We start from the raw sequence: 461,373 nt of genomic DNA on the forward strand, positions 1-461,373 counted from the left end.
GGAGAGCGGACCACGACCGCAGAGGTTCCCCTGCCGAGCCACTTGGAGGGCGTACCGTGCACCGCCGGCACAACGGACTGAGGACCGCCGTTCTCCTCGGAGGGCTGTCGGCCCTCATCATCGTCATCGGCAGTCTGTTCGGCCGTACCGGCCTGGTCGTCGCCGTGGTCGTCGCCCTCGGGACGAACGCCTACGCCTACTGGAACAGCGACAAGCTCGCGCTGCGGGCCATGCGCGCCCGCCCGGTGAGCGAGTTCGAGGCACCCGCGCTGTACCGGATCGTCCGCGAGCTCTCCACCCACGCCCGCCAGCCGATGCCCCGGCTGTACATCTCGCCGACCCAGGCGCCGAACGCCTTCGCCACGGGGCGCAATCCGCGCAACGCGGCCGTCTGCTGCACCGAGGGCATCCTGCGGATCCTCAACGAGCGCGAGCTGCGAGCCGTGCTCGGCCACGAGCTGAGCCACGTCTACAACCGCGACATCCTCATCTCGTCGGTGGCCGGCGCCCTCGCCTCAGTGATCATGTTCCTGGTGAACTTCGCCTGGCTGATTCCCATAGGCCGCTCGGACGACGACGACGGTCCCGGGCTGCTCGGCCTGCTGCTGATCATGATCCTGGGTCCGCTCGCGGCGTCCGTCATCCAGCTCGCCATCAGCCGCTCCCGCGAGTTCGAGGCCGACGCGGACGGGGCCAGGCTCACCGGCGACCCGCTCGCCCTCGCGAGTGCCCTGCGTAAACTCGAGGAGGGCACCAGGCGGCTGCCGCTGCCGCCCGAGCCGAAGATCGAGACGGCGAGCCATATGATGATCGCCAATCCCTTCAGGCCGGGACAGGCCGTCACCAGGCTCTTCAGCACCCACCCACCGATGGCCGAACGCATCGCCCGTCTCGAACAGATGGCAGGTCACCGCCCATGAAGACAGTCCTCAACGTCATCTGGCTCGTCCTGTGCGGATTCTGGATGTTCCTCGGCTATCTGCTGGCCGGCGTGCTGCTCTGCATCACCGTCATCGGCATCCCCTTCGGCCTGGCGGCCTTCCGCATCGGCGTCTACGCGCTGTGGCCCTTCGGTCAGACCGTGGTGGAGCGCCGGGACGCGGGCGCCCCGTCCTGCATCGGCAACGTGCTCTGGCTGGTCCTGGCCGGCTGGTGGCTGGCGCTCGGGCACATCGCCACGGGTATCGTCCTCTGCCTCACCATCATCGGCATCCCGCTGGGCATCGCGAACTTCAAGCTGATCCCCGTCTCGCTGCTGCCGCTCGGCAAGGAGATCGTGCCGAGCGACCAGCCGTTCGCCACGAGGTGAGGCGGATTCCAGGCGTCCTCTTCCCGGCGTCCCCGGCGTCCCCGCGACCGAGGGGCGTCAGGACCGTCCCAGGCTGACCCTCGCCCGTACCGCGTACGCCGCCGCGCCCGCGGCCAGCACCGCCGAGCCCGCCACCACCGACGACAGCGGCAGTGCGAACGCCAGCACCAGGCAGCCCGCCAGCCCGGCGGCCGCCGGCACCCGCCCCCGGGAACCGAGCGTCCAGGCCGAGGCGTTGGCGACGGCGTAGTACACGAGCACACCGAACGACGAGAAGCCGATCGCGCCCCGCAGATCCGCCGTCGCCGCCACCACGGCCACCACCGACCCCACCGCGAGTTCCGCGTGGTGCGGGACCTTGAAGCGGGGGTGGACGGCGGCGAGCGCCCGAGGCAGACGGCCGTCCCTGGCCATCGCCAGCGTCGTCCGGGACACCCCGAGGATCAGCGCGAGCAGCGAGCCGAGCGCGGCCACCGCCGCCCCGGCCGTCACCACGGGGACCAGCCCCGCCGCCCCCGCCGCCCGTACCGCCTCGGCCAGCGGGGCCGCCGCCCGGCCGAGTCCTTCGGCGCCCAGCACGGAGACGACCGCACAGGCCACGGCCGCGTACACCGCCAGGGTGATCCCCAGGGCGAGCGGGATCGCGCGCGGGATCGTCCGGGCCGGATCCCGCACCTCCTCGCCGAGCGTGGCGATCCGCGCGTACCCGGCGAAGGCGAAGAACAGCAGTCCGGCCGCCTGCAGCACACCCCCCGCGCCGCCGCCGGGGCCACCCGAGAGGAGCCGCCCGGAGTCCGCGGACGGCGAGGCGAGGGAGGCGACGACCACCGCCGCCAGTACCGCCAGCACGACCGCGACGATCGCCCGGGTCAGCCAGGCGGACTTGCGGACGCCTCCGTAGTTCACGGCAGTCAGGGACACGACAGCGGCCACGGCGACGGCGTGCGCCTGCTCCGGCCACAGGTACGCACCCACCGTCAACGCCATCGCCGCGCACGAGGCGGTCTTGCCGACGACGAACGCCCAGCCCGCGAGATACCCCCAGAACGGTCCGAGCCGCTCCCGCCCGTACACATACGTCCCGCCCGACGCCGGATAGCGGGCCGCGAGCCGGGCCGACGCCGTGGCGTTGCAGTACGCGACGACCGCGGCGAGCCCCAGGGCCAGGAGCAGCAGCGGCCCGGTGCCGGCCGCCGCGCCCGCGGGCGCCAGGGCGACGAACACCCCGGCGCCGACCATCGAGCCCAGACCGATGACCACGGCGTCGAACACGCCCAGCGACCTGCGCAGTTCATGTGTCATACGCCGCACCCTACGCACGGCCGCAACCGCACCGCCCACCCCGGTCGTCTGACATGGCAGCAGCGCGTTACGGGCAGGAGTCCGAGGACGCGTACAAGGAAAGGCAGGTCATGGCATGGGCATCATCAGCTGGATCATTCTCGGGCTGCTCGCCGGGGTCGTCGCCAAGATCCTGCTGCCGGGCCGCGATCCGGGCGGGCTGATCGGCACCACTCTCATCGGAGTCGCCGGCGCCTTCGTCGGCGGCTGGATATCGTCCCGCTTCCTGGACCGGCCGATCACCCAGGACTTCTACGACGGTGCCACCTGGGTGTCCGCCATCGGCGGTGCACTCGTCCTGCTGATCGCGTACCGCATCCTCTTCGGCCACTCCAGGGCCCGCTAGCGAGCGGGCCCGGCCCGCCGCGGACCCGGGGCCTCGGCCCTCCCGGCGCCCCGCTCCGGAAGCCTCGGTCTCCCGAAGCCTCGACCCGGCGCGGAGCCTCGACCCGGCCCGGGCGGGGCCAGGTCCAGCCGGCCGGCCGCGGCGCGGGACCGGCGCGGCCCCGGCGATGCCCGCCCGGACGGACCCGGGCACCCGTGGTACGCGGCCAGGCTCCGCCGAAGACGGACGGGTCCCCGGGCACCGGCTCCACCTCCGTGTACGGCCGGCCCCGGTTCCCGGAGTTACCCGAACCGATCCGCTCGCGGGAACACTCCCGCGCTCATGGCAGCGGTGCGCCTTCCGGTCCGCCCGCGCTCATACCAGCGGTGCGCCTTCCGGTCCGCACGTACTCACGGCACCGGCCCGCCCGCAACCGCCCGCACCGGCTCCCGTCCGCCTTCGAGCCCGAGCAGCCACTCCTTGTTCGGCAGCCCGCCCGCGTAGCCGCGCAGTGCGCCGTCGGCGCCGATCACCCGGTGGCACGGCCGCACGACCAGGAGCGGATTGCGGCCGATCGCCGTCCCCACCGCTCTCACCCCGGCCCCCGCGACGCCGACCCGTTCCGCGATCCGGCCGTAGCTCGCCGTCCGGCCGTACGGGATCTCCTCCACCGCCCGCCAGACACGCCGCTGGAAGTCCGTGCCGGCAACCGGAGCGAACTCGATCGAGAAACGCGTCAGCTCCCCGGCGAAATAGGCCCGGAGCTGCCCCGCGATCTCCTCGAACGCCCCCGCGGCGGGCCGCCGGCCCCGCCGAGCCTCCGCCGCGCGCTTCTGCCCGGGCAGGGAGAGCGAGACGAGCGCGGTGCCGCCGGCCGCGGTCGCGGACTCCTCACCGGCCAGCAGCAGCTCACCGAGCGGGCTGTCGACCGTCGTGTACATCGTCATCGTCTCTCCCCTGGGCCCGTCCGCCCCGGCCCGCGCCTACGAGTCTGCGGCGCGGGCGCCGCCGGGTCTGGCGGATTTCCGACATCGCACCCGGGCCGCCAGTGACAGGCGGCGGGGGCGGTGCGGCCCGGCCGCCCCACCTTCGACGTGAGATCACGGTTCGGCAGCAGGCCATCGACCCGGACAACGCGGACGCGTCGTACCCGGGTGAACCCAAGACGCACGAGAGCCACCCCGCCGTGCCACTCACCAGAGCGGCGACGCCCTCGCCGCACACCTCGAACGGGATCGCGGACGCCCGTGGGAGCCGGCCTCGGGTGAGGACCGAGGACCGGACCGACCCGCGCAAGCCGCGAATGCGTACCGCACGGCTGGTCTTCCCCAGCAAGCTTCGCGTGGCGGTGCGGCGGGGCGCATGGGCGCACACGTGGTCGCGGGCCATGAGGGTCGCCGGCGAGACGCTCGCAGAGCGGCACGAGCAGGCACGTGCGGCGTGGGTGCCGGGCGGGCAAGCCGCAGGGAAGCGAGCCGACCCGTATAGCGGCACCTGACGGCGCGAGCCTCCATGGCCTACGGCACTTCCACGCGCTTCGCTGCTCATCAGGCACGGCGAGCACGTCAAGACGGTTCGGAAGCGGCTCGGCCACGCCAAGCCGTCGATCGCGCTCGCCACCTGCACGCACCTGTGGCCGGACGAGGAGGACACAACGAGGGCCGCCGTCGAGGCAGTCCTCGGGGATGCGCCCCCGTTGTGCCCTGCTCGCTCAGCCTGACTACGTCCGTGCAGTTCAGACCATTTGATCAGCGGTAGTTGACGAACTGCAGGGCGAAGTCGAAGTCCTTGCCCTTCAGCAGGGCGATGACGGTCTGCAGATCGTCCCGGCTCTTCGAGCTGACCCGCAACTCGTCGCCCTGAACCTGGGCCTTGACACCCTTCGGGCCCTCGTCGCGGATGGTCTTGGCGACCTTCTTCGCGTTCTCCTGGGAGATGCCCTCCTGGATCGAGGCGAAGATCTTGTACTCCTTGCCGGAGAGCTGGGGTTCGCCGGCCTCCAGCGTCTTCAGTGAGATGCCGCGCTTGATCAGCTTGGACTGGAAGATGTCGAGGATCGCCTTGACCCGTTCCTCGCCGCTCGCCTGCATCAGGATCTTCTCGCCCGACCACTCGATGGTCGCGCCGGTGCCCTTGAAGTCGTAGCGCTGCGAGATCTCCTTCGCGGCCTGGTTGAGTGCGTTGTCGACCTCCTGCCGCTCGACCTTCGAGACGATGTCGAAACTGGAGTCGGCCATGTCCTGTGGCTCCTTGTATCGGGTGGCTAGACGGACGGCCGGATGCCCGGACCGCCAGGCAAAGCCTAGCCATCCGCGTCCGCCGCGGGTGCTGATCAAACCGGTGGCGGAGCACCCCTGGGGATCGGGTATCGTTTACGTCGTTGCCACGGAGCACCACGCGCAAGCGGCTCCAGAGCGACTCCCCATGGCGGTGTGCCCGAGTGGCCAATGGGAGCGGACTGTAAATCCGTCGGCTTAGCCTACCCAGGTTCGAATCCTGGCGCCGCCACGCGAAGTGAGACCCTCGTTGACCTGCGGAGACGCAGGGTGGCGGGGGTCTTCTCGTTGCCCCGGTGCGGTCTTTCGCCGGGAACCGGAGCGAGTGGCCCGTCGGATTCCGTTCCACTGATGTCCGGGCGCTGACCGGCGCATGTGAGCCTTGCGTGGGGCGGGTTGCGGAGCCTGCGGCGCCTGGGACCGGTGCCGTTCCTGCCGGTCTCCACCACCATCCGTACTCCCTCCACGGCGCCTGCACATGACCGCGGTCCGTCACGGCGCCGCTCATGTGCCGTCCAGGCGCCGGTCGTCCTGCCGGGGGACGCGTGCCGGCCGTCCTGCCCGACGCCGCGTGCCGGCCGTCCTGCCGGGGGACAGGCGCCGGAGCGGCCGCTTCAGGCCGCACGGTTCCGCGGCGCGGAGCGGGCCGTGGGCACCCCCGCCCTGCGGGAGGTGCCGAACTCAGGGGGCGACGGGCAGCGCGCGCTTGTGGCCGGTGGCCCGGTAGCGGCGGACGATCGTCTCGAAGGCACGCTCGTCCACCGGCTTGCCCTCCAGGAAGTCGTCGATCTCGTCGTAGGTGACCCCGAGCGCGTCCTCGTCCGCCTTGCCCGGGTCGAGGCTCTCCAGGTCGGCGGTCGGGGTCTTCCACACCAACTCGGCGGGCGCACCCAGCGCGTCGGCGACGGCGCGCACCCGGCGCTTGGTCAGGCCGGTCAGCGGCACCAGGTCCGCGGCGCCGTCGCCGAACTTGGTGAAGAAGCCGGAGACCGCCTCGGCGGCGTGGTCGGTGCCGACGACGAGACCGTCGTGCGCGCCCGCTACCGCGTACTGGGCGACCATGCGCTGCCGCGCCTTGATGTTGCCGAGCACGAAGTCCCGGTGGTGGGCGTCGCGGAAGCTCACGCCCGAGGCCGGCAAGGCGGCGAGTGCGGCGTCGCTCGCCGGCCTGACGTCCACGGTCAGCACCTGGTCGGCCCGGATGAAGTCCAGCGCGAGCCGTGCGTCGTGCTCGTCCGCCTGCACGCCGTACGGCAGGCGCATGGCGTGGAACCGCGCCTCGTGCCCGGCGGCCCGTACGCGTTCAACCGCGAGCTGGCACAGCCGGCCGGTGGTGGTGGAGTCGACGCCGCCGCTGATGCCGAGCACCAGGGAACGCAGGCCGGTGGAGGTCAGGCGGTCGGCGAGGAAGGCCACTCGGCGCTCGATCTCGTGCTCGGCCTCGAAGGCCTCGGAGACCTGGAGTTCCCGGGCTATCTCCTGCTGCAGGGCGATGGACGCCGACTCGCTCACGTCTGCTCCTTGCTCCGATTGGCGGTCTGCCGCTGTCGCGCTCACCCTAAGGCCTGCCCCGCAGCCCCCGGCCGGGCGCACGGCGACGGCTACGGAACCTCGACGCGTCGTCGAGTCACCGGAACGCGCCGGGTGTCCGGAATGCGCAGAATGTCCGGAAGGCAACGGGTGGCCGAATGCCGGGCGGGTGCCCGTGGAGACCGACCCGGGCGGGACGGTCCGCGGCCGAACGCCCCGCGACCGGCGCCCCGGTCCGCGGACGGCGTCCACGGGCGGGTCCGACTCGCCGGAGCCGGCCCGGCGGCCGAACATGGAGGGACAGCGCAGCCGGGGCTCTCGGCGGGAGACGCCAGTGGTGGACACCGATGTACTGATCGCGGGTGCCGGGCCGGTGGGACTGACCGCGGCCGCGGAGCTGCGGCGGCACGGGGCCGACTGCCGCATCATCGACCGGCTTCCGGCCCGGCTGCCGTACGCCAAGGCCGTGGGGATCCAGCCGCGGACCCTGGAGATCTGGGACCGGATGGGCATGGTCCGCGAAGCCCTGGACGCAGCCGTGCCGATGCGCGGCCAGCTGCTGTACGAGGACGGTGCCGAGCGGGGGCGCATCGATCTCCGGCTTCCGCCGGACGTGCCTTACGGGTTCGCGGCGCTGCCGCAGTACGAGACCGAGCGCGTCATCGAGGAGCACCTCGCCCGGTTCGGCACCTGGATCGAGCGCGCCACGGAGCTGCTCTCGTTCGAGCAGGAAAAGGACGGGGTACTCAGCAGGATCGCCACGGTGGACGGCGGGGAGGAGGAGGTCCGGTCCCGCTTCCTCGTCGGCTGCGACGGGGCCCACAGCGTCGTCCGCAACACGCTCGGGCTCACCTTCGAGGGTGCCGCCCTCCCCGAGGAGTACATGCTCGCGGACGTCGAGGTCGACTGGGGTCTGCCGCCGGGCTACGGCGTCCGCGCCGTGCACCACGGCGACGACGGAACCGTCGACGACCTGCTCGTCTGCGTCCCGCTGCCCGGGCGCGGCCGCTATCGGGTGTCCATGCTCGTCCCGCCGGAACTCTCCGCCGGTCGTCGCCCCGCGGGGGAGCAGGGCTCCCGAAGCCCCGTCGCGCACGGGCCGGAGACCGGGCGGCGGGCGCCCGGTATCGAGCACATCCAGGCCGTCCTCGACCGGCTCTCCCCGGAACCGACCACGGCTTCGGCCATGCGCTGGTCCTCCGTGTTCCGGATCAGTCACCGCCTGGTGAACAAGTACGCGGACGGTCGGGTCTTCATCGCCGGCGACGCCGCGCACATCCACCCGCCGACCGGTGCCCAGGGGATGAACACCGGAATCCAGGACGCCTGCAACCTCGCGTGGAAACTGGCTCTCACCGTGCGGGGCGCGGCGCATCCCCGCCTTCTGGACAGTTACGACGCCGAGCGCCGTCCCATCGGTGAGGAGGTGGTCGAGCGCACGGTCCGGCACGCCGCCCAGGGCGTCCGGGCCGATTCCGGCGATCTCGCGACCGTCATCCTGCGTGAGGCCCAGCTGCTCGTCGCCTATCCGGACAGCCCCGTCGTCGGCCTGGCCGCACCGGGTCTGGCGGGTCCCGGCCCCGGCGACCGGGCGCCCGACTGCGGCGGTCTCACCGGGGGTGTCGCCGCCCTTCCCCTCCGGCTGTACGACCTGCTGCGCGACCGTGGCCATGTGCTGCTGCTCCACGCCGACTCGGCCGCCGCGCTGGGCGCGTGCGCCGAGGTCGCCACCGCGATCCGCCATCTCACGGACGGGCAGCTGACCGCCCTGGTGCTCCTCGCTCCCGGCGCGGACGCCGGTACGGGTACGGGTATCCGTACCGGTACGGGGACGGATACGGGGACTGCCGCGGGTGCGGACGCCGGCAGGGCCACGGGTACGGGTACGGGTACGAGTACGGCGCCGGGCGTCCGTGCGGAAGACGAGGGCGCGAACGGAGGCACGGCCGTCGCATGGGGTGCGCCCGACGGCGGCACCGGGGACGTCACGGAGATCGTGGGCTACGCGACGGACACGGACGGCCGGCACCTGCCCGCCTTCCTCGACAGCCGAGGCGAGTTCGCCCGTGTCTACCGCTCGACGGGTCCTGCCGCCTTCGTCGTACGGCCGGACGGCTATCTGTCCGTGCGTGTGGCGCCGCTGACCGGTGCCGCTGCCGTGGCGGCGCTGTCCCGGGAACTGGCGCGGGTCTTCCGGCTGTAGGCGGCGACCCCCGCACCGGGTAGGGCATCCGGGCCCGGCGACCGTCCGCGGCTGCCCCGGTCCGTCCGCTCGCCGCCGCGGCGGCGGTAGGGTGCGGCCGCAGGTTCACGGACACGAGGTGTCGCCGCCGGGGCCGGAAGCCGGACACCGTCGGCGGCCGGGAAGCCCGGCGCCCTCGGCCGCCCGGATGCGGCGGTCCTGAAGCCACCGGGCCTGCTTTCACCCTGGCCGGGGTGGCGGGGGCGATCAGTAGGGGCCGTTCACGTTGTCGATGGACCCGTAGCGCTTGGCCGCGTAGTTGCACGCCGCGGTGATGTTTGCAATTGGGTCATAAATGTCCCACGAGGTGCCTTCCACGTGGTATGTCCGAAATGTAGGTTCAATTACCTGCATGAGCCCCTTGGATGGAATGCCCTTTTTTGCATTTGAATCCCAGAGGTTGATCGCATGGAGATCGCCGCTCGATTCGCGCATCAGGTTGCGGTGGATCCCGTGGTAGCTGCCGGGAATTCCCTTGGCCTTCATGACCATCAGCGAGTGCTTGATCCACCCGTCGATCCGCTGTGCGCTGGCGGGGGCCGCGGAGGCCTCGGCCGGAGCGACGGCCGAGGTCGCACCGGTCACGACGGTGGCCGCCGCAATGCCTGCCGCGAGGCGTCTGGCGATCTTGGCCGTCGTTCTGCGGGGGAGGGGGGAAAGCTGCATGGCGCCGCCCTTTCACATGAATCCTGAGGTTCTGATCCCATGTAAGGCGGTTAATCGGGAATGGGGATTTCCGCCGGGGTTCTCAGCATCCGAGTGGAGGCGGACGTCGGCAAGAGGCAATTCTGTGATTGGTGCCACAAGGTGAATAAATACGGGGTAAAGCGGGATGTGGTTCCCGTCACGTGGTAGTTCGGGCAGGGTGGTGCCGAGGGGCGCCGAGGGGCGCCGAGGGGTGCCGTGCGGGGTTGTCCGGCCGGGTGCACGGCGGTTCCCCCGCCGATTACGCCACCCATCACGCCACCGGAAGACGCCGGGAACGGGAATGCCGCCGGAGCGGGAACCGGTCGAACGCTATGCGGTAGCCGGTGCAACTCGTATGCCAGGGACTACCGGTGACGACGAGTCGGTGAAGCGCGGCCCCGCACGCCGGTGATCAGCCGGACGGGGCACAAGGCCGCCTCCGCCTCCCGTTCACCCGGGCCCGGCCCGGTGCCCCGCACCCGACCGCCCATGCCCGGACTCGCCTCAGCGCCGACCCGGGCGCCGGCCCAAGCCCGAGCACCCAGACCGTGCTCTGACCCGGGTGTGGCCCAGGCCCGGGGGGAGTCGTGCCCGCCGCGCCGTCCAGACCCCGCGTCCGGCCAGGCTGTCCAGGCCCCCCGTCCGGTCGCGCTGTCCAGACCTCGCGTCCCGCCACGTCGTCCAGACCTCGCGTCCGGCCGCGCCGTCCAGGCCCTCCGTCCGGCCGCGCCGTCCAGAGCCTTCAGTCCGGCCGCGCCGGGCACCGCCGCTTCTGCGGGAGTCCGGTACCGCCCCCGCGCCGGCTCAGTTGCCCGCGATCGCCTTCACCGCGACCGTGACGGGCACATTGCCGCTGATCACGTCCAGGACCAGCCCCGCCGTCGCCGAACTGTCCAGCAGTTCGGCCACCACCGCGGCCACGTCGTCCCGCGGGATCGTCCCCCGCCCGGTAGCGGCCTCCAGCCGGACGAGCCCGGTGCCGGCGTCGTTCGTCAGCATCCCGGGGCGCAGGATCGTCCAGTCCAGGGTCTCCCTGCCCTTCACGTAGGCGTCCGCCTCGCCCTTCATCCGCAGGTACTCGTCGAACACCTCGTCGCCCCGGTGCCGGGGATCGGCGCCCATGGACGACAGGACGACGTACCGCCGCACCCGGGCCCGTTCGGCCGCGTCGGCGAAGAGGACCGCGGCGTCCCGGTCCACCGTCTTCTTCCGCCCGGCACCGCTCCCGGCACCGGCGCCCGCCGCGAACACCGCCGCGTCCGCGCCCTGGAGCACCGCGGCGACCTCCTCCACCGAGGCGGACTCGAGGTCCAGCAGGCAGGGCTCCGCGCCGGCCTCCCGAAGGTCGTCGCCGTGCTCCGGTTTCCGGATGATGCCCACCGGCTCGTGCCCGCCCGCGGCGAGCAGCCGCTCCAGACGCATCGCGATCTGGCCATGTCCTCCAGCGATGACTATGCGCATGCTCCCGACCGTACGCCCGTCCGGTGCCCGGTGCGCGCGCCGGCCGGGGACCGGGATGCTGTTCTCGGCCACTCTCGGGGTTGCGCCCGCCCTCCGGCCCTTCGCCCACCGCCGCGGACTCGCGGACCACGGCATGCGCCGGGCCGCGGCCCGGCGCATGCCGGTAGGCACCGGAGGGGCCGACCGGTATCACCGGCTCCACCTCGGCGGCGGCGGCCCCTGCCGGTCCTGCCTGCCGCTTCCCCCGGCTCCCCGGCTCCCAGCTCCTCGGCTCCCGGCCCCCGGTGCGCGGCTCCCAGCTCCTCGGCCCTCGGCCCTCGGCTCCTCGGCTCCCGGCCCCCGGTGCGCGGTTCCCAGCTCCTCGGCCCTCGGCTCCCGGCTCCGCCTCGGCCGCCGTCTGCGCCCTCGCCCGCATCGGGCCCCGGCCGCGCCCTGTCTCCCGCTCCGCCGGCTCCTTTTCGGGCCACACCCCGTCCCGCGCCCGCGCCTCGAACGGCCTCTGCGCCCGGTCTCGGCCGCTCCCTCACGGCCTGGGATCGGGACGCCCCTGTCGCGGCAGCTCCAGCGCCACCGCCGCCGCCGAGTCGCAGTACTCCCGTACCGCGCTGGTCCGTGCCACCACGCGTCCCCGGTGGATCACGATTCGGCTGTACGCGAGTGACAGGACGCCCGCCAGCCGTTCGCCCCGGACCGCGAGGAGTTCCGCGGGGAAGCCCGCCTCCACCCGCACTTCCGGCAGGCCCATCGCCGCCCGCGCCGCCGCGCTGACGGCGTCGTACGCGTCCGGGACCCGCAGGCCGCCCTGCGAGGCGAGCAGAAAGGCCGCCTCCAGCGGGTCGCCCCGGCCGACCGGGTTCGCCACGTCGCGCATCGCCCCGCTGCCCGCGGCGACGGGGACTCCCGCCGCCCGCAGCAGCCGAACGGGAGCGACCCCGCGCAGTTCGGAGCCCGCGCAGCCGCCCTGCGGAAGGCAGACGACCGTGACACCGGCGGCCGCCAGCTGGTCCGCCGTCCGGGAGGCCACATCCGCGGGCAACCTGGCGAGACCGGCGCACGGGCCGATCGACACGCCGGGGCGCAGGCCCCCGGCCATGGCGGCGAGCCGGGCCAGTCGCGCCGGGTCGTCGCCGTCGGTGTGGAGGTCCACCGGGCAGCCGTGCTCCGCCGCGGCCTCCAGTACGGCCTCCGTGTAACCGGTCGGATCCGGATCGGCGTCCGGGCTGCCGCCCACCACGGAAGCGCCCGTCTTCAGCGAGTCCCGCAGCATCGCGAGGCCGTCCGCGCCGGCCACCCCGGTCAGCAGCCGGGGTACGGCGACGGTGGTCACCTCGGCGAGCCCGCGCAGCGCCCGCCTCGCCTCCAGCACGGCCTCCAGCGGCCCGAGTCCCTGCACATCGCCGATCCGCACGTGCGAGCGCAGCGCCGTCGCGCCGTGCCCGAGCTGGAGCAGCGCCGCCTCGGTGGCGCGCCGCTGCACGTCCTCGGTGGCGTACGACACCGGCCCCTCCGGCGCGAGCGCGGTGAGCGCGGTGTCGGCGTGGCCGTGCGGCTCGGCGGGGGCGGGCAGCAGCAGATACCCGCCCAGGTCCACGCGCGCCGAACGCGCCGTCGCCGCGGTGCTCAGGCTCCCGGCGGTGCCGACGGCCTCGATGCGTGCGCCGCTCAGCCGCACGTCGACCGTGCGTCCGTCGGTGAGCCGGGCGCCGCACAGCAGCAGCGTGGTGCTGTCCGCGGTGGCGCCGTCGGGCGGCTGCGCCTGGCTGTCGGGCATCGCGCTCCTGAGGGCGGGAGAGTGGCCTGCGGTCGGCCCGCGGGACGATCAAGATCACCCGGCGTGTGACAGACCTTAGGGGCGCCTCGACCCCGCATCGAGGAGGAGCGCAATAGTCGTACCGGTGTGACCACGAGTGGCGTACGGGACAGGCGTGGCGGCGGGTGGACCGGCGCCCGCCGAGCGGTACGGGTCTGCGGGCCCGCCGGGACGCGCCGGGACGTACCGGGGGGTGACGAAGGCGGCCAACGCGGCCTGTAAACGGATTTGGGCGATCGGCGACCGACCGTGTAATGTCTTCATCGCTCGCCCCAATAGCTCAGTCGGCAGAGCGTCTCCATGGTAAGGAGAAGGTCTACGGTTCGATTCCGTATTGGGGCTCTGGTGTTGGGTGATCCTCGCCTTCGGGCGAGGGGATCCGGCATCAAAGCGGTGTAGCTCAGTCGGTAGAGCAAGCGGCTCATAATCGCTGTGTCACCGGTTCAAGTCCGGTCACCGCTACACTCAGTAGCCGATTGTGGGGTCGGTCCTTCGATCGGCTACTCTTTTCTGCGTTCAATCCGTCCATCCGTCCAAGGAGCACTCACGTGGCTGCCACCGACGTCCGCCCGAAGATCACGCTGGCCTGCGTGGAGTGCAAGGAGCGGAACTACATCACCAAGAAGAACCGGCGCAACAACCCGGACCGTCTTGAGATGAAGAAGCACTGCCCGCGCTGCAACTCACACACCGCGCACCGCGAGACGCGCTGAATCAGGCTCGAATGCGAGGCCGTCCCCACCCGGGGGCGGCCTCGTGTCGTTTGTCCCGGGGTTACCGGCGAGTGTTCCGGTGCCACCGGCCAGTAAAGGGAAACCAGGAGGTAGCGAGTCCATGGCGCTCGACCAGTCCTTCGTCGGGCGGACCTATCCGCCCACCGCGCCGTACGAGGTCGGCCGGGAGAAGATCCGGGAGTTCGCGGAGGCGATCGGTGACGCCAACCCCGCGTACACGGACCCCGGGGCCGCCGGCCGCCTCGGCCACCCGGACGTGATCGCCCCGCCGACCTTCGTGTTCGCCATCACGTTCAAGGCGGCGGGAGAGGTCGTCGAGGACCCGCAGCTCGGCCTGGACTACAGCCGCGTGGTGCACGGCGACCAGAGGTTCGCCTACACCCGCCCGGTGCGGGCGGGGGACCGGCTGACGGTCACCTCCACGATCGAGGCGATCAAGTCGCTCGCGGGCAACGACATCCTGGACATCCGCGGCGAGGTGCACGACGAGGCCGGAGAGCACGTCGTCACCGCGTGGACCAAGCTGGTGGCGCGTGCCGCCGAGGAGGGCTGACCCCATGGCCGCGAAGTTCGCGTACGAGGACGTCGAAGTCGGCACCGAACTGCCGGTGCGGACCTTCCCGGTGACCCGGGCGGTGCTGGTGCGCTACGCGGGCGCCTCCGGGGACTTCAACCCGATCCACTGGAACGAGAGGTTCGCCAGGGAGGTCGGTCTGCCCGACGTGATCGCGCACGGCATGTTCACGATGGCCGAGGCGGCGCGGGTGGTGACCGACTGGGTGGGCGACCCGGGTGCGGTGGTCGAGTACGGGGTCCGCTTCACCAAGCCGGTGGTCGTGCCGGACGACGGCGAGGGCGCGGTCATCGAGGTCGGCGGCAAGGTCGCGGCCAGGCTGGGCGGCAACCTGGTGCGCGTCGACCTGACGGCGGTCTCGGCGGGCCAGAAAGTGCTCGGTATGTCCCGGGCGGTCGTCCGACTCGCCTGAGGCCGCGTGCCTGGCCGGGCCGCGTGCCCGGGGTGTGTCCGGTCCGTCCGGGGCCGGATACCTGTCCGGGGCCGGGTGCCGGGCCGTGGTCTGCCGGATCGAGGCCGGCTGCCCCGGATGCCGTGCGGTCCGCCCGGGGCCGGGTGCCCGAGCATGGCCGGTGCGTGCGGTGTGCGCGGTGCGTGCGGGGCCGCGTATCCCGGTAGGTACCCGGCCGCGAAGGTGCCCGGTCCGTCACCGGCCCCCGTTCCGTCCCGTCCCTCCGTACCGGGCCTGTCCCGCCCCCTCGTCCCGCCCCCTGTTCCCGCTCCGAGGTCACCGCTCCGGGGTCACCGCTTCAGGGTCACCGAGAACCCCGTGGCCCCGGACAGGTTCCCGGCCCCGGACACGTACCGGACCCCCGGAAGGGACGCCTCCCGGCGGGTATGTGCCCCGTCGCGCCGGGCCGGTCCGCACCGAGACCGCCCCCGGGGATTCCGGCCGCCCCCCCGGGGTTCCGGCCGCCCCGGGGCGGCGACCGGCCGGACCGTACCCTTGTCCCCGTGCTGGAACTCCATGACGCGCCCCTCGCCCCGCTGACCACCTTCCGTCTGGGTGGTCCGGCCACCCGTCTCGTCACGGCCACCACCGACGACGAGGTGATCGCCACCGTCCGGGAGGCGGACGCGGCCGGGACTCCGCTGCTGGTGATCGGCGGCGGCAGCAACCTGGTGATCGGGGACAAGGGGTTCGACGGGACCGCCCTGCGCGTCGCCACCACCGGCTTCCGGCTGGAGGGCGGGGAGCTGGAACTCGCCGCGGGCGAGGTGTGGACCGATGCCGTGGCCCGCACCGTCGAGGCCGGACTCGCCGGAGTGGAGTGCCTGTCCGGCATTCCCGGCTCGGCCGGTGCCACCCCGATCCAGAACGTCGGGGCGTACGGTCAGGAGGTCTCCAGCACCATCAGCGAGGTCGTCGCCTACGACCGGCGCACCGGCCGGACGGTCACCGTGCCGAACGCCGACTGCGGTTTCACCTACCGCCACAGCCGCTTCAAGGCCTCTCCCGACCGCTATGTGGTGCTGCGCGTCCGGTTCCGGCTGGAGGACGCGGGGGGCCTGTCCGCTCCCGTCGGGTACGCCGAGACCGCGCGGGCCCTCGGTGTCGAGGCCGGCGACCGGGTGCCGCTGGCCGCGGCGCGCGAGACGGTCCTGAAGCTGCGTGCCGGCAAGGGCATGGTCCTCGATCCGGACGACCACGACACCTGGTCGGCCGGCTCCTTCTTCACCAACCCGATCCTGTCGGCGGCCGAGTACGAGGCCTTCCTCGGCCGGGTGCGGGACCGGCTCGGCGAGGACGTCCGCCCGCCCGCCTACCCGGCCGGCGACGGGCACACCAAGACCTCCGCCGCCTGGCTCATCGACAGGGCCGGCTTCACCAAGGGCTACGGCGGCGGTCCCGCCCGGATCTCCACCAAGCACACCCTGGCCCTCACCAACCGCGGCGAGGCCACCACCGAGGACCTCCTCGCCCTCGCTCGCGAGGTGGTCGCCGGGGTCCGCGACGCATTCGGGGTCACGCTCGTCAACGAGCCCGTGACGGTCGGCGTCAGCCTCTGAGGGCGTTCGGTGCGGGTGCCGGGTGCCGGGTGCCGCGCGCGGCGCGTCCCGCCGCGACGGGACGCCGTCAGTCCTTCAGCCACTCGTCGATTCCGCCCAGCAGGGCGTCGCGCACATGCCCGGGAGCCGCCGAGGCCCGGACCGACTGGCGGGCGAGTTCGGCCAGCTCCTCGTCGGTGAAGCCGTGATGGCGCCGGGCGATCTCGTACTGGGCCGCCAGCCGCGACCCGAAGAGCAGCGGGTCGTCCGCGCCCAGCGCCATGGGCACGCCCGCGTCCCACAGTGTCCGCAGGGGTACGTCCTGCGGCTTCTCGTACACCCCCAGGGCCACGTTCGACGCCGGGCAGACCTCGCAGGTCACCCCGCGCTCCGCGAGCCTGCGCAGCAGCCTCGGGTCCTCTGCCGCGCGCACACCGTGGCCGATCCGGGAGGCGTCCAGATCGTCGAGGCAGTCGCGCACCGACGACGGTCCGGCCAGTTCGCCGCCGTGCGGGGCCGCCAGCAGACCGCCGTCGCGGGCGATCGTGAACGCGCGGTCGAAGTCCCGTGCCATGCCCCGGCGCTCGTCGTTGGAGAGCCCGAAACCGACCACCCCGCGGTCGGAGTAGCGCACGGCCAGCCGCGCCAGCGTGCGGGCGTCCAGCGGATGCTTCATCCGGTTCGCGGCGACCACGACGCGCATCCCCAGCCCGGTCGCCCGCACCGCCTCGTCCACGGAGTCGAGGATGGTCTCCAGCGCGGGGATCAGCCCGCCCAGCATCGGGGCGTACGAGGTGGGGTCGACCTGGATCTCCAGCCAGCCCGAGCCGTCCCGCACGTCTTCCTCGGCCGTCTCCCGCACCAGCCTCCGGATGTCCTCCGGCTCCCGCAGACAGGACCGCGCGATGTCGTAGAGCCGCTGGAAGCGGAACCAGCCCCGCTCGTCCGTCGCCCGGAGCTTCGGCGGCTCCCCGCCGGTCAGCGCGTCGGGGAGGTGCACACCGTACTTGTCGGCGAGTTCGAGCAGGGTGCCGGGCCGCATCGACCCGGTGAAGTGCAGATGCAGATGGGCCTTGGGCAGCAGGCTGAGGTCGCGTACTCGCTCCATTGAAGGATCTTGCCGCAGACACCGGGCATCCGGCAGCCCCTTTCCCCGATCGGGTCCTTGCCCGAACGAAAGAACGCGTCCGGCGGGGGACGGCCCCCGGGCCGGAGCGCCTCGGGCCGGAGTGCCTCGGGACTACGGGAGGGAACCGGCCGAGGGCGTCGCCCGCGCCGGCAGCACTCCGGGTCATGGCATCGGTCCGTGACGTCCCGGACGATGGCATCGGTCCGTGACGTCCCGGGAAGTGGCGCCCGTGCCGTGGACGCCCCGGCCCGTGGCCGTGGGCCGCGGATCCCCGGGACCCCGTCCCCCGAGAGCGCGCCCCGGAACGCCCCCGTTCCCCGGCCCCGGGACCCGGGAACACGCCCGGGCGCGCGCCCCCGGACGGCGAACGGGCCCCGGCCGGGCGGAAACGGAACCTCAGTCCCGGGCCTCCGCAAGGAGCTTCTGCATGCGCGAGACGCCTTCGACCAGGTCCTCGTCGCCCAGTGCGTACGACAGCCGCAGATAGCCCGGCGTGCCGAAGGCCTCACCGGGGACGACCGCGACCTCGACCTCCTCCAGGATCAGCGCCGCGAGCTCCACCGAGGTCCGCGGCCGCTGCCCGCGGATCTCCTTGCCCAGCAGGTCCCTGACCGACGGGTACACGTAGAAGGCGCCCTCGGGCTCCGGGCAGAGCACGCCGTCGATCTCGTTGAGCATCCGCACGATGGTCCCCCGGCGGCGGTCGAACGCCTCACGCATCCGCGCGACCGCTTCCAGATCGCCGGAGACGGCGGCCAGCGCGGCGACCTGGGCCACGTTCGACACATTGGAGGTGGCGTGCGACTGCAGGTTGGTCGCGGCCTTGACGACGTCCTTCGGGCCGATGATCCACCCGACCCGCCAGCCGGTCATCGCGTACGTCTTCGCCACGCCGTTGACCACGATGCACTTGTCGCGCAGCTCGGGCACCAGTGCCGGTACGGAGGTGAACGACGCGTCGCCGTAGACCAGGTGCTCGTAGATCTCGTCCGTCAGCACCCACAGACCGTGCTCAAGGGCCCAGCGGGCGATCGCCTCGGTGTCGGCCCGGCTGTAGACCGCGCCGGTCGGGTTGGAGGGGGAGACGAACAGGACGACCTTCGTCCGCTCAGTGCGGGCCGCCTCCAACTGCTCCACGGAGACCCGGTAGCCGGTGGTCTCGTCGGTGACCACCTCCACCGGGACACCGCCGGCCAGCCGGATCGACTCGGGGTACGTCGTCCAGTACGGCGCCGGGACGATGACCTCGTCGCCCGGGTCCAGGATCGCCGCGAAGGCCTCGTAGATCGCCTGCTTGCCGCCGTTGGTCACCAGCACCTGCGCCGGGTCGACCTCGTAGCCCGAGTCGCGGAGGGTCTTCTCCGCGATCGCCTTCTTCAGCTCCGGCAGGCCGCCGGCCGGGGTGTAGCGGTGGTACTTCGGGTTCTTGCAGGCCTCGATCGCGGCCTCGACGATGTAGTCCGGGGTCGGGAAGTCCGGCTCGCCCGCGCCGAAACCGATCACCGGACGGCCGGCGGCCTTGAGGGCCTTGGCCTTGGCGTCGACGGCGAGGGTCGCGGACTCGGAGATCGCGCCGATGCGGGCGGAGACCCGGCGCTCGGTGGGAGGAGTAGCAGCGCTCATACGGCCATGGTCCCAGAACGCCGAGCGCCCGGGCACAGGGGTTTCACCGGCCGGACGGCTGCCGAAGGTGATCGCGCGGTGGCCGAACGGGTCCGGACGGAACGCGGACAGGAACCGCCCGGAAGCTATCTGTTCGACGCACGGCCCCCGACCACGTACACTCACTGGTCGTTGGCCCTCACCGACCACCGCCGCGGATGCGGTAGGTTTGGGGGGAACCACATAGGGTCGTAGCTCAATTGGTAGAGCACTGGTCTCCAAAACCAGCGGTTGGGGGTTCAAGTCCCTCCGGCCCTGCTACACACACCTTCGCCAGGATGTGTGCGCATGTACGTACTTCGATGCATCGCCGTGCGGCTCGACCGGGCGCGGCACGGCCACGACCCGGAATCAGGTGAGAGACGTGACGGACGCCGTGGGCTCCATCGACATGCCTGATGCCGAGGACGAGGCGCCCGACTCACGCAAGAAGTCCCGTAAGGGCGGCAAGCGTGGGAAGAAAGGCCCCCTGGGCCGCCTCGCGCTGTTCTACCGGCAGATCGTCGCCGAGCTGCGCAAGGTCGTCTGGCCCACCCGCAACCAGCTGACGACGTACACGACCGTGGTGATCATCTTCGTCGTCATCATGATCGGTCTTGTGACCGTGATGGACTATGGCTTCCAGGCAGCCGTCAAGTACGTCTTCGGCTGATCCCGCGGAGGGCGCCCGACCGGCGCCTTTTCCGCATGTTCCACCCCATCTGTATCCAGGAAGAAGCAGCCACCGTGTCTGACCCGAACCTGAACGACGCCGTTGAGCCGCGCGAGAGCCTCGAGTCCACTGAGGACGCGCTCGACATCGTCGAGGCGGCGGACTCCGTCGACCCGGACCAGGCGGAAGCTGCTGACGCCGCTGCGGGCGAGCCCGCCGAGCAGGCCGCGATCCACGTGGAACCCGACGCCGAAGCAGTGGCGGAGACCGACGGGGCCGCGGCGGCCTCCGAGCGGTCCGGCGAGCAGTCCGTCGAGGAGGCCGAGCCGGAGGCTCCGGCCGATCCCGTCGCCGCGCTCCGCGAGGAGCTGCGCGGGCTGCCCGGCGAGTGGTACGTGATCCACACCTACGCCGGCTACGAGAAGCGGGTGAAGGCCAACCTGGAGCAGCGTGCCGTCTCGCTGAACGTCGAGGACTTCATCTATCAGGCGGAGGTGCCCGAGGAGGAGATCGTCCAGATCAAGAACGGCGAGCGCAAGAACGTCCGGCAGAACAAGCTGCCCGGCTATGTGCTCGTCCGGATGGATCTGACGAACGAGTCCTGGGGTGTCGTCCGCAACACGCCCGGTGTCACCGGTTTCGTCGGCAACGCGTACGACCCGTACCCGCTGACCCTGGACGAGATCGTCAAGATGCTCGCCCCGGAGGCGGAGGAGAAGGCGGCTCGCGAGGCGGCCGAGGCCGAGGGCAAGCCGGCGCCCGCCCGCAAGGTCGAGGTCCAGGTGCTGGACTTCGAGGTCGGCGACTCGGTCACCGTGACCGACGGTCCCTTCGCCACCCTGCAGGCCACGATCAACGAGATCAACCCGGACTCGAAGAAGGTCAAGGGCCTCGTCGAGATCTTCGGCCGCGAGACGCCGGTCGAGCTGAGCTTCGACCAGATCCAGAAGAACTAGGCGTTCCAGCCTACGAAAGAGCCCCTGACCAGCGGTTTCCCGTTGGGCGGGGGCTTTCTCGCGTGCTGGGGGCCGTCACCGGGCCGTGGCCTGCCCGGACCAGGCCGGGGGCCGTGTCGGATGTCCTCCGGCGTGGTGGCCCGTCCCCGGCGGCAGGTCCCGTCCGCACCGTGTGCGGGACGTCCCGCCGCAGCCGGCCGCTGGGACCGGCTGCCGGGCGGGAAGGGCCCCGACGTGATACGCGAGTCGACCGGCGGCCGCCGGGCTGCGGTCCCCGGGCCGTCGGCGGCGTCCCGGGCCGTGACCGGGTGCCTCGAGGGCGGTCGGCGCCGACCGCGCCGGAGGTGCTGCCGGCCCGGCGTCCCGACGGCCCCGCCGGTGCGGTGGGGTGCGGTGGGGGCGCCGGCGGTGCGCGCGGGGCGGAGAGTGCCGAGTGCCCTGGGCGGGACGGCCCTCCCGGTCGGGTCCGCCCGGCCCGGAACGGCCTCCCGGCCGTTCTGACCTGCTCGGTTTTTGGCCCCGCGGTAGTACCCGCTATCGTGGTGCGGTATGCCTCCATCCGGATGATCGGGTGGATGTCATGCCGTTACAGCACACTCTCAACTGGACCCGGAGAGAGCAATGCCTCCCAAGAAGAAGAAGGTCACGGGGCTTATCAAGCTCCAGATCCAGGCCGGCGCCGCCAACCCGGCTCCGCCGGTCGGCCCCGCGCTGGGTCAGCACGGCGTCAACATCATGGAGTTCTGCAAGGCCTACAACGCCGCGACCGAGTCGCAGCGTGGCATGGTCGTGCCGGTGGAGATCACGGTCTACGAGGACCGCTCCTTCACCTTCGTCACCAAGACTCCGCCGGCCGCCAAGCTGATCCTGAAGGCCGCGGGCGTGGACAAGGGCTCCGGCGAGCCGCACAAGACCAAGGTCGCCAAGCTGACGCGCGACCAGGTCCGCGAGATCGCCACCACCAAGATGCCCGACCTGAACGCCAACGACCTGGACGCCGCCGAGAAGATCATCGCCGGCACCGCCCGTTCCATGGGCGTCACGGTCGAGGGCTGATCGACTCCCCCGAGACCTCAGTGGCAGGGCCAGGCGCTGGCCCGGACCACGAACTCCACGCCTGAGAAACCACAGGAGAAGAAGTGAAGCGCAGCAAGGCTCTCCGCAACGCGGACGCCAAGGTCGACCGGGAGCGCAACTACGCCCCGCTCGAGGCCGTCCGTCTTGCGAAGGACACCGCCGGCACCAAGTTCGACGGCACCGTCGAGGTCGCCTTCCGCCTGGGCGTCGACCCGCGCAAGGCAGACCAGATGGTCCGTGGCACCGTGAACCTTCCGCACGGCACCGGCAAGACCGCCCGGGTCCTGGTCTTCGCGACCGGTGACCGTGCTGCGGCCGCGGAGGCCGCGGGCGCCGACATCGTCGGCTCCGACGAACTGATCGACGAGGTCTCGAAGGGCCGTCTGGACTTCGACGCCGTCGTCGCCACCCCGGACCTCATGGGCAAGGTCGGCCGCCTCGGCCGCGTGCTCGGTCCGCGTGGTCTGATGCCGAACCCCAAGACCGGCACCGTGACCATGGACGTCGCCAAGGCCGTCACCGAGATCAAGGGCGGCAAGATCGAGTTCCGTGTCGACAAGCACGCGAACCTGCACTTCATCATCGGCAAGGTCTCCTTCGACGAGACCAGGCTGGTGGAGAACTACGCCGCGGCGCTGGAGGAGATCCTCCGGCTGAAGCCGTCGGCCGCGAAGGGCCGTTACATCAAGAAGGCGACCCTGACCACCACCATGGGTCCCGGCATCCCGCTGGACTCCAACCGCACCCGCAACCTCCTCGTCGAGGAGGACCCGGCCGCGGTCTGAGCCCGGCGGCTCGCACGCGGCGGGACCTGCCCCCGCACCCCCTCTCGCCGAGGGGGTGCGGGGGCTTGTTTATCGGTGCGCCGATGTCGGCGGGGTGCGTTACGGTTTCAACCGACTTCACTGACGCAACAGGACAGAAGACCGGGGTGGGGATTTCATGAGCATGTCGACGTGGAAGCGCGCGGGCGTCTCCCTGACGGCCGTGGCCGTCGTCATGGGCGCCGCGGGCTGCCAGGACGGTGGCGGGGACGGGAAGAAGGCCGCAGGTTCGCCGCAGTCCGCCGCCCAGTCGCAGGGCGAGATCGCCGAGGCGATCCAGGCCGCCTACAAGAAGACGTCGGACGCCAAGTCCGCCAAGGTCCGTATGACCGTGACCATGCCGGCCGGCCTGGAGGGCGGCGGCACCATGGAGATGTCCGGTGTGCAGGGGTGGGACCCTGTGGTGATGGACGTCACCGCCAAGGGCTCGATGCTCGCCGAGGGCGACCCCGACGCGCCGTCGCAGGTGCGCATGGTGATGGTGGACGACGCCATGTACATGGAGCTGGGCGCCAAGCAGGCCGCCGAGTTGGACGGCAAGCGCTGGATGAAGCTGGACCTCACGGCCGCGGCCGAGGCGAGCGGCGACAAGACACTCCAGAAGCAGATGACCGGCAGCCTGGAGAACATGAACCAGGACCCGGCCCGGCAGCTCGCCCTGCTGCTCGGCTCGCCCAAGATCAAGCACCTCGGTGCGGAGAAGGTCGACGGCGTCGAGGCGCAGCACTACAAGGGCACGCTGACCTTGGAGGAGATGCTCGACGCCAACAAGTCCTTCGACGTGCTCTCCGCGGAGGAGCGCAAGGAGCTGGTCGACGGCGTCGAGAAGGCCGGCATCAAGGGCTACGACACCGAGGTCTGGGTCAACGAGGACCAGTACCCGGTCAAGATGGTCGTGGGCATCAAGATGCCGCAGGGCACGATGAACATGACCGCGAGCTACTCCGACTACGGTGCCGCGGCCACCGTCCAGGCGCCGCCGGCGAAGGACACCTTCGATCTGTTCGAGATGCTCAAGCAGTTGGAGGGCGCCGGTGCGGAGGGTGCCGCCGGTCTGGGCGGCTGAGCGGCCCCTGCACCCCTGGCCGTGACCGCCGGCGGTTCCCGTCGGCGGCGGCCGCGACCGGGGCCCCCACCGGTCCGGACGCCCGATTTGCTTGGCGCCGATCCGTTCGCGTAGTCTTCCCCGGAAGCCAAAGACCGCTGGTCGTTGCCGTGCCCGTCAGGGTGTCGGCGGCCGAAGGATCCGCTAGCTGCGGACGACCCGCGCAGGTGACTGTGGATGAGGCTCCCGGACGTCCGTCCGGTGGAGCCACGCCCCGTGCGCCTGCGCCGGGGCGTTTCGTTTTGCCCAGTCTCCTTCCTTCAGCCCATGCGGTCCGAATCACCCGGAAGGAGGCCGAGGCTCATGGCGAGGCCCGACAAGTCCGCCGCGGTCGCCGAGCTGACGGACAAGTTCCGCAGCTCGAACGCCGCCGTGCTGACCGAGTACCGCGGTCTCACCGTGGCGCAGCTGAAGCAGCTGCGCCGTTCGCTCGGTGAGAACGCCCAGTACGCCGTGGTGAAGAACACGCTGACCAAGATTGCGGCCAATGAGGCCGGGATCACCTCGCTCGACGACCAGTTCGCTGGTCCGACGGCGGTCGCCTTCATCACCGGTGACCCGGTGGAGTCGGCGAAGGGTCTTCGTGACTTCGCCAAGGACAACCCGAACCTCATCATCAAGGGCGGTGTCCTTGACGGCAAGGCGCTGTCCGCCGATGAGATCAAGAAGCTTGCGGACCTCGAGTCCCGCGAGGTTCTGCTCGCCAAGCTGGCGGGCGCCATGAAGGGCAAGCAGTCCCAGGCTGCCGCGCTCTTCCAGGCGCTTCCGTCGAAGCTCGTCCGCACCGTGGACGCGCTTCGCGCCAAGCAGGCCGAGCAGGGCGGTGCCGAGTAATTCGGCTCGCGCATTGATCCACGCCGCCCGGCGCGGGTCGTAGCGGGCCGTACGCCCGCCGTTATGTACATCCCGGCACCAGCCGAATGAGTGGAAGGACCGCCATCATGGCGAAGCTGTCTCAGGAAGACCTGCTCGCGCAGTTCGAGGAGATGACCCTCATCGAGCTCTCCGAGTTCGTGAAGGCGTTCGAGGAGAAGTTCGACGTCACCGCCGCCGCCCCGGTCGCCGTGGCCGCCGCCGGCGTCCCGGGTGCCCCGGCCGCCGAGGCCGCCGAGGAGCAGGACGAGTTCGACGTCGTCCTCACCGGCGCCGGCGACAAGAAGATCCAGGTCATCAAGGTCGTCCGTGAGCTGACCTCGCTGGGCCTGAAGGAGGCCAAGGACCTCGTCGACGGCGCCCCGAAGCCGGTCCTGGAGAAGGTCACCAAGGAGGCCGCGGAGAAGGCCGCCGAGTCCCTCAAGGGCGCCGGTGCGGCCGTCGAGGTCAAGTGACCTCGGGAGTCCGCTGACTCCTGCGCTGTAACGCGCACGCGCCGAAGGGCGATCATCCATTCGGGTGGTCGCCCTTCGGCGTTGTCGCAGCGTCGGGCGGGCGCCTTGCGCTGTCCGTCGCGGGGAGTAAGGTGATCTTCGCCGTGCGCACGGGTGACGATCCCCGCAGTCAGGATTGGGCTGGGGGGCCTTGACGAACCGCACGCAGCGCGCAATTCTCAGGACGCGTCGTCACAACGGTCCAAGTTCGAGGCATGGATCGGCGGTCGAACGGGCAGTATCGGTGTGCGCCTCCCGGCGCGCGGCATACCGCGGAGTTGAGAACAACGAGGGTCTCGGTAAACCCGCCCTGGACATCAGTGGGCCAAGTGGCTACACTGACCCTTTGCGCTGCCTGTTAGCTGCCCCCTGCCCGTCACCAGGGGCATCCCCTCGCACGAGCATCGTTGACCGGAATAGCCCTGACCTGGGATTTCTGTCTTTGTGCCCGGCTTGGGACCGGTACGCGCGTAGTGAGTCCGAGCCCTCGGAAGGACCCCCTCTTGGCCGCCTCGCGCAACGCCTCGACCGCGAATACGAACAACGGCGCAAGCACCGCCCCGCTGCGCATCTCCTTTGCAAAGATCAAGGAGCCCCTCGAGGTTCCGAACCTCCTCGCGCTGCAGACCGAGAGCTTTGACTGGCTGCTCGGCAACGCCGCGTGGAAGGCTCGTGTCGAGGCGGCTCTGGAGTCCGGACAGGACGTCCCCACCAAGTCCGGTCTGGAGGAGATCTTCGAGGAGATCTCCCCGATCGAGGACTTCTCCGGGTCGATGTCGCTGACGTTCCGCGACCACCGCTTCGAGCCCCCGAAGAACTCGATCGACGAGTGCAAGGAGCGCGACTTCACGTACGCCGCCCCGCTCTTCGTCACGGCCGAGTTCACCAACAACGAGACCGGCGAGATCAAGTCCCAGACCGTCTTCATGGGCGACTTCCCGCTCATGACGAACAAGGGCACCTTCGTCATCAACGGCACCGAGCGTGTCGTGGTGTCGCAGCTGGTCCGCTCGCCGGGCGTCTACTTCGACTCCTCCATCGACAAGACGTCCGACAAGGACATCTTCTCCGCCAAGATCATCCCGTCCCGGGGTGCCTGGCTGGAGATGGAGATCGACAAGCGCGACATGGTCGGTGTGCGCATCGACCGCAAGCGCAAGCAGTCCGTCACCGTCCTGCTCAAGGCGCTCGGCTGGACCACCGAGCAGATCCTGGAGGAGTTCGGCGAGTACGAGTCGATGCGCGCCACCCTGGAGAAGGACCACACCCAGGGCCAGGACGACGCGCTCCTCGACATCTACCGCAAGCTGCGCCCGGGCGAGCCCCCGACGCGTGAGGCCGCGCAGACGCTGCTCGAGAACCTCTACTTCAACCCGAAGCGCTACGACCTGGCCAAGGTCGGCCGCTACAAGGTCAACAAGAAGCTCGGCGCCGACGAGCCGCTGGACGCCGGCGTGCTCACCACCGACGACGTCATCGCGACCATCAAGTACCTGGTCAAGCTGCACGCCGGGGAGACCGAGACGGTCGGCGAGAGCGGTACCCAGATCGTCGTCGAGACCGACGACATCGACCACTTCGGCAACCGCCGTCTGCGCAACGTCGGCGAGCTGATCCAGAACCAGGTCCGCACGGGTCTCGCCCGTATGGAGCGCGTCGTGCGCGAGCGCATGACCACCCAGGACGTCGAGGCGATCACGCCGCAGACCCTGATCAACATCCGGCCGGTCGTCGCCTCCATCAAGGAGTTCTTCGGCACCAGCCAGCTGTCGCAGTTCATGGACCAGAACAACCCGCTGTCGGGCCTGACCCACAAGCGCCGCCTGTCGGCGCTGGGCCCCGGCGGTCTGTCCCGTGAGCGGGCCGGCTTCGAGGTCCGCGACGTGCACCCGTCCCACTACGGACGGATGTGCCCGATCGAGACCCCCGAGGGCCCGAACATCGGTCTGATCGGTTCGCTCGCCACCTACGGCCGGGTGAACGCGTTCGGCTTCGTCGAGACCCCGTACCGCAAGGTCGAGGGCGGCCAGGTCACCGACCAGGTGGACTACCTGACCGCCGACGAGGAGGACCGCTTCGTCATCGCGCAGGCCAACGCCGCGCTCGGCGACGACCTGCGCTTCGCCGAGGCCCGCGTGCTCGTCCGCCGCCGCGGCGGCGAGGTCGACTACGTGTCGCCCGAGGACGTGGACTACATGGACGTCTCGCCGCGCCAGATGGTGTCGGTGGCGACCGCCATGATCCCGTTCCTCGAGCACGACGACGCCAACCGCGCCCTGATGGGCGCGAACATGATGCGCCAGGCCGTTCCGCTGATCAAGGCGGAGGCGCCGCTCGTCGGCACCGGTATGGAGTACCGCTGCGCCACCGACGCCGGCGACGTCATCAAGGCCGAGAAGGACGGTGTGATCCAGGAGGTCTCGGCCGACTACGTCACCGTCGCCAACGACGACGGCACGTACACCACCTACCGCGTCGCGAAGTTCTCCCGCTCCAACCAGGGCACCTCGGTGAACCAGAAGGTCATCGTCTCCGAGGGCGACCGGGTCATCGAGGGCCAGGTCCTCGCCGACGGTCCGGCCACCGAGAACGGCGAGATGGCGCTCGGCAAGAACCTGCTCGTCGCGTTCATGCCGTGGGAGGGCCACAACTACGAGGACGCGATCATCCTGTCGCAGCGCCTCGTGCAGGACGACGTCCTCTCCTCGATCCACATCGAGGAGCACGAGGTCGACGCCCGCGACACCAAGCTCGGCCCGGAGGAGATCACCCGGGACATCCCGAACGTCTCCGAGGAGGTCCTCGCCGACCTCGACGAGCGCGGCATCATCCGCATCGGTGCCGAGGTCGTCGCCGGCGACATCCTGGTCGGCAAGGTCACCCCCAAGGGCGAGACCGAGCTGACCCCGGAGGAGCGGCTGCTGCGCGCGATCTTCGGTGAGAAGGCCCGCGAGGTCCGCGACACCTCGCTGAAGGTGCCGCACGGCGAGACCGGCAAGGTCATCGGCGTCCGCGTCTTCGACCGCGAGGAGGGCGACGAGCTGCCCCCCGGTGTGAACCAGCTGGTGCGCGTGTACGTCGCGCAGAAGCGCAAGATCACCGACGGTGACAAGCTCGCCGGCCGCCACGGCAACAAGGGCGTCATCTCCAAGATCCTGCCGATCGAGGACATGCCGTTCCTGGAGGACGGCACCCCGGTCGACATCATCCTCAACCCGCTCGGCGTCCCCTCCCGGATGAACCCGGGACAGGTCCTGGAGATCCACCTCGGCTGGCTCGCCAGCCAGGGCTGGGACGTCTCCGGCCTCGCCGACGAGTGGGCCCAGCGCCTCCAGGCGATCGGTGCCGACCAGGTCGACCCCCGCACCAACGTCGCCACCCCCGTCTTCGACGGCGCCCGCGAGGACGAACTGGCGGGTCTGCTGGAGCACACGATCCCGAACCGCGACGGCGACCGCATGGTCCTCCCGTCCGGCAAGGCGCGCCTGTTCGACGGCCGCTCCGGCGAGCCGTTCCCGGACCCGATCTCGGTCGGGTACATGTACATCCTCAAGCTGCACCACCTGGTCGACGACAAGCTGCACGCCCGGTCGACCGGTCCGTACTCGATGATCACCCAGCAGCCGCTGGGTGGTAAGGCTCAGTTCGGTGGCCAGCGGTTCGGCGAGATGGAGGTGTGGGCGCTCGAGGCGTACGGCGCCGCCTACGCCCTCCAGGAGCTGCTGACCATCAAGTCCGACGACGTCACCGGCCGCGTGAAGGTCTACGAGGCCATCGTCAAGGGCGAGAACATCCCCGAGCCCGGCATCCCCGAGTCCTTCAAGGTGCTCATCAAGGAGATGCAGTCCCTGTGCCTCAACGTGGAGGTGCTGTCCTCGGACGGCATGTCCATCGAGATGCGCGACACCGACGAGGACGTCTTCCGCGCCGCGGAGGAGCTCGGCATCGACCTGTCCCGGCGCGAGCCGAGCAGCGTCGAAGAGGTCTGACGGGCCTGGCCGGGGCTCCCGACGGGAGCCCCGGCCGTCCCCGGACCCTCCCCCTACGCCCTGTGGGCGTGGAGGGACCCCCCATCAGACCATTGATTGAGACACGACCCTGAGAGGGATTGACGCATAGTGCTCGACGTCAACTTCTTCGACGAGCTGCGGATCGGCCTGGCCACCGCTGACGACATCCGTCAGTGGTCCCACGGCGAGGTCAAGAAGCCGGAGACCATCAACTACCGCACGCTCAAGCCCGAGAAGGACGGACTCTTCTGCGAGAAGATCTTCGGCCCTACCCGGGACTGGGAGTGCTACTGCGGCAAGTACAAGCGCGTCCGCTTCAAGGGCATCATCTGTGAGCGCTGTGGCGTCGAGGTCACCCGCGCCAAGGTGCGCCGCGAGCGGATGGGCCATATCGAGCTGGCCGCTCCCGTGACCCACATCTGGTACTTCAAGGGCGTTCCGTCGCGGCTGGGCTACCTGCTCGACCTCGCCCCGAAGGACCTGGAGAAGGTCATCTACTTCGCCGCGTACATGATCACGTACGTGGACGAGGAGCGCCGCACCCGCGACCTGCCCTCGCTGGAGGCCCATGTCTCCGTCGAGCGCCAGCAGATCGAGAACCGCCGCGACGCCGACCTGGAGGCCCGCGCCAAGAAGCTCGAGGCCGACCTGGCCGAGCTGGAGGCCGAGGGCGCCAAGGCCGACGTGCGCCGCAAGGTGCGCGAGGGCGCCGAGCGCGAGATGAAGCAGCTGCGCGACCGCGCCCAGCGCGAGATCGACCGCCTCGACGAGGTGTGGAACCGCTTCAAGAACCTCAAGGTCCAGGACCTCGAGGGCGACGAGCTGCTCTACCGCGAGCTGCGCGACCGCTTCGGCACGTACTTCGACGGCTCGATGGGCGCCGCGGCGCTGCAGAAGCGCCTGGAGTCCTTCGACCTGGACGAGGAGGCCGAGCGCCTCCGCGAGATCATCCGCACCGGCAAGGGCCAGAAGAAGACCCGTGCGCTCAAGCGCCTCAAGGTCGTCTCCGCCTTCCTGCAGACCAGCAACAGCCCCAAGGGCATGGTGCTGGACTGCGTCCCGGTGATCCCGCCGGACCTGCGCCCGATGGTCCAGCTGGACGGTGGCCGCTTCGCGACCTCCGACCTGAACGACCTGTACCGCCGTGTGATCAACCGCAACAACCGCCTGAAGCGCCTGCTCGACCTCGGTGCCCCCGAGATCATCGTGAACAACGAGAAGCGGATGCTCCAGGAGGCCGTCGACGCCCTGTTCGACAACGGCCGCCGCGGCCGCCCGGTCACCGGCCCCGGCAACCGCCCGCTGAAGTCCCTCAGCGACATGCTGAAGGGCAAGCAGGGCCGGTTCCGCCAGAACCTGCTCGGCAAGCGGGTGGACTACTCGGCGCGTTCCGTCATCGTCGTCGGCCCGCAGCTGAAGCTGCACCAGTGCGGTCTGCCCAAGGCCATGGCCCTGGAGCTCTTCAAGCCGTTCGTGATGAAGCGCCTGGTGGACCTGAACCACGCGCAGAACATCAAGTCGGCCAAGCGCATGGTCGAGCGCGGCCGCACCGTCGTGTACGACGTCCTCGAAGAGGTCATCGCCGAGCACCCGGTGCTGCTGAACCGTGCGCCCACGCTGCACCGCCTCGGCATCCAGGCCTTCGAGCCGCAGCTGGTCGAGGGCAAGGCCATCCAGATCCACCCGCTCGTCTGCACCGCGTTCAACGCGGACTTCGACGGCGACCAGATGGCCGTGCACCTGCCGCTGTCCGCGGAGGCGCAGGCCGAGGCCCGCATCCTGATGCTGTCCTCGAACAACATCCTCAAGCCGGCCGACGGCCGTCCGGTCACCATGCCGACCCAGGACATGGTTCTCGGCCTCTTCTTCCTCACCACGGACGAGGAGGAGCGCGAGGTGCGCGGCGAGGGCCGCGCGTTCAACTCCACCGCCGAGGCGATCATGGCGTTCGACGCCCGGGAGCTCTCGCTCCAGGCGAAGATCGACATCCGCTTCCCGATCGGCACCGTCCCGCCGCGCGGCTGGACCCCGCCGGCGGACGAGGAGGGGCACGAGGGCATCGGCCCCTGGCAGCAGGGCGACAGCTTCCGCCTCACCACCACCCTGGGCCGCGCGCTCTTCAACGAGCTGCTGCCCGAGGACTACCCGTTCGTCGACTACACCGTCGGCAAGAAGCAGCTCTCCGAGATCGTCAACGACCTCGCCGAGCGCTACCCGAAGGTCATCGTGGCGGCGACGCTCGACAACCTGAAGGCGGCCGGCTTCTACTGGGCGACCCGCTCCGGCGTCACCGTCGCCATCTCGGACGTCGTCGTCCCCGAGGCGAAGAAGGACATCGTCGCGGGCTACGAGGCGCAGGACGAGAAGGTCCAGAAGCAGTACGAGCGCGGTCTGATCACCAAGGACGAGCGCACCCAGGAGCTCATCGCGATCTGGACCAAGGCGACCAACGAGGTCGCCGAGGCGATGAACGACAACTTCCCGAAGACCAACCCCATCTTCATGATGGTCAACTCGGGTGCGCGCGGAAACATGATGCAGATGCGCCAGATCGCCGGTATGCGCGGTCTGGTGTCGAACGCCAAGAACGAGACGATCCCCCGTCCCATCAAGGCGTCCTTCCGCGAGGGCCTGTCCGTGCTGGAGTACTTCATCTCCACCCACGGCGCCCGAAAGGGTCTCGCCGACACCGCCCTGCGTACGGCCGACTCGGGTTACCTGACCCGTCGTCTGGTCGACGTCTCGCAGGACGTCATCATCCGCGAGGAGGACTGCGGCACCGACCGCGGTCTGAAGCTGCGGATCGCCGAGCGGGGCGCCGACGGTGTCCTGCGCAAGGCGGACGACGTCGAGACGTCGGTGTACGCGCGGATGCTCGCCGAGGACGTCGTCGTGGACGGCAAGGTCATCGCGCCGGCCAACGTCGACCTCGGTGACGTGCTGATCGACGCGCTCGTGGGCGCGGGCGTCGAGGAGGTCAAGACCCGCTCGGTCCTGACCTGCGAGTCCGCCGTCGGCACCTGCGCGTTCTGCTACGGCCGTTCGCTCGCCACCGGCAAGCTGGTCGACATCGGCGAGGCGGTCGGCATCATCGCCGCCCAGTCCATCGGCGAGCCCGGCACCCAGCTGACGATGCGTACCTTCCACACCGGTGGTGTGGCCGGTGACGACATCACCCAGGGTCTGCCGCGTGTCGTCGAGCTCTTCGAGGCCCGTACCCCGAAGGGTGTCGCCCCGATCTCCGAGGTCGCCGGCATCGTCCGGGTCGAGGAGACCGAGAAGACCAAGAAGATCGTCATCACTCCGGACGACGGCAGCGACGAGGCGGCGTACCCGATCTCCAAGCGCGCCAAGCTCCTGGTGCGGGACGGCGACCACGTCGTGGTGGGGCAGAAGCTCACCTTCGGTGCCACCAACCCGCACGACGTGCTGCGGATCCTCGGCCAGCGCGCCGTCCAGGTCCACCTGGTCGGCGAGGTGCAGAAGGTCTACAACTCGCAGGGCGTGTCGATCCACGACAAGCACATCGAGATCATCATCCGGCAGATGCTGCGCCGTGTGACGATCATCGAGTCCGGTGACGCGGAGCTGCTGCCGGGCGAGCTGGTGGAGCGCTCGAAGTTCGAGCACGAGAACCGCCGCGTGGTCCAGGAAGGCGGCCACCCGGCCTCCGGCCGTCCGCAGCTGATGGGTATCACCAAGGCCTCGCTGGCGACCGAGTCGTGGCTGTCGGCGGCGTCCTTCCAGGAGACGACCAGGGTCCTCACCGACGCGGCGATCAACGCCAAGTCGGACTCCCTGATCGGCCTCAAGGAGAACGTCATCATCGGTAAGCTCATCCCGGCCGGTACGGGCCTCGCCCGCTACCGCAACATCCGGGTCGAGCCGACCGAGGAGGCCAAGGCCGCGATGTACTCGGCCGTCGGCTACGACGACATCGACTACTCGCCGTTCGGCACCGGCTCCGGCCAGGCCGTTCCGCTGGAGGACTACGACTACGGTCCGTACAACCAGTAAGGCGCACGTCTGACGCCAAGGGCGGCCACCCTCCGGGGTGGCCGCCCTTCGGCGTGCGGTGTGCGGTGTGCGGTGGGCGCGGTGGCGATGGCGGTGGCGGTGGGGGAGGAACGAGGGGAGGAGGGAACGAGGGGAGGAGGGAACGAGGGGACGAGAGAACCAGAGGACGCCTGAGACGGCGATCGCGGACCGACGCGGGCAGTCCGGCGGAGCCGGTCCCTCGGCTGGGCTCCGGTGCCCGAGGGCCGTGCCGTGCGGACACCACCGCCTCAACCTGCTCCACGCGGACGACGACATCGCTGCCGTCACGAAGGTGCGTGTCCCCGAGCTGTTCGACGGTCAGCGCGCGGCCGGGCAGCCGGCCACCCAGCTGCCCGGGAGCGGCGCCCATGGGCCCCGTGCCCGCCGACGAGCAGGCGCAGGGCCCGTGCGGTCCGGAGGTCAGCCTCCCGAGGCGTACGTCACGAAGTCCGCCCAGGCCGACCGCGTCAGAGCGAGTCGGGGGCCGTCGAGGCACTTGGAGTCGCGCACATGGACCGTGCCGGGCACGGCGGCGACCTCGAGGCAGGAGTCACCCTCGCTGCTGCTGCTGTAGCTGCTCTTGAACCACATCAGGTCGGGGGCGTCCCCGGCCGAGGTGTTGCGGATCATCATGTATCCCCCAGCAGTTGCTCGATGAAGGCAGTCGACTCACGGGGCGTGAGGGCCTGGGCCCGGATGATGCCATAGCGGAGTTCCAGGATACGGAGCTGCCGGGCCTCGGTCACCGGTCGACCGTTGGCCATGGCCGGAGAGCGCCCGACCACCGAGCCGTCCTCGAACTTCAGCACCTCGATGCCGCCTGCCAGCCCGGCATGCTGCTCGCGGTCCATCGGCATCACCTGTAGCTCAACGTTCCTCAACTGGGCCACTTCCAGGAGGTGTTCAAGCTGGTTGCGGACCAGTGCCCTACCGCCGAGGGGACGCCGAAGCGTCCACTCCTCCAGAACGAAGCTGAGTTCAGGCGCCGGGTCGCGCTCGAACACCGACTTGCGGGCCACCCGCGCGGCGATGAACCGATCCACCTCGTCCCCGGTATAGGCCGGGCGGCGCATCAGCAGCAGCCCACGCGCGTACTCCGGCGTCTGCAGCAGCCCATGGACGTTCAGCGGGTCGTACAACTGGAGTTCGACCGCCCGCCCCTCCAACTGCGCCAGATCCCGAACCTTCTTCGGATATCTGACCTTGCCCACGTCCTCCTTCATGGCCGCAAGCAGCCCACCCGCCCCCAGCACCTCGTCCGCCCTGTCCAGATACTCGGGGCGGGGAATCCGCTTCCCGCCCTCGATCTTGTAGACCAGGTCCTCCCCGTACCCCACCGCCTCGCCGAACTCACCGGCCCGCAGGCCCGCCGCCTCCCGCCGCAGCCTCAACTGCCGCCCCACCGTGGCGACCACGGCCACGCCCCAGTCGTCGTTCGGCTCCACCTCCCACCCCGGCTCGTCCGTCTCAGTCGTCGGCCGCCGCACCTCGTTGTCCACCGACATACCGCACTCCTCCGTCGTACCGTCGTACCGCTGTGCCGTACGGCCCGTACCGCACCCGCAACGCCCGCTCCGACAGCCCGGACAGCAGCGGACAAGCTCCGGACGGTCACCGTACGTATCGGCTGCGTCACTGTTCACGGTAAGCGCATGCCGCCACGCTCAGTGAGGTGAACCGGAAAAATTCCACCCAACTTCACCCCTGGACACGTCACTTCGGTGTGCTGCTTTCCCCCACGCCACGCGGTGCCCGGCTCGCCCGGCTTCTCGCGACCGAGTGGCTCCGCACCTGGGACCTGCCGCACTCCTCCCTCGAGGTCGCCGCGCACCTCGTCGCAGAACTCGCCTCGAACGCCGCCGTCCACGGGCGCGTCACCGGGCGGGGGTTCCGCCTCGTGCTCCTCGCCGACGCCGGCACCCTCCGTATCGAGGTGACGGACACGCGCGGTGACGACCTGCCCCACCGCCGGCCGCCCGCTCCCGACGCCGAGTCCGGACGCGGGCTGGTGCTCGTCGAGGCTCTCGCCGACCGCTGGGGTGTCGAACCGGGTCCCGTCCCCCGCAAGACCGTGTGGGCCGAACTCGACCTGTCACCGAATCCCGGAAAGCCGAACTCCGGTGCGCCGGTCGCTCCCCACCAGGAACCGAGAGGAGAGAAAGAACCCGACCAAGCCCCACCCCTCCCTCCCGCGGCAGCCGCTCACTCTCACGGGTGAACCTCCCCCACTGAGCTGGATTCGGAGCCGGTCCGCTGCTCTACGCTCAGCGCGGCACCACACGCGGCACCCCGCCACAACCGAAAAGCAACGGCCCTCGCCGGGACGGCAATCCCAGTGCGAGGGCCTGACCACCAAGGAACTCAACCTTCCCGATGGACACCCAGAACCCTAGCGTGCGCCCGCACGCCCAGTCCCGTATCAGCGGGAAAATCCACCCCCGCCGCCCCGGCGGCTCCGCGGCACGTCCCGCCGGCGTCATCCACGACAACACCCGGCACACCAGCCACTTCACGGTGATCGGCAACCATCTCGCCCAGCACCGCGAGCTTTCGGGGCTCGCGATCGGGCTGGGCGTGCACATCCAGTCGCTCAAGGCCGGCAGCCTTGTCGACATCAGGACCCTCGCCGGGCGCTTCCCCGAGGGCCAGGCCCGTATCGCCGCCGCCCTGCGGGAGCTGGAAGTCCACGGCTATCTGCGGCGCCCTCGCGAGCGCACCCCGAGCGGACGCATGGTCACCCGCACGATCTCCTGCAACCAGCCGGGCCGTTCCGGCGCCGCGACCATGGCGCATGAGGGCACCGCTGGCGGGCAGTGCACCGCTGCTCCCGAGGCCACCGCCGGTGGGGAGGCCACCGCGGCCCGAGACGCGACCGACGAGCACGGCTCGGCCGTTGTGCACCGCGTCGCCGATGCGCACCGAGCAGCCGACGAGCACGGGGCCACCGACGAGCACGGCGCCGCCGACACACACGGCTCGGCCGTTGCACACCGTGCGGCGGACACGTACCACGTCACCGACGCGCACGGCGTCACCGACGCGCACGGCGCCACCGGCGCGCACCGAGCAGCGGACGCGCAGGAAGCGGCCGTTATGCTCGCCGCGCCCGGCGCGCCCGCCGTGCCGCCGGATGTGAGCAGGGTGACCGACGAGCGCCGGGTCCACGATGCGCAGAGCGTGCCCAAGCCGCCGGCCCGTGCGGTGCCGGCCACCGCCCCGCGCCGGCGATCCCCGCGCCGAGCGGCCCTCCCGGCCGTACCGCAGCCCGCGTACCCCGCCGCGAGCCTGCTCAGGACCGCCGCCGAGGTCCTCGCCCGCCTCCGCCACGACGATCCCCGGCTCCTGCTCTCCGCCGCCGATGCGGAACACCTCGCGCCCGGGGTCGCCGCCTGGCTGGAACGGGACCTTCCGCCCGACGCCGTACGCCACGCGCTGACCAGCCACCTGCCGCCCGAGCCCTTGCGCCGCCCGGCCGCCCTGCTGGCCCACCGCCTCGCGGACCGGATTCCTCCCCTGCCGCCGTTCCGGGCCCCCGAGGCGCCTCCGCCCGTCCGGCATCCCCTCCGCAACTGCGACGGTTGCGACCGCGCCTACCGGGGCCCGGATCCGGATGTCTGCCCGGGGTGCGCGGAGCGAGGCCGAATCCCGGGAATCCCGTCGAAGCGGCTCTCCTGATCGATGCGCGGGCCGAGCGCGGGTGCGCGGCAAGCCAGTTCAACGTAGCCGACCAGTGCCTTCACGTGCCGAGACCGGGTGAGGGAGCAGTTCGGCGTCTCGCCGACCGGAGTCGGGCACCGGCCCGCAAGCCACGCCTTCCGGCATGAGCGCATGACACCCGAGCACCGCCGGGCGCCGTCTCATGGGGCTCCGCGCTCGGTCACCTGTTGGGGTGAACATCGTCAACTGGCCCTGATTCAGGCTCTTTTGCGCAGCTACCTTCGTCGTGCGGCACATGCCTTCCGCATGTGTCGAAGGTGCCCGGCGCCTTCCCGTTCGCCCACTGCCCATCACAGGAACGCTCATGGTCAGCTCGTCCCACGAGGCGATGCACCGCATCTTCCAGGACCACCCGGGCCTCTTCTCCGGGGTGTCCGAGGTGCTCGGCGTCGACTTCGCCCCACCCACCTCGGTCACCGTCCTGCCTACAGACCTCACCGAGACGCGCCCGCTCGAACGACGCGTCGACACCCTGCTGAGGCTGGAGACGGAAGAGGACGAGCCGATTCTCCTCGCCGTCGAGGCCCAGGGCAGGAGGGACCCGGACAAGCCCGCGAGCTGGGCCTACTACGCCTCGTACCTGCTCGCGAAGTACCGGCTCCAGCCGATGCTGCTGGTGGTCTGCCAGGATCGCGCTACCGCCGAATGGGCGGCTAGGCCGGTCCGCTTCGGCCCTCCCCAGTGGCCGCTGCTCACCCTGCGGCCGCTCGTCGCGGGGCCGCACAACATGCCGGTGCTCACCGACCCCGCCGACGTGCGCAAGGATCTCGCGCTCGCCACACTGTCCGCGATCACCCAGGCCGCGAATCCGGACATCGGGGCCATACTCAAGGCAATGACCAACGTGCTGCGGGACACGCCCGCAGTCCTCGCCAACCCGATCGTCGAACTCATCGCGCAGGGTCTGGGCACGTACCCAGCCGCAGATACATGGAGGAAACTGGTGGCCGTGGACCTCTCTTTCTACAAGTCGCCCCTTTCCGAGGAACTCCGTGACGAGGGCCGTGCCGAGGGCCGTGCCGAGGGTGAGGCGCGGCGCGCGGCCGAGGACGTCCTGGACGTCCTGGCGGAGCGCGGTATCGCCGTGCCCGAGGAGGTTCGTGAGCGCGTGGTCGGCTGCGGCGACCCCGACACGCTGCGTCGCTGGCTCCGGCGGGCCGTCACCGCTCCCTCGGCTGACGCGATCTTCGCGGACGAGTAGTCCGGCCCGGCCGAGCCGGGCCGTCGGGCACCGTCCGGCGGGTCTCGAGCGCACCGGGTGACGGCAGTGGAACGGGACGAAGGTCGTCTGGCTCCGGCATTGTCGGCACCACCGGGGCCATCGACGATGACGGCGTCTTCGGGCCCGGACGCATCTCGTGTGCCGGGTCCTTCGCGTCAGAGTGGAGCCGCACCATGTCGTGGGTGGTGGGGACGGGCACCCTGCCGGGGCTGCTCGCGATCGCATGGGCGATCGTGACGCTGCGGACAGGGTGGGTCGCGCCCATGGCACGCCGCTACGTCGCGTGGCCCCACCTTCGCGGTCTCGCCGACCTGCTCACGGGCAGCCCCGCCGTGCTGCGGAGCCTCTTCTGCTCTCGACTCCCGCCGAGCGTCTCCTGGGATGTCCGGTAGCTCCGGTCCCGGCGCCGCGGCTCCGCCCCGCCTCCGCCATGCGCGCGCGGGCCCGATGGAGCCGGGCGGCACCGGCGAGGCGGTGTCGCGTCGGACGTACTCCACGTACGCGTACCGCCGTGGTGGCCGCCCCGTGCCCGGTCGGCGCGAGGCGCCCGCGAGGCGCCCGCGAGGCGCCCGCGAGGCCGCCGGGACATGCGGCGGGGTATCCGGCCGGGGCGGCGGTTGTTCCGGCGTGTCGCTCCCCGTCTCATTTGTTTTGACCGGAGTCCATAGGCTAGGTACGCTCAGACCTTGTGCCTGGGGTGTGCCCTGGCCCTCGTGCGTGCCTACGACCGTGCGGGGAGCCTGTATCGGCCACCGTAATCTGCGCCTTTTCCGCCTTCGGCGGGGGTCCGCGGTATTCGACACACCCGACCGCGTGGGTCGGCGACGTTCCAGGTTAGCTTTACTACACGGCACACAGAAACCGGAGAAGTAGTGCCTACGATCCAGCAGCTGGTCCGGAAGGGCCGGCAGGACAAGGTCGAGAAGAACAAGACGCCCGCACTCGAGGGTTCCCCTCAGCGCCGCGGCGTCTGCACGCGTGTGTTCACGACCACCCCGAAGAAGCCGAACTCGGCCCTCCGCAAGGTCGCGCGTGTGCGTCTGACCTCGGGTATCGAGGTCACGGCCTACATTCCGGGTGAGGGACACAACCTGCAGGAGCACTCCATCGTGCTCGTGCGTGGTGGCCGTGTGAAGGACCTGCCGGGTGTTCGCTACAAGATCATCCGCGGTTCGCTCGACACCCAGGGTGTCAAGAACCGCAAGCAGGCCCGCAGCCGCTACGGCGCCAAGAAGGAGAAGTAAGAATGCCTCGTAAGGGCCCCGCCCCGAAGCGCCCGGTCATCATCGACCCGGTCTACGGCTCTCCTCTGGTGACCTCGCTGATCAACAAGATCCTGCTGAACGGCAAGCGCTCCACCGCCGAGCGCATCGTCTACGGCGCCATGGAAGGCCTCCGTGAGAAGACCGGTGCCGACCCGGTCATCACGCTGAAGCGCGCCCTCGAGAACGTCAAGCCGTCCCTCGAGGTCAAGTCCCGCCGTGTCGGTGGCGCCACCTACCAGGTGCCGATCGAGGTCAAGCCCGGTCGCGCCTCCACCCTCGCGCTCCGCTGGGTCGTGGGCTACTCGCGCGCCCGCCGCGAGAAGACCATGACCGAGCGCCTCATGAACGAGCTGCTAGACGCCTCGAACGGCCTCGGCGCATCGGTCAAGAAGCGCGAGGACACGCACAAGATGGCCGAGTCCAACAAGGCCTTCGCGCACTACCGCTGGTAGTCGCAGACCCCATCGAGAACCGAGAGAAGACTGAAGCCTTATGGCTACCACTTCGCTTGACCTGGCCAAGGTCCGCAACATCGGGATCATGGCCCACATCGACGCGGGCAAGACGACCACCACCGAGCGCATCCTGTTCTACACCGGTGTTTCGTACAAGATCGGCGAGGTCCACGACGGCGCCGCCACGATGGACTGGATGGAGCAGGAGCAGGAGCGCGGCATCACGATCACGTCCGCCGCGACGACCTGCCACTGGCCGCTCGAGGACGTCGACCACACCATCAACATCATCGACACCCCGGGTCACGTCGACTTCACCGTCGAGGTGGAGCGCTCCCTGCGGGTGCTCGACGGTGCCGTGACGGTGTTCGACGGCGTCGCCGGCGTCGAGCCGCAGTCCGAGACCGTGTGGCGCCAGGCCGACCGCTACGGCGTTCCGCGCATCTGCTTCGTCAACAAGCTCGACCGCACCGGTGCGGAGTTCCACCGCTGCGTCGACATGATCAGCGACCGCCTGGGCGCGCAGCCGATCGTGATGCAGCTCCCGATCGGTGCCGAGGCGGACTTCAAGGGCGTCATCGACCTGGTCCGCATGAAGGCCCTGGTCTGGTCCGCCGAGGCCGCCAAGGGCGAGATGTACGACGTCGTCGACATCCCGGACACGCACGCCGAGGCCGCCGAGGAGTACCGCGGCAAGCTGCTGGAGGCCGTGGCCGAGAACGACGAGGAGATCATGGAGCTGTACCTCGAGGGCCAGGAGCCCTCCGAGGAGCAGCTGTACGCCGCGATCCGCCGCGTCACCATCGCCTCGGGCAAGGGCAAGGGCACCACGGTCACCCCGGTGTTCTGCGGCACCGCCTTCAAGAACAAGGGCGTGCAGCCCCTGCTCGACGCGGTCGTCCGCTACCTGCCGTCGCCGCTGGACGTCGAGGCCATCGAGGGCCACGACGTCAAGGACGCCGAGCAGGTCGTCACCCGCAAGCCGTCCGACGACGAGCCGCTGTCGGCGCTGGCGTTCAAGATCATGAGCGACCCGCACCTCGGCAAGCTCACCTTCGTGCGCATCTACTCCGGCCGCCTGGAGTCCGGCACCGCGGTGCTGAACTCCGTCAAGGGCAAGAAGGAGCGCATCGGCAAGATCTACCGCATGCACGCCAACAAGCGTGAGGAGATCGCCTCGGTGGGCGCCGGCGACATCGTCGCCGTCATGGGCCTGAAGCAGACCACCACCGGTGAGACGCTCGCGGACGAGAAGAACCCGGTGATCCTGGAGTCCATGGACTTCCCGGCGCCGGTCATCGAGGTCGCGATCGAGCCCAAGTCCAAGGGCGACCAGGAGAAGCTGGGTGTCGCCATCCAGCGTCTCGCGGAGGAGGACCCCTCCTTCCAGGTGCACACCAACGAGGAGACCGGCCAGACCGTCATCGGCGGTATGGGCGAGCTTCACCTCGAGGTGCTCGTCGACCGGATGAAGCGCGAGTTCAAGGTCGAGGCCAACGTCGGCAAGCCGCAGGTCGCGTACCGCGAGACCATCCGCAAGTCGGTGGACCGCGTGGACTACACCCACAAGAAGCAGACCGGTGGTACCGGTCAGTTCGCCAAGGTGCAGATCGCGGTCGAGCCCATCGAGGGCGGCGACGCGGCCTACGAGTTCGTGAACAAGGTCACCGGTGGCCGCATCCCGAAGGAGTACATCCCTTCCGTGGACGCCGGCTGCCAGGAGGCGATGTCGTTCGGCATCCTCGCCGGCTACGAGATGACGGGCGTCCGCGTCACGCTTCTCGACGGCGCCTACCACGAGGTCGACTCCTCCGAGCTCGCGTTCAAGATCGCCGGTTCGCAGGCCTTCAAGGAGGCCGCGCGCAAGGCGTCCCCGGTTCTCCTCGAGCCGATGATGGCCGTCGAGGTCACCACGCCCGAGGACTACATGGGCGATGTCATCGGTGACATCAACTCCCGCCGTGGCCAGATCCAGGCCATGGAGGAGCGTGCCGGCGCCCGCGTCGTCAAGGGCCTGGTGCCGCTGTCGGAGATGTTCGGCTACGTCGGCGACCTCCGCAGCAAGACCTCGGGTCGCGCAAGCTACTCGATGCAGTTCGACTCCTACGCCGAGGTTCCGCGGAACGTCGCCGAGGAGATCATCGCGAAGGCCAAGGGCGAGTAACTCACCCGAGTACACGCTTTAGGCTTGACGCCGTAACCGTCGGGGCGCTCCCCGCGAACCCGTGAGGTTCGTCCCGGCGGCCGGCACCACCAGCAAAGATCACCCTGGCGCCGATGAGTAAGGCGTACAGAACCACTCCACAGGAGGACCCCAGTGGCGAAGGCGAAGTTCGAGCGGACTAAGCCGCACGTCAACATCGGCACCATCGGTCACATCGACCACGGTAAGACGACCCTCACGGCCGCCATTACCAAGGTGCTGCACGACGCGTTCCCGGACCTGAACGAGGCCTCGGCGTTCGACCAGATCGACAAGGCTCCTGAGGAGCGCCAGCGCGGTATCACCATCTCCATCGCGCACGTCGAGTACCAGACCGAGTCGCGTCACTACGCCCACGTCGACTGCCCCGGTCACGCGGACTACATCAAGAACATGATCACCGGTGCCGCCCAGATGGACGGCGCCATCCTGGTGGTCGCCGCCACCGACGGCCCGATGCCGCAGACCAAGGAGCACGTGCTCCTTGCCCGCCAGGTCGGCGTTCCGTACATCGTCGTCGCCCTGAACAAGGCCGACATGGTGGACGACGAGGAGATCCTGGAGCTCGTCGAGCTCGAGGTGCGCGAGCTCCTCTCCGAGTACGAGTTCCCGGGCGACGACCTTCCGGTCGTCAAGGTCTCGGCGCTCAAGGCCCTCGAGGGCGACAAGGAGTGGGGCCAGTCGGTCCTGAACCTGATGGCCGCCGTCGACGAGTCGATCCCGCAGCCCGAGCGCGACGTCGACAAGCCGTTCCTGATGCCGATCGAGGACGTCTTCACGATCACCGGTCGCGGCACCGTCGTCACCGGCCGTATCGAGCGTGGTGTCCTCAAGGTCAACGAGACCGTCGACATCGTGGGCATCAAGCAGGAGAAGACCACCACCACGGTCACCGGCATCGAGATGTTCCGCAAGCTGCTCGACGAGGGCCAGGCCGGTGAGAACGTCGGTCTGCTCCTCCGCGGCATCAAGCGCGAGGACGTCGAGCGCGGCCAGGTCATCATCAAGCCGGGCTCGGTCACCCCGCACACCGAGTTCGAGGCCCAGGCCTACATCCTGTCGAAGGACGAGGGTGGCCGTCACACCCCCTTCTTCAACAACTACCGCCCGCAGTTCTACTTCCGTACCACGGACGTGACCGGCGTCGTGACCCTCCCCGAGGGCACCGAGATGGTCATGCCGGGCGACAACACCACCATGTCCGTCCAGCTGATCCAGCCGGTCGCCATGGAGGAGGGCCTGAAGTTCGCCATCCGCGAGGGTGGCCGGACCGTCGGCGCCGGCCAGGTCACCAAGATCGTCAAGTAGGTCCTTGACCGTCTGACCCGGCAGCTCCGCAGCGAGCCGCAGGCGAGGGGCCCCGCACCGTGAGGTGCGGGGCCCCTCGGGCGTGTCCGGGCCGGCCGGCTTCGGGAGCCGACGGGCCCCGGTCGGCCGACCGGACGATTCCCGTGCGAGGTACTCAGGCGGAAGCCGAGTACCTGAGCGCTGCCACGGGCGGGATGCGGTGACTTGGATGGGCACCATGCCGCATGACCGCTCCCCCTTCACCGGACAGCCCGGCCTCGGCCCGGGGTTTCCGGCCGGGCCGCGCACATCGCCGAACGGCCCGGTACCGCGGCGGCGGAGGGCGGGATCGGGGTCCGGCGCTCGCCCGCACCCGTGGAGACCTGCTTGAACCCGCGCGGAGTGTTTGGCGATCATGACTGCGCGGCCGTCGAGGCTCGAGGAGCGGGGGCGCGAGGCCGTTGACGCACAGGGAGGCGTACGGGGATGGCGTGGGACGAGTGGGAGCAGATCAAGACCGAAGCGGCCGCACGCGGCTCCGCCCGGACGGACCTGGAGCAGCTCCCGAGCGATGAGCCGGGTGGGACGCCTGCGGGCGCGGTTTCGGGGGAGCTGAGGTCGGACAAGAGGGCATGGGTGACGGCCGGTGAGGGTGTCACCGGTCTGAAGTCGGGAATCGGCAAGGCACTGACGACGCTGGAGGAGGGCCAGGCGGGGCTGGGCGACCCTGCCGGGTGCCGGAGCGCGGCTGCGCAGAAGGAGCTGTACGAGTCCTGGAAGAAGTACGCCGGCGAAGTGCGACGCCGCTGCGAGGCACTGGGGGGACTGCTGGAAAGAGCCGGGCACGACCTGTCCAAGAGCGATGCGGCGGTCAAGGAAGAGCTGGACGGGCTCACGGCGCGCTATCGGGACACGGCCCCCGTCGGCGGCCAGACGAAGGGCAAGTGATCCGCGCTCATGGATCTCGCGACATTGAGCGCCTTCAAGCCCGCTCAGTACGAGGAAGCCGCCGACAGCTACCGAGCGACCGGTGACATGGCGCGTGCGGCCAAGGACACGGTCGACAACCAGATCTGCGCCGGGATGCGCAACCGGCTGCGGGGCGAGGCCGCCGGCGCCGCCCTGCAGCAGCTCAGAGAGCTGTCGAAGAACTTCCACTACGTGCAGGCCGAGTGCGGAATCGTGAGTACGGCGCTGAACGGATTCGCCTTCGACATGGCGCTGGCCAAGCGGAAACTGGACGCCGCCCTCGAGGACGCACGGGCGGGCGGCTGCGGAGTGAACGCGGACGGTTCGGTCAGCTATCCGACGGGCCGCAAGCTCGGTGACACCGAGCTCACCGAGGGCGGAACGGTGACCGGCAGCACCGGTGGCAGCCCTGTACCCGATGCCCTGGAGCGGCAAGCGGCGAGCATCCACCCGAACCCGCACTACGGCGCCGCGCTGGGCTATGCGAACCGGATCGCGGAGGCGCTGGAGGAAGGCGGCGACGCGGACGCCAAGTGGGCGCCCAGGCTGCGCGCGCTCACCGCGGATGACGACCCCGTGGTCTCGGCCCGGGACTGGGCCGACGCGAAGTCCGACACGGGCGGCGTGCGCCGGGCCGCCGACACGTATCTGGACACCATCGCGGCCCGGCCGGACAACGGCACCCCGGAGGAGAACGCGGAGTGGTGGAAGAGCCTCACCCAGGAGCAGCGCGCCGACCTTCTCGCCGTCGATCCCGGCGCCATCGGGGCGACCAACGGCCTTCCCTCGGACATCCGTGACGAGGCGAACCGCATGGTCCTGGCGGAGACGAGGGCGGCATATCGGCTGGAGCTCGATGCCATCCCGAAGGAGCCGGTCAAATACGCTCTCAACCCCGGCTACCCGGCGGTTCTGATCACGCCTGACTGGCAGGAATGGCGGGAGAAGCACGGGGACAGGAAGGCGAGACTGGAAGGTGCGCTGAAGGGCATGGACGCCATCCAGGCTCGTTTCGACAGCACCGGCCGAAAGGGGCTGCCCGAGGCATACCTGTTGGGATTCAGCGGGGAAGGAAACGGGCGGGTGATCATCGCGAACGGGAATCCGGACACGGCTGACCACCAGGCCGTCTACGTGCCGGGTACGACGTCGAGTCTGGCCGGTATCGGAGGTGACATCAACCGGATGGTGAACGTCTGGCGTGTGGCCGAAGACGAGGCCGACGGCGGTTCCGTTTCCACGATCACCTGGCTGGGCTACGACGCGCCGCAGAGTATCGTCAAGGACTCGCCATTCAGCCACTACGCGAATGACGGTGCCCCGGCATACAACAGCTTCCTCGACGGACTGGATGCGTCGCGATCTGTTGCCTCGGACGCGCACCGAACGGCGATCGGTCACTCCTACGGCACGACCCTCATCGGATCGGCCGCTCGGCAGGGCGACCTGAACGTGGACGACGTCATCCTCGCAGGCAGTCCTGGAGTCCAGGTGAGCAAGGCCGAGAAGATGGACGTTCCCATAGGGCACGTCTGGAACCAGGAGGCCGATGGGGATGTCGTGCCTGATGTCGGCCGCTACGGGCACGGCGGTATCGACTGGGACGGCCCGTGGACCGTACCCAGCGACGAACGTTTCGGGGCCAACCAGATGACCACGGACACCGAAGGTCACAGTGACTACTGGAAGGAAGACACCGAGAGCCTGCTGAACCAGGGGTTGGTCGTGGCAGGACACGGCGACGAGGTGACGTTGCAAGAGCGCCGGAAGGCATGGGAACGAGGGCGGTAGAGGAGATCACATGCACGGCCGACGGGGGATGTCGCCCCGGCGGCCCACCCACGAAGGCTGACGAACCGACCGGGTGCGCATTCCGGTCCGAACCATCGAGGCTCCGCGATTGAAGACCCACCCGGGCGTTCCGGCCCTCCTCGTATCCTGCACTCTCACCCTCCTCACCGGATGCGGCATGACCGATGACCATGAGCCTGACGTGGTGACCTCCGTCGAACGGCGTACCTCTTCAGACGTGGCCGACGAGGCCGAGAGGGTCTCCAGTGAGATCTATGACCTGATCGGCATCAAGGGCAAGGCGTCCGACACCGGCCCTGGCGTCACAGACTGCGGGCGGAAGGACCCGGAGAGGTACTTCAAGGTCTTTCACAAGTGGAGCTTCGTGCCCGCGTCCGGCGAGCAGTTGGGAGGCGTGATGGAGCGGCTCAAGGCGGAGCTGCCCGGACGCGGCTGGAAGGTCGTCGAGTACGGGCCGGACACCAGCCGGAACGAGAACCTCAATCTCACGGCCGACAACGACGCCAGGAAGTTCAGCGTCAACATCGTCCATCGTGCGAAGAGCGCCCCGCCGAAGCTGAGTCTGATGGTTGTCTCTGGCTGCTACCAGGTGCCCGACGGCCAGGAAGTCGAGCGGTTCTGAGCCGGCCGCGGCGGGGCGAGCCGGTTCGTGCCCGGAAGGCGGGGGCGGTGCTCCGCGCTTCGGCGGCCGCGGGGCGGGACGGCTCACGCCCGGCGGGGGAGCGGGGCGGCCGCCGGGAGGGTGCTGTGCGCGCCGCGGTTTGACCTTCGTCACCACCGGGGTAGTCTTCTCGGCTCGATTGGCGCCTCCACTGGCCCGTATGGCAGACTGTCCGGGTTGCTCGGTTGCGTGCCGATGCTGCGCGCCTCCCGCCGGGAGGATCGGAAGCGAGTCCCACAGTATTCGTCACCCCTGATCAGGGGTGGAAGTACGGGAATCTTCCGGGAAGCGTGAGCGGGGCGCCGGCCAGGCACCCGGTGGGTGTCACCCCCGGCTTCGTGGTCTCAGGGACCGCAACCCCTTGGTTGGGAAATCCTTCGGGAGATCTTCGTAGAGGGGCTGCGACACGCCCGACCGCGTGGGTCGGAGGAGACGGGAATCCGCCGGGTTCCGGAGCGTTACGAGAGACAGGACTACGAAGTAGCCATGGCGGGACAGAAGATCCGCATCCGGCTCAAGGCCTACGACCACGAGGTCATCGACTCCTCGGCGAAGAAGATCGTCGAGACGGTGACCCGCACTGGTGCGTCGGTCGCGGGCCCGGTGCCGCTGCCCACTGAGAAGAACGTGTACTGCGTCATCAAGTCGCCGCACAAGTACAAGGACTCGCGCGAGCACTTCGAGATGCGCACGCACAAGCGCCTCATCGACATCCTCGACCCCACGCCGAAGACGGTCGACTCGCTCATGCGTCTCGACCTGCCGGCCGGCGTCGACATCGAGATCAAGCTCTGAGGTGACGCGCGAGATGGCTAAGCAGATCAAGGGCATCCTGGGCGAGAAGCTCGGCATGACTCAGGTCTGGGACGAGAACAACCGTGTCGTCCCGGTCACCGTCGTCAAGGCCGGCCCCAACGTCGTCACCCAGATCCGTACGAACGACAGCGACGGCTACGAGTCGGTCCAGATCGCCTTCGGCGAGATCGACCCGCGCAAGGTGAACAAGCCCCTCAAGGGCCACTTCGCCAAGGCCGACGTCACCCCCCGCCGTCACCTCGTCGAGATCCGTACCGCCGACGCCGGCGAGTACAACCTCGGCCAGGAGATCACCGCCGAGGTCTTCGAGGCGGGCGTGAAGGTCGACGTCACCGGCAAGAGCAAGGGCAAGGGCTTCGCCGGTGTCATGAAGCGCCACAACTTCCGTGGCCTGGGCGCCGGACACGGCACCCAGCGCAAGCACCGCTCCCCCGGCTCCATCGGTGGCTGCGCCACCCCGGGCCGTGTGTTCAAGGGCCTCCGTATGGCGGGCCGCATGGGCAACGAGCGGGTCACCACCCAGAACCTGACCGTCCACGCCGTTGACGCGGAGAAGGGTCTGCTGCTCATCAAGGGCGCGGTTCCCGGTCCGAACGGCGGCCTCGTCCTGGTCCGTACCGCGGCCAAGGGGGCCTGAGGTAACCGATGAGCACCATTGACATCCTTTCGCCCGCTGGCGACAAGGCCGGTAGCGTCGAGCTCCCCGCGGAGATCTTCGACGCCAAGGTCAGCGTTCCGCTGATCCACCAGGTCGTCGTCGCGCAGCTGGCCGCTGCCCGCCAGGGCACGCACAAGACCAAGACCCGCGGCGAGGTCCGTGGCGGTGGCAGGAAGCCGTACCGCCAGAAGGGCACCGGCCGCGCCCGTCAGGGCTCGACCCGCGCGCCGCAGTTCGCCGGCGGTGGCGTCGTCCACGGCCCCGTGCCGCGTGACTACTCGCAGCGGACCCCGAAGAAGATGAAGGCCGCCGCCCTGCGCGGTGCCCTCACCGACCGGGCCCGCAACGCGCGTATCCACGTCGTGTCCGGCGTGGTCGAGGGCGAGGTCTCCACCAAGGCCGCCAAGACGCTGTTCGGCAGGATCTCGGAGCGCAAGAACCTGCTCCTGGTCGTCGAGCGCTCCGACGAGGCCGCGTGGCTGTCCGCCCGCAACCTGCCCCGGGTGCACATCCTGGAGCCGGGTCAGCTGAACACGTACGACGTGCTCGTCTCCGACGACGTGGTCTTCACCCAGGCCGCCTTCGAGTCCTTCGTGTCCGGCCCCAAGGCCAACGACGATGAGGGGAGCGAGGCCTGATGGCCGAGATCACCAGCAAGACCTTCACCGACCCGCGCGACATCCTCGTCAAGCCGGTCGTCTCGGAGAAGAGCTACGCGCTGCTGGACGAGAACAAGTACACGTTCATCGTCGCGCCCAACGCCAACAAGACCCAGATCAAGCAGGCCGTCGAGGCGGTCTTCTCGGTCAAGGTCACCGGGGTGAACACGATCAACCGCCAGGGCAAGCGCAAGCGCACCCGCACCGGTTTCGGCAAGCGCGCCAACACCAAGCGCGCCATCGTGACCCTCGCCGAGGGCGACCGTATCGACATCTTCGGCCAGGCCTCCTAACGGAGACCTTGGTCCGATATCGGACGAGGACTGAGAAATGGGTATCCGCAAGTACAAGCCGACGACTCCGGGCCGTCGTGGCTCCAGCGTCGCCGACTTCGTCGAGATCACGCGGTCCACGCCGGAGAAGTCGCTGGTCCGCCCCCTGCACAGCAAGGGCGGCCGTAACAACGCCGGTCGTGTGACCGTTCGCCACCAGGGTGGTGGCCACAAGCGCGCCTACCGCGTGATCGACTTCCGTCGTCACGACAAGGACGGCGTGCCGGCCAAGGTCGCGCACATCGAGTACGACCCCAACCGCACCGCGCGCATCGCGCTGCTGCACTACGCGGACGGCGAGAAGCGCTACATCCTCGCCCCGCGCGGCCTGTCGCAGGGCGACCGGATCGAGAACGGCCCCGGTGCCGACATCAAGCCCGGCAACAACCTGGCGCTGCGCAACATCCCGGTCGGTACGACCCTGCACGCCATCGAGCTGCGGCCCGGCGGCGGCGCGAAGTTCGCCCGCTCCGCGGGTGCCTCCGTGCAGCTGCTGGCGAAGGAGGGCTCCATGGCCCACCTGCGCATGCCGTCCGGTGAGATCCGCCTGGTCGACGTCCGCTGCCGCGCCACCGTCGGCGAGGTCGGCAACGCCGAGCAGTCGAACATCAACTGGGGCAAGGCCGGCCGTATGCGCTGGAAGGGCGTCCGCCCGACCGTCCGCGGTGTCGCCATGAACCCGGTCGACCACCCGCACGGTGGTGGTGAGGGGAAGACCTCCGGTGGCCGCCACCCGGTCTCCCCGTGGGGTCAGAAGGAGGGTCGTACTCGTTCTCCCAAGAAGGCGAGCAACAAGTACATCGTCCGCCGCCGCAAGACGAACAAGAAGCGCTAGGAGCGGGTTCAGATGCCGCGCAGTCTCAAGAAGGGGCCCTTCGTCGACGACCACCTGATCAAGAAGGTGGACGTGCAGAACGAGGCAGGCACCAAGAACGTCATCAAGACCTGGTCCCGTCGCTCGATGATCGTCCCGGCCATGCTGGGCCACACGATCGCGGTGCACAACGGCAAGACCCACGTCCCGGTGTTCGTCACCGAGTCGATGGTCGGCCACAAGCTCGGCGAGTTCGCGCCGACGCGCACCTTCCGCGGCCACGTCAAGGACGACCGGAAGTCGAAGCGCCGCTGACGCGGGGTGTGACTGACCATGACTTACACCGAAGGGACAACCATGGAAGCCAGGGCCCAGGCGCGGTACATCCGCGTCACGCCCATGAAGGCCCGCCGCGTGGTGGACCTCATCCGTGGCATGGACGCCACGGAGGCTCAGGCGGTCCTGCGTTTCGCCCCGCAGGCCGCGAGCGTGCCGGTCGGCAAGGTGCTGGACAGCGCCATTGCCAACGCCGCGCACAACTACGACCACCCGGACGCCTCCTCGCTGTTCATCAGCGAGGCGTACGTCGACGAGGGCCCGACCCTGAAGCGGTTCCGTCCGCGCGCCCAGGGCCGTGCCTACCGGATCCGCAAGCGGACCAGCCACATCACCGTGGTCGTCAGCAGCAAGGAAGGAACCCGGTAATGGGCCAGAAGGTAAACCCGCACGGGTTCCGGCTCGGTGTCACGACCGACTTCAAGTCGCGTTGGTACGCCGACAAGCTGTACAAGGACTACGTCAAGGAAGACGTCGCCATCCGCCGGATGATGACGTCCGGCATGGAGCGCGCCGGCATCTCCAAGGTCGAGATCGAGCGCACCCGTGACCGCGTGCGGGTGGACATCCACACCGCGCGTCCCGGCATCGTCATCGGCCGCCGCGGCGCCGAGGCCGACCGCATCCGCGGCGACCTCGAGAAGCTCACCGGCAAGCAGGTCCAGCTGAACATCCTCGAGGTCAAGAACCCCGAGGTCGACGCCCAGCTGGTGGCGCAGGCCGTGGCCGAGCAGCTGTCCTCCCGTGTCTCCTTCCGCCGTGCCATGCGCAAGAGCATGCAGTCGGCCATGAAGGCGGGCGCCAAGGGCATCAAGATCCAGTGCGGTGGCCGTCTCGGCGGCGCCGAGATGTCCCGCTCGGAGTTCTACCGCGAGGGCCGTGTGCCGCTGCACACGCTCCGCGCGAACGTCGAGTACGGCTTCTTCGAGGCCAAGACCACCTTCGGCCGCATCGGCGTGAAGGTCTGGATCTACAAGGGCGACGTCAAGAACATCGCCGAGGTCCGCGCCGAGAACGCCGCCGTCCGCGCCGGCAACCGCCCGGCCCGTGGCGGCTCCGACCGCCCGGCCCGCGGTGGCCGCGGTGGCGAGCGTGGCGGTCGCGGCCGCAAGCCGCAGCAGGCGGCCCAGGGCGGCCAGCAGCAGTCGGCCGAGGCTCCCAAGGCCGAGGCCCCCGCCGCTGCCGCTCCGGCTGCCGAGAGCACCGGAACGGAGGCCTGACCGAAATGCTGATCCCCCGTAGGGTCAAGCACCGCAAGCAGCACCACCCGAAGCGCAGCGGTATGTCCAAGGGTGGTACGCAGGTTGCGTTCGGCGAGTACGGCATCCAGGCGCTCACCCCGGCGTACGTGACGAACCGTCAGATCGAGGCCGCTCGTATCGCGATGACCCGTCACATCAAGCGTGGCGGCAAGGTCTGGATCAACATCTACCCGGACCGTCCGCTGACGAAGAAGCCCGCCGAGACCCGCATGGGTTCCGGCAAGGGTTCCCCGGAGTGGTGGGTCGCGAACGTCAAGCCCGGTCGGGTGATGTTCGAGCTGTCCTACCCGAACGAGAAGATTGCTCGTGAGGCGCTCACCCGCGCTGCTCACAAGCTTCCGATGAAGTGCCGCATCGTTCGGCGCGAGGCAGGTGAGGCGTGATGTCGGCCGGAACCAAGGCGTCCGAGCTGCGCGAGCTGGGCAACGAGGAGCTTGTCGGCAAGCTCCGCGAGGCCAAGGAAGAGCTGTTCAACCTCCGCTTCCAGGCGGCGACCGGTCAGCTCGAGAACCACGGTCGGCTGAAGGCCGTCCGCAAGGACATCGCCCGGATCTACACCCTGATGCGTGAGCGCGAGCTGGGCATCGAGACGGTGGAGAGCGCCTCATGAGCGAGAGCAACGTGACCGAGAACAAGACCGAGCGCAACGCCCGCAAGACCCGTGAGGGTCTCGTCGTCAGCGACAAGATGGACAAGACCGTCACCGTCGCCGTCGAGGACCGCGTCAAGCACGCGCTGTACGGCAAGGTCATCCGCCGTACGAACAAGCTCAAGGCCCACGACGAGCAGAACGCCGCCGGCGTCGGCGACCGCGTCCTCCTGATGGAGACCCGGAAGCTGTCCGCCACCAAGCACTGGCGCGTCGTCGAGATCCTCGAGAAGGCCAAGTAATTTTGCGGGGGCCTCCCGGAAGGGAGTCCCTCCGCATGCCCCCCGCTGGGGGAACCCCCGGGAGGGTGCTTCCCCAGCATCAAGTTCCGCCAGGCTCGGCGGGGCCGGTCCGCACGGACCGGCCCCGCCGGGAACCGGCAGACGATCAGGAGATAGACGTGATCCAGCAGGAGTCGCGGCTTCGCGTCGCCGACAACACCGGTGCCAAGGAGATCCTTTGCATCCGTGTTCTCGGTGGCTCGGGTCGCCGCTACGCGGGCATCGGTGACGTCATCGTCGCCACCGTCAAGGACGCGATCCCCGGTGGCAACGTGAAGAAGGGTGACGTCGTCAAGGCGGTCATCGTTCGCACCGTCAAGGAGCGCCGCCGCCAGGACGGCTCGTACATCCGCTTCGACGAGAACGCCGCCGTCATTCTGAAGAACGACGGCGACCCTCGCGGCACCCGTATCTTCGGCCCCGTGGGCCGTGAGCTGCGCGAGAAGAAGTTCATGAAGATCATCTCGCTCGCGCCGGAGGTGCTGTAAGCATGAAGATCAAGAAGGGCGACCTGGTCCAGGTCATCACCGGCAAGGACAAGGGCAAGCAGGGCAAGGTCATCGCCGCTTTCCCGCGCGACGAGCGCGTCCTGGTCGAGGGTGTCAACCGGGTCAAGAAGCACACCAAGGCCAACCAGCCGGGCCGTGCCTCCCAGGCCGGCGGCATCGTGACCACCGAGGCCCCCATCCACGTCAGCAACGTGCAGCTCGTCGTGGAGAAGGACGGCAAGAAGGTCGTCACCCGCGTCGGCTACCGGTTTGACGACGAGGGCAACAAGATCCGCGTTGCCAAGCGGACCGGTGAGGACATCTGATGGCTACCACGACTGCGCCGCGTCTCAAGACGCGCTACCGCGAGGAAATCGTCGGCAAGCTGCGTGACGAGTTCGCGTACGAGAACGTCATGCAGGTCCCCGGTCTGGTCAAGATCGTGGTCAACATGGGTGTGGGCGACGCCGCCCGCGACTCCAAGCTGATCGAGGGCGCCATCCGCGACCTCACCACGATCACCGGCCAGAAGCCGGCCGTCACCAAGGCCCGCAAGTCCATCGCGCAGTTCAAGCTGCGCGAGGGCCAGCCGATCGGCGCCCATGTGACGCTTCGCGGCGACCGCATGTGGGAGTTCCTCGACCGCACCCTGTCGCTGGCGCTGCCGCGCATCCGCGACTTCCGCGGTCTGTCCCCCAAGCAGTTCGACGGCCGGGGCAACTACACCTTCGGTCTCACGGAGCAGGTCATGTTCCATGAGATCGACCAGGACAAGATCGACCGCGTCCGGGGTATGGACATCACCGTGGTCACCACGGCGACCAACGACGCTGAAGGCCGTGCCCTTCTCCGTCACCTCGGCTTCCCGTTCAAGGAGGCGTGAGCGAGATGGCGAAGAAGGCTCTGATTGCCAAGGCCGCTCGTAAGCCCAAGTTCGGTGTGCGCGCGTACACCCGCTGCCAGCGCTGCGGCCGTCCGCACTCCGTGTACCGCAAGTTCGGCCTGTGCCGCGTGTGCCTTCGTGAGATGGCCCACCGTGGCGAGCTGCCGGGCGTGACCAAGAGCTCCTGGTAGTCCCCAGTCCGGTCCGTCGGCCCGAAGAGCCGCCCCGAGGGGCGGCGGCCGGGCGACGGGTGGGCGGGATTACCGGAGGCTCTCGGTAAGCAACGGGTCGGCGGGTCCCCGACTCACATGCCGTAGGCTTGTGGGGTTGGGCGCCCGCCGCCCTGAACGACTTACTACGCCGTAGGTCCCCGTGCCGCACCCGTCCCGCCCCTGTGCGGGGAGAGGGATGGCGCATACAGGAAACCCCGGCGAGAGAGGCCGAAGGCCAATTCATGACCATGACTGATCCGATCGCGGACATGCTGACCCGTCTGCGTAACGCGAACTCGGCGTACCACGACTCCGTGACGATGCCGCACAGCAAGATCAAGTCTCACATCGCGGAGATCCTCCAGCAGGAGGGCTTCATCACGGGCTGGAAGGTCGAGGACGCCGAGGTCGGCAAGAACCTCGTCCTCGAGCTGAAGTTCGGCCCGAACCGTGAGCGCTCCATCGCGGGCATCAAGCGGATCTCCAAGCCCGGTCTCCGGGTCTACGCGAAGTCCACCAACCTGCCGAAGGTGCTCGGCGGCCTGGGCGTGGCCATCATCTCCACGTCCCACGGGCTCCTCACCGACAAGCAGGCCAGCAAGAAGGGTGTGGGCGGGGAAGTCCTCGCCTACGTCTGGTAGTCGGGAACGGAGGAGAAGAACAATGTCGCGTATCGGCAAGCTCCCCATCCCGGTTCCCGCCGGCGTGGACGTCACCATCGAGGGCCGCACGGTCACGGTGAAGGGTTCCAAGGGCACCCTGACCCACACCGTCGCCGCGCCGATCGAGATCGGGAAGGGCGAGAACGGCACCCTGCAGGTGTCCCGCCCCAACGACGAGCGTCAGAACAAGGCCCTGCACGGCCTGTCCCGCACGCTGGTGGCCAACATGATCACCGGTGTGACCCAGGGATACACCAAGGCGCTCGAGATCAGCGGTGTCGGTTACCGCGTGGCCGCGAAGGGCTCCAACCTGGAGTTCCAGCTCGGCTACAGCCATCCGATCCTGGTGGAGGCCCCCGAGGGGATCTCCTTCAAGGTCGAGTCGCCGACCAAGTTCTCGGTCGAGGGCATCGACAAGCAGAAGGTCGGCGAGGTCGCCGCGAACATCCGCAAGCTGCGCAAGCCCGACCCGTACAAGGCCAAGGGCGTGAAGTACGCGGGCGAGGTCATCCGCCGCAAGGTCGGAAAGGCTGGTAAGTAAGCCATGGCATACGGCGTGAAGATTGCCAAGGGCAAGGCCTACAAGGGCGCCGCTCTGAAGCGTCGCCACATCCGCATCCGCAAGAAGATCTCGGGTACGGCGGAGCGTCCGCGCCTGGTCGTCACCCGGTCCAACCGCGGCATCACCGCCCAGGTCATCGACGACCTCAAGGGCCACACCGTGGCGTCGGCGTCCACCCTGGACGCTTCCATCCGCGGCGGCGAGGGCGACAAGTCGGCGAAGGCGAAGCAGGTCGGCCAGCTCGTGGCCGAGCGTGCCAAGGCCGCCGGCATCGAGGCCGTCGTGTTCGACCGCGGCGGCAACCAGTACGCCGGGCGCATCGCCGCCCTGGCGGACGCCGCCCGCGAAGCCGGCCTGAAGTTCTGAGCCGTTCGTAGCTAGCGGAAAAGAGAGAGGTAAATCCAATGGCTGGACCCCAGCGCCGCGGCAGCGGTGCCGGTGGCGGCGAGCGGCGGGACCGGAAGGGCCGTGACGGCGGCGCTGCTGCCGCCGAGAAGACCGCGTACGTCGAGCGCGTCGTCGCGATCAACCGCGTCGCCAAGGTTGTGAAGGGTGGTCGTCGCTTCAGCTTCACCGCGCTGGTCGTGGTGGGCGACGGTGACGGCACCGTGGGTGTCGGTTACGGCAAGGCCAAGGAGGTGCCGGCCGCCATCGCCAAGGGTGTGGAGGAGGCCAAGAAGCACTTCTTCAAGGTCCCCCGCATCCAGGGCACCATCCCCCACCCCATCCAGGGTGAGAAGGCGGCGGGCGTCGTGCTGCTCAAGCCGGCTTCCCCCGGTACCGGTGTGATCGCCGGTGGCCCGGTGCGCGCCGTGCTCGAGTGCGCCGGCGTGCACGACATCCTGTCGAAGTCCCTGGGCTCCGACAACGCGATCAACATCGTGCACGCGACCGTGGCGGCCCTGAAGGGCCTGCAGCGTCCCGAGGAGATCGCGGCCCGCCGCGGTCTGCCGCTCGAGGACGTCGCCCCCGCGGCCCTGCTTCGTGCGCGTGCGGGAGCGGGTGCGTGATGGCCCGCCTCAAGATCACGCAGACGAAGTCGTACATCGGCAGCAAGCAGAACCACCGTGACACCCTGCGTTCGCTCGGCCTGAAGAAGGTCAACGACGTGGTCGTCAAGGAGGACCGCCCCGAGTTCCGCGGAATGGTGCACACCGTCCGCCACCTCGTGACGGTCGAGGAGGTCGACTGATCATGGCGGAGCAGAACCCGCTGAAGATCCACAACCTCCGTCCCGCCCCCGGCGCCAAGACCGCCAAGACCCGTGTGGGTCGTGGTGAGGCGTCGAAGGGTAAGACGGCCGGTCGTGGTACCAAGGGCACGAAGGCCCGCTACCAGGTTCCGGAGCGCTTCGAGGGCGGCCAGATGCCGCTGCACATGCGCCTCCCGAAGCTGAAGGGCTTCAAGAACCCGTTCAAGACCGAGTACCAGGTCGTCAACCTGGACAAGCTCGCCGCCCTCTACCCCGAGGGTGGCGAGGTCACGGTCGCCGACCTGGTCGCCAAGGGCGCGGTTCGCAAGAACCAGCTCGTCAAGGTGCTGGGCCAGGGCGAGGTCTCCGTGGCGCTGCAGGTGACGGTCGACGCCGTCTCCGGCTCCGCCAAGGAGAAGATCACCGCCGCCGGCGGCACCGTCACCGAGCTCGTCTGAGACGAGCCGATGGCCTGAACACCAACCGGGGATGCTCTCAGACGGGCATCCCCGGTTGGTCGTTCCCAGGGTTGGTCGTTCCAAGGGGGGCACACTCGCCGGTAAGGTGGCGTGCGTCGTTGCTGTCATCCCCGGGGGGCGACCCCCGCACCGCGAAGTGAGGCCCACCGGCCCCCCGGAGCGGTACCCGTCCCCTACGAATTCGTCGAACCTCAAGACCGTCACCTCTGACGCTTTGCGCGGGGGTCGCAGGAGGCACCGTGCTCACCGCGTTCGCCCGGGCGTTCAAGACGCCCGACCTGCGCAAGAAGCTGCTCTTCACGCTCGGCATCATCGTGCTGTACCGGCTCGGCGCGCACATCCCCGTGCCCGGCGTCAGCTATGAGAACGTCCAGATCTGTGTGGACCAGGCAGCGCAGAACAACAGCAGCCTCTTCGGCCTCGTCAACATGTTCAGCGGCGGGGCGCTTCTGCAGATCACGATCTTCGCGCTCGGCATCATGCCGTACATCACGGCGAGCATCATCCTCCAGCTGCTGACGGTGGTCATCCCCCGTCTGGAGGCCCTCAAGAAGGAGGGCCAGTCCGGCACCGCGAAGATCACGCAGTACACGCGCTACCTCACGGTCGCCCTGGCCGTGCTCCAGGGCACCGGCCTGGTGGCGACGGCCCGCAGCGGCGCGCTGTTCTCCGGCTGCCAGGTGGCCAACGAGATCGTGCCCGACCAGTCGATCTTCGTGACGGCCACCATGGTGGTCACCATGACCGCCGGCACCGCCCTGGTGATGTGGCTCGGCGAGCTGATCACGGACCGCGGCATCGGCAACGGCATGTCCATCCTGATGTTCATCTCCATCGCCGCCGGCTTCCCCGGCGCGCTGTGGGCCATCAAGGAGAGCGGCAACCTCGCCAAGGGCTGGATCGAGTTCGGCACGGTCATCCTGATCGGCTTCGTGATGGTGGCGCTCGTCGTCTTCGTCGAGCAGGCCCAGCGGCGCATCCCGGTCCAGTACGCCAAGCGGATGATCGGCCGCAGGTCGTACGGCGGTACGTCCACCTACATCCCGCTCAAGGTGAACCAGGCGGGTGTGATTCCCGTCATCTTCGCCTCGTCGCTGCTCTACATCCCGGCGCTCATCGCCCAGTTCTCGAACTCGGACGCGGCGTGGAAGCGGTGGATCGAAGCCCACTTCGTCAGTGGTGACCACCCCTACTACATCGCGACGTACTTCGTGCTGATCGTGTTCTTCGCCTTCTTCTACGTGGCCATCTCGTTCAACCCCGAGGAAGTCGCGGACAACATGAAGAAGTATGGTGGCTTCATCCCGGGTATCCGGGCCGGTCGACCTACCGCCGAGTATCTGAGCTACGTGCTGAACCGGATCACCTGGCCGGGCTCGCTGTATCTGGGTCTGATCGCTCTCGTGCCGACGATGGCGTTGGCGGGCTTCGGTGGTGCGAACCAGAACTTCCCGTTCGGCGGCACCAGCATCCTCATCATCGTGGGTGTCGGTCTGGAGACCGTGAAGCAGATCGAGAGCCAGCTCCAGCAGCGCAACTACGAAGGGTTCCTCCGCTGATGCGAATCGTCCTCGTCGGACCGCCCGGTGCCGGCAAGGGAACGCAGGCCGCGTTCCTCGCCGGGAACCTGTCGATCCCGCACATCTCCACGGGCGACCTGTTCCGGGCCAACATCAGCCAGGGGACGGAGCTGGGCAAGCAGGCCAAGGCGTACATGGACGCCGGCAACCTGGTGCCGGACGAGGTGACCATCGGGATGGCGCGCGACCGGATGGCCCAGCCGGACGCCAAGAACGGGTTTCTGCTGGACGGCTTCCCGCGCAACGTCTCGCAGGCCGAGGCGCTCGACACGGCGCTGGCGTCGGACGGGGTGAAGCTGGACGCGGTCCTGGACCTGGAGGTCCCGGAGGACGAGGTCGTCAAGCGGATCGCGGGCCGCCGCGTCTGCCGCAACGACAGCGCCCACGTCTTCCACGTCACCTACAGCGCCCCCCGGACCGAGGGCGTCTGCGACGTGTGCGGCGGCGGCCTCTACCAGCGGGACGACGACTCCGAGGAGACCGTCCGCAAGCGGCTCGAGGTCTACCACACGCAGACCGAGCCGATCATCGACCACTACCGGGCCCAGGGCCTGCTGGTGACCATCTCCGCGCTCGGCAAGGTCGACGAGGTGACCGAGCGCGCGATGGAGGCACTGGAGACGGACCGGGCCGCCTAGGGCGGGACGCGAGGGCGGGCCCCGTCCGCCCGCGGGGCGGGAGGGACCCTCGGCTTCACGACGTGCCCCCGGTCCCCCGGTCCCGACCCGCAGACGCAGTACCTCCGAGCGGACCGCATACGGCCGCGGTGTCCCCGGGACGCCGCGGCCGTATCGTTGACGAGCCAGGCATTCCGCCGACCCACTCTCCGAACCCGAAAGGCGCCGGCCCCCATGGTGCAGATCAAGACCCCCGAGCAGATCGCGAAGATGCGTGAGGCGGGGCTGGTCGTCGCCGCCATCCACGCGGCGACCCGCGAGGCGGCGGTCCCCGGTGCCACCACGAGGGACCTGGACGAGGTCGCCCGCAAGGTGATCGCCGACCACGGGGCCAAGTCCAACTTCCTCGGGTACGGCGGGTTCCCCGCCACCATCTGCACCTCGGTGAACGAGGTCGTCGTCCACGGCATCCCGGACGGCAAGACGGTCCTCAAGCACGGCGACGTCATCTCCGTCGACGCCGGGGCGATCGTCGACGGCTGGCACGGCGACGCGGCGTTCACCGCGTTCGTGGGCGACGGCCATGCTCCGGAGCTGGTCGAGCTCTCCCGGGTGACCGAGGAGTCCATGTGGGCCGGCATCGCCGCCATGAGGAACGGCAACCGGCTGGTCGACGTCTCCCGGGCGATCGAGACGTACATCCGCCGGCAGCCGAAGCCGGGCGGCGGCCGGTACGGGATCATCGAGGACTACGGCGGCCACGGCATCGGCACCGAGATGCACATGGACCCGCACCTGCTGAACTACGTCAGCCGCAAGCGCGGCAGGGGCCCCAAGCTGGTTCCGGGCGTCTGCCTGGCGATCGAGCCGATGGTGTCGCTCGGCACCCCGCACACCGAGGTGCTCGCCGACGACTGGACCGTGATCACCACGGACGGCACCTGGTCCTCGCACTGGGAGCACTCGGTGGCGCTGACGGAGGAAGGCCCGCTGGTGCTGACGGCCGTGGACGGCGGCCGGGCGAAGCTGGCGGAGCTGGGCGTCACGGCGGCTCCGGACCCGCTGGCCTGAGCGGGGCCCGGGGGCGCGGGGCCCAGGTCCGAGCGGGCCACCGGGTGCGCCCCGGGCGGCGGGCGGGGTGATCGGGGAGCCCCGGCCGCCCCGCTCCTGCTTAAGGATCTCCTACCTTGGGCAAACTCCCCGGATTCGTCTTTTCCGGGGGCCTGACGTAGACTGATGCGTCGGTTCGCGTGTACCCGTATGCCCGCTTGCGGTCGGAGGGTGGCAAGAGCCGATCAAGGTAGCCGATTCGAAGGGCGAAGCGTGGCCAAGAAGCAAGGTGCCATCGAGATTGAGGGCACCGTGATCGAGTCCCTGCCGAACGCCATGTTCAAGGTGGAACTCCAGAACGGTCACAAGGTCCTCGCGCACATCTCCGGCAAGATGCGGATGCACTACATCCGGATCCTTCCGGACGACCGGGTCGTCGTGGAGCTCTCTCCGTACGACCTGACGCGCGGGCGGATCGTCTACCGATACAAGTAGATCTTGCCCTCCCCTCTCCCGAGGGGTGCTGGCACTGACCCGGAGAACCTCACATCCCATGAAGGTCAAGCCGAGCGTCAAGAAGATCTGCGACAAGTGCAAGGTGATCCGCCGTCACGGCCGGGTCATGGTCATCTGCGACAACCTGCGCCACAAGCAGCGCCAGGGCTGACGCACGCCGACCTGCACTCCGCAGATCTTCGCGCGACGCGAGCAACACATGTTCACCAGCAGAGCCCGCCCAGTCCGCGAGGACCGGCGGCACCTCCGGCGGGGGCCGGGGACCGGGACGTACCACCTCTCCCCAGGGAGCGGTCGGCGGCCCGGGACGGTTCTGCCGCAGACCCCCGAACACCACAGGAGCCATTGAATGGCACGCGTTTCCGGTGTTGACATCCCGCGCGACAAGCGCGTGGAGGTCGCACTCACCTACGTCTTCGGCATCGGCCGCACCCTGGCGCAGGAGACCCTCGCCGCGACCGGTGTGAACCCGAACGCCCGCGTTCGTGACCTGGCCGAAGAGGACCTGGTCAAGATCCGCGAGTACGTGGACAACAACATCAAGACCGAGGGCGACCTCCGTCGCGAGATCCAGGCCGACATCCGCCGCAAGGTCGAGATCGGCTGCTACCAGGGTCTGCGCCACCGCCGCGGTCTGCCGGTCCACGGCCAGCGCACCAGCACGAACGCCCGTACCCGCAAGGGTCCGCGTCGCGCCATCGCCGGCAAGAAGAAGCCGGGCAAGAAGTAGTCCTCAGCAGGACGCTCTACCAGCGGTCTTCGCTGTAGGACCGACCACCTCCACGGGAGAAATACATGCCCCCCAAGGGACGCCAGGGCGCCGTCAAGAAGGTGCGCCGCAAGGAAAAGAAGAACGTCGCTCACGGCCACGCGCACATCAAGAGCACGTTCAACAACACGATCGTCTCGATCACGGACCCGAGTGGCAACGTGATCTCCTGGGCCTCCGCCGGCCACGTCGGCTTCAAGGGCTCGCGCAAGTCCACCCCCTTCGCCGCGCAGATGGCCGCCGAGTCGGCCGCCCGCCGCGCGCAGGAGCACGGCATGCGCAAGGTCGACGTCTTCGTCAAGGGTCCGGGCTCCGGCCGTGAGACCGCGATCCGCTCCCTGCAGGCCACCGGCCTCGAGGTCGGCTCCATCCAGGACGTCACCCCGACGCCGCACAACGGCTGCCGTCCCCCCAAGCGCCGCCGCGTCTGACGCGTCGCCGCAGCTGTGAGACCGGCTCGGGTGCCGGGCGCCGCCGGCGCCCTCCCCGCCCGGGCCGGGGCTTCGGGCGGTACGGCCCCATGTGGGACGTACCGCCCGTACCCTTGCAGTACGCAGTTTCTCGAGAGCCGGGCCCGTCCCGGCCGAGTCGGGCGTCAAATAGCGGGCGCCCATGACTGAAGGATCATTGACATGCTGATCGCTCAGCGTCCCTCGCTGACCGAAGAGGTCGTCGACGAGTACCGCTCCCGGTTCGTGATCGAGCCGCTGGAGCCGGGCTTCGGCTACACCCTCGGCAACTCCCTCCGCCGTACGCTCCTCTCCTCGATCCCGGGCGCGGCCGTCACGTCCATCCGGATCGACGGCGTCCTGCACGAGTTCACCACCGTGCCGGGTGTCAGGGAGGACGTCACCGACCTGATCCTGAACATCAAGCAGCTGGTCGTCTCCTCGGAGCACGACGAGCCGGTCGTGATGTACCTGCGCAAGCAGGGCCCGGGTCTGGTCACCGCCGCCGACATCGCGCCCCCGGCCGGTGTCGAGGTCCACAACCCCGACCTGGTCCTGGCCACGCTGAACGGCAAGGGCAAGCTGGAGATGGAGCTGACCGTCGAGCGCGGTCGCGGCTATGTCTCCGCCGTGCAGAACAAGCAGGTGGGCCAGGAGATCGGCCGTATCCCGGTCGACTCCATCTACTCCCCGGTGCTCAAGGTCACGTACAAGGTCGAGGCCACCCGTGTGGAGCAGCGCACCGACTTCGACAAGCTGATCGTCGACGTCGAGACCAAGCAGGCCATGCGCCCGCGCGACGCCATGGCGTCGGCCGGCAAGACCCTGGTCGAGCTGTTCGGCCTGGCCCGCGAACTCAACATCGACGCCGAGGGCATCGACATGGGCCCGTCCCCGACGGACGCCGCCCTCGCCGCCGACCTGGCGCTGCCGATCGAGGAGCTGGAACTCACGGTCCGCTCCTACAACTGCCTCAAGCGCGAGGGCATCCACTCCGTGGGTGAGCTCGTCGCCCGCTCGGAGGCCGACCTCCTCGACATCCGCAACTTCGGTGCGAAGTCGATCGACGAGGTCAAGGCGAAGCTGGCCGGCATGGGCCTGGCCCTCAAGGACAGCCCGCCCGGATTCGACCCGACCGCCGCCGCCGACGCCTTCGGCGCCGACGACGACGCGGACGCCGGTTTCGTCGAGACCGAGCAGTACTGAGCACCTCCCGGAGGGGTGCGGGGCCCGGCGCCCCGCACCCCTCCGGGGAGGCCGCTCTCCGGGGCCCGCTGCCCCGGACACCGGGCGGGAGCCCGGCACAGACGTCCCCGGCACCGCCGGGGGGTGCGCGAGGGGCCCGAGCCCCTCGCACAGGCTGACACCGGTACCTGACACGGCCGGTGCAGATCACGAGGAGAAGAACCATGCCGAAGCCCGCCAAGGGTGCCCGTCTGGGCGGCAGTGCCGCGCACGAGAAGCTGCTTCTCGCGAACCTCGCGAAGTCGCTCTTCGAGCACGGCCGCATCACCACGACCGAGGCCAAGGCCCGCCGCCTGCGTCCGGTCGCCGAGCGCCTGATCACCAAGGCGAAGAAGGGCGACATCCACAACCGTCGCCTGGTGCTGCAGACGATCACGGACAAGGGCATCGTCCACACGCTCTTCACCGAGATCGCCCCGCGCTACGCCGAGCGTCCGGGTGGCTACACCCGGATCACCAAGATCGGCAACCGCCGTGGTGACAACGCGCCGATGGCCGTGATCGAGCTCGTCGAGGGCGAGATCGCGAAGAAGGCCACCGTCGCCGAGGCCGAGGCCGCCACCAAGCGCGCGGTCAAGGAGGCCGACGAGGCCAAGGCCGAGGAGACCGAGGCGGAGGACGCCAAGGCCGACGACGTCAAGGCCGAGGAGACCAAGGCTGAGGAGACCAAGGCCGAGGAGACCAAGGCCGAGGACGCCGCCGAGGCTCCGGCCGAGGAGTCGAAGGACGCCTGAGGCGTTCCGCGACCGCTTTGCGGCTGACGGACGGGCCCGCTCCCCTCTCCCGGGGGCGGGCCCGTTCCCCTTGACAGCAGGAGAGGCACTCGAGACGTGAGCGACGACGTGAGGCCCGGCTTCGTCCGGGTGCGGCTGGACCTGTCCTACGACGGCAGGGACTTCTCGGGCTGGGCCCGCCAGACACGTGGGCGGCGGACGGTCCAGGCCGAGATCGAGGACGCGATCCGTACCGTGACCCGTTCGCGGGACACGTACGACCTGACCGTCGCCGGCCGCACCGACGCGGGGGTGCACGCCCGCGGCCAGGTCGCGCACGTCGATCTGCCCCAGGACCTCTGGGCGGAGCACCGGGACAAGCTGCTGCGGCGGCTCGCCGGACGGCTGCCCCACGACGTCCGGGTCTGGAAGGCCGAGGAGGCGCCGGACGGTTTCAACGCCCGCTTCTCGGCGATCTGGCGCCGCTACGCCTACCGGGTCACCGACCACCCGTCCGGCGTCGACCCGCTGCTGCGCGGCCATGTCCTCCGGCACGACCGGCCGTTGGACGCTGACGCCATGAACGCGGCGGCCGAACGGCTCCTCGGGGAACACGACTTCGCCGCCTACTGCAAGAAGCGCGAGGGCGCCACCACCATCCGGACCCTCCGGGAGCTGCGCTGGGAGCGGGACGCGTCGGGGATCCTCACCGCGACCGTGCGGGCCGACGCCTTCTGCCACAACATGGTCCGCTCGCTCGTCGGCGCGATGCTGTTCGTCGGCGACGGCCACCGTCCGGCGGACTGGCCGGCCCTGGTGCTGGCCGCCGGCGTGCGTGACTCGGCGGTCCATGTCGTGCGGCCGCACGGGCTCACCCTGGAGGAGGTCGGCTATCCCGCCGACGGGCTGCTGGCCGCCAGGAACCTCGAGGCGCGCAACCGGCGTACGCTGCCGGACCGCGGCGCGGGGGCGGCGGGCTGCTGCTGACCCGGCGGCCTTCGGTGCCCGGACCAGGTCGTGGGAGGTCTGCGCCTGCTTCCGGCCCGCGTTGCGCAGGCGTCGGGCCGGCACCGGAGAGGCCCCGCTCAGTCCCTGGCCCACGTCGTGAGGAGGCCGGACAGCGCCTTCGCCGCCTCGTCGGCGTCGCGGCCGTCCCCCCGGGCGCCGGGTGCGAGTTCCACATGGACGAAGTCCGTGTGCCGCCGCTTCGCGGACTCGCCCTGCACGTTCGCGGTGCCCTCCAGCGGGCACCGCGCTGACCAGCCCCGGCAGACGCGCAGTCCGCCGGCCTCCATGACGTCCGCCAGGGCCGAGACCTCGCCGGACGCGTCCTGCACGGGCCCGGTGGAGACGATCGCGTCATAGGGACGGTCGGAGGCGCGGGCGAAGCCGTGCAGTTGGACGCCCGGAACTCCGCGCTTCTGCAGTTCCTCGACGACTGCGTGGAAGGCGCTGTCCTTGCGGTGGGCGACATCCGCCGCGTTCCCCCGGCCGGCGTGGCGATGGGCTCCGGCCAGGACGAGGGCGCCGCCGGGGGCGTCCTCGAGCAGCCGTACACCGAGTTCCTCGGTGTGCCGGTCGGCCACGGGGTGCGGGACCTGAGCGCTCCAGTGGATGCCGGAGTCGGCCGCGAGGTAGAGGCGGCCCCAGCGCCGGCCCTCGCCCGGGCGGAGCGAGGCGACCTCGTCGTAGCGCCGGCCGGACGCGGTGTCCGTCAGCCGGGTGGCGGTGAATCCGACCGTGGCGAGCAGCCGTTCGGCCTCCCCGGCATCACCCTGCAGCAGGTGCCCGACACCGGCGGCCAGCCGTTCGCGTTGCTCCTTGTCGGGTGCCGTGTAGGTGCCGTCGGGTCCGATGCCCGCCGTGTACTCGAGAATCCGGCTGCGCAGGTCCACCAACTCCCGGGCGGCCGGGGCGGAGTCCCTGCCGCTCTCCGGCGCTGTCGACTGACACCCCACCAGGGCCGGGACCAGCCCCACGAGAACAAGAACGTTCACCAAAAGTGATGATCTCGTGATCCGATGTTCGGGGGCGGTCGTGGAGACCGTGTGAACATGAGCTAGTGACATTCCGTAAGTCTCTCCCTAAGGGCCGTTCCCTGGCGATTCCGGCGGTGGTCGCGGTGTTCGCCGCGGGCTGCGCACCGGGTCCCGTGGAGTCGCAGTCCAAGCCGGGCGGACGCTCGTTCACCGTGGCCGCAGCGGGCGACGTGCTCATCCATCCCGAGTTGGTGGACCAGGCGGCCAAGGACGCGGAGAAGACCGGTGAGGGGGAGGCCGGTCTGGACTTCGGGCCGATGCTCGCCGGGCTCAAGCCGGTCATCAGCAAGGCGGACCTGGGGATCTGCCACATGGAGACCCCGGTCGGGGAGCCCGAGGGCCCCTTCGAGGGATACCCGGAGTTCCTGGTTCCGCCGCAGGTCCTGACGGCGCTGAAGGACGTGGGCTACGACACCTGCTCTACGGCCTCCAACCACACCTTCGACCACGGTTTCAAGGGTGTGAAGCGCACACTGGACGCCCTGGACGAGGTGGGGCTCGGACACACCGGTTCCGCACGCACGGCCGAGGAAGCGGAGCAGATCAACATCCGCGAGGTCAACGGCGTCAAGGTCGCCCATCTCTCCTACTCCTGGGAGTCCTTTGTCCACCCCACCCCGGAGAAGCAGCGCTGGGTGCTCAACCGGACGGACACCTCGAAGATCAGGAAGGCTGAGGCCCGGGCCCGGGCCAAGGGTGCCGAGGCGGTGATTCTCTCCATCCACTGGGGCGCCGAGTACTACAACGAGCCGGGCACGGCCCAGCTGCGGCTCGCGCAGTGGCTCACCGAGGAGACCGGGATCGATCTCGTGATCGGACACCACGCTCACGTGGTCCAGCCGATCCAGAAGGTGAACGGCACCTGGATCGCCTACAGCCTCGGCAACCAGGTGGCACGGCACTCCTCCCCCGCGGGGATCACCGAGGAGGGGGCGATCGGCTGGTTCGAGTTCCGGGAGACGACGGACGGGTGGGACGTCACCGCCCGCTACCGCACCACGCTGGTGGACATCCCGCCGGAGGTGGCGCCCGGCGAGAAGCTGCCCGAGGGCGCGGTGGAGGACCACCGGGTCGTCGATGTCCGGCAGGTGCTCGGCCAGCCCGGCGAACTGTCGGAGGACCGGCTCGCCCGCTACCGGCTGGCGGCCGACCGCACCCGCGGATTCCTCTTCAACCGGGGGGCTCCGGGAGGCGACGGACTCGCCGAACTCTCCCTCGGGAAGTGAGCTTCGACACAGCACTTTCCGCGCCGGGGCGCACAACCTCGGCGCGTATGAGAAGTCTCAGTATTGGCGGCTGTCCGGACGTCCGGCGGCCGCGGCAGCGGTGGTCGAGTTCTGCGCCGCGCATCCGTAGAAAACAGGGGAAGAGCACCGGTGACATCGAGCCATGCCGCGAATTCCGTGCGGGGAGGGCGGCGGCGCAGCCGTAGACGGGCGGACATGCCGCTGCTGGGTGGCATCCGCCCGCCGATCGCGGTGCTGTGCGTCCTGGTCCTGGTCCTGGCCGGCCTCACCGTACAGGTGCTCGGTCCGGGCGGTGAGGCGGTCGTGCCGAAGGCGGTGCTGTCCTCGCAGCAGCGGTTCGCGGAGGACGGCGCCATCGCCCTGCGCGCCTCCATCGACGAGCGGGTCACCGACCTCCACCGGACCGCGGCCGCGCTGAACGCGGGTGCCCCGGTGGAACCGGAGCGCGTCCTGTCCGACCTGGGGAGGACCTACCAGAAGTGGACCGGCACCACCGTGCTGGACCTGGAGAGCGGAAAGGTCCTCGCGACACGCGGAGAGACCATTCCGCTGGCCTGGCTGGACAAGGACGTCCTCACCGGCGATCAGGCACTCAAGCCCCGCATGGTACGGCTGGGGACCGGTGACGTCCGGCTGATGACGATGGTCGTCCTCGACTGGAAGGACCGGCCTCAGCAACTGCTCGTCGCCTCCAACAGCCTGGCCGTTCCCGCCATCACCCTCGGCCCGTTCCGCACCATGGCGGTCGTCACCCGCGACGGCGAGATCCTCGCCACGGCCGGCTTCGAACAGGCCGAGGCGCTGAACTCGGACAAGCAGCGGGTGGAACTCACCTTCCTCCAGAAGCAGATGTCCCGCCTGTCCGACCAGGCGGCCGAGCGAACCGAGCAGCACCCCGTCACCGCCAAGGAGCCCGGTTCCCGGGGCTACCCCGGTGTCAGCGGAACCCTGCTGGGCGACGACTACAACGGCCGGATCGCCACCGCCGGTTACGCCTCGCTCGCCTCCTCCGACCCGGAGGAGAAGGAGAGCGTCGCCGCCGGCCTCGGGCTGACGGTCGTGGCCATGCTTCCCGTGGTCCAGCAGCACGCCGGCGAGCAGGGCCGGGAACTGTACGGACTGGTGGCGGCCGGCGCCCTGGTGGTGCTCGGGCTGCTCGCCGCGGCCGTGCTGTGGGCGAGCGTGCAGCGGCCTCTGCTGCGGCTGTTCCTGGAGTCCCGCCGGCTTGCCCGGGGAGATCTGACCCGGCCCGTCTCGGTACCCCGATGGGGAGAGGCCGCCCGGATCGGTTCCGCCCTGGAACGGATGCGCGAGCAGCTGCGCGGAGCGGAGGCCGACTCCGGCCCCGCCCCCCGCGGTGGTACAGGCCGGTTCGGGACCCGCGGACCGCTGATGCTGACCGCGGTTCTGCTGCTGCTGTGGTGCGTCCCCGTCGGTCTGCTGCTGAACCGTACGGACGGCTCGGTCAGCGTGCCCGCGGCCATGGTCAACGACCAGCGCGACCGCACCGACCTGATCGCCGACCGGGTCCGCCGGGCGCTGAACGAGGCCCAGGCCGACCTCGTCTCCACCTCCCGCCTGATCGACCCGGGCAAGTCCGAGACCACCACGGGTCTGCTGGCCGACGCCCTGCGCAAGCACACCCGCTACCAGGCGCTGTACGTCGTGGGCGAGGGGGGCAGGGTCGTCGCCCGGGCCGGCGGCGACCCGGGCGCCTGGCGCGACGGCGACGACCTGCCCCTGGTCCGGGTGTCCGGCAAGGGTGAGAAGAGGCCGGTCATCCAGGTCGGCGCGCCCGTGCCGGAGCACAAGGGCACGACCCTCGTCGGCGAGATGCGGGTCGAGTTCCTCAACTCGCTGCTGAAGCGGCCGGGCCTCGGCGAGGTCAGAGTCGTCAACGCCGACGCGGAGACCCTCGCCGCCAGTGACGGCTTCCTCGCCTTCGAGGAACTGCCGAACGACGCACTGCCCGACCTGGTCCGGGCCGCCGGTGTCCGGGTCGGCGCCGGCCCCGTCGAGAACAGCCTGCTCATCCGCGACGGTGGCGATGTCACCGTCGCCGCCGCGGCTCCCTTCTCCGGCGGTGGCGTCGCGGCCGACCTCGGCTGGAGCGTCGTCAGCTGGCAGAACGCCGAGCGTCTCCAGATCGCGCCCTATGAGCGCGAGGACCGCAGTGTGCTCGCGGGGATGCTCGGGCTGGCCGCGATCATCGTCTGCCTGGGCTGGGTGTACCTGGTGGTCGTACGGCCCCTGCGGGCCCTGGCCGCCGCCGCCGAGAAGCTCGCCGACGGCGACCTCAAGACCGTGCACTACCCGCGCTACCAGGACGAGGTCGGTGCCGTCGTCCGCAGCCTCGAACTGCTCCGCCAGCAGTTGCAGACCCGCAGACAGAACCAGGCGCGCCGGTCCGCCGAGCCCCGGCTCGGCGTCGGAGGAAGGTGACCGGCAGTGCTCTATCTCTACTTCGTCCTGCTCATCGGCGGGGTGTTCCTGTTCGCGGCCGGAGTCGTGGAGCAGCGCAGGCACTACGCCGCGCTGCACTCCATACCCTCCCGGGTCCTCGTCAACGGCATCCGCGGCAAGTCCTCCATCACCCGGCTGTGCGCGGGCGCGCTGCGCGGCGGTGAACTGGTCACCGTCGCCAAGACGACGGGTACGGCCGCGCGTTTCATCCACCCCGACGCGACCGAGGAGCCGGTCTACCGGAAGTTCGGCATCGCCAACGTGGTGGAGCAGATCGGCATCGTGCGCCGGGCCGCCACATACCGGCCGGACGCCCTGGTGATCGAGTGCATGGCCGTGATGCCGGCGTTGCAGGAGGTGAACCAGAGCAAGCTGATCCGTTCCACGATCGGCGTCCTGTGCAACGTCCGTGAGGACCACCTGGCCGAGATGGGCCCCACCCTGGACGACGTGGCCCGGTCGCTCTGCCGCTCGATGCCGGAGAACGGCATCTGCGTCACCGCGGAGAAGGAGCGTTTCCACATCCTCCAGGAGGAGGCGGACGCCCGTAACTGCGAGCTGGTCTACGCCGACCCGGAGTCGGTCACCGACGCGGAGCTGCGCGGCTTCAGCTGGTTCACCTTCAAGGAGAACGTGGCGATCGCCCTGGTCGTGGCGGACCTCCTCGGCGTGGAACGGGAAGTCGCCCTCCAGGGGATGTACGACGCCCCGCCGGACCCGGGCGTCCTCTCCGTGGAGCGCTACGCCACGCCGGAGGGCAAGCGGCTGGCCTTCGCCAACGTCTTCGCGGCGAACGACCCCGAGTCCACGCTGATGAACATCAACCAGCTGCTCGACCTCGGGGCCATCAGCCGCCCGCTGAACGTCGTGATCAACTGCCGTCCCGACCGCGTGGAACGCAACGGGCAGATGGGCGAGATCATCCCCGACCTCCAGCCGGACAACGTCTTCGTCATCGGGCACCCCGCCAAGAGCGCCATCGACGCCATCCCGGCCGAATGGCGCGACCGGGCGGTCGACCTCGGGGGTGAGCGGCGCTCGGCCGACGAGTTCATGCCCGCCCTGCTCGAGCGCATGTCCGACGGCTCCTCCCTGGTGGCGATCGGCAACATCCACGGCCAGGGCGAGGAGTTGCTGGAGTACCTGGCCGAACTGCCGGCGGACGAGAGCGAGAGCGAGAGCGGCGCGGACGAGGTACGTCAGCCCGCGGCCGCGGCGGCTTCCCAGCCTGCGCGGCTGGACCCCTTCGCCTCCTACCCCGTGGCCTACGAGGAGCGCTACCAGGCCTCCCAGACCCAGGAGATCCCGGTGGTCCGCATCCCCGTCCAGCCGCCCGGACCGGACGCCGACGCCCGCCCGGTGCCCGAACCGCGGGACCGGCGGGAGTGGGACCACCAGGCGCAGGGGCACGGGGGCCGCCGGGGACGGGGGCAGTGGGCCCAGCAAGATCAGCAAGCCCAGCAAGCCCAGCAAGCCCAGCAAGCCCAGGATCCGTCTCGGCAGTGGGAGGGGCAGGTCCAGGATCCGTCTCGGCAGTGGGAGGGGCAGGCTCAGGATCCGTCTCGGCAGTGGGAGGGGCAGGCTCAGGACCCGTCTCGGCAGTGGGAGGGGCAGGTCCAGGACCCGTCTCGGCAGTGGGAGGGGCAGGCTCAGGACCCGTCTCGGCAGTGGGAGGGACAGGCCCATGACCCGGCCCAGCAGTGGAACCGGCAGGCCGGCGGGCAGCAGGAGTGGGACCGCCAGGCGTGGCCGCCCGCCGAGGACCCGCACGGCCCGCCCCGCCATCCGACGACGGAGGGCGGCGGAATGCCCCCGCGCCCCTGACCCTCGCGGCCTTCGCGGCACCGGCCGCGTCCGCCCCGTCATGCCCGCAACCCGTACACCTGCCCGGAGACCCCGTTGACCACCGCTGCCCTGACCCCCGAGATGGCCGCCCTGGGCATCGCCATAGGTCTGTTCTTCTCACTGCTGTGCTACCTCACCACCAATCTGTCGCCCGGCGGGATGATCACCCCGGGCTGGCTCGCGCTGACCCTCATCGAGGACCTCCAGCGGGCGGCGATGGTGGTCGGTGTCACCGCCCTGACCTACGCGGGCACCAAGATCATGCAGCGGCTGGTGATCCTCTACGGCAAGCGCCTGTTCGCCGCCGTGGTGCTGCTGGGCGTGCTGCTGCAGGCCACCGTGATGATCGTGCTCTCCATCGAGTTCCCGCTGCTGTACGGCAACCAGACCCTCGGGTTCATCGTGCCCGGCCTGATCGCCTACCAGCTGGTGCGCCAGCCCAAGGGCCCCACCCTGCTGGCCACGGGCACTGTCTCCCTCATGGCCTACATCGTCGTCGCCGCCGGCCTGCTGCTCGGCGTCATGCCCGCCGTCTGAGAATCGAGGAAGAGCGATGGCAGGAAAGAAGAAGTCGCGCGTCACATCGGGTCTGGTGCTGCTCGGGCTCGTCGCCGCTTCGGGATACCTCACCGTGGAACTGCGCAAGCAGGAGGCGCCGGGCATCACCGAGGTCCGCAACGTCGGCGTCCTGAAGGGCAACGGCGGCGCGGGGCAGTCCGACGACAAGGGCGGGGAGAGCTGGTCGCGGCTGGACAACCCGGCGCGCAGTGTCCTGCGCGGAGGCGACGGCCAGGTCAAGGCGGTGCTGACCGACGGGGCGCGTACCGCCACGCTGACCGGGCCGGCGCGCACCTTCGAGGAGCCCGCCGCCACTTCCTCCAAGGTCTCCACCACGGACTGGGTGCGGATGATGCCGGAGCCGTGGACCGAGGGCGCGGAGAAGGAGAAGTGGTTCAAGGACTGGTACGGCGAGAACGCGGACAGCAAGGAGGACGACCTGTTCGCCTTCGCCTTCCAGTACGTGGCGGGCGCTCCCGAGAAGAAGGACGAGCAGGGCATCGCCTACCGCGGCGACGCGAACTTCGGCCCGCTCAACCCCGCCGGTTCCGAGGGCGGTGACCTGCGTCTGGAGGAGTCGGACTTCTACGACTACCTCGGCGTCTCGTACCCCTTCCGGGACGGGGCCACCGGGTCGCCTGAGGAGATGCGCGCCCGGTCCCTGGACTGCTCGGGGTTCATCCGCATGGTGCTGGGCTACCGCGCGCGGTACCCGCTGATGTCCTCCGACAAGTCGGGCGACGGCCTGCCGCGTACCGCCAACGGCATGGCCCGCTCCGAGCGGGGTGTCGACGTCCTGCCGCTGGCGGGCGTGTCGGCGAAGGACCGCCCGTCGGCCATCGACCAGCTCCAGCCCGGCGACCTCGTCTTCTTCAAGCTCGACGAGCGCACCGCCGAGCGGCTGGACCACGTGGGCATGGTCCTCGGCTACGACACCGAGGGCCACCTGATCTTCGTCTCCAGCCGCGAGGAGGTCAACGGGCCCACCATCGGCGACATCGGCGGCGTCTCCCGGCTGGACGGCAACGGCTACTACGCGAAGACACTGCGCAGCGCCAAGCGCCTGTGACCCGGGGCCGGGGCGAGGCGGGGCGGACCACCGGCCCGCCCCCTGGGGCCCGGGGCCGGCGCGGGTCCGCGTTGCCCGGGACCGCGTTGCCCGGGACCGCGGTGGCGCACCCCGCCCCGGTGCGCCCCGCGCCGGAACGGCCGTGCCGCTGGCCGCGTGATCGTCGGTCTGTCGGTCTGTCGGCCCGTCAGCCCGCCGGGGCCGCGGCCGCCGCGGACGCCTGCATCTCGCCGCGGCGCACGATCTGGCGGAACGTGAACTCCGCCAGGTCGTCACCCGGCTGGAACGCCTCGGCGTCGTCCTTGGTGACGGACTTCCCGCTGACGTAGCCGGTTGCGGTGAAGTAGGCGTACCGGCCGAAGGAGTTGCCCACGAAGCGGCACACCGGCCCGCCCTTGCAGAAGGCCGCGACGCCCGAGCCGGACAGCGGGGCGATGCCGCGGGCCGACCGGTTCGCGGCCGCCCGGGCCTGCGCCTCGGTGGGGAAGACGGCGACGCCGACGGTGACCGCCACCCCGTCCCTGGTGTACGTGGCGCGGATGACCTGGTCGCAGCCGTGCGACCGGAGGGCCGCGGCCAGTGAGCCCTGGGCCGCCGAGGCGCATTCCGCCGTGCGCGCCACGGGGCCCTTGGCGTAGACCCGGTCGCCCATCGTCAGCTTCCCGCCGGGGAAGAGGGCGCCGGCGCTCAGCGGCGCGGTGTCCTTCTCCGCGCTGGACACGAAGTCCCTGGGGTCCGGTGGGGGCGGGGGAGCGACGGTGGAGAACGACGGCTCCGGCTGCGCGGTCCGGCCGGGCAGTTCGGCGGCCGTGGGCAGCTCACCGGCGTTCTTGCCGGAGGGTGCCGCGTCGCCTGTGAAGACGACCGCCGTGGCCACGATCGTGGCCACGGCGGCCGTCGCGACACCGCCGGCACCGATGAGCAGCCACCGCCTGCGGCGCGCCCGCGCGGCGGAGGCGTCGGCCAGCGCCGCCCAGTCGGGCGTCGACGACGACAGCGGCTCCCCGTACGACCGGTCCGGCTGCCGCGGGTCCTCGGGCCACTGCGATCCGCCAAAGCTCATGCCGCGCATCCTAAACCTGTTGGGCGCGAGCATGTCCTGCGGCGACAATGCCCGCCATGGGACATCTCGAGGCCGCGCATCTGGAGTACTACCTTCCGGACGGGAGGGCGCTGCTCGCCGACGTGTCGTTCCGGGTGGGCGAGGGGTCCGTGGTCGCCCTGGTCGGGGCGAACGGCGCGGGCAAGACGACCCTGCTGCGATTGCTGTCGGGTGAGCTGAGGCCGCACGGCGGCACGGTGTCGGCGGGCGGCGGTCTCGGTGTGATGCCGCAGTTCGTGGGGTCCGCGGCGGCGCCTCCCGGATCCGGCGGGCCGTCGGGGACCGACGAGCGCACCGTCCGGGACCTGCTGGTCTCGGTGGCGCCGCCCAGGATCAGGGACGCGGCGCGCGCGGTCGACGAGGCCGAGCACCTGATCATGACGGTCGACGACGAGGCCGCGCAGATGCGGTACGCGCAGGCGCTCAGCGACTGGGCCGAGGTGCAGGGGTACGAGGCCGAGACCGTCTGGGACATCTGCACCACGGCCGCGCTCGGCGTCCCCTACGAGAAGGCCCAGTGGCGCCTGGTGCACACGCTCTCCGGCGGTGAGCAGAAGCGGCTGGTGCTGGAGGCGCTGCTGCGCGGCCCGGACGAGGTACTGCTGCTCGACGAGCCGGACAACTACCTCGACGTCCCGGGCAAGCGCTGGCTGGAGGACCGGCTGCGGGAGACGCGCAAGACCGTGCTCTTCATCTCCCACGACCGGGAGCTGCTGGCCAGGACCGCGGAGAAGATCGTGGCCGTGGAGCCGGGGCCCTCGGGTAGCGGTGTCTGGGTCCACGGCGGCGGTTTCGGCACCTTCCACCGGGCCCGGCGGGAGCGGTTCGCCCGTTTCGAGGAGCTGAAGCGGCGCTGGGAGGAGGAGCACGCCCGGTTGAAGGCGCTCGTCCACAAGCTGCGGCAGCAGGCGGCGATCAGCCCCGACATGGCGTCGCGGTACCGGGCGATGCAGACCCGGTTCCGGAAGTTCGAGGAGGCCGGCCCGCCGCCGGAGCCCCCGCGCGAGCAGGACATCCGGATGCGGCTGCGCGGCGGCCGGACCGGAGTACGGGCCGTGACCTGCGAGAACCTTGGGCTGACGGGGCTGATGAAGCCGTTCTCCCTGGAGGTCTTCTACGGCGAGCGGGTCGCCGTGCTCGGCTCGAACGGCTCGGGCAAGTCCCACTTCCTCCGGCTGCTCGCGGGGGAGGAGGTGGCCCACACCGGGGCGTGGAAGCTGGGTGCCCGGGTGGTGCCCGGGCACTTCGCCCAGACCCACGCCCATCCGGAGCTGCTGGGCCGCCCGCTGGTCGACATCCTGTGGACCGAGCACGCCAGGGACCGGGGCGGCGCGATGAGCGCCCTGCGCCGCTACGAGCTGGAGCGACAGGGCGACCAGACGTTCGACCGGCTCTCGGGCGGGCAGCAGGCGCGCTTTCAGATCCTGCTGCTGGAGCTGCGCGGCACGACCGCGCTGCTGCTGGACGAGCCGACCGACAACCTGGACCTCGAGTCGGCTCAGGCGCTGCAGCAGGGACTGGAGGCGTACGAGGGCACGGTGCTCGCCGTGACGCACGACCGCTGGTTCGCCCGCTCCTTCGACCGCTTCCTCGTCTTCGGCTCCGACGGGATGGTCAGGGAGGCGCCGGAGCCGGTGTGGGACGAGCGGAGGGTGGTCCGGGCCCGGTAGCGGCGGGCGGTGGCGGGCGGTGGCGGCGGGTAGCGGCGGACTCCGTACCGCGCTGCCGCGCGGAGGGCGGTGCGGGCCCGGTGGTGGCGGGGTCCCGGGCCGAGGTGGACCGGGCTGCGGCGGACGGGGCCGCGGGGCCGCGGGGCCGGGGGCGTTTTGACCCGTGCGGGGGAGCGCGGGTATTCTGCTGGTTCGTTATGCGTATTGGCTTGCTCTATCTCACGTGAGGGGCCCTTACGCCGGTCCACCGGGCCGATGACCAGCGGCGTGCACTCGGGTTGCGTCCCCGATGTGCTGCCAGGGCTGTCGTGATCGTCCGGGTGGCCTTGTCAGGACCCCGTCCTCCGTGCTTTCGCAAGCCGGGGGATCCCATCACTGAAGAAGCGAAGGCTACGACCGTGCGTACGTACAGCCCCAAGCCCGGCGATGTGACGCGCCAGTGGCACGTCATCGACGCCCAGGACGTCGTCCTGGGCCGTCTGGCCTCCACCGCTGCCACCCTCCTGCGGGGCAAGCACAAGCCGATCTACGCACCCCACGTCGACACCGGTGACTTCGTCATCATCGTCAACGCCGACAAGGTGCACCTGTCCGGCAACAAGCGGACCCAGAAGATGGCGTACCGCCACTCCGGCTACCCGGGTGGTCTGCGCTCCGTCCGCTACGACGAGCTGCTCGACAAGAACCCGGAGAAGGCCGTCGAGAAGGCCGTCAAGGGCATGCTCCCGAAGAACTCCCTGGGCCGTCAGATGCTCTCGAAGCTGAAGGTCTACGCGGGCGAGAACCACCCGCACGCTGCACAGCAGCCGGTCCCGTTCGAGATCACCCAGGTCGCGCAGTAAGTCCGGCCACCCCCTAAGACGAAGAGAATCTGAGGAGCATCGTGGCCGAGACCACCACCGAGACCCCGCTCGAGGGCGAAGAGACCTACGCCGAGGTCACCACCTTCGAGTCCGAGGCCCCCGTCGAGGGCGAGTACACGAGCGAGTCGCTCGCGTCCCGCTTCGGCGAGCCGCAGCCGGCCGCCGGCCTGGGCCGCCGCAAGAACGCCATCGCCCGTGTCCGCATCGTCCCGGGCACCGGCAAGTGGACCATCAACGGTCGCACCCTTGAGGACTACTTCCCGAACAAGGTGCACCAGCAGGAGGTCAACGAGCCCTTCAAGGTGCTCGAGCTCGACGACCGCTACGACGTCGTCGCCCGCATCGCGGGCGGCGGCGTGTCCGGCCAGGCCGGCGCCCTGCGCCTCGGCGTGGCCCGCGCGCTGAACGAGGCGGACGTGGAGAACAACCGCGGCCCGCTGAAGAAGGCCGGCTTCCTGCGCCGCGACGACCGCGCGGTCGAGCGGAAGAAGGCCGGTCTGAAGAAGGCCCGCAAGGCCCCGCAGTACAGCAAGCGCTAGATCGCCTGCTCGCCTGCACGGCGTACGTTCGCCCCGGCGGCACTCGGTGCCGCCGGGGCGTTCCGTATCCCGGACCCGGGGCGACCCCGGGATGACACGCCCCCGTAACCCAGGCGTATAACGGCAGCCGGGACCCCGCACCCTCGCGCAGGGACACCGCGGGGCCTGCGTTTTCGGAGCACAATCGGAGGACACCAGTGGGACGACTCTTCGGCACGGACGGTGTGCGCGGTGTCGCGAACGCGGATCTGACGGCGGAGCTGGCGCTCGGCCTCTCGGTCGCGGCGGCGCATGTGCTCGCCGAGGCGGGTACGTTCGAGGGCCATCGGCCGACGGCGGTGGTCGGACGCGATCCCCGCGCGTCCGGGGAGTTCCTGGAGGCCGCCGTGGTGGCGGGCCTCGCGAGCGCGGGGGTGGACGTCCTGCGGGTCGGGGTGCTGCCGACCCCCGCCGTGGCGTACCTCACCGGCGCGCTCGGCGCCGACCTCGGCGTGATGCTCTCCGCGAGCCACAACGCCATGCCGGACAACGGCATCAAGTTCTTCGCCCGCGGCGGTCACAAGCTCGCCGACGAGATCGAGGACCGCATCGAGACCGCGTACGAGCAGCACCGCACCGGCGCGCCGTGGGACCGCCCGACCGGCGCGGGCGTGGGCCGGGTCCGGGACTACGACGAGGGCTTCGACAGGTACGTCGCCCACCTCGTCGCCGTCCTGCCCAACCGGCTCGACGGGCTGAAGGTCGTCCTCGACGAGGCGCACGGCGCCGCGGCCCGGGTCTCGCCCGAGGCGTTCGCGAGGGCCGGCGCCGAGGTCGTCACGATCGGCGCCGAGCCGGACGGCCTCAACATCAACGACAACTGCGGCTCGACCCACCTCGGCCTGCTGAAGGCCGCGGTCGTCGACCACGGCGCCGACCTCGGCATCGCCCACGACGGCGACGCCGACCGCTGCCTCGCCGTGGACGCCGAGGGCAACGAGGTGGACGGCGACCAGATCCTCGCGGTGCTGGCGCTCGCCATGCGCGAGGCGGGCACCCTGCGCGGCAACACCGTCGTCGCCACCGTGATGTCGAACCTGGGCTTCAAGCTGGCGATGGAGCGCGAGGGCATCGAGCTGGTGCGGACCGCCGTCGGCGACCGCTATGTGCTGGAGTCGATGAAGGAGCACGGCTACGCCCTCGGCGGCGAGCAGTCCGGCCATGTCATCGTCCTCGACCACGCCACCACCGGCGACGGGACGCTCACCGGACTGATGCTGGCGGCCCGCGTCGCCGCGACCGGCCGCTCCCTGGCCGGGCTCGCCGGTGTCATGGACCGCCTCCCGCAGGTCCTCGTCAACGTCCGGGACGTCGACAGGTCGCGCGTCTCCTCGTCGGCGGAGCTGGCCGCCGCGGTCGGTGAGGCCGAGCGGGAGCTCGGCGCCGCCGGCCGGGTGCTGCTGCGCCCCTCCGGTACCGAGCCGCTGGTCCGTGTGATGGTCGAGGCCGCGGACATCGAGCAGGCCCGCTCGGTGGCCGGGCGGCTGGCCGACGCGGTCAAGTCCGCGCTGGGCTGAGCGATCGAGCCGGTGCCGGGCTGACGCGGTCACGTCCGCGCTGGGCTGAGCGATCGAGCCGGTGCCGGGCTGACGCGGTCACGTCCGCGCCGGGCTCACGCGACACCACGCGGCCCGCCGTTCGGGGGAACGGCGGGTGTCGCGGCCGGCGGCCCGGAGGCGGTGCTCCTACGTTCGGCTGGCATGACGTACGTGTCGGCCGGCCGCGCGCCGGGGCCCAGCCGCCGGTCGGCGCTGGCCGGCCTCGTCGGCGGGGCGGCCGTACTGGCCGGGTGCACCCCGTCGGGGGCGAAGCCCGCGAACGCGCCGACGCCCGGCGGAAGCCGTTCCCCGCAGAGCGGGGCGGACGACCCGGCGCCCGGGGCGATGACCCTGTTCACGGACCCGGCCTACAACTTCAGCTGCCTGTGGGCCCTCGGCGGGGCCGGGTTCAGCGCCGGGGAGGTGGGCGAGGTCCTCACCGCGGTGAACGCCGTCAACAAGGCCGGCCTCTCCGCCCAGACGTACGTCAGGACCTTCCGCGAACTCGGCGACAGGCTGATGGGGCCGCCCCCGGGCAGCAGGCCCGGCGACCAGACCACCCGCTTCCGTGCGCTGCGGGCCGCGCAGTACTACGCCCAGGCGCTGTTCTTCGTCCTCGGCTCGGACGACCCGGGCGGCGAGGAGGACCTCTACAAGGCGGGGCGGGGCGCCTGGGACGCGTTCTGCGACCGGTGCGACCCGGCGCCGGTCAAGGCCAACGTCCCCTACGGCACCACCCCGCTGCCGGTGTGGTTCTTCCGGCCGGACCCGTCGGACACCCGCCGCCCCACCGTGATCCTCACCAACGGCAGCGACGGGCAGAACGTCGACATGTGGACCTACGGCGTCGCGGCCGCCCTGGACCGCGGCTGGAACGCCCTGGTCTACGACGGCCCCGGCCAGGGCCAGTTGCTCTTCGTGGACCGGGTGGTCTTCACCCCCACCTGGGAGAGGGTCGTCGGCCCCCTCGTCGACTGGCTGTCCGAGCGCCCCGACGTGGACACCTCCAGGATCGGTCTCACCGGGCTGAGCATGGCCGGCGACCTGGCTCCCCGGGCCGCGGCGTTCGAGGACCGGATCGCCGCCCTGGTGGCGATGCCCGGCTGCGTGGAGCCGTGGCTGGGCTTCCCAGCGGAGGTCCGGGAGATCCTCACCCCGAGCAGGGAGGAGACCAACCGGATCTGGAACGAGGAGGTCGTCCCCGGACTGTCCCCCGCCGACGCGGCGACGATGAAGAAGCGCTTCGAGCCCTTCTCCGTCGCGGCGATGCTCGCCGCCCGACGGGGCAGGATGTTCACCGACTTCTACACCCCCGCGAGGCGCGTCCAGGCGCTGACGATCACGGACATCGTGCCGCGCATCAAGGCGCCGACGCTGGTACTCGACTACGAGGACGAGCAGTTCTACCCGGGCCAGGCCCAGCGGATGTTCGACGGGCTGACCGCGCCCAAGGACTATGTGAAGCTCACCGCGGCCGAGGGCGCGCAGCTGCACTGCTCCCCGATGGCGCCGCAGGTGCACTGCGAGGTCGTGTTCGACTGGCTGCAGGGGACGCTGGGGCCGGTGGCCCCGCATGCGGCCTCCGAGCGACTGCGGGACGTCCCGCCGCAGAACCGAAGCACAACCCGTCGAGGACCAGACCAGAGAAGACGATGCGACCCGGTAGGCAAGACCTCATTCCGGGCTGGAAGAGCGGGGAGCGACGCCCCGTGCCAATCTCCGACAGCTTCGATCCCGCTCGGCTGACGCAGGCGCGCCGACTGGCGGAGGTGCCGAGTCCGTGTCCAACTTCTCCGGCGAACAGCCCTCGCTCCTACGGCAGGCCTTCGAACCGGCCTCCCGGGAGACGGATCTGTCCGTGGTCCGGCTAGCGCATGAACTGGCCCGGACCACCAGGCGTATGCGCGGACTGCTCGGAGTCCAGGAGCAACGCCCCGTGCTGAGCCTGGTTCAGTAGTCCCGTCATGAGCGGCAGTCGGGCCGCGGAGTTCCGTTGGCCGTTCCATACCGACACCGACCGGCTACGCCAGCGACTCTCGGACCGCTTCGGTCAGCGCGGTCGCGCGGGCATCGCCGGCCCCGCTGATGATGTGGTTCATCGCGTATCCGAAGGCGATGCGGTGTTCGGGGTCGGCGAAGGCGAGTGAGCCGCCACGGCCGGTGTGGCCGAAGGCGTTCGGGCCGGTCATGAGGTTGCCCTCGGTGGGGAGCATGTATCCCGTGCTGAAGCGGCTTGGGATCACCAGCACCTGGTCCTTGCCGCTGGCCTGCTCCCTGGTTGCCGACGCGAGGGTCTCGGGAGCGATCAGACGCACGCCGTCAACCTCGCCGATCAGCGCGGCGTACATGCGCGCGAGTGCCCGTGCGGTGCCGATGCCGTTGGAGGAGGGGAGTTCTGCGGCCTGCACCTCAGGGGAGTCGAAGTCGACAACGGCCGGGGCTGTGACCGCAAACGCCCGGTTACTGAATGAGTTCGGGTCCCGCCATGCGGCGACCTGTTCGCGGAGTTCCTCGGGAACGGCCTCGGCGGGCACGGTGGTGAGGTCGACGGCCGGGCGCTGGTACACCATGCGGCTGACTCGGCTGCGTTCGCTCGCCGGCAGGCCGATGAAGAAGTCCAGCCCGAGAGGGCCCGCGATCTCGTCGGCGAAGAAGGTGCCCGGCGAGCGGCCGGAGACGCGGCGAATCACCTCGCCGACCAGCCAGCCCCAGGTGCGACCGTGGTACCCGTGTGCAGTGCCCGGAGTCCACATCGGGCGCTGGGCCGCCAGCGCTGTTGCCATGGGGTCCCAGGCCAGTGCCTCGGCCAGGGGGAGCGGCTCGTCCGGGGCGACCAGGCCGGCCTGGTGGGACAGGAGCCAGCGGACGGGGGTGTCCGCCTTGCCGTTCGCCGCGAACTCCGGCCAGTACTTCGCCACCGGTGCGTCGAGGTCGAGCATGCCGCGCTCGACCAGCATGTGCGCCGCCGTCGCGGTGGGTCCCTTGGTCGCCGAATAGACCAGTTGCAGGGTGTCCCGCGCCCATGGGCGGCCGGTATCAACGTCGGCGACGCCACCCCACAGGTCGACCACCGGTCGGCCGTGCCTGTAGACGCACACGGCCGCGCCGATGTCCCCGTGCTGGGTGAAGTTCGCTGCGAACGCCTCGCGGACCGGTTCGAACCCGGGCGCTACCTCACCGTTGATCGTCGTCATACCGTTCATCCTGGCAGCCGCGCTGCCCTCACCGGCAGGGGAACTGGCCTCTGCTCAGAGGCATTCGGCGTCGACGCGCACGACGAGGGTGACGCGTTCGCCTCTCGTGATCGGCCGTACGCCGTGGATGTGGTCGCGGGTGGCGGGGAAGGCGACCAGGGTGCCGCAGGGCGGTTTGATCTCCTGGGCGGGGTTCTCGAAGAACAGCTCGCCGCCGCCGTAGGAGTCCGGAGTGTTGAGCCAGACCACGAGGGTGAGGTCGCCGCCGACGACGGGCTGGCCGTTGGTCCGGGCCCGTTCGCGTTCGATGTCGGTGACCTCGTCGTGGTGGGCGACGAAGCCGACGCCGGGGCCGTAGCGGTAGACGACCGCCGGCTGGGTGGGTATGCGCTTCGGGGCGATCTCGAAGTGGCTGCGGACGGGGGCGGCGCAGTGGGAGATGGCCGCCTCCTCCAGGTGTGTCGGCATCTCGACGTATTCGCTCTTGCGCAGCGTTTCGTCGATGACGCCCTGGTAGGTGCGGGGGCGGGCGGCGTGGTTCTTCACGTGGTCCATCAGCGCTCCGCAGAGGCCGAGGGGGATGGCGCTCTCACGATGAGCGGTAAGCGACTCTTCCAGGTCATGAGGTGGGCTCCTGCCACCAACGGGTGCCTTCGGGCGAGTCCTCAAGGGTCACGCCCTGCTCGGTGAGCTGGTCGCGGATCGCGTCGGCCTCGGCGAATTTCCTCGCCGCGCGCAGCCGGTCGCGTTCCTTCACGAGTTCGTCGACTGCGGCGTCGCTCTCGGCGGCGCCGGGGATGTCGAAGGTTCCGAAGAGGTTGTTCACGTCCTCGATCAGCCGCAGGGCGGCCGGGCCGGCCGGCTCCTCCGTACGGTTCTGCTCGCGGATGTACTGGAACAGGACGGCGAGGGCACCGGGGGCGTCGAAGTCGTCGTCCAGGTGCTCACGCATCTCCGTCCAGGCATCCGTCGCGCGTGCGACGTTCGTCTGGCTGTCGGTGTGTGCGGGGTCGATGGTCCGGGCGAAGTTCTCGATTCGGCGGCGTGCCCCTCGGGCCTGCTCCAGCGTGGAGTCGCTCAGCTCCATGGAGGAGCGGTAGTGCTGGGAGAGGAAGGCGTGCCGCAGGGTGCGGAAGTCCGTCCGGGCGAGGGCGTCGCGGATGGTGAGGAAGTTGCCGGATCTGCGGGTTCTCCCCGCTGCGGTCTGACAGCGGAAACGCCGAGTGCCCGACCGGCCGTCGTGCCGGGCCCGGTCGCCCCGGCTCAGTCTCCCGGCAGCAGGTCGAACACGTCGATGGGCGGCGGGAAGTGAGGGGCGCAGCCTCGGCAGGCGTACACGTTCCATCCGGGACCGCCGGCGCTGTGGACCTCGTGCACCATGACGGGGTCGTCCGTGATCCGCTCGCAGCGCACGCACATGCGCACGGGCGGCGGCGGTTCCGGGGAGCGGTCGTGGCTCATGCGGTGAACTCGTGGAGGAGGGCGCCGCCGAGGTAGGGGCGTACCAGCGCGCCCGCGTTCCCGTCGAGCGGTCCGTCGAGGCCGTACGGGCTGCCATGCGCGGGCAGGCGCGGTGCCGGGCGCGCGACCGGCGTGGACGGGGGAGTGCCGCCGGGGTTCGCTCCTGGAGGGAAGCGCCGGTCCAGCCAGCGCCGCAGCCGTGCGGCGAGGTGGAGGATGAGGTCGGTCACGTCATCGGCTCCTTGGCTCCCGTAGTCGGTTGATGGCCACGTCCCCGAGACGGCTGCATCCGTCGCCGGGGCTCTCCTGGGTCGACGCTAGAGGTGAGATTTATAGATGTCTATAGAGAACATGCGATGTAAGCTTCTGTGTTCGGATGGCCGCGACTGTGTACGGTCACCCGGGTGATGGAGTACGACCCGACCCGCCCCAAGTGGGTGCAGATCGCCGACGTGATCCGAGAGCGCATCGCCACCGGCGAGTACCCGCCGCGTCATCGCATCTCCGAGATGCGGATGGAGGAGGAGTTCGGCGTCGCGCGGATCACGGTGCGCAAGGCGACGGCAGCCCTCCGGGACGAGGGGCTGATCACCACGGCACACGGCATGGGCTCCTTCGTCACCGACCGGGGTGCAACCGACCCGCCCCGCTGACGGTCACGCCCCGCCGGCCTCCGCATCGCGCGGCGCCGGCGGGACCACAGCCACTTCTGGACGAGCAGCGTCAGCGTGCCCGCGAGGATGATCCCGAGCAGGTTCAGCAGCAGTTGCAGGCTGGAGCCCCACGCCTGCCCGTAGTCGCCGTAGCCGAGCGCCACCGCCGCGTTCGCTGCCGCCGGGACCGTCGTCACCGAGATGGCGACCCCGACCAGCGCCCCGGACTTCGCGGACGTCAGCGACAGGGTGCCGGCGACGCCCGCGAGGACGGCGACGACGAACGAGAACGCGTCCGGGTCGTAGATGAACGCCGTGTTCGGACGGTCGCCGCCGCGCAGCATCGACGCCTCGAACAGTCCGGCGCCGGTCATGAAGAGGCTGAAGAGCACCGTCACCGCCATGGCCACCGCGAAGCCCACCACCAGCGCCACCAGCGAGCGCAGCGCGAGCCGGGGGAGGCGCTGGACCACCGCCGTGCTGAAGCCCGCGAGCGGGCCGAACTCCGGGCCGACGGCCATCGCGCCCACGATCAGGATCGCGTTGTCGAGGACCACACCGCACGCGGCGATCATGGTCGCGAGCGTCAGGAACGCCAGATAGGTGACGGAGAGCGTCGACTCCTCGTGGGTCGCGTCGGTCAGCTGCTCCCACAGCACCGCGTCCGCGGGCTCGCCCGGTGCCTGCCGCTCCGCCTCGTCCGCCCGCCTGGACAGCGACAGGTCGACGCTTTCCACCGAGATCGCGCCCTCGCGGTCCAGCCCCCAGCTCCCGCAGGCCGCCGATCAGTTCGTCCCCGGCCTCGCGGGCGACGTCGCAGAGCACCAGGTCGCCCGACGGGTTGCGGGCGGCGCCGGTGAACACCACGAGGTGTGTCGTGCCCACCGTCTTATCGATGGTGGCGACGACCCGCTCGGTGCGGTCGGGCGGGACGATCAGACGCAGGTGCAGCACGCGGACGGCTCCTCGGCGGTCTTCCGGTAGGGCCGTCCGGCCGGGCGGCGGGTGGCGGGCGGCGGGCGGCGGAGGACGGGGGGTGGCGGGCGGCGGGCTCAGAGCTTGCGCAGGGACAGCCGCTGGACCTTGTGGTCGGGGCCCTTGCGCAGGACCAGGGTGGCACGCCCGCGCGTCGGGGCCACGTTCTCCCGGAGGTTGACGCCGTTGATCGTCCGCCACATCGTCCGCGCGTAGTCCAGCGCCTCCTCCTCGGAGACCTGGGTGTACCTGCGGAAGTACGAGGACGGGTCCTGGAACGCGGTCTCGCGCAGCTTGCGGAAGCGGTTGAGGTACCAGCGCTCGATGTCCTCCGGCCGCGCGTCCACGTACACGGAGAAGTCGAAGTAGTCGGCGAGACCGACCCGGGTGCGGCCGTCCTTGCCGGGCAGCGCGGGCTGGAGGACGTTGAGGCCCTCGACGATCAGGATGTCCGGGCGGCGCACGGTCAGCCGCTCGCCGGGGACGATGTCGTAGATGAGGTGCGAGTAGACGGGCGCGGACACCTCGTCCTTGCCGGCCTTGATGTCGGCGACGAAGCGGGTGAGGGCGCGGCGGTCGTACGACTCGGGGAAGCCCTTCCGCGACATCAGCCCCCGGTCCTGGAGCTGCTTCATCGGGTAGAGGAAGCCGTCCGTGGTGACCAGTTCGACGCGCGGGTGCTCGGGCCAGCGGGCGAGCAGCGCCTGCAGCAGCCGGGCCACCGTGGACTTGCCGACGGCGACGGAGCCGGCGACGCCTATGACGAACGGGGTACCGCGCTGGGTGCCGTGGCCGTTGCCCGCCTCGCCGAGGAAGGTGTTCAGGGCGCCGCGGAGGTTGGCGGTGGCCCCGACGTACAGGTTGAGCAGCCGGGACAGCGGCAGATAGATGTCCCGCACCTCGTCGAGGTCGATGACGTCGCCGAGGCCGCGGAGCCGTTCGACCTCGGCGGCGGTCAGCGGCAGCGGCGTCTTCTCGCGGAGTGCGCTCCACTCCTCGCGGGTCAGATCGACGTAGGGGGACGCCTCGGCCCGGTCGGCCCTGCGGCTTCGTGGCGGCGAAGTGATCACACGACCATTGTCGGTGCTGGGGGCGCGGCGTGGGGGGTGGGCTCGGTCACGCGGGGCCGGGCCCGACGGGGGCGGCGCCGCACCGGGAACCGTGCGCGGGCCACGGTCCGGGCGCCCCGCGACCCCGTGCCCCGTAACCTCGTATCCCCGCGCCCCGCGACCCCGCGCCCCGAAACTTCGTAATCCCGCGCCCCGCGCCCTGTACCACCACCTCAGCGAACGGATCCGGCCGCCCGATCCCGCCGCCGGACGCACGGCCGGCGGCCGGCCGGCCGGCCCGGCACACGCGGCACGTGACCTCGGCGGTCGGGCCCCCGCGGCCGTAGGCTGCCGCCATGTGCGGAATCGTGGGTTACGTGGGAGCGCAGTCCGCGCTCGATGTCGTCATCGCCGGGCTCAAGCGGCTCGAATACCGGGGCTACGACTCGGCGGGCGTGGCCGTCCTCGCCGACGGAGGGCTGGCCGCCGCCAAGAAGGCCGGGAAGCTGCTCAATCTGGAGAAGGAGCTCACCGACCGTCCGCTGCCGAGCGGCTCCACCGGCATCGGGCACACGAGGTGGGCCACGCACGGCGGCCCCACCGACGCCAACGCCCATCCGCACCTCGACAACGCGGGGCGGGTCGCCGTCGTCCACAACGGCATCATCGAGAACTTCGCCGCGCTGCGGGCCGAGCTGGCCGAGCGCGGCCACGACCTCGCCTCCGAGACGGACACCGAGGTCGTGGCCCATCTACTGGCCGAGGAGTTCTCCTCCTGCGGTGAACTCGCCGAGGCCATGCGCCTGGTGTGCCGGCGGCTGCACGGCGCCTTCACGCTGGTCGCCGTCCACGCGGACGAACCGGACGTCGTCGTCGGCGCCCGGCGCAACTCCCCCCTCGTCGTCGGCGTCGGCGACGGCGAGGCGTTCCTGGCCTCGGACGTCGCGGCGTTCATCGCCCACACCCGCTCGGCCGTCGAACTCGGGCAGGACCAGGTCGTCGAACTCCGCCGCGACGGCGTCACGGTGACCGACTTCGACGGCGCGCCCGCCGACGTGCGCTCGTACCACGTGGACTGGGACCTCTCCGCCGCCGAGAAGGGCGGCTACGACTACTTCATGCTCAAGGAGATCGCCGAGCAGCCGAAGGCCGTCGCCGACACCCTGCTCGGCCGGATCGACGAGGACGGCTCGCTCACGCTCGACGAGGTGCGGATCCCCGCCGCGGTGCTGAGGGAGGCGCAGAAGGTGGTCATCGTGGCGTGCGGCACGGCGTTCCACGCCGGGCTCATCGCCAAGTACGCCATCGAGCACTGGACGCGGATCCCGTGCGAGGTGGAACTGGCGAGCGAGTTCCGCTACCGCGACCCCATCCTCGACCAGCGCACGCTCGTCGTCGCCATCTCGCAGTCCGGCGAGACCATGGACACCCTCATGGCGCTGCGCCACGCCCGCGAGCAGGGTGCCAAGGTCCTCGCCATCTGCAACACCAACGGCTCCACCATCCCCCGCGAGTCGGACGCCGTGCTCTACACGCACGCCGGGCCGGAGGTCGCGGTCGCCTCGACCAAGGCGTTCCTGACCCAGCTCGTCGCCTGCTACCTGGTGGCGCTGTACCTCGGGCAGGTGCGCGGCACCAAGTGGGGCGACGAGATCCGGGCCGTCATCCGGGACCTCTCGCAGATCGCCACCCAGGTGGAGCAGGTCCTCGGCACCATGGAACCGGTGCGCGAGCTGGCCCGCTCGCTGGCCCGCAAGAACACGGTGCTCTTCCTCGGCCGGCACGTCGGCTACCCGGTGGCCCTCGAGGGCGCGCTGAAGCTGAAGGAACTCGCCTACATGCACGCCGAGGGCTTCGCGGCCGGCGAACTCAAGCACGGGCCGATCGCCCTGATCGAGAACGACGTGCCGGTGGTCGTCGTCGTCCCGTCGCCGCGCAGCCGGTCCGTGCTGCACGACAAGATCGTGTCCAACATCCAGGAGATCCGGGCCCGCGGCGCGCGCACCATCGTGATCGCCGAGGAGGGCGACACGGCGGTCGAGACCTACGCCGACCACCTGATCCGCATTCCGCAGACCCCGGCGCTGCTCCAGCCGATGGTGGCCACCGTGCCCCTCCAGGTGTTCGCCTGCGAACTCGCCACGGCCCGGGGCAACGAGGTGGACCAGCCGCGCAACCTGGCGAAGTCGGTCACCGTCGAATGATCGTCGGGGTGGGGATCGACGTCGCCGAGATCGACCGGTTCGAGGAGGCGCTGCGCCGGACGCCGGCGATGGCGGACCGGCTCTTCCTGCGGAGCGAACTGCTCCTCCCGAGCGGCGAGCGGCGCGGCACCGCCTCCCTCGCGGCCCGCTTCGCCGCGAAGGAGGCCGTCGCGAAGGCGCTGGGCGCGCCGGCCGGGCTGCTCTGGACGGACTGCGAGGTCTGGGTCGAGGACTCGGGCCGGCCGCGTCTGCGCGTCACCGGCACGGTGGCGGCGGCGGCGCGTGAGCGGGGGGTGCGGTCGTGGCACATCTCGCTCAGCCATGACGCCGGGGTGGCGTCGGCGATGGTGGTCGCTGAGGGGTAGCGGCGGGTCGGCGATGGGGGCGCGGTGGGGTTGCGGGGCCAGCGGTGGGGTTGCGGGGCCAGCGGTGGGGTCGCGTAGGGGGCACTGGCGGGTCCCGTCCGCGTACCGCGGTGTTCCGGCGCCGCCGACGACGTAGGCGACCCGGAGCCAGGTCCCGTCCGCGTACCGCGGTGTTCCGCGCGGCGGTACGCGAGCGCTTCCGCTCCCACCGCGATGTCGGGTGGGTCGGCGGGGGCGACGTGCGGCGGTTGGCGTGCGGGGGCTGTCGTGCAGGGGTTGGCATGCGGGGGTTGGCGTGCGGTGCCGGGCCCGGCGGGCGCGGCCGCACCCGTAACGCCGGGCGTGGCCGCACCCGTAGCGCCGGGCGTGGCCGCACCGGTTACGGCGGACGCCGCCGCACCCGCGATGCCGAGCGCGGCGGACGTTCGCACGGCATGCTTCTGAGCATGCGTCATGCCTACAGTGTCGACACCGTAAGGGCCGCCGAGGCCGAACTGATGGCCGGGCTGCCGGAGGGGGCGCTCATGCAGCGGGCCGCCGCGGGGCTCGCCGCGGCCGTCGCCGGTCTGCTGCCGCGCGTCTCCGGGGCCCGCGTCGTGCTGCTGGTCGGCAGCGGCGACAACGGCGGCGACGCCCTGTACGCGGGTGCGCGGCTGGCCCGGCGGGGCGCCGGGGTGAACGCGGTGCTGCTCGATCCCGACCGCGCCCACCGGAGCGGACTCGCGGCGCTGCGGACCGCCGGGGGCCGGGTCGCCGAGGACCCGTTCGGGGTGCTCGCCGCGGCCGACGTCGTCCTGGACGGCATCACGGGCATCGGCGGCCGCGGCGGGCTGCGCCCGGACGCCGTGCCGTTCGCCCGGGCCGCGCGCGGCTCCGGCGCGATGGTCGTCGCCGTCGATCTGCCGAGCGGCGTCGAGGCGGACACGGGAGAGGTGAGGGGCGAGGCGGTACGGGCCGACGCCACCGTCGCCTTCGGCACGTACAAGCCGGGACTGCTCGTCGACCCGGCGCACCGGTACGCCGGGGCCCTGCGGCTCGTCGACATCGGTCTCGGGCCGCGGCTGCCGTCCGTGCCCGACCTGGAGGCGCTGCAACACGCGGACGTGGCGCGGCTGCTGCCGGTGCCCGCCCCGGAGAGCGACAAGTACCGGCGCGGGGTCGTCGGCGTCGTCGCCGGCTCCGCCCGCTACCCGGGCGCCGCGGTACTCGCGGTGGCGGGCGCGGTGCACGGCGCCGCCGGGGCCGTGCGGTACGTCGGTCCCGGCGCGGACGCGGTGATCGCCCGCTTCCCGGAGGTGCTGGTGCACGGCTGGCCGCCCTCCCGCGCGGGCCGGGTGCAGGCGTGGGTCGTCGGACCGGGCCTCGGCGAGGCGCCGGGAGTGGCGGAGGTGCTGGAGTCCGACGTCCCGGTCCTGGTCGACGCCGACGGACTGCGGGGCCTCGACCCGGACGCGGTACGGGCCCGCAGCGCGCCCACGCTGCTCACCCCGCACGCGGGTGAGGCGGCGGCGCTGCTGGGGGTGGACCGCGGTGAGGTGGAGGCCGCGCGGCTCGGCTCGGTCCGGTCGCTGGCCGCCGAGTACGGCGCCACGGTGCTGCTGAAGGGCTCCACGACGCTGGTGGCCGACGCGGACGCCCGCCGTCCGGTGCGGGTGAACCCGACCGGCACCTCCTGGCTCGCGACGGCGGGCAGCGGCGACGTGCTGTCGGGGCTCGCCGGTTCGCTTCTCGCGGCCGGCCTCGAACCGCTCGACGCCGGGTCCGCGGCCGCCTATCTGCACGGTCTGGCGGCGCGGCTCGCCTCACGGGACGCCCCGGTGTCCGCCCAGGACGTGGCCGCGGCGATCCCGCGGGCCTGGCGCGACACGCGGACGCCCTGACGTGGCGCGGGCCACAGCAGGCGGGTGACCGGCGCCACTCACGGCCGTCGCCGTACGAGCCGGGTGGCGGGCCTCTGCGACACTGAGCGCGATGACTCAACAAGCACCCTTCCGGGCCCGTGCCGAGATCGATCTCGCCGCGCTGCGCGCCAACGTCCGCGCACTGCGCGCGCGGGCGCCGCGCGCCGCCCTCATGGCCGTGGTCAAGTCGGACGCGTACGGACACGGGATGGTCCCCTGTGCGAGGGCGGCCCTGGCCGCGGGGGCCGGGTGGCTGGGTACGGCGACGCCGGAGGAGGCGCTCGCCCTGCGGGCCGCCGGGATCGGCGGCCGGGTGATGTGCTGGCTGTGGACGCCCGGGGGACCCTGGCGCGAGGCGGTCGAGGCGGACCTCGACGTGTCGGTCAGCGGCATGTGGGCGCTGCGCGAGGTGACGCGGGCCGCCGAGGAGGCGGGCCGGGCCGCCAGGGTCCAGCTCAAGGCGGACACCGGACTGGGCCGCAACGGCTGCCAGCCCGCCGGCTGGGCCGAGCTGGTCGCGGCCGCCCGCGCCGCCGAGGAGGCGGGCACCGTCAGGATCACCGGTCTCTGGTCGCACCTCGCCTGCGCCGACGAGCCCGCTCACCCGTCCATCGCCGCGCAGCTGTCCGTCTTCCGGGACCTGGTGGCGTACGCCGAGAAGGAGGGCGCCGACCCGGAGGTGCGGCACATCGCCAACTCCCCTGCGGCGCTGACCCTTCCGGAGAGCCATTTCGACCTGGTGCGCACCGGTGTCGCGGTGTACGGGATCTCGCCCAGCCCGGAACTGGGCGCGCCCGCCGACTTCGGGCTGCGCCCGGTGATGACGCTCAGGGCGTCGGTGGCGCTGGTGAAGCGGGTTCCCGCCGGACACGGCGTCAGTTACGGGCACCACTACGTCACCGGCGGCGAGACCGCCCTCGGGCTGGTGCCGGTGGGGTACGCCGACGGCATTCCGAGGCATGCCTCCGGCCGTGGTCCGGTGCTGGTCGGCGGCGAGTGGCGGCGGGTGGCCGGCCGGGTGGCGATGGACCAGTTCGTCGTCGACCTCGGCCCCGGGGGGGAGTCCGTGCGGGAGGGCGCGGAGGCGGTGCTGTTCGGCCCGGGTGACCGGGGCGAGCCGACGGCACAGGACTGGGCGGAGGCGGCGGACACGATCGCCTACGAGATCGTGACGCGGGTCGGGGCGCGCGTCCCCCGGGTGCATCTCCACGAGGCCGAGGGCGAGGCAGAGGGCGAAGCCGAGGGTGAGGTCGAGGGGGAGGTCGAAGCCGAGGGGGAGGCCGGGCGCGCAAGCGTCGGCGCGACCGTGGGCGTGAACGTGGGCGCGCGCCTGGGAGTGCACCCGGGAGTGCACCCGGGAGCGCATCCGGGAGCGGACGAGGGAACGCGCGTGGGCACGGCAGCCGGCGACTGACCGGACGACCAGGAGACGACCACCAGTAGGAGCGGCACGGTGAGCGAGAACAGCGCGGGGGACGTGGCGGCGGCGGTGACCGACGCCGCCGCGGGCAACTGGCGCCGGGCGGGTGTCGCCGGCGCCGCCATAGGGGTGATCGCCGCCGGAGCGGCGGCGGGCGTCGCGATAGAGCGGATGACCGTGGGCCGGGGCATGCGCCGGAAGGCCCGGCTCGCCCTGGACGCCTCCGGGCCGTACGGGGCGCTTCGCGGCACTCCGGGCAGGGCCGTCGCCGACGACGGCACGGCGCTGTACTTCGAGACGGACGAGGTGGACCCGGAGCCGGGCGGCTCGGCACCGCGCCGGCGCAGGCTGTTCGGCCGCAAGGCCCCCGCGCCGGTGACCGTCGTGTTCAGCCACGGCTACTGCCTCAACCAGGACTCCTGGCACTTCCAGCGGGCCGCGCTGCGCGGGCTGGTCCGTACCGTCCACTGGGACCAGCGGAGCCACGGCCGCTCGGGCCGGGGTGCCTCCCAGACCGGGCCCGAGGGGGTGCCGGTGTCCATCGACCGGCTGGGCCGCGACCTGAAGACGGTCATCGACGAGGCGGCTCCGGAGGGGCCGCTCGTGCTGGTGGGCCACTCGATGGGCGGGATGACGCTGATGGCGCTCGCCGCCGCGCATCCGGAGCTGATCCGGGAGCGGGTCGTGGGGGCCGCGTTCGTCGGCACCTCGGCCGGCCGGCTCGGCGAGGTGAACTACGGGCTGCCGGTGGCGGGCGTGAACGTCGTACGCCGGGTGCTGCCGGGGGTCCTGAAGGCGCTGGGCTCCCAGGCGGAGCTCGTGGAGCGCGGCCGGAGGGCGACGGCCGACCTCTTCGCCGGGCTGATCAAGCGCTACTCGTTCAGTTCGAGGGACGTGGACCCGGCGGTGGCCAGGTTCGCCGAGCGGATGATCGAGGGGACGCCGATCGACGTGGTCGCCGAGTTCTACCCGGCGTTCGCGGAGCACGACAAGGCGGCGGCACTGGACGTGTACCGGGAGGTCCCGGTGCTGGTGCTGGCCGGAGACCGCGACCTGGTCACCCCCAGCTCGCACAGCGAGGCGATCGCCGACCTGCTGCCGGACGCCGAGCTGGTCATCGTGCCGGACGCGGGGCACCTGGTGATGCTGGAGCACCCCGAGGTGGTCACCGACCGGCTGGCGGACCTGCTGGTGCGGGTCGGGGCGGTCCCGTCAGCGGCTAACGTTGGCACGTATGGAAGCACCGCACAGCCCGGCGGCTGAGACCGCTGACCAGCCCGCCGCCCGTCTCACCCTCACCTCGCCGGAGCAGACCCAGGAGCTGGGCCGCCGGCTCGCGGAGCTGCTGCGGCCCGGTGACCTCGTCCTGCTGACCGGGGAACTCGGCGCCGGCAAGACGACCCTGGCGCGCGGGCTCGGTGAGGGCCTGGGCGTCCGCGGCGCCGTCACCTCGCCGACGTTCGTGATCGCCCGGGTGCATCCGTCCCTGGTGGGCGGACCCGCGCTGGTGCACGTGGACGCGTACCGGCTGGGCGGCGGGCTGGACGAGATGGAGGACCTCGACCTCGACGTGTCGCTGCCGGAGTCCGTGGTCGTCGTGGAATGGGGCGACGGCAGGGTCGAGGACCTCTCGGAGGACCGGCTGCACGTCGTCATCCACCGGGTCGCGGGCAACACGGACGACGATCGCCGCCGGGTCACGCTCACCGGTGTCGGTCCGCGATGGGCGGGCGCGGGGCTGGCGGGGCTCACCGCCTGAGAGCCCCCCGGCGTGCGCCGCAGGAGACCCGGCGCCCGGGCCGGACGCCGCCCGACCCGCCCGGGGACCCGCCCCGACCCGCCCGGGGACCCGCCCCGACCCGCCCGGGGACACGTCCCGACCCGCCCGGGGACACGTCCCGACAGGCTGTCGGCAAGATGTTGCGTCCGCTGCTCCGCGCATGGTCACATGGAGGGAAGTACGCGGTCGGGTCCGCCCCACCGCGCCTGCCCCCGGACCACCAGGAGGCATCCATGCCGGCGTCCGAGCCCGCGGCGAAGTCACCGCCGCACCGATCGCCCCGGCCGTCGCCGTCGGCGTTCTCCATGCGCGATCTGCTGGCGTCGTGCGCGGCGGCCACTGCGGTCTCCACCCCGCCGGGCGACCGCGGCGGAGCCGCCCGGTCCGGGCAGCCCGTGTCCGGGGAGCCCGTGTCCGAGGAGCCCGTGTCCGGGGAGGGCGAACCCCGCCGCGACGCGGCATAGCCCCTTCGGGTGAAACGGCTTACCGGGGTCTCCCGCGTCCCGGGTGGGCCCGCCTCGGGGTTTCCGTTCCATGTGCGCCGCGCGCCCGCCTCGGGGTTTCCGCTGCGTGTGCGCCGCGGGCCGGCCTCGGGGTTTCCGCTGGATGTCCGCCGCGCGCCCGCCTCCGCCGCGGGGCGCCCGTCCGCGCGGGGCGCGGGCCGTGCAGCCGCTCTCGGCAACGCCGCCCCGTCCGCGCGGGCCGAGGAACCGCTTCGGCCTCGGCGACGTCACCCCGTCCGCGCCGGGGCGCCGGGCCCGCGCCCGCACCGGGAACGCGCAGCCGTTTTCGCACCGGGTCGCCCGCCCGACTCCGCGCTACGGGACGACGACCACCTTCGAGCCGATCGTCGCGAACGTCCACATCGCGTCGCCGTCGGCCCGCTCCATCCGCACGCCGCCGGTCTTCCTGCCCGGGGCCGGGCTCGACATCGACCCGTCCACGGCGGCGCTGAAGCCGATCGACACCTCGTCGACCGTCGCGAACCGCACGACATGCTCGATCTCCACGCCGTCCGAGCCCTGGATCCTGCCGCTGCGCGACGTCACCTCGTATGTGCCGGGCTCCGGGCTGACGGTGCTGGGCATCACGGGGAACGTCTGGGTGAGGTCCTCCGTGCCGACCAGCCAGACCCGGCGCTCGCCCAGCGAGTAGACCACGCGCACGCCCGTGCCGGACCCCGTGGGCACGGCCAGCGGGTCCTCCCGGGGGGCCTCGGCGGCGGCCTTCGACGGGAGGGCGCTCGGAGCGGCGGCCGCGGGCTTCTCCAGGCTCTCCGGCACGCTCGCGGACGCCTGGTAGCCGAGGAAGCCGACGACGGCGAGGGCCGCAGCGGTGAGCCCGGCCACCGTTCCCGAGCTGCTCCTTGCCACGCCTGCTCCCCTCACCCGCACACCTGCCTCACCTGCCTGGGTGACGGTAGCAGCAGGGTGGCGGCGGTACGGGACGCCGTGCCCCCGCCGCGGTGGCCGTAGGCTGTTTGCGTGCTCTTGCTCGCCGTTGATACCGCCACCCCCGCCGTCACCGTCGCCCTCCACGACGGCGACTCCGTCGTCGCCGAGTCCACCCGGGTCGACGCCCGCCGGCACGGGGAGCTGCTGCTGCCCTCCGTCGACCGGGTCCTGACGACCGCCGGGCTGAAACTCGAGGTGGTCACCGGAGTCGTCGTCGGCGTCGGGCCAGGCCCGTACACCGGGCTGCGGGTGGGTCTGGTCACCGCCGCCGCCTTCGGCTCGGTCCTCGGTGTCCCGGTCCACGGCGTCTGCACGCTGGACGGGCTGGCGTACGCGGCAGGGCTCCAGGAGCCCTTCACGGTCGCCACGGACGCGCGGCGCAAGGAGGTCTACTGGGCGCGGTACGACGGCTCGGGCGCCAGGACCGGCGAGCCCGCGGTCGACCGGCCGGCCGACATCGCCGGGCAGGTCGCCGGGCTCCCCGCGGTCGGCGCGGGTGCCCTGCTCTACCCCGAGGTCTTCCCGGACGCCCGGGGCCCCGAGCACCAGTCGGCGGCCGCCCTCGCCGCGCTGGCCGCGGGGAAGCTGGCCGCCGGCGAGGAGCTGCTGCCGCCGCGGCCGCTGTATCTGCGCCGCCCGGACGCCCAGGTGCCCAGGAACTACAAGGTGGTCACGCCGCGGTGAGCACCCCCGTCCTGCGCGAGATGCGCTGGTGGGACATCGCGCCGGTGCTGGACGTCGAGCGCGAGCTGTTCCCGGAGGACGCCTGGTCCCCGGGCATGTTCTGGTCCGAGCTGGCGCACGCGCGCGGCCCGCGGGCGACCCGCCGCTACGTGGTCGCCCAGGACCCGGCGGACGGGCGGATCGCCGGCTACGCGGGCCTCGCGGCGGCCGGCGGGCTCGGCGACGTCCAGACCATCGCCGTCACACGCGACCACTGGGGCACGGGCCTCGGCGCCCGGCTCCTCACCGACCTGCTCCAGCACGCGACCGCGTGGGAGTGCGAAGAGGTCCTCCTCGAAGTACGGGTGGACAACACCCGGGCCCAGAAGCTCTACGAGCGCTTCGGCTTCGAGCCGATCGGCTTCCGCCGCGGCTACTACCAGCCCGGCGGCATCGACGCCCTCGTGATGCGGCTGCACGTACACGACGCACAAGGAACCCGGAACCATGGCTGACGAACCCCTCGTACTCGGCATCGAGACGTCCTGCGACGAGACGGGCGTGGGCGTCGTCCGCGGGACGACGCTCCTCGCCGACGCCATCGCCTCCAGCGTCGACGAGCACGCGCGCTTCGGCGGGGTGGTGCCCGAGGTCGCCTCCCGCGCCCACCTCGAGGCGATGGTCCCGACCATCCGGCGCGCCCTGGCGGAGGCCGGGGTCACCGCGAGGGACCTGGACGGCATCGCGGTCACCGCGGGCCCGGGCCTCGCCGGTGCGCTGCTGGTGGGTGTCTCGGCCGCCAAGGCGTACGCGTACGCGCTGGGCAAGCCGCTGTACGGGGTGAACCACCTCGCCTCCCACATCTGCGTCGACCAGCTGGAGCACGGCCCGCTGCCCGAGCCCACGATGGCCCTGCTGGTCTCCGGCGGCCACTCGTCGCTGCTGCTCGCGCCCGACATCACCGCCGACGTGCGGCCCATGGGGGCGACGATCGACGACGCCGCCGGCGAGGCGTTCGACAAGATCGCCCGGGTGCTGGACCTCGGCTTCCCCGGCGGCCCGGTCATCGACCGGCTGGCGAGGGAGGGCGATCCCGCGGCGATCGCGTTCCCGCGCGGGCTGACCGGTCCCCGCGACGCCGCGTACGACTTCTCCTTCTCCGGGCTGAAGACGGCCGTGGCGCGCTGGATCGAGGCCAGGCGGCACGCGGGTGAGGACGTACCCGTACGGGACGTCGCCGCGTCGTTCCAGGAGGCCGTGGTCGACGTGCTGACCCGGAAGGCCGTCCGGGCCTGCAAGGACGAGGGCGTCGACCATCTGATGATCGGTGGCGGGGTCGCCGCCAACTCCCGGCTGCGCGCGCTCGCCGAGGAACGCTGCGAGCGCGCCGGGATCCGGCTGCGGGTACCCCGGCCGAAGCTGTGCACGGACAACGGGGCCATGGTCGCCGCGCTCGGCGCGGAGATGGTCGCCAGGAACCGGCCCGCATCGGACTGGGAGCTGTCCGCCGACTCCTCGCTGCCGGTGACCGACCCGCATGTGCCGGGCCGGCCCCACCCGGGCCGTGTGCACGATCACGACCATGTGCACGACCACGACCATGTGCACGACCACGACCATGTGCACGATCACGACCATGTGCACGACCACGACCATGTGCACGACCACGACCATGTGCACGACCACGACCATGTGCACGACCACGACCATGTGCACGACCACGACCATGTGCACGAGATCAGCAAGGACAACCTCTACTCATGACCGTCCTCTGCTCATGACCGTCGTCACCCTGATGTGGGAGGCCAGGGCGGCCTCCGGACGCGGCGGGGAGCTGCTGGAGTGGGCCAGGGCCCAGAGGCTCGGCGCTGCCCCGCTGCGCCGGGAGACCTTCCGGGCGCCCGGTGAGCGGGTGCTGGTGCTGACCTGGTGGGAGACGGACGGCCCGGACGACGAACTGCCCGAGCTGCCCGAGCCGGACAACGGGCTGATCGGCCGCCCGGTGCACCGCTGGCGGTTCCAGTCGCTCGACTTCTCCGAAGCGGACTTCACCGGCGGCTGAGCCGTTGTCAGGCCCGGCGGGCGGTGCCCCGCGGCGTCCCGCGCCCGCCCGGGGTGCCCCGCGGCGTCCCGCGCCCGCCCGGGGTGCCCCGCGGCGTCCCGCGTCCGCCTGGGGTGTTCCGCGGCGTCCCGCGTCCGCCTGGGGTGTTCCGCGCCCGCCCGGGGTGTTCCGCGGGCGTCCCACGTCCGCCCGGGGTGCCCCGCGGCGTCCCGCGCCCGCCTGGGGCGTCCCGCGCCCGCCTGGGGCGACCCGCGTCCGCCCGGGGTGTCCCGCGGGCGTCCCGCGTCCGCCCGGGGTGTTCGCGTCCGCCCCGGGCGACCCGCGGTCCGTCAGACGGGCGCCGGCGCCCCGACCAGCACGGTGGGCGCGCCGGCCACCCGGGTCAGGAAGATCGTGGCCGCGTTCGGTCCGCTCGGCTTCACCCTGCGGCGCAGTTCCTCGGGTTCGACCGCCGATCCGCGCTTCTTGACGGTGAGTGTGCCGACCCCCCGCTCGCGCAGCAGGGCCTTGAGTCTCTTGAGGTTGAACGGGAGTTCGTCGGTGATCTCGTACGCGGTCGCCCACGGCGTCGGGCGCAGCTCGTCGGCCGTGATGTACGCGATCGTCGCGTCGAGCAGGCCGCCGTCGAGTTCCTCGGCGACCTCCGCGACCAGATGGGCGCGGATGACCGCTCCGTCGGGTTCGTAGAGGTAGCGGCCGGTCTTCCGCACGCCCGGATCGGGCAGCCCGCGCCCTGCGAGCCGGGCTCCGGACGGCAGCAGGGTGGCGCGCCGGGACCCCGGCGCGGTGCCGAACCAGAGCACGGCCTCCTTCACGTCCCCGTGGTCGGAGATCCACTCGGCCTCGGCGTCCCCGGGGATCGCCTCGTGCGGGACACCTGGCGCGATCTTGAGCGCAGCGAGGCGCGCCGTCCGAGCCGCGCCCACGGCCCAGGACAGCGGCGGTGAGTACGCCTCCGGGTCGAAGATCCGGCCACTGCCGCCCTTCGGTCCGCGTCCGCGGCCGCCCCCCGGCCGGCCTGCGCGGCGGGCGGGGTCGGCGAAGACGGCGTCGTGGGAGGACGTCCCGACCTCGGTGACATCGGCCCGGCGGACCTCGATCAGCGGGGCCAGCCCCAGCGCCTCTGCGTTGGCCCGGGCGGCTTCGGCGGCGAGCGGGTCGTGGTCCACCGCGAGTACGGAGATCCCGGCGCGGGCCAGCGCGATCGCGTCACCGCCTATCCCGCAGCACAGGTCCGCCACGCTCCGTACCCCGAGTGCCGCGAACCGGGCGGCGCGGTGGGCGGCGACGGACGCCCGGGTCGACTGCTCCACGCCGTTGGGCGTGAAGTACATCCGGTAGGCGTCCCCGGCGCCGAACTTCGCCACCGCCCGCTGCCTCAGCCGCGCCTGTGCCAGCGCCGCCGAGACCAGCCCGGCCGGATGGTCGCGGCGCAGTCTGGTGGCCACGGCCAGCTCCTGTCCCGGGTCGTGGTCCCGGAGGGCGGTGAGCAGGGCCTGCCCTTCGGCGGTGAGCAGAGGGGCGAGGGCGGAGGGCGAGCCGGCGTCGTTCACCCGGCCATTGTCGGCCAGCCGGGGGACGGTGTGCGGCCGGGCGGCGCGGTCGGGCCCTCGTGGGCCCGAGGCGCTGACAGGATGCGACGCCATGCAGCAAGTACGACAAAACGAAAAGAAGACAGCAATTCGGTGCAGACGTACCTGGATGTGCGTGCTGCTCGCCATGGCCGTCGGCTCGGGCTGTGCCGCCGGGGGCGGTCAGGCCACCGGCGGGGCCGGGGCCACCGGCAAGGCGGGCGCGTCCGGCGCCGCCGCTGCTCCCGCGCACGGCCGGGAGCGGGGCCCCTCGGGGGCACCGGGGTCCTCCGGCTCGCCGGGGCGGGAGGCCCGGAAGGGCGGGCCGGCCGGCGAGGGGGACGGCGGAACGGGGACCCGCGAGGACAAGGGCGAGGAGGGAGGCGGGAAGGACTCCGCCGAGGACGGTGGGCGGCGGACCAAGGGCGAGCGCGGCGAGGACCGGGAGCGGGCGGGGGAGAAGGCCGCCGCGGCCGAGGCGCATGCGAAGCGCACGAAGGAGATCCAGGCCGCCCGGGCGGCCGCGGCCAAGCGCTGGGGACTCCGCCGGACGCCGCTTCCCGCGCCTCCGCCGCCCGGCGAGAAGCCGCGGATCACCACCCGGAAGGGCTTCGAGGTCGACCGCCACAAGGGCCTGCCGCCCGTCTTCACCACCGTGCCCACCAAGCAGAAGGTCGTCTTCCTGACGATCGACGACGGTGCGGAGAAGGACCCGGAGCTGCTGCGGATGATGAGCGAACTCCGCATCCCCTACAGCGCCTTCCTCAGCGACTACGTCGTCCGCGACGACTACGGCTACTTCGAGAGGATGCAGGGCCGCGGCGTCTCCCTGCACAACCACACGCTCACCCACCCGTATCTGCCGGCGCTGCCCTACGCGAAGCAGCAGGCGGAGATCTGCGGGCAGCAGGCCGGGATGGAGAAGCGGTTCGGCAAGCGGCCGCGCCTGTTCCGGCCGCCGTACGGCAGTTACAACCGGGACACCCTGCGGGCCGCCGCGTCGTGCGGCGTGAAGGCCGTGCCGCTGTGGGCTGCTGAGGCGTTCCCCGACCACATGGAATGGCGCGAGTGGGACCGGGACCTGCATCCCGGCGACATCATCCTCACGCACTTCCGCGGCAAGGGGGAGTGGAAGGGCAGCATGCCGGACATGATCCGCCAGGTGATGAAGGTCGTCACGGAGAAGGGCTACGCCGTGGCGCGGCTGGAGGACTACGTCTGAGGCCGCCTGCCGCCTGCCGCCTGCCGCCTGCCGCCTGCCGCCTGCCGCCTGCCGCGCGCCGGCCTGCCGCCGGGCCGTCGTGTGCGACGGGCGTGTCGCCTGTCGGCGCCCAGGCCCGGCGGGTGCGGCGGTTGTGGCGGGTGTCGCGGGTGTTGCGGGCCCGGCGGGCCGGGCGGGCCCGCCGGGTGTGGCGGGTGGTGCCGGTGCGGTGGGTGCGGTGGGTCGGGGCGCGGGCGGTTGCCACCCGGGTGCCGCGCGGCGGGCCTGCCGCGTTTCGTCTGGTGCCGCCCGGTTGGGCAGGTGTGACGGATCTGGCAGTTGTGACATGTGTGGGCGGGTGCCGCCGGGGCGTCGTGTGCGACGGGCGTGTCGCCTGTCGGCGCCCAGGCCCGGCGGGTGCGGCGGTTGTCGCGGGTGTCGCGGGCCCGGCGGGTGCGGCGGTTGTCGCGGGTGTGGCGGGTGGTGCCGGTGTGGCGGGTGGTGCCGGTGTGGCGGGTGGTGCCGGTGCGGTGGGTGCGGTGGGTCGGGGCGCGGGCGGGTGCCACCCGGGTGCCGCGCGGCGGGCCTGTCGCGCTTCGTCCGGTGCCGCCCGGGCCGTCGTGCGAGGCCGGAAGCGGGCGCGAGGAGCCGGCTGCCGCTCGGCCGAGGCCGCCCGCGTGGCCGGCGGTACGGGGCCGCCCACGGCGGCTCCCCGCGCCCCCGCCATGGCCCCCACCAAGGCCCCCGCGCCGCCGCCCGCGGCTTCCGCACCCGGGGAGAGGCGTGGCCGAACCGGTCGGCGCGAATCGGCCGAACACGCAGTGCATTGGCACTCCGCTTGACCGAGTGCTAATCCCGGTCATAGTCTCGGCTCTGGCACTCCCCACCGGAGAGTGCCAACACAGCGACGGGCAGGTCCGGCACCCGCGACGACGGATCCACCTGGTCGCCACCTCAGACAGATGAACCCCGTGAGATCTCCGAAGGGGGAGGTCGGATCGTGACGACCACCAGCTCCAAGGTTGCCATCAAGCCGCTCGAGGACCGCATTGTGGTCCAGCCGCTCGACGCCGAGCAGACCACCGCCTCTGGCCTGGTCATTCCGGACACCGCCAAGGAGAAGCCCCAGGAGGGCGTCGTCCTGGCCGTCGGTCCGGGACGCTTCGAGAACGGCGAGCGTCTTCCGCTCGACGTGAAGACCGGCGATGTCGTGCTCTACAGCAAGTACGGCGGCACCGAGGTGAAGTACAGCGGCGAGGAGTACCTCGTCCTCTCGGCCCGCGACGTGCTCGCGATCGTCGAGAAGTAGTTCACCGCAGTTTTGCCCGGAACCGCGCCCCTGGCCCCCGCTGATGATGAAGCCGGGCGGCGAGGGGCGCGGTCCGTCTTGAGAGGACTTGAGAAGCTCCATGGCGAAGATCCTGAAGTTCGACGAGGACGCCCGTCGCGCCCTTGAGCGCGGCGTCAACAAGCTCGCCGACACGGTCAAGGTGACGATCGGCCCCAGGGGCCGCAACGTCGTGATCGACAAGAAGTTCGGTGCCCCCACCATCACCAACGACGGTGTCACGATCGCCCGCGAGGTCGAGATCGAGGACCCGTACGAGAACCTCGGCGCCCAGCTGGTGAAGGAGGTGGCGACCAAGACCAACGACATCGCGGGCGACGGCACCACCACCGCCACCGTGCTCGCCCAGGCCCTGGTCCGCGAGGGTCTGCGCAACGTCGCCGCCGGCGCCTCCCCGGCCGCCCTGAAGAAGGGCATCGACGCCGCGGTCAAGGCCGTCTCCGACGAGCTGATCAGCACCGCGCGGCCGATCGAGGAGAAGTCCGACATCGCCGCCGTCGCCGCGCTGTCCGCCCAGGACCAGCAGGTCGGCGAGCTCATCGCCGAGGCGATGGACAAGGTCGGCAAGGACGGTGTCATCACCGTCGAGGAGTCCAACACCTTCGGTCTGGAGCTGGACTTCACCGAGGGCATGGCCTTCGACAAGGGTTACCTGTCGCCGTACATGGTGACCGACCAGGAGCGTATGGAGGCCGTCCTCGACGACCCGTACATCCTCATCAACCAGGGCAAGATCTCCTCCATCCAGGACCTGCTGCCGCTGCTGGAGAAGGTCATCCAGGCCGGTGCCTCCAAGCCGCTGCTGATCATCGCCGAGGACGTGGAGGGCGAGGCCCTGTCCACCCTCGTCGTCAACAAGATCCGCGGCACCTTCAACGCGGTCGCGGTCAAGGCCCCCGGCTTCGGTGACCGCCGCAAGGCGATGCTGCAGGACATGGCCACCCTCACCGGTGCCACCGTCATCGCCGAGGAGGTCGGCCTCAAGCTCGACCAGGCCGGTCTGGACGTGCTGGGCACCGCCCGCCGGGTCACCGTCACCAAGGACGACACCACCGTCGTCGACGGCGGCGGCAAGAGCGAGGACGTGGCCGGCCGTATCGCGCAGATCAAGGCCGAGATCGAGGCCACGGACTCCGACTGGGACCGCGAGAAGCTCCAGGAGCGCCTCGCGAAGCTGGCCGGCGGCGTGTGCGTGATCAAGGTCGGCGCCGCCACCGAGGTGGAGCTGAAGGAGAAGAAGCACCGTCTGGAGGACGCCATCTCCGCGACCCGCGCCGCGGTCGAGGAGGGCATCGTCTCCGGTGGTGGCTCCGCCCTGGTCCACGCCGTCAAGGTGCTGGAGGGCAACCTCGGCAAGGACGGCGACGAGGCCACCGGTGTCGCGGTCGTGCGCCGCGCCGCCGTCGAGCCGCTGCGCTGGATCGCCGAGAACGCCGGCCTCGAGGGCTACGTCATCACCGCCAAGGTCGCGGAGCTGGACAAGGGCAACGGCTTCAACGCCGCCACCGGCGAGTACGGCGACCTGGTGAAGGCCGGCGTCATCGACCCGGTCAAGGTCACCCGCTCGGCCCTGGAGAACGCCGCCTCGATCGCCTCCCTGCTGCTCACCACCGAGACCCTCGTGGTGGAGAAGAAGGAAGAGGAGCCGGCGGAGGCGGGCCACGGTCACGGCCACGCGCACTGACCCGCAGGGCTCACCGTCCGTCCAGGACACCGGAATGCCACCACTCCCCGGGAGGGGGGTGGTGGCATTTTCCTTGTGCTCCTTGCGTCCCCTGTGCGCGGTGCCCCGAACGGGGTGCCCTGAACGGGGTTCGCCGCCGGCGCCAGGGGGACGGACCGAGCGGCCCTGCCCCTCGCACGGCCGGACAGCCGTTCACCCCCGGACGGTCCCCCGGGCGGCCCCCCGGGCGGCCCCTTCTCGCCGGCTGCGCCTGTGCGCGAGCCCCCGGCGGCCCCGCCGGCCGGACATCCTGCGAAGCCAGGACAACCCGGCGGAGCGGGGCCCGGGGAACCCGGCGGAGACATGCGCGGGCTGTGCGCCGCTCACGCGGGACGCACCGCTCACGCCGCACGCGTCGGTCAGGGCCGTGAGGGCCGTGAGGGCCGGCGGCTCGCGGACTCGCCCGTACCCGGACGGGGGCCCGCTCTCACCCCGTCCGGCGCCGGCCGCCGCCGAGCAGCGAGGGCCTTCTGCGCGCGGCCAGGTCCTCCGCCCAGCCGAAGGCGCAGGCGGCGACCAGCACGGCGGCGAACTCCAGGGCGAGCAGCACCGAAGTGCCGGGTACCGGCCAGCCCGCGAAGCCGTCGGTGCGCTCCTGGAGGGCCCAGACGAAGGGCAGCGCCGGATAGTGCCAGAGGTAGACGGTCACGGCCCGGGCGCTCAGCCGGTCGGAGAACGTACGCAGCCAGGACGCCCGATCGAGCAGCGCGGCACCGGGACGGAACCTCAGCAGCACCACGGCGAAGGCGAGGGAGAGCAGGGTGTTCAGCAACGGGCTGTCGTAGAGGCTCAGCTCGGCGAGGTCGAGTTCGCCGTGCAGGTACCTGATCCACCCCAGACCCGCGACCGCCAGGGCCAGCGCCAGTGCGGCCGCGGCCCGGCCGCTCAGCCGGTCGAGCAGCCCGTCGTGATAGGCGAATCCCGCGAGCCAGCAGGCGAGGTAGACGACGAACGCGGACAGCGGGGCCTCGGAACCGCTCAGCAGGGCAGCGAGCCCGCCCTCGGCGGCCTCGCCCTCCGGCACGTACCAGGACAGGGCCGCGACCCCGGCCACCGCCGCCGCCAGGAGCACCCGGGGCCGGAGCCTGAAGAGGAACAACAGCAGGGGGGAGAGCAGCACGAACCAGAGGTAGGCCCGCAGATACCAGAGCACCGCGCCGAAGGAACCGGCCGTCTCGGTGTCGGTGACCGGCGGGTCCAGCACCGGGACGACCCAGCAGAGCAGCTGCCAGGTGACCGGGAAGGGGGCCCCCGCCGCGCGCGTCTCCCACCACATCACGGGTATCGCGATCGCCGCGAGCAGCCACAGCGGGGGCAGCAGCCGGCGCAACCGCCCGCGGATCACCCGTACCCCGCCGCCGCGGCGGTCGAGCGAGGAGGCCATCAGCGAGCCTCCCAGGACGAACATGATGCCCATCGACGGGAACGCCAGTGTCATCCAGGGAGCGCCCGCGGTGTGCAGCACGACCACCCGGATGACGGCCAGGCCGCGCAGCAGGTCGAGATAGCGGTCGCGTCCCGGGCCGCGGCGGCTCCGCCCGCTTCCCGCAGGGGGTTCGCCTCCGGCTGCCGGCGGCACGGTCGGGGCCTGACTGCGATGTGACACGGGGTTCTTCCTCCTGGGGGAGCCGACGCGTGCGGTCGCGTCGGGCGACGCGCACGGCCCCCGGGGCCGAGGGCTCCGCCACGGTGCAGGAGGAAGGTAAAGGAAGTACTGGAATCGGGTGGGAACGAGGCAGGAAACCCGGTCGGCCGGCTGCCGCGGCCACGCGCCGGCGACCGCGCGTCCTTCGACCGACCGCAACGATGAACGTCGCCGCCGCCGCCACGCGCCGCCGCCACGCGCCGCCGCCACGCGCCGCCGCCACGCGCCGGCGACCGCGTCCGCTATCCGGGGTTCCCGTGTCCGGGGTTCCCGCCACCGCCGGGTGCGCGGCCGGCCGCGTCCGCGGCACCGTCGCCGCCGGCGCGCCCGCCCTCGGGGAGCAGCGAGAGGACGAACCCGGTGACGGCGCCCGCGCCCGCGCGGTCGCGGGCGAACACCGAGCCGCCGTGCGCGTGCACGATGTGCGCCACGATGGCCAGCCCGAGCCCGGATCCCGGCATGCTCCGGGCCTCGGGCGCGCGGTAGAAGCGGTCGAACAGGCGGTCCTCCGGCACGTCCGGGAGTCCGGGCCCCGGTCCCGTACCTCGACCCTGCCCTGTTCGACGCTGATGTCCACCGGGTGGCCCCCGGGGTCGAACTTCGCGGCGTTCTCCACCAGGTTGGCGAGGGCGCGCTCCAGCGCCTGGGGCTGCCCGGACACACGCGACCCGTCGGCCCGGACGGAGATGTCCCGTGCCGCCCTGACCCGGAAGCGCCCGGCCACCCGTTCGGCGAGTTCGGCCAGCGCCACCGGCTCCCTGGCCTCCGGCCGCCGGCTGTCCGTCGAGAGCCGCACCAGTTCGTTCACGAGCTGGATGAGTTCCCTGGACTCGCTCGTGAGGTCTTCGAGAACCCGGGTGCGCGCGTGCGGTGGCAGCTCCTCGAAGCGATGCAGCAGAGCGATGTTGGTGCGCAGGCTCGTCAGGGGGGTGCGCAACTCGTGCCCCGCCTCCTGGGCCAGCCGCCGCTGGTCCTCCCTGGCGCTGGCCAGCCGGTTCAGCATCGTGTCGAAGGCCGCACCGAGCTGCCCCACCTCGTCCCGTCCCGTCGAGGGCACCGGCAGGTCCAGGTGACCGGTGACGGACACCATATGGGTGACCCGGGCCAGCTCGGTGAGCCTGCGGGTGACCCGTCCGGCGACGAACCAGCCGCACACCCCGGCCACGGCCGCGACCCCGGCGCCGACCAGCACGATCCGCCATCTGAGGCCCGAGAGCAGAGTCTCCACCTCTCCCAGTCGCTGGGCGACCTGCACGGCCCCGCGCCCGCCCCCGAGCGAGACCGCCGTGACGCGGACCCGCTCCCCGCCGATCCGCGTCTCGCCGGAGGCCGTCCGCCCCGGCTCCTCCGCGTCGGCCATCGCCCGGTCCGGGTCGGCCACGGGCAGTACCAGGGGGTGGCCCTCGTCCTCGACGCCGCCGTCCGGGCCGAGGGCCTGGACGACGAGGGTGCGGGAGTCGTAGAGCGACTCGTCGAGCCCGGCGTCCTCGTCCGGGTCGGCGAGGACCTCCGGCGTCAGGCCGTCGTGGTCGGCGGTGAAGCCGGCCACGGCGTCCACGGCCCCGCGGAAGTCGTCGTCGGCACGCTCCCAGGTCAGCCGGGCGGCCAGGCCGTGGCTCAGGACCCCCACCCCGGCGGCGACCAGCACCGCGGTCACGGCGAAGAGCACCGAGAAGGTGAGCCGGAGGCTCGGCCGGGGCCTGCGGAGACGGAGCACGGCTACCGCACCGTGTAGCCGACACCGCGCACGGTGTGGATCACACCGGGGCGGCCGGTGCGAGCGAGCTTGCGGCGGAGGTAGCTGACGAAGACGGTCAGGTTCTTCGACGACGGACCGAAGTCGTAGCCCCAGATGCGCTCGTGGATCGTGGCGTGGCTCAGTACCACTCCGCGGTTGCGGAGGAGGAGTTCGAGGAGATCGAACTCCGTGCGCGAGAGGACGACCTCCTCGTCGTCGCGCCACACCCGGCGGGAGGACGGGTCCAGCCGCACGCCGCCCGCCTCCAGAGTGCCCGCGTCCGCCCGGTCCGGGCCGGCCTCCGCGGGCACGCGCCGCAGCAGCGCCCGCAGCCGGGCCAGCAGTTCCGCGGGCTCGAAGGGCTTCACCAGGTAGTCGTCCGCCCCGGCGTCCAGTCCGGCGACCCGGTCCGTGACCTCGACCCGGGCGGTGAGCATGAGGACCGGCGTCCGCACGCCCTGCGCCCGCAGGCTTCTGCAGACCGCCAGGCCGTCCAGCCGGGGCATCATCACGTCGAGGACGATCGCGTCGGGCGAGGAGCCGGCGACGCCTGCGACGGCATCCGGACCGTCGCAGGCGGTGACCACCCGGTAGCCTTCGATCAGCAGCAGGTTCTCGACCGAGGTGCGAAGGGCCCTGTCGTCCTCGGCGAGCAGCACGGTGGGTATCGGCACGCCGCCATGCTCGCACGAGCTCCGGGACGGGACAGCGGCCGTACCGGGGCTCCCGCGGCCGTCACCGGGAGGCCCGCTCCGGATGCCGGGCGGTGTGCGCCTACTTCGGCCCGAACTTGCGGCCCGCCCTGGAGCTGATCCCGCCCAGCAGACCGCGCGGGGCCAGCTTCACCGCGCCCATCAGAGCCTTGTAGCGCGGATCCGGCACCGACAGCGTCCTGCCGCGCGCCAGATCGGCGAGCGCCGACGACACCAGCTTGTCGGCGTCCAGCCACATCCAGCCGGGGATGTTCTCCGTCCCCATCCCCGCCCGCTGGTGGAACTCGGTGCGCACGAAACCGGGGCAGAGGGCCATCAGCCGCACCCCGGTGCCCGCCAGGTCCCGGGCCGCACCCTGGGTGAACTGCACGACCCACGCCTTCGACGCCCCGTACGTACCCCGCGGCACGAAGGCGGCGACCGACGCCACGTTCACCACCCCGCCGCGGCCCCGGTCGCGCATGGGCGTGGTGGCCGCGGCCGTCAGCCGCAGCACCGCCTCGCAGTGCACCTTCAGCATCCTCAGCTCGTCGGACATGGGTACCTCGAGGAACCGGCCCTTGTTCCCGAAACCGGCGTTGTTGACGAGCAGGTCCACCGGACGCCTGCGGTCGTCGAGCCGCTTCTCGACGGAGGAGATTCCGTCGTCCTCGGCCAGGTCGGCGGTCAGTACCTCCGCCTCGATGCCGTGCCGGTCGTGGAGTTCGGTGGCCTGCTCCTGAAGGCGCCCGGTGTCCCGGGCCACCAGGACCAGGTCGTGTCCGTCGGCCGCGAGCCGCCGCGCGAAAGCGGCACCGATGCCCGCGGTCGAGCCCGTGATGAGTGCTGTCGTCATAGGCGGCACGTTAGTGCGCCGCGCGTATGCGCGCCGTGCGAGCCCGGACACGGTGCCGGGCGTCACCCGACCCCACGGGGGAGAAGGTACCGGGGTATCAGCCGGACCGCAGGCGAGAGGAAAACGTTCACAAGCGGTCCCGAAGAGGGCCCGAGCGGTCCTGAGAAGAGCCCGAGCGGTCCCGAGGACCCGAGGACCCGAGGTTCCAACAACCTTAGGTTCCAAGGACCTGAGGAGGACCTGAGCGGGACCGGTATCCGAGCGGGACCGGTATCCGAGCGGGATCCGAGCGGGATCCGACGAAGACCCCGGATCGCAGGCCCCCAGGGTGCGGGCCGTCGTATCCCGGGTCCGGTCCCGGGTCCGGTCAGGTCCTCCTCGGATCCGGTCCCAGGTCCGCCGCGGCGCGGTTCTCCGCGGACCGTTGCCGACACGGGCCCGACGGGAGTACGGTCCCCCGCAGCCCCGCAGCCCCGCAGCCCCGCAGCCCCGCAGCCCCGCAGCCCCGCAGCCCCGCAGCCCCGCAGCCCCGCAGCCCCGCAGCCCCGCAGCCCCGCAGCCCCGCAGCCCCAAGGCGTCTGTCGGATATCCCGTGCCACCCCAAGCACCCCTTATGATCGAGGGGTGATCGAACCCCGTCACCTCCGCGTCCTGCGCGCCGTGGCCGCCACCGGCTCGTTCTCCGCCGCGGCCCGTGAGCTGGGCTGCACACAGCCCGCCGTCAGCCAGCAGATGAAGGCTCTCGAGGCGTCCACGGGCACCCCGCTGCTGGTCCGGACCGGCCGGGAGATGCGCCTCACCCAGGCCGGGGAGGCGCTGGTGCGTCATGCGGCGGGCATCCTCGCCGGGCTCACCGCCGCCGAGGAGGAGGTCGCCGCGATCGCGGGGCTGCGCGCCGGGCGGGTCCGGCTGGTGTCGTTCTCCAGCGGCAGCTCCACGCTGGTGCCCACCGCGCTCGCGGCACTGCGGGCCGCCCACCCGGGTACCCGCGTCTCCCTCGTCGAGGCCGAGCCGCCGCGTTCGGAGGAGATGCTGCGGGAGGGGGACTGCGACGTGGCCCTGGCGTTCCGGTACGGCACCGGAGGCACCGAATGGGCGGACCTCGTCGTGCGGCCGCTGCTGAGCGACCGGCTCACGGTGCTGGTGCCGGAGGGGCACCGCCTCGCGGACGCGGGTTCCGTCTCCATCGCGGACCTGTCCGGCGAGTCCTGGATCGCCGGATGCCCGCGCTGCCGTCGCCAGCTGGTGGCGGTCTGCGAGGCGTCGGGGTTCACCCCCAGGATCGACTTCGCCACGGACGACTACCCGGCCGTGGTCGGTCTCGTCGGCGCCGGTCTCGGCGTCGCGGTGCTGCCGGGGCTCGCGCTGGAGTCGGTCCTGCCCAAAGGGGCCCGGACGGTGGCGGTGGAGCCCCCCGTCCACCGCGAGATCGTGGCGCTGACGCTGCCCGATCTGGCTCAGGTGCCCGCGGTCGCGGCCACTCTGGACCAGCTGGTCGAGGCCGCCGCTCGCTGACGCGCGGCCGACCCGCTCCCGTGCCGGACTCACCTGCGGCGGGCGTCTCCGGTTGCGGCCCGGCCGGGCCTGGTCGCGACCCGGATGCAGGAACGTTTCTTCGCAAGTGTCACAAGTGCCGACGGATCCGGGTCAGCCGTGCGGCGTGCCGCCCGCGCCACCCGCCGGGATCAGCCGGTGCCGCGCCCGCCCCATGAGTTCCTCGCGCTCGTCCTCCGTGAGTCCGCCCCACACTCCGTACGGCTCCCGGACCGCCAGTGCGTGCGCTGCGCACTCCGCCCGTACCGGGCACCGCATGCAGACCTCTTTCGCCGAGTTCTCGCGCGCGCTCCGTGCCGCGCCGCGTTCCCCCTCCGGATGAAAGAAGAGCGAGCTGTCTACCCCACGGCATGCTGCGAGCAGCTGCCAGTCCCACAGATCGGCGTTCGGTCCGGGAAGGCGGGAGAAATCTGCCATAGCGCATGTCCCCTTGTAGCCGTGCTGAGTGGTTCCGGGCTCCGACCGTACATCTACGGTGTAAGTAGATGTAAATATGACTCATTGCGAATCTAGTCGCAGACACCGGTAAATGGGAAGAAATGCAGCTAAATGGGGCATAGCTTCCGTCTGACATGCAGTTGAGCTGTGTCGCTCTCCTCCGTTCACGGCTCCTCACGTAGAGTGCCGAAGGTGCCCGGCCCGCCCGTAACTCTTTCGAGTGACCGTCGTTGAGAGGGCGGAGGCGGTTGAGAGAACCAGCGCTCGGGCAGGGGTCCGGGGGCGTCAACCGCACAGGTGACGATACGTAACCAGCCTGGAGGCTCAAGGTGACGCGCATCAGCTGCGGAGGGCGGCCATGACATCCGTCCTCGTCTGCGACGACTCCCCGCTCGCCCGAGAGGCGCTCCGCCGCGCGGTGGCAACCGTGCCCGGCGTGGAGCGCGTGACGACCGCGGCCAACGGCGAGGAAGTCCTCCGCCGCTGGGGGGCCGATCGCTCGGATCTGATTCTGATGGACGTACGCATGCCCGGACTGGGCGGCGTCGAGACGGTCCGCCGGCTCCTCTCCGCCGACCCCGGAGCCCGGATCATCATGCTCACCGTCGCCGAGGACCTGGACGGCGTCGCGCTCGCCGTCGCCGCCGGTGCCCGTGGATACCTGCACAAGGACGCCTCGCGCGCCGAGCTGCGGGCCACGGTCACCCAGGCCCTCGCCGACCCGACCTGGCGGCTCGCCCCGCGCCGGCTGCGCTCGGCCGAGATGGGCGCGGCGCCGACCCTCACCGCCCGGGAGATCCAGGTGCTCGAGGGTATGAGCCACGGCAGGTCCAACGCCGAGATCGGACGGGAGCTGTTCCTCTCCGAGGACACGGTGAAGACGCACGCCAGGCGGCTGTTCAAGAAGCTGGGTGCCTCGGACCGGGCGCACGCCGTCGCGCTCGGATTCCGCTGGGGCCTGGTCCGCTGAGCGGTGCCGGGCGAAGCCGGGACCGGTCCCGGCGGGGGTACCGGAGGGGCGCGCGGCCGTCGTGCACGGGACGCGCGCCCGCATCCCCGCCGCACGGCCCCCCGCGGCATCGCGGGTCCCGCCCGTCATGCGGTGGGCGGGGCGGCGGCCGGCGGCGGGCACACGTTTGCCGGGCGATGCCGCATCCTTGAGGTGTGGAGTTCCTCGGGGACGATTCGGTCGAGCGCAAGGGGAGGGCGCAGGAGATGAGTTCCGGCGCACCCGCTCATAACGCTTCGGTGCACAAGTACGGACGCGGTGCCACGGAGCAGCGGCAGCCAGGGCACCATGGACCGATGCGTGACGACGAGGCGGCGGCTGCCCCGGGGGCCATCGGTGCCCTCGTCCAGCGTGCCGTCGACGGCGACGACCAGGCCACGCATGATCTGCTGGCCCGGGTGCACCCCCTGGCCCTGCGCTACTGCCGCACCCGGCTGAGCCGGCTGCCCGGTGACGCCCGTCACTTCGTCGAGGACCTCGCGCAGGAGGTCTGCGTCGCGGTCCTCATGGCGCTGCCGCGCTACCGGGACACCGGGCGCCCCTTCGAGGCGTTCGTCTTCGCGATCGCGGCGCACAAGGTCGCCGATCTCCAGCGGGCGGCCATGCGGCACCCCGGCTCCACCGCGGTGCCGTCCGACGAGATGCCGGAGCGGCCGGACGACTCCCTGGGGCCCGAGGAGCGCGCGCTGCTCAGCGACGACGCGAAGTGGGCCAAGAGGCTCCTCGCCAGCCTCCCGGAGAACCAGCGCGAGCTGCTGGTGCTGCGGGTCGCGGTCGGGCTCACCGCGGAGGAGACCGGGCAGATGCTCGGCATGTCGCCGGGGGCGGTCCGGGTCGCCCAGCACCGGGCCCTCAGCAGACTGCGGGCGCTCGCCGAGCAGTAGCGTGGAGGGCGGCGGCTGAACCCTGCGGCCGCCGCGTCCGTACGTACGAACGTACAAAGCTGCTCGGTGATCTTGATCGTGGAACGTGGCGCCTCGGGATCCCGTTAGCATGGACATCCGCACCGATCAAGGCCATTTGGGGAAGGTGTCATGACTGCCTACGTCGACGGAGTGCCCGACAAATTCGCGACACTCGGGCTGACCTACGACGACGTGCTGCTCCTGCCCGGTGCGTCCGACATGGCACCCGACCGGATCGACACCTCCTCGCGCGTCTCCAAGAACGTGCGGGTGAACGTCCCCCTGCTGTCCGCCGCCATGGACAAGGTCACCGAGTCCCGTATGGCCATCGCCATGGCCCGCCAGGGCGGCGTGGGCGTACTGCACCGCAACCTCTCGATCGCCGGCCAGGCCAACCAGGTCGACCTGGTGAAGCGCTCCGAGTCCGGCATGGTCACCGACCCGATCACGGTGCACCCCGACGCGACGCTCGCCGAGGCCGACGCGATCTGCGCCAAGTTCCGGATCAGCGGCGTCCCCGTCACCGACGCGGCCGGCAAGCTGCTGGGCATCGTCACCAACCGCGACATGGCCTTCGAGACGGACCGCTCCCAGCAGGTGCGCGACGTCATGACCCCGATGCCGCTGGTGACCGGCAGGGTCGGCATCTCCGGCGTGGACGCCATGGAGCTGCTGCGGCGCCACAAGATCGAGAAGCTTCCGCTGGTCGACGACTCGGGCATCCTCAAGGGCCTCATCACCGTCAAGGACTTCGTGAAGGCGGAGAAGTACCCCAACGCCGCGAAGGACGGGGAAGGCCGGCTCATCGTGGGTGCCGCGGTCGGTGTCGCGGGCGACGCCTTCGAGCGCGCCCAGGCCCTTGTCGAGGCGGGTGTCGACTTCATCGTCGTCGACACCGCCCACGGCCATTCCAAGCTGGTCGGCGACATGGTCGCCAAGATCAAGTCCAATGCCCCCGTGGACGTCATCGGCGGCAACGTCGCGACCCGCGACGGCGCCCAGGCGCTCATCGACGCGGGCGTGGACGGCATCAAGGTCGGCGTCGGCCCCGGCTCCATCTGCACCACCCGCGTCGTCGCCGGGATCGGCGTCCCGCAGGTCACCGCGATCTACGAGGCGTCCCTCGCGGCCAAGGAGGCGGGCGTCCCGGTCATCGGCGACGGCGGCCTCCAGTACAGCGGCGACATCGCCAAGGCGCTGGTCGCGGGCGCCGACACGGTGATGCTCGGCTCGCTCCTGGCCGGCTGCGAGGAGTCCCCCGGGGAACTGCTCCTCATCAACGGCAAGCAGTTCAAGTCGTACCGCGGCATGGGCTCGCTCGGTGCCATGCAGTCCCGCGGCGACCAGCGCTCCTTCTCCAAGGACCGCTACTTCCAGGAGGGCGTCGCCTCCGACGAGAAGCTCGTTCCCGAGGGCATCGAGGGGCAGGTGCCCTACCGCGGCCCGCTCTCCGCGGTCGTCCACCAGCTCGTGGGCGGTCTGCGCCAGTCGATGTTCTACGTCGGCGGCCGCACCGTGCCGCAGCTTCAGGACCGCGGCCGGTTCGTCAGGATCACCTCGGCGGGTCTCAAGGAGAGCCACCCGCACGACATCCAGATGACGGTCGAGGCGCCGAACTACAGCAGGAAGTAGCGCGGACCGCCGCGGCCCGGCGGCGGCCGCGTTTCCGCGGGGGCGGTTCCGGGGATTCCCGGGACCGCCCCCGGCATGTGTGTCGGGGATACTGGTAGGCGCAGACGTAGAGGGAAAGGCCACACATCGTGACTGAGATCGAGATCGGGCGCGGCAAGCGCGGCCGCAGGGCGTACGCGTTCGACGACATCGCCGTCGTACCGAGCCGGCGCACCCGGGACCCGAAGGAGGTCTCGATCGCGTGGCAGATCGACGCCTACCGGTTCGAGCTGCCGTTCCTGGCCGCCCCGATGGACTCCGTCGTCTCGCCGCGGACCGCCATCCGCATCGGTGAGCTGGGCGGACTGGGCGTGCTGAACCTCGAGGGCCTGTGGACCCGGCACGAGGACCCGCAGCCGCTGCTCGACGAGATCGCCGAGCTGCCCGCCGAGAGCGCGACCCGCCGTCTGCAGGAGATCTACGCGGCCCCGATCCGGGAGGAGCTGATCGGGCGGCGCCTGAAGGAGGTGCGCGACTCAGGCGTCGTCACGGCCGCCGCGCTGTCGCCGCAGCGCACCGCGCAGTTCTCCAAGACGGTCGTCGACGCGGGTGTGGACATCTTCGTCATCCGCGGCACGACGGTCTCCGCAGAGCACGTCTCCGGCGCGGCCGAGCCGCTGAACCTCAAGCAGTTCATCTACGAGCTCGACGTCCCCGTGATCGTCGGCGGCTGCGCCACGTACACGGCGGCGCTGCACCTGATGCGCACCGGCGCGGCGGGTGTCCTCGTCGGCTTCGGCGGCGGCGCCGCACACACCACCCGCAACGTGCTGGGCATCCAGGTGCCCATGGCGACGGCGGTAGCGGACGTCGCCGCCGCCCGCCGCGACTACATGGACGAGTCCGGCGGCCGGTACGTCCACGTCATCGCCGACGGCGGGGTCGGCTGGTCCGGTGACCTCCCGAAGGCCGTCGCCTGCGGCGCGGACGCCGTGATGATGGGCTCCCCGCTGGCCCGCGCGACGGACGCGCCCGGCCGCGGTCACCACTGGGGCATGGAGGCGGTCCACGAGGACGTGCCCCGCGGCAAGCTCGTCGACCTGGGCATCGTCGGTACGACGGAGGAGATCCTCACCGGCCCGTCGCACTCCCCGGACGGCTCGATGAACTTCTTCGGCGCCCTCCGCCGCGCCATGGCGACGACGGGCTACAGCGAGCTGAAGGAGTTCCAGCGTGTCGAGGTGACGGTGGCGGACTCCCAGCACCGGCGCTGACGGCCCGGCCCGGGCGGCACACACGGGAGCGGGCCCGCCGGCAGCCCGCTCTCGGGCCTTTTCGGGCTCAAGGGGCCGCCGGTCCCTTCGACGGGTGGTCGGGCCGGGGCGTGATGAGGCCCGGCGCGTGGTGAGGCCCGTGCGGGGTCGCGGTCGCGCCGGGACCGGGCCCTCCCCCCGCGCGGTCACAGGCGGTGCGCCGCGCCCGCCGGACAGGCCCCCCTGGTGTCCAGGAAGATCTGGGCCTTGACCGCCAGGCCCTGCAGGTCGTACGTGCGGTGGTGCTGGAGCAGCACGGTGAGGTCCGCGGTGGCCGCGGCTTCGTACAGGGAGTCGGCGCGGGGTACGGGGCGGTCGTTCACGCGCCAGTCCGTCACATAGGGGTCGTGGTACCCGACCGAGGCGCCCAGCTCCAGCAGCCGGCGCGCGATCTCGGGGGCGGGGGAGCCCTGCCGGTCGGCGAGGTCCGGCTTGTAGGTGATGCCGAGCAGCAGGACGCGGGCGGCGCGGGCCGACTTGCCGTGCTCGTTCAGCAGGGTCGCGCAGCGCTGGACGACGTAGCCCGGCATGCGCTCGTTGATCTGGCCAGCGAGTTCCACGAGCCGCAGGGATCGGTGCGGCCCGACCGTGCCGACGGGGTGGCCGTGCCCGCCCACCCCCGGGCCGGGACGGAAGGCCTGGAACCCGAACGGCTTGGTCTCCGCGCAGCGGATGACGTCCCAGAGGTCGACGCCGAGGTCGTGGCAGAGCACCGCCATCTCGTTGACCAGGGCGATGTTGACGTGCCGGAAGTTGGTCTCCAGGAGCTTGACGGCCTCTGCCTCGCGCGGTCCGCGGGCGCGGACCACCTTGTCGCTGATCCGGCCGTAGAAGGTCGCCGCCGACTCGGTGCAGGCCGGCGTGAGGCCGCCGATCACCTGGGGGGTGTTGGCCTGGCCGTGGGCGCGGTTGCCGGGGTCGAGCCGGCTGGGGGAGTACGCGAGATGGAAGTCGGCCCCCGCACGCAGCCCGGACCCCTCCTCCAGGATGGGCCGCAGATAGCCCTCCGTGGTGCCGGGTTCGACCGGGGACTCGAGCAGCACGGTGGTGTGCGGGCGCAGCCGGGCGGCCAGCGCCCGGGCGGCCGCGCCGACCGCCGAGAGGTCGAGCCTGCGGTCCGGTCCGGGGGGTGCCGGTGCGCAGATCACCGCGGTGCGCACCCGGCCCAGCTCGGCGGGGTCGGTGGTGGGCCGGAAGCCCCCCGAGAGCATCCGGCGGATCTCCGGCGCGCTGAGGGAGCCGCTCACGGGCGGGCGTCCCGCGGCGAGTTCGGCGGCGGGGCGGGGGTCGGGGTCGTAGCCGACGGTCTTGATGCCCGCGGCTGCCGCGGCCTGGGCGAGGGGCAGTCCGAGGTGGCCGAGTCCGATGACGGCGAGATCTGCGGGCATGGCGGTGGGCCGTCCTTCCCATTAGCCGAGGGGTACGTGACGCGCAAGTCCTGTGGACAGAACGAGCAAGGGCAATGTCAGACTAGGAGTAAATATGACCGTTATGCGGTATTGCGCGCGTCTGGTCGCCCGAGTGTTGTCCACAGGCGGTGGCTGAAGTCCGTGAGTGCGGACAGAATCGAGTGTGTGGGCCCGACCAGCGGGGGCGACGGGAGGCACCGTGAGGACAGCGACGATGGGGCCGGCGCAGCGCGCCGAGGCCCTGGCCGCGATGGCGGAGCGCGAACTGGACGTGCTGGTGGTCGGCGGCGGGGTGGTCGGTGCGGGGACCGCGCTGGACGCGGTCACGCGGGGACTGTCCACCGCGATCGTCGAGGCGCGTGACTGGGCGTCGGGCACCTCCAGCAGATCCAGCAAGCTGATCCACGGCGGGCTGCGCTATCTGGAGATGCTGGACTTCGCGCTCGTGCGCGAGGCGCTCAAGGAGCGGGGACTGCTGCTGGAGCGGATCGCCCCGCACCTGGTGAAGCCCGTGCCCTTCCTCTACCCGCTCCGGCACCGGGGCTGGGAGCGGGTCTACGCCGGAGCAGGCGTCGCGCTGTACGACGCCATGTCGGTGTCCTCGGGCCACGGCCGCGGCCTGCCGGTGCACCGCCATCTCACCCGCGGACAGGCCCTGCGGGCGGCCCCGTGCCTGCGGAAGGACGCCCTGGTCGGCGCACTGCAGTACTACGACGCCCAGATGGACGACGCCCGTTACGTGGCGAACCTGGTGCGCACCGCCGCCGCGTACGGCGCGCTGGCCGCCGGCCGGGCACCCGTCCTCGGCTTCCTGCGCGAGGGGGAGCGGGTCGTCGGAGCCCGGGTCAGGGACGTCGAGACGGGCGAGGAGTACGAGATCCGGGCGAAGCAGGTGGTGAACGCGACGGGAGTGTGGACCGACGACACCCAGGCCATGATCGGCGAGCGCGGGCAGTTCCACGTCCGGGCCTCCAAGGGCATTCACCTCGTGGTGCCCAAGGACCGGATCCACTCGGCCACCGGACTGATCCTGCGCACCGAGAAGTCCGTCCTCTTCGTCATCCCGTGGGGCCGGCACTGGATCGTCGGCACCACGGACACCGAGTGGGACCTGGACAAGGCGCACCCGGCCGCCTCCAGCGCCGACATCGACTACCTGCTGGCGCAGGTGAATTCGGTGCTCGCCGTCCCGCTCACCCGTGACGACGTCGAGGGCGTGTACGCGGGGCTGCGCCCGCTGCTCGCCGGGGAGTCGGAGGCGACCAGCAAGCTCAGCCGCGAGCACACGGTGGCGCATCCGGTGCCCGGTCTGGTCGTCGTGGCCGGCGGCAAGTACACGACGTACCGCGTCATGGCGAAGGACGCGGTGGACGAGGCGGTGCACGGGCTGGACCGCCGGGTCGCGGAGTGTGTCACGGAGGACGTGCCGCTGCTGGGAGCCGAGGGATACCGCGCCCTGTGGAACGCGAGGGCGGGGATCGCGCAGAGGTCTGGCCTCCATGTCGCCCGGGTCGAGCACCTGCTGAACCGGTACGGGTCCATGACCGAGGAACTGCTGGAACTCGTCACGGCCGATCCCGGCCTCGGCCGCCCGCTGACCGGGGCGGACGACTACCTGCGGGCCGAAGTCGTCTATGCCGCCTCCCACGAGGGCGCACGGCACCTCGACGACGTGCTCACCCGGCGGACCCGCATATCCATCGAGACGTTCGACCGCGGCGTGCGCAGCGCCCGGGAGTGCGCCGAACTGATGGCCCCGGTGCTGGGCTGGGACAAGGGGCAGATCGAGAAGGAAGTGGAGCACTACGAGAAGCGGGTGGAGGCCGAGCGCGAATCGCAGTTGCAGCCCGACGACCTGACGGCGGACGCGGCGAGGCTGGGCGCGCCGGACATCGTCCCGATCTAGTGCCGCGTCAGGCGGGGGCCGCCCGTCGGCGGCGGCGCGGAGCGGCGTCCGGTGCGGTGCGTCGCAGGGCGCCGGATCGACCTCGCAGTGGGCCTGCTCGGCTGGTTCGGCTACGCGGCGAGTCGCCGTGCCGGGCGTCGCGTCGGGCGGACATCGCCTGACGCGGCACTGAAATCCTGCGGAATCCCCTTCTCCCGGAGCCTTCCTGACGCTCGGTGGACCCGGGACCGCCACCGGTCCCGGAGTGAGGGAGAATGGGGCTTCTTCCAGGGCGGGTTACCGCATCGCGCGGGCGTGGCGGGCGCGGGCGAGGATCAGGGATCGCAGAGGGGACGCATGTCTGAGGCGAAGCGGGACACGGCACCGGAACCCCTTCGGGACACGCGGCGGGAGGGCGACCGCGCCATCGGCGCGGACACCACGGCGGGTTCGGCCGGGGGGCGGGCCGAGCGCTCGGATGCGGGCTCCGGGTCCGGTGGCGGTGGTCCGTACGGGACCGCCGACCGGGACGGCGCGCGGGACACGGCACCGGAACACCCGCGCGGCACGCCCACCGGCGCCGCCCGTCGCGACGGCGGCGCCGGGGCGGTGCGCGCCTCCGCGTCGGGAGACGCCGGGCCGGGCACCGCGGGTGCCCCGGTCCGGTCCGGCTCCGGTGGCGCGAACGCGCCCCTGGACGGCGGCGGTACGCGTGCGAAGCCCGCGGCCGGGCAGGCGGACCTGATGAAGGACGGTGGTTCTCAGAGCGCGGGCAGGAGTCCCGAATCCGGTGCCGGCGCTCCGGTGGCCGGCGCGGAATCCGGGCCGGCGGCGGAGCGCGCCGACCTCGCGGGGCCCGCGGCGGACGATCGGGGCAGCCGTCCGGCGGCCGGGGAAGGCGCTTCGCGGGGCACGTCCCGCGACGCCGGTACGGACGGCGCGGCCGCCGGCTCCCCGTTCGGCCCGGCGGGGACCGGCCCGGCCGGGTCCGGTGCCGCGAGCGCCGCTGACAGGGCCGGGCAGGGACCCGCGGGGAAGGCGGCGGGCCGGGCGGCTGCCGGACGGGGCGAGCCGAAGACGGCTGCCGCGAAGCCCGGTTCGGCCGCCGGGCCGCGTGCCGCGCAGACCGCGGCGGACCCGGTGCGCCGCGCCCCGACCACCGAAGGGCGGCTGCTGGCCGGCCGCTACCGGCTCGGCGGAGTGCTCGGACGCGGTGGCATGGGCACCGTCTGGCGCGCCGACGACGAGACCCTCGGCCGCACGGTCGCCGTGAAGGAACTGCGCTTCCCCAACAGCATCGACGACGACGAGAAGCGCCGCCTCATCACCCGTACGCTGCGCGAGGCGAAGGCCATCGCCCGGATCCGCAACACCGGGGCCGTGACGGTCTACGACGTCGTCGACGAGGACGACCGCCCGTGGATCGTGATGGAGCTCATCGAGGGCAAGTCGCTCGCGGAGGCCATCCGCGAGGACGGCGTCCTGACGCCCCGGCGGGCCGCCGAGGTCGGACTCGCCGTCCTGGACGTCCTCCGCTCCGCGCACCGGGAAGGCATCCTGCACCGTGACGTGAAGCCGTCCAACGTCCTCATCTCGTCCGACGGCCGGGTCGTGCTCACCGACTTCGGCATCGCCCAGGTCGAGGGCGACCCGTCGATCACCTCCACCGGCATGCTCGTGGGCGCGCCCTCCTACATCTCGCCGGAGCGCGCCCGGGGCCACAAACCCGGTCCGGCCGCCGACCTCTGGTCGCTGGGCGGGCTGCTCTACGCGAGCGTGGAGGGCTGCCCCCCGTACGACAAGGGTTCGGCCATCGCGACGCTGACCGCCGTGATGACCGAGCCGCTCGATCCGCCGAAGAACGCCGGGCCGCTCGAGGAGGTCGTCTACGGCCTGCTGGCCAAGGACCCGGCGCAGCGACTCGACGACGCGGGCGCCCGCGCGCTGCTGCGCGGTGTGGTCGACACCCCGGAGCACCCGGCGGAGCCGGCCCCCTCACCGGAGGCGACCCGGGTCGTCGCCCTGCCTCCCGCCCTGCCCCCCACCGCGCCGGAGCCGCCCGTACCCGCCAGGGAGCGGGCCAGGGAGGCCGCGGACGTGGCGGCCGAGCGGTTCCGCGGAGCGCTGCGCTCCGTGCGGATCGCGGCGAAGTCCGAGGCGGGTGAGCCGGCGGGCAGGGACGGCGCCGCCGGCCCCTCGGCAACGCCCGCGGCCACCCGGACGACCCCCGCTCGGGCGTCGCTCACCGACGTGGTGCCGCGGCGCCGGCTGGTGGTCGTCGCGGTGGTCGCCGTGCTCGCGGTGCTGTCGGTCGTACTCGTCGCCGCGCTGGGTGGGGACGGTGACGAGAGCGGGCAGAGCAGCCCGAAGAGCGACACCGCCTCCGCCGGGGCCGCCGCGGGCGGTGACGCCCGGGGTGAGGACGGCGAGGACGGAAGCGGCCGGGGCGACGGCGGCGAGGGGAGCGAGGCCGGCAAGGCCGACGGCGGGGCCACCGGTGACGGCAGGGCCACGGGCGAGGCCGGCAAGGACGGTGCGGGCGAGGACGCTGCGGGCGAGGACGGCGGAGGCACGGGTGAGGCGCAGCCGTCCGCCGGTACGGGCTCCGGAGCCCCCGCCGGCGGCGCGCTCCCCGCCGGGTACGCGACGGTGGCGAACGATCAGTTCCACTTCACCATGGCGATGCCGAAGTCCTTCCGCCGCACGGGCACCGCGGGCGTGAACTCGGGCGCGATCTTCAGCGCGGACGGCGGTTTCCCGCGCGTCCAGGTGGACTTCACCGACAGTCCCAAGGACGATGCCGCGGCGGCCTGGAACGCCGCGCGGCCCGCGGTGAGCGGCAGCAGTGACGGCTACAAGCACCTCGGTATCAAGTCCGTCGAGTACAAGGGCTATCCGACGGTCGCCGACTGGAGCTTCGAGCGCAACCAGAACGGTGAGCGGGTCCGGGTGCTCAACCGCGGCTTCAAGGTCGACGCGGGACGCGGCTACTCGATCATGATCAGTTGTGCCGCGAGCGAGTGGGAGGGCGCGGAGTGCCGCACGCTCCGGGACACGGCCTTCGCCACGTTCGCCCCGAAGGGCTGAGAGGTTCGGCCCCAAGGACTGGGCAGGCCACGTATCGTGAGAGGCGGTGGACCGAGCGCAGCCGCAAAAGGCCGGTGAGCGACCGGAATTGACGGCTTCGCGCGGCCCACGGGACCGGGAGCGCGGCTCTGGCGACGGGGCCGCGCACACGACCGACCATGGCACCGGTCCGGGACCCGCGGTGGGAAAACCCCACCGGCGGGGCACGGGGAGCACCGGGCCGGGAAAGCTGCACGCTGGTGGGAGGCGTCGTGGACGACTACGCGGGAAGGGTGCTGGCCGACCGCTACCGGCTTCCCCTGCCGCCCTCCGACGAGTACGAACTCGTCGAGACGCGCGCCTTCGACACCTACAGCGGACAGGAAGTCCTGGTCCGGCAGGTTCCGTTGCCGGAGGTCGTCGATGCGGAGGTGCTGGACGACCAGGGCGGCACCGCCCTCACCTCACCACGCCGGGCCGCGGGGCGCACCACGCGCCGGCCGACCGATCCGGCGGTGCGGCGGGCCGTCGAGGCCGCGCAGGCCGCCGCGCAGATCCCCGACCATCCACGGCTCGACCAGGTCTTCGACGTGTTCGCCGAGGACGGGTCGCTGTGGATAGTCAGCGAGCTGGTCACCGCACGGCCGCTGGCCGCGCTGCTCGCGGAGAGGCCGCTGAACCCCTACCGGGCGGCGGAGATAGGCGCGGACGTGCTCACGGCGCTGCGCGCCCTCCACGCGCACGGCTGGACCCACCGGAACATCACCGTCCGCACGGTCCTCGTGTGCGACGACGGCCGGGTGGTGCTGACCGGCCTCGCGTCGGGCGCCGCGGAGGAGGCCCTCTGCGGCTACGCGCCGGTTCCGGAACCCGAGGCGGGGTTCGAGGAGGCCGAGACGGTGGAACCGCCGCACGGCCCTCACCACGGGCCGTCGTACGGGTCTTCCCCCGGGTCTTCCCTCGGGTCTTCCCCCGGGTCTTCCCTGGGTTCGTCGTACGGGTCTTCCCCCGGTTCGTCGTACGGGCCGTCCTACGAGCCCGGTCACGAGCCGTCGTACCAGCGGCCTCGTTCGGCCGGGCAGCTCCCGCCGGGCCCCGGTGGACCGGATCCCCAGGGCCCGGCAGCCCCCGCGGCCGAGCAGCACCGGACGCCGCCCCGTCAGGAGCGGCTCCTCGCGCCCGCGTCCCCGCCCGGCCTCGAGCCCGGACCGGTCCTCCCCGACCGCGGTGCCGGAGACCGGTACATCCCGCCCGCCTACGGCCCCGGGTTCGGCGGCGGCCAGGGCGACGCGCGCGCCGCGCGGGCCGGTGCCATCGCCGCCTACCGGGCGGGTGCCCGCGCCGCCGCCCGGCTCAGCGAGGAGAACCGGCAGCGGCCGGTCAGCGGCGGGGGCGGGCAGGACGGGGCCTCCGCCGCTGCCGCGGAGACCGGCGAGGGCGGCCGGGGAGCCGCCCTCCCCGGTGCCGTCCCGCCGCGCGCCCTGCCCGGCGCCGGTGAAGCCGCTCCCACGGCTGACCGCCCCGGCGGTGGCGACCCGGGCCGTCACGGTCGCGATTCCTGGACCGAAGACCGCGGCCGCGGATACGGCCGGAGCGGCCTGGGCGGCCGGTCAGCCCAGCCGACCGCGGGTGGGACGGACGGCATCGGGCGGCTCCACCACCCCGGAGTGCCGGACGAGCGGGACCTGCCGGACGAGCCGGACGGGTGGGACGAGTGGGATGAGCGGGGCGCGCGGGGCGTGCCGCAAGGCCCGGGAACCCCGGCCGGAGCCGTCGTGCCCCCGTCCGGACCCGGTTCCGCGCTCCCCGCCCCGCGCGACGCGCTGCCCGCTCCGCAGTGGTGGTCCCGGCCGGGGTCCTCCGACGAAGCCGAGGACGTCGGCGGACCGAACGGACCCGGCGTACCGAACCGAGTCGGCGTACCGAACGGACCCGGCGGACCGAACCGGGCCGGCGCCGCGGACGAGCGCGGCGACCAGGGTGGCGGTGGCGACCGGGATGGCGACCCGGATGGCGGTGGCGGCTTCCTCCACGGCGAACCGTCCCGGGATACGCCCGGCGGTCCCCGGCGGGCCCGGCTCGCAGGCGTCTGGCACGACGGTCCCGGCTCCGCCGCCGACGGGTCGGCTCCGGTCACGGCCGGCGGTACCGCCCCGTACGGGGGCAGCGCCCGCGACGCACTGCGCGCCGACGCCCGGCGGGATACCGATGCGTACGCCGATGCCCGGCCCGCCCTCCGCGGCGGCCGCTGGGACGAGGTCGTCGCCGCCGGAGCGCCCCCGGCGGCCTACCGCGGCCCCACCACACCCCTCGCCGCCGAGCGCGCCAGGCAGACCCGGATCGCCGTCGTCGGCGCGGTCACCGAGCGCTGGGCACCCGAGCAGGCGGGCCCCGTCCACGAGAACTGGCAACTGGCTCCGCCCATCGGCCCGGCAACCGACCTGTGGGCCCTCGGCGCCCTGCTCTACCGCGCGGTGCAGGGCCATGCCCCGTATCCGGAGGAGAACGCGGCCGAGCTGGTGCAGCTCGTCTGCGCCGAGCCCCCGGCGTTCGCCGAGGAGTGCGGTCCGCTGCGTCCGGTCGTGGAGTCGCTGCTGCGCCAGGACCCGACCGAGCGGCCGGACTTCGAGGAGCTGCGGGGCTGGCTCCGGTCGCTCGTCCGCTCGGCCCCGGAGCCTGAAGCGGGCACCGAGGTGGTACCGCTTCCCTCCGTCGACGGCACCCGTCTCCCCGTCGTGCGGCGCAGGGGGGAACTGGTCCGCAGGCGCGGCGGCTCGGCCGAACTCCGCGGCCGGCACCGCCACCGGAAGGCAGGAGAGCCCCGTGAGCGCCGTGAGCCCCGAGAGCGCCGGGAGCGCCGGGAGCGGCCGCAGCGCAGCCCGCGCTCGCTGGGACGGACTCTCCTCGTCCTGATCCTGCTCGCCCTCGCCGCCGCCGTCGCCTACGCGATGCTGTTCCTGCCCAGGACCGGCTCCGGATCCACGTCCTCGTCCGCGCCGGTCTCGGCCTCGTCCGCGCCGGCCTCGGCGTCGTCCGCACCCGTCTCGGTCTCGTCCCCGGTGCCGGACGGGCCGGGTGCTCCCGGCGGTGCGGCCGCCGACCCGTCACCGGGCGGGACCCGGCCGCAGACCTCGGCGCCCGCCGTGGACCTGGCCGAGGGCTACGCCGTCCGGGTGGACCCCGAGGGCTTCCGGATCGGCGTCGACAAGTCCTGGCAGCGCAGACCCGTCAACGACAGCGGGCAGGTCCGCTACATCGGCGGGGACTTCACGCTCATCGTCGTCCCCGGCCGGGACTCCGTCGGGGAGAACGGCTCGGACCCGATGGCCTACCAGCGCGACAGGGAGCGCGAACTCCAGCCCTTCCGGGACTCCTCCTGGTCCACCGCCTCCGGACTGCGCCGGATCGACGTGGGCAAACAGGCCATGGCGGAGGGCCAGTTCACCTGGCAGGACAGCACCGGACGCGAGGTGTACGTACGCAATCTCGCCATGATCGTCGGCGACAGGTACCACGTGCTTCAGGTGATCGGTCCCGAGGGCCAGCGGGACAAGGTCACCGAGATCTACCAGCAGGCCACGACCGCCTACCGCGCGGCGGGTTGAGCCGTGCGGCGGGTTGAGCAGCGCGGGGGGTTGAGCAGCGCGGGGAGGTTGAGCCGTGCAGGGGGTTGAACCGTGCGGCGGGTTGGACCGGCCGCCCGGACGCCGCCCGTGCTCCCCGTGGTGCCGGGCGGGCGACCGCGGCCGGTGACCGCGCCGGGAATCAGCGTGACTCCCGCGAAGAGGTCCGGGGTGCTCCCATCGGGTGAAGGCCCCCCGTCCGCGCACCGCTCCGACGGCCGCGGTGCGCCTCCGCCGGGAGAGCCGCGCAGATCGTCTCCGCGCGGAGTGCGCGAGAGCCGGACCGCCGAGAGGCCGCGGACAGGAGGAGCACGCGGAACCGGGAATGGCGGCCCCGGGGCGGTCCGGCCCGTCCCAAGCCCCTGATCAGCGCTTATCTGCCAGCGATCACTGGCGCAATGCGCAGGCCCGGCGAAAAGCTGTTACTGACGGGTACCCAAAGCCTTGATTGCGTCATACTCTCGCCCCCATGACGGACTCGCAGGCCCCCGCCGCCCGGCACACCGGCGCCCTCGGCACCAACCCCACCGCGGCCGCCCCGGCCGGCGCGCGCACCGCCGCCGACGTGGTCACGCCCGAGGTGGTCGCCCAGCTCACCCGGGGCGTCGTCGGCTCCGGCCGTACCGCCAACCACACCCCGTTCACGGGGGAGAAGCTGGCGGACCTGCCCGAGTCCACCCCCGAGGACGTCGCCGAGGCGTTCGCCCGCGCCCGGGCCGCCCAGGCCCTCTGGGCCGCGACCTCCCCGCGCGCCCGCGCCGCCGTGCTGCTGCGCTTCCACGACCTGGTCCTCGAACGCCAGGCCGAGGTACTCGATCTCATCCAGCTCGAGACGGGAAAGGCCAGGCTGCACGCCCACGAGGAGGTCCTGGCCGTCGCCGTCGCCGCCCGCCACTACGGCCGGAAGGCACCCTCGTATCTGAGGCCCAGGCGGCACACCGGCGTGGTTCCCGTCCTCACCAAGACCACCGAGCTGCGCCAGCCGCGGGGAGTCGTGGGCCAGATCGCCCCTTGGAACTACCCGCTGGAGCTGTCGGTCGGCGACGCCCTCCCCGCCTTCGTCTCCGGCAACGCCGTCGTGATGAAGCCCGACACCGAAACCGCGCTGACCGCGCTCTGGGCCCGTGACCTGCTCGTCGAGGCGGGGCTCCCGGCGGGCGTCTTCCAGGTCGTCCTCGGCGACGGCCCGGTCGTCGGCCCCGAGGTCGTACGGCACGCCGACTACGTCTCGTTCACGGGCTCCACCCGCACCGGCCGCGAGGTCGCCCAGGGCGCAGCCGCCCGTCTCGTCGGCGTCTCCCTCGAACTCGGCGGGAAGAACGCCATGCTGGTGCTGCACGACGCCGATGTCGACAGGGCCGCGGCCGGCGCCGTCCGGGCCTGCTTCTCGTCCGCCGGGCAGCTCTGCATCTCCATCGAGCGGCTGTATGTGCACGAGTCGGTCGCCGACGCGTTCGTGGAGCGCTTCGCGGCCCGCACGAAGGCCATGCGCCTGGGCAGCGCCCTCGCCTACGGCGCCGACATGGGTTCCCTGGTGGGCGAGCGTCAGCTGGAGACGGTGAAGCGGCACGTGGACGAAGCCGTCGCCAAGGGCGCCACACTCGTCGCGGGAGGCGTCCACCGCACCGACGTCGGCCCGCTGTTCTACGAGCCGACCATCCTCGACGGGGTGGAGGCGCCGATGTCGGTCTGCACCGAGGAGACCTTCGGACCGGTCGTGTCCCTCTACCGGTTCACCGACGAGGACGCCGTCATCGAGCAGGCCAACGCCACCCCGTACGGCCTCAACTCCAGCGTCTGGACCAGGGACGGCAGGCGCGGCCACGCGGTCGCCACCCGGCTGCGCACCGGCACCGTCAACATCAACGAGGGATACGCCCCCGCCTACGGCAGCGTGCAGTCGCCGATGGGCGGTATGAAGGACTCCGGGCTGAGCAGGCGGCACGGCTCCGAGGGCATCCTCAAGTACACCGAGGCCCAGACCGTGGCACAGCAGCGGTTGATCCCGCTCGCCCCGTCCTTCGGTATGGACGACGAGAGGTACGCGGCGCTCATGAGCACGTCCCTGAAGGTGATGAAGACCCTGCGGCTGCGCTAGGCGCCCAGCGCCCAGCGCCCAGCGCTCAGCACCCAGAACCCGCACGTTCTCACGAGGAGAGCCATGTCCGAGGACTTCCCCGTCCGGAAGCCGGGTGCCCGGGTCGAGGGCGACACGGATCCCGCGTACGGCCGCGACGAGAAGCGCGGCGACCGGCAGGACGAGGACCGCGGCGACCGGCAGGACGAGGACCGCGGTAACCGGAGCGACGAGGACCGCGGTAACCGGAGCGACGAGGACCGCGGTAACCGGAGCGACGAGGACCGCGGTAACCGGAGCGACGAGAAGCGCGGCGACCGGCAGGACGAGGACCGCGGCGACCGGCAGGACGAGGACCGCGGTAACCGGAGCGACGAGGACCGCGGTAACCGGAGCGACGAGAAGCGCGGCGACCGGCAGGACGAGGACCGCGGCGACCGGAGCGACGAGGACCGCGACGACGGCCGCGCATACGACTACGACGTCGTCGTGGTCGGCTCGGGCTTCGGCGGCTCGGTCTCCGCACTCCGCCTCACCGAGAAGGGCTACCGCGTCGGCGTCCTGGAGGCGGGCCGCCGCTTCACCCGGGAGACCCTCCCGAAGAACTCCTGGGACCTGCGCAACTACCTCTGGGCCCCGGCTCTCGGCCTCTTCGGCATCCAGCGCATCCATCTGCTGGGCAAGGTGATGGTGCTCGCCGGAGCCGGAGTCGGCGGCGGCTCCCTCAACTACGCCAACACCCTCTATGTGCCGCCCGCGCCGTTCTTCGACGACCCGCAGTGGAAGGACATCACGGACTGGCAGGAGGAGCTGCGGCCCTACTACGACCAGGCCAAGCGCATGCTGGGGGTACGGCTCAACCCGACGATGACCCCCTCCGACGTCCATCTGAGGGCCACCGCGCGGGCGATGGGCGTCGGCGACACCTTCCACATGGCGCCGGTGGGCGTCTTCTTCGGCGACGGCCGCGACGCGGTCGGCGAGGACGGCAGGGACGGCGAGGACGGCACCGGTGCGGCGAAGGCCGAGCCGGGGGCCGAGGTCCCCGACCCGTACTTCGGCGGCGCCGGCCCCTCGCGCCGCGCCTGCACCGAGTGCGGCGAGTGCATGACGGGCTGCCGCCACGGAGCCAAGAACACCCTGAACGAGAACTACCTCCACCTGGCCGAGCGGGCCGGCGCCGTCATCCACCCCATGACGTCGGTGGTCTCCGTGCGCGAGGACCCCCGAGGCGGGTTCGCGGTCGGCACCGTGCCCAGCGACAGCCGGCGCAGGGGCGGCGGCCGTACGTTCACGGCCCGCCGGGTCGTCATCGCCGCCGGCACGTACGGCACCCAGACCCTGCTGCACCGGATGAAGGACGACGGGCTGCTGCCGCGCATATCCGCCCGGCTCGGCGAGCTGACCCGCACCAACTCCGAGGCCATCGTCGGCGCCCAGACCGACGACCGGCGCTACCGCAGGCGCCACGGCGGGAACAGGGTGGACTTCACCCGGGGTGTCGCGATCACGTCCTCGATCCACCCGGACGCCAGCACCCATATCGAGCCGGTCCGCTACGGCAAGGGCTCCAACGCGATGGGCGGGATGACCGTCCTCCAGGTCCCCTACAGTTCGCGGCGCGTCAGGGCCTGGTTCGCCAACTGCGCCCGCCACCCGTGGCGCAGCGTCCTGGCCCTCTCCAACCGCCGCTGGTCGGAGCGGACCATCATCGGCCTCGTGATGCAGTCCCTGGACAACTCGCTCACGACCTACCGCAAGCCCGGCGGCGTCGGCAAGGGCCTGCTGACCGCACGTCAGGGCCATGGAGCCCCGAACCCCGGCCAGATCCCCGAGGCCACCCGCGCCGCGACGCTCCTGGCGGAGGAGATCAACGGCTTCGCCGGATCCAACATCGGGGAACTGATCGGCACCCCGCTCACCGCCCACTTCCTCGGCGGCTGCCCCATCGGTGCCTCGGCGGAGACCGGCGTCATCGACCCGTACCACCGCCTGTACGGCCACCCGGGCATTTCCGTCGTCGACGGGGCCGCGGTGTCCGCCAACCTCGGTGTGAACCCGTCCCTGACGATCACGGCGCAGGCGGAGCGCGCGATGTCCTTCTGGCCCAACAGGGGCGAGCGGGACCCCCGCCCCGAACAGGGCTCCGCCTATGAACGCCTGGCCCCCGTCGCGCCCCATGACCCTGCCGTCCCCGCGGACGCCTTCGGGGCCCTGACCCTTCCCTTCCTCGGCGTGCCGGCGGTCCCGCCGAAGTCCCCCTGACCGCCCCCGGACAGACGAGAGGCGCTGCACCCCCCCTCCGAGTGCAGCGCCCCTCTGTTCTGTGCGGCTACCGGTACGGCGGCCTCCGCGGCGGGTCGTTACGCGACCGCGTCACCCCTGCGGCGCTTCATCGCGAAGACGACACCGGCACCGGCGACGAGGGCGACACCGCCCGCGATCCCGATGGCCGGGAGCGTCGAGGAGGAACCGGTCTCGGCGAGGCTGCCGGTGATCTGGCTCGACGTGTTGGCGGCGGGCTTCTCGGTGGGGATCGGAGCCTTTCCGCCTTCCTGCGGCTCGGTTCCGTCGGTGTCCGCGCTGCCGGAGACGATCTGGAACTTGTAGGCGACGTCGGTGTAGCCCAGGCAGTCCTCGTCGCCGATGTAGAGGCCGCCGCCCAGGGTGAAGCCCGCGCCGACGGGGGCGTTGGACTTCACATTGATCCGGAGCGGGATGTCCACCTCGTAGCCGGGCTTGACCTCGCTGGACTGACCGACGTAACCGACGGCCTCACCGCCCTCGCTCAGGTTCTCCCAGGACTTGCTCTCCTCGTCGAAGACCTGGAGGGCGACCTGCCTGCTCTTGAAGAGCTCCATGCCGTCCTTGTCGGAGGAGGCCCCGGCGAAGTAGTCGATCTCGGTCAGGACCGTGTCCGAGTTGTTGTACGCGTTCATGGAGAACTCGTGCCATCCGCTGCCTGCGGCGATCTTGCCCGGCAGGCCCTTGATGGAGAGCTCGAAGTCATCGGTCTCACAGATCTGGAACTCACCGGGCTCCTCGTCCTCGCCCGGCTTCTCCTCGTCCTCGCCGGGCTTCTGCTCGCCGGTTCCGTCGGTGTCGCCGGGCTTGTCCTCGCCCGTGTCGCCGGGCTTGCCCTCGCCCGTGTCGCCGGTGTCGCCGGGCTTGCCCTCGCCCGGCTTGTCCTCGCCCGGCTTCTCCTCGTCCTCGCCGGGCTTCTGCTCGCCGGTTCCGTCGGTGTCGCCGGGCTTGCCCTCGCCCGTGTCGCCGGTGGTGTTCGTGTCGTCGGTGTCGCCGGGCTTCTGCTCGCCGGTTCCGTCGGTGTCGCCGGGCTTGTCCTCGCCCGTGTCGCCGGTGGTGTTCGTGTCGCCGGTGGTACCGGCGGTGGAAGTGCTGTTGGCGCCACCCGTCGTTGCGTACGCGGCCGGGGCCGCCAGGAAGGCGGCAGGGGCTATGACGGCGGTCGCGGCGGCGACGGCCATGGCGCGGCGAAGCTTCATGAAGACCTCAGTGAAGTCCGGCGTGCCGCGGGACGCGGCACGGAGTCTCGTGGGGCCATCCCGGCTGTGGGGTCACGGGTGTGGCCGTTGGTTGCGTATGCATGACCTGTGGCCAGTGCAATTGGTTGCGCGGGAACTCACACAGAATTTATGTGACGCCCGACACATGTTCGGCCGCGGGTGCACGGCTCGGATGGCAGGCTCGGCGAGGCCGCCGCTCTGCGGCGTCGTCGGCCGTCGGTGTCTGCGTCGGTGTCTGCGTCGGTGTCTGCGTCGGTGTCTGCGTCGGTGTGGGCGTCGCCGTCGGCGTCGGTGGCGCGGCCGTCGGTGTCAGCGCGGGTGCCGGCGTCGGTGTCGGCCTGCGCGTCGTCGGTGCCGGTGTCCGTCCCCGGGGCCGTGCGGTACCGGCAGGCGGTTCGCCCGGGGTGGGGTGCCGGGCCCGATGACCCGGAGCGCATCACCCGGTCCGGCAGTGGCTCGGCGTATCCCGGCATACGGGGGCCGGCTCGTGGAGGGCGGGCTCGTGGAGGGCGGGGCGGACGACCGCAGGCCGTTCCACGGGATCGGAACGCATCAAGACCGCATAAGGCCGGATGCAGCCGGATGCGGCCGGTTCCGGGCGTCCCCGGAACCGGCCGCCTTGGGGTGACCGGGCTGCTGTCCCCTGCCGACCGGTCACGCACGCCGGGGCGAGGTCCCACGACGCACCTGCGGTACGCCACACGCCCCGGCGGAGCCACGCGTGGATCTTTCCTTCGGGGCCCGCCCCTGGCTGGCACGGACACCGGTACCAACGAAGCGCTCCGGTACCGGTCACGGGCCGTACGGGTGAGAGCGCCCCCCGTACGGATGTGCGTACAGCGCCGGGCGGGCACCGCGGGACCGCGGGGGTCCTGGGCGCCGCCACGGCCCGCGGTGCCGCACCGGCACTGCGCGCCGCCCGGTGCGCGCACCGCGCGCACCGCGCGCACCGCGCGGCCACACCCTCCTCGGACTGGCCAACGGCAACGCGGTGCAGCAGGGCCCGCTCAGCACACTGAACGGCAGCGCTTCACGAGGTGGGGTCATGGACCAGCTCCATCCGGCTTCCGGGCCGGGGTCGACGGCACCCCGCCGCCGAACGGAGGCTCAGGTCTGTGCCATGTCCACAAACCGCGAGTAGTGGCCCTGGAACGCGACCGTGATGGTGGCCGTCGGTCCGTTTCGGTGCTTGGCCACGATCAGATCCGCCTCGCCCGCGCGCGGCGACTCCTTCTCGTAGGCGTCCTCGCGGTGCAGCAGGATCACCATGTCGGCGTCCTGCTCGATGGAGCCGGACGGCGCCGTGCCCGCAGCGCCGCCCGGCCGCCGCCCGGCCGCCGCCCGGCCGCCGCCCGGCCGACGCGCAGCCGCACTACGCCTTTCGGCCGATGTCGTAACACCGCCGCGCGGAGGGGTCGCTGAGGGAGCATTGACACCCCAAAACTGCGCGGTTACTTTCGGCCCAGGCCGAAATCGCCGGGCTCTTCGCTCGTTTCCCCACGTCCCCAGGGCTTCCGGAGGCCCCCATGAAGACAGGGTTCAAGCGCGCCACCGTTCCTCTCGCACTGCTCGCCCTCACCATGCTCACGGCCGCCGGCTGCGGCGACGGCGGCTCCGGGTCCGGGAAGCTCACCGTGTGGATGTACCCGGTGATCATGGATCCCAAGGCCAACGCCGCCTACTGGGACGGGATCGAGAAGGGGTTCGAGGCGAAGGAGAAGGGCGTCGACCTCAGCATCGAACTGCTGCCCTGGGAGAACCGGGACCAGAAGCTCGCCACCGCCTTCGGCAGCGGCAAGGGCCCCGACGTGGTCCTGCTCGGTCCCGACCAGATCCCCCAGTACCAGGCCACCGGTGCGCTCCGCCCGGTCGACCGGGCCATCGGGGAGGCCCGGAGCGCCTTCCGCCCGACTGCCCTGGAGGCCATGAGCCGGGACGGCAAGGTGTACGCGGCCCCGATCTACCACACCGTCACCAGCACGCTCTACAACAGGAAGCTGCTGGAGAAGGCGGGGGTCACCGAGCCGCCCGCGACCTGGGACGCCGTCAGGGCCGCCGCCCCCAGGCTGAAGCAGGCCGGGGCGTCCACGCTCGACTACTCCGCCAGCAACGAGGCCTCGCTCAACATGAGCTTCTACCCGCTGCTGTGGCAGGCGGGCGGCAGGGTCTTCGCCGACGGCGGCAGGAAGGCGGCGTTCAACAGCCCCGAGGGCGTCGAGGCGCTCACCTTCCTCGTCGACCTCTACAAGAGCGGGGCCGTGCCGAGGTCGGCCATGAACAACGCCAACCTCTTCACCGACCAGGCACTCGGCAGGCAGCAGGTCGCCATGGGCTACACCAACACCCCGGCCGACGCGGTGCTGGCCGAGAAGGCCTGGGGCAAGGGCAACGTGATCGTCGGCCCGGCCCTCACCGGCCCCGGCGGGCAGGTCTGCTTCGGCATGCCCGGCGGGCTCGGCATCAACGCCAGGTCCGCCGACGTCCAGGGTGCCGAGAGGTTCATCGCCTACATGGTCCAGCCCGCCCAGATCGAGTCCATGGGCAGGGCGGGCGGCTTCTTCTCCCCGCGGACCGATGTGACCGTGCCGCACGGCGGCGCCCACGCCAAGGAGTACGAGGAGGCGCTGGACCGCACCCATCCGGGTGAGCCGAACCCGGCGGCCCGTCAGTTGATGGCACTTCTCAGCCCGGAGATCCAGGCGGCCCTGACCGGGAAGAAGAGCCCCGAGGAGGCTCTGGCCGCCGCCGCGGCCGCGGCCGACGAACTGCTGGCGCGTCAGCGTTGAGGAAGGCCGCCACCGACGAGATCGCCCCGGACGAGGGCGGCGGACCGCCGGGAGCGGGCGGCCCGTCCTCCGGTGCGGAGGGCACGGGTTCCCCCGGCCGCGGGCCCCGGGCCGCCCCCGCGGCCGCAGGGGCACGGAGCGGGATCCCGCGGCGGCGCGAGGCGCTGACCGGTCTCGCGTTCGTCGCGCCGATGCTCGCGCTGTTCGTCGTGTTCCGCTTCGGGCCGACGCTCGGGGCGGCGTTCCTCTCCGTCACCGACTACCGGCTCAGCGGGGAGTGGACGTTCATCGGAGCGGGCAACTACACCCGGCTCCTCGGCGACGACCTGTTCTGGGAGAGCCTCGGCGTCACCGTCGTCTACACGGCCCTGTACGTGCCGATGACCGTCGTCCTCGCCCTCGGCACGGCCGTCCTGCTCCACCGCACGCTCTGGATGCGCGGCTTCTTCCGCGGCCTGTTCTTCCTCCCGTACGTGACCAGCATCGTGCTGGCCGCCGTCATCTGGAAGTGGATCTACGAGGTACAGGACGGGCTGATCAACGCCTCCCTCGGCCTGCTCGGCGCGGGTCCGGTCGACTTCCTCGGCAGCGAGTCCCTCGTCCTCCCGTCCATCGCCGCGGCCTCCGCGTGGAAGGGCTTCGGCTACTCCATGCTCATCCTGCTGGCCGGGTTGCAGTCCATCCCGCGCGAGGTCACCGAGGCCGCCACCATCGACGGCGCGAGCGGCTGGCAGCGCTTCCGCTGGGTGACGCTGCCCCTGCTGCGGCCGGTGCTGTTCTTCGTCCTCGTCATCGAGGCGATCCTCGGCTTCCAGGTCTTCGACGCGATGTACGTCATGACGGCGGGCGGGCCGGTCCGCGCCAGCTACTCGCTGGTGTACTTCCTCTACGACTCCGGCTTCAAGTTCTTCGACTTCGGCTACGCCAGTGCCGTCGGACTGGTCCTGTTCGTGATCGTCCTGGTGTTCTCGCTCATCCAGCGGAGACTCGTCGGAAGGGACGCGGACTGATGGCGACCCCGCCCACATCGGCCGAGCGGGCCGCGGCCCCCGCCCCCGGGCCCGTCTCCCCGCGCCAGGCCGGGACCGCGCGGCCCCCGCGGCGGGCGGCGGCCCGGCTGGGCCTGCCCGTGCTGCTGGTGCTGGTCGCCGTCGTGACCGTCACGCCGTTCGCCGTCATGGTGCTGGTGGCGTTCGCGCCCGCGGGCGGCCAGACCCTCCCGGGCGCCCTCGACGTCGGCCGCGCCACCCCGGACAACTTCGCCGACGTCCTGGCCGGCGCCGACATCACCCGCTGGGCCGTCAACTCGCTGGTCTACTCGCTGGTGTCGGTGCTGCTCATCCTGCTGTTCTCGTCCATGGCCGGCTACGCGTTCGCCAAGAAGCGCTTCCCCGGCAGGGAGATCCTCTTCTGGTCGTTCCTGGCGACGCTGATGGTGCCGTTCCAGGCCACCCTCATCCCGTACTACATCCTCGTCTCGGAACTGGGCGGCGTGGACACGTACTGGGGCCTGATCGTGCCGACGCTCGCGAACTCGCAGGCCGTGTTCCTGATGCGTCAGTTCATCGTGCAGCTGCCCGACGAGCTGTTCGAGGCGGCGAAGATCGACGGGGCCTCCGAATGGCGGATCTACACGACGGTCGTGGTGCCGCTGATCCGGCCCGTGCTCGCCACGCTGGGCGTGTTCGTCTTCCTGTGGCACTGGAACGACTTCCTCTGGCCGCTGGTCATCGGCCAGTCGGAGGAGATGCGCACGCTCACCGTCGGGCTCGCCACCCTGGAAGGGGAGAACGTGGCGATCAACCAGGTCATGGCCGGGGCGACCATCACCGTCGTCCCCTGTCTGCTCGTCTTCGCGCTGCTCCAGCGCTACCTCACCGACTCGATCGCCACATCCGGGCTCAAGTCCTGACCCGGCCCGCCCCGCGCGTCCCGGCAGGTCGTCTCGGGCTCGCTCGGCCTCTCTGAGAGCGTGCCCGTCCCGGGCCCGCCCGGCCTCGCGCGCCCCTGGGCCGGCGCGTTCCCCGGGGTGGCGGGTCGCCCGGGCTCGTGCGTTCCCCTGGGCTCGCTTGACGTGCCGGGCTGCCGCGCCCTCGTGACCGCGCTCGCCCTCTCGGGCTCACCGACCTCCCGCCACCCCCGCCGACGGGCGGCCCCGCCGCCCGCTCCACCGGTCAGCCGCCGAGTTCTCCGAACGCCTCGATGGCCCGCAGCGCGTCCGACTGCGGCATCCCCGGCGGCTGCACCCGCAGGACCAGTCCGTCGGCGCCCATCTCCGCGTACCCGCCGATCCGTTCACGGCACTCGTCCATCGAGCCGATCACCGAACGGGCCGCGATGTCGTCCCACTGCTGGGCGTAGCGCGCCGCGTCCGCCGAGGTGCGCTTCCAGTCGCCGTAGGCGTCGTACAGCGCCCGCAGCGGCCGCTCCAGCGCATCCCGGGCGCGCTGGGTGGTGGCGGCGGCGTACCCCTCGCGGCAGACGATGACCTCGGCGCCCAGCGAGCCGGGACCCCGCGGGTAGGAACGGTAGGCGCGGATCTTCTCCGGCAGCTCCTCGTCCGTCTCGTTGAAGGACGTGGTCCAGCCGTCGCACATCCGGGCCGTGCGCTCCAGCGCGGCGGGCACCCGGCCACCGTTCCAGATCCCGGGCCGCGGGTCCTGTACGGGCCGCGGCGACAGATACGCACCCTCGACCCGGGTCCAGCGGCCCTCGAACGTCACCTCCTCCTCGGTCCACAGCCGGGTGAGCAGCTCCAGGCACTCCTCGAACCGCGGCACGCGCTCCTCGGGCCCGGTGCCGAACAGCGTGAACTCCTCGGGCCGGTAGCCCAGGACGAAGCCGGCGGTGAGCCGGCCGCCCGACAGGACGTCGATGTGCGCCAGCGCCTCGGCGAGCCACACCGGCTGGTGGACCGGTGCGATGAGGCCCGCCGTCGCCAGTCCGATCCGCTCGGTGTGCGCGGCGAGATAGGCCAGGGAGGTGATCGCCTCGTGGTAGCCGGGCCGGTGCAGATGGCGCTCGCCCAGCACCACCCAGGAGAACCCGGCCTGTTCGGCGAGCCGGACCTGCTCCACCGCGTCGGCGAACCGTGGCCGGTCGGCCTTGTCCGCATAGAGGTTGACGTAGAGGCCGAGGCGCATCGGGGCGTGAATCCCTTCCTTTACGGTCCGGACCGCAAAGGCTAGCGTAGCCGCGATGGCCGCGATGGCCGCGATGGCCGCGACGACCGCGACGACCGCGGCAGACGGGAGAGGACGCCCATGCCCGCGACGGACCTGCTGGTGCGCCGGCTCCGCGGCACGGTGCTGCCCGCGGTCGCGACGCCCATGGACGCGCGCGGCGTCGTCGACTTCGCGGCGCTGCGCCGCTACGCCGGTTACGTCGCCGGGCAGTCGGTCGGCGGAGTCGCCGTCTGGGCGCACACGGGCCGCGGGCTGCACCTCTCCGAGGAGGACCGCGGCCGGGTGCTCGGGGTCTGGCGGTCCGCGGTGGAAGGGCCGGTGGTGGCGGGAGCCGGCGTGCCGCGGTCCGTGCGGGCCGAGCGGCCGCGCGACGTGGTGGACGCCACCGTCGCGATGGCGGTACGGGCGGCCGAGGGCGGAGCCGACGCCGTGATGGTCTATCCGCCCGCCCTGCTGGCCGGCGACGACGACGCGGCCGTCGCCCTGCACCGGGAGGCGGCCGCCGCGAGCGGGCTTCCCGTGCTCGGCTTCCTGCTGCACGGCGAGGCGGGCGGATATCCCTACCCGCCGCGGCTGGTCCGCAGGCTGCTCGGTCTGCCGTCCGCGGCCGGCCTCAAACTCGCCACCCTGGACCGGGCGATGGCCTGCCAGGACGCGATCCGGGCGGCACTGCCCACCGGGAAGCTGGTCGTCACCGGCGAGGACCGGATGTTCGGCCCCTCGCTGATGTGGGGCGCCGACGCGGCGCTCGTCGGCATCGCGGCGGCCCGCGTACCGCTGACGACCGCGGTGCTGGACGCCTGGCGCGAGGGCGACCACGGGGCGTTCGTCCGGGCCTCGGCACGGCTCGACGCCTTCGCCGGGGCCACGTTCCTCGATCCGATCGAGGGCTATGTGCAGCGCATGCTGTGGGCGGCGGTGTGGGAGGGGATCCTCCCGGAGGAGGCGGCCCACGATCCGTACGGCCCGCGCCTGCCCGGCGCGGAACGCCGGGCGGTGGTCGAGTGCCTGGAGGAACTCGCGAAGGAGCCGGACACTCCCCACTGAGCCGGCCGGGGACCGGCGGATGGTCGCGGCCGCCCCGGGTGTTCGCAGGTGCGCGGTTTCGCGGATGCGCAGGTGCGCGGGGTCGACCTGCTCGGGCCGGTTGATCGGGGCGGGCGTGTTGCGCGGGTGCGCGAGTGCGCGGACTATCCCTTCCGCGCGATCGCGAGCTTCACGCGACATCCCGCGCGCGTGCGTGTGCGCACTGGAGGAGCGGATCGAGTTGCTGGAGCGGCCCCGACATCCCGCGCGCGTGCGTGTGCGCGGCGGCGCGAGGTCGCCGGAGCAGCCGAGGGAGCCGGCATCCCGCGCGTGCGTGTGTGCGTGCCGCTGATCACGCGTGCCGAGTGAGCCTCCGTGCGGCATCCCGCGCGTGCGTGTGTGCGTGGAGGGTGGGCCTCCAGCAGGGTGGTGATCTGGGCGACATCCCGTGCGTGCGCGTGTGCGCGGCTCCTGGCGGACAGCGACGTCACCGTCGTGCCCGACATCCCGCGCGTGCGCGTGCGCGTGTGCGCGGCGGCTTCTGCCCCTGCCCGAGACGGCGCTGAACGACATCCCGTGCGTGCGCGTATGTGCGCCGTCGTCCTCGCCGGAGAAGTCCCGGACGTGTCGACAATCCCGCGCGTGCGAGTGCGCGTGTGCGCGGTTTCGGCCTGCACGTAGTTGAAGGAGACGTCGAAAGGCGCCGCGGGTGCCCGGGTGCCCGGGTGCGCGGGTTCGGCGGTTCGGCGGACGGGCGCCCGGGGGCCGGCGCACGGGGGATACGCGGGCGGTCGTGGGTCCGGCAAGCGGGCCGGGGCCCGACGGACGGCCGGTCCCCGACGGACGGGCCGGGGCCCGCGAGGTGGCCCGGCGGCAGCGCGGGCAACGGGCCGGGGGTGGCCGACCGGGCACCCCCGGCCCTGCGGCCCCGGTACCTCAGGCGGGGATCTCCAGCCCGAACAGGTCCGCCGCGTTCCGCCACAGCACCCGGTCCAGTTCCGCGGGGGTGAGCCCGGCGTCCCGCAGGACCCCCAGCGACCAGCAGGGGTCGATCAGTGTTGCGTCCGTGCCGAACAGCAGCCGCTCCACCGGCACCCCGGCCTCCCGCGCGTACGCGATCCGGCCCGAGTCGGCGGCGGTACGGCAGTGCTCCAGGTACAGCCCCTCGCACGAGGCGGCCGCGTGCGCCGCCTCGCGCCAGGCTTCTCCGCCCGCGTGGCCCATGATCACCCTGAGCCCCGGTCGCGAGGCCACCATGTCGGGCAGTTGGAGGACCTCCCGTCCCCAGGTGTGCAGCAGCAGCGGCACACCCGCCTCGGCGACCACGTCGAACGCCCCGGCCATCTCCCGCGAGCCGGGCAGCCGGCCCGGATAGTGCGTGTGGATCTTCGCCCCGACGAACCGCCCTGAGTCCAGGCAGCGGCGCAGGTCCGCGGCGCTCTCCTCGATCCGGTTCGGGTTCACCACGGCGTACCCGTACAGGCGCGGCCGGGACGCCAGTTCCTTCGTCAGCGCCGAGTTGCCGGCGACCGCGTCGTGGACCACCGCCTCCGACGCCGAGACCAGCTGGAGGTCGATGCCGTAGCGGTCCATCAGACGCAGGTTGTCGTCGGCGTCGCCGCAGCTGAGGTGGAACTGCCAGCGGCCCACGTGGGCGTGCACATCGATGATCGGCATCAGCTCAGCAGCTCCTCGACGTTCCCCGTGGCGACGGCGTGGCGCTCGTCGTCGGAGATGTCCGCGTACCGCAACCGCAGGGTCGACGGTGAGATGTCCATGAACGGGGTGCGCGAGCCGAAGACGAGATGGCGGGCCCCCACCGAGTGCACCACCCGTTCGACGGAGTCGGGTCCCGACAGCATCCGCGTGGTGACCCGGAACCCGGGCTCCTCGCGCGCCATCAGCAGGAAGTCCGCGAGCAGATAGGCGTGCAGGTCCAGGAAGACCACATCGGCTCCCCGGCCCATCAGGGGAGGGCCGTAGCGCCGCGGATCACCGTCGTGGAGGAGCACCATCCCGCGCGCCAGGGCCAGCTCGACCACCCGCCGGTAGCCGGGGAAGCCCGGTTCGGCGGCCTGCTCGGCGGTGAACAGCCGCAGGAAGCGCACCCCGGCCGCCGCCAGTTCGTCCAGCCGGTCCTCGGCGGTCATCGCGTCCCGGACGTCGACGGTGCCCACCGGCCGCAGCTCCGGGCAGCCGGCGAGGTCGCGCAGCGTCTCCTCGTTGCCCGCCCGGTCGTCGAACAGCGGCCCGCGCGTGGACAGGGCCAGGGCGCCGCCCACGGGGGAGTGTTCGAGGCGCCTGCGCACCTCCGCGAGTGTGACGTCCCGGTGGTGGCGGGGCCACGGCCCGTACAGCACGTCCACGTCCCAGCCGATCCGCTCCCGCGGAGACGGTGTCAGCCAGTCGTACGCGGGCCGTTGGTCGTGTACGTGCCGTCGGTCGTGCGCGGGTGGTCCGTCGTGTGCGTGCCGTCGGTCGTGCGTGGGCGGCCGGTCGTGTGCGGGTGGTCCGTCGTGTACGTGCCGTCGGTCGTGCGCGGGCGGCCGGTCGTGTGCGGGTGGTCCGTCGTATACGTGCCGTCGGTCGTGCGCGGGTGGTCCGTCGTGTACGTGCCGTCGGTCGTGCGTGGGCGGCCGGTCGCGGTCCGCCGCCGTGCTCGTACTCATCGCGCTCCCACCTCGCCCAGTGTCCGGGCGATCCGGTCGACGTCGTCCTCGGTGTATCCCTCGTTCCACTGGAGCACCAGCAGCGTACGGTCGATCAGCGTCTCCGCCCGGGGACACGGGCCCGGGTGGTGCCCCGAGAGTGCCGGATTGGCGTACAGCGGCCGCTCCAGATAGCCGCGCAGGGCCGGCACCCCCGCGTCCTGAAGTCCGTGCGCCCAGCGGGAGTTGTCGTCCACCAGCAGGGGCATCACCCACCAGGCGTGCCCGGCCCGCCGGGACGGGAGGCGGACGCCGGGGGCCGGAACGAGCCGCTCCACGGCCGCCGCGAACCGGGCGGCCCGCTCCCGGCGCAGTCGCACGACCTCGGGGACCCTGGCGAGCTGGGCCCGTGCCACCGCCGCGACGAGTTCCGTCATCCGGTAGTTGAGTCCCATCGTTCGATGGATGCGGCCCTCCGAGCGGTCCCAGCCCTTGTCCATGAACAGCCGCATCCCGCGGGCCAGTTCGGGGTCGTCCGTGATGCACAGACCGCCGTCGCCCGCCGTGATGTGCTTGTACTGCTGGAGGCTGAAGCAGGCGATGTCGCCCGCGGTGCCGAGCAGTCGGCCGTCCTCGTCCTCGCCCAGCCACGCCTGCGCGCAGTCCTCGACCAGAAGGATCCCGTGCCGGTCGCAGATCTCCCGCAGCCGGGCCACGTCCGCGGCGCCGCCGAAGAGATGGACCGCGACGACCGCCCGGGTGCGGGGGGTGATCGCGGCCTCCACCGCGGCCGGGTCGAGGTTGCCGTCGTCGGCCCGCACGTCCGCGAACACCACCCGGGCGCCCTGGGCGAGGACCGGTGCGACCGTGCCGAAGTCCGAGACGGGGGTGGTGACCACCTCGTCACCGGGTCCCACCCCGGCGGCCGCGAGCGCGATGTGCAGGGCGGCCGTGCCCGAGCTGGACGACACGGCCTCGGCGCGCCCGTACAGCGCCGCCATCTCCGACTCCAGAGCCCGGGCCTCCCGGCCGAACGCCCCGCACAGGACAGCCGAGTCGAGGACCCGCAGCACCGCTGCGCGCTCCTCCTCGCCGAAGGTCCTGCCGCGTGGTTCGAGAACCGTGGGCAGTGGCGTTTCCCGTTGCGGCATGGGGGGACTATCCTCTCGGCAGCACGCGATTACGGCCTGGGCCGAAACTAGAACCCCGGTGGCCGGCCGTCAATCACGCGCGGACCGCCCGCGCAGCGCGTCCCCGGCCGTCCGCCGGTGCGCGCTCCATCCCCCGCAGGTCGTGCTCGCGGCCTCAGCAGAACGGAGACCGGGCCATGCCGCTCACGGTCGGCGTGATAGGTCCCGAGGACCTGGTCCGCAGGGTCGTCGCGGTCGGCGGCGAGGCGGGGCAGGACCCCTTCGTCCGGCTGCTGCCGCTCCCGTACCGCCACGAGGACGAGACCACGGGTGTCGTCACCGGCGCCGGTTCGGCCGCGGACGCCCTGCTGTTCACGGGTGTCGTCCCGCACGGCCTCGCCGTCGCGGCCGGCGTCCTGGACCGCCCCGCGATGTATGTGCCCTACAGCGGCGCCACCCTGCTGCGGGCCCTGGTCGAACTGCTCCGCCTCGGCCACGACGTCTCCCGCGTCTCCATCGACACCCTCCGCCGCGACGAGGTGCTGGAGACGCTCACCGAGGCGAAGCTCCCCACCGAGCACATACGGGTGCTGCCCCACCGGCCCGGCCTCACCGCCCAGGACCTGGTCGACTTCCATCTCGACGCGCGCGCCACCAGGGGCGCCAGGGTCGCGATCACCTGTCTCGGCTCGGCGTTCCACGTCCTGGAGCACCGGACCCACGCGGTACGCCTCGCCCCCTCGCGGCACTCGATCCTCGCGACCCTCCGGGCGCTCGCCCTCGCGACCGCGGGCCGGCAGAGCGGCGACGCCCAGGTCGTGCTCGGCGTCATCGACCTTCCGGCGGCGGGCGACGGGCCGGCGGGCGGTGGGTCTGGGGGCGGTGGAACCGCGGGCGAGGGGCCTGCGGGCGGTGGGCCTGCCGACGACGGGCTGGCCGACGAAGTGCGCGTGCTCGGCGGAAGCCTCGCCGCCCTGCCCGACGGCCGTCGGCTCGTGGTCACCACCCGGGGTGTGCTGGAGAAGGCGACCGACCGGTTCACCCGCATGCCCTTCCTCGACGGCCTCGCCGCCCGGCACGGCACGGCCCATGTCGGCTTCGGCGTCGGGCGCACCGCGGCCGAGGCGGAGGCCCTCGCGCGCCGCGCGGTGAACCGGGCCCGGTCCGTGGGACCCGCCGCGGGCGTCGTGTCGATGACCGACGACGTCGACATCGTCATCGACGGTGCCGCCGCGGACGGCGGCGGGGAGGCGGACGGCGGGACCGCCCCGCCCGGGGGCGCGGCCCTGCTGGCGCGACGCTCGGGCGTCAGCCCGCAGACCCTCGACCGGCTGCGTGAACTCGCCTCCGGGGAAAGGGGGGAGGCGCTCACGGCCCATGCGGTGGCCGAGTACCTGTCCGTGCAGCAGCGCACCGCGCGCCGGATACTCAAGCGGCTGGAGCGGGCGGGCGCGGCCGTTCCCACCGGCATCCGCCAGGAGGGGCGGACGGGCCGGCCGCCGATCGTGTACCGGCTGCGGCTGTAGCCGATCAGCGGCCGCCGCCTCCACCGCCGTCCGTTTGCGTACGGCCGCCGTGCGGGAAGTTACGGTCCGGACCGAAACGACAGCTGCGAAGGAGCTGAGCCGGCTTGAAGATCGCCTCGTTCCACACCCGAGTGGTCCGCGCCCCCTACCGCCGCCCGTTCGCGATCAGCAGCGGAACCAGTCCCGAACTCGTCAGCCTGCTGGTGGAGGTACGCACCGCCGACGGGGCGTCGGGCTTCGGCGAGGCCTCGCCGATGACCCCGTACACCGGGGAGACCCTGGCCGGGCTGCGGGCCGCCCTCACCGAGCACGCCGCGCCCGCCCTCATCGGCCGCGACCCGCGCGATCTGGCGGGGGCGCACACGGCCATGGACGCCGCGATCCGCGGCCAGCACCTGGCCAAGGCCGCGCTCGACCTCGCCCTGCACGACCTGGCGGCCCGCGCGGCGGGCTGGCCCGCGCATCTCCTCCTGGGCGGGGCCGTGATGAGCCGCGTGCCCACCACCTGGGTCGTCGGACTCGGCGGAGTCGAGGAGAGCGCCGAGGAGGCCGCGCGGTACGCCGGGTGCGGCTTCTCCCACATCAAGCTCAAGGGCGGCGAGGACCCCGACCGGGACGTCGAACTCGTCGCCGCCGTGCGCAAGTCGGTCCCCGACGCGGTGGCGCTCTCCCTCGACGCCAACGAGGGGTACGCGCCCGGCAGCGCCCTCCGCACGGTCGCGCGCCTCTGCGACGCCGGTCTCGACCTCGTGGAGCAGCCCCTGCCCCGCTGGGACCTGGCCGGGCTCGCCGCACTGCGCGCCCAGGGCGGCGCCAGGGTGATGGCCGACGAGTCGCTCCAGTCGCTGCATGACGCCCTGGAGATCGTCCGCCGCGGGGCCGCCGACGTACTCAACATCAAGATCCTGAAGGTCGGCGGCCTCCACCGGGCGCGTCAGATCGCCGCCGTCGCCGAGGCCGCGGGGCTCGCCGTGAAGATCGGAACCATGCCGGAGCTGGGTGTCGCCACCCTCGCGGCGGCCCATCTCTCCGCGGCCCTCCCGCACGCCACGGTCCCACCCGATCTGGTCGGCCCCCTGCTCGTCGAGCAAGAGCCGCTGGCCCCGGAGCCCTTCGCGGCGACGGACGGCACGGGCCATGTCCAGCTCCCTGACCTGCCCGGGCTGGGGCACCGGCTGACGCCGCTGTGAGCGAGGCCGCGTCCCGGGGTCCGGGTCCCGCGGTCCGCGTCCCGGGGTCCGCGGTCCGCGTAGGGTGCCGGCGCCGAGCCCGGGTGCCGACCGGGTGCCGGGTGCCGGGTGCCGGGTGCCAGCCTCCGGCCGGGCGCACGGCCCCGCACTCCGCTGTGAGTGCCCGGCGGTCACGAGCCGTGCCGCACGGCGGGCCGGTCCGCCGGCGGGCCGAGTGGGCGGGTCGTGCGGGCGGGCGGGGTGGACGCGTCCCTCTGCCGGGCGCGGTGAGTGCGTCCCTTAACCGGGGGCTCCGCCCACCCGCCCCGTGCGAGGCACCCGGGGCGCCACCCCGTCGCCGAGCCCCGTCGCCGAGCCCCTTGGACGAGCCCCGTCGCCGAGCCCCGCCAGACGCCCCGTCCTCTCCGTCCGCCTCCATCACCTTTCCATCCCCTTTACATCCCTTCCCGCCTCTTCCCATCTCTTTCCGCCTCTTCCCGTCTCTTTCCGTCCTTTTCCGTCCCTCTCCGCGCTCAGGACTCCCCGCCGCTCTTGCGCCGGTGGCGCCGACGGCCCGCGCGGCCGCCCGCCCGCATGTGCGGGCGCCGTCCGCCCGGCGAGGGTGCCGGAGGGGGCGGGGTGGGCAGGATCCAGGACTCGGTTTTTGTCAGCTCGGGGTCGAGGACGTCGTCACCGTAGAGCCCCTGGAGCCAGTTGGTCTGGTAGACGGTGTCGAGGTAGCGCTCGCCCAGGTCCGGCGCGATGGCCACGGCCGTGCGACCGTCGTCGCCGTGCTCGGCGAGCCAGCCCGTCGCGCCGCTGACGACCGTGCCGGTGGAGCCGCCGAACAGGAACCCGCGGCGGGCCAGCCGGTGGCAGGTCCGGATGGTGTCCCGTTCCTCGACGCGGATCACCTCGTCCACGTAGGACTCGTCGAGCAGCGGGGGGCGGATGCTCATCCCCAGCCCGGGGATCATCCTGCGCCCCGCCTCACCACCGAAGGTCACGGACCCGACGCTGTCCACCGCGACGATCCGCACCGGCCGGTGCCAGCCGCGGAAGAAGCGGGCGCAGCCCATCAGCGTGCCGGTGGTTCCGGCGCCGACGAACAGCGTGTCCAGCTCGGGGAACCGGCGCGCGATCTCCGGTGCGGTCCTGCGGTAGTGCGCCCGCCAGTTGCCCGGGTTGGTGTACTGGCTGAGCCACACGTACCGGCTGTCGGAGGCGCACAGCGCACGGAGGTAGTCGATCCGCGCGCCCAGGAAGCTGCCGCTCGCCTCCTGACTGGCGATGACGTGCACCTGGCTGCCGAGGGCCTCCATCATCAGCCGGGTCGTCAGATTGCAGCGGGAGTCGGTGACGCACAGGAACCTGTAGCCCTTGCTCGCCGCGATCATGCTCAGCGCAACGCCCAGGTTGCCCGAGGAGGACTCCACGAGGATCGAATCCCGGGTCAGGACCCCGTCCCGCTCGGCGGCCTCCACCATCTCGATCGCGGCCTTCAGCTTGATCGAGCCGGCGAAGTTGAAGCCCTCGCACTTCAGGAAGAGCGCATGCCCGAGTACGGACTCGAGGTCGATGTAGAGATCGTCTTCGTTGAAGTCCTGGGGAACGGAAATGACAGGCACGATGGCCTCCTCATCTGCAGCGGGCCCGCGGGGCCCCTGCGTCAGCGGCCGTGGAGTCGTCCGTAACTGCTACGGAGACCTGACCCTTGATCTCTCCTGGGACCAGTCCTGCAATGAGCCTCCTCATCGGCGTCCGATCCGCTCAGCCGTACCGGCGCAGTTCGTGGAAGAAGCCGTCGACGACGTGCAGCCCACCGGAGCGCGCCACCTCGTCGTAGACCCATCTGCCGACCGCGAGGTCCAGCACCCCGAGGCCGAACGGCGAGAAGACCACCGGCCGGTCCGACGGGAGCGCCACGCGCCCGGCGATCACGTCGTCGAGCGTGCCGTTGAGGAAGTCCCGGCTTCCGGTGAGCTGTTCGGCCAGGTGCGGGGAGGTGCCGGCCCTGAGGCAGTGCTCGACGTCGTCCACGAAGTTGGCCGAGGCGAGGACGATCTCGGGGGCGAGGTCGCGCAGTGAGACGTGCAGCACCAGCGGGTTGTGCGCGAACCAGGACGGGTCGCCGACGTGCGGCTCGGCGGCGACGGTCGCGAAGACCACGAGGTCGCTGAAGCGGATCAGCTCCTCGGGGTCCTCGTGGACACTGATCCGGCCCGCAGTGCCGGACTGCTCCAGGTAGCAGCGGAACCCGGCCGCGCTCTCCGGCGCGATGTCGTGCACCCCGATCTCGTCGAAGGACCAGCCGGTGCCGGCCAGGAAGGTATGGATGTAGCGGGCGATCAGGCCGGTGCCGAAGAACCCGACCCGCGACGGCCGCCCGGCCGCCCGTCCGCGGCTGAGCCGGTCCGCCGCCAGTGCCGCCGAGGCGGCCGTCCTGGTGGCGCTGATGATGGAGCTTTCCAGGCAGGCGAACGGGTAGCCGGTGTCGTGGTCGTTGAGGATCAGCACGGCCGAGGCGCGGGGGATGCCCGCGGCGACGTTGTCGGGGAAGCTGGAGATCCACTTGATGCCGTCGACACCCTCCTGCCCGCCGAGCGACGCCGGCAGCGCGATGATCCGCGACCCCGGCCGATCGGGAAGGCGCAGGAAGTACGAGGGCGGACTGTCCGTACGGCCCTGGCCGTGCAGCCGGTACGCGGCCTCGACGAGTTCGACGATCCGCTTCTCGTGGCCCCGCAGCGCCCGCTGCACCTGCTCGCCCGGGATCACCGCGAACGAGGGCACGGCCTCCGCGGCCTCCGCGGCCTCCGGAACGCCCGGGCCTTGAGGGTGGGGGCGAGGGTGGGGGTGGGCGTGGCGCTTCGGGGATTCCGTGCCGGACTCCATGGCGGATTCCATGGCGGATTCCATGGCGGATTCCGTGCCGGATTCCATGGCGGACTCCGTCCCGCTGGATCGGATGGCGTTCACAGGGCTCTCACCTCGACGGTCGGCGAGCAGCCGGACAGCGGCACCGGATCGGCCAGCCCGACGAGGATCTCGCGGGGGCCGTCGTAGGGTTCGCGGCTGTGGGCGGTGCGGATGTTGTCGACGAGCATCAGGTCGCCGGGCTGCCAGGGTTCGCGGGCCGTGTGGGCCTCGTAGACCTCGTTGAGGGTCGCCACGACGTCCTCGCCGACGGGGTCGCCGTTGCCGTAGCGGGTGTTGAACGGCAGGCCGTCCTCGCCGTAGACGTCGACGAGGTACTCGCGGACCTCGGGGGCCAGGGTCCACTCGTTGAGGAAGGCGATCTGGTTGAACCAGCAGCGCACCCCGGTCGCCGGGTGGCGCACGACCGCGCTGCGGCGCTGGCGGGTGCGCAGTGCGCCGTCGCTCTGCCAGGCGAAGTCGATGGCGTTGGCGCGGCAGTACTCCTCGACGGCGCCGCGGTCGCCGGTACCGAAGGCCTCGGCCCAGGAGGCGCCGATCTCGTCGTTGTAGCTGCGGGTGAGGAGCCAGCCCTCCCGCTCGAAGCGCTCCACCATCGCCGCGGGCAGCGCCTCCAGCACGGCCGAGGCGTCCGAGACGCCCGTCACCCCGCCCGAGGCGGGAGCGGTCAGGCACGCGAACATCATCATCCCGGGGAACGTCAGCGCGTAGCTGAGTTCATGGTGCATGCACATCGGCTGGTTCGGCGGCCACGCGGTGGACGAGTACACCCCGTCCCGATACGCCTCACGAACGGCGAAGGCCTCCCGCTCGCCCATCAACGGACCGCCCGCCAGCTGCTGGAACACCGCGCCGACCTGGTCCGCCTCCCGCAGTCCCAGACCGCGCACCAGCACCGCGCCGCGCTCGGCGACGAGGGAGCGCAGCGCCTCCCGCTGCCCGGCCGCCCAGCTCGCCGCGTCCCCGGGAGACTCGACGTGCAGGACCGGGGGCCTGCCCGGCTGCGACTCCACGTCGAGCAGTGACGCCTGGGATGAGGAGGACATCTCTTTTCCTTTCGGTCGAAGCTCAGGAGGGAGCCGGCAGGACGGTGGCGCGGAGTACGGTGCGTGCCGCCTCGGCCGGACGGGTGCGAAGGAACCAGTGGCCGCCGTCGGGCAGCTCGTGCACGTCGACGCGGTCGGCCAGCAGCCGCCAGTCGAGGCGCCGTTCGGGGGGTGCGGTGACGGGGTCGTCGGCGGCCACGACGACGGTGACCGGCGCGGACAGCTTCACGTCGGGCGGGGTCTCCAGGAGGCCGGCGAAATAGCGGTGCGCGGCCGCGCAGTCGTGGCGGTAGGCGGCGCCGACGTACTCGGCGCGCTGGGCGTCCAGTTCGCCGAGCGCGGTGAGGCCGAGGTCGGTACTCAGCCCGGCGGCGATCTCGGCGTCGCTTCCGCGCTCGAGCCGCTCGGCGGAACCGAGCCGCTCCGCCGCCTCGCCGAGCAGCTGCGCGGCGAGGAACACCCTCGCCACCCCGACACCTCGCTGCTCGAGCCTGCGCGCCGTCTCGACGGCCGGAGCGGTCCCGGAGGAGTGGCCCCACAGCAGCACCCGGGACAGGCCGAGCCCGGTGATCTCGTCGACGACCCGCTCGACCACCTGCTCCAGCGGGGCGAAGGGCTCGCGGGCTGCCGCCACGTCGTGGCCCGGCAGCTCGACCGCGTACACGGCGGGTCCGCGGCCGCCCAGGGCCCGGGCCAGCGGGTGGAAGTTCACCGCGTTGCCGCCCGCGTACGGGAAGCACACCAGCGCGCCGGCCCGCGCGTCCGCGGACTCCGACAGTCGCTCCAGCAGGCCGCCCGCGGCGGTGCGGCGGGTGCCCTGCGCCGCGGGCCGGGCGCCCGGGGTGCCCGGGGTGTCCTGGGTGTCCTGGGTATCCGGGGTGTCCGGGGTGTCCTGGGCATTCCGGGCGGGTTGCCGGCCGGTGCCGGTGCCGGTGCCGGTGCCGGTCTCGGTCTCGGTCTCGGTCTCGGTGTTGGGGTTGGGGTTGAGGAGGGTGGCGAGGTCGGTGAGGACGGGGTGGCGGGTGACGTCCTTGAGGGTGATGGCGCGGTCGAGGGCGATGGCGAGTTTGACCGCGGACAGTGAGGTGCCGCCGCGGTCGAAGAAGTGGTCGTTGCGGCCGATCTGCTCCGGCGGGACGCCGAGCACGGCGGCCCAGGCCGCTGCCAGCCGCTGCTCGGCCGCGGTCGCCGGCGCCTGGCGCCCACCGCCGCCGGCCGGGGCGGTGGCCTCCAGCGTGCCGGCCAGCGCGGTCAGCGCCTTCTTGTCGACCTTGCCGTTCGCGGTCAGCGGCAGCTCCGGCCGCCAGTGGAACACCGAGGGCACCATGTACGACGGCAGCACCCGCCCCAGCCCCGCCGCCAGCACCCCGCCGCCCAGTTCCTCCCGTGCGGTGTAGAACGCCACCAGCCGCTTGCCCGCCGGACCAGCGACCGGCACCACCGCACCGTCACGCACCCCCGCCACACCCAGTAGTGCGTTCTCCACCTCACCGATCTCGATCCGGAACCCCCGGATCTTCACCTGCGCATCCCGCCGCCCCAGGAACTCCAACCGCCCCGACACATCCCAGCGCCCACGATCCCCACTGCGATACAACCGCTCACCCGGCCGCAACGGATCCGGCACGAACACCGCCGCCGTCCGCTCCGGGTCGTTCACATAACCCCGCCCCACACACACCCCCGAGAACACGATCTCCCCCGGCGCGCCCAACGGCACCGGCCGCAACCCCTCGTCCACCACATACACACGCACATTCGCCACCGGCCGCCCCACCAGCACCCGATCCACCACCCCCGTGATCACCTCGTGGTTGGTGTCGTCACAGGTCTCCGTCAGCCCGTAGGCGTTCACCAGGGGAATCCCCGGCTGCACCGCGAACCACCGCTCCACCAGATCCCGCTTCAGCGCCTCACCGGTCACCGACACACAGCGCACCCCACCCAAACTCCGCGGCGTCCGCTCCAGCGCACTGACCACCGCCTCCAGATACGACGGCACCACCTGCACCACATCCACCCCGGCACCGACCACCGTGTCCATGAACCGCGACACATCCAGCACCGCGTCCTGCTCCACCAGCACCGTCCGCCCACCCACCAGCAGACCTGCCAGCAACTGCCACAACGAAATGTCGAAACACTGGGGCGCGACCTGCGCCACCGCACCGCCCTCGACGATCCCCAGATCATCGATCTTCGCCAGCAGGTGATTCACCAGCCCCGCATGCTCACACATCGCGCCCTTCGGCTCCCCCGTGGAACCCGACGTGAAGTAGATGTACGCCAACTGCCCTGCTCCCACCGGGACATTCAGATCACCAGAACCATGCCCCTCCGCATACGCCTCCTCCACCAACACCCGCGCCACTCCACCGACCCCAGCCCCAGTCCCAGCCCCACCAGTCCCAGTCCCGGCCCCAGCAGTCCCAGCCCCGGCCCCACCGTCGGCAGCAAGCGCCTGATCCAGCGAACCCGTACTCCCCGCCTCACTCAGCACCACCCGGCACCCCGCCCGCGACAGCACCGCAGCGATCCGCCCCGCCGGGAAACCCGGCTCGATCGGCAGATACACCCCACCCGCCTTGAACACCGCCAGCACCGACGCCAACCAGTGCGCATTGCGCCCCAGCACCACCCCCACCACGCTCTCCCCCTCCACCCCACGCACCCGCAGTGCGCGCGCCAACCGGTTCGCCCGCCCGTTCAACTCCCCGTACGTCCACACCCGATCCCCCTCCACCACCGCCACCGCATCGGGATGCGCCCGCACCCGCTCCTCGAACAACTCGTGCGCCCGCAGCCCCGGCAACTCCCGCCGCCGACCCGCCAACCCCTCCACCTGGAAGGCCACCTCCCCCTCCGACACCACCGAGCCCAAACCCCCATCCACACCCGCCGCCATCTCCCCCAACGCCGCCAGGTGGTATCCCACGAACCGCCCCGCAGCCTCCCCGTCCAACACATCCACCCGATAACGCAACCCCAACACCACCCCGTCACCGTTCACCCCACCGGCGCCCCCACCCAGCACCGAAAACCGCGACACCACACCACCATCCGCACCGGCGTCGCCCCGGCAGCCGCCCTCATCCCCACGCCCGTCCCCACGCCCGTCCCCACCAAAAGCATCGAACTCCACCTCGAACAACGGCCCCGCGACCCCCAACTCCCGCGCCAGCTCGCCCACCGGGAACCCCCGATGCTGCAGCACCCCCGAAGCCATCCGATCCGCCTCCGCCACCACATCCCGCCACGTACCGGCACCACCCACCGCCACCCGGCACGGCAGCGCCCGCCCACCCCCGACCGGAACCCAACCCGTCACCACCTCGTCCTCGCCCGACAACACCCCCAGCACCCGCACATGGGCCGCCAGGAACAGCGACGACAGCGGCACACCCAACTCCCCGGCCACCCGCCCCAACCCCCGCACCAACCCGTCAGGGACCGCCACCTCGCACACCCCGGAACCACCACCACCCGACGCGGGAACATCCGCCACCCACCGCGGCACCGCGGTGAACCCACCCGCCGCCAGCACCCCACCCCAGAACTCCCGGCCCGGGTCCGCCTGAGGTGCCGGTGCCGGTGCCGGTGCCGGTGCCGTCTGCGCCGTCTGCGCTGCCCGTTCCGTCCGTTCCGTCGGCGCTGTCCGTTCCTTCGGCGCCGCCTGCGCCGTCTGCTCCGTCTGCGTCTCCATCGGTAAGCTCCCTCAGCCTCGCCCGGGCGCCGGTCGCCCGTGCTGCGGACTGCCGTTCAGCGCGGCGGGCTGGTAGGCGTTCCCGCGTGCCTCGGCGGCCGGGTTCCCGACCCAGCGCGCGTGGGCGGGCACCTCCTCGCCCTTCATCAGGAAGGCGTCGGCGGCGAGCTGCGCATGGTCGCCCATCGTCACGCCGTAGTGGACGAGGGCGTTGACGCCGACGGTGCATCCGGTACCGAGGACGATGTGATCGGACTTGAACGTGCCGTCCTCCTGGGAGTGGCACTGGATCGTGCTCCCCTGGTTGAGCGTGCAGAAGTCGCCGATCGTGGTCAGCGTCCGCTCGGTGAGCCCCGCGCCGTCGTCGAAGACCCGCTTGCCGACGCGCACGCCCAGCATCCGCCACAGCAGCGTCTTGTAGGGCGTGCCGCTGAAGATCTTGAGGTACTGCTCGGGCACCTTCCAGAGGCGCTCGTGCCACCAGAAGTAGGGGTCGTAGATGGAGCAGATCTTGGGCTCCAGCGGGCGGAAGCGGGTGATGAGGCGTTCCGACAGGGTGAAGAAGCACCCCGTGAACGCGAGGGCGGTCGCGAGATACAGAGCGATCACGAGGGGGCCGAAGACACCGAACACATCGAGGGTCGCCAGTGCGCAGACCATCAGCACGAACGCGTGCACCCAGCGCAGGAACAGCCAGAAGGCCATGGTGCGGAGGTTGTAGCGGTTCTTGGCGGCCAGGTTGCGGCGGAACTCCTCGCCGGTCCGCAGATGGTCGAAGCGGGTGTCGCGTTCGACGGTCCGCGGAACCTCGAAGCACGGCGCGCCCAGCAGTCCGGTGCCCTCTCGGACCTCACCGTCGAGCGGGATCATCACCTTGGTCGCGAGCAGGGTGTTCTCTCCGGTCCTGCCGCCCGCCGGGTAGCCGATCCCGTTGCCGAGGAAGCTGCGCGGGCCGATGACGGTCCGGCAGACGCGGAACGAGGTCCCCGAGAACTCCGCGTTCATGACGGAGAGCCCGTCGGCGACCATCGTGCCGCTGCCGACGGTGGTGAGGTACGGGGACTCGTGCTTCACATGGGTGCCGAAGTTGGACCCGGTCTGCTCCACCTTGGACAGGTCGTAGCCCAGGAAGCGCAGGTAGTGGACGATGTACGAGCTGTCTCCGAAGAGCCAGCCGAAGAACCTGACGTTGGTCATCCGCGCGATCATCCGGTGCAGCGAGTACTGGAGGCCGTACAGCGGATAGACCCGGTCCGGCCTGATCGCCAGACTGAGCAGCCGCGGCACGGTGAACAGCCAGGCCAGACCGAGGACGATGGAGCCGAAGAAGAGGACGACGGACAGGATCAGGGCGTCGACGTAGAGGCCCGCGGACGTGAGCTGCGCGCCGGGGGCGAGCAGCCGGCTCAGCACCGGGATCTCCGTGACCACGATGTACGCGCCGCCGACCATGAGCGGGACCGAGAACGCGAACAGCTGGAGCACACTGCCGAGCCCGAACAGCGTCCGCCGCAGGCTGCCGCAGCTCGCCGCCGGGACCCGCACGTAGTCGACGTCGGTGCGTTCGGCGGGGGACCCGTGCCAGCGCTCCCCGTCCGGGACCGCGTCACCGCTCTGAAGGGCGGACGCGTGGCCCAGTTGGCTGCGGTCGCCGATCGCCGTGTCGATGTCCAGCACCGTCTTCTCACCGACGAACGCGTCCCGCCCGATCGTGACCCGGCCCGTCTGGATACGTCCGGCGTGGGCGCGGTAGCCGGCGAAGTGGGAATCCTTGCGGACGACCGTGCCGGCGCCGATCGTCACGAGGTCGGTGCACACCGGAACGCTCTGGGAGAGAATGGTGACGTTCTTTCCGATACGGGCGCCGAGGGCGCGCAGATAGAGCACATACAGTGGATTCCCGACGTAGAATCGCATCGGGTTCGCGTTGACCAGTGCCTTGACGGTCCAGAACCGCAGATAGGCCAGGCCCCAGACGGGGAAATCCTGCGGCTTCCAACGGCCGACGAGAATCCATTTGGCGGCGATGGGAAAGAGGCAGAGTGCCAGTATCGCCGCGCTTCCGAAGACCATGGACCGCAGATACAGGTGCAGCAGGCCGGAGCCTCGGGAAACCCACTCGTATCCGCGGATGGTGACGGTCCCCACGGCGAAGCAGTAGGCGAGGAAAATCAAAGTCTGTGCCGTGCCGCACAGCAGATGGGCCCTTTTGCTCACGGGCGTGACGGTCTCGGCGGGCTCGGACGTCCGCGCCGATTCGGACGCGGGCGCCTCGTCCACGAGCGCGGTCACCAGGCTGCGGATCGTCGGGTACTGGTAGATGTCCTTCATCGACACCGGGGGGAGGCCGTCGCACTTCCTGACCCGGGCGCAGAACTGTGCCATGACCAGCGAGTTGGCACACAGGTCCTCGAAGAAGTGGCTGTCGACCGATATCTGCTCGGCCTTCACCAGGCCGGCCAGCAGTTCGGTGAAGTCCCTCTCGGCACCTGTCGTTCCCGTTCCCGCCGCCGTGCCGTTGACCCGGCGCTGTGTGAGCGCCGAGTCATCCGGCTCGGGCGTCAGGACCTCGACAGACTTTTCCACCATGCGAGCTCCTCGAGGAAATGCCGGTCGCCATCGTCCCTGCGCCCGGCACTCGTTGTCCTCACGCTCCGGTGGATGACCGGAGCGAGCAATCCGGAAGTCACGCGGTCGTGAACTCTTCTCCGGTCACAATCACGATCACAGTCTCCGCCGTGCATCCCGGGGTTGCCACTCGGACCCGCTCCCGACGGACTGCTCCCGGCGCGGCGGTGGGGCTGATGACTCCCGGCCACGGAACCGCCGGTGACCGGCGGTCCGGTCACCGCATCAAAGCTCTTGTCATCGTCGGCACGAGGCGGTGTCCCCCCTGCCGACCGCTGGTCACAGCCGCCTCGGAGGCGCTTGAACCGCACCCGTCTGCTATTCGGCGCCGGCACCCCGAACGGATGGGAAATCCTTCAATCAAATATTCTCGAAGCTCCGGGGAGAATTCGGCCGGACGGGTGAAGGCGTAAGCGACGCGAACGGGCGAGGCGAACGGGCGAGGCGAACGGGCGAGGCGAACGGGTGGCCGGAAGGGCGGCCGGACGGGGCGTCCCGGGGGCGGTGAGAGGCGCCGGACGGGGAGGTCCGAGCGCCGCTGTTCCCCGGGATGGCGCGGCCGGGGAGGGGCGTGCCCGCGGGTGCGCGGGAGCATTCTCGGTCCACATGCCGGCGACGCTGCCGGAGCAGACGCGCCCGCGCGCGGGAGTGTTCGAGCCGCACGTCGTCGCCGGCGCCACGACCCGGCGCCACGACCCGGCGACGCGACCCGGGGCGCGCCCGTGGGCGGGCGGGAGCGTCCGCGCATGGGCAGAGATCGGCAGGATCCTCGGCGGCACGCCCGCGGGCGGGCGCGCGGGAGTCGCGGCCCGGATGGGTGTGTCCGAGCGGACCGGGCACGCCCGCGGGCAGGCCCGCGGGAGCATCACGGATCCCGGTGACGGTGTCCGCACGCTGCGTGACGGGCTTGCCCGGGGCTCTGCGGCGGCTCCCGGGCCCGGCCGGAGCGGGGAGGCGGCAGCCGTTCGCCGCACCGGGCCGGCCTGCGGCCGGTCAGTCCCCTCGGCCCGGTGCCCACCGCCCGGCCAGGGCCTCGTCGACGGACTCGGTCAGCCGGGTGAGCCGTCGGCGCTCTGTCGCGTCCAGGTCCCCGGTGTCGACGGCGGAGCGCAGCCGGGCGAGTGCGGCGGTGATCGGCGGGTGCTGCCCGGCGGCGCCGCACCAGGCGATCTCCCGCAGCAGCGCCGCGATACGGGCCAGCACGGCGGGCTCCCCGGCTCCGTAACGCAGGGGCTGGTCCACCGCCAGTCCCAGCAGGTCGCTCAGTCCGGGGCGCCGCAGCACCACCCTGACCCGCTGGTGGTCGTCGAACAGCAGCCGGGGGCCGAGGTCGCGGCGCACCATCTCGCACAGCAGGGCGGAGGAGTGGGACAGGGCGTGCACGGCGGTGGTCGGGTCGTTGATGCCGGGGGAGAGGGCCTTGGCGGCGATGTCGGTGAGCTGCCGGAGCCCGAAGGCGACGTCCTGGAGGTCGGTGCGTTCGGTACCGGTCCGCACGGCCTCGGGGACCTCTGCGGCCAGGCGCGTACGGGTTTCCTGGGAGAACGGTTCTCCGGAGCGCGGCCAGGCGGCTCCGACGGGTGTCCCGGCGATCAGCGAGCTTCCGGGGCGGCGGTCGATGAGCACCACGGAGTCGGTCTCGATGGCCGTGTTCAGCAGGGCCGCCTCGTCCACATGGGTGAGGAAGCCGGAGGTGCCGGCGGTCAGGGTGAGCGCGTTGGCGGGCGGTTCCGGTACTGCGGCCGGCGGTGGCGGGGCGGGCGGGCTCCCGGTGGCGGAATCGCCGGAGGAGGCCTCCCGCTTCTCCGGGCGGAGCCCGTCCCGCTTCTCCGGGCGGAGCCCGTCCCGCTTCTCCGAGCGGAGCCCGTCCTGCTTCTCCGGGAGGAGCCGCTCAAGGGTGCGGTCGGCATCGGAGTGGACGCTGTTCATCATCGTCTCGACCCGGATCTCGCGTGCCAGGTGGGACAGGAACAGCACCAGGGCGAGCAGGCTCGCGAGGGTGAGCACCAGCGCCGCGGTGACCGACACCTGGGGGACGAACCCGGTCCGCCCGTCCTCGCCGGTGCGCACGCTGCGCAGCACGGTCAGGGCGAACGTGAACGTCGCGAGGAACAGCGCCAGGGTCGTCTGGACGTACCGGTCGGCGGTGAAGGTGCGCAGCAGCCGCGGGGAGAACTGGCTGCTCGCCAGTTGCAGCGTCAGCACGGTCAGCGAGAAGGTCAGCGCCGTGACCGTGACCAGCGAGCCGGCGATCGCCTCCAGCACCGAGCGCGCGGCGTCCGAGGTGCCGCTGTAAAGGTAGGTCCTGAGCCACGACGGCATGTCGCTCTGGAACCGCTCGTCCAGCAGGGGCAGCCCCACGCCGGCGACGACGGCGAGTGCGATGCCCAGCGTCGGCAGCGGCCACAGCTGGACCCGGAGCGTGTCACGCATCGGTGCGGGACCCGGGGGCCGCGGCGCTGGCGCCATCGGCCGTGGTGGTGGCCGTGTCGGCCGCGGTGGTGACCGGTGGACCGGCCCGCGAGGGGGCCGGGGAGCCAGCGGCGGCCGATGTGTTCCCGGAGGCGTGGAGACGGGGGGACCGCTTCCGTGTCAGCACGAGATCAGGCTACCGAACACCGCGGAAGGCACATCTTCTGTGATCCGGTTCTGTGGTCCGGGTTCTGTGGTCCGGTTCTGTGGTCCGGGCGTATCGCTCGTCGCCGCCCGGCCGCGGCGCGATGCCGGCCCTCGACCGCCCGGACGACCCCGGCCCGTACGGCTCGTCCTGTGGAGCGCGTCGTACGGGCCGGGGCTCGCGGCGGTGGGGCCGGCCGGGCCGGTGGGTGACGGGCCGGCCGGTGGCGGGGTCGGGTGACGGGCCGGCCGTGGGCGGGTGGTGGGGTCAGCCGGTGGGGGCGCAGACGGCGAGGGCGATGACCCTGCCGCTGTCGTGGAGCATGTGGGCGCGCCAGGCCGTGGCGCCCGGGGTGGGGCCGTTGACGACGGGGTAGTCGTAGATCTCGCCGCCGTTGGCGCGGACGAACCGCTGCACGCCGTATCCGCCGCCCGCGACGCGGGTGCCGGCGGGGCAGGCGGCCTGGGAGTCGCGTGCGGAGGGGCCGGTGGCGATCCGGTAGCCGAGGCCTTCGGGCGCGCAGACGGCGAGGGCGATGACCCTGCCGCTGTCGTGGAGCATGCGGGCGCGCCAGGAGTTGTCGGTGGCGACGGGGCCGTTGGCGGTGAGGGAGTCGTAGAGCGTGCCGCCGCGGGCGTGCACGAAGGTCTGGATGCCGTAGCCGCCGCCGATCACGCGGGTGCCGGTGGGGCAGGTGGCGTCCGACTGGCCCGCGGAGGGGCCGGTGGCGATCCGGTGGCCCATGCTCTCGGGTGCGCAGACGGCGGTGGCGGTGATCCTGCTGTTGCCCTGGTGCATGCGGGCGCGCCAGGAGTTGTCGGTGGCGACGGGGCCGTTGGCGGTGGCGTAGTCGTAGATGGTGCCGCCGTTGGCCCGGGCGAAGCTCTGGATGCCGTAGCCGCCGCCGACGACGCGGGTGCCGGTGGGGCAGGTGGCGTCCGACTGGTGCGCCGAGTTCCCCGTGGCGATGCGGTACCCCTGGTCGTTCGGAGCGCACAGGGCGTAGGCCAGGACGGTGCTGGTGTCCCTGAGCACGCCCGCGCGCCAGGAGTTGTCGGCGGCGACGGGGCCGTTGGCGGTCACGTAGTCGTAGACGCTGCCGCCGTTGGACCGGGCGAAGCGGGTGGCCTGGTAGCCGCCGCCCATCACCGTGGTGCCCGCCGGGCACCTGGCGATCGACTGGCGGCCCTCGGAACCGGTGACGAGGGTGGGCGCGGTGGCGCGGGGTGCCGCGGCCGACGGTGCGGGGAGGGCGCCGGCGGGGGAGAGCGGCAGGGCGGCGAGGATGCCGATGCCGGTCAGCAGCCCGAACCGGCGGAGCAGGGTCCTGGGGTTCACACGATTCCTCTCGTGGTCGTCGGTGGACCGGATCTCCCCGGCGCACCGGCGGGAGTCTGCCAGTACCTCTGCGGCATAGCGGCTCTTTCCGGACATATACGATAGGCGTACTTCTTTCCTCTTGAGGGGTGGCCGTCGAACGCCCGCATCCGTCGCCCGCATCCGTGCGGGTACGCCCGCGAGGCCCGTATCGGAAGCAAGGAGCACCCCGAGCGCCCGGAGGGCTGCACCGCGCCCCTCTGCAAGGCAGACCGCGAGGCGGAGATGAGTGCGGCGCACGCGTACTTCTCCACGCGTCTCCAGCAGGCTGTCGGCGCGGGTAAACGGACGCCTCACGCGACGTGAACGGCAGTGCCCCGCGCCGGACAGGTCCGGAGCGGGGCACCTGGCGTGCGGGTCAGTTCTGTGCTGTGTGGGTGATGAAGTCGTGCCATGCGGTGGGGGAGAGGGTGAGTTGGGGGCTGCGCTGGTCCTTGGAGTCCCGGACGTGGACTGCCCGTGTGCCCGTTGCCACCTCGACGCAGTCGTCGCCGTCGGAACCGCTGTAGCTGCTCTTGAACCAGGTCCGTTCGTCGATGCTGCTCATAGCGGCTCCTCGCAATCGCTTCAGCAGGCTCCTGCCGGTCAGTTCTGTGCCGTGTGGGTGATGAAGTCGTGCCATGCGGTGGGGGAGAGGGTGAGTTCGGGGCTGCGCTGGTCCTTGGAGTCCCGGACGTGGACTGCCCGTGTGCCCGTCGCCACCTCGACGCAGGCGTCGCCGTCGGAACCGCTGTAGCTGCTCTTGAACCAGGTCCGTTCGTCGATGCTGCTCATAGCGCTCCTCGAAGTTGCTTCAGCAGGCTCCTGGAGTCATCGGAGGTGAGGGCCTGCGAACGCAGTCTCGCATACCGCTGGAGCATGATGCTGACCTCCTTCCGGTGCGAGACCAGCAGGCCGCCCCGCTGGCCCTCCGCGTAGCCGGACCACTTGTTGTCCGGGGACTCCAGGAGCATCAACGGTCCGTCGAACCCGGCGTGGTCGGGCTGGTGTCGCGGCATGATCTGCAGCTCGACGTTGAACTGCGCCGACATCTCCAGCAGCTTGTCCAGCAACTCGCGCATCACGTCCGGTCCTCCCGTGCCACGCTCCAAGAGGGACTGCTCGACGATGAAGCTGAACGCGATCGGCGGCCTGCGGTCGAGCAGCTGCTGGCGTTCCAGCCGGGCCGTGACCTGTTTCGCGACCTGCTGCTCGTCCTTGACCGGCGGCACGCTCTCGGTCACCGCCCGCGCGTACGCCTCCGTCTGCAACAGGCCGGGCACCACACGGCACTCGTAGGTCCACAGGGTCAGGGCCTGCGCCTCCAGCCTCGCCCACTGCCGGAACCAGCTCGCCAGCCCCGCCTGACGCGACAGGTGCGGCGCCGCCTTCCGCAGCGCGCCCGTGTTGCCGAGCAGTGGTTCCGCCCGCTCCACGAAGTCGCGGTCGGCCATCCGCCGGCCCTGCTCGACCGAGGCCACGGTGTGCTTGGAGTAGCCGACCCGGGTGCCGAACTCCTCGCGGCTCAGGCCCGCGTGTTCGCGTAGTGCCTGGACGACGGCGCCGAAGGTGCGGAGACTGTCCGAGATCTGCGGCTGGTTTCCGTGGCTGGTTCTGGTTGTGGTCGCCGCTCCCGCTGCACCGTCCGCGTCCGCGATACCATCCGCGTCGGCGTTGTCGTGCCCGTCCGCGATGTCGTCCGCGTCTGTGTCGTCGTAGGCCATGTGCGGGCCGCCTTCCGTGCGCGTGCTGCCGAACCGCCCCCTGCTCGGTCCATCGTCACGTGACGGGATACGTACGGTCCATCGAACAACGCGTACGCCGGCTCGGCGTACGCCCCGCACCGCTCATGCGAGCCCCGATGCGCCTGCCACACGGTATATGACGCTCCGTCACCCCGCGTACGGGACGTTCGCCGGCCCGGGGTCCCCTACGCCGATCGTGCCGCCGGCCCGCCGGCCGCGCCCCCGGTCAGCCCTCCCACAGGCCCGCGAGCCACCGTGCGACCTCGGGCGCGCCCACCGCCAGAACCGGCGAACCGAAGGCGAACGCCCGCCCGTCCGCGCCGAGCACATCCCGGCCGCGTTCCCGGCACAGCGCCACCCCGGCCGCCACGTCCCAGGGCTTGGGCGCGAGGCACACGCAGGCGTCGAGCCAGCCCTCCGCCACGCCCACGAGGTCCAGCGCCATCGAGCCCTGTGCACGGACCCGGTAGGCCTCGTCCTGGACGCGGTCGAGGACCCGCCGCGTAGCGCTGCCACGGGCCGGGCCCGCACCGGTTCCGGAGACGCCCACGACCGCGCGGCGCGGGTCCCCGGCGAGTGGGCGGGCATCCTCCGGGCCGCCGGGCGCCGTCCAGCGTCGCCCGAGGGCCGGGGCGCCGACCACGCCCACGAGCGGCACTCCGTCCCGTACGTAGGCCAGCGACACGGCGTACATGGGCGCGCCTCGTGCGAAGTTCACCGTGCCGTCGATCGGGTCCAGCAGCCAGCAGCGCGGCGGCAGTGGCGCGCCCGGTGCCGACGACTCCTCACCGATCACCGGCACCCCCGGCGTGCGGGCGGCCAGCGCCCTGGTCATCCGCGACTCCACCTCGGCGTCGGCGGCGGTGACCTCCTCGCCGGCGGCCTTGAGGCGGGCGACCGACCATTCCCGGCCCGCCGAACGCAGCCAGGCGACGGCCTCGTCGACGGACGCCTCCGCTGCTTCCCGCAGGCCGGTCATGCCTGTCACGCCGGTCATGCCGCCCACGTCATCCACGTCGCCCACGCCGCTCATCCGGTCGGAGTGGCCGGCGTGGCCGGCGTGGTTCCGGGAGCCGGCGTGACTCACCGGGCCCCCGTGGGTCGCGTCGGTCGGGTGGTTCTCGTCGCTCGCGTCACCGGCGCCGGTCATGGGTGGCCCAGCGGCGCCTCGAGAAGCGTCTGCGCATGGGCGCCGTGCTCGCCCATGACGTAGAAGCTGAGCCGGTCGAACACCCACTCCTTGGCGACGGTCACCCGGTCAGGTGCGGTGCGCACAAGCTCCCGGGCGGTCTCCTCCTCGGCGCGGCCCAGCGTGATATGCGGGGCGCAGGCGTCACCCGTGTACCGGTATCCGTAGCGGCGCCAGCTCGCACGCTCGGCGGCGGTGAAACGGGACACGTCCTTGTCACCGTCGAAGGATTCCCGGTCGAGGTGCCGCTCCAGCACCGCGAGCGTGGCCGCCTGCAATTCCACGAGCGGCCGCGGTCGTTCCAGGGTGAGGAACAGCCAGCCGGTCGGCTGGTAGGCCACGCCCGTACCGGCGAGGGCCGCCTCTCCCCGCAGACCGATCTCGACGGCCGCCGCGCCGATCAGCCCGAGCGCCTCCTTCGGAGCGAGCGACTCCGAGAAGGGCCCCTGGAAGAGCGTGACGCGGGGGAGGTTGCCGTCCGGGTCCAGCGGCGGCCGCAGCGGCACGTCACCGCCGAGGTCCCTCTGCAGTCGCACGGCGGCACGCAGATGGTCCGTACGCGGGAGAAGGGCGACACCGAGCCATCTCGTCACGGTTGAGCTCCCAGTTTCGTGATCACGTGGAGGGCCGCGTCAAGGCCGCGCCGCATGCAGACCCCTGGCGGCTCGCCGGCCAGCCAGCCGGCGATGACACCGGCGTCGAACGCGTCGCCACCGCCCGTTCTGTCCAACGGCACGACCGGGACGGTGGGTTCATGGATCAGCCCTCCTTCGGCGGTGGCCCACACGGCGCCGTCGGCGCCCAGCGTCACTATCACATCACCGGAGACCAGTTGCGCGATGCGCTGTGCTGTTCCGGCGGCCGCGCCGGAGGGAACGGCCGAGGGTGCTTCGCGGGCGTGCGGCAGTCGGGCCGCCTCGTCCGCGTTCATGAAGTTGAGCGCCGCTCCCCGTGCGAGTGGGCTCATGTCCCGGCCGTTCCACTCGACGGAGACGCTCCGGCCGGCCCGGTGCGCGAGTCGGACGACGCGACCGAGCGCGGGCGTGGGTTCGCCGACGACATGGAGGTGATCCGCTGTGCGAAAGTCCTGTTCCGTCACGGCGTCGAAGGCGAGTGAGCGGTCCGCGCCGGCGAACGTCAGCATCCGCTTCGCGCCGCCGGACGAGAAGACGACGGCCATGCTCGTCCGGGCTCCGGCCTGCACCCGCACCAGCGAGGTGCCGACGCCGCTCGCGTCCAGCGTCTCCAGGCACACGGCGCCGGCGGTGTCGTCGCCCACGGCGGACACCAGCTGTACGGAGCAGCCCTGCCGTACCAACCCCACGGCGGTGTTCGACGCGGCGCCTCCCGGCAGCACGGCGCACTGTCCGCCCGGCGGCTTCTCGTGCTCCGCGGGCAGCCGGTCGGCCTGGGCGAGGACATCGAGGTCCGGCGAGGGGCGAGGCGGTCGGAGGGTCCACGGTTGCGCCGCGGGCGCTTCCGGCTTCCACTCGGCCGCGTCGAGGGCGAGCCAGTGCTCGACGGTCACGTGCTCGAACGGGACGCCGATCTCCTGGTAGATCCGGGTGTGCATGGCGCCGAACCAGGCGCCCCGACGGTCGTCGAAGAACGCGCGGTCGTACCAGGCGACGCCCAGCAGGACCGTCCCGCCGCCGTTCTCGTCGTCCGGGTCGGCCTCGAAGTACGTGCACTCCCAGTCCCAGAGCATCTGCTCGTCGGGGCGGGAGCGCAGCCGCTCGTCGCTGGCGCGCAGGTGCGCGTCGAGCACGACCTCGGTCCGCTCGGCCCGGTTCCCGGCGATGACCTCGGCGGCTCGGGCGCGGGCTCGGCTGTTGGTGTTCCACTCCAGCCCGGTCCGGTATCCGTCCTCGCCAAGCGGGCTCGATCCCGTGTGGCTGATGGTGAGGGGCGCACTCATCAGGCTTCGTCCTTCGGCCGGCAGCGGGTGCACCGGCAGGGCGGGAAGGCGAGGGAGTTCATGGGCGGGCTGTCCCGGACCCCGGGCCCGACGACCACCTCGGCACGCTCGTGGACGACCTGTCCCGTCTGGCCGTTGACGTCGTAAACACGAATGGTCATGGGCATGCGCACTCCCGCTGCTCAGGGTCGTTGTGGTTCGGTGTGTCACCAGTGCACCGCTTGAGGGGGCGTCATGGGCGAGTGGGCACCGGACGTTTGGGCGGACGTTTCCGCGCCCGAGTCCCGGGGCCAGATCTCTACGGTGGGTACACGACCAGTAGCTGCGAGGGGGACGCGCATGACGGAACAGGAGTCGGGCGGGCTGGCACGGTTACGGCGGGCTGCCGGCCACACGCAGGAGACGTTCGTCAATGCGTTCCGGCAGGAGTCCGCCCGGCTCGGTGTAGCCGCGGCGGTGAGCGTTCGCCAACTGCGACGGTGGGAGAGCGAGACGCCCCCGCCCCTACCGCACCCGGGCCGGCAAGCCGTACTTGAGGCCATGTTCGGCATGCCCCTCGCCGAGATGGGGTTCGACGTCCCCGGTCATCGCGTGACGGTTGCGGCACCGATCAGCGACGCCGGAGAGGTGAAGAGGAGAACGTTCGTCGCAGACGCGGGCGCCCTCGCTGCCGCTGCCCTGCTGCCCGCCGCGCCGGGCCCACGCATCGGCACGGCCGATCTCGGGCGGCTGAGAGAGCACCTCGACGGGCTCTACCAGACAGACCACACCGCGGGCAGCGTGCCGGCGGGCACGCAGGCCGAGCGTATCGAGGCGGAGATCACGCGAGCCCTGAGCAGCGCCTCGTACACCTCCGGCGTGGGCCGTGAGCTACAGACGATGCTCGCCGAGCTGCACGGTCACCGGGCCTGGTACGGCTACGACGGCGGACGCATCGCGGAGGGTCGCGCCGCATGTATGGAAGCCCTCGCCGCGGCGCAGCTCGTCGACAACCCGCTGCTACAGGTCTCCGTGCTGGAGACGCTCGTACTCCTCGCGGTCAGGGCCGGCCGGTCCTGGGAGGCTGCGAGTGCCGTGGAGAACGCCTACCGCCTTGCAACCCGAGCAGGGGCGGGTGCGACGGTGCACCTCGTGATCGCGCTCCGCGACGCGAACGTCGCCACACACGCTGGGGACCTGTCGGGCGCACGCCGCGCCCTGTCCCGTGCCGTCAGCTACCAGGGGCGCGCGGACGCCGACGCGGACGTGCCCAACTGGGCCGGGTTCGTGGGCCCGTTCGAGGTCGACTACGCCACGGCGGACATGTACGTACGAGCGGACCAGCCCAAGCGCGCAGTGCCGTTCCTCCGGGCGGCCGTGCGCGGCATTGGCGGTGGACTCGCCCGGAACAGCGCCTCGTACCGCGTCAAGCTCGCCGGCGTCCTCCTCGCCGCGGGGGAGGTCGACGAGGCGTGCGCCGAGGTGGGCGGCGTGCTGGATACCTGGGGAGGCATCGCCTCGCCCCGACTGCTGGGCAAGGTGCACGATTTCCAGCGGGCGGCCGGGGTAGTCGACAGCCCAACCGCCCGCGAATGCGTGGCACGGATCCGCGAAACCGTGTGAGAGGGCCGCCGGATGAGTCAACCAGCACCGCCCAGCGTCGAGCGGCTCGACGGGCCGGCCGCCGCCAGGGCCGAGGAAGCGTTCCGCCTGGTCTACGCCGATGCGTTCGCCGAGCCGCCCTACGACGAGACCGAGACCGACGTCGCAGCCGCGTTCCGCCGCTTCCGTTCCCAGACCCGCAAGGCCACCTTCCGCGGCGCCCTGGCGAGCGCCTCGGACGGCGAGGCTGTCGGCATGGCGTACGGCTACCCTCTCGGGCCGCAGACGGGCTGGTGGGACCAACTGACCGCGCCCGTGCCCGACGAGATGCGGCGCGAGGACGGCCGCCGGACGTTCGGTCTGATGGAACTCGCCGTACGTGCCCCATGGCGCCGGCAGGGCATCGCCCGCCGTCTGCACGATGCCGTCCTCGAAGGCACCGAGGCCGAGCGGGTCCTGCTCAACGTCCACCCGGACAGCAAGGCAGCCGTGGCCGCGTACCGAGCGTGGGGATACCGCAAGATCGGCGACGCGCGCCCATGGGCGGGCGCGGACCTGCACGACGTGATGCTGCTCGACCTTCACTGAGCTACTCCGGCGCGCGTAAGGCGCAGCGACCGGTCGCGGGAGCCTTCTCCCAAGCGCGCCCCCTATGCGCCCGAGGGAGGGGGAACCGGATGCGCCCCGACGATTCGAGGGTGGGTGGCAGTGCCCTGCGGTGTTCGCGCGCGCCCGTGCACAAGGCGCGACCCGGGCGCTCAGCACGGCAGGGGTTTTGGGCCATCCCTCGGCAAAGCCTCGGCCGTCGCTGCTGAGCTGCCGGTGCAGCTCGCCCATGGTTCCCTGCCATCCGCCGGGTGGGAAGGCAGGAGAGGCTGTCCAGTCGCGCAGCACGCCGGCGACTGGGTGACCGCCGAGGACGGAGTCGTTCAAGGCATTCTGCGCCCCGTTGAACGCATCGAGGCTGCGCCAGCCTGTGACCCGGTCGAGAGCGTGGAGCAGCTCGGCGAAACCGGCGAGCCGAGGACGTTCGGTGAGGTCGGCGGCAGAGTGGGGGAGGTCGGCCCATACCTCGGCGGCGAGGTCGAGCAGGGCGCCGATGATGCGGGGCGTCGAGGTAGACCGTGCGGCAAGGCGACTCCGCGAACCCGTAGAAGTCATCCGCGCCCGGCGGTTCGGTCCGCCCGGTCCGCCCGCCGTCCCGCGCGGTGTCCGTCCGCAGCCGAGGTGTGCCGTGTCACCAGGCGGCGGCGGGGCACGCGCTCCGGTGCGGGCGGGGTGGGCGCCGGCTGCACCCCGGCCGCACCCCGGCCGCACCCCGGCCGCACCGGCGGTGGCGGGCAGGTCCCGCAGGGCCTCTCCCGCCTGGCCGTCGCACCCGGTGGTGCGGTGGGGCGTCTCGGAGCTGCGGCAGGAGCTGCTCGGTCCCGCCGGTGGGCGGTCTGTCAGCTCAGGCCGGCGCCCCCGTTCGGGCGTGGCGGGAGGCCTGACAACCCCTCTCGGGCATCCCGCGCCCGCACCGCCGCTTGCCGGGCCGGGGGAGATGAGGGTGGTGGGTGGTGGGTGGTGGGCGAAGGACGGTGGTGGCGGGTGGTGAAGAATGGGGTGGGGACGGGCTGGACGCGGAGCGCGCCGCCGCGGGAAGCGGCCTCGGCCCTGTTCTGCTCGCCCGCGTCGACGGGATGTCGTGCGGCGGGTGTCGGGTGTCCGGATCCGTTCTTCCGGGAGCCGCTGCGAGCCGTCCGCCCCGTCGCCGACGGATGACTCTAGGCCGGGTCTCCGGGTTCGAGCAGTTCTGCCTGGAGTACCGGGGCCAGGGGGTCGTCGTTGTTGCCGACGACCGTCTGTGAGATGGCGTCGTTCCCCGTGTTCTGGAACAACTCGACCGAGATCACATCGCCTTCGTCCAGTTCGATGACGGTGGTGACGGCCTGTGTCGCGAAGCTGGAGACCGCCCTTTGCTCGTTGAACGCGACGACGCCGCCGTTGACCGCGAGGAACACGTCATGGGCTCGGTTGCCGCCGACGGTGAGGTTGCCCCAGGAGACGTTCGCGGTGAGGAGGTAGCGGCCGGGTGTGTTGACGACGAGAGTCGAGTTCGCCGGGTCGAACATCGCGTCCGTGTCGTACAGGGCCTGGTCGAACAGGACCCGCGTCAGGGTGCTGGACGGGACGGTCTGAGGTGATTGGTCGCGGAAGACGCTCGCGCCGACGTCGACCTGCTGCTTGCAGCCGCGCTTCGGATCCTTTCCGCAGCCTTCGGTGCCGGGATCCGGGCTGCTCGACACCGTGGGGCGCTCGGTGGTCGCCTGAGCCGCCGTCGCAGGTGTGGCAATTCCAAGGGACAGGGCCAGTGCGCATGAGGCGAGCGCGGTCAGTCGGGCGCGGCGGGATCGCATCCCGATTCCGTGAGCGGCGTTCTTCATTATGAGGACTCTCCGTCTTGTCTTTCCGCCGCCTTGTTGCGGCGAGGGAAAGACTGGTCCGCCGGTGTTTCTCCGGCAACACGCATGGTCCATATCAATGACGAATTGGGCCGGGCGGGTGTCCGGTGGGCGCTTGTTCGGGTGACGGGTCGTGGCACCGCGCTGGTGCACCTTCGCGGGGCACGACCCGCCCCGGTGAGACGAAACGCGTCCGCGTACGCGGCTTTCGCTCGACTCTGTCCCCCTTTACATCCTTCGCTTCCCGGCAGTGCGCCGATCCGAGGGATTGGCTGCCTTGTCCGAGACCGGTGCGCCTTCCCATAGTTGCTGTCAGAGGTTGTGACGACAGTTTCCGGCCCGCGGGCACCCTTGCGCGGTGTCCCGCGAGGGGCCGTGACGGCAGATCTTCCACTGGGGGAAACCGATGGCGCTCGGGGAGTCCGGCCGCAGTCTGCGAGACACCGCAGCAGCGGCCGACACCGCCATGCTGAGGGCTTCGGCACGCGGTGCGGAGGAGTGCCTGGTCCGCGCGGACGTGATCCAGAGCCTCATCCCCAGCCCGCTCCGCTAAGTCCGGGACCCGGCGCGGACCGGAGGGCTTCGGCGCCCGCCCTGTCCGGGGCGGCACCGGCCCCGTCCGCCTCCGCGGCGGGGCGGGCAGGCGTGTCCGCGCAGCACCGCGTTCCCGTGCCGGCGTCCTCGGCGGCAGCGGCCTGCGGGGGCTCGCGGGCGCGGGCCGTGCCGGCGGCGGCTCCGCCTCCGGCGCCGCGCCTCTGCCGACGTCCCGCCGCGCCGCGCCGCGCCGCCTAACGGTTCCGCCTTGTCTCCGCCCTCCCGGAGTCTTCCTGCGGACCGCCGCCACCACGCGTCGCCGGCGCCCGGCCTGTGCGGCGGTGGAGGGGGTGGGCGTGCCCGTACGTATTCCCCCGCATCCGGCCGTGGGACCGGTCTCCCTCCCCTCGTCTCCCCCTCGCCCGCCACCTTCCCTTTCCTCTCCTCCCTCTTCCCCTCCACCGTCGAGCGGAGAACGCCCGTGAAGAGCAGCACGCCAAGCAGCAGGTCAAGCAGTACGTCAAGCAGCAGGTCAAGCAGCAGGTCAAGCAGTACGTCGGCCGTCGCCATCGTCGGGGCCGGCCCCCGTGGACTCTCGGTCCTCGAGCGCCTGCTCGCCCAGGAGCGGAAGTCCCCGTCCGCGAGTCGTCTCACGGTCCATGTGGTCGACCCGCACCCACCGGGCCCCGGCCGGGTGTGGCGCACCGACCAGTCCCGGGAACTGCTGATGAACACCGTGGCCTCCCAGGTCACCGTGTTCGCCGACGCCAGTGTGAACCTGGTCGGACCGGTCGAGGACGGGCCCAGCCTCCACGAGTGGGCCCGGGACGTGGCGGCCGGTACGATCCCCGTCCCCGGGGAAGGGGGAGCGGACGCCCTTGAGGAGGCCCGCCGCCTCGGCCCGGACGACTATCCCAGCCGTGCGTTCTACGGGCACTACCTGGACTGGGTGTTCCGGACGCTGGCCGCCGACGCGCCGGGGCATCTGGAGATCCGGGTGCACCGGGAGGTCGCGGTCGCGCTGGACGACGAGTCCGGTGTGCACGGTGGACGCCAGACGCTGCTGCTCGCCGACGGCACCCGGCTGCCGGGCCTGGACGCGGTGGTGCTGGCGCAGGGCCATGTGCCGGTCCGTGCCACCGCCGAGGAGCAGCGGCTCGGGGCCTTCGCCGCCGAGCACGGTCTGGTGTACCTCCGTCCGGCCAACCCGGCCGACACGGACCACTCCCGGATAGGGCCGGGCGAGAGTGTGGTGCTGCGCGGTCTCGGTCTCAACTTCTTCGACCACATGGCCCTGTTGACCACCGGGCGGGGCGGCTCGTTCGCGCGGGTCGACGACCGGCTCGTCTACCACCCGTCCGGGCGGGAGCCGCGCATCCTGGCCGGATCCCGGCGCGGCGTCCCGTACCACGCCCGGGGTGAGAACGAGAAGGGCGCCTACGGGCGGTATCTGCCGAGGCTGCTGACGGTCGAGAAGGCGGACGGACTGCGGGCGCTCGCGGCCGAGGGCGAGTGGATCCGGTTCGGCACCCACCTGTGGCCCCTGATCACCGCGGAGGTGGAGAGCGTCTACTACGCGGCCCTGCTGGCCGACCGGGTGGACGCGGACGAGCTGACCGCCTTCACCGACCGCTTCCTGCTGGCCGGGGACGCGGCGGAGAGGGACCGGCTGCTCGACGCGGCGGGGGTCGCCTCCGCCGAGCGCTGGGACTGGGACCGGATCTCCCGGCCTTACGGGGAGCGGGAGTTCGCCACCGCGGAGGACTTCCGCGACTGGCTGCTGGCGTACCTCCGCCGGGACGTCGCCGCGGCCAGGGAGGGCAACGTCAGCGGCCCGCTCAAGGCGGCCCTCGACGTGCTGCGCGACCTGCGCAACGAGATCCGTCTGGCGGTCGACCATGGCGGGCTGGAGGCGAACTCCCACCGGGACGAGCTGGAGCGCTGGTACACCCCGCTCAACGCCTTCCTGTCGATCGGCCCGCCCACCTCCAGGATCGAGGAGCTCATCGCCCTCGTCGAGGCCGGGACGGTCGAGATCATCGGCCCCGGTGTGGTCGTCGAGACGGTCGTCGACGACGGAGGCGGCGCCGCCTTCGAGGTGGGTTCCCGGCGGATACCGGGGCAGCGGCACCGGGCCGGGGCGCTGGTCGAGTCGCGGCTGCCCGAGCCGGACCTGCGGCGTACCGGCGACCGGCTGATGCGCCATCTGCTGACGACCGGGCAGTACGTGCCCTACCGGATCCTCGGTGAGTGCGGCAACGAGTACGAGACCGGTGCCGTCTCGGTCTCGGGCCGGCCGTACCACCCCCTCGACGCCGAGGGCCGCGCTCATCCGCGCCGGTTCGTGCACGGTGTGCCGACCGAATCGGTGCACTGGGTCACCGCGGCCGGCATCCGGCCGGGTGTCGGCTCGGTCACCGTCGAGGACTCCGACGCGATCGCCGCCGCCGTGCTCACCCTGCTGGCGGACGACGCCCGTGACCGTGACCGTGACCGTGCCGACGCGGACGCTGCCGCCCGTGACCGTGCCGACGCGGACGCCGACGCCGACGCCGATACCCGTGACGGTGCCGACGCTGCCGCCCGTGCCGACGCCGACGCCGACGCCGACGCCGATACCCGTGACGGTGCCGACGCTGCCGCCCGTGACCGTGCCGACGCCGACGCCCTCGCCCTCGCCGACGCCGGGGAGGCCGTGGCATGAACGACCACGGGATCGACGCGGGACTGCTCTCCCCGGTGCGGGCCGGCACCCCGGTGGAGGCGGCCACCGGGGACCGGGCATGGCTCCAGGCGATGCTCGACGCGGAAGCGGCCCTGGCCAGGGCCCAGGCCCGGCTCGGCACGCTGCCCGCGTCCGCCGCCGCGGCGATCAGCTCCGCCGCGCGTGCCGAGCGGCTGGACGCCCGGACCCTGGCCCTGGCCGCCCGGGAGACCGCCAACCCGGTGGTCGGCCTGGTCCAGGCGTTCACCTCCGCCGTCGCCGCCGACGACCCGTCCGCCGCCGAGTACGTCCACCGCGGCTCCACCAGCCAGGACATCCTGGACACGGGGACCATGCTGGTCGCCGCCCGGACGCTGCGGCTCGTTCTCGCCGACCTCCGCCGCACGGCCGACGCCCTGGCCTCTCTCGCCCGGGAGCACCGCGACACCCCGATGGCCGGCCGCACCCTCACCCTGCACGCCGTGCCCACCACCTTCGGCCTCAAGGCGGCGGGCTGGCGCCAGCTGGTACTGGAGTCCGCCGAGCGGCTGGAGCGGGTCCTCGACCACGGGCTGCCGGTGGCGCTCGGCGGCGCCGCCGGGACGCTGGCCGGATACCTGGAGTACGCGAAGGTCGACGGCGGCGTCCCCGGCCACGAGGTCGGCGACTACCTCGACCGGCTCACCGCGGCCTACGCGGAGGAGACGGGGCTGTCCAGGCCCCTCCTGCCGTGGCACGCGCTGCGTACCCCGATCGCCGACCTGGCCGCCGCGCTGGCCCACACCGCGGCGGCCCTGGGGAAGCTCGCCGTGGACGTGCAGGTCCTGGCCCGCACCGAGGTGGCGGAGGCCTGCGAACCCGCTCCGGCGGGCCGCGGGGCCTCGTCCGCCATGCCGCACAAGCGCAACCCGGTGCTGGCGACGCTGATCCGTTCCGCCGCGTTGCAGGTCCCCGTGCTGGCGGCCGGTCTGACCCAGTGCCTGACCACCGAGGACGAGCGGTCGGGGGGCGCCTGGCACGCCGAGTGGCTGCTGCTGCGCGAGTGCCTCCGGCTGGCGGGCGGCGCCGCTCACACCGCGGTGGAGCTGGCGGAGGGCCTGACCGTCCGGCCGGAGCGGATGCGCGCCAATCTCGACCTGACCGGCAGCCGGCTCGTCACGGAGCGGGTCGCCGCCGTCCTCGCGCCCCGGGTCGGCAAGGCGACCGCCCGCCGGTGCCTCACCCGGGCGTCCGTCCTGGCCGACCGCGAGGGCCGTCCGCTGGCCGAGATCCTCGGCGGGCTGCCCGAGCTGAAGGACGTCTTCGCCGACGGTGAACTCGCCACCCTGCTGGACCCCGAGGGGTACACCGGGGCCGCGGGGCCGCTCGTCGACCGCGCCCTCGGCAGGGGACCGGGTGGCGGCGGCGGAGGTTCGCGCCTCAACCCGTCCGTACCGGGGTGAGCGCCCCGCCGACCGCCCGCACGCCCGTTGTGAGAAAGGCAGAAACCCTGTGACCGACCGTCAGCACGGCCCCCGGCCGCGGCCGAATCTGGACGCCCTCTCGGCCCACCGCCCCGGGAAGCCGGACTACGCCGGCTCCTTCGTCCTGTCCGCCAACGAGAACCCCTACCCGCCGCTGCCCGGGGTGCTGGAGACCGCGGTCGCCGCGGCGGGCGGCTGCAACCGCTACCCCGACATGGCCGTCGGCGAACTCACCACCGAGCTGGCGCGGCACTTCGGCGTCCCCGCCGGGCACGTCGTCACCGGACCCGGCTCGGTCGGCGTCACCCTGTCCCTGGTGCTCGCCATGGCCGGGGAGGGCGACGAGGTCGTGTTCGCCTGGCGCTCCTTCGAGGCGTACCCGGTCGTCACCCGGATCTGCGGCGCCGTCCCCGTGCCCGTCCCCCTCACCGCCGACGGGGCGCACGACCTCGACGCGATGCTCGCCGCGGTCACCGACCGCACCCGGGTGGTCTTCGTCTGCAACCCGAACAACCCGACCGGCGCCGCACTGCGCCGCGACGAGCTGGTCCGCTTCCTGGACGCCGTCCCCGCACACGTCCTGGTCGTCCTGGACGAGGCGTACCTCGAGTTCGCCCGAGACGCCGCGGTGCCCGACGGCATCGACCTGTACCGCGACCGCCCCCACGTCTGCGTGCTGCGCACCTTCTCCAAGGCGTACGGTCTGGCCGGCCTGCGGGTCGGCTTCGCGATCGCGCACGAGCCGGTCGCCGCCGCGCTGCGCAAGACGGCCGTCCCGTTCGGCGTCAGCCAGCTCGCCCAGGACGCCGCCGTCGCCTCGTTGCGCGCCGAGAAGGCGCTGCTGGAGCGGGTGGAGGCGCTGGTAGGGGAGCGGACGCGGGTCACCGCCGCACTGCGGTCACAGGGTTGGACGGTCGGCGACTCCCAGGCCAACTTCGTCTGGCTGCGGCTCGGCGACCGGAGCCTGGACTTCGCCGCGGCCTGCGCCGAGGCCGGCGTGGCGGTCCGTCCCTTCGAGGGCGAGGGCGTACGGGTCTCGATCGGCGAGGCGGAGGGCAACGACGTCTTCCTGGCGGCCGCCGAGGTGTTCCGCAAGCAGATCTGAGCACCCGGGAAGTGGCCCCGCGCCGCCGGACCCGGGTTCCGGCGGCGCGGGGCTTCGGTGCGTCAGCGACGTGGTGCTTCGGTGCCTCAGTAGTTCGGCGCTTCGGCGCTTCGGCGCCTCGGTGCCTCAGCGCTTCGGTGCCTCGGCGCTTCAGTAGTTCGGCTGCTTGTGCAGCAGTGCGCGCCGCTCCACCACCTCCGGGCGGTAGACCCGCTCGTTCCACTCGGACGGGTCCACGGGCTCCAGGGCGATGGACACGGCGTCCTCGGTGCAGCCGAGGTTCTCCGTCAGGGCCGCGGTGATCGCGGCGACCAGGCGGGCCGACTGCTCCTCGCCGACCGGAGTGGGGAAGTGCTTGATGTTGACGTGCGGCACGTTGGTCTCCCTGGTTGGGTGTGAGGTGGTCCGGGTGTGGCTGATGCCGGTCCGCGGTCCGCGGTCCGCTGTCCCCGGCTGACTGGCCGTTCCGATCGGTGGGTTGGCTGTTCCGTTCGGTCGGCCGGCTTGCATTCCGTTCGGCCGGCCGGCCGGTCCGTGCGGGCGATGTAGGGCGGCCGACCCGTCCGTGCGGGCGTTGCGGGGCGGGCCGGCCGGCCCGTGCGGGTGGGGCCCGCCCGTCAGTCCGTGCGGGCGAGGAGGGGGCCGATCAGGCGGGCCAGTTCCGCCACGCCGGGCTCGCGCAGGATGTCGTAGTGGCCGGAGCCGAGTTGGTGGACCCGTGGCTCGGTGGCCGACCAGCCGGTGCTGCCGTCGAGGAACGAGTAGTCGTCGCCGGCCGCCTTCACGACGGTCACCGGTGCTTCGACGCGCCGGGTCCGCAGTTCGCCGAAGGTGTAGCCGAAGTCGTAGGTCTGTCGGACCACCGCGGTGATCCGGCGGACCATTTCCCGGTCCAGGCCGTCGAAGTGCCCGGTCAGGTGCGAGACGAAGCTCTCCTCGTCCGTGGTGGCCCGCAGGCAGGCCTCGAGGCCGGGTCCGGTGACGGCCCCCGCGAAGACCGAGTACAGGATGGTCAGATAGGCCGGGTCGGTGTACGAGGCGCGGCCGCTGCCCGCCGTGCGGAGCTTCGGTGAGCCCGGGGCCAGCAGGAGCAGCCGGTCGACCCGGTGGCCTTCGCGCTCCAGCAGATGGGCGGTCTCGAAGGCCACCCGCGCGCCGAAGGAGTAGCCGCACAGGGTGTACGGGCCGTTCGGCTGGACCTCGGTGATGGCCCGCACGTCGCGCCCCGCCATCTCGGTGATCGTGGCGTACGGCTGCTCGCCCGCGTTGACGCCGTGGGCCTGGATGCCGAGGAACGGCCGGCCGGCGTCGAGCCGGCGGGCCAGGGGGCGCAGGTTCATCGGGTAGCCGCCGAGGCCCGGCCAGCAGTACACCGGCCGGCCGGCGCGGGCGGCGCCCAGTGGTACCAGCCTGGAGGAGGAGGCGCCCCGCTGTCCGTCGACCCGCCGGGCCAGTTCCTCGATGGTCGGGGACTCGAACAGCACCTGGAGCGGCAGCGCGCAGCCGAACCGGCGGTTGACGCGGTTCACCAGGCCGACCGCGATGAGGGAGTTGCCGCCGCACTCGAAGAAGTCGTCGCGTATGGAGGCGGCCTGCTGCCCCGTACCGGCCTGCCACAGGTCGCGGACGATCCGCTCGGTGGTGGTGCTCGGTGCGACGAAGGGACGGCCCGCGGTCGCGAAGTCCGTCTCCGGCGCGGACTCCAGTGCCCGGAGGTCGACCTTTCCGCTGGCGGTCAGCGGTAGCCGGTCCATGACCACCAGGCGGTGCGGCACCATGTAGTCGGGCAGGAGTTCCACCAGGTCGGCCCTGATCATCTCGGTGGGCCCCCGCATGTGCACGCTGTCCTCGCGCATGCCCCGGTGGGCGAGCTGTCCGGCGCTCACCCGGCCGCCGACGAAGAAGTACGAGGGGCCCGTGGGTCGCCCGGCGGCCCGGAGCACGGCCTCCATCCGCCTGGCGGCGGGCAGGTCGTGGCCGGTCCTGGAGCTGTACCCGGAGGGCATGAAGCCGAAGCCGGCGCCGTTCATCTGGAGCCGCTGGAGCCGGCGTCCCAGGTCGAGGTAGGACCGAGGGTGCTCCGGGGCCGGGCTGACCAGCGTGATGCCGAACGCGGCGCGCTCGTACACCTGCTGGTTGATGGCGATCACATGCCGTTTGAGTACCAGCTCGTCCGCGATCCGCTCCAGCGCACCGCCGGTGTGGTGGTACTGGCCGGCCGCCATGCCGGGCACCCGGCCGGGGTGGACCTGCAGATACACGTCCACGGGGACGTCCGGGCGGTCGGCGCGGTACGGGACCAGATCGAAGGCCCCGAGGTAGTGGTCCTCCTCGGCGCAGTGCAGACGGCGCATCGAGCCGGGCGTGTGCGGGGCCTCGGCGATGTCCAGACCGTAGGCGGGGAGCACCTCCTCGAGCAGGCCGGCCATGTGCCCGGCCTCGATCTCCAGGACCTCCTGGACGTTGTTGCGGTACACCGGTGCGATCGCTCCCCGCCGGCCGGCGAAGTGGAAGCGGATCCCGGGCCCGCCGTCCCCACGAGGCCCGCCGTCCTCACGAGGCCCGCCGTCCCCACCGGGTCCGCCGTCCTCACGAGGCCCGCCGTCCCCACCGGGTCCGCCCGGTCCCGCTTCCCCGCCCGGCCCCGCGTCGCCGGCGTCCGCGGCGCATCCGTCGTCCCCGCCGTGTCCGCCGCCCCCGCTGTGTCCGTCGTGTCCGCCGGGCCCACCGCGCCCGTCGCGTCCGTCGCTCCCGGCCTCGATCAGGTACACCCGGTGCTCCACCGGGTGGTAGTACCAGTGGCCGGGGGCGAGGCCGGCGCAGCCGTCCGGGCCGGTGACCTCCAGGTAAAGCTGGGCGGCGTACAGCGAACCGGGCGAGGCGTAGCCGTACTTGGGCAGCAGCCGCTCGTCGCTGGTGTACTGGCCGAAGTAGCGCAGGACGGCGCCGAGTTCGGCTGCCCGCAGTTGTTCGGGCCGTCTCGGGGCGGCACCGGGGGTGCGGGCGGCGAGCAGGGCGAGCAGCTCCTCGGGGCGGGTCTCGCCGCCCTCGTAGAAGCGGTAGGTCTTGCGGGCGAACACCCGTCGGCACTGCTCGGCGGTGGGGGTGCGGCCGGGGAGGTCGACCCGGTGGCGGCCGGCCAGGTCGGCGGTGTCCCGGCAGCCGCCGTCGGAGAGCTGGGCGCGCACCTGGAAGCGGCCGGCCTTGGAGACGTGGTGCCGGTCGTGGCTGCCCTGGTCCATCAGGGCGGCCTCGCGCGGGCTGAGTTCGACGCAGGCCACGAGGCTCCGGTGTCCGGACGCGGGGTCGTCCTTGACCAGCACGGCGGCGTTCCTGACCCAGTCGTGGGTCTCGATGGCGAGTCGTATCTCGTCCAGCTCGACCCGGTAGCCGCGCAGCTTCACCTGCCGGTCCACGCGGCCGTCGAACCGGTAGGTGCCGCCCTCCCGGTGGACCCGGTCGCCGGTGCGGTACAGCACGGCGTGCGCGGGGTCGGTGGAGAACGGGTTGTCCAGGAAGCGCTCGGCCGTCAGGTCGGGGCGGTGCCGGTAGCCGCGGGCGACCTGCACGCCGCTGATGTAGAGCTCGCCGACCGCTCCCGGAGCGACCGGTCGCATCCGCTCGTCCAGCACATGGAAGGCCAGGCCGTCCACGGGGGTGCCGATCGGTACGCCGGACGGGCCGTCGGCGACCGACGACGGGTCCACGGTGCAGGCGGAGGCGTTGACGGTGCACTCGGTGGGCCCGTAGAGGTTGACCAGTTCGCACTTGTGCAGGGTTTCCGTGAAGCGCTGGGCGAGTCGCCGGGACAGCGCCTCCCCGCCGCAGAACACCTGGGTCAGCGTGTCGCAGTCGGGCAGCCGGTCGGTGTCGAGCAGCGCCTGGAGCAGGGTCGGCACACACTGCATCACGGTCACACCGTGCCGGACGACGGTGTCGAGCAGGGCTCCGGGGTCGCGGTACGCACCGGGTGCGGCCGGCACGATCCGGCTGCCGAGGCACGGCGCGAGTATCTCCCACTGGGCGGCGTCGAAGCTCATCGGCGTCTTCTGGAGCACGGTACTGGACGGGCCGAGGCCGTACGTACGGGCCAGCCAGCGCATCTGGTGCGCGATGGCGCGGTGCTCGACCATCACGCCCTTGGGCCGGCCGGTGCTGCCCGAGGTGTAGATGACGTAGGCGAGGGCGCCGGGAGGGGGTGCGGCGGGCGCGGGGGAGCCGGCAGAGGGTGCGGCGAGAGGGGGTGCCCCGGGAGACGGTGCGGCGAGAGGGGGTGCCCCGGGAGACGGTGCTGCGGGCGCGGGGGAGGTGGGCACGCCGGGTGCGAGTGTGGGTGCCCCGGGAGACGGTGCGGTGGGTGTGGGTGTGGGCGCGGTCGCGGGTGCGCCGGGCGCGAGCGAGCCGGGTGCGGGTGCGGGTGCGGGCGCGGGTGCGCCGGCCGGGCCGTCCGCGGCGGCGCGGGCGCCGGCGGCCAGTTCGGCCGGGGTGACGAGGGCGGTGCCGGGCGGTGCGAGGGCGGCGAGCCGGTCGCGGAGCGGCGCCTCGGTGAGCAGCACCGGGGCGCGGGAGTCCTCGGCCATCGCGCGGATGCGCTCGTCCGGGTAGTCCGGTGACAGGGGGAGGTAGGCGGCTCCGGCGAAGAGGACGCCCCAGACGGCGACGGGCAGGGCGGCGGAGGGTTCGAGGAAGATCCCGACGCAGTCGTCGCGGCGCAGTCCGCGGCTCCTCAGGCCGGCCGCCAGTTCCGTGGCCCGTCCGACGAGTTCCGCGAAGGTGAGGGTCTCGTCCCGGTACTCCACCGCGATGTCGTCGGGGCGCTTCCGGGCCTGTGCCGAAAGCAGTTCGACAAGGCCCGGTGCTTCGTCTGTTCCTCGCTCCGGAGCCACCGGCCCGCCCGCGGTCAGGATTTCCACAACGCCCCCCGTCCGAATGGATTTCCATGCGCCGAATAAATCGAAACTATGAGTTCATCCTGGCCTTTTTGGCAAGCGGCTCGGGTGTCGGGTGTCCGATTGCCCGCCCGGGCATATCGGGATGGATTTCCGCAAACGGTGCGAGATGTTGCCCGGGTCGCCCGGCGGCGGTGGTGGTTCTCGGCCGGTTTTGTGCTCCGACGGCCCCCGTCGCACCCTCTTGACCGCTCAACTAGGTAGGATTTTGACCGTTTTTGATGCTGTATGAACCCCGGAACTTCACGCACTGCGTGGATCCGAACCATCGCGACCGTGGCACCGGAGAGGGCCGGGCGGCAGAGTCGTGACCGTCAACGGGGCGCCGAGGGAGTTGTTTTCCGGCGGCTTCGGCAAGAGGCGCAAAACAAAGGGGGAGTTCGTGCTGGATAGTCCGTCCGATGATGGACTCGAAATTCTCCGGGCGAAGCTCGACAGCATAGACCTGCGTTTCCTCGAGGAACTTCGCGCCCGTATCGAGACCTGCGTGGAAATAGCGCACCACAAGCGCGAGAACGACGTCCGGATGATGCAGCCGCATCGGATCAGGCTCGTCCAGGAGCGCGCGGCCCGCTTCGGCGAGGAGCACGGGATCAGCCAGGACTTCCTGCGCAGGCTCTACGACCTGATCATCGAGGAGACCTGCCGGGTCGAGGACGTGGTCATCGGGGCCGCACCGTGAGAACTCTGCTGATCGACAACTACGACTCCTTCACCTACAACCTCTACCAGCTGCTGGGCGAGACCAACGGCCGCCCGCCGGTGGTGGTGAGGAACGGCGCCGACTTCTCCGAGCTGCGCTTCGAGGACTTCGACGCGATCGTCATCTCCCCCGGCCCGGGACGCCCCGACCGGGAGCGGGACTTCGGCATCAGCCGGCGCGCGATCCTGGAGAGCGGCCTGCCGGTGCTCGGCGTCTGCCTCGGCCACCAGGGCATCTGCCACCTGTTCGGTGGCGAGGTCGTCCACGCTCCGGAGCCCATGCACGGCCGCGTCTGCCCGGTCCGGCACAACGGCACCGACATCTTCGCCGGCCTGCCCAGCCCCTACGACGTGGTCCGCTACCACTCGCTCGCGGCCGGCCCGCTCCCCGACGAACTGGAAGCCCTCGCCTGGACCGGGGACGGCGTGGTGATGGGCGTGCGGCACCGGACGCTGCCGATCTGGGGCGTCCAGTTCCACCCGGAATCCATCAGCAGCCAGTACGGCCGCGAGCTGCTCGCCAACTTCCGCGACCTGGCCATGGCCCACCACGCGGCCCGCCGGCGCGAGCCGCGCTACACGGTGCACGTGCGCCGGGTGGACGCCGAGCCCGAGGCCGAGGCCGCGTACCGCGAGCTGTTCACCGACCACGGCACCGCGTTCTGGCTGGACAGCAGCAGCGTCATCGACGGGCTGTCCCGGTTCAGCTTCCTCGGCGACGGATCCGGTCCGCTGGCGGAGTACGTGACCTACCGGGTCCAGGACGGCACCGTCCGGATCACCCGGCCGGGCTGCCGCGACGGCGGGGGCGAACTCGTCCAGCAGGGCTTCTTCGACTATCTCGACGAGCAGCTGCGCCTGCGCGCCGTCCCGCGGCCCGAGGGCCTGCCGTTCGACTTCAACCTCGGCTACGTCGGCTACCTCGGCTACGAGCTGAAGGCCGAGGCGGGCGCCCAGGCGGTGCACAAGGCGGAGACCCCGGACGCCGCCGTGCTGTTCGCCGACCGGATGCTCGCGCTCGACCACGCCGAGGGCGCCGCCTATCTGCTGGCCCTGTCCGAGGACGGGGACCACGCCGCGGCCGTCGCCTGGCTCGACCGCGCCGAGGCCGCCGTGCTGGCGCTTCCCCGGAAGGACGGCGGGCCGCGCGGTGAGGCGGCCGGTTTCCGCGGTGCCGGCATGACCGACCCCGAGGCCGAGCCGATCGTCGGACTGCGGCACGACAAGCAGGCCTACCTGGACCGGATCGCCGAGAGCCTGGAGGAGATCCGCAACGGCGAGACCTACGAGGTCTGCCTGACCAACACGGTCGAACTCAGGGCCGAGGTCGACCCGCTGCGCACCTACGCCTGTCTGCGGAAGATCTCGCCCGTGCCGTACGGCGCGCTGCTCGACTTCCCCGGGGTGGCGGTGCTCAGCGCCTCGCCGGAACGATTCCTCACCATCGGCACCGACCGGGTCGCCGAGTCCAAGCCGATCAAGGGCACCCGCCCGAGGGGGGCCACCCCGGCCGAGGACGCGGCACTGCGCGAGGACCTGCTCTCCCAGGAGAAGGACCGCGCCGAGAACCTGATGATCGTCGATCTGATCCGCAACGACCTGAACGTGGTCTGCGAGGTCGGCTCGGTGCACGTGCCCGCCCTGTTCCGGGTCGAGACCTACGCGCCGGTGCACCAGTTGGTCTCGACCATCCGCGGCACCCTGCGGCCCGGGGAGTCGGCGGTGTCCTGCGTGCGGGCGGCCTTCCCGGGCGGATCGATGACGGGCGCCCCCAAGCTGCGCACCATGGAGATCATCGACCGGCTGGAGGAGGGCGCCCGAGGCGTCTACTCCGGCTCGATCGGCTGGTTCTCGCTGAGCGGCGCGGCCGACCTGAACATCGTCATCCGCACCCTGGTGGCGACCGGGGACCGGCTCAGCTTCGGTGTCGGCGGGGCGATCATCGCCCTGTCGGACCCGGAGGAGGAGTACGCGGAGACGGCCGTGAAGTCCCGTGCCGTGGTCTCCGCCGTCCTCGCCACCGCGCTGGAGCCCGCGGGGAGCCGGCCGTGATCCGGCGCTGTGTGGTGGTCGGCGGCGCCGGCGCGGTGGGCCGGCTGTTCGCCGAGCGGCTGCTGGCCGGCGGCGCCCGGGTGGCGGTGGCCGACACCGTGGAACCGGGCGCGGAGCCCGCGGGCACCCACTACGTACGCGGGGACGTCACCGCTCCCGGCGCCCGCCTGGAGGCCGACCTCGGCCATGCCGACCTGGTGGTGCTCGCGGTGCCGGACGCCGTCGCGCTGGCGGCCGTCCCCGGTCTGGCCGAAGTGCTGCGGCCCGACGCGCTGCTGGTGGACACCCTGTCCGTCAAGCAGCCCGTCACCGCGGCCCTGCGGGCCCACGCCCCGGCCGTGCAGGCGGTCGGCCTGAACCCGATGTTCGCCCCGGCCCTCGGGTTCGAGGGCCGCCCGGTGGCCGCCGTCGTGGTCAACGACGGGCCCCGGGTCGGTCCCCTGCTGGAACTGGTCGGCAGCTGGGGCGCCAGGGTGGTGCCGATGGACGCGGCCGAGCACGACCGGCTTGCCGGCGCCTCCCAGGCGCTCACCCACGCCGCCGTACTCGGCTTCGGACTGGCCCTCACCCGGCTCGGCCCCGACATGGGGAGGATCCGCGAGATCGCCCCGCCCCCGCACAACGCGCTGCTCGCCCTCCTGGCCCGGATCAGCTCCGGGGCGCCCGCCGTCTACCGGGACGTCCAGGCGGCCAACCCCGAGGCCGCGGCGGTGCGCAGGGAACTCGCCGAGGGGGTGCGCGTCCTGGCCGATCTGGTGGAGCACGGCTCCGAGGAGGACTTCGCCGCCCTGCTCGGACGGCTCCGGGGCCAACTGGGCGAGCACGCCCCGCACTACCGCGACCTGTGCGCGCGGATGTTCACATCCCTCTGACAAGGAAGATGCACCCCATGGCAACGTTCGCCGCGACCGTCCTGACGCCCGAGCAGCGCGAGCAGCTGGCCGCCGACTCCACGGTGGGCGGTGGCAACCTGCTGCGGTCGGCCATCGCCGCCAACCCCCGTCCCGAGCTGCCGTTCGTCCACTCCTACCGGGCGATCACCACCACCTCGGGCGAGAAGACCCACGACCTCAGCCTCAACGACATCGACGCCCTGGCCCAGAGCTGGTCGGTGTACTACCTGGCCCAGGGCGTGCGCCGGGGCGACCGGGTCGCGGTCTGGTTCGAGGACTCCTTCGCGTACTCGGTGCACTACTACGCGATCGCGCAGATCGGCGCGGTCGCCGTACTGATCAACAGCAACGCCACCGGCCCGATCGCCCGGTCGCTGCTGGAGCAGACCGCTCCCGTGGGCCTGTACGCGGACCGGGAGCGGCTCGCGCTGCTCGACATGTCCCTGCTGCCCGGCATCGCCTGGACCCGCACGGCCGAGGAGCTGCCCGCGCCGCCGGCCGCGCGGCTCGCCGACGGCGACTACTGGAACCACCACGCCGACGACCCGGTGGTGATCCTGCACTCCTCCGGGACCACCGGCCGCCCCAAGCCGACCATCCACACCCACAGCACCATCGTGGCGGGCCCCAGGTTCCGCCTGGTGGACCACACCGAGACGCCCGGCGCGCTGATGATGACCGCGCTGCCGCAGTCCCACCTGGGATGCGTCGCCTACACCACGTACGCGGTGCTCGGCGGCACGCCGATCGTGGCGCTGAGCGACCGCAAGGGCGACGAACTGGCCGCCGCGGTGGAGAAGTACCGGCCGACCTCGGTGATGTCCTTCGCGCACGGCTACGCCGAGCTGGCCTCCGCCGAGCTGAAGCCGGGTCAGCTCGACTCCGTGCAGGTGTGGGTGTCGATCGGCGACGCGGTGCACCGCGCGCACATCGACAAGGTGCTGAAGAGCCGCAGCGCCGAGTTGCCCCCGTCGGCGTTCTTCGACCGCCTGGGCACCACCGAACTGGGCTGGGGCTGCCTGCTCCAGGTCCACACGCTGGAGGACAAGCCGAACGACCGGTGCGCGGGCAAGCCGGTCGGCGTCGCCGAGGTGGCGATCCTGCGCCCCGACGGCTCGGTCGCCGACACCGGCGAGGTCGGCTACCTGGCCGCCCGCGGCCCGGCGGTGACGCCCGGCTACTGGGGCGACTCGGCCACCACCTACTCCTTCAGGATGTCCGGCTACTGGATGCCCGGCGACATGGCGTACCGGGACGAGAACGGCGACTTCTACCTGGTGGACCGGGCGGTCGACGCCATCCACACCGCCCACGGCACCGGCTACTCGGTCTTCATGGAGGAGGTCGTGCTGCTCCGGGTGCCCGAGGTCGAGGACGTCGCGGTGGTGGCCGGCCGGGACGGCGGGGCCGTCGTGCCCGTCGCGGTGGTCACCGCCGCCGGGTCCGCGGAGCCGGAGAAGCTGCTGCTCCTCGCCAACGAGGCGCTGCGTGCCGCCGGCCATCCGGAGCTGGGATTCCTGGAGATCGCCGCCTCGCAGGAGGACTTCCCGGTGGGAGTCACCGGAAAAGTGCTGAAGCGTCAGCTCCGGGAGAAGTACGCTGCCTTGTCCGAGTACCGTCAGTCGGCGCAGGGCAGGTCCTTCGCCGCAGTCAACCCCGGAGACGCCGCGTGACCAGCAGTACCGTCCAGACCGCGAAGGTCGACTTCTACTTCGACGCCGCGTGCCCCTTCGCGTGGATCACCTCCCGATGGATGCTGGAGGTCGAGCGCGAGCGCGACGTCGAGCTGCGCTTCCACGCGATGAGCCTCTACTTCCACAACGAGGGCAACGAGCTCCCGGACTGGTACCGCACGCTCGTCGACAAGTCGATCGGCCCGGCCCGGGTCGCCGCGGTGGTCGCCGCCCGGCACGGGCAGAAGGCGCTGCGGGACCTGTACACCGCGTACGGGACCCGGATCCACGAGAAGAAGGCGGAGGACTTCGACGAGGTCGTCGCCGAATCCCTCGCGGAGGCGGGCCTGCCCGCCGAACTGGCCGCCGCGGCCCACGACCCCGCCCACGACGAGACCCTCCGGGCCAGCCACGACGCCGGCCGGGACCCCGAAGCGGGCGGATACGTCGGCACCCCCACGATCCACGTGGACGGCACCGCCTGGTTCGGCCCGGTCCTCCGCGCCATCCCGCGCGGCGAGAACGCCGCCCGGCTCTTCGACAGCTTCCGGGTGCTGGCCGGCCACCCCGACCTGTTCGAGCTGAAGCGCACCCGAACCGGCGGTCTCGACTACAGCTGACCCGCCCCGCGCGGACCCCCACGTGCGAACCGCTCCTGTCCGGGGAGCGGTTCGCACCCATGCGAACGGACGGACACAAGGACTCATGGACACTCAGACGGCCCCCGGGCCGAGGCCGGACGCCTTCATACTCACCGGGTCCTTCCTGGTGGTCTGCCGGGCGCCGCTCTACCTGGCGGAACTCGCCCGCCGCGGCCTGAAGATCCTGCTGATCACCCCCTCCTCGTGGCGCGAGGACGCACTGGCCGCCGCCAAGGACCCCGACCACCCCGCGTACGCGATCGACGAGATCGCCTTCGTCGACGGCGACGTCAGCCGCGACAACTCCTATCTGCCCGGGGTCCTCTCGGCCGCCCGGCGGTGGCGCGACCACTACCGCATCGCCGGCGCCTACGCCGTCGGCGAGACCCAGGTCGAACCGACCGGTCTGCTCGCCGACGCGCTCGGACTGCGCACCCCCGGCCTCAGGGCCACCCGGGCATGCCGCAGCAAGTACCTCCAGCGCTGGTACCTCCCCGAGTTCAGCCCGGTGTCGCTGACCGTGCCGCCCGAGGGCCGGGCGACGCTCGACCCGGCCGCCGTCCGCTACCCGGTGGTGGTCAAGCCCGCCGGCCGGCACTCCAGCTCCGGCGTCGAGACGGTGACCGGCCCGGACGCCCTGCCGGCCCTGCTCCGCTCCTACCCCGCCCACGAGACCGTCCTCGTCGAGGAGAAGGTCGAGGGCCAGGAGTACTCCGTGGAGAGCCTGGTGCAGGACGGCCGGACCGTCTTCTCCTCCGCCACCCGCAAGGCCACCACCGACTCCCACGCCCACACCTTCGTCGAGCTCTCGCACACCGTGCCCAGCGACCGGCCGGAGGCCGACCCGGTACTGCTGGACGCCAACCGGCGGATGCTGGAGGCCCTCGGCTTCCAGGACGGCATCGCCCACGCCGAGTGGCGGATCGGCGCCGACGGCCGGGCCTATCTGATGGAGGTCGCCGCCCGCACCCCCGGCGACGGGCTGTGCATCCTGTACGAACTCGCCACCGGCGCGCCGCTGGAACCGGAGATCGTGCGGATCGCGCTCGGCGAGCCGGCCTCGTACCCCGAGCCCGCCCGGGTCGCCCGCCAGGTCTACCTGGAGCACGTGCCCGGTGTGCTCACCGACGTCCGGGTCCGGGGCTTCGACGTGGAGCCGGCGTGGGTCGGCGAGGGCGGCCTGTGGCCCGCCGTCGGGCCGGCCTCGCCCACCGACCCGCCGACGCTGCGCGCGGTCCTGGTGCACCGCGACCGCGGCACCGTCCTCGGGCCGCTGCGCAGCTCCGAGGACCGGGCCGTGTCCTTCTTCGTCGACGCCCCCACCGCCGCCGAACTGGACCTGCTGGAGGACCGGGTGCGGCGCGCCGTCACCGTCCACACCGAGCCGGACGTCCCGGACACCGTGACGCACGTCCTGGTCGGCTACAGCCCCGTCATGCTGGCCAAGCTGGACGAGCGGTTGCCGGCCGGCTCGGTGCTGGTCCTGGAGGAACCGGCCGTCATCGACGCCCGGGGCATCACGGCGCTCGCCGAACGGCACCCCTGCGTGGCGGCCCTGTTCCCGGCGCCCAGCCAGGACGAGGCCGACCCCGACCGGGTGGTCCGGGCCGTGCCCCGCCCCGCGGGCGTCCGCGCCGTGGTCCCCGTGGTGGAGTACGGCGTGGTGGTCGCCGCCGCGCTCGCCGAGGCCTGGGGCCTGCCCGGGGCGGGCCCGGAAGCGGCCCGTGTGCTGCGTGACAAGGGCCTGCTGCGCGCCGCCCTGGCCGGCAGCGGCATCGCCCAGCCCGACTGGGCCGTCGTCGAGAGCGCCGGGCAGGTCGCCGGCTTCCGCGCCGCGCACGGCGGACGCTGCGTGCTCAAGCCCGCCAACCGCCAGGCCAGCCTGGGCGTACGGCTGCTGGGACCCGCGGACGACGTCGCCGAGGCGTGGGCGCGGACCACCGCCGCCGACGAGCCGACCCTGCGCGCCCCCTACGAGGAGACCGCCCGGTTCCTGGTGGAGCAGCGGCTGTCCGGGCCCGAGGTGAGCGTCGAGGCCGTGGTCCACGACGGCGAGGTCGGCTTCACCAACATCACCGCCAAGCTGGTGCAGGACAACGGCCACCCGGTCGAGACCGGCCACACCGTCCCCGCCGCACTGCCGCCGTCCCTCGCGGACGCGCTGCGCGAGGCCGTGGCCCGGCTGGTGGACACGACCGGCTTCCGCTCCGGGGTGCTGCACTCCGAGTGGATCCTGGCCGACGGCACCCCGCACCTCGTCGAATGCGCCGGCCGGCTGCCGGGCGGCGGCATCACCGTGCTGATCGACCTCGCCTACGGCACCGACATCCTGCGCGACCTGCTGCACGTGCTCACCGGCGCCGGCCCGGTCGGCCCGCTGCCCGTCCGCCGCGCCGCCGCCGTCCGGTTCCTCGTCGCGCCCCCCGGCGTGGTGGAGTCCGTCACCGGAGCCGACGAGGCGCGGGCCGCGCCGGGCGTCACCGAACTGCACCTCTCGGCCGCCCCCGGCTCCACCGTCCGCTCCGTGACCAGTTCCTGGGAGCGGTCCGGACTGGTCGTCGCCACCGGCGCGGACGCCGCCGAGGCGGGCCGCCGGGCCGAGCACGCCCTGTCCCTGGTCGACATACGCACCGACGGGGGTGCGCGATGAGGCTGCCCTCCCCGAAGGAGTACATACCCGCCACGCCGGCCGGGCGGTCCTTCGCCGTCACCTCGCTGATCAACGCCATCGGCACCGGCCTGTACCTGGCCGGCTCCGCGGTGTTCTTCGTCCGCTCCGTCGGCCTGACCACCTCCCAGGTCGGCTTCGGCCTGGCGCTGTCCGGGGTGGTCGGCTTCCTCACCACGGTGCCCATCGGCGCCCTCGCCGACCGGCTGGGCGCCAAGCCGACCCTGGTGGGGCTCCAACTGTGGCGGGCCGGCGGGTTCGTGGCGCTGGCCTTCGCGCAGGGCATGGTGAGCTTCACGGTGATCTCCTGCTGCCTGGCGGCGGCGGAGGCCGCCACCCAGCCGATGACCCAGGCGGTCGCCTCGGCCACCACCGAGGGAACCGACCGCACCCGCACCATGGCCATCGTCCGCACCGTGCGCAACGTGGGCTTCTCGCTGGGCGCCCTGCTGGCCGCACCGCTGCTGGCCGCCGACCGGGTCTGGACGTACCGGGGCATCGTGCTCGGCACCGCCGCGGCGTTCGTGCTGTCCGCCGCCATGCTGTCCCGGGTGCGCACCGCCACCGCGGCCACCGTCCAGAAGAAGGTGAACCCGCTCGCCGCGCTGCGCGACTTCCGCGACTGGCGGTACCTGCTGCTGACCGCCCTCAACGGGGTCCTCAACCTGCACACCACCATCCTGGCCGTCGGCCTCTCGCTGTGGGCGATCCAGGCCACCGACGTGCCGGCCGCGTTCCTGCCCGTGCTGATCCTGATCAACACCGTGATGTCGATCGTGCTCCAGGTCCCGGTCTCCCGGATGGTGGAGCGCGAGCGCGGGGCCGAACGAGCCCTGAGAATGGGCGGGTTCGCACTGACGCTGTGCTGCCTGGCGCTCGCCCTGTCCGCGGCCCCGTCCTCCGCGCTGACGGCCGCCGCGGTGCTGCTGGCGGCCTGCGTGCTGCTCACCTTCGGCGAGATGTGGCAGGCGGTCGGCGGCTGGGAGCTGAGCTACGACTTCGCGCCCGAGGACCGCAAGGGCGTCTACCTGTCGGTGTTCAGCCTCGGCAACACCGGTCAGCGGATCGTGGGACCGGCGCTCATCACGTCCGTGGTGATCGCGGCCGGTCCCGCCGGCTGGATCGGCCTGGCGGTCCTCTTCGGTCTCGCCGCACTGCTCGTCCGGCCCGTCACCCGCACGCTGTCCGCGGCGCGGTTGCCCGTGGAGAAGGAGGTGGCGCCGTGAGCGCGCCCAGGGACCTGCTGCTCGTCGGCGTCGGCACGATGGGCCGGCCCTATCTGGAGGCGGCCGCCCGGCTCGGCCTGCGGGTACGCGCCGTGGAGGCGGCGGCCGGCTGGGAGGGCCGGCCGCTCGGACTGGCCGAGGACTTCTACCGGGTCGACGGCCGCGAGGAGGAGCACTGGACGGCCGCGGTCGCCCGGGCCGTCGCCGACCGGGAGCCGGACGGCGTGGTGTCCTTCGCCGAACCGCACGTGCTCGCCGGGGCCCTGGTGCAGGAGCGGCTCGGCCTGCCCGGCCCGTCGCTGCACGCCGCCGTGGTCTCCCGCAACAAGGCGCTGCAACGCGCCCTCTTCGCCGCCCACGGCGTCCGGCAGCCCGGGCACCTGCTGGTGGCGGACGTGGCCGACGCCCGTGACTGGATGCTGGAGCGGCTGCCCGTGGTGGTCAAGCCGCTCACCCGGGCGGGCAGCGAGGGCGTCGAACTGGTCCGCAGCCCCGAGGAGGCCGCCGAGGTCGTCGCCCGCCGCTCCGGCGAGGGCAAGGTCCTGGTCGAGGAGGCCGTCGAGGGACCGGAGTACAGCTGGGAGGCGCTGGTACGCGACGGCGAGGTGCTGTTCGAGAACGTCACGGCCAAGGAGACCACCCCGCCGCCGTACTTCGTCGAACTCACCCACCGCTGCGCCCACCGCTTCGAGGACGGTGAACCGGCCGCCCGGGTCCACGAGCTGACCCGGCGCGTGCTGGGCGCCGTCGGCATGCGGACCGGCCTGGTGCACCTGGAGTTCAAGGTCGGCAGGCACGGCCCGGCGCTGATGGAGATCGCGGTGCGCACCCCGGGCGACTACCTGCCCGACGCGGTCGGCCTGGCCTACGGATTCGACCTGTACGAGGCCGTGCTCAGGCTGGCCCTCGGGCTCCCCGTCGACGAGCTGATCCGCACCGAGCCGGTCTCCTGGCCCGCCACCCACTTCCCGACCGCGGCCCCCGGGACGATCACCGCGATCACGGGCGTCGAGGAGACCGCGGCGCACCCGTCGGTGGTCCGGGTCCGGCTGCGCAAGCGGCCCGGCGACACCGTCCTGCCGCTGACGTCCTCCTCCCGGCGGATGGGCCATGTGCTCGTCGACGCGCCCTCCCCGACCGAGCGCGAGGACGCGCTGAAGCGCGTGCGGCAGACCCTGAGGATCACCACCCGGAAGAACACCGCGGACGAGACCACCGCCGAGAAGCCCACCGCAGAGAAGCCCACCGCAGAGAAGCCCACCGCAGAGAAGCCCGCCACCGAGCAGCACCGACCCCCGAGGTAACCGATGACCAACCCACCGGCCGCGGGGGTGACCGACTCCTTCGAGGACCTGGTCGGCAACACCCCCCTGCTGCACCTGCGCATGGACGGGGTCCCACGGGACGTGACCGTCCTGGCCAAACTGGAGGCGGCGAACCCGCTGTCCAGCATCAAGGACCGCCCCGCCCTGTACATGATCCGCGCCGCGAGGGCCTCCGGCGAACTGGCGCCCGGGGCCACCGTCATCGAGTCCACCTCCGGCAACACCGGCATCGCGCTGGCCGCCCTGGCCGCCGCCATGGGCCACCCGTGCCTGATCGTGCTCCCCCGGAACGCCTCCGCGGAGCGCATCATGACGCTGCGGATGCTCGGCGCCGAAGTGGAGTTCACCGACCCCGAACTGGGCTTCGCCGGCTGCGTCGAGCGCGCCGGGAAGCTCCACGCGGAGATCCCCGGCTCCTGGTACGCCCGGCAGCACGAGAACCCGGCCAACGTCCGGGCCCACTACGAGACCACCGGGCCGGAGATCTGGCGCGGCACCGGCGGGCGGGTGGACGTCCTGGTCTGCGGGGTCGGCACCGGCGGCACCCTCACCGGGATCGCCCACTACCTGCGCGAGCGCAACCCCGCGCTGCGCGTCGTCGCGGTCGAGCCCGAGGGCTCCGCGCTGCTGTCCGGCGGCGCCCCCGGCCCGCACCGGATACCCGGCCTGAACGGCGGCTTCACCAGCCCCGTCACCGATGTCGACTGCATCGACGAGGTGGTCGTGGTCTCCGACGCGGACGCCGCCGCCGCGACCCGGGCGCTGGCCGCCGGCAGCGGCCTGCTGGTCGGTGTCTCCTCCGGCGCCGCCGCCCACGCCTGCCGGGAGCTGACGCACCGTCACGATCTGTCCGGGGCGACCCTCGTCACCGTCTTCCCCGACAGCGGAGAGCGCTACCTCAGCTGGTGGCCGCCGGAGGAGGAGCGGTGAGATTCGGCGAACTGCACCGCAACCTCAAGCTGCGGATCGGCGTCGGCTTCTTCCAGCGGTTCTTCGACATCATGCTCGTCCCGCTGATGGTCATCCACTTCTCCCGCCTGTACGGTGCGGCCACCGCCGGCCTGATGACCCTGGTCGTCGCGGTGGCGACGGTGGGCTGCAACCTGGTCGGCGGGCACCTGGCCGACGTGTACGGGCGCCGCAGGGTGCTGATGGCCGGCGAGATCGGCGTCTTCCTCTCCTACACGGGCCTCGCCCTGGTCAACTCGCCGCTGGTGCAGTCCGGTCCGGCGACCTACGCGCTCTATCTGTGCGCCGCCTGCATGGCGGCCCTCGCGCTGCCCGCCAACGAGGCGATGATCGTGGACGTCTCCACCCCGGAGAGCCGCACCGCCGTCTACACGATCAACTACTGGGTCATCAACGTCGCCTTCATGCTCGGCTCGCTGGTCGGCGGCTTCTTCTACGGCGGCTACTTCTTCCAGCTGCTGACCGCGGCCGCGGTCGCCACCGGCGGGATCTTCGTGGTGACCTTCCTGGCGCTGACCGAGACCGCGCCGCCCGAGGCCGCGCGCAATCCCCGCGGGGTGCGCCCCGCCCTGCGCGGCTATATCGCGGTGACCCGCGACAGGGTGTTCCTGCGGCTGGTCCTGGCGGCCCTGCTGGTCTGGTCCGTGGAGGTCCAGATCTCCTCCTACCTCGCCGTCCGGCTCGGCTCCGACTTCCCCGAGCAGCAACTGCTGTCGCTGGGCTCCTGGCAGGTGACCGTCGACGGCGTGAACGTGCTGGGCATCCTGCGGGCCACCAACACCCTGCTCGTCGTGGCCTGCGGCCTGTGGGTGGGCAGGCTGCTGGGGCGCCTCGACGACCGGCTGCGCCTGGTGGCCGGGGTGGTGGTCTTCACCGCCGGCTATATCGCGTGGGCGCTCGGCGACAACGCCTGGCTGATGATCGCGGCGGCCGTCGTGGTCACCCTGGGGGAGCTGATGAACCAGCCCGTCAACCAGAGCCTGGTGGCCGCCCTGGTGCCCGCCGGCTCCCGTACCAAGTACATGGCCGCCTACGGACTGCACGTGCGGCTCGGCTACATGGTCGGCTCGCTGTCGGTGATCCTCGGATCGGTCGTCGAGTCCTGGGTGATGGCCCTGCTGTACGCGGTCTTCTGCGCGGCCGCGATCCTGCTGTACCGGCAGCTCTTCCGGATCCAGGACGCCCGCACAGCGGCGGAGGAGCCGAAGGCCGAGGCCGGCGCATGACCACGAGCACCCCACCGGTGCCCGCAGAAGAGGGGGCCACCGGTGACCCCCGCACCCGCCGTGGATGGGATGGCACTCCGTGACCGAGCACGCAGCACCCGCGAACACCGAGCACGCGGCACCCGCGAAGGGCGAGCACGCGGTACCCGCGAACACCGAGCACGCGGTACCCGCGAACACCGAGCACGCGGTACCCGCGAAGGGCGAGCACGCGGTACCCGCGAACACCGAGCACGCGGTACCTGCGAAGGGCGAGCACGCGGTACCCGCGAACAACCGGCTGCTGATGGTGCAGCCGTACACCCAGTTCGTCGAGAAGGCCGTCGCCCTCGGCTTCGAGGTCTGGTCGATCTGGGACCCGACGCTCCAGCCGGCCTCCTATCTCGCGGGGGTCGAGAAGGTCTCCAGGGAGATGCTGTGGGTGGACTTCTCCGACGAGGCCGCGCTGCGCGGCCTGGTCCGCCGGACCGCGCTCGCCCACGACGTCGGCTGTGTGCTGCACCTCGGTGAGGAGGCCACCATGGTGGCCGTCGCCGAGGAGGCCCAGGCCCTCGGGCTGGCCCTCAACCCGCCGGAGGCGCTCCGGCGGCTCAACGACAAGGCGGCGCTGCGCGAGCTGCTCGCCGAGCACGGCCTGTCCCCGGTGCGCACCGCGGTCGCCGGCACCCCCGACGAGGTCGGGTCCGTGCTGGCCGGCTTCGGGCTGCCCGCGGTGGTGAAACCGACCCGGCTTCAGGGCAGCGCCGCCGTACGGCTGGTGGCGGGCCCCGCCGACCTCGACGCCTGGCGGCGGGAGCTGGCCGGCCACGGGTACGGGGGGCCGGTGCTGGTCGAGGAGTACCTGCGGGGGCCGGAGTTCAGCGTCGAGACGCTCACCCGCGGGGGCCGCCATCTGGTGGTCGGCGTCACCGCCAAGCGCAAGACGCCCGCCCCGGCGTTCGTGGAGACCGGGCACGTCTTCCCCGCGCCGCTGCCGGACGCCGACACCGACGCGATCGGCGAGCTGGTCACCGCGGTACTGGACGCGGCCGGATACCGGTTCGGCCCGGCGCACACCGAGGTCATCCTCACCGAAGCCGGCCCCCGGGTGGTGGAGTCGCAGGCCCGGCTCGGCGGCGACCGGATCCCCGCGCTCATCCGGCTCGCCACCGGCTTCGACATCGAGGGGGCCGTCTTCGACCTGCTGGTCGGCGGCACCGCCGAGCCCGCCCCCGCCGAACGGACGGCCGCGATCTCGTTCTTCGCGTTCCCGCCGGGCAGGATCACCCGCCTGGAGGGCATGGCGGAACTCGACGCCCTCCCCCATGTGCACGGCGTCCGGTTCCCGTTCGCCGAGGGCGACGTGCTGCCGCCGACCCGGCACTCCGGCTCCCGGCACGGCCATGTGATCGTGACGGGCGGCACCGCCGAGGAGGCCGAGCGCCTGGCCGCCGAGACGAAGGCGCTGCCGAGGGTGGAGACGGTCTCCGCCGTGCTGAACGCCGTACGGGCGGCGCCCGCCGCCCCGATGCGGCCCGACCGCACCCTGCTCCTGATCGGGCACCTCACCGAACCGGTGCGGATCGCCAAGGAGCTGGGGCTGAACGTGATCCTGGTCCAGCACAAGGAGAAGTTCCAGCCCGAGCAGGCCGAGCTGGCCGACGTCACCCTGATCGCGGACTACACCGACTGGTCGGTGCTGGAGCCGCTCGCCCGGGCCGCCCACACGATCTGGAACTTCTCCGCCGCGCTGTCGCTCACCGAACCCGGTCTCGAGCCCGCGGGGCGGGTGAACGACCTGTTCGGCCTCGGCGGCACCGGCTTCGAACCGGCCCGGCTGCTCCGCGACAAGCTCGCCATGCGCCGCCACCTCGCCGCGGCCGGCGCCCCCGCGGTCGCCGCCGAGCCGCTCACCGACCGGGACTCACTGGCCGCGTTCGGCGCGGCCCACGGCTACCCGTTCGTGGTCAAGCCGGTGGACCTGACCGCCGGTTACGCCCTGTTCCGGGTCGCCGGCCCGCAGGAGGTGGACGGGGTGTGGGAGCGGATCGGCGAGGCCCGCCGCACCGGCATGGACCGCGGCTCCACGATGTACGCGGTCACCGAGTTCCTGATGGAGCAGTACATCGACGGCCCCGAGTACAGCGTCGAGGCCTTCAGCTTCCACGGGCGGCACACCGTGGTCGCCGTCACCGAGAAGCTCACCGGCGGCGGGCACTTCGTGGAGCTCGGGCACGCCCAGCCGGCCCGGCTGGACCCGGCGGACGAGCAGCGCCTCGTCGAGGCCGCCGGCGAGTTCCTCGACGCGATCGGCATCACCGACGGCCCCAGCCACACCGAGCTGCGGCTCAGCTCGCGCGGGCCGCTCATCATCGAGGGCCATAACCGGCTGGGCGGCGACCGCATCCCGGAACTGGTCCAGGCCGCGTACGGCGTCGATCTGACCCGCTACGCCCTCGCCTGGCCGTTCGGCCTGGTGGAGCCGATGACCAAGCGCCCGGAGCCGATCGCGGCCGGCTGTGTGCGGGGCATCGTCGGCCGGCCCGGCCGGGTCGCCGCGATCACCGGCGCCGACGAGCTGCGCGCCCATCCGTCGGTGCTCGCCCTCGACCTGGCGGCCCGTACCGGTTCGGTGGTCCGGCCGATCCGGGACAACTGGGACCGGCTCGGCCTGCTGGCCGTCACCGCCGCCGGCACCGACGAGGCGGTCGCGCTCTGCGAGGAACTGCTCGCCACCGCGCTGACCGTGTCGATCGAGCCCGAGTCCGAGTCCGAGCCCGAGCCCGAGTCCGAGCCCGAGACCGAGGACAAGTCCGAGTCCGAGGACAAGTCCGAGCCCGAGGTCAAGGTCAAGGACAAGGACAAGGACAAGGACCAGTCCGAGGGCGAGGACCGATGACCCTCGTCGTGCTGGACCCCGACGGCCGGTACGCGGCCGGCTGCCCCGGCTGGCTCGCCGACGCCGGCGAGGAACTGCACCTGGTCACCGGCCGGGCGGGTGCCCACCCGGGCTTCGCCCGGGTGTCGGTGGTGGAGCGGTACGAGCGCGGCACCGGTGCCGAGTCGGCCGTCCTCGCCGCCGCCGCCCGCACGCCGGTCCGGGCGGTGGTCGCGATCGCGCCGGGGGACCAGGTGCGGGCGGCGTGCCTGCGCGAGCGGTTCGGTCTGCCGGGCCGGTCCCGCGAGGCCGCGCTGGCCCTCGCCGACTCGGTGGCGGCGCATGCGCTGCTGGCGCGGGCCGGGATCGCCACGACTCCCCGGGCGGAGGTGCGACGGGTCGCCGACCTGTACTGGTGGGCGCATCGGTGGGGCTATCCGCTGGCGATCCGGCGCCGCCGGGGCCGGGACCGGCCGGTGATCGCCGAGCCGGGCGACGAGGCGGCGCTGCGTGCCGCGGTGGCGGGCGGGCTGCTGCCCGTCGACCCGGCCGCGGTACCGGGTCTGACCGTCGAACCGGCCGTCACCGGGGAGCCGCGGTGCGACGTGGACCTGCCGCTTCCCGGCGCGCTGCCCGTCGACCCGGGGCTCCCGTACGTGGTGGAGACCGTCCGGGGCCCGGACGGGGACCGGTTGGTGCACGCGGTGCGCTACGCCCCCGCGGTCCGGCCGGCCCGCGAACTGGTGCGGGCCCAGGCCGGGATGGGCCCGCTGCCCGCGGAGGTGTTCTGATGTCCGTACTGATTCTGCACCACCGTGGTTCGCTGGCGGGAACCCCCTACCATGAGTGGCTGGCGGACTACGGGGGCGATCTGCTGCTGATCGCCTCCCGCGAGCATCTGGCCCTGGTCTGCGAGGAGTTGCCGCCCGGGGGCGGGGCCTACCTGCGGACCGCGGCAGTGGACGCGTACGAGACCGGGGGGGAGCTGGAGTCGCTCGCCCTGACCTGGGCGCGCGAGCACGGCGTCACCCACCTCGTCGCCTGTCAGGAGCGCGATCTGGAGCGGGCCGCCGAGCTGCGCGAGGTGCTCGGGCTGCCCGGGCAGCGGATGGACACCGTGCTCCCGTACCGCGACAAGGCGCTGATGAAGCGCCGGGCCGAGGCGGCGGGACTGGCCGTGGCCCCGTATCTGGAGGTGGAGTGCGCCACCGAACTCGTCGGCTTCGCCGAGCGGTACGGCTTCCCGCTGGTGCTCAAGCCGGTGGACAGCGCCGGCTCGGTCGGCCTGCGGATCCTCCGGTCCCGCGGGGAGTTCGACGCGTACCTCGCCGACGGTCTCGACCTGTACGGGCCGCATCTGCCGAACCTGCTCGCCGAGGCGTTCGTGCCGGGCCGGATGTGCCATGTGGACGGGCTGGTCGTGGGCGGCCGTACGGTGTTCGCCTGGGCGTCGCAGTACCAGTACGCGCTGGCCTCGTACGCGACCGACACGGGGGGCCGGCTGGATCTGACCCTTGACGTCGACGATCCGCTGACCCACCGGCTGCTCGAGTTCACCGAGCGGGCCCTGGCGGCGCTCGGCGGCCCGGAGGACTTCGCCTTCCACGCGGAGGTGTTCCACACGCCCGGGGACGAGCTGGTGCTGTGCGAGGTCGCGTGCCGCAACGGCGGTGCCGCGATCCGCGACATCGTCCGGCTGATGTTCGGGGTGGATCCGGGCGAGGCGTGGGTCCGGGCGCAGCTCGGCCTGCCGCTGCCCGGCTGGCTCGGCGCGGAGAAGCGCACACCGCTGCGGATGGTGGGACAGCTGGTGCTGATGAAGCGTCCCGGCCGGGTGGTGCGGATTCCGCAGAGCCCGCCGGACCTGCCCTGGGTCGAGAAGTTCCAGGTGTTCGTCGAGCCGGGGCAGACCATGCGGGAGGCCGCGTTCTCCGCCGACTTCCTCCTGACCGCGCTGGTCTCGGGCACGGACCGGGCGGAGTGCGAGGCCCGGCTGCGGGCCCTGGAGGGCTGGTTCCTGGGCGAGCTGGTCCTCGAGCCGGCCGACGGGGCGGTCTGAGCCGTCCCCCGATCGCCCGGGGCGTGGCCCGGCCGGCACTGCACGCCGGCCGGGCCACTGGTGCGCCCGTCCGGTCAGGGCCGGTCGGGTGCCTCCTCCCGGCCGGCCGCGGCGCCGCTCCGGAGCCCCATCAGATAGCCGAGCTGGAGCCGGTGTTCGGCACCGTGCTCCTCCTTGAGCCGGGCGACGTGGGCCTGGAGCGAGCGCAGGCTGAGTCCCAGCCTCCGGGCGATCTCCTTGTCCGACCTGCCTTCGATGAGCAGCCTCCGGATCGACCCGCGGATCGCCGGAATGACCTCGGGTGCCGCGTCCGCCGCCCGCACCGGCAGGAACGGGTACGACTCGGCGCGGTCCCAGGCACGCTCGAAGATGTCGGCGAGGAAGTGCACCACGGCCGGGAGGGTGATCAGCACGGCCGAGGTGCGCGCGGCGTTCGCCGGAATCAGCGCGGCCCGCCGGTCGACGATGATCATCCTGTCGAAGAACTCCGCCAGGGTCCGCACTTGGGCGCCGTACGACGTGACGGCTCGGACGTACTCCTTGGTGGGTTCGTCGAAGCGCGTGCTGTGCTGGTAGAGCGTCCGCATGGAGACGCCGGCCGCGATCCGGTCGCGCACCGCGGTCAACGCCTCGTCCAGTACCGCGATCGGGCGCGGCCCGTCGGGCTGGGCGGTGAGGATCTCGGACGTGACCCCGTCGATCAGGTCCTGGATCGCTTCGTTGATCTCGGGCAGTCCTTCGATGCTCTCGAAGCCCATCGCCCTCGCGGGAAGCTCCGGTTCGGGCAGCCGCACGGTCGCGGAGGGAGCCCGGCCCGCTGTGAGGGAGACGGCGCGGGACAGGTCTCCCAGGGCTTCGCCGACCCGGGCCAGTGCCTCGCGGCAGGCCGGGTCGCCGGGTGGCAGGGTGATGGCCACGGTGCCGTCCTTGGTCTCGGCGCCGGTCACTATTAAGCCCATACTGTCTGATTTATTCCAGTGTATTTTCATTTGCATCCTTCGCTTCACCGAAGTGCGCCTACCCGAAGTATCGGTCATCCTGTTCAGACAGTCGAGGGGGATACATAGTTGCCTCAGCGGGGGCAACCGGGCTGGTCAGGACGTATTAATTGCGTGTTTGCAATCGGTATGCCGTATGGACTGCCGCAATCTCCATTACCGTTGAGCCACGGTGAATCAAGCAGGGGGAAGACAATGACGATCCGCGAAATACACGACACTGCGCGCAGAACCCCGGCATCGGCCGGAACCGGACGAGCCGGCATCGAGTGCTCCGGTGGCACCAAGGACGTGGGCTGGAACGCCGTCCCCGGTCCTGTCCGGATGATCTGATCCGCCCCGGCCTGACCGCCCTCGCCCCCACTCGCACCACTCGTACCACTGCCTCACTGCAACTGGCCCGACACTAGGACGAGTTCGGTACCGGGGTACACCCTTCGGCCCCGGGAAGCCCGCCGGCCGCCCGGTGCCGGACGGACCCGCCGAGGCAGCGCGAGAGCCGCGCCCCTCGGCGGACGAAGGGGCGATACCTCATGAACCCGAACCACCCATCCGCCGTGACCCGCCCACCCGCCGCACAGCAGCCCGACTGGCCCGACCCGCAAGCGCTGCGTCTGGCCGCCGAGGACATCGCCGCCCTCCCCGCGCTCGTCGCGGCCGAGGACTGCGACCGCCTGCGGGAGCGGCTGGCGGCGGTCGCCCGAGGCGAGGCGCTTCTGCTCCAGGGCGGCGACTGCGCCGAGAGCCTCGACGAGGCGGGCCCGGACACCACCGCGGCCAAGTACCGCACCCTGAACCTCATGGCCGCCGTCATCTCCGAGGCCTCCGGGCTTCCCGTGGTCAAACTGGGCCGTATCGCGGGCCAGTTCGCCAAACCCCGGTCGCAGCCCACCGAACTGCGCGAGGGCGTCGAACTCCCCTCCTACCGGGGGGACATGGTCAACGGCCCGGCCTTCACCGCCGCCGACCGCACCCCGGACCCGGACCGGCTGCGGCGCGTCTACCGCGCGTCCCTGGAGACCCTGGACGACCTGGGCCGGCTCACCGCCGCCGACGGCGGTGAGTTCTGGACCAGCCACGAGGCCCTGATCCTGGAGTACGAGCGAGCGCTCTGCCGCCTCACCCCGGCCGGTCGCTACGCCCTCTCCGGCCACCTGCTCTGGATAGGCGAGCGCACCCGCCGGCCGGACGGCGCGCACGTCGCCTTCGCCGCCCGGGTGCGCAATCCGATCGCCGTCAAACTCGGCCCGTCCAGCACCCCGGACGACGCGCTGCGCCTGATCGACCTGCTCGACCCGGACCGTGAACCGGGCCGGCTGACCTTCATCAGCCGGATGGGCGCCGGCGCGGTGCGCGAGGCGCTCCCGGACCTGGTGGCGAAGGTGGCGGCCTCCGGCGCCGAGGTGGTCTGGATCTGCGATCCCGTGCACGGCAACACCGTCTCCTCCCCGACGGGGCACAAGACCCGCAGGCTCGACGACGTGCTGGACGAGATCAGGGGCTTCCTGGAGGTCCATCGATCCCTGGGGACCCATCCCGGCGGCGTCCACCTGGAACTGACCGGCGATCATGTCACCGAGTGCGTGGGCGGCACCTACGAGATCCGCTTCGAGGACCTGCCGACCCGCTACGAGACCGTCTGCGACCCCCGGCTGAACCTCGGTCAGTCACTGGACGTCGCCTTCGAACTCGCTGCCATGTACACGGCTTCTCCGGTCACCGACCGTGGGACCACCTGGGCGACGGTGTGACTCTGCCACCCCGTCCCCCGACGACGACGAACGAGGAGACCGCCTGATGGTGGCTACCCCTGCCGGGGAGTTCCTGGCACTTCACGAGCGCACCGACCCCGGGGACCCGCTGGTCATCCCCAACGTCTGGGACGCGGTCAGCGCGCGCGCGTTCGCCGAGGCCGGCTTCCCCGCGCTGGCGACGTCCAGCTCGGCGGTCGCCGCCGTGCTCGGCTACGACGACGGCGAGGACACCCCGGCCGACGAGATGTTCGCCGCGATCAGGCGGATCGTCCGCTCCGTCGGCGTACCGGTGACGGCGGACATCGAGGCCGGCTACGGCCTCGCCCCGGCCGAGATCGTCGAGCGGCTGCTCGACGCGGGAGCGGCCGGCTGCAACCTGGAGGACTCCAGGGCGGGGCGGCTCAAGGACGCCGAGCAGCACGCGGAGTGGCTCTCCGAGGTCAGCGTCGCCGCCGGCGAGCGGCTGGTGCTGAACGCCCGGGTCGACACCTTCCTCTACGGCGACCGCTCGGCCGAGTCGGCGGTCAAGCGAGCCTGCCGGTACGTCGACGCCGGCGCGGACGTCGTCTACCCGATCCTGGCCCCCGAGGAACTGCTCCCCGACCTGGCCAACGGCGTCGGCAAGCCGCTGAACGCCCTGTACCGCCCGGGCAGCGCGTCGCCCAGCCGGCTCGGCTCCCTCGGCGCCGCCCGGGTCACCTTCGGCGGCGGCCTGCACCAGGAGGCCGCCGCCGACGTCACCGAACTGGCCCGGAAGATCGGGCGGGCGTACGGCACCCGGTAGGTCCCGGGCGCCCCCGGCGGGCGGTGACCGGGCCCGAACGCCTGCCGACCGCTACTTGGCGGCCATCAGCAGGTACTCGTGCGACCGATTGGTCAGCATCGGGTCGTCACCGCCCGTCGGGCGGTCGTACAGATGGATCCGCTCGTCGCCCAGTGTGAGATGGCGTCCCAGCACCCGCGCGGCGTCCCAGGCCAGCGGAACGAACCGGTCGTCGATCCGCCGGTTCTGGACCGCGATCACGGCCCGGGCGCCCGGCCGCATGGTCTCCGCGATCGCGCCGAACGCCTCGTCCAGCGCGCCCAGGTAGTCCTCGTAGCCGCGCAGCGCGTAGAACTGCGCCCCGTCGGTGGCGTCGGTGTTCAGGTTGGTGCCGAAGTACGGCAGATCGCACAGGACCAGATCGACCGAGCCCGCCTCCAGCGGGGGCTTGCGGGCGTCACCGCAGACCATCTCCTGCCCCGGGTAGGCCTCCAGGCGCCTGCGCGCGTTCTCGGCGCGCTCCGCGTCCACCTCGATGCCGAACCCGCGCCGCCCCTCCACCGAGGCCGCGACCAGCGTCGTCCCCCACCCGGCGAACGGGTCGAGAACCAGTTCCCCGGGCGCGCTGAGCTCCCGGATCAACGGCCGCAACTGGCTGACCAGACCGGCCTGCCCCGCCGCCTCTGGAAGCGCGTGCTCCGGGTCCTCTCCTCCGAGCACGAGCCAACTGGCCACCCCCACCGCGAATCACGCATCCCTTCGCACTCCCGGCCGCGGTCAGGGCACCGCGTGGTACCGGGACCGCCATGCTAGTGCCGCATCGGGCGGCGTCTGCCCCGTCGTGACGCCCGGCACGGGGACGTTCCGGGCCCGGCGCGCGCCTGCCCCCGGCCCGTCGTGCGTACGCCCCCGGCCCGGCGCGGGGACGTTCCGGCCCGGCGCGGCGCGCGCCTGCCCCCGGCCCGTCGTGCGTACGCTCCCGGCCCGGCGCGGGCCGGCGTCCGCCCGGCGCGCATCCGCTCCCCGTCCGGCGGGCACGTACGGTGCGACGCACGCGGCCTCCCGTCCGGCGGCGCGACCGCCCCGCCCCGCCCTCCCGTCCGGCGGTACGATCACCCGCTTCACCCGCTTCACCCGCTTCACCCGCTTCACCCGCTTCACCCGCTTCACCCCGCCGTCCCGGCAGGCGGGCAGGGCCACCGCCGGGGTCGTCGGCCGGGGAGCCGGCGGCGGGCGCCGGACGAGGCGTCGGGCCGTCGCCGCGGCCCCACCCGGACGACCTCGCCGGGAGGGGAGCACGGCGGGCCGACCGCTCGGGCGGGGGCGGCCCCCGCGCCGTCCGGGCCGGCCCGGACGCCTGTGCCGGCCGCGATGAGTGGAAAGGTGTGCCCGTACCAGGCAGGCTGATGGCATGCGGTCGGACATCCGCTCATCCGTGCTCCCGCTTGCGGACGGTCGTCACCGGGTCCTCTGGGTGCTCGCGCAGTGCCTGCCCTTCGCGATCGCGGTCCTGGTGCTGGTCATCGAGCTCACGCCGCTGCACGTCGTGTACACGGGACCGCTGCTGACCGCGACCCCGGCATTGGCCGCGATGACCATGGGCCCCGTGGGCACGATCGCGGCGGCCGTCTTCGCGCTGGTCATCAGCGTGATCACCGCCGCCTACAACGAGGCCTGGCAGAACCAGCAGGTCTACACCAACCTCCTGGCCCTCGTGCTGGTGTCCGCGGCGAGCATCACCATCAGTAGTGCCGCGCGGACCCGCAGCGAGAACGAGCTGAACCAGATCCGCAGGATCGCCGCCGCCGCGCAGGAGGTGCTGCTGCGACCGGTGTCCGCCCGGATCGGCCCGCTGCACGCGGGCAGCCTGTACGTCGCCGCCGAGACCGGCGCCCAGATCGGCGGCGATCTCTACGAAGCCGTGCAGACCCGCTTCGGGGTACGGCTCGTCATCGGTGACGTCCGGGGCAAGGGCCTTCCCGCGGTGCGCGCGGCCGCCGCCGTGCTGGGGGCCTTCCGGGAGGCGGCCCACTACCAGGAGGACCTGTCGGCCGTCATGGACCACTGCGCGGCCGCCCTGGAGCGGGAGCGCCTGTCCCCGGACGTGGACCCGGACGCCCGCGTGGAGGGCTTCGTCACGGTGCTGGTGGTCCAGGTCCCGCGGGAGCCGGTGGTCGAGATCGTCAACCGCGGCCATCCGCCTCCGCTGATGCTGCACCGCGGCAGGGTGGAGGCCCTGGAGCCGGGGTGCCCGCTGCCGCCGCTCGGCCTCGACGAGCTTCTGCCCGAGCCCTCCGGGGGCAAGGCGGAGTCCTATCCGTTCGTCCGCGGAGACCGCCTGCTGCTGCACACCGACGGCGTGGTCGAGGCGCGCAACGGCGACGACGACTTCTTCCCGCTGCCCGCTGCCTTCGCGGCCGTGCGCGGCGGCACCCCCGGCGAGTACCTGGAGGAGTTGCACGGGGCGCTGATGCGGCACTCCGCGGGCTCCCTCGCCGACGACGTCGCGATGTTGATCATCGAGAGGGCCGAGTAGGACGGGCCCCGTCCGCCCGGGTGTGCGAACCCGGCTACCAGTACGTGCCCACGAGCAAGGGCAAGGACTACCACAAGGGCGTCGGCGCGGAGCAGGCCGACTGCAACGGCACCTCCCGCACGGCGAAGTCCACGTTCACCTCCGAGGTGACCGGGAAGGTCGGCATCGCCTACAGCGGCGAGCTGAAGGTCGGCGGGTCCGTCGCGGTCGTCGAGATCGAGGGCAGGTTCAACGTGAACCTGTCCGTGGAACTCACCGCGAAGAGGGGCACGTAGTGCCGCAGCGTGGCACCTACGTTGCCGAGCATCGCGGCGAGGGCGACGGCGAGGCCGACGCGTAGCCGGGGAAACGAAAGCCCCGCGCGTGTGCTCGTGGGAAGCACACGAACGGGGCCGTTCACTCGGGACGTTGCCGTGTCAGCGTGGGGCGTGCACCGGGGCCGCCTGAGCGCGTAGCTCAGCGACACGACGTTGGTACAGCGGACCGGCGGCATGAGCGCCCCGTGCCTCACTCGGGGTGGCCTGTTCGATCAGGTGATGACCCACGGCCTTGAGGTGAGCGGCCCACGCGATCACGTGCTGCTGAGCCGTCCGCCCGCATTCCTGCGGCTCACCGGGAAGACACAGCGGGAGTTCCGGCCCCACCTTGTTCGCCGCGTGCCGGACGTACCGCGCGATGGTCAGCCATTCCTCCTCGGTGCGCCGAATGGCGTTGCTGTCGCCCTCCCACCCCCACGGGCCGAAGTCGTCCCCGTGATCGTCCATGTGTGTGCTCCCTGGTGATCTCGGCGGATCAGGCCGGTGAGGCGATCGTAGCGGCGCTATCCACTTCCCGGGGGTCGCAGTGCCCGACCGAGGGAACGCACGGACCGCACGGGCCGCACATGGGAAGGAACTGCGGAGGGGTGCACGACTGGACGTCGTCGCCATGGACGGCCGCGATATCTTCCGCAACGTCCAACATCCGGGATCCACCCCAGATATCCGAGATCGGCTTTTCCAGCACGTTGCCCATGATCAGGAATCGGCCCAGGACGCACGGCCACACATCGCCGGTCGGGCCGATGGCGCACTTCTCGTGGGCGCAGTGCCCGCACAGGTCAGCGATGGTCGGCGCGGCCCCCTGACTCGCCCGTCCGAATGCGCGGGTGCGGTCCCCGCCCACCGTTCCGACACCGAGCGCCGTAAGGTCCTGCGCCGCTTCCTGCACCCGCTGTCCATCCCGTACAGCGACAACTCCGCCCCGCAGCGGAATGCCGAGGGCCAACGCCTTCTGCACGTTCGCGCGGGTCTTGTTGTGCGAGCCCCTGAGCTGTGTCACCTGATCGTGTTCCTCGGCGGTGTCCGAGTAGTACGACGTGGCGAGCTTGACGCCGCACTCCCCGAACACGTCCCACAACTCCGTGCGGATGTGGGTCATGTTTGAGAACACCTCTACACCGAGGCCCCGCTCGTGAGCGTGCTTGATCAGCGCGGGAAGACTCGGGTAGAGGGTCGGTTCACCTCCGATGAACTGAACATCCAGCGTGCCCATATCAGCAAGCTGGTCAATCAGGATCAACCAGTCCTGCGCGGTCATGGTTCCGTGGGTGCCCTTGGGGCCGCTGTCTGCATAGCAGTGATCACAGAACTCGTTACAGAGTCCCGTCACCTCCAGCCACGCGAATAACAGCCGGCTATCAACTGCGCTCATTCTGCGTCTCCTTGGACTGTCGGGATCTGACGCCATCCCTGCCGAGAAGCCGAGAAGCCGAGATGCCGAGAAGCCGAGATGCCGAGATGCCGAGATGCCGAGATCCCGAATGCGCGAGGAGCGCATTCGGTTACCCTCGGCAAGGGGCGGGAGTTCACAAGTGGCCCATGAGTGCCAGCACGGGCAGCGCGGCACTGACATGCCGCCACGGCAAGGGAGAGAGCCGACCAGCCAGAGCGGCGAAGGTACCGCACTAGACTCGCTTTACGCTGGCTGGCGGTACGAGCTGTTCGCAACCGCCGGTCTCGGGCCGGATAAAGGCGGTGGGTCGCTTCGGACGGCTACAGGGCGGGTCGGCCGGGTCCTCATAATCCTTGATTACGTCCCGCAGAATTCCGACTCTCCCGGCGCTGTCCTCGACACGCTCCCCCACATCCTTTTCGGTCACCATGAGTGGCCCTCGGGGTGTTTCCGCATGAGGACGTTGCAGCCGGACACGGTGGTCATGTCGCCACCTGCCCTCGCTCTGTCCCGGACGTTTGCGAGTTCCACACATCCCGCGCAGCCCGCTACCGGCGTCGGCTTCGAGTAGCCCGTCCGATCCGGCAGTACCACCGGCGCTTCGCTGTACCTCGTCGGCTCCGTCATGCGGAACAGCGTCCAACCGACGTTGATCTACGACTAGCGGCCCCGTGTCGGCCGACTGTCGGCCAGACTTGCCACATGAGGAGCAGCATCGGGGCCAACATCCGGCGCGAGCGACAGCGGCACGGGTGGAGTCAGGCACGCCTGGCGGTGGAGATCTGCCGGGCCGCTGGCATCCGGGGTGAGCCGGTCGGCCGCCAGGAGGTCAGTCGATGGGAGACCGGGAAGCGCAAGCCGCGCGAATGGCTGCCGTTCCTGGCGTCCGCCCTCGGGGTGCCCTTGGAAGAACTCGGAGAGCCACAAACTCCCGCTGAGCCGCCTTTGCCGACGCTGGCCGACTACTTGCCCGAGGGTGACCAGTTGGCCCCTCTGGCCGCCCGCGAGGGACGCCGCGTCGGCATGGGGCAGGTGGACGGACTACAACAGCGCGTGCACGGCCTACGGCTGGCCGACGACGTGCTAGCCGGGGGTGATCTCATCCGTCCCGCACTCAGGGAACTTCGGTCGGCCGTTCGTGTTTACCGGGAAGGCTCACACACCGGAGAGGTTGGGCGGCTACTCCTGCGTCAGATCGGGGAATTAGCGCAGATCGCTGGGTGGATCGCCTCTGATGCCGGCCGGCATGCTGAGGCAGAACGGATCTACCGGCTAGGTCTAAGCGCAGCAAGGCAGGCAGAGGACCTCACCCTTGCCGGGAATCTAGCCGGATCACTGGCCTATCAGTTCAGCAACACCGGGCGGGAATCAGAGGCTGTCACGCTGACACAAGCCGCACTGCACGATGCCGGGCCTGAGGCGCCCCCTAAAGCCCGCGCACTGTATCTCGATCGGGTGGCATGGGCCCACACGAAAGCCGGGGGACCAGAGAATACGCAACACGCGATGCGTGCTCTCGGAAAAGCCGGCGAAGCACTGACCGAGGACACCGATGGGGCTGAGTCACCGGCATGGCTCTATTGGGTGGACGCCGGCGAACTTCAGGTCATGGAATCACGCGTCTACACAGAGCTGCGCCGACCGCTGCGTGCTGTCCCACTGCTGCGCGACGTACTCAGCCGGTACGACGCGACCCACACGCGCGAAATGGCGCTCTACCTCTCTTGGCTCGCCGTGGCTTACGCCGACGCCAACGAACCCGAGGAAGCGGCGGCGACTGCGGAACGGGTTGTCAGCCTGTCGGCCGACATTTCCAGCGAGCGGACAGCAGAACGGGTTCGGGTGGTACTGGCCCGCCTCGCTGAGTATGCCGACATTCCCGAAGTTCGCGCGGTGCTCGACAGCGCATTGTAACGAGAACAGTTCCAGGAATTGGCGGATCGGTAGAGCCTGGAACGCTGACAGCTTCTCCAACACGCACCCAGGGAGAATCAGGCGCTCCGCAGAAACACTCTAATGAGCCATGCGAGTCTTTTCCCTCGCTGCCGCTCAGCGGCGAGAGGGGAAGGGTGCACCCCCTGGTCAGAACGGCGGCAGCTCGTTGGCCTCACGACGTGATCGCGCCTCAGCAGCGAAACCACCAGGCTGATTGCGTGCCGTCTCGCCGTTGTGGTGATGAACGCAAGCCCGTGCTCACAGTGAACGCAGATGCTTATGCGCATAAGGGTTCGTATCGCCCCGAGCGATTGACTTCGGTCGAGGCAGTGGCCGATGGTCAGCAACAGCCGCAGAAGACGAAGCCGGGGGCGATCCTGCTCTGGTCGAGCAGGAGGTGTCCCATGCCGAAGGTGAGTGCGAAGACGCCGTCGGCGACGGGGAGGAGCAGTGCGCACGCCGAAGTGCGGTTCTCCACGGGCGGCTTCCGCCCGGTGAGGGTGTGCACGGCCGAGGTCCAGTCGGGCGACCGGCGGTGGCCGATCACACCGTGGCACAGGAGGGCCGGAGTGCCCTCGACCGTCACGTCTTCGAAGACGAAGGAGTGGTCGTGCTCGTACCCGGGGTTGAGCGCGGCGCGCAGGTCCGTGGGGGACGTGCTGGTGTCCCGGAGGAGGTAGACGGTGCTGCGCCGGGTCTTGGCGGCGGTGGCGGGGCTCTGGTCGACGCTCGGACGGAGCGGCATGCGGACTCCCGAGGTGACGAGACGAAGGGCGGTGCTGACGACATCCAGTAGGTGCACTCGTGAAAGCGTCGTCAAACGTGAATTGTCGTTAGAGGTATGGGGTAGGCTGTGAGCTGTCCCCGTCGAGGAGAGGTGCCGCCAGGCCATGCCCGAGACAGCAGCCCATGTGACAGCCGCGGAGATCTCCCGCATCGCCGGCGTCACCCGGGCCACCGTCAGCAACTGGCGCAGGCGCCACGCCGACTTCCCCGCACCGACCGCCGGCACCGACACCAGCCCGCTCTACGACCTCGGGGCCGTCCGGGCATGGCTCGGCTCCCGCGGTCACACGCGGGTGGCCGACCCCCGGGAGGAACTGCGCACCGCGGTCCGCCTCCACGCCTCCGACCCGGACGGCACGACCGGCCGCATGGCCTTCGTCCTCACGCTCGCCCGCCGCCCCGCGGACCGGACGGCGGCGCTCGCCGGCCTCGAGGACGCCGAAGTCGCCGGCCTCACGGATGCCGAACTCGCCGCCCGCGCCTCCGGGGAGGTGGCCGGGCTCCTGGCCTCGCTCCCCGGCCCGGCGCCCGCGAGCCCCCTCTTCTCCGCCTCCGACGGCACCGCACTGCGCGCCCTCCTCCGCTGCGTGCGCGAGGCCGGCGCCCCGGCCGCCCTCACGGTGCTCGCGGAGAGGGAACTCGACGACAGCGCCGCGACCGGCGTCTACGGGACCCCGGAGCCCCTGGCTCGGCTGGTCGCCGCACTGCTCCCGGCCGGGGCCGCCCGCGTGCTTGATCCGGCCTGCGGCAGCGGCGCGCTCCTGGCGGCCGCCGCCGGGCGCGGCGCCGGCGAACTCCTCGGCCAGGACTCCGTACCCGTGCAGGCCCGGCGCGCCGCGGTCGGCCTGAGCCTCGCCGCGCCGCGCGCCGAGGTCACCGTGCGCATCGGCGACAGCCTGGGCGCGGACGCCTTCGACGGCCTGACGGCGGACGCGGTGGTGTGCAACCCGCCGTACGGGGACCGCGACTGGGGCCACGACCGCCTCGCCTACGACCCGCGCTGGGCGTACGGCGTACCGGGCCGTTCCGAATCCGAACTCGCCTGGGTGCAGCACTGCCTCGCCCACCTCGTACCCGGCGGCCGGGCCGTGCTGATCCTGCCGCCCGCCACCGCCTCCCGCGCCTCCGGGCGCCGGATCCGGGCGGAGCTGGTGCGCAGCGGTGCCGTGCGGGCCGTGCTGGCCCTCCCGCCCGGCGCCGCGCCTCCGCTGCATGTGGGCCTGCACCTGTGGGTCCTGTCCCGGCCCGAACCGGGCGGCCCGGAGCGGAAGTCGGTGCTGTTCGCCGACCCGGCCGGCGCACCCCCCACGGACGGCGGCGCCCCCCCTTCGGGCACCGGCGCACGGGCGGCCGGCATGCCGCGTACGGGTACGGGTCCCTCCCGCGCCCCGATCGACTGGGCGGGCCTGACGGCCCGGACGCTCGCCCACTGGGAGGCGTTCACCGCCGACCCGGACCGGTTCGCCGCCGAACCCGGCACCGCCCGCACGGTGCCGGTCGTCGACCTTCTCGACGACCTCGTCGACCTCACCCCCGCCCGCCGGGTCCGCACCTCGCACCGGGACGTCGACCCCGCGGAGCTGTCCGCGCGTACGGAGACCGGCCGCCGCGAGCTGGCCGAGTCCGCCCGCGCCCTCCTCGACACGGCCGGTCTCACCGGCTGGACGGCACCCGGCGGCTCGGTCCGGGAGTGGCGTACGGCCAACGCCTCCGACCTCGCCCGGGGCGGCGCGCTGACCCTGCTCCGCACCGTGCCGGACACCAAAGGCCCCGTGCCGGACACCAAAGCTCCCGTGTCGGACACCAAAGGCCCCCTGCGGGACACCCAAACCCCGGAGCCGGACGGGTCAGCCGCCGAGCCGGACGGGTCAGCCGCCGAGCCGGACGGGTCAGCCGCCGTGTCGGACACCCAAGCCCCCGTGCCGGACGGTTCAGCCGCGGCGGCGCCGGTCCTCACCGGCGCCGACATCGCCCGGGGTACGGGCCCGACCGGCGATCCGGCGGAGCTGGGCCCGGCGGCCACGACCGCACCCGTGATCGCCGCCGGGGACGTCCTCGTACGGGCGATCGCGGGCGGTGGCGGCCCGATGGCCCGGGTCGCCGACGACGGGGACGCCGGCGCGCTCCTCGGCCCGCAGGTCCACCTCCTGCGACCGGACCCGGCGCGCCTGGACTCCTGGTTCCTGGCCGGATTCGTCGGCTCGGCGGAGAACGTCGCCGGGGCCTCCACCGGCAGCACCGTCCTGCACGTCGCCCCGGGCCGGCTCCGGGTCCCGCTGCTCCCGCTGGACGAGCAGCGCCGCTACGGCGAGGCCTTCCGGCACGTCCATCGACTGCGCGCGCGGGCACGGCGGGCCGCGCGGCTCGCGGAGGAGACGGCGGCCCTGCTGGCCGGCGGCCTCACGGGCGGCGCGCTGCTCCCGGCCGAGGGTCCGCCGCCGGCCGCGCCCCGGCCGTCACCCGGCACCGAACCGGCCTGAACCGGCCTGAACCGCACCCGAACTTCGCACCCATCCACCACACTTGTCCGCACCCGCTCCGGTTGGGCGGGACGGTCCGGAAGGAAACCGGGGAACCCCTTGAACAGCAGTAAGCACACGGAACTGGCGAACCACGCCTGGTCCGTCGCCGACCTCCTGCGCGGCGACTACAAGCAGTCCGACTACGGCAAGGTCATCCTGCCGTTCACGGTGCTGCGCCGGCTCGAGTGCGTCCTGGAACCGACCCGGGAGAAGGTCGCCGAGACCGTCGCCCGATTCCAGGGCCAGGACATCGACACCGCGTACTTCCTGCGCAAGGCCTCGGGCCACTCCTTCTACAACAGGAGCGACCTGACCCTGAAGAAGATCGCCGCGGACCCGCGGAACGCGGCGAAGAACCTCCAGATCTACGTCGGCGCCTTCTCGGACAACGCCCGCGAGGTCCTCGACAAGTACGAGTTCGCCCAGCAGATCAAGCGCCTCGACGGCGCCGACCTCCTCTACCAGGTCATCGGCAGGTTCACCGACCTGGACCTGCATCCGGAGACCGTGCCCAACCACAACATGGGCTACATCTTCGAGGAACTGATCCGCCGCTTCGCGGAGCAGTCCAACGAGACCGCGGGTGAGCACTTCACCCCCCGCGAGGTCATCAAGCTCATGGTCAACCTGCTGATCGCACCCGACGGGGACGCGTTGCAGGTGCCGGGCGTCGTGCGTACGGTCATGGACCCGGCGTGCGGCACCGGCGGCATGCTGTCGGCGGCCGAGGACCACATCCTGTCCCTCAACCCGGACGCCACCGTCGCGGTCTACGGTCAGGAGCTCAACCCCGAGTCCTGGGCCATCTGCCGGTCCGACCTGATGATCAAGGGCCAGGACCCGGAGCACATCGCGTTCGGCAACTCCTTCAGCGACCCCGCCCACCGCCGCGACAGGTTCGACTACATCCTGGCCAACCCGCCGTTCGGCGTGGAGTGGAAGAAGGTTAAGGACGAGGTCGAGTACGAGCACAAGCACATGGGCGAGGCCGGCCGCTTCGCCGCGGGCCTGCCGCGCATCAACGACGGCTCGCTCCTCTTCCTCCAGCACATGATCTCGATGATGAAGCCGGTGGACGCCAAGGGCGGCGGCGGCTCCCGCATCGCCATCGTCTTCAACGGCTCTCCGCTCTTCACCGGCGCGGCCGGGTCGGGCGAGTCCGAGATCCGCCGCTGGATCCTGGAGAACGACTGGCTGGAGGCGATCGTCGCCCTCCCGGACCAGCTCTTCTACAACACCGGCATCTCCACGTACTTCTGGATCCTCACCAACCGCAAGTCCCCCGACCACAAGGGCAGGGTCGTCCTGCTGGACGCGCGCGACCAGTTCCAGAAGATGCGCAAGTCGCTCGGCGACAAGCGCAAGGAACTGGGCAAGCGGCACATCGCGGACGTGACCCGCCTGTACGGGGAGGCCGTCCAGGCCGCGGCCGACCCGGACCACGAACTCCACGGCAGGGTCAAGGTCTTCGACAACAGCGCCTTCGGCTACCAGCGCATCACCGTCGAACGCCCGCTCAAGCTCCGCTTCGAGGTCACCGAGGAGACACTGACGGCCCTGGCGGCGGCAAAGCCGGTCCAGAAGCTGGCGGACGCGGAGGCGTTCGTGGCCGCCGTGCGTACGCTGCTGGGCTCGACGTGGGCGACCAAGCCGGAGTGCCTGGTGGCCCTCAAGGACGCCGTCGTGGCGGCCGGCCTGCTGTGGCCGACGGGCGCGCCGTTCGCGAAGGCACTGCGGGAGGCGGTGGGCGTCCGCGACCCCGAGGGCGAGGTGCAGAAGGTCAAGGGCGAGCCGGAACCGGACACGGAACTCAGGGACTACGAGAACGTCCCGCTGGGCGAGGACGTGGAGGAGTACCTGAAGCGCGAGGTCCACCCGCACGTCCCGGACGCGTGGATCGACCACACGAAGACGAAGATCGGGTACGAGATCCCGTTCACGCGGTACTTCTACGTGTACGAGCCGCCGCGGCCGCTGGCGGAGATCGACGCGGAACTGAAGGCTCTGGAGGCGGAGATTCAGACGCTGTTGGGGGAGGTGACGGAGTGACGGGCTATCGGATCAAGGACGTCGCCGGGATCAACCGTACGGTGCTGCCGGAGAGCACGGACCCGGACTTCAGGTTCCGCTACATCGACATTTCGGCTGTCGATGAACTGGGTAACGTCACCGTGCCGGAGGAGGAGTCCGTCTTCGCCTCGGCGCCATCCCGGGCCCGGCGTACCGCATCGGCCGGATCAGTCTTGGTCTCGACCGTGCGCACCTACCTTCAGGCGATTGGGAAGGTACCCGTTGCGGCAGAGCCGTTGGTCTTCTCCACCGGCTTCGCCGTACTGGAGGCCACTAGCAGAATCGACGCCCGGTATCTTGCCTACTACTGCCGGTCGCACACTTTTGTTGATGAAGTCGTGGCTCGTTCCACGGGAGTGAGTTACCCGGCCATCAGCGCGTCCGAGGTCGGTTGCGTACCAGTCCGTGTTCCTCCGCTGGAGGAGCAACGCCACATCGCCGACTTCCTCGACACCGAGACAGCCCGCATCGACCGACTGGTTGAACTTCGGCGTCTTCAGCTACTTCGGCTGGACGAGCGAGTCTACGCGGCGGTTTCCGAGACTCTGATCCCCGACCTTCTGGCACGTCCGCAGCCGTCGGGACCGTGGCCCTGGCTGCCCACGATGGCAGATGACAGGCCCCTCGTGCGGCTCGGGTACGTCTGCCGACTCCAGAACGGGCTGACGGTCGACAGCAAGCGGGACCTGTCCGGTGATGTGGTGACGCGTCCCTACCTTCGAGTCGCAAACGTCCAGGCCGGGCATGTCGATCTTGACTCCGTCGTAGAGATCACGGTCCCTCGCGATATTGCCAACCGGACCTCCCTCCGTCCCGGAGACGTTCTCATGACCGAAGGAGGCGACTTGGACAAACTCGGAAGAGGGACCGTGTGGCGGGGGGAGTTGCCGGATTGTCTCCACCAGAATCACGTCTTTGCGTTGCGCCCGGAACCAGACCGCCTTGACGGTGACTATTTGGCCTTGATGACGCGCACGCTGCATGGACGCTGCTACTTCGAAAGCACAGGCTCCAGGACGACGAACCTGGCCTCTACGAACAGCAGCAAGATCATGAGTTTCCCGATCCCACTCCCGAGTGTGGCTGCCCAGCGAGCCTTGGCAGGCGAGGCGCAAGCCGTGATCGAGAACTCTCAAGCTGCGAAGCGTCTTCTTGAACGTCAACTCGGCCTCCTGTCCGAGCGTCGCCAAGCCCTCATCACCGCCGCCGTCACCGGCCAGTTCGACGTCTCCACCGCCAGCGGACGCAACACCACGGAGGGAATCAGCGCATGAGCCCCGGCCCGGTCCACAGTGAGTCCGCGTTCGGCGACGCGATAGTCGCCGCCATGACCGAGCGCGGCTGGCGCGAGGCGAGCCCCGCCGGCTATCAGCCCGATCTCGGCCTGGACACGGGCGAACTCTTCGAGTTCCTCCGCAGGACCCAGGCCGAGGAGTGGCACGAACTCCGCACCGTCTACGGCGACCCCGCCGAGGCCGAGCGCGGCTTCGCTCGCCGTCTGGACCAGGCCATCGCCAACGACGGCCTGCTCCACGTCCTCCGCAACGGCGTCAAGGACCGCGGCGTCCGCCTCCGCGTCGCCTACTTCAGGCCGAACCTGGTCCCCGACGCCTCCGTCCTCGACGGCTACCGCGCCAACCGCCTCACCGTCGTCCGCGAGCTGCCCTACGCGACCAAGCAGCTGGACTGGAACAACCGGCTCGACCTCGCCCTGTTCCTGAACGGCATCCCCGTCGCCACCGCCGAGCTGAAGAACCCGCTCACCGGTCAGGGCGTCGAGCATGCCAAGGAGCAGTACCGGACCGACCGCGACCCCACCGAGCCGATCTTCACCCGCCGGGTCGTCGCGAACTTCGCCGTCGATCCCGACCTGGTCTTCGTCGCGACCACCCTCAAGGGCAGGAACACGCGCTTTCTGCCCTTCAACACCGGCTCCGAGGGCCCCGGCCGCCCCGGCGGCGCCGGAAACCCCGCTCCCACCGCCTTCGGCCGGTACGCGACCTCCTACCTCTGGGAGCAGGTCTGGGAGCGGGAGAACTGGCTCGATCTCCTCCAGCGGTTCGCGCACCAGCAGAAGACCAGGACGCCCGGCGGCGGTACCACCCGCACCACGATCTTCCCCCGCTACCACCAGTGGGACGCCGTCAGGAAGCTCACCGCCCACGCGGCCACCCACGGCGCCGGACAGAACTACCTGATCATGGCCTCGGCCGGGTCCGGCAAGTCCAACACCATCGGGTGGCTCGTCCACCGCCTCTCCGACCTGCACGCGGACAACGACCCCCGCAGCTTGGACACCGAGGCCCTGTCCGCGGGCTTCGTCAAGCCCGGGGCGCCCGTCTTCGACAAGGTCATCGTCATCACCGACCGCCGGAACCTGGATGCCCAGCTCCGCGAGACGGTCGGCAGCTTCTCCCAGACCGACGGCCTGGTCGTCAAGATCGACGAGAGGCAGGGCGCGAAGAGCGAGCAGCTCGCCCGCGCGCTGTCCCGCGACACCGGGAAGATCGTCACCGTCACCCTGCACTCGTTCCCGGCGCTCCTGGACTACCTCAAGCGCAACCCGACCGAGATCAGGGGCACCACCTTCGCGATCGTCATCGACGAGGCCCACTCCTCCCAGTCCGGCGACGCGGCGACCTCCGTCCGTGCCGCACTGCGCGAACTCGGCCTCGACTCGGACTCCGAGGACGCCGGCGCGACCACCGTCACCGTCACGGACAAGCTGAAGAAGAAGGCGCTGGAGCGGTCCCGGGCGGCGAACCTCTCCTACTTCGCGTTCACCGCCACACCCAAGTCCAAGACCCTCGAACTCTTCGGGACCCCGGACCAGGTCGACGGCAAGGCGGCGTACCGCCCCTTCCACACGTACTCCATGCGCCAGGCCATCGAGGAAGGGTTCATCCTCGACCCGCTGCGCAACTACGTCACGTACAACACGTACTGGAAGCTGGTGAACCACAACCAGGACGAGCGCGAAGTGGACCCCGCGAAGGCGAACTCGCTGCTCGCCCGGTACGTCCTCACCCACGACTCGACCGTCTCCCAGCACGCACAGGTGATCGTCGAGCACTTCGTCACCCACACCAGGGGCCGGCTCGGCGGACGGGCCAAGTCCATGGTCGTGACCGGCTCCCGGCACTCCGCCGTCCAGATGGCCCGCGCCATCAGGAGCTACATCAGGGACCGCGACTACCACACCAGGTATCCGGACCTGGGCGTTCTGGTCGCCTTCTCCGGCTCCCTCACCATCGACGGCGAGGAGACCACCGAGCCGAAGGAGAACGGAGGGCTGTCCGAGACCGCCCTGCCCAAGGCCTTCGGCTACACGCGCGCCGACGACAAGGCGGTGAAGGCCGGGGCGAAGGGGCAGCAGGAGTACCGGATCCTGGTCGTGGCGGAGAAGTACCAGACCGGCTTCGACCAGCCCCTGTTGACGACCATGTACGTCAACAAGAAGCTCACCGGTATCGCCGCCGTCCAGACCCTCTCCCGGCTGAACCGCACCGCCGAACGCAAGGCGCAGGCCGACCTCGCCGTCCTGGACTTCACCAACGAGGCCGAGGACATCAAGGAGGCGTTCCGCCCGTACTTCGAGGAGGCGAACACCCTCCCCTCGGATCCCAACCTTCTCTACACCGCCCAGAGCCGGGTCATGTCCGCGCCGATCATCTCCGAGACCGAGATGGACGAGTTCGCCGCCGCCTGGTTCGAGGCGAAGGAGAAGGCAGCCGGATCACCGGCGAAGTGGGAGAAGCTGCACGCTGAGCTGTACCGCCTGCTGTCCCCGGCCGTCACCCGCTACGAGGCCCTGCGCGACAACGACGAGGACGAGGACGACGTCAGGACGGCCGAGGACTTCCGCGCCGACCTCCACGACTACGTGCGCAAGTACGGCTTCCTCGCCCAGATCGTGCGCTACCAAGACCCCGACCTCGAACGACTCCACCTCTACGGCCGCTACCTCCTCACCCGGCTGCGCGGACGCGCGGACGGCGGCGTGGACATCGGCGAGGTCGACCTCAGCCACCTGCGCGTGCAGAAGACCGGCGAGCACGACGTCTCCCTCAGCCCGGAGGGGCCCGCGACGATGCCCGGCTTCGGCGAGGGGCCGGGCGGCGCCAAGGAGCCCGAGAAGTCCCTCCTGTCCGAGCTGATCGAGAAGTTCAACGCCAAGTTCGGTACGGACTTCACCGAACAGGACGTCATCCGGCCCTTCGAGGAGGCCAAGGCCGACGCCAAGGTCCGGGCCGCGGCGGTCGTCAACGACGAGGACAACTTCGGCAGGGTCTTCGACAAGGTCTTCGCGGACAAGATGGCCGACCACGTCGACTCCATCGCCGGCCTCGGCCGCCAGTACTTCGGCGCGGACCGCAACTTCAAGTCCAGCCTCGACCGCAGCGCACGCCGTGCCGCCTGGCGGATGATCCGCCGCGAGGAGGGCGTGGACGACGCGGCGTAGCCGCCCTCGGCATGAGCAGGGGCCCCGTACACCGCGAGGTGTACGGGGCCCCTCCCGTGTCAGGCCGAGTGGTCGGCCGCCAACTCCACGAGCCCGGCCCACGCCCGGGGGCTCACGCTGAGCACGGGCCCGCCCAGCTGCTTGGAGTCCCGGACGTGCACGGTGCCGGGGGTGGCGGCCACCTCGACGCACTCGCCGCCCCCGGCACCGCTGTAGCTGCTCGTGCGCCAGGCGACCTCGACGCACTGGCCGCCTTCGGCACCGCTGTAGCTGCTCTTCCGCCAGGCGACCTCGACGCACTGGCCACCCTCGCCGCTGCTGTAGCTGCTCTTGAACCACGCCAGGGCCGACAGAGGAGGCTCGGGCAACTTCTCGTTCATCTCTCTCCCAGCAGTTTCTCGAAGAAGGTCAGGGACTCGCGCGGCGTCAGGGCCTGCGCCCGCAGAATGCCGTACTGGGCTTCCATCTCCCTGACCGTCTCGCGGTCGGTGTAGAGGCGGCTGTCCTTCTGCACCTCTACGTAGGCGATCCTGCGCCCCTTCGCCGTCTCCATCAAGGTGAAAGGGCCCGCCAATCCACTGTGCTCCTCACGCTCGTTGGGCATGACCTGGATCTCCACATTCCGCCGCTGGCCGTGTAGCAGAAGTTGTTCCAGCTGGCCCCGCATGCCCTCTCGACCTCCGATGGGCCGTGTCAGTACCGACTCCTCGATGACGAAGCTGAGTGTTGGCAGCCTTCGGCGCGAGAAGATCGCTTGGCGTCCCAACCGCGCCGACACCCGATGCTCGATGGTGTCCTCGTCCAGCAACGGACGCCGCATCCGGAACACCGCTCGCGCGTACTCCTCTGTCTGTAGCAAGCCATTGATCACGTGAGTGTCGTAGACGTGCAACTCCACCGCCTCCGCCTCCAACCGCGCCATGTCCCGGAAGAAGGCCGGATACTGCGCCCGCGCCACCTCATCCTTCAGCGCCTTGAGCACACCACCCGCGTCCAGTACCTCGTCGGCCCGGTCGATGAACCTCGGCGGCGGGATGCGTCGCCCCTGCTCGAACGAGGCGATCGACTGAGCCGCGTATCCCACCAGCTTCCCGAACTCCGGCCGCTCCAGCCCGGCCCGGGTCCGGAAGAGCTTCAACTGCCGCCCGAACGCGGTGACCACACCCTGCCCGGGCTCGTCCTCCGGTCGCTTTCCCGCCGGTTCCGCCGCCCCGGGCGGTTCCATCGCCGGCACTCGTTCCACCGGTTCCACCACGTCCACCGGCTCCCGTCCGCCCGCCGCGTCATCTTGCCGCACCGCCGCCACCCTTCCGCGCACGTACACCGCACCGCCCGGCCGCGTACAAGCGGAACGCGACGGCGCGTCACCCATGGTCACGCTACGCCACCACGACCCACCGTGGAGCCATGACGAACAACCCCGCCCACCCCACGATCCCCGCCCACCCCACGCCCCCCGCTCACCCCACGCAACCCACAACCCTCACCCGCCCCACAACCTCTGCCCGCCCCGCAACCCTCACCCAACCCACAGCCCCTGCCCATCCCACTCCCCCCACGCCCCCCACCCAACCCACACAGCCCACCCACCTCACGCAGCCCACTCCCCCCACCCAACCCACCGTGCCCGCACACCACTTCGAGATGCGTTTCACCTCCACACCCCGGGGCGCCCGGCTCGCCCGCCGGTTGTGTGCGGAGCGGCTGCACGCCTGGGGGATCCCGTACGGCACCGAGGAGCATGACGCCGTGGTGCTCCTGGTTGCCGAACTCAGCGCGAACGCCGCGCACCACGGCCGGGTGCCGGGCCGGGACTTCCTCGTACGGCTCACCGTGCCCGCAGGGCCGCTCTCCACCGTGCGGATCGAGGTGGCCGACACCCGGGGCGAGCGGCTCCCGGAACCCGCGCGGCGGCTTCCCGGGGCCGACCGTACCGACGGGCGCGGTCTGCTCCTCGTCGCCGCCCTCGCCGACCGGTGGGGGTGGGGTCCACGGCCCTGCGAGGCGCCCGGAAAGGTCGTGTGGGCCGAGTACGACAGGCGGAACCACGCCGCACAGACGGTTCTCGGCCAGATGTGACGTACCTCGTACGCCTCCCTGGACGGAAGATCGTGACCCCCACCACACTGGTCCGACACGTGGGGCCGGCCGACACCAGCCCGGCTGCCACGTCGGCGACAGCAACACCACGGGGCAGGGGCACGGTGCCGCAGCGGATCATCGACGGACGTTACGAACTCCTGGAGGAGCTGAGTCACGGCGGCATGGGCGACGTCTGGCGCGGCTACGACTCAGTGCTGGACCGGCCCGTGGCGGTGAAGCTCATCCGGTCCCAGGCCGTCACCTCGCCGCAGATGGCGGACGAACTCGCCAGGCGGTTCCGGCGCGAGGCCCGGATCACGGCCCGCATCCGGCACCCCGGGGTGCCGCAGGTCTACGACGCCGTCCTCGACGACGCCCATGAGCACCTGTTCCTCGTCATGGAGCTGGTCGACGGCGTCCGGCTGTCCGCCTACGTGGACCCGGTCCGGCCGCTGCCGGTCGGCTGGGCCGTGGCGGTCGCCGCGCAGGTGGCCACCGTGCTGTCGCACGCCCACGAGGTGCCCGTGATCCACCGGGACCTCAAGCCGGGGAACGTCCTCGTCGCCCGCGACGGGACCGTGAAGGTGCTGGACTTCGGCATCGCGGCCATCCTGCGCGCCGACGCCACCAAGCTGACCGCGACCGGGAGCCCGGTCGGCACCTCCCAGTACATGGCGCCCGAGCAGGTCCGCGGCGGGCGCGTCACCCCGCGGACGGACCTGTACGCGCTGGGCTGCGTCCTGCATGAACTGCTGGCCGGGCGCGCCCTGTTCCGGGCCGACAGCGAACTCGCCCTCATGTACCGGCACGTCACCGAGGCCCCCACCCCGCTGCGGCGGCTGCGCCCCGAGGTCCCGGCCGCGCTGGAGGAACTGGTCCTGCACCTGCTCGCCAAGGCCCCCGAGGCGCGGCCCGCCGACGTCCAGGAGGTGTACGAGCGGCTGCGGCCCCTCCTCCCGCGGGCCGGTGAGGAACCGTCGCCCGGCGAGACGGGCCCGGCCGGCGCCCCGGACCCGACCCGGCTGTTCCGCCACCCGTACGCACCCCGCTCCCGGCCCCGGCCGGCGGCCGCCCCGACGCCCCCGGGGGAGCGGATCCCCGGGCCCGTGCCCGTACCGGACGAGATCCGGGCGGACATCAAGGACGCCTACGCCCACTCCGACGCCCTCCTCGAAGAGGAGCGGTTCACCCAGGCCGCGGAGGTGCTCAGCGAGGTCATCGAGCCCGCCGCCCGCGCGCTGGGCACCGAGAACCGGCAGGTGCTGGAGCTGCGCACGCAGCGGGCGGCGATCCGGCTGCTCGGCGGCGACTACCGCGCCGCCCTGCCCGAGTTCACGGCGCTCGCCGACGCCTACGGACGCGTCTCGGGGCCCACGGGCGAGCAGGCCCGCGCCTGCCGTGCCCAGGCCGCCCGCTGCCGCGCCGAACTCGGCCAGGTGACGGAGGCGCTCACGGCGCTCGAAGCGGTACTGGCCGTCGTCCGGTCCGTGGACGGCGACGTCAGCGAGGAAGCCGTCGAACTCCGCCGTGACATCGGCATGCTGCTGCTCGCCCAGGGCCGGGCCGCCGACGCCGCGCTCGTCCTCGAACCGCTGCACGCCGACCTCGACGTCGTCTACGGCCCCGCGGACGAGCTGACCGCCGAGGTCGCCGAGGCCCTGGCGCTGATACGGCTGGATCCCGACGGCCGGGGCGCCTGAACGGGCCGGACTCGTGAGCCGGTCACCGCCCCGCGTCCGCAGCGGACGGTGGCTCGCGGCCGCCGCGGCTCCCACCGTGCGTCAGTTCTTCGCGGGCGCACCGCAGCACTTCTTGTACTTGCGGCCCGAGTCGCACCAGCACGGGCCGTTGCGCGCCGGCGGCCACAACAGGACACGCTCGGGGTGTCCCGTCAGGGCATACCACTCGCCGAAGGAACGCCGGGTCTCCGCCGCGTCCCCGTCACGGCCCTGCCGGTCCGTGTACGCCTCGAACTCGGTGAGGGTGGCGCTGACCATACGGACACGGGCAGCGCCGGCCTCGCTGTAGGCGCGGGCCTCACGCTGCAGCCGCTCGGCGTAGGTGTCGTAGTCGTCGCCGTAGTGGGCGGTCGACTCCAGCCAGCGGGCGCGGACGGCGGCGAAGTCCTCGCGGACCCAGCGCAGCACGATCCCGTCGAACGCCTCCCCGTCCTCGGGCATGTCCACCGACGGTCCCTGCGACAGCGCACCCCGCAGTTCCTCCCGGAACTCCGCGAAGGAGGCGTTCGCCTCCGCCTCTGCGGCGAGGTCGTCCTCGTCAAGCTCGATCCCCAACTCGCCGCGCAGGAAGCCGCGGTCGATGAGCAGCATGTGCCGGTACTCGGCGGCCTGAAGGCCGTCGTCGTTTGCGGTGATACGGTCCAGGCCCGCCTGGCACCACTCGAGTGCCCGCTCGTACCGCCCTGCCTCGGTCAGCGTCTCGACCATGTCGTCGATGACCCGCAGCCGCGCCTCCCCGGTGTGTTCGGCGTCGAGGTGAGCCCGTAGGTCCTCCTGGGTGTGCTCGGCCTCCGTCACGCGGCCCAGCGCGTACAACTGGCCGACGATGCCGACGTGGGCGTCGAGGCGGTACTCGCCATCGCAGGCGGCGGCGCGCCGGAACAGAGACAGAGCCCCCTCGGCCTCGCCCTTTCGGACCGTGAGCCACCCGGCGTCCACCAGTGCCCGTGGCTCCTCCGGATCACCGGCGTGCTCATCCGCCCAGCGCTCGCACATGGCGGCGGACGGCTCTCCGCGCTGGGTCCCAAGAAAGGTTCCGTAGGCGGTTGTTGGGGCATCAGAGGCAGCGAGTTCGGTCACGGGAAGACCCTACCGACAAGCAATGCGTCCCGGTGCGTGCGGAGCCCTCGCGAGGCATCACCCGTGGAACGCGCGCCCGCATTGTCCGGGGGCGCCCCGTCACAGACGGCTGCACGGCGGCCCCCGCCGGCCGCAGGGGTGGGGGCGACGGGGAGGGCTCGGTGAGCATGAGCATGCGCGGGTGTTCCGTGACGCGCTCCGGAAGGCGCCTGCCGATCAAGTGGCCCGGCTGACCGAACCCGGCGCGGCTTCGGTGCCGGCCGCCGACAACGCGGCTCTGCTGGACGCCCTGCCGCTGTTGGACGTGGACCCGTCCCGTCTGCCGGAAGACTTGCAGCGTCGGCTCCACAGGGCGGTCGGCTTGGAAGTCCGCTACAGCCGGCCCGGGGGAGAAGTGACCCCGCGGGTGACGATCCCGGGGCACATGGTTGACGCACGGGTGGCCGTCACCCGAGAGATGGACCTGGGGAACAGGAAATCGGGCATCACCACCGAAGTGCTGATGCCCGACTGCGGCACTCGCGGGGAACGAACCGGTCGAAACCGGCAGCACCGTTCCCGTCCTCCAGGTGCGCCTTGCCGACTCCCTTTCGAACCCTGGGGCACCCCTGTTGAGGCTGCTCAAAGCGCTGGAGAGGGCCGACAGAGAGCCGAAGTGCCAGCCAGAGCCCGACCAGGACAATCCAGCGGTTGCTACGACGGTCCGCGAGAACCGCATCCTGTCACCGGAAGAGGTGGCTGAGATGGTGGACGCATACCGGAAAGGCGCAAACGTGCAGGAACTGTCGCGGCGTTACGGCGTACACCGCTGCACTGTCGACCGGCACTTGAAGCTGTCGGGTACCGAGAAACGACCGCAGCTCAAGATGACCCCAGACCGAGTAGCCAGGGCCGAAGAGCTATACGCCCAGGGCTGGACCATGCAGCGAATCGGGAATGAGTTCAACGTCAGCGCCAGCACGGTGCGTATGGCGCTCAAGCGGGCGGGTGTACGCACGCGACCGCCTGTGGCGTGACGAAGTTCAACCCAGTGCACAGTCGCAGCTCGGAATAATTTCCACGTCGAAGCACCCTGCTCATCAATGATGATGGGCGGGGTGCTCACTCATTTCCAGAAAGAAGGGTCGCCTTTCATTACATTGAATTTCCCCGCCGTTTTCGCTATAAATAGAAAGGTTAACAATTACCGCACAACAGGGAGGGATTCAAAATGGGCGAACAACAATTAGGCATGCCACCGCAGATACCGGGAGGGGAGGAAGAGCGTAAGCCAGTGGTTTTCGCGGTACGCATTGATCCGGCCTTGCGGGAGCAGGTTGAGGGACTTCGAGGTATTACAGAACAGTCGGTCAACGAGGTTGGCGTGGAGGCGCTCACCGCCTGGGTCGACAACAAGCTTGCCGATGAAGAGGTACGCGACAAGGCCATGGCCGGCATTGAGGAAGAGGAGCGCAGGCTCCAGGAGCGGCGTAGCGCCATCCAGAAGGTCTTGGGTGCTACGGCCAGCACTTCGGGCGAAGCGCCAGGTACCGGCCCTAGCCGTAGCGGGCGCCGAGGCAAATCTTCGGATAGCTAAAACCTCTGTGAGGACTCACGATAGCTCGGTCGGTTCCACAAGCACTAGGGCATCGAGGTCGACATCCTCTCGTGTTACGGACGCGATGACATCTCCATGACCACCAGCGAGAGTATCAATCGCAAACCTTGCCTGATCAATCGCAACGCGAACACTGAGGCCGGAAGCAATCGCCCGATAAAAGACTGTCGCGAACAAGTTGGCCGCTAGGTCTGAGATCTCTGTCGTCGTGGCGATAACTACCGGGACAGCGGCAAGCAAGACGTCCGCGCCATCCAAAGTGTCACAGGCATTAAGCACGAGAACACGAGGCGGGTCACTTGTTGCCCCCAGGGCTCGCGCCAGATGTTCAAACTGGACTTCGACACCCTCGGGTGAGTCAAGAGAACCGTTGTCAAACTCCAGGGCCTTACCACCGCCGTGCCCTGAAAAGTGCACAACGTGCGGTTTCTTGTCGGTAAGCCCTCTTAGGAGATCCAGAGGTGTCGCGGCAGGCCAATGGTCAATTTCGATGCTATCCCGATGCAGGGCACTCCGAACCTCCGCACGGACATCACTCACTTCCTTGTCCACACGAATACGGGTCTCGATGAGGTCGCCGCTCTCATCCTCATCCCAGATTCGAGGGTTTGCTGTCAGGTAGAGGACACGGAGCTGCTCTGGCTTGGGAGCGGGGATGTGGCGCACCTCGTGAATATATCTCACAGTCGGCTTACTGATGCGAGCAAGCTCCTGCGCATGCTTCTTCTCTTCACTCCTGCGTTTTGTGTCAGCACGAGCCTGCACCGACTCTGCGTTTTTACGCGCACGGCCCAAGTTGGCAGTTTCCTGACGCTGCTTCCCAAGGTTGTCTGCCAACTTCTTGGAAACGTCGGCAGCTTTCTTGTCGAGAGCAGCCGCATCGTTCTCAAGCTTGAGGGCAGAGTTCGTGTAGCTCCTGCGCAAGCTTGTCGAAGAGGTCCGCTCGGCGGATCTCTTCTTAGCCGAAGCATCCTTACGCTTCTTCGAAGCGTCACTCTCGTATTTTGCTTGCTGATCTCGCAGCTTGGCTTCAGCTGCCTTCAGTTGCGCAAGCTTCCGCATGACAGAGTCTTCCGACATAGCCCTTCCTTCCGCTTAATTAATATTGAGATTTTCACCGTGCTGGTGCCGCAGCTGCGTCAGAATCAGGCTCCCGATCCCAAGGACGCCGAAGGCGTATCGCTTGGCGTCGTCCCGCTTCTGGATGTTGTGACGATCGACGTTGCTCAGAGCCTGGGCGAATCCCATACCAAGCATCCGCCAACCCTCCCACTCGCCGCTTTCCTTGCCCAACCGGAACTGAGCAGCATCCGCAAACACTGTCGAATACAACCCCTTGCCGACAAGGGTCTTGCCATTCTTGTCCTTGGGATCGCCACACCACTGACGCACGTGATGCTCAACAAAGATGGCCGTCTGGCTAGCTACCGCCTGCCAGTCTTCGTTTTGGATGTGCGTACTCACATACGCCCAGAGATCCGGGTCGAAAGCCGTCTCATCAACTGCATCGTCACTTGATCCCGCCTGTTCCAGTTCAAAGATGGCGGCTTCAATGATTCCTGACGCCTTACTCACCCCGCCCAGAAAAGCGCTGTCCCATGCGCTGTCAGGAGTGCTAGCCGAAAAAACCATCAGACTGTAGTCGGTATCGACGAAAGCTTGTGTCAGGTGGTGGTCTTTCCCAAGAGCTCGTGTGAGAATGGACTGCACTCGCCCTTTCCACGATGAGAACTTGCTTTCAGCTTTGAGCTGCAAACCCGGGTCTTCGAAGTTAGTGGGGGTACGACGGTGACGGGCGGGCTCGCCGGTCACGCTGTGTGAGGTGGTTGGGGTGCGGGCGCCCTGGACGCAAGGAGCCCGCAGGTCTTCGTGATCATGGTTGTTGTCTAGGCAACCGATCATGAAACCCCACGGGCTTGAACAGCGACGATACCGGCATCAACGAGGCGGCCACGCGACTTCTGGGGCTGGAGGGGGTGAGTGTGATCAAGGTCAAGGACGACGGGGCGGGCGGTTCGACGGTGTACGTGGTCACGAACGAGGACTCCGCCCGGGCCTGCCCCTCGTGCGGGGTCTTCGCCACCCGGCTGAAGGACTACCGCACCACCCGGCCCCGGCACCTGCCCTGCGGTGGACGCCCTGTGAGTATCCGGTGGCGCAAGGCACGCTGGTACTGCGCCGAACCCGTGTGCGAGCGCGGCTCGTTCACCGAGGCGATACACGCGGTGCCTGCCGGGATGCGCACCACCACCGCCCTGCGCCGGGCGGCGGGGGCTGCGGTCTGCGACGGATCCCGCACCGTCGTGCAGGCCGGCCGCGACCTGTCCTTGAGCTGGCCGATCGTGCAGCAGTGCTTTGAGGACTACGCCGCGGCGGTCCTGCCCGAGACGCCGCCCGCGACCGAGGCGGTCGGGATCGACGAGACCCGGCGCGGGAAACCGGTGTGGAAGCAGAACCCGGCCACCGGCAAGTGGGAACTCATCGCGGACGCCTGGCACATCGGCTTCGTCGACGCGATCGGCGGACAAGGACTGTTCGGCCAGGTCGAGGGCCGCAACGCCACCTCGGTCGCCGACAGGCTCAGCGCCCAGCCCGCCTCCTGGCGGGCACAGGTCCGCTACGTCGCCATCGACCTGTGCGCCACCTTCCGCGCCGCCGTCCACCGCGCCCTGCCGCACGCAACCGTGGTCGTCGACTGCTTCCACATCGTCCAGCTCGCCCAGCGCCACCTCGCCGACCTGCGCCGACGCCTCACCTGGAAGCAGCACGGCCGCCGGGCCCGCAAAGGCGACAGCATCTACACCGTCCGCAAACTCCTGCGCCGCAACAAAGAAGACCTCACCGAAAACCAACGCACCCTGCTCAAGGCGGAGTTGGAGTACATGGGCACCTACGGCCGGCAGATCCACGCGGCCTGGCAGGCCAAGGAACTCCTGCGCGACATCCTCCACCTGACCATCAGCCGCACCCACCACGCCCCCGACCGCTCCGCGATCTCCGCCGCCCGCCACCGCTTCCTCGCCCACGTCGCCGACCACGCCCACATGCCCGAACTCCTCACCCTCGCCGAGACCGTCGAGCAGTGGTGGGACGGCATCGAGACCTACCTCACCACCGGCATCACCAACGCCGCCTCCGAAGGCAACAACCGCCTCATCAAGCTCGAAGCCCGCAACGCCTTCGGCTTCCGCAACCGCGAGAACCAACGCCTCCGGTCACGCTGTGCAACCACCCGGCGGAGCCGACGGGAGGCGCACCCCCACTAAATTCGAAGACCCGCAAACCCTCACGTGCGGCTTCGTCTTTTAGGTCCCGGAGGGTTTGAATCGCAACTTGAGACGTCGTCATGGATCAACACTACGCTCCTGCGCCTTCTTTGTTCCCACCTCCCGCTCCAACACCCACACGAACGCCACGCCGCCCTTGGGGAACGTCCAGCCCTCGTAGGCGACTTCGACGCTCGGTGAGGGGTCGGTGGCTGAGAGGTGCATGCGTACGCCGAGCCGTTCGCTGTGCTGCTGGATGAGGGTGTACGTAGCGCCGGGCAAGCGATCCGACAGGACCCAGAGGGCGGCGGGGCTGCGCTGACAGAGGCCCTGGAGCAGGCGCTTGTAGCTCGCGCCCATGAGAAAGCCCCCAGGGCGCTAGGCGCCGCTGGGGGCTTGTTGTCCGTGCCCACGGCCCCCTTGCGGGGTGCCGTGGGTTCGAATGTGTCTGCTTTGGTGCCCCCGGCAGGATTCGAACCTGCGCACACGACTCCGGATTGATTGTCTGGTTGTCCCCCACTATGGCCTCTGACCTGCGACGGAGCCAGGCAAGGGATAGTCGGCAACGCAGGGTGTGTGTCCGGCGGCGTGTCGCGCGCACTGGAGCGCGAAAGCTCGCTGGCGCCCGGAGACGCCCGTGCCCTGGCCGGACCGGCCAGGGCACGGGCGTCAGAAGGGTGTCTAGGTCAAGGCTCGCAGTGCCGCTACCGACGCCACCAGGCCTTCTCGCTCCAGTGAATCGATCACGTCCGCGACCACTGCGTTCGGCGGGCTTTCCCAGGAGTCCGCTATCTGCGTAAGCACTCCGTACACCAGCCGGGGGGAGAGGTCGACCTGAGCCTCGATGAAGGCGTCTGGATGGACGGCCTGTACATCCCACACGGACAGCTTGTCGGTGGGGAAGTCCTTCAGGTTGGATGTGACGATCACCTGCGCTTTTGCCTTGATGGCAGCGGCCAGGACGTGCCGGTCGTCGGGATCCGGCAGTTCGAGTATGTCGATCAGCGGTTCGTGCCCCTTGACCAGCACATCCCGGATCGCCCCTGACATCAGCTCCCGCGTACGATCTAATTTCTTCGGATCCAGGTCAGGCCGATTCTTGCTCAGATTGCGGAAGGTCTCATCGAGGATCTGGTCCGTCCACTTCGCCTGTACAAGCCCTGCCTGCGCTACGCGGATGAGTACGTCACGCAAGGTGCTCGGATACAGGACGTTGGCGTCGTAGACGGCGACGAAAGCCATGGCCTAGATCATTCCCATCTCCTGGCCGAGCTGGGTGAGCTCATCAGCCACGCCTCGGCGACGGTGGTCGTCCCTGCGCTGGTACTCCATCAGAGACGACGCGGTGATTCTGCGGTGCGAGCCAACGGTCCGGAACTCGATCTCTCCGGCATCCAAGAGACCGATGAGGAAAGGACGGGACACGTTGAGTATGTCGGCTGCTTGCTGAGTGGTGAGCTCGGCGTCGGACGGAACGATGGACACGGCCCGGCCGGCGCCAAGATGCGCCAGGAGCGACGCGAGGAGCTCTACAGCCTCGCGAGGGAGAGCCAAGGGCTCACGATCGCCTTCATCTTGAACGATGACAGTGATCTGGGAAGCCTCCTGGTGCTCTGCCAGGTAGGCCCGGACCCGGGTGAGGGCATGGTTTGCAGTCTTCTGCTTGTCGTCCGGGAGTTTCACCGGACGAATATCGATCTTGGTCATTCGTGCGCCCCTGGTAGCCGTGGGTGGGCGCCAATAGCCCGCCGTCGTCGGCGCGAGGGTGGGCTGGCGTGACGGTTGCACGCCCCGTCGTTTGTCGTCGGCGCGACGAACGGGGCCTACGGCCGTCATGGTGGCGGTGGTGGTTCTGGTCTTGGTGGTCAGCGCTGCCTACCTATCGAAGTATCCGCAATATTCGAAACATTCGCAACAGATCCTAGAGGCGATTTGCGGCGGTCGGCGCTGTCTGTCCCTCTGACCTGCGGCGAAGCCACACCGGGGGTGTGCGGCGACACAGAGCGCGGCGGAGGCGTGTCGCGAGGGCCGCTGGTGTAGGCGGGGAGATCGGAAGTCGCCTCCGGCTCCTACACCCATTGCGAGGTCGGCTTCGCCGACGGGCTGCAACACCCCGGGCGTGGGGTGTTACAGCCCGTCCTTGACCGGACACCCCTCACACCCCGGACAGCTTCTGTCGGGGCTGTCCGGGGTGTTTGTGCAGGTGAGAGTCTTATCCGGACGGTCGGACAGGTGGGACACGTCCCGCGAGGCGCCGACAGGCCTCGGGCGTACCGTGCAACAAGTTCAGCTACTCGCTCTCTTCGACCTCGACAACACACTGAGCGACCGGCAGGGCGCATCGGAGGAGTGGGCTCGCGCCTTCAGTGCGAGTCGCAGGCTGGCGTCTGATGCGGAACGCCTGACTGGTGGTGCACTCCGCGAGAGGGCGTACCCCGCGGACTTCGAGCGGCTCCGGGCCTCCCTCAGCCTGGGGGAGGCTGCAAGTTGCCCGATCTCGTGACGCAGGCCCCGAAGGTCGCGCAGGGTGCCGACGGTGAACGACCGACGGCCCAATCAAGAGCGCGGGCCTGTCGTGAGTGATGCGCAAACAGGCTGGCGCTGTGTGTCGGAGGTGTGTCGCGAACAGTGAGAGAGAACGAAAGAGGGCGGGAGTCAGTGAGACTGACTCCCGCCCTCTTCTGTCGGCATCCCCCTGGTCGGGTACGAAAGTTCGTAGGCGACCAGGCGAGTGCCCCCGGCAGGATTCGAACCTGCGCACACGGCTCCGGAGGCCGGATGGGTTACCTGCGTTCTAGCTGGTCAACGCCAAAGGATCAGTCAGATCTCTGATGTCCGTCCACAGATAGTCCACGGCCGACTCGCTTCCGCGCCCCTGCACCCTTAGCAGTCTGGTATGTGAGCAAGTCTGCGGTCAATTCTTGATAACGCTGAAATAGAATGGTTTGACGCTCTTGTTCGCTCTGGCAGGGACTGGCAGCACCGAATGCTTTATCCACCAGCGCATCCAAGGAGTCGTGTGCGGCGAGGAGCGCGGGGTCCATCGAGTCGGCCTTATAGTGCTCAGCAAGTGATTTGGCCGGTGCAAGGTCGCGCGCGGCCAAGACCGATTTGCCAGCCGCAGCGATTCGACCTCGAAGATCTTGGGAAACAGGTGGCAGAGGGAGCGTATTCCATACAATCGTATTGGTGAAGCTTGGGTCAGATTTCATGCGCGCACCTACGGTTCGCTGCCAGGTCAGGAACATCGAAGATGAGATCACGCCGAACAGGTACCCGTCCGGATCTTTCGCGGTGAAGAGCTTAATTGACGCAATAACTGTCTCGGGTAGCCTTGCAACAGTTGCGTATCGTCGAGAATCAGAAAAGGTTTGCGGAATCCCAAGATAGGCTCCCAGAGGTTGACGACGCTGTTCGAATAGATGCGGCGTCACGGCAGCCTTTCGAGTAGCTACCTTAGGGCTCTCAAGTCGGAGCTTTCGCACTGTTGCCAGTCGTTCAGCAACATTCGCATTCGTTTGGGTGGCCTCGAGATCGGCATCCACTAGCCAGAGGCACCACCGGTGCTCGTTGTTGATCAGCTCATCGCCACCGAGATAAAGCCGAATGTATGGGCGGACGATGGGATCTTGGGAAAGCTCTGCGAACTCATCTTCGTTGAGCGTGAGATGTCCCCAGTCAACGGCTTTTGATCCTGCTGTTACTTCCGGCAGCCCATGACCCAGCGGTTTCATGCGTTTCCGAACGAGAACATCTGGCCCATCGGCGAGATACGCATTCACCCCATGAGAAATAGGGATCAGCTCGTGAGTGCGCTTATCCGGAGAATACCCGAAAAGCCGCTGCTTGATGGTGCGTTCCTTTGTGAAGCCGACAATGATGCAGTGAACTGCAGCTTTCCCCGAGGCTTCGGATGTCCACGGGAAAGTACGATAGGCGAATTTGATCCTCCAGCCCCCGTCGTGTAGCGCGCTGAATACCGAGGGGACCGCCTGGCCCATTGTTACCGAATTCGTACAGACGAAGGCCCAGCGGCCTTTCACTCTTCCTAGATGGCTCGCTGCTTTCGTGAACCATCCGGTGACGTAATCCATGTACCCGTCGTAACGACTTCCCCAAGCAGCCTGGAGATCGTTAGTTTGACTCGAAGATCGCTCCTTCGTTCCTATGAATGGTGGATTGCCGGCGATGATGGTGTTATCGCTAGCAGGAAAAATGTCACCCCAATCGAGCCTCAAAGCATTTCCCACGATGATGGTGGCCTGCCGTCTAATGGGGAGCCGATCAGGAGCCCAACCGAGGCGCTCAACTAGCTTGAGATCCGATTGGCGGTCCATAAGGAACATGGCGGTTTCGGCGATCTTAGCCGGCCATTCGTCAATCTCGATGCCGTAGAAGCTGTCGAGATTTACCTTGAGGCCGACATTGGCTAGGAGCATCTGATCATCGCCCGTGATCTCTTGCAGTCGCTCCATGATCCGCAGTTCAAGTTCCCGCAGTTCCCTGTAGGCGATAATGATGAAGTTCCCACAACCGCAGGCCGGATCGAGGAACCTTATCTCCCCAAGCCTATTGCGGAGCCTGGTCAAGGCCAACTTTTCGTTTGCTTTTGTCTTGGCGACCTCGAAATCGGCACGCAGTTCGTCAAGGAAAAGTGGATTCAGTGTCTTCAGGATGTTTTCTTCGGATGTATAGTGCTCGCCAAGGTTACGGCGAGTCTTGGCGTCTCGCACTGATTGGAACATCGATCCGAAGATTGCAGGGCTAACTGACGCCCAGTCTCGCTGACATGCCTCGATTACTGCATCTCTGAATTCGGCCTCTAGTTCCGGGAGGCAGATCCTCTCATTGAAAATCCCGCCGTTGACGTACTTGAAGCCACGGAGGTGATCAGGAACAGTGCCCCGGTCTTTGTCGGCCGTATCCAGCCATGTGAACAACTCGTTCAACCGGGCAGATAGGTCCGATGCATCGGGCCTCGTATGAGCAACCATGAAATGCTGAAAGAGACCTGCTTCCCACATGTCGGTGTCATCGCCGAACATGAGGAACAGTATCCGAGCCAGACTGACGGAGATCTCATGCTCAGGGGTACCGCACGCCTCGAGAGACGCGTACATGCGGGCCATCAATTTTGAGGCTTGGCGGGTCTCGTTCTGGGCTTCGACATCGAATGCTTCACGGACTCGTGCTATCAGCCCTGTTGCATCGAGCGGCTGACTCCAGTCGATGCGGATTGAGTTGAGGCGGTGCACAAAGTTTGGATTGGGCTGCCCTGCGGTGTATCTGTGTGACGAGAGACGGGTTGTGGTGCTACCCCCTGCGGTACGACGTACGGGCCAACGCCAAACTTGCTCATCCGCGTCATAAAAGATGGTGAGCCGGTCGACGGACTTCTTGGCGATGAGCTGGTCGAGCTGCGCCTCCAGCGCAGACCCCGGCCGCTGATCGCATACCCAAACGGAAACGCCCTTGTAGCTGGAGACATTTACGGCTTTTACTGTTTGGCCTTCGTTGGACAAGCTGACGGGCTCTCGATGCACCGGCGCGGACCAGTGCAAATCCTGAAGGAACAGCTTGCGGTAGTCGTGCGACTCGATGCGCTCGATCAGGCGGTCACTCATACTGGGCTCACTCCGATCGAGCAAACGATCTTGATGGGGTCGGCTTCGCTGGTCTTGATAACCAGCTTGTCGTCTTCGTGTAGCTGGTTCAGCACCTCAATGAGGTCGTCGTAGCTATACCGGTTGCGGAGCGCAAGCCGTAGCCGGGCATTAGCATGTTCCGTTAGCGGCCGCTCGTGAAGAGCGTTGAGTGCCTCACGAGCTTGATCTGTGAAGAGGGTGCCAGTGCTGCCATGTAGCCGCTCCCACACCCGCTTGCGGGTACCCCTGAGGTTCCCCTCAGCCACGGCTTCCGTCGTCAGTGGACCATGTACCAGTTGCTCGACCCGCTCAAAGTGGTTGTCCAGCGGCTCCCGCGTTGCGGTGTCGGGCTCGGCTGCGAAAACGCTGAGCGCCTCCAGCGGGGTGACTAGTCGCTCCGTCGTACTTCCGTCCTGGCCCCGAGAGGAGATTGCGAAAGCCTCGACTCCCGACTGGGTATTGATGAAACAGGCGACCTGGTCGCCGGCCTCGGCCACCCGTGGAGAGCGGGTGCTGCCGATGTTGTCCTGCGACGTCAGGACCCGCCTGACAATCTCGGGATAACGCTCAGTGGCGTTGGACCACACTAGGAACGCTTCACTAACGGCATCCGCCTCGCCTTCTTCATCGTCAGTGTCAGACAGCTTGCCGTGATAGAGGTCTTCCAGTATCTCGACCTCGCGTTCGGATCCGAAGAACTGCTCGTCGGAGCCGAACGCCTCAGCGCTGTCGGCGAGCCGTTGCTTGATGCGCCGACGCAGATTGATCTGCTGTTCGACTTTGTCGTGGGTGATCAGGTACACGTACACCTGATCGGAGGCCTGACCGACGCGGTCTACGCGACCTGCGCGCTGAATGATGCGGATGATCGCCCAGGGCAGGTCGTAGTTGACGACGATGTGGGCGTCCTGAAGGTTTTGTCCCTCGGAGAGCACATCGGTGGCGACTAGAATATCCAGCTCGTCGTCGGGTGAGACAGTGGCCGTGGGGTCCTGCTGGTCGTCAGGAAGGGCGTTGGAGCGCGGGGAAAAGCGTTTGGCGATTTCGGCGGGGTTGTCGGTGTTGCCGCTGACAAGGCCAACTCTCCCGATGCCCGCGTCAGAGAGAGCCTGTGCTACGTAGGCCGCGGTGTCGACGTACTCGCTGAAGACCAGGACCTTCTCGCCTGGGTGGTCGTTGCGGAGCAGGTCGACGAGGCGGTTCACTTTGGAATCGCGAGTGACGTCCCATGTCCCAAAGCGGGCCAGCAGCCGGTCGATCGTGGCGTTGTCTCGCTGAAGATCGGCTCGGAGCGCAGGCGTGAATACTGTGGAGTTGATCCACTTCGTGTCCCTGGGCAGAGAGTGAGTCAACTGCTCGTAGCGGCCAGCCATGTCACCGTGCCGTAGGGCGCCGTCCGACTCGGTCTCAGAACCGGCGTCGAGATCGGTGAAGTGCAGCTGGACGTCAGTGAAAGTGCCGATGGGGAGAGGTAGTTTCTGGTCAATCGCGTGGATGAACAGCTCGTTACGGGCACGCTGTCGACCGAGGGAGACCATGAACGAGTGCCCTGACGAGGACAGCCGCTTGAAGAGGCCGGTACGGACGAACCCAACCACGTTGCCGCGACCGGAGCGGATGTCGTCAAGTACTGCCAGATCCTTGTCGGTGTGCCTGACCTTCGGGTTGTCGTACGCCGCCAGCCGATAGCGGGGCAGTTGCAGCGAGGCTACGGCATCGAGCGTTGCGTCGTCCTCCATCTCGCGGGCCACATCGTCCTCGGCGAAGTCGTGGACCAGAGGGCGCGGGACGCGCGTCGGGAAGTGGAACCGCTGTCCGTTGGCGAACTGGAGGTACTCCCGCTCGATCGCGGTTCCGTCGGGTGCCGTGATCGTTTCCTTCTTGGCAGACCTTTTGACGAACGATCGGGTTCTGCGAACGAGGTGGTCGCTCATGAGCCGCTTCCAGTCCTCGGCCTCGGTCGATTTGCGGAATGCGGTAAGCGTATTGGTTTTGCCATCAACCTTGGACCGCAGGCCGGGATCCCTCCCAAGCGCAACCGTGGGCTCGATGCCGAGGTCATCGTCATCGTCGAGGTACAGCCCTATCTGATTGGCGACGTCCTCGAAGGCAAGGTTGAAGGGGGTCGCGGTCAGCAGCAGTACCTTCGCGCCGTTGTCGCGGATGTACTGGTGGATTGCCTCGTAGTCGACGCGGGTGTTGTTGCGTAGATTGTGCGACTCGTCGCAAATGACGAGGTTGAACCGTTTCAGCTCGGGGAGTCGCTTCGCGGCCATTGAGTAGGGCATGACGCGGCCGTTGACGTCGTACTTCTCCAGGTGCTTGGTCCACATCTCTTCGAGGTTCTTCGGGCAGAGGACGAGAGTGGAGTAGTCCTCCGCACCTTGCAGCATGAGCGCAGTCGCGATGGCCGTGAGGGTCTTGCCCATGCCCACGACGTCCCCGAGCATCGTGCCGCCCCGGCGGACAATGCGCCGTGCCAGGGTCCGGACCGCCGTCTCCTGGTAGTCCAGCAACAGATTCTTCATCGACGGCGGCAGTACGTAGCCCATGCCGGCCCGAGCGTCTTGGGACAGCTCGTGGCAGACCTTGAGGTACACCTCGAACGGGGTGGGCTGGTCGCCAGCCCATGAGGCGGCGATCAGGTCGATGATCTCTGCGGTTATGGTGAGGGAGAACGGGTCGTCCCACCGGTCGATGAACCAAGTAGCGAGCTTCTGGGTTGCATCCCTATCGGGCACCTCAATGTTGAGTTCGAGGTTGTTGTACAGACCTGCGCCCGTGAAGTTGGATGATCCGACATAGGCGAACCGCGGGGTGTGCGGGTCGCCAGGCTTGTGAAAGATGTATGTCTTGCCGTGCAGTGGCTTTTCGGTGAACACCTTCACCTGCACGAACCCGTCCGCCAGTTGCTCACGCAGCGCCTCCAGGGTGGCTCGGCCTCGCTTGGTCGCTAGTCCGCGCATTAGCTGGTTGCGTAGGTGCTTCACTAGTTGCGCCTTGCGTGCGTGAGCCGTTTCCATGTCGTGGTATTCGTCGTTGCCCTGAGCGGACTGAACATCTCGCTGCAAAGATTCGAGGATCGTCTCCGAGTCACTAGGCGCAACCATGCCTACCAGCAAACGCACTACCGGCCCCTGGGCTGCCGCCGCGCCACTATCAGCTGCAAAGGCGGCGCGCTTGGCCTCGACGAGCTCTTTGAATGAGTCCCAGCCGCGCATGTCGAAGTAGCCGGTAGCGACATCGACGGTCGTGAAGCTGGACAGTGACTGTCTGAGCGCCGTCCCCAACTGCAAATCGTCGAGGTTGTCAAAGATTTGAGGCACAGAGCTCGCTCCCGGCGACGGTGGCTGCATTGGCGGCGCGCACGAGGCGCGGAGCTCGATGGTAAGGCCGAGCACCGGCTTGACGTGCCGCATTGGCAGACCTTGAACGCAGAAGGGCGCTGGCTGCTGAGGTCGGCGGAGGGGCTTTGGCCCGTGTCCTGCCCGGTTTGGGGTCGTGCATGATCAGGGGGCCGTACGCTTGCTGGCAACTCGGGCAGGCTTGTCCCCCTGCCCGCAATGTGTCCGAGTGGCCCCCTGGTCTTGCTCGACGCGGGTCCCGGATCGGGGAGTGTGGGTAAAGCCGTGGAGCCGTCCGTCCCCACCCCCGGCCTGGTTCTTTTCGCCCCTTTGTGGGCGCGGGCGGGCGACGACGTGCGGCCCCGGTGGCGTAGACATGGAGGGGCAAGCGCGGCGGCGTCCGGCCGGCGCCGCCGCGCCTTGGCGCGGCACCTCTGATCTCCGAGCAGACTGCTACCGCAGTTCAGGAGGTCGGGAATGCAGACGCTCAATGCGTCCAATGTGGTGTTCTCCGAGCGTCCACCTCCCCCGGGCCTGGGAGTGCTGATGTCCTTGGTATCTGCTGGGGCCACTCGGGCGCATGGCGAGCATGGGACAGGGTCGGTTCCGTGTGGCTGGCCTGCGTGCGGCGGCTGGGTTGGCCATGAACTGTGCTCGATGACCGGCCCTCGGCAGCGAGCGCAGCGAGCCTTGAACCCGTGAAGAAGGTTGTTACTCATCGGCTATGGGGATGCGCCAAAGTGGCGCGTCGTACTGTTCCGGCCGGTTGTTGATGAGGAGCTGTCGCAGGTCATCGCGCTGGGAGCCGCTGAGGTTCAGGGCCTCGGTGATACGGCGGAACGTCGTGTGGGTGACTCCGCGGGCGCGGGCTTCGGCCTCGAACTGGTCGAGCTGGGGCCAGATTGCGGACGGGTCCAGAGTCGCGGGCTGCTGATCCTTGAGCCACAGGGCCTTGTTGCGCTCGTAGTCGATCTCCGAGTAGCCGCAGATTTCGCGGCTGTAGGCCTCGGCCTCGTCCAGGTGCTCTGTCGCCATGATTGCTCGGGCCAACTGGTTGCGGCTGACGGCGTCGTCCAGGTCGACCTCGTGCACTGTGGGGCTGTCGTCCGTGAGCGGTACGGGGAGCCCCGCGTCCCGGATCTCGCAGGTGCCTCGAGCACCCCTGGCCGTCGCCGCGAGGACCCCGGTCGCTTCGGACGGGTGCCACTCCAGAACCGAGTTGATCGCCTCCGCGTCGCCGGCGGTGAAGGTGTGGACGACGGAGCCAAGCATGTCGCTCAGATCGGCCGGCAGAAGTTCGCCGTCCAAGCCTGGCCCCGCGACCAGCAGTCGGATGGGCGCGTTCACCTGGCAGCATGCTGCCAGGGCGAGGGCGTCGGCGAGTGGGCTCCTCAGCGTCGGCTCGTCGCCGCGAGCGAGGATGTCGCCGCCCACGTCCAGGAGATCGATCGACTCGGGCTCCAAGTGACTCACCAGATCTTCGAGTTGGTGAGTGAGTCCTTCGGCTCCCTGGTATGGGTCGAGCAGCGCGAAGGTGTGCGGGAGCTCCGCCGCCAGTCGGGGGAGTGTGGAACCTGCCGGTGCGATCGGCTGGGCCTGCGCCAGCACTCTCCAGACGGCCGGGGTGATGGGCTCCAGGCCGGTGAAGTCGGCGGGTCGCCGCGGACCCGGTAGTGGGTCGATCAGGAGGCGGTCCCATGCGTATGTGAGGATCACCGCTTGTTCCTGGTCGCCGTAGAGGGCGGCGTGGAGCATGGCGGCGGCGACTGCGTCGCCCCCTCCTCCTGCTGCGACGATCAACCGCGTCATGCGATCAGACTACGGGTTCGCAGGTTGGCCACTCACCCTATAGTGGCCAAAGGCCATAGCCACTTGGACAAGGAGGGGAGATGCCTCAGATCGAAGAGGCTCAACCGAAGTATCTCCAGATCGCCCACCACATCCGTGATCAGATCCTTCGGGGCGACCTGCGGCCGGGGGACGAGGTTCCTTCGGAACGGCAGCTCGCCGCGGACTGGAAGGTGTCCCGGCCCACGGCCGCGCGGTCCCTGGAGGCGCTGAGTCATCAGGGCCTGGTCGAGAAGCGTCAGGGCTCGGGGACGTACGTGCGCAGCCTCGAAGTGAACCGACGGGCGCGGGAGTTGTACGGGCGTGCCCGGCAGACCGGGAAGATCTACACGCCCGGCGAGTACGCGGTGATCACTTCCGCCGGCTGGCTGGAGGCTCCGGACCACGTCGCCGAGGCGCTGGGCCTGGTGAAGGATCGTCGAGCCGTGCACCGCCGGCGCGTGACCAACAACCAGGACGGCCCGATCACGTTGTCCACCTCGTGGTTCGCGCCGGACATCGGCCGGCGGGCGCCCAAGCTCACGGATCCCGAGCGGATCCAGGAAGGGACGCTGATGTACGTGGAGCGGATGACGGGGCGTCAAGGCAGCTATGCGGAGGATCGCATGTGCGCTCGGGGCGCCACCGACGAGGAGGCGGCCGACCTGCGGCTGGAACCGGGATCCGCGGTCCTCATCGTCCATCACGTCGTCTTCGACCTCCAGGACCGCCCCCTGGAGTTCGCCGAAGCCACCTACCCGCCGCACCGCTGGGCCTTCGAGCAGGGCTACCCGCTGACCTGACCCCTCGCCAATTGCGCCGAACCGCTTGCGTCTTCGAAGTGGCTAATGCCACTATCCAGAAAGTGGCTAAGGCCACTTGGAGGAGAAGGAGGCACGACGTGGTGAGTCGGCGGCCGGAGCCGGATACGCGGTTAGCTTGCCGGGGGTGTCGGGGGCGTGGCTGGAAGCGCGTCGGCTCCCGGACGGTGCTGGCGCTCTCCACGGCCAACGACCGCGACCGTGCCATGTCGAAGCGGCGCTGCCTCGACTGCGACGGCAGCGGCAAGGAGTGAGCACACATGGCCTACACGATCGACCGCTACCCCTGCCAGGACTCGCCGCGGCTCGGCGCGATGACCCTGCATCCGGAACCCGAGTCTGTGCCCCGCGCCCGGCGCTGGTTCCGGAAGTTCATCGCTCCGTACAACCCGGCCTGCTCCGTCGACGACTGCACTCTGATGATCTCGGAGCTGGTGACCAACGCCATCCTGTACGGGCAGGCGGACGAACCCTGGCTGGTGCGGGTCGAGTGGTACCGCGAGGGAACCGCGCTCCGTGTAGACGTGCACAACCCGGGCTTCCCCGTGAATGTACGGGTGCGGCACCCCGAAGCGAACGACGCTCACGGACGGGGGCTGCTCCTGGTCGACTCCATCGCCGACTCCTGGCGCTCCGGTCCCAGCCGGCACGGCGGCACGGTCGTCTCCTTCGTGGTCGCCGATGCCTGGCCGGCGTGACGGGACGGTCCACCCCTTCTACTGCCGGTGTGAAAGTGTCGCTAGGCTGGTTGACCAGTTGACTTGGCCAATCTCGACAGGCGGCGCTCGTGACCTATGAAGTGGAGCCACCGAAGTACGTGCGCCTCGCGCAGACGCTTCAGCGTCGCATCGAAGACGGCACGTACGCGCCCGGCACCCGAGTGCCCAGCGAGAACCAGCTGGTACAGACGTTCGGGATGTCCCGTCCGACCGTCGTCCGGGCCCTGGAGCTCCTGAAGCGGGACGGCTGGCTGGAGTCCCGGCAGGGATACGGGACGACCGTCCGGGGTCGCCCGGAAGTCGTCGAGCAGAAGGACCGGCGGGGGCGTGGGGCACTTGAGCGCGACGAGTCGCACGCCGCGGGCCGCCTGATCGAAGTCGGGCATGTGCCTGTCCCACCGCGAGTCGCCTCGGCGCTCGGCCTGCCGAAGAGGACCGAGGTCCTCCTGCGCCGCTTCCTGGCGGAGGAGGACGGCGAGGCGGTGGAGCTGGTCTCGTCGTACTTCCCCGCCGACCTGGCGGAAGGCACTGAGCTGGGGTCCGGCGAACCCCTGGGCGAAAGTGCGCGCGAACACCTCGAAGCCCGGAAGAAGATCCGCTTCGACCATGTCGTCGAGCGCGTGTCCGCTCGGCTGCCCGACGCGGGTGAGGCCGCCGTACTGGATCTGCCGGACGGTGTTCCCGTGCTGAGCGTGCTGGTCGTGGCGTGCGACGCGTCGGGCCGGTCGCTGCAGGTCTCCGAGCTTCTGCTGCCGGCTGACCGGCAGGAACTCGAAGACACGTATCGCCTGAACTGACCCCGGTCGAGAGCGAGTTGTCGGCGATTGCGACTTGACAAGTCAACCTGTCATCCCTAGCTTCGAACTTGCTAAGTCAACTTGTTAGGTAGGCAGGTTGATCGACTCTCAGAAGGAGCAATCCCTGTGCGTGTGATCCGTGTTGACGCCTCGGCCGCCACCATCCTGCTCACCGAAGCTCCCGCGCCGAAGGTGCGTGACCGCCAGACCGGTGAGATCGCCAAGGATGCGGTGTCCGGCGAGGTGCTGATGACGGTCGGCGTCGTCTACATCGACGAGGGCGAGTCGTCGCTGATCCAGGTAGCGGTCCCGGAGAGCGGCGTGACCGAGGGCCTGACCGTCGGCGCCCCGGTGTCCCTTCCGGGCCTGGTGGCTCGGCCCTGGCAGAGCGTGTTCAACGGCCAGGAGCGCCACGGCATCGCCTACCGGGCGACCGCCGTCGCCCCGGGTGCCTTCCCCATGGCTGAAGCGGGCTGATGGCCGTGACGGACCTGGTGACGTGGGCCGAGCTGGGCGGTTCGCTCGCTGCGATAGGCGGCGCCGCCTACGTCCGGCACGTCTACCCGGCGGCGTACTGGTCCATGGTCGGGCTGCCGCTCGCGGTGGCCCGGCTGCTGGCCTCGTACTCCTCGACCATGGACGCCTGCGGCCTGACCGTCGAGCCGCCCCGGTGGCGGGCGCTGGCCGTCCGGGCGACCACCCGGCGTGAGGTCCGGCCGGTGCCTCCTCGTCGGGGCGTCATCCGACCCACCACGACCGGACTGCGTATGCGGCTGCGATTGGCTCCCGGCCAGGAGCCGGCGGACGTGGCGGCCTCCGCGGAACGCCTCCGGCACGCCTGGGGCGTCCACGCCGTCCATGTGCGGGACGTCAAGCCCGGCGTCGTCGAACTGCGGCTCGTCGGCTTCGACGTACTGCGGAAGGTACGGATGCCCCGGCGGCTCGACGGCGGCCCGCTGCAGATCCCGGTGGCGTTACGGGAGGACGCGACCGCGTTCGTACGCGACTACCGGACCGTGCCGCATGAGCTGGTCCTGGGCGCCACGCTCTCGGGCAAGTCCATGTACCTGCGGAACCTGCTGACCGGTCTCGCTGCCCAGCCGGTGGTCCTGGTCGGGATCGACTGCAAGCGCGGGGTCGAACTGGCGCCCTTCGCGCCCCGGCTCTCCGCTCTGGCGACCGAACCGGACCAGGCGGCCGAACTGCTTCCCGTGCTGGGGAAGGAAATGGAAGACCGGTACGACCTGATCAAGGCCCGGCAGGGCATCGCACCCGGCACGCCCGAGGAGCTGATCACCTCGGACATCTGGGGCATGCCGGAATACGAACGCCCCTCCCCAATAGTGCTGTTCATCGACGAGGTGGCCGAACTCTTCCTCGTGGCCACCAGGAAGGAGGAGGAACGGCGGGACGAGATGGTCACCCAGCTCATCCGGCTCGCCCAACTGGGCCGGGCCGCCGGGATCTACCTCGAAGTCTGCGGGCAGCGCTTCGGCGCCGAGCTGGGCAAGGGAGCGACCATGCTCCGCGCCCAGCTCACCGGCCGCGTCTGCCACCGCGTGAACGACGAAGCCTCGGCGAAGATGGCGCTCGGCGACATCGCCCCGGAAGCCGTCCTCGCGGCGTGCGCCATCGCACCCGAACTGCCCGGCCTCGCTGTCGTCGGCGACACCTCCGGCGGCTGGTCCCGCATCCGCACCCCCTACCTCTCGCTCGCCGACGCCGCGGCCATCTGCCGCGCTACGGCCGACCTCGCCCCCGACGTAACGGCGCTCGATCCCTTCCGCCCGTACCTAGCGCCGATGCCGGTCGAGGCGTCCGGGCCCGCGGCCGCTCCTCGCCCGGTCACCGAATAGGCGAACCCGCCCACGGCCGGCACGGCCGATCCGTGCCACACCCCTACCCCTCCATGCCCAAAACCGGAAGGAGCTGCCCCGTGCCTGCCCTGCCCGTCCGTATCGACGCCGTACTCGTCCAGGCACTGATCGCCGCCGCGCTGTCCTTCGCCCACCTGCACGACCTGGCGCTGGCTGCGGGGCAGGACGGCTGGAAGGCATGGGCCTACCCGGTCTCCGTCGACCTGCTGCTGGTCGCGGCCTGGCGGCGGCTCCGCTCCGGCGGAGCGAAAGCGGCCGGATGGTGCTGGTTTCTCGTCGCACTGACCGCCTCGCTCGGCGCCAACGTCACCACGGCCGGGTTGCTCGACCTCGGCGACGTACCCGACTGGCTGCGGATCCTCGTCGCCGGATGGCCCGCGGTCGCCTTCCTCGGCGGGACGCTCCTCGCTCACGGAGCAACCACAAATGCCCGAACGGAGGAGCACGAGTCGGCGCCGGTGCCGGACGTGGCCGAAGAGCCGATCCAGGTAGCCGAGTTGACCGCTGCGGAGTCGACATCGGCTCCGCCCTCCACGCCCCCGGTGCCGCCTGCGCTCGTCAGCCTCGCGCGCAAGATCGCCGACGAGCACCGCACCCGCACCGGAACACCCATCGACACCTCGACCCTTCGCGCCCGGCTCGGCGTCCCGCTGCCGCTGGCCGAAGCCATCGCCACCCACCTGACCTGACCCGGAGGACATCCCCTCGTGCGCCCGTCCACGCTCCGCGCGCTCAAGCGCGCCGCCGAGCTGACCCGACAGAACCGCCTCACCGAAGCCGTGCTCGTCGCCGAGCCCGTGATTCTCACCGCCGACAGCTACGAGGGCGACGAGATCTTGCGCTGGCTCGCCGACCACGTCACCGACTTCACCGGCGAAGACCCGAAGGAGACCCGCCGTTGACCACCAACCGCCGCTTCCGCCGCGTCGTCCGCATCGGACCCGTACAGGTCGCCACCTACTACGACGGCCGGGGCCGGGAGAAGCACACCGCCGCCTGCACGGCCCCGCGCTGCGGCTTCGCCACGGACTACGACAGCCGTGCCGCCGCCGAGCTGGCCGCCCGTACCCACCGCTGCTCCGTCCGCTGAAGGAGCTCCCGTGACCGTCTCGCTGCCGCTCGTCGTCGTCCTGGGCGTCATCGCCTGGGCCGCGATCAAGTTCCTCGGCGTCCGGCTCTGGATCGCCGTGGTGATCGCCCTGTTCGGCTTCTGGCTCTCCCACACCTTCCTCGCCCCCGCCATCGAGTCCGGCACCCGTACCGGTGTCGACGTCGTCAACGGCAACCACGAGTGACAAGGAGGACCACCGTGTTCCGCCCCAAACTGCCCGACATTCCGACGCCGCCTCCGACCGTCGCGCCTCAGCAGATGCAGGCTCCGGCCCCTGCGGGAAGCCGATCGGCCGCCCCGTACCTGGGCGTCGGTGCCGGCGCGGTCGCCGCCGTGGTCGTCGTCGGAGTCGTGCTCACCGCGCTCCTGGCGGCCGTCGCCGTCTCGGCCGTGTCCGTGGCCATCGCTGCCGTGGTCCTGCGCTCCCTCGTCACCGGCGCGCACAAGCGCTGACCGGCCGCCGGGGCGGCAAACGCCGCCAAGCATCCCGCCGCCCCGCTGGCCGCCTCCCAACCGTCGCAACAGCCGAAAGGAATTCCCATCATCACCCGGCAGACTCCGCCCCCGCTGGCGGAGCTCTCCACGTTGGCCTCTCTCGGCACCCTGCCCGAGTTGGCCCGCCAACTGTCCGGCCTGGGCGGCTGCACCCGCCCCGTACGTCTCGACGGCCACCGCACCGAACTCGCGGTGGACCGGACGACGGGCGAGATCGGCCGCGTCCTGCACCACCTGGACTCGTCGGCCCTGCCCGCCGGTCAGCTCCTCGTCCGCTGCAACAACCGCCGCGCAACCCGGTGCGCGGCTTGCGCCGAGACCTACCGCCGCGACACCTACCACCTGATCACCGCCGGGCTCCGCGGCGGCAAGGGCACTCCCGAACAGGTCTCCACCCACCCGCGCGTCTTCGCCACCTTCACCGCTCCCGGCTTCGGCCCGGTCCACAACCGTCCCTCCAGCGGCCGGCACTGCCGCTGCGGCGTCCGGCACGACGATGCAGACCCCGCCCTGGGCACGCCCCTCGACCCCGACACCTACGACTACGAAGCGGCCGTGCTGTGGAACGCGCACGCCGGTGCCCTGTGGCGGCGCTTCACGATCTACCTCCGCCGGGAGGTCGCCAAGCGCGTCGGCCTCACACAGCGGGCGTTCCGGGACCACGCCCGGATCTCCTTCGCGAAGGTGGCCGAGTACCAGAAGCGCGGCGCGGTGCACTTCCACGCCGTGATCCGCCTCGACGGCCCGGAGGGCGGTGACTCACCGGCCCCCACCTGGGCCACCGCCGAGCTGCTGACCGATGCCATACGGGCCGCGGCAGCCGCCGTTCGCGTCAACGGCCCGACGCTCGACGGCCGGTCGCACACCTTCGTCTTCGGCCGACAGCTCGACGTCCGCACGATCCGCACCGCCGACTTCGACGGCGGCCAGGAGCTGACCGAGCGGGCCGTGGCGGCGTACATCGCCAAGTACGCCACCAAAGGCGCCGAGACGGCGACCGGAACCCTCGACCGACCGCTGAAGTTCCTCGCCGAGCTGGCCCAAGCAAGGATCACCGACCACGCCCGCCGCATGATCCGCACCTCCTGGGCCCTCGGCGCCCGCCCCGCACTGGCAGACCTCCGACTGCGGGCCTGGGCCCACATGCTCGGCTTCCGCGGCCACTTCTCCACCAAGTCCCGCCGCTACTCGACCACGCTCGGCGCGCTCCGCGACGCCCGCGCCGAATGGCGCCGTGCCCAAGCGGCCCCGCCGGTCCCGCAGGACGGCGAAACCACGCTCGTCCTCGCGCACTGGGTCTTCGCCGGCACCGGCCTGTCCCGCGGCGAAGCCTGGCTCGCCGCATCCCTCGAACCCGCCCCCGGAACGGAAGGAGAACCCACGTGGACCGCCGGCGCGACGAACTCATGACCGTTCCGCAGATCCTCACCGAGCTGGGTGGGGTGTCCCGGCGCACCTTCTACCGCTGGCGCGAGTTGGGTCAGGGCCCCGCTGCGTTCAAGTTGCCCAATGGGGAGCTCCGGGTGTGGCGAAGTGACTTCACCACGTGGCTGCGGCAGTTGGAGGCGGCGGCGTGAAGTCTCTCGACGTGAAGGTCTGGAGCGTCCGTAAGCGGGACACCAAGACGCCCTCGTACGGGGTCCGCTGGTCTGTTGCGGGCAACGTCTTCTCGGAGTCCTTCCGGACCAAGGCGCTTGCCGACCACTACCGCACGAAGCTCATGCGCGCGATGCGCGACGGCGAGGAGTTCGACACGGAGTCGGGCCTTCCGGCCTCGATGGAAGAGAAGAAGTCGGCCGTGCCGTGGTACGCCTTCGCTCTCAGGTACCTCGCCATGAAGTGGCCCCATGCCGCACCCAACACACGGGACGGGATCAACGAAGCCCTCACCAGCGTGACGCTGGAACTCCTCGACGAGCGTGCTGGACGGCCGTCCGACGAGGTGATCCGCAGAGCACTGCGCAACTGGGCCTTCGTGCTGCCGGGGCTCGATGACCGGGAAGTCCCGGATGACGTGCGGAACGTTCTCCACTGGGTGTCCAAGGCGTCCCGGCCGCTCGCCGATCTTGCTGAACCGGCCACGGCTCGCGCGGTCCTCGACTCGCTGAAGCTCAAGCTCGACGGCACGGCGGCAGCGGCGGAGACGGTGCGGCGCAAGCGTCGGACGCTCGTCAACGCCGCAAATTACGCCGTCGACCTGGGGGAGCTGCGGGAGAACCCGATCACGGCTGTCCGCTGGCAGAAGCCGAAGGTGTCCAACCAGGTCGATCCGCGGGTCGTCGCCAACCCGGAGCAAGCACGGAACCTGCTGGCGGCGGTTTCCTACGTGGGCGGGTACCGGCGTGCCCGTGGTCGTCGCCTCGTGGGTCTGTTCGCCGCCATGTACTTCGGCGGTCTCCGGCCGGCGGAAGCGGTCGGCCTCGTCGAGACGGACCTGAACCTTCCCGGGCAGGGCTGGGGCTCGGCGCTGCTCCACCGGACCCGTCCGTCCGTCGGCAAGCAGTGGACCGACTCGGGGGAGACCCATGACGACCGCGGGCTGAAGAACCGGCCGACCGAGGACGTCAGGAGGGTGCCCATCCCGCCGCACCTCGTCGCCGTACTCCGCGAGCACCTGGCCACCTTCGGCACGGCGGACGACGGGAGGCTGTTCTTCAGCGAGAAGGGCTCGGTCGTCCCGTCCTCGACCTACTACCGCGTGTGGCAGGAGGCCCGGCTCCTCGCCCTTCCGCCGGCCGTCGCGGCCTCGCCGCTCGCAAGTAGGCCGTACGACCTCCGGCACTCGGCGCTGTCGACGTGGCTCAACGCCGGGGTCGACCCGACCGAAGTGGCCGAGCGCGCCGGCAACAGTGTCGAGGTCCTGCTGACCCGCTACGCGAAGTGCCTCGATGGACGGCAAGACGTCGCCAACCGGCGTATCGAGGACCTGTTGCGCGAGTACGAGTGAGGCGTCCTGCCCTAACACTGAGGCCCCAGACTTATCGTCTGGGGCCTTGTTCGCTCCCCGCCCTACCTGTGCTGCTGCTTCCTCACTTGTTCGGGCAGTTGCGCTTGTCGTGCCCGTGGTAGTTGCACACGCTGCACTTCCCAGCGTTGTGAGAGACATCGCACGTCCTCTTGTCGTGCCCTGCCTCGCCGCACCAAGAACAAGTGCGGGTCCCGCTCGCGCTCATTTCCCCTCCGCATGGTCCGTGGCTTGTCGCCAACGCACGGAGTGTAACGCCGCAAACCAGCTAGATCGGCGTTTTGTCAGACTGCTGGTGCTCCCGGCTCTCTCCCTTGAGTTGGTTGCTGCGGGTGCACTCATCCGTCATGGCCCGTTGACGGCATGCGGCCCCTTTGGCACCCGCCGGGCAGAGGGCCGCATTCGCCTGCGAGTGCTCACAGTCTCCAGGGCTCACCTGCAGCGATGCCCCAAGATCCCGTCCACGCCTCGTCCACAGACCGCGACATAGGGCTGCTTTGGGCGGCATAAGGCTGCACATACGCGAAGACCCCGTCCTCAGCGTTCTCGCTGGTGGCGGGGTCTTTGGGCACCTTCTTCGAGGTGCCCCCGGCAGGATTCGAACCTGCGCACACGGCTCCGGAGGCCGTTGCTCTATCCCCTGAGCTACGGGGGCGTCCGCCGCTCTCGGCGGCGACGGGTAGAACCCTACCAGCTCCGACGGGGTGCCCGTGAACAGGTACTTCCAGCCCGTGACGGAGTGGCCGTCGCAGTCCGCCCATGGCGGTTACCCGGCCTTCCGGCTCCCTGGATCCGCCCGGCCCTGCTCCCGCGTTCCTCCCCCGAACCACCGCCCCGCCCGTCGTCTCCGAGCGAGGGGTCTGCACCCGCCCGGGACGCCGAGCGGCTCACCGCGTGCCGTCGAACACCGCCCGCGCCGAGCGCGGGGAAACCGGCGGGACCGGTGGAACGGGTGCGTGCACGGTCGGTGTTTCGCCCTCAGGTCGCCTTCCAGTCGCCTCCACCCGCTCGCACCGCACCCCCTCGCGCCCCCCGGATGGGTCAGAAGTAGGTAAAAGCCGGACGCGGGCGCGTTCGCGGACCTACTCTCGAGTTGTGTCAGGCGTGTCCGGCCGAGTGCTCGTCGTCGACGACAACAGGGTTATTCGGCAGCTGATCAGGGTCAATCTCGAGCTGGAGGGCTTCGAGGTCGTGACCGCGGCCGATGGTGCCGAGTGCCTGGAGGTCGTCCACGAGGTGCGGCCGGAGGTGATCACGCTCGACGTCGTCATGCCGAGGCTCGACGGTCTGCGCACCGCCGCGCGGCTGCGGTCGGACCCCAGGACGGCGCGCGTCCCTGTCGCGATCATCAGCGCCTGCACCCAGCACGAGGTCGACAAGGGAATCGCCGCGGGCGTCGACGCCTTTCTCGCCAAGCCCTTCGAGCCCGCCGAGCTGGTGCGGCTCGTCCGCCAGTTGATGTACGGGGAGGGCCCGCCGTCCGTGGACGGCAGGCATGGCGCCGGGAGGGCGGAGAGCACGCGGGGCTGACCGCATGGCGAAACCGGTTCGCGATCACACCCCCTTCCTCCCATACGCTTGTCCCGTGACCCCCGCAGACCTCTCCCGTACCGTGCTGGGCGCCGTGCGCCGCGCGGTCGAGGAGGGTGCCCTGCACGCACCCGTGCCCGAGCGGATCACGGTCGAGCGCCCCCGCCCCGGAGGCCGCGGGGACTACGCCACCAATGTCGCGCTGCGGCTCGCCGGGCCCGCCGGACGGCCGGCCCGCGAAGTCGCCGAGGCGATCGGAGTCCGTGTCACGGGCAGTCCCGGCATCGCCCGAGTCGAGGTCACCGGTCCCGGATTCCTGAACTTCACCCTCGGCGCGGACCCGGCCGAGGGGCTCGTCCGCGCCGTCGGCGAGCGGGGAACGGAGTACGGCCACGGCGCCGGCCTCTCCGGTGTCCGCGTCGGCTTCGCGCCCGTCGACGAGCTTCGCGCCCGTGTGATCACCGACACCGTCGTACGGCTGCTGGAGGCCCAGGGCGCCACGGCCGCCGTCGAGCCCGGCGGTGGGGAGCGGATCACCGCTCTGCCCGCCGGTGACGCCGCCATCTTCGAGCGCGCCGGCCGTGACGCCGCGCTCTGGGCGCTGCTCCGGCCCGCCGCCCACGACCAGCCCCTGCCGGTGGGCGCCCTGCTCGTGCAGAAGGAGCCGAACGCGCTCTTCCGGGTCCGGTACGCGTACTCCCGGAGCCGGGCCCTGCTGCGTGCGGCCGACCGGCTCGGCATCCCCGTCTCGTACGAGGGGGACGTTTCCGTCCGGCGCGGTGTGCACGGGGATTCCCTCCCCTCCCATCCTTGTCTTCCCTCCGGCCCCTCCGGCCCCTCCGGCCCCTCCGGCCCCTCCGGCCCCTCCGGCGGCTCCGGCCCCTCCGGCGGCTCCTCCGGCCCCTGTGCCGAGGGCAGCGGGGGCCCCTCCGCCCGGGAGAGCGGGCACCTCGCTGCTCGCGCCGGTTCTGCTCGCGCGGGCGGGGACCCGTCCGCCCCGGTCGACGCGGACCCCTCCGCCCTGCTCGCCGCCCTCGGCGACCACCCCGCCGTCCTGGAGTCCGCCGCCCGGCTGCGCGCCCCCGACCGCCTCGCCCGCCACCTCGAAGCGACCGCCGACGCCCTGCTCGGCTTCCAGCACACCGCGCTGCCCGTCGGTGACGAGAAACCCTCGGCCGCCCACCGCTCCCGGCTGGCCCTCGCCGAAGCCGCCGGGACGGTGCTGGCCGGCGGCCTGGCCCTGCTCGGCATCAGCGCACCCGAACACCTGTAGACGATGAGAGAAGAATGAGCCGCTCCGCACACCCCGCCGGGCCCCGCTACGCCGACGTCCTCCCCGAGGGCCGCTCCTCGACGGGTACCGCCCCGCCGGCCGACCTCAACGTGCTCGACGCGAAGGTCTGGTCGCGCACCGTGCACCGTGCCCCCGGCGGCGCCGTCACCGTCGGTGGTATCGAGGTCACCCGGCTCGCGGAGGAGTTCGGCACCCCCGCCTACTTCCTCGACGAGGCGGACTTCCGCGCCCGCTGCCGCGCCTGGGCCGACGCCTTCGGCAGGGATGCCGACGTGTTCTACGCGGGCAAGGCGTTCCTCTCCCGCGCCGTCGTGCGCTGGCTCGACGAGGAGGGGCTCAACCTCGACGTCTGCTCCGGCGGCGAGCTGGCCACGGCGCTCGACGCCGGGATGCCCGCCGAGCGCATCGCGTTCCACGGGAACAACAAGTCCGTCGAGGAGATCGAGCGGGCCGTCGCCGCCGGGGTCGGGCGTATCGTCCTCGACTCGTTCCAGGAGATCGTCCGCGTCGCGCACATCGCGCAGTCGCTCGGCAGGCGCCAGCGCGTTCTGATCCGCGTCACGGTCGGGGTCGAGGCGCACACCCACGAGTTCATCGCCACCGCCCACGAGGACCAGAAGTTCGGTCTCGCGCTCGCCGGCGGCCAGGCGGCGGAGGCGGTCCGGCGCGCCCTGCGGCTCGACGGGCTCGAACTCGCCGGCATCCATTCGCACATCGGCTCGCAGATCTTCGACACCTCCGGGTTCGAGGTGGCGGCCCATCGGGTCGTGGGGCTGCTGAAGGAGGTCAGGGACGAGCACGGCGTCGAGCTTCCCGAGATCGACCTGGGCGGCGGTCTCGGTATCGCCTACACCTCCGCCGACGACCCCCGCGAGCCGCACGAGATCGCCAAGGCGCTCAGCGAGATCGTCGGCCGCGAGTGCGAGGCGGCCGGCCTGCGCACGCCCCGCATCTCCGTCGAGCCCGGCCGCGCGATCGTCGGGCCGACCGCCTTCACGCTGTACGAGGTCGGGACGATCAAGCCGCTCGACGGGCTGCGGACGTACGTCAGCGTCGACGGCGGCATGTCCGACAACATCCGCACCGCGCTGTACGACGCGGAGTACAGCGTGGCGCTCGTCTCGCGCGCCAGCGACGCCGAGCCGATGCTGGTCCGCGTCGTCGGCAAGCACTGCGAGAGCGGCGACATCGTCGTACGGGACGCCTTCCTGCCGGCCGACCTGGCGCCGGGAGACCTGATCGCGGTGCCGGCGACCGGTGCGTACTGCCGCTCCATGGCCAGCAACTACAACCACGCGCTCCGCCCGCCGGTCGTCGCCGTGCGCGACGGCGGGGCCAAGGTGATCGTCCGGCGTGAGACGGAGGAGGATCTCCTGCGTCTGGATGTCGGCTGATGAAATATATGTCTCAGAATCCGGACGAGGCGCGGAAAGCCCCGTGCGGTGGGTGAGACTGGTTCGCACCCTGCTTGATGAAGGAATCGAGGTCGGATGATGCGTACGCGTCCGCTGAAGGTGGCGCTGCTGGGCTGTGGAGTGGTCGGCTCAGAGGTGGCGCGCATCATGACGACGCACGCCGGCGACCTCGCCGCACGGATCGGCGCCCCGGTGGAACTCGCCGGTGTCGCCGTCCGCCGCCCTTCCAAGGTCCGCGAGGGGGTCCCGCGGGAGCTCGTCACCACCGACGCCAAGGCGCTGGTCTCGCGCGGTGACATCGACGTGGTCGTCGAGGTCATCGGCGGTATCGAGCCCGCCCGTACGCTGATCACCACCGCGTTCGAGCACGGGGCATCGGTCGTCTCGGCGAACAAGGCGCTGCTCGCCGAGGACGGCGCCACGCTGTACGCCGCCGCCGGGAAACACGGCCGCGACCTCTACTTCGAGGCCGCAGTGGCCGGTGCGATCCCGCTGATCAGGCCGCTGCGGGAGTCCCTGGCCGGCGACAAGGTCAACCGGGTCCTCGGCATCGTCAACGGCACGACCAACTTCATCCTCGACAAGATGGACACCTCCGGCGCCGGCTACTCCGAGGCACTGGACGAGGCCACCGCACTCGGGTACGCCGAGGCGGACCCGACCGCCGACGTGGAGGCCTTCGACGCCGCGGCCAAGGCGGCGATCCTCGCCGGCATCGCCTTCCACACCCGGGTGCGCCTCGACGACGTGTACCGCGAGGGCATGACCGAGGTCACCGCCGCCGACTTCGCCTCCGCCAGGCGGATGGGCTGCACCATCAAGCTGCTCGCGATCTGCGAGCGGGCGGCCGACGGCAGGTCGGTCACGGCCCGGGTGCACCCGGCGATGATTCCGCTCAGCCACCCGCTGGCGTCCGTCCGCGAGGCGTACAACGCGGTGTTCGTCGAGGCCGAGGCGGCCGGCCGGCTGATGTTCTACGGACCGGGCGCCGGTGGTGCGCCGACGGCCTCCGCCGTCCTGGGCGACCTGGTCGCCGTCTGCCGCAACAGGCTCGCCGAGGCGACCGGGCCCGGTGAGTCCGTCTACACGCAGCTGCCCGTGAGCCCCATGGGCGAGGTCGTGACGCGCTACCACATCAGCCTCGACGTGGCCGACAAGCCGGGCGTGCTCGCCCAGGTGGCGACGGTCTTCGCCGAGCACGGCGTGTCGATCGACACGGTGCGCCAGACGGGCAAGGACGGCGAGGCGTCGCTCGTCGTCGTCACCCACCGCGCGCCCGACGCCGCCCTCTCGGGGACGGTCGAGGCGCTGCGCAGGATGGACACCGTGCGCGGTGTCGCCAGCATCATGCGGGTTGAAGGAGAGTAGGGACCATGAGCACTCGCACCCACCAGTGGCGCGGCATCATCGAGGAGTACCGCGACCGGCTCCCGGTGACGGACACCTCGCCGGTCGTCACGCTCGGCGAGGGCGGCACACCGCTCGTCGCCGCGCAGTCCCTCTCCGAGGCCACGGGGTGTGACGTTTATCTCAAGGTCGAGGGCGCCAACCCGACCGGGTCGTTCAAGGACCGCGGGATGACCATGGCGATAACCAGGGCCAGGGAGGAGGGCGCGCAGGCCGTCATCTGCGCGTCCACCGGCAACACCTCGGCGTCCGCCGCGGCCTACGCCGGCCGCGCGGGGATGGTGTCCGCGGTGCTGATCCCGCAGGGCAAGATCGCGATGGGGAAGCTGGGTCAGGCGCTGGTGCACGGGGCGAAGATCCTTCAGGTGGACGGGAACTTCGACGACTGCCTGGTGCTGGCCCGCGGCCTGTCCGAGAACTATCCCGTGGCGCTGGTCAATTCGGTGAACCCGGTCCGGATCGAGGGCCAGAAGACCGCCGCCTTCGAGGTCGTCGACGCCCTCGGCGACGCGCCGGACGTCCATGTGCTGCCCGTCGGCAACGCCGGCAACATCACGGCGTACTGGAAGGGTTACCGGGAGTACGCGGCGGACGGCGTGTCCACCCGCACCCCGCGCATGTGGGGCTTCCAGGCATCCGGCTCCGCGCCCATCGTGCGCGGCGAGGTGGTCAAGGACCCGTCGACGATCGCGACCGCGATCCGGATCGGCAACCCGGCGTCCTGGGAACTCGCGGTGGCGGCCAGGGACGAGTCGGGCGGCTTCATCGACGAGGTGACCGACCGTCAGATCCTGCGTGCCTACAAGCTGTTGGCCTCGCGTGAGGGCGTCTTCGTGGAGCCCGCCTCGGCCGCCTCGGTGGCCGGTCTGCTCAAGGCCGCCGAGGAGGGCAGGGTCGAGCCCGGCCGGCGGATCGTCTGCACGGTCACGGGCAACGGCCTCAAGGACCCCGACTGGGCGGTCGCCGGAGCGCCCCAGCCGCTCACGGTCCCGGTGGACGCGGCGGCGGCGGCGGAGCAGCTCGGGCTCGGCTGAGGCGTTCCGGGTGCGGTGTCCCCACCGGGCGGCGCTCCGGTTCCACTCGGCGGGTCCCGAGCGGCGCGGGCGCCCCGTGTGCGGGGGCCGGCGGCACCGCCCCGTGCCACGGCGCCCGCCCGCCTCCGCAAGAGGCCTGCTCCGAGGGACCACCCTCGTGCAGCCGTCGTGCAACCCCCTTACAACCCCCGTACAACCCCCGTGCGCGGGGCCTCAGGAAGCCGTACGCCTCCGGAGGGCCGTTGTGCAGGGGGCGCGGAGGCGGTCGCCGAGGCGGACGGCGTCACCCACCCGTTCCGTCCCGGTCGGCGTGGCACGCGTGGCACGCCGACCGGGACGGCACGCTGTACCGGACGTGCCGCAGGGGCACGCGGGGTAGTGCGACACGCATCGTGCGCCTCCCGTGCGCCCTGTGTCGCCGGGCAACTTTCCTTGGATAGGCTGTACGCGACCCCGCCGCCGCGTCTGCCGCGGTCGCCGCCGTCACCGGCCCGTGGGTCCTTCCGTATTCCGTCTGCCGACCGTCATCACGCCGATTAGACCCGATTAGACTCGACCTGGACATGATCTAGGACCTAGACATGATCCAGAGCCGACTGGACCGGACTAGACCCGACTAGAGCCGATCAAGCCCGATCGCGCAGATCCCGGGATATCGAGACCCGGACTCTGAGCCGAGCCCCGAGTTCTGAGCCCCGAGTCCCGAGGCCTGAGATCGCGGAGATCAGCGCCGGTCAGAAGTGATCGGAAACCGATCTGAACCAATAAGGAGAGTCGTCGATCGATGGCAGGTCCCGCGTTCCGCGCCGCCGCCGTCCGAGTGCGCGTGCCCGCAACCAGCGCCAACCTCGGACCGGGCTTCGACGCCTTCGGCCTGTCGCTGGGCCTGTACGACGACGTCGTCGTCCGCGTCGCAGACTCCGGGCTGCACATCGACATCGCCGGTGAGGGCGCCGAGACGCTGCCGCGCGACGAGAGCCACCTGCTCGTGCGCTCGCTGCGCACGGCCTTCGACCTGCTCGGCGGCCAGCCCCGCGGCCTCGAGGTCGTCTGCGCGAACCGCATCCCGCACGGCCGCGGGCTCGGCTCCTCGTCGGCCGCCATCTGCGCCGGCATCGTGGCGGCCCGCGCGGTGACCATAGGGGGCGACGCCCGGCTCGACGACGCCGCGCTGCTGGAGCTGGCCACCGAGATCGAGGGCCACCCCGACAACGTCGCCGCCTGCCTCCTCGGCGGTTTCACCCTGGCGTGGACCGACGCCGGCGCGGCCCGTGCGATCAGGATGGACCCGTCCGGATCCATCGTTCCGGTGGTTTTCGTGCCGAGCAGGCCCGTTCTCACCGAGACCGCCCGCGGGCTGCTCCCGCGGACCGTCCCGCATGTGGACGCCGCCGCCAACGCGGGCCGTGCCGCGCTGCTCGTCGAGGCCCTCACCAGGCGGCCCGAGCTGCTGCTTCCCGCCACCGAGGACCGTCTCCACCAGGAGTACCGCGCCCCGGCGATGCCGCAGAGCCTCGACCTCGTGAACCGGCTGCGCGCCGACGGGGTCCCCGCGGTCGTCTCCGGCGCGGGGCCCACCGTGCTCGCGCTGGCCGAGGAGGGTGCGGCCGACAAGGTCGCCCGGCTCGCGGGCGGGGGCTGGGCGGCCAACAGGCTCACGTTGGACGCCGCGGGAGCGAGCGTCCTCCCGCTGGCCGCCTAGCCCGACACGGGATTGCCGGTGACGGAGAGGGGGAATGTTTGTTGGAGCCGGTAGTGTTAACCTCAAGTACGCAGCCCCACAATCTTGTGGCGCGGTGCTTTGTGTCCCCGTCCGGGACCACCACTCTTCCGGGAGCCTCCCCAACTGCCTGAGCAGCCTGCCTGAGCAGTTTCGAGCACGCTCCGGAACCGGCACGACACCCCTCGCTTCTCCCGAAGAGAGGGTTGAGCAGGGGGAACTCGGGCCGGGCCCTGCACGTACATCTCTCCGCCGTATCCCGGCGGACCACCGCCCCGGCTCCGGTCCGCGATCAGAAAGATCGAAGACCGCGCCGGACAGCACAACCGGTCGCCGAGCCAGAAGGCCGACGTCCGCTCCAGGGAAGGACCCTTCGTGAGCGACACCACCGATCTGATGGGCGTGACTGCCGACAGCAGTGTCGACCCCGCCGCGCCCGCCGCAGGTGCTGCCACCGGCACCACCTCCCGGCGCCGCCGTTCCGGCACCGGCCTTGAGGGCATGGTCCTGGCCGAGCTCCAGCAGGTCGCTTCGGGCCTCGGTATCAGGGGCACCGCGCGGATGCGCAAGAGCCAGCTGATCGAGGTCATCAAGGAGGCGCAGGCCGCCGGAGGAGCCCCGGCCAAGGGCGCCGAGGCGGGCGGCGGCGCGGCCGAGACGAAGCCGAAGCGCCGCGCCACCTCGAAGGCCCGTACGGGTGAGGAGGGCGCCACCGCCGAGCCGAAGGCCGAGTCCCCCGCCGCCCAGCAGCAGATCGACATCCCGGGTCAGCCGGCCAGCGACGACGCCCCGGCGGGCGAGCGCCGTCGGCGCCGGGCCACCGCCCCCGCGGGCAGCCCGGAGGCCGACGCGGCCAAGGCCGAGCCGAGGGGCGACCTCAAGTCCGGCGACCTCAAGACCGAGGTGCGGGCCGAGACCAGGACCGACGGGCAGCCGGAGGCCAGGGCCGAGGCCGCGACCGAGACCGCCGAGGGCCGCCGCGGGGACGGCCGTCGCGACCGCGGCGAGCGCGGCGAGCGCGGCGACCGTCAGCGCGACCGCCAGCGTGACCGCCGCGGCGGCAAGGGCGACGACCAGCAGGGCGGCGGCCAGCGCCAGCAGCAGGGCGGCCAGCAGCGGCAGGGCGGCGGTCCGCAGGACGACTTCGACGACGAGCAGGGCGGCCGGCGCGGGCGGCGCGGCCGTTACCGCGACCGCCGCGGCCGCCGCGGCCGCGAGGAGTTCGGCGGCGAGCCGCAGGTCGCCGATGACGACGTGCTGATCCCCGTCGCGGGCATCCTCGACATCCTGGACAACTACGCGTTCATCCGGACCTCCGGCTATCTGCCCGGCCCGAACGACGTGTACGTGTCCCTCGCCCAGGTCCGCAAGAACGGTCTGCGCAAGGGCGACCACGTCACCGGAGCGGTCCGGCAGCCCAAGGAGGGCGAGCGCCGCGAGAAGTTCAACGCGCTGGTCCGCCTGGACTCCGTCAACGGCATGGCGCCCGAATCCGGCCGCGGCCGCCCGGAGTTCAACAAGCTGACCCCGCTCTACCCGCAGGACCGGCTCCGTCTGGAGACCGACCCGGGTGTGCTGACCACGCGGATCATCGACCTGGTGTCGCCGATCGGCAAGGGCCAGCGCGGTCTGATCGTGGCCCCGCCGAAGACCGGCAAGACCATGATCATGCAGGCGGTCGCCAACGCGATCACCCACAACAACCCCGAGTGCCACCTGATGGTCGTCCTCGTCGACGAGCGGCCGGAAGAGGTCACCGACATGCAGCGGTCGGTCAAGGGCGAGGTCATCTCCTCGACCTTCGACCGCCCGGCCGAGGACCACACCACGGTCGCGGAACTGGCCATCGAGCGCGCCAAGCGCCTGGTCGAGCTGGGCCACGACGTCGTCGTCCTGCTGGACTCCATCACCCGGCTGGGCCGTGCGTACAACCTGGCGGCCCCGGCCTCCGGCCGGATCCTGTCCGGTGGTGTCGACTCGACCGCGCTCTACCCGCCGAAGCGCTTCTTCGGCGCCGCGCGCAACATCGAGGACGGCGGTTCGCTGACCATCCTGGCCACCGCGCTGGTCGACACCGGCTCGCGCATGGACGAGGTGATCTTCGAGGAGTTCAAGGGCACCGGCAACATGGAGCTCAAGCTCGACCGGAAGCTCGCCGACAAGCGCATCTTCCCCGCGGTGGACGTCGACGCGTCCGGCACCCGCAAGGAGGAGATCCTGCTCAGCGGCGAGGAGCTCGCCATCGTCTGGAAGCTGCGCCGGGTGCTGCACGCGCTCGACCAGCAGCAGGCGATCGAGCTGCTGCTCGACAAGATGAAGCAGACCAAGTCGAACGCCGAGTTCCTGATGCAGATCCAGAAGACGACGCCCGCACCGGGCAACGGCGACTGACATCGCATCAGCGGCGAACCGGACCGCCCCGTCACCCCCGAGGTGACGGGGCGGTTCTTTCGTCCCCGGAATCCCATCGTCCACTGGTCAAACGGCTGTTGACGCGCGTATCATCGCCCAATCGAAGTGGGGGGGAATCCACTGCGTGGCACCGCCGGGGCCGGAAGGCCTCGTGAACCGTGCTGCCCGCGTGTTCGCCACACCCCGCCACTACCTGGATCCTCTCCCGGCGGGCGGTCGCGCACTGCCGGTTCGACCCAAGGGGTTACCGAGTGCAGACACGCACCCGTGGTGGCCGGCACAAGCGCCGTACAAGGCTCGCGATACCGGCCGTGGCCGCGGTCGTCGCACTGACCGGCGCGGGAGTCGCGATCACCGGCTCGGGTTCCGCCGAGGCGGGCGAGACGACACCCATCAGCCTGGAGCCGGCGCGGTCCAGCCCGGTCACCCAGCAGGAGCTCGCCCAGCGCGCGGTCAGGGCCATGGCCGCCGCCGAGTCCGACAAGTCGCCGAAGCCCGCGGCCCGTTCGGCCGCCAAGGCCGCACCGAGCGCCCGCATCATCGGCGGCAAGGAGACGACGATCTCCGCCGCCCCGTGGATGGCGCAGCTGCACTTCTGGGACAGCCAGGGCGGCTACTTCTGCGGCGGTGTCGTCATCGCCCCGACGAAGGTCGCCACCGCGGCGCACTGCGTCAAGGGCATCAAGTGGTACTCGGACGGCGTCGTGGTCGTCGGCACCGACCGGATGCCCTCCGAGAACGGCGACCTGCACGGCGGCGTGGCGGTCGACGTCAAGCGCCAGTGGCACCACCCGCAGTACAGCCCGTACACGCTCGACAACGACGTGGCCGTGCTCACGCTGGAGAAGGCGGTCTCCGTCCCCGCGCTGCCGATCGCGCAGCCGAACGACACCGCGCTCTACAAGAAGGGCCTGGACGGCAAGGTCTACGGCTGGGGCCGCACCAGTTCCACCGTGCTCGACAGCGGCTCGGAGAAGCTCAAGGTCGCCGACGCGGACATCGTCTCGGACACCGACTGCAAGGCCGCCTACCCGACACCGACGGACACCGCGCCGAAGTTCGTGGCGGGCGGCATGCTCTGCGCCGGCGCCGCGCCCACCGGCAGGGACGAGACCACCGAGACCACCTGCAACGGTGACTCCGGCGGCCCGCTGGTCGTCGGCGGCAAGCTCGCCGGGCTGGTGTCCTGGGGCGACGTGGACTGCTCGGCGGCCGGGAAGTACGGCGTGTACGCGAAGGTCTCCGCCTACTCCGCGCCGATGCAGGCCCGCGTCGACGACACCAACCGCAACCGCGACCACACGGCGGACCTGCTGGCGCGCCGCACCTCGGACAGCACGCTGTTCGGCTGGACCTCCAAGGTCACCTCGCTGGCCCGGACGCTCAACCACGGCAAGTTCTCCGGCCACAACATGGCCATCCAGGGCGACCTCGACCGGGACGACCACGAGGACGTGCTGCTCCGCGCGTCCAGCGGCCACGTGTACTGGGACCACTACGTGGCGGCCACCGGCAGGACCGAGCGCAAGCTGATCTCCACCGGGTGGAGCAAGAACAAGCAGTTCGTGATCCCCGGCGACCTCACCGGAGACGAGCTGCCGGACGTCCTCACGGTCAACTCCACCGGAACGCTCTACCTCTACCCCGGCAAGGGCAACGGCTCGCTCTCCGCCCCGGTCACCGTGGGCACCGGCTGGAGCCAGTACACCATGCTGCGCGGCCACGGCGACTTCACCAACGACGGCAAGCCCGACGTCCTCGCCCGCACCGCCGACGGCTCCACCTACCTCCTCCGCGGCACCGGCAAGGCCTCCGCCCCGTTCGAGGCACGCCGCCTGGTCGGCAAGTTCACCCCCGGCAGCTTCAACGCGCTGATCACCGTCGGTGACGTCAACAGCGACGGCCACGCGGACCTGCTGGCCCGCGACACGACCGGCAAGCTCTGGCTCTACCCGGGCAACGGCAGCAGCGCCCCGACCGGCGGCATCTTCGCCGCGCGCAAGGACTTCGGCACCGGCTGGCAGGCGTACAACCTGTTCGGCTGACCCCGCCGCCGACCCCGCGGAATCCACGGGCCCGTGCGCACCGAATCCCACCCGGTGCGCACGGGCCCCTTCTCATGCGGTTCTCAGGGTCCTCACAGCTGCCCGTGCAACCCTTCTCGCTCCTCGCCGGTCTCACAGGTGGAGTAACAAAGCTTGACAGGTTGGACAAAGCGCGCCTGAAGGTCGCGGCCGGGGGGTATCGGGACCTACGAGGACTTCGGGGAGCCATGACGGACCAGAGCAGCGGCCGAATACACGGGACGGGCCGGCGGCGCAGGCCGGCCACCGCGCGGCGCCGGGCCGCGACCCTCGCCAGGTGGTCCACGGCGGGGCTGGTGCTCCTCGGGGGGGCGGGCCTCGGCGGGGCCTACCTCAAGCTCGACGGCAACATCCAGGGCGTCGACATCAGCGGCCGGCTCGGCAGCGACCGGCCGGACGACGTCGACAACGGCTCCCTGGACGTCCTCGTCCTCGGCTCCGACTCCCGGGTGGGCGCGAACGGCGAGTACGGCAGGGACGAGGGCGGCGCCCGCTCCGACACGGCGATGATCGTGCACATATACGAGGGGCACCGGAAGGCCGCCGTCGTCTCCGTGCCCCGCGACACCCTCGTCGACCGGCCCTCGTGTACCGACAGCCGGGGCGGCAGCGTCCCCGGCGAGCACCGCGCCATGTTCAACACGGCCTACGAGGTCGGCGGACCGGCCTGCGCGGTGAAGACCGTCGAGCAGCTCTCCGGTGTCCGCATGGACCACTACATCGAGGTCGACTTCACCGGCTTCAAGCAGCTCGTCGACGGACTCGGCGGTGTGGACGTCACCACGACCGAGGCGATCAGCGACTCCGCGAGCCATCTGGACCTCCCGCCGGGCACGCACACGCTCAGCGGAGAGCAGGCGCTCGGGCTGGTGCGCACCCGCAAGGCCGTCGGCAACGGCAGCGACCTCGGCCGGATCCAGCTCCAGCAGGCCTTCGTCAAGGCGCTGATACGGCAGGTCGGGGACGTGGGAGTGCTCAGCGACCCGAAGAGGCTGTACGACCTCGCCGACACCGCCACCAAGGCGATCACGCCCGACTCCGACCTCGACTCGGTCCAGGAACTCATCGGCTTCGCGAACGGCCTCGCGGACCTCGGCGCCGACGACATCCGGATGATCACCCTGCCGGTGGAGTACGACGAAGTGGACCCCAACCGCGTCGTGCCCCTGGAGAAGCAGAGCGAGCAGGTGTGGACGGCACTGCGCGCCGACCTGCCCATCCCCGCGACCGCGACCGAGGGCACCGCGGACGGGCAGGCCGCGGACATCGTGGAGTAGCGGACCTGCGGACCGGGGGACCTGCGGCCCGGCGGACCGGGGGACCTGTGGCCCGGCGGGCCCGGGGACCCGCGGAGCAGTGGAGTGGTGGAGTGGTGGGGTACGGGGTGCGCAAGGCCCCACCGCGGGGAATACCCGGAGCTGACCCCCGGTTTTGGGAGATACGGCCGGTCCTGGCAGACTGGTACGTCGGCCCCGGTTCACGTGCGCGCATCCCGCGCGTGCGACCCGGCGCCCTCCCGGAACTAGGAGAACCCCTTGAAGCGCGACATCCACCCCGAGTACGTCGAGACCCAGGTGAGCTGCACCTGCGGCGCGTCGTTCACCACTCGCAGCACCCTCCAGGGCGGCACCATCCGTGCCGAGGTCTGCTCCGAGTGCCACCCGTTCTACACGGGCAAGCAGAAGATCCTCGACACCGGTGGCCGTGTGGCCCGCTTCGAGGCCCGCTTCGGCAAGGCTGCCGGCTCCGCCAAGAAGTAGCGAGCCACTGCGCCGGTCCACGGCCGCCCCCGCGCGGGCGGTCGTGACCGGCGCTTTGCCGTCTCTCCCGTAGCCACCCAAGGTCACGAATCCAGGAGCATCCGATGTTCGAAGCGGTCGAGGAACTGGTCGGCGAGCACGCCGACCTCGAGAAGCAGCTCGCCGACCCTTCGGTCCACGCCGACCAGGGACGCGCGCGCAGGCTCAACAAGCGGTACGCCGAGCTGACCCCGGTCGTCGGCACCTACCGCTCCTGGAAGCAGACCGGGGACGACATCGAGACGGCCCGTGAACTCGCCGCGGACGACCCCGACTTCGCCGCCGAGGTGAAGGAGCTGGAGAAGCAGCTTGAGGAGTTCACCGAGAAGCTGCGGCTGCTCCTCGTGCCCCGCGACCCCAGCGACGACAAGGACGTCATCCTGGAGATCAAGGCGGGGGCGGGCGGCGACGAGTCGGCGCTGTTCGCCGGCGACCTGCTGCGGATGTACCTCCGCTACGCCGAGCGCGTCGGCTGGAAGACGGAGATCATCGACGCCACCGAGTCGGAGCTCGGCGGCTACAAGGACGTCCAGGTCGCGGTGAAGCTCAAGGGCAACGCGACGCCCGAGCCGGGCCAGGGCGTCTGGTCACGGCTGAAGTACGAGGGCGGCGTGCACCGGGTGCAGCGCGTCCCCGCCACCGAGTCCCAGGGGCGGATTCACACCTCCGCCGCCGGCGTCCTCGTGACCCCGGAGGCCGAGGAGATCGACGTGGAGATCAGCCCCGCCGATCTGCGGATCGACGTCTACCGCTCCTCCGGCCCCGGCGGCCAGTCCGTCAACACCACGGACTCCGCGGTGCGGATCACCCACGTCCCCACCGGGGTCGTCGCCTCCTGCCAGAACGAGAAGAGCCAGCTCCAGAACAAGGAGCAGGCGATGCGCATCCTGCGCTCCAGGCTTCTCGCGGCGGCCCAGGAAGCGGCCGAGCAGGAGGCCGCCGACGCCCGCCGCAGCCAGGTCCGCACGGTCGACCGCTCCGAGAAGATCCGTACGTACAACTTCCCGGAAAACCGGATCTCGGACCACCGCGTCGGCTTCAAGGCGTACAACTTGGACCAGGTGCTCGACGGGGAACTGGACGCCGTGATCCAGGCCTGCGTCGACGCCGACTCCGCCGCGAAGCTCGCCGCGGCGTGAGCCGCGCAACCACGAACGACCCCGCCCAGCCCGGAGGACCAGCGTGCAGTCGCTCCCCGGGGGACGACCCCGGTCCCCCCGCTCCCTGCTGCTAGCCGAGGTGGCCCAGGCCACCCGGCGGCTGGCCGACGCCGGCGTGCCGTCGCCGCGCTTCGACGCGGAGGAGCTGGCAGCCTTCGTCCACGGCGTCAAACGCGGCGAACTGCACCTGGTCGAGGACGCCGACTTCGACGCCCGCTACTGGGAGGCCGTCGCCCGCCGCGAGGCCCGGGAGCCGCTGCAGCACATCACCGGGCGCGCCTTCTTCCGCTATCTCGAGCTCAGGGTGGGCCCCGGCGTCTTCGTGCCGCGCCCCGAGACCGAGTCGGTCGTCGGCTGGGCCATAGACGCGGTCCGTGCCATGGACGTGGTCGAGCCGCTCGTCGTCGACCTGTGCTCCGGCTCGGGCGCCATCGCGCTGGCGATCGCCCAGGAGGTACCGCGCTCCCGGGTGCACGCCGTCGAGCTGTCCGACGACGCGATCGGCTGGACCCGGAAGAACGCCGAGGGGTCCCGCGTCACCGTCCACCACGGGGACGCCCTCACCGCCGTCCCCGAACTCGACGGACAGGTCGACCTCGTCATCTCCAACCCGCCGTACATCCCGCTCACCGAGTGGGAGTACGTGGCCCCGGAAGCGCGTGACCACGACCCCCAGATGGCCCTCTTCTCCGGTGAGGACGGCCTCGACACCATCCGCGGGCTCGAACGCACGGCGCACCGGCTGCTGCGCCCGGGCGGTCTCGTCGTCGTCGAGCACGCCGACACCCAGGGCGGCCAGGTGCCCTGGATCTTCAGCGAGGAGGCGGGCTGGGCCGACGCGGCCGACCACCCCGACCTGAACAACCGCCCGCGCTTCGCGACCGCCCGCAAGGCCATGCCATGAGGGGGAGCGCGAGGAGGTCCCGGTCGGCCCGGGGCCGCGCACGGGAGACCACCGGGGCACGCCCCCCCGCCCCGGCGGGGGTCCCCACGGCCGGGGGCCGGGCGAGGAGCAGAGTGACCGACAACGAGGAGGCCCGCTGATGGCTCGGCGATACGACTGCAACGACGCGACGGACCGCGCCACCGGCCTGCGGGAGGCCGCCTCGGCCGTCCGCCGCGGCGAACTCGTCGTGCTGCCCACCGACACCGTCTACGGCATCGGCGCGGACGCCTTCGGCTCCGAGGCCGTCGCCGATCTCCTGACGGCCAAGGGGCGCGGGCGCAACATGCCCACCCCCGTCCTCATCGGCTCCCCGAACACGCTCCACGGACTGGTCACCGACTTCTCCGAGCAGGCGTGGGAACTCGTCGACGCGTTCTGGCCCGGGGCGCTGACGCTCGTCGCCCGGCACCAGCCGTCGTTGCAGTGGGACCTCGGGGACACCCGCGGCACCGTCGCCATCCGGATGCCGCTGCACCCGGTCGCCATCGAACTCCTCACCGAGGTCGGCCCGATGGCCGTGTCCTCCGCGAACCTCACCGGCCACCCGGCGCCCGAGACCTGCGGCGCAGCCGAGGACATGCTCGGCGACTCGGTCTCCGTGTACCTCGACGGCGGTCCGACCCCCGGCAACGTGCCGTCCTCGATCGTCGACGTCACCGGCGAGGTCCCGGTCCTGCTGCGCGCGGGCGCCCTGGAGGCGGACGAGCTGCGCAAGGTCGTACCCGACCTCGAGGTGGCGCCGTGACCGGAGCGAACAGCCGGGGGCCGGCACAGTGACCGTCCCTGAGGGACGTGGCATAGAAGGTACGGCCGCAGCCTGCGGCACTTTCCGGATCCTCCACGTCAGCACCGGCAACGTCTGCCGCTCGCCGATCACCGAGCGGCTGACGCGGTATGCCCTGAGCCGCCGGCTCGGCGACCCCCTCGCCGGCGGGCTGCTCGTGGAGAGCGCCGGCACCTGGGGCCACGAGGGTGCCCCGATGGAGGCGAACGCCGCCACGGTCCTCACCGACTTCGGCGCCGACCCCGGCGGCTTCGTGGGGCGCGAACTGCTCGACGAGCACGTCATCCGGGCGGATCTGGTGCTCACCGCCACCCGCGACCACCGGGCACAGGTCATCTCCATGGGGCACTCCGCGGGTCTGCGCACCTTCACGCTGAAGGAGTTCACCCGGCTCGTGCGGGCCATAGACCCGGCGACCCTGCCGGACCCCGACCAGGACGGCGTCGTGGAGCGCGCGCGGGCCCTGGTGCGGGCGGCCGCGGCCCTGCGCGGCTGGCTGCTGGCACCGAGCGCGGAGGCGGACGAGGTCCACGACCCGTACGGGGGGCCCATCACCTTCTTCCGGTCCATCGGCGACGAGATCCACCAGGCGCTCGACCCGGTGCTGACGGCGCTGACGGGCGTCCCGGCCCGCCGCTGACGGCTCACGGCGCGGCGGGGCTGCGGGGCTCCCGGGGTCTGCGGGGGTCTGGCGGGACTCCGGGTCTGCGGGAACACGGGGGAACAGCGGGAACACGGGGCCCGGTCGTACCCGTACGAAGCCCCCGTCCTCCACCGCCGTACGGCCCGATGCCCAGGGAGCCGGCCCACGGGGACGGCCCGGCCGGAGACGGACGGGCGGTGCCGCCGAGGCGTGGCCCGGACGGCAGGGCGTCGGCGAGGCGTGGCCCGGACGGCCGAACGAGCCGGATCCGGGCCGCCGGGCACCGGGCGCCCGGGCCCACCCGGGCCTACATTGGAGGGGCCGTACACCCCCACGTGAGGCCGGGAGACCACGATGCCGGTCAGTACCCCCGCACCCGCCCGCACCCCGAACGCGCCCGCAGGCCTCCGCGATCTCGGGGTCCTGCGCCATCAGGACCCCGAGATCGCGGAGGTCGTGCTCGGTGAGACGGCCCGGCAGGCCGAAGGCCTCCAGCTGATCGCGGCGGAGAACTTCACCTCGCCCGCGGTCCTCGCGGCGCTGGGCTCCGCACTCGCCAACAAGTACGCCGAGGGCTACCCCGGCGCACGCCACCACGGCGGCTGCGAACTCGTCGACGCCGCCGAGCGGATCGCGATCGACCGGGCGACCGCCCTCTTCGGCGCCGACCACGCCAATGTGCAGCCCCACTCGGGCTCCTCGGCGGTCCTCGCGGCGTACGCGGCGCTGCTGCGGCCGGGGGACACCGTCCTCGCGATGGGCCTGGCCTTCGGGGGGCACCTCACACACGGCTCACCGGCCAACTTCTCCGGGCGCTGGTTCACCTTCGTCCCGTACGGGGTCGACGCCGAGTCGGGGCTGCTCGACTACGAGCACATCCTCAGGCTCGCCCGCGAGCACCGGCCGAAGGCCATCGTCTGCGGATCGATCTCCTATCCCCGGCACCCCGACTACGCCGTGTTCCGGGAGATCGCCGACGAGGTCGGGGCCTATCTGATCGCCGACGCCGCCCATCCGACGGGCCTGATCGCCGGCGGAGCGGCCCCCAGCCCGGTCCCCTACACGGACGTCGTGTGCGCCACGACGCACAAGGTGCTGCGCGGACCGCGGGGCGGGATGATCCTCTGCGGCAGCCATCTGGCGGAGCGGATCGACCGCGCGGTGTTCCCCTTCACCCAGGGCGGTGCCCAGATGCACACGATCGCCGCCAAGGCCGTCGCCTTCGGCGAGGCGGCGACCCCGGGGTTCGCCGGCTACGCGCACCATGTCGTCGCCAACGCCAGGGTCCTCGCGGAGGGGCTGGAGGCGGAGGGGTTCGCGGTCACCACGGGCGGCACGGACACCCATCTGATCACCGCGGACCCTGCGCCGCTGGGCGTGGACGGCCGTTCGGCGCGGGCACGGCTCGCCGCCGCCGGAATGGTGCTCGACACCTGCGCGCTGCCGTACGGGGACGGCCGGGGCATCCGCCTCGGGACGGCGGCGGTCACCACCCAGGGCATGGGCGAGGCGGAGATGGCGAGGATCGCCGTGCTCTTCACCACTGCGCTGGGCGCCGGCCCCGAGGAGATCCAAGGGGTGCGCGAGGAGGTAAGGGCTCTGGCCCGGAGGTTTCCGCCCTATTGAGGCCGGATTGGGGCCGGATCGGGGCCGGACCGCGGGTTGACCGAGGCCGGATCGAGGCCGGATCGAGGGCGGATGCGGGGGACCTGCAACCGTCCGGGCCGCTGGTATGTCCTCGACCATGTGGTCAACAAAGCTAGTGTGTGGGGCTGAGATGGCCAGCGATTCCTCTGGGGCAGCCCGTGCGTGATTACCTGCTGACGCTCTGTGTCACGGCTGCGGTGACCTACCTTCTGACCGGACCGGTGCGGAAGTTCGCCATCGCGACCGGGGCGATGCCCGAGATCCGGGCCCGTGACGTCCACCGCGAACCGACGCCGCGGCTCGGCGGCATCGCCATGTTCTTCGGGCTGTGCGCGGGTCTGCTCGTCGCCGACCATCTGCAGAACCTCAACAGCGTGTTCGAGCTGTCCAACGAGCCCCGGGCCCTGCTCTCCGGCGCCGCGCTGATCTGGCTGATCGGCGTGCTGGACGACAAGTTCGAGATCGACGCCCTGATCAAGCTCGGCGGCCAGATGATCGCCGCGGGCGTGATGGTGATGCAGGGCCTGACGATCCTGTGGCTGCCGATCCCGGGCGTCGGGACGGTCTCCCTCACCCAGTGGCAGGGCACTCTGCTCACGGTCGCCCTGGTCCTGGTCACGATCAACGCGGTGAACTTCGTGGACGGTCTGGACGGCCTGGCCGCGGGCATGGTGTGCATCGCGTCCGCGGCGTTCTTCCTGTACGCGTACCGGATGTGGTTCGGCTACGGCGTCGAGGCCGCGGCTCCGGCGACCCTGTTCGCCTCCGTGCTTATGGGCATGTGCCTGGGCTTCCTGCCGCACAACATGCATCCGGCGCGGATCTTCATGGGCGACTCGGGGTCGATGCTGATCGGCCTGGTGCTGGCCGCGTCCGCGATCTCGGTGACCGGCCAGGTGGACCCGGACGCGCTGAAGCTGTTCGAGGGCGGCACCCGGCAGGCCACCCACGCTGCGCTGCCGGTCTTCATCCCGCTGCTGCTGCCGCTGACCATCATCGCGATCCCGGTGGCCGACCTGCTGCTGGCGATCGTCCGCCGGACCTGGAAGGGCGAGTCGCCGTTCGCCGCCGACCGCGGGCATCTCCATCATCGGCTGCTGGAGATCGGGCACTCGCACAGCCGCGCGGTGCTGATCATGTACTTCTGGTCGGCCCTGATCGCGTTCGGGGTCGTCCTCTACTCGGTCCACAGCGCCTCGATGTGGATCGTGTTCGCCATCGTGGTGCTGAGCTTCGTGGGCCTGGTGCTCCTGCTGCTGCCGCGCTTCACCCCGCGGGCCCCGCGCTGGGCGGAGTCCTTCGTACCGCCGCGCTACCGCCGCCGTCCGCGCCCCGCGGCGCCCGTGCCGGCCCCGGCACCGGGTATCCCGGCCGGCCGGGCGGCAGCCCCCGCCGACCCCGCCGATCCCGCCGACGCGGCCGCCGTCGGTCCCGAGGAGGGGCGCATCCCGGTGCCCGCGGGGATCAACGGGGCGACGGCGATCGGGTCGCGTTCGCGGTTCACGGCGGCGAGGAAGTAGCCGTCAACCGGGATGACCGCGATCCGTCACACAATGTGATGAAAGGATGGCGGGGTGGAGCGGCCGACGGCCCTGCGGGCCCGCGCTGTCGGCATTCCGGTACCCCGGTACCCCGGCACCCCGGTCGTGCGGCAGCCCGGCCGTCCGGGAGCCCGGGACGACCGCCGCCAGAACGTGTTCACGGCCAATACCAGACAAAGCGGTAATTTGTCCTGCACACACGCGCGACCTCACTCTCATGTGTGAGAGTTGGCACACCGACGGGTAAAGACCTCTTCAAATAGTTTGTGATACGGTTCACGAGAACCGGCGACAGAGCCGAAGGACCGCAGTGCGACGGTCTCTTCGGTGCCCGAGACCCACCTCGGACCGGATCCACGCTCGTCCTCGACGACACCCCTGCCCCACCACCCAGCGGAGTTGACGCCATGCCGTCCAATGACGTCCGGACTCTCCTTCAGACCGTCGTGCCCACCGCCGCCGTCGGCGTGATCGCCGCGATCGTCAGCGGTGTGGTCGCCGGCGGCAAGGGGGCCCTCGGCGCGGTCGTCGGCACTCTGGTGGTCATCCTCTTCATGGGCATCGGGATCGTGGTGCTGCAGCGGACCGCGAAGAGCTTCCCGCAGCTGTTCCAGGCGATGGGCCTGATGCTCTACACGACGCAGCTGCTCGTGCTGTTCCTCTTCGTCGCAGCCTTCAAGGACACCACCCTGTTCAACCCCAGGACCTTCGCGGCCTCGATCGTCGCGTCGACGCTCGTCTGGGTGGCCGCACAGGCCCGTGCCCATATGAAGGCCAAGATCCTCTACGTCGAACCGGAGCCGTCGGAAGCCCGCAGGGGCGAGAAGACGGGGCCGTCGGCGTGACGGGTAGGGCCGGGATAAGTGCGCGTTCGAGAAACTGCTATCGTCCGGTGCCAACTGCGGCACTGCGGGCGCGGGCATCTGAGCTGACGCCTGCTCGATCGCGAGGCCTCGATGCCTGACCGCCGCCCCCACATCCGAAACACCAGTCCGGTGCCGACTCGCGGCTGCGCGCCGCGCCGACACAACGAGGTTGCCGAACCCATGCGTCACGCCGAAGGAGCCCGCGGTGAGTGCTGAACAGACCACGCTCGCCTTTGACTGGAGCTGCCGCATCCTGGCCGACAACGGCTGTGGCTTTCCGGCGCCGGGCCTGCACTCCTTCCTCTTCCAGCCCATCGCCACCGTCGGCGGCTTCGAGTTCAACAAGGTGATGCTGCTCGCGCTGATCACCACGCTCGTCGTCGTCAGCTTCTTCTACGCGGCGTTCGGCAGGGCGAAGGTCGTCCCGGGCAAGCTGCAGATGATCGGCGAGGCCGGCTACGACTTCGTGCGCCGCGGAATCGTCTACGAGACCATCGGGAAGCGTGAGGGCGAGAAGTTCGTCCCGCTGATGGTCTCGATCTTCTTCTTCGTCTGGATCATGAACATCTGGTCCGTGGTCCCGCTGGCGCAGTTCCCGGTGGCGTCGATCATCGCGTACCCGATGGTCCTGGCCCTGATCGTCTATGTGGTCTGGGTCTCGCTGACCTTCAAGCGCCACGGCTTCGTCGGCGGCTGGAAGAACATCACCGGTTACGACCCGTCGCTCGGCCCGATCAAGTGGCTGGTCTCGTTCATCGAGTTCTTCTCCAACCTGCTGGTCCGCCCGTTCACCCACGCGGTCCGGCTCTTCGCCAACATGTTCGCCGGTCATCTGATGCTGGTGATGTTCACCATCGCCTCCTGGTACCTGCTGAACAGCTGGCTCATCCCGGCCGCCGGCGTCTCCTTCGTGATGACCATGGCCATGATCGTCTTCGAGCTCTTCGTCCAGGCCGTCCAGGCGTACGTCTTCGTCCTGCTGGCCTGCTCCTACATTCAGGGCGCTCTCGCCGAGCACCACTGAGCCCCGCCTCGCCCGCACCACTCCCAGAACGTCCGGTGGCCAACCCCCACCGGTCCGTAGATGAAAAGGAAGAATCAGCATGGCTGCCACTGAGACCCTCGCCGCTGTCTCCGGTTCGCTCGGCTCCATCGGTTACGGCCTCGCCGCCATCGGCCCCGGCATCGGCGTCGGCATCGTCTTCGGTAACGGCACCCAGGCCCTGGCCCGTCAGCCCGAGGCCGCCGGCCTGATCCGCGCCAACCAGATCCTCGGCTTCGCCTTCTGTGAGGCGCTCGCCCTCATCGGCATCGTCATGCCGTTCGTTTACGGTCCGTGACCTGACCCCTCACCGACCACTTATCGACGAAAGGCACTGATGTGATCGCCAACCTCGTTCAGCTGGCGGCCGGGGAGGAGCAGAGCCCGCTCCTTCCCCCGGGCCCCGAGCTGCTCGTCGGCACGATCGCCTTCGCCATCGTCTTCTTCTTCCTCGCCAAGAAGCTCCTCCCGAACATCAACAGGGTTCTGGAGGAGCGCCGCGAGGCCATCGAAGGCGGCATGGAGAAGGCCGAGGCGGCCCAGGTCGAGGCCCAGAGCGTGCTCGAGCAGTACCGCGCTCAGCTCGCCGAGGCCCGTCACGAGGCCGCGCGTCTGCGCCAGGAGGCCACGGAGCAGGGCGCCGCGATCATCGCCGAGATGCGCGCGGAAGGCCAGCGGCAGCGCGAGGAGATCGTCGCCGCCGGCCACGCCCAGATCGAGGCCGACCGCAAGGCCGCGGCGTCCGCGCTGCGCCAGGACGTGGGCCAGCTGGCCACCGACCTGGCCGGCAAGCTGGTCGGTGAGTCCCTCGAGGACCACGCCCGCCAGAGCCGTGTCATCGACCGCTTCCTCGACGAGCTCGAGGAGAAGGCCGAGGCCGCCCGATGAACGGAGCGAGCCGCGAGGCACTGGCCGCCGCACGCGAGCGTCTCGACGCGCTGACCGACAGCACGTCGGCCGACGCGGCGAAGCTCGCCGAGGAGCTGGTCGCCGTCACCGCGCTGCTCGACCGCGAGGTGTCGCTGCGTCGGGTCCTGACCGACCCGGCGCAGCCCGGTGAGGGCAAGGCCGAGCTGGCCGCCCGGCTGCTGAGCGGTCAGGTGGGCGGCGAGTCCGCCGACCTGGTCTCCGGGATGGTCCGCTCCCGCTGGTCGCAGTCCCGCGACCTGGTGGACGCGCTGGAGAGGCTGGCGGCCACCGCCGAGCTCACGGCCGCGCAGCGGGCCGGCACCCTGGACGGCGTCGAGGACGAGCTGTTCCGGTTCGGCCGGATCGTCGCGTCCAACCCGTCGCTGCGTGCCGCGCTGACCGACCGGACCGCCACGGCGGCCGCCAAGTCCCAGCTGGTCCGAGGCCTCCTCGGCGGCAAGGTCGACCCCGTCACCGAGCGGCTCGTGGTCCGTCTTGTCACGGCACCCCGTGGACGTAGCCTGGAAGCGGGACTCGAGTCCCTCTCCAAGCTCGCCGCCGAGCGCCGGAACCGGCTGGTCGCCGTGGTCACCTCCGCGGTACCGCTGTCCGACCGGCAGAAGCAGCGCCTCGCAGCCGTGCTGGCGAACGTGTACGGCCGTGAGATGCATCTGAACCTGGACGTGGACCCCGGGGTCCTCGGCGGGATCTCGGTGCGGGTCGGCGACGAGCTGATCGACGGGACGGTCCTGGACCGCATCGCCGAGGCACAGCGCCGCCTCACGGGCTGACCGGCCACCCAAGTCAGAAAAGAATTGCTAGAGCGGCCCGGTTGGGCCGCAGAGGATTCCTGGGGGTCCCGCGGCGCGAGCCGTCATGGACACAGCCCCAGACCCCCAAAGAAACTTCGGGCCCAACAAGGAGAGCAGGGAACCCAGATGGCGGAGCTCACGATCCGGCCGGAGGAGATCCGGGACGCGCTGGAGGACTTTGTCCAGTCGTACAAGCCGGACGCGGCCTCGCGCGAGGAGGTCGGTACGGTCAGCCTTGCCGGCGACGGCATCGCGAAGGTCGAGGGACTTCCCTCGACGATGGCCAACGAACTGCTGAAGTTCGAGGACGGCACCCTCGGCCTCGCCCTCAACCTCGAGGAGCGCGAGATCGGTGCCATCGTCCTCGGTGAGTTCAGCGGCATCGAGGAGGGCCAGCCGGTCCAGCGCACCGGCGAGGTCCTGTCCGTCGCCGTCGGCGAGGGCTACCTCGGCCGCGTTGTCGACCCGCTCGGCAACCCGATCGACGGCCTCGGCGAGATCGAGACCTCGGGCCGCCGCGCCCTCGAACTGCAGGCCCCCACGGTCATGCAGCGCAAGTCGGTGCACGAGCCCATGGAGACGGGCTACAAGGCCGTCGACGCGATGACCCCGGTCGGCCGCGGTCAGCGTCAGCTGATCATCGGCGACCGCCAGACGGGCAAGACCGCCCTGGCCGTCGACACGATCATCAACCAGCGCGACAACTGGCGCTCCGGCGACCCGTCGAAGCAGGTCCGCTGCATCTACGTCGCCGTCGGCCAGAAGGGCTCCACCATCGCGTCCGTGCGCGGCGCGCTGGAGGAGGCCGGCGCCCTCGAGTACACGACGATCGTCGCCGCCCCGGCGTCCGACCCGGCCGGCTTCAAGTACCTGGCGCCGTACACCGGCTCGGCCATCGGCCAGCACTGGATGTACGAGGGCAAGCACGTCCTCATCGTCTTCGACGACCTGTCGAAGCAGGCCGACGCCTACCGCGCCGTGTCGCTGCTGCTGCGCCGCCCGCCGGGCCGTGAGGCCTACCCGGGCGACGTCTTCTACCTGCACTCCCGTCTGCTGGAGCGCTGCGCCAAGCTGTCCGACGACATGGGAGCCGGCTCGATGACCGGGCTGCCGATCGTCGAGACCAAGGCCAACGACGTGTCGGCGTTCATCCCGACCAACGTCATCTCCATCACCGACGGCCAGTGCTTCCTGGAGTCCGACCTGTTCAACGCCGGTCAGCGCCCGGCCCTGAACGTCGGTATCTCGGTCTCCCGCGTCGGTGGCTCCGCCCAGCACAAGGCCATGAAGCAGGTCTCCGGCCGGCTTCGCGTCGACCTGGCCCAGTACCGCGAGCTGGAGGCGTTCGCCGCCTTCGGTTCCGACCTGGACGCCGCGTCGAAGTCCGCCCTGGAGCGCGGCAAGCGCATGGTCGAGCTGCTGAAGCAGCCGCAGTACGCCCCGTACTCGACGGAGAACCAGGTCGTCTCCATCTGGGCCGGCACCACCGGCAAGATGGACGACGTCCCGGTCGAGGACATCCGCCGCTTCGAGTCCGAGCTGCTCGAGTTCCTGCACCGCGAGCACAAGACGCTGATGACCTCCATCCGCGAGGGCGGCAAGATGTCCGACGACCTGCTCGAGAAGCTCGCCGAGGCGATCGCCGACTTCAAGAGGCAGTTCGAGACGTCCGACGGCAGGCTGCTCGGCGAGGACGCTCCGGCGGCCGTCAACGTCTCGAAGTGACGACGGAAGGGACCTGACTCATGGGAGCCCAGCTCCGGGTCTACAAGCGTCGTATCAAGACGGTCAGCGCGACGAAGAAGATCACCAAGGCGATGGAGATGATCTCCGCCTCGCGCATCGTCAAGGCGCAGCGCAAGGTGGCGGCCTCCACGCCGTACGCGACCGAGCTGACCCGCGCGGTCACCGCGGTGGCGACCGGTTCGAACACGAAGCACCCGCTGACCACGGAGGCGGAGTCCCCGGCCCGTGCCGCGGTCCTGCTCCTCACCAGCGACCGCGGGCTGGCCGGCGGCTACTCCTCCAACGCCATCAAGACGGCCGCCCGGCTGACCGAGCGGCTCCGCGGCGAGGGCAAGGAGGTCGACACCTATGTCGTCGGCCGCAAGGGCGTGGCCTACTACGGCTTCCGTGAACTTCCGATCGCGGACTCCTGGACGGGCTTCACCGACAACCCGTCGTACGCCGACGCCAAGGAGATCGCGGCGCCCCTGATCGAGGCGATCGAGAAGGACACGGGCGAGGGCGGCGTGGACGAACTCCACATCGTCTTCACCGAGTTCGTCTCGATGCTGACGCAGACGCCGGTCGACGGCCGGCTGCTGCCGCTCAGCCTCGGCGAGGCGGAGGCCGGGGGCGGCGGGAAGGACGAGCTGCTTCCGCTGTTCGACTTCGAGCCGTCGGCGGAGGACGTCCTCGACGCGCTGCTGCCCCGGTACGTCGAGAGCCGGATCTACAACGCCCTGCTTCAGGCCGCGGCTTCCGAGCACGCGTCCCGCCGCAAGGCGATGAAGTCGGCGACCGACAACGCGGGTGACCTGATCAACACCTACACCCGACTTGCCAACGCGGCCCGCCAGGCCGACATCACCCAGGAAATCAGCGAGATCGTCGGTGGCGCGAGCGCCCTGGCCGACGCGACCGCGGGGAGTGACTACTAATGACCACCACTGTTGAGCCGACCGTTCCGGCCGGCGTGGCCACCGGCCGCGTCGCGCGGGTCATCGGCCCGGTCGTCGACGTGGAGTTCCCCGTCGACGCGATGCCGGAGATCTACAACGCGCTGTCCGTCGAGGTCCCGGACCCGGCTGCCCCGGGCACGACCAAGACCCTGACGCTCGAGGTCGCGCAGCACCTCGGCGAGGGCGTCGTGCGCACCATCTCGATGCAGCCCACCGACGGCCTGGTCCGCCAGGCCCCGGTGACCGACACGGGCAAGGGCATCACCGTCCCGGTCGGCGACTTCACCAAGGGCAAGGTGTTCAACACCCTCGGTGAGGTGCTGAACGAGCCGGAGGCCAACGGCCAGGAGTCCGAGCGCTGGGAGATCCACCGCAAGGCCCCGAAGTTCGAGGACCTCGAGTCCAAGACCGAGATGTTCGAGACCGGCCTGAAGGTCGTCGACCTTCTCACCCCGTACGTCAAGGGCGGGAAGATCGGTCTGTTCGGTGGCGCCGGCGTCGGCAAGACCGTCCTCATCCAGGAAATGATCATGCGTGTGGCGAAGCTGCACGAGGGCGTTTCCGTGTTCGCCGGCGTCGGTGAGCGCACCCGTGAGGGCAACGACCTCATCGCCGAGATGGAGGAGTCCGGCGTTCTGGACAAGACCGCGCTGGTCTTCGGCCAGATGGACGAGCCCCCGGGCACCCGTCTGCGGGTCGCCCTGGCCGGTCTGACCATGGCGGAGTACTTCCGCGATGTGCAGAAGCAGGACGTGCTGTTCTTCATCGACAACATCTTCCGCTTCACCCAGGCCGGTTCCGAGGTGTCCACCCTGCTCGGCCGCATGCCGTCCGCGGTGGGCTACCAGCCGAACCTGGCGGACGAGATGGGCCTCCTCCAGGAGCGCATCACCTCGACCCGCGGTCACTCGATCACCTCGATGCAGGCGATCTACGTCCCCGCGGACGACCTGACCGACCCGGCGCCGGCGACCACCTTCGCCCACCTCGACGCGACGACGGTGCTCTCCCGTCCGATCTCCGAGAAGGGCATCTACCCCGCGGTGGACCCGCTGGACTCCACGTCCCGCATCCTGGACCCGCGCTACATCTCGCAGGACCACTACACGACCGCCATGCGCGTCAAGGGGATCCTCCAGAAGTACAAGGACCTCCAGGACATCATCGCGATCCTCGGCATCGACGAACTGGGCGAGGAGGACAAGCTGGTCGTCCACCGTGCCCGTCGGGTCGAGCGCTTCCTGTCCCAGAACACCCACGCGGCGAAGCAGTTCACCGGCGTGGACGGCTCGGACGTTCCGCTGGACGAGTCGATCGCCGCGTTCAACGCGATCTGCGACGGCGACTTCGACCACTTCCCGGAGCAGGCCTTCTTCATGTGCGGTGGTCTCGAGGACCTCAAGAAGAACGCCAAGGAGCTGGGCGTCTCCTGAGTCCCGCGACTCACGACGGGGGGCGGGTCCCGCCCCGCCCCCCGTCCCACGCCCTCCCGGGGTCCTGAACCAGCCGCCCGCGCGGCGGCCCCCGGACGGCCCCCGGCGTTTCGCCGCCCGGGCCCCTACTAGACTTACGACCCAACACCCGGCAAGACCGCCGGGTGGTGACCCGAGGAGCCAACCTTGGCTGCTGAGCTGCACGTCGAGCTGGTCGCCGCCGACCGCCAGGTCTGGTCGGGCGAGGCCGACCTGGTCGTCGCGCGCACCACGTCCGGCGACATCGGCGTCATGCCCGGTCACCAGCCGCTGCTCGGTGTGCTGGAATCGGGCCCGGTGACCATCCGTACGAGCGAGGCGACGGTCGTCGCCGCCGTGCACGGCGGTTTCATCTCGTTCGCCGACAACAAGCTGTCGCTGCTGGCGGAGATCGCCGAGCTGGCGGACGAGATCGACGCCCAGCGCGCCGAGCGTGCGCTGGAGCGTGCGAAGACCGACGACGACGCCGCCGCCGGGCGGCGCGCCGAGGTCCGGCTGCGCGCGGTGGCGGTGCGCTGAGCGCACACCCGCCGATGAACCACTCTCAGCCGCGGCCCGGACTGGACTTCTCCAGACCAGGTCGCGGCTGAGGCAATGCAGGTGCAGACGCAGATGCAGGTCGTATTCCGCTACGGGACGAAGCGAGGAGGTCGGTGGAGATGTTCCTCGCTCTGCTTGTGAGCGGACTGGTCGTCGCACTGGTGGTGATCGGGCTCTTCGTCTTCGGCCTGCGCCGCAGACTGATCCAGCGCTCGGGGGGCACCTTCGACTGCAGCCTGCGCTGGAACGCGCCCGACGAGGACGACCACTCCGGCAAGGGCTGGGTGTACGGCGTGGCCCGCTACAACGGCGACCGGGTCGAGTGGTTCCGGGTCTTCTCCTACGCCCCCAGGCCGCGGCGCGCCCTGGAGCGCTCGGCCATCGAGGTGGTCTCCCGGCGCCTGCCCGAGGGCGAGGAGGAGCTGGCGCTGCTGTCGGACGCGGTCGTCCTCGGCTGCCTGCACCGCGGCATCCGCCTCGAACTGGCGATGAGCGAGGACGCCCTGACCGGCTTCCTGGCCTGGCTCGAGGCAGCCCCTCCGGGCCAACGAGTCAATGTGGCCTAAATAGAGGTGTCTCGTTGGTTGGGGGTGCCCCTGGACGGAGTCTGGGGGAGGGTCGATGTGGCCTGAAGTAGGGGTGTCTCGTTGGTTGGGGGTGCCCCTGGACGGAGTCTGGGGGAGGGGCGATGCGGCCTTGAGTGGCGAGGCCCCGGCCGTACGGAATCCGGGTGATGCTGGGCGGGTCTCCCCCCGCTTGGGCGACTGCGGGCCGGTTCGCGCCGCTTTCCGGGCCGCTGCGCGCATAGGCTCGCGCCATGAGCGCAGCGGACGGGCGTGCCGGGGAGGGCGCCGACGACGGGGGAGCGTACGGGGGAAGTGACGGGCCGGGAGGTCCTGGTGGTCCCGGAGGTTCCGGCGGCGGCGAGCCGGCGGAGAAGAGCCGCGGGAGGGACCGGATCGAGCTTTTCCTCACGGTCATCCTCGCCCTGGCCGCGGTCGGTACCGCGTGGGCCGGGTTCCAGAGCGCCAAGTGGAGCGGTGTGCAGGCGAACTCCTACGCGCAGGCGTCCGCGGCGCGCACCGAGTCCTCGCGGCGTTCGGCCGAGGCGGGCCAGCTGGTGACCATCGACGTGATCACCTTCACCCAGTGGCTCACCGCGCTCAACGACGAGATCGTCGCCGATCCGTCGAAGCGGCCGCAGGGTACGTACACACCGGACCCCGACAGCGTCTCCGGCTTTCTCTTCAACCGGTTCCGCGACGAGTTCGAGCCGGCCGTGTCCGCCTGGCTGATGAGGCGTCCTCTGACCGACCCCGAGGCGCCGTCGACGCCGTTCGACATGCCGGAGTACCGGGTCGCCGCCGAGGAGCAGGCGGAGCGCCTGGTGGGGGAGGCCGAACGCAAGTCGGCGACGGCGCGTCAGGCGAACCAGCGGTCCGACAACTACGTGCTGACCGCGGTGCTGTTCGCCCTCGTGCTGTTCTTCGCCGCGGTGGCGGGCCGGGCCAGGGCGGGGCGCGCCCAGTGGGTGCTGCTCGGGCTCACCGTGGCGGCTCTGCTGGCGGCCGTGAGCCTGCTGCTGTCCTATCCGGTGACCGTCTGAGCGGGGGCGTGCCGCGGGTGGGTGGGGAGCCGTCCGAACCCCGCCGTGTCGTAAGGGAATCGGGGGGTGGTGCGGTGCACCACCCCCCGTCCGGGTGCCGCGGCTATCCCAGCCCGCCGCTGATCGCGCTCACCAGCTCGCCGTTCGCGGTGTCGCCGCTGAACTCCCAGAAGAACGCGCCTCCCAGGTTCTGGCTCTTCGCCCAGCCCATCTTGCCGCCGATGGTCGCCGGGGTGTCGTAGCTCCACCACTGGGAACCGCAGTGGGCGTACGCGGTTCCGGCCACGGTGCCGTTGGCGGGGCAGGTGTTCTTCAGGACCTTGTAGTCCTCGATGCCCTGTTCGTAGGTGCCGGGGGCGGGTCCGGTGGCCGAGCCGCCCGGCGCGGACTGGGTGACGCCCGTCCAGCCGCGGCCGTAGAAGCCGATGCCCAGCAGCAGCTTGGCTGCGGGGACGCCCTGGGCCTTGAGCCTGGCGATCGCCTCCGCGGAGGTGAAGCCCTGTTGCGGGATGCCGGTGTACGAGGTGAGCGGCGAGTGCGGGGCGGTGGGGCCGTCCGCGTCGAAGGCGCCGAAGAAGTCGTACGTCATCACGTTGTACCAGTCGGAGTACTGCGCGGCGCCGGCGTAGTCGGTCTTGTCGATCTTGCCGCCGGTGCTGGCGTCGGCCGTGATGGCGGCCGTGACCAGATTGTCCGGACCGAACTTGGTGCGCATGGCCCGCATCATGTTGCCGAAGGCGGCGGGGCCGCTGGTGTCGCAGGTCAGGCCGCAGGCGTTCGGGTACTCCCAGTCCAGGTCGATGCCGTCGAACACGTCGGCCCAGCGCGGGTCCTCGACCAGGTCGTAGCAGGAGTCGGCGAAGGCGGTCGGGTTCTGGACCGCCTGGGGGAAGCCGCCGGACCAGGTCCAGCCGCCGAACGACCAGAGGATCTTGATGTGCGGGTAGCGCTGCTTGAGCTTGCGGAGCTGGTTGAAGTTTCCGCGCAGGGGCTGGTCCCAGGTGTCGGCGACGCCGTCGACCGACTGGTCGGCGGTGTAGGCCCTGTCGTGGTCGGCGTAGGAGTCGCCGATGGTGCACCGGCCGTTCTGGACGTTGCCGAAGGCGTAGTTGATGTGGGTGATCTTGGCGGCGGTGCCGGAGGTGACGAGGTTCTTCACATGGTAGTTGCGGCCGTAGACGCCCCAGTTGGTGAAGTAGCCGAGCTTGACCTTCGAGCCGGGGCCGGGTCCGGGGCCCGGGTCGCCGCCGGTGGTCCGCACGGCGCGGGCGCCGCTGGGTGGGCCGGTCTGGTCGGCGGTGTCGCGGGCCCGCACTGTGTACGAGTAGTCGGTGCCCGCGGTGAGCCGGGTGTCGGTGTGGCTCAGTCCGGTGACGGTGGCGACTCGTGTGCCGTCGCGGAGGACGTCGTAGTTCTTGATGCCCTTGTCGTCCGTGGCCGCGGTCCAGCTCAGTGTCACCGAGGTGTCGGTGACACCGCTCGCGGACGGGGTGCCGGGGGCGGACGGCGGGTTGTCGCCGGGAACCGTGCCGCCGTCGCAGGAGCCGCCGTTGACCCGGCAGCCGGACGGGGAGCCGGGGCCCGCGCCGTTGAAGCCGAAGGACACCGAGGAGCCGGGGGCGAGGGTGCCGTTCCAGCTCTTGTTTCGGGCGGTCCAGTGGGTGCCGGAGGAGGTGACGTCCGCGTCCCAGGCGGAGGCGACGGACGTACCGGAGGGGAAGTCCCACTCGACGGTCCAGGAGCTGATCGAGGTGGTACCGGTGTTCTTCACCGTCCACTTGCCCTCGAAGCCGGTGCCCCAGTCCTGGACCTTGGTGTAGGTGGCGGTGGCGGCGGTGGCCGCCTGGGCGGGTGTGGCGAGTCCGACCATGGCGGCGAGGGGAAGCAGCAGGGCGGTGAACCCTGCCGTCGCTCTGGACCTGAGGCCGGTTCTGGTGCGGGGGGTAGTCGTGCTCAAGGGTGCTCCTCGAGTTCGCGGACGGACGGGATGGGGGCGGTCCGTACAGAGCACTCCGCGGGGCCCACCGCGGTGTGTGTGCGGTGAGCGTAGGAAGGTCTGGACCAATCGTCAATAGGTCCAGACCATCGCCGGGGGATGGGGTCTCCGGCGCTCAGACTCCCAACTCCCGCGCCAGCACGGCGGCTTGAAGCCGGCTGCGCAGTTCGAGCTTGCCCAGGAGCCTGCTGACATGGGTCTTCACCGTGGCCTCGGCCATCCGGAGCCGTACGGCGATCTCGGCGTTCGACAGACCCCCGCCCAGACAGGACAGCACCTCGCGCTCACGCGGCGTCAGCGCGTCGAGCACGGCCGGGTCCCGCGACGGCCCGGGCACGGTGGAGGCGAACTCCGCGAGCAGCCGCCGGGTCACGGCCGGGGCGATCAGGCCCTCGCCGCGGGCGACCGTGCGCACCGCCTCGACCAGGTCCCGCGCCTCGGTGTTCTTCAGCAGGAATCCGGCGGCCCCCGCGCGCAGCGCGCCGAACACATACGCGTCGAGGTCGAACGTCGTCAGCACCAGGACGTCCGCCAGGCCCTCCCCGACGACCTGACGGGTCGCCGAGACCCCGTCCAGACGCGGCATCCGCACATCCATCAGCACGAGATCCGGCCGCAGCGCCCGGGCGAGCCGCACCGCCTCCTCGCCGTCCCCGGCCTCGCCCACCACCTCTATGCCGGGGGAACTGCCCAGGATCAGTACCAGACCGGCCCTGACGGACTTCTGGTCCTCCGCGACCACGACCCGGATCATGCCGAGGGCTCCTTGCCGTCCACCGTGGGCAGCACCGCCCGTACCCGCCAGACCCTCGCCGGACCGCCCGCCGGGCCGGGTCCGGGGCCCGCCTCGAACTCACCGCCCAGCAGCGCGATCCGCTCCCTCATCCCGACGAGTCCCGCGCCCGAGCCGGGCGCGCGCGGCTCCGGCCCGCCGCCGTAGGGGCTGGTCACGGTCACCGTCAGCGCACGGCCCGCCGCACCGGTGAGGCGTACGGCGACCTCGCCCGCGTCGGCGTGCTTCAGCGCGTTCGTGAGCGACTCCTGGACGATCCGGTAGGCGGCGAGCGCCACCGGTGCCGGCGGCGCCGCGTCCGCGTCGATCGCGTCGTCCAGGGTGCACTTCAGCCCGCTCGCGGCACCGCTGGTGGCGGCCTGGTCCACGAGCGCGTCCAGCCCGGCCAGGGTGGGGGCGACGGCGGGCTCGCCGTCGCAGCCGCTGTCGCTGCCGCCGCTGTCCCTCAGCAGCCCGATCAGCCGGCGCATCTCCGCCAGGCCCTCCACGCTGTTCTCCCGGATGACGGTGAGTGCCCGCCGGGTCGTCGCCGGCTCGTCCAGGGACAGCGCGGCGGTGGAGTGGATGGCGATCGCGGAGAGGTGGTTGGCGACCAGGTCGTGCAGTTCCCGGGCCATTCTGGCGCGCTCGGCGGTGATCGCCTCCCGGCGGTCCAGCTCGGCGAGCAACGCGGTCTGCTCCGCGCGCAGCCGTGCCGCCTCCGCGGCCTCGCGGTGGTTGCGCACAAGGGCGCCCGTCGCGGCCGGGACGACCGTCACCAGCCCCACGACCAGGCCGAGGAGCAGCGCGGAAGGATCCTGGAACCACGCCAGGGAGCAGACCGTGACCCCGGCCGTGATCAACCCGGCGGCGTAGGGGATGCGCCGGGCCGAGGCCGGCGGGCCGTACACCACGGCCGCGTACACGAGGTCCGTGAACATCAGGACCGTCGCGATGCTCCCCGGTGTGAACTGGTCCGCCGCGATCGCGGCCGTGCCGGCCAGGAGCGCCGTCCTCGGCATGGTCCGCCGCAGCAGTTCCAGGCCCGACATGGCGAGGAGCGGCACGAGCACCGGCCACGGCCCGGACAGCGGACGGACGCCCTCGGTGGTGTGCAGCCCCAGCGCCCACAGCAGCAGACCGCCGGCGAGGCCGGTGACGGCTATGAGGACGTCGTCGCGGTGGGGGCGGGGGAAGGTCACCGTCCCATGAAACACGCCGGGTGGGGCCGCCGGCCTCCCCCTCCCGGGGTGAGCCGGGGATACATCGAAGGATGCAGTCACGGTTCGTCACCGGCGACGACGCGTCCGTGGCCGGGGTCCGGCAGTCCGGCTCCGGTACGAAGGGGCCAACCGTGATCGTCACGCTGATCGTCGTCTGCGAGGTCGGCTTCTGGGTGCTGCCGGCCGCCGGTCTGGCCACGCGCTATCTGCTCCGGATGCGGAGGACCGGGCTGGCCTTGCTGCTCGTCCAGCCGCTGCTGGAGCCGGTCCTGCTGGCGGTGACGGTGCCCGACCTCAGGAGCGGGGCGGAACCGGGCCGGCGGCACGGACTCGCCGCGCTCTACATCGGCTACACGGTGGGCCACGGCCACCGGACCGTCACATGGCTGGACGGGCATGCCGCGCACCGCCCGGGCGGCGGCCCGCCGCCCGCGAGGCCCCCGCGCCACGGTGCCGGGCGCGCCCGGTACGAGGGCCGGGTGTGGCTGGGCACGGCGGTGGGCGCGGCCGTCGCCACCGGTCTGCTCCAGGCGGCCGTCTGGTACGTCGGGGACGCAGCCCGGACGGGCCCGCCGGAGGACTGGACGCACCTCTCGTGGCGGGTCGCGGCCTTCCACGGGCTGTTCGCACTGAGCTACGCGGTCTTTCCGAGGAGGGCTCCGAAGAGGGCTCCGAAGAGGGCTCCGAGGAGCGCCCGGAAGAAGGCCGTGGGAGGGTCGCCGCGGCATCAGTCAGACGGAGTGGGAGCCGCAGCCGCGGGCGCGGGTGGCGGCGTAGACGCAGGCGCGGACGCAGACTGAGGCGCGGGCGCGGGCGCGGGCGCAGTGGGAGTGGGAGCCGGGACGCGGGCCGGTCAGCGCCGGGCGCGAGTCGGCGCGCCCGGCGGTCCGGGGGCCTCCGGGCGGGCGGCGGCGGCCGGGAGCGCCGCCTTCCCGGGCCGGCCGCACATCCGCGGGGACCTGCGGGGACAGACCCTCAGGGACCAGCGGGGACAGACCCTCGGGAACCAGCGGGGACTCGCCGCGGTGACAGGCCGTCCGCCCGCCGGGCGCCTCCTCCACCCCACGGGGGTACGGCAGAGCCCTCAGCGCTCTCCGCCCGGCACCCAGAGGACGTCCCCGACTTCCTTGTTCGCGGTCCTGGCGAGGATGAAGAGGAGGTCGGAGAGCCTGTTGAGGTAGGTGGCCGCCAGCGGGTTCATCGTCTCGCCGTACACCTCGACGGCGGCCCAGGTGGAGCGCTCGGCCCGCCGCACCACCGTGCACGCCTGGTGCAGCAGCGCGGCACCCGGCGTGCCGCCCGGCAGGATGAACGAGCGGAGCTTGTCCAGGTCCGCCAGGAAGCGGTCGCAGTCCGCCTCCAGCTTGTCGACGTACTCCTGTTCCACCCGCAGCGGTGGGTACTCCGGGTTCTCCACGACGGGTGTGCACAGGTCCGCGCCCACGTCGAACAGGTCGTTCTGAACCCGGACGAGGACCTTGACGACCTCCTCCGGGAGCCCGCCGAGTGCGATGGCCGTACCGATGGCCGCGTTGGCCTCGTTGGCGTCCGCGTAGGCGGAGATGCGCACATCGGTCTTGCTCGTGCGGCTCATGTCGCCGAGCGCCGTGGTGCCCTTGTCGCCGGTGCGCGTGTAGATGCGCGTCAGGTTGACCATACGGTCAGCCTACGGCCTGTCGCCGCGGTCCCCGGGGGCGGACGACGACGGCCGCGGCTGCGGTGCGGCACCTCGCGCTGTCGCCGAGTCGCCCCGGTACCCCCGGCGTCGGTACGACCCTCGGTCCTGCGGTGCACCGCTCCCGACGCCGAGCGCCGAGCGCCGAGCGCCGAACGCCGATCCGTCGGGGACGGCGGGGACGGCGGGGACGGCGGGACGGGCCTTGGGACGGCCCGTGTTCGGCCGCCCGCCCCGTCTCCGGTGTGATGTCCGTCATCCGGGACGTGACGCGCATCTCTTCGCCGCCACACGGCGGCCCGTGGCCGATAGCCTCCGCAGGGATCCGGAAGGCAACGTGCGTTAAGGGGTGCAGTAGTGGCCAGGAAGCTCGCCGTCATCGGGGCCGGACTCATGGGGTCCGGTATCGCGCAGGTCTCCGCCCAAGCGGGCTGGGACGTCGTGCTGCGCGACGTCACCGACGCGGCCCTGACCCGCGGCACCGACGGCATCAAGGCCTCGTACGACAGGTTCGTCGCCAAGGGCAGGCTCGAAGCGGCCGACGCCGAGGCCGCGTTGGGGCGCATCACCACGACCACGGACCTCGACGCGGTCGCCGACGCGGACGTCGTGGTGGAGGCGGTCTTCGAGAAGCTCGAGGTGAAGCACGAGATCTTCCGTGCGCTCGACAAGCTCGTACGGGACGAGGCGGTGCTCGCGTCCAACACGTCCGCGATCCCGATCACCAAGATCGCGGCCGTGACCGGGCGGCCGGAGCGCGTCGTCGGCACCCACTTCTTCTCGCCCGTGCCGATGATGCAGTTGTGCGAACTCGTCCGCGGTTACAAGACCAGCGACGAGACGCTCGCCACCGCACGCGGGTTCGCCGAGTCCGTGGGCAAGACCTGCATCGTCGTCAACCGCGACGTCGCCGGTTTCGTGACCACCCGTCTGATCTCGGCGCTCGTCGTCGAGGCGGCCAAGCTGTACGAGTCGGGTGTGGCGAGCGCCGAGGACATCGACATCGCGTGCAAGCTCGGCTTCGGCCATGCGATGGGGCCGTTGGCCACCGCCGACCTGACCGGCGTCGACATCCTGCTCCATGCCACCGGCAACATCTACACCGAGTCGCAGGACGAGAAGTTCGCGCCGCCGGAGCTGATGCGCCGGATGGTGGACGCCGGTGACATCGGGCGCAAGAGCGGGCAGGGCTTCTACAAGCACTGAACGCCGACCCCGGGTGCGCGGGGGCCGTACGCCCCTGCCCACCTTCACCCCTTCGGGTGAATTCGGTATCGGTTCGCTTACAGACGGCAACTTCTCTGCACGTACGGCAGTCAGTTGGTGCAAACACAGAGGTAGTCGAAACCTCACGGTCGAACGCGACGGTCGAACGCCAGTCCGCGTCAGCGGGCCGGGCGCCGCGGAGTCGGACGATCGACGCGGGCGTCGGCGCTGACGGACAACAGCACTCTCGGGGAGCGCATATGCACATCAGGGGCGACCATGCCGAGCTGGTCGTCGGGGGCCGCCTCGACGTCCGGAGCGCGGCGGACGCCCGAACGGTCCTGCACTCGGCCGTAGACGGCGGAGCGGGCGACCTCGTGCTCGACCTGAGCCGTCTGGACTCCTGGGACGCCACCGGTCTCGGGGTCATCATGGGCGCGCACCGACGGGCCGGCCGCCGCGGCCGACGCCTCGTGCTGCGCGGAGTGCCGCCGCAGATGCAGCGTCTCCTGGTGGCCACCCGGCTGCATCGCATCCTGGCCATCGAGGGCGGAATCGCCGCGGAGTCCCTGCCCCGGGTCTGAGCGGGCGCACGCGCCAGGGCGCACAATCATCACGAGACCGTGACGTCCTGGACGGCCTGCCCCCCGGCTGTTCCCCGACACCCGCGGAACGTCTAGGCTCCGGTCGCCCGCCCTCTCCGACAACCCACACGGCGGGCACCGGACCAGAAGCGGCAGCGGAGCGTGCAGCCGGCCGGAGGGGCTTGCGCACGAGACGCCATCTGGGGGCTTTGACCATGGATCCGAGGAATCCGGAACCGGACGAGTACGGCCGCGACGGCGACCGCGCCGGCGCCGAGGGCGGCACCGCGCAACGGCCGCCGCGCGACGCGGTGCGCGACGCGGTGCCGCCGGAGTTCGCCCACCACAGGGCCGCGCCCGCGCGCATGGTGCGCGTGGTGGCCGGCGAACTCGCGCTCACCGTCAACCCGGTCGACGGCAGCGAGATCGAGCCCTGCCGCCCCGGTGAGCAACCCGCCGCGCCCGTACGGCGCACCCCCGCTGAGCGCGGGGAACTGCGGCGCGCCCTCCGGCCCCCGGTCCCACCGGGACCGGCCGCCCCCGCACTGCCGCTGCTGGGACGCCAGGAGGAACGCCGGAGGCTGGTACGCCTCCTGGGGCGCGGCCGCACGGTCCGGCTGACCGGGCCCGCCGGATCGGGCCGTACCGCCCTGCTCGACGCCGTCGCCGCCGACTGCGCGGACCTGGCCCCCGACGGCGTCGTCCGGCTCTCCGGGCACCACCGCACGCCCGCCGAACTGCTCCGCGAACTCTTCACGGCGGTCCACGACGCCCCACTGCACCGGCCCGGCCGGGCGGAACTACTCGCACACGTCGGCGAGATCGGTGCCGTCGTCCTCGTCGACGACCTGGAGTTCGGCGGCAGCGCCCTGGACGAACTCCTCGACGCCACCCCGGAATGCGCCTTCCTGCTCGCCGCGACGCCCGACGTGGCGGCACCCTCGGCCGGGTCCGAGGTCGAGGAGGTGTTCCTCTCCGGGCTCGACCGCGGCACCGCCATCGAACTCCTGGAGCGGGCCGTGGAGCGGCCGCTCACCGACGAGGAGGCGAACTGGGCCGGCGACCTCTGGTTCGAGTCGGAGGGGCTGCCCCTGCGCTTCGTCCAGGCCGGTGCGCTCCTCAGGCAGCGCGACACCCTGCGCGACGGCCGCGCGGAGCGGGACCGCGCCGCCGAGGCAGATGCCGGCACCGCCACCGCCACCGCCACCGGCACCGATGACGCCACCGCCACCGCCACCGGTACCGATGACGGCGATGACGACGAGGCCGGCGTCTTCGGCGACGGGGTCGACACCCCGCTGCCGACGCTCGGCGAGGGAGCCGCCCCCGCCGCGCTGCTCGCCTCCCGCCTCAGCGAGTCCGCCCGCGAAACCCTCCGGTTCGCGGTCGCCCTCGGCGGCGAGGTCCCGCACCAGGCGCACCTTCCGGCGCTCATCGGCGACACCCACGCGGACGCCGCGCTCGGCGAGCTGACCCGCTGCGCCCTGCTCGGTCCCGTCGGCTCCCGCTACCGGCTGGCGGCCGGGGTCGCCGCCCAGCTGGAGGACGCCGGCTACGACGAGGGAGCCCTCGGGCGCGCCGACACGGCCGCCCGGCACTACGCGTGGTGGACGGCGCACCCGTCGGTGACGCCCGCGCGGGCGTCCGGCGAGGCGGATGCGATCCTCGCGGCGCTGGGCGCCCTGGTGCCCGCGCAGGAGGTCGGGTACGCCGCAACGGCGGTGCTGCTGGCCCGCAGTGCCGCGCCCGCGTTCGCGGCCGGACTGCACTGGCAGGCGTGGGAGCGGGCGCTGCGGACCGGGCAGGAGGCGGCCCGCACGGCGGGCGAGGTCGCCGAAGAGGCCTATTTCCTCCATGAGCTGGGTGTACTGGCGCTCTGCTCGGGCAGCCTCGACCGGGCGCGTGCCGAACTCGAGGCGTCCATCGCCATGCGCGGAGCGCTTGCCGACAAGAGCGGCACGGTCGCCGGCCGCAGGGCGCTGGCTCTCGTCGCCGACCGCGAGGGCGCCCGCCCGCCCGGTGCGGGTGCCGCCGAGGCCGCGACCGCCCCGGTCGTACACGTCGAGGAGCCGGTGGTCCCGTCCCTGGGCACCACGGTCGTCTACGCACCGGCCGAGGCCGCGGAGGCCGGACGCCCCCCGGCCGGGCCCGCCGGCCTGGTTGCGGGGGCGCGCCGCCTCGTCGTCTCCGGCCCCCGGCGCCACCTGGTCGCGACCGGGGCGGGCGCACTGCTGGCCGTGGTCCTCGGCACCATGGTGACCCTCGGAGCGACTTCCGACGAGGAACCCCCGGCGGACCGGGTGACCGGCGAGCAGTCGGCGAACGAAGGGGAGGGGAGCGAGGGCCTCGACGCGGACGAGCCCGCCGACACCCCCACCGGCGGCCCCGCGGACGGCGCCACCGGCGGTAGCGGAGGCGCCCCCGCGGCACCGGGTACGGCGCGGCCCGGCGAGAGCGGCTCGGCGGGCGATCCCGCGGCACCGGGCGTCGGTTCCCCGGCGGGCGGTTCGGGCACCAGCGGCTCGGCGAACGGCGGTTCGTCGTCGGCGACGGGCGGTACGACCGGGAGTTCGCCGTCCACGGGTGGCTCGCCGTCTACCGGCGGCCCGTCGTCGGGCTCCACCGGTTCATCCGGCTCTTCGGGTCCGTCGGGTCCGTCGGGTCCGTCGGGTTCGTCAGGTCCGTCGGGCTCGTCGGGGGGGTCGCCGTCGGACGGGGGCACCTCCACGGGCCCGGGCGGTGGCGCATCGGACGCGGGCACCTCCGCCGGTCCGGGTGGTGGTGCCTCGGAAGGGGGTTCTGACGAGGGGGGCACCTCCACGGGTCCGGGTGGTGGTGCCTCGGACGGCGGTTCTGACGAGGGGGGCTCGTCCACCGGTCCGGGCGGTGGTGCCTCGGGCGGCGGTTCGGACGAGGGCGGTACGTCCTCCACGGGTGGCCCGGGGGCCACGGTGGGCGGCCCCAGCGGCAGTCACGCCCTGCCGAGCGGTTCGTCGCCCTGACCGCGCGCCGGTGCGGGTGCGGTACGGCGCCCCGGGTCCGTGCGGCGCCCTGTCCTTGGTGCGCCCTGTCCTTAGGGCCCCGGGTCCGTGCGGCGCCCTGTCCTTGAGGCGCCCTGTCCTTAGCGCCCCGGGCCCGTGCGGCGCCCTGTCCTTGGTGCGCCCCGTCCTTGAGGCGCCGGGCCCGTGGGGCGCGCCGGTCCGTGCGGCGCCCCGGTCCGCGTACGAGCGCGGGCGGCCCGCGCGACCGCCGGCCGCCCGCGTTCCCGGGGCCCGTCAGAACAGACGCAGCTTGTCGTCCTCGATGCCGCGCAGGGCGTCGTAGTCCAGCACCACGCAGCCGATACCCCGGTCCGTCGCCAGCACGCGGGCCTGGGGCTTGATCTCCTGGGCCGCGAACACACCGCGGACCGGGGCGAGACGGGGGTCGCGGTTCAGCAGCTCCAGATAGCGGGTGAGCTGCTCGACCCCGTCGATCTCGCCGCGGCGCTTGATCTCCACCGCCACCGTCGCGCCGTCGGAGTCCCGGCAGAGGATGTCCACGGGCCCGATCGCCGTCGGGTACTCGCGGCGGATCAGGCTGTAGCCCTCGCCCAGTGTCTCGATACGGTCTGCGAGCAGTTCCTGGAGGTGCGCTTCCACGCCGTCCTTGATGAGTCCGGGGTCCACACCCAGTTCGTGTGACGAGTCGTGGAGGACCTCCTCCATGGTGATGATCAGTTTCTCGCCCGTTTTGCCGGTGACGGTCCAGACCTTGCCGTCCCCCTCCTTGAGAGTGCAGGGAGGGGACATCCAGTTCAGCGGTTTGTACGCCCTGTCGTCGGCGTGGATGGAGACGCTGCCGTCCGCCTTGACCAGGATCAGGCGGGGAGCTGAGGGCAGGTGTGCGGTGAGCCGGCCGGCGTAGTCCACGGAACAGCGGGCGATGACGAGACGCATGGTGCGCAACGCTACTCGACCGACCTCCCCGCGCGCGATTCCTCCCACCGCCGCCCCGCCTCTGTCCGAGTCCCTACGGGTCGCCCCTCTTGTGCCCTTACGCAGGTGGCCGGTTGTGTTCCCATTCTCCTGGTGCGGACCAGACAGCGCGCATAACGTGGCAGCAGGAGGTCGCCGGTCGGGCACGCTGCGTCGTCCTCGACGCCGCAGCCGGGCACACGCGGCCGCCTCCTTCCCTGCCCGTAAGACCCCGCTCGGCGGGGTCGCGAGAGGAGAACCCATGTCGCTCGACGTCTCACCGGCGCTGTTGGAACAGGCCGAGCGAGGCGAGGTCGACGAAGCCGCATTCGTCGACTGCGTCCGGACCTCCCTGCCCTACGCATGGGAGATGATCAGTTCTCTGGTGGTTCAGCTGAAGGTGGACGGCGGCGACTTCGCCGACAACCAGACGCCGCCGCCGGACGAGCAGGCACGTGGCCAGCTGCTGCGCGCACTCGCGAGCGACGCCATCAGGGGTGCGCTGCAGCGGCACTTCGGAGTGCGGCTCGCTTTCCAGAACTGCCACCGAGTCGCGGTGTTCCCGCTGGACTCCTCGGTGGATGAGCGGCTCACCCGCTTCACCTCCGTCAGGGCCCAGCTGCTCAACCAGTCGCCGGAACTGCGCGACTGCTGATGTCTTCCGCTGCCGCTCCGTATCGCGCGAGGAGCCATGCACGCCGGGGCGGCAGCCTCCGCCGGACGACGGGCCGGGGGAGGCACGCGGGCCGCCGGGGGAGGCGCGCGGGCCGTACGGTCGTGCGGCCCGCATGCGCGCCGGCCCGGTCAGCGAAGTAGCGGCAGCACCTCGGCGCCCAGTCGCCGGACGTTGTCCTCCGTCGCCGCCAGATCGCCCGAGCCCTCGGAGAGGAGCGCGAACCGGGTGATGCCGGTGCGCTCAGCGGTCGCCGCGAGCCGGTCCGCGGCCAGCCTCGGCGGTCCCACCGGATGCAGCCGGCACAGCAGCTCGGTGTAGTGGACGGGGTCGCGCATCGCGCGCTGCCGCCCGTCGACCGTCACATGGGCCTCCAGGCCCTGCTTCAGCCAGCCCGGCATCGCCTTGGCGAGGGCCTCCTGGGCCGCCGCCCGGCTGTCCGCGATCTGCACCAGTCCGGCCGACACATGGCCGGCCGCCGCCACCGTCCCCGGATCGTGGCCCGACGCGAGGGCGTGGCTCCGCCACAGGGCGACCATGTCGGCCTTCTCCTCGTCGCCGCAGTGCATGCCGAGGAGCATCGCCAGCCCGCGCTCGGCCGCCAGCCGCACCGTCGCGGGGGAGGTGCACGCCACGACCACCTCCGGGCCCGCGGGGCCGTGGCCGTCCCCGCCGATCAGATCCCCGGGGCGCGGGACGACGGGGACCTCGCGGAAAGCGAATCGTTCCCCCTCGCCTCCCACACGGGCCTCCCGCAGCCAGCGCAGCAGCAGGTCCAGCGACTCGGGGAAGTGCTTCTCGTACGCCGCGAGACCGGCGCCGAAGACCTCCAGATCGACCCAGGGGCCGCCGCGGCCCACGCCGAGGGAGAACCGGCCCCCCGACGCGAGGTGCAGCAGTGCCGCCTGCTCGCCGAGTGCCACGGGGTGGACGGTGGGCAGCACGCTCACCGCCGTGCCCACCCGGATCCGCTCGGTGCGGCCGAGCAGCAGCGCGGCCAGGGTCACCGCCGACGGGCAGACCCCGTACGGTACGAAGTGGTGTTCGGCGAGCCAGACCGAGTCCAGCCCGGCGGCCTCGGCCACCTCGGCGGACCGCACGGCCCGGTGCAGTGCCTCCCCATGCCCCTGGCCCGGGAACTGTGCGGCCAGTACAAAAGCTCCAACGCGCATCGCCTGATGCCTCCTTGCGGCCGACGCGGCATTCCCCCCACACAGGCAATAACGTCTGACACGTGCCAAAGGCACGGCCGTACGTGAAGTTCTTGCGATTTTCCGGTAACCGGGCCCGGCGGGTGGATCGGGCTGCGCCGTTCGGGGCACCTGCCCGCCGCCCGGGACCGTAGGCTTGGGAGTGAACTGTCCGCATCTGCTCCCGAGGTGTCACGTGTCCCCGCGCAGAAACCGCCCCCGCGGAGGGGAGAAGCAGACCGACCGCGCCGGTGACATGGCCGACCGCTACGGCGGAGTGGAGCGGGCCGAGAGCTGGCAGGGCGAGGAGTGGCGGGTCCGGCACGTCGCGGGGGCGAGCGCCGCGGGCAAGCGCTACCGCTGCCCGGGCTGCGACCAGGAGATCCCGCCCGGCACCCCGCACGTGGTGGCCTGGCCCGACCACGGCGGGGTGGACGACCGCCGCCACTGGCACAGGGCGTGCTGGAACGCGAAGGACCGCCGCACCTCCCGGGTGCAGCGGTCCCGCAACGCGCCCCGCTACTGAACCCCGGTCCGGCCGCCGGGGCGTGCACGGTCCCGTGAGGCTGCCGGGGGCGCCGGTCCGGCAGGGGTCAGACGTCGCGCCGGTCGAGCGAGAGGTAGGCGCCGGCCATGGCCGCGCCCGCCAAACCCGCCATGGTCCACAGCGGCTGCCAGCCGTTCGGGCCCTCGTCCGAGACCGAGGTGTCGTAGAGCACCCCCAGTTGGCTCGGGATCGAGTACTCGAGCAGGAACTCCTGCACCGGCCGCAGCGATTCCGCGTACATGAACAGGGCCAGCACCAGCGGCAGCAGGACCAGACCGATCATGACCGTGATCGCGCCGGCCGAGTGCCGGATCAGTGCGCCGACGGCGAGCGACAGCAGTCCGAGCAGGGCGACGAAGAGCCCGGCGCCGACCGTCGCCCGGAACCAGTCCTCACCGGTGCTGACGCCCGTGTCGGCGATCGCCGTCTGGAGGGCGCCGACGATCGCCGCCGTCACCGTCGTGATCACGAACACCAGGAGGAAGAAGACCGTCGCCTTCGCCGTCAGCACCCGGGCGCGGCTGGGGCAGGCGGTCAGCGTGGTGCGGATCATGCCGGTTCCGTACTCGGACGCGATGGTCATCACACCCAGCGTGATCACGCAGATCGAGCCGAGCAGGACGCCGAAGAAGCCGAGGCCGAGCACGGACTCCTCGCCCAGCTCGGGCTCCGCCGCGGACACGGCCACCGCCGAGAGCACGCCGAGGCCGAACATCAGCACGATCATCACCCCGAGGGTCCACACGGTGGAGCGCACCGAACGGATCTTGGTCCACTCGGAGGCGAGCGCGTCGCCGAGGTGCGCCGCCCGGACGGGGATCGGGGAGTCGTAGGCGCCCTGCGGGTGCGCGCCCTGCTGCCGGTACGGGGTCGTCATCGGGCGTCCTCGGTGCTGCTCTTGGTCAGGTCTGCGGGGGCGGGGGCCGCAGGGCCGGCGGGAGCCGGGGCCGCCGCGGGAGGCGCTGCCGGGGCCGGCGCAGCGGTCACACCGGCAGCGGCGGTCGCAGCGGTCGCACCGGCTGCGGCGGTCGCGTACGGGTTCCGGCCGGGCGGTACGGTGGCCGGCGCATCGGCCGCGTACGGGTTCCGGCCGGGGGGCGGCGGCGCGTACCAGCCCTGCTGCGGCGCCTCGGGGACCAGCACCGCCGAGGGATCGTGCCCCAGCGGCGGCGGCTGCATCAGACCGGCCTTCTGGTCCTCCGTCGAGCGGTAGTCCACGGCCGCCTGCGTCATCCGCATATAGGCCTCCTCCAGGGAGGCCTGGTGCGGCGAGAGTTCCCACAACCGCACGTCGGCCTCGTGCGCGAGATCGCTGATGGCGGGCAGCGCGAGGCCGGTCACCCGCAGCGCCCCGTCCGGCTCCGGCATGACCTGGCCGCCGGCCTCGGTGAGGACGACGCTCAGCTTCTCCCGCTGCTGCGGCTCGGTCTGCGGGGTCCGCACCCGTGCGAAGCCCGCCGAGTTGTGCGCGATGAAGTCCTTCACGCTCATGTCGGCGAGCAGCCGACCGCGCCCGATGACGATCAGGTGGTCGGCGGTGAGGGCCATCTCGCTCATCAGGTGGGAGGAGACGAACACGGTACGGCCCTCGGAGGCCAGTTGCTTCATCAGATTGCGCACCCAGAGGATGCCCTCCGGGTCGAGGCCGTTGACCGGTTCGTCGAACAGCAGCACCTGAGGGTCGCCCAGCAGGGCCGCGGCGATGCCGAGACGCTGCCCCATGCCCAGCGAGAAGCCCTTCGACCGGCGCCTGGCGACGTCCTGGAGGCCCACGACCCCGAGGACCTCGTCGACCCGGCGGGCCGGGATGCCGGACAGCTGGGCGAGCGAGAGCAGATGGCTGCGGGCGCTCCGGCCGCCGTGCACCGCCTTGGCGTCGAGCAGGGCCCCGACCTGACGCGGCGCGTTGGGCAGCTTCCGGAACGGGTGGCCGCCGATCGTGACATGGCCGGAGGTCGGCTGATCGAGGCCGAGGATCATCCGCATCGTCGTCGACTTGCCCGAGCCGTTCGGCCCGAGGAAGCCGGTGACGGCCCCGGGCCGCACCTGGAAGGAAAGGTCGTACACGGCCGTCTTGGCGCCGTAGCGCTTCGTCAGACCGACTGCCTCGATCATTGCTCCAGCCCCATCGACAGGTCAGGTCGTCGGGGCACGGCCGCATACGGCCGCAGCCCCCCGTAAGAGTTAGGAGGATATCCGGGGGCTGACGGTTCCGGCCAAGGAGGACGGGCGCCCGGTCCGGGCGCCGCGCCGGTCAGGCGTCCCGCCTCTTCAGGACCGCGAAGCCGCCGAGCAGTGAGGCCGCCACCCAGAGCAGCATGATCCCGAGGCCGCCCCACGGCCCGTACGGGACCTCCTCGCTGTTCATCGCCTGCGGCACGACCTGCATGATCTTCGAGCCGGCCTGGTCCGGGAAGTAGCGGGCCACGTCCTTCGCGTACGGGACGGCGGCCAGGATCTGCGACACCAGGAAGAAGAACGGCATCAGGATGCCGAGCGAGAGCATCGAGCTGCGCAGCATCGCCGCGACGCCCATGGAGAAGAGCGCGATCAGGCCCATGTACAGCCCTCCGCCGATGACCGCGCGCAGCACGTTCTCCTCGCCGATGGAGGTGGCACGCTCGCCGAGCAGGGCCTGTCCGAGGAAGAAGCTGAGGAAGCTGGTCGCCATCCCCACCACCAGCGCCAGCAGCCCGGCCACCATGATCTTGCTGAACAGGAAGGTGGCGCGCTGCGGTACGGCGGCGAGCGAGGTGCGGATCATGCCGGAGCTGTACTCCGTGCCGACCACGAGCACGCCGAAGACGACCATGGCGAGCTGGCCCAGCACCATGCCGGAGAAGCTGACGAGCGTCGGGTCGAAGGTGCTCTGCTCGGCCGGCGGCAGGTCGTCGAAGGTCGAGGCCAGCAGCGCGCAGAGCAGAGCGCTGACGGCGACCGTCACCGCGAAGGCGCTGACGAGGGTCCAGCTGGTGGAGGCGACCGTGCGGATCTTGGTCCACTCGGACCGCAGAACGGCGGGTACCGAGGCCATGGGGCCGGGCGGGGCGTGCATGGCGTGCGGGGCCGTGCGGGGTGTGCGGGGCGTGCAATCCGTGCGGGGCCGGCGGGGTGTGCGGGCCGTGCAAGGGGGAAGGCGCGTGCGCCCGGTGCCTGGGCAGGCACCGGGCGCACGGGGAGCGCACTGCCGTGCGCCGGGGCTTCAGCGGGACTGCTGGGCCGGGACGCCGCGGGAAACCGGCTCGTCGTCGGTCGGCACGCCCGTCGCGGCGACCGCCGCGCCGGTCAGCGTGGCCAGCATCTCGCGGACGTTGGTCAGCTGGGCGTTGATGGAGTCGCGACGGTTGGTGAGGGCCGCGAGCTCGCGCTCCGACTCGCTGCGGATGCGGTCCGCCTTCGCGTTCGCGTCGGCCACGATGTCCTCGGCCTGGCGCTGCGCGGTCTCGACGGTCTGCCGGGCGCGGCGCTCCGCGTCCGTGCGCAGCTTCTCGGCCTCCAGACGGAGCTGCTCCGCGCGGTGCTCGATCTCCGCGAGACGCTTCTCCGCCTTCGCCTGACGCGACGCCAGATCGCGCTCGGACTGGTCCCGGCGCTTCGCCAGGTTCGTCTCGAAGTCCGCGGCGGCCTGGGCGGCCTTGGCGCGGGTCTCCTCGAAGAGGGCGTCCGCCTCCTCGCGCTTGGACTGCGCGTCCTTCTGCGCCTCGGAGCGCAGCGAGTTGGCCTCGCCCTGGGCCTTCTCGACGATCCTGACGCCCTCGTCCTCGGCCTTCTGCTTGCGCTCCGCGGCGAACGCCTCGGCGTCGTTGCGGACCTGCTGAGCCGCGCCCTCGGCGAGTTCGCGGTGCTGCTCGGCCGCGCGCCGGGCCTCCTCACGCAGGTCCTTGGCCTCCTCCTCGGCGAGGCGGAGGATCTTCTCCACACGTGCACCGAGCCCCGCGTAGGACGGCTCCGCTTCGTTGACCTGTGCCTGGGCGTTCTGCGTCTCGAGATGGAGCTCCTCGATGCGCTTCTCCAGCGAGGTGATTCGCGCGAGAGCGCTGTCACGGTCGGCGACGAGTTTGGTAATGCGGTCGTCCACCTGACCGCGGTCGTACCCGCGCCGCACGAGCTCGAAGCCGAAGGGGGAGGAAGTGTCGCTCATGGGGATCCTGTCGAATGAGACCGGCTGAGGTGTTAGAGGGAATCCTAGGCGCCCGAGCGGCGTGTCATCGAGAAGATGCCCGTTTGATATGGAGAATGTCCAGCCTTTCGGGTGGCTGGTGCCGCATCGGGCAACGTTCGCCCCGTCGCGACGCCCGGCACGGCGACTCGCCCCGTTGCCGAACCAACCGAGCAGACCCACTGCGAGGTCGATCCACCGCCCCGCGATCCACCGTCCCGCGATCGCACGCACCAGACGCCGCAGGCCCCGCCCCGCGGGCGGACGGGGCTACTTTCGCAACACGCCCTAGCTCTCGGAGGACTTGCCACTCGAACGGGTAATTCCTGCCGTGGCCCCCGCCTTGACGCCGCCGTCCTTGCCGCCCGGGGCCTCGAACGACTCCAGCGCCTCCAGCACGTCCTGCACCCGGGAGATCTCCGCCTGGATGTCCTCGCGCCGGCGTACCAGCACGTCCAGCTCCCGCTTGCCCTCCGCGATCATACGCTCGGCCTCGCGCTCCGCGTCCGCCTTGACCTTCTCGGCCTGCCGGACCAGCTCGGCCTTCTTCTGCTCGGCCTCCTTGAGCAGCGCCTCGGCCTTCCGCACCGCGGCGATCCGCACCTTGCCGGCCTCCGAATTGGCCTCCGACACCAGCTCCTTGGCCTTCGCCCCGGCCTCGGCCTGCTGTTCCTGAGCGGCCTTCACCAACTGGTCGCAGCGCTCGCCCGCGGCCCTCATCTGCTCGGCGGACTCCCGTCGGGCCCGCTCGTGCAACTCCTCGACGTCGTTCTCCACGCGCCTGCGCTGCTCCTCCGCCCGCTCCCGGATGGCGGTCGCGTCGCCCCGCGCCCCCACCAGCAGCTCGTCGGCGTCCGTACGGGCCTTCTCCACCAGGGAGTTGCCCTCGACGGTCGCCTCGGCGACCAGCCGGTCGGCCTCCTTCCGGGCCGCGCCGACCATCGTGTCCGCCTGCGCCTCGGCCTCGGTCGTGGCGCGCAGCGCCTCCTCCTGCGCCTTGGCCATCAACCGGTCGACCTGCTCGGCCGCGTCCGCGCGGCGCTTCGCCGCGTCCTTCCGGGCGGTGTCGAGCAGCCGGTCGGCCTCCTCGCGCGCCTCCGAGCGCATCCGCTCGGCGGCCCGCTCCGCGTCCCCGCGGTGCCGCTCCGCCTCGGCCCTGAGCCGGTCCGCCCGCTGCCGGGCGCTGCCCACGGTGTCGGCCGCCTCGGCGCGCAGCCGTTCGGCTTCCGCGCCCGCCTCGGCGATGAGCTGGTCGGCCTGTTCGGCCGCGCCGGTACGGCGCTTGTCCGCCGCCTTCCTGGCCTCGTCGAGGATCTTCTCGCCGTCCGAGCGGGCGGCCGCGCGCAGTTCCTCGGCCTGGCGCTCGCCGTCCTCCCTGGCCTGCTTCGCCTCGGCGCGCAGCCGCTCCGCGTCGTGCTCGGCGAGCGACAGCAGTTCGGACGCCTCGGTCGTGACGCGGTCGGACTCCCTCGTGGCCTCGGACACCAGCCGGTCGGCCTGGGCCGCGGCCTCGGAACGCATCCGGTTGGCGTCCTCGCGGGCCTCGGCCCGGGTCCGTGCCGCGTCCTGCTCGGCGGCGGCCAGGGCGTCGGACGCGTCCGTGCGCATCCGCTGGGCGTACTCCGAGGTCTCGGTGCGCAGCCGGTCCGACTCGGCGATCGCCTCGTTGACGGTCCGCTCGGCGAGCGACCTGGCGGCCTCCGCCTCCTCGTCGGCGCGCGCCCGGACGCGGTTGGCGTCCCCGGTGGCGCGCTCGCGCTCCGCGTAGGCGTCGGCGCGGACGCGGTCCGCCTCCTCCTGGGCCTCCGTCCTGGTGCGCTCGGCCGCGTGCTCGGCGGCGCTGCGCAGCCCGGCGATCTCCTGTTCGGCCTGCTCCTGCAGACCGGACACGGAGTCCCGCACCTGCTGGGCGGTCTGCTCGGCGGCCGACACCATCTCGGTGGCGCGCCGGTCCGCCTCCTCGACCAGCCGCTGTGCCTCGGTCTGGGCGTCCTCGACGCGCCTGCGGGCGGCGGCGAGCAGTTCCTCGCTCTGCTCGCGGGCGAGTTCCCGCTCCTGGTCGGCCTCCGACCGGGCCGCGCCCAACGTCTCCTCGGCCTCCCGGCGGCGCCGGTTCGCCTCCTCCTGGGCGGCGGCGAGTGCCTCGGAGGCCTCCTGGCCGACCCGCTCGGCCGCGGAGGCGGCCTCGGTGCGCAGCCGGTCGGCGGTCTCCTTCGCCTCGGACCTCAGCCGCTCGGCCTCCGTGGCGGCCTCGGTGCGCAGCCGTACGGCGACCGCCTCGCCCTCGGCGCGGGAGGCCGAGGCGTCGGACGCGGCCTCCGTCCGCAGCCGCTGGGCCTCCTGCTCGGCCTGCTCCACCAGCCCACGGGCGCGCTCGGCCGTCTCGGCCCGCAGCCGCTCGGCCTCCTCGGCGGCCTCCCGGCGGATCCGCTCGGCCTCCGCGCGCGCCCCGGTCAGCGCCTCCTCGGCCGACGCGAGACGGGTCTCCGCCTCCGAGTGCAGCCGGGCCAGCCCGTCCGCGGCCTCGGCCCGGCGGGCGGCGACCGCGCGCTCGGTCTCCTCGCGGAGTGCGGCCGCGGCCCGCTCGGCCGCGGCCTTCACCTCGTCGGCCTGCTCCTCGGCCTCGGCGCGCAGCCGGTCCGCCTCGGTACGGGTGCGCTCCAGCGTCTCCTCGGCCTGCCGGCGCAGCGCCGTGGCCCGCTCGATGGCCTCGGTGCGGACGCGCTCGCTGTCCGCGTTGGCCTTGGACCGCACGTCGTCGGCGTCGGCCTTCGCCTTCGTCAGCAGGTCCTCGGCGGTCTTCGCCGCCTCCTCGATCTGCTGGACGGCCTCCCGGCGCGCCTCGCCGCGGATCCGCTCGCCCTCGGCGACGGCCTCGGACCTCAGCTGCTCGGCCTCGCCGCGCAGCCGCCGGGCCTCCTCCTGGAGTTCGACGGTCTTGGCGCGGTACTCCTTGGTGTCGTCCTTCGCCGCGCCCTTGAGCTCCTCGGCCGTGTCATGGGCCTCGGCGCGCAGCCGGTCCGCCTCGGTCTCGGCCTCGCGGCGGATCCGCTCGGCCTCCTCGGCGGCCTTGCGGGTGGTGTCCTTGGCGTCCTCCGACGCCTTGTCCAGGACCTCCTCGGCGGTCCGCGCGGCCTTGGCGAGCTGGGCGGCGGAGTCTTCGGCGGCGACCGTACGGGCCTTCTCGGCCGCCTCCGCGACGAGCTTCTCCGCCTCGGCCCTGGCGTCGGCCAGCGCCTGCTCGGCCTCGCTCTTGAGGTTCTCGGCGTCCTTGGTGGCCTCGGCGACGAGCCGGGCGATCTCCGACTTGGCGGTCCGGGCCCGCTGCTCGTTCGCCGACTCGGCGTTCGCGAGCAGCCTGCCCGCGGACTCCTTGGCCTCGGCGACCGTCTTGTCGGCCTGCGCACGGGCCTCGCGGAGCCGGTCCTCCGCCTCCTGCATCCGCTGCCCGGCGCTCCGGCCGAGTTCGGCGGCCTGCTGGCGGGCCTGGTCGGACTCGGCGGTCGTCGCGGAGCGGAGCTGCTCGGCGTGGCTGGTGGCCTCGCGGGCCTGGACGGAGGCGGCGTTCAGCAGCCGTTCGGCGTCCCTGCGGGCGCGCAGCAGGACCGACTCGGCCTCGGCGCGGGCGGTCTCCGCCTCCGAGCTGAGCCGCTGCCGGGCCTCCTCGGCGACCCGGGCGGCCTCGGCGCGGGCGGCGGCGAGCGCCTGCTCGGCCTCGGCGCGCGACTCGTCCAGCAGCCGGCGGGCCTGGGCCTCGCTGCGGGCGCGGAGCTGCTCCGCCCACGCCACGTTCTCGTTGACGTGCGCCTCGACGGTCTGCCGGCGTTCCGCCAGCTCCTGGTCGAGCCGCTGGCGGCGCTGGTTCGCCTCGGTGTGCAACTCGGCCTGCAGGCGGGCCTGGTGCTCGGCGTGCTCCTGGAGGATGCGCTGGGTCTGGGCCCGGACCTCGCGCAGCTCCCGCTCGGCGTCCGAGCGCAACTGCTCGGCCTGGATCTGGGCGTTCCGGAGCAGTTGCTCGGCCTGGTAGCCGATGTCGGCGCTGTCGTAGGCGGGACGGGACGCGATGGTGCGGCGCGCCTCGTGGAGCTTGGCGCGCAACACCTCGACCTGGTATCCGAGGTCATCGGCGTGCTGGACGGCCTTCTCCCGCTCGGTCTTCAGCCGGTCCATCTCGGCTTCGAACCGCGAGAGGTGGTCGTCGTCAGCTCGGTGGCTCTCCTGGCGTTCGTAGCCCCGCACTGCGCGGTCCCATCCGTCCCCTGGTCGCAACTCTCTACAGACGAGCGCCGTTCGCCTGAACGGCCCCCCGGGGAAATGGTGTCAGATCAGTAACGAGGACGCGGCGCGGCCCCGACCCGGCCCCGGCCCGGAGCGGCCCACTCTACCGGGCCGGGAATCCCGGCGGTCAGTGCTCCGCTGATGAGGGGGCGGCGGAAGTGACCAGTTCGGTGAGGACTCCGTGGCAGTCCTTGGGGTGCAGGAACGTGATCCTGGAGCCCATCGAGCCGGTGCGGGGCTCGTCGTAGAGGACGCGTACGCCCTTGCCCCGGATGTCGTCGGCGGCACCGTCCACGTCCGCCGTGCCGAAGGCGATGTGGTGGACCCCCTCGCCGTTCCTCGCCAGCCACTTCCCGACCGCGGAGTCCTCGCGGGTGGGCTCGAGCAGCTGGAGGTAGGAGGCCCCGCCGTCCGAGGTCTCGTTGATCTTGAGCATGGCCTCCCGGACGCCCTGCTCCTCGTTGACCTCCGTGTGGAAGACCTCGAAGCCGTACGTGGCCCGGTAGAACTCGACGGTCCGCTCCAGGTCGAAGCAGGCGATCCCGATGTGGTCGATTCGCGTCAGCATGCCTCCAGTGCAGCGCTCCCGGCGGTGGTTACGCAACGTGCGCGCGATCACACGCGCAGCCCGGTGACCCGGATGCCGACCGCTCAGTACAGTTCGAGTAAACCCTCGTTCACTCCTCAGCCGCCGTGCTGGAAGGGGATCGCCTCTCATGACCGGAACGAAAAGCACCACATCCGTCATCGTCGCCGGGGCCCGCACTCCGATGGGGCGGCTGCTCGGCTCTCTGAAGTCCTTCTCCGGCGCCGACCTGGGCGGCTTCGCCATCAAGGCCGCGCTGGACCGGGCCGGCATCGGCGGCGACCAGGTGCAGTACGTGATCATGGGCCAGGTCCTGCAGGCCGGCGCCGGGCAGATCCCGGCCCGGCAGGCGGCCGTCAAGGCGGGCATCCCGATGAGCGTCCCGGCGCTCACGGTGAACAAGGTGTGCCTGTCCGGACTCGACGCGATCGCCCTCGCGGACCAGCTGATCCGTGCGGGTGAATTCGACATCGTCGTGGCCGGCGGCCAGGAGTCCATGACCAACGCGCCGCATCTGCTGCCGAAGTCCCGCGAGGGCTTCAAGTACGGCGCGATCGGGATGCTCGACGCCATGGCGCACGACGGTCTCACCGACTCGTTCGAGGGCATCGCCATGGGCGAGTCCACCGAGAAGCACAACACCCGCCTCGGCATCGCCCGTCCGGAGCAGGACGAGGTCGCCGCGCTGTCCCACCAGCGCGCCGCCGCCGCACAGAAGAACGGCCTGTTCGAGGCCGAGATCACGCCCGTCGAGATCCCGCAGCGCAAGGGCGAGCCGGTCGTCTTCAGCAAGGACGAGGGTATCCGCGCCGAGACCACCGCGGAGTCGCTGGGCAAGCTGCGCCCCGCGTTCGCCAAGGACGGCACGATCACGGCCGGCACCTCCTCGCAGATCTCCGACGGCGCCGCCGCCGTGGTCGTGATGAGCAAGGCCAGGGCCGAGGAACTCGGTCTGGACTGGATCGCCGAGATCGGTGCCCACGGGAACGTCGCAGGCCCGGACAACTCGCTCCAGTCCCAGCCGTCCAACGCGATCGCGCACGCCCTGGGGAAGGAGGGCCTGGAGGTCTCGGACCTCGACCTCATCGAGATCAACGAGGCGTTCGCCGCGGTCGCCGTGCAGTCGATGAAGGATCTCGGGGTGTCCCCGGAAAAGGTGAACGTCAACGGCGGGGCGATCGCCCTGGGCCACCCGATCGGCATGTCCGGCGCCCGTATCGTGCTCCATCTCGCGCTGGAGCTGAGGCGGCGCGGCGGCGGGATCGGGGCGGCGGCGCTGTGCGGCGGCGGCGGCCAGGGCGACGCGCTGATCGTGCGCGTGCCGGCGAAGTAAGCCTCTCGGAGATCGGAGCACGCACGATGGTGGACGTCCCCCAGCTGGTCGCCCAGGCGAGGGAGGGCAGGCCGCGGGCCGTGGCCCGGCTGATCTCACTCGTCGAGGGGGCGTCCCCGCAGCTCCGCGAGGTCATGGCGGAACTCGCGCCGCTGACCGGCGGCGCGTACGTGGTGGGCCTGACCGGTTCGCCGGGCGTCGGCAAGTCGACGTCCACCTCGGCGCTGGTGACGGCGTACCGGAAGGCCGGCCGGCGCGTCGGCGTGCTCGCCGTCGACCCGTCGTCCCCGTTCAGCGGCGGTGCGCTGCTCGGGGACCGGGTGCGGATGTCCGACCACGCCTCCGACCCGGGGGTCTACATCCGCTCGATGGCCACCCGCGGCCACCTCGGCGGCCTGGCCTGGGCCGCGCCGCAGGCGATCCGCGTGCTCGACGCGGCCGGCTGCGACGTGGTGCTCGTGGAGACGGTCGGGGTCGGTCAGTCGGAGGTGGAGATCGCCTCCCAGGCCGACACGTCCGTGGTGCTGCTGGCCCCCGGTATGGGCGACGGCATCCAGGCCGCGAAGGCGGGGATCCTGGAGATCGGCGACGTGTACGTGGTCAACAAGGCGGACCGCGACGGCGCCGACGCCACCGCCCGCGAACTCAACCACATGCTCGGGCTCGGCGAGTCCCGGGCGCCGGGCGACTGGCGCCCGCCGATCGTGAAGACGGTCGCCGCGCGGGCGCAGGGGGTCGACGAGGTCGTCGAGGCCCTGGAGAAGCACCGCGCCTGGATGGAGGAGCACGGTGTCCTCGCGGAGCGCCGCGCCCGGCGCGCCGCGCACGAGGTCGAGACCATCGCCGTCACCGCGCTGCGCGAGCGCATCGGCGACCTCGCCGGTGACCGCCGTCTGGACGCCCTCGCGGAGCGGATCGTCGCGGGCGAACTGGACCCCTACGCGGCGGCGGACGAACTGGTGGCGGGCCTGACCGGCGACTGAGCCCACCCCGCCGCCGCTCCCGCCGAGACCCGCAGGCGCGGCGCCTCGGATGGCCGCACGCCGCCGTACGGAACGCTGCCGGACAGGACGCCGCCGGACAGGCCGCATGCCGCCGACAGACGCCGCCGGACAGGCCGCATGCCGCCGGACAGACGCCGCCGGACAGGCCGCACCCTGTTCCCGGCCAGGTGCGGCATGGCGCGTCCGAGCAGGGCGCGAGGGGCCGCTCGTCGCCGGACCGGCGGCGGCGGTTCCGCGGCCGCCGCCGGTCCGGCGGGCCGCCCCGCTCGGCGGAGCCCGGGCCGGGTGTCCGGTAATCGCCGGTCGGCGGCGCACGACCGGGGTGCGGCGTGGCGCCGTCCGGCGATGCGTGCTGCAATGAGCCGATTCATCGAGGCTGTCACGTCGATGCGGGGTGTGGTGTGGGCGATCCGGCGTCGGCGGCACCTGCGGTCGCGCGGTCGGTGGGCGCGGCGCGAGTACCCCGGGGGCGGTCCCCGGGGCTCCGGCCGCCCGCCCCCGCGCCGGCACGGGCGGGGTCGTGCACATCGAGCAGGGCCCTGGGAACCCGGGCGTCGGCGGCACCTGCGGTCGCGCGGTCGGTGGGCGCGGCGCGAGTACCCCGGGGGCGGTCCCCGGGGCTCCGGCCGCCCGCCCCCGCGCCGGCACGGGCGGGGTCGTGCACATCGAGCAGGGCCCTGGGAACCCGGGCGTCGGCGGCACCTGCGGTCGCGCGGTCGGTGGGCGCGGCGCGAGTACCCCGGGGGCGGTCCCCGGGGCTCCGGCCGCCCGCCCCCGCGCCGGCACGGGCGGGGTCGTGCACATCGAGCAGGGCCCTGGGAACCCGGGCGTCGGCACGCCGCGCAGGGTGACGGACGCCCGGGGGACACCCTGTCCCGGCTGGTCGGGACCTCCGCGCCGCCGTCGCTCCCGCAGACGCGGGACCGGAGGAGCAACGGGGACGACAGCCGGGGAGGTCGGTCATCACCGGTGCCCGGGAGACGGCACGTGCGCCGCGCGGTCGTCCGCGGACCCGGGTGGTCTGCGATCCCGCCGTGCCGCACCGGGGGACCCTCCGGTCTCCGCCGCAGACCGTACGCCCGCCCGGCGGCACGGCGGAGAGTGCGGGCCGCGCCCCTCCCGGCCGCCGCCCGGCTGCCCCGTGCCGCCCCGGCCCCGTCGGTCCTCCCGGCCGCCGCCCGGCTGCCCCGTGCCGCCGCCCCGGCCGGTACCGCCCCTGCCCCGTTCGCCGACGGCCCCGGCCCCGCGTAGACCCCTGCCCGCCGCCCTCCGGACACCCTCACCGGCCGTGGCCCGGCCACGGCCTCTCTCGTGCGCGCCCGCGCGCCTCACCGAAGGAGAGGAAGACCGCCGTGAAGCATGTGCAGAAAGTGCTCCTCGTCAACGCCGGCACCGACGGAGACGTGTCCTCGATCGCCAACGACGGCACGTTCCCGGCCCTGGGCGTGGTCTCGCTCGCCACGGTCCTCCTGCGCGACCATCCGTATCTGGACGTGATCGCGCTCGACGGCCAGATCACACCCATGCCGGAGATCGAACAGCTCATCCGGGACTTCGAACCGGACGTCCTGGGACTGAGCGCCCTGGGCACCTCGTATCTGAACACGCTCCGCCTGGCCGAGGCCGGGAAGAACGCCGGGGCCGTGACCATCCTGGGCAACGACCAGGCGGCGGCCATGGCCCGGCAGATCCTGGCCCACCGCGAATGCGTGGACTACGTGTGCGCCGCGGACGTCGGCGAGTTCGCCCTGTCCGCCTTCGTCGACGCCCTGGACGGCGAGCGGCCCGTCACCTCCGTGCCGGGACTGCTGTACCGCACGGACGAGGGCGTCGTTCACAACCGCCTGCCGGAGATCCCCGCGCCCCTCGTCGACATCGGCGCCGGAGCCATGGTCGGCAACGTCCTGGACGCCATACCGGTACCGGACCGCTCCCTGATGCCCGCGGCCAACTGGGAGCGCTATCGGCAGAACTACCTGGCCCGGTACGGGAGCCTGCACGACGACGAGGAGGTCACCGGCGTCACCACCATCAACCGCGCCCGCGGCTGCGCACGGGTGAAGCACCCCTGCCACTTCTGCGGCATCGCCGACCTCAACCTGCGGTTCTCCTCCCCGGAAGTCTTCTGGCACGACGTCCGCGCCGCCCAGCAGCAGGTTGCGGCCACCATCTTCTACGAGGCGTTCGACAGCATGAGCAGTTCCCCGCGCTGGGTGGAACGGCTGGTGCAGGCCCGGCCGAAGGACATCGGCGACCCCAGGTTCTTCGTCTACACCCAGGCCGCCGAGACCACCGAGCGCATCGTCGACCTCTATCTGCGCCTGGGCGTGTACCGGGTCAACATGGGTCTGGAGTCCGGCGACACCCGCATGCTCAAGCTGTTGAAGGGGCCGCGCGACAGCCTGGAGAACAACCGGCGCGCCTGCGCCCTCTTCAAGGAGGCCGGCCTGCCCATCTACGGTTCGCTCGTCCTCGGCGGCCCCGGCGAGGATCACGAGAGCCTGGACAACACCGTCGCCTTCGCCCGCTGGCTGATCGACAACGAGATGATGGCCGCGCTCGAGGCCCAGCCCCTCTACCCCGACTTCGGCGCCCTGACCGGCCGCTGGATGATGAACCCCGATCTCGCCCGGGCCACGGCGAAGGACAAGGGCTTCGAGATCCTCGACGACGCGCTCCTCGATTCCATGCCCGAGAAGTACGGCCGCGGCGACATCGTCGACTTCGACGAGATCTCCATGGACTGGTGCAGGATCTTCAGCCGGGTCGGCTGGGACGAGCTGGTCGAGGCCACCCGCACCATCCGCGGCTACGCCGACCGGCACGGCACCGTCTCCGGATCCGCCCGCATCTCCGACAGCCGACTCGCCTGACCGTACTGCCCGGCCGGTGCCCGCCGCCACGACCGAGGAGCCGACGTGCTCACCCTCCTGCTCGCCACCGCCCTCTCCTGCGCCCTGGTGGTCCTCACCCCCGGGCCCGGCGTGCTCACCGTGCTGCACATCGGAACCGGCAGCGGGCGCCGTCCGGCCGCTCACTTCCTCCTCGGCCACCTCGCCGGCGACCTCATGTGGGCCCTGCTCGCCCTGGTCGCCCTGCGCTGGGTGCAACTCCTGTCCCCGGCGGTCTTCACCGCTCTGACCGTCGCCAGCGCCCTCTACCTCGTCTACCTCGGCGTCGGGGCGCTGGCCGCGGCCGCCGCACCGGACAGCGGCGCCTTCGCCTACGCTCGCCGCCCCCTCGCCCACGGCGCCGTGTTCGGCCTGACCAACCCCAAGAGCTATCCCGTCACCCTGGCCGTCTTCACGTCCGTGATCGCCGGGAACATCGAGCTGCTCACCGGGGCCACCGTCCCTCTCTTCCTCCTCGCCAGCGCCCTGGGCTGCATCGCCGCCGACGCCCTGCTCGTGTGGATCGTCGGCCTGCACACCGTCCGCAAGCTCTACGCCCGCGCGGCACCCTGGATCACCCGGGGCGTGGCCTTCCTCTTCTTCGGCTTCGCCGCCTACTCGCTCCTCCACCTCGGCTGAGCGGCCGCGGCCCGGGGACGTCCGTCCCGGACCGCTGCCACGCCCGGTGACGTGCGGCGGGGACGCGCGCCCGGCGGCATGCCGGGTGGCCGCGTCGACGCCTGGAGCGGGTGGCCGCGGCCGGGCACGCGCCCGTCCACGCACCGCGCCGGCTGCCCCCGTGCCCATTCCCCCAGGGCACGTGGTCGGACGGCGCGGCGCGGACGTCGGGCGCGGAGAGCGGCCCCGTACGGCCGGGCCCGTACGGCGGCGGTTTCAGCGGCCGTAGCCGTAGCCGTGTTTGCCGTGGCCGTGTTTGCCGTGGCCGTCGGTGTCCGCGGGCACCGTCAGACTCTGCCCCGGCGGCCGCGCAGGTGCTCCGCCACCGGCTTCAGGGACTCGTGGAGGTGGGCGAGAGCCTCCGGGGACAGCAGGTCGATGAAGTGCTGCCGCACGGAGTCGACGTGGTGCGGTGCGACCTTCTGCATGGTCTCCATGCCCTGGTCGGTGAGCACCGCGTACAGCCCGCGGCGGTCGGACTCGCAGTTCTCCCGGCGCACCAGGCCCGCGTTCTCCATGCGGGTGATCTGGTGGGACAGCCGGCTCTTGGACTGGAGTGTGGCCGCCGCCAGATCGCTCATCCTCATGCGCCGCTCGGGGGACTCGGAGAGGTTGACGAGGATCTCGTAGTCGTTGATGGTCAGGCCGAACGGTTGCAGATCCTTCTCCATCTGGTACGCAAGCAGCCTGTTGACGTCCAGATAGGTGCGCCAGGCGCACTGTTCCGCATCGCTCAGCCAGGGCGTGGCCGTCTCGGTTTCCATATATGAATGCTACCCTAAGAAGTTGAAATCGGGACGAAATGGGGACGGTCGCATCCGGCATCCCTGGTCCCCCGTGAAGGGCGCAGACGTTCGACGTCACACTCCGCAGCCTACCGCTCACAACCCGAAGCGGCGCTGGAGGTCCCCCAGCTGACCGGGCAGGCGCGGGGTGGTGCCGTGCTGACCGGGGCCGTGGCCACCGCCGGGCACCCCGTCCGCGTGCGGGACCGCACCCGTCACCACCTCCGGCATGAGCGCCTCGGTCGACTGCAGCAGCACCGTGCCCGCGCCCACGAACTCGAACTGGTGCTCCTCGCCGGAAGCCCCGCCGATCCCGGACAACTGCCGCAGACCGCCCATCACCCCGCTCATGTAACCGTGGTCGTAGTGGTGGCACGGAGAGGGGCAGTCCGCCCAGCCCACCAGCGCCTGCGGGTCCACCCGGATCGGCGGCTCCATGAAGACCACCGGCCCGTTCGACGCCGCGACGAACTTCCCGGTGCCGATCAGGGTGAGGAAGCCCGGCACGATCGACTGCTTCAGCGCCAGCGAGGGCTGGTACGCCAGCAGGTTCCCGGCGCGGATCGTCAGATTGCCGTCGTCGAGGTCGAAGGAGTTGACGTCGAAGGCCCGGTCGGCGAGCAGCATCTTGCCGCTGCCCTCGGCGACCACCCAGTCGCTCGCGTGCAGCGGCGAATGGAAACTGGTGCGCATCAGCCGGTCCAGCCGGCCATGGCCGATCCCGTTGAAGTCGATCCGCCCGTAGTAGGCGATCATCTTCCCCTTCTGCAGAAACCACTGGGAGCCCTTGAGCTCCACGCAGAAGGTGTACGAGTTGACGTTGTCGTCGCTCGGCAGCGACATCGGGTCATGGACCACCGGCGTGCTCACAGCTTCTCCTCCGACGCCTGGACGTACACCACACCACTGCCGCTCAGTTCCAGCTGGAACGCCTCGCCCGAGCCGCGCCCCACCATGTCGCGCCAGCCCAGCGCCGTGGAGAGCTTGTTCCGCACGTCGCCGTGGTGGGCGACGTACGCCTGCGGGTCGACATGGACCGGCCGGCCGGGTGTGATCGGCAGCTCGACCACCCCTCCGTGCGCCATGACCGCGACCGCGCCGTGGCCCTTCAGGGTGGTGGTGAAGAGGCCCTGGCCGGTGACCTGGCCGCGCACCATCCCCATGACCCCGCCCTGGGAGCCCATGAACATGGTGCCCTGCTGCAGCGTGCCGTCGAAGGCGAGCAGCCGGTCGGCCTCGACGTAGAGGGTGTCACCGGTGAGGTTGACGACCTGGATGTGGTGGCCGCCGTGGCCGAACATGACCGTGCCGGAGCCTTCCACCGTCATCAGCGGAGCGGCCTCGTTGGTGACCCGGCGCCCGATCATCGACATCAGGCCGCCCTGGCCGCCGGCGATGTTCGGGGTGAAGGAGACGTCGCCCTTGTAGGCGAGCATCGCGCCGCGCTGGCTGTACATCTTCTGGCCGGGGACCACCGCCGCCTCGACCATCTTCGAGTTGACCTCGCGGAACGGCATCAGACGTCCCCTCCCACCGTGTTCCGCTCACTCGGCTGCACGTACACGAGCCCGTCGCCCTCGAACCGGATCTGGAAGGCCTCGCCACCGCCCTCGCCCATGAACGTCCGGAACGTGACCCCGGACTGGAACTGCTGCTGCAGACTGCCCTGGTGGGCGACGTAGGCTCCCGGGTCCACGGAGAGCGGGTACTGGGGCGTCACCCGCAGCACCACGGCCGGGCCGTCCGACATGATCGCGGCCTGGCCGGTGCCCTCCACGGTCGTGGTGAACAGGCCGTTCCCCGTCGCGCCGCCGCGCAGTCCGGTGAAGCTGGTGCCGGTGCGCAGCCCGCCGTCCGTGCAGAGGAGGTTGCTGGACTCGACGTACAGCTTGTCGCCGTGCAGGGAGACGAGACTGATCTCGGAGGCGCGATCGGCGAAGTAGCAGGTGCCCTGGCCCTTCACCTCCATCAGGGCCATCTGCTCGCCGGTGAGGCGGCGGGTCACCATGCCGCGCAGGCCCTCGCCGCCGCCGGTCAGTTTCTTGAAGTCCATCCGGCCGTCGTACGCGACCATGGACCCGTTCTTCGCCTTGACGGAGTCCCCGGTCATGTCGACGGCGAGCACTTTGCTGCCTTGCAGTCGGAACATTGCCACGGGGGTGAAGGTACTGTGCGGGGCGCCTGTCCGGACAGGCCCCCCAGGCATGAACCCGACCCCGACCCCGACTCCGACATCACCCGACCCGGGCACGGGCACCGGCACCACCCGACCCCGACCCCGACTCCGATATCACCCGACCCGGGCACGGCGCGGGAGGAGCGCGATGCCAGAATGGCTACGCTTGTGCTTCCGTTCACAAGAACATCCCCTCCCCCCGAAGCTCTGAAGGTGCCTCCCGTGGACATCAAGACCGCCTCCGCCCTCCACCGCCTCCGGCTCGTCTCCGCGCCGGAGGCCGTGTCCTTCCTGCTGCTGCTCGTCTGCTCGGTCCTCAAGCGCACGACGGAGTTCAACGCGGTCCCGGTCATGGGCGCGATCCACGGCGCCCTCTTCGTCCTGTACCTGGTCTTCTGGCTGGACGCCTGGAACCGCGCCAGGTGGGACGTCGGGACCGCGGCGGTCTACTTCGTCCTGTCGGTGCTCCCGTTCGGCGGCTTCTACGCCGACCGCAAGCTCAAGCGCGCCGCCGAGGACGCGGTCATCGCCTCCCGCGCCCGCCGCGAGGGCACGGTGGAGGCGTGATCGCCGCCTTCTCCGTCACCCCGCTCGGGGTGGGCGAGGACGTCGGCGAGTACGTCGCCGACGCGGTCCGCGTCGTCCGCGAGTCCGGACTCCCGAACCGCACGGACGCGATGTTCACCTCGGTCGAGGGTGAGTGGGACGAGGTCCTGGACGTGGTCAGGCGTGCGGTGGCCGCGGTCGAGGCGCGCGCCCCGCGCGTCTCCCTCGTCCTCAAGGCCGACATCAGGCCCGGTGTCACGGACGGCCTGACGAGCAAGGTCGAGACCGTGGAGCGCCGTCTCTCCGGCTGAGGCTCCGGCCGAAGCTCCGCCTGAAGTCCCGTCTGAGATTCCGCCTGAGTTCCGGCCGCCACCGCTGCCCGCCCGCTGCCGGCCCCATGCCCGGCTCCGCCCGCCCGGCCGGCCGCCGTCCGCCCCGGCGGCCGGCCGCGGAGCGGGTCGCGCCGGCCGCGTCCGCGGGCACCGCCGGCGGTGGCGGCCGGCGCTCCTGCGCCTCCGCGCTCCTGCGCCTCCGCGTCCCCGCGGGGCCCGGGGTGCCGGGTGCGGCCCTGCGAGGACCGAAGTCCGAGACGGGGCTGACCGGCATATGACCAGTGGGTAAGGTCGGTGCCGTGCCGAAGCCGCTCAGCCTCCCCTTCGACCCCATCGCCCGAGCCGACGAACTCTGGCAGCAGCGCTGGGGCCCCGTGCCCTCGATGGCCGCCATCACCTCGATCATGCGGGCGCACCAGATCCTGCTCGCCGAGGTGGACGCCGTCGTCAAGCCGTACGGGCTCACCTTCGCGCGGTACGAGGCGCTGGTGCTGCTCACCTTCTCCAAGGCCGGAGAGCTGCCGATGTCCAAGATCGGCGAGCGGCTGATGGTCCACCCGACCTCCGTCACCAACACCGTGGACCGCCTGGTGCGGTCCGGTCTGGTCGCCAGGCGGCCCAACCCCAACGACGGCCGCGGCACGCTGGCCTCCGTCACGGACAAGGGGCGCGAGGTCGTCGAGGCGGCCACCCGCGACCTGATGGGGATGGACTTCGGCCTCGGCGCCTACGACGCCGAGGAGTGCGCGGAGATCTTCGCGCTGCTGCGGCCGCTCAGGGTCGCCGCGCACGACTTCGACGAAGGCTGATAGGGCCGACAAGGCAGGCAAGGCAGGCATGGCAGGCAAGGCCGACCCGCTTTCGCGGAGGGCCGCGGGGGCCGGTTGCCGGGGTGGCCGAACCGCCCGGGGGAAGGGCCGACCCGCTCGAAGATCGCCCAAAGCGGACCGTTACGCTCGGCGCCATGAAGAAGAGCGTCCTGACCCGCTACCGGGTGATGGCCTATGTCACCGCCGTGATGCTGCTCGTGCTGTCCACCTGCATGGTCTTCAAGTACGGATTCGGCATGGGCGAGGACATCACCTTCGCCGTCTCCCAGACGCACGGCGTCCTCTACATCATCTACCTGGTCTTCGCCTTCGACCTCGGCTCCAAGGCGAAGTGGCCGTTCGGCCGGCTGCTGTGGGTGCTGCTCTCCGGGACGATCCCCTTCGTGGCCTTCTTCGTCGAGCGCTCCGTCACGCGGTCGGTCGCTCCGCTGGTCGGCGAGCCGGAGCCGGCGGCCGCCAGGGCGTAGCCACTCCGCCGTACGCACGCGTACGGCGGTCTGCCATCGACATTTACTTGGACGTCCTAGTAAATTCGGGGGTATGGACGCAGACGCCATCGAGGAGGGCCGCCGCCGCTGGCAGGCCCGCTATGACTCCGCGAAGAAGCGGAACGCCGACTTCACCACGCTCTCCGGTGATCCGGTCGAGCCGGTCTACGGGCCCCGGCCCGGCGACGCCTACGACGGCTTCGAGCGGATCGGATGGCCGGGCGAGTACCCGTTCACGCGCGGGCTGTACCCGACCGGCTACCGCGGCCGTACCTGGACCATCCGCCAGTTCGCCGGGTTCGGGAACGCCGAGCAGACCAACGAGCGCTACAAGATGATCCTGGCCGCCGGCGGCGGCGGGCTCAGCGTGGCGTTCGACATGCCGACCCTGATGGGCCGCGACTCCGACGACCCCCGCTCCCTGGGCGAGGTCGGCCACTGCGGAGTCGCCGTCGACTCGGCCGCCGACATGGACGTCCTCTTCAGGGACATCCCGCTCGGCGACGTCACCACGTCGATGACGATCAGCGGACCCGCCGTCCCCGTCTTCTGCATGTACCTGGTCGCCGCCGAGCGGCAGGGCGTCGACCCGGGCGTCCTCAACGGCACGCTCCAGACCGACATCTTCAAGGAGTACATCGCCCAGAAGGAGTGGCTGTTCGAGCCGGAGCCCCATCTGCGCCTCATCGGCGACCTGATGGAGTACTGCGCCCGGGACATCCCGGCGTACAAGCCGCTGTCCGTCTCCGGCTACCACATCCGCGAGGCGGGCGCGACGGCGGCGCAGGAGCTGGCGTACACGCTGGCCGACGGATTCGGGTACGTCGAACTCGGCATCAGCCGGGGACTGGACGTGGACGTGTTCGCGCCCGGTCTCTCCTTCTTCTTCGACGCGCACCTCGACTTCTTCGAGGAGATCGCCAAGTTCCGCGCGGCCCGCCGCATCTGGGCCCGGTGGATGAAGGAGGTCTACGGGGCGAGGACCGACAAGGCGCAGTGGCTGAGGTTCCACACCCAGACCGCCGGTGTCTCGCTGACCGCGCAGCAGCCGTACAACAACGTGGTGCGCACGGCCGTCGAGGCCCTCGCGGCCGTCCTCGGCGGGACGAACTCGCTGCACACCAACGCCCTCGACGAGACGCTGGCGCTGCCCTCGGAGCAGGCCGCCGAGATCGCCCTGCGTACACAGCAGGTGCTGATGGAGGAGACCGGCGTCGGCAACGTGGCGGACCCGCTCGGCGGCGCCTGGTACGTGGAGCAGCTCACCGACCGCATCGAGGCCGACGCCGAGAAGATCTTCGACCGGATCAAGGAGCGCGGACTGCGCGCCCACCCGGACGGCAGGCACCCCGTCGGGCCCGTGACCTCCGGCATCCTGCGCGGAATCGAGGACGGCTGGTTCACCGGCGAGATCGCCGAGTCGGCCTTCCGCTACCAGCAGTCGCTCGAGAAGGGCGACAAGCGGGTCGTCGGCGTCAACGTCCACCACGGCTCGGTCACCGGCGACCTGGAGATCCTCCGCGTCAGCCACGAGGTCGAGCGGGAGCAGGTGCGCATCCTCGGCGACCGGAAGGGCCGCCGCGACGACGCCCGGGTCAAGGCGTCGCTGGAGCGGATGCTCGTCGCCGCCCGGGACGGCTCGAACATGATCGGACCGATGCTGGAGGCGGTCCGCGCCGAGGCCACGCTCGGCGAGATCTGCGACGCGCTGCGGGACGAGTGGGGCACCTACACCGAGCCCGCCGGATTCTGAGCGGGGCCGCGATCCGAAGGACCGGCCCGCCCGTCGGAAAGGTCCGCCTGCCGGGAAGGTCCGCCCGCCGGGAGGGTTCGGCCCGCGGCTCCGCCGACGCTGGTGGACACCGCGCCTCCCCGGGCCGGGCACGGCTGCCCCCGGGGGTCCGCGGCGGGCGGGCGGCGGTGCCGCCCGCCGGGAGCCCCCCAGCGGTGAACGGGCGGGCGGCCGCCGGCGCCGGGGCCCGGCCGGCACCGGCACGTCCCTACTGGCGGGTAGCCCTCTGGTGGGGTTCCCGCTAGAGTCCGGGTGAGCGATCGCTTAGCCGCTGGCGGGGTCCGTTCGCCGCAGCGGCCCGGAGGAGGGGCAGAGCCGTGCCGGTCATCGACGCGTGGATGCAGCATCCGACGCTGCGCCACTCCAATCACGAGATGTTCGACTCCCTGCGGAGGTGGACCGGGCTCGGGCTCCTGGAGGAGGCCCTGCCGGTGGAGCTGACGGTGGCCGCGCTGGAGGCGGCGGACGTGGAGATCGGCCTGTCCGCCGCCTGGTACGGGCCGCGGGGCGCGCTGATCGGGAACGACGAGGTGGCCGGGTTCGTCGCGGCCTCGGGCGGCCGGCTGCGCGGAGTGGCGGGCGTCGACCTGGCACGGCCCGTGGAGGCGGTGCGGGAACTGCGGCGGGCGGTGCGGGAGCTGGGGTTCGTGGGCCTGCGCGTGGTGCCGTGGCTGTGGGAGCTGCCGCCCACCGACCGGCTGTACTACCCGCTGTACGCGGCATGTGTCGAACTCGGTGTCCCCTTCTGCACCCAGGTCGGGCACACCGGCCCGCTCAGGCCGTCGGAGACCGGGCGGCCGATCCCCTACATCGACCAGGTGGCGCTGGACTTCCCGGAGCTGGCCATCGTCTGCGGGCACATCGGCTACCCGTGGACGACGGAGATGATCGCGGTCGCGGACAAGCACGAGAACGTCTACATCGACACCAGCGCCTACACCGCCCGCCGCTACCCGGCCGAACTCGTGGACTATCTGCGCGGCCGGGGTCGCCGCAAGGTCCTCTTCGGCACGAACTACCCGATGATCACGCCCGCCCGCGCCCTGGAGCATCTGGACCGGCTGGAACTCGACGAGGAAGCGCGCGGGTTGTTCCTGTCCGGCAACGCGCGCCGGGTCTTCGGCCTGTAGACCGGGGTTCGGCGCCCGCCGTCCGGGGCGCGAGCGGGGTGCCGGGTCCGGCGAGGACCCGGAGGGGGCGGCCGGAGCCGGGCCGTGTCAGGACTCCGCTGCCCCGAGTCCGCCCAGCAGGACCGCGGTGAAGCGGCCCGCCCAGTCCTGGTCCACGGGCTCGCAGCTCACCAGCGCGCGGTGCACGACCGCGCCCGCGATCATGTCGAAGATCAGGTCGGCCTCGCGACCGGCAGCGGCCGGGCCGGTCTCCTCCGGCAGCTCCCCGCGTGCCCGGGCCCGGGCACGGCCCTCCACGACGAGCCGCTTCTGCCGGTCCACGATCGACACCCTGATCCGCTCGCGCAGCGGGACGTCGGTCGTCGACTCCGCGACCACGGCCATCAGCGCGGTCCTGGCCTCGGGGCGTTCCAGCAGCGCGGCGAACTGCAGCACCACGCCCTCGATGTCCGCGGCCAGGCTGCCCCGGTCGGGCAGCTCGAGCTCGTCGAAGAGTTCCGCGACCGCGTCCACGACCAGTTCGCTCTTGCCCGCCCAGCGCCGGTAGACCGTCGTCTTCGCCACCCCGGCCCGGGTCGCCACGTCGCCGAGCGTCAGTCCCGACCAGCCCAGCTCCACCAGTGCCGCCCTGGTGGCCCCGAGGATGGCCGCGTCCGCCTCGGTGCTGCGGGGGCGGCCGGTACGGGTCGCGGCCTGACGGCGGTGACTGCGCATGGAGGCGACCATACCGGCCGGTAGGAAGATCGCTGTGAGCCACTTCACCGGAGGAAGGGCCCCGGCTCCTTGCCGGACCAGTTACGCTACGACTCGTAGCGAAAGCGACAACCGCCGGCGCCGGGTGGGGACCCGGCGCAGGATCGCTCGGCCGTCCGCAGGACCGGTGCACAGGCCTGGCGCTCCGATTTTTCACTCGCACGCGCGGAGGGGGGAGGATGTACTCATGCAGCCTAGGAACATGTCCATGAGCGGCGTCGTCGACCTCGCCGCGGTGAAGGCGGCCGGTGAGGCCAAGGCCAAGGCCGAGCAGACACGCGCGGAGGCCGCCCGGCAGGGCGGCGGCGGTGCGGTGCCCCCGTCCGCCTTGGTGATCGATGTCGACGAGGCGGGCTTCGAGGGCGACGTCCTCCAGCGTTCCGCCGAGGTCCCGGTCGTCCTCGACTTCTGGGCCGACTGGTGCGAGCCCTGCAAGCAGCTGAGCCCGGTACTGGAGCGGCTTGCCCTGGAGTACAGCGGCCGCTTCGTGCTCGCCAAGATCGACGTCGAAGCCAACCAGATGCTGATGCAGCAGTTCGGGATCCAGGGAATCCCGGCCGTGTTCGCGGTGGTCGCCGGCCAGGCGCTGCCGCTCTTCCAGGGGCTGGCGCCGGAGCCCCAGATCCGCGAGACCCTCGACCAGCTGATCCAGGTCGGTGAGCAGCGTTTCGGCCTCACCGGTCTGACCGTCGACACGGACGCCGCCGAGTCGGAGGCCGCCCCCGCGCCCGCCCCCGGCCCGCATGACGCGGCGCTCGAGGCGGCGGTCGACGCCCTCGACGCGGGCGACCTCGGCGGCGCCGTCCGGGCGTACAGGAACGTCCTCTCCGACGACCCGGGCAACTCCGAGGCCAAGCTCGGCCTCGCACAGGCGGAACTGCTGTCCCGGGTGCGGGAGATGGATCCGCAGAAGGTGCGGCAGGACGCCGCGGACCAGCCGGACGACGTGCGCTCGCAGATCGACGCCGCGGATCTGGACCTCGCGGGCGGCCATGTGCAGGACGCGTTCGGCCGGCTCGTCGAGGCCGTGCGCAGGACGGCGGGTGAGGATCGCGACGCCGCGCGGCTGCGGCTGCTGGAGCTGTTCGAGGTGATCGGCCCGGACGACCCGCGGGTCGCGGCGGCGCGCACGGCACTGGCGAGAGTCCTGTTCTGACCGCGCCCGGACCCGGGTGCCGCCATCCGGCTTCCCCGGCGCTCCCTCCGGCGGGGCGGCGGACCGGTCGGCCCGCCCGCCGGGCGGGTCGGCTGAGTGGGCCGGCTGAGTGGGCCGGCTGAGTGGTGACAGGCGGCGGCCCCGCTTTACCGAAAATTGGTAAAGCGCGGCCGCTGTTACTCGCAGTAAATCAGCCCCATTGTTCTGTCCTCTTTCCTCCCCGAACCTCCCTGTCCGGCGAACTCTTCCGGGGCACCCTGGGTGGCCGGACGGCATCGTCCCGTCGCGGCGTGGTTATCGGTCCGTTACTAGCGAGTAACGAACCCTCTTGTGCCCCGGCACGTAATGCACCACGATCGGCCACGCTCGGTCCATCACCGCATCCCGCCCGGCAGCCAGCCGCGTACCGCGGTCCTGGGTCCCCACCGAGCCGGTCGGCGGCAGAGGCGCCGGCCGCGGACAGGGGGGTTCCTGCCTCGCCGGCAGGGCCTGTCCGACGAGGCCGCGCGAAGGCGTGGCCGGTGGTTGTCGCTCGGGGGTGAACGCCGGTGGTTTTGGACGCGGCTCGCGACAGAGGCACGGGCGCTCTCCTTCCCGAGGACGTAGCACTTCTCCCATCCCAGGGCGGACCTGAAGGGTCCGTACCGGAGATGTACGTCCGAGAAGGAGGAAACATATGTCCCAGGTTCGTGGTGGGACCAGATGGAAGCGGTTCGCCGTCGTCATGGTGCCGTCCGTGGCCGCGACGGCCGCGATCGGCGTGGGCCTGGCCCAGGGCGCGCTGGCGGCTTCGTTCGCGGTGTCCGGCCAGGAGTTCAAGGTCTCGACCGACTCGCTGACGGGCAAGGGCTTCGCCCAGTACGGCGGCGTCGACATGGGCTACAAGAACGTCGCGGAGGGGGACGAGCAGGTCCTCCACCCGGTGGCCATCTCGGCGTTCAAGGACGCGTCGATCCGGGGCATGTGCCAGTCGGTGGTCACCGACGTGCCGCTCCTCGGCAAGATCACCCTGAAGCTCAAGGCGGGCGGTGGCAAGGAGCCCGTCCGGGCCACCAACCTGTACCTCGACGTCACCGAACTCGACGCGGACGCCGAGTTCAAGAACATCGACATCGGCGTCGCGGCCAAGAACACGGACGACCCCGGCGTCGGCAAGGGCCCGGCGGTCAAGGACAAGACCATCATGCAGAACGGGTTCGCCCAGCAGGCCGAGGAGGTCACGCTGACGGGCGTCAAGCAGAAGGCGTGGGCCACCACGGCAGGCACCTTCAAGCTGAGCGGTCTGAGCATGCGCCTGCACAAGGGCGCCGGCTCCGGCGTCGAGTGCTACTGACCCCTGGTCCGTGCGGGCGGGCGGGGTTGCCCGAGGCAGCCGCGCCCGCCCGTCTCCCTCTATCTCCGGCAAGCCAGTTCCAGGGAGCTATTCATGAGCGCCGAGTCACCGGGGCAGAACGAGCACCATGTCCGCGTCCTGAAGCGGCGGTTCCGAGACTGGCGGGGACAGCGGCCCTTCTGGGCGGGGCTGTTCACGCTGCTGGGCGGCATTCCGATCGCCTACTTTCCGTACGCGAGCCTCAACCTCGGTCAGATGACGGTCACCATGGCGACGACCGGGGGCGCCGGCGCGTTGATCATCGGGGTGCTGCTGGTCACGCTCGGCCTGACGATGTGGTTCCACCACATCGTCAGGGTCTTCGCGGGCGTCGCGGCGATTCTGCTGGCGTTGATCTCCATTCCCGTGGCCAACTTCGGCGGCTTCGTCGTCGGTTTCCTCCTCGCCCTGATCGGTGGCGCGCTCTCCGTCTCCTGGGTGCCGGGCGAGCCCGCCGAGCCGCACCCGGACACGGTGCGGCCGAAGGCACCCGCCCCGGCGGGCGACCGTTCCGACGTTCCGTTCGTGCCCGGCCCGCCGTACTCGGACACCGTGAGCATGACGAAGAAGCCCATCCACTCCGAAGGCGGGGGTAGCAGTGCCGGGTGACGGAGCATCACTGACCGCGGCCGACGGCGATCCCCGCCGCCGCGGGGGGCCGCGTCACGCGGCCCCGAGAAGGTCCTTGCTGACCAAGTTGCAGATACCCGCGGGCAAGGCGATGGCGATCGCCGCCATGCCCACCGCGGTCTTCGTGGGGATGGGGCTCACGCCCAAGCCGGCGCTCGCCGACGACAAGCAGGACATACCCTTCGCCCCCGGCCCCTGTGTGACGCGCTCGGACGAGCCGGAGGAGCCGGAGGCGTCGCCGTCCGCCTCGGAGCCGGAGGCGTCGCCGTCCGGGGAGCAGTCGGACGAGCCGTCCGAGGGGCGGTCGGACAGGCCCGTGCCGTCCCCGGGCGGTTCCGCCGACGAGCGGACCGACGAGCCGGAGCCCGGCGAGAGCCCTTCGGCCTCCGCGTCCGCCCGCACGGACGAGGACCCGCCCGAGCAGGCGGACCCGTCCCTCAATCCCACCCCGAGCGGGTCCGGGACCCGGAACCCGCTCGACCCGCCGGGTGTCGGTGACGTGATCGGGGACCTCCTCGACGGTCCCGGCGAGGCGCCGGAGGCCGCCCCGGCGGCGAGCGTGTCCGCCGGGCCCGCCGAGGAGCGGTCCGAGCCGGCCGAGGAGCGGTCCGAGCCGGCCGAGGAAGCGCCGAAGCCGGCCGAGGGGACCGCGTCGGAGCCCCTGGACGAGTTCTCCGGGAAGCCCGCCGCCCCGGTGGAGGATGCGGCGGGCGCGGCCGGCCAGTCCCTGGAGCAGACCAGGGAAGCCGTCGGGGACGCCATCAGGCACGCCGCCGGGAAGGCCGGCGTCGAGGTGGAGGAACTGGACGACGAGGTCAAGGGACTCGACCCGGTCGAGGACGAGGACATCCCCGAGGGCGCCGAGGGCAAGCCGCGCTTCCCGTGCCCGACCGCCGACCCGGAGGCACTCGCCAACGCCGAGGCGGAGCCCGGCATCCCGGCGCTCCCCGACGACCCGTGGGTGCTGGAGAGTTCCCGGCTCACCCTGAAGGGGCTCGACTACAAGGGCATCGTCGAGGTGCGCACCGGCAGCGGCAAGATCAAGAAGGTTCTGAAGTTCACCGCGTCGGGCGTGGACATCAGGGACCTCCACCAGCTGGTCGAGGGTCCCGAGGGCACCACGATCCACGTCGAGGCGCGCCGCGGCTCCACCTCCACCATCCGCAACGGCACGGTGACCATGTACACGGAGGAGCTGAAGGGCAACCTCTTCGGCATCATCCCCGTGACGTTCAGCCCGAAGACCCCACCGCCGCTGAACGTACCGTTCGCCATGTTCACCGATGTCAGGGTGACCCAGGCCGGCCAGTTCGGCGGCACACTGACCGTGCCCGGCCTGCACAACTACTTCACCGGATAGCGCCGCGTCGGGCAGCGCCCGCCCCGCCCCGCCCCGTCGCGACGCCCGCGCCCGGAACCGGCTGCGGGCCGCTGCGGGGGCGGGTCTCCGGGGGTGTGGGCTCCGAGCCGCCCCGGTCTCGCGGAGTCCGGTCCCGATCGGCCCGGGCGGACTGCGGGGTCCGCGCACGGCCGTACCGCGGGAGCGGTACGGCCGTGCGGTACCACCTGTCCGCCCGGTGCGGCCCCGCGCGTGCGGACGGCCGTGGACGAAGGAGCGCCGTGCCTCGACGTCCTCGGTACGGCCCCCCGCGCGAGCGGACGGCCGGGCCGGGTCAGGCGGACTTGTGGCCGTCGCCCAGGTGGTGCACCCGGACCATGTTCGTGGTGCCCGGGACGCCGGGAGGGGAGCCCGCGGTGATGATCATGGTGTCGCCCCGGCTGTAGCGCTGGAGCTTCAGCAGGGCGGCGTCCACGAGGTCGACCATCGCGTCCGTGGTCTCCACGAAGGGGGCGATGAAGGGCTCGACGCCCCAACTGAGCGTGAGCTGGTTGCGGGTGGAATCGTCCGTGGTGAAGGCCAGGATCGGCTGTTCCGCGCGATAGCGGGAGAGGCGCCGGGCGGTGTCGCCGGACTTGGTGAAGGCGACGAGGGCCTTGCCGTCGAGGAAGTCGGCGATCTCGGCTGCGGCGCGGGCCACCGAACCGCCCTGGGTGCGCGGCTTCTTGCCCGGGACCAGGGGCTGGAGCCCCTTGGAGAGCAGTTCCTCCTCCGCCGCGGTGACGATCTTGGACATCGTCTTGACGGTCTCGATCGGGTACGCGCCCACCGACGACTCGGCCGAGAGCATGACCGCGTCGGCGCCGTCCAGGATCGCGTTGGCGACGTCGGACGCCTCGGCGCGGGTCGGGCGGGAGTTGGTGATCATCGACTCCATCATCTGGGTCGCGACGATCACCGGCTTGGCGTTGCGCCGGCACAGCTCGATCAGCCGCTTCTGCACCATCGGGACCCGCTCCAGCGGGTACTCGACGGCCAGGTCGCCCCGCGCCACCATCACGCCGTCGAAGGCCATGACGACGTCCGCCATGTTCTCGACGGCCTGCGGCTTCTCCACCTTGGCGATGACGGGGACCCGGCGGCCCTCCTCGTCCATCACCTTGTGGACGTCCTTGACGTCGTCGGCGTCCCGCACGAAGGAGAGCGCGACCAGGTCGCAGCCCATGCGCAGGGCGAATCGGAGGTCCTCGACGTCCTTTTCCGACAGGGCGGGGACGTTCACCGCCGCACCGGGCAGGTTGATGCCCTTGTGGTCGGAGATGACTCCGCCCTCGATGACGACCGTCTTCACCCGCGGTCCCTCGATCTCGACCGCGCGCAGCTCGACGTTGCCGTCGTTGATCAGGATCTGGTCGCCCTTGGAGATGTCGCCGGGCAGCCCCTTGTAGGTCGTGCCGCAGACCGACCTGTCGCCCGGTACGTCCTCGGTGGTGATCGTGAACTCGTCACCGCGGACCAGTTCCACCGGCCCCTCGGCGAAGGTCTCCAGCCGGATCTTCGGGCCCTGGAGGTCGGCGAGCACGCCCACGGCGCGGCCGGTCTCCGCCGCCGCGCGGCGGAGGCGGTCGTACCGCTCCTGGTGCTCTGCCCGGGTCCCGTGGCTCATGTTGAAACGGGCCACGTTCATGCCGGCCTCGATGAGCGCTTTCAGCTGCTCATAGGAGTCGACGGCGGGGCCCAGCGTGCAGACGATTTTGGAACGGCGCATAGGGCGGATCCTATCGGTTTGTTTCTACGCGGAATATTCCGTCTGGTGGAATGTACAAATGGGCGCCGGGCTGCTCAGTCGTTGCCGTCTCGCGCCGCTTTCGCGAACCCTTTCCCAGATCCCTCAGGCTCCTCGATCGACGCCACCGCGGCCCGCGGCGACCAGCGCGAAGGTCTGCCCGGCGATCTCCAGTTCCTCGTCGGTCGGCACCACGGCGACCGCCACCCGCGCGCGGCCGGGCGAGATCAGCCGCGGCACGTCCGACCGTACGGCGTTGAGGTCCGCGTCCACCGCGATCCCCAGCCCCTCCAGGCCGGCGACGGCAGCCTCCCGCACCTGGGCGGAGTTCTCGCCGACCCCTGCCGTGAACACCACCGCGTCCACCCGTCCGAGCACCGCGTAGTACGCGCCGATGTACTTCTTCAGCCGGTGGACGTAGATCTCGAAGGCGAGCCGGGCGGGCTCGTCGCCGTCCTCGATCCGCCGCCGGATCTCCCTCATGTCGTTGTCGCCGCAGAGGCCGACCAGTCCGCTCCTCTTGTTCAGCAGCACGTCGACGTCGTCCACGGACATTCCGGCCACCCGCCTGAGGTGGAACGTGACCGCCGGGTCGACGTCACCGGACCGGGTACCCATGACGAGCCCCTCCAAGGGGGTGAGCCCCATCGACGTGTCCACGCAGCGCCCGCCCCGGACCGCGGACGCCGACGCCCCGTTGCCCAGATGCAGCACGATCACGTTCACCTGCTCCGGGGCCCGGCCCAGAAGCGCGGCGGCCCGGCGCGACACGAACGCGTGCGAGGTGCCGTGGAAGCCGTAGCGCCTGATCCGGTGCGCGTCGGCGGTCTCGACGTCGATCGCGTAGCGCGCCGCGTACTCCGGCATGGTGGTGTGGAACGCGGTGTCGAACACGGCGACCTGGGGCAGGTCGGGGCGGAGCGCCCGGGCCGTGCGGATGCCGGTGAGGTTGGCCGGGTTGTGCAGCGGGGCCAACGGGACCAGGCGCTCGATCTCCCCCAGCACCTCGTCGGTGATCACGGTGGGGGCGGAGAACCGCATCCCGCCGTGCACCACCCGGTGGCCGATCGCCGCCAGCCCGGGGGAGTCCAGGCCCAGCCCGTCGCGCGCCAGCTCCTCGGCGACGGCCTTCAGCGCGGCGGCGTGGTCCGGGACGGGGCCGCCGCGCTCCCGCCTTCCCGCCTCGCCGGCCGGCGGGGTGTGCGACACCCGGGAGGTCTCCTCCCCGATCCGCTCGACGAGCCCGGCGGCCAGCCGGGTGCCGTCCGCCATGTCGAGGAGCCGGTACTTCACCGACGAGGAGCCGGAGTTGAGGACCAGGACGCGGGTGGCGGTGGCGGGACCGGTCATGCGGTGGACTCCTGACCCTGGGACTGGATCGCGGTGATCGCGACCGTGTTGACGATGTCGCTGACGAGCGCGCCGCGCGAGAGGTCGTTGACGGGCTTGCGCAGACCCTGGAGCACCGGCCCCACGGCGACCGCGCCGGCCGAACGCTGCACGGCCTTGTAGGTGTTGTTGCCGGTGTTGAGGTCGGGGAAGACCAGGACGGTGGCGCGGCCCGCGACCTCCGAGTCCGGCAGCTTGGTCGCGGCGACCGAGGGCTCGACCGCGGCGTCGTACTGGATCGGCCCCTCGATCCGGAGTTCCGGGTGGCGCTCGCGCACCAGCTTGGTCGCCTCGCGCACCTTGTCCACGTCCGCGCCGGAGCCGGACGTGCCGGTGGAGTACGACAGCATCGCGATCCTCGGCTCGACACCGAACCGGGAGGCCGTCGCAGCCGACTGCACCGCGATGTCCGCCAGCTGCTCGGCGTCCGGGTCCGGGTTGACCGCGCAGTCGCCGTACACCAGCACCCGGTCGGCCAGGCACATGAAGAACACGGAGGAGACGATCGACGCCCCCGGCCTGGTCTTGATGATCTCGAAGGAGGGGCGGATCGTGGCGGCCGTGGAGTGGGCCGAGCCCGACACCATGCCGTCGGCCAGACCCTCGTGCACCATCAGCGTGCCGAAGTAGTTGACGTCCGAGACCACGTCGTAGGCCAGCTCCACCGTGGCGCCCCTGTGGGCGCGCAGCCGCGCGTACAGCTCGGCGAAGCGCTGCCGCAGCTCCGAGGAGGCGGGGTCGATCAGCTGGACCCCACCGAGGTCGATGCCGAGGTCGGCGGCCTTCTTGCGGATCACGTCGGTGTTCCCGAGCAGCGTCAGATCGCAGACGTCACGCCGCACCAGCACGTCCGCGGCGCGCAGCACCCGCTCCTCGGTGCCCTCCGGCAGCACCACCCGGCGGCGGTCGGCCCGCGCCTGCTCCAGCAGGTCGTGTTCGAACATCATCGGGGTGACCCGTCCCGTGCGGGCGACCTCCAGCCGCGCCAGCAGGCCCGCGGTGTCGACATGGCGCTCGAAGAGGCCGAGTGCCGTCTCGGCCTTGCGCGGGGTGGCCGCGTTCAACTTGCCTTCCAGCGAGAACAGTTCGGCCGCGGTGGGCCACGAACCGCCCGGCACGGAGATGACCGGGGTTCCCGGGGCGAGGCGGGACGCCAGGGTGAGGATCGAGTCCCCCGGGCGTTCGTCGAGGGTCAGCAGCAGACCGGCGATGGGCGGGGTGCCCGCGGAGTGGGCGGCCAGTGCGCCGACCACCAGATCGGCGCGGTCCCCGGGGGTGACCAGCATGCATCCCGGCTTAAGGGCGTTCAGCACGTTCGGCAGCATCGCGCCGCCGAAGACGAAGTCGAGCGCGTCACGGGCCAGCCCGGAGTCGTCCCCGAGCAGCACCGTGGCCCCCAGGGCCTGGCCGACCTGGGCGACCGTGGGCGCGGCCAGCGCCGGCTCGTCGGGGAGGACGTAGCAGGGGACGGGGAGCCGGGCCGAGAGGCGCCCGGCGATCTCGTCGCGGTCCTCGGCCGCCGCCCGGTTCACGATCATCGCGAGGACGTCGCAGCCCAGTACCCCGTAGGCGCGGTGGGCGTTGCGGGCCTCGGCCCGCACGGCCTCGGCCGGCTGGCCCTTGCCGCCGACGACGGCGATCACCGACGCGCCGAACTCGTTGGCCAGCCGGGCGTTGAGGGCCAGCTCGTCGGGGAGCTGGGTGGCGCGGAAGTCGGTCCCGAGCACCAGGACGACCTCGTAGTCGCGGGCCACCTCGTGGAAGCGGTCGACCAGCCGGGACACCAGCTCGTCGGTGCCCTTCTCGGCCTGCAGCGCCGCCGCCTCGTGGTACTCCATGCCGTACGCGGTCGCCGGGTCCTGGGTGAGCCGGTAGCGCACCCGCAGCAGATCGAACAGGCGATCGGGGCCGTCGTGGACCAGGGGCCGGAACACCCCCACGCGGTCCACCTGGCGGGTCAGGAGTTCCATGACTCCCAGGTCCACCACCTGGCGGCCGTCCCCGCGGTCGATCCCGGTCACGTACACGCTGCGCGTCACGCGTGCTCTCCTGTCCTGCTGGGCTGCTGCTGGGTCCTGCCGGGTCCTGCCGGGTCCTGCCGGGTCCTGCTGGGTCCTGCTGGCGTCCTGCCGGAGTCCTCCGGGCCGCGGTCGAGCGCGAGGTGCGGGCTGCGCTCAAGGGCTCAGGAAAACCCGATAGGGTGGCAATATCCCCTTGACAATACCTCTACGGCTGGGTTAGGCGCCCGCCGGGTCGCAGGCCGCCGGGCACCGCCGGACCGGCGTGTACCCGGACCCGCGTGTGAGAATCGAAACGAGGCTCACCGGTCCCACGAGCGAGCAGGAGACACGGCACCATGCGCATCGGAATTCTGACCGCGGGGGGCGACTGTCCCGGCCTCAACGCGGTGATCCGGTCGGTCGTGCACCGTGCGCTGACCGGCTACGAGGACGAAGTCATCGGATTCGAGGACGGGTTCAAGGGCCTGCTCGAAGGCCACTACCGCACCCTGGACCTCAACGCCGTCAGCGGCATCCTCGCCCGCGGCGGCACGGTCCTCGGCTCGGCCCGGCTGGAGCGCTCCCGGCTGTGCGAAGCCGCCGAAACCAGCCTGGAGTTGGCGCGCAAGTACGGACTGGACGCGCTCATCCCGGTGGGCGGCGAGGGCACGCTGACCGCGGCGCGGATGCTGTCGGACGCCGGCATGCCCGTGGTCGGCGTACCCAAGACCATCGACAACGACATCTCCTCCACGGACCGCACCTTCGGCTTCGACACCGCCGTGACCGTGGCCACCGAGGCCATCGACCGACTCAAGACCACCGCGGAGTCCCACCAGCGGGTCATGGTCGTCGAGGTCATGGGGCGGCACGCCGGCTGGATCGCGCTCGAGTCCGGCATGGCCGGCGGCGCACACGGGATCTGCCTGCCCGAGCGGCCCTTCCAGGTCGAGGACCTGGTCAAGATGGTCGAGGAGCGCTTCGCCCGGGGCAAGAAGTTCGCGGTCATCTGCGTCGCGGAGGGCGCGCACCCGGCCGAGGGCTCCATGGAGTACAAGAAGGGCGAGATCGACCAGTACGGGCACGAGCGGTTCACCGGCATCGGCACCCGGCTGGCGGCCGAGTTGGAGCGGCGGATGGGCAAGGAGGCCCGCCCCGTCATCCTGGGCCATGTCCAGCGCGGCGGTACGCCCACCGCCTACGACCGGGTGCTCGCCAACCGCTTCGGATGGCACGCGGTGGAGGCCGTCCACCGCGGCGAGTTCGGGAGGATGACCGCGCTGCGCGGCACCGAGGTGGTCACGGTGCCGCTCGCGGAGGCGGTGACCCGGCTGAAGACCGTGCCGGAGGACCGGGTCCACGAGGCCGAGTCGGTCTTCTGAACCGGCCGTCCGGTCGTACCGGCCTCTCCGCCGTACCTGCCTCTCCGCCGGACGGGCTTCTCCGCCGGACGGGCCCCTTCCCCCGACTGCCCGGACTGTCCCGACTGCCCGGCGGCCCGGACGGGTCCGGGCCGCCGGGTGGATGCGGTGCCCGCCCGTGCGGGGGGTGACGGGGGTGACGGGGGCGACAGGGGCGCGGCCCCCCGGGCCGGCGGACGCTGTCCGCGACTGCCGAGCGGCCGCGGCTCCGGTCAGGACAGCTTGCCGCCGTAGTCGGGCAGCTTGAACGTCCGCTCGGCGTGGCCGCCGGCCAGGTCGCTGGACCGGTTGCCCACATTGGCGATGATCGTGTAGCCCTTGGCCTCGATCTCCTTGCGCTTGCCGGTCTTGTAGGCGCTGACCTCGTCGAACAGGTCCGGCAGGCCGCGCACGTGGAGCCCGTCGACCGGGAAGCCCGCCTTCCTGAGGTTGTACGAGGTCAGCGTCTCGATGATGCCGGGGCGGGCGGTGACGAAGAAGATGTCCACCCCTCGGGAGTCCGCGTAGCGGACGAGGTCCAGCACCTGCCCGACCGCGGGCGTCGGGTACTCCCAGAAGTAGTGGAAGTCCGTCTCCAGCGAGGTGTTGTCGATGTCCAGCACCATCGCCAGCCGCTCGCCGGAGGCTCCGGCCGTGCGCTGCTCGACGTAGGGGCGGGCGTCGGCGAGGGCCGCCGTGACGTCCCGCCGCCAGGTGGCGTAGTCGACGCCCGCCAGTCCGGCGGCGGTGAGGTCGGCCGTCCTCGGGGTGTGGGTGCCTCCCGCGGTCGCGGCCGGGTACGGGGCCGGGGAAGTCGCCGAGGAGGCCGCTGAAGCCGCCGCACTCGCCGATACCGCGGCACTCGCCGGTGTCGCCGGTGTCGCCGGGATCGCGGGGATCGCCGGGATCGCCTGGGTCGCGGGGACCGCCGGGGCCGCTGAAATCCCGGCGGCGGGCGAGGTCCTCGGGGCGGTGGGCGAGGTCCTCGGGGCGGTGCTCGCGGTGCCGGCCGAGGCCGTGGCAGCCATGGTGGCGGTGAGGGTCAGCGCGCCTGCCGCGACCGCGGCGCGGGTGGTCCATCTGCGTACATGCATGGGGGGTTCGCTCCTGGGGGAGGTCCGGTGGACGCCCGTCGGCCGGGGAGCACCGAGGGCCTCGGCATGTTCGCGTTCAACGATGGACGGAACGGAGCGTTCCATCCACCCCCTGGCAACCATGCGATGGCGGAAGGGGATTCGGCCCCGCGGCCGCCCGTACCGCGTGCCGGCCGCGCTATCCGGAGAGGAGCGCCCAGAAGTGTTCCGCGATCCGGTCGAGGAAGTCCCGTCCCGACTTCCCCGAGCCGGCCGAGGCGCCCCAGCTGGAGGTAGCGGCCATCCGCGCATGGTAGTCCGCGTGCAGCCGCTGCAAAGCGTCCTCGAGCCGCCGCCGGGGCAGGGGCAGCATCTTCGCCACCGGGCGTACATACGCCTGCCACCGCGTGGTCGCCGCGCTGCGCAGCAGCTCCGCCAGCTCCTCGCCGCGCCCGGTGGCGGTCAGCAGCTCGCGCGGGGTCAGCGACAGCGTCTCGGCGAGCGCGGCGGTCTGCCGCTCGTTTCCGCGCCATCGGCCGGCGTCCTCCATGCGCCGGTACGTCGACGGGTCCATGCCCACCCGGCGGGCGAGTTCCTCCGGGTCCAGGGCGCGGGCGATCCGGTGCTCGCGCAGGCTCTGGGGCATGCCCAGCAGCTCGCCGGGCGAGCACCACAGCACTCCCGCGAGCGCGGTCAGTTCCCGGGACTCCGGCGCCTGGAGTCCCCGTTCCCAGGCGACCACGGTGTCCGGGGCGACGTGGAGTCCGTACTGGGCCCGGAGCCCGTAGGCGACATGGCCCGGCGCCATCCCCAGGGCCTCGCGCAGTCGGCGGGCGGCAGGAGCGTTGAAAGGCGGGGTGGAGTGCACGCGCACACCGTAGGAGCGGAGTGTCACTGCCGCCTACGGTGCGTTTGCACAAGGCGGGATCTCGTAGGAAGGTCCAGCGGGAGGCCCCGCCCGTCGACCCGCAGGATTCCCGTCGACCGTCCTGACGGCTCCCGCACCCGGCACGCCATCCGCCGCACGCCGCGCCCGCGCCGTGCCCCTGCCGTCCGGCCTCCTCACCGGCCTCCCGCATCCGCCCCTGCCCCTGCCCCTGCCGAGCCCACAGCAGCCGAGCCCGTGCTCCCGCCGCGCGTTACCGCTGCCGCGTGCTCCCGCTGCCGATGCGGTCCGCCGGCGCGCGACGGCCGGACCGCCCGGCGCCGGCTGCGCGGCTGGCTCCGTCGTAGCGGTGCAGCCGTTGCCGGGGATGTCGGTGGCCCTGCCTGCGCTCCGGCCGCACGCCTTCCGCCGCACGCCGCGCCCGCGCCGTGCCCCTGCCGTGCCCCGCCGCCCGCGGGCGGCGGCGTCCGCTCAGCGGCCGGAGCGGATCCAGCGGTACTGCAACTCGGGCCGGCCGACCTGGCCGTACTGCGGGCTGCGCGCCGCCCGGCCCTCGGTGACGAGATGCTCCAGATAGCGGCGCGCGGTGATGCGCGAGATCCCCACCGCGGCACCGGCCCCGGTGGCGGTGAGGCCGCCGTCCGTGTCCCGCAGGGTGCGGGTGACCGCCTCCAGGGTCGGTGCGCTGAGGCCCTTGGGGAGGGCTGCGGGCCGCGGGGCGCGCAGCGTCGCCAGGGCACGGTCCACCTCGTCCTGCCCGGCGGCCTCGCCTGCGGCGGCGCGGAACTCGGCGTACCGGTCGAGGCGGTCGCGCAGTGTGGCGAAGGTGAACGGCTTCAGGACGTACTGGACGACCCCCAGGGACACTCCCTCGCGGACCACGGCCAGATCCCGGGCGGAGGTCACGGCGATCACGTCGGCAGGGTGGCCGGCGGCCCGCAGGGCGCGCAGCAGGTGGAGTCCGTGCCCGTCCGGCAGATAGAGGTCGAGCAGGATCAGTTCCACGGGCGTGCGCTCCAGCGCCCGGTACGCCGCGGCCCGCGAGTGCGCGACCCCGGCCACGGCGAATCCCGCGACGCGCCCCACGTACAGTGCGTGCGCGTCGGCGGCGACGGGGTCGTCCTCGACGACGAGCACCCTGATCGGGGCGGGAGCGGTCATGCCGCCGCCTCCGTCCTGTGTCTCTGGCCGCGTCCCTGGCCGCGTCTCCGGCCGGTTCTGTGGCTGGGACTGATTCTGGTTCTGGAGCGGGGGCAGGGGCGTCCGTTCATAGGGCGGCCTCCGGGGTCCGCAGGGGCAGCCGTACGGTGAACTCGGCACCGCCGCAAGGGCTTCGGGTCGCCTCGACGGTGCCCCCGCCCCGGTGCACGGCCTGCCGCACCAGCGCGAGCCCCAGCCCCCGTCCCGGGCCCCTGGTCGACCAGCCGCGTGCGAACACGGCCTCCGCCTCGCCGGGCCCGAGCCCCGGCCCCGTGTCGCTGACGCGCAGCACCAGCTCGTCCTCGTCGGCGCGGGCGGTGACCTCGACACGCGGGCGCGTGCCCGCGGCACCGGTGTGCGCAGTGTGCCCGGCGGGCGCGGCGGGCCCGGCGGCGTCCCCGGGGCGGCCGGCTGCGGACCGGGACGGTGCGGTCCCGGCTGCGGACCGGGACGGTGCGGCCCCGGCGGGGGACCGTGCGTCGCCGCGAGGCGAGGGTACGGCCGGCGCCCGCGAGGGCCCCGGCGCGGAGGACGCCTCGACCGCGTTGTCGATGAGGTTGCCGAGTACGGTGACCAGGTCCCGGGCCGGCAGCCAGGGCGGGAGGACGCCGTCGTCGATGCGGCTGTCGTCGGTGAGGACCAGTTCGACGCCGCTCTCGCCGGCCTGCGCCGCCTTGCCGAGGAGCAGGGCCGCCAGGACCGGCTCGCCGACCGCCGTCACCACCCGGTCCGTGAGCACCTGGGCCAGCTCGAGTTCGGCGGTCGCGAACTCGACCGCCTCGCCCACCCGGCCCAGTTCGATGAGCGAGACCACGGTGTGCAGCCGGTTGGCCGCCTCGTGGGCCTGGGCGCGCAGCGCCCGGGTGAAGCCGCGCTCGGAGTCCAGCTCGCCGGTCAGCGACTGGAGTTCGGTGTGGTCCCGCAGGGTCACCACCGTGCCGCGCCGCTCGCCGCCGACCACCGGCTGGGTGGAGACGACGAGCACCCGCTCGGCCGTGAGGTGCAGTTCGTCGACCCGGGGCTCGCTCCCGAGCAGAGCCCCCGTCAGCCCGGGCGGCAGACCGAGTCCGCCGGCGTTTCGGCCCACCGCGTCCGGGCCGAGGCCCAGCAACTCCCGCGCCCCGTCGTTGATCAGGGCGATACGCCGCTGGCCGTCGAGCATCAGCAGCCCCTCGCGCACCGCGTGCAGTGTGGCCTCGTGGTAGTCGTGCCTCCGGCTCAGCTCCGCCGCGTTCATGCCGTGAGTGTGCCGCCGCAGCCGGGAGTTGACCACGTACGTCCCGAGGCCGCCGAGCGCCAGTGCCGCGCCCGCCATCCCGAGCAGTGCGCCGACCTGCCTGCCGAGCTGCTCGCTGATCTTGTCGATGGTGATGCCCGCGCTGACCAGCGCGACGGTCCTCCCGGAGCCGTCCCGCACCGGGGCGACCGTCCGCACCGACGGCCCGAGCGTCCCCGTGTAGGTCTCCGAGACCGTGCGCCCCTTCCGTGCCTCGTCGATATGGCCCAGGTAGACATGGCCGATCCGGCCGGGTTCGGGATGGGTCCACCGCCTGCCGTCCGGCGTCATGACCACCACGAAGTCGACCCCCGCGTCCTTCCGCAGCCGCTCGGTGTAGGGCTGGAGCAGCGCCGTCGGGTCGGCGGACCGGACGGCCGCCACCACCGACGGGTGGTCCGCCACCGCGGCGGCCGCGGCCGTCGTCTGCCGGCGTGCGGTCTCCTCCGCCTGCGAGCGGTCCATCGCGTACGAGAAGAGCGCGAAGCCGCCGACGATCGCGGCGACCAGCACCACCTGCATCGCGAAGAGCTGGCCGGCGAGGCTCCGCGGGCGGGGTGTGCGCATGGCCCAAGTCTGCCCGTCCGGTTTCGTGTGAACGAAACGTACGCAACGGTGACCGGGGTCGCAGGGTGCTGCATAGTCACGGGCGTCCGCCGGGACGTGGACGCACATCAGGCCGAGGAGGAATCCCCGTGGCAACCCCAGCAGCCGCAAGGCGGGACCGCACCCACTATCTGTATCTCGCCGTCATCGGCGCCGTCGTGCTCGGCGTCTTCGTGGGCTTCGCCGCCCCGGGCGTGGCCGTCGGACTCAAGCCGATCGGCACGGGGTTCGTGAACCTGATCAAGATGATGATCTCCCCGATCGTCTTCTGCACGATCGTGCTCGGCGTCGGATCGGTCCGCAGGGCCGCGAAGGTCGGTGCCGTCGGCGGGCTGGCCCTCGGGTACTTCCTGGTGATGTCCACGGTCGCGCTGGCCATCGGGCTGGTGGTGGGCAACCTGCTCGACCCGGGCCACGGGCTGCAGTTGACGGACGCGGCGAGGGCGGCGGGCGGCAGGCAGGCCGAGGGCGCGAGCGCGGGCACCGTGGACTTCCTCCTCGGCGTCATCCCGACCACGCTGGTTTCCGCCTTCACCGAGGGCGAGGTGCTCCAGACCCTCCTGGTGGCGCTGCTCGCGGGGTTCGCGCTGCAGGCCATGGGTCCCGCGGGGGAGCCGATCCTGCGTGGTGTTGGACACCTCCAGAAGCTGGTGTTCCGCATCCTCGCGATGATCATGTGGGCGGCTCCGGTGGGCGCCTTCGGCGCGATCGCCGCCGTGGTCGGCGAGACCGGCGTCGACGCCCTGAAGTCGCTCGCGGTCATCATGATCGGCTTCTATGCCACCTGTGCGCTGTTCGTCGTCCTCGTCCTCGGTGCGCTGCTGCGGGTCGTCGCCGGGGTGAACCTCTTCTCGCTGCTGCGCTACCTCGGCCGTGAGTTCCTGCTGATCCTCTCCACCTCCTCGTCCGAGTCCGCGCTGCCGCGCCTCATCGCGAAGATGGAGCACCTGGGCGTCTCGAAGCCCGTCGTCGGCATCACCGTCCCGACCGGCTACTCCTTCAACCTGGACGGCACCGCGATCTATCTCACGATGGGCTCGCTGTTCGTCGCCGAGGCGATGGGCACCCCGCTCTCGGTCGGCGAGCAGATCTCGCTGCTGATCTTCATGATCATCGCCTCGAAGGGTGCCGCCGGTGTCACCGGCGCCGGCCTCGCGACCCTCGCGGGCGGCCTCCAGTCGCACAAGCCCGCGCTGGTCGACGGCGTGGGCCTGATCGTCGGTATCGACCGCTTCATGAGCGAGGCGCGCGCCCTCACCAACTTCGCCGGCAACGCCGTCGCCACGGTCCTGGTCGGCACCTGGACGAAGGAGATCGACAAGGAGCGCGCAGCCGAGGTGCTCGCCGGCCGCCTCCCCTTCGACGAGGAGGCCTTCGTCGACGACCACGCCCCGGCCGCGCCCTCCGGCGGGCTGCCGGAGCGGCGGGACGGGGAACGCAGGGAGCCGGCCGTCACGGTCTGAGGCGGCTGCCGTGTGTGCGGGTCCGGGTGGTCTGCGCCCGGGCCCGCGCCTCAGTCCCGGGCCCGCGCTCTTGTCCGGGCCCGTGTCCGCGTCCGTGTCCGTGCCCGCTCCCGGGCCGTGCTCCTGCTCGGTCCCGAGGACATCGACACGGCGGCGCGGAAGCCGGTCGACTTCCGCGCCGCCCCCGGTGTCTGACTCCCCGGGGCGCTCGGAGGTGCCGCCGGGGCGGGGACCCGGCGGCATCCGCCGTGCAGCGCGGCTGCCGAGGCACCGTGCCGGACCGCCCCGGGGCCCCGTGGACCACTCGCCGGGGATCGGCCCGGACCCGTCCGGTCAGCCGAAGGGGATGCGAACGAAGGACTGGTTGCCGGCGCCCAGGGTGCTGGCGCCGCTGCCGATGGCGTTCCACACCTCGATCCGCACCCGGCCGTTCCTCAGGTCTCCGTGCGTGCCGGTGGCGGACCGCAGGCCGCGCGTCTGGGTGTAGTGCTCGTAGCCCGGGACGGGATCGGTGGCGAAGTAGTGGTACGTCTCGGTGCGGTCCCACGTCCCGTCGCCGGTGCGGTCGTAACTCACCCGTATCTGCTGCCCGTTGGCGACGGTCGTACCGGCGTCCACAAGGAGATCGAACTGCGTCGTACCGCCGTTGTACGCGCGGGTGATCGGCCCGGAGGCGAACACCTGCGGGTTGTGCGGGGTGCCGTCGTGGTTCGCGCCGCCCGCCGAGGCGAGCCGGACGGAGGTACCCGAACCGGCCGCGTCCCCGGCGGCGCCGTCGCCGCGCAGGTACAACTGCGCGGAGCCGGACGGCGGCGGGTCGGTGGGCGGCGGGGTCGTGCCGCCGTCGCGGGTCCACACGGCGACGTAGTCGACGAGCATCGGGTGGCCGGGGACGGTCGCGGCGGTCGGGGTCCTCCCCGCCAGGGCGTCCGGGAAGGCGCCGCCGACGGCGACGTTGAGGAGGATGAAGTAGCCCGCGTGCTCGGTCATGTCGGCCCAGGTGCCGGCGTCCATCCGGCTCTGGTCGACGGTGTGGTAGAGCCGGCCGTCGACGTACCAGCGCAGGGCGTTGGGGGTGGTGGAGCGGTCCCACTCGAAGCGGTAGGTGTGGTAGGCCGACTGGCAGCTCGCGCCGGGGCAGGCGCGGCTGGCGCCGAGGCCGCTGGTCTCGTTGCACGGCCCGCCGGGGTTCACCCCGCAGTGCAGCACGCCCCAGACCGAGTTGAGGCCGTTGACGTTCTCCATGATGTCGAACTCGCCGATACCGGGCCAGTTCCAGTAGTTGCCCCGGTAGGGTGCGCCGAGCGCCCAGAACGCGGGCCAGTAGCCGAGTGCCGCGTCGCCGGTGACATCGGGCATCCGGATCCGGCCCTCGATGCGCAGGGTGCCGCCCGCCGGTGCCTTGAAGTCGGCGCGCCGGGTCTCGATCCGTGCGGAGGTCCAGTTGCCGGCGCCGTCGCGCAGCGGGGTGATGCGCAGGTTGCCGCTGCCGTCGAGGCTGACGTTGTCCGGGCTGTTCGTGTAGTTCTGGATCTCTCCGGTGCCCCAGTTGGCGGGGCCGCCCGGGTAGCCGTGACCGGTGTCGATCTGCCAGTCGGCGGAGGACGGCAGGGAGCGGTCGGGGCCGGTGAAGTCGTCGCTCCACCGCAGGTTCCAGCCGGGTGCGGGGGGTACGGCACCGCTGGCCGGGCTCGCGGGGCCGAGGGCCAGGAGCCCGGTGAGGGCGACGGCGAGGGCCGTGAACGCGGTGACGAGCGGGGTGCGGGAGATTCTTGTGACGCGGCTCGTGGTCAAGGATGACCTCCGGGAGGGGGTGGTACCGGAAGTGGATGAGAGCGCTCTCAGGTTTTGTAGATGGACGCAGGGTCGGCGTCAATGCCTTGCGTGCGTTGACTTCCCGAATGCACAAGGCACTTGGCGGCGGGCATCAGCACCGGCTACCGGACGCGCCGGTTTCCCCCGCCCCTGCCGTGCGGTGGGCGGACCCGCCGCCGGGACCCGTCGCGGTCGGCCCGCAGTACCGGACCGCAGCCGGTACCGAACCCGAAGCGGCCGGCCCGCTCCGGGCTCCGTCCGGCGGGATCGGCGCTCCATGGCCGCGCGCTCGCTCGGGGCGCGGTGCGGCACCACGGGATGCGGCGGCGTCGGCGGTGCGATCGCGGCCGGGCGTGACGGCTCACAAAAAACCGGTCCGCATTGACGGCCCGGGTATTTCTTCGCGTATATTGAATGGTTCCGCGTTCAGGCGGAAAATGTAATACGGAAAGCCTTGATAAAGGAACTCTAGCGTGTCAGGAGCTGAATTGTCAACCGAGGAAATCCGGCAGGAACAGCAATTCGTCTCCCTCGCCCACGAGCGGCTCGATCAGCTGCGCAGGGAGGCCGAGGCTGCCGTGCGCGCCACGATGGCGCAGGTCGGCACCGGTCGGCAGGCGCGGGTGGAGCGCGATATCGAGGTGGCGGAACACTCCGCCTCACTCGCCGCGCTGAATGCCGCAGACACCGGACTCTGTTTCGGGCGTGTCGACCGGCGGGACGGAGTGACGCATCACATCGGGCGTCTCGGACTGCGCGGCGACGACGCCGAGCGCACCCCGCTGCTGATCGACTGGCGGGCGCCCGTCGCGCGCCCCTTCTATCTCGCCACCGGATACGAACCGATGGGGCTGCGCCGGCGCAGGCACATCACCACCGAGGGCCGCACCGTCACCGCGCTGCACGACGAGATCATGGACCTCGGCGACCCGACCCGCACCGGACACGAGTCGCACGACGCCGACGAGGTGCTCCTCGCCGCCCTCGACAGCGCACGCACCGGGCGGATGGCGGACATCGTGTCCACGATCCAGGCCGAGCAGGACCGCATCATCCGCGCCCCGCGGCACGGGGTCCTCGTCGTCGAGGGAGGCCCCGGCACCGGCAAGACGGCCGTCGCGCTGCACCGCGCCGCATACCTGCTGTACGCCCACCGGGAGCAGCTCGCCAGGCGGGCGGTGCTGGTCGTCGGGCCCAACCCGGCCTTCCTCGGCTACATCGGCGAGGTGCTGCCCTCGCTGGGCGAGACCGGTGTCCTGCTGTCGACCGTCGGGGAGCTCTACCCCGGGATCCACGCCACCGGTACCGACAGCCCCGCCGCCGCGGCGGTGAAGGGCCGCCCGGAGATGGCGGCCGTGCTCGCCGAGGCCGTACGGGACCGGCAGCGGGTGCCCGGGAAGGGGGAGCCGATCGTCATCGCCCACGACGACGGCGAGCTGGTCCTCGACTGGGACACCGCAGTGGAGGCGCGGCACAGGGCCCGTGAGACCGGGCTGCCGCACAACCTCGCCCGGCCCTACTTCGCCTTCCACGTCATCGACGACCTCACCACCCGGCTCGCCGACCGCATCGGCGAGGACCCGTACGGCGGCCCCAACTTCCTCGGCCCCGACGACATCGCCCAGCTCGGCAAGGCCGTCGCCGCCAGTGCCGGGGTGCACTCCGCCATCGCCTCGCTGTGGCCGCCGCTCGACCCGGAGGAGTTCCTCGCCGGCTACCTCGCGGACCCCACGCACCTCGACGACGCCGACGCGGACCTGATCAGGCGCCGCGGTGGCCCGTGGACGCCCGCCGACGTGCCCCTCCTCGACGAGGCGGCGGAACTCCTCGGTACGGACGACTCCGCCGCCCGGGCCGCCGCGGAGGCCGAGCGCTCCCGCCGGATCGCCTATGCCCAGGGCGTGCTGGACGTCTCCTACGCCTCCCGCACCTACGAGTTCGAGGACAAGGAGGACGTCGACGCCGACGCCTCCGAGGTGCTGGCCGCCCATGACGTCATCGACGCCGAGCGCATGGCCGAGCGCCAGGAGGAGGCGGACCACCGCACCGCCGCCGAGCGTGCCGCAGCCGACCGGACCTGGGCGTTCGGGCACATCATCGTCGACGAGGCGCAGGAGCTGTCGGCCATGGCGTGGCGGCTGCTGATGCGCCGCTGCCCGACCCGCTCGATGACGCTCGTCGGCGACCCGGCGCAGACCGCGGACCCCGTACAGACCGCGGACCCCGCGCAGACCGGCGAGCCCGCGCAGACCGCGGACCCGGCGCGGGCCGGGGACCGGGCGGCGCCCGCCGCGCCGGGGGCCGCGGGGGAGGGCGGGGACTTCTGGCAGCGGATCCTCGCCCCCCATGTCGGGGACCGCTGGCGGCTGGCGCGGCTCGGGGTCAACTACCGCACGCCCGCGGAGGTCATGGACTACGCGGCCGAGCGGCGCCGGCACACCGACCCGGACTTCACCCCGCCCCGCTCCATCCGGTCCACCGGGACCGCCCCCTTCGAGCGCACCGCGGCCCTGGCCGACGTGGCGGCCCTCGCCGCCGCCGAGGTCCCGGAGGAGGGCCGGCTCGCCGTCATCGCCCCCCGGGAGCTGCACGGCGCGCTCACCGGGCTCGGCGGCGAGGGGCCGCTGGACCTCTCCCGGCCCGTCGTGCTGCTCGACCCGCGCGAGGCCAAGGGCCTGGAGTTCGACACGGTGCTGGTGGTCGCGCCCGAGCGGATGCCGCCCAACGACCTCTATGTGGCGCTGACCAGGGCCACCCAGCGGCTCGGGGTGGTCACGCCGGCTTGAGCCAGACCGTCGCCAGCGGCGGCAGGGTGAGCTGCACACTGGTGCGGTGGCCGTGGGCGGCGACGGACTCGGGTTTGACCGGGTCGTCGTTGCGGACGTCCCCGCCGCCGTAGCGCGCGGCGTCGGTGTTCAGCGCCTCGGACCAGGCGGGCACGGACGGCGGCACGCCGAGCCGGTACTCGTGCCGTACCACCGGTGAGAAGTTGGAGACCGCCAGCAGCGGGGTGCCGTCGGCGTCGAAGCGCAGGAACGCGAAGACGTTGTCGTCGGCGGCCCCGCCGTCCACCCAGGAGAAGCCCTCGGGGACGGTGTCCCGCTGCCAGAGCGCCGGGGTGGCCGCGTAGACCCGGTTCAGGTCGCGCACCAGGTCCCGCACGCCCCGGTGGTCGGCCTCGGCCGAGTAGGAGGGGTCGAGCAGCCACCAGTCCGGTCCGTGGCTCTCGGACCACTCCGCACCCTGGGCGAACTCCTGTCCCATGAAAAGCAGTTGCTTGCCGGGATGGGCCCACATGAAGCCGAGGTACGCACGGTGGTTGGCGCGCTGCTGCCACCAGTCGCCCGGCATCTTCGACACCAGGGCGCGCTTGCCGTGCACGACCTCGTCGTGGGAGATGGGCAGCACGTAGTTCTCGCTGTACGCGTAGACCATCGAGAAGGTCATCTCGTTGTGGTGGAACCTGCGGTGCACCGGCTCGTGCCCGACGTAGCCGAGCGAGTCGTGCATCCATCCCATGTTCCACTTCAGGCCGAAGCCGAGCCCGCCGAAGCCTCCCGGGCCCACATGGTGGGTCGCCCGGGTCACACCGTCCCAGGCGGTGGACTCCTCGGCGATGGTCACCGCACCGGGGCAGCGCCGGTAGACGGTGGCGTTCATCTCCTGGAGGAAGGAGACGGCGTCGAGGTTCTCCCGGCCGCCGTGCTCGTTGGGGCTCCATTCGCCGTGCTCGCGGGAGTAGTCGAGGTACAGCATCGAGGCGACCGCGTCGACCCGCAGCCCGTCGACGTGGAACTCCTCGCACCAGTAGACGGCGTTGGCGACCAGGAAGTTGCGGACCTCCCTGCGTCCGTAGTCGAACTCCAGGGTGCCCCAGTCGGGGTGGGCGGCGCGGGCCGGGTCGGAGTGCTCGTACAGCGGGCGTCCGTCGAACTCGGCCAGCGCCCAGTCGTCCCGGGGGAAGTGCGCCGGGACCCAGTCCATGATCACCCCGATTCCGGCGCGGTGCAGTGCGTCGACCAGGTGGCGGAAGTCGTCCGGCGTGCCCATCCGGGCGGTGGGCGCGTAGAAGCCGGTGACCTGGTAGCCCCACGAGCCGCCGAAGGGGTGCTCGGCCACCGGCATCAGCTCGACATGGGTGAAGCCGAGGTCCCTGACGTAGGCGGGGAGCTGCTCGGCCAGCCGGCGGTAGGTCAGACCCGGTCGCCAGGACGGCAGATGCACCTCGTACACGGAGAACGGGGCCTCGTGGACCGGGCGGGCGCCGCGGTGCGCCATCCACGCCTCGTCGTGCCAGACGTGGTGGGACTCGGTGACGACGGACGCCGTCGCGGGGGGCACCTCGGTCCGGCGTGCCATCGGATCCGCCCGGAGCGTGCGGGAGCCGTCGGGGCGGGTGATCTCGAACTTGTACAGCGCGCCCTCGCCGACGCCGGGCAGGAACAGCTCCCACACCCCGGAGGAGCCCAGCGAGCGCATGGCGCAGGCCGTGCCGTCCCAGTGGTTGAAGTCGCCGACGACCCTGACCCCGCGGGCGTTCGGCGCCCAGAGGGTGAAGCGGGTGCCCGTGACGCCCTGGTGCGTCATCGGCCGGGCGCCGAGGGCGTGCCACAGCTCCTCGTGGCGCCCCTCGCCGATCAGATGCAGATCGAGTTCGCCGATGGCGGGGAGGAAGCGGTAGGGGTCCGCGAACTCCAGGGCGGCGCCCTCGTACGCGACCTGGAGCGCGTACTCGGGGATCCTGCGCAGCGGGAGCAGCGCCGAGAAGAAGCCGTCGCCGTCGTCGTGCAGCTCGGCGCGCAGCCCCTTGGCCAGGACCGTCACCGACTCCGCGTACGGCCGCAGTGTCCGGAAGGCCACCCCGCCGCGCCCCAGGTGCGCCCCCAGGAGGGAGTGCGGGTCGTGGTGCGTGCCGCCGAGCAGCCGTTCCCGGTCGGATTCGTCGAGCGGTGCGGCGGGGCGTACGCCGTTGCGGGGAGTCACGGGGGACGGCCTCCTTGTACTCGGGGGGAAGATCGGGGCTGGGGATCGGGCTGGGGCAGTGGCAGTGGCAGTGGCAGTGGCGGTGCGAGTGGCAGTGGCGGTGGGAGTGGCGGTGCGAGTGGCGGTGGCGGTGGGAGGGCGTGAGCGGGACGGTGCGGGCGTCAGCCCGCGGGACCGGCCAGCCGCTGGATGGCGGACATCGGGACCGGGAGCCAGTCCGGCCGGTGGCGGGCCTCGTAGACGACCTCGTACACGGCCTTGTCGGTCTCGTAGGCGCGCAGCAGTTCCGCCTCTGCCCGCGGGTCGGAGCCGGAGGCGTCGGCGTAGCCCTCGCAGTACGCGGCCCGGCAGCGCGCCGCCCAGGCCGGGTTCCAGGGGCGGTACGAGCGGGCCGCGTAGTCGAAGGAGCGCAGTATCCCGGCGATGTCGCGCACCGGGGGCTGCACCCGGCGGCGTTCGTCGAGCGGGCGGGCCGGTTCCCCCTCGAAGTCGATGACCGACCAGCCCCCGCCGGGTGTGCGCAGGGTCTGGCCGAGGTGCAGGTCGCCGTGGATGCGCTGGGCCCTGCCGTCGCCGTCGAAGGTCGCGCCGGCGATGGCGTCGAAGGCGGCGCGCAGCCCGCGGACGTACGGCAGCAGCGCGGGCACCGCCCGCAGCGCCGCGTCCAGCCGCTCGTTCATCGCCGTGGCCAGGTGCCGGGTCTGGGACCCGCTCAGCGTGACGGTGGGCAGCGCGGCGGCGAGTGCCGTGTGCACCTCCGCCGTGGCCCGGCCCAGGGCCTGCGCCTCCCCGGTGAAGTCGTCCCCGTCGGCGAGCGCCTTGAGCGCGAGCCGCCAGCCGTCCTGGGAGCCTCGGAGGAACGGCTGGAGGACACCGAGGGTGCAGGGCTCGGGGGTGTGCGACTCGAACCAGGCGACGGGCGCGGGCACCCGGCCGCAGCCCGCGCGGGCGAGCGCGAGGGGCAGCTCCAGGTCGGGGTTGATGCCCGGGTACACCCGTCGGAAGATCTTCAGGATCAGTGAATCCCCGTACACCAGCGAGGAGTTGGACTGTTCGGCGTCGAGTACGCGGGCGCGCAGACCGCCTGGCACGGGGGCGGCCCGCTCGAAGCGCAGCGGACCGAACCGGCCGGGTGTGCGCAGCCGCTCCAGCAGCAGTCCGGCGAGCCGGGGGTCGTGCAGTCCCTCGTAGACGGTCCGTCCGGCGAGCGGCCCCTCGGCCACCCGGCCGATCAGCGCCGGGGCGAGATGCGGGGGCACCGCGGCGCGCACGCCCAGCAGCAGCTGGTAGCAGTCGCCGCCCGCGGCCGCGTCGCGCAGCGCGGACGGTGCCCGCCCGGCGGTGGTCCGCAGGCCCAGGGTCTGGCCGGGCTGCCTGACGCGGAGCAGCAGATGCAGCAGTCCTGGGCCGGCCGAGTCGACCGGCAGCAGTTCGACGGCCGCCACCAGCGCGAAGCCGGTGACCGGGTGCCCCTTTCCCGCGAACCACCGTTGCCGGGGCAGCCACTCGCGCAGCAGGGGCGAGAGCGAAGGCAGCAGGGCGACGGGGGTCCGGGTGGATGCAGCCTCCGACATGGCATCGCGTCCTTTCCCCGGGCACACCACAGTTTGCGAAGAGTGTCCCGGATTGCGGCAAATAATAGCTGTCCGGGCTGTGCGTGGGGGTCCCCCCGCCGCAGGCGGGGGGAGTGTCGGCGGAGGATGGTCCGTACGGACTCGGACCGGGTTTCGATATGACGGGGAGCGTGCCCGGTACGGGGTGGTCCAACCGCCCCGCACCCGACATGGCATGTGCCCGGGTCAGCCGCCCTCGGGCGTCCGGGTCCTGCGCGCGGACCGGTGCGCGGGGCTCTCCGCGGCCACCGGCTCCCGGTGCAGCCGGAACCAGTAGAAGCCGTGCCCGGCCAGCGTCAGCAGATAGGGCCACTCCCCGATCGCCGGGAAGCGGACCCCGCCGATCAGCTCCACCGGGTGGCGGCCGTTGTACCGGCGCAGGTCCAGCTCGGTGGGCTGGGCGAAGCGCGAGAAGTTGTTCACGCACAGGACCAGGTCGTCGGAGCCGTCCCCGGTGGCGGGCGCCTCGCGCAGGTACGCCAGCACGGCGGGGTTCGACGACGGGAGTTCGGTGAAGCTGCCCAGGCCGAAGGCGCGGTTCTGCTTTCTGATCTCGATCATCCGCCGGGTCCAGTGCAGCAGCGACGAGGGCGACGCCATGGAGGCCTCGACGTTGGTGACCTGGTAGCCGTAGACCGGGTCCATGATGGTCGGCAGGTACAGCCGGCCCGGATCGCAGGACGAGAAGCCGGCGTTGCGGTCCGGGGTCCACTGCATCGGTGTGCGCACCGCGTCCCGGTCGCCCAGCCAGATGTTGTCGCCCATGCCGATCTCGTCGCCGTAGTAGAGGATCGGGGAGCCGGGCAGGGACAGCAGCAGGGCGGTGAACAGCTCGATCTGGTTGCGGTCGTTGTCCAGCAGCGGGGCCAGTCGGCGGCGGATGCCGATGTTGGCGCGCATCCGCGGGTCCTTGGCGTACTCCGCGTACATGTAGTCGCGCTCCTCGTCGGTGACCATCTCCAGGGTCAGCTCGTCGTGGTTGCGCAGGAAGATGCCCCACTGGCAGTTCTTGGGGATCCGCGGGGTCTTGGACAGGATCTCGGAGACCGGGTACCGCGACTCCCGCCGCACGGCCATGAAGATGCGCGGCATCACCGGGAAGTGGAAGGCCATATGGCACTCGTCGCCGCCCGACGGGTAGTCGCCGAAGTAGTCGACCACGTCCTCGGGCCACTGGTTCGCCTCGGCCAGCAGCACCGTGTCCGGGTAGTGGGCGTCGATCTCCTTGCGCACCCGCCTGAGGAAGGAGTGGGTGGCCGGGAGGTTCTCGCAGTTGGTGCCCTCCTCCTGGTACAGGTACGGCACGGCGTCCAGCCGGAATCCGTCGATGCCCAGGTCCAGCCAGAAGCGCAGGGCGGAGACGATCTCCTCCTGCACCGCCGGGTTCTCGTAGTTGAGGTCCGGCTGGTGGGAGAAGAAGCGGTGCCAGTAGTACTGCTTGCGGACCGGGTCGAAGGTCCAGTTGGAACTCTCCGTGTCGACGAAGATGATCCGGGCGTCCTGGAACTGCTTGTCGTCGTCGGCCCAGACGTAGTAGTCGCCGTACGGGCCGTCCGGGTTGCTCCGGGACTCCTGGAACCACGGGTGCTGGTCGCTCGTGTGGTTCATGACGAAGTCGATGATGACCCGCATCCCGCGCTGGTGGGCGGCGTCGACGAACTCGACGAAGTCGGCGAGGTCGCCGAACTCCGGCAGCACCGAGGTGTAGTCGGAGACGTCGTAACCCCCGTCGCGCAGCGGGGACTTGAAGAACGGCGGCAGCCACAGGCAGTCCACGCCCAGCCACTGCAGGTAGTCCAGCTTGGCGGTGAGGCCTCTGAGGTCGCCGATGCCGTCGCCGTTGCTGTCCTGGAAGGTGCGCACGAGCACCTCGTAGAAGACGGCGCGCTTGAACCAGTCGGGGTCCCGGTCCTTGGCGGGGGTGTCCTCGAAGGTGTCGTGGACGGGCTCGTTGACGATCATGATGTGGGTGACCCTCCGGTCGGCGGGGACGGTCGCAGGACGGCGATGTGCGCAGGCGTGACGCCCGGCTCGAGGCGCACATAGCTGGCCCTGCCCCAGTGATAGGTCTCGCCGGTGAGCTCGTCGCGCACCGGTGCGGTCTCGTGCCAGTCGAGGCCGAGTTCCGGCATGTCAAACGAGACCGTCGCCTCCTGGGTGTGGTGGGGGTCGAGATTGACGACCACCAGAACGGTGTTCGAACCCGTTCGCTTGCTGTAGGCGATCACGGAGTCGTTGTCCGCGTGGTGGAAGCGCAGGTTCCGGAGCTGCCGAAGCGCCGGGTTGCGCCGCCGGATCCGGTTCAGCGCGGTGATCAGCGGGGCGATGCCGCGCCCCTCTCGCTCGGCCGACTCCCAGTCACGCGGCCGCAGTTGGTACTTCTCCGAGTCGAGGTACTCCTCGCTGCCCGGCCGCAGCGGGGTGTTCTCGCACAGCTCGTACCCCGCGTACACGCCCCAGCTGGGGGAGAGGGTCGAGGCGAGCACGGCGCGCACCTCGAACGCCGGCCGGCCGCCCTCCTGGAGGTAGGCGTGCAGGATGTCCGGGGTGTTCACGAAGAAGTTGGGCCGCATCCAGGCGGCAGCCTCGCCCGACAGCTCCGTCAGGTACTCCGTCAGCTCCTGCTTGGTGGTGCGCCAGGTGAAGTACGTGTACGACTGCTGGAAACCGACCGCGGCGAGGGCGTGCATCATCGCCGGGCGGGTGAACGCCTCCGCGAGGAAGACGACGTCCGGGTCGGTCCGGTTGATCGTGCCGATGACCTTCTCCCAGAACACCACCGGCTTGGTGTGCGGGTTGTCGACGCGGAAGATCCGCACCCCGTGCGCCATCCAGTGGCGCAGCACCCGCAGGGTCTCGGCGACGATTCCCGGCATGTCGCGGTCGAACGCGATCGGGTAGATGTCCTGGTACTTCTTCGGCGGGTTCTCCGCGTAGGCGATGCCGCCGTCCGCCCGGCGGTGGAACCACTCGGGATGCCCGGTCACCCACGGGTGGTCGGGGGAGCACTGAAGGGCGAAGTCGAGGGCGACCTCCATCCGCAGGTCCCGCGCGTGCCCCACGAACGCGTCGAAGTCCTCGATGGTGCCGAGGTCCGGATGGACGGCGTCGTGGCCGCCCTCGGCCGAGCCGATCGCCCAGGGCACCCCGACGTCGTGGGGACCGGCGTCGAGCGCGTTGTTCGGTCCCTTCCGGAAGGTGCTGCCGATGGGGTGGACCGGCGGGAGGTACACCACGTCGAAGCCCATCGCGGCGATGGCGGGCAGCCGCTGCGCCGCCGTGCGGAAGGTGCCGGAGACGAGCCTTCCGCGCTCGGCCCGGGCGCCCTCAGAGCGCGGGAAGAACTCGTACCAGGAGCCGAACAGCGCGCGGGTCCGCTCCACCTGGAGCGGCAACGGGTACGAGGCGGTGACCAGTTCGCGCAGCGGATGGCGCTCCAGCGCGGCGAGCGCGTCCGGGGCGAGCGCCGCCTCCAGCCGCTCGCGGTCCGGCCGGCCCTTGTCGCGCAGGGCGTCGGCGGCGGCGAGTACGGCCTCCCGGCCCGCCCGCTTGGGGACGCCCGCGGCGGCCCGCTCGTAGAGTTCCGCCCCCTCGTCGAGGACCAGGGCGGTGTCGATCCCGGCGGGGACCTTGATGCCGGCGTGGTGCCGCCAGGTGGCGAGCGGATCGCTCCACGCCTCGACGCTGTAGGTCCACCGGCCCTCGGCGTCCGCGGTGACCTCCGCGCCCCAGCGGTCGGTTCCGGGCGCGAGTTCCCGCATCGGGGTCCAGGGGCCCTGGCGGCCCCGGGGGTCCCGCAGGACGACATTGGCGGCCACCGCGTCGTGCCCTTCGCGGAACACGGTGGCACTGATCCGGAACGTTTCGCCGACCACCGATTTCGCGGGCCTTCGGCCGCAGTCGACGAGGGGGCGTACGTCCAGCACGGGAATGCGGCCAATCAGCGTTTTCACGGCATCACCTGGGGGCTGTGCGGGCTCGGCGGGTCGAACGGACGCTCCCTCTTCACGGGGGGCGGGTGTTCTTTGTAGCTGCTCCGTTGACGGCTGGCGGGCTGCGGGCATGGCCGCTCCTGTCCGCGTTCACTCGAATGGAAGGGTCGCGAGTGCACTCCGGGCGTACCGGGGGAGCCTTCCCCCGCGATTCGGGTCGGCAATCCGGTGGTGCGTTAACTACTAGGGCGTAGGCGGGCGACACAAGGCCGGCGCCGTCCGGAGGCCGGTGCCGGGCGCTTCCGGAATCGTTCACCCTATGTGGGAAGCGACCGTCCTGAACATTTGAAGTCAACTTCAGTCATCTTCTAACCGTGTTGAGTTCGGTAATTCCTGATCGGTAATGCAAATCCGATCGCCGGGGTTCTTTCCGGCCAATCACCGAGGGGCGCCGGAATGATCGTGGGGCGCGGGAATCATGGTGGGGCACCCCGGACGCCGTTTGCCGACAGGCCGCGAAACGGCCGTGCCGCCTCTGCCGGGACGGCCGCGGTGAACCCCTGCCCGGAGAGGGACCGCGGCGGCCGGCGGCCCGAGTCGCGTGCACCCTCACCCGGGCACTTCGCCACCGGGCCGGCGGTCCCGGCATCGGCGGCCCGGCGGTGAAGCGCCCGCAGGGACCGGAACCCGGCGGCCGCCCCGCCCGTCAGGGTCCCGGCACGGCCGCCGCCGCAGACCCGGGGCCGTCCCCGGCACGGCGGCCGCCCCGCCCGTCCCGGCACGCCGAGACCGCCGGGGGCCGGGTGCCGCCGCAGCGCCGAGACCGCCGGACGGGCCTGGCGCGCCCCGTGCTCCGGCCATCAGCGGCCCACCGTGCGCCCGCGGGCCCGGCATCGACACGGCGCCGGTACCGTCCGGGCGCCGGGGGCCCACCGTGCGCCCGCGGGCCCGGCTGCGCGGCAGAGGCCCCAGGTTGTGTACGGCACCGGCCCGGCTGTGGGGCACCGGGGCCCGGGTGTACGGCATCGTCGGGCTCCCCGGCACCGGCCTGCTCCCCGGCACCGGCCTGGCTCCCCCGCGTCGGCCTGCTCCACGGCACCGCCCGGGTGCCCGGGGCGCACCGGGGTGGGCCGCGCGCCCCGCCCGCCCCGAGCCGTTCGAACCCCGTCCGCGGCGCGGAACGCGGCACGGCCGGGATCGGCCGATGGTGGCACGGCTCGATGCGCCCTCCTCGCGCCGTGGTTGAGCCGGGCGGCGCGCCACTACGGTCGAGGAGTCGGACGGGCGCACAGCGTCGTGCGTCCCCGGATGAACCTCAGCCTCGAAGGTGGGACCCGTGAAGGCCATTCGTCGATTCACCGTCCGCCCCGTCCTCCCCGGGCCCCTCGCCCCGCTCAGCGAGCTGGCCCGCAACCTTCGCTGGTCATGGCATGCGCCGACGCGGGAGCTGTTCCGCCGCGCGGACCCCGCCGGCTGGCGGGCGGCCGGCGGCGACCCGGTGCGGCTGCTCGGATCGGTGACCGCGGGCCGGCTCGCCGAACTCGCCACCGACCCGGAGTTCCTCTACCGCGTCTCGGAGTCCGCCCGCGATCTCGACGCCTATCTGCGCGGGCGGCGCTGGTACCAGGAGCGGTCCGGGGACGGGGTGCCGCTGCCCGCCGCCGTCGCCTACTTCTCGCCCGAGTTCGGCATCACCGCCGCGCTGCCGCAGTACTCGGGCGGCCTGGGCATACTCGCCGGCGACCATCTGAAGGCGGCCAGCGACCTGGGGGTTCCGCTGATCGGCGTCGGACTGCTGTACCGGCACGGCTACTTCCGGCAGTCGCTGTCCCGCGACGGCTGGCAGCAGGAGCACTACCCCGTACTCGACCCCGACGAACTGCCGCTGACCCTGCTCCGGGAGCCGGACGGCGGCCCCGCCCGCGTCTCCCTCGCCCTCCCGGGCGGCCGCACCCTGCGGGCCCGCATCTGGCAGGCGCGGGTCGGCCGGGTACCGCTGCTGCTGCTGGACTCGGACGTGGAGGAGAACGCCCCCGGGGAGCGCGACGTCACCGACCGGCTGTACGGCGGCGGCAGCGAGCACCGCCTGCTCCAGGAGGCGCTGCTCGGCATCGGCGGCGTCCGCGCGGTCCGTGCGTACTGCCGGCTCACCGGGCATCCGGAGCCGGAGGTCTTCCACACCAACGAGGGCCACGCCGGCTTCCAGGGACTGGAACGGATCCGCGAGCTGCTGCCCTACGGCCTCGACTTCGACGCCGCCCTGGAGGCGGTCCGGGCCGGTACGGTGTTCACCACCCACACCCCCGTCCCGGCCGGCATCGACCGCTTCGACCGCGAGCTGGTGGCCCGTCACTTCGGTGACGGCGGCGAACTCCCCGGCATCGACACGGAACGCGTGCTGAGACTCGGCACGGAGAGCTACCCCGGCGGCGAGTCCCGGGTGTTCAACATGGCCGTCATGGGGCTGCGCCTCGCCCAGCGCGCCAACGGGGTCTCCACGCTCCACGGCGCGGTGAGCCGTGAGATGTTCCGCGGGCTGTGGCCGGGCTTCGACGTTCCGGAAGTGCCGATCACCTCGGTCACCAACGGGGTGCACGCCCCGACCTGGGTGGCTCCCGAGGTGCTCGCCCTCGGGGACGACATCGCGGCCACGCCGGCCGCCGACCTCTGGGAGCTGCGCCGGACCCTGCGGGAACGGCTGGTGGGGGAGGTCCGCGAACGTCTGTACGCCTCCTGGCGCCAGCGCGGCGCCGGGACGACGGAACTGGGCTGGATCGACGGGGTGCTGGACCCGGACGTGCTCACCATCGGTTTCGCCCGCCGGGTCCCCGCGTACAAGCGGCTCACCCTGATGCTGCGCGACCGGGAACGGCTGGCGGAGCTGCTGCTCCATCCGCGGCGCCCGGTGCAGATCGTCGTCGCCGGCAAGGCGCACCCCGCCGACGACGGCGGCAAGCGGCTGGTCCAGGAACTGGTGAGGTTCGCTGACGAGCCCCGGTTCCGGCACCGGATCGTCTTCCTGCCCGACTACGGCATGGCGATGGCGCGGAAGCTGCTGCCGGGCTGCGACGTATGGCTGAACAACCCGCTCCGCCCGCTGGAGGCGTGCGGCACCAGCGGGATGAAGGCGGCCCTCAACGGCGGCCTCAACCTGTCCGTACTCGACGGCTGGTGGGACGAGTGGTACGAGCCGGACTTCGGCTGGGCCGTGCCCACGGCCGACGGCACCGCCGCCGGCGAACAGGACCGCCGCGACGATCTGGAGGCCGCCGCGCTGTACGGGCTGGTCGAGGAGCGCATCGCGCCGCTGTTCTACGAACGGGGCGGGGACGGGGTTCCCGCCCGCTGGACCGAGATGGTCCGGCGCACGCTGACCGGGCTGGGGCCGAAGGTGCAGGCCGACCGGATGGTCCGCGAGTACGTGGACCGGCTCTACGCCCCCGCCGCCCGGGCCCACCGGGTGCTCGCCCTGGACACCGGCGCGGCCGGCGACCTGGCCGCCTGGAAGGCCCGGGTGCGCGCGGCCTGGCGCGGAGTCTCGGTCGACCATGCAGAGGTCGGCGCGCAGGTGGGCGCGCAGGTGGGTGTCGAGGCGGGTATCGAGGGGGGTGCTGAGGTGGGCGGGGGCACGGGATCGGACACCTGTGCCGTGGAGCTGGGTTCGACGCTGGCCCTGCGGGTGTGCGTCACCCTCGGTCTGCTCCGGCCGGAGGACGTGGAGGTGCAGGCCGTCGCGGGCCGGGTCGACGCGGACGACTCGATCACCGATCCCCAGACCTTCCCGCTGAAGCCGGCGGCGGGCGGCCCCGACACGGCCGGCCGACTGGTCTACGAGGGCCCGCTCGCCCTCGACCGCACCGGCCCGTTCGGATACACGGTCCGGGTGCTGCCCGCGCACCCGCTGCTGCCGCACGGGGCGGACCTCGGCCTCGTGGCGTGGCCGAACGGGGCGGCGGGGGAGGGCGCGGGGGTGCTGATGCGCTGAGTCCGGCCGATGCGTCGGCCCGGCCGCCCGTGTGGGTCCGGCCGCCCGTGTGGGTCCGGTTTCCCGTGTCTGCCGGGCCGCTTGGGTCTGCCGGGCCGCTTGTGTCGGTTCGGTGGTCCGAGCGGGTCCCGTACACCGAGCCGCTCCGGCGGCCCACCCGGCCCACTCGGCTCGGCGGCCCACCCGGCCCGGTGGTCCGGGCAGGTCCTGTCGGCTGAGCCCGCCCGGGGGACCGAGCCCCCGTGCCAGGCCGCCCGGGGGAGCCTACGCTCCCCCGGGCGGCCGGGGCGGTGCCGGGGCGGTGCCGGGGCGGTGCCGGGGCGGTGCCGGGGCGGATGAACCGCAGGGTGCCTACGGGAACGTCAGCTTGAAGTTGCTGATGTAGCCGGTGTCATAGCGGGCGACGTCCTGGACCCGCAGGTTCCAGGTGCCGTTGGCCACCTCGCTGGAGGCGTTCACGGTGTACGTCTCGATCACGTCGTCGGCGGAGTCGCTGCCGCTGGAGTTCTTCAGGCGGTAGGCCGTGCCGTCCGGGGCCACCAGGTCGATCACCAGGTCACCCCGCCAGGTGTGCCGGATGTCGACGTCGACCGCGAGGTTCGACGGGGCGTTTCCGGCGATGCCGGTGACCGCGACCGGGGAGCTGACCGTGCCGAGGTCCGGGATGCTGATGTCGCCGGTGTTCTCGAAGACCTTGCCGGGTCCGGGCTCGCCGCCGGGCCGGGAGCCGACGTTGATGGCCGCCCAGGCGTCGGTCACGGCCTTGACCTCCGCGCTGCTCGCCCCGTACAGCTCCGTCGCGACCGCGAGGGTGCCGGTGCGGGCGCCCGCGTAGTTGGTCGTCGAGTTGAACTTCGTGGTGAGCGCCTTGTACCAGATCAGCGAGGCCTTGTCGCGGCCGATGCCGGTGACCGGCAGGCCGTCCGAGGTCGGCGAGTCGTAGTTCACGCCGTTGATGGTCTTCGCCCCGCTGCCCTCGGAGAGCAGGTAGTACCAGTGGTTCGCCGGGCCGGAGGAGTAGTGCACGTCGATGCTGCCGATGCCCGAGTACCAGGAGTCCTTGGACTTGCCGTCCCTGCTCGGCTTGTCCATGTAGCGCAGCGGTGTGCCGTTGCCGTTGATGTCGATCTTCTCGCCGACCAGGTAGTCGCCCTTGTCCTGGGTGTTGGCCGCGTGGAACTCGACCGCGGCGGCGAAGATGTCGGACGTCGCCTCGTTGAGGCCGCCGGACTCGCCGCTGTAGACCAGCTTGGCGGTGTTGGAGGTGATGCCGTGCGTCATCTCGTGCGCGGCGACGTCGATCGACGTCAGCGGCTTGGCGTTGCCGGCGCCGTCGCCGTAGGTCATGCAGAAGCAGCTGTCCGACCAGAACGCGTTGACGTAGTTGTTGCCGTAGTGGACCCGGGAGTACGCGCCGACGCCGTCGCCCCGGATGCCGGAACGGCCGTGCACGTCCTTGAAGTAGTCCCAGGTCAGTGCCGCGCCGTAGTGCGCGTCGGCGCCGGCGGTCTCGGCGTTCTGCGGGGTGCCGTCGCCCCAGACGTCGTCGGTCCCGGAGAACAGGGTGCCCGAGCCGGACGTGCCGCGGTTGAGGTTGTTGGTCTTGTGGTTGCCGCGGGTGGTGTCGGTCAGCGTGTACGACGGCGCGGTGCCCAGGGACACCTGTCCGCTGTACATCGTGTTGCCCGTGCCCTGCTGGATCGCCTGCCACTCGTACAGCTTGCCGCCGGTCGTGGCGTCGGTGACGACGTGCAGCTCGTTGGGTGTGCCGTCGTGTTGCAGACCGCCCACGACGGTCTCGTACGCCAGCTTCGGCTCGCCCTGGGCCATCCAGACCACCTTGCGCGGAGCGCGCTCGGCGGCGGTGTCCTTCGAGCCCTCCGCGCGTGCGGCGGCCACGGCCTGCTGCTCCGCGGCGGCCGGGGCGACGTCGGCGCCGGTGTCGATGTTCCGCAGCGCCGACGCCGACGCCTTGCTGACGGACTCGGCCCTTCCGGCCTCCGACTCGGTGACCACCAGGTCACCGCCGAGCACGGGCAGGCCCGCGTAGGTGCGCTCGTAGCGGGTGTGCGTGGTGCCGTCCCGGTCCTGGACCACGTCGCGCACGACGAGCTTCTCCTGCGCACCGAGGCCGAGTTCGGCCGCGGTCGCCGCCTTGGTGGCGTTGGCCTCGCGGATCAGCTCCGCCCGCTGGGCGGGGGAGAGCGCCACGGGCAGCGCGCCGGGGTCCGCCCCGGAGGCGGTCTGCTGCTTCGGGGCGATCGGCGCGGGGGCCGCGGCGGCGGAGCCGGCCTGGACTCCGGCGGCCAGGAGGGCTGCGACTGCCAGCAGAGCGCCGGTCGCGGACGTGCGACGGCTGGACATGGGTCTCACGCGGACTCCTTCTGCGAGGGGGGTCACGGGCGGCTGGGTGGGCCGCCCGGCAGAACCGAGGAGCATGTTGTGCGTGGCTCGACGGAAGCGTGGCAGGAGTGAACAGTTTCTGTCAGGGTCGCGTCAAAAGAATGGCCGGATCGTGTTCGCTGAGTGAGAGGTCATGTTCGTTGAGAGGACGTTTCGCCTGGCGTCCCGCGGGTGCCGTCCCGCGGCCGTGGCGGGCCTGGCTCGGCGGCGTCGGCGGGGATGCGGACTGAAGACATCCGCTACGGGATCCCGGAGGGCAGATGCTACGCGCCGCCCGCCCGGCCGACGCCCCGGCATGGCGCGTTCCGGCCGTGCGGCCGCCCCGCGGGGCCCCGCTGTCCGCCGCGAGCCGTCGAACCGTACGGCTGCCTCCGGTCGCGCCGGGTGCGGTGAACGGCTTTGCCGAGGGCCCTGGGGAATGTCTGAAAAGGCGTCAGCCATATGGCGGCGGGGACAGCTCTCGGACGGGAGCCGAGCCTGTCGGAGGCAACCCGGTACGAGCCGCGCGGACCCCGACCCTCGGACCCCGACCCTGACCTCTGACCTCCGAACCCGAACCCCGAAACCCCGAAACCCCGAATCCCGCACCCACAACCGCACCTGACCCGTGCGACCCGCCGCGGGGCCGCCTCCCCGGGGCAAGGAGGGCGAGGGCGGGGTGAGGGCTGGGGCGAGGACCTGTCGCACCGTCACGGCCCGCCTACGGAGTCGGACCGTCCTGGCGAGGACATGCACCCGCCTCGCCGCCGAGTGAGGTCCGCCGCGCACCCCACCCCGGCTTCCGGCCCTCCGCGGGGGTGATCGCCACCCCGGTCGGCCCGGCGCCGACGCCGACGGTGGCGACGACCCGGTTGCGGCGGGTGTCGATCACGGAGACATCGTCGTCCGCGAAGTCGGTGACGTACGCCCGCGAGCCGTCCGGGGTGACGGCGATCCCGTTGGGCCGTTCGCCGACGGGCACGGTGGCGACCACCTCGTCCCGGCAGGTGTCGATCACCGAGACGTCGTCGCCGGCCGTGTTGGCGACGTACACGCGACGGCCGTCGGGGAGCACGGCCACCCCGGCCGGTCCCGCGCCAGCCTCGACGGTGGCGACCACCGCGTCCCGGCGGGTGCTGACGACCGACACATCGCCGGAGGTGAGGTTGGAGACGTACACCCGCGAGCCGTCCGGGGCGACCGCCAGGGCGGTCGGTCCCCGCCCGACGGGAACGGTGCCGAGGATCCGGTTGCGGTTGCGGCCGGTGCCGATCACCCACACCTCGTCGGAGCCGGCGCTCGCGACGTAGAGGCGCGAACCGTCGGGGAGGAACGCGAGACCCAGAGGGGCGTCGCCGACGTCGAGGGTGGCGACGACCCGGTTGCGGCGGGCGTCGATGACGGAGACGTCGTCGGACGCGACGTTCGCGACATAGACGCGGTGGCCGTCGGGGGAGACCGCGACCCTGCTCGGTTCGTCGCCGACGGGCACGGTGGCGACGACCTCGCCACGGCGGGCGTCGATCACCGACACCGTGTCCGCACCCGAATCGGTGACGTAGACCCGCGAGCCGTCCGGGGCGACCGCGGTGCTGTCCGGCCCGTCCCCGACGGCCACGGTGCCGACGACCCGGTTCGTGCGGGTGTCCACGATGGACACCGAGTCCGAGTGGAGTTCGGCCACATAGGCGAGGGTCCGGGACCGCGGTCCGCCCGGGACGGAGCGCGCGGCCGGCACGGAGCGCGCGGCCGTCATCGAGGGAGCGGTCAGCGCGGAGGGCCCGGCCGTCGTCGAGGGAGCGGTCGACGCGGAGGGTCGGGCCGCGAAGGGCGGTGCGGCGGTCGTCCCGGGTGCCACGTGAGCAGCGCCCGACCGGACGGGCATCAGCAGGGCCGCCAGCACCGCGGACACCAGCGTGCGTGACACGGGACCGGGCATGGGAACCTCCCGAGAGACATGAGTGACGCCCCGTCATGGGAGCAGGTGCCGGTGTCGGAACCGAGACCCGGGCCGAGGCCTGAATTCAGAGCCAGAGCCAGAGCCGGAGCCGGAGCCGGAGCCGGAGTCGGAACCGGAGCCGGAGCCGCCCGAGCGTGCGCCTCAGCCGCCCGGGCCCGGGCCCGGGCCGGTACCGAGCCGGAAGGCGGCGCAGGCCGCCGTGCCCCGACCCCCGAAGCTAGGCCCTCGCCGCCCGGCCGGCAGACGGGGCGCGCGCTCGGCCGCGGGAAATCGCCTGACGGGCGGACGCACGGACGGGTGGCCCCGCGGACGCGCCCCGTCGTGGGCGCCGGGGGCGGTCACGGAACGGCTCCGGGTTCACGGGGCCGCGGTGCCTTCCGTGGCGCCCAGCTCGCGGATGATGCGGATCAGGTTGGCCGGGGCGGCCGCGAGGCGGACCGGCCGGCCCGCGTCGTCGAGTTCGGCGATGTGCCAGCCTCTGGGGACGGTGTCGCCGTCGCCGCCCCGGACGCGCCGCACGTCCTGGACGGTGAGCCGCTCGACCGGGATCCGTTTCGCCGCGAACCGGCCCGGGCCGGGGTGGGGCGTCACCGCCGGCGGTCCGTCTCCGAGGACGATGTGGGTGCCGAAGCCGTTCGGGTTGTAGTCGGTGTGCTCCAGGAAGCAGGCGGCCAGAAACACCGGGCCGGAGAACCCCCGGGCCGCTTCGGCTGCCTCGGCCTGCCCGGGCGTACGGACGCGGGTGGCGCGCCAGGCGCCGGTGAGGAGCCCCAGGGTGACGAGCGAACCCGCGGCCGCCCAGGTGATCGCCACGGGAGGGGCGAGCGGGGCCGAGGGGTGGAGGTAGCAGAGCGGCAGCAGCCACAGGGCCGTACCGGCGAGTGCACCTGTGAAGGGATGGGCCGAGGGAAGGACCTCGTCGTCGGGCAGCCGGCGCCCGCGCAGGCGCAGCAGCACCCGGGCGCCGGGATAGCCGGCGGCGAGGGCGCACGCGGCCGCGGCGACGGCCACGTCTCCGGCACCGGTGAAGTGCTCCCGCCACACGTGGTGTTCTCCGACGACCTCCCTCACCTCACCGCGCCAGAGGATCAGTTCGACGCTGTCGCCGGGCCGGAACCCCTGGACGCCTTCTCGCGAGATCGCGAGCCGCTCCGACGGCGTGCCGTCGGCGAAGTACAGCCGGCTGGGTCCCCTCACCCTGCCCACCTCGGTCCGCGCGATCACGGCCGGCAGGGTGGTCAGGCAATCGCCGCGCCCCGCAGTGCCGGCGGTGCACGGGACGGCCGAACTCCAGGCCGCCTTCTGCGATTCGGCGACCGGCACGAACCACGCGGTCAGGCCCGCGCCCGCGAGCAGCAGCGCGCACAGGACCAGCCACCCGGCCAAGCCGCGCCCGGCGGCCCGGTACGAGACGACCGGGACGTGGCGTGACTCCGGGTCTCCGTAACGGCGGTGCACCGCGCGGAGCGCGTCCAGCTGCGCGTCGAAGTGCGTGCGGTGGTGCACGGCACGGTCCCACGGCAGCGGCAGGCGCCGCCTGTGTCCGTCGCGCAGCACCACGCTGACGCGACGGACGTCGCGGTGTCTGCTGTTCTGCATGTACACGTGCAGGTCGGCGACATCGTGCCAGGGCAGGCTCCGGCGGCGCAGCAGCGTCCGGGAGTGCAGGCCGCGCGCGTCGGCGCTCACCCGGGCGGTGGCCGGGTAGAGGTACGCGAACCCGACCGACGCGACGAACAGGCCCCCGTGCGCCCAGGGGTCCAGGAGGTTGCCCCGGCACACCAGCCGCACCGCGGCCAGGATCGCCCCGGCCGCCCCGAGCCCGAGGACGAACCGCAGGCCGCGGCTCGGATGGGGGCGGCAGACCACTTCCCGGATGTCGGTCATACGCGGGATCGTGCCATCGGCCGGGCCGCACCGGCTTGTGCGGTGTGCGGCAGTTCTCCCGCCCGCAGGCTGCCGACCTGACACGACGTGCGCACGGCCGGCGACTTCGCGGACTCCGCTCCCCCGCCGTCAGACCAGGCTCTCCCGCCACGCCCGGTGCAGCCCCGCGAAGCGGCCCGCGCCGTCCACGAGGGCGGCGGGTCTGCCGTCCTCGACGATGCGGCCGCCTTCCATCACCAGGACCCGGTCGGCGATCTCCACCGTCGACAGCCGGTGCGCGATGACGATCGCCGTACGCCCCCGCAGCACCGTGTCCATGGCCCGCTGCACCGCGCGCTCGCCGGGGATGTCCAGTGAGCTGGTGGCCTCGTCCAGGATCAGCACCGCCGGGTCCGCCAGCAGCGCCCGGGCGAACGCGACGAGCTGGCGCTGCCCCGCCGAGATCCTCCCCCCGCGCTTGCGCACGTCGGTGTCGTAGCCCTCCGGCAGGCCGCAGACGAAATCGTGCGCCCCGATGGCCTTCGCGGCCTGCTCGATCTCGGCGCGCGTCGCCTCCGGCCGGCCGATGGCGATGTTCTCGGCGACCGTGCCGGAGAACAGGAAGGCCTCCTGGGTCACCATCACCACCCCGCGCCGCAGCTCGGGCACCGGCAGATCGCGCAGATCGGTCCCGTCGAGCAGCACCCGCCCGTCCGTGGGGTCGTAGAACCGGGCCAGCAGCTTGGCCAGCGTGGACTTGCCCGCCCCGGTCGAGCCGACGACGGCGACGGTCTGCCCGGCGGGGATGGTGAGGCGGAAGCGGGGCAGTACCTCTCCGCCGGTGCGGTAGGCGAAGCGCACGTCCTCGAAGACCACCTCCCGGCCCGGACCGGTGGCTCCGGCGCGCTCCGGCAGCGCCGCGGGCCGGACCGGCTCCGGAACGGACGGCGTCTGGGCGAGCAGCCCCGCGATCTTGCGCAGTGACGCGGCCGCCGACTCGTACGAGTTGAGGAACATGCCGAGCCGGTCGATCGGGTCGTACAGCCGCCGCAGATAGAGCACCGAGGCCGCGAGCACACCCAGCGCGAGCGTCCCCTCGGTCACCCGGTACGCGCCCCACAGCACGATGCCCGCGACCGCGGTGTTGCCCACCAGCCGGGATCCCACGACATAGCGGGCCATCTCCAGCATCGCGTCTCCGTTGCTGCGGGCGTGCCTGTCGTTCAGGGCGCGGAAGTGCTCGTCGTTCGCCCGCTCGCGCCGGAAGGCGCGCACCGGCCGGATGCCGTTCATGGTCTCCGCGAACTTCACGATGACGGATGCGATGGCGGTGGACCGCGTGGAGAACACCGCCGCCGCGCGCCGCCGGTACAGCTGCACCAGCAGAAACAGCGGGACGAAGCTGAGCGCGGCGAGGCCGCCGATTCCGGGGTCCAGCCACAGCAGCATCGCCGAGATGTAGACGAAGGACATGGCCACGGCGAGGAGCTCCTGCATTCCCTCGCTGAGGAGTTCGCTCAGCGACTCGACGTCGGTGGTGGAGCGGGAGATGAGCCGGCCCGAGGTGTAGCGCTCGTGGAAGTCCAGACTCAGCGCCTGGGCATGCCGGAAGATCCGGCCGCGCAGGTCGAGCAGGGCGTCCTGGTTGACCCGGGCCGACGCGCGGATGAAGGCGTACTGGAACGCGCCCGAACCGAGAGCGCACACCGCGTACCCGGCACCGATCACGACCAGGGGCCCGCGGTCGCCGTCGCGCAGCGCGGGCACGCCGCGGTCGATGGCGAACGCGACGAGCAGCGGACCGGCCTGGGCCGCGGCCTGCTGGAGCAGCAGCAGGACCGCGGCGACGACCACCCGGCCGCGGAGGGGGGCCAGCAGCGAACGCAGCAGGGCACCGGTGGCGCCGTCGGGTGCGGGCAGGGCGTCCCGGTCGAAGGCGTCGCCACCCGTGCCTGTGCCCGTTTCGTCTGGTTCTGTTTCATCTGGGTCCGTCGCGTCCGGTCGGGTCGCGTCCGGGCCCGTGCCGTGCGTACGGTCCGTCCCGGCCGGTTCCGGTTTCGGTGACGCACCGTCAGGTCCGCTCCCGTCCGTCCCGGTCGAGCCGGGGCCGGTCGCGTGCCGTGTTGCCGTTCCACCCGTGCCCGCGCCCGCGCCCGCGCCCGTGCCCGCGCCCGTGCCCGTGCCCGCGCCCGCGCCCGTGCCCGCGCCCGTGCCCGCGTCCGTACTCGTGCCCGTGCCCGCGTCCGTACCCGTGCCCGTGCCCGTGCCCGCGTCCGTACCCGTGCCCGAACCGTCCGGGCCGGCGGCCTCGGGGGCCTTCGGCACGGCATCGGCCGAGGCGTCCCCGCCGTCCGGCTGCGGCGTCGTGGCCGTCGATGACGTCATCGATCTCGCTCCTCGGCATGAGCGCCCGACATCAGCCAGGCGTACTCGGCGCTGTCCCGCAGCAGTTCGTGGTGGGTGCCGACGGCCGCGACCCGGCCGCCGGACAGCAGCGCCACCCGGTCGGCGAGCAGCACCGTGGACGGCCGGTGCGCCACCACCAGGGCGGTGGTGTCCCGGAGGACCCGGCGCAGCGCGGCCTCCACAAGGGCCTCCGTCTGCACGTCGAGCGCCGAGAGCGGGTCGTCGAGCACGAGGAAGCGCGGCTCCCCGACCACGGCGCGGGCGAGGGCGAGCCGCTGCCGCTGGCCGCCGGAGAGGCTGAGGCCCTGCTCACCGACCTGGGTGGCGCATCCCCGCGGGAGGGTGTCGACGAACCGCGCCTGGGCCACGTCCAGCGCCCGCCGCACCTCCTCGTCACCGGCGTGCTCGGCGCCCATCCGCACGTTCTCCCCGACGCTCGCCGAGAAGAGCGTCGGCTCCTCGAACGCCACCGACACCAGGGTGCGCAGCTCCTCGCGCGGCATGGCGGCGATGTCCCGCCCGTCCAGCGTGATGCGCCCCGCGGTCACCTCGTACAGCCGCGGTACGAGCGCGGTCAGCGTCGTCTTTCCGCTGCCCGTGCCGCCGACGAGAGCCATGGTCTCGCCCGACCTGATGTGCAGGTCGACATCCTTCAGCACCGGTTCGGTGTCCTCGGACGCGTCGGGGTAGCGGAAGCGGACCCCCTCGAACCGGAGGCCGCCCCCCGCGCCGTTCTCCGCCGGCCCCGGCTCCTTCGCGGGTGTGGCGGGCGGTATCGGCCGTTGTCCGGGTGAGGTGGCTGCGCCCCCGGGCTCGTCCCCGTGGCTCTTCCCGTCCCCGGGCGCCTTCCCGTCCCCGGTCCCCTGCTTCCCCTCCCGTTCCACCTCCGCGTCCAGGACGTCGAAGTAGCGGTCCGTGGCGGTCGCCGCCTCCTGGCTCATCGCGAGCAGGAAGCCCATCGCGTCCACCGGCCAGCGCAGCGCGAGCGCCGTGGAGAGGAAGGCGACGAGCGTGCCGGCCGACAGGGCGCCGTCCGCGACCTGGATCGTGCCGAGCACCAGGGCGGCGCCGATGGCCAGCTCGGGGACGGTCATGATGACGCCGAAGATCCCCGCCAGCAGCCGGGCCTTGACCAGTTCGGTCCCCCGAAGCCGCTCGGACAGTGCACGGAAGGCAGCCGCCTGGCTGCGGTGGCGCCCGAAACCCTTGATGACGCGGATGCCGAGGACGCTCTCCTCGACGACGGTGGTCAGGTCTCCCACCTGGTCCTGCGCCGTCCGCGCCTGGGACGAGTAGCGCACCTCGAACCGGGCGATGACGAACACCAGTGGCGCGACCGGGGCCAGCAGCACCAGGCCGAGCGTCCACTGCTGGGCCAGCAGGATGCCCGCGCCGACGATGATCGTCACCCCGTTGACGAGCAGGAACGTCAGCGGGAACGCCAGGAACAGCCGTACCAGCATCAGATCAGTCGTCCCGCGCGACAGCAGCTGCCCCGACGCCCACCGGTCGTGGAAGGCCACGGGAAGCCGCTGGAGATGCCGGAAGAGATCCCCTCGCATCGCCGCCTCCACCCTGGCCAGCGGACGGGCCACCAGCCAGCGCCGGAAGCCGAACAGCACCGCCTCCGCGACACCGAGCAGCAGCAGGTACAGGGCCCCCAGCCACACCCCGCCCACGTCCCGGTCGGCGACCGGACCGTCCACCATCCACTTCAGGACCAGGGGGATGACCAGGCTCAGGCAGGAGGCGACGATCGCGACGGCCGCCGCCGTGAACAGCCGGGCCCTGACCGGGCGTACGTACGGCCAGAGCCTCAGCAGGGAGCGGACGGCGGACCGGTCGGTCCGGGCGGCTTCAACTGTGGTGGACATCAGGAGCGAGCCTACGGTTCACCACTGACACAGCCCACCGGGTTTTTCCCGCCGTACTGTCCGGCCACGGTCCGGCCGTCGACCGGCGGTCCTACCGCCCTGGGCCCTCGGGACCGGTAGGCACGCATGCCGAGGTGTCGCGTATTCGCCGCTGACTTGGCCGGAAGAACACCCTGTGTGCCTGTCGCCCTATCGGGTCCGGTGCGTGCCCGTTCATCGCTCCGGCTCCTGGTGGGTGTTGGGCCGTGGGAAGCGGTGGAGGATCAGGATCAGGTACGGGGTGGTGAGCCCGCCGGCCGCGCTGCACCGCACCGCGCCGCCCGTTCCGCGCCCGGCCGCCCTGCCCTCCCGCGTCACCCCGCCCGCCCTCTGCCGCCCTCTGCCGCCCTGTGCCGGTCTGTGTCGGTCTGTGCTGCCCCCTGCTGCCCCTACGCAGGAACGGGCCCGGTGCCGCGGCTGTCGGGCGGGCACGGCCGCGGCACCGGAGCAGCGCGGTCAGCACGGCAGGGACGCCCGACGGCGAACCGCGAACGGATCTCAGCCCCCGTCGCGCTCCCGCACCCGCAGCAGCAGCACCGAACGCGCGGGCACCGCCATCCGCTCCCCGCCCCGGTACACCGTCCCCGGCGCCGCCGACTGCTCCTCCAGCGAGGTGTCCACGACCAGTTCGTACTCCTCCGCCCACGGCGGACCCGGCAGCCGGAAGGCCGTCGGCCGGCCCGCCGCGTGCAGGATCGTCAGGAAGCTGTCGTCGGTGACCTGCGCGCCCCGGGCGTCCCGGCCCGGGATGTCCCGGCCCGACAGGAACAGCGCCAGTGTGGAGGAGGGGGAGTACCAGTCCTGCTCGGTCATCTCCGCGCCATGTGCGGTGAACCAGGCCAGGTCGCGCAGCCCGTCCGCGGTCTGCGGCCGGCCGGAGAAGAACGCCCGGCGCCGCAGCACCGGGTGCGCGCCGCGCAGCGCCAGCAGCCGGGAGGTGAGGGCCAGCAGCCCGCCCGGCCCCGGCTGGTCCGGGAGCGACCAGTCGAGCCAGCCGGTCTCGTTGTCCTGGCAGTAGGCGTTGTTGTTGCCGCCCTGCGTACGGCCCATCTCGTCGCCGGCCACCAGCATCGGCACGCCGGTGGACAGCAGCAGGGTGGTGAGCAGGTTGCGGACCTGCCGCCACCGCAGGGCGTTGACCTCGGGGTCGTCGGTCTCGCCCTCAGCGCCGCAGTTCCAGGCGCGGTTGTCGTCGGTGCCGTCCCGGTTGCCCTCGCCGTTCGCCTCGTTGTGCTTGCGCTCGTAGCTGACCAAGTCGCGCAGGGTGAAGCCGTCGTGGGCGGTGACGAAGTTGACCGACGCGTACGGGCGCCGGCCGCCCCAGGCGTAGAGGTCGCTGGAGCCGGACACCCGGTAGCCCAGGTCCCGCAGATCGGGCAGCGCGCCGCGCCAGAAGTCCCGCACGGCGTCCCGGTAGCGGTCGTTCCACTCCGTCCACAGCGGGGGGAACGCGCCCACCTGGTATCCGCCGTTGCCGACGTCCCACGGTTCGGCGATCAGCTTCACCCGGCGCAGTACCGGGTCCTGGGCGATCACGGCGAGGAAGGGGGACAGCATGTCGACGTCGTGCATCGACCGGGCGAGCGCCGCCGCCAGGTCGAAGCGGAAGCCGTCGACGCCCATCTCCGTGACCCAGTAGCGCAGCGAGTCGGTGATGAGCCGCAGCACCTGCGGCTGGACCACGTGCAGTGTGTTGCCGCAGCCGGTGTAGTCGGCGTAGCGACGCGCCTCGCCGGTGCGGAGGCGGTAGTAGCCGCGGTTGTCGACGCCCTTCAGACTCAGCGTCGGCCCCAGCTCCCCGGCCTCCGCGGTGTGGTTGTAGACCACGTCGAGGACGACCTCGATGCCCGCCTCGTGCAGGGCGCGCACCATCCGCCTGAACTCGCCGACCTGCTGCCCCGCGGTCCCGGACGCGCTGTAGCCGGCGTGCGGCGCGAAGTAGCCGATCGAGTTGTAGCCCCAGTAGTTCCGCAGGCCCCGCCGCAGCAGGTGGTCCTCGTGCGCGAACTGGTGGACCGGGAGCAGTTCGACCGCCGTCACCCCGAGCCGTACGAGGTGGCCGATCGCCGCCGGGTGCGCGAGGCCCGCGTAGGTGCCGCGCAGCTCCGGGGGGACGCCGGGGTGCAGCCGGGTGAAGCCGCGCACGTGCAGTTCGTAGATGACGGAGTCGGCCCAGGGGGTCTTGGGCCGCCGGTCGTCCGCCCACTCGTCGTCCGGGGCGTCGTCGTGGACGACCACGCCCTTGGGGACGTACGGGGCCGAGTCCCGGTCGTCGCGCACGGTGTCCGCGACGTGCTGCTGCGGCCAGTCGCGGACGTGCCCGTACACCTCGGGCGGCAGCGCGTACTCACCGTCCACCGCCCGGGCGTACGGGTCGAGCAGCAGCTTCGCCGGGTTCCAGCGGGCACCGGTCCACGGGTCCCAGCGGCCGTGCACACGGAAGCCGTAGCGCTGCCCGGGCCCGACGCCGGGCACGAAGCCGTGCCAGATCTCGTGGGTCAGCTCGGTCAGCGGCAGCCTGGACTCCGCGCCCGACTCGTCGAAGAGGCAGAGTTCCACGGCCTCGGCGCCCCCCGCCCACAGGGCGAAGTTGGTGCCCGCGGCCCCGTCGGGACCGACCCGGTACCGGGCGCCCAGCGGTGTCGGGGCCCCCGGCCACACCCGGGGGCCTGAGCCGCCCGCCCTGCCCGGCGGCCGCCCGTGCGGGGCCGGATGCGGTCCCACGGCGGGAAGAGGCCGCTCCCCTTCCCGTACCGCCTCCTGATCGGCTGCGCTCGACACCTGCCGGCCTCCCGCGGCTCGTCGGGCCCGCGCGGCTCCCGGCCACGGCGTCCCGGCCGTGGCTCCCCGCGTGTGGTCCTCCCACCATCTCTGCCCTACGCCGTGGCGCTCCCAACATGCGCCGCCCGCGGCACGGCCCGCTTCCTGTGTGCCCGCGCCCTGCGCTGGGACGCCCGTGGTACGGCCCACCCGTGGTGCGGCCTGCCTGTCGTGCGGCCTGCCTGTCGTGCGGCCTGCCTGTCGTGCGGCCTGCCTGTCGTACGGCCTGCCTGTCGTACGGCCTGCCTGTCGTACGGCCTGCCCGTGGTACGGCCCACCCGCCGTGCGGCCTGACCGTCGTACGGCCCGCCTCCCGCATCGCCCGCCCGCGGCACTGCCCGCTCCCCGCATCGCCCACTCGCCGTGCGGCCCGCCTCCCGCATCGCCCGCTCGCCGTATGGCCTGCTCCCCGCATGCCCAGTGCCGACGTTTCCCCGGGAGGGTGGCCGTCGTTGGGCGGGACGTGCTGTGTCTCTGCGACCCCACGAGGTGGACTCTGTGAGCAACGCGGTGAGGCGGACGAGGGCCACGCTGGCCGTCGCCGCGCTGTGGACGGTACTGCTCTCCGGCGCGGCCGGCTGCACCGGCGGAGCCGGGAGCACCGGTGGCGGTCCGGCCGCCGAGGGCGACAAACCCCGGGCGCCCGGCGACACCATCCGGATCACTCCGGCGGACGGGGCGGGGGCCGTGCCGGCGGACGGCAGGCTCGAAGTGGCACTGGCGGGTGGGCGGCTGGAGCGGGTCAAGGTCACCCGGATCGAGGACGCCCAGCCCGCCGAGGTCCCGGGCGCCATCTCCCCGAACGGGCTGACCTGGCGGCCGAAGCCGGGCACCCGGCTCGCGCTGGCGGCCAAGTACAGCGTCGAAGCGGTGGCGCTGGACGCCCGCGGCCGCCGGTCGGCGCGGCACACGACCTTCACCACCGTCGTCCCCGACCACCGGTTCATCGGTTACTTCACCCCGGAGAACCGCTCCACGGTGGGCGTCGGGATGATCGTCTCGTTCGACTTCAACCGCGGTATCAGGAACCGCGCCGCGGTCGAGCGGGCCATCCGCGTCACCTCCGTCCCGCCGGTGGAGGTCGTGGGCCACTGGTTCGACGCGGAACGGCTCGACTTCCGCCCGCGCGAGTACTGGAAGCCGGGCACCACGGTGACCGTCGACATGGCCCTGCGCGACGTCGAGGGGGCGTCCGGGGTGTACGGCGTCCAGCGCAAGACCGTCCGCTTCACCGTCGGCCGGTCCCAGATCTCCCTGGTCGACGCCCGTGAGCGGACGATGGAGGTACGCCGCGACGGCAAGGTGCTGACGACGCTGCCGGTCACCACGGGCGGCAGGAAGACCCGGACGTACAACGGCAGGATGGTCGTCAGCGAGATGCACGACGTCACCCGCATGAACGGTGCCACGGTCGGCTTCACCGACGACGACGGCAAGAGCGAGTACGACATCAAGGACGTGCCGCACGCGATGCGGCTCACCACGTCGGGCACCTTCCTGCACGGCAACTACTGGGCCGACCCGGCGGTCTTCGGCATGCGGAACGTCAGCCACGGCTGCATCGGGCTGCGCGACGAGAAGGGCGGCAGCCAGGACTCCCCGGCGGGCTGGTTCTTCGACCGGACGCTCGTCGGCGACGTGGTGGAGGTGGTCAACTCCCCGGACCGGGTGGTCGACCCGTGGAACGGGTTGAGCGGCTGGAACATGGGCTGGGAGGCGTGGAAGGCCGGCTCCGCGCTGCGCTGAGCGCCCTCCCGCATGGGCGGCGCCCCCGCCGGGCAGATTTGCGACTGAACGGTGACATCGGCGGGAAGCCGCAGCGACCCCCGGTGTGATTGTCTGGCGCAGTGCGCGCCGTTCGAGCGCGCGGGGGGTGCGGGCCCCGGCGGGACCGGGCCGTGCGAGGGGAGACAGCTCATCGTGAACGGGCAGCCGATATCGGGGGCATCGGTCAGGACGGGCCGGCGACGCGGGCGCACCGCGCTGCCGGCCCTCGCCATGGGTGCGCTGCTGCTGGTCTCCGCCTGCGGCGGCGGCTCCGAGCGCCCGGCCGGCGGCGGAGCCGAGAAGGCAGAGGACGCCGCCAAGGTCGTCTCGGCGGCGTCACAGGCGGTCGTGACGGTCTCGCCCGAGGACGGGGCGAAGGCCGTCGCCACCAGCGGCGCGCTGAAGGTGTCGGCCGGCAGGGGCCGGCTGACCGAGGTCGCCGTCAAGGACGACAGGGGCAACGCGGTCGAGGGGAGGATCGCGGCCGGCGGCGCGAGCTGGGAGCCGCTCCAGCACCTCGCGTCGGCCACCAGGTACCAGGTGCACGCCGTGGCCGAGGACACCGAGGGCCGCGAGTCCGCGAAGGACACGACCTTCACCACGCTCGTCCCCGAGAACACCTTCATCGGCCACTACACCCCCGAGAACGGCTCCACGGTCGGCGTCGGCATGCCCGTCTCCATCAACTTCACCCGGGGCATCACCGACCCGGAGGCCGTCGAGAGGGCCATCAAGGTCACCGCCGAGCCGTCGGTGCCGATAGAGGGGCACTGGTTCGGCAACGACCGCCTGGACTTCCGGCCCGAGAAGTACTGGGCCGCGGGCACCAGGGTGACGGTCCGGCTCAACCTCGACGGTGTCGAGGGCCGCCCCGGCGTGTACGGCAAGCAGGCCAAGACGGTCTCCTTCACCATCGGCCGCAGCCAGGTCTCCACGGTCGACGCCAGGGCCCACACCATGAAGGTGGTGCGGGACGGCAGACTCCTCAAGACCATCCCGATCACCGCGGGCGCCCCGTCGACCACGACGTACAACGGCCAGATGGTGATCAGCGAGAAGTACGAGGTGACGCGGATGAACGGCGCCACCGTGGGCTTCAGCGGCGAGTACGACATCAAGGACGTGCCGCACGCGATGCGCCTGTCGACGTCCGGCACCTTCATACACGGCAACTACTGGGCCTCCCGCGGCACCTTCGGCTCGGCGAACGTCAGCCACGGCTGCGTCGGTCTGCGGGATGTGCGCGGCGCCCACGACAGCGGTACACCGGCCGCGTGGATGTACGACAACTCGATCATCGGCGACGTGGTGGTCGTGAAGAACTCCAAGGACAAGCAGATCGCCCCCGACAACGGCCTGAACGGCTGGAACATGTCCTGGGCGGAGTGGACCGGGTAGTCCCGGGACGGCACGGACGAGGGGCCCGGGGCGCTCGTCCGTCCCGGAGTCCGGGCGGCGTCGGGCTCCCGCTTCCCCTTCCCCTTCCCCTTTCCCTTTCGCTTTCCCTTCCCCTTCACCGGTGTCCGCGGCCTCCGTGACACCCCTGCGACCCGGGCGGCATCGGGCTCCTGCTGCCGGCTCCTGCGCCCCGGGCGGGATGGCCGGGTGCCGCTGCCGGCTCCCGCTGCCGGCTCCTGCTTCCCCGGGTGTCCGCGGCCCTCGTGACACCCCTGCGACCCGGACCGTACCGGTTCCCACGGGGTGAACGGGCGCTAACCTCCCCGTATGACAGTCACTCTCGAAGTCTCCGAAGGCGTCGGCACCATCCGGCTGGACCGCCCCCCGATGAACGCCCTGGACATCGCGACCCAGGACCGGCTGCGCGAGCTGGCCGCCGAGGCCACCGGCCGGGACGACGTGCGCGCCGTGGTCCTCTACGGCGGGGAGAAGGTGTTCGCGGCCGGAGCGGACATCAAGGAGATGCAGGTGATGGACCATCCCGCGATGGTGAAGCGGTCGAAGGCCCTGCAGGACTCCTTCACCGCCGTCGCCCGCATCCCCAAGCCCGTGGTCGCGGCCGTGACCGGCTACGCCCTGGGCGGCGGCTGCGAGCTGGCGCTGTGCGCCGACTACCGGATCGCGGCGGACAACGCCAGGCTGGGTCAGCCGGAGATCCTGCTGGGCCTGATTCCGGGCGCCGGCGGCACCCAGCGGCTGGCCCGGCTGGTGGGCCCGTCCAGGGCCAAGGACCTCATCTTCACCGGCCGCCATGTGAAGGCCGACGAGGCGCTGGCGATCGGACTGGTCGACCGCGTCGTACCGGCCGCCGAGGTCCACGGGCAGGCGCACGCCTGGGCCGCGAAGCTGGCCCAGGGACCGGCGCTCGCGCTGCGGGCGGCCAAGGAGTCGGTCGACGCCGGACTCGAGACCGACATCGACACCGGACTCGCGATCGAGCGGAACTGGTTCGCCGGGCTGTTCGCGACCGAGGACCGCGAGCGGGGCATGCGGAGCTTCGTCGAGGAGGGCCCGGGGAAGGCGAAGTTCCTCTGAACCGGCCCCGGAGCGGCGGGGATTGGACGCGGATGCCTGCCTCGTCAACATGGCGCCCTGGGTGATCGAACCCTGACGGAGCCTCTGGACGCCCTCGTCCGGCGCTCTTGGCGATCATGCGTAAGCGCTGCGTCATCGCAGGTCGGTCGGGGTGTAGGGCCTCCGATTGCCGGGGGCATATGTCAAATCGGAGGCTCCGGGCACCGCTCCCCGGGGTGCCGATTCCCCCGGAACGGTCACGGGAGGGCCGCTGGGCGGCCATGATGGGGGGCATGGCGGGGCTGGAAGGTATGGAGCAACCGCGGGCGCGCGGCAGCGCGACCGCCGCGCGGTGGGCGCCGGCCGTCGACGGCCGGCGGGCGCTCGAGGCGCTCGAGGCGGTCGAGTTGTTCGGTGATCCGTCCGAGGGGGAGGTCGAACTCCCCTCGCGTCCCGAATCCGCCGCCGTCGCGCGCCGGCTGACGCAGAGTGTGGTGCTCCGGCAGTGGGCGCTCTCGCCGCAGACCGCCGAGCACGCGGTCCTGCTGGTCTCCGAGCTGGTGGGAAACGCCGTACGGCACACCGGGGCGCGGGTGTTCGGGCTCAGGATGGTCCGCAGGCGCGGCTGGATCCGCGTCGAGGTGCGCGACCCCTCGCGGGGGCTGCCCTGCCTCATGCCGGTCCGCGAACTCGACATCAGCGGCCGGGGTCTCTTCCTGGTCGACAAGCTGTCCGACCGGTGGGGCGTCGATCTGCTGCCGCGCGGCAAGACCACCTGGTTCGAGATGCGGACGGACGACCGCTGAGACCGGGCCCTCACCAGCGCACCCCGGGGCGGGCGCGGCCCCGAAGGCCCGAGAGCGCGCGAAGTGGCGCCCGGAGCGGGCGGAACTCGGCCATCCGGAGCGGGCGGAGCACGACCACCCGGCGTGTGCGAGAGGCGGTCCTGGAGTACGCGAGGCGTGGCCGGCGGCGTCGTGAAGCGGCGGCGGAGGGTGTCACGGAGCGGCGGCGTAGGAGGGTGTCGCGGAGCGGCGGCCGGGAGCGGACGAAAGCCCCCTCCGGCGCCGCGGCGGATTCTCGGCGGCGCCGGAAGGGGCTTTCGCGTGTGCGGGTGCGGACGGGGTGGGGTGTATCCGCGCTGCCGCTCTTCTTGACGACCTGGCCCGGGTCGGTGGGGGTCGCGCGACCGACTATGGCAGACATTCGACCTTTCATCAATGGTGCATTTCGGTTGTATATATACCCAAGCCGACAATGTGATATTGAATCAAAGGTAAATTCGGCTATCTATCTGGCAAGCGATGAGTAAAAGAGAGCTGACTGGCTGAATCTTCGGATCGGAGGTCTCCCGGGGTGCGTCGGACGACGGCCGTCGGCCGCGCGTCTCGCTACTTCTCGTCGGCATCGCACCCGCCGCGCGGACACACGGGCCGCCCGCTGAGCCGGCACGGTGCCCGCCGCCCGGGCGTCCACCGGTGCCCGCCCGGCCGCCCCCGGTCGGGACGGCTACCCGGAGGGGGTCAGAGCCGCGGCCGGCATCCCCCGCACGCAACTCGGGGCCCGCCGCAGGTCGACGGTCCCGCCGCAGGTCGCCGGTCCCGGCACGGCTACCCGGCCACGAGCAGGGCCTCCGAGCCGACCGGCCGGTACCCCGCCCGCTGGAACGTCCGCACGCTGCGGGCGTTACCGGGCGACTGCTGGGCCCAGACATGCGTGCCCGGCACCAGATGACGGGCCGCGACGGCGAGCCGCACCCCCAGTCCGGCGCCGCGCGCCTCCGGGTCCACCTCGATCGCGGCCTCCCACCGCCCGGCCACTCCCCGGCCCAGCACCAGCACGCCGCCGTCCGCGGCCCACACCCGTACCTCGTCGCGGAACTTCAGCGCCCGCGTCACCCGGGGATGGTCCGGGTCGGCGATCTCCCTCAGCTCCAACCCGGGTTCTCCGGCCCGGGCGGCGGCGACCGTGAGCAGGTCGACGGTGTTCACCGACCGGCCGGTCCTCGCCGTCAGCGCGCCCAGGAAACCGGGGCTCATGCTCGCGGAGAGCGGATCGCTCGCCGCCGCGGCCAGGGCCTTCCGCACCCACGCCGGGTCCTCGTCCGTGAACACCACCGAATGGGCGGTGAAGGCCAGCACCCCCGCGTCCCGCGGGCTGGGCTGCGGCACCACCGTCGTACCACCGTCCGGCGGCGGGAACTCGTCCCGTGCCGCCGCCTCCAGTATCCGTGCCACCGCGTCGCTCATACACCCATCCTCCCCGACGCCCCGCGCACGCCCGAAGACCCCCGTCCGCGCCGTCCGCGCCGTCGGCCCCGTCGACCCCCGCGGCCCCCGCCGGCCGGACCGCCCCTCCGCCGATAACCTGGCCGGCGTCAGTAATGCACCGAGAAGGGGTGGGCTGTGGCGGACATCGAGTCGGCACGCAAGGCTTTCGATCGATTCGACCTGAACGGCGACGGGCTGATCTCGGCCGCCGAGTACAAGAGCGCCATGGCGCAGCTGGGCGACTTCCACGTGACCGAGACGGTCGCGGAGGCGGTCATCAAGTCCAAGGACGCCAACGGCGACGGCCTGCTGACCTTCGACGAGTTCTGGGGCGCGCTGCACCAGGACTGACAGCGAGGCGCCCCATGCGCCCGGCGCGCCCTTCGGCGCGCGGGGCGCGTCGGCGCCCGGGCATGTCGGCCCCGCGGGTGCGGGGAGCAGTTGCCGTTGGAGGAGCCCTTCTGGGATCCGCCGGGACCATCCCCGCGGGTGCGGGGAGCAGGGAAACGGCGCCCTCCACATCACCAGCACCCTGGGACCATCCCCGCGGGTGCGGGGAGCAGTCCCGGCGGAGCCCCCCGGCGACACCGCCCCCGGACCATCCCCGCGGGTGCGGGGAGCAGAACAGGCCCATCGGGCCCCCCTCTCGTGGTGGGGGACCATCCCCGCGGGTGCGGGGAGCAGGACGATCGCGCACGGGCCGTGTTCGACGACCAGGGACCATCCCCGCGGGTGCGGGGAGCAGCCGTCGGAGTCGTACGAGCTGGAGTCCTCAATGGGACCATCCCCGCGGGTGCGGGGAGCAGATGAAGACCGCTCTCGTCACCGGCTCGGCCGGGGGACCATCCCCGCGGGTGCGGGGAGCAGTTGACGTTTCTGATCACCCCACACGCCTTGGTGGGACCATCCCCGCGGGTGCGGGGAGCAGCACTGGCACAAGGAAGTGTCGGACGCGGAGGCGGGACCATCCCCGCGGGTGCGGGGAGCAGCCAGCGTGGACGGTAACGCACGATTTTACGGCGGGACCATCCCCGCGGGTGCGGGGAGCAGCTGTCCACGGTCACCGGAGCGACCTCCCCGCTGGGACCATCCCCGCGGGTGCGGGGAGCAGTGGTCATCGACCACTGCCACACCACCGGCAAGGGGGACCATCCCCGCGGGTGCGGGGAGCAGAGCACGCGGGACGGCGACGTGAGCCGATAGGGGGGACCATCCCCGCGGGTGCGGGGAGCAGAACCTCTACGTGGAGAAATTTGCCACGGACACGGGACCATCCCCGCGGGTGCGGGGAGCAGGGCACCGAGTAGACCTTGCCCCGGTACGGCAGGGGACCATCCCCGCGGGTGCGGGGAGCAGACCCACGAGAAGTTCCGCCTCTCCTCGCTCGTGGGACCATCCCCGCGGGTGCGGGGAGCAGACGTTCTCCGGTTCGGACGTGGCCACGATCGCGGGACCATCCCCGCGGGTGCGGGGAGCAGCGGTTACCCCTTGAGGTGTCGTGGGTGTAGTGGGGACCATCCCCGCGGGTGCGGGGAGCAGACGTTGACCAGGCGGGCGCTCCCGGACGGCCCGGGACCATCCCCGCGGGTGCGGGGAGCAGCCGATGTTCTGGTAGACGCCCTTGATGGCGAGGGGACCATCCCCGCGGGTGCGGGGAGCAGCAGCACCAGGTCACGGCCCGCGTACAGCAGCCGGGACCATCCCCGCGGGTGCGGGGAGCAGCTCGGCTCTCTCGGCCCCGCCCGGCGGCGGCAGGGACCATCCCCGCGGGTGCGGGGAGCAGGCCGCGGCCGCCGCGGTGTTCCCGGTGCGGAGGGGACCATCCCCGCGGGTGCGGGGAGCAGCCGAACTGGCCGCGGAAGAGGCCGATGAACTGGGGACCATCCCCGCGGGTGCGGGGAGCAGGACAGGCGCGGCCGGGTGAACTTCCACACCTCGGGACCATCCCCGCGGGTGCGGGGAGCAGCTCCCAGAGGTTCTTGATCGTCACCCGGACGCGGGACCATCCCCGCGGGTGCGGGGAGCAGGGTGACCAGGCGTGTGGGTCGCCCGGTCGGTGGGGACCATCCCCGCGGGTGCGGGGAGCAGCCTCCCTGGCCCCCCACTCCGGCATCCGTGCCGGGACCATCCCCGCGGGTGCGGGGAGCAGGCGCACACGCTGGGCACGGCCATGGCATTTCAGGGACCATCCCCGCGGGTGCGGGGAGCAGAACGTCACCGGAGGGGGCCGGTACGTCAACCGGGGACCATCCCCGCGGGTGCGGGGAGCAGAGCAGCGGCTACCGGCCGGTCCCGGGACGGCGGGGACCATCCCCGCGGGTGCGGGGAGCAGGGCCAGGCCCATGCGCGGGCGCCGTCGAGTCCGGGACCATCCCCGCGGGTGCGGGGAGCAGGCAGCGTTTGTGGCGGCGCTCTCCTCGGCGACGGGACCATCCCCGCGGGTGCGGGGAGCAGCTGGACGAGACCAAGCGGCGGGGGCCGTACTGGGGACCATCCCCGCGGGTGCGGGGAGCAGCGGTCCGCGTTGAACGTCCTGCGCGGGGGACCATCCCCGCGGGTGCGGGGAGCAGTTGCCCGCGCCCTGCCCGATCAGGCGGACCTCGGGACCATCCCCGCGGGTGCGGGGAGCAGACGGAGGGTGTTTACCCGGTCATCGCTCAGTAGGGACCATCCCCGCGGGTGCGGGGAGCAGTGCACAGGAAGGCCCGGACCGCGACGTTGCCGGGGACCATCCCCGCGGGTGCGGGGAGCAGATGGCCCGGTTCGTCGGGAAGACGATCAGGCCGGGACCATCCCCGCGGGTGCGGGGAGCAGGTCGGCCCGGACGCCCTGACGATCCCTCTCCAGGGACCATCCCCGCGGGTGCGGGGAGCAGCCACCCATGGCGTGGGCGTCGAGTAGGCATCGGGGACCATCCCCGCGGGTGCGGGGAGCAGCCGCGCGGGCCGGGGCGGGCCGGGCCCGCTGGGGACCATCCCCGCGGGTGCGGGGAGCAGAGCCGGAGGATGTCGCGCGCCTCGGGGGTGACGGGACCATCCCCGCGGGTGCGGGGAGCAGGGCGGTCCACTTCCCGCCCTCTCCGGCCGGGAAGGACCATCCCCGCGGGTGCGGGGAGCAGCAGCTGGACACGGCCGTTGAAGATCCGCCGCTGGGACCATCCCCGCGGGTGCGGGGAGCAGTCGTGCTCCCTCAGTGCAAGTGAGTGCGACCCGGGACCATCCCCGCGGGTGCGGGGAGCAGCGCCGGCCTCCGGCCGGCCCGCGCTCCGGCGCGGGACCATCCCCGTGGGTGCGGGGAGCAGGACGGGGCGGGCAGCAGCGCGTACCTGCTGACGGGACCATCCCCGCGGGTGCGGGGAGCAGTGATCTCCCCAACTCGGGTCCGCTGTACGGAAGGGACCATCCCCGCGGGTGCGGGGAGCAGCCGAGGATCACGGCCTGTACACCTTCTGGACGCGGACCATCCCCGCGGGTGCGGGGAGCAGGGCGGCCAGCTGACCGCGCCGACCCTGCCGAAGGGACCATCCCCGCGGGTGCGGGGAGCAGGGCAGGAACTTGCGCACGTCGGGATTCACCCGGGGACCATCCCCGCGGGTGCGGGGAGCAGTCGAGCATCGACGTGCCCGAGCCGGTGCATAGGGGACCATCCCCGCGGGTGCGGGGAGCAGTCGGACGCCCACAGGGGCAGCGGGCCGACGTAGGGACCATCCCCGCGGGTGCGGGGAGCAGGTCGTGCGGTACAGGAACAGGTGCGAGCACTGGGGACCATCCCCGCGGGTGCGGGGAGCAGTTCGCGCGGTCGGCGTTGAACGTCCTGCGGGGGGGACCATCCCCGCGGGTGCGGGGAGCAGGGCGAGAAGCTGATCCATGGGGTTACTCCACTGGGACCATCCCCGCGGGTGCGGGGAGCAGGTCGATGGCACCACCGCGGGAGTGCTCCGGCTGGGACCATCCCCGCGGGTGCGGGGAGCAGGACGCCGCGGCCGGCGCGGGTGACCGGGTGGCGGGACCATCCCCGCGGGTGCGGGGAGCAGGGGGACCAACTTCCCCGCGGACATCTCGATGGGACCATCCCCGCGGGTGCGGGGAGCAGATGGCGCGCGGCTCCGCGTAGGACGACAGGTAGGGACCATCCCCGCGGGTGCGGGGAGCAGCCGCTCCATCACCGTGGTGTGGTTCAGCCCGAGGGACCATCCCCGCGGGTGCGGGGAGCAGGTGCGCTGCGCGCTGAGGGACCACCGCCCGCCGGGACCATCCCCGCGGGTGCGGGGAGCAGGAAACCCGCAAACTGCCGGGAACCCCGCCCGTGGGACCATCCCCGCGGGTGCGGGGAGCAGAAGGTCTCCCGGCCGGTCGCGAACTTGGGCAAGGGACCATCCCCGCGGGTGCGGGGAGCAGTAGGGCTGCGTTTCGACCGGGGCCGGACCCGTGGGACCATCCCCGCGGGTGCGGGGAGCAGGTGTAGCTCCATCGGTCCGACGCCACCAGCTGGGGACCATCCCCGCGGGTGCGGGGAGCAGGTTGGCTCTCTCGGCCCCGCCCGGCGGCGGCAGGGACCATCCCCGCGGGTGCGGGGAGCAGGAAACCCGCAAACTGCCGGCGGTCCCGCCCGTGGGACCATCCCCGCGGGTGCGGGGAGCAGCGAGGGCCTGTGGATAACCGGGCCGTCGGGACGGGACCATCCCCGCGGGTGCGGGGAGCAGATGGCCCGGCCTGTCGGGAAGACGATCAGCCCGGGACCATCCCCGCGGGTGCGGGGAGCAGGTAGGGGGTCCTAGCCCTTCGGGCCCCTTACGCCCTACGGGCGGGACCATCCCCGCGGGTGCGGGGAGCAGCCACAGCAGATGTACTCCCAAGCCGAGCATCTGGGACCATCCCCGCGGGTGCGGGGAGCAGCTCCCGCGCGTCATCAGCTTCGCCAGCGCCAAGGGACCATCCCCGCGGGTGCGGGGAGCAGTCCATGAAGATCGGGCCGGCCGGGGCCACGTCGGGACCATCCCCGCGGGTGCGGGGAGCAGTCCCTTGGGGTCATGCAACCCCCCGGCGGAGGGGGACCATCCCCGCGGGTGCGGGGAGCAGCCTCGTACCGGTCCGCGATCCGCTCTGTGGTGAGGACCATCCCCGCGGGTGCGGGGAGCAGGCGGGGGCGGGGGCGATCCTGCGAGGCGAGACGGGACCATCCCCGCGGGTGCGGGGAGCAGTTCACCCGGACCCGTCCGCCGGACCAAACCATGGGACCATCCCCGCGGGTGCGGGGAGCAGCTGGAAGAGACCCGCCGTCGGGGGCCGCACTGGGGACCATCCCCGCGGGTGCGGGGAGCAGACTCGTTGACCTGGTAGTTCACCGCAGCGCAGGCCCCGTTCGACCTACTTCTGCGGAGTCGGGCAGATAGGTCATTCGGGGCATTCCTTCGGTTCCGATGGCCTGGCAGACCGGGTGTCAGAGGATCGGTATACCAGCCGATATCACCTGGATGACTGCGTTTACCCATTTCCGTGCGCGGAGCCCGGCCGTGCATGTATCAATCTCTGCATGAGCAACGGGGAGCGTACCCGTCTCGGCATGCTGCCCCGGCTCGGGGACCCGGCACGGTCGGTGTGGGCCAAGCATGACCGCGACACCGACGGTTGGTTGCCGCTGTGGCGGCATATGGAGGACAGCGCCGAGGTGGCTCGCCTGTTGTGGGACCGGTGGCTGCCCGCGGGCGTGAGGGGGCTGGTCGCCGAGGCGTTGCCGCGCGGTGATTCGGACGCGCGGGCCCTCGTCGGTTGGCTGGCCGCTGTGCACGACATCGGCAAGGCAACCCCGGCGTTCGCCTGTCAGGTCGACACGCTCGCCGACGCCATGCGTGGCAGGGGACTTGAGATGCGTTCGGCGAAGGCGATGGGGCCGGACCGTCGGATCGCGCCGCATGGTCTGGCCGGGCAGGTGCTGCTCGGCGAGTGGCTTGAGGAGCGTTACGGGTGGGCGCCTGCGCGGACCGGGCAGCTCACGGTCGTTGTCGGCGGGCATCATGGCGTGCCGCCCGAGTACGGGCAGATCAAAGCCCTTTACGACCGTGGGGAGTTGTTACGCACTCCCGGTGCGAGCGGACGCGTCTGGCGTCAGGTGCAGACCGAGTTGCTCGACGCATGCGCCGAATGCTTCGGTGCGAGCGGACGGCTGGGGGACTGGCGGTCGGTGAGGCTGCCGCAGCCGGTGCAGGTGCTGTTGACCGCGCTGGTCATCCTCGCCGACTGGATCGCCAGCTCGCCGGACCTCTTCCCGTACTTCCCCGACGCGGCGTCCCGCAGCGATCGGGAACGCCTCGAGGCTGCCTGGCGTGGACTGGACCTGCCGGAGCCCTGGCGGGCGGAGGAGCCGGTCGAGAGCGCGCGGGAGCTGTTCGCCTCCCGGTTCGCCCTGCCGGCGGGGGCGAGGGCGCGCCCGGTCCAGGAAGCGGCCGTGGAGTTGGCCCGGGAGATGGAGCAGCCGGGCCTGATGATCGTCGAGGCCCCGATGGGGGAGGGGAAGACGGAGGCGGCGCTCGCCGTGGCCGAGGTCTTCGCGGCGCGCTCGGGTGCGGGAGGAGTGTTCCTCGCGTTGCCCACCATGGCGACCGGGAACGCCATGTTCCCTCGTCTGCTCGACTGGCTGCAGCGGGTGCCGGGGGTGTCGGGGACACGTCGTTCGGTGCACCTGGCCCATTCCAAGGCCGCCCTCAACGAGGACTTCGCCGACCTGATGGCACGCGCCGGACCGGTCGCGGCCATCGGCGTCGACGAGGCGGTGCCGGTGTCGTCCGGGAGGCAGGCGGAGGGCCGGCGTCGTGCGAGTGGCGAACTGGTGGCGCACGCCTGGCTGCGGGGGCGCAAGAAGGCCATGCTCGCCTCGTTCGTCGTCGGCACCGTCGACCAGTTGCTGTTCGCCGGTCTGAAAAGCCGCCACCTGGTGCTGCGTCACCTCGCCGTGGCGGGCAAGGTCGTCGTGATCGACGAGGCGCACGCCTACGACACGTACATGAGCGTGTACCTGGACCGGGTGCTGTCGTGGCTGGGTGCGTACCGGGTACCCGTTGTGGTGCTGTCCGCGACCCTGCCGGCCGCGCGCAGGAGCGCGCTCCTCGCCGCGTACGCCGGCCGGAGCGGCGCGACCGCCGCGGAGGAGGCCAGCGCGGAGGAGGCCAGCGCGGAGGAGGCCACCGCGGAGGAGGCCACCGCGTCGCAGGCGGCGTACCCGCTGCTGACCGCTGTCGCTCCGGGCGGACTACCGGAGGTCCGCTGTCCACGCGCATCGGCCCGGGCGACGAGGGTGCGGGTGGAGCGCCTGGCCGACGGCTTGGACGTCCTCGCGGGGCGGCTGGAGGACGAACTCGTCGACGGTGGCTGCGTCCTGGTGATCAGGAACACGGTCAGGCGGGTGCTGGAGACGGCCGAGGCGCTGCGTGCCAGGTTCGGCGCGGAGAACGTCACGGTCGCCCACTCGTACTTCGTCGACCTCGATCGGGCCGACAAGGACCGTGCGCTGCTGCGGCTGTTCGGTCCTCCGGAGAAGACGGGCGACCGGCCGGCGGGCCGGCACATCGTGGTGGCCAGCCAGGTGGCCGAGCAGTCGCTGGACGTCGACTTCGATCTGCTGGTCAGTGATCTCTGCCCGGCCGATCTGCTCCTGCAGCGCATGGGGCGTCTCCACCGCCACCGGCGCGGGCCTGACCAGCAGGAGCGGCCCAGCCGCCTGCGTACCGCGCGCTGCCTGGTGACCGGGACCGACTGGGCGGCGGAGGTACCCGTTCCGGTGCGGGGGTCGGTCGCCGTGTACGGGCGGTACGCGCTGCTGAGGTCGGCCGCGGTCTTCCTCCCCCACCTCGACGACCCGGCCCGGCGGCCGGTCGAACTCCCCACGGACATCGATCCGCTGGTGCAGGGCGCTTACGGGGAGGGGCCGGTCGGTCCCGACCACTGGCAGGGCGCCTTGGAGGAGGCGCGTGAGCAGTTGGGGCGGCACCGCGTCGACCAGGCCGAGCGGGCGGCCGTGTTCCGTCTGGGGGACGTCGGGAAGCCCGGGCGGCCCTTGTTCGGGTGGGTCGCCGCCGGTGTGGGGGACACGGACGACACGGCCACCGGTCGCGCCCAGGTGCGTGACAGCCGGGACGGCCTGGACGTCGTGGTCGTGCAGCGGCGCGGTGACGGAAGCCTTGCCACCCTGCCGTGGTTGACGCCGGACGTGAAGCGGGAGCGTCGCGCCGGTGTGGAGCTGCCCCAGGGTGCGACACCGTCACGCTTCGCTGCCCGCACCGCGGCGAGTTGCGGTCTTCGGCTTCCCCCGCGGTTCTCCGGCGAGACGCTGGACCGGGCCATCGAGGAGCTGGAGCGGCTGTATCTCCCTCACTGGCAGGGCAAGGACAGCCCCTGGCTCTCCGACCAGTTGATTCTCGCTCTCGACGAGGACTGTCAGACCCGGCTGGCAGGCTTCGTACTCCGGTACAGCCCGAGTGACGGCCTTGAGGTGACCCGTGACGCAGACGACCGATGACCCGGAGGCCCGTGAGGTGCCGTCCTTCGATCTGACCAGCAGCTCCTGGATCCGCGTGGTGCGGAGTGACGGCTCACAGGACGAACTGTCGCTCCGTCAGGTGTTTGCGCAGGCCGACGATCTGCGCTGCGTCGTCGCCGGTCTGGCCACCCAGGAGTTCGCCCTGATCCGGCTGCTCCTGGCCGTCGCGCACGACGCCTTGGACGGTCCGCGTGACATCGAGGAGTGGGCGGAGCTGTGGGAGGACCGGGAGAGCCTCGCGCCCGTCCAGGAGTATCTGACGCGGCACGCCGACCGGTTCGATCTGCTCCATCCGCAGACGCCCTTCCTGCAGTCGGCCGGACTGCGCACGCTGAAGGACGAGGTGTTCTCCCTCGACCGGATCGTGGCGGACGTGCCCGCCGGTGAGAAGTTCTTCAGCGCACGGCTGCCGGAAGTGGAGCGGCTGTCGTTCGCCGAGGCCGCCCGGTGGGTCGTCCACGTCCACGCCTACGACACCTCCGGCATCAAGACCGGCATGGCCGGCGACGACCGGGTCAAGGGCGGCAAGGTCTTTCCGCTCGGCACCGGCTGGTGCGGCGGACTCGGCGGCGTCTTCGTCGAGGGCGACACGCTCCGCGAGACCCTGCTGCTCAACCTGGTGGCGGCGGACACCACCGAGTTGGAGTTCCCGGCCGACGACCGGCCGGCGTGGCGGCGCGACCCCAGCGGACCGGGCTCCACCGGCCGTCCCGCGACCGGTCTTCGCGACCTGTACAGCTGGCAGTCGCGGCGCCTGCGACTGCACTACGACGCCGACGGCGTCCACGGTGTCGTCCTCGGCTACGGAGACCAGCACACCCCCCGGAACATGCACCGGCGCGAGCCGATGACCGCGTGGCGCCGCAGCAAGGCGCAGGAGAAGAAGCTGGGGCAGTCGCCGGTGTATCTGCCGCTCGAACACGATCCGGCCCGCTCGGCCTGGCGGGGCATCGCCGCGCTCGTCGCCGACCGGCCGGGCGACGGCGGTGGCGGTGGCGGTGGCGCAGAGCCTGCCGCACGTCTGCGGCCGAGGATCCTTGAGTGGATCGCCCGACTGGTGAGCGAGGGGCATCTGAAGCCTCGATACCTCGTCCGCGCCCGACTGGTGGGCGTCAGCTACGGGACCCAGCAGTCGGTCGTCGAGGAGGCCGTCGACGACCGACTGCAGATGCCGGTCGTCCTGCTGCACCGGCAGGACCCCACGTACGCGGTCCAGGCCATCGCCGCGTCGGACGACGCCGACCGCGCGGTACGGGCCCTGGGGGACCTGGCGGCCGACCTGGCCCGGGCGGCCGGAGTCGGCCAGGAGCAGCCGAGGGCCGCGAGCCTCGCCGAGGGGTTCGACGCGCTGGAGCAGCCGTACCGAGACTGGCTGTCCGTGCTGGCGGACGTTCCCGACCCCTTCGCCCACCGGGACACATGGCGGCGTCAGCTGCGGAAGGCCGTCGGCCGTCTCGGAGACCGCCTCATCGCCGCCGCGGGCGACGCGGCATGGGAGGGGCGCCTCTGCACCGGCACCGGCAGCACCGGCACCGGCACCGGCAGCACCGGCACCGGCAGCAGTAAGGGCGCCAAGGGCAGCACGTACTGGCTGAACGCGGGCCTCGCCGACGTGTGGTTCCGCGGGCGGCTGGCCAGGGCGCTGGGAGCCCCCGGTGATCCCGAATCCCCGAGCCCGGCTGGAGGCGGTACAGACGCCAACACCCCGGACGGTGCTGGGCCGCCCGCCCACGCCGGCGGTGGGCCGCCCGCCCCCGACGGTGCTGGGCCGAGCGCTCCGGAACCGGCCGGCACACCTGGCTCCGAACACGCCGCGACCACCCCGGAGGTGCCCGTATGACCACCGCTTCACCCCCTCCCGCCTCGCCCCCGTCCGCCTCGGCCCTTCCCGCCTCGCCCCCCTCCGCCTCGGCCCCGGTCCACCAGAGGCTCGCCGAACTGACCGCGGCGACGATCGTCCCCCTCCAGCAGGGCTATCTCGCGGACCGGTCCCCGGCCGTCGCCGCTCTCGCCCGCCTGCGCCGCGGCGCGGGCCGCGAGGCGGGCGAGCTGCCCGACCTGTGGAACCTGGTCGACACCGGCCCGCTCCACACCCGTACGGACGGGTCACGGGCGTTGAGCGAGCGCGAGCTGACCGGCGCCGAGAACGCCCTGCACGCGGCCCTCACGCTGTGGGCGTTCCACCAGCAGTCCCGCGGCACCCCCATGCACTGCCGGCACACCCGTGACCGGCCGCGCGGTCTGGGTGCGGCGGTCCGGCGCCTGATGCCGGCCGACGGCGTGGACGAACCCGTCCGCAAGCGCCTGGTCCGCGCGGGGACCGCTCCCGACCTCACCACCCTCACCCAGCGGCTGCGCGACCTCGTCGCCCTGCTGCGCCGTGACGACATCCCGCTCGACTACGCACTCCTCGCCGGCCAGCTCTACACCTGGCAGTGGCCCGACGGGCCCGCCGCCGTCCGCCGCAGCTGGGGCCGCTCCTTCCACGAGCAGGCGCGGGCCGCCGCGGCCGCGGACGAGAACACCACCAAGAACAGCCACACCGACAAGGACGCCTCGTGAGCCGCATCTTCCTCGACGTGCACGCCCTCCAGACCGTTCCGCCCAGCAACCTCAACCGCGACGACACCGGCGCGCCCAAGACCGGCCTCTACGGGGGAGTCCCGCGTGCCCGCGTCTCCAGCCAGGCCTGGAAGCGGGCCATCCGCACCTCCTTCAAGGACGAGCAGCTGCTCGACCCCGCCGAGCTGGGTGTACGGACGAAGAAGATCGTGGAACTCCTCGCCGACCGGATCACGGCGCTCGACCCGTCCGCCGAGCGGGAGACGGCGCTGAAGCTGGCCGACGAGACCGTCAGGGCCGCGGGCTTCAAGACCGAGGTGCCCAAGCGCAAGGCCGACCAGGCGAAGAAGGAGGGCGGCCGCACCCCCGCACCCGAGAGCAAGTACCTGGTCTTCCTCAGCTCCCGGCAGCTCGACGGCCTGGCGCGCCTCGCTCTCGACGGCGCCTCCGACATCACGGCCTTCCTGAAGACCAAGGAGAACAAGGCACGCGCCAGGGAACTCGCGGACACCCGGCACTCCGTCGACATCGCCCTCTTCGGACGCATGGTCGCCGACGTCGCCGACATCAACGTCGACGCCGCCGTACAGGTCGCACACGCACTCAGCGTCCACCGGGTCGACAACGAGTCGGACTACTACACCGCCGTCGACGACGAGAACACCGACGAGGAGACCGGCGCCGGAATGATCGGCACCGTCGACTTCAACTCCGCCACGCTCTACCGGTACGCCTCACTCGGAGTGCACCAGCTCGCCGCCAACCTCGGCGCGGGCCTGCGCGACGACGAACACCACAGCGAGCCCGTCCGGCGCGCGATCGAGGCGTTCGTGCACGCCTTCACCTCGTCCCTGCCCACCGGGAAGATCAACACCTTCGGTCACCACACCCAGCCCGACGCCGTCGTCGTCAGGCTCCGCACCACCCGGCCCATCAGCTACGTCGCCGCGTTCGAGGACCCGGTCCGCAGCGACGGCGGCGGCCACCTCCGCGAGGCGTCCGACCGGCTCGCCGCCTACGCCGCCGACGTCGAGCGCGCATACGGCGACCCCGGCAGTACCCGTACCTGGGTGCTGCGCGTCGGCCCCGCCACACAGAAGCTGGCCGGGCTCGGCACGGAGACCGAGACGCTGCCCGAACTCGCGGCCGACGTCGCCCGCGCCGTCGCGGAGCGCCTGGAGAAGCCCGCATGAGCGTGCTCGTCCTCCGCCTGGCCGGTCCGCTGCAATCCTGGGGAGCCTCCTCCCGGTTCACCCGCCGCACCACCGAATCGGCTCCGACGAAGAGCGGCGTGGTCGGCCTGCTCGCCGCTGCGGCCGGCATCGAACGAGGCGACGACGAGCGCCTCGCTCCGCTCGCGGCACTCCGGTTCGGGGTGCGCATCGACCAGCCGGGCACCCGCATCCGGGACTTCCAGACCGCCCACCACGGCGTCACCGGCACGTCCATGCCCCTGTCCGAGCGGTTCTACCTCGCCGATGCCGTCTTCGTCGCCGCCGTCGAGGGTGACCACGCCCTGCTCAGCGAACTGCACGCCGCCCTGCACGCGCCGGCGTACCCGCCCTTCCTCGGCCGGCGCTCGTGCCCGCCCGCCGAGCCGCTCGTCCTGCAACTGCACGAGCACGCAGACGGCATCGAGGACGTGCTCAGGACCACGCCGTGGCAGGCCGCGGACTGGTACCGCAGGCGCCACCGGCCCCCGGACCACCTGACCGTGCTGCGTGAGGCGTCCGGCGGCGAGAGCATCGAGACGGCGGACCTGCTCCGCGACCAGCCCGTCAGCTTCGACGCCGGCCGCCGGTTGCACGCGCCGCGCACCGTCGTCACCGACCCCGTGCCCGTCCCGATCCCCGCGGGCGGCGATCCGCGGTACGCGCACGACCCCTTCACCGCCCTCGACTCCCTGGAGGAGGAAAGCGCCTGATGTTCATCTCCCGATTCCGCGTCAACACCGCGCGATCCGGCGCGCGCCGCCTCCTGTCCTCGCCCCAGCCCCTCCACGCCGCCGTCATGTCGTCGTTCCCCGGCATCCTGCCCTCCGACCGCCCGGCGCCCGCCGCCCCCCGTGTGCTGTGGCGCCTGGACCAGCGGAGCCGCGCCGAGGTGCTCCTCCACATCGTCAGTCCCGACCGCCCCGACCTGACACATCTGGTCGAACAGGCCGGCTGGCCCGCCGCCGCCGACCCCGCGAACCCGGGCTGGCAGACCCGGCCCTACACACCGCTCCTCGACCGGCTGGGAGCGGGCGACCGCTGGGAGTTCCGGCTGACCGCCAACCCCGTGCACAACATCCGCCGCAAGGAGGGCGAACCACGCAAGACCACCGCCCATCTGACCCCCACGCACCAGATGGGCTGGCTCCTCGACGAGAAACGCCAGCAGCGCCTCGGCTTCCGGGTCTGCGAGAAGCCCGCCGAGCGCAGGCTCCTGCCCGAGGGCACCACACACCATAGGCGCCCCCACCCGGGTGACCGCTACGAGCTGACCGTACGGGACACACGGTCCCTCTCCTTCACCAAGTCCCGCGACCCGGGCAGCAGTCAGGGCAGACAGGTCACCGTCGTCACGGCCACCTTCGAGGGACGGCTGGAGGTCACCGAGCCGGACGCCCTGCGCCGCGCGCTCACCCAGGGTGTCGGACGGGCCAGAGCGTACGGCTGCGGTCTCCTCACCCTGGCCCCCGTCGCCCACCCCGCCCCACGGACGCCATGAGCACGGTCTCCCGGCGCCCGGCACTCACCCCGAGACACCTCACCCGCACCGGTGAACGCCTCTCCTTCGTCTATCTGGAACGCTGTACGGTCCACCGCGACGCGAACGCCATCACGGCCCAGGACGCCGAGGGAACCACCCACATTCCCTCCGCGACCATCGGCACCCTGCTCCTCGGCCCCGGCACGCGGATCACCCACCAGGCCATGAGCGTTCTGGGCGAGACCGGCGCGGCGGTCTGCTGGGTCGGTGAACACGGCGTGCGCTACTACGCGTCCGGCCGGGCCCTCAGCCGTACCTCCGCCCTCGTGGAGGCGCAGGCCCGGCAATGGGCCAATCCCCGAAGCCGCCTCGCCGTGGCACGCGAGATGTACCGGCTGCGCTTCCCGGACGAGGACCCCTCCGGTCTCACCCGGCAGGAACTCCTCGGCCGTGAGGGGAAACGGGTCAAGGACCACTACCGGGCCGAAGCCGCCCGCACGGGCGTCCCCTGGCGGGGCCGCCGCTACGTTCCCGGCGACTTCAGCAGCGGTGACGCCGTCAACCAGGCCGTCACCGCCGCCGCCCAGTGCATGTACGGGATCGCCCACGCCGTCGTCACCTCGCTCGGCTGCAGCCCCGCTCTCGGCTTCGTCCACTCCGGCCACGAACTCTCCTTCGTCCTGGACATCGCCGATCTCTACAAGACCGAGATCGGCATCCCCGTCGCCTTCGACGTGGCCGCACAGGACGAGGAGGACGCCGGCTCTCGCACCCGCCGCGCTCTGCGGGACCGCATCAACGACACATCGCTGCTGAACCGGTGCGTAGACGACATCAAGCGACTGCTGCTCCCGGAACCGGCCGGCGACACCGCAACCGGCGGCCACCAGGACGCGACCCCGGGCGTGGCACCCGACGTGGTCACCCTCCACAGCGACGGCGGCCGCCAGGTCCCCTCCGGCGTCAACTACGGCGGAGGGGACGACTACGGAGAGTCGCTCTGGTGACCGTCATCGTCCTCACCAACTGCCCCGCCGGTCTGCGTGGCTTCCTGACACGCTGGCTGCTGGAGATCTCCGCGGGCGTGTTCGTGGGCAACCCCTCCGCCAGAATCCGCGACCTGCTCTGGGAAGAAGTCCGGCAGTTCGCGAACCAGGGCCGTGCCCTGCTGGCCCACACCACGAACAACGAGCAGGGCTTCACTTTCCGCACCCACGACCACGCGTGGCACCCGACCGACCTCGAAGGAGCCACCCTTATCCGCCGCCCCGACCCGACCGCACCGCCCCCGGCGGCGACTCCCCGCAGCGAACCGCCATCGGGCTGGAGCAGGGCCGCCAAACGCCGCCGCTTCGGCAGGAGCTGACGCCACATCATGACCCACATGCCGGATTCGCCGGAAACTGCGAAAGTCCCCGGAAACCGCCCCCGCCGCCGCTAAACCCCCAGCTCAACCAGTCTGCTCCCCGCACCCGCGGGGATGGTCCCTGATATCCGAGCCACGTTTTCCCGCACCCCGTCTGCTCCCCGCACCCGCGGGGATGGTCCCCCGCTGGCAGATGCGGTAGTGCGCAGTAAGCGCTGCTCCCCGCACCCGCGGGGATGGTCCCGTGAACGCCACACGGCAGATCGTTGACGCGCTCTGCTCCCCGCACCCGCGGGGATGGTCCCCTGTACGCGGGACTCGACGTAATCCTGACCGCCTGCTCCCCGCACCCGCGGGGATGGTCCCCGCCGTGCTTGACGAAAATCATCAGTTCCCAGCTGCTCCCCGCACCCGCGGGGATGGTCCCGTCCGGGCATTCCAGCGCGCGCAGAGGTGGAACTGCTCCCCGCACCCGCGGGGATGGTCCCTCGGAGCCACCCACCTACCGCGCCATCTGCGGCTGCTCCCCGCACCCGCGGGGATGGTCCCCGCCTGGCGGCCCCGGCCGAGCCGATCGGGCTCTGCTCCCCGCACCCGCGGGGATGGTCCCGAACACCGTCGCGCGCTCCACCCACGTCCGGGCTGCTCCCCGCACCCGCGGGGATGGTCCCGACCTTGCGGCTCTGCGCGGTGCCCGATTTGTCTGCTCCCCGCACCCGCGGGGATGGTCCCACGATCTGATAGCGGTTGTCAGCGCTGGTCATCTGCTCCCCGCACCCGCGGGGATGGTCCCCCGGTCGGGCGGTGGACGCAGGGCGAGGGCGACTGCTCCCCGCACCCGCGGGGATGGTCCCGGACGCCACCGGCTTTCATCTGTTCTGGTTCGCTGCTCCCCGCACCCGCGGGGATGGTCCCGGCGGGAAGTCGAGCACGTTGCCAAACTCCCCCTGCTCCCCGCACCCGCGGGGATGGTCCGGCGAGTCCCGGCACCAGGTCGGCTCCGGTGAGCTGCTCCCCGCACCCGCGGGGATGGTCCTCGGATCTTGGCCTGGTCGATGACGATGCGCTGCTGCTCCCCGCACCCGCGGGGATGGTCCCAAGTGGTTCGGGTACAACCTCGGGGACCCGAACTGCTCCCCGCACCCGCGGGGATGGTCCCCAGGCCGGATACCAGCTCGCTGCCGGGCTGCCCTGCTCCCCGCACCCGCGGGGATGGTCCTCCGCCGCCCAACGGCTTCCAGGCGCTGAGCCACTGCTCCCCGCACCCGCGGGGATGGTCCCTCGGCGACAAGGGCAAGCGCGCGCTCGCGTCGCTGCTCCCCGCACCCGCGGGGATGGTCCCGGCGCGTTTGTCATCACGCTGGACAGTAGTACCTGCTCCCCGCACCCGCGGGGATGGTCCCTGTGCTCGCTGTGCACGAGACATCTCTAGCTGCTGCTCCCCGCACCCGCGGGGATGGTCCCATCACCAACGACATCGAGCGCGCGCTCCTCTGCTGCTCCCCGCACCCGCGGGGATGGTCCCGCCGGCATCCTCGAACCCCGGGTCGACCGCGGCTGCTCCCCGCACCCGCGGGGATGGTCCCGCGCGGCTGCGGGCGCGCGTGGCGGAGCTGGACTGCTCCCCGCACCCGCGGGGATGGTCCCCGCCACCAGGGCGACCGTTGCCCACTCGGTGGCTGCTCCCCGCACCCGCGGGGATGGTCCTCATGTGGCCGCTCCTCGGGCAGGTCGTCCCGTCTGCTCCCCGCACCCGCGGGGATGGTCCCACGGCCAGGTGGTGCTCGCCGGGGGCACACATCTGCTCCCCGCACCCGCGGGGATGGTCCCTCTAAGGCCGCGCTGGAGGAGTTCAAGCGGAACTGCTCCCCGCACCCGCGGGGATGGTCCCTGTCCCGGCAGGGCAGGCAGATCGACGGGCTACTGCTCCCCGCACCCGCGGGGATGGTCCCGTCCTGCACCATCTGCCACCGGTCCGTCGACGCTGCTCCCCGCACCCGCGGGGATGGTCCCGGCCGCTTATCGACCGTACAGCCCCTTAGTGGCTGCTCCCCGCACCCGCGGGGATGGTCCCTCCATGTACGCGTCCGGGGACCCGTGCGAGGTCTGCTCCCCGCACCCGCGGGGATGGTCCCGGGATGGACCGCGTCTACCTGAACCACTTCGCCTGCTCCCCGCACCCGCGGGGATGGTCCCGCGCTCGGGACCACAGGGTGACCAACTCCGGTCTGCTCCCCGCACCCGCGGGGATGGTCCCCGGACCGGTGCCGACTGCCGCCCGGTCGACCGCTGCTCCCCGCACCCGCGGGGATGGTCCCTCCAGCGTCACGTACTCCAGCGTCACGGGGTTCTGCTCCCCGCACCCGCGGGGATGGTCCCGTGCACGTGATCCGCTCCCACGCGTCGTTCAGCTGCTCCCCGCACCCGCGGGGATGGTCCCACCTGCAACAGCGGATCCGGGGCGTCCCAGCACTGCTCCCCGCACCCGCGGGGATGGTCCCGACGATTTCGGCACCGCCGTCGCCCTGTTCGACTGCTCCCCGCACCCGCGGGGATGGTCCCGGGTCGGGGAATTCGGAATCCCCCTGCTGTCGCTGCTCCCCGCACCCGCGGGGATGGTCCCGTCATCACTTCACGCGGCAGGGAAGCGACGCACTGCTCCCCGCACCCGCGGGGATGGTCCCGCGTGGGGCGACTCCGTCGAGACGGTGAACCTCTGCTCCCCGCACCCGCGGGGATGGTCCCGAGATCCGCACCCGCGGAGGCCACTGGACCGCCTGCTCCCCGCACCCGCGGGGATGGTCCCGGGATCGGGCAGAACGGCGGCCAGGAGACGGACTGCTCCCCGCACCCGCGGGGATGGTCCCAGTCGCATATTCCACTACAGGGCTGTACGGTCCTGCTCCCCGCACCCGCGGGGATGGTCCCCTGATCTATGCCGCGGGCACCACGGTGCTCCCCTGCTCCCCGCACCCGCGGGGATGGTCCCGACACGATGGTGCTGCGCAACGGGTTCGTCGGCTGCTCCCCGCACCCGCGGGGATGGTCCCGACACGATGGTGCTGCGCAACGGGTTCGTCGGCTGCTCCCCGCACCCGCGGGGATGGTCCCTTCGGCCACAACACGATGCGTTGCGACTTCGCCTGCTCCCCGCACCCGCGGGGATGGTCCCATGTAGCCCAGGAACGGCTCGATCTCCCGGCCGCTGCTCCCCGCACCCGCGGGGATGGTCCCGAGATGCGGCCGAGGTTGTCCAGCTCGATGCGCTGCTCCCCGCACCCGCGGGGATGGTCCCAAGGCGTCTTCGGCTGGAGGGTTGCTCAGATCCTGCTCCCCGCACCCGCGGGGATCGTCTCACCCCTGCCGGCTCCGTGCCCGCCCCGCTCCCGGGCTCCCCGGCTCCCGTGCCCGGAGGGCCCGTGTCAGCACTCGATGATGTTGACCGCCAGTCCGCCGCGCGCGGTCTCCTTGTACTTCACGGACATGTCCGCGCCGGTGTCCTTCATGGTCTTGATGACCTTGTCGAGGGAGACCTTGTGGCTGCCGTCGCCGCGCAGCGCCATCCGTGCGGCGGTGACGGCCTTCACCGCGGCCATGCCGTTGCGCTCGATGCACGGGATCTGGACGAGCCCGCCGACCGGGTCGCAGGTGAGGCCGAGGTTGTGCTCCATGCCGATCTCGGCGGCGTTCTCGACCTGTTCCGGGGAGCCGCCCATCACCTCGGCGAGCGCGCCCGCGGCCATCGAGCAGGCCGAGCCGACCTCGCCCTGGCAGCCGACCTCGGCGCCGGAGATGGAGGCGTTCTCCTTGAAGAGCATGCCGATCGCGCCGGCCGCGAGCAGGAAGCGGATCACTCCGTCCTCGTCGGCTCCCGGCACGAAGTTCGTGTAGTAGTGGAGGACCGCCGGGATGATGCCCGCCGCGCCGTTCGTGGGGGCGGTCACGACACGGCCGCCCGCCGCGTTCTCCTCGTTCACGGCCATCGCGTAGAGCGTGATCCACTCCATCGCCAGTGCCTTCGGGTCGCCCTCGGAGCGCAGCTTGCGCGCGGTGTTGGCGGCGCGGCGGCGGACCTTGAGTCCGCCGGGGAGGATGCCCTCGCGGGACATGCCGCGCGAGACGCAGGCCTGCATCACCCGCCAGATGTCCAGCAGCCCCTCGCGGATCTCGTCCTCGGTCCGCCAGGCCTTCTCGTTCTCCAGCATCAGCGAGGAGATGGACAGTCCCGTCTCGCGGGACAGCCGCAGCAGTTCGTCGCCGGTGCGGAAGGGGTACCTCAGTGCGGTGTCGTCCGGCACGATCGGGTTCTGGCCGGCCACCGCGTCCTCGTCGATGACGAAGCCGCCGCCCACCGAGTAGTACGTCTTCTCCAGCAGCGTCCCGCCTTCGGCGTCGTATGCCCACAGGGTCATGCCGTTCGCGTGGTACGGGAGTGCCTTGCGGCGGTGGAGCACGAGGTCGCGGTCGAAGTCGAAGGCGATCTCGTGTGCTCCGAGGAGCCGGATCCGTCCGCTGTCCTTGATCCGCTCGACCTCGTCGTCGGCGGTCTCGACGTCGACCGTCCGGGGCGAGCTGCCCTCCAGGCCCAGCAGGACGGCCTTGGGGGTGCCGTGGCCGTGCCCGGTCGCGCCGAGGGAGCCGTACAGCTCCGCGCGTATCGCCGCGGTGTGGGCCAGTACGCCCTCGTTCTTGAGCCGGCGGGCGAAGATGGCGGCCGCCCTCATCGGGCCGACGGTGTGGGAGCTGGACGGCCCGATGCCGATCGAGAACAGGTCGAAGACCGAGATGGCCACGGGTGGTACTCCTTGTGGATGGCTGTGCTTTCCCGGGGGACGCGGTGTCCCGGTGCGGCTGTGCCGCGGTCCGGACCCCCGGCGGCGTGGCCGGGGCAGGGGGGCGCGTGGGTGCGCGCCGGTGCACGGTGCGGGGCACCGCACTCACCGTCCGCGGTGTGCGCGGTGTGCGCGGTGCCCCGTCGGTCGTGCTCTGGTCTGCTTACAGACCAGGGTAGAGGGGGTGCTTCGCGGCGAGTGCCGAGACGCGTCCCTTCAGGGCCTGTGCATCGTACGAGGGCTTGAGCACCTCGGCGATGACGTCGGCGACCTCGCGGAAGTCCTCGGCCCGGAAGCCGCGGGTGGCGAGTGCCGGGGTGCCGATCCGCAGGCCTGAGGTGACCATCGGGGGGCGCGGGTCGTTCGGGACGGCGTTGCGGTTGACGGTGATGCCGACCTCGTGGAGGCGGTCCTCGGCCTGCTGGCCGTCGAGCTCGGAGTGCCGCAGGTCCACGAGCACGAGGTGGACGTCCGTGCCGCCGGACAGGACGGAGACCCCGGCGCCGCCGACGTCGTCCTGGACGAGGCGCTCGGCGATGATCTTCGCGCCCTCCACGGTGCGCTGCTGGCGCTCCTTGAACTCCTCCGAGGCCGCGACCTTGAAGGACACCGCCTTGGCGGCGATCACATGCTCCAGCGGGCCGCCCTGCTGGCCGGGGAAGACCGCGGAGTTGATCTTCTTGGCCAGCTCGGCCGTGCAGAGGATCACACCGCCGCGCGGGCCGCCCAGCGTCTTATGGGTGGTCGTGGTCACGACATGGGCGTGCGGCACCGGGTTCGGGTGCAGCCCGGCGGCCACCAGACCCGCGAAGTGGGCCATGTCGACCATCAGGTACGCGCCGACCTCGTCCGCGATCCGGCGGAACGCGGCGAAGTCCAGCTGGCGCGGGTACGCCGACCAGCCGGCGACGATCAGCTTCGGCCTGGACTCCTTGGCGAGCCGCTCCACCTCGGCCATGTCGACCTGGCCGGTGGCGTCGTCGACGTGGTAGGCGACCACGTTGTAGAGCTTGCCGGAGAAGTTGATCTTCATTCCGTGGGTCAGGTGCCCGCCGTGCGCGAGGTTCAGGCCCATGATGGTGTCGCCCGGCTTCAGCAGGGCGAACATCGCCGCCGCGTTGGCCTGGGCACCCGAGTGCGGCTGGACGTTCGCGTGCTCGGCGCCGAACAGCTCCTTGATGCGGTCGATCGCGATCTGCTCGACGACGTCGACGTGCTCGCAGCCGCCGTAGTAGCGGCGGCCGGGGTAGCCCTCGGCGTACTTGTTGGTCAGGACGGAGCCCTGCGCCTCCATGACCGCGACCGGGGCGAAGTTCTCCGAGGCGATCATTTCCAGGGTGGACTGCTGGCGGCGGAGCTCGGCGTCGACGGCGGCGGCGACATCCGGGTCGAGCTCGTGGAGAGGGGTGTTGAGAAGCGACATCATGCGTTCCCTAGGGTCGGGTCCTGCTCAGCTGGCGAAATCGGTGTACTCGGCGGCGGAGAGCAGGTCCTCCGGCTCCTGCGCGACCCGCACCTTGAACAGCCAGCCGCCCTCGAAGGGGGCGGAGTTCACCAGCGACGGGTCGTCCACGACGTCCTGGTTGGCCTCGACGATCTCGCCCGTCACCGGGGAGTACAGATCGCTGACCGACTTGGTCGATTCCAGTTCGCCGCAGGTCTCGCCCGCGGTCACCGTGTCACCGACCTCCGGGAGCTGGACGTAGACGACGTCGCCCAGGGCGTTCGCCGCGTGCTCCGTGATGCCGACCGTCGAGACGCCGTCCTCGGCGGCCGACAGCCACTCGTGCTCCTTGCTGTACCGCAGCTGCTGGGGGTTGCTCATGACCTGAATTCTCCTGTACGCGGGGACGTGCTGCTGATGGGGGGATGCCGGAGTGAGTGCTCCCGGCGCCGGCGGAACCCGAGGGACTACTTCCGGCGCTTGTAGAAGGGGAGCGCCACGACCTCGTACGGCTCATGGGTACCGCGGACGTCCACGCCGACGCCCTCCGTGCCGGGCCCGGCGTGCGCGGCGTCCACGTAGGCCATGGCGAGCGGCTTCCCGAGGGTCGGCGAAGGGGCTCCGGAGGTGACCTCGCCGACGGCCTCGCCACCGGCGACCACGGTCATCCCGGCCCGGGGGACCCGGCGGCCCCGGGCGACCAGGCCGACCAGCCTGCGCGGCGGGTTCGCGGCGGCGCGCTCGGCGGCGGCCTCCAGCGCCTTGCGGCCGACGAAGTCGCCCTCCTTCTCGAACTTCACGACCCGGCCGAGACCGGCGTCGAAGGGGGTGAGCGACGTGGTCAGCTCGTGCCCGTACAGCGGCATGCCCGCCTCCAGGCGCAGCGTGTCCCGGCAGGACAGGCCGCAGGGCACCAGGCCGGCCGGGGCGCCGGCCTCGGTCAGCGCCCGCCACAGCGCCTCCGCGTGCCGCGGCTCGACGAACAGCTCGAAGCCGTCCTCGCCGGTGTAGCCGGTGCGGGCGATCAGCGCCGGGACGCCGGCGACGGTGCCGGGGAGGCCGGCGTAGTACTTCAGTCCGTCCAGGTCGGCGTCGGTGAGCGAGCCGAGGATGCCCGGTGACTCGGGGCCCTGTACGGCGATGAGCGCATATGCGTCACGGTCGTCGCGTACGGCGGCGTCGAAGCCCTCGGCACGCTCCGTGAGGGCGTCGAGAACGGTCTGCGCGTTGGAGGCGTTGGCGACGACCATGTACTCCGTGTCGCCGAGGCGGTAGACGATCAGGTCGTCGAGGATGCCGCCGTCCTCCCGGCAGATCATCGTGTAGCGGGCGCGGCCGGTGGCGACGCCGCCGATGTTGCCGACCAGCGCGTAGTCCAGCAGGGCGGCGGCCTGCGGCCCGGTGACGGTGATCTCACCCATGTGGGAGAGGTCGAAGAGACCGGCCTTCGTCCGGACGGCGTGGTGCTCGTCGCGCTCGCTCGTGTACCGCAGCGGCATGTCCCAGCCCGCGAAATCGGTCATGGTCGCGCCCAGCGAGCGATGCAGGGCGTCGAGTGAGGTGAGACGGGGGGCGTTGCTCATGGATGGGGCTCCCAGGGCATGACTGGCCAGGACGATCCTCCCCATCTGTCATCAAAACCTGAGAGGTTCGTCACGACCACACGTAAGCGGACGTACGCGGAGGGCGTGACTTGCACCTTGGGTGGAACCGCAGGAGCTGCGGTCCGCTTTTCAGATCTGCCTCGTCGCGCGCGGTACGGGGCCTGAGAGATTCAAGGGAGGGACTTGCTCCTTCGGCGCCCGGGCCCACACAGTGGCCGGGACTCTCCCGCGCGGATTCAAGCGGCCGGTATGCAGTTTGCGCGGCCATCATTGCACGGGCGCTCGCGTCGGCAAATCACCCGGTGGCCATTACCTTTTCTTTAAGCTTCTTGGGCAGGGTCTCGAGACCCTACAGGGGGAGAGTGAGCTGATGACGTTGCAGCAGTCCGGTGCGTATCCGGCGACCGCAGGGGTGCCCGCCCGGCCCCGATTCCCCGCGCGAGCCGCCGGGGCCGCCGGGCGCGGCCTGCCGGCCGGCCTCACCGCGGCCCCGCCCCCCGTACGCGACCTGCGGGAACGGCAGGGGCACGGCCCGCGCGCCCTGGTCTTCCGCCGCGGCGACCTGGTGGTGATCTCCGGGCTCCCGGGCAGCGGCAAGTCCACGCTCATCCGGCGGGCGGCCGAGGGCGGCGGGATCGACTCCCAGGACACCCGGGACCGCTGGGACCGGCGGATGCCCCGCGCCGTGCCGTACGCCGTCTACCGCCCGCTCGTCCGCCTCGCCCACTACGCGGGGCTGCGGCGGGCGCTGCGCTCCGGGGAGAGCGTGATCGTGCACGACTGCGGTACGCAGTCATGGGTCCGGCGCTGGCTGGCCCGCGAGGCCCGCAGGCGGGGCGGGGGCCTCCATCTGCTGCTGCTGGACGTCGCCCCCGAGACCGCCCGCGCGGGGCAGCGGGAGCGCGGCCGCGGTGTGTCCGGCTACGCCTTCGCGCGCCACCGCCGAGCGGTCTCCCGCATCCTGCGGGCCGTCGAGGGCGGCCGCCTCCCCGCGGGCTGCGCCTCCGCGACCCTTCTCGACCGGACCGCGGCCTCCGCGCTGAGCCGGATCGGCTTCGCCGAGCAGGCCTGAGCCGAGGGCGGGCCGAGGGCCTGTCGGGGCTGGGCCGGGCCGGGCCGAGGGCGTGTCGGGGAGGGAGTGTCCGGGAAGGGCCTGTCGGGGAGGGAGTGTCGGGGAGAGCGGGCTCCGGGCGGGCGAGGCTCCCCTCAGTCGGGGCTCCGCCCGGGCGTGGCTCAGCGCCGTGCCGCGCCGTCCGGGCGGTTCCGCGTCGTCCGGGCGGTTCCGCGCCGCCCTGCTCCGCGCCGCCCGGGCATGGCGGAGCGCCGTGCGCACCGAGGCTCCGCGCCGGGGCGCCCCGCCGCTTCCACAGGCTTCCGCCGAGGCGAGGGGCGGAGGTCCGCGCGGGCCGTTCCCGCACCCGCGCCCGAGTCCGAGCCTGCGCCCGCGCCCGAGTCCGAGCCTGCGCCCGTTCCCGCGCCCGCGCCCGAGTCCGCACCCGTTCCCGCGCCCGAGTCCGAGCCTGCGCCCGTTCCCGCGCACCGGTCCGCGCCCGCGCCACCATCGCGGCGGCCGCTACCCTGCTTCGCAGGACGTCGCGGCCGGCCCGTCCGGGTCGGCGGGGGGAGCAGGGATCGCAGTGGACACGACATGGCCCGCCAATGAGCTCGAAGAGGTGCTGGCCGCATCGGTCGGGAACACCTCGGCCGGGGCGCGGCTCGTGGAGGTGCTGGCGCGGAGCCCGGTGTGGGTACCGCTGCCCAACGGAGGTGGTCCCGACAGTGCCGGCCTCGACCTGCCGACAGTCGAGATCGACGGCATCCCCTACGTCCCCGTCTTCAGCTCCCGGGAGCAGTTCCGCCTCTGCGCGGGCGACCAGATGTCCGGCACGGTCGCGCCCGCCGTCGAGTTCGCCCGGGGGCTGCCCCCGCAGCTCGGCATCGCGGTGAACCCCGGTGGCACGGTCGGTGTACCGCTGCCCCCGCCCGCGGTGGCCGAGCTGTGCCGGACGGATTCCTCGCCGCTGGGCGGCTCCTCCGCTCCCGGGGGCCCTCGGCAGGGCGCGGCGAGCGGCGGCCGGGTCCGGCTCTTCGAGCCCGACTGGCAGGAGGAGCCGGTCGACTTCCTCGCCGCCGCGGCGGGCGAGTTCGAGTCGACCCGGGTCGTCCAGACCGCCCGCAGGATCCTGGCCAGCATCGAGGGCGACCCGCCGGTCCTGTTCGTCGGCGTCCAGCTCTCCGCCTTCGACGATTCCGACCGCGCCGCCCCCATGGACGCCCTCGGCCGGGCCCTCGGCCGGGTCGCCGTGAAGTGGCCGGTCAACCTGGTGCTGCTCGACATCGCCCAGGACCCCGTCGGCGACTGGATGCTGACCAGGGTCCGGCCGTTCTACACCCGGCAGTACGCGTAGAGGTCGCGTTGGTGTCGTTACGGCCGCTTAAGCTGGTTTGATGACGTGGCCGCCGCACTCGCGTGCCCAGGGCGGCGCGAGGGAACGGCGGATCGAAGAGGGGCGGGACCCAGAGTGAGTGCGTCAGGCACCGCGGCGGCCGGGCAGGTCGAGCACATGCTGCGCCAGGTGACGCCCGGGCGCTACGACGCCTACGAGGCGCTGCTCCAGGCCCTCACCGGCGGCCGGGTGTGGATGCTCCTCTGGCACGGCCGGGCGGGTTCGCCCGACGCCCAGTACGGCAACATGGAGGTGGACGGCCTCGGGTACGCCCCCTGTGTCACCTCGGCCGAGGAACTCTCGGCGTCCGGCTGGACCAGGGCCCACGAGGTGGTAGCCGGCGCCGACGTCGCCCGTGCCCTCTTCCCCGACCGCTGGGGCATCTGGCTCAACCCGCACGCGCAGGGCGGGGGCGTCGGCATCCCCTGGCCCGATCTGCGACGGATCGCCACCGGCCTCGACCGGATGCCCGCCGGGCCCCTGCGGCTGGCGGAACCGGCCATCGAGATCCCCCAGTTCTACGCGCTGCTCACACAGAACGCGCACCGCACCCCGGTCGTCCGGTCGCTGCGCAGGGCCTGGGTGCAGCCGTCGCTCGGCGCTCCGTACCTCGCCATCGGCCTCGACCTCTACGACACGGGCCAGCAGTCCGTCGAGTCCGTGCGCGCCATGATGCAGCAGTCGATCGCCGCCGTGCCGGACGGTCTTCCGGTGTCCACCGTCGCGATGTCCGACGACTACGACCCGGTGGCCATGTGGCTGAGGGCCAACACCCGGCCGTTCTACGACCGGGAGGCCCACGCGGGCCCTCCCCGGCAGCCCGGCTACGGATACCCGCCCGCCCAGTCCCGCTGAGTCCCGCTGAGTCCCGCTGAGTTCGGCTGAGTTCCGCCGCGTTCCACAGCGTTCCCCCCGGATCCTCCCTTGAGTTGGCCCCTGAGGTCACCTCAGTTCCCCTCAGGTTTTTCAGGTCCTCCCAGGTCCTCCCGGTGGCTCTGAGCGCCTCCCGGTCCCCGCACGCCCCCAGTGCCTCTCGGCGCCCCCAGCGCCTCTCGATCACCCCTCGGTTTCCCTCAACCGCATCTGAGTTCGCCCCAGTTCACCTGTTCCCCCGGGTGTCCCCGTGGTTCCCGTGGTTCCCGTGGTTCTCGTGGTTCCCGTGGTTCCCCTGAGCCGCCGGGCTGAGGCTCCAGGCGGCGCCCGGGGTCCCACCCCGTACCCGTACCCGCACCGTCACCGGCACCGCCCACCCGGCCAACGACACGGTGTAGCCGGGAAAGCCGACGGGAGGAGGTCCGATGTCCCGGATCGCGCCGTTTCGGCGACTGTCCGGGTCTCGACTGTGCATCACCGCTATGCGGACTGTTCTCCCGTTCGGGACTCGTCTGTAGTGTTCGGCCGGTCAAGACCTCCTCCACAGGCGGATTCCAGGGGTGGACCATGCCAGCATTCAAGTCCAGAGCCGTCAAAGTGATCACAGCGGCCGTAGCGGTCGGCCTCGTCGCGACCGGCTGTGCGAGTGAGCGCGACAAGGACGGTGACAAGGGTGGCGACAAGGACACCTTCGTCTTCGGCGCACCGGGTGACCCGGGCTCCCTGGACCCGGCGCTCGCCAGCGACGGCGAGACCTTCCGCGTCACCCGCCAGGCCTTCGAGGCGCTGCTGGAGCACGAGTCCGGTGGCAGCGAACTGGTCGGAGGCCTCGCGGAGAAGTGGTCCAGCAATCCCGAGGGTACGGTCTGGACGTTCAACCTGCGCCAGGGCGTGAAGTTCCACGACGGTGAGGCGTTCAACGCGGCCGCGGTGTGCGCCAACTACGAGCACTGGTTCAACTGGAAGGGCACCTACCAGTCGAGCGCGGTCTCCTACTACTGGCAGACCATCATGGGCGGCTTCAAGGCGAACGAGGACAAGGAGACGCCGAAGGCGAACTACAAGTCCTGCACCGCCAAGGACGAGAACACCGCGGTCATCGAGGTCAACGAGCCCTCCGCCAACCTGCCCGGCGGCTTCTCGCTGCAGGCGCTCGCGATCCACTCGCCGAAGTCGCTGGAGGAGTACGCGAAGCAGGACGCGACCGCCAAGGGCGACGCCATCACCTACCCCGAGTACAGCCAGGTGGCCGGTACGGTCGCCGGCACCGGCCCGTACCGGATCATGAAATGGAACAAGGGCAACAAGGAAGTCTCCCTGGAGCGCTTCGACGACTACTGGGGTGACAAGGCCAAGGTGAAGAACCTGGTCTTCCGCACCATCGACACCGAGGAGGGCCGCCGCCAGGCGCTCCAGGCCGGTGACATCGACGGCTACGACCTGGTCGCGCCCGCCGACATCAAGACGCTGGAGGGGGCCGGCTTCAACGTGCCGACCCGTGACGTCTTCAACCTCTTCTACCTCGGTATGTCCCAGGAGAAGAACCCGGCGCTGAAGAAGCCGGCCGTGCGCCAGGCCATCGCGCACGCCATCGACCGCGAGAACCTGGTCAAGACCCAGCTGCCCGAGGGCGGCAAGGTCGCGACGCAGTTCATGCCCGACACGGTCGCCGGCCACTCGGACAAGGTGAAGCAGTACCCCTTCGACACGGCCAAGGCCAAGTCGCTGCTGGCCGGCGCCAAGGAAGAGGACCTCTCCCTCGACTTCTGCTACCCGACCGAGGTCACCCGCCCGTACATGCCCGCCCCGCAGGACCTCTTCGAGCTGATGAAGGCCGATCTGGAGAGGGCCGGCATCAAGCTCACCCCGAAGCCGATGAAGTGGGCCCCGGACTACCTGGACGCCACCGAGGCCGGCTCCTGCTCCCTGCACATGCTGGGCTGGACCGGTGACTTCAACGACGGCTACAACTTCATCGGCACCTGGTTCGCCGGGTACGACAAGCAGTGGGGCTTCAAGGACCCGAAGGTCTTCGCCGCGGTGAAGGCCGGTTCCGTCGAGGCCGACCCGGCCAAGCGCACGGAGCTGTACAAGAAGGCCAACGAGGCCATCATGGAGTACCTGCCGGGCGTGCCGCTGTCCTCCTCGCCGCCGGCCATCGCCTTCGGCAAGAACGTCAACCCGCCGAACGTCTCCCCGCTGACGCAGGAGAACTTCGCCGAGGTCTCCTTCAAGTAGCACACCGCACCAGGTCCGCCCGGTCACGGAGCACCCGTGGCCGGGCGGACCCGCATCCGAATCCCGTACCACTCGTATTCGTACAACACACGCAAGAAAGGGGCACGCGGGGTGTTGCGACTCGTCGTACGACGACTGCTACAGCTGATACCCACCCTGCTCGGCCTGTCGGTTCTGCTCTTCCTCTGGCTGAACCGGCTGCCCGGCGGACCCGCCTCAGCGATCCTGGGCGAGCGGGCGACCGAAGCCGAAGTGGCGCGCATCAACCGGGCGCTCGGACTCGACCAGCCGCTGCACGTCCAGTACGGACGCTTCCTGAAGCGCATCTTCGAACTCGACCTCGGCACCTCCACCCAGACGGGGCAGCCGGTGTGGGACGAGTTCGTCCTCCGGTTCCCCGCCACGGTCGAACTGAGCCTCGCCGCCATACTGATCGCCGTGGCGGTCGGGATTCCGCTCGGCTATCTGGCGGCCCGCAGGCGCGGCGGCTGGCTCGACGTGGCCGCGGTCTCCGGATCACTCGTCGGGATCTGCATCCCGGTCTTCTTCCTCGCCCTGCTCCTCAAGGGCGTCTTCGCCGTCAACCTCGGCCTCTTCCCCACCTTCGGCCGTCTGACCACCGGACTCGACGCCACCAGCGTCACCGGCTTCGCCGTCTTCGACGGAATCCTCACCGGTGAGTTCGACGCCTCGTGGGACGCGATCATGCACCTGGTGCTGCCCGCACTCGCCCTGTCCTCCATCCCGCTCGCCGTCATCGTGCGCATGACCCGCGCCAGCGTGCTGGAGGTCCTCGGCGAGGACTACGTCCGCACCGCCGAGTCCAAGGGACTGGAGCGGAGGACCGTCCGGGGCCGCCACATCCTGCGCAACGCGCTGCTGCCCGTGGTCACCGCGGTCGGCCTGCTCACCGGAAGCCTGCTGTCGGGGGCGGTGCTCACCGAGTCGGTCTTCTCCTTCGGCGGCATCGGGTCCTTCATCCGGACGGCGATCGACGCCCGTGACTACCCCGTGCTCGTGGGCTTCATCATGTTCATCGCGATGGTGTACGTCCTGATCAACCTGCTGGTGGATCTCGCGTACAGCGTCATCGATCCGAGGGTGCGGGTGCACTGATGAGCCTGGCTACCACCAAGACATCGAAGATCGACCGCCTCGCCGAACTCACCGCGAAGAAGGAGACGTCCAGCGGCGCCAGCCTCTGGCGGGAGGCCTTCCGCCGGCTGCGCGGCAGCAAGATGGCGATCATCGGCGCGGTCGTCATCGCCGCGTTCGTCGTGGTCGCGATCGTGGGCCCCTGGCTCGCCCCGTACGCCCCGACGGCGCAGACCTGGCGCGGCGAGGTCTTCCCCAACCAGGGCAGGTTCGTCGGCGCCCGCGGCGGGAACTGGTTCGGCCTGGACCACCTGGGCCGCGACATGTTCTCCCGCATGCTCGTCGGAGCCCGGCAGACACTGCTGGTCGGTGTGGTGTCGATGCTCATCGGCCTGGTCCTCGGGGCCCTGGTGGGCGCGGTCTCCGGCGCGGCGGCCACCCTGGGCGGACGCGCGGGCCGGCGCCTCGACGACGTCGTCATGCGGATCACCGACATCATGCTGGCGCTGCCGTCGCTGCTGCTCGCCGTCTCCGTCGCCGCGGTGCTGGGGCAGTCGCTGACCACGGTGATGATCGCCGTCGGTGTGGTGCAGATCCCCATCTTCGCCCGGCTGCTGCGCGGTTCGATGCTCGCCCAGGGAGGCAAGGACTATGTGCTCGCCGCCCGCTCCCTCGGGATCCGCAAGCGGCGCATCGTACTCACCCAGATCATGCCCAACTCGCTGAGCCCGGTGATCGTCCAGGCCACCCTCAGCCTCGCCACCGCCATCATCGAGGCCGCGGCACTGTCCTACCTCGGTCTCGGCAATCCCGACCCGGCCGTCCCGGAGTGGGGGGTCATGCTCTCGCAGGCGCAGCGCTTCTTCGACAACGCGCCGATGATGTCGATGTACCCGGCGGTCGCCATCATCATCACCGCCCTGGGCTTCACCCTGCTCGGCGAGGCCATGCGCGAAGCCCTCGACCCGAAGCTGCGAGGTTGATGTCATGCCACTGCTCGATGTGGACGAACTCACCGTCACCTTCGGCGGCCGCGACCGCGGTCGTGGCCGTGGCCGTGGTCCCAAGCCCGTCACGGCCGCCGGGCCCGCCGGGCCTGCCGGGCCCGTGAAGGCCGCCGAGCCTGCCGAGGCCGTCAAACCCGTCAAGCCCGACGGGACAGCCGAGGACAAGTCCGTCAAGCCCACCGAACCCGCCGGGGCAGCCGAGGGCAAGTCCGTCAGGGCCCCCGGGGACAACACCGTCATGGCCGTCAACGGAGTCTCCTTCTCCGTGGACGAGGGCCAGATCGTCGGACTCGTCGGCGAGTCGGGCTGCGGAAAGTCCGTCACCTCGCTCGCCCTGATGGGACTGCTCCCGCGCAAGGGCGTGGCCCTCGGCGGACGGGCGGACTTCGAAGGCACCGACCTGCTGGCGATGAGCCCCGGCAAGATCAGGGACCTGCGCGGCAGCAAGCTGGCGATGATCTTCCAGGACCCGCTGTCCTCCCTGAACCCCGTCGTCCCGATCGGCGTCCAGGTGACCGAGATCCTCAAGCGCCACCGCGGTATGAAGGGCGAGGCAGCCCGCAAGGAGGCCGTGCACCTGCTGGACCGGGTCGGCATCCCCGATCCGGACCGGCGTCTGAGGGAGTATCCGCACCAGCTCTCCGGCGGAATGCGGCAGCGGGCGCTGATCGCCATGGCCGTGGCCTGCGCGCCGCGCCTGCTCATCGCCGACGAGCCGACCACCGCGCTGGACGTCACCATCCAGGCGCAGATACTCGAACTGCTCAAGGAACTGGTCGACCAGGAGGGCACCGCCCTGCTGATGATCACCCATGACCTGGGGGTCGTCGCCGGGCTCTGCGACCAGGTCAACGTGCTGTACGCGGGCAAGGTCGTGGAGTCCTCCGGGCGGCGGGAGCTGTTCGCGTACCCGACCCACCCCTACACCCACGGCCTGCTCGGTTCCATCCCGAGGCTCGACGCGCCGCGCGGCGAGCCGCTCAACCCCGTTCGCGGGTCCATCAACGACCAGATCGCCTGGGCCGACGGCTGCGCCTTCGCGCCCCGCTGCGACCGCTACGAGATGGGCTGCCTGACCGGTACGCCCGAACTGACCGAACCCCGCGAGGCCGGGCACCAGGCCCGCTGCGTCAACCCGGTCCCGGCCACGACGGAGGTCCCGGCATGAGCCTGCTCGAACTCGACGGAGTGAAGGTCCACTTCCCCGTCAGGAAGGGCGTCCTCTTCGACCGCACGGTCGGGCACGTCTACTCCGTGGACGGCATCTCGCTGTCCGTCGAGGCCGGCCAGACCTACGGGCTCGTCGGCGAGTCCGGCTGCGGCAAGACCACGCTCGGACGGGCGGTGCTGCGGCTGGTCGACGTGACGGACGGCCGGGTCGTCCTCGACGGCACGGACGTGGCACAGCTCCCCGAGAAGGAGATGCGGTCGTTCCGCAGGCGGCTCCAGATGGTCTTCCAGGACCCCCTGGGCAGCCTCAACCCCCGGCAGAACATCGAGTCCATCCTGTCCGAGGGCATGGCCGCGCACGGCATCGGCGCGAACCGCGAGGAGCGCCGCGAGAAGATCAAGGAGATCCTGGCGAGGGTGGGCCTTCCCGGGAACGCCCTGTCCCGCTACCCGCACGAGTTCTCCGGCGGCCAGCGCCAGCGCATCGGCATCGCGCGGGCGCTGGTGCTCGAACCGGACCTGATCATCTGCGACGAGCCGGTCTCGGCGCTGGACGTCTCCATCCAGGCGCAGGTCGTCAACCTGCTGGAGGAACTCCAGAAGTCCATGGGGCTGACGTATCTCGTCATCGCCCACGACCTCGCCGTCGTCCGGCACATCTCCGACGTCATCGGGGTCATGTACCTCGGCTCCCTGGTGGAGGAGGCGCCGAGCGACGCGCTGTACGAGGAGCCCAGGCACCCGTACACCAGGGCCCTGATGTCGGCGGTGCCGGTGCCGGACCCGGAGGTGGAGGACCGCCGCGAGCGCATTCTGCTGCTCGGTGACCTGCCGTCGCCCGCGAACCCGCCCGCGGGCTGCCGCTTCCACACGCGCTGCCCGTGGAAGCAGGACACCCGGTGCGCCACCGAGCGCCCGGAGCTGCGGGACCTGGGCGGCGGTCACCGGGTGGCCTGCCACTTCGCCGCGGAGATCGCGTCGGGTGAGATCGCCCGCACCTCGGGGGAGGTCGTCCCGGCCGTCCGCGGGGGCGCGGAGGTGCCCGCGGTCGTAGAGGTGCCCGAGGCGGTCGAGGCGGTCGAGGCGGTCGAGGCGCCTGAGGCCGCCGAGGTGCCCGGGGCCGTCGACGTGGACGAGAGCCCGGAGACTCCGGAGGCCTCCGAGACCCCGGAGGCCTCCCAGACCCCCGGGGCTTCCGGCGGCGGGGCGGAGAAGCACGCGACGTCCGGGGAGAAGGCATCGGAGGCCCCCACGGGTACATAGCGGTACGCCTGCCGGGACGCGGGCCGCCGGTCCGTGTCCCGGCCGGTCTCCCCGTTCCGGGCCGTGGCCCGAGTCCCCACCCGCGCTCGACCCGGCCCCGTGTCCGGCTCCCGTCCGTGCGGTCCTGCCCGTGCGGTCCTGCCCGTACGGTCCCGTCCCGGACCGGGAACCCGGACGGGGCCCGAGCGGGTTCCCGGTCCGCAGGCGGCACAATTGGCCGGTGCTCCAGGAACTGTTCACCCCCTCCGTCCAACACGCTCTCGACCTCGCCGGCATCTTCGTCTTCGCCATCTCCGGCGCCCTGCTCGCCGTGCGGAAGAACTTCGACGTCTTCGGCATCGCGGTGCTGGCCGAGGTCACCGGGCTGGGCGGCGGGCTGTTCCGCGACCTGGTCATCGGCGCCGTCCCGCCCGCCGCGTTCACGGACCTCGGCTACTTCGTGATGCCGCTGGTGGCGGCGGTGCTGGTCTTCTTCCTCCATCCCGAGGTCGAGCGGATCCAGGGCTCGGTCAACGTCTTCGACGCCGCCGGTCTGGGGCTGTTCGCGGTCACCGGCACGACCAAGGCGCACGAGTACGGCCTCGGCCTGACCGCCTCCGCGACGCTCGGGCTCGCCACGGCGGTCGGCGGGGGTGTGCTGCGTGACGTCCTCGCGAACGAGGTGCCGTCGCTGCTGCGCTGGGACCGCGACCTGTACGCCGTTCCCGCGATCGTCGGTGCCACCATGGTCGTACTGTTCATCCGCTTCGACGTACTCAACGGACTGACCAGCGGAATCGCCGCACTGACCGCCTTCTTGGTGCGCCTGCTCGCGATGCGGTTCCACTGGCGGGCGCCGCGCGCCTGGAACCGCCGGTCCGCCGCGAGCGAGCCGGGGAACGAGGGCTTCGGCAAAGCTACCGCTTAGTAATTATGTGTTGTACGATTTGGCCATGGCACAGGTGGCACAGGCAACCATCGGTAACAGCGAGTTCGACCGCGACACCGCTGTCACCCTCCGCGATCCCGGCGTACCCGGCGTCTACGACGCGGAACTCTCCGCGGGCTGGACGATCATCACCGCGGTCAACGGAGGCTATCTGCTGGCGTTGCTCGGGCGCGCCCTCGGGGACGCCCTTCCGCATCCGGACCCGTTCACGGTCTCGGCGTACTACCTCACTCCCTCCACGCCCGGCCCGGCGGTGATCCGTACCGAGGCGATCCGTACCGGCCGCACCCTCTCCACCGGCCAGGCCTCCCTCTTCCAGTACGCGGAGGACGGCACCGAGGTGGAGCGCATCCGCGTCCTCGCCACCTACGGCGACCTGGACGGACTGCCCGGCGACGTCCGGACGGCCGCCCTGCCCCCGGCCGTCCCGGCCTACCAGGACTGCCTCGGCCCGTCCGACGGTCCGGCGCCCGCGATCCCGGGCTCCTCCGCCATCACCGACCGGCTGAACATCAAGCTCGACCCCGCGACCGTCGGCTGGGCGGTCGGAGCCCCCTCCGGCAAGGGCGAGGTCCGGGGCTGGTTCGGACTCGCCGACGGCCGCGACGCCGACCCGCTCTCCCTGCTGCTCACCGTCGACGCACTCCCACCGACCGCGTTCGACCTGGGGCTGAAGGGCTGGACGCCGACCGTCGAACTCACCGCCCACATCCGCTGCCGTCCGGCGCCGGGTCTGCTGCGCGTCTCCATCACGACCCGCAATCTCGCGGGCGGCTTCCTGGAGGAGGACGCCGAGGTCTGGGACAGTGCGGGCCGTCTCGTCGCACAGTCCCGCCAGTTGGCGAAGGCACCGCTCCCGCGCGGCTGATCCGCCGGCTCGCGGACTGGTCCGCCGGCGCCCGCGGGCTGGTCCGCCGGCTCGCGGGCTGATCGTCGGCCGGGAGCCGGTCGGAGGCCGACACCCGCTCGTCGCGGGCGACGGCGCGGTCGTCGTCCGCGGTCCGGTCCACCGGCCTGCTCGGCCCCGTCGCCGAAGCCGGGTTCCGGCACCTGCCCGGCCCCCGGGGCGGAAGCCGGGCTCCGGACGGCTCGTAGAATCGTCTCCACCATGGCCTACCTCGACCACGCCGCGACCACTCCGATGCTTCCGGAGGCGGTCGAGGCGATGACCGCCCAGCTCGCCGTCACCGGCAACGCCTCGTCGTTGCACGCAGCGGGCCGCAGGGCCCGCCGTACCGTCGAGGAGGCCCGCGAGACCCTCGCCGAGGCGCTCGGGGCGCGCCCCAGCGAGGTCGTCCTCACCTCCGGCGGCACCGAGGCGGACAACCTCGCCGTCAAGGGCCTCTACTGGGCCCGGCGAGCCGCCGACCCGCGCCGCACCCGCGTACTCGCCAGCCCCGTCGAACACCATGCCGTCCTCGACGCCGTGCACTGGCTCGCCGAGCACGAGGGAGCGAACGTCGAGTACCTGCCCGTCGACGCCCTCGGCCGGGTGCACCCGGAGTCGTTGCGGGAGGCCCTCGCGAGGGACCCCTCCGACGTGGCGCTGGCCTCCGTGATGTGGGCCAACAACGAGATCGGCACGGTCATGCCAGTCCGCGAACTCGCCGGTGTCGCGGCCGAGTTCGGTGTCCCGCTGCACTCCGACGCGGTCCAGGCCTTCGGGCAGCTCGACGTCGGCTTCGCCGCGTCCGGGCTGGCCGCCATGACCGTCAGCAGCCACAAGATCGGCGGCCCGTACGGCGTCGGCGCGCTGCTGCTGGGCCGAGAGCACACCCCGGTGCCCGTGCTGCACGGCGGCGGCCAGGAACGCCATGTGCGTTCCGGGACGCTGGACGTGCCGGCCGTGGCGGCCTTCGCCGTGGCCGCCCGGACCGCCGCCGAGCGCCGTGAGGACTTCGCCCGCGACATCGGCGCCCTGCGCGACCGGCTCGTCGGCGCCGTCCTCGACGCCGTGCCCGACGCGATCCTCGGCGGAGACCCGGAGGGCCGGCTCCCCGCCAACGCACACTTCGCGTTCCCCGGCTGCGAGGGCGACTCGCTGCTGCTGCTCCTGGACGCGCAGGGCATCGAGTGCTCCACCGGCTCGGCCTGCACGGCGGGTGTCGCCCAGCCCAGCCATGTCCTCCTCGCCACCGGCACCGCCCCGGACCTGGCCCGCGGCACGCTCCGCTTCAGCCTCGGCCACACGTCCACCGAGGAGGACGTCCAGGCCGTCGCCGAGGCGATCGGGCCCGCCGTGGAGCGGGCTCGCGCCGCGGGCCTCAGCTAGCGCCGCGGGCCTCAGCTAGGCCCGTCCTCCGCACGTAACTCGGACGAGTGAAGATCGAATGCACCACTCGCCCAGCTATGGGCTGGTTTCACCCTCCGGCATGGCGTCCACATCGGGAGATATCGTCCTCGCCGCCAGCCGGCAATCGACCTCTTCCCCCATGTGCGGAGAATGGGGCTAAGGCGGGGTCCGCCCCGTCGCGCCGCCCGGCAGGCCCGGATCGCCCGCACGGCCGGAACGCCCGGCACGGCCGGACTCCGGATCGCCCGGCACGCCCGGAGCCCGGATCGCCCGGTGTGGCCGATCGCCGCTCCGCCGGATTGACCGAGTAGCCCCACGACGAGGCCGGCCCGGTGTCCTACGACGCACCGGACCACCGGACCGCACCGGACCACCGGACCGCACCGAGCCACCGGACTGGACCGGACCACCGGCCCGGACCGGACCACCGAACTTGACCGGGCCACCGGACCGGACCGCACCGAGCCAACGGACCGGACCACCGCACCGGACCGCACCGAGCCAACGGACCGGACCACCGCACCGGACCGCACCGAGCCACCGGACTGGACCGCACCGGACCACCGCACCGCACCGGTCGCCGAGGCCGCACCGCACCCCAATGGCCGCCGCGGCCGGACCGCACCGCACCGGTCGCCGCGCCGCTCCCCGGCGGCCACAGCCTGCGCCCGTCGCGGCGCCGGAGCGCGCTGTCCGGGGCCTCAGCCGGGGTCCGTCGTCCCGGGCCTCAAGTCAGCGCCCGTCGCCCCGTCGCCCCGTGGCAGCGGTGGGGCCCGCCGCCCCGGGACGGAACGGCTAGAGCGGCGTCGCGGCGGGCGACGGCCCGGCCGCCGCCCGCCGCACCATCGGTATGTACCGGTCCCAGTCCCAGTGCGGGCCGGGGTCGGTGTGGTCGGTCCCGGGCACCTCGACATGGCCGATGATGTGCTCCCGGTCGACCGGGATCCCGTACCGCGCGCAGATGCCGGCCGTCAGCCGGGCCGACGAGGCGTACATCTCGTCGGTGAAGTCCTCGGGACGGTCGACGAAGCCCTCGTGCTCGATGCCGATGCTCCGCTGGTTGATGTCCCGGTTCCCGGCGTGGAAGGCGACGTCGAGTTCGCGGATCATCTGCGCGACCCGCCCGTCCCCGCCCACCACGTAGTGCGTGGCGGCGCCGTGGCCGGGGTCCTGGAACACCTTCAGCGCCGTGCGGTAGCTGCCCTGGACGACATGGATCACCACCCGGTCGATCGTGTAGTCGTCGGGCCGGTCGGCCCGCCGCCAGTTCGCCGAGGAGGCCGCCGTCCACACCGCGCCCGCGTGGTCCAGCTCACCCTCGACCCGGGGCTTCTCCATGCCGGGCACCCGCCACCACAGCCGCCTCAGCTCGTCCTGGGCCACCACACCCGCACCCACGAGCGCCGCCGCGCCGCCGATCAGCGCGGCCCGCCTGCCGACGCCGCGCTCTGCCTTCCTGCCGCCCATGCCACCCCTCTCCGCACCCCGTCACCTCCCGAACGCCTACTCGCGGGCTTTCGGTTCCCGGCGCCCCGTACCCTGATAGGGCTATGACTGACACACGCCAGCGCCCCCTCCGCGTCCTCGCCGCCATGTCCGGCGGTGTGGACTCCGCCGTCGCCGCCGCCCGGGCCGCCGAAGCGGGACACGACGTGACCGGGGTGCATCTGGCGCTCTCGGCGAACCCGCAGTCGTTCCGCACCGGCGCGCGCGGCTGCTGCACCGTCGAGGACTCCCGCGACGCCCGCCGCGCCGCGGACGTCATCGGCATCCCCTTCTATGTCTGGGACCTCGCCGAGCGGTTCCGCGAGGACGTGGTCGAGGACTTCGTCGCGGAGTACGAGGCGGGCCGCACCCCCAACCCCTGCCTGCGCTGCAACGAGAAGATCAAGTTCGCGGCGCTGCTCGACAGGGCGCTGGCCCTGGGGTTCGACGCCGTGTGCACCGGCCACTACGCCACCGTCGTCGTGCGCGAGGACGGCCGCCGCGAGCTGCACCGCGCGAGCGACCAGGCCAAGGACCAGTCCTATGTGCTCGGAGTGCTCGACGAGCGGCAGCTCGCCCACGCCGTGTTCCCGCTCGGCGACACCCTCACCACCAAGGACGAGATCCGCGCGGAGGCCGAGCGGCGCGGACTGGCCGTGGCGAGGAAGCCCGACAGCCACGACATCTGCTTCATCGCCGACGGCGACACCCAGGGGTTCCTCGCGAAGCGCCTCGGCAGGGCGGAGGGCGACATCGTCGACGAGTCCGGGACGAGGCTGGGCACCCACGACGGCGCGTACGGCTTCACCATCGGCCAGCGCAAGGGACTGCGCATCGGCCACCCCGCGCCCGACGGCAGGCCGCGCTACGTCCTGGACATCTCACCGGTGGACAACACCGTCACGGTCGGCCCGGCCGAGGCCCTGGAGGTGTCGGCGCTCACCGCGGTGAGGCCCCGCTGGTGCGGCACGGCACCCTCCGGCCCGGGTACGTACACGGCGCAGCTGCGCGCCCACGGCGGCGAGACGGAGGTCTCGGCCGAGCTGGTGGGCGACGAGCTGAGGGTGGCGTTCGCCGAGCCCGTCCGCGGGGTCGCCCCCGGTCAGGCGATCGTGCTGTACGACGGCACCCGCGTGGTCGGCTCGGCGACGATCGCGGCGACGACGCGCCGGCCGGGTACGGTCACGGCCTGAGACCGCACCCGCGCGCCGGACCGAGGCCATCCGGCTCTTCCAGCGCCGCGAATCCGCGACCGCGCCGAGCGCTTCCCGCCCGTGCTCCTCACCGGCCCGGTCCTCTTCGCCGAGGGCACGTCGGCCGCCCTCCTCCACCTCGTGGCGAGCGCGCGGCCGCGGTGATGCGAGCATGGCCGCTATGGCTACACATCTGATCACCGGAGCGGGCTCCGGCATCGGCGCGGCCGTCGCGCGCCGGCTGCACGAGCGCGGCGACGACCTCGTGCTGCTGGCCAGGGACGCCGGCCGCGCCCGGGAGCTGGCCCGGGCCTACCCCGGCTCCCGCACCCTCGTCGGCGACCTCGGCACGCCGGACCGGCTGTCCTGGGCGTTCTCGCACCAGACGCTGCCCGAGCGGGTCGACTCGCTGCTGCACATCGCGGGCGTCGTGGACCTCGGCCGGGTCGCCGACCTCACGCCGAGGACCTGGCGGGCACAGCTCGACGTGAACCTGGTGAGCCCTGCGGAGCTGACCCGGCTGCTGCTGCCCCAGCTGCGGGATTCCCGGGGCGCGGTGGTCTTCGTCAACTCCGGTTCGGGGCTTAACGCCCATGCAGAGTGGGGCGCGTACGCCGCCTCCAAGCACGGCCTCAAGGCGCTGGCCGACGTCCTGCGGCAGGAGGAGAAGGAGCACGGCGTGCGGGTCACCTCGGTGTACCCGGGCCGCACCGCGAGCCCCATGCAGGAGAAGGTGCACCGGCAGGAGGGCAAGGAGTACGACCCGTCGCGGTGGATCGACCCCGAGTCGGTGGCGACGGCGATCCTCACGGCCCTCGACCTGCCGCGCGACGCCGACATCCACGACCTCACCGTCCGGCCTGGGCGGTGAGCGGCGCCGTGTGGGGTCCTGCGACCGGAGTCGGCTCGCTGCCCGGCGGGGACGCGCGCGAGGCCGCGAGGACCGTCACCGGGTCCTTCGGGGACTTCCCCCACCTGCCCGAGCTGCCCGGCCGCGGCCCCGGCGCCGACATGGTCGGCCGGACCGCGGGGCTGCTGGTGGAGCTGTACGCGCGCGTCGAGCCGAGCGGTTGGCGGATCGGTGACCGGCCGGGCCGGGACACCCGGCGGGCCAGGTCCTGGCTCGGTGAGGACCTGGACGCGCTGGAGGAGTTCGCCCAGGGCTACGAGGGCCCGCTCAAGGTCCAGGCCGTCGGGCCGTGGACGCTCGCGGCCGCGCTGGAACTCAGGAACGGCGAGGCGGCCCTCGCCGACCCCGGCGCCTGCCGGGACCTCGCGGGCTCGCTGGCCGAGGGGCTGCGCGGCCATCTCGCCGAGGTGCGGCGCCGGGTGCCGGGTGCGCGTCCCGTGCTGCAACTGGACGAGCCCTCCCTGACGGCGGTGCTGGGCGGCGGGGTGAGGACCGCCAGCGGATACCGGACGCACCGCGCCGTGGACCGGCAGCTCGCCGAGAGCACGCTGCGGGAGGTCGTCGCCACCGCCGGTGTGCCGGTGGCCGTGCACTCCTGTGCTCCTCGGGTGCCGTTCGCCCTGCTGCGCCGGGCGGGCGTCGCCGGGATCTCGTTCGATTTCTCGCTTCTCACCGAGCGTGACGACGAGTCGGTCGGTGAGGCGGTCGAGGGCGGCACGAAGCTCCTGGCGGGGGTCGTGTCCGCCACCGACGGCCCGTTGTCCGACCCTGCTAGTAGCGTCATGGGTGTCAGGACGCTGTGGCGCAGGCTGGGGCTGAATCCGGGGACTCTCGCCGAGTCCGTCGTGATCACCCCGTCGTGCGGGCTCGCGGGCGCTTCACCCGGCTATGCCCGTGCGGCCCTCGCGCACTGCGTCCGGGCGGCGAGATCGCTCGTGGACAACCCTGAGTGATGGACCGAGGGCCGAGGTGGCGGGAGGACGTGACGGTGGCTGTCGAACAGCAGGGGCCGGTGCCGGCGGAGGTGCGGGACGAGCATGCCCGGCTGGCCGAGCAGATCGAGGAGCACCGCTTCCGGTACTACGTGAAGGACCAGCCGGTCGTCAGCGACGCCGAGTTCGACCGGCTGATGCGGTCCCTGGAGGCGCTCGAGGGCAGGTATCCGGAGCTTCGGACGCCCGACTCGCCGACCCAGCGGGTCGCGGTCGCCTACGAGACGGAGTTCACGGCGGTCGAGCACCGCGAGCGGATGCTGTCCCTCGACAACGCCTTCGACGAGGCGGAGCTCGCCGCCTGGGTGGACCGGGTCGCCAAGGAGGTCGGCACGTCCGCGCACCGCTTCCTGTGCGAGCTGAAGGTCGACGGCCTGGCGGTCAACCTCACCTACGAGAAGGGCCGGCTCACCCGGGCCGCGACCAGGGGCGACGGCCGCACCGGCGAGGACATCACCCCCAACGTCCGGACGATCGCGGACATCCCGGTCCGCCTGCGGGGCGACCGGGTCCCCGACCTGGTGGAGATCCGGGGCGAGGTCTACTTCCCCATGGAGGCCTTCGAGGAGCTCAACGCCCGCCGGATCGCGGCCGGTGAGCAGCCCTATGCCAACCCCCGGAACTCGGCGTCGGGTTCGCTGCGGCAGAAGGACCCCAGGGTCACCGCGACCCTGCCGCTGCACATGGTGGTGCACGGGATCGGCGCGCGCGACGGCCTGGAGATCGCCCGGCTCTCGGAGGCGTACGAGCTCCTGCACGAGTGGGGCCTGCCGACGGCCCGGCACTACAGGGTGGTGGACTCCCTGGAGGAGGTGCGGGAGTTCATCGCGTACTACGGCGAGCACCGGCACTCCGTGGAGCACGAGATCGACGGGGTGGTCGTCAAGCTGGACGAGATCCCGCTCCAGGGCCGGCTGGGTTCGACGTCGAGGGCGCCGCGCTGGGCGATCGCCTGGAAGTACCCGCCGGAGGAGGTCAACACCAAGCTGGTGGACATCCGCGTCGGGGTGGGCCGTACCGGCCGGGTGACGCCGTACGCGCAGGTGGAGCCGGTGACGGTCGCGGGATCCGAGGTCGAGTTCGCGACCCTGCACAACCAGGACGTGGTCAAGGCCAAGGGCGTCCTGATCGGCGACACCGTGGTGCTGCGCAAGGCGGGCGACGTCATCCCGGAGATCCTCGGCCCCGTGGTCGACCTGCGGGACGGCGGCGAGCGGGAGTTCGTCATGCCGGCCGAGTGCCCCGAGTGCGGTACGGCCCTGCGGCCGATGAAGGAGGGCGACGTCGATCTGCGCTGCCCCAACGCCCGCAGTTGCCCGGCCCAGTTGCGGGAGCGGCTGTTCTATCTGGTGGGCCGCAAGTCCCTGGACGTGGAGGCGTTCGGCTATGTGGCCGCGGCGGCTCTGACGAAGCCGCTGGAGCCGGCCGAGCCGCCGCTGGCCGACGAGGGCGACCTGTTCGACCTGACGGTCGAGCAGCTGCTGCCCATCAAGGCGTATGTGCTGGACCAGGACAGCGGACTGCCCAAGCGCGACCCCAGGACCGGCGAGGAGAAGGTCGTCACCGTCTTCGCCAACCAGCAGGGTGAGCCCAAGAAGAACACGCTGGCGATGCTGGAGAACCTCGCGGCCGCCAGGGAGCGGCCACTGGCCCGCATCCTCACCGGTCTCTCCATCCGCCATGTGGGGCCGGTGGCCGCCGAGGAGCTGGCCCGCGAGTTCCGTTCGATCGAACGCATCGAACAGGCGTCCCAGGAGGAGCTCGCGGCCGTCGAGGGCGTCGGGCCGACCATCGCCGCCTCGGTGAAGCAGTGGTTCGAGGAGGACTGGCACCGCGAGATCCTCCGCAAGTGGCGGGCCGCAGGCGTCCGGATGGAGGAGGAGGGCTCCGGCGAGGACGAGGGACCGCGCCCGCTCGAGGGACTCACGGTCGTCGTCACCGGCACGCTCGAGAAGCACACCAGGGATGGCGCGAAAGACGCGCTCCAGAGCCGTGGAGCGAAGGTGACGGGTTCCGTCTCGAAGAAGACCTCGTTCGTCGTTGTGGGTGACAACCCTGGATCGAAATACGACAAAGCGGTGCAACTGAAGGTGCCCGTACTGGACGAGGACGGCTTCGCGGTCCTTCTCGAGCAAGGGCCGGACGCGGCCCGCGAGGCGGCCGCACCGATCGGGGAATAGTACGGTCGTGCGAACCGACCCCCCGTCAGGATCACTCGTTCGGCGCATATCAGAGGGATAAGGGTGGCCGGGTCGCATTCGGGCAAGAGCTGTAGAGCGCTGCCCGTCGGAGCCCGCCGCGGCCTACTGTTGGGGTATGCGCCTGTTGTGCACGGCCGCGTGGTGAGGTTTCGGCCGTGGTCGCACGACACGGAAGCCACCACGTGGCATCGGCACCGCCGGCTGTGAGAGGGACGGGAATGGAACCGACCGAGAGCGCCGCCCCGGTCTCACGGCCGCGTGGTCTCGCGGGGCTCGCGTTCGTCGCGGGCATCGCGTCGAAGCTGCCGCTCGTCGTCACGGGCATCGCCGCACTCGCCCTGGCGGCCGGGCTCTTCGACGCCCTGCGCGAGGGGCGGGCGCTCTTCCCCGCGGGCGCCGAGGGCTGGTCCCTCGCCGCGCTGACCGCCGTCATCGTCGGCCATCTGGTCGCCCTCGGGCGGGACCGCTGGTGGGGCGGCACGGGTTCCGGTGCCGCCCTGACGCTCGCGGTGCTGCTGCTGTACGGCTGGGTTCCGGCCGCCGTGGTCAGCCTCGCCGTGGTGGTGCTGGTCGGCGCAGCCCGGCGGCACCGCTGGCGGCAGGGCGCCCTGCACGGCGCGGTGGACGTCCTGGGCATCGGCGCGGCCGCACTCGTCCTCGCCGCGTTCGGCGAGGCACCGACCGTCGAGGCCCCCTGGCAGCCCCTGCAGTGGGGACCGGAAGCGATCCCCGAGGTGGTGCTGGCCGCGGCCGCGTACATCGCCGTCACCCGGATGCTGCTCTGGTACGCCCTGGTGCCGCAGGGCAGCGGACTGCCCACGGTCGCCCGCACCGCGCTGCTGCGGCAGGGACTCGTGGCCGTCGCCCTGCTCGGCATCGCCCCGTTGATCTGCGTCGTTGCGACCACCGTGCCGGCGGTGCTCCCGCTGTTCGCCGTGCCGCTGATCGCCCTCGACTCCACCCTGTGGATCGCCCGCGCCCGGGCCGAGGAGCAGCTGCGCGACCCGCTCACCAAGCTCCCCAACCGCCAGTGCCTGCTGGAGCGCACCTGGACGGCGCTGGAGGAGGCCGAGGGGATCGGAGCGCGCTCGGCCCTCGTCCTGATCGATCTCGACCGGTTCCGCTCGGTCAACGACACGCTCGGCCACCTCGCGGGCGACCGGCTGCTGCTCCAGATCGCCGAACGGCTGAAGCTCGCGCTGCCGCGCGGAGCCGAGGCCGCGCGGCTGGGCGGCGACGAGTTCGCCGTGCTGCTGCCCACGACCGACTCCACCACCAGCGCCCAGCGGGTCGCCCGGCACCTGGTGGGCCAGCTCTCCTCACCCCTCGACCTCGACGGGCTCACCCTGGTCCTGGAGGCCAGCGCCGGCCTCGCCGTCTTCCCCGACCACGCCCTCGACGCCGAAGGGCTGCTCAGGCGGGCGGATGTGGCGATGTACCAGGCGAAGCGCGACCGCACCGGCGTCGAGGTGTACGAGTCCAAGCGCGACTCGAACACACCGGACCGGCTCGGACTGCTCGGCGATCTGCGCCGGGCGCTGGACGCGGGCGAGGTGGAACTCCACTACCAGCCGAAGGTCCGCTTCGACGGCCATGTCGCCGGGCTCGAGGCACTGGTGCGCTGGGTGCACCCGGACCGCGGCCGGGTTCCCCCCGACGAGTTCATCGCCATCGCGGAGTCCTCGGGGCTGATGCCGCATCTGACCGAGTACGTGCTGGAGTCCGCGCTGGGCCAGGTCGCCAAGTGGCGCTCCCAGGGCCTCGAGGTGCCGGTCGCCGTCAATGTGTCGCCGCGCGACGTCCACACCCCGGGCTTCGCCGGCTCCGTCGCGGCACGGCTCGCCCGGCACGGCGTCCCGGCGGGCGCGCTGCAACTGGAGATCACCGAGCATGTGCTGCTGGAGGACCCGCAGCGGGCCGGGGACACCCTCGCGGCGCTCACCGGCCACGGCGTGAAGATGTCGCTGGACGACTTCGGCACGGGCTACTCCTCCCTGGTCCATCTGCGTCGGCTGCCGGTCAGCGAACTCAAGATCGACCGGTCGTTCGTCGCCCGGCTCGCGGTCGACGCTGAAGACGCCGAGATCGTCCGCTGCACCGTCGACCTCGCCCACTCCCTCGGACTGCTCGTGGTCGCCGAGGGCGTGGAGGACGACGAGACCTGGGAGCGGCTGCGCGACCTGGGCTGCGACGCGGTGCAGGGCTGGCTGGTCGCGGCGGCGATGCCGCCCCAGGAGACCACGGCCTGGCTGCGGGCCCGGGGCCAGCACGGCTGGCGCCGCCCGGTGGGCGAGCTTCCCGCCGCCCCGTCCGAGGTGGACCGCCCGTCGGGCCTGGTGAACTGAGGGGCGCGTCGAGGCCGACTGCCGGCTGATCCTCCGGCTGGTGGCGTGGTGGCGTGGTGGCGTGGTGGCGTGGTGGCGTGATGGCCCGGTGGCGCGGCCCTGGTGGTGCGGCGGTCTGGCGGCTGGCGGTGCGTGGCCTGCCTGGCCTCACGGTGGCTCGGTGGCTCGATGGCCGGGGGTTTGGGTGCTGGGTACCCGGTTGGCTTGGCGGTGTCGAGGTGTCGAGGTGTCGCGGTCTGGCGCGCTCGGTGGCGCGGCGGTGCGTGGTCTGCCTGGCGGTCCGGTGGCCGGGGGTTTGGGTGCTGGGCGCCCGGTTGGCTTGGCGGTTTCGCGGTCTGGCGCTCCCGGTGGCGCGGCGGTGCGTGGCCTGCCTGGCGGTTCGGTGGCTCGGTGGCCGGGGGTTTGGGTGCTGGGTACCCGGTTGGCTTGGCGGTGTCGAGGTGTCGAGGTGTCGCGGTCTGGCGCGCTCGGTGGCGCGGCGGTGCGTGGTCTGCCTGGCGGTTCGGTGGTTCGGTGGTTCGGTGGTTCGGTGGCCGGGGGTTTGGGCGCTGGGCGCCCGGTGGCCTGGCGGCTTCGCGGTCTGGCGCTCCCGGTGGCGCATGGCCTGCCTGGTGGCATGATGGCGCGGCCCGCGGCCCCGCGGCCCGGCGGCCCGTGACCCTGTCCACCGGGGGCGGTCCCGCCCGGGCGGCGGGCCTCCGCCGTGCGACCCGAGGCACCCTCCGCCTCGGGTGCCGGCCGGGTCCCGCGGCAAAGGGTTTCGCGGGCACCCGGACCTGGCCCATAGGATTGGGCCACAACCATCACACTCACCCCTGAGGATCGCTGCATGCCTGGCATCACGCGCGAGGAGGTCGCCCACCTCGCCCGGCTGGCACGTCTGGAGCTGAAGGCCGAAGAGCTCGACCACTTCGCCGGACAGCTCGACGACATCATCGGCGCGGTCGCCCGCGTCGCCGAGGTCGCCGACCGAGACGTACCGCCGACCTCCCATCCGCTGCCGCTGACCAACGTCATGCGCGCGGACGAGGTCCGTCCGTCGCTCACCTCCGAGCAGGCGCTCTCCTGCGCCCCGGCACAGGAGCAGCAGCGTTTCAAGGTGCCGCAGATCCTGGGGGAGGACTGACCAGCGATGACGGACAGCCCCATCATCAAGCTCACCGCGGCGGAGATCGCCGCCAGGATCGCCTCAGGCGCGCTGACCGCCGTCGAGGTCACCGAGGCGCACCTCGCCCGGATCGAGGCCGTGGACGAGAAGGTCCACGCGTTCCTGCACATCGACCGTGAGGGTGCCCTCGCCCAGGCCCGTGCCGTCGACGAGAAGCGCGAACGCGGCGAGACGCTCGGCCCGCTGGCCGGCGTGCCGCTGGCGCTGAAGGACATCTTCACCACCGCGGGCATCCCCACCACCGTCGGCTCGAAGATCCTCGAGGGCTGGATCCCGCCGTACGACGCCACCCTGACGCGCAGGCTGAAGGAGGCCGACGTCGTCATCCTCGGCAAGACCAACATGGACGAGTTCGCCATGGGGTCCTCGACCGAGAACAGCGCGTACGGCCCGACCGGCAACCCCTGGGACCTGACCCGCATCCCCGGCGGCTCCGGCGGCGGTTCGTCCGCCGCGCTCGCCTCGTACGAGGCGCCGCTCGCCATCGGGACGGACACCGGCGGCTCCATCCGCCAGCCCGCCGCCGTCACCGGCACGGTCGGTGTGAAGCCCACCTACGGTGCCGTGTCCCGCTACGGCATGGTCGCCTTCTCCTCGTCGCTCGACCAGGGCGGTCCCTGTGCCCGCACGGTCCTCGACGCGGCGCTGCTGCACGAGGTGATCGCCGGCCACGACCCGCTCGACTCCACCTCCATCGACGCCCCGGTCCCGCCGGTCGTCGAGGCCGCGCGCAACGGCTCGGTCGAGGGCATGCGCGTCGGTGTCGTCAGGCAGTTCCGCGGCGAGGGCTACCAGGCCGGTGTCGTACAGCGGTTCGACGAGTCCGTGCGGCTGCTGAAGGAGCTGGGCGCGGAGATCGTCGAACTCGACTGCCCCTCCTTCGACCTGGCTCTCTCCGCCTACTACCTGATCGCGCCGTCCGAGTGCTCCTCGAACCTCGCCCGGTTCGACGGTCTGCGCTACGGCCTGCGCGTCGGCGACGACGGCACCCGCTCGGCCGAGGACGTCACCTCGCTGACCCGCGAGGAGGGCTTCGGCGACGAGGTCAAGCGCCGGATCATGCTCGGCACTTACGCCCTGTCGTCGGGCTACTACGACGCGTACTACGGCAGTGCCCAGAAGGTGCGCACCCTCATCAAGCAGGACTTCGAGAGGGCCTTCGAGCAGGTCGACGTGATCGTCTCCCCGACGACCCCGACCACCGCCTTCCCGATCGGCGAGCGCGCCGACGACCCGATGGCGATGTACCTCGCCGACCTGTGCACGATTCCGACCAACCTGGCCGGCAACGCCGCGATGTCGCTGCCCTGCGGACTGGCGCCGGAGGACGGTCTCCCGGTCGGTCTGCAGATCATCGCCCCCGCCATGAAGGACGAGCGGCTCTACCGGGTGGGTGCGGCCGTCGAGGCGGCCTTCGTGGCACGCTGGGGCCATCCGCTGCTGGAGGAGGCACCGTCACTGTGAGTAGCTTGCAGAAGGCCAAGGGCTTCACGAAGTCCCGTACCGGCACGTATGTGTCCATGGCCGCCACCGCGTTCGGAGCCATCGGCGTCGCCAAGCAGGCCAGGAAGGCCCGCCTGGAGCACGACACGCTCCGGCTGGTCGACGCCGCCGTGTCCGCCGCCGCCATCGTCACCGGACTCGCGATCCTCTACCGGGAGCTGAAGCGCCTGGGCGACGACGACGTCCTGCTGGGCTGAGAGGGAAAGTTTCACCGTGACCGTCACGACTGACCTGGTGTCGTACGAGGACGCACTCGCGTCGTACGACCCCGTCATGGGCCTGGAGGTCCATGTCGAACTCGGCACCAGGACCAAGATGTTCTGCGGCTGCTCGACCGGGCTGGGCGCCGAGCCCAACTCGCAGACCTGCCCCACCTGCCTTGGCCTGCCCGGCTCGCTGCCGGTGGTCAACGCGGTCGGCGTCGAGTCCGCCGTCAGGATCGGTCTCGCGCTGCACTGCGAGATCGCCGAATGGTGCCGCTTCGCCCGGAAGAACTACTTCTATCCGGACATGCCGAAGAACTTCCAGACCTCGCAGTACGACGAGCCGATCGCCTTCAACGGCTATCTGGACGTCCAGCTCGAGGACGGCGAGGTCTTCCGCGTGGAGATCGAGCGCGCCCACATGGAGGAGGACACCGGCAAGTCGACGCACGTCGGCGGTGCCACCGGCCGTATCCACGGCGCGTCGCACTCCCTGCTCGACTACAACCGGGCCGGCATCCCGCTGATCGAGATCGTCACCAAGCCCATCGTGGGCGCCGGTGACCGCGCCCCCGAGGTCGCCAAGGCGTACGTCGCCGAACTGCGCGAGCTGATCCGCGCCCTCGGCGTTTCCGAGGCCCGGATGGAGATGGGCCAGATGCGCTGCGACGTCAACCTGTCGCTGATGCCGAAGGGCTCGGAGACGTTCGGTACCCGCAGCGAGACCAAGAACGTCAACTCGCTGCGCAGCGTGGAGCGCGCTGTCCGCTTCGAGGCCCGGCGCCATGCCTCGGTGCTGGGCGACGGCGGCACGATCGTGCAGGAGACCCGCCACTTCCACGAGGACGACGGCTCCACCACGTCCGGCCGGGTCAAGGAGGAGGCGGAGGACTACCGCTACTTCCCGGAGCCCGACCTCGTCCCGGTCGCCCCGTCCCGTGAGTGGGTCGAGGAGCTGCGCGCCGGACTGCCCGAGCTGCCGCGGGTGCGCCGCAACCGCCTCCGCGAGGAGTGGGGCATCTCAGGGCACGACATGCAGTCGATCCTGAACGCGGGTGCGATCGACCCGATCGTGGCCACCATCGACGCCGGCGCCGACCCCGTCTCCGCCCGCAAGTGGTGGATGGGCGAGCTGGCACGCAACGCCAACGAGTCGGGCCGCTCGCTCGAGGAGCTGCCGATCTCACCGGGGCAGGTGGCCCGGGTGACCGCCCTGGTCGCGGACGGCTCGCTCAACGACAAGCTGGCCCGTCAGGTCATCGAGGGCGTGCTGGCCGGCGAGGGCGATCCGGACGCGGTCGTCGAGAAGCGGGGCCTGAAGGTCGTCTCCGACGAGGGCGCGCTGGGCGCGGCCGTCGACGAGGCGATCGCCGGCAACGCCGCCGTCGCCGACAAGATCCGGGGCGGCAAGGTCGCCGCGGTCGGCGCGCTGGTCGGCGCCGTCATGAAGGCCACGCGCGGTCAGGCCGACGCGGCCCGGGTCAAGGAGCTGATCCTGCGGAAGCTCGGTGTGACCGAGGGCTGATCCCGGGCGCTTCGGCACGAGGGGTGGGACACCGAGCCGGTGTCCCACCCCTCTCCGGTTCCCGCCGGCCGGGCGCGCCGTCCCGGTGACCGGTATGCACGGGGCCGGACCGGCATACGGGGGCCGTCCGCGGGCGGGTACCGGCCGGGCGGGTCGCGGCCCGGCCCCGCGGTGCGGACTTCGGCGTGGGCCGTGCCTGCGGACTTCGGCGTGGGCCGCAGGGGCGAGACCGTGCGGACTGCGCGGCGTGAGTCACGCGCGCCTGCCATCCCCGTAGGGCCGGCTCTGCCTGGACGCAGGAGGCCACGCGGCAGCCGGCCGCGGCCCACCGCCAGGCCCGGTCCCTCGCGGGCCGGTACTTCAGCGCCGGGTCAGGTCGACTACGTCCGTATCCCCAGGCCCGGCAGCCACAGCTCGCCGCGGCCGTCGACACCGGCTTCCCGGGCGGACAGCTCCTGCGGCCCGAGCGCGCCGCGCGAACGGAGTTCCGTGACGGCCAGCCGCGCCGCAGCGGTCGGGGAGTTCTCCGCGGCCTCCGGGAACGCCGAATGCCACCAGCCTCGGTCGTGGCCATGCCAACCGCATTGCCGCATGAGCCAGTCCCGCTCCGGGCACTGCTTCGCGTCCCGGTCGTCGATCGCCACCCCCAGTCCCTCGCCCGGACTGTACGAGACGACGAGGTCGCGGCCGGGATCCCGGTCGGCCACCACCGTGAACCCGGCCCAGTCGCCCGGCACCTGCACGGGAAGCTGTTCCGCCCACGCGGCGAGGAGCAGCTCCAGGGCGCTCTCCAACTGCTCCCAGTCGCCGGCGAGCCGATGGTCCGGTCGCCGCCACGGCGACTCGCCCGGCCCGCCGCGGTACAGCTGCCAGCTGTACGGCAGCAGGTCGAAGTCGTGCCGCCGGTCTTTCGACCAGGCGCCGCCCCAGGTGAAGCAGCGGTACTCGCCGCCCTCCAGTTCCTCGGGCCGGTGGACCGAGAGCGTGACGTGGAACCGGTCTCCCGACAGCAGCACCAGCCGGTCCGCGTCGCGCCAGCGGACACTGGGCCCCAGAGCGGATCCGCCGTACAGCGTCGGCTCCCCGATGGCGGCGACGATCGGCCCGTAGACCTCCCGGAACGCCTCGCGCCGCTCCATCCGGGTCGCCTCGGGCGGATGGTGCACGATCGCGACCGGCGGCCCGCCCAGATGATCCCAGGGCGACCGGTGCAGGCGCCGGGCTATCTCGGCGGCCGTGATGGACGAAGTGGCCGTGGTGGCGACGGCGATACGTGATTCCCCCCTACTGGTCATGAGCCCATGGTGGCAGTCCGCGGCGACAGCGCCACCGAATTGGCCCCGACGGCCCGTCGGCCAACGGCGGGATTCCGCCAGGGCCTTCGGGCGGGCGCGCCCCGCGGGCCCGCGCGACCGGCGGACCCGGCCGGGGTGGGTGCCGGATTGTCACGCCGTGATACTGCGGGATCGCGCGACCGCGGACCCGGCCCGAGGGGGCCCCGGCCCGAGCGCGGGCCCGCGTGACCGCGGACCCGGCCCGAGCGAGAGCGGGCGCTCACCGCGTCGCAGGAGGTCGTGGCCGCGCCGGCCCCGGCGGGGAGGCGGTGCTTCGGGCCGGGCTGCGGCGCGGCGAGACCGGCAGCCCCGGCCTCGGGGGAGCGGTTCCGTTCCGATGCGGCGGCGGGCGCGCTGCCGGAGGTCCCGTATCCGGCGCCGGGCGCGATCGACTGCGAGAGCCCCGGCTCCTCCTCGCCGATCGCCTCCGCGACCATTCCCCCACCCCTGTGAGTATGGCCACGAAACGGGCGAAGGGTCCCTAACGATCACTTTCTCCTGAGAGAGTGTTGCGCTGTAGGTCATGTGTTCTTTGCGGGCAGTTCCCAGTGAAGATCCACGAACCACCAGGGAGCTCGTCCGTGTCCGCCATCGCCCGGTGGTGCATCAGGCACCGACTCGTCACCGTCCTGCTCTGGCTGTCGGCCCTCTGCGGCGTCTCGTCGGCCGCGGCGTTCGCGGGTACGGCGTACTCGAACGACTACGACATACCGGGCACCGAGTCGGGCCGGGCCGCCGACCTCCTCCGGGACGGCTTCCACGGTGGCTTCGACGGCGGGGACACCATCGTCTGGCACAGCGCTCAGGGCAGTGTCCGGGCTGCCGCCGTCGAGCAGCGGATGGCGGCCATGCTGGAGGAGGTCGAGCGCCTGGACGGCGTCGCCTCGGTCACCGGCCCGTACGGCGCGTCCCCCGAGCCCCGGTTCGGGGAGGCGGCGGGCGGGTCTTCCGGCGGTGCCCCGGGTGGTACGGGCGGTACGCCGGAAGGCGCGGGCAACACCGGCGACACGGGCAACACCGGCAACACCGGCAACACCGGCAACACGGAGAGTGCAGCCGATGCAGCCGGTGCCGAGGGTGCCGAGGGTGCCGCCGGGGCGGAATCGGCGAAGGACACCGGGACGAGGTCCGGGACGGGCTCCGGGAACGACTCCGGGCAGAGCGCCGGTCAAGCCGCCGGGACGGGCTCCGGGAACGACTCCGGCTCCGGCGCGGGCTCCGCCCAGGACCTCGGCGCGAGTTCCGACAAGCCCGGCGGATCCGCGCAGATCAGCGACGACGGCCGTACCGCCTATGCGACCGTCGCCTTCGAGGGGAAGGCCGGGCACGTCCCAGAGGCCCAGGCGCGAGCCGTCGTCGACACGGCCAGGTCGGCTGCCGGCGACGGTCTCCAGGTCGAACTCGGCGGTCCCGCCACCGCACTCACCGAGACGCCCACCTCGCACCTCGCGGAGATCGTCGGCGTCGCCGTGGCGGCGGTGGTCCTCTTCCTCGCCTTCGGGTCGCTGGCCGCCAGCCTGCTGCCCGTCGCCACCGCGCTCATCAGCGTCGGCGCCGCCTACGCGGGCATCGTGCTCCTCGGCCACGCCATGGACGTGGCGGACTTCGCGCCCGTGCTCGGGTTGCTGATCGGGCTCGGCGTCGGGATCGACTACGCCCTGTTCATCGTCACCCGGCACCGCAAGGGCCTCCGGCGCGGGCTCCCGGTGGCCGAGGCGGCCGAGAACGCCGTGGCGACGACGGGCCGCGCGGTCGTCTTCGCCGGCCTCACCGTCTGCATCGCGCTGCTCGGAATGCTGGTCCTGCGGCTGTCCTTCCTCAACGGAGTGGCGATCGCCGCCTGTCTGACCGTGCTGCTGACCGTGGCCGCCTCCGTGACCCTGCTGCCCGCCCTGCTGTCCTTCATCGGGATGCGCGCGGTCAGCGGCCCGGAGCGCAGGCGGCTCGCCCGGTACGGGCCACGGCCGGAGCTGCCGACCGGGTTCGCCGCCCGCTGGTCCGCCTTCGTGGAGCGCCGCCCGAAGCTGCTCGGGCTGGTCGCCGCCGTCGTGATGGCCGTGCTCGCGCTGCCCGCGTTCTCCCTTCACCTCGGCACCTCCGACCAGGGCAACGCCCCCGCCGCCAGCACCACCCGCAAGGCGTACGACCTGATCGCCGAGGGGTTCGGGCCGGGCACCAACGGACCGCTCACGCTGGTCGCCGCCCTCGACGGTGCCGACGACCGGCTGGCCATGCAGCGGCTGCCCGCGGCCCTGCGGGACACCGAGGGCGTCGCCTCCGTCAGCCCCGTGACGTTCAACAGCCGCTCCGACACGGCCCTGGTCGTCGTCGTCCCGGACTCGGCGCCGCAGTCGCATCGGACCAGCGAACTCGTCGACCTGCTGCGCGCCGATGTGCTGCCCGCCGCCGGGAGCGGGACCTCTCTGGAGGTCCTTGTCGGCGGCGTGACCGCGAGCTACGACGACTTCGCGGACGTGATCGTCGGGAAGCTGCCGCTGTTCGTCGGAATCGTCGTCGCGCTGGGCTGCGCGCTGCTGCTCCTCGCGTTCCGCTCGGTCGGGATTCCGCTCAAGGCCGCGGTGATGAACGTGGCCGCGGTCGCCTCCGCGTTCGGCGTCGTCGTCGCGGTCTTCCAGTGGGGCTGGGGCGCCGAACTGCTGGGCTTCGGCGGCGCGGGACCGATCGAGCCCTTCCTCCCCGTGATCATGGTCTCGGTGCTTTTCGGGCTTTCGATGGACTACCAGGTGTTCCTGGTCAGCCGGATGTACGAGGAGTGGCTGGAGACGCGGGACAACCGGCGGGCCGTAAGGGTGGGCCTCGCCGAGACCAGCCGGGTGATCAACTCGGCGGCGGTCATCATGATCTCCGTCTTCCTCGCGTTCGTCCTCAGCGGTGACCGGGTCATCGCGATGTTCGGCATCGGCCTGGCCACCGCGGTCGCGCTGGACGCCTTCGTCCTGCGCACCCTGCTGGTACCGGCGCTCATGCACATGCTGGGCAGCGCCAACTGGTGGCTGCCGCGCTGGCTGGAGCGCCGGCTCCCGCGCATCAGCATCGAAACCCCCGAGAGCCCGCCACCCCCTCATGCGAAGATCACCGGAGTGCGGGTGGGCGAGGACGGCCCGCTCGCCCGGTAGACCGGTACGAGGACCAACGGCATACCGGTACGAGGTCCATCGGCATACCGGTACGAGGACCACAGAGCGGCCCCGGCACGCGTGACGCGCCACGGGGCGTGAGGAGCGGGATGTTCGCGATACCCCTTGGCGACGGCGCCGAACTGCGGCCCGTCGAACCCTGGCAGGCGCAGGAGTTCCTGGAGCACATCGAACGCGCCCGGGAGTACGCCCGCCCCTGGGTGCCGCTGATGGTGAGGGTGAAGGACGTCGAGTCGGCCCGGGCCCTGCTCCAGGACTTCGCCGACAGGCAGGCCGCGGACACCGGCCGCCTCTGGGCCGTCCGGCAGAACGGCACGCTCGTCGGCGGGGTGCTCTTCCGGGTCTTCGACACCGCGAACGAGACCTGCGAGGTCGGCGTCTGGCTGGAGCCCTCCGCCGCCGGGCGGGGACTGATCGGCAGGGCCGTCGAACCGCTCATCGACTGGGCCGTCGAGGAGCGCGGCATGCACCGCGTCGAATGGCTCGCATCGTCCGCCAACCACCGGTCCATCGCCGTGGCGAAGCGGCTCGGGATGAGCCGCGACGGGGTGCTGCGCGAGAGCTTCCCGTGGCAGGGCGTCCGCCATGACATGGAGGTCTGGTCGGTGCTTGCGCCCGAGTGGCGGGCACGCCGCGCGGCCGGCGGCCGCTGAGGCACCGGCCGCGCGGTGCCGCTGAGCGACGGGCCGCGCGGGGCGGGGAGTACACGGGGACGGCCTCCGGCGCCGCCGGGCGAGCGGCCGTCCGGCGAGCGGGCGGCGTGCCCGCGGCCGGGCCGGACCACCGGATCGCGCCGTTGCCTCCGTCGGGTTCCTCAGCGGTCTGAGGAGTCGGCGTACCCGAAGTCGTACGCGGACCAGTCGGCGATCGGGACATACCCGAGGCGCTGGTAGAGGGCGTTGCTCGTCGGGTTGGCCGCGTTGGTGAACAGCACGACCTCCTTGGCGCCCGAGGCCCTCGCGGCCCGGCTCACCTCGGTCGTGACGGCGCCCGCGTAGCCGCGACCGCGCAGGTGGGCCGGGGTGTAGACGGGGTCCACCTGGATCACTCCGGCGACCATGGGGTTCGCTCCCGCCATGGCGACGGGGGTGCCGTCCGGGGTCTCCCAGAACGTGTAGTCCTTGTCCGCGAAGCGGGTGCCGGCCCAGGAACCGGCGTCGACGGAAACGGCTTCCCCGACGTCCGCGGCGAACTCTCCGCACCATCGCATGAGTTGCCCGCGGTCGCTCTCGCCCACGAGCCGGCCCCGGCCCGCCGGGAACGGCTCCGGTGGAGTGAGTGCGCCGAGGCGGTGCAGGCGCAGCCGGACGCGCGGTACCGGTGTTGCGCCTGTGCGCCGGTGCCAGGCCGCGGCGAACGCGGCGGCGGTGCCGTGGTCCGCGCTGACGGACGGGAGGGAGTGCCCGAGGGCGGCCAGCCGAACGGCGAGGCCGTCCGCCTGCTCGGGAGTGAGGGAGGTGAGGCCGAGGCCCAGACGGGGCGGGACGCGGTGGAACGCGGCCAGGACCTCGCCCGCCCGCTCCAGCAGGCCGAAGAGGGGCGCCCTGCCGCCGTACGCGGCCGCCCCGCGGGTACGCAGTCTCTCGGCCCAGGTCAGCGGCATGATGTGCAGGGCGAGCCGCGAGCGCAGGAAGTCCCCGGCTCGGGCGAGGAATTCGTCGACGTCTCCGGTGAGGTGCCAGTCGTCCGCGTGCATGCTGCATGATCTCCCAGGTCTCGCCCGCGCATCAATCGCCGGCCGCATCCGGCCCGCGTATCCACCGCCGGCCGCGCCCGTTCCCGGTCCACCGCCGGCCGCCCGGCTCCCCTCGGCCCCGCCCGGCCCTGCCATCCGTCCTCACGGGCGCCACCGCCGGGCGGCACTCCGCTGGCGGGCGGCCGACGTCACTCGACCGTCAGCCGCAGGATCCTGTCGTCCCCGGCCTCCGGTGTGCCCCTGTTGTCCGTCTCGCTGGTGACCAGCCAGAGGTCGGCTCCGCCCGCGGTCCCGGCGACCGGCAGGACCGTGCGCAGCCGGCCGTACTCCTCCTCGAGGAACGCCTGAGGGGCCGCGGACGGTTCGGTGCCGGCGAGCGGGATCCGCCACAGGCGCTCGCCCCTGAGCCCCGCCATCCAGATGGAGCCCGCGGCGTAGGCGATCCCGCTCGGTGACGCCTCGTCCGTGCGCCACTGCGCCACGGGGTCCACCAGGCCGGCCTTCCCGGCCCTGCCCTCGGCGTCGGGCCAGCCGTAGTTCCCGCCCGGCTCGATGAGGTTCAGCTCGTCCCAGGTGTTCTGCCCGAACTCCGAGGCCCACAGCCGCTTCTGCGAGTCCCAGGCGAGGCCCTGCACATTGCGGTGCCCGTACGAATAGACCACGGAGTCGGCCGACGGGTTGCCGTGGACGGGCCGCCCGTCGGGGGTCATCCGGAGGATCTTGCCGCCGAGGGACTCCCGGTCCTGGGCCAGCCCCGGCTCGCCGGCCTCGCCGGTGCCCGCGTAGAGCATCCCGTCCGGGCCGAAGGCGATCCGCCCGCCGTTGTGGATGCGGCCCTTGGGGATGCCCCGCAGGATCGTGTCGGGCGCGCCGAGTTGCTGCCCCTCCGGTTTGCGCTCGTCGTACAGCATGCGGGCGACGCGGTTGTCCGACGCGGTGGTGAAGTACGCGTACACCAGCTGGTCCGAGGCGAAGCCGGGGGAGACGGCGAGGCCCATCAGCCCTCCCTCGCCGGCCGGGGCCACGCCCGGCACCGAGCCGATCACCGTCTGCTTGCCCGTCTCGGCGTCGACGCGGGTGATCGTGCCCTCGTCCCGCGACGACACCAGCAGGTCGCCGCCGGGGAGGGACGCGAGGCCCCAGGGCGACTTCAGACCGCGGGTCAGCGTGGCCGCGACCTTCACCGACCCCTTCGCCGGGGGTGCCGTCTCGGAGGGGCCGCCGGCCGTGGCCGACGGCGCCGCCGGACGGGAGGCGGCGCCGTCGCGGCCGGCGGCGGCCCCTGCCCCGCCGTCGGACGAGCATCCCGCGGAGAGCATCAGCGCGGCAGCTGCGAGCAGGGCCGTCACCACTGAACGTTGCACTGTCCTGGTTCCCTTCGCCGGTGAGCGGTGGGGCGCGCGAACCGCGGGAGCCGCCGGCCCGCAGGCCCCGCGCCCGGGGCTCGGCCGGGCCGGCCCGCGGGGTCCGGCCCGGTGTTCCCGTCGTTCACGAACCTACTGGTCCCAGGATCCCAGGGCCGGCGGCAGCGCCGCGATCTCGGCGACGTCCCGAGGCGTCAGCTCCAGCCGGGCCGCGGCCGCGTTCTCCACGGCCCACCGCTCCCGTTTGGCGCCCGGCACCGGTACGACATGGCGGCCCTGCCCCAGTACCCAGGCCAGCGCCACCTGGGCCGGAGTGGTGCCGGGGCCGTGCCGTTCGGCGATCCTCCGCAGCCCCGCGACGAGCGGCTGGTTCGCGGCCATCATCTCCGCCGTGAAGCGCGGGTGCCGGGCCCGCAGATCGTCCGGCTCGAAGCCCTCCCCGGGCCTCAGCGTGCCGCTGAGGAAGCCGCTGCCCAGCGGCATCGCGGCCATCAGGCCCACGCCCCGCGCCGCGCACCAGGGCAGCAGCGAGTCGAGGGCCTCCGGCGACCACACCGACAGCTCCGCCTGGACCGCGCTCACCGGGAAGACCTGCTGTATCCGCTCCAGCTGCCGGATCGTTTCGTCGTGGCGCCCCGCACCGGGCCTGCGCGAGGCGCGCGCCCCCACCGCGCACAGCCCCAGGGCCCGGACCTTCCCGGCCGACACGAGTTCCGCCATGGCCCCCCAGGTCTCCTCCACGGGGATCTCCGGGTCCGCGCGGTGGAGCTGGTACAGGTCGATGACGTCGGTCCCGAGCCGGCGCAGCGACGCGTCACAGGCCCGACGCACGTATCCGGGCCGCCCGTTGGCGACGATGTGCTGGTCGCCGACGAGCAGCCCGACCTTCGTCGAGAGGAAGACGTCGGCCCGCCGCTCCTTGAGCACCCTGCCCAGCAGCAGCTCGTTGGTGAAGGGGCCGTACATGTCGGCCGTGTCGAGCAGCGTCACCCCGGCGTCGAGTGCCGCGTGCACGGTGCGCAGCGACCGGTCGCCGCGCTGCTGGGAGCCGGTGTACCCCCAGCTCATCGGCATGCATCCGAGGCCGATCGCGCCCACCCCGAGCGCCGCCGCACCGATTGTCCTGCGGTCCACCTGCGCGTATCCCTCCTCGTGCCGCCCCCAAACTAACGTCCGGCTCACGCCCCGGCGCGCCCAGCCTCCCGGCGGTTAGCCTCCTGACCATGACTGCTGACGTGTGGCTGCCGATTCCGGCCGGTGAGATCGAAGGGCTTCCCGCTCTCGCGGAGGCGGGGCTGAACCACCGTTTCTGGGACGGCGGACAGGACTTTCCCGCGGACCCCGGTGACTGCGCCTTCTACGCCGTGCCGTACATGAAGGGCACGGAGGTCGCCGTGCGGCCGCTCGCGGCGATGACGCGTCTGCGGGTCGTGCAGACCCTCTCGGCGGGCATCGACCACGTCGAACCGGGACTCGGCTCGCTGCCGGCCGGAGTGCGGTTGTGCAACGCCAGGGGCGTCCACGAGGCGAGCACGGCGGAGCTCGCCCTCGCCCTGGTCCTCGCCTCCCTGCGCGGCATCCCGCGCTTCGTGGAGGGCATGCGCCGGGAGGAGTGGCACGCGGGCTTCTACCCGGCCCTCGCCGACAGGTCCGTGCTGATCGTCGGCTACGGCTCGATCGGCGCGGCCATCGAGGACCGGCTCGCGCCGTTTGAATGCGCGCGGGTGGCGCGCGTCGCGCGCTCCGCCCGTACTACCGAGCGCGGCGAAGTGCACGCACTCACCGATCTGCCGGCGCTGCTTCCGGAAGCGGACGTGGTGATCCTCTCCACGCCCCTCACACCGGCGACGCGCCATCTCGCCGGCGCCGGCTTCCTCTCCCGGATGAGGGACGGCGCCCTGCTGGTGAACGTGGCGAGGGGACCGGTCGTCGACACCGAGGCACTGCTCAAGGAGGTCGAGAACGGCCGGATCACCGCCGCGCTCGACGTCACCGACCCCGAACCGCTGCCCGCCGGGCACCCGCTCTGGCACGCCCCCGGCGTCCTCGTCAGCCCGCATGTCGGCGGATCCACGTCGGCGTTCATGCCGCGCGCCAAGCGGCTGCTGGCCGGTCAGCTGACCCGGTACGCGGCGGGCGAGCCCCTGCGAAACGTGGTCCTCACGACCGGGTAGGCGCCACACTGGGACATCCGGACACCCTGCGGAGTCGCCCGGATGCGCACGGTGTCGACAAGTGTCGACAAACTGCCTTGCCGTCACGGAGCGTAGAGGTCCTATGTCCCTGAGTGACGGCTCTGGTGTATCGTCCCGACTTGGGGGCTGCGTCGGGTTCGGGAACGGCGCTGCGGAGCGACCAGACTTCGAGGGGGGTCGACGGGCGATGCACGGCCAGTGGACGAACCATCCGACGCGGCGGGAGCGCCGCCGACCACCCTCGCACGTAGCGGCGCCGGGGCCGGCCGCCGCGGCCAGGCCCGATCCGCCGGACGTGCCCCGCAAGCGATTCCGGGGCGGCCCGAACGGGCGGCCCCGCAGTCGGTGCCGGATGAAAACGCTGTCAGGGGCGGTACGGTGATCGCCCCCGCGGCGCTCCTCGCCCGCCGCCAGGTGCAGGAAGGCGGCGGGACGGGGCTGCTGCCCCAGATCCTGCTGGTGCTCGCGAGCGGCGGCTATGCCATCGGCGCGGCGTTCGGCTGGGGTTCCCGGCAACTCGCGCTGGTCATGGGCGACTTCGGGCTGAGTTGCGCAGCCGGGCTCGCCGCGGTCTCCTGCTTCCTCTACGCGCGTGCGCGGGGCAGCCGCTTCCGTCCGGCCTGGATGCTGTTCTCCGTCTCCTCCGCCATGGCCGCCTGCGGAAACGCGGTCTGGGGCTGGTACGAGGTGGTCCTCGGCCGGCCGGTTCCCAGTCCGTCCCCGGCCGACCTGTTCTTCCTCTGCTTCGCCCCGCCCGCCATCGTCGGGCTGCTCGTCCTCGCCAAGCGGCCCGTCACCCGGGCCGGCTGGGTGTGCCTGGGGCTGGACGCCTGGCTCATCGGCGGCTCGCTGCTGACGCTCTCCTGGAGCCTCGCTCTCGCGCACACCGCGCACTTCGAGGGCGAGAGCGTGTCCGAGGCGGCGCTGTCCCTCGCCTATCCGCTGCTCGACATCGTTCTCGTCAGCATGGTGCTGGCCCTGCACTTCCGGCGCTCGCACGCCAGCAGGTCCGGCATCAACACCGCGATCGCCGCCCTGGCCCTGACCGTGCTGTGCGACGCGCTGTTCACCTCGCCCCTGCTGCGAGAGAGCTACCGCTCGGGCCAGTTGCTGGACGCGGGCTGGTTCGCGGCCTCGCTCCTGCTCGCCTATGCGCCCTGGGGGGTGCGCCGACCGGAGCCGCCCCCCGCACCGGTCCGCGGTCCGCGTCCGGCGGTCCGGCCCATCACGGGCTCGCTCGCCGCTCTCACCCCCTATCTGGCCGCCGCCGTCTGCACACTCGGCATCCTGTACAACGTCATCGAGGGCCGCCGGGTGGACCGGGTGGTGGTCTTCACCGGATGCACGGTCGTCCTCGCCCTGGTCGTACGGCAGGGCATCATGCTGCTTGACAACATCGCCCTCACCCATGAACTCGCCCAGAAGGAGAACCACTTCCGCTCCCTGGTGCAGGGCTCCAGCGACGTGATCATGATCGCCGCCCCGACCGGTGTACTCCGCTACGTCAGCCCGGCCGCCGCCGGTGTCTACGGCCGCGACGCGGACGAGCTCATCGGCTCGGAGCTGTCGTCGCTCATCCATCCCGAGGACCTGGGGCGCGTCGTCCACGAGGTGCGCAGATTCCTCGCGGCCCCGCCCGCCGACGAGCCCACGACCCGGATCGAGTGCCGCTTCAGGTCGGGTACCGGCCAGTGGCTGAACGTCGAGTCCACGGTCAAGCGCCACCAGGGCGGCCTGATCTTCAACAGCAGGGACGTCACCGAACGGGTGCGCCTCCAGGCCCAGTTGCAGCACAACGCCGAGCACGACCCGCTCACCGACCTGCCCAACCGGGCCCTGTTCACCGAGCGGGTGCGGCAGGCCCTCTCCGGCCGGCGGGCCGGGGACGCCGGCGCGGCCGTGCTCTTCATCGACCTGGACGGTTTCAAGGGGGTCAACGACCGCCACGGGCACCAGGCGGGAGACGAACTCCTGGTCCAGGCCGCCCGCCGGCTCCAGGAGTCCGTGCGGGCGGGCGACACCGCCGCCCGGCTCGGCGGTGACGAGTTCGCCGCCCTCATCCTCGGCGACGGTTCACGCGACCAGGCCGCTCGGGAGCGCCAGGTGCAGGAGATCGCCGACCGGCTGAGGCTCATGCTCTCGCAGCCGTACCGGGTGGAGGGCCGTGAGCTGCGGGTCGCCGCGTCCATCGGGGTCGCCTTCGCCGAGTCCGGCATCACCGCCGGTGATCTGCTGCGCAACGCCGACCTGGCCATGTACCGGGCCAAGGCCGGCGGCAAGGACCGGGTCGAGCTGTACGCACCCCAGATGCAGACCGGGGCCGGCGCGGTCATGGACCGGTCCGCCAGATCCCGGCCCGTGCTCCAGGACGGCGAGTTCACCCTGCTCCACCAGCCCGTTGTCGGCCTCTCCGACGGCCGGATCGAGGCCGTGGCGGCGCAGGCGCGCTGGAGATCCTCCCAGGGCATCCTGTTCACCCCCGACGAACTGCGCCGGGTCGCCGAGGACGGCGACCCGACCGCCCGGTTCGGCCGCCGGCTCCTGGAGGAGGCCGTCGAGCAGGCGGCGGAGCGCGGCCGTCTCGGGCACGGCGTCCCCGTCTCGGTGCGGATCCCCGCCCGCAGGCTGCTCGACCGGTCCACGCCGCTCGGCTCCATCGAGAGCCTGCTCACCCGCCACGGACTGCCGTCGGGATCGCTGGTGATCGAGCTGGCCGACAGCGACCCGCGGATCTCCTTCGACGAACTGGAGCACCGTCTCGTGGCGCTGCGCAGACTCGGTGTGCGGATCGCCCTGGACGGCTTCGGCAGCGGCTACGCGGCGATCATCGCCCTCCGCCGGCTGCCGATCGACGTGCTCAAGCTCGACCGCGGGCTGGTCGAGGGCGTGGTGGAGTCGGCCAGGCTGCACAAGATCACCGCAGGACTGCTGCGGATCGCCCGGGACCTCGGCATGAAGTCCGTGGCGGACGGCGTGGACGTTCCCGAGCAGCTGCTGGCCCTTCGCGCCATGGGTTGCACCCACGGGCAGGGCATGGCGTTCTCCGGGCCCCTCGACGAGCACCGGCTGCGCCGTGTGCTGGCCCGTGGCGAGTTCCCGGTGCCCGGCGGGTCCGCCCTGCCGGTCCTGTCCGGCCGGGCACTGCCCGCCCGGCGCTCCCCGGCGGCGCCCGAGATCGTCGGCGGACCCCCGATCTGCTCAAATAATGAGACGCCTGTCCCACCCACTTGACAGCCGCGGTGTGCCGGGGAGAGGGTCAGTGCCATGCGCACCCGAATTCTCGTACTTGGACAGCGCGTCGGCTGAAGCACGGCCCCGCACGGGCCCTGCAGACCGCACCGGCGCGCTCCCCTCGCTTGCCTCCCGGCACGAGGGGTTTTTTGTTGCACTGGTACTACCAAAACCCCGCAAAATCCTCCGCCGCACCACCCTCAGCTACGAGAACCGCTACAACCCTCAGCTTCGAGAAGAGAATGCCGATGACCGAGCAGGCCACCGGGGCCCACCATCCGCAGCCGCGGGCCCGCACCGGCGGGCACACCCCCGCCACCGTTGAGCACGTCACGGGCGCGCAGTCCCTCATCCGCTCTCTCGAGGAGGTCGGGGCCGAGACGGTGTTCGGCATCCCCGGCGGCGCCATCCTCCCGGCGTACGACCCGCTGATGGACTCGTCCCGGGTGCGCCACATCCTGGTCCGGCACGAGCAGGGCGCGGGTCACGCGGCGACGGGATACGCGCAGGCCACCGGGAAGGTCGGGGTCTGCATGGCCACCTCCGGCCCGGGGGCCACGAACCTGGTCACACCGATCGCCGACGCGCACATGGACTCCGTCCCGCTGGTCGCGATCACCGGCCAGGTGGCGAGCAAGGCCATCGGCACGGACGCCTTCCAGGAGGCGGACATCGTCGGCATCACCATGCCGATCACCAAGCACAACTTCCTGGTCACCAGGGCCGAGGACATCCCGCGGACCATCGCCGAGGCCTTCCACATCGCCTCCACCGGCCGCCCCGGCCCGGTCCTGGTCGACATCGCCAAGGACGCCCTCCAGGCGCGGACCACGTTCAGCTGGCCGCCCCAGGCCGAACTGCCGGGCTACCGGCCGGTCACCAAGCCGCACGCCAAGCAGATCCGCGAGGCCGCCAAGCTGATCACCCAGGCGAGGCGTCCCGTCCTGTACGTCGGCGGAGGCGTCCTCAAAGCCCGCGCCACCACCGAGCTGAAGGTCCTCGCGGAACTCACCAACGCGCCCGTCACCACCACCCTGATGGCGCTGGGAGCCTTCCCCGACAGCCACCCGCTGCACGTGGGAATGCCGGGCATGCACGGTTCGGTCACCGCCGTCACCGCGCTGCAGAAGGCCGATCTGATCGTCGCCCTCGGCGCCCGCTTCGACGACCGCGTCACCGGAAAGCTGGACAGCTTCGCGCCCTTCGCCAAGGTCGTCCACGCCGACATCGACCCGGCCGAGATCGGCAAGAACCGGGCCGCCGACGTCCCGATCGTCGGCGACGCCCGCGAGGTCATCGCCGACCTCGTCCAGGCCGTCCAGGCCGAGTACAGCGAGGGCAACACGGGCGACTACACCGCCTGGTGGCAGGACCTCGACCGCTGGCGCGAGACCTACCCGCTCGGATACGACCTGCCGGCGGACGGCAGCCTCTCGCCGCAGCAGGTCATCCAGCGGATCGGCGAACTCACTCCCGAGAACACGATCTTCGCGGCCGGCGTCGGCCAGCACCAGATGTGGGCCGCGCACTTCATCGGCTACGAGAAGCCGGCCACCTGGCTGAACTCCGGCGGCGCCGGGACCATGGGCTACGCCGTCCCGGCAGCCATGGGCGCCAAGGCCGGGATGCCGGACCGCGCCGTGTGGGCGATCGACGGCGACGGCTGCTTCCAGATGACCAACCAGGAGCTGGTCACCTGCGCCCTGAACGGCATCCCGATCAAGGTCGCGATCATCAACAACGGCGCGCTGGGCATGGTCCGCCAGTGGCAGACCCTGTTCTACAACGAGCGCTACTCCAGCACCGTCCTGCACTCCGACGAGACCGGTCACCACACGATCGGCTCCCAGGTCGGCGCCAGCCGGACCCCCCGCAAGGGCACCCGCATCCCGGACTTCGTGAAGCTGTCCGAGGCCATGGGCTGCGTCGCCCTGCGCTGCGAGGACCCGGCCGAGCTGGACAAGGTCATCGCCGAGGCCAACGCGATCGACGACCGGCCCGTCGTGATCGACTTCATCGTCCACGAGGACGCCATGGTGTGGCCGATGGTCGCCGCCGGCACCTCCAACGACGAGGTCATGGCCGCGCGCGGGGTCCGCCCCGACTTCGGCGACAACGAAGACGACTGAGCGAAGAGAGAGACACGACGACCATGTCCAAGCACACGCTCTCCGTCCTGGTGGAGAACACCCCCGGCATCCTCGCCAGGATCGCCGCCCTCTTCTCCCGCCGCGGTTTCAACATCGACTCGCTCGCCGTCGGAGTCACCGAGCACCCCGACATCTCCCGGATCACCATCGTGGTCAGCGTCGCGGACCTGCCGCTTGAGCAGGTGACCAAGCAGCTGAACAAGCTGGTCAACGTGCTGAAGATCGTCGAGCTGGAGCCCGGCGCCGCGATCCAGCGCGAACTCGTGCTGGTGAAGGTCCGCGCCGACAACGAGACCCGCTCCCAGGTCGTGGAGATCGTGCAGCTGTTCCGCGCCAAGACCGTGGACGTCTCGCCCGAGGCCGTCACGATCGAGGCCACCGGTTCGAGTGACAAACTCGAGGCCATGCTGAAGATGCTGGAGCAGTTCGGCATCAAGGAACTCGTCCAGTCCGGCACGATCGCCATAGGGCGAGGCGCCCGGTCCATCACGGACCGCAGCCTGCGCGCCCTGGACCGCAGCGCCTGAGCCGGGCGGCGCGGCCCGGCCGCGCCGCCCGGATGGCGAGACCCCCGGACCCCCTCACCCCTCCCCGCCGTACGGTGGGACGCAACACCGGAACACCCAAGGAGAAACCCAGTGGCCGAGCTGTTCTACGACGACGACGCCGACCTGTCCATCATCCAGGGCCGCAAGGTCGCGGTCATCGGCTACGGCAGCCAGGGCCACGCCCACGCGCTGTCGCTCCGCGACTCCGGTGTGGACGTCCGCGTCGGTCTGCACGAGGGCTCCAGGTCCAGGGCCAAGGCCGAGGAGCAGGGGCTGCGCGTGGTGACGCCGTCGGAGGCCGCCGCCGAGGCCGACGTCATCATGATCCTGGTGCCGGACCCGATCCAGGCCCAGGTCTACGAGGAGTCCGTCAAGGACCACCTCAAGGACGGCGACGCGCTCTTCTTCGGCCACGGCCTCAACATCCGGTACGGCTTCATCAAGCCCCCCGCCGGGGTGGACGTCGCGCTCGTCGCCCCCAAGGGCCCCGGCCACCTGGTGCGCCGCCAGTACGAGGAGGGCCGCGGCGTCCCGTGCATCGCCGGTGTCGAGCAGGACGCGACCGGCAACGCCTTCGCCCTGGCGCTCTCGTACGCCAAGGGCATCGGCGGCACCCGCGCCGGCGTCATCAGGACCACCTTCACCGAGGAGACCGAGACCGACCTGTTCGGTGAGCAGGCCGTGCTCTGCGGCGGCACCGCCGCACTGGTCAAGGCGGGCTTCGAGACCCTGGTCGAGGCGGGCTACCAGCCGGAGATCGCCTACTTCGAGTGCCTCCACGAGCTGAAGCTGATCGTGGACCTCATGTACGAGGGCGGCCTGGAGAAGATGCGCTGGTCCGTCTCCGAGACCGCCGAGTGGGGCGACTACGTGACCGGCCCCCGCATCATCACGGACCAGACCAAGGCCGAGATGAAGAAGGTGCTCGGCGAGATCCAGGACGGCACCTTCGCCAAGAACTGGATGGACGAGTACCACGGCGGTCTGAAGAAGTACAACGAGTACAAGACCCAGGACGAGAACCACCTGCTGGAGACCACCGGCAAGGAGCTCCGCAAGCTCATGAGCTGGGTGGACCCCGAGGAGGCGTGAGCCCCCGGTACGGCGGGTCCCCCGAGGGGGCCCGCCGTACCCCGTGCCGGGACCCCGCGACGGCCGCGGGCGCCCAGCGACCTCGCGCCGCGTCCCGGGACCGCCGTCGGACAGCAAGTCCGACCCGGACGGGTGATCCTTCCGTCAAGGCGGAAAAGACCTCCGCCACCCCACTAGAGTGGTCAGCACATACGCGTCAGGTCAGGCCCACAGCGTCGTGCGTCTTCCACGCGGCTAGCCCCTTCACCGCCAGCGGCCGTCGGGACGGCCGTCCGCATTGGACCAGTGAGGACTCACGTGAGCACTGCGCCCCGTAAACCCGTCGTACTCATCGCAGAAGAGCTGTCGCCCGCCACCGTGGACGCGCTCGGTCCGGACTTCGAGATCCGGCACTGCAACGGCGCGGACCGCGCCGAGCTGATCCCCGCCATCGCCGATGTCGACGCCGTCCTGGTGCGGTCCGCGACCAAGATCGACGCCGAGGCCGTCGCCGCCGCCGGCAAGCTCAGGGTGGTCGCCCGCGCCGGTGTCGGACTGGACAACGTCGACGTCTCCGCGGCCACCAAGGCCGGTGTCATGGTCGTCAACGCGCCGACGTCCAACATCGTGACCGCCGCCGAACTCGCCTGCGGTCTGATCGTCGCCTCCGCGCGCAACATCCCGCAGGCCAACACCGCGCTGAAGAACGGCGAGTGGAAGCGCTCGAAGTACACCGGCGTGGAGCTGAGCGAGAAGACCCTCGGGGTCGTCGGCCTCGGCCGCATCGGCGTGCTGGTGGCCCAGCGGATGTCCGCCTTCGGTATGCGGATCGTCGCCTTCGACCCGTATGTGCAGCCCGCGCGAGCCGCCCAGATGGGCGTCAAGCTGCTCTCGCTGGACGAGCTTCTCGAGGTCTCGGACTTCATCACCGTCCACCTGCCCAAGACGCCGGAGACCATCGGCCTCATCGGCGACGAGGCGCTGCACCGGGTGAAGCCGACCGTCCGCATCGTCAACGCCGCGCGCGGCGGCATCGTCGACGAGGAGGCCCTGGCCAGCGCGCTCAAGGAGGGCCGGGTCGCCGGCGCGGGCCTGGACGTGTACGCGAAGGAGCCGTGCACGGACTCCCCGCTGTTCCAGTTCGACCAGGTCGTCTGCACCCCGCACCTCGGCGCGTCCACGGACGAGGCCCAGGAGAAGGCCGGTATCGCGGTCGCCAAGTCCGTCCGCCTCGCGCTCGCCGGCGAACTGGTGCCGGACGCGGTCAACGTCCAGGGCGGGGTCATCGCCGAGGACGTCCGCCCCGGTCTGCCGCTCGCCGAGAAGCTCGGCCGGATCTTCACCGCGCTGGCGGGCGAGGTCGCGGTCCGGCTCGATGTCGAGGTGTACGGCGAGATCACCCAGCACGATGTCAAGGTGCTCGAACTCTCGGCGCTGAAGGGCGTGTTCGAGGACGTCATCGACGAGACCGTGTCATATGTGAACGCCCCGCTGTTCGCGCAGGAGCGCGGCGTCGAGGTCCGTCTGACCACCAGCTCGGACTCCCCGGACCACCGCAACGTGGTGACGGTGCGCGGCACGCTCGCGGGCGGCGAGGAGGTCGCCGTCTCCGGCACCCTGGCCGGCCCCAAGCACCTGCAGAAGATCGTGGCCATCGGCGACTACGACATCGACCTGGCGCTGGCGGACCACATGGTCGTCGCACGCTACGAGGACCGTCCGGGCGTGGTCGGCACCGTCGGCCGCATCCTCGGCGAGGCCGGACTCAACATCGCCGGCATGCAGGTCTCGCGCCAGGAGGAGGGCGGTGAGGCGCTGGTCGTGCTCACCGTCGACGACACCGTGCCGCCGAACGTGCTGAGCGAGATCGCCGAGGAGATCGGCGCCACGTCGGCCCGTTCGGTGAACCTCGACACCTGAGACCCGGCTCTCCGCGACACCCGAGGCCCGGCTCTCCGCGTTTCCCGCACCCGCCCCCGCACACCCGTCCCGCTCGGGTGTGCGGGGGCGGCCGCACTCCCGCCCTCCCCACCGTCTTCGCGCCACCGGGCCCGCCCTCGCCCGCACCGGCCGGCCGGCCCGGGAACGGCATCGGGACGACGCGCCTTCGGTCCTCCGGTCCTTCGCCGGTCCTCCGGTTCTCCGGTCCTTCGCGGGTCCTCGGGTCCTTCGCGGGTCCTCGGGTCCCTCGCCGGTCCTGGGGCCCCTGGACCACCGGGTCACAGCCGGGCGGTCTTCAGCACCATGTGCAGTAGCAGCCGGTCCTCGCCGTCGTCCAGATCGAGTCCGGTGAGTCGCTCCACCCGGGACAGCCGGTAGTAGAGGGTCTGGCGGTGGATCCCCAGGGCGGCTGCCGCCCGGCCCACCTGGCCGGCGCAGTCCAGGAACACCTCGGCGGTCCGGGCGAGTTCGGCGTGCGCCGGGGCGAGCAGGGCCGCGGTCGCGGGGTCCGGGGGCAGACCGGGAGGGAGCCCGGTCAGCAGCCGGTACGGGCCGATCGAGGCCCAGTCGGCGACGGGGCCGTGCCGGGGCTCGGCGAGGGCCGCCCGTGCCGCCGAGGCGGCCTCCCGCCAGGAGGCGGCGAGGTCGGCCGTGCCCCGGCGGGGGAGGGCGATGCCCGCGGCGACGGGACCGGCGGCCTCCGCCAGCCGGCCGGCCGCACCGAGAGCCGGTGCGAGCACGTCGGCGGCGCGAAGGCGCACCAGCACGGCGAGGGCGCGCCCGTCCGTGCCGCCCCCGTCCGCGAACCCGTCTGCGCCTCCGTCTGCGTCTCCGTCTGCGAGCCTGTCCGCGCCCCCGTCGCCGGCCGTGTCCACGGCGGTGCGGGGGCTCTCGTCCGGGCCCCGCCCGCCGCGAGCGCCCTTCCCGGTCCGTCCCGGCGAGGCCGCGGAGCCCCGGCCGGGGCTCCCGGGGCGCGAGGGAACCCCGCCGGAGACCGCACGGAGTCCGGGAGCCGCGGAAGGGTGCTGCGCTGCGGGACCCCGCGGCCCTTGCCAGGGCACCGTGCACAGCGCCGAGGCCCCCGCGACGGTACGGGCCGACGGGGCCTCGCCGGACGGCCAGGGAGCCACGCACACCACGGTGTGGAGCCCCTCGGCTGCCGGGCCGAGCGCGGTGCGGAGAGCCGCCAGGGCCATGTCGTACCGCCAGCCGCGCTCGGCGGTGAGCACGGCACGGAACTCCCGGGACAGATCCGCGCCCGCCCGTTCCTCGTCGGCGAGCAGGGCCCCGATCCGGTCGGTCACGGCCATGGCCGAAGCCAGCTGCGCGGCCGTCGGCCCGGGCCGGGAGTCGAGCAGCCACACATAGCCGAGGACGACCCCGCGATGGCGGACGGGCAGGCAGATCCGGCCACGGAGCACGCCGGCCTCGGGCGCCGCCGGGATCAGCACCGGGCCGGACGCCCGGGTGATGCCGAAGCCCTCGAACCAGGACCGCACCGCGCTGGTGGACTTCCTGGTGAGGATCGATCGGGTGCGCACGGGGTCCATGGCGCTGTCGTCGTCGCCGTCGTGCGCGCCGAAGGCGATGAGTTCGAAGTCCCGGTTCTCCAGCGTCGCGGGGACGCCCAGCAGGCCCGATATCTCGTCCACCAGTTCCTGGTAATCGCCCTTCACCCGGTCATTCTCCCATCGGGCGCCGCATCTCTTCATACAAATGTCCGAAGAGGTGCGGCTGGAAGCGTGACAGCTGTCGATGGCCCGGCGCCGGAGCGGTATCTAGGTTTCACGGTGGTTGTCCGTGCCGTACACCGGGCGGTCGGTTTCCGGCCCCCGCCACCCGTGTTCCGTGGAGGTGCCCGTGCTGGGTCCCCTGATCCTCGCCGCGTCGCGCAGCGACAGGATGCGCCGTCTGGTCTCGGCCGCCCCGATGACGAAGCCGGTCGTCGACCGCTTCATCCCCGGGGAGACGGTCGACCAGGTCATCCCGATCGTGGCCGGGCTCACGGGGAGGGGGCTGGAGGTCACTCTGGACGTGGTGGGCGAGGACATCACCACCCGCGAGCAGGCCGCCGCGGCACGCGACGCGTATCTGCGGCTGATCGAGCGGCTCGAGCCCCTGGCCCTGGGCACCCGGGCCGAGGTGTCGGTCAAGCTGTCGATGTTCGGCCAGTCCCTGGAGGGCGGCCACGCGCTGGCGCTGGAGAACGTCCGCCCGGTCGTCGAGGCCGCCGCCGCGATCGGCACCACGGTCACCCTGGACGCCGAGGACCACACCACCCTGGACTCGATGTTCGCGGTCCACGAGGAGCTGCGGAAGGACTTCCCGGGGACCGGATGCGTGATCCAGTCCTACCTCTTCCGCACCGAGGAGGACGCCCGCCGGCTCGCCGCCGACGGCAGCCGCGTCCGTCTGGTGAAGGGCGCCTACAAGGAGCCGGCCTCCGTCGCCCACCAGGACAGGGCCGAGGTCGACAAGGCGTACGTCCGCATCCTGCGGACCCTGATGGAGGGCGCGGGCTACCCGATGATCGGGTCCCACGACCCGCGGCTGATCTCCGTCGGCCAGGAGCTCGCGCGCCGCGCCGGGCGCAAACCGGATGAGTACGAGTTCCAGATGCTGTACGGGATCCGCAGCGACGAGCATCTGCGGCTGGCGGCCCAGGGCCACCGGATGCGGGTGTACACGGCGTACGGGACCGACTGGTACGGCTACTTCATGCGCCGTCTCGCCGAGAAGCCGGCCAACCTGCTGTTCTTCGTCCGCTCGATGATCACCAAGAACTGACGGGGGAGGGACCGGCGACGGACACCACCCGCACCCGTGCCGCACGACGGCACCCGCCGCCCCTCGGCCCCACCGGGCCGGACGAGGTTCCGCGCACGGCGCACCGGGAGCCGCGGGACCGGCGGCTCCGCCCCGACGGGCTTCCCGCCCGCCCCGACGGGCTTCCCGCCCGCCGCGACGGGCGCGGGACGGTCGGGCCCTGACCGCGACGCATCACATGCCACCGCTTCAGCTCCTCCCGGCTGGAGTCGGCCATACACTTGGAAATCCACTCGGAAGAGGTAGCCATGGACGCTGTGACCCAGGTCCCCACCCCCGTCAACGAGCCGGTGCACGGCTACGCTCCCGGTTCGGCCGAGCGTGCGCGGCTCGAGGCCAAGCTCAAGGAACTGGCCGAGAACCCCATCGACCTCCCGATGACCATCGGCGGTGAGAAGCGCATGGGCGGCGGCGAGGAGTTCAAGGTCGTCCAGCCGCACAACCACCGGGCCGTCATCGGCACCTTCCGGGGCGCCACCCGGCAGGACGCCCGGGACGCGGTCGACGCGGCCCTGGCCGCCGCCCCCGCGTGGCGCGCGATGTCGTTCGACGACCGCGCCGCCATCATCCTGCGTGCCGCCGAGCTGCTGTCCGGCCCCTGGCGCGAGACCATGGCCGCCTCCACGATGCTGGGCCAGTCGAAGACCGCGCAGCAGGCCGAGATCGACACGCCCTGCGAACTCGTCGACTTCTGGCGGTTCAACGTCGCCTACGCCCGACGGATCCTGGCCGAGCAGCCGCCGGCCAACTCCCCGGGCGTGTGGAACCGGCTGGACCATCGCCCGCTGGAGGGCTTCGTCTACGCCATCACGCCGTTCAACTTCACGGCCATCGCCGGCAACCTGCCCACCGCCCCGGCCCTGATGGGCAACGTGGTGGTGTGGAAGCCGTCCCCGACCCAGACCCACGCCGCCGTGCTCCTCATGGAACTGCTGGAGGAGGCCGGGCTGCCCAGGGGCGTCATCAACCTGGTCACGGGCGACGGCATCGCCGTCTCCGACGTCGCGCTGCACCACCCCGACCTGGCCGGTATCCACTTCACCGGTTCCACCAGGACCTTCCAGCACCTGTGGAAGACGGTCGGCGGCAACATCGAGAAGTACCGCTCCTACCCGCGGATCGTCGGTGAGACGGGCGGCAAGGACTTCGTCGTGGCCCACCCGAGCGCGGACCGGGCGATCCTGAAGACCGCGCTGACCCGCGGCGCCTTCGAGTACCAGGGCCAGAAGTGCTCCGCGACCTCGCGCGCGTACATCCCGGCCTCCATCTGGAACTCCGGCTTCAAGGAGGAGTTCGCCGCCGAGGTCGACGGCATCAGGATGGGCGACGTCACCGACCTGTCGAACTTCGTCGGCGCCGTCATCGACGAGCGCGCGTTCGCCAAGAACAAGGCCGCGATCGACCGGGCGAAGGAGGATCCGACCTGCACGATCGTCGCCGGCGGCAGCTACGACGACTCCGAGGGCTGGTTCGTCCGCCCCACCGTCGTGGAGTGCGCGGACCCCGCGAACGAGGTCTTCACCACCGAGTACTTCGGCCCGTTCCTCGCGGTGCACGTCTACGAGGACGACGCCTACGAGGAGATGCTGGAGCAGATGGAGTCGGTGTCCGCCTACGCGCTGACCGGCTCGGTCGTCTCCGGCGACCGCGCGGCGACCGCGTACACGATGGACAAGCTCCGCTACGCGGCGGGCAACTTCTACATCAACGACAAGTCGACCGGTGCCGTCGTCGGCCAGCAGCCCTTCGGCGGCGGCCGCGCATCCGGTACCAACGACAAGGCCGGCGCCCCGCAGAACCTGATGCGCTGGACCCTGACCCGCGCGATCAAGGAGACCCTGGTGCCGCCGACCGAGTACGGCTACCCGCACATGGGCTGACACCCGGGCCGGGACGGGCCGTGAGGCCCGTCCCCGTGGGCCCCGCCCCCGCCGGTTCTCCCCGGACCGGCGGGGGCGCTGCACGTCCGGCACCCGGCCGGGGGCGGGCCTAGGCTGCTGGGGAGGGGGCCCGCGCGAGGAGGCACGCCATGCCCGGTTCCACCACACTCGGCCCCGGCCACGGGGCCGACGCCATCGAGCATCCCGACGCACAGCGGCTCGCTTCCGTCATGAAGGAACTCCACCGGCTCCTGACGGCGGCGGGGCCGGACAGAATCACGGATCCGCAGGTCGCCGAGCTGTGCGGCGGCGAGGCGCACCGCCGCGAGGAGTTCACCGACTGGGTGGACCGGGTCGCGCACCAACTGGAGAAGGCCGTCTCGCGCTAGTGCCGCGTCAGACGGGGTCTGCCCGTCGGCGGCGACGCGGAGAGTCGCCGTGCCGGGCGTCGCGACGGGGCGAACGTCGCCTGACGCTTGCCGCTCCGCCCGGGAGGGCGTGGACGGGTGGGCCGGGGCGCGGCCGCTGGTTCGTGGCCGCGGGAGAGCCTTCCGGGCCGTGCTCCCGGGCCCTGCCCGCCCGGCTCGTGCGAGCGGCCGGGGTGGGGCGCACCGGCCGCTCGGTTCCACCGCCGGGGCGGTTGCCGCAGCGCCGGTTCCCGGGCCGAGTGGTTCATGGCGGTGTGGGGCCCCGGACGCCTGCGGAGCCCGACTCCCTCCAGGCGTGGCGAATTCCCGATGCCGTGACGGCCTTCGGCGAAGGCGGAAGCGCTGGTGCCTGAGAGAGTTGCCCGCATGACGGACAACACGACCGGGTCGCTGCGCACGGCCCACACCTACCAGCTGTCCGAAGCCGCCCTCGGCGAGATCCGCGCACTGCTCGACGCAGCCTTCGACGGCGACTTCGGCGACGACGACTGGTCCCACGGGCTCGGCGGCATCCACGCCTTCATCCGCGACCGGGACGGCCTGGCCGCCCACGGCAGTGTGATCATGCGCAGGGTGGTGCACGGTGAACGCTCCTACCGCGTCGGCTACCTCGAGGCGGTGGCCGTCCGTGCCGACCGCCGGCGTCAGGGCCTGGGCGGGCGGGTGACGGGCGCTCTGGAGAGGGTGATCGACGGCGCGTACGAGTTCGGGGCCCTCTCTGCGTCCGACGACGGCGCGGAGCTGTACCGCTCCCGCGGCTGGCGGCCTTGGCGCGGCAGCGTCGAGGTCCTCAGCCCCGGCGGCGTCGTCCCCCTCCCGGGCGAGGGGGACTCCACCTTCCTGCGGCAGCCGACGGGGCGGTCCCTGCCGGACCCCGCGGCGGCCTCCCTGCTCTTCGACTGGCGCGACGGCGACGTGCTCTGATGGTGATGCGCTCCGGCGGCGACGTGCTCTGATGGTGATGCGCTCCGGCGGCGCCGTGTTCCGATGGTGATGTGCTCCGGCGGTGATGTGCTCCGGCGGTGCCGGTGCCGGTGCCGGTGAGGGCACCACGGTGCGTCCGGGCCGGGCGGGTCAGGCGGGTCAGGTGGGTCGGGCCGGGCGGGTCGGCTTGGGCGGGAGGTCGACCGGCGGCCGGCCGTGCTGTGACCCGAACGCTCCGCACGGGCCGTCTCGTTCCCGCGGTGAAGCCCGCGGCCTCCTGTCGGCGGTCGGACGGGCCCGCCCTGCCGAGTCCTCGTCGGACGCGCGGAGGGCTCCCGGAGCTTCGTGGAGCTTCGTGAAGCTTCGTGAAGCAACGTCGAGCAACATGGAGCACCTCTCCGACCTGCGCTTCTTCAAGATCGCGTCTCAGATTGTAGGAAGTCCGACTAATTGTGGAGACAGCGGAGCCGCGGTCCCTTAGCTTTGTAGGAGCCGAACGTCTCGCTCGATCCAGCGAATGGCGGCCGGAGCCGGAGCCCCGAGGCAGGCAACCCCTGCGGCCCGTTCCCCGCCCCTTCCGGCGCCTTCGATCGTTCCCGATCTCAAGGAGTCGACGACCATGCCCGAGCAGACCCTTCTCCGCCGCCGTGTCCGCCACACGCCCCGCATCAGCGAGACCGATCGCAGGAGCACCGCTGCGAACGCCGCCGCGGCTCTGCAACGCGCCCTGGACCGCAGGGACAACGGCGGCGAGACCGGCCACTGACCGGCCGCTGACCGGTCGAAGGCCGGTCGGTGACCGGCGGGGCCGGCCGGTGGCGCCCGGGGGTCACCGGCCCGGCCCGTGCCGGCGCTCCGGTCGGGCCGCCGCGTTCCGGTGGAGCGCCCGACGCACTCGCGGTCGCCGGCGTCCGTTCTCGCGCTCCGTCCGCCGGCTTCCTCCTTTCGCTCCGCAGTCCTTCGGTCGGTCAGCCACCCGTCGGGGACGCGCCGGGTCCGGGTGGGCGCGGACGGCGGCACGCGTCCGCATGGTGGACGTCGAGTGTCATTCGATGGGACGCGGAGTACGGTGCGGATATGTCTCGCAGCCTCAATCTCGCAGTGATCCCCGGCGACGGCATCGGCCGGGAGGTGGTGGCCCAGGGCCTCAAGGTCCTCTCGGCCGTGCTTCCCCAGGATGTGAAGCTGGAGACCCGGGAGTACGACCTCGGTGCCAAGCGCTGGCACCGTACCGGCGAGACCCTCCCGGAGGCGGAACTCGACTCCCTCCGGCGCCATGACGCGATCCTCCTCGGGGCGATCGGCGACCCGTCCGTGCCGGCCGGTGTCCTGGAGCGAGGGCTGCTGCTCAAGCTGCGGTTCGCCTTCGACCACTACGTCAACCTGCGTCCCTCGAAGCTCTTTCCGAACACCGCGACCCCGCTGGCCGGCCGCCCCGAGATCGACTTCGTGGTCGTCCGCGAGGGTACCGAGGGCCCGTACACCGGCAACGGCGGTTCCCTGCGCACCGGTACGCCCGCGGAGGTCGCCACCGAGGTGAGCGTCAACACGGCGTACGGTGTCGAGCGGGTCGTCAGGGACGCGTTCGCGCGGGCCGACGCCCGCCCCCGCAAGAAGCTGACGCTGGTTCACAAGAACAACGTCCTGGTCCACGCGGGCCACATGTGGAAGCGGATCTTCGACAGGGTCGCCGAGGAGTACCCCGCGGTCACCACCGACTATCTGCACGTCGACGCCGCGACGATCTTCTTCGTCACCCAGCCCGAGCGCTTCGACGTCATCGTCACCGACAACCTCTTCGGTGACATCCTCACCGATCTCGCCGCGGCCGTGACCGGCGGCATCGGCCTGGCCGCCTCCGGGAACATCAACCCGACGGGTGAATTCCCGTCGATGTTCGAGCCCGTCCACGGCTCCGCCCCCGACATCGCCGGCACCGGCAAGGCAGACCCCACGGCCACGGTGCTGTCCGTCGCCCTCCTGCTGCGCCACCTCGGCCACGAGGCCGAGGCCGTCCGGGTCGAGGAGGCCGTCGCCGCCGACCTGGCGGACCGGGGGGAGCCCGGCTCCGACGCGGGGGCTTCGGCGGCAGCCGGCCCGCGCACCACCGACGGGATCGGCGACGCGCTCGCGGCGCGAGTAGCGGGCTGACCCGCCGGATCCCGAATCCTCGGAGCCGCCGGGTCGCGCACGCACCCGGCGGCTTCTCCTCTGCGGCCCCCGGGTGCAACCATCGACCCATGGGCCGAAGCCCACGCTGTTCCGTTCCCGCCCCCACGCACTGCGATAATCGAACGTGGGGCCGCATCAAGCGGGGAAGCTCGGACGTCCTGGTACCGATGTACACGGGGCGAGCAGACGTACAGACGTGAGCGCGGTCCGTCACAAACACACGGTGAAGGACACGCAGACATGACGACGCCCTCGATCGACCTCAAGCCCTCCTCGACCCCCCTGTCCGACGCGGAGCGCGAGGCGATCCTGGCCAACCCGGGATTCGGCCGCCACTTCACCGATCACATGGTGACGATCAAGTGGACGGAGGGCCGGGGCTGGCACGACGCCCAGCTGACCCCCTACGCGCAGCTGTCGATCGACCCGGCCAACATGACCCTGCACTACGCGCAGGAGATCTTCGAGGGGCTGAAGGCCTACCGCAGGCCCGACGGTTCGGTCGCCACCTTCCGGCCCGACGCGAACGCCCGCCGCTTCCAGCTCTCCGCCCGCCGCCTGGCGATGCCGGAGCTGCCGGTCGAGACCTTCATCGCGGCCTGCGACGCACTGGTCCAGCAGGACAAGGCATGGGTTCCGGAGCACGGTGGCGAGGCCTCGCTCTACCTGCGTCCGTTCATGTTCGCCAACGAGGTCGGCCTCGGCGTGCGCCCGGCCAACGAGTACCTCTTCATCGTCATCGCCTCGCCGGCCGGCGCCTACTTCCCCGGCGGCGTCAAGCCCGTCTCCGTCTGGCTGTCGGAGAACTACGTGCGCGCCGTCCCCGGCGGCATGGGCTTCGCCAAGACCGGCGGCAACTACGCCGCCTCCCTCCTCGCCCAGGCCGAGGCCGCGGCCGAGGGCTGCGACCAGGTCGTCTGGCTCGACGCCCTGGAGCACCGGACCGTGGAGGAGATGGGCGGCATGAACCTGTACTTCGTGTACGGGGACAGGATCGTCACACCCGAGCTCACCGGCTCGCTGCTCGCCGGCATCACCCGCGACTCGCTGCTCACCCTCGCCCGCGACCTCGGCTACGAGTCGGAGGAGGCCACGATCACCACCGACCAGTGGAAGCGCGACACCGAGAACGGCACCCTCACCGAGGTCTTCGCCTGCGGCACCGCCGCCGCCATCACGCCCGTGGGCACCGTCAAGTCCACCGGGGGTGAGTGGACCCAGTCGAACGGCGAGCCGGGCAAGGTCACGATGGAACTGCGCAGGGCCCTCCTGGCCGTCCAGACCGGTACGGCCGAGGACCGGCACGGCTGGATGCACGAACTCGGCTGACAGTGCTCCGCCAGGTCCGGTGTCGCCGCGGGAGGCGCCGGCACCAACCCGTCGCCGGCGGGAAGGAACCGCCCCGTCGCCTGGCGGGAGCCGCGACGGGCCGGCCACGGGGACCGGGTGGCCCTCGTCCGGGCCGCGCGGTTCCCCGGCGGTCCCTCCGTTGTCTCCCGTGGTCCTCCGTTGTCCTCCGTTGTCCCCCGTGGTTTCTCGCCTCACGACGGCGCCGTTTCCCGCACGCTCCGGGCAGGGCCCCACCGACCACACCGGCCGCAATGGACCCACCGACCCCACCGGCCCCGACCTGTGGCCGGCCAGAGCCGTGAACCGGACCGGCCGCCCCGGTCCACGGCCCTGGACGGCCCTGACCGGCCCTGGACGGTCCGCGAAGGCCGCGCCGGCTGCCGGGGGCCGCCGCCGCTCGCGGCATCCAGCCGTCGCGGAACCGGTACGGCCCGGTACAGCCCGGTACAGCCCGGTACGGCTCCGCCCGGAGGCCCGGTCCGGAGGGCACCGCGGTCGGCCGAAGACCACCGGCCGAGACGGGGGCCTGGGCCCGGCAGGACAGCGACCGGATCACGGGACCGTCGGCCTGCGGTCGCTCCGGGGTGGTGCCCATTCCGTGCTGCTCGTCGACCGGATCGGGCGCTCTGCTGCCTCCCTCCCTCAGCAGTTCGAGTGCTGCTCAATGAGAGCGGGCACCTACCCGAGGGGGATGCTTCCGGTGAGGAGGAGTCCGGGTTAGAGTGTCGTTCAAACGCTCGGAATCGGATGTGAAGACTCCGGCGTTGTGCATCCAGTGGGAGGGCCCGGCGGGTCTCAAGGCAGGGAGGCGTGGTGACGTGCGACTGACCCCGACCGAACGGGACCGGCTGCTGCTCTTCGGGGCGGCCGAGCTGGCCCGGGCCCGGCGTGCCCGAGGGCTCAGGCTCAATGTCCCCGAGGCGACCGCGCTGATCGCCGACACGGTCTGCGAAGCGGCCCGGGACGGCCGTCGGCTCGCCGAGGCCGTCGAGGCGGCCCGCTCCGTACTCGGCCCCGAGGACGTCCTCCCCGGGGTCGCCGACGTCGTCACCGAGGTCCACGTCGAGGCGGTTTTCGATGACGGATCACGGCTCGCCGTCGTCTCCGACCCCATCGGCGGCGGGGGACTCGGCGTGTCGGCGCCCGGAGCCGTGCTGCCCGGACCCGCGGACCCCGAGCCGGAGCCCGCGGTACGGCTCACGGTGCGCAACACCGCTGCCGTGCCGGTCAGCGTCACCTCGCACTTCCACTTCTTCGAGGCCAATCCGCGGCTCGACTTCGACCGGGCGGCGGCCTACGGCATGCGGCTCTGCGTTCCGGCGGGCTCCTCCGTCCGCTTCGGCCCGGGCGACGAGGTCCGGGTGGGACTCGTGCCGATCGGCGGCGGCCGCGTCGTGATCGGCTTCGCGGGCCTGGTCGACGGTCCGCTGGACGCCCCCGGGGCGAAGGCGGAGGCTCTGCGGCGGGCGGCCGCCTGCGGCTATCTCGGCGCCGCCGGTGGACGGAGACCTCCCGACCGGAGCACCGGTGGGCAGGGGTCCGGTGGGCAGGGGTCCGGTGGGCAGGGGTCCGGTGGACAGGAGTCCGGTGGACAGGAGTCCGCCGAGCCCGGCATCGCCGAGCCCGGCACCGCCGGGCACGAGCCGGCAGCGGACCGGTCGGCAGTGGACCGGTCCACTGGGCCCGAGACCGTCCGGAGTGAGACCGTCCGGAGTGAGACCGCTCGGAGTGAGACCGTTCGGAGTGAGACCGCTCGGCAGGGTGCCGGACAGCCGGCCCGGCCGGAGACCGGTGCTCGGGAAGCAGCGCCCGAGGGCGGGGCTGAAGGGGGACCAGGTCCGCGCGACCACGGCGAGCCGCACCCCGCCCCGCGCGCATCCCGGCAGCAGGCGCCCTGCCGGCCGGAGGAGGACCGGTGACCGGCATCGATCCACACGAGTACGCGGGCGTGCACGGCCCGCGCGCCGGGGACCGGGTGGTGCTCGGCGACACCGGCCTGGTGGTCCGGGTGGAGTCCGACGCGCAGAAGCCGGGGGAGGAGTTTCTCGCCGGGTTCGGCAAGACAGCGCGTGACGGACTGCACCTCAAGGCGGCCGCCGTACGCGACACCTGCGACGTGGTCGTCAGCAACGTGCTCGTCATCGACGCCGTTCAGGGCGTCCGCAAGGTGTCCATCGGCATCCGCGAGGGCCGCATCGCGGGCATCGGCCGGGCCGGCAACCCGGACACCCTCGACGGCGTCGACGTCGTCGTGGGGACGGGTACGGCCATCGTCTCCGGCGAGGGGCTCATCGCCACGGCCGGAGCCGTGGACACCCATGTCCATCTGCTCTCGCCGAGGGTGATGGAGGCGTCGCTCGCGTCCGGTGTCACGACGGTCATCGGGCAGGAGTTCGGTCCGGTGTGGGGTGTCGGGGTCAACTCCCCGTGGGCGCTCGGGCACGCCTTCGGCGCGTTCGACGCCTGGCCCGTCAACATCGGGTTCCTGGCCCGCGGTTCGTCCTCCGGCGAGGCCCCCCTCGTCGAGGCACTCGCCGAGGGCGGTGCTTCCGGTTTCAAGGTCCATGAGGACATGGGCGCCCACACCCGCGCGCTCGACACCGCGCTGCGGGTGGCCGAGGAGTACGACGTCCAGGTCGCCCTGCACAGCGACGGCCTCAACGAATGCCTCTCGGTCGAGGACACGCTGAACGTCCTGGAGGGCCGCACCATCCACGCCTTCCACATCGAGGGCTGCGGCGGCGGGCATGTGCCCAACGTGCTGCGGATGGCGGGCGTGCCGAACGTCATCGGCTCCTCCACCAACCCGACCCTGCCCTTCGGCCGGGACGCGGTCGCCGAGCACTACGGGATGATCGTCTCCGTACACGACCTCAAGACCGACCTGCCCGGCGACGCGGCCATGGCCCGGGACCGGATCCGCGCCGGGACGATGGGGGCCGAGGACGTACTGCACGACCTCGGCGCGATCGGCATCACCTCCTCCGACGCCCAGGGCATGGGCCGCGCGGGCGAGACCGTGCGGCGCACCTTCGCCATGGCCGGGAAGATGAAGGCGGAGCTGGGCCCGATGGCGGGCGACGGGGCGCACGACGACAACGCCCGTGTCCTGCGCTACCTGGCCAAGCTGACCGTCAACCCCGCGATCGCCCACGGGCTGTCGCACGAGATCGGCTCGATCGAGCCCGGCAAGCTCGCCGACATCGTGCTGTGGAAGCCGCAGTTCTTCGGCGCGAAACCGCAGCTGGTGCTGAAGTCGGGCTTCCCGGCGTACGGGGTGACCGGCGACCCGAACGCGGCGACCGACACCTGCGAGCCGCTCGTCCTCGGGCCGCAGTTCGGGGCCCACGGCGCGACGCCGGCGGAGATCTCCGTGGCGTTCGTGTCCCGGGCCGCGGCCGCGCTCGGCGACGACACCATGCCCACCCGCCGGCGGCGTGTCGCGGTGCGCGGCACCCGCGGGATCGGCCCCCGGGACCTGCTCCTCAACTCCCGCGTCGGCCGGGTGGACGTGGACGCGCACAGCGGCCTCGTCACGCTCGACGGCGATCCCCTGCGCTCCGAGCCGCTGGAGTCCATGTCCCTGAACCGGCTGTACTTCCTCTGAACCCGCCCGAGTCCCCGAGCCCCACCGAACCCCTCCCCGAGGATCCGCGATGACGTTCCGCATGCCGCCCGAGTGGGCTCCGCACGAGCGGACCTGGATGGCCTGGCCCGGCCCCAACCCGACCTTCACCGACGGCGCGGAACTCGCCGGGGCCCGTGCCGCCTGGGCCGCCGTCGCCCGCGCGGTACGCCGCTACGAGCCGGTCACCATGGTGGTGGGACCGGGGCAGGCGGAGGGCGCGCGCGAACTGCTCGGTGCGGACGTCGAGATGGTGGAGCGCGAGCTGGACGACGCGTGGATGCGGGACATCGGCCCCACGTTCGTCACCGACGGCGAGGGCGGTCTCGCCGCTGTGGACTGGGTGTTCAACGGCTGGGGCGCCCAGGACTGGGCGCGCTGGGAGCACGACTCGAAGATCGCGCGCCATGTGGCGGACCTGGTGGACGTCCCCGTCCTCCCCTCGACGCTCGTCAACGAGGGCGGAGCGATCCACGTCGACGGCGAGGGCACGGTCCTGCTGACCGACACCGTCCAGCTCGGCGCGGGACGCAACCCCGGCTGGACCCGCGAGCAGGTCGAGGCGGAGATCCACGCCAGGCTCGGCACCGGCAAGGCGATCTGGCTGCCGCACGGACTGTCCGCCGACTACGGCAGATACGGCACCCGGGGCCATGTCGACATCGTCGCGGCGTTCGCCCGGCCGGGAGTGGTCCTCGTCCACAGCCAGCAGGACCCGGCCCACCCGGACTACGAGCGCTCCCGGACGTACGCGGAGATCCTGCGCGGTCACACGGACGCCCGCGGCCGCACGCTGGAGGTCGTCGAGGTCCCGGCGCCGACGGTGCTGAAGGACGAGCACGGGGAGTGGGTGGACTACTCCTACATCAACCACTACCTCTGCAACGGCGGAGTCGTGCTGGGCTCCTTCGACGACCCCCACGACGAGATCGCGGCCGGCGTCTTCCGCCGCCTCTTCCCGGAGCGGCGGGTGACCCTGGTCGACGCCCGGGCGGTCTTCGCGGCCGGCGGGGGCGTGCACTGCATCACCCAGCAGCAGCCGAAGGCCTGACCCGGTGGCCGGGAGCGCCTTCCACGGTGACCGTGGTGCTGCCCGGGCCGTTGGTGCTGCCGGTGCTGCCGGTGCTGCCGGTGCTGCCGGTGCTGCCGGTGCTGCCGGTGCTGCCGGTGCTGCCGGTGCCGTCGGCGGCCGTCGGCGGCCGGCCGGGGGATCGGGTAGAACGTACGGGTGAACGTTCCCCCGGGCCCCCGACGCCGCAACACCGCGCCTCCCCGCGAGGAGGTGCTCGCCGCGGCGATGGCGACGATCGCCGAGCAGGGGCTCGACCGGCTGACCATGGCCGGACTCGGCCGTGAGGTCGGAATGAGCAGCGGACACCTGCTCTACTACTTCCGCACCAAGGACGAGCTGCTGCTGCGGACCCTGGAGTGGAGCGAGGGGCGGCTCGGCGCCCGGCGGAGCGCGCTGCTGTCCCGTCCGGCCACCGCGGGCGAGCGGCTCGAGGCGTATGTGGACCTGTACGTTCCCGACGGGCCACGCGACCCGCACTGGATGCTGTGGCTGGAGGTCTGGAACCGCTCGCAGAGCGCCGACGACGACGCACGCGCCCGGCAGGCGGCCATCGAGGGCGCCTGGCACCGCGATCTCGTCGCCCTGCTCGCCGAGGGCGTCTCACGCGGCGAGTTCCGCCCCGTCGACCCGGACCGCCATGCCGCGCGGCTGCGTGCCCTGCTCGACGGCTTCAGCGTGCATGTGGCGGTCGGCATACCGGGCACCGGCCGGGATCAGGTCCTCACCCATGTACGCGAGTTCATCGCCGACTCGCTGCTCCCCTGACCGCGGTCCCGTCAGCCGTCAGCCAGCCGCCCCCTGCCGTCAGCCGCCCCTGCCGTCCGCCCCCGCGGTCGGCGCGCTGCCCGCATACTGAGACCGTTGTCCACGCGGGTGCGCATTCATGGCAAACTGCCGCTGTGCTCGCATTCGCCATGATTATCGGCAGCAGCGCGCCGGTCCGCAGTGACCGCTGACCCGTGGACGGCAATCCCCCGCGGCGGCGGCACCGTGCCCCAGACCCGCGCGCAGACCTCTCGCACCCGCGAGGGGTTTTTTCGTTTTACGGCCCCCCACCCCCGGCCGTAGACGGAGGCGCGCGAAGATGGGGGCAAGTGGAGCCAGAGCTTCCGGAGCCACTCATCCGACAGGAGTCACAACAGCCATGACCACAGAGGCCACCGACACCGATGGGTACACGGTCCTCGACGACGGCTTCCATGTCTTCGACACCACGCTGCGCGACGGAGCGCAGCGCGAGGGCATCAACCTCACCGTCGCGGACAAGCTGACCATCGCCCGGCACCTCGACGAGTTCGGCGTGGGCTTCATCGAGGGCGGCTGGCCGGGTGCCAACCCCCGGGACACGGAGTTCTTCGCCCGGGCCCGACAGGAGATCGACTTCCGGCACGCCCAGCTCGTCGCCTTCGGCGCCACCCGCCGCCCGAATGCCGTCGCCGCCGATGACCCGCAGGTCAAGGCGCTGCTGGAGTCCGGCGCCCAGGTGATCACCCTGGTGGCCAAGTCCCACGACCGCCATGTCGAACTGGCCCTGCGCACCACCCTCGACGAGAACCTGGAGATGGTCCGCGACACCGTCTCCCATCTGCGCTCGCACGGCCGGCGGGTGTTCGTCGACTGCGAGCACTTCTTCGACGGCTACCGGGCCAACCCCGCCTACGCGAAGGCGGTCGTCCGCACCGCCCACGAGGCGGGTGCCGACGTGGTCATCCTCTGCGACACCAACGGAGGCATGCTGCCCGCCCAGGTCCAGGCGGTCGTCGCCACCGTCCTCGCCGACACCGGCGCGCGCCTCGGCATCCACGCCCAGGACGACACCGGATGCGCCGTGGCGAACACGCTCGCCGCCGTCGACGCGGGTGCCACGCACGTGCAGTGCACAGCCAACGGCTACGGGGAGCGCGTCGGAAACGCCAACCTCTTCCCGGTCGTGGCGGCACTGGAGCTGAAGTACGGCAAGCAGGTGCTGCCTCCCGGCGCGCTGCGGGAGATGACCCGGATCTCGCACGCCATCGCCGAGGTCGTCAACCTGACACCATCCACCCATCAGCCCTACGTGGGTGTCTCCGCCTTCGCCCACAAGGCCGGACTGCACGCCTCCGCGATCAAGGTCGACCCGGATCTGTACCAGCACATCGATCCCGAGCAGGTCGGCAACACCATGCGGATGCTGGTCTCCGACATGGCGGGCCGCGCCTCCGTCGAACTCAAGGGCAGGGAGCTGGGTGTCGACCTCGGCGGTGACCGGGAGCTCGTCGGGCGGGTCGTCGAGCGCGTCAAGGAGCGCGAACTGCGCGGCTACACGTACGAGGCGGCCGACGCCTCCTTCGAGCTGCTGCTGCGCGCGGAGGCGGATGGGCGTGTGCTCGGCTACTTCCGCACCGAGTCCTGGCGGGTCATCGTCGAGGACCGCCCCGACGGCAGCCACGCCAACGAGGCCACGGTGAAACTGTGGGCCAAGGGCGAGCGCATCGTCGCGACCGCCGAGGGGAACGGCCCCGTCAACGCGCTGGACCGGGCGATGCGGGTGGGTCTGGAGCGGATCTACCCCCAGCTCGCCAAGCTGGAGCTGGTCGACTACCGCGTACGCATCCTCGAGGGCCGGCACGGCACGGGCTCGACCACCCGGGTGCTGACCACCACCGGCGACGGCACCGGTGAGTGGTCCACGGTGGGAGTGGGCGACAACATCATCGCCGCTTCCTGGCAGGCCCTGGAGGACGCCTACACCTACGGACTGCTGCGCGCGGGCGTCGAGCCCGCGGAGTAGCGCCCCGGTCGGCGGACCCTCCGCCGCCCCGCCGGGGGCCCCGGCCCGTCGCCGGGCCCCCGGCGCGGTACCGGCCGCCGGCGGCGTCACCAGGGACGATGTCCTCTTTCGCGGTGTTCGGGTAGCTTCGATGCTATGAGGACCAGGCCGTTCGCCCTGCTGTCCGCCCTCGCCGGGCTGGCGCTCCTGCTGCTGCTGGCCCTGGCCCCCGGCGCGGGCGCCCGGACCACGGGCGTCTCCGACGCCGCCGCCGCACTGAAGCAGGACCCGGTCTATGTCGACCCGGCCGCCCGCGCCCAGCTGTCCCCGGCTGAGGAGCAGGCCCTCGAGCAGCGGATCGTCAACGCGGACAAGCCCGTGTTCGTCGCAGTCCTGCCCGAGAGCGGGCAGTTCCCCGCGGACAGCGTGCTCCGCGATCTGCGCACCGCCACCGGGATCACCGGGCTGTACGGCGTCCGCCTCGGCGACCGCTTCGACGCGGGCGCCGACGGCACCGTGATGCCGCGGAACGCGGTGCGCAACATCGTCTCCGGGGTGAACACCCCGGGCGCGGACGCCGCCACACAGCTCGGCAACTTCGTCGACCAGGCGCTCCCGACCGTCCGCGGCAGCGCACCGGCGTCCTGGAGCGACGGGTCCGCCACCGCCGGCGCCGACACGGGTTCGCTGATCGCCGTCGGCGCCGTGCTCCTCGCGGGCGGGGCCGGCGCCTACGCCGTGGTCCGCCGCAACCGCCGCCGCAGGGCCGAGGAGGAGCGGGTCGCGCTGGACAAGCTGCGGGTGGTCGTCGACGAGGACATCACCGCCTACGGCGAGGAACTGGACCGGCTGGACTTCCACCCGTCCGAGCCGGGCGCCGACGACGCGATGCGCGCCGACTACGAACGCGCCCTGGACTCCTACGAGGAGGCCAAGGCCGCCATGGCGGCAGCGGAGCACCCCCATGACGTGCGGGTGGTCACCGGCGCACTGGAGGAGGGCCGCTTCGCGCTGGCGGTACTGGCCGCGCGCAGGGAGAACGCCCCGCTGCCGGAGCGCCGCGCCCCGTGCTTCTTCGACCCGCGCCACGGCCCGTCCACGACCGACACGAGCTGGACACCGGCGGCCGGCGCCCCCCGCGAGGTGCCCGTATGCGCCGCCGACGCGGCCCGCCTCCAGGACGGCGAGGAGCCCATGACCCGGACCGTGGAGACCGAGTCCGGCCGCCGCCCGTACTGGGAGGCCGGACCCGCCTACGGGCCCTGGGCGGGCGGATACTTCGGCGGCGCGCTGCTGCCCGGCCTGCTCGCAGGCACGCTGCTGGGCAGTGCCCTGGCCACCCCGGCGTACGGCGCCGAGTACGGCGGCGGGGACTTCGGCGGCGGCGACTTCTCCGGAGCGGACTTCGACTCCTCCGACTTCGGCGGCGGCTTCGGCGACTGGGGTTCCGGCGGCGGCTTCGACGCGGGCGGTGGTTTCTGATGCGCACCAAGAAGTGGAACGTCGAGATCGTCATCACCGAGAGTGACCGCACCACCCAGGCCGAGGCACGGCTGCGGGGGCAGCACGCGGAGCTGTACGTCGGCGAGGGCACGGCCCACCGCAACCGCGCGGACCGGGACATCCCCCATATCGGCGATGAACTGGCGGTGGCGCGGGCCCTGAACGGAGTGAGCCACTCGCTGCTGCACGAGGTGGCCACGGAGATCGAGTCCCGCACGGGCGAGCCGGTCCGCCACCTGCGCGAAGGCTGAACCGCCGGCCCGGGCAGGCGCGAGTCCCGTGCCTTTCCCGGCGTACCGGCACCTGTCATGGGCGTGCCCGCGCCTCTCCCGGCGTACCGGCACCTGTCATGGGCGTGCCCGCGCCTCCCCGGGCGTACCGGCACCTGTCATGGGCGTGCCCGCGCCTCCCCGGGCGTACCGGCACCTGTCATGGGCGTGCCCGCGCCTCCCCGGGCGTACCGGCACCTGTCATGGGCGTGCCCGCGCCTCCCCGGGCGTACCGGCACCTGTCATGGGCGTGCCCGCGCCTCTCCCGGCGTCCCCGCACCTGTCATGGGCGTGCCCGCGCCGGTCAAAGCCGCGTGTGCGGACTGTGGGCCCCGCGCCTTCCGGGACGTGCTCGCGCCCCGGTCGGGCCTCTCCTCGGCGCGGGGTCTCCCGCACCGCACCCGCGCGCGTCACCACGGAGCGGCTCCGTTCGGTGACGCGACCGGTGCGAAGCGTAGTCAGGATGGCGCGATCCCCTCTTGAGACGGCCTTGCGACTGCAAAAGACTGAGTCATGTGCCGCGACGGGCGTCCGCCCGTACGGGGGCGGCGGCACTCCACTCGTACCGGCCGACCGAGGAGGCCCCCGTATGCCCGCACCCGGGACGCGACGCACCGGATACCCCATCACCCTGGCCGACGGCACACTCACCCGGACGAGGGAGGCGGCCCCCGCCGACCTCGGTCCGGTCCAGGCGCTCCACCGCCGCTGCTCGGTCGGCACCCGCGCCATGCGCTATCACGCGGGGACGCCCGGACTGTCCGCGGCCGGCTGGCGGCTGCTGTGCGATCCGCAGCGCGGCACCACCCTCGTCACCGCCACCGCCCAGCGCGCGGACCGCATCATCGCCATGACCAACGTCATGCGCACCGACCGGCGGGGCGTCGGGGAGTTCGCCGTGCTGATCGAGGACGCCTGGCAGTCCAAGGGGCTGGGTACGGCGCTCGCCGCCCACGCGGCCGAGGTCGCCCGGAGGATCGGGCTGCACACCCTGACCGCGGCGGTCGCCGCGGTCAACACCCCGATGCTCCATGTACTGGCGAGCCTCGACGCCCCGGCCGCCCATGTCACCGGCCCGGTGGTCGACATCGAGATACCACTGCGGCGAGGGTGGTGACCGTCCCGTCCGGTCGCGGCCCGGAACCCGGTGCGCGCCGGGCGGGTGCACGCCCGGCGCGGGGGACCCCGGTGCCGAGCGGCCGCGCCCGAGGGGGCGGGGTTCGTCCGGGCGGGGAGCCCCCGCCCGGGCGGATCCAGGGGGACGGGGGCTCGTGGCGAGGCGGGCGCGGTCAGGCTGTCTGCCTGATCGCCGAGATGTCGAAGGTGAGCTTCACCTTGTCGCTGACCATCACGCCGCCGGTCTCCAGCGCCGCGTTCCAGGTCAGGCCCCAGTCGGAGCGCAGGATCTCGGCGCTGCCCTCGAAGCCGACGCGCTCGTTGCCGTAGACGTCGGTCGCCGTGCCGTGGAACTCCAGGTCGATGGAGAGCGGGCGGGTGACGTCCTTGATGGTGAGATCGCCGCTGATCCGGTAGTTCTCGCCGTCGAGCCGCTCGGCCCGGTTGGACCGGAAGGACATCACCGGGAACGTCTCGGCGTCGAAGAAGTCGCCGCTGCGCAGGTGGCCGTCACGGTCGGCGATGCCGGTGTCGATGCTGGCGATCCTGACGTCGATGGCCGCGCTGGAGCGGGAGGGGTCGGTGCCGTCCAGGTGCAGCGTGCCTTCGTGGTCGCCGAACGTGCCGCGGACGTTTGTGACCATGGCGTGGCGAACGGTGAAGCCGATGCTGCTGTGGGCGGGGTCGACGGTGTAGGTGCCGGTCAGCGCGGCCGGGGCCGGTCCCGTCGCGTGCGCGGCGGTGGCAGTGCCCGTGGCGGTGCCGGTGACGGTGGAGGTCTTGCGGTTGAACAGGCCCATGATCTGCTCCTCGGGGGCGTGGTCGGGCGGGGCGGTGGCCTTCCCGGCCACTCGTTGAACCTTCAACGACATTCAGCATAGAACCATTCCCGTTCAAAGTTCAACTTCTTTGGCCGGTCCGGATCGCCCCACGGCGCGCACTCCCGCGCCAGGCGCCCACCGGGGTGCGGCGGGGCGTCTGCGCCTGCGGCACTCCGAACGGCACTCCGAACGGCACTCCGAACGGCACTCCGAACGGCACTCCGAACGGCGCCCCGAGCAGCGGATCGGCCGCCATCCCGAACGGCGGTTCGGCCGGCGCATGGGCCCGGCCGCTTCCCGGGCCGCCCTCTCCCGGGCCGCCCCTTCCCGGCCCCGTCGCCCGTGCCCCCGCGGTCCGGCCAGGGGACCGATCCGGTGAACTCGTCGTACGAGTGCTTCCCGGCCCCCGGTGCCTCCCGGCGGTCGGCGGCGGCCCCTGCGCGCACTCGGGGCCGGCTGGAGGCCCTCGACAACGCGGAGTTCCGCCGGCCGGCCGCGGCCCGCCCGCCCGGACCCGCCGCGGCGGACTCCCGGCAGGCTGCCGCGGCGGTTCTGCCGACCCTCGTCTCCGCGGTGCCGGCGCCGCGGCGGGCGTCCACCCGGGCCCGCGGACTTCACGACGGCGAACCCGCGTGCTCCGGAACGCCGTTGGAGCGCGGCCGCGACCGGCCGGTGCGCCGGGTCCCGGAGCCCGGCCCCGCGGCGGGAGTGCCTGGGCGCCGGCCGCCGCCCCGGGACGCGCCGCGCTCCCGAAGCATCCGTGAACATCAGGTGCCGTACATTGCCGTGAGGTGGCCACCGCTCGACGTCATTGTCGGACCACGACAAATCTCAAGGGCGTTCAACTGGTAGTTCACCTGTGGTGCCAAACGGTTCTGTGTGGGGCTCACAGCAGAACGGGCGCGAGACTGTACGGAGTCAACGGCAGGATTTTCTCGGTCGGCTCCGTAGGGTTCGTACATGACCGTTTTGGACGAGACCGCGGACGAGCCGACCGACGCGCGGGGGCGTGTGGCCGAGCTGCACGCCCTTCGTGAGCAGGCGCGGCGCGGCCCCAGTGACCGGGCCACCGAGGCGCAGCACGCCAAGGGCAAGCTGACCGCGCGGGAGCGCATCGAGCTGCTGCTGGACGCGGGGTCGTTCCGAGAGGTCGAGCAGCTCCGGCGGCACCGGGCTTCGGGTTTCGGGCTCGAGTCGAGGAAGCCCTACACCGACGGCGTGATCACCGGCTGGGGTGCGGTCGAGGGCCGCACGGTCTTCGTCTACGCACACGACTTCCGGATCTTCGGCGGTGCCCTCGGCGAGGCGCACGCCACGAAGATCCACAAGATCATGGACATGGCGATCGCGGCCGGTGCGCCACTGGTGTCGCTGAACGACGGCGCCGGCGCCCGTATCCAGGAGGGCGTCTCCGCCCTGGCGGGCTACGGCGGCATCTTCCAGCGCAACACCAGGGCCTCGGGCGTCATCCCGCAGATCAGCGTCATGCTCGGCCCGTGCGCGGGCGGCGCGGCCTACTCGCCCGCGCTGACCGACTTCGTGTTCATGGTCCGTGAGACCTCGCAGATGTTCATCACCGGCCCGGACGTGGTCAAGGCGGTCACCGGGGAGGACATCACCCAGAACGGCCTCGGCGGCGCCGACGTGCACGCCGAGACGAGCGGTGTGGCGCACTTCGCCTACGACGACGAGGAGACCTGCATCGCGGAGGTCCGCTACCTGCTGTCGATGCTCCCGCAGAACAACCGGGAGAACCCGCCGCAGGCGCCGAGCGAGGACCCGGCGGACCGCCGCTCCGACGTCCTGCTCGACCTGGTCCCGGCCGACGGCAACCGCCCCTACGACATGCACAAGGTCATCGAGGAGATCGTCGACGACGGCGACTACCTGGAGATCCACGAGCGCTGGGCGCGCAACATCATCTGCGCCCTCGGACGCCTGGACGGCCAGGTCGTCGGCATCGTCGCCAACCAGCCGCAGTCGCTGGCCGGTGTCCTCGACATCGAGGCGAGCGAGAAGGCCGCCCGCTTCGTCCAGATGTGCGACGCCTTCAACATCCCGATCGTCACGCTGCTGGACGTCCCGGGCTTCCTGCCCGGAGTCGACCAGGAGCACGGCGGCATCATCCGCCACGGTGCCAAGCTCCTCTACGCCTACTGCAACGCGACCGTGCCCCGCATCTCGCTGATCCTGCGCAAGGCCTACGGCGGCGCGTACATCGTCATGGACTCCCAGTCCATCGGCGCCGACCTCACCTACGCATGGCCCACCAACGAGATCGCCGTGATGGGCGCCGAGGGTGCGGCCAACGTCATCTTCCGCCGTCAGATCGCCGACGCCGAGGACCCCGAAGCCATGCGCGCCCGCATGGTCAAGGAGTACAAGGCCGAGCTGATGCATCCCTACTACGCGGCGGAGCGCGGACTCGTCGACGACGTCATCGACCCGGCCGAGACCCGCGAGGTGCTGATCCGCTCCCTCGCCATGCTCCGTACGAAGCACGCCGACCTGCCGTCCCGCAAGCACGGCAACCCCCCGCAGTGAGCCCACGAGGAGAATGCTGCACATGATCACGCCTGCCGAATCCCTGCTCCGCGTCGAGAAGGGGCACGCCGACCCCGAGGAACTCGCGGCCATCACGGCCGTTCTCCTCGCCCGCGCAGCGTCGCGGCCGCAGGCCGCGCCGGCCCACCGCGGCCGCAGCACCGCCGGGTGGCGCCGCCTGGAGCGCCAGTCCGGCTTCCGCGCGCCGCACTCCTGGCAGGGCTGACGCCCTTCCGGGCCCCAGGCGCCGTCCGGGAGCGGACGCTGCCTGCCGGCCGGGGGCCTGTCCGGCGACTGCCTGTACGACGACGGCCTGCACGACCCGATCGGGGTCGTGCAGGCCGTCGTCGTCGTGTTCGGGGCGTACACCGTCGGTCAGCCGGTCAGCCGGCCCGGTGCCTGGGTGCCCGGCCGACGGGCGGGCCGGCGTCCCGGCCCCGTGCAGCCGTCCGCCCCGCTGGACGAGGTCCGGCGGGGCGGATCGAGCGACGGCGTCGAAGGGGAGCGGACCGGGCGACCGTCCGCTCCCCGTCCGTCCCTCAGCGCGGCCACCGTCCGGCCGGGACGGGGGACGGGCCGCGGACGCGCCGGGACGGTGGACCCGTGGCGGACGGCGCGACGGCGCTACCGCAGGCGGGCCATGAGTGCGTGTTCGACGAGGGTGATGAGGGCGCTCTTGGCGTCGGCGCGGTGGCGGGCGTCGGTGGTGATGATGGGTGCGTCGGGTCCGATCTGGAGGGCTTCGCGGACTTCGTCGGGGGTGTAGGGCTGGTGTCCGTCGAAGCCGTTGAGGGCGATGACGAAGGGGAGGCCGCTGTTCTCGAAGTAGTCGACGGCGGGGAAGCAGTCGGCGAGTCTGCGGGTGTCGACGAGGACGACGGCGCCGATGGCGCCGCGGACGAGGTCGTCCCACATGAACCAGAAGCGGTCCTGTCCGGGGGTGCCGAAGAGGTAGAGGATGAGGTCCTGGTCGAGTGTGATGCGGCCGAAGTCCATGGCGACCGT

General features: G+C 71.8%; 370 protein-coding genes, 5 tRNA genes, 4 pseudogenes, 2 CRISPR repeat arrays and 1 riboswitch (1 of these 382 cut by a window edge). Of the genes and pseudogenes, 261 read left to right on the plus strand and 118 right to left on the minus strand.

Features of this window, described 5'->3' with window-relative positions; all coding sequences use genetic code 11:
• The first annotated feature begins 56 nt into the window (after positions 1 to 56).
• Together htpX and DDQ41_RS18675 are read left to right on the plus strand one after the other, a co-directional pair.
• Positions 57 to 920, plus strand: a complete 864-nt coding sequence (gene htpX / locus DDQ41_RS18670; RefSeq protein WP_109295515.1) for a zinc metalloprotease HtpX — start codon at positions 57 to 59, stop codon at positions 918 to 920.
• Positions 917 to 1,309 (plus strand): YccF domain-containing protein, encoded by a 393-nt coding sequence (locus DDQ41_RS18675; RefSeq protein ID WP_017948758.1) that lies wholly within the window; start codon positions 917 to 919, stop codon positions 1,307 to 1,309. The genes htpX and DDQ41_RS18675 overlap by 4 nt, the downstream gene beginning before the upstream one ends.
• A gap of 57 nt (positions 1,310 to 1,366) precedes the next feature.
• On the opposite strand, the gene DDQ41_RS18680 is transcribed toward DDQ41_RS18675, so the two are convergent.
• Positions 1,367 to 2,611 (minus strand): APC family permease, encoded by a 1,245-nt coding sequence (locus tag DDQ41_RS18680; protein WP_109295516.1) that lies wholly within the window; start codon positions 2,609 to 2,611, stop codon positions 1,367 to 1,369.
• A gap of 115 nt (positions 2,612 to 2,726) precedes the next feature.
• Between DDQ41_RS18680 and DDQ41_RS18685 the strand changes: the two genes are divergently transcribed.
• Positions 2,727 to 2,996 carry a GlsB/YeaQ/YmgE family stress response membrane protein gene (locus DDQ41_RS18685; protein ID WP_109295517.1) on the plus strand — a complete coding sequence of 90 codons (270 nt, stop codon included), beginning with the start codon at positions 2,727 to 2,729 and terminating at the stop codon, positions 2,994 to 2,996.
• A 389-nt stretch (positions 2,997 to 3,385) separates the two neighbouring features.
• Here DDQ41_RS18685 and DDQ41_RS18690 read toward each other — a convergent pair whose 3' ends face one another.
• Entirely contained in the window at positions 3,386 to 3,922 is a 537-nt protein-coding gene (locus DDQ41_RS18690; protein ID WP_109295518.1) for a methylated-DNA--[protein]-cysteine S-methyltransferase, read from the minus strand.
• Positions 3,923 to 4,723: 801 nt separating this feature from the next.
• Positions 4,724 to 5,212 carry a YajQ family cyclic di-GMP-binding protein gene (locus DDQ41_RS18695; RefSeq protein ID WP_109295519.1) on the minus strand — a complete coding sequence of 163 codons (489 nt, stop codon included), beginning with the start codon at positions 5,210 to 5,212 and terminating at the stop codon, positions 4,724 to 4,726.
• 189 nt (positions 5,213 to 5,401) lie between these two features.
• Between DDQ41_RS18695 and DDQ41_RS18700 the strand changes: the two genes are divergently transcribed.
• Positions 5,402 to 5,483: transfer RNA gene (locus DDQ41_RS18700), tRNA-Tyr, on the plus strand.
• 449 nt (positions 5,484 to 5,932) lie between these two features.
• Here the strand turns inward: DDQ41_RS18700 and nadE are convergent.
• The gene (gene nadE, locus DDQ41_RS18705; RefSeq protein WP_109295520.1) at positions 5,933 to 6,763 is read right to left on the minus strand and encodes an ammonia-dependent NAD(+) synthetase; all 831 of its coding nucleotides are present in this window, start codon (positions 6,761 to 6,763) and stop codon (positions 5,933 to 5,935) included.
• 310 nt (positions 6,764 to 7,073) lie between these two features.
• On the opposite strand from nadE, the gene DDQ41_RS18710 reads away from it, so the two are divergent.
• Positions 7,074 to 8,984 carry an FAD-dependent monooxygenase gene (locus DDQ41_RS18710; RefSeq protein ID WP_262508496.1) on the plus strand — a complete coding sequence of 637 codons (1,911 nt, stop codon included), beginning with the start codon at positions 7,074 to 7,076 and terminating at the stop codon, positions 8,982 to 8,984.
• Between the two features lie 246 nt (positions 8,985 to 9,230).
• On the opposite strand, the gene DDQ41_RS18715 is transcribed toward DDQ41_RS18710, so the two are convergent.
• The 3 genes from DDQ41_RS18715 to DDQ41_RS18725 form a co-directional block, all read right to left on the minus strand.
• Complete coding sequence (locus tag DDQ41_RS18715) at positions 9,231 to 9,689, minus strand: transglycosylase SLT domain-containing protein (RefSeq protein WP_109295522.1); 459 nt, start codon at positions 9,687 to 9,689, stop codon at positions 9,231 to 9,233.
• An 825-nt stretch (positions 9,690 to 10,514) separates the two neighbouring features.
• The gene (locus DDQ41_RS18720) at positions 10,515 to 11,171 is read right to left on the minus strand and encodes an SDR family oxidoreductase (RefSeq protein WP_109297817.1); all 657 of its coding nucleotides are present in this window, start codon (positions 11,169 to 11,171) and stop codon (positions 10,515 to 10,517) included.
• Positions 11,172 to 11,694: 523 nt separating this feature from the next.
• Complete coding sequence (locus DDQ41_RS18725; RefSeq protein ID WP_109295523.1) at positions 11,695 to 12,942, minus strand: amidohydrolase family protein; 1,248 nt, start codon at positions 12,940 to 12,942, stop codon at positions 11,695 to 11,697.
• A gap of 308 nt (positions 12,943 to 13,250) precedes the next feature.
• On the opposite strand from DDQ41_RS18725, the gene DDQ41_RS18730 reads away from it, so the two are divergent.
• The 6 genes from DDQ41_RS18730 (at position 13,251) to DDQ41_RS18755 (ending at position 16,299) form a co-directional block, all read left to right on the plus strand.
• Positions 13,251 to 13,323: transfer RNA gene (locus tag DDQ41_RS18730), tRNA-Thr, on the plus strand.
• A gap of 47 nt (positions 13,324 to 13,370) precedes the next feature.
• Positions 13,371 to 13,443, plus strand: a tRNA-Met gene (locus DDQ41_RS18735).
• Positions 13,444 to 13,529: 86 nt separating this feature from the next.
• Positions 13,530 to 13,694, plus strand: coding sequence for a 50S ribosomal protein L33 (gene rpmG, locus DDQ41_RS18740; protein ID WP_003956487.1), 165 nt, complete (start codon positions 13,530 to 13,532; stop codon positions 13,692 to 13,694).
• Between the two features lie 121 nt (positions 13,695 to 13,815).
• Positions 13,816 to 14,268 (plus strand): MaoC family dehydratase N-terminal domain-containing protein, encoded by a 453-nt coding sequence (locus DDQ41_RS18745; RefSeq protein ID WP_109295524.1) that lies wholly within the window; start codon positions 13,816 to 13,818, stop codon positions 14,266 to 14,268.
• A gap of 4 nt (positions 14,269 to 14,272) precedes the next feature.
• Positions 14,273 to 14,701, plus strand: coding sequence for a MaoC family dehydratase (locus DDQ41_RS18750; protein WP_109295525.1), 429 nt, complete (start codon positions 14,273 to 14,275; stop codon positions 14,699 to 14,701).
• 542 nt (positions 14,702 to 15,243) lie between these two features.
• Positions 15,244 to 16,299: a UDP-N-acetylmuramate dehydrogenase gene (locus DDQ41_RS18755; RefSeq protein WP_109295526.1), complete on the plus strand. Its 1,056-nt coding sequence runs from the start codon at positions 15,244 to 15,246 to the stop codon at positions 16,297 to 16,299.
• Positions 16,300 to 16,366: 67 nt separating this feature from the next.
• Here the strand turns inward: DDQ41_RS18755 and DDQ41_RS18760 are convergent, their stop codons facing one another.
• On the minus strand, positions 16,367 to 17,386 hold the full coding sequence (locus tag DDQ41_RS18760) for an adenosine deaminase (RefSeq protein ID WP_109295527.1): 1,020 nt from the start codon (positions 17,384 to 17,386) through the stop codon (positions 16,367 to 16,369).
• 417 nt (positions 17,387 to 17,803) lie between these two features.
• Positions 17,804 to 19,030 carry a pyridoxal phosphate-dependent aminotransferase gene (locus DDQ41_RS18765; RefSeq protein WP_109295528.1) on the minus strand — a complete coding sequence of 409 codons (1,227 nt, stop codon included), beginning with the start codon at positions 19,028 to 19,030 and terminating at the stop codon, positions 17,804 to 17,806.
• A gap of 224 nt (positions 19,031 to 19,254) precedes the next feature.
• Between DDQ41_RS18765 and DDQ41_RS18770 the strand changes: the two genes are divergently transcribed.
• From DDQ41_RS18770 to DDQ41_RS18820, 10 genes are all read left to right on the plus strand, one after another.
• Positions 19,255 to 19,327 (plus strand) — tRNA-Trp (locus DDQ41_RS18770).
• A gap of 106 nt (positions 19,328 to 19,433) precedes the next feature.
• Complete coding sequence (gene secE, locus DDQ41_RS18775) at positions 19,434 to 19,721, plus strand: preprotein translocase subunit SecE (RefSeq protein ID WP_109295529.1); 288 nt, start codon at positions 19,434 to 19,436, stop codon at positions 19,719 to 19,721.
• Positions 19,722 to 19,795: 74 nt separating this feature from the next.
• Positions 19,796 to 20,677, plus strand: a complete 882-nt coding sequence (gene nusG, locus DDQ41_RS18780) for a transcription termination/antitermination protein NusG (RefSeq protein ID WP_109297818.1) — start codon at positions 19,796 to 19,798, stop codon at positions 20,675 to 20,677.
• A 621-nt stretch (positions 20,678 to 21,298) separates the two neighbouring features.
• A complete protein-coding gene (gene rplK, locus DDQ41_RS18785; protein ID WP_109295530.1) occupies positions 21,299 to 21,733 on the plus strand; it encodes a 50S ribosomal protein L11 in 435 nt (144 codons plus the stop codon).
• An 83-nt stretch (positions 21,734 to 21,816) separates the two neighbouring features.
• Entirely contained in the window at positions 21,817 to 22,539 is a 723-nt protein-coding gene (rplA, locus tag DDQ41_RS18790; RefSeq protein ID WP_109295531.1) for a 50S ribosomal protein L1, read from the plus strand.
• Positions 22,540 to 22,702: 163 nt separating this feature from the next.
• Entirely contained in the window at positions 22,703 to 23,644 is a 942-nt protein-coding gene (locus DDQ41_RS18795; RefSeq protein WP_109295532.1) for a LolA-like protein, read from the plus strand.
• 342 nt (positions 23,645 to 23,986) lie between these two features.
• Entirely contained in the window at positions 23,987 to 24,517 is a 531-nt protein-coding gene (rplJ, locus tag DDQ41_RS18800) for a 50S ribosomal protein L10 (protein WP_017949675.1), read from the plus strand.
• A gap of 107 nt (positions 24,518 to 24,624) precedes the next feature.
• A complete protein-coding gene (gene rplL / locus DDQ41_RS18805; protein ID WP_109295533.1) occupies positions 24,625 to 25,011 on the plus strand; it encodes a 50S ribosomal protein L7/L12 in 387 nt (128 codons plus the stop codon).
• Between the two features lie 542 nt (positions 25,012 to 25,553).
• Positions 25,554 to 29,039, plus strand: a complete 3,486-nt coding sequence (rpoB, locus tag DDQ41_RS18815; protein ID WP_109295534.1) for a DNA-directed RNA polymerase subunit beta — start codon at positions 25,554 to 25,556, stop codon at positions 29,037 to 29,039.
• Positions 29,040 to 29,168: 129 nt separating this feature from the next.
• Positions 29,169 to 33,077, plus strand: coding sequence for a DNA-directed RNA polymerase subunit beta' (locus tag DDQ41_RS18820; protein WP_109295535.1), 3,909 nt, complete (start codon positions 29,169 to 29,171; stop codon positions 33,075 to 33,077).
• A 441-nt stretch (positions 33,078 to 33,518) separates the two neighbouring features.
• On the opposite strand, the gene DDQ41_RS18825 is transcribed toward DDQ41_RS18820, so the two are convergent.
• Together DDQ41_RS18825 and DDQ41_RS18830 are read right to left on the minus strand one after the other, a co-directional pair.
• Positions 33,519 to 33,728, minus strand: a complete 210-nt coding sequence (locus DDQ41_RS18825; RefSeq protein WP_109295536.1) for a DUF397 domain-containing protein — start codon at positions 33,726 to 33,728, stop codon at positions 33,519 to 33,521.
• The gene (locus tag DDQ41_RS18830; protein ID WP_109295537.1) at positions 33,728 to 34,603 is read right to left on the minus strand and encodes a helix-turn-helix domain-containing protein; all 876 of its coding nucleotides are present in this window, start codon (positions 34,601 to 34,603) and stop codon (positions 33,728 to 33,730) included. Before DDQ41_RS18830 ends, DDQ41_RS18825 begins: the two co-directional genes overlap by 1 nt.
• A 218-nt stretch (positions 34,604 to 34,821) precedes the next feature.
• On the opposite strand from DDQ41_RS18830, the gene DDQ41_RS18835 reads away from it, so the two are divergent.
• From DDQ41_RS18835 to truA, 42 genes are all read left to right on the plus strand, one after another.
• Entirely contained in the window at positions 34,822 to 35,316 is a 495-nt protein-coding gene (locus tag DDQ41_RS18835; RefSeq protein ID WP_262508497.1) for an ATP-binding protein, read from the plus strand.
• A gap of 155 nt (positions 35,317 to 35,471) precedes the next feature.
• The gene (locus tag DDQ41_RS33065; protein ID WP_394342149.1) at positions 35,472 to 36,773 is read left to right on the plus strand and encodes a hypothetical protein; all 1,302 of its coding nucleotides are present in this window, start codon (positions 35,472 to 35,474) and stop codon (positions 36,771 to 36,773) included.
• Between the two features lie 346 nt (positions 36,774 to 37,119).
• Positions 37,120 to 38,016 carry a hypothetical protein gene (locus DDQ41_RS18850; RefSeq protein ID WP_174720297.1) on the plus strand — a complete coding sequence of 299 codons (897 nt, stop codon included), beginning with the start codon at positions 37,120 to 37,122 and terminating at the stop codon, positions 38,014 to 38,016.
• Positions 38,017 to 38,210: 194 nt separating this feature from the next.
• Positions 38,211 to 38,429 (plus strand): hypothetical protein, encoded by a 219-nt coding sequence (locus DDQ41_RS18855; protein WP_109295539.1) that lies wholly within the window; start codon positions 38,211 to 38,213, stop codon positions 38,427 to 38,429.
• 480 nt (positions 38,430 to 38,909) lie between these two features.
• On the plus strand, positions 38,910 to 39,281 hold the full coding sequence (gene rpsL / locus DDQ41_RS18860; protein ID WP_003948652.1) for a 30S ribosomal protein S12: 372 nt from the start codon (positions 38,910 to 38,912) through the stop codon (positions 39,279 to 39,281).
• 2 nt (positions 39,282 to 39,283) lie between these two features.
• Entirely contained in the window at positions 39,284 to 39,754 is a 471-nt protein-coding gene (gene rpsG, locus DDQ41_RS18865; protein ID WP_006347241.1) for a 30S ribosomal protein S7, read from the plus strand.
• Between the two features lie 40 nt (positions 39,755 to 39,794).
• Positions 39,795 to 41,921, plus strand: a complete 2,127-nt coding sequence (fusA, locus tag DDQ41_RS18870; RefSeq protein WP_109295540.1) for an elongation factor G — start codon at positions 39,795 to 39,797, stop codon at positions 41,919 to 41,921.
• A gap of 153 nt (positions 41,922 to 42,074) precedes the next feature.
• Positions 42,075 to 43,268, plus strand: a complete 1,194-nt coding sequence (gene tuf / locus DDQ41_RS18875; protein WP_109295541.1) for an elongation factor Tu — start codon at positions 42,075 to 42,077, stop codon at positions 43,266 to 43,268.
• 465 nt (positions 43,269 to 43,733) lie between these two features.
• Positions 43,734 to 44,195 carry a hypothetical protein gene (locus tag DDQ41_RS18880; protein ID WP_109295542.1) on the plus strand — a complete coding sequence of 154 codons (462 nt, stop codon included), beginning with the start codon at positions 43,734 to 43,736 and terminating at the stop codon, positions 44,193 to 44,195.
• Positions 44,196 to 44,204: 9 nt separating this feature from the next.
• Entirely contained in the window at positions 44,205 to 46,007 is a 1,803-nt protein-coding gene (locus DDQ41_RS18885) for an alpha/beta hydrolase (RefSeq protein ID WP_109295543.1), read from the plus strand.
• Between the two features lie 178 nt (positions 46,008 to 46,185).
• Positions 46,186 to 46,650, plus strand: coding sequence for a hypothetical protein (locus DDQ41_RS18890; protein WP_262508498.1), 465 nt, complete (start codon positions 46,186 to 46,188; stop codon positions 46,648 to 46,650).
• 525 nt (positions 46,651 to 47,175) lie between these two features.
• On the plus strand, positions 47,176 to 47,484 hold the full coding sequence (gene rpsJ / locus DDQ41_RS18895; protein ID WP_003948644.1) for a 30S ribosomal protein S10: 309 nt from the start codon (positions 47,176 to 47,178) through the stop codon (positions 47,482 to 47,484).
• Between the two features lie 13 nt (positions 47,485 to 47,497).
• Complete coding sequence (rplC, locus tag DDQ41_RS18900; RefSeq protein ID WP_109295545.1) at positions 47,498 to 48,142, plus strand: 50S ribosomal protein L3; 645 nt, start codon at positions 47,498 to 47,500, stop codon at positions 48,140 to 48,142.
• A gap of 8 nt (positions 48,143 to 48,150) precedes the next feature.
• Positions 48,151 to 48,801, plus strand: a complete 651-nt coding sequence (gene rplD, locus DDQ41_RS18905; RefSeq protein ID WP_109295546.1) for a 50S ribosomal protein L4 — start codon at positions 48,151 to 48,153, stop codon at positions 48,799 to 48,801.
• The gene (gene rplW / locus DDQ41_RS18910; protein WP_109295547.1) at positions 48,801 to 49,115 is read left to right on the plus strand and encodes a 50S ribosomal protein L23; all 315 of its coding nucleotides are present in this window, start codon (positions 48,801 to 48,803) and stop codon (positions 49,113 to 49,115) included. Before rplD ends, rplW begins: the two co-directional genes overlap by 1 nt.
• 37 nt (positions 49,116 to 49,152) lie before the next feature.
• On the plus strand, positions 49,153 to 49,989 hold the full coding sequence (rplB, locus tag DDQ41_RS18915; RefSeq protein WP_017949662.1) for a 50S ribosomal protein L2: 837 nt from the start codon (positions 49,153 to 49,155) through the stop codon (positions 49,987 to 49,989).
• Positions 49,990 to 50,001: 12 nt separating this feature from the next.
• Positions 50,002 to 50,283 (plus strand): 30S ribosomal protein S19, encoded by a 282-nt coding sequence (rpsS, locus tag DDQ41_RS18920; RefSeq protein WP_109295548.1) that lies wholly within the window; start codon positions 50,002 to 50,004, stop codon positions 50,281 to 50,283.
• 42 nt (positions 50,284 to 50,325) lie between these two features.
• A complete protein-coding gene (gene rplV / locus DDQ41_RS18925) occupies positions 50,326 to 50,673 on the plus strand; it encodes a 50S ribosomal protein L22 (protein WP_053759515.1) in 348 nt (115 codons plus the stop codon).
• A complete protein-coding gene (gene rpsC / locus DDQ41_RS18930) occupies positions 50,673 to 51,524 on the plus strand; it encodes a 30S ribosomal protein S3 (protein WP_109295549.1) in 852 nt (283 codons plus the stop codon). The genes rplV and rpsC overlap by 1 nt, the downstream gene beginning before the upstream one ends.
• A 5-nt stretch (positions 51,525 to 51,529) precedes the next feature.
• Entirely contained in the window at positions 51,530 to 51,949 is a 420-nt protein-coding gene (rplP, locus tag DDQ41_RS18935; protein WP_017949658.1) for a 50S ribosomal protein L16, read from the plus strand.
• Entirely contained in the window at positions 51,949 to 52,176 is a 228-nt protein-coding gene (rpmC, locus tag DDQ41_RS18940) for a 50S ribosomal protein L29 (protein WP_109295550.1), read from the plus strand. The genes rplP and rpmC overlap by 1 nt, the downstream gene beginning before the upstream one ends.
• The gene (gene rpsQ / locus DDQ41_RS18945) at positions 52,173 to 52,457 is read left to right on the plus strand and encodes a 30S ribosomal protein S17 (protein ID WP_109295551.1); all 285 of its coding nucleotides are present in this window, start codon (positions 52,173 to 52,175) and stop codon (positions 52,455 to 52,457) included. Before rpmC ends, rpsQ begins: the two co-directional genes overlap by 4 nt.
• 158 nt (positions 52,458 to 52,615) lie before the next feature.
• Positions 52,616 to 52,984 carry a 50S ribosomal protein L14 gene (rplN, locus tag DDQ41_RS18950; protein ID WP_003956455.1) on the plus strand — a complete coding sequence of 123 codons (369 nt, stop codon included), beginning with the start codon at positions 52,616 to 52,618 and terminating at the stop codon, positions 52,982 to 52,984.
• 2 nt (positions 52,985 to 52,986) lie between these two features.
• Positions 52,987 to 53,310 carry a 50S ribosomal protein L24 gene (gene rplX, locus DDQ41_RS18955; RefSeq protein WP_017949655.1) on the plus strand — a complete coding sequence of 108 codons (324 nt, stop codon included), beginning with the start codon at positions 52,987 to 52,989 and terminating at the stop codon, positions 53,308 to 53,310.
• Positions 53,310 to 53,867 carry a 50S ribosomal protein L5 gene (gene rplE / locus DDQ41_RS18960; RefSeq protein ID WP_109295552.1) on the plus strand — a complete coding sequence of 186 codons (558 nt, stop codon included), beginning with the start codon at positions 53,310 to 53,312 and terminating at the stop codon, positions 53,865 to 53,867. The genes rplX and rplE overlap by 1 nt, the downstream gene beginning before the upstream one ends.
• 5 nt (positions 53,868 to 53,872) lie before the next feature.
• Positions 53,873 to 54,058 carry a type Z 30S ribosomal protein S14 gene (locus DDQ41_RS18965; protein WP_003956452.1) on the plus strand — a complete coding sequence of 62 codons (186 nt, stop codon included), beginning with the start codon at positions 53,873 to 53,875 and terminating at the stop codon, positions 54,056 to 54,058.
• A gap of 263 nt (positions 54,059 to 54,321) precedes the next feature.
• Entirely contained in the window at positions 54,322 to 54,720 is a 399-nt protein-coding gene (gene rpsH / locus DDQ41_RS18975; protein WP_017949652.1) for a 30S ribosomal protein S8, read from the plus strand.
• Between the two features lie 22 nt (positions 54,721 to 54,742).
• Positions 54,743 to 55,282 (plus strand): 50S ribosomal protein L6, encoded by a 540-nt coding sequence (gene rplF / locus DDQ41_RS18980; protein ID WP_109295553.1) that lies wholly within the window; start codon positions 54,743 to 54,745, stop codon positions 55,280 to 55,282.
• A 3-nt stretch (positions 55,283 to 55,285) separates the two neighbouring features.
• Positions 55,286 to 55,669 carry a 50S ribosomal protein L18 gene (rplR, locus tag DDQ41_RS18985; protein ID WP_109295554.1) on the plus strand — a complete coding sequence of 128 codons (384 nt, stop codon included), beginning with the start codon at positions 55,286 to 55,288 and terminating at the stop codon, positions 55,667 to 55,669.
• 38 nt (positions 55,670 to 55,707) lie between these two features.
• A complete protein-coding gene (rpsE, locus tag DDQ41_RS18990; protein WP_005313527.1) occupies positions 55,708 to 56,313 on the plus strand; it encodes a 30S ribosomal protein S5 in 606 nt (201 codons plus the stop codon).
• Positions 56,313 to 56,495, plus strand: a complete 183-nt coding sequence (gene rpmD, locus DDQ41_RS18995) for a 50S ribosomal protein L30 (protein ID WP_017949649.1) — start codon at positions 56,313 to 56,315, stop codon at positions 56,493 to 56,495. The genes rpsE and rpmD overlap by 1 nt, the downstream gene beginning before the upstream one ends.
• A 2-nt stretch (positions 56,496 to 56,497) precedes the next feature.
• Positions 56,498 to 56,953, plus strand: a complete 456-nt coding sequence (gene rplO / locus DDQ41_RS19000) for a 50S ribosomal protein L15 (RefSeq protein WP_017949648.1) — start codon at positions 56,498 to 56,500, stop codon at positions 56,951 to 56,953.
• Positions 56,954 to 57,213: 260 nt separating this feature from the next.
• The gene (secY, locus tag DDQ41_RS19005) at positions 57,214 to 58,533 is read left to right on the plus strand and encodes a preprotein translocase subunit SecY (protein ID WP_109295555.1); all 1,320 of its coding nucleotides are present in this window, start codon (positions 57,214 to 57,216) and stop codon (positions 58,531 to 58,533) included.
• Positions 58,533 to 59,192, plus strand: coding sequence for an adenylate kinase (locus DDQ41_RS19010; RefSeq protein WP_109295556.1), 660 nt, complete (start codon positions 58,533 to 58,535; stop codon positions 59,190 to 59,192). Before secY ends, DDQ41_RS19010 begins: the two co-directional genes overlap by 1 nt.
• A gap of 213 nt (positions 59,193 to 59,405) precedes the next feature.
• Positions 59,406 to 60,242: a type I methionyl aminopeptidase gene (gene map, locus DDQ41_RS19015; RefSeq protein ID WP_109295557.1), complete on the plus strand. Its 837-nt coding sequence runs from the start codon at positions 59,406 to 59,408 to the stop codon at positions 60,240 to 60,242.
• 252 nt (positions 60,243 to 60,494) lie between these two features.
• Positions 60,495 to 60,716: a translation initiation factor IF-1 gene (infA, locus tag DDQ41_RS19020; protein ID WP_003956442.1), complete on the plus strand. Its 222-nt coding sequence runs from the start codon at positions 60,495 to 60,497 to the stop codon at positions 60,714 to 60,716.
• 58 nt (positions 60,717 to 60,774) lie between these two features.
• Complete coding sequence (rpmJ, locus tag DDQ41_RS19025; protein ID WP_003956441.1) at positions 60,775 to 60,888, plus strand: 50S ribosomal protein L36; 114 nt, start codon at positions 60,775 to 60,777, stop codon at positions 60,886 to 60,888.
• Positions 60,889 to 61,086: 198 nt separating this feature from the next.
• Positions 61,087 to 61,467, plus strand: coding sequence for a 30S ribosomal protein S13 (gene rpsM / locus DDQ41_RS19030; protein WP_109295558.1), 381 nt, complete (start codon positions 61,087 to 61,089; stop codon positions 61,465 to 61,467).
• Positions 61,468 to 61,532: 65 nt separating this feature from the next.
• On the plus strand, positions 61,533 to 61,937 hold the full coding sequence (gene rpsK, locus DDQ41_RS19035) for a 30S ribosomal protein S11 (protein ID WP_017949643.1): 405 nt from the start codon (positions 61,533 to 61,535) through the stop codon (positions 61,935 to 61,937).
• 201 nt (positions 61,938 to 62,138) lie between these two features.
• Entirely contained in the window at positions 62,139 to 63,161 is a 1,023-nt protein-coding gene (locus tag DDQ41_RS19040) for a DNA-directed RNA polymerase subunit alpha (protein WP_017949642.1), read from the plus strand.
• A gap of 203 nt (positions 63,162 to 63,364) precedes the next feature.
• Positions 63,365 to 63,934, plus strand: coding sequence for a 50S ribosomal protein L17 (gene rplQ / locus DDQ41_RS19045; RefSeq protein ID WP_109295559.1), 570 nt, complete (start codon positions 63,365 to 63,367; stop codon positions 63,932 to 63,934).
• A 96-nt stretch (positions 63,935 to 64,030) separates the two neighbouring features.
• Positions 64,031 to 64,900, plus strand: coding sequence for a tRNA pseudouridine(38-40) synthase TruA (gene truA, locus DDQ41_RS19050; RefSeq protein WP_109295560.1), 870 nt, complete (start codon positions 64,031 to 64,033; stop codon positions 64,898 to 64,900).
• A gap of 98 nt (positions 64,901 to 64,998) precedes the next feature.
• Here the strand turns inward: truA and DDQ41_RS19055 are convergent, their stop codons facing one another.
• Positions 64,999 to 65,811 carry a hypothetical protein gene (locus tag DDQ41_RS19055; protein WP_109295561.1) on the minus strand — a complete coding sequence of 271 codons (813 nt, stop codon included), beginning with the start codon at positions 65,809 to 65,811 and terminating at the stop codon, positions 64,999 to 65,001.
• A 215-nt stretch (positions 65,812 to 66,026) separates the two neighbouring features.
• Between DDQ41_RS19055 and DDQ41_RS19060 the strand changes: the two genes are divergently transcribed.
• The 5 genes from DDQ41_RS19060 (at position 66,027) to DDQ41_RS19080 (ending at position 73,134) form a co-directional block, all read left to right on the plus strand.
• The gene (locus DDQ41_RS19060; RefSeq protein ID WP_245991366.1) at positions 66,027 to 67,178 is read left to right on the plus strand and encodes a CapA family protein; all 1,152 of its coding nucleotides are present in this window, start codon (positions 66,027 to 66,029) and stop codon (positions 67,176 to 67,178) included.
• A gap of 216 nt (positions 67,179 to 67,394) precedes the next feature.
• Positions 67,395 to 69,641 (plus strand): HAMP domain-containing protein, encoded by a 2,247-nt coding sequence (locus DDQ41_RS19065; RefSeq protein WP_172607756.1) that lies wholly within the window; start codon positions 67,395 to 67,397, stop codon positions 69,639 to 69,641.
• Between the two features lie 6 nt (positions 69,642 to 69,647).
• Complete coding sequence (pgsB, locus tag DDQ41_RS19070; protein WP_109295564.1) at positions 69,648 to 71,486, plus strand: poly-gamma-glutamate synthase PgsB; 1,839 nt, start codon at positions 69,648 to 69,650, stop codon at positions 71,484 to 71,486.
• 75 nt (positions 71,487 to 71,561) lie between these two features.
• On the plus strand, positions 71,562 to 72,044 hold the full coding sequence (locus DDQ41_RS19075) for a poly-gamma-glutamate biosynthesis protein PgsC/CapC (protein ID WP_018889333.1): 483 nt from the start codon (positions 71,562 to 71,564) through the stop codon (positions 72,042 to 72,044).
• 16 nt (positions 72,045 to 72,060) lie between these two features.
• The gene (locus tag DDQ41_RS19080; protein WP_109295565.1) at positions 72,061 to 73,134 is read left to right on the plus strand and encodes a C40 family peptidase; all 1,074 of its coding nucleotides are present in this window, start codon (positions 72,061 to 72,063) and stop codon (positions 73,132 to 73,134) included.
• A 187-nt stretch (positions 73,135 to 73,321) separates the two neighbouring features.
• On the opposite strand, the gene DDQ41_RS19085 is transcribed toward DDQ41_RS19080, so the two are convergent.
• Entirely contained in the window at positions 73,322 to 74,197 is an 876-nt protein-coding gene (locus DDQ41_RS19085) for a hypothetical protein (protein ID WP_109297820.1), read from the minus strand.
• Between the two features lie 47 nt (positions 74,198 to 74,244).
• Here DDQ41_RS19085 and DDQ41_RS19090 point away from each other — a divergent pair, with 47 nt between their 5' ends.
• From DDQ41_RS19090 to DDQ41_RS19115, 6 genes are all read left to right on the plus strand, one after another.
• Positions 74,245 to 75,906 (plus strand): ABC-F family ATP-binding cassette domain-containing protein, encoded by a 1,662-nt coding sequence (locus DDQ41_RS19090; protein WP_109295566.1) that lies wholly within the window; start codon positions 74,245 to 74,247, stop codon positions 75,904 to 75,906.
• Between the two features lie 398 nt (positions 75,907 to 76,304).
• The gene (gene rplM / locus DDQ41_RS19095; protein ID WP_109295567.1) at positions 76,305 to 76,748 is read left to right on the plus strand and encodes a 50S ribosomal protein L13; all 444 of its coding nucleotides are present in this window, start codon (positions 76,305 to 76,307) and stop codon (positions 76,746 to 76,748) included.
• Between the two features lie 41 nt (positions 76,749 to 76,789).
• Entirely contained in the window at positions 76,790 to 77,308 is a 519-nt protein-coding gene (gene rpsI / locus DDQ41_RS19100) for a 30S ribosomal protein S9 (protein ID WP_109295568.1), read from the plus strand.
• A gap of 197 nt (positions 77,309 to 77,505) precedes the next feature.
• Entirely contained in the window at positions 77,506 to 78,864 is a 1,359-nt protein-coding gene (gene glmM / locus DDQ41_RS19105; protein WP_109295569.1) for a phosphoglucosamine mutase, read from the plus strand.
• Between the two features lie 183 nt (positions 78,865 to 79,047).
• Positions 79,048 to 80,631: an alpha/beta hydrolase family protein gene (locus DDQ41_RS19110; protein WP_262508499.1), complete on the plus strand. Its 1,584-nt coding sequence runs from the start codon at positions 79,048 to 79,050 to the stop codon at positions 80,629 to 80,631.
• Positions 80,632 to 80,665: 34 nt separating this feature from the next.
• Positions 80,666 to 80,842 (plus strand): hypothetical protein, encoded by a 177-nt coding sequence (locus DDQ41_RS19115; protein WP_174720298.1) that lies wholly within the window; start codon positions 80,666 to 80,668, stop codon positions 80,840 to 80,842.
• A gap of 64 nt (positions 80,843 to 80,906) precedes the next feature.
• On the opposite strand, the gene DDQ41_RS19120 is transcribed toward DDQ41_RS19115, so the two are convergent.
• The 5 genes from DDQ41_RS19120 to DDQ41_RS19140 form a co-directional block, all read right to left on the minus strand.
• Positions 80,907 to 82,079 (minus strand): serine hydrolase domain-containing protein, encoded by a 1,173-nt coding sequence (locus DDQ41_RS19120; RefSeq protein WP_109295570.1) that lies wholly within the window; start codon positions 82,077 to 82,079, stop codon positions 80,907 to 80,909.
• 54 nt (positions 82,080 to 82,133) lie between these two features.
• Positions 82,134 to 82,634: a 2OG-Fe(II) oxygenase gene (locus tag DDQ41_RS19125; protein WP_109295571.1), complete on the minus strand. Its 501-nt coding sequence runs from the start codon at positions 82,632 to 82,634 to the stop codon at positions 82,134 to 82,136.
• Positions 82,635 to 82,698: 64 nt separating this feature from the next.
• Positions 82,699 to 83,424: a DALR domain-containing protein gene (locus tag DDQ41_RS19130; RefSeq protein ID WP_109295572.1), complete on the minus strand. Its 726-nt coding sequence runs from the start codon at positions 83,422 to 83,424 to the stop codon at positions 82,699 to 82,701.
• Complete coding sequence (locus DDQ41_RS19135; RefSeq protein ID WP_109295573.1) at positions 83,343 to 83,540, minus strand: hypothetical protein; 198 nt, start codon at positions 83,538 to 83,540, stop codon at positions 83,343 to 83,345. Before DDQ41_RS19135 ends, DDQ41_RS19130 begins: the two co-directional genes overlap by 82 nt.
• Positions 83,537 to 83,770, minus strand: a complete 234-nt coding sequence (locus DDQ41_RS19140) for a hypothetical protein (protein WP_109295574.1) — start codon at positions 83,768 to 83,770, stop codon at positions 83,537 to 83,539. The genes DDQ41_RS19135 and DDQ41_RS19140 overlap by 4 nt, the downstream gene beginning before the upstream one ends.
• Positions 83,771 to 83,947: 177 nt before the next feature.
• Between DDQ41_RS19140 and DDQ41_RS19145 the strand changes: the two genes are divergently transcribed.
• A complete protein-coding gene (locus DDQ41_RS19145) occupies positions 83,948 to 84,193 on the plus strand; it encodes a GntR family transcriptional regulator (RefSeq protein WP_217364464.1) in 246 nt (81 codons plus the stop codon).
• Positions 84,194 to 84,210: 17 nt separating this feature from the next.
• Here the strand turns inward: DDQ41_RS19145 and DDQ41_RS19150 are convergent.
• Positions 84,211 to 85,147 (minus strand): annotated as a pseudogene (locus DDQ41_RS19150) (DUF389 domain-containing protein); the annotation flags it as partial.
• Between the two features lie 98 nt (positions 85,148 to 85,245).
• Entirely contained in the window at positions 85,246 to 86,238 is a 993-nt protein-coding gene (coaA, locus tag DDQ41_RS19155) for a type I pantothenate kinase (RefSeq protein WP_109295575.1), read from the minus strand.
• Between the two features lie 335 nt (positions 86,239 to 86,573).
• Between coaA and glmS the strand changes: the two genes are divergently transcribed.
• The 7 genes from glmS to DDQ41_RS19195 all read left to right on the plus strand — a co-directional run bounded on the left by glmS (position 86,574) and on the right by DDQ41_RS19195 (position 94,351).
• Positions 86,574 to 88,421, plus strand: a complete 1,848-nt coding sequence (glmS, locus tag DDQ41_RS19160) for a glutamine--fructose-6-phosphate transaminase (isomerizing) (RefSeq protein WP_109295576.1) — start codon at positions 86,574 to 86,576, stop codon at positions 88,419 to 88,421.
• Positions 88,418 to 88,786, plus strand: a complete 369-nt coding sequence (locus DDQ41_RS19165; protein WP_109295577.1) for a holo-ACP synthase — start codon at positions 88,418 to 88,420, stop codon at positions 88,784 to 88,786. Before glmS ends, DDQ41_RS19165 begins: the two co-directional genes overlap by 4 nt.
• 446 nt (positions 88,787 to 89,232) lie before the next feature.
• Positions 89,233 to 90,666, plus strand: a complete 1,434-nt coding sequence (locus DDQ41_RS19170) for an NAD(P)H-hydrate dehydratase (protein ID WP_109297822.1) — start codon at positions 89,233 to 89,235, stop codon at positions 90,664 to 90,666.
• 91 nt (positions 90,667 to 90,757) lie between these two features.
• A complete protein-coding gene (alr, locus tag DDQ41_RS19175) occupies positions 90,758 to 92,101 on the plus strand; it encodes an alanine racemase (protein WP_262508500.1) in 1,344 nt (447 codons plus the stop codon).
• 39 nt (positions 92,102 to 92,140) lie between these two features.
• Complete coding sequence (locus DDQ41_RS19185; RefSeq protein WP_109295578.1) at positions 92,141 to 93,370, plus strand: alpha/beta fold hydrolase; 1,230 nt, start codon at positions 92,141 to 92,143, stop codon at positions 93,368 to 93,370.
• Entirely contained in the window at positions 93,342 to 93,866 is a 525-nt protein-coding gene (tsaE, locus tag DDQ41_RS19190; RefSeq protein WP_109295579.1) for a tRNA (adenosine(37)-N6)-threonylcarbamoyltransferase complex ATPase subunit type 1 TsaE, read from the plus strand. Before DDQ41_RS19185 ends, tsaE begins: the two co-directional genes overlap by 29 nt.
• A gap of 254 nt (positions 93,867 to 94,120) precedes the next feature.
• The gene (locus tag DDQ41_RS19195) at positions 94,121 to 94,351 is read left to right on the plus strand and encodes a hypothetical protein (RefSeq protein WP_109295580.1); all 231 of its coding nucleotides are present in this window, start codon (positions 94,121 to 94,123) and stop codon (positions 94,349 to 94,351) included.
• 354 nt (positions 94,352 to 94,705) lie between these two features.
• Here the strand turns inward: DDQ41_RS19195 and DDQ41_RS19200 are convergent, their stop codons facing one another.
• Positions 94,706 to 95,260 carry a hypothetical protein gene (locus DDQ41_RS19200; RefSeq protein ID WP_245991357.1) on the minus strand — a complete coding sequence of 185 codons (555 nt, stop codon included), beginning with the start codon at positions 95,258 to 95,260 and terminating at the stop codon, positions 94,706 to 94,708.
• Between the two features lie 111 nt (positions 95,261 to 95,371).
• Between DDQ41_RS19200 and tsaB the strand changes: the two genes are divergently transcribed.
• Genes tsaB through DDQ41_RS19220 form a run of 4 tightly spaced genes read left to right on the plus strand, consistent with a single transcriptional unit; the run spans position 95,372 to position 98,066 of the window.
• Positions 95,372 to 96,025, plus strand: a complete 654-nt coding sequence (gene tsaB, locus DDQ41_RS19205) for a tRNA (adenosine(37)-N6)-threonylcarbamoyltransferase complex dimerization subunit type 1 TsaB (RefSeq protein ID WP_109295582.1) — start codon at positions 95,372 to 95,374, stop codon at positions 96,023 to 96,025.
• On the plus strand, positions 96,022 to 96,519 hold the full coding sequence (rimI, locus tag DDQ41_RS19210; RefSeq protein ID WP_109295583.1) for a ribosomal protein S18-alanine N-acetyltransferase: 498 nt from the start codon (positions 96,022 to 96,024) through the stop codon (positions 96,517 to 96,519). The genes tsaB and rimI overlap by 4 nt, the downstream gene beginning before the upstream one ends.
• Positions 96,512 to 97,768, plus strand: coding sequence for a tRNA (adenosine(37)-N6)-threonylcarbamoyltransferase complex transferase subunit TsaD (gene tsaD, locus DDQ41_RS19215; RefSeq protein ID WP_109295584.1), 1,257 nt, complete (start codon positions 96,512 to 96,514; stop codon positions 97,766 to 97,768). Before rimI ends, tsaD begins: the two co-directional genes overlap by 8 nt.
• A gap of 13 nt (positions 97,769 to 97,781) precedes the next feature.
• Positions 97,782 to 98,066, plus strand: a complete 285-nt coding sequence (locus tag DDQ41_RS19220; protein ID WP_109295585.1) for a hypothetical protein — start codon at positions 97,782 to 97,784, stop codon at positions 98,064 to 98,066.
• Between the two features lie 329 nt (positions 98,067 to 98,395).
• Here the strand turns inward: DDQ41_RS19220 and DDQ41_RS19225 are convergent, their stop codons facing one another.
• On the minus strand, positions 98,396 to 99,712 hold the full coding sequence (locus tag DDQ41_RS19225; RefSeq protein WP_109295586.1) for a class I SAM-dependent methyltransferase: 1,317 nt from the start codon (positions 99,710 to 99,712) through the stop codon (positions 98,396 to 98,398).
• Positions 99,713 to 99,767: 55 nt separating this feature from the next.
• On the opposite strand from DDQ41_RS19225, the gene DDQ41_RS19230 reads away from it, so the two are divergent.
• The 3 genes from DDQ41_RS19230 (at position 99,768) to groL (ending at position 103,870) form a co-directional block, all read left to right on the plus strand.
• Positions 99,768 to 100,859 carry a polysaccharide deacetylase family protein gene (locus DDQ41_RS19230; protein WP_109295587.1) on the plus strand — a complete coding sequence of 364 codons (1,092 nt, stop codon included), beginning with the start codon at positions 99,768 to 99,770 and terminating at the stop codon, positions 100,857 to 100,859.
• A gap of 979 nt (positions 100,860 to 101,838) precedes the next feature.
• Positions 101,839 to 102,147, plus strand: coding sequence for a co-chaperone GroES (gene groES, locus DDQ41_RS19240; protein WP_017949608.1), 309 nt, complete (start codon positions 101,839 to 101,841; stop codon positions 102,145 to 102,147).
• Between the two features lie 100 nt (positions 102,148 to 102,247).
• Positions 102,248 to 103,870 (plus strand): chaperonin GroEL, encoded by a 1,623-nt coding sequence (groL, locus tag DDQ41_RS19245; RefSeq protein ID WP_109295589.1) that lies wholly within the window; start codon positions 102,248 to 102,250, stop codon positions 103,868 to 103,870.
• 466 nt (positions 103,871 to 104,336) lie between these two features.
• Here the strand turns inward: groL and DDQ41_RS19250 are convergent, their stop codons facing one another.
• From DDQ41_RS19250 to DDQ41_RS32570, 3 genes and pseudogenes are all read right to left on the minus strand, one after another.
• Complete coding sequence (locus tag DDQ41_RS19250; protein WP_262508501.1) at positions 104,337 to 105,515, minus strand: acyltransferase; 1,179 nt, start codon at positions 105,513 to 105,515, stop codon at positions 104,337 to 104,339.
• Between the two features lie 281 nt (positions 105,516 to 105,796).
• The gene (locus tag DDQ41_RS32565) at positions 105,797 to 106,069 is read right to left on the minus strand and encodes a sensor histidine kinase (protein ID WP_262508502.1); all 273 of its coding nucleotides are present in this window, start codon (positions 106,067 to 106,069) and stop codon (positions 105,797 to 105,799) included.
• 329 nt (positions 106,070 to 106,398) lie between these two features.
• Positions 106,399 to 106,644 (minus strand): annotated as a pseudogene (locus DDQ41_RS32570) (HAMP domain-containing protein); the annotation flags it as partial.
• Between DDQ41_RS32570 and DDQ41_RS32575 the strand changes: the two are divergent.
• Positions 106,645 to 107,289 (plus strand): hypothetical protein, encoded by a 645-nt coding sequence (locus DDQ41_RS32575; protein WP_262508503.1) that lies wholly within the window; start codon positions 106,645 to 106,647, stop codon positions 107,287 to 107,289.
• Here DDQ41_RS32575 and DDQ41_RS19260 read toward each other — a convergent pair.
• On the minus strand, positions 107,274 to 107,966 hold the full coding sequence (locus DDQ41_RS19260) for a response regulator transcription factor (RefSeq protein WP_109295591.1): 693 nt from the start codon (positions 107,964 to 107,966) through the stop codon (positions 107,274 to 107,276). The two genes, DDQ41_RS32575 and DDQ41_RS19260, sit on opposite strands and share 16 nt — an antisense overlap.
• 100 nt (positions 107,967 to 108,066) lie before the next feature.
• Complete coding sequence (locus DDQ41_RS19265; RefSeq protein WP_109295592.1) at positions 108,067 to 108,840, minus strand: SDR family NAD(P)-dependent oxidoreductase; 774 nt, start codon at positions 108,838 to 108,840, stop codon at positions 108,067 to 108,069.
• 624 nt (positions 108,841 to 109,464) lie between these two features.
• Here DDQ41_RS19265 and DDQ41_RS19270 point away from each other — a divergent pair.
• Positions 109,465 to 110,355, plus strand: a complete 891-nt coding sequence (locus DDQ41_RS19270) for a LysR family transcriptional regulator (RefSeq protein ID WP_109295593.1) — start codon at positions 109,465 to 109,467, stop codon at positions 110,353 to 110,355.
• Positions 110,356 to 110,487: 132 nt separating this feature from the next.
• On the opposite strand, the gene DDQ41_RS19275 is transcribed toward DDQ41_RS19270, so the two are convergent.
• Complete coding sequence (locus DDQ41_RS19275) at positions 110,488 to 110,811, minus strand: WhiB family transcriptional regulator (protein ID WP_109295594.1); 324 nt, start codon at positions 110,809 to 110,811, stop codon at positions 110,488 to 110,490.
• Between the two features lie 379 nt (positions 110,812 to 111,190).
• On the opposite strand from DDQ41_RS19275, the gene DDQ41_RS19280 reads away from it, so the two are divergent.
• The 4 genes from DDQ41_RS19280 (at position 111,191) to DDQ41_RS19295 (ending at position 115,631) form a co-directional block, all read left to right on the plus strand.
• Complete coding sequence (locus tag DDQ41_RS19280) at positions 111,191 to 111,802, plus strand: response regulator transcription factor (RefSeq protein WP_003948568.1); 612 nt, start codon at positions 111,191 to 111,193, stop codon at positions 111,800 to 111,802.
• A 335-nt stretch (positions 111,803 to 112,137) separates the two neighbouring features.
• Positions 112,138 to 112,725 (plus strand): sigma-70 family RNA polymerase sigma factor, encoded by a 588-nt coding sequence (locus DDQ41_RS19285; RefSeq protein ID WP_109295595.1) that lies wholly within the window; start codon positions 112,138 to 112,140, stop codon positions 112,723 to 112,725.
• Positions 112,726 to 112,875: 150 nt separating this feature from the next.
• On the plus strand, positions 112,876 to 114,378 hold the full coding sequence (guaB, locus tag DDQ41_RS19290; protein WP_109295596.1) for an IMP dehydrogenase: 1,503 nt from the start codon (positions 112,876 to 112,878) through the stop codon (positions 114,376 to 114,378).
• Positions 114,379 to 114,506: 128 nt separating this feature from the next.
• A complete protein-coding gene (locus tag DDQ41_RS19295; RefSeq protein ID WP_109295597.1) occupies positions 114,507 to 115,631 on the plus strand; it encodes a GuaB3 family IMP dehydrogenase-related protein in 1,125 nt (374 codons plus the stop codon).
• A 185-nt stretch (positions 115,632 to 115,816) separates the two neighbouring features.
• On the opposite strand, the gene DDQ41_RS19300 is transcribed toward DDQ41_RS19295, so the two are convergent.
• A complete protein-coding gene (locus DDQ41_RS19300) occupies positions 115,817 to 117,058 on the minus strand; it encodes a nucleotide sugar dehydrogenase (RefSeq protein ID WP_109295598.1) in 1,242 nt (413 codons plus the stop codon).
• A 220-nt stretch (positions 117,059 to 117,278) separates the two neighbouring features.
• Between DDQ41_RS19300 and DDQ41_RS19305 the strand changes: the two genes are divergently transcribed.
• The 5 genes from DDQ41_RS19305 (at position 117,279) to DDQ41_RS19325 (ending at position 129,995) form a co-directional block, all read left to right on the plus strand.
• A complete protein-coding gene (locus tag DDQ41_RS19305; protein WP_109295599.1) occupies positions 117,279 to 118,985 on the plus strand; it encodes a glycerol-3-phosphate dehydrogenase/oxidase in 1,707 nt (568 codons plus the stop codon).
• A 336-nt stretch (positions 118,986 to 119,321) separates the two neighbouring features.
• Positions 119,322 to 122,051, plus strand: a complete 2,730-nt coding sequence (locus tag DDQ41_RS19310) for a serine/threonine protein kinase (RefSeq protein WP_109295600.1) — start codon at positions 119,322 to 119,324, stop codon at positions 122,049 to 122,051.
• Positions 122,052 to 122,302: 251 nt separating this feature from the next.
• A complete protein-coding gene (locus DDQ41_RS19315) occupies positions 122,303 to 125,635 on the plus strand; it encodes a protein kinase (protein ID WP_262508504.1) in 3,333 nt (1,110 codons plus the stop codon).
• A gap of 487 nt (positions 125,636 to 126,122) precedes the next feature.
• Positions 126,123 to 127,751, plus strand: a complete 1,629-nt coding sequence (locus DDQ41_RS19320) for a succinic semialdehyde dehydrogenase (RefSeq protein WP_109295602.1) — start codon at positions 126,123 to 126,125, stop codon at positions 127,749 to 127,751.
• A gap of 63 nt (positions 127,752 to 127,814) precedes the next feature.
• Positions 127,815 to 129,995 (plus strand): GMC oxidoreductase, encoded by a 2,181-nt coding sequence (locus DDQ41_RS19325; protein WP_262508505.1) that lies wholly within the window; start codon positions 127,815 to 127,817, stop codon positions 129,993 to 129,995.
• Between the two features lie 98 nt (positions 129,996 to 130,093).
• On the opposite strand, the gene DDQ41_RS32055 is transcribed toward DDQ41_RS19325, so the two are convergent.
• Both DDQ41_RS32055 and DDQ41_RS19340 read right to left on the minus strand, forming a co-directional pair.
• The gene (locus tag DDQ41_RS32055) at positions 130,094 to 131,233 is read right to left on the minus strand and encodes an LPXTG cell wall anchor domain-containing protein (protein ID WP_262508506.1); all 1,140 of its coding nucleotides are present in this window, start codon (positions 131,231 to 131,233) and stop codon (positions 130,094 to 130,096) included.
• Positions 131,234 to 132,361: 1,128 nt separating this feature from the next.
• Positions 132,362 to 132,550 (minus strand): annotated as a pseudogene (locus DDQ41_RS19340) (DnaB-like helicase C-terminal domain-containing protein); the annotation flags it as partial.
• A 230-nt stretch (positions 132,551 to 132,780) separates the two neighbouring features.
• On the opposite strand from DDQ41_RS19340, the gene DDQ41_RS19345 reads away from it, so the two are divergent.
• Genes DDQ41_RS19345 through DDQ41_RS19355 form a run of 3 tightly spaced genes read left to right on the plus strand, consistent with a single transcriptional unit; the run spans position 132,781 to position 135,952 of the window.
• Positions 132,781 to 134,040 carry an ABC transporter substrate-binding protein gene (locus DDQ41_RS19345; protein WP_109295603.1) on the plus strand — a complete coding sequence of 420 codons (1,260 nt, stop codon included), beginning with the start codon at positions 132,781 to 132,783 and terminating at the stop codon, positions 134,038 to 134,040.
• Complete coding sequence (locus tag DDQ41_RS19350; protein WP_109295604.1) at positions 134,037 to 135,050, plus strand: carbohydrate ABC transporter permease; 1,014 nt, start codon at positions 134,037 to 134,039, stop codon at positions 135,048 to 135,050. The genes DDQ41_RS19345 and DDQ41_RS19350 overlap by 4 nt, the downstream gene beginning before the upstream one ends.
• Complete coding sequence (locus DDQ41_RS19355; RefSeq protein ID WP_109295605.1) at positions 135,050 to 135,952, plus strand: carbohydrate ABC transporter permease; 903 nt, start codon at positions 135,050 to 135,052, stop codon at positions 135,950 to 135,952. The genes DDQ41_RS19350 and DDQ41_RS19355 overlap by 1 nt, the downstream gene beginning before the upstream one ends.
• Before the next feature lie 262 nt (positions 135,953 to 136,214).
• On the opposite strand, the gene DDQ41_RS19360 is transcribed toward DDQ41_RS19355, so the two are convergent.
• A complete protein-coding gene (locus DDQ41_RS19360) occupies positions 136,215 to 137,183 on the minus strand; it encodes an LLM class flavin-dependent oxidoreductase (protein WP_109295606.1) in 969 nt (322 codons plus the stop codon).
• A gap of 120 nt (positions 137,184 to 137,303) precedes the next feature.
• Between DDQ41_RS19360 and DDQ41_RS19365 the strand changes: the two genes are divergently transcribed.
• Positions 137,304 to 138,272, plus strand: coding sequence for a dihydrodipicolinate synthase family protein (locus DDQ41_RS19365; protein ID WP_109295607.1), 969 nt, complete (start codon positions 137,304 to 137,306; stop codon positions 138,270 to 138,272).
• A gap of 915 nt (positions 138,273 to 139,187) precedes the next feature.
• Here the strand turns inward: DDQ41_RS19365 and DDQ41_RS19370 are convergent.
• The 3 genes from DDQ41_RS19370 to DDQ41_RS19380 all read right to left on the minus strand — a co-directional run bounded on the left by DDQ41_RS19370 (position 139,188) and on the right by DDQ41_RS19380 (position 142,050).
• A complete protein-coding gene (locus tag DDQ41_RS19370; RefSeq protein ID WP_109295608.1) occupies positions 139,188 to 139,928 on the minus strand; it encodes an amidohydrolase family protein in 741 nt (246 codons plus the stop codon).
• Complete coding sequence (locus DDQ41_RS19375; RefSeq protein WP_262508507.1) at positions 139,928 to 140,617, minus strand: hypothetical protein; 690 nt, start codon at positions 140,615 to 140,617, stop codon at positions 139,928 to 139,930. The genes DDQ41_RS19370 and DDQ41_RS19375 overlap by 1 nt, the downstream gene beginning before the upstream one ends.
• A 299-nt stretch (positions 140,618 to 140,916) precedes the next feature.
• On the minus strand, positions 140,917 to 142,050 hold the full coding sequence (locus tag DDQ41_RS19380; RefSeq protein ID WP_109295609.1) for a DegT/DnrJ/EryC1/StrS family aminotransferase: 1,134 nt from the start codon (positions 142,048 to 142,050) through the stop codon (positions 140,917 to 140,919).
• A 176-nt stretch (positions 142,051 to 142,226) separates the two neighbouring features.
• Between DDQ41_RS19380 and DDQ41_RS19385 the strand changes: the two genes are divergently transcribed.
• Both DDQ41_RS19385 and DDQ41_RS19390 read left to right on the plus strand, forming a co-directional pair.
• Positions 142,227 to 143,555: a hypothetical protein gene (locus DDQ41_RS19385; RefSeq protein ID WP_109295610.1), complete on the plus strand. Its 1,329-nt coding sequence runs from the start codon at positions 142,227 to 142,229 to the stop codon at positions 143,553 to 143,555.
• A gap of 104 nt (positions 143,556 to 143,659) precedes the next feature.
• Entirely contained in the window at positions 143,660 to 144,745 is a 1,086-nt protein-coding gene (locus DDQ41_RS19390) for a mandelate racemase/muconate lactonizing enzyme family protein (protein WP_109295611.1), read from the plus strand.
• Between the two features lie 512 nt (positions 144,746 to 145,257).
• On the opposite strand, the gene sbnA is transcribed toward DDQ41_RS19390, so the two are convergent.
• The 14 genes from sbnA to DDQ41_RS31380 all read right to left on the minus strand — a co-directional run bounded on the left by sbnA (position 145,258) and on the right by DDQ41_RS31380 (position 164,024).
• Positions 145,258 to 146,352, minus strand: a complete 1,095-nt coding sequence (sbnA, locus tag DDQ41_RS19395; protein WP_109295612.1) for a 2,3-diaminopropionate biosynthesis protein SbnA — start codon at positions 146,350 to 146,352, stop codon at positions 145,258 to 145,260.
• Between the two features lie 142 nt (positions 146,353 to 146,494).
• Complete coding sequence (gene sbnB / locus DDQ41_RS19400) at positions 146,495 to 147,619, minus strand: 2,3-diaminopropionate biosynthesis protein SbnB (RefSeq protein WP_394342187.1); 1,125 nt, start codon at positions 147,617 to 147,619, stop codon at positions 146,495 to 146,497.
• 80 nt (positions 147,620 to 147,699) lie between these two features.
• On the minus strand, positions 147,700 to 148,707 hold the full coding sequence (locus DDQ41_RS19405) for a TauD/TfdA family dioxygenase (RefSeq protein ID WP_109295614.1): 1,008 nt from the start codon (positions 148,705 to 148,707) through the stop codon (positions 147,700 to 147,702).
• 22 nt (positions 148,708 to 148,729) lie between these two features.
• Positions 148,730 to 152,059, minus strand: coding sequence for a non-ribosomal peptide synthetase (locus DDQ41_RS31930; RefSeq protein ID WP_449451405.1), 3,330 nt, complete (start codon positions 152,057 to 152,059; stop codon positions 148,730 to 148,732).
• A 363-nt stretch (positions 152,060 to 152,422) separates the two neighbouring features.
• Positions 152,423 to 154,999: a Pls/PosA family non-ribosomal peptide synthetase gene (locus DDQ41_RS19420; RefSeq protein WP_109295616.1), complete on the minus strand. Its 2,577-nt coding sequence runs from the start codon at positions 154,997 to 154,999 to the stop codon at positions 152,423 to 152,425.
• Positions 155,000 to 156,031: 1,032 nt separating this feature from the next.
• A complete protein-coding gene (locus DDQ41_RS19425) occupies positions 156,032 to 157,471 on the minus strand; it encodes a DUF2254 domain-containing protein (RefSeq protein ID WP_109295617.1) in 1,440 nt (479 codons plus the stop codon).
• A 451-nt stretch (positions 157,472 to 157,922) separates the two neighbouring features.
• Complete coding sequence (locus DDQ41_RS19430; protein WP_109295618.1) at positions 157,923 to 159,089, minus strand: hypothetical protein; 1,167 nt, start codon at positions 159,087 to 159,089, stop codon at positions 157,923 to 157,925.
• Between the two features lie 301 nt (positions 159,090 to 159,390).
• Positions 159,391 to 159,579 carry a DUF397 domain-containing protein gene (locus DDQ41_RS19435; protein ID WP_109295619.1) on the minus strand — a complete coding sequence of 63 codons (189 nt, stop codon included), beginning with the start codon at positions 159,577 to 159,579 and terminating at the stop codon, positions 159,391 to 159,393.
• A gap of 38 nt (positions 159,580 to 159,617) precedes the next feature.
• Positions 159,618 to 159,806: a DUF397 domain-containing protein gene (locus tag DDQ41_RS19440; RefSeq protein WP_109295620.1), complete on the minus strand. Its 189-nt coding sequence runs from the start codon at positions 159,804 to 159,806 to the stop codon at positions 159,618 to 159,620.
• Positions 159,803 to 160,735: a helix-turn-helix domain-containing protein gene (locus DDQ41_RS19445; protein ID WP_109295621.1), complete on the minus strand. Its 933-nt coding sequence runs from the start codon at positions 160,733 to 160,735 to the stop codon at positions 159,803 to 159,805. The genes DDQ41_RS19440 and DDQ41_RS19445 overlap by 4 nt, the downstream gene beginning before the upstream one ends.
• 247 nt (positions 160,736 to 160,982) lie before the next feature.
• Positions 160,983 to 161,906 (minus strand): inositol monophosphatase family protein, encoded by a 924-nt coding sequence (locus DDQ41_RS19450; RefSeq protein WP_262508508.1) that lies wholly within the window; start codon positions 161,904 to 161,906, stop codon positions 160,983 to 160,985.
• Complete coding sequence (locus tag DDQ41_RS19455; RefSeq protein WP_109295622.1) at positions 161,903 to 162,538, minus strand: hypothetical protein; 636 nt, start codon at positions 162,536 to 162,538, stop codon at positions 161,903 to 161,905. Before DDQ41_RS19455 ends, DDQ41_RS19450 begins: the two co-directional genes overlap by 4 nt.
• Complete coding sequence (locus tag DDQ41_RS19460; protein WP_262508509.1) at positions 162,535 to 163,863, minus strand: carbohydrate kinase family protein; 1,329 nt, start codon at positions 163,861 to 163,863, stop codon at positions 162,535 to 162,537. Before DDQ41_RS19460 ends, DDQ41_RS19455 begins: the two co-directional genes overlap by 4 nt.
• Positions 163,863 to 164,024 carry a hypothetical protein gene (locus tag DDQ41_RS31380; RefSeq protein WP_162602704.1) on the minus strand — a complete coding sequence of 54 codons (162 nt, stop codon included), beginning with the start codon at positions 164,022 to 164,024 and terminating at the stop codon, positions 163,863 to 163,865. Before DDQ41_RS31380 ends, DDQ41_RS19460 begins: the two co-directional genes overlap by 1 nt.
• 379 nt (positions 164,025 to 164,403) lie before the next feature.
• On the opposite strand from DDQ41_RS31380, the gene DDQ41_RS19465 reads away from it, so the two are divergent.
• Complete coding sequence (locus tag DDQ41_RS19465; protein WP_245991506.1) at positions 164,404 to 165,465, plus strand: hypothetical protein; 1,062 nt, start codon at positions 164,404 to 164,406, stop codon at positions 165,463 to 165,465.
• Between the two features lie 12 nt (positions 165,466 to 165,477).
• Entirely contained in the window at positions 165,478 to 166,032 is a 555-nt protein-coding gene (locus tag DDQ41_RS19470; protein WP_109295624.1) for a GNAT family N-acetyltransferase, read from the plus strand.
• A 1,178-nt stretch (positions 166,033 to 167,210) separates the two neighbouring features.
• Here DDQ41_RS19470 and DDQ41_RS19475 read toward each other — a convergent pair.
• On the minus strand, positions 167,211 to 167,870 hold the full coding sequence (locus DDQ41_RS19475) for a C1q-like domain-containing protein (RefSeq protein ID WP_162602705.1): 660 nt from the start codon (positions 167,868 to 167,870) through the stop codon (positions 167,211 to 167,213).
• Between the two features lie 424 nt (positions 167,871 to 168,294).
• On the opposite strand from DDQ41_RS19475, the gene DDQ41_RS31385 reads away from it, so the two are divergent.
• The 4 genes from DDQ41_RS31385 (at position 168,295) to hisC (ending at position 173,694) form a co-directional block, all read left to right on the plus strand.
• Positions 168,295 to 168,441 (plus strand): hypothetical protein, encoded by a 147-nt coding sequence (locus DDQ41_RS31385; RefSeq protein ID WP_162602706.1) that lies wholly within the window; start codon positions 168,295 to 168,297, stop codon positions 168,439 to 168,441.
• Positions 168,442 to 168,990: 549 nt separating this feature from the next.
• The gene (locus tag DDQ41_RS19480) at positions 168,991 to 171,126 is read left to right on the plus strand and encodes an FAD/NAD(P)-binding protein (RefSeq protein ID WP_262508673.1); all 2,136 of its coding nucleotides are present in this window, start codon (positions 168,991 to 168,993) and stop codon (positions 171,124 to 171,126) included.
• The gene (gene pcaB / locus DDQ41_RS19485; RefSeq protein ID WP_109295627.1) at positions 171,123 to 172,568 is read left to right on the plus strand and encodes a 3-carboxy-cis,cis-muconate cycloisomerase; all 1,446 of its coding nucleotides are present in this window, start codon (positions 171,123 to 171,125) and stop codon (positions 172,566 to 172,568) included. Before DDQ41_RS19480 ends, pcaB begins: the two co-directional genes overlap by 4 nt.
• 49 nt (positions 172,569 to 172,617) lie before the next feature.
• A complete protein-coding gene (gene hisC / locus DDQ41_RS19490) occupies positions 172,618 to 173,694 on the plus strand; it encodes a histidinol-phosphate transaminase (RefSeq protein ID WP_109295628.1) in 1,077 nt (358 codons plus the stop codon).
• A 150-nt stretch (positions 173,695 to 173,844) separates the two neighbouring features.
• On the opposite strand, the gene DDQ41_RS19500 is transcribed toward hisC, so the two are convergent.
• Both DDQ41_RS19500 and DDQ41_RS19505 read right to left on the minus strand, forming a co-directional pair.
• Positions 173,845 to 174,069: a tautomerase family protein gene (locus tag DDQ41_RS19500; protein ID WP_109295629.1), complete on the minus strand. Its 225-nt coding sequence runs from the start codon at positions 174,067 to 174,069 to the stop codon at positions 173,845 to 173,847.
• Positions 174,070 to 174,311: 242 nt separating this feature from the next.
• The gene (locus DDQ41_RS19505; RefSeq protein WP_109295630.1) at positions 174,312 to 178,607 is read right to left on the minus strand and encodes a non-ribosomal peptide synthetase family protein; all 4,296 of its coding nucleotides are present in this window, start codon (positions 178,605 to 178,607) and stop codon (positions 174,312 to 174,314) included.
• A 418-nt stretch (positions 178,608 to 179,025) separates the two neighbouring features.
• Here DDQ41_RS19505 and DDQ41_RS19510 point away from each other — a divergent pair, with 418 nt between their 5' ends.
• The 13 genes from DDQ41_RS19510 to DDQ41_RS19580 all read left to right on the plus strand — a co-directional run bounded on the left by DDQ41_RS19510 (position 179,026) and on the right by DDQ41_RS19580 (position 196,934).
• Positions 179,026 to 179,325: a chorismate mutase family protein gene (locus tag DDQ41_RS19510; protein WP_245991505.1), complete on the plus strand. Its 300-nt coding sequence runs from the start codon at positions 179,026 to 179,028 to the stop codon at positions 179,323 to 179,325.
• The gene (gene pabB / locus DDQ41_RS19515) at positions 179,322 to 181,397 is read left to right on the plus strand and encodes an aminodeoxychorismate synthase component I (RefSeq protein ID WP_109295631.1); all 2,076 of its coding nucleotides are present in this window, start codon (positions 179,322 to 179,324) and stop codon (positions 181,395 to 181,397) included. The genes DDQ41_RS19510 and pabB overlap by 4 nt, the downstream gene beginning before the upstream one ends.
• The gene (locus tag DDQ41_RS19520) at positions 181,394 to 182,269 is read left to right on the plus strand and encodes a prephenate dehydrogenase (RefSeq protein ID WP_109295632.1); all 876 of its coding nucleotides are present in this window, start codon (positions 181,394 to 181,396) and stop codon (positions 182,267 to 182,269) included. Before pabB ends, DDQ41_RS19520 begins: the two co-directional genes overlap by 4 nt.
• A 17-nt stretch (positions 182,270 to 182,286) precedes the next feature.
• Positions 182,287 to 183,963 carry a class I adenylate-forming enzyme family protein gene (locus tag DDQ41_RS19525; protein ID WP_109295633.1) on the plus strand — a complete coding sequence of 559 codons (1,677 nt, stop codon included), beginning with the start codon at positions 182,287 to 182,289 and terminating at the stop codon, positions 183,961 to 183,963.
• Positions 183,960 to 184,583: a mycothiol-dependent nitroreductase Rv2466c family protein gene (locus DDQ41_RS19530; protein WP_109295634.1), complete on the plus strand. Its 624-nt coding sequence runs from the start codon at positions 183,960 to 183,962 to the stop codon at positions 184,581 to 184,583. The genes DDQ41_RS19525 and DDQ41_RS19530 overlap by 4 nt, the downstream gene beginning before the upstream one ends.
• A gap of 85 nt (positions 184,584 to 184,668) precedes the next feature.
• Positions 184,669 to 187,254 (plus strand): ATP-grasp domain-containing protein, encoded by a 2,586-nt coding sequence (locus DDQ41_RS32580; protein ID WP_262508510.1) that lies wholly within the window; start codon positions 184,669 to 184,671, stop codon positions 187,252 to 187,254.
• Positions 187,251 to 188,498, plus strand: coding sequence for an MFS transporter (locus DDQ41_RS19545; protein ID WP_109295635.1), 1,248 nt, complete (start codon positions 187,251 to 187,253; stop codon positions 188,496 to 188,498). The genes DDQ41_RS32580 and DDQ41_RS19545 overlap by 4 nt, the downstream gene beginning before the upstream one ends.
• On the plus strand, positions 188,495 to 189,802 hold the full coding sequence (locus tag DDQ41_RS19550; protein WP_262508511.1) for an ATP-grasp domain-containing protein: 1,308 nt from the start codon (positions 188,495 to 188,497) through the stop codon (positions 189,800 to 189,802). Before DDQ41_RS19545 ends, DDQ41_RS19550 begins: the two co-directional genes overlap by 4 nt.
• A gap of 3 nt (positions 189,803 to 189,805) precedes the next feature.
• Positions 189,806 to 190,753: a PLP-dependent cysteine synthase family protein gene (locus DDQ41_RS19555; RefSeq protein ID WP_109295636.1), complete on the plus strand. Its 948-nt coding sequence runs from the start codon at positions 189,806 to 189,808 to the stop codon at positions 190,751 to 190,753.
• Positions 190,750 to 192,018: an MFS transporter gene (locus DDQ41_RS19560; RefSeq protein ID WP_109297831.1), complete on the plus strand. Its 1,269-nt coding sequence runs from the start codon at positions 190,750 to 190,752 to the stop codon at positions 192,016 to 192,018. The genes DDQ41_RS19555 and DDQ41_RS19560 overlap by 4 nt, the downstream gene beginning before the upstream one ends.
• Before the next feature lie 79 nt (positions 192,019 to 192,097).
• Positions 192,098 to 194,896, plus strand: a complete 2,799-nt coding sequence (locus DDQ41_RS32585; protein WP_262508512.1) for an ATP-grasp domain-containing protein — start codon at positions 192,098 to 192,100, stop codon at positions 194,894 to 194,896.
• A complete protein-coding gene (locus DDQ41_RS19575; protein ID WP_109295637.1) occupies positions 194,893 to 195,666 on the plus strand; it encodes a hypothetical protein in 774 nt (257 codons plus the stop codon). Before DDQ41_RS32585 ends, DDQ41_RS19575 begins: the two co-directional genes overlap by 4 nt.
• A complete protein-coding gene (locus tag DDQ41_RS19580; protein WP_109295638.1) occupies positions 195,666 to 196,934 on the plus strand; it encodes an ATP-grasp domain-containing protein in 1,269 nt (422 codons plus the stop codon). The genes DDQ41_RS19575 and DDQ41_RS19580 overlap by 1 nt, the downstream gene beginning before the upstream one ends.
• A gap of 74 nt (positions 196,935 to 197,008) precedes the next feature.
• Here DDQ41_RS19580 and DDQ41_RS19585 read toward each other — a convergent pair whose 3' ends face one another.
• A complete protein-coding gene (locus tag DDQ41_RS19585) occupies positions 197,009 to 197,923 on the minus strand; it encodes a LuxR family transcriptional regulator (RefSeq protein WP_162602707.1) in 915 nt (304 codons plus the stop codon).
• Between the two features lie 566 nt (positions 197,924 to 198,489).
• Between DDQ41_RS19585 and DDQ41_RS19590 the strand changes: the two genes are divergently transcribed.
• Positions 198,490 to 199,683: a 3-deoxy-7-phosphoheptulonate synthase gene (locus DDQ41_RS19590; protein WP_262508513.1), complete on the plus strand. Its 1,194-nt coding sequence runs from the start codon at positions 198,490 to 198,492 to the stop codon at positions 199,681 to 199,683.
• A 46-nt stretch (positions 199,684 to 199,729) separates the two neighbouring features.
• Positions 199,730 to 200,470 carry an isocitrate lyase/PEP mutase family protein gene (locus DDQ41_RS19595; RefSeq protein ID WP_109295641.1) on the plus strand — a complete coding sequence of 247 codons (741 nt, stop codon included), beginning with the start codon at positions 199,730 to 199,732 and terminating at the stop codon, positions 200,468 to 200,470.
• A 51-nt stretch (positions 200,471 to 200,521) separates the two neighbouring features.
• Here DDQ41_RS19595 and DDQ41_RS19600 read toward each other — a convergent pair whose 3' ends face one another.
• Positions 200,522 to 201,169 carry a TRM11 family SAM-dependent methyltransferase gene (locus DDQ41_RS19600; RefSeq protein ID WP_162602708.1) on the minus strand — a complete coding sequence of 216 codons (648 nt, stop codon included), beginning with the start codon at positions 201,167 to 201,169 and terminating at the stop codon, positions 200,522 to 200,524.
• Positions 201,170 to 201,860: 691 nt separating this feature from the next.
• On the opposite strand from DDQ41_RS19600, the gene DDQ41_RS19605 reads away from it, so the two are divergent.
• Both DDQ41_RS19605 and DDQ41_RS19610 read left to right on the plus strand, forming a co-directional pair.
• A complete protein-coding gene (locus DDQ41_RS19605; protein ID WP_109295643.1) occupies positions 201,861 to 202,985 on the plus strand; it encodes a PP2C family protein-serine/threonine phosphatase in 1,125 nt (374 codons plus the stop codon).
• 44 nt (positions 202,986 to 203,029) lie between these two features.
• Positions 203,030 to 203,260 carry a hypothetical protein gene (locus DDQ41_RS19610; protein ID WP_162602709.1) on the plus strand — a complete coding sequence of 77 codons (231 nt, stop codon included), beginning with the start codon at positions 203,030 to 203,032 and terminating at the stop codon, positions 203,258 to 203,260.
• Positions 203,261 to 203,401: 141 nt separating this feature from the next.
• Here the strand turns inward: DDQ41_RS19610 and DDQ41_RS19615 are convergent, their stop codons facing one another.
• The 3 genes from DDQ41_RS19615 to DDQ41_RS32590 form a co-directional block, all read right to left on the minus strand.
• A complete protein-coding gene (locus DDQ41_RS19615; protein WP_109295645.1) occupies positions 203,402 to 203,749 on the minus strand; it encodes a hypothetical protein in 348 nt (115 codons plus the stop codon).
• 28 nt (positions 203,750 to 203,777) lie between these two features.
• Positions 203,778 to 204,677: a radical SAM protein gene (locus DDQ41_RS19620; protein WP_109295646.1), complete on the minus strand. Its 900-nt coding sequence runs from the start codon at positions 204,675 to 204,677 to the stop codon at positions 203,778 to 203,780.
• A 444-nt stretch (positions 204,678 to 205,121) separates the two neighbouring features.
• Entirely contained in the window at positions 205,122 to 205,325 is a 204-nt protein-coding gene (locus DDQ41_RS32590; protein WP_109295647.1) for a hypothetical protein, read from the minus strand.
• A gap of 75 nt (positions 205,326 to 205,400) precedes the next feature.
• Between DDQ41_RS32590 and DDQ41_RS19630 the strand changes: the two genes are divergently transcribed.
• Complete coding sequence (locus tag DDQ41_RS19630) at positions 205,401 to 206,612, plus strand: helix-turn-helix domain-containing protein (protein ID WP_109295648.1); 1,212 nt, start codon at positions 205,401 to 205,403, stop codon at positions 206,610 to 206,612.
• Positions 206,613 to 206,973: 361 nt separating this feature from the next.
• On the opposite strand, the gene DDQ41_RS19635 is transcribed toward DDQ41_RS19630, so the two are convergent.
• Positions 206,974 to 207,378: a DUF6119 family protein gene (locus DDQ41_RS19635; RefSeq protein WP_162602710.1), complete on the minus strand. Its 405-nt coding sequence runs from the start codon at positions 207,376 to 207,378 to the stop codon at positions 206,974 to 206,976.
• Positions 207,379 to 207,523: 145 nt separating this feature from the next.
• Here DDQ41_RS19635 and DDQ41_RS19640 point away from each other — a divergent pair, with 145 nt between their 5' ends.
• From DDQ41_RS19640 to DDQ41_RS19655, 4 genes are all read left to right on the plus strand, one after another.
• Positions 207,524 to 209,899, plus strand: a complete 2,376-nt coding sequence (locus DDQ41_RS19640; protein WP_109295650.1) for an N-6 DNA methylase — start codon at positions 207,524 to 207,526, stop codon at positions 209,897 to 209,899.
• A 99-nt stretch (positions 209,900 to 209,998) separates the two neighbouring features.
• Positions 209,999 to 211,990, plus strand: coding sequence for a type I restriction-modification system subunit M (locus tag DDQ41_RS19645; protein ID WP_109295651.1), 1,992 nt, complete (start codon positions 209,999 to 210,001; stop codon positions 211,988 to 211,990).
• The gene (locus DDQ41_RS19650; RefSeq protein WP_109295652.1) at positions 211,987 to 213,285 is read left to right on the plus strand and encodes a restriction endonuclease subunit S; all 1,299 of its coding nucleotides are present in this window, start codon (positions 211,987 to 211,989) and stop codon (positions 213,283 to 213,285) included. Before DDQ41_RS19645 ends, DDQ41_RS19650 begins: the two co-directional genes overlap by 4 nt.
• On the plus strand, positions 213,282 to 216,473 hold the full coding sequence (locus DDQ41_RS19655; protein ID WP_109295653.1) for a type I restriction endonuclease subunit R: 3,192 nt from the start codon (positions 213,282 to 213,284) through the stop codon (positions 216,471 to 216,473). Before DDQ41_RS19650 ends, DDQ41_RS19655 begins: the two co-directional genes overlap by 4 nt.
• A 59-nt stretch (positions 216,474 to 216,532) precedes the next feature.
• On the opposite strand, the gene DDQ41_RS19660 is transcribed toward DDQ41_RS19655, so the two are convergent.
• Entirely contained in the window at positions 216,533 to 216,853 is a 321-nt protein-coding gene (locus DDQ41_RS19660) for a DUF397 domain-containing protein (protein ID WP_109295654.1), read from the minus strand.
• Positions 216,850 to 217,698 carry a helix-turn-helix domain-containing protein gene (locus tag DDQ41_RS19665; protein ID WP_109297833.1) on the minus strand — a complete coding sequence of 283 codons (849 nt, stop codon included), beginning with the start codon at positions 217,696 to 217,698 and terminating at the stop codon, positions 216,850 to 216,852. The genes DDQ41_RS19660 and DDQ41_RS19665 overlap by 4 nt, the downstream gene beginning before the upstream one ends.
• A gap of 398 nt (positions 217,699 to 218,096) precedes the next feature.
• Here DDQ41_RS19665 and DDQ41_RS19670 point away from each other — a divergent pair, with 398 nt between their 5' ends.
• Together DDQ41_RS19670 and DDQ41_RS19675 are read left to right on the plus strand one after the other, a co-directional pair.
• Positions 218,097 to 218,552 (plus strand): ATP-binding protein, encoded by a 456-nt coding sequence (locus DDQ41_RS19670; protein ID WP_394342151.1) that lies wholly within the window; start codon positions 218,097 to 218,099, stop codon positions 218,550 to 218,552.
• A 125-nt stretch (positions 218,553 to 218,677) separates the two neighbouring features.
• Positions 218,678 to 220,255 carry a serine/threonine-protein kinase gene (locus tag DDQ41_RS19675; protein WP_109295656.1) on the plus strand — a complete coding sequence of 526 codons (1,578 nt, stop codon included), beginning with the start codon at positions 218,678 to 218,680 and terminating at the stop codon, positions 220,253 to 220,255.
• Between the two features lie 81 nt (positions 220,256 to 220,336).
• Here DDQ41_RS19675 and DDQ41_RS32060 read toward each other — a convergent pair whose 3' ends face one another.
• Positions 220,337 to 221,374 (minus strand): SEC-C metal-binding domain-containing protein, encoded by a 1,038-nt coding sequence (locus DDQ41_RS32060; protein WP_217364444.1) that lies wholly within the window; start codon positions 221,372 to 221,374, stop codon positions 220,337 to 220,339.
• A gap of 569 nt (positions 221,375 to 221,943) precedes the next feature.
• Between DDQ41_RS32060 and DDQ41_RS31390 the strand changes: the two genes are divergently transcribed.
• Complete coding sequence (locus DDQ41_RS31390) at positions 221,944 to 222,390, plus strand: hypothetical protein (RefSeq protein WP_162602711.1); 447 nt, start codon at positions 221,944 to 221,946, stop codon at positions 222,388 to 222,390.
• A gap of 194 nt (positions 222,391 to 222,584) precedes the next feature.
• Positions 222,585 to 222,950: a hypothetical protein gene (locus tag DDQ41_RS19685; protein ID WP_162602712.1), complete on the plus strand. Its 366-nt coding sequence runs from the start codon at positions 222,585 to 222,587 to the stop codon at positions 222,948 to 222,950.
• 15 nt (positions 222,951 to 222,965) lie between these two features.
• On the opposite strand, the gene DDQ41_RS19690 is transcribed toward DDQ41_RS19685, so the two are convergent.
• A complete protein-coding gene (locus DDQ41_RS19690; protein ID WP_109295658.1) occupies positions 222,966 to 224,051 on the minus strand; it encodes a CHAT domain-containing protein in 1,086 nt (361 codons plus the stop codon).
• Between the two features lie 15 nt (positions 224,052 to 224,066).
• On the minus strand, positions 224,067 to 224,783 hold the full coding sequence (locus tag DDQ41_RS19695) for a TIGR02391 family protein (protein WP_262508514.1): 717 nt from the start codon (positions 224,781 to 224,783) through the stop codon (positions 224,067 to 224,069).
• 104 nt (positions 224,784 to 224,887) lie between these two features.
• Here DDQ41_RS19695 and DDQ41_RS19700 point away from each other — a divergent pair, with 104 nt between their 5' ends.
• On the plus strand, positions 224,888 to 226,237 hold the full coding sequence (locus DDQ41_RS19700; protein WP_217364445.1) for an ISL3 family transposase: 1,350 nt from the start codon (positions 224,888 to 224,890) through the stop codon (positions 226,235 to 226,237).
• A 78-nt stretch (positions 226,238 to 226,315) separates the two neighbouring features.
• Here DDQ41_RS19700 and DDQ41_RS19705 read toward each other — a convergent pair whose 3' ends face one another.
• The 6 genes from DDQ41_RS19705 to DDQ41_RS19735 all read right to left on the minus strand — a co-directional run bounded on the left by DDQ41_RS19705 (position 226,316) and on the right by DDQ41_RS19735 (position 237,035).
• Positions 226,316 to 226,597 carry a hypothetical protein gene (locus DDQ41_RS19705; protein ID WP_109295660.1) on the minus strand — a complete coding sequence of 94 codons (282 nt, stop codon included), beginning with the start codon at positions 226,595 to 226,597 and terminating at the stop codon, positions 226,316 to 226,318.
• A 321-nt stretch (positions 226,598 to 226,918) separates the two neighbouring features.
• A complete protein-coding gene (locus tag DDQ41_RS19710; RefSeq protein ID WP_109295661.1) occupies positions 226,919 to 227,479 on the minus strand; it encodes a PIN domain-containing protein in 561 nt (186 codons plus the stop codon).
• A gap of 3 nt (positions 227,480 to 227,482) precedes the next feature.
• Positions 227,483 to 227,944, minus strand: coding sequence for a helix-turn-helix domain-containing protein (locus DDQ41_RS19715; protein ID WP_109295662.1), 462 nt, complete (start codon positions 227,942 to 227,944; stop codon positions 227,483 to 227,485).
• 1,109 nt (positions 227,945 to 229,053) lie between these two features.
• Positions 229,054 to 231,861, minus strand: a complete 2,808-nt coding sequence (locus DDQ41_RS19725) for a class I SAM-dependent DNA methyltransferase (protein ID WP_174720299.1) — start codon at positions 231,859 to 231,861, stop codon at positions 229,054 to 229,056.
• The gene (locus tag DDQ41_RS19730) at positions 231,858 to 235,301 is read right to left on the minus strand and encodes a helicase-related protein (RefSeq protein ID WP_217364446.1); all 3,444 of its coding nucleotides are present in this window, start codon (positions 235,299 to 235,301) and stop codon (positions 231,858 to 231,860) included. Before DDQ41_RS19730 ends, DDQ41_RS19725 begins: the two co-directional genes overlap by 4 nt.
• Before the next feature lie 636 nt (positions 235,302 to 235,937).
• Entirely contained in the window at positions 235,938 to 237,035 is a 1,098-nt protein-coding gene (locus tag DDQ41_RS19735) for a DUF1152 domain-containing protein (protein WP_109295665.1), read from the minus strand.
• An 80-nt stretch (positions 237,036 to 237,115) separates the two neighbouring features.
• Between DDQ41_RS19735 and DDQ41_RS19740 the strand changes: the two genes are divergently transcribed.
• The 13 genes from DDQ41_RS19740 to DDQ41_RS19800 all read left to right on the plus strand — a co-directional run bounded on the left by DDQ41_RS19740 (position 237,116) and on the right by DDQ41_RS19800 (position 245,820).
• Positions 237,116 to 237,856, plus strand: a complete 741-nt coding sequence (locus DDQ41_RS19740; protein ID WP_017949982.1) for a GntR family transcriptional regulator — start codon at positions 237,116 to 237,118, stop codon at positions 237,854 to 237,856.
• A 278-nt stretch (positions 237,857 to 238,134) separates the two neighbouring features.
• Positions 238,135 to 238,572, plus strand: coding sequence for an ATP-binding protein (locus DDQ41_RS19745; RefSeq protein WP_109295666.1), 438 nt, complete (start codon positions 238,135 to 238,137; stop codon positions 238,570 to 238,572).
• A gap of 89 nt (positions 238,573 to 238,661) precedes the next feature.
• Positions 238,662 to 239,390, plus strand: coding sequence for a GntR family transcriptional regulator (locus DDQ41_RS19750; protein ID WP_109295667.1), 729 nt, complete (start codon positions 238,662 to 238,664; stop codon positions 239,388 to 239,390).
• Positions 239,391 to 239,516: 126 nt separating this feature from the next.
• Positions 239,517 to 239,867, plus strand: a complete 351-nt coding sequence (locus tag DDQ41_RS19755; RefSeq protein ID WP_109295668.1) for an SCO3933 family regulatory protein — start codon at positions 239,517 to 239,519, stop codon at positions 239,865 to 239,867.
• Positions 239,868 to 239,872: 5 nt separating this feature from the next.
• Positions 239,873 to 241,246, plus strand: a complete 1,374-nt coding sequence (locus DDQ41_RS19760; RefSeq protein WP_109297836.1) for an FtsK/SpoIIIE domain-containing protein — start codon at positions 239,873 to 239,875, stop codon at positions 241,244 to 241,246.
• A gap of 80 nt (positions 241,247 to 241,326) precedes the next feature.
• A complete protein-coding gene (locus tag DDQ41_RS19765) occupies positions 241,327 to 241,956 on the plus strand; it encodes a DUF2637 domain-containing protein (RefSeq protein ID WP_109295669.1) in 630 nt (209 codons plus the stop codon).
• Positions 241,957 to 241,974: 18 nt separating this feature from the next.
• Positions 241,975 to 242,169 carry a hypothetical protein gene (locus DDQ41_RS19770; RefSeq protein WP_017949976.1) on the plus strand — a complete coding sequence of 65 codons (195 nt, stop codon included), beginning with the start codon at positions 241,975 to 241,977 and terminating at the stop codon, positions 242,167 to 242,169.
• Entirely contained in the window at positions 242,166 to 242,357 is a 192-nt protein-coding gene (locus DDQ41_RS19775) for a mobile element transfer protein (RefSeq protein ID WP_017949975.1), read from the plus strand. The genes DDQ41_RS19770 and DDQ41_RS19775 overlap by 4 nt, the downstream gene beginning before the upstream one ends.
• Before the next feature lie 10 nt (positions 242,358 to 242,367).
• The gene (locus DDQ41_RS19780; protein ID WP_017949974.1) at positions 242,368 to 242,562 is read left to right on the plus strand and encodes a hypothetical protein; all 195 of its coding nucleotides are present in this window, start codon (positions 242,368 to 242,370) and stop codon (positions 242,560 to 242,562) included.
• A gap of 14 nt (positions 242,563 to 242,576) precedes the next feature.
• Positions 242,577 to 242,831, plus strand: coding sequence for a SpdD protein (locus DDQ41_RS19785; RefSeq protein ID WP_109295670.1), 255 nt, complete (start codon positions 242,577 to 242,579; stop codon positions 242,829 to 242,831).
• Between the two features lie 114 nt (positions 242,832 to 242,945).
• Positions 242,946 to 244,283: a replication initiator gene (locus tag DDQ41_RS19790; protein WP_109295671.1), complete on the plus strand. Its 1,338-nt coding sequence runs from the start codon at positions 242,946 to 242,948 to the stop codon at positions 244,281 to 244,283.
• Positions 244,280 to 244,450, plus strand: coding sequence for a helix-turn-helix transcriptional regulator (locus DDQ41_RS19795; protein WP_109297837.1), 171 nt, complete (start codon positions 244,280 to 244,282; stop codon positions 244,448 to 244,450). The genes DDQ41_RS19790 and DDQ41_RS19795 overlap by 4 nt, the downstream gene beginning before the upstream one ends.
• The gene (locus DDQ41_RS19800) at positions 244,447 to 245,820 is read left to right on the plus strand and encodes a tyrosine-type recombinase/integrase (protein WP_109295672.1); all 1,374 of its coding nucleotides are present in this window, start codon (positions 244,447 to 244,449) and stop codon (positions 245,818 to 245,820) included. Before DDQ41_RS19795 ends, DDQ41_RS19800 begins: the two co-directional genes overlap by 4 nt.
• A gap of 601 nt (positions 245,821 to 246,421) precedes the next feature.
• On the opposite strand, the gene DDQ41_RS19805 is transcribed toward DDQ41_RS19800, so the two are convergent.
• A tRNA-Arg gene (locus tag DDQ41_RS19805) sits at positions 246,422 to 246,493 on the minus strand.
• A 449-nt stretch (positions 246,494 to 246,942) separates the two neighbouring features.
• Between DDQ41_RS19805 and DDQ41_RS19810 the strand changes: the two genes are divergently transcribed.
• The 27 genes from DDQ41_RS19810 to DDQ41_RS19940 all read left to right on the plus strand — a co-directional run bounded on the left by DDQ41_RS19810 (position 246,943) and on the right by DDQ41_RS19940 (position 277,185).
• Positions 246,943 to 247,368: a response regulator gene (locus tag DDQ41_RS19810; protein WP_109295673.1), complete on the plus strand. Its 426-nt coding sequence runs from the start codon at positions 246,943 to 246,945 to the stop codon at positions 247,366 to 247,368.
• A gap of 55 nt (positions 247,369 to 247,423) precedes the next feature.
• Positions 247,424 to 248,641, plus strand: coding sequence for an ArgS-related anticodon-binding protein NrtL (gene nrtL, locus DDQ41_RS19815; protein ID WP_109295674.1), 1,218 nt, complete (start codon positions 247,424 to 247,426; stop codon positions 248,639 to 248,641).
• A 14-nt stretch (positions 248,642 to 248,655) separates the two neighbouring features.
• Entirely contained in the window at positions 248,656 to 250,056 is a 1,401-nt protein-coding gene (gene lysA / locus DDQ41_RS19820) for a diaminopimelate decarboxylase (protein WP_109295675.1), read from the plus strand.
• Between the two features lie 96 nt (positions 250,057 to 250,152).
• Positions 250,153 to 251,445 (plus strand): homoserine dehydrogenase, encoded by a 1,293-nt coding sequence (locus tag DDQ41_RS19825; protein ID WP_109295676.1) that lies wholly within the window; start codon positions 250,153 to 250,155, stop codon positions 251,443 to 251,445.
• Positions 251,446 to 251,450: 5 nt separating this feature from the next.
• A complete protein-coding gene (gene thrC / locus DDQ41_RS19830; RefSeq protein WP_109295677.1) occupies positions 251,451 to 252,518 on the plus strand; it encodes a threonine synthase in 1,068 nt (355 codons plus the stop codon).
• A gap of 784 nt (positions 252,519 to 253,302) precedes the next feature.
• Positions 253,303 to 254,220, plus strand: a complete 918-nt coding sequence (gene thrB, locus DDQ41_RS19835) for a homoserine kinase (protein ID WP_109295678.1) — start codon at positions 253,303 to 253,305, stop codon at positions 254,218 to 254,220.
• A gap of 393 nt (positions 254,221 to 254,613) precedes the next feature.
• Positions 254,614 to 256,629, plus strand: a complete 2,016-nt coding sequence (rho, locus tag DDQ41_RS19840) for a transcription termination factor Rho (RefSeq protein ID WP_172607730.1) — start codon at positions 254,614 to 254,616, stop codon at positions 256,627 to 256,629.
• A gap of 272 nt (positions 256,630 to 256,901) precedes the next feature.
• Positions 256,902 to 258,695, plus strand: coding sequence for a trypsin-like serine protease (locus DDQ41_RS19845; RefSeq protein ID WP_245991275.1), 1,794 nt, complete (start codon positions 256,902 to 256,904; stop codon positions 258,693 to 258,695).
• Positions 258,696 to 258,922: 227 nt separating this feature from the next.
• On the plus strand, positions 258,923 to 260,011 hold the full coding sequence (locus tag DDQ41_RS19850) for an LCP family protein (RefSeq protein WP_109295681.1): 1,089 nt from the start codon (positions 258,923 to 258,925) through the stop codon (positions 260,009 to 260,011).
• Positions 260,012 to 260,269: 258 nt separating this feature from the next.
• Entirely contained in the window at positions 260,270 to 260,494 is a 225-nt protein-coding gene (rpmE, locus tag DDQ41_RS19855) for a 50S ribosomal protein L31 (RefSeq protein ID WP_017949958.1), read from the plus strand.
• Positions 260,495 to 260,598: 104 nt separating this feature from the next.
• On the plus strand, positions 260,599 to 261,672 hold the full coding sequence (prfA, locus tag DDQ41_RS19860; RefSeq protein WP_109295682.1) for a peptide chain release factor 1: 1,074 nt from the start codon (positions 260,599 to 260,601) through the stop codon (positions 261,670 to 261,672).
• A 43-nt stretch (positions 261,673 to 261,715) separates the two neighbouring features.
• Entirely contained in the window at positions 261,716 to 262,597 is an 882-nt protein-coding gene (gene prmC / locus DDQ41_RS19865) for a peptide chain release factor N(5)-glutamine methyltransferase (protein ID WP_172607729.1), read from the plus strand.
• A gap of 139 nt (positions 262,598 to 262,736) precedes the next feature.
• A complete protein-coding gene (locus tag DDQ41_RS19870) occupies positions 262,737 to 263,384 on the plus strand; it encodes an L-threonylcarbamoyladenylate synthase (protein ID WP_109295684.1) in 648 nt (215 codons plus the stop codon).
• 28 nt (positions 263,385 to 263,412) lie between these two features.
• Positions 263,413 to 264,063 carry an arsenate reductase/protein-tyrosine-phosphatase family protein gene (locus tag DDQ41_RS19875; protein WP_109295685.1) on the plus strand — a complete coding sequence of 217 codons (651 nt, stop codon included), beginning with the start codon at positions 263,413 to 263,415 and terminating at the stop codon, positions 264,061 to 264,063.
• 357 nt (positions 264,064 to 264,420) lie between these two features.
• Positions 264,421 to 265,692, plus strand: coding sequence for a serine hydroxymethyltransferase (locus DDQ41_RS19880; protein ID WP_109295686.1), 1,272 nt, complete (start codon positions 264,421 to 264,423; stop codon positions 265,690 to 265,692).
• Positions 265,693 to 265,871: 179 nt separating this feature from the next.
• On the plus strand, positions 265,872 to 267,233 hold the full coding sequence (locus DDQ41_RS19885; protein WP_109295687.1) for an MraY family glycosyltransferase: 1,362 nt from the start codon (positions 265,872 to 265,874) through the stop codon (positions 267,231 to 267,233).
• A 428-nt stretch (positions 267,234 to 267,661) separates the two neighbouring features.
• Positions 267,662 to 268,099 (plus strand): hypothetical protein, encoded by a 438-nt coding sequence (locus tag DDQ41_RS19890; protein ID WP_109295688.1) that lies wholly within the window; start codon positions 267,662 to 267,664, stop codon positions 268,097 to 268,099.
• A gap of 274 nt (positions 268,100 to 268,373) precedes the next feature.
• Positions 268,374 to 269,144 carry a F0F1 ATP synthase subunit A gene (gene atpB, locus DDQ41_RS19895; protein ID WP_109297838.1) on the plus strand — a complete coding sequence of 257 codons (771 nt, stop codon included), beginning with the start codon at positions 268,374 to 268,376 and terminating at the stop codon, positions 269,142 to 269,144.
• Positions 269,145 to 269,223: 79 nt separating this feature from the next.
• A complete protein-coding gene (atpE, locus tag DDQ41_RS19900; RefSeq protein ID WP_109295689.1) occupies positions 269,224 to 269,460 on the plus strand; it encodes an ATP synthase F0 subunit C in 237 nt (78 codons plus the stop codon).
• A gap of 41 nt (positions 269,461 to 269,501) precedes the next feature.
• Positions 269,502 to 270,050, plus strand: a complete 549-nt coding sequence (locus DDQ41_RS19905; protein ID WP_109295690.1) for a F0F1 ATP synthase subunit B — start codon at positions 269,502 to 269,504, stop codon at positions 270,048 to 270,050.
• The gene (locus DDQ41_RS19910) at positions 270,047 to 270,862 is read left to right on the plus strand and encodes a F0F1 ATP synthase subunit delta (protein ID WP_109295691.1); all 816 of its coding nucleotides are present in this window, start codon (positions 270,047 to 270,049) and stop codon (positions 270,860 to 270,862) included. Before DDQ41_RS19905 ends, DDQ41_RS19910 begins: the two co-directional genes overlap by 4 nt.
• A 147-nt stretch (positions 270,863 to 271,009) precedes the next feature.
• Positions 271,010 to 272,608 carry a F0F1 ATP synthase subunit alpha gene (atpA, locus tag DDQ41_RS19915; RefSeq protein ID WP_109295692.1) on the plus strand — a complete coding sequence of 533 codons (1,599 nt, stop codon included), beginning with the start codon at positions 271,010 to 271,012 and terminating at the stop codon, positions 272,606 to 272,608.
• Positions 272,609 to 272,628: 20 nt separating this feature from the next.
• Positions 272,629 to 273,546, plus strand: coding sequence for a F0F1 ATP synthase subunit gamma (locus DDQ41_RS19920; RefSeq protein ID WP_109295693.1), 918 nt, complete (start codon positions 272,629 to 272,631; stop codon positions 273,544 to 273,546).
• Entirely contained in the window at positions 273,546 to 275,000 is a 1,455-nt protein-coding gene (atpD, locus tag DDQ41_RS19925) for a F0F1 ATP synthase subunit beta (protein WP_109295694.1), read from the plus strand. The genes DDQ41_RS19920 and atpD overlap by 1 nt, the downstream gene beginning before the upstream one ends.
• A gap of 186 nt (positions 275,001 to 275,186) precedes the next feature.
• Positions 275,187 to 275,558 (plus strand): F0F1 ATP synthase subunit epsilon, encoded by a 372-nt coding sequence (locus DDQ41_RS19930; RefSeq protein ID WP_109295695.1) that lies wholly within the window; start codon positions 275,187 to 275,189, stop codon positions 275,556 to 275,558.
• A 140-nt stretch (positions 275,559 to 275,698) separates the two neighbouring features.
• Positions 275,699 to 276,145 carry a DUF2550 domain-containing protein gene (locus DDQ41_RS19935; protein WP_109295696.1) on the plus strand — a complete coding sequence of 149 codons (447 nt, stop codon included), beginning with the start codon at positions 275,699 to 275,701 and terminating at the stop codon, positions 276,143 to 276,145.
• A gap of 251 nt (positions 276,146 to 276,396) precedes the next feature.
• Positions 276,397 to 277,185 (plus strand): hypothetical protein, encoded by a 789-nt coding sequence (locus tag DDQ41_RS19940; protein ID WP_109295697.1) that lies wholly within the window; start codon positions 276,397 to 276,399, stop codon positions 277,183 to 277,185.
• A gap of 103 nt (positions 277,186 to 277,288) precedes the next feature.
• On the opposite strand, the gene DDQ41_RS19945 is transcribed toward DDQ41_RS19940, so the two are convergent.
• The 3 genes from DDQ41_RS19945 to DDQ41_RS19955 form a co-directional block, all read right to left on the minus strand.
• A complete protein-coding gene (locus DDQ41_RS19945; protein ID WP_109295698.1) occupies positions 277,289 to 279,142 on the minus strand; it encodes a glycoside hydrolase family 18 chitinase in 1,854 nt (617 codons plus the stop codon).
• Between the two features lie 154 nt (positions 279,143 to 279,296).
• Positions 279,297 to 279,935: a response regulator gene (locus DDQ41_RS19950; protein ID WP_109295699.1), complete on the minus strand. Its 639-nt coding sequence runs from the start codon at positions 279,933 to 279,935 to the stop codon at positions 279,297 to 279,299.
• Positions 279,932 to 281,155: a sensor histidine kinase gene (locus tag DDQ41_RS19955; RefSeq protein ID WP_109295700.1), complete on the minus strand. Its 1,224-nt coding sequence runs from the start codon at positions 281,153 to 281,155 to the stop codon at positions 279,932 to 279,934. The genes DDQ41_RS19950 and DDQ41_RS19955 overlap by 4 nt, the downstream gene beginning before the upstream one ends.
• Positions 281,156 to 281,307: 152 nt before the next feature.
• Here DDQ41_RS19955 and DDQ41_RS19960 point away from each other — a divergent pair, with 152 nt between their 5' ends.
• Positions 281,308 to 281,976, plus strand: a complete 669-nt coding sequence (locus DDQ41_RS19960) for a hypothetical protein (RefSeq protein WP_262508674.1) — start codon at positions 281,308 to 281,310, stop codon at positions 281,974 to 281,976.
• A 284-nt stretch (positions 281,977 to 282,260) separates the two neighbouring features.
• Here DDQ41_RS19960 and DDQ41_RS19965 read toward each other — a convergent pair whose 3' ends face one another.
• Positions 282,261 to 282,833, minus strand: coding sequence for a cob(I)yrinic acid a,c-diamide adenosyltransferase (locus DDQ41_RS19965; protein ID WP_109295701.1), 573 nt, complete (start codon positions 282,831 to 282,833; stop codon positions 282,261 to 282,263).
• Positions 282,834 to 283,208: 375 nt separating this feature from the next.
• On the opposite strand from DDQ41_RS19965, the gene DDQ41_RS19970 reads away from it, so the two are divergent.
• The 3 genes from DDQ41_RS19970 to DDQ41_RS19980 all read left to right on the plus strand — a co-directional run bounded on the left by DDQ41_RS19970 (position 283,209) and on the right by DDQ41_RS19980 (position 287,643).
• Entirely contained in the window at positions 283,209 to 284,057 is an 849-nt protein-coding gene (locus DDQ41_RS19970) for a 3-hydroxyacyl-CoA dehydrogenase family protein (protein ID WP_109295702.1), read from the plus strand.
• Between the two features lie 260 nt (positions 284,058 to 284,317).
• Positions 284,318 to 284,641: an STAS domain-containing protein gene (locus tag DDQ41_RS19975; RefSeq protein ID WP_109295703.1), complete on the plus strand. Its 324-nt coding sequence runs from the start codon at positions 284,318 to 284,320 to the stop codon at positions 284,639 to 284,641.
• Between the two features lie 215 nt (positions 284,642 to 284,856).
• Positions 284,857 to 287,643 (plus strand): ATP-binding protein, encoded by a 2,787-nt coding sequence (locus tag DDQ41_RS19980; protein WP_109297839.1) that lies wholly within the window; start codon positions 284,857 to 284,859, stop codon positions 287,641 to 287,643.
• Positions 287,644 to 287,916: 273 nt separating this feature from the next.
• Here the strand turns inward: DDQ41_RS19980 and nucS are convergent, their stop codons facing one another.
• Positions 287,917 to 288,579 (minus strand): endonuclease NucS, encoded by a 663-nt coding sequence (gene nucS, locus DDQ41_RS19985; RefSeq protein ID WP_174720301.1) that lies wholly within the window; start codon positions 288,577 to 288,579, stop codon positions 287,917 to 287,919.
• 280 nt (positions 288,580 to 288,859) lie between these two features.
• Here nucS and DDQ41_RS19990 point away from each other — a divergent pair, with 280 nt between their 5' ends.
• Positions 288,860 to 289,252 carry an SCO5389 family protein gene (locus DDQ41_RS19990; RefSeq protein ID WP_109295705.1) on the plus strand — a complete coding sequence of 131 codons (393 nt, stop codon included), beginning with the start codon at positions 288,860 to 288,862 and terminating at the stop codon, positions 289,250 to 289,252.
• 149 nt (positions 289,253 to 289,401) lie between these two features.
• Here the strand turns inward: DDQ41_RS19990 and DDQ41_RS19995 are convergent, their stop codons facing one another.
• The gene (locus tag DDQ41_RS19995; protein ID WP_109295706.1) at positions 289,402 to 290,442 is read right to left on the minus strand and encodes an LLM class flavin-dependent oxidoreductase; all 1,041 of its coding nucleotides are present in this window, start codon (positions 290,440 to 290,442) and stop codon (positions 289,402 to 289,404) included.
• A 214-nt stretch (positions 290,443 to 290,656) separates the two neighbouring features.
• Between DDQ41_RS19995 and DDQ41_RS20000 the strand changes: the two genes are divergently transcribed.
• A complete protein-coding gene (locus DDQ41_RS20000; protein WP_109295707.1) occupies positions 290,657 to 290,986 on the plus strand; it encodes an ATP/GTP-binding protein in 330 nt (109 codons plus the stop codon).
• A 67-nt stretch (positions 290,987 to 291,053) separates the two neighbouring features.
• Here DDQ41_RS20000 and DDQ41_RS20005 read toward each other — a convergent pair whose 3' ends face one another.
• The 6 genes from DDQ41_RS20005 to mce all read right to left on the minus strand — a co-directional run bounded on the left by DDQ41_RS20005 (position 291,054) and on the right by mce (position 300,012).
• On the minus strand, positions 291,054 to 291,884 hold the full coding sequence (locus tag DDQ41_RS20005) for an ABC transporter permease (RefSeq protein ID WP_109295708.1): 831 nt from the start codon (positions 291,882 to 291,884) through the stop codon (positions 291,054 to 291,056).
• Positions 291,881 to 293,122, minus strand: coding sequence for an ABC transporter ATP-binding protein (locus tag DDQ41_RS20010; protein WP_109295709.1), 1,242 nt, complete (start codon positions 293,120 to 293,122; stop codon positions 291,881 to 291,883). The genes DDQ41_RS20005 and DDQ41_RS20010 overlap by 4 nt, the downstream gene beginning before the upstream one ends.
• A gap of 139 nt (positions 293,123 to 293,261) precedes the next feature.
• Positions 293,262 to 294,041, minus strand: coding sequence for an ABC transporter permease (locus tag DDQ41_RS20015; RefSeq protein ID WP_109295710.1), 780 nt, complete (start codon positions 294,039 to 294,041; stop codon positions 293,262 to 293,264).
• A gap of 168 nt (positions 294,042 to 294,209) precedes the next feature.
• Positions 294,210 to 295,148, minus strand: coding sequence for a coiled-coil domain-containing protein (locus DDQ41_RS20020; protein ID WP_109295711.1), 939 nt, complete (start codon positions 295,146 to 295,148; stop codon positions 294,210 to 294,212).
• Between the two features lie 306 nt (positions 295,149 to 295,454).
• On the minus strand, positions 295,455 to 299,405 hold the full coding sequence (scy, locus tag DDQ41_RS20030) for a polarized growth protein Scy (protein WP_109295713.1): 3,951 nt from the start codon (positions 299,403 to 299,405) through the stop codon (positions 295,455 to 295,457).
• A gap of 166 nt (positions 299,406 to 299,571) precedes the next feature.
• Positions 299,572 to 300,012, minus strand: coding sequence for a methylmalonyl-CoA epimerase (gene mce / locus DDQ41_RS20035; protein WP_109295714.1), 441 nt, complete (start codon positions 300,010 to 300,012; stop codon positions 299,572 to 299,574).
• A gap of 148 nt (positions 300,013 to 300,160) precedes the next feature.
• On the opposite strand from mce, the gene DDQ41_RS20040 reads away from it, so the two are divergent.
• The 4 genes from DDQ41_RS20040 to DDQ41_RS20055 all read left to right on the plus strand — a co-directional run bounded on the left by DDQ41_RS20040 (position 300,161) and on the right by DDQ41_RS20055 (position 305,897).
• Complete coding sequence (locus tag DDQ41_RS20040) at positions 300,161 to 301,363, plus strand: acetyl-CoA C-acetyltransferase (RefSeq protein WP_109295715.1); 1,203 nt, start codon at positions 300,161 to 300,163, stop codon at positions 301,361 to 301,363.
• A gap of 26 nt (positions 301,364 to 301,389) precedes the next feature.
• A complete protein-coding gene (gene meaB / locus DDQ41_RS20045) occupies positions 301,390 to 302,346 on the plus strand; it encodes a methylmalonyl Co-A mutase-associated GTPase MeaB (protein ID WP_109295716.1) in 957 nt (318 codons plus the stop codon).
• A 1,373-nt stretch (positions 302,347 to 303,719) separates the two neighbouring features.
• A complete protein-coding gene (locus DDQ41_RS20050) occupies positions 303,720 to 305,240 on the plus strand; it encodes a B12-binding domain-containing radical SAM protein (RefSeq protein ID WP_109295717.1) in 1,521 nt (506 codons plus the stop codon).
• A gap of 45 nt (positions 305,241 to 305,285) precedes the next feature.
• Complete coding sequence (locus DDQ41_RS20055) at positions 305,286 to 305,897, plus strand: LysE family translocator (RefSeq protein WP_109295718.1); 612 nt, start codon at positions 305,286 to 305,288, stop codon at positions 305,895 to 305,897.
• Positions 305,898 to 306,223: 326 nt separating this feature from the next.
• Here DDQ41_RS20055 and DDQ41_RS20060 read toward each other — a convergent pair whose 3' ends face one another.
• The 4 genes from DDQ41_RS20060 to DDQ41_RS20075 all read right to left on the minus strand — a co-directional run bounded on the left by DDQ41_RS20060 (position 306,224) and on the right by DDQ41_RS20075 (position 308,870).
• Positions 306,224 to 306,700, minus strand: coding sequence for a MarR family winged helix-turn-helix transcriptional regulator (locus DDQ41_RS20060; RefSeq protein WP_109295719.1), 477 nt, complete (start codon positions 306,698 to 306,700; stop codon positions 306,224 to 306,226).
• 117 nt (positions 306,701 to 306,817) lie between these two features.
• Positions 306,818 to 307,591 (minus strand): AIM24 family protein, encoded by a 774-nt coding sequence (locus tag DDQ41_RS20065; protein WP_172607728.1) that lies wholly within the window; start codon positions 307,589 to 307,591, stop codon positions 306,818 to 306,820.
• Positions 307,588 to 308,238, minus strand: a complete 651-nt coding sequence (locus DDQ41_RS20070) for an AIM24 family protein (RefSeq protein WP_109295720.1) — start codon at positions 308,236 to 308,238, stop codon at positions 307,588 to 307,590. Before DDQ41_RS20070 ends, DDQ41_RS20065 begins: the two co-directional genes overlap by 4 nt.
• Positions 308,238 to 308,870, minus strand: coding sequence for an AIM24 family protein (locus DDQ41_RS20075; protein WP_109295721.1), 633 nt, complete (start codon positions 308,868 to 308,870; stop codon positions 308,238 to 308,240). Before DDQ41_RS20075 ends, DDQ41_RS20070 begins: the two co-directional genes overlap by 1 nt.
• Before the next feature lie 249 nt (positions 308,871 to 309,119).
• On the opposite strand from DDQ41_RS20075, the gene DDQ41_RS20080 reads away from it, so the two are divergent.
• From DDQ41_RS20080 to DDQ41_RS20110, 6 genes are all read left to right on the plus strand, one after another.
• On the plus strand, positions 309,120 to 309,464 hold the full coding sequence (locus tag DDQ41_RS20080; RefSeq protein WP_109295722.1) for a DUF3817 domain-containing protein: 345 nt from the start codon (positions 309,120 to 309,122) through the stop codon (positions 309,462 to 309,464).
• Positions 309,461 to 309,754 carry an MTH1187 family thiamine-binding protein gene (locus DDQ41_RS20085; protein ID WP_109295723.1) on the plus strand — a complete coding sequence of 98 codons (294 nt, stop codon included), beginning with the start codon at positions 309,461 to 309,463 and terminating at the stop codon, positions 309,752 to 309,754. The genes DDQ41_RS20080 and DDQ41_RS20085 overlap by 4 nt, the downstream gene beginning before the upstream one ends.
• A gap of 320 nt (positions 309,755 to 310,074) precedes the next feature.
• A complete protein-coding gene (locus tag DDQ41_RS20095; protein WP_109295725.1) occupies positions 310,075 to 310,584 on the plus strand; it encodes a MarR family winged helix-turn-helix transcriptional regulator in 510 nt (169 codons plus the stop codon).
• A 155-nt stretch (positions 310,585 to 310,739) separates the two neighbouring features.
• Positions 310,740 to 311,072, plus strand: a complete 333-nt coding sequence (locus DDQ41_RS20100; RefSeq protein WP_109295726.1) for a DUF3817 domain-containing protein — start codon at positions 310,740 to 310,742, stop codon at positions 311,070 to 311,072.
• A gap of 73 nt (positions 311,073 to 311,145) precedes the next feature.
• Positions 311,146 to 312,846 carry an acyl-CoA mutase large subunit family protein gene (locus tag DDQ41_RS20105; protein WP_109295727.1) on the plus strand — a complete coding sequence of 567 codons (1,701 nt, stop codon included), beginning with the start codon at positions 311,146 to 311,148 and terminating at the stop codon, positions 312,844 to 312,846.
• Positions 312,847 to 313,202: 356 nt separating this feature from the next.
• Positions 313,203 to 314,015: an amidohydrolase family protein gene (locus DDQ41_RS20110; RefSeq protein ID WP_109295728.1), complete on the plus strand. Its 813-nt coding sequence runs from the start codon at positions 313,203 to 313,205 to the stop codon at positions 314,013 to 314,015.
• Positions 314,016 to 314,102: 87 nt separating this feature from the next.
• Here DDQ41_RS20110 and DDQ41_RS20115 read toward each other — a convergent pair whose 3' ends face one another.
• The gene (locus DDQ41_RS20115) at positions 314,103 to 314,741 is read right to left on the minus strand and encodes a TetR/AcrR family transcriptional regulator (RefSeq protein WP_109297841.1); all 639 of its coding nucleotides are present in this window, start codon (positions 314,739 to 314,741) and stop codon (positions 314,103 to 314,105) included.
• Between the two features lie 214 nt (positions 314,742 to 314,955).
• On the opposite strand from DDQ41_RS20115, the gene DDQ41_RS20120 reads away from it, so the two are divergent.
• From DDQ41_RS20120 to DDQ41_RS20140, 4 genes are all read left to right on the plus strand, one after another.
• Positions 314,956 to 315,924, plus strand: a complete 969-nt coding sequence (locus DDQ41_RS20120) for a tetratricopeptide repeat protein (RefSeq protein WP_172607727.1) — start codon at positions 314,956 to 314,958, stop codon at positions 315,922 to 315,924.
• A gap of 676 nt (positions 315,925 to 316,600) precedes the next feature.
• Positions 316,601 to 317,257, plus strand: a complete 657-nt coding sequence (locus DDQ41_RS20130; protein ID WP_109295730.1) for a DUF6230 family protein — start codon at positions 316,601 to 316,603, stop codon at positions 317,255 to 317,257.
• Between the two features lie 93 nt (positions 317,258 to 317,350).
• Entirely contained in the window at positions 317,351 to 317,905 is a 555-nt protein-coding gene (locus tag DDQ41_RS20135; protein ID WP_109295731.1) for a DUF6114 domain-containing protein, read from the plus strand.
• A complete protein-coding gene (locus DDQ41_RS20140; RefSeq protein WP_109295732.1) occupies positions 317,895 to 319,286 on the plus strand; it encodes a hypothetical protein in 1,392 nt (463 codons plus the stop codon). The genes DDQ41_RS20135 and DDQ41_RS20140 overlap by 11 nt, the downstream gene beginning before the upstream one ends.
• A gap of 313 nt (positions 319,287 to 319,599) precedes the next feature.
• Here DDQ41_RS20140 and pyk read toward each other — a convergent pair whose 3' ends face one another.
• From pyk to pta, 3 genes are all read right to left on the minus strand, one after another.
• On the minus strand, positions 319,600 to 321,033 hold the full coding sequence (gene pyk, locus DDQ41_RS20145; protein ID WP_109295733.1) for a pyruvate kinase: 1,434 nt from the start codon (positions 321,031 to 321,033) through the stop codon (positions 319,600 to 319,602).
• A gap of 123 nt (positions 321,034 to 321,156) precedes the next feature.
• Complete coding sequence (locus tag DDQ41_RS20150; RefSeq protein ID WP_109295734.1) at positions 321,157 to 322,401, minus strand: acetate kinase; 1,245 nt, start codon at positions 322,399 to 322,401, stop codon at positions 321,157 to 321,159.
• Positions 322,398 to 324,479 carry a phosphate acetyltransferase gene (pta, locus tag DDQ41_RS20155; RefSeq protein ID WP_109295735.1) on the minus strand — a complete coding sequence of 694 codons (2,082 nt, stop codon included), beginning with the start codon at positions 324,477 to 324,479 and terminating at the stop codon, positions 322,398 to 322,400. The genes DDQ41_RS20150 and pta overlap by 4 nt, the downstream gene beginning before the upstream one ends.
• Positions 324,480 to 324,796: 317 nt before the next feature.
• Between pta and DDQ41_RS20160 the strand changes: the two genes are divergently transcribed.
• Positions 324,797 to 325,822 carry an ATP-dependent 6-phosphofructokinase gene (locus DDQ41_RS20160; RefSeq protein ID WP_109295736.1) on the plus strand — a complete coding sequence of 342 codons (1,026 nt, stop codon included), beginning with the start codon at positions 324,797 to 324,799 and terminating at the stop codon, positions 325,820 to 325,822.
• A gap of 251 nt (positions 325,823 to 326,073) precedes the next feature.
• Here DDQ41_RS20160 and DDQ41_RS20165 read toward each other — a convergent pair whose 3' ends face one another.
• From DDQ41_RS20165 to DDQ41_RS20180, 4 genes are all read right to left on the minus strand, one after another.
• Positions 326,074 to 326,934, minus strand: a complete 861-nt coding sequence (locus DDQ41_RS20165; RefSeq protein WP_109295737.1) for an HAD family acid phosphatase — start codon at positions 326,932 to 326,934, stop codon at positions 326,074 to 326,076.
• 178 nt (positions 326,935 to 327,112) lie between these two features.
• The gene (locus DDQ41_RS20170; protein ID WP_245991288.1) at positions 327,113 to 327,721 is read right to left on the minus strand and encodes a helix-turn-helix domain-containing protein; all 609 of its coding nucleotides are present in this window, start codon (positions 327,719 to 327,721) and stop codon (positions 327,113 to 327,115) included.
• A gap of 549 nt (positions 327,722 to 328,270) precedes the next feature.
• Complete coding sequence (locus DDQ41_RS20175) at positions 328,271 to 328,960, minus strand: response regulator (protein WP_109295739.1); 690 nt, start codon at positions 328,958 to 328,960, stop codon at positions 328,271 to 328,273.
• 106 nt (positions 328,961 to 329,066) lie between these two features.
• The gene (locus DDQ41_RS20180) at positions 329,067 to 330,842 is read right to left on the minus strand and encodes a sensor histidine kinase (RefSeq protein WP_109295740.1); all 1,776 of its coding nucleotides are present in this window, start codon (positions 330,840 to 330,842) and stop codon (positions 329,067 to 329,069) included.
• A gap of 128 nt (positions 330,843 to 330,970) precedes the next feature.
• On the opposite strand from DDQ41_RS20180, the gene DDQ41_RS20185 reads away from it, so the two are divergent.
• Positions 330,971 to 332,344: a cation:dicarboxylate symporter family transporter gene (locus DDQ41_RS20185; RefSeq protein ID WP_109295741.1), complete on the plus strand. Its 1,374-nt coding sequence runs from the start codon at positions 330,971 to 330,973 to the stop codon at positions 332,342 to 332,344.
• Positions 332,345 to 332,677: 333 nt separating this feature from the next.
• Here the strand turns inward: DDQ41_RS20185 and DDQ41_RS20195 are convergent, their stop codons facing one another.
• Positions 332,678 to 334,138 (minus strand): glycoside hydrolase family 16 protein, encoded by a 1,461-nt coding sequence (locus DDQ41_RS20195; protein WP_109295742.1) that lies wholly within the window; start codon positions 334,136 to 334,138, stop codon positions 332,678 to 332,680.
• Positions 334,139 to 334,647: 509 nt separating this feature from the next.
• On the opposite strand from DDQ41_RS20195, the gene DDQ41_RS20200 reads away from it, so the two are divergent.
• Positions 334,648 to 336,945, plus strand: coding sequence for a HelD family protein (locus DDQ41_RS20200; protein ID WP_109295743.1), 2,298 nt, complete (start codon positions 334,648 to 334,650; stop codon positions 336,943 to 336,945).
• Here DDQ41_RS20200 and glgB read toward each other — a convergent pair.
• The 4 genes from glgB to DDQ41_RS20225 form a co-directional block, all read right to left on the minus strand.
• Positions 336,932 to 339,142, minus strand: a complete 2,211-nt coding sequence (glgB, locus tag DDQ41_RS20205) for a 1,4-alpha-glucan branching enzyme (protein WP_109295744.1) — start codon at positions 339,140 to 339,142, stop codon at positions 336,932 to 336,934. The two genes, DDQ41_RS20200 and glgB, sit on opposite strands and share 14 nt — an antisense overlap.
• 161 nt (positions 339,143 to 339,303) lie before the next feature.
• Complete coding sequence (locus DDQ41_RS20215; protein WP_109295745.1) at positions 339,304 to 340,716, minus strand: maltokinase N-terminal cap-like domain-containing protein; 1,413 nt, start codon at positions 340,714 to 340,716, stop codon at positions 339,304 to 339,306.
• 225 nt (positions 340,717 to 340,941) lie between these two features.
• Positions 340,942 to 342,717 (minus strand): maltose alpha-D-glucosyltransferase, encoded by a 1,776-nt coding sequence (treS, locus tag DDQ41_RS20220; RefSeq protein WP_109295746.1) that lies wholly within the window; start codon positions 342,715 to 342,717, stop codon positions 340,942 to 340,944.
• A complete protein-coding gene (locus tag DDQ41_RS20225; RefSeq protein ID WP_167450325.1) occupies positions 342,714 to 344,699 on the minus strand; it encodes an alpha-1,4-glucan--maltose-1-phosphate maltosyltransferase in 1,986 nt (661 codons plus the stop codon). Before DDQ41_RS20225 ends, treS begins: the two co-directional genes overlap by 4 nt.
• A gap of 1,324 nt (positions 344,700 to 346,023) precedes the next feature.
• Between DDQ41_RS20225 and glgP the strand changes: the two genes are divergently transcribed.
• Complete coding sequence (glgP, locus tag DDQ41_RS20230) at positions 346,024 to 348,672, plus strand: alpha-glucan family phosphorylase (protein ID WP_109295748.1); 2,649 nt, start codon at positions 346,024 to 346,026, stop codon at positions 348,670 to 348,672.
• 351 nt (positions 348,673 to 349,023) lie between these two features.
• Here the strand turns inward: glgP and DDQ41_RS20240 are convergent, their stop codons facing one another.
• The 6 genes from DDQ41_RS20240 to glgX form a co-directional block, all read right to left on the minus strand.
• Entirely contained in the window at positions 349,024 to 351,045 is a 2,022-nt protein-coding gene (locus tag DDQ41_RS20240; protein WP_109295750.1) for a M4 family metallopeptidase, read from the minus strand.
• Between the two features lie 730 nt (positions 351,046 to 351,775).
• Positions 351,776 to 352,993, minus strand: a complete 1,218-nt coding sequence (locus DDQ41_RS20245) for a YVTN family beta-propeller repeat protein (RefSeq protein WP_109295751.1) — start codon at positions 352,991 to 352,993, stop codon at positions 351,776 to 351,778.
• 378 nt (positions 352,994 to 353,371) lie between these two features.
• On the minus strand, positions 353,372 to 354,901 hold the full coding sequence (locus tag DDQ41_RS20250) for a hypothetical protein (RefSeq protein WP_109295752.1): 1,530 nt from the start codon (positions 354,899 to 354,901) through the stop codon (positions 353,372 to 353,374).
• 129 nt (positions 354,902 to 355,030) lie between these two features.
• Positions 355,031 to 357,265: an ABC transporter ATP-binding protein gene (locus tag DDQ41_RS20255; protein WP_262508515.1), complete on the minus strand. Its 2,235-nt coding sequence runs from the start codon at positions 357,263 to 357,265 to the stop codon at positions 355,031 to 355,033.
• Positions 357,262 to 359,160, minus strand: coding sequence for an ABC transporter ATP-binding protein (locus DDQ41_RS20265; RefSeq protein ID WP_109295753.1), 1,899 nt, complete (start codon positions 359,158 to 359,160; stop codon positions 357,262 to 357,264). Before DDQ41_RS20265 ends, DDQ41_RS20255 begins: the two co-directional genes overlap by 4 nt.
• A gap of 537 nt (positions 359,161 to 359,697) precedes the next feature.
• On the minus strand, positions 359,698 to 361,923 hold the full coding sequence (gene glgX, locus DDQ41_RS20270; protein WP_394342189.1) for a glycogen debranching protein GlgX: 2,226 nt from the start codon (positions 361,921 to 361,923) through the stop codon (positions 359,698 to 359,700).
• 594 nt (positions 361,924 to 362,517) lie between these two features.
• Here glgX and DDQ41_RS20275 point away from each other — a divergent pair.
• From DDQ41_RS20275 to DDQ41_RS20290, 4 genes are all read left to right on the plus strand, one after another.
• Entirely contained in the window at positions 362,518 to 363,765 is a 1,248-nt protein-coding gene (locus tag DDQ41_RS20275) for a L,D-transpeptidase (RefSeq protein ID WP_109295755.1), read from the plus strand.
• A gap of 174 nt (positions 363,766 to 363,939) precedes the next feature.
• Positions 363,940 to 365,184 carry a L,D-transpeptidase gene (locus DDQ41_RS20280; protein ID WP_109295756.1) on the plus strand — a complete coding sequence of 415 codons (1,245 nt, stop codon included), beginning with the start codon at positions 363,940 to 363,942 and terminating at the stop codon, positions 365,182 to 365,184.
• Between the two features lie 327 nt (positions 365,185 to 365,511).
• Positions 365,512 to 366,279, plus strand: coding sequence for an enoyl-CoA hydratase/isomerase family protein (locus tag DDQ41_RS20285; protein ID WP_109295757.1), 768 nt, complete (start codon positions 365,512 to 365,514; stop codon positions 366,277 to 366,279).
• Between the two features lie 260 nt (positions 366,280 to 366,539).
• The gene (locus DDQ41_RS20290) at positions 366,540 to 367,064 is read left to right on the plus strand and encodes an ATP-binding protein (RefSeq protein WP_174720367.1); all 525 of its coding nucleotides are present in this window, start codon (positions 366,540 to 366,542) and stop codon (positions 367,062 to 367,064) included.
• A gap of 804 nt (positions 367,065 to 367,868) precedes the next feature.
• Here DDQ41_RS20290 and DDQ41_RS20295 read toward each other — a convergent pair.
• Positions 367,869 to 368,507, minus strand: coding sequence for a GNAT family protein (locus DDQ41_RS20295; RefSeq protein ID WP_109295759.1), 639 nt, complete (start codon positions 368,505 to 368,507; stop codon positions 367,869 to 367,871).
• A gap of 156 nt (positions 368,508 to 368,663) precedes the next feature.
• Here DDQ41_RS20295 and DDQ41_RS20300 point away from each other — a divergent pair, with 156 nt between their 5' ends.
• The 9 genes from DDQ41_RS20300 to cas2e all read left to right on the plus strand — a co-directional run bounded on the left by DDQ41_RS20300 (position 368,664) and on the right by cas2e (position 383,682).
• A complete protein-coding gene (locus DDQ41_RS20300; protein WP_109295760.1) occupies positions 368,664 to 368,879 on the plus strand; it encodes an EF-hand domain-containing protein in 216 nt (71 codons plus the stop codon).
• Between the two features lie 122 nt (positions 368,880 to 369,001).
• Positions 369,002 to 373,850: direct repeats of the CRISPR family, unit length 29 nt; unit sequence GGGACCATCCCCGCGGGTGCGGGGAGCAG.
• 210 nt (positions 373,851 to 374,060) lie between these two features.
• Positions 374,061 to 377,039, plus strand: coding sequence for a CRISPR-associated helicase Cas3' (gene cas3 / locus DDQ41_RS20305; protein ID WP_262508516.1), 2,979 nt, complete (start codon positions 374,061 to 374,063; stop codon positions 377,037 to 377,039).
• Positions 377,020 to 378,900 (plus strand): type I-E CRISPR-associated protein Cse1/CasA, encoded by a 1,881-nt coding sequence (casA, locus tag DDQ41_RS20310; protein WP_109295761.1) that lies wholly within the window; start codon positions 377,020 to 377,022, stop codon positions 378,898 to 378,900. Before cas3 ends, casA begins: the two co-directional genes overlap by 20 nt.
• Positions 378,897 to 379,622, plus strand: coding sequence for a type I-E CRISPR-associated protein Cse2/CasB (gene casB / locus DDQ41_RS20315; protein ID WP_109295762.1), 726 nt, complete (start codon positions 378,897 to 378,899; stop codon positions 379,620 to 379,622). The genes casA and casB overlap by 4 nt, the downstream gene beginning before the upstream one ends.
• A complete protein-coding gene (cas7e, locus tag DDQ41_RS20320) occupies positions 379,619 to 380,815 on the plus strand; it encodes a type I-E CRISPR-associated protein Cas7/Cse4/CasC (RefSeq protein WP_109295763.1) in 1,197 nt (398 codons plus the stop codon). The genes casB and cas7e overlap by 4 nt, the downstream gene beginning before the upstream one ends.
• Positions 380,812 to 381,546 (plus strand): type I-E CRISPR-associated protein Cas5/CasD, encoded by a 735-nt coding sequence (cas5e, locus tag DDQ41_RS20325; protein WP_109295764.1) that lies wholly within the window; start codon positions 380,812 to 380,814, stop codon positions 381,544 to 381,546. Before cas7e ends, cas5e begins: the two co-directional genes overlap by 4 nt.
• On the plus strand, positions 381,546 to 382,334 hold the full coding sequence (cas6e, locus tag DDQ41_RS20330; RefSeq protein WP_109295765.1) for a type I-E CRISPR-associated protein Cas6/Cse3/CasE: 789 nt from the start codon (positions 381,546 to 381,548) through the stop codon (positions 382,332 to 382,334). Before cas5e ends, cas6e begins: the two co-directional genes overlap by 1 nt.
• Positions 382,331 to 383,323, plus strand: coding sequence for a type I-E CRISPR-associated endonuclease Cas1e (cas1e, locus tag DDQ41_RS20335; protein ID WP_109295766.1), 993 nt, complete (start codon positions 382,331 to 382,333; stop codon positions 383,321 to 383,323). Before cas6e ends, cas1e begins: the two co-directional genes overlap by 4 nt.
• Complete coding sequence (cas2e, locus tag DDQ41_RS20340; RefSeq protein ID WP_109295767.1) at positions 383,320 to 383,682, plus strand: type I-E CRISPR-associated endoribonuclease Cas2e; 363 nt, start codon at positions 383,320 to 383,322, stop codon at positions 383,680 to 383,682. Before cas1e ends, cas2e begins: the two co-directional genes overlap by 4 nt.
• 93 nt (positions 383,683 to 383,775) lie before the next feature.
• Positions 383,776 to 387,038: direct repeats of the CRISPR family, unit length 29 nt; unit sequence CTGCTCCCCGCACCCGCGGGGATGGTCCC.
• 66 nt (positions 387,039 to 387,104) lie between these two features.
• Here the strand turns inward: cas2e and DDQ41_RS20345 are convergent.
• From DDQ41_RS20345 to gcvT, 4 genes are all read right to left on the minus strand, one after another.
• Complete coding sequence (locus tag DDQ41_RS20345) at positions 387,105 to 388,475, minus strand: L-serine ammonia-lyase (protein ID WP_109295768.1); 1,371 nt, start codon at positions 388,473 to 388,475, stop codon at positions 387,105 to 387,107.
• Positions 388,476 to 388,677: 202 nt separating this feature from the next.
• A complete protein-coding gene (glyA, locus tag DDQ41_RS20350) occupies positions 388,678 to 389,937 on the minus strand; it encodes a serine hydroxymethyltransferase (RefSeq protein WP_109295769.1) in 1,260 nt (419 codons plus the stop codon).
• Positions 389,938 to 389,964: 27 nt separating this feature from the next.
• Complete coding sequence (gene gcvH, locus DDQ41_RS20355; RefSeq protein WP_109295770.1) at positions 389,965 to 390,339, minus strand: glycine cleavage system protein GcvH; 375 nt, start codon at positions 390,337 to 390,339, stop codon at positions 389,965 to 389,967.
• An 86-nt stretch (positions 390,340 to 390,425) separates the two neighbouring features.
• Positions 390,426 to 391,541, minus strand: coding sequence for a glycine cleavage system aminomethyltransferase GcvT (gene gcvT, locus DDQ41_RS20360; protein WP_109295771.1), 1,116 nt, complete (start codon positions 391,539 to 391,541; stop codon positions 390,426 to 390,428).
• 161 nt (positions 391,542 to 391,702) lie between these two features.
• Positions 391,703 to 391,801, minus strand: a riboswitch (glycine riboswitch).
• Positions 391,802 to 391,932: 131 nt separating this feature from the next.
• Here gcvT and DDQ41_RS20365 point away from each other — a divergent pair.
• The 11 genes from DDQ41_RS20365 to DDQ41_RS20425 all read left to right on the plus strand — a co-directional run bounded on the left by DDQ41_RS20365 (position 391,933) and on the right by DDQ41_RS20425 (position 404,855).
• On the plus strand, positions 391,933 to 392,634 hold the full coding sequence (locus DDQ41_RS20365; RefSeq protein WP_109295772.1) for an AAA family ATPase: 702 nt from the start codon (positions 391,933 to 391,935) through the stop codon (positions 392,632 to 392,634).
• A gap of 565 nt (positions 392,635 to 393,199) precedes the next feature.
• Positions 393,200 to 393,970: an enhanced serine sensitivity protein SseB gene (locus DDQ41_RS20375; RefSeq protein WP_109295774.1), complete on the plus strand. Its 771-nt coding sequence runs from the start codon at positions 393,200 to 393,202 to the stop codon at positions 393,968 to 393,970.
• 114 nt (positions 393,971 to 394,084) lie between these two features.
• Entirely contained in the window at positions 394,085 to 394,864 is a 780-nt protein-coding gene (locus DDQ41_RS20380) for an enhanced serine sensitivity protein SseB C-terminal domain-containing protein (RefSeq protein WP_109295775.1), read from the plus strand.
• Positions 394,865 to 395,449: 585 nt separating this feature from the next.
• A complete protein-coding gene (locus tag DDQ41_RS20390) occupies positions 395,450 to 397,120 on the plus strand; it encodes an ABC transporter substrate-binding protein (protein WP_109295776.1) in 1,671 nt (556 codons plus the stop codon).
• A 111-nt stretch (positions 397,121 to 397,231) separates the two neighbouring features.
• Complete coding sequence (locus tag DDQ41_RS20395) at positions 397,232 to 398,236, plus strand: ABC transporter permease (RefSeq protein ID WP_109297843.1); 1,005 nt, start codon at positions 397,232 to 397,234, stop codon at positions 398,234 to 398,236.
• Positions 398,236 to 399,198 carry an ABC transporter permease gene (locus tag DDQ41_RS20400; protein ID WP_109295777.1) on the plus strand — a complete coding sequence of 321 codons (963 nt, stop codon included), beginning with the start codon at positions 398,236 to 398,238 and terminating at the stop codon, positions 399,196 to 399,198. Before DDQ41_RS20395 ends, DDQ41_RS20400 begins: the two co-directional genes overlap by 1 nt.
• Before the next feature lie 262 nt (positions 399,199 to 399,460).
• Positions 399,461 to 400,390 carry an ABC transporter ATP-binding protein gene (locus DDQ41_RS20405; RefSeq protein ID WP_394342190.1) on the plus strand — a complete coding sequence of 310 codons (930 nt, stop codon included), beginning with the start codon at positions 399,461 to 399,463 and terminating at the stop codon, positions 400,388 to 400,390.
• Positions 400,387 to 401,655, plus strand: a complete 1,269-nt coding sequence (locus tag DDQ41_RS20410) for an ABC transporter ATP-binding protein (protein ID WP_262508517.1) — start codon at positions 400,387 to 400,389, stop codon at positions 401,653 to 401,655. Before DDQ41_RS20405 ends, DDQ41_RS20410 begins: the two co-directional genes overlap by 4 nt.
• A 220-nt stretch (positions 401,656 to 401,875) precedes the next feature.
• Positions 401,876 to 402,562, plus strand: a complete 687-nt coding sequence (locus tag DDQ41_RS20415; protein WP_109295779.1) for a trimeric intracellular cation channel family protein — start codon at positions 401,876 to 401,878, stop codon at positions 402,560 to 402,562.
• Between the two features lie 25 nt (positions 402,563 to 402,587).
• A complete protein-coding gene (locus tag DDQ41_RS20420; RefSeq protein WP_174720302.1) occupies positions 402,588 to 403,451 on the plus strand; it encodes a thioesterase family protein in 864 nt (287 codons plus the stop codon).
• Positions 403,452 to 403,691: 240 nt separating this feature from the next.
• Complete coding sequence (locus DDQ41_RS20425; RefSeq protein WP_109295781.1) at positions 403,692 to 404,855, plus strand: cysteine desulfurase family protein; 1,164 nt, start codon at positions 403,692 to 403,694, stop codon at positions 404,853 to 404,855.
• 816 nt (positions 404,856 to 405,671) lie between these two features.
• Here the strand turns inward: DDQ41_RS20425 and DDQ41_RS20430 are convergent.
• The gene (locus DDQ41_RS20430) at positions 405,672 to 406,343 is read right to left on the minus strand and encodes an N-acetylmuramoyl-L-alanine amidase (RefSeq protein WP_109295782.1); all 672 of its coding nucleotides are present in this window, start codon (positions 406,341 to 406,343) and stop codon (positions 405,672 to 405,674) included.
• An 83-nt stretch (positions 406,344 to 406,426) separates the two neighbouring features.
• On the opposite strand from DDQ41_RS20430, the gene mnmA reads away from it, so the two are divergent.
• From mnmA to gatB, 9 genes are all read left to right on the plus strand, one after another.
• Positions 406,427 to 407,554 carry a tRNA 2-thiouridine(34) synthase MnmA gene (gene mnmA, locus DDQ41_RS20435; protein WP_109295783.1) on the plus strand — a complete coding sequence of 376 codons (1,128 nt, stop codon included), beginning with the start codon at positions 406,427 to 406,429 and terminating at the stop codon, positions 407,552 to 407,554.
• Between the two features lie 172 nt (positions 407,555 to 407,726).
• Positions 407,727 to 408,425 (plus strand): SDR family oxidoreductase, encoded by a 699-nt coding sequence (locus DDQ41_RS20440; RefSeq protein ID WP_109295784.1) that lies wholly within the window; start codon positions 407,727 to 407,729, stop codon positions 408,423 to 408,425.
• A complete protein-coding gene (locus DDQ41_RS20445; RefSeq protein WP_109295785.1) occupies positions 408,422 to 409,417 on the plus strand; it encodes a methionine synthase in 996 nt (331 codons plus the stop codon). The genes DDQ41_RS20440 and DDQ41_RS20445 overlap by 4 nt, the downstream gene beginning before the upstream one ends.
• A complete protein-coding gene (ligA, locus tag DDQ41_RS20450) occupies positions 409,417 to 411,636 on the plus strand; it encodes an NAD-dependent DNA ligase LigA (RefSeq protein ID WP_435863955.1) in 2,220 nt (739 codons plus the stop codon). The genes DDQ41_RS20445 and ligA overlap by 1 nt, the downstream gene beginning before the upstream one ends.
• 239 nt (positions 411,637 to 411,875) lie before the next feature.
• On the plus strand, positions 411,876 to 414,002 hold the full coding sequence (locus DDQ41_RS20455; protein ID WP_109295786.1) for a putative bifunctional diguanylate cyclase/phosphodiesterase: 2,127 nt from the start codon (positions 411,876 to 411,878) through the stop codon (positions 414,000 to 414,002).
• Positions 414,003 to 414,831: 829 nt separating this feature from the next.
• A complete protein-coding gene (gene gatC / locus DDQ41_RS20460; protein ID WP_109295787.1) occupies positions 414,832 to 415,128 on the plus strand; it encodes an Asp-tRNA(Asn)/Glu-tRNA(Gln) amidotransferase subunit GatC in 297 nt (98 codons plus the stop codon).
• 6 nt (positions 415,129 to 415,134) lie between these two features.
• Positions 415,135 to 416,634 carry an Asp-tRNA(Asn)/Glu-tRNA(Gln) amidotransferase subunit GatA gene (gene gatA, locus DDQ41_RS20465; RefSeq protein WP_109295788.1) on the plus strand — a complete coding sequence of 500 codons (1,500 nt, stop codon included), beginning with the start codon at positions 415,135 to 415,137 and terminating at the stop codon, positions 416,632 to 416,634.
• Positions 416,631 to 416,870, plus strand: coding sequence for a hypothetical protein (locus tag DDQ41_RS20470; protein WP_167450267.1), 240 nt, complete (start codon positions 416,631 to 416,633; stop codon positions 416,868 to 416,870). The genes gatA and DDQ41_RS20470 overlap by 4 nt, the downstream gene beginning before the upstream one ends.
• A gap of 16 nt (positions 416,871 to 416,886) precedes the next feature.
• Complete coding sequence (gatB, locus tag DDQ41_RS20475; RefSeq protein ID WP_109295790.1) at positions 416,887 to 418,401, plus strand: Asp-tRNA(Asn)/Glu-tRNA(Gln) amidotransferase subunit GatB; 1,515 nt, start codon at positions 416,887 to 416,889, stop codon at positions 418,399 to 418,401.
• Between the two features lie 380 nt (positions 418,402 to 418,781).
• Here gatB and DDQ41_RS20480 read toward each other — a convergent pair whose 3' ends face one another.
• Entirely contained in the window at positions 418,782 to 419,696 is a 915-nt protein-coding gene (locus tag DDQ41_RS20480) for a hypothetical protein (protein WP_109295791.1), read from the minus strand.
• A gap of 620 nt (positions 419,697 to 420,316) precedes the next feature.
• Here DDQ41_RS20480 and DDQ41_RS20490 point away from each other — a divergent pair.
• Both DDQ41_RS20490 and DDQ41_RS20495 read left to right on the plus strand, forming a co-directional pair.
• A complete protein-coding gene (locus DDQ41_RS20490) occupies positions 420,317 to 422,872 on the plus strand; it encodes an MMPL family transporter (RefSeq protein ID WP_174720303.1) in 2,556 nt (851 codons plus the stop codon).
• A 110-nt stretch (positions 422,873 to 422,982) separates the two neighbouring features.
• Positions 422,983 to 423,546 (plus strand): GNAT family N-acetyltransferase, encoded by a 564-nt coding sequence (locus tag DDQ41_RS20495; protein WP_109295793.1) that lies wholly within the window; start codon positions 422,983 to 422,985, stop codon positions 423,544 to 423,546.
• Between the two features lie 161 nt (positions 423,547 to 423,707).
• Here DDQ41_RS20495 and DDQ41_RS20500 read toward each other — a convergent pair whose 3' ends face one another.
• The 3 genes from DDQ41_RS20500 to DDQ41_RS20510 form a co-directional block, all read right to left on the minus strand.
• Entirely contained in the window at positions 423,708 to 424,589 is an 882-nt protein-coding gene (locus tag DDQ41_RS20500) for a GNAT family N-acetyltransferase (protein ID WP_109295794.1), read from the minus strand.
• 188 nt (positions 424,590 to 424,777) lie between these two features.
• Positions 424,778 to 425,938 carry a PQQ-dependent sugar dehydrogenase gene (locus DDQ41_RS20505; protein WP_109297846.1) on the minus strand — a complete coding sequence of 387 codons (1,161 nt, stop codon included), beginning with the start codon at positions 425,936 to 425,938 and terminating at the stop codon, positions 424,778 to 424,780.
• Positions 425,939 to 426,085: 147 nt separating this feature from the next.
• Positions 426,086 to 427,087: an aldo/keto reductase gene (locus tag DDQ41_RS20510; RefSeq protein WP_109295795.1), complete on the minus strand. Its 1,002-nt coding sequence runs from the start codon at positions 427,085 to 427,087 to the stop codon at positions 426,086 to 426,088.
• Between the two features lie 89 nt (positions 427,088 to 427,176).
• Between DDQ41_RS20510 and DDQ41_RS20515 the strand changes: the two genes are divergently transcribed.
• The 6 genes from DDQ41_RS20515 (at position 427,177) to serA (ending at position 437,068) form a co-directional block, all read left to right on the plus strand.
• On the plus strand, positions 427,177 to 428,127 hold the full coding sequence (locus DDQ41_RS20515; RefSeq protein WP_172607724.1) for a 2-hydroxyacid dehydrogenase: 951 nt from the start codon (positions 427,177 to 427,179) through the stop codon (positions 428,125 to 428,127).
• A 399-nt stretch (positions 428,128 to 428,526) separates the two neighbouring features.
• Positions 428,527 to 431,379, plus strand: a complete 2,853-nt coding sequence (locus DDQ41_RS20520; protein ID WP_162602713.1) for a putative bifunctional diguanylate cyclase/phosphodiesterase — start codon at positions 428,527 to 428,529, stop codon at positions 431,377 to 431,379.
• Positions 431,380 to 431,621: 242 nt separating this feature from the next.
• Positions 431,622 to 433,508 carry an acetolactate synthase large subunit gene (locus DDQ41_RS20525; RefSeq protein WP_109295798.1) on the plus strand — a complete coding sequence of 629 codons (1,887 nt, stop codon included), beginning with the start codon at positions 431,622 to 431,624 and terminating at the stop codon, positions 433,506 to 433,508.
• A 23-nt stretch (positions 433,509 to 433,531) separates the two neighbouring features.
• On the plus strand, positions 433,532 to 434,056 hold the full coding sequence (gene ilvN, locus DDQ41_RS20530; protein WP_109295799.1) for an acetolactate synthase small subunit: 525 nt from the start codon (positions 433,532 to 433,534) through the stop codon (positions 434,054 to 434,056).
• A gap of 111 nt (positions 434,057 to 434,167) precedes the next feature.
• Positions 434,168 to 435,169 (plus strand): ketol-acid reductoisomerase, encoded by a 1,002-nt coding sequence (gene ilvC, locus DDQ41_RS20535; protein WP_109295800.1) that lies wholly within the window; start codon positions 434,168 to 434,170, stop codon positions 435,167 to 435,169.
• 297 nt (positions 435,170 to 435,466) lie between these two features.
• The gene (gene serA, locus DDQ41_RS20540; protein ID WP_109295801.1) at positions 435,467 to 437,068 is read left to right on the plus strand and encodes a phosphoglycerate dehydrogenase; all 1,602 of its coding nucleotides are present in this window, start codon (positions 435,467 to 435,469) and stop codon (positions 437,066 to 437,068) included.
• A 299-nt stretch (positions 437,069 to 437,367) separates the two neighbouring features.
• Here the strand turns inward: serA and DDQ41_RS20545 are convergent, their stop codons facing one another.
• Complete coding sequence (locus tag DDQ41_RS20545) at positions 437,368 to 438,765, minus strand: PucR family transcriptional regulator (protein ID WP_109295802.1); 1,398 nt, start codon at positions 438,763 to 438,765, stop codon at positions 437,368 to 437,370.
• A 184-nt stretch (positions 438,766 to 438,949) separates the two neighbouring features.
• Between DDQ41_RS20545 and DDQ41_RS20550 the strand changes: the two genes are divergently transcribed.
• The 15 genes and pseudogenes from DDQ41_RS20550 to DDQ41_RS20615 all read left to right on the plus strand — a co-directional run bounded on the left by DDQ41_RS20550 (position 438,950) and on the right by DDQ41_RS20615 (position 457,004).
• On the plus strand, positions 438,950 to 439,876 hold the full coding sequence (locus DDQ41_RS20550; protein ID WP_109295803.1) for a proline dehydrogenase family protein: 927 nt from the start codon (positions 438,950 to 438,952) through the stop codon (positions 439,874 to 439,876).
• Between the two features lie 287 nt (positions 439,877 to 440,163).
• Positions 440,164 to 441,795, plus strand: a complete 1,632-nt coding sequence (pruA, locus tag DDQ41_RS20555; protein ID WP_109295804.1) for an L-glutamate gamma-semialdehyde dehydrogenase — start codon at positions 440,164 to 440,166, stop codon at positions 441,793 to 441,795.
• A gap of 149 nt (positions 441,796 to 441,944) precedes the next feature.
• Complete coding sequence (locus DDQ41_RS20560; protein ID WP_109295805.1) at positions 441,945 to 442,184, plus strand: hypothetical protein; 240 nt, start codon at positions 441,945 to 441,947, stop codon at positions 442,182 to 442,184.
• Between the two features lie 405 nt (positions 442,185 to 442,589).
• Positions 442,590 to 443,147 carry a GNAT family protein gene (locus tag DDQ41_RS20565; RefSeq protein ID WP_109295806.1) on the plus strand — a complete coding sequence of 186 codons (558 nt, stop codon included), beginning with the start codon at positions 442,590 to 442,592 and terminating at the stop codon, positions 443,145 to 443,147.
• 619 nt (positions 443,148 to 443,766) lie between these two features.
• Entirely contained in the window at positions 443,767 to 443,913 is a 147-nt protein-coding gene (locus DDQ41_RS31720) for a hypothetical protein (protein ID WP_167450268.1), read from the plus strand.
• Positions 443,914 to 444,224: 311 nt separating this feature from the next.
• Positions 444,225 to 445,298 carry a 3-isopropylmalate dehydrogenase gene (locus tag DDQ41_RS20570; protein WP_109295807.1) on the plus strand — a complete coding sequence of 358 codons (1,074 nt, stop codon included), beginning with the start codon at positions 444,225 to 444,227 and terminating at the stop codon, positions 445,296 to 445,298.
• Between the two features lie 261 nt (positions 445,299 to 445,559).
• Entirely contained in the window at positions 445,560 to 446,648 is a 1,089-nt protein-coding gene (locus DDQ41_RS20575; RefSeq protein WP_109295808.1) for a branched-chain amino acid aminotransferase, read from the plus strand.
• 839 nt (positions 446,649 to 447,487) lie between these two features.
• Positions 447,488 to 448,162 (plus strand): annotated as a pseudogene (ureA, locus tag DDQ41_RS20580) (urease subunit gamma); the annotation flags it as partial.
• A gap of 422 nt (positions 448,163 to 448,584) precedes the next feature.
• A complete protein-coding gene (locus DDQ41_RS20585) occupies positions 448,585 to 450,276 on the plus strand; it encodes an urease subunit alpha (protein ID WP_109295809.1) in 1,692 nt (563 codons plus the stop codon).
• Between the two features lie 49 nt (positions 450,277 to 450,325).
• On the plus strand, positions 450,326 to 451,345 hold the full coding sequence (locus DDQ41_RS20590; protein ID WP_109295810.1) for an agmatine deiminase family protein: 1,020 nt from the start codon (positions 450,326 to 450,328) through the stop codon (positions 451,343 to 451,345).
• Between the two features lie 246 nt (positions 451,346 to 451,591).
• The gene (locus tag DDQ41_RS20595) at positions 451,592 to 452,131 is read left to right on the plus strand and encodes a TetR/AcrR family transcriptional regulator (RefSeq protein WP_373995471.1); all 540 of its coding nucleotides are present in this window, start codon (positions 451,592 to 451,594) and stop codon (positions 452,129 to 452,131) included.
• 379 nt (positions 452,132 to 452,510) lie between these two features.
• The gene (cimA, locus tag DDQ41_RS20600; protein WP_109295812.1) at positions 452,511 to 454,136 is read left to right on the plus strand and encodes a citramalate synthase; all 1,626 of its coding nucleotides are present in this window, start codon (positions 452,511 to 452,513) and stop codon (positions 454,134 to 454,136) included.
• 135 nt (positions 454,137 to 454,271) lie between these two features.
• Positions 454,272 to 455,597: a hypothetical protein gene (locus DDQ41_RS20605; protein WP_109295813.1), complete on the plus strand. Its 1,326-nt coding sequence runs from the start codon at positions 454,272 to 454,274 to the stop codon at positions 455,595 to 455,597.
• Positions 455,597 to 455,869: a DUF1876 domain-containing protein gene (locus DDQ41_RS20610; RefSeq protein WP_109295814.1), complete on the plus strand. Its 273-nt coding sequence runs from the start codon at positions 455,597 to 455,599 to the stop codon at positions 455,867 to 455,869. Before DDQ41_RS20605 ends, DDQ41_RS20610 begins: the two co-directional genes overlap by 1 nt.
• Positions 455,870 to 456,476: 607 nt before the next feature.
• On the plus strand, positions 456,477 to 457,004 hold the full coding sequence (locus DDQ41_RS20615) for a GNAT family N-acetyltransferase (protein WP_109295815.1): 528 nt from the start codon (positions 456,477 to 456,479) through the stop codon (positions 457,002 to 457,004).
• 172 nt (positions 457,005 to 457,176) lie between these two features.
• Here the strand turns inward: DDQ41_RS20615 and DDQ41_RS20620 are convergent, their stop codons facing one another.
• Positions 457,177 to 457,803 (minus strand): YceI family protein, encoded by a 627-nt coding sequence (locus tag DDQ41_RS20620; RefSeq protein WP_109297847.1) that lies wholly within the window; start codon positions 457,801 to 457,803, stop codon positions 457,177 to 457,179.
• 981 nt (positions 457,804 to 458,784) lie between these two features.
• Here DDQ41_RS20620 and DDQ41_RS20625 point away from each other — a divergent pair.
• Together DDQ41_RS20625 and DDQ41_RS20630 are read left to right on the plus strand one after the other, a co-directional pair.
• Entirely contained in the window at positions 458,785 to 460,368 is a 1,584-nt protein-coding gene (locus tag DDQ41_RS20625) for an acyl-CoA carboxylase subunit beta (RefSeq protein ID WP_109295816.1), read from the plus strand.
• 22 nt (positions 460,369 to 460,390) lie between these two features.
• Entirely contained in the window at positions 460,391 to 460,594 is a 204-nt protein-coding gene (locus tag DDQ41_RS20630; RefSeq protein WP_109297848.1) for an acyl-CoA carboxylase subunit epsilon, read from the plus strand.
• 398 nt (positions 460,595 to 460,992) lie between these two features.
• Here DDQ41_RS20630 and DDQ41_RS20635 read toward each other — a convergent pair whose 3' ends face one another.
• On the minus strand, positions 460,993 to 461,373 hold the 3' portion of the coding sequence (locus DDQ41_RS20635) for a GTP-binding protein (protein WP_026165101.1). 201 nt of this gene lie beyond the right edge of the window; only the last 381 of its 582 coding nucleotides appear in the window; its start codon lies beyond the right edge, outside the window — the gene reads right to left on this strand; its stop codon occupies positions 460,993 to 460,995.

The organism is Streptomyces spongiicola, from assembly GCF_003122365.1.
Classification (GTDB): domain Bacteria; phylum Actinomycetota; class Actinomycetes; order Streptomycetales; family Streptomycetaceae; genus Streptomyces; species Streptomyces spongiicola.

Coding starts and splice junctions, on each gene's coding strand:
- DDQ41_RS18675 (WP_017948758.1), top strand. CDS start 917: ATGAAGACAGTCCTCAACGTCATCTGGCTCGTCCTGTGCGGATTCTGG.
- DDQ41_RS18680 (WP_109295516.1), bottom strand. CDS start 2,611: ATGACACATGAACTGCGCAGGTCGCTGGGCGTGTTCGACGCCGTGGTC.
- DDQ41_RS18685 (WP_109295517.1), top strand. CDS start 2,727: ATGGGCATCATCAGCTGGATCATTCTCGGGCTGCTCGCCGGGGTCGTC.
- DDQ41_RS18690 (WP_109295518.1), bottom strand. CDS start 3,922: ATGACGATGTACACGACGGTCGACAGCCCGCTCGGTGAGCTGCTGCTG.
- DDQ41_RS18695 (WP_109295519.1), bottom strand. CDS start 5,212: ATGGCCGACTCCAGTTTCGACATCGTCTCGAAGGTCGAGCGGCAGGAG.
- DDQ41_RS18710 (WP_262508496.1), top strand. CDS start 7,074: ATGGAGGGACAGCGCAGCCGGGGCTCTCGGCGGGAGACGCCAGTGGTG.
- DDQ41_RS18715 (WP_109295522.1), bottom strand. CDS start 9,689: ATGCAGCTTTCCCCCCTCCCCCGCAGAACGACGGCCAAGATCGCCAGA.
- DDQ41_RS18720 (WP_109297817.1), bottom strand. CDS start 11,171: ATGCGCATAGTCATCGCTGGAGGACATGGCCAGATCGCGATGCGTCTG.
- DDQ41_RS18725 (WP_109295523.1), bottom strand. CDS start 12,942: ATGCCCGACAGCCAGGCGCAGCCGCCCGACGGCGCCACCGCGGACAGC.
- DDQ41_RS18745 (WP_109295524.1), top strand. CDS start 13,816: ATGGCGCTCGACCAGTCCTTCGTCGGGCGGACCTATCCGCCCACCGCG.
- DDQ41_RS18750 (WP_109295525.1), top strand. CDS start 14,273: ATGGCCGCGAAGTTCGCGTACGAGGACGTCGAAGTCGGCACCGAACTG.
- DDQ41_RS18760 (WP_109295527.1), bottom strand. CDS start 17,386: ATGGAGCGAGTACGCGACCTCAGCCTGCTGCCCAAGGCCCATCTGCAT.
- DDQ41_RS18765 (WP_109295528.1), bottom strand. CDS start 19,030: ATGAGCGCTGCTACTCCTCCCACCGAGCGCCGGGTCTCCGCCCGCATC.
- rplK (WP_109295530.1), top strand. CDS start 21,299: ATGCCTCCCAAGAAGAAGAAGGTCACGGGGCTTATCAAGCTCCAGATC.
- DDQ41_RS18795 (WP_109295532.1), top strand. CDS start 22,703: ATGTCGACGTGGAAGCGCGCGGGCGTCTCCCTGACGGCCGTGGCCGTC.
- rplJ (WP_017949675.1), top strand. CDS start 23,987: ATGGCGAGGCCCGACAAGTCCGCCGCGGTCGCCGAGCTGACGGACAAG.
- rplL (WP_109295533.1), top strand. CDS start 24,625: ATGGCGAAGCTGTCTCAGGAAGACCTGCTCGCGCAGTTCGAGGAGATG.
- DDQ41_RS18825 (WP_109295536.1), bottom strand. CDS start 33,728: ATGATCCGCAACACCTCGGCCGGGGACGCCCCCGACCTGATGTGGTTC.
- DDQ41_RS18830 (WP_109295537.1), bottom strand. CDS start 34,603: ATGTCGGTGGACAACGAGGTGCGGCGGCCGACGACTGAGACGGACGAG.
- DDQ41_RS33065 (WP_394342149.1), top strand. CDS start 35,472: ATGGACACCCAGAACCCTAGCGTGCGCCCGCACGCCCAGTCCCGTATC.
- DDQ41_RS18850 (WP_174720297.1), top strand. CDS start 37,120: ATGGTCAGCTCGTCCCACGAGGCGATGCACCGCATCTTCCAGGACCAC.
- DDQ41_RS18855 (WP_109295539.1), top strand. CDS start 38,211: ATGTCGTGGGTGGTGGGGACGGGCACCCTGCCGGGGCTGCTCGCGATC.
- rpsG (WP_006347241.1), top strand. CDS start 39,284: ATGCCTCGTAAGGGCCCCGCCCCGAAGCGCCCGGTCATCATCGACCCG.
- fusA (WP_109295540.1), top strand. CDS start 39,795: ATGGCTACCACTTCGCTTGACCTGGCCAAGGTCCGCAACATCGGGATC.
- DDQ41_RS18880 (WP_109295542.1), top strand. CDS start 43,734: ATGGCGTGGGACGAGTGGGAGCAGATCAAGACCGAAGCGGCCGCACGC.
- DDQ41_RS18885 (WP_109295543.1), top strand. CDS start 44,205: ATGGATCTCGCGACATTGAGCGCCTTCAAGCCCGCTCAGTACGAGGAA.
- DDQ41_RS18890 (WP_262508498.1), top strand. CDS start 46,186: ATGACCGATGACCATGAGCCTGACGTGGTGACCTCCGTCGAACGGCGT.
- rpsJ (WP_003948644.1), top strand. CDS start 47,176: ATGGCGGGACAGAAGATCCGCATCCGGCTCAAGGCCTACGACCACGAG.
- rplC (WP_109295545.1), top strand. CDS start 47,498: ATGGCTAAGCAGATCAAGGGCATCCTGGGCGAGAAGCTCGGCATGACT.
- rplD (WP_109295546.1), top strand. CDS start 48,151: ATGAGCACCATTGACATCCTTTCGCCCGCTGGCGACAAGGCCGGTAGC.
- rplW (WP_109295547.1), top strand. CDS start 48,801: ATGGCCGAGATCACCAGCAAGACCTTCACCGACCCGCGCGACATCCTC.
- rplB (WP_017949662.1), top strand. CDS start 49,153: ATGGGTATCCGCAAGTACAAGCCGACGACTCCGGGCCGTCGTGGCTCC.
- rpsS (WP_109295548.1), top strand. CDS start 50,002: ATGCCGCGCAGTCTCAAGAAGGGGCCCTTCGTCGACGACCACCTGATC.
- rplV (WP_053759515.1), top strand. CDS start 50,326: ATGGAAGCCAGGGCCCAGGCGCGGTACATCCGCGTCACGCCCATGAAG.
- rpsC (WP_109295549.1), top strand. CDS start 50,673: ATGGGCCAGAAGGTAAACCCGCACGGGTTCCGGCTCGGTGTCACGACC.
- rplP (WP_017949658.1), top strand. CDS start 51,530: ATGCTGATCCCCCGTAGGGTCAAGCACCGCAAGCAGCACCACCCGAAG.
- rpmC (WP_109295550.1), top strand. CDS start 51,949: ATGTCGGCCGGAACCAAGGCGTCCGAGCTGCGCGAGCTGGGCAACGAG.
- rpsQ (WP_109295551.1), top strand. CDS start 52,173: ATGAGCGAGAGCAACGTGACCGAGAACAAGACCGAGCGCAACGCCCGC.
- rplX (WP_017949655.1), top strand. CDS start 52,987: ATGAAGATCAAGAAGGGCGACCTGGTCCAGGTCATCACCGGCAAGGAC.
- rplE (WP_109295552.1), top strand. CDS start 53,310: ATGGCTACCACGACTGCGCCGCGTCTCAAGACGCGCTACCGCGAGGAA.
- DDQ41_RS18965 (WP_003956452.1), top strand. CDS start 53,873: ATGGCGAAGAAGGCTCTGATTGCCAAGGCCGCTCGTAAGCCCAAGTTC.
- rpsH (WP_017949652.1), top strand. CDS start 54,322: ATGACCATGACTGATCCGATCGCGGACATGCTGACCCGTCTGCGTAAC.
- rplF (WP_109295553.1), top strand. CDS start 54,743: ATGTCGCGTATCGGCAAGCTCCCCATCCCGGTTCCCGCCGGCGTGGAC.
- rplR (WP_109295554.1), top strand. CDS start 55,286: ATGGCATACGGCGTGAAGATTGCCAAGGGCAAGGCCTACAAGGGCGCC.
- rpsE (WP_005313527.1), top strand. CDS start 55,708: ATGGCTGGACCCCAGCGCCGCGGCAGCGGTGCCGGTGGCGGCGAGCGG.
- rpmD (WP_017949649.1), top strand. CDS start 56,313: ATGGCCCGCCTCAAGATCACGCAGACGAAGTCGTACATCGGCAGCAAG.
- rplO (WP_017949648.1), top strand. CDS start 56,498: ATGGCGGAGCAGAACCCGCTGAAGATCCACAACCTCCGTCCCGCCCCC.
- DDQ41_RS19010 (WP_109295556.1), top strand. CDS start 58,533: ATGCGAATCGTCCTCGTCGGACCGCCCGGTGCCGGCAAGGGAACGCAG.
- map (WP_109295557.1), top strand. CDS start 59,406: ATGGTGCAGATCAAGACCCCCGAGCAGATCGCGAAGATGCGTGAGGCG.
- rpmJ (WP_003956441.1), top strand. CDS start 60,775: ATGAAGGTCAAGCCGAGCGTCAAGAAGATCTGCGACAAGTGCAAGGTG.
- rpsM (WP_109295558.1), top strand. CDS start 61,087: ATGGCACGCGTTTCCGGTGTTGACATCCCGCGCGACAAGCGCGTGGAG.
- rpsK (WP_017949643.1), top strand. CDS start 61,533: ATGCCCCCCAAGGGACGCCAGGGCGCCGTCAAGAAGGTGCGCCGCAAG.
- DDQ41_RS19040 (WP_017949642.1), top strand. CDS start 62,139: ATGCTGATCGCTCAGCGTCCCTCGCTGACCGAAGAGGTCGTCGACGAG.
- rplQ (WP_109295559.1), top strand. CDS start 63,365: ATGCCGAAGCCCGCCAAGGGTGCCCGTCTGGGCGGCAGTGCCGCGCAC.
- DDQ41_RS19065 (WP_172607756.1), top strand. CDS start 67,395: ATGCCGCTGCTGGGTGGCATCCGCCCGCCGATCGCGGTGCTGTGCGTC.
- DDQ41_RS19080 (WP_109295565.1), top strand. CDS start 72,061: ATGGCAGGAAAGAAGAAGTCGCGCGTCACATCGGGTCTGGTGCTGCTC.
- DDQ41_RS19085 (WP_109297820.1), bottom strand. CDS start 74,197: ATGAGCTTTGGCGGATCGCAGTGGCCCGAGGACCCGCGGCAGCCGGAC.
- DDQ41_RS19090 (WP_109295566.1), top strand. CDS start 74,245: ATGCCCGCCATGGGACATCTCGAGGCCGCGCATCTGGAGTACTACCTT.
- DDQ41_RS19110 (WP_262508499.1), top strand. CDS start 79,048: ATGACGTACGTGTCGGCCGGCCGCGCGCCGGGGCCCAGCCGCCGGTCG.
- DDQ41_RS19120 (WP_109295570.1), bottom strand. CDS start 82,079: ATGACGACGATCAACGGTGAGGTAGCGCCCGGGTTCGAACCGGTCCGC.
- DDQ41_RS19125 (WP_109295571.1), bottom strand. CDS start 82,634: ATGGACCACGTGAAGAACCACGCCGCCCGCCCCCGCACCTACCAGGGC.
- DDQ41_RS19130 (WP_109295572.1), bottom strand. CDS start 83,424: ATGGAACGTGTACGCCTGCCGAGGCTGCGCCCCTCACTTCCCGCCGCC.
- DDQ41_RS19135 (WP_109295573.1), bottom strand. CDS start 83,540: ATGAGCCACGACCGCTCCCCGGAACCGCCGCCGCCCGTGCGCATGTGC.
- DDQ41_RS19145 (WP_217364464.1), top strand. CDS start 83,948: ATGGAGTACGACCCGACCCGCCCCAAGTGGGTGCAGATCGCCGACGTG.
- glmS (WP_109295576.1), top strand. CDS start 86,574: ATGTGCGGAATCGTGGGTTACGTGGGAGCGCAGTCCGCGCTCGATGTC.
- DDQ41_RS19165 (WP_109295577.1), top strand. CDS start 88,418: ATGATCGTCGGGGTGGGGATCGACGTCGCCGAGATCGACCGGTTCGAG.
- DDQ41_RS19170 (WP_109297822.1), top strand. CDS start 89,233: ATGCGTCATGCCTACAGTGTCGACACCGTAAGGGCCGCCGAGGCCGAA.
- alr (WP_262508500.1), top strand. CDS start 90,758: ATGACTCAACAAGCACCCTTCCGGGCCCGTGCCGAGATCGATCTCGCC.
- tsaE (WP_109295579.1), top strand. CDS start 93,342: ATGGAAGCACCGCACAGCCCGGCGGCTGAGACCGCTGACCAGCCCGCC.
- DDQ41_RS19195 (WP_109295580.1), top strand. CDS start 94,121: ATGCCGGCGTCCGAGCCCGCGGCGAAGTCACCGCCGCACCGATCGCCC.
- tsaD (WP_109295584.1), top strand. CDS start 96,512: ATGGCTGACGAACCCCTCGTACTCGGCATCGAGACGTCCTGCGACGAG.
- DDQ41_RS19220 (WP_109295585.1), top strand. CDS start 97,782: ATGACCGTCGTCACCCTGATGTGGGAGGCCAGGGCGGCCTCCGGACGC.
- DDQ41_RS19225 (WP_109295586.1), bottom strand. CDS start 99,712: ATGGCGTCGCATCCTGTCAGCGCCTCGGGCCCACGAGGGCCCGACCGC.
- DDQ41_RS19230 (WP_109295587.1), top strand. CDS start 99,768: ATGTGCGTGCTGCTCGCCATGGCCGTCGGCTCGGGCTGTGCCGCCGGG.
- groL (WP_109295589.1), top strand. CDS start 102,248: ATGGCGAAGATCCTGAAGTTCGACGAGGACGCCCGTCGCGCCCTTGAG.
- DDQ41_RS32575 (WP_262508503.1), top strand. CDS start 106,645: ATGGGTGACCCGGGCCAGCTCGGTGAGCCTGCGGGTGACCCGTCCGGC.
- DDQ41_RS19265 (WP_109295592.1), bottom strand. CDS start 108,840: ATGACGACAGCACTCATCACGGGCTCGACCGCGGGCATCGGTGCCGCT.
- DDQ41_RS19275 (WP_109295594.1), bottom strand. CDS start 110,811: ATGGCAGATTTCTCCCGCCTTCCCGGACCGAACGCCGATCTGTGGGAC.
- DDQ41_RS19280 (WP_003948568.1), top strand. CDS start 111,191: ATGACATCCGTCCTCGTCTGCGACGACTCCCCGCTCGCCCGAGAGGCG.
- DDQ41_RS19285 (WP_109295595.1), top strand. CDS start 112,138: ATGCGTGACGACGAGGCGGCGGCTGCCCCGGGGGCCATCGGTGCCCTC.
- guaB (WP_109295596.1), top strand. CDS start 112,876: ATGACTGCCTACGTCGACGGAGTGCCCGACAAATTCGCGACACTCGGG.
- DDQ41_RS19300 (WP_109295598.1), bottom strand. CDS start 117,058: ATGCCCGCAGATCTCGCCGTCATCGGACTCGGCCACCTCGGACTGCCC.
- DDQ41_RS19310 (WP_109295600.1), top strand. CDS start 119,322: ATGTCTGAGGCGAAGCGGGACACGGCACCGGAACCCCTTCGGGACACG.
- DDQ41_RS19320 (WP_109295602.1), top strand. CDS start 126,123: ATGACGGACTCGCAGGCCCCCGCCGCCCGGCACACCGGCGCCCTCGGC.
- DDQ41_RS19325 (WP_262508505.1), top strand. CDS start 127,815: ATGTCCGAGGACTTCCCCGTCCGGAAGCCGGGTGCCCGGGTCGAGGGC.
- DDQ41_RS32055 (WP_262508506.1), bottom strand. CDS start 131,233: ATGAAGCTTCGCCGCGCCATGGCCGTCGCCGCCGCGACCGCCGTCATA.
- DDQ41_RS19345 (WP_109295603.1), top strand. CDS start 132,781: ATGAAGACAGGGTTCAAGCGCGCCACCGTTCCTCTCGCACTGCTCGCC.
- DDQ41_RS19355 (WP_109295605.1), top strand. CDS start 135,050: ATGGCGACCCCGCCCACATCGGCCGAGCGGGCCGCGGCCCCCGCCCCC.
- DDQ41_RS19360 (WP_109295606.1), bottom strand. CDS start 137,183: ATGCGCCTCGGCCTCTACGTCAACCTCTATGCGGACAAGGCCGACCGG.
- DDQ41_RS19365 (WP_109295607.1), top strand. CDS start 137,304: ATGCCCGCGACGGACCTGCTGGTGCGCCGGCTCCGCGGCACGGTGCTG.
- DDQ41_RS19370 (WP_109295608.1), bottom strand. CDS start 139,928: ATGCCGATCATCGATGTGCACGCCCACGTGGGCCGCTGGCAGTTCCAC.
- DDQ41_RS19380 (WP_109295609.1), bottom strand. CDS start 142,050: ATGCCGCAACGGGAAACGCCACTGCCCACGGTTCTCGAACCACGCGGC.
- DDQ41_RS19385 (WP_109295610.1), top strand. CDS start 142,227: ATGCCGCTCACGGTCGGCGTGATAGGTCCCGAGGACCTGGTCCGCAGG.
- sbnB (WP_394342187.1), bottom strand. CDS start 147,619: ATGGAGTCCGGCACGGAATCCCCGAAGCGCCACGCCCACCCCCACCCT.
- DDQ41_RS19405 (WP_109295614.1), bottom strand. CDS start 148,707: ATGTCCTCCTCATCCCAGGCGTCACTGCTCGACGTGGAGTCGCAGCCG.
- DDQ41_RS19420 (WP_109295616.1), bottom strand. CDS start 154,999: ATGGTGGAAAAGTCTGTCGAGGTCCTGACGCCCGAGCCGGATGACTCG.
- DDQ41_RS19425 (WP_109295617.1), bottom strand. CDS start 157,471: ATGCGTGACACGCTCCGGGTCCAGCTGTGGCCGCTGCCGACGCTGGGC.
- DDQ41_RS19430 (WP_109295618.1), bottom strand. CDS start 159,089: ATGTCCGGAAAGAGCCGCTATGCCGCAGAGGTACTGGCAGACTCCCGC.
- DDQ41_RS19435 (WP_109295619.1), bottom strand. CDS start 159,579: ATGAGCAGCATCGACGAACGGACCTGGTTCAAGAGCAGCTACAGCGGT.
- DDQ41_RS19440 (WP_109295620.1), bottom strand. CDS start 159,806: ATGAGCAGCATCGACGAACGGACCTGGTTCAAGAGCAGCTACAGCGGT.
- DDQ41_RS19445 (WP_109295621.1), bottom strand. CDS start 160,735: ATGGCCTACGACGACACAGACGCGGACGACATCGCGGACGGGCACGAC.
- DDQ41_RS19450 (WP_262508508.1), bottom strand. CDS start 161,906: ATGACCGGCGCCGGTGACGCGAGCGACGAGAACCACCCGACCGACGCG.
- DDQ41_RS19460 (WP_262508509.1), bottom strand. CDS start 163,863: ATGAGTGCGCCCCTCACCATCAGCCACACGGGATCGAGCCCGCTTGGC.
- DDQ41_RS31380 (WP_162602704.1), bottom strand. CDS start 164,024: ATGACCATTCGTGTTTACGACGTCAACGGCCAGACGGGACAGGTCGTC.
- DDQ41_RS19465 (WP_245991506.1), top strand. CDS start 164,404: ATGTTCGGCATGCCCCTCGCCGAGATGGGGTTCGACGTCCCCGGTCAT.
- DDQ41_RS19470 (WP_109295624.1), top strand. CDS start 165,478: ATGAGTCAACCAGCACCGCCCAGCGTCGAGCGGCTCGACGGGCCGGCC.
- DDQ41_RS19475 (WP_162602705.1), bottom strand. CDS start 167,870: ATGAAGAACGCCGCTCACGGAATCGGGATGCGATCCCGCCGCGCCCGA.
- DDQ41_RS31385 (WP_162602706.1), top strand. CDS start 168,295: ATGGCGCTCGGGGAGTCCGGCCGCAGTCTGCGAGACACCGCAGCAGCG.
- pcaB (WP_109295627.1), top strand. CDS start 171,123: ATGAACGACCACGGGATCGACGCGGGACTGCTCTCCCCGGTGCGGGCC.
- DDQ41_RS19525 (WP_109295633.1), top strand. CDS start 182,287: ATGGCAACGTTCGCCGCGACCGTCCTGACGCCCGAGCAGCGCGAGCAG.
- DDQ41_RS32580 (WP_262508510.1), top strand. CDS start 184,669: ATGGACACTCAGACGGCCCCCGGGCCGAGGCCGGACGCCTTCATACTC.
- DDQ41_RS19545 (WP_109295635.1), top strand. CDS start 187,251: ATGAGGCTGCCCTCCCCGAAGGAGTACATACCCGCCACGCCGGCCGGG.
- DDQ41_RS19555 (WP_109295636.1), top strand. CDS start 189,806: ATGACCAACCCACCGGCCGCGGGGGTGACCGACTCCTTCGAGGACCTG.
- DDQ41_RS19575 (WP_109295637.1), top strand. CDS start 194,893: ATGACCCTCGTCGTGCTGGACCCCGACGGCCGGTACGCGGCCGGCTGC.
- DDQ41_RS19580 (WP_109295638.1), top strand. CDS start 195,666: ATGTCCGTACTGATTCTGCACCACCGTGGTTCGCTGGCGGGAACCCCC.
- DDQ41_RS19585 (WP_162602707.1), bottom strand. CDS start 197,923: ATGAAAATACACTGGAATAAATCAGACAGTATGGGCTTAATAGTGACC.
- DDQ41_RS19595 (WP_109295641.1), top strand. CDS start 199,730: ATGGTGGCTACCCCTGCCGGGGAGTTCCTGGCACTTCACGAGCGCACC.
- DDQ41_RS19605 (WP_109295643.1), top strand. CDS start 201,861: ATGCGGTCGGACATCCGCTCATCCGTGCTCCCGCTTGCGGACGGTCGT.
- DDQ41_RS19615 (WP_109295645.1), bottom strand. CDS start 203,749: ATGGACGATCACGGGGACGACTTCGGCCCGTGGGGGTGGGAGGGCGAC.
- DDQ41_RS19620 (WP_109295646.1), bottom strand. CDS start 204,677: ATGAGCGCAGTTGATAGCCGGCTGTTATTCGCGTGGCTGGAGGTGACG.
- DDQ41_RS32590 (WP_109295647.1), bottom strand. CDS start 205,325: ATGACGGAGCCGACGAGGTACAGCGAAGCGCCGGTGGTACTGCCGGAT.
- DDQ41_RS19630 (WP_109295648.1), top strand. CDS start 205,401: ATGAGGAGCAGCATCGGGGCCAACATCCGGCGCGAGCGACAGCGGCAC.
- DDQ41_RS19635 (WP_162602710.1), bottom strand. CDS start 207,378: ATGCCGCTCCGTCCGAGCGTCGACCAGAGCCCCGCCACCGCCGCCAAG.
- DDQ41_RS19640 (WP_109295650.1), top strand. CDS start 207,524: ATGCCCGAGACAGCAGCCCATGTGACAGCCGCGGAGATCTCCCGCATC.
- DDQ41_RS19655 (WP_109295653.1), top strand. CDS start 213,282: ATGAGCCCCGGCCCGGTCCACAGTGAGTCCGCGTTCGGCGACGCGATA.
- DDQ41_RS19660 (WP_109295654.1), bottom strand. CDS start 216,853: ATGAACGAGAAGTTGCCCGAGCCTCCTCTGTCGGCCCTGGCGTGGTTC.
- DDQ41_RS19665 (WP_109297833.1), bottom strand. CDS start 217,698: ATGGAACCGCCCGGGGCGGCGGAACCGGCGGGAAAGCGACCGGAGGAC.
- DDQ41_RS19685 (WP_162602712.1), top strand. CDS start 222,585: ATGGGCGAACAACAATTAGGCATGCCACCGCAGATACCGGGAGGGGAG.
- DDQ41_RS19690 (WP_109295658.1), bottom strand. CDS start 224,051: ATGTCGGAAGACTCTGTCATGCGGAAGCTTGCGCAACTGAAGGCAGCT.
- DDQ41_RS19705 (WP_109295660.1), bottom strand. CDS start 226,597: ATGGGCGCGAGCTACAAGCGCCTGCTCCAGGGCCTCTGTCAGCGCAGC.
- DDQ41_RS19710 (WP_109295661.1), bottom strand. CDS start 227,479: ATGGCTTTCGTCGCCGTCTACGACGCCAACGTCCTGTATCCGAGCACC.
- DDQ41_RS19715 (WP_109295662.1), bottom strand. CDS start 227,944: ATGACCAAGATCGATATTCGTCCGGTGAAACTCCCGGACGACAAGCAG.
- DDQ41_RS19725 (WP_174720299.1), bottom strand. CDS start 231,861: ATGAGTGACCGCCTGATCGAGCGCATCGAGTCGCACGACTACCGCAAG.
- DDQ41_RS19730 (WP_217364446.1), bottom strand. CDS start 235,301: ATGCGGCACGTCAAGCCGGTGCTCGGCCTTACCATCGAGCTCCGCGCC.
- DDQ41_RS19735 (WP_109295665.1), bottom strand. CDS start 237,035: ATGACGCGGTTGATCGTCGCAGCAGGAGGAGGGGGCGACGCAGTCGCC.
- DDQ41_RS19740 (WP_017949982.1), top strand. CDS start 237,116: ATGCCTCAGATCGAAGAGGCTCAACCGAAGTATCTCCAGATCGCCCAC.
- DDQ41_RS19745 (WP_109295666.1), top strand. CDS start 238,135: ATGGCCTACACGATCGACCGCTACCCCTGCCAGGACTCGCCGCGGCTC.
- DDQ41_RS19795 (WP_109297837.1), top strand. CDS start 244,280: ATGACCGTTCCGCAGATCCTCACCGAGCTGGGTGGGGTGTCCCGGCGC.
- lysA (WP_109295675.1), top strand. CDS start 248,656: ATGAGCCGCTCCGCACACCCCGCCGGGCCCCGCTACGCCGACGTCCTC.
- DDQ41_RS19825 (WP_109295676.1), top strand. CDS start 250,153: ATGATGCGTACGCGTCCGCTGAAGGTGGCGCTGCTGGGCTGTGGAGTG.
- thrC (WP_109295677.1), top strand. CDS start 251,451: ATGAGCACTCGCACCCACCAGTGGCGCGGCATCATCGAGGAGTACCGC.
- thrB (WP_109295678.1), top strand. CDS start 253,303: ATGGCAGGTCCCGCGTTCCGCGCCGCCGCCGTCCGAGTGCGCGTGCCC.
- DDQ41_RS19850 (WP_109295681.1), top strand. CDS start 258,923: ATGACGGACCAGAGCAGCGGCCGAATACACGGGACGGGCCGGCGGCGC.
- prfA (WP_109295682.1), top strand. CDS start 260,599: ATGTTCGAAGCGGTCGAGGAACTGGTCGGCGAGCACGCCGACCTCGAG.
- DDQ41_RS19870 (WP_109295684.1), top strand. CDS start 262,737: ATGGCTCGGCGATACGACTGCAACGACGCGACGGACCGCGCCACCGGC.
- DDQ41_RS19880 (WP_109295686.1), top strand. CDS start 264,421: ATGCCGGTCAGTACCCCCGCACCCGCCCGCACCCCGAACGCGCCCGCA.
- DDQ41_RS19890 (WP_109295688.1), top strand. CDS start 267,662: ATGCCGTCCAATGACGTCCGGACTCTCCTTCAGACCGTCGTGCCCACC.
- atpE (WP_109295689.1), top strand. CDS start 269,224: ATGGCTGCCACTGAGACCCTCGCCGCTGTCTCCGGTTCGCTCGGCTCC.
- DDQ41_RS19910 (WP_109295691.1), top strand. CDS start 270,047: ATGAACGGAGCGAGCCGCGAGGCACTGGCCGCCGCACGCGAGCGTCTC.
- atpA (WP_109295692.1), top strand. CDS start 271,010: ATGGCGGAGCTCACGATCCGGCCGGAGGAGATCCGGGACGCGCTGGAG.
- DDQ41_RS19920 (WP_109295693.1), top strand. CDS start 272,629: ATGGGAGCCCAGCTCCGGGTCTACAAGCGTCGTATCAAGACGGTCAGC.
- atpD (WP_109295694.1), top strand. CDS start 273,546: ATGACCACCACTGTTGAGCCGACCGTTCCGGCCGGCGTGGCCACCGGC.
- DDQ41_RS19935 (WP_109295696.1), top strand. CDS start 275,699: ATGTTCCTCGCTCTGCTTGTGAGCGGACTGGTCGTCGCACTGGTGGTG.
- DDQ41_RS19940 (WP_109295697.1), top strand. CDS start 276,397: ATGAGCGCAGCGGACGGGCGTGCCGGGGAGGGCGCCGACGACGGGGGA.
- DDQ41_RS19950 (WP_109295699.1), bottom strand. CDS start 279,935: ATGATCCGGGTCGTGGTCGCGGAGGACCAGAAGTCCGTCAGGGCCGGT.
- DDQ41_RS19965 (WP_109295701.1), bottom strand. CDS start 282,833: ATGGTCAACCTGACGCGCATCTACACGCGCACCGGCGACAAGGGCACC.
- DDQ41_RS19975 (WP_109295703.1), top strand. CDS start 284,318: ATGCACATCAGGGGCGACCATGCCGAGCTGGTCGTCGGGGGCCGCCTC.
- DDQ41_RS19980 (WP_109297839.1), top strand. CDS start 284,857: ATGGATCCGAGGAATCCGGAACCGGACGAGTACGGCCGCGACGGCGAC.
- nucS (WP_174720301.1), bottom strand. CDS start 288,579: ATGCGTCTCGTCATCGCCCGCTGTTCCGTGGACTACGCCGGCCGGCTC.
- DDQ41_RS19990 (WP_109295705.1), top strand. CDS start 288,860: ATGTCGCTCGACGTCTCACCGGCGCTGTTGGAACAGGCCGAGCGAGGC.
- DDQ41_RS19995 (WP_109295706.1), bottom strand. CDS start 290,442: ATGCGCGTTGGAGCTTTTGTACTGGCCGCACAGTTCCCGGGCCAGGGG.
- DDQ41_RS20005 (WP_109295708.1), bottom strand. CDS start 291,884: ATGACGACCCCGTACCGGCAGCAGGGCGCGCACCCGCAGGGCGCCTAC.
- DDQ41_RS20010 (WP_109295709.1), bottom strand. CDS start 293,122: ATGATCGAGGCAGTCGGTCTGACGAAGCGCTACGGCGCCAAGACGGCC.
- DDQ41_RS20015 (WP_109295710.1), bottom strand. CDS start 294,041: ATGGCCTCGGTACCCGCCGTTCTGCGGTCCGAGTGGACCAAGATCCGC.
- DDQ41_RS20020 (WP_109295711.1), bottom strand. CDS start 295,148: ATGAGCGACACTTCCTCCCCCTTCGGCTTCGAGCTCGTGCGGCGCGGG.
- mce (WP_109295714.1), bottom strand. CDS start 300,012: ATGCTGACGCGAATCGACCACATCGGGATCGCCTGCTTCGACCTGGAG.
- DDQ41_RS20040 (WP_109295715.1), top strand. CDS start 300,161: ATGACCGGAACGAAAAGCACCACATCCGTCATCGTCGCCGGGGCCCGC.
- meaB (WP_109295716.1), top strand. CDS start 301,390: ATGGTGGACGTCCCCCAGCTGGTCGCCCAGGCGAGGGAGGGCAGGCCG.
- DDQ41_RS20060 (WP_109295719.1), bottom strand. CDS start 306,700: ATGGAAACCGAGACGGCCACGCCCTGGCTGAGCGATGCGGAACAGTGC.
- DDQ41_RS20070 (WP_109295720.1), bottom strand. CDS start 308,238: ATGCCGTTCCGCGAGGTCAACTCGAAGATGGTCGAGGCGGCGGTGGTC.
- DDQ41_RS20075 (WP_109295721.1), bottom strand. CDS start 308,870: ATGTTCCGACTGCAAGGCAGCAAAGTGCTCGCCGTCGACATGACCGGG.
- DDQ41_RS20100 (WP_109295726.1), top strand. CDS start 310,740: ATGAAGAAGAGCGTCCTGACCCGCTACCGGGTGATGGCCTATGTCACC.
- DDQ41_RS20105 (WP_109295727.1), top strand. CDS start 311,146: ATGGACGCAGACGCCATCGAGGAGGGCCGCCGCCGCTGGCAGGCCCGC.
- DDQ41_RS20115 (WP_109297841.1), bottom strand. CDS start 314,741: ATGGTCGCCTCCATGCGCAGTCACCGCCGTCAGGCCGCGACCCGTACC.
- DDQ41_RS20120 (WP_172607727.1), top strand. CDS start 314,956: ATGCAGCCTAGGAACATGTCCATGAGCGGCGTCGTCGACCTCGCCGCG.
- DDQ41_RS20130 (WP_109295730.1), top strand. CDS start 316,601: ATGTCCCAGGTTCGTGGTGGGACCAGATGGAAGCGGTTCGCCGTCGTC.
- DDQ41_RS20135 (WP_109295731.1), top strand. CDS start 317,351: ATGAGCGCCGAGTCACCGGGGCAGAACGAGCACCATGTCCGCGTCCTG.
- pyk (WP_109295733.1), bottom strand. CDS start 321,033: ATGCGCCGTTCCAAAATCGTCTGCACGCTGGGCCCCGCCGTCGACTCC.
- DDQ41_RS20150 (WP_109295734.1), bottom strand. CDS start 322,401: ATGACCGGTCCCGCCACCGCCACCCGCGTCCTGGTCCTCAACTCCGGC.
- DDQ41_RS20160 (WP_109295736.1), top strand. CDS start 324,797: ATGCGCATCGGAATTCTGACCGCGGGGGGCGACTGTCCCGGCCTCAAC.
- DDQ41_RS20165 (WP_109295737.1), bottom strand. CDS start 326,934: ATGCATGTACGCAGATGGACCACCCGCGCCGCGGTCGCGGCAGGCGCG.
- DDQ41_RS20170 (WP_245991288.1), bottom strand. CDS start 327,721: ATGGCGCCGGGCCATGTCGCCTACGGGCTCCGGGCCCAGTACGGACTC.
- DDQ41_RS20175 (WP_109295739.1), bottom strand. CDS start 328,960: ATGACCGCTCCCGCCCCGATCAGGGTGCTCGTCGTCGAGGACGACCCC.
- DDQ41_RS20180 (WP_109295740.1), bottom strand. CDS start 330,842: ATGCGCACACCCCGCCCGCGGAGCCTCGCCGGCCAGCTCTTCGCGATG.
- DDQ41_RS20215 (WP_109295745.1), bottom strand. CDS start 340,716: ATGTCGGAGGCTGCATCCACCCGGACCCCCGTCGCCCTGCTGCCTTCG.
- treS (WP_109295746.1), bottom strand. CDS start 342,717: ATGATCGTCAACGAGCCCGTCCACGACACCTTCGAGGACACCCCCGCC.
- DDQ41_RS20245 (WP_109295751.1), bottom strand. CDS start 352,993: ATGCCCGGTCCCGTGTCACGCACGCTGGTGTCCGCGGTGCTGGCGGCC.
- DDQ41_RS20250 (WP_109295752.1), bottom strand. CDS start 354,901: ATGACCGACATCCGGGAAGTGGTCTGCCGCCCCCATCCGAGCCGCGGC.
- DDQ41_RS20255 (WP_262508515.1), bottom strand. CDS start 357,265: ATGACGTCATCGACGGCCACGACGCCGCAGCCGGACGGCGGGGACGCC.
- DDQ41_RS20265 (WP_109295753.1), bottom strand. CDS start 359,160: ATGTCCACCACAGTTGAAGCCGCCCGGACCGACCGGTCCGCCGTCCGC.
- DDQ41_RS20285 (WP_109295757.1), top strand. CDS start 365,512: ATGACAGTCACTCTCGAAGTCTCCGAAGGCGTCGGCACCATCCGGCTG.
- DDQ41_RS20290 (WP_174720367.1), top strand. CDS start 366,540: ATGATGGGGGGCATGGCGGGGCTGGAAGGTATGGAGCAACCGCGGGCG.
- DDQ41_RS20295 (WP_109295759.1), bottom strand. CDS start 368,507: ATGAGCGACGCGGTGGCACGGATACTGGAGGCGGCGGCACGGGACGAG.
- cas3 (WP_262508516.1), top strand. CDS start 374,061: ATGAGCAACGGGGAGCGTACCCGTCTCGGCATGCTGCCCCGGCTCGGG.
- casB (WP_109295762.1), top strand. CDS start 378,897: ATGACCACCGCTTCACCCCCTCCCGCCTCGCCCCCGTCCGCCTCGGCC.
- cas5e (WP_109295764.1), top strand. CDS start 380,812: ATGAGCGTGCTCGTCCTCCGCCTGGCCGGTCCGCTGCAATCCTGGGGA.
- cas6e (WP_109295765.1), top strand. CDS start 381,546: ATGTTCATCTCCCGATTCCGCGTCAACACCGCGCGATCCGGCGCGCGC.
- cas1e (WP_109295766.1), top strand. CDS start 382,331: ATGAGCACGGTCTCCCGGCGCCCGGCACTCACCCCGAGACACCTCACC.
- glyA (WP_109295769.1), bottom strand. CDS start 389,937: ATGTCGCTTCTCAACACCCCTCTCCACGAGCTCGACCCGGATGTCGCC.
- gcvH (WP_109295770.1), bottom strand. CDS start 390,339: ATGAGCAACCCCCAGCAGCTGCGGTACAGCAAGGAGCACGAGTGGCTG.
- gcvT (WP_109295771.1), bottom strand. CDS start 391,541: ATGAGCAACGCCCCCCGTCTCACCTCACTCGACGCCCTGCATCGCTCG.
- DDQ41_RS20365 (WP_109295772.1), top strand. CDS start 391,933: ATGACGTTGCAGCAGTCCGGTGCGTATCCGGCGACCGCAGGGGTGCCC.
- DDQ41_RS20390 (WP_109295776.1), top strand. CDS start 395,450: ATGCCAGCATTCAAGTCCAGAGCCGTCAAAGTGATCACAGCGGCCGTA.
- DDQ41_RS20400 (WP_109295777.1), top strand. CDS start 398,236: ATGAGCCTGGCTACCACCAAGACATCGAAGATCGACCGCCTCGCCGAA.
- DDQ41_RS20405 (WP_394342190.1), top strand. CDS start 399,461: ATGGCCGTCAACGGAGTCTCCTTCTCCGTGGACGAGGGCCAGATCGTC.
- DDQ41_RS20410 (WP_262508517.1), top strand. CDS start 400,387: ATGAGCCTGCTCGAACTCGACGGAGTGAAGGTCCACTTCCCCGTCAGG.
- DDQ41_RS20420 (WP_174720302.1), top strand. CDS start 402,588: ATGGCACAGGTGGCACAGGCAACCATCGGTAACAGCGAGTTCGACCGC.
- DDQ41_RS20425 (WP_109295781.1), top strand. CDS start 403,692: ATGGCCTACCTCGACCACGCCGCGACCACTCCGATGCTTCCGGAGGCG.
- DDQ41_RS20430 (WP_109295782.1), bottom strand. CDS start 406,343: ATGGGCGGCAGGAAGGCAGAGCGCGGCGTCGGCAGGCGGGCCGCGCTG.
- mnmA (WP_109295783.1), top strand. CDS start 406,427: ATGACTGACACACGCCAGCGCCCCCTCCGCGTCCTCGCCGCCATGTCC.
- DDQ41_RS20440 (WP_109295784.1), top strand. CDS start 407,727: ATGGCCGCTATGGCTACACATCTGATCACCGGAGCGGGCTCCGGCATC.
- ligA (WP_435863955.1), top strand. CDS start 409,417: ATGGACCGAGGGCCGAGGTGGCGGGAGGACGTGACGGTGGCTGTCGAA.
- DDQ41_RS20455 (WP_109295786.1), top strand. CDS start 411,876: ATGGAACCGACCGAGAGCGCCGCCCCGGTCTCACGGCCGCGTGGTCTC.
- gatC (WP_109295787.1), top strand. CDS start 414,832: ATGCCTGGCATCACGCGCGAGGAGGTCGCCCACCTCGCCCGGCTGGCA.
- gatA (WP_109295788.1), top strand. CDS start 415,135: ATGACGGACAGCCCCATCATCAAGCTCACCGCGGCGGAGATCGCCGCC.
- DDQ41_RS20480 (WP_109295791.1), bottom strand. CDS start 419,696: ATGACCAGTAGGGGGGAATCACGTATCGCCGTCGCCACCACGGCCACT.
- DDQ41_RS20495 (WP_109295793.1), top strand. CDS start 422,983: ATGTTCGCGATACCCCTTGGCGACGGCGCCGAACTGCGGCCCGTCGAA.
- DDQ41_RS20500 (WP_109295794.1), bottom strand. CDS start 424,589: ATGCACGCGGACGACTGGCACCTCACCGGAGACGTCGACGAATTCCTC.
- DDQ41_RS20515 (WP_172607724.1), top strand. CDS start 427,177: ATGACTGCTGACGTGTGGCTGCCGATTCCGGCCGGTGAGATCGAAGGG.
- DDQ41_RS20525 (WP_109295798.1), top strand. CDS start 431,622: ATGCCGATGACCGAGCAGGCCACCGGGGCCCACCATCCGCAGCCGCGG.
- ilvN (WP_109295799.1), top strand. CDS start 433,532: ATGTCCAAGCACACGCTCTCCGTCCTGGTGGAGAACACCCCCGGCATC.
- pruA (WP_109295804.1), top strand. CDS start 440,164: ATGGACGCTGTGACCCAGGTCCCCACCCCCGTCAACGAGCCGGTGCAC.
- DDQ41_RS20560 (WP_109295805.1), top strand. CDS start 441,945: ATGCCCGGTTCCACCACACTCGGCCCCGGCCACGGGGCCGACGCCATC.
- DDQ41_RS20565 (WP_109295806.1), top strand. CDS start 442,590: ATGACGGACAACACGACCGGGTCGCTGCGCACGGCCCACACCTACCAG.
- DDQ41_RS31720 (WP_167450268.1), top strand. CDS start 443,767: ATGCCCGAGCAGACCCTTCTCCGCCGCCGTGTCCGCCACACGCCCCGC.
- DDQ41_RS20570 (WP_109295807.1), top strand. CDS start 444,225: ATGTCTCGCAGCCTCAATCTCGCAGTGATCCCCGGCGACGGCATCGGC.
- DDQ41_RS20575 (WP_109295808.1), top strand. CDS start 445,560: ATGACGACGCCCTCGATCGACCTCAAGCCCTCCTCGACCCCCCTGTCC.
- DDQ41_RS20590 (WP_109295810.1), top strand. CDS start 450,326: ATGACGTTCCGCATGCCGCCCGAGTGGGCTCCGCACGAGCGGACCTGG.
- DDQ41_RS20595 (WP_373995471.1), top strand. CDS start 451,592: ATGGCGACGATCGCCGAGCAGGGGCTCGACCGGCTGACCATGGCCGGA.
- cimA (WP_109295812.1), top strand. CDS start 452,511: ATGACCACAGAGGCCACCGACACCGATGGGTACACGGTCCTCGACGAC.
- DDQ41_RS20605 (WP_109295813.1), top strand. CDS start 454,272: ATGAGGACCAGGCCGTTCGCCCTGCTGTCCGCCCTCGCCGGGCTGGCG.
- DDQ41_RS20610 (WP_109295814.1), top strand. CDS start 455,597: ATGCGCACCAAGAAGTGGAACGTCGAGATCGTCATCACCGAGAGTGAC.
- DDQ41_RS20615 (WP_109295815.1), top strand. CDS start 456,477: ATGCCCGCACCCGGGACGCGACGCACCGGATACCCCATCACCCTGGCC.
- DDQ41_RS20620 (WP_109297847.1), bottom strand. CDS start 457,803: ATGGGCCTGTTCAACCGCAAGACCTCCACCGTCACCGGCACCGCCACG.
- DDQ41_RS20625 (WP_109295816.1), top strand. CDS start 458,785: ATGACCGTTTTGGACGAGACCGCGGACGAGCCGACCGACGCGCGGGGG.
- DDQ41_RS20630 (WP_109297848.1), top strand. CDS start 460,391: ATGATCACGCCTGCCGAATCCCTGCTCCGCGTCGAGAAGGGGCACGCC.